A 457969-nucleotide genomic window follows, 5' to 3' on the forward strand; every position below is an offset into this window, starting at 1 on the left:
CCAGAGCGAGGAAGTCCTCCAGGAGGTGTTCCTCGAGATCTGGCAATCCGCTTCGAAGTTCGCTCCGAACAGAGGTCAAGGAAGATCGTGGGTGCTCACAATGGCACACCGTCGAGCGGTCGATCGCGTGCGATCGTCGCAGGCGAGTGCCGACCGTGACGTACGCGTGGGCTTCCGAGATCTCGAGGCCCCCCGCGACGATGTCGCGGAGAGCGTCGAGATGAGAATCGAAGGACGACGGGTCGCTGAAGCCGTCGCTGCGCTTCCCGAAGCACAGCGCGAAGCGATCACCCTCGCGTATTACGGGGGGTACAGCCAGAGTGAAATCGCCACGCTCCTGGGGTCGCCGTTAGGCACCATAAAGACACGAATGCGGGACGGCTTGTCCCGCCTGAGGACCCTGATGGGGGTGACGACATGAACGAGAGCACGTTCGCGGAACTCGCGACAGGCTTCGCGCTGAGCGCCCTGTCGCCCGCCGACCGACGGGACTTCGAAGCCGCACTCGCCGAGCACCCCGAATGGGAGAAGCACGTGCGTACCGAGGCAGAAACCGTCTTGTTGCTCGCCGACGCCGTCGAGCCGGTCGTACCGCCGGCGTCGATCCGCGAAGAGCTGATGGCGCGCATCCTGGTGACACCGCAGACACCGGATGCCGCGTCCGAGCCCGACGAGGAAGACTTCGCCGCCGCGGGTCCCGCTCCCGTGACCGCGCCTGCACGGGCCTCCACGGGAGGGATGCGGCGCCGGTGGTTCACACTGGCCGCCTCCATCGTCGCCGTGCTCGCCCTCGGATTCGGAGCCGTGACGATCGGGCAGCAGCTGACGCGCCCCGCCGCCGTGGTCGCCCTCGAGCAGATCCAGGGCGCGTCCGACGCCCAGTCGGCGTCCGTCGCACTGAGCGACGGGGGAGAAGCGACCGCTCACTGGTCGGCCGAGCGTGGTGAGGTCGTGCTCGTCTCCGACGGTATGCCCGTCATCGCCGACGACCAGACGTTCGAGCTCTGGCTCGTACGCGACGGCGACGCGATCCCGGCAGGCACGTTCGGCGCGACCGACGGTACGGCCACCGCGCTCCTCGCCGGTGCCTACCAGCCCGGAGACATCATAGCGGTGACGATCGAAGCCGACGGCGGCTCGCCTACGGGTGAGCCGACGGGCGACCCGATCGTCGCGATCGCCACTGCCTGAGTCGCATCGAGAGAGGATGCTGCGCAGCATCCGACCCCGATCCGCCGCGGGTAGCCTTGATGGGTGAGCGACGATTCGAGGGAGTACCACAAGCCGGTGCGCCGGCCCGCGGAGCTCTTCGACAGGCTCTTCGCCGGAGATGATCCGGCCGAAGTGTCGCGGGTGGCGCACAGCACCGCGCACGCGCTCATCTCGCGGGTGCGGGAGGCCCCTGACGTCGACGTCGTGGAGCGGCTCGTCGCGTTCACCGACCGCAACGGCATCGACGACATCGCCGAGCTGTGGTCGCGTTCGCCCGCGCGAACGCTTCCCGGCGCTTTGTGGCGCCTTTATCTGCTGCAGCTGATGATCCATGACGATCCTCAGACGGCCGCCCTGCTCTACGACCGTGGACGCATCGAGATCGCCTCTCCCGACCCCGTGGTCGCCGGTGCCCCGACGCCGGCCGGTCCCGACGAGCTGGTCGCGCTGATCGACACCATCCTCCGCGGGGTGTTTCAGGGCGACTTCGCCGTCGCGCTCGACCGTGCTGCGGCGTTCTGCCGCGTGCAGGCCGCCGGCGCGACGCACCTCGCCGACGACTACGAGGCGACCGAGCCGCAGCGCGCGTCGACGCTCACGACCCGCGCGCTGCGCCTGGCGACGTACGCGGGCGACCTCGCCGGGTGCGCGACGCTCTGGCGCCGGCAGTCGCTCGACTGATTCCGCGCTAGGGCGCGGGGACGTCGACCGCCGCGAGGGCGCGGGGACGTCGACCGCCGCGAGGGCGCGAAAAAGCCGGGCCGCAGAAACGCCTCTCGGCGCATGGCCGCTCAGAGCGGCAAAAGTTGGAGCCCGGGGTTACTGCGGCCCGGCTATACCAGTGTAACAAGGTCGGCTCGGGGGTATTCCCCGAGGTCTAGGCTCGGGGAATGGCCTGGAGCTTCGCCCTCGTGATCGACCCCGCAGCATCCGACGACCCGCGCACCGACTTCGCCGACACGTTCACCGTGATCGACCCGACGGCCCCCGCCTTGAGCGTGGGGGAGCTGAGCACGCAGCGCGGCGACGGCATCTTCGAATCGATCGGCGTCGTCGACGGGCACCCGCAGGAGGTCGACGCGCACCTCGAGCGCCTCGTGCACTCCGCCGAGCTCTGCGACCTGCCGGTGCCGCACCTGGCTCAGTGGCGGCAGGCCGTGAAGACGGTGGCGGATGCTGCCGATCCCGGCGAGAGCGTGATCAAACTCATCCTCAGCCGCGGTGTGGAGCACGGCCCGACGCCTACGGCGTGGGTGACCCTCGCCCGCGCGGCCGACAACACCCGGTCGCGCACGGAGGGCATCCGGGTGGTGCAGCTCGACCGGGGCTACGGCGTGAACGCGTCGGCCGACGCCCCGTGGCTGCTGCTCGGGGCGAAGACGCTCTCGTACGCGGTCAACATGGCCGCGATCCGCGAGGCGAAGCGTCGCGGTGCCGACGACGCCGTGTTCGTGTCGTCCGACGGCTACGTGCTGGAGGGGCCGACCTCGTCGATCGTGCTGCGCTTCGGAGAGGTCTTCGTCACCCCCGAGCCCAGCGGCGGCATCCTGCACGGCACCACGCAGCTGAGCCTGTTCGCCTACCTCGAGGCCGAGGGCTACGCGACGCAGTACCGGCGCGTGCTTCCGGCCGAGCTCGCGGAGGCCGACGCGGCGTGGCTGGTCTCCAGCATCCGTCTCGCCGCCCCCATCACCTCTGTCGACGGTGTCGACCTCGCGGTCGACCGCGACCTGACGGCGTCGATCAACGCCTACCTCCTCTCGCCCCGCGACTGATCGGGCGGGCGCCTCGGCGAGCACAACTTCGGACGAACCGTCCGACACTCCGGCGCGCGAGGCCGGATGATCGGTGTGTCGCCGCGAGTGTCCGAAGTTGTGCGCGGGCTCAGCGGGCGAGCTGCGCGAGGATGGCTTGCTCGACCAGCGGCCAGTCGTACAGCACCAGCGCGTAGTCGAATCGCAGGGTCACGTACCCCTGCGCGGCGGCGTGGGCGTCGCGCACCAGGTCCTTGTGTCGGAGCGAGGGGCCGTCGTGGTTCTTCTTCCCGTCGACCTCGACGATGAGCCGATCGCCGATCACCAGGTCGACGACTCCCACGTTGCGTATGGACACCTGCGTGCGCACCGGGAGAGCGTGGACGCGCAACCGCCACCGCACGAGCGACTCGAGCCCGCTGTCGGCGTCGGCTCTGGCGAATCGCAGGGCTTCGCGGCCGATCTCGTTCGTGTGCGCCGCCAACCAGGCGAGGCCGACCCGGCCGATCTTCTGCTGTCGCAGGGCGGATTCGAGGGCGACGAAGAACTCTTCGACGCCGCCGCAGCGCAAGACCTCGCGGAGGATGCGCGGGATCGACGGGATGCCGAAGGCGTCGACGGTCGGTCGGTCGTCCCAGTGCACGACGCAGGCGCAGTCGTCGGTGTGCGGGTACTGATGGTCGCCCGCCCGCACGCCGACGTGCACGCGGTGCTCCTCCGTCAGCACCCACAGCCCCTCGTGGCGGGCTGCGGTGACGCAGTGGATCGCGCCCCCGTGCGTCACCGCCGCGACGGCCTGATCGCAGGCGCCGGCGAAGGCGTAGACGCCCCGGCGCACCCGTGCCACTCGTCCCGATGCGAGCCCACGATCGATGTCGGTGCGGGTCCATCCCGCTTCTCGCAGACCTTGGAAGGTCGAGAACGCCTCGTCGGCCGTGCACACCCCATCACCCTGTCGGGGTGACGGATGCTGCGCGCCCGCCCTTGCTCGTCTGTGGACAACCGGCCCCGCGAGCCCGTGGGGGAGGAGAGGGCACAACTTCGGACGAACCGGCCGACACGCCGGTCCAGAGGCCCGAAGAGGCAGGCGTGCGGGGCGACGTCCGAAGTTGTGCGGCGGAGAACGACGAAGGCCCCTACCGTGCAGTGGGGGCCTTCGTCGGTCAGAGGGTGCGGATCAACCGAAGCGGCCCGAGACGTAGTCCTCGGTGGCCTGCACCTTGGGCTGCGTGAAGATCGAGGAGGTGTCGTTGTACTCGATCAGCTTGCCGGGCTTGCCCGTGCCCGCGATGTTGAAGAACGCGGTCTTGTCCGACACGCGCGAGGCCTGCTGCATGTTGTGCGTCACGATGACGACCGTGTACTCGTTCTTGAGCTCGGAGATGAGCTCTTCGATCGCGTAGGTCGAGATCGGGTCGAGGGCCGAGCAGGGCTCGTCCATCAGGATGACCTGGGGCGACACGGCGATCGCGCGAGCGATGCACAGACGCTGCTGCTGCCCGCCCGACAGGCCCGAGCCGGGCTTGTCGAGGCGGTCCTTGACCTCGTTCCAGAGGTTGGCGCCCTGCAGCGACTTCTCGACGAGCGCGTCGGCGTCGGACTTCGAGATGCGCTTGTTGTTCAGCTTCACGCCCGCGAGCACGTTCTCCTTGATCGACATCGTCGGGAACGGGTTGGGGCGCTGGAACACCATGCCCACCTGACGGCGCACGAGCACCGGGTCGACGCCGGGGCCGTAGAGGTCGTTGCCGTCGAGCAGCACCTTGCCCTCGACGCGGGCCTTGGGGATCACCTCGTGCATGCGGTTGAGCGTGCGCAGGAAGGTCGACTTGCCGCAGCCGGAGGGACCGATGAAGGCCGTGACCGTGCGGGGCTCGATGTTGAGGGAGACGCCCTCGACGGCGAGGAAGTCGCCGTAGTAGACGTTGAGGTCGTTGACTTCGATGCTCTTGGACACTTCAGGCTTTCTTTTCGGTTCAGCGGCCGGTCTTGGGGGCGAACAGCTTGGCGATGACGCGCGCCACGATGTTGAGCACCATGACGATCACGATCAGCGCGAGGGCGGCTGCCCACGCGCGACCGACGAACGCCTCGGCCGGGATGCCCTGGTTCATGTACTGGGTGTAGGTGAAGACGGGGAGGCTCATCATGCGACCGTTGAACAGGTCGTAGTTCATGGATGCTGTGGCACCCGCGGTGATGAGCAGCGGAGCCGTCTCGCCGATCACGCGCGAGATCGACAGCATCACGCCCGTCGTGATTCCCGCGATGGCCGTCGGGAGGACGACCTTCGCGATCGTCAGCCACTTCGGCACGCCCAGCGCGTACGCCGCCTCGCGCAGTTCGTTGGGTACGAGGCGGAGCATCTCCTCGGTGGAGCGCACGACGACGGGGATCATCAGCACCGCGAGGGCGACCGCACCGACGATCCCGAGGCGGATGCCGGGGCCGAAGAACAGCGCGAACAGGGCGTAGGCGAACAGACCCGCGACGATCGACGGGATGCCGGTCATGACGTCGACGAGGAACGTGATGCCCTTCGCGAGGCGGTTGTCCTTGCCGTATTCGATCAGGTAGATCGCGGTGAAGATGCCGATCGGGATCGAGATGACGGCCGCGGCGAGCGTGATGAGCAGCGTGCCGACGATCGCGTGGAGCGCACCGCCGCCCTCGCCGACGACGTTGCGCATCGACGAGGTGAAGAACTCGGCGGTCCAGTTCGGGGCCCCGGCGACGACCACCGTGATCGCGACCGAGACGAGCGGCACCATCGCCACGGCGAAGGCGGCCGTGACGACACCGGTCACGAGACGGTCGACGGCCTTGCGGCGGCCCTCGACGATCGCGGAGATCGTGAAGATCAGCACGAGGTAGAGGATGGCGCCGAGCACGGCTGCCCCGGCGATGTTGAGGCCCGTGCCGGCCGCACCGGCCATGATGCCGAACGCGGCGAAGGTCACGGCCAGCGAGCCGAGGAGAAGGACCCAAGGCGACCAGCCCGGAAGGCGGCCGTTGGTGAGGCCGTCGGTCGCGACGGACGGTCTCGTGGGGGTCACAGTGGTGGTCGACATGTCAGTTGGCCCCCGAGAATTCCTTGCGCCGGCTCACGATGTAGCGAGCGAGCGCGTTGACGGCGAATGTGACGACGAACAGCACGAGGCCGGTCGCGATGAGCACGTTCACGTTCAGCCCGTAGGCCTCCGGGAAGCTCAGCGCGATGTTCGCGGCGATCGTGTTGGGGTTGTCGGGGGTGAGGAGCGCGAAGGTCACGCCTCCCGAGACGGAGAGCACCATGGCCACGGCCATCGTCTCGCCGAGGGCGCGGCCGAGGCCCAGCATCGAGGCCGAGACGATACCGCTGCGGGCGAAGGGGAAGACCGCCATCCGCACCATCTCCCAGCGCGTCGAGCCGAGCGCGAGCGCCGCCTCTTCGTGGAGGTTGGGGGTCTGGAGGAAGATCTCGCGGCAGATCGCGGTGATGATCGGGGTGACCATGACCGCGAGCACGATGGCGGCGGTGAAGATCGTGCGGCCGGTGCTGGAGACGGGGCCTGCGAAGAGCGGGAACCAGCCGGCGTTGTCGACCAGCCAGCTGTAGACGGGCTGCACCGCCGGGGCGAGCACGCCGATGCCCCAGAGGCCGAAGACGACCGAGGGGACGGCGGCGAGGAGATCGACGATGTAGCCGAGAGCCTGCGCGAGCCTGCGGGGCGCGTAGTGGGAGATGAACAGCGCGACGCCGATCGACAGCGGCACCGCCATGATCAGCGCGAGGGCGGCTGCCCACACGGTGCCGAAGACGAGGGGGCCGACGTACGACCAGAAGTCGGCGGGAAGGATGGAGGCGTCCGCGTTCGTGGCGAACAACGCCGGAAGCGACTGCACGATCAGGAAGATGGCGACGGCGGCGAGGGTCACGAGGATCATCGAGCCGGCGAACAGCGCCGCTCCCGAGAACCATCGATCGCCCGGGCGGCTCTTCGCTTTCAGGGGCTCGGTCCTGGTGACCGCCGGTGTTGTGGTCATTGCTTCGATTCTCGATCGGAGTCGGGTGTCGGGAGGAGTGCTGCGGGCCTGAAGATGCCCGGTCCGACCTTACGGCCGGACCGGGCATCCATGGGGTCTTACTTGATGGCGTCGATCGCCGCGGTGACCTGCTCGCGCAGAGTATCGGAGATCGGCGAGCTACCGGCGGCAGCGGCGACGGCGTCCTGGCCCTCGGCGCTGGCGGCGTAGGAGAAGAAGCCCTTCACGTTGGCAGCGACCGTGGCGTCCTCGTACTCGGCGCAGCCGATGAGGTAGCTGACGAGAACGATCGGGTAGGCACCGGACGCAGTCGTGGTGCGGTCGATCTTGATCGCGATGTCGGTCGCGGCACGACCCTCTTCCTCGGGCGATGCGTCGACGACGGCGGCCGCGGCCTCGGGGGAGTAGGGGACGAACTCTTCGCCGACCTTGATCGCGACGGTGCCGAGCTCGCCGGCACGCGAAGCGTCGGCGTAGCCGATGGTTCCCTGTCCGCCCTGGACGGCGCTGATGACGCCCGAGGTGCCGTTGGCGGCCTCTCCGCCGGAGAGCGGCCAGACGCCGTCGGCTTCGCTGGTCCACACCGACGGGGCGGCGTCGAACAGGTAGTCGGTGAAGTTCTCGGTGGTGCCCGAGTCGTCCGAACGGTGGACCGCGGTGATCGCGGTGCTGGGGAGCTCGACGCCGGAGTTCAGCGCGGCGATGGCCGGGTCGTTCCAGGTCGTGATGTTGCCCGCGAAGATGTTCGCGAGGGTGTCGGGGTCGAGGTTCAGCGAGTCGATGCCGTCGAGGTTGAAGACGACGGCGATCGGGGAGATGTAGGTCGGCAGCTCGACGAGGTCGGAGCCCTCGGCGCACGAGCCGAAGGGGCCCTCTTCGATCTCGTCGGTCTTGAACGCGCGGTCGGAGCCCGCGAAGGCGAAAGCACCCTCCTGGAACGACTCGCGGCCCGCGCCGGAGCCGGCGGCGTCGTAGTTGACGGTCAGCCCGGCGTTGGCCTCCTGCACGCCCTTGGTCCAGGTCTGGACGGCGACTTCCTGCGACGAGGCGCCGCCGCCGACGAGGTTTCCGGCGAGGTCGCCGGTGCTGGACGAGCTGTCGCCGCCGGAGCCGGCGGGGGCCTCGTTCGAGGCGCACCCGGCGAGGGCGAGGGCTGCGACAGCAGCCACGGCGCCGAACTGGGCGAAACGGTTGAGCTTCACGATGTGAATCCTTCGCGTGTGAGGAAAGAGAAGAACCCGGTGCAGGGTTCGAAACCCGGTGCAGGGTTCGTCGGGAACGCTAGACAGGGACTCTTAAGCAACCGGGCTGAAGAGGTGAACGGACGGTGAACAGGCCCGGGATTCCGCGGGTCTCGGGGGCGGATCAATAGGCTGTGAAAATGCCCGCAACGGACTCTCCTCCCCTCGGCGCGCAGTCCGTGCTCGACCGCTCCGCTTTCGCACCCGCCCCGCGCACCCTCATCGACGTGCTGGTGGAGGTCGCCGCACGCCATCCCGAGGCGTCCGCCGTCGACGACGGATCGGGCGCGTTGAGCTATCGCGAGCTGCTCGCCCGCGTGTGGCAGACGGCGGCGCGCCTGCACGAGGCCGGGGTCGAGCGCGGTGACCGCGTCGGGGTGCGCATGCCGTCGGGCTCGAAGGAGCTCTACGTCTCGATCCTCGGGGTGCTCGCGGCGGGAGCAGCCTATGTGCCGGTCGACGCCGACGACCCGGAGGAGCGGGCGCGTCTGGTCTTCGGCGAGGCGAGGGTCGCGGGCGTCATCACCGGTACCGGCGACTACACGCCGGCCGTGGACGACGACGATGCCGACGTCGCTTCCGAGGAGCTGCCGATCTCGACGCTGTTCGCCGGAGACGCGCCGCATCCGAGCACCCGCTCGACGCCCATCGTCGCCCCGCCCACCGTCGACGACGACGCCTGGATCATCTTCACCTCCGGGTCGACGGGGGTGCCGAAGGGGGTGGCGGTCTCGCACCGATCGGCGGCGGCGTTCGTCGATGCGGAAGCCCTCATGTTCCTGCAGGATGCCCCGCTCGGCCCGGGCGACCGGGTGCTCGCGGGCCTGTCGGTCGCCTTCGACGCGTCGTGCGAGGAGATGTGGCTCGCGTGGGGGCACGGCGCCTGCCTCGTGCCGGCGCCGCGTTCACTCGTGCGGTCGGGCGAAGACCTCGCGCCCTGGCTGCTGCGGCAGGGCATCACCGTCGTCTCCACGGTGCCGACGTTGGCCGCGATGTGGCCGGGCGACGCGATCGAGAACGTGCGCCTGCTGATCTTCGGCGGCGAGGCGTGTCCTCCGGAGCTCGCCGCACGCCTGGTGGCCGAGGGGCGCGAGGTGTGGAACACCTACGGGCCGACCGAGGCGACCGTCGTCGCGTGCGGCGCCCCGCTCGACGGTTCCGTGCCCGTGCGCATCGGGCTGCCGCTGGACGGATGGGCGCTCGCCGTGGTCGACGACGCCGGCCACCGGGTCGCCGAGGGCGGCATCGGCGAGCTGATCATCGGCGGGGTGGGCCTCGCGCGCTACCTCGACCCCGCGAAGGATCGGGAGAAGTACGCGCCCATGCCCACGCTGGGCTGGGACCGCGCCTACCGCTCGGGCGACCTGGTGCGTTTCGACCCCGAGGGCCTCGTCTTCCAGGGCCGGGCCGACGACCAGGTCAAGGTCGGCGGGCGCCGCATCGAACTCGGCGAGGTCGAGTCGGCCCTGCAAGACCTGCCCGGGATCGCCGCCGCCACCGTCGCCGTGCGTCACACCGAGGCCGGCGTGCCGATCCTCGTCGGTTACCTCGTCACCGAGGGCGGCGCGGAACTCGACCGGTCGGCAGCGCGAGCGGCGCTGGCCGAACGGCTGCCGGCGGCGACCATCCCGCTCCTCGCGGTCGTCGATGAGCTGCCGGTGCGCACCTCGGGCAAGGTCGACCGCGCCGCCCTCCCGTGGCCGCTCCCGGGTGTGGACGCACCGGTCGCCGTCGACTTCTCGCCCGCGGAGGCCTGGCTCGCCGAGCAGTGGCAGGCCGTGCTCGGCATGCCGGTGCCCGACCGCAAGGCCGACTTCTTCGACCTCGGCGGCGGCTCGCTGGCCGCCGCGCAGCTCGTGTCGCGCATCCGCGCGCGCGTGCCGGAGTTCTCGGTCGCCGACATCTACGACGTCCCCCGGCTCGGCGCGATGGCGAAGGCGCTCGGGCCGCTGGGCGACGACGACGCGACCGTGGGGTTCCGTCGCCCCCTGCCGACCCCGCGCGCGACCCAGTGGGCGCAGACCCTGCTCGGCGTTCCGCTGTACATCCTCTCCGGCGTGCGCTGGCTGCTGTACCTGCTGACCGCGAGCGCGATCCTGCAGCTCGTGCCCGGCTTCGACGCGCTTCCGACCGCGCCGTGGCCGCTCATCGTCGTCGGGCTCGTCGTGTTCGCGACGCCGTTCGGGCGCATGGCGATCGCCGCCGCATCCGCCCGGCTCCTGCTCGCCGGCCTCGCGCCCGGCGACTATCCGCGCGGCGGCTCGGTGCATCTGCGGCTGTGGCTCGCCGAGCAGATCGCGGCGCAGGTCGACGCGGTCGGCCTCGCCGGGGCACCGTGGGTGACGTACTACGCCCGCGCGCTCGGTGCCAAGATCGGCCGCGACGTCGACCTGCACACGCTCCCGCCGGTGACGGGCATGCTCGAGATCGGCGACCGCGCGTCGATCGAACCCGAGGTCGACCTCACGGGGTACTGGATCGACGGCGACCTCGTGCGCATCGGGCGCGTGCGCATCGGCGCCGAAGCCAGCATCGGAGCGCGCAGCACCCTCGCCCCGGGAACCCGGATCGGGCAGCGCGCCGAGATCGCGCCGGGCTCGGCCGTGTTCGGCCGCGTGCGCGCCGATCAGACCTGGGCGGGCTCGCCCGCCGTGCGGGTCGGCGGCGCGGGCGGAGGCTGGCCCTCCGAGAGACCGCCTGCCGCTCATCGCTGGCTGTGGGCGTACGCCGCCTCGGCCGCCGCCCTCGCGCTGCTGCCGCTGATCGCCTTCGCCGTCGGCGGGCTGGTGCTCGCGCAGGGCATGCGCGGCGCCGCCGACCTCGCCGCGGCGCTCGCCGCCGCCCTCGTCTGGCTCGTACCGGCGGTGCTCGCGGTGGGCGTGGTCTTCGCCGGCTCGGTCGTCGTGCTGGTGCGGGTGTTCTCGATCGCCCTCCGCGAGGGCGTGCACCCCGTCCGCAGCCGGGTCGCCTGGCAGGCATGGACGATCGAGAGGTTGCTCGACGCGTCGCGCACCATCCTCTTCCCGCTGTACTCCAGCCTGTTCACCCCGGTGTGGCTCCGGATGCTGGGAGCCCGGGTGGGCCGCGACGTCGAGGCGTCGACGGTTCTGCTGATCCCGTCGATGGCGCGCATCGAGGACGGCGCCTTCCTCGCCGACGACACGATGGTCGCCTCCTACGAGCTGCACTCCGGATGGCTGCGGATCGGTCCCGTCCGCATCGGCAAGCGCGCGTTCCTCGGCAATTCCGGCATGGCGGCGCCCGGCCACCGCGTGCCGCGCGACGGCCTCGTCGCGGTTCTGTCCTCTGCGCCGGTCAAGGCGAAAGCGGGTTCGTCGTGGTTGGGGTCGCCCGCCGTGCGCCTCCGGCGCCTCTCGGCCGCGGGCGACGAATCGCGCACCTACCGCCCGACCTCGGGTCTGCGCGTGGCGCGGGCGCTGTGGGAGATCTGCCGCATCGTGCCCGTCTTCGTCACGTGCGCCATCGGTGTGCTCGTGCTGTTCGCTCTGGCGGGGCTGTGGGATTCGCTCGGCCCCGTCGGCGCCCTGCTGCTCTCCGGGGTCGTGATGCTGGCCGCCGGTGCGGTCGCGGCGACCGCGTCGACCCTGGCGAAGTGGATCATCGTCGGCCCGATCCGTGCGGGCGAGCAGCCGCTCTGGTCGAGCTTCGTCTGGCGCACCGAGGTGTCGGACACCTTCACCGAGATGGTGGCCGCCCCCTGGTTCGCGCGCGCGGCGACGGGCACCCCGGCCCTGGCGATGTGGCTGCGGTCGCTGGGCGCCAAGATCGGCACGGGCGTCTGGTGCGAGAGCTACTGGCTGCCCGAGCCCGACCTCGTGACGCTGGGTGACGCCTCGACCGTGAACCGCGGATGCGTCGTGCAGACGCACCTCTTCCACGACCGGATCATGAGCATGGATGCGGTGGAGCTCGAGCCGGGGGCGACGCTCGGCCCGCACAGCGTGGTGCTGCCGGCGGCGGCCATCGGTGCCCACGCGACGGTCGGGCCGGCCTCGCTCGTCATGCGGGGCGAGACCGTTCCGGTCGGATCGCGGTGGAGCGGCAACCCGATCGGTCCGTGGCGCGCGGTCAAGGCCCGCGCCTACCAGTCGACACAGTGACAGGCTGGGGTGAACACCCGAGAACGGTTCCGCCCGCCCGGCGCCACGGACACCCCGACAGAGGCCCAGTGACAGAGCTCGCACACGACCCGTACACGCCCCAGAGCGGCGATCCGACGTTCGGCGTCGAGTCGTACGACCTGCGGATCGGTTATCGCGTGCGGACCAACCGCCTCGAAGGGGTGGCCACGCTCGAAGCGGTCGCTCACGTCGCCCTCCGGGCGTTCACGCTCGACCTGGTCGGACTCCGCGCGACGCGGGTGCGCGTGAACGGCGAGGCCAGAACGTCGTACCGCCCCGGACCGCGCAAGCTCCGTGTCGTACCCGTCGCCCCGATCGCGGCGGGGGAGCGCTTCACGGTGGAGGTCGTCTACGCGGGACAGCCCGCCCCGCGTCGATCCCGTTGGGGCACCATCGGCTGGGAGGAGCTCGACGACGGGGCGCTCGTGGCCGCGCAGCCCACGGGAGCCCCGACGTGGTTCCCGTGCAACGACCGCCCCGCCGACCGCGCGCGTTACCGGCTCGAGATCACGACCGAGGACGGCTACGAGACCGCGGCCACGGGAACGCCGAGTGCGCCCGTTCGTCGCGGCGGGTCGGTCACCACGACCTTCGCCTCCGACACCCCGACGGCGACCTACCTCGCGGCCGTGCATATCGGCCGCTATCGCACGACGCCCCTCACCGGCACGGGGGTCGCCGCGATCCCGACGGTGCGCGTGAGCGCGCCGCCGGCTCTGCGCTCAGCGGTCGCGGCAGCCTTCGCCGACGTGCCGCGGATGCTGCGCGTGTTCGCCGAGGCGTTCGGCCCCTACCCGCAGACCGACTGCGCGCTCGTCGTCACGGAGGACGTGCTCGAGATCCCGCTCGAGGCGCAGGGGCTCGCCGTGTTCGGCTCCAACCATCTCGCGCCCGCGTCGCAGCGGCTCGTCGCCCACGAGCTCGCCCACCAGTGGTTCGGCAACAGCGTCGGGCTCGCGCGCTGGGAGGACATCTGGCTCAACGAGGGCTTCGCCTGCTACGCCGAATGGGTGTGGTCGGAAGCATCCGGTTCCACGAGCGCCGGCGCGCTCGCCGCGTCGCACCACGCGCGTCTCGCCGCGCAACCGCAGGATCTCGTCCTCGCCGACCCCGGACCGGACCGCATGTTCGACGACGTCGTCTACAAGCGCGGTGCGCTGACCCTCCACGCGCTGCGCACGCTCCTGGGCGACGAGGCGTTCTTCCGGATGCTGCGCGACTGGACGTCGACGCATCGCCACCGCACCGTGGTGACCGACGACTTCCGCCACCTGGTCGCGAACGCCGGCGGAGCCGCCGCGGCGGCACTGCTGAGCGCGTGGATCGACAGGACGCCGTTGCCGCCGTTCGGCTGACTTCTGCGTCCGCGTACTGCCAGAATGGTCGCCATGCGACGGTTGCGAGTATCCCGCCTCGTGCGCGGGTCGCTCGCGGCGGGCGTGGCGACCTTCGTCGCCCTGCTCTCGCACGTGTCGGCGGGCGGCGCGATGCCGGGATGGATCGGGATCGTCGTCCCGCTCACGGTCTCGGTGCCGGTCTGCGTCATCCTCGCCGGTCGCAGCCTCTCCGCGGTGCGGCTGGCGCTCGCGGTGGGCATCAGCCAGGCGCTGTTCCACACGCTCTTCGTCCTCGGAACCTTCGCCCCCTCGAGCGGCGCGGCGACGACCCGTTCCCACGTGCACCAGGTGGGTATGAGCATGCCGATGGGCGCCGCGGCCGAGACGATGGCCACGGGGGCCGATGCCGCGATGTGGCTCGCGCACGGGATCGCCGCGATCGTGACCGTCGCAGCGGTGCACCGCGGTGAGGCCACGGGTCGACGGCTGATCGAGCTCGCCCGCCGGATCCTGTCGTGGGTGCGCCGCCGCATCCTCGCTTCGTCGATCTTCTCGCCCCCGGTGCCCCGCCTCGTGCGGGCGGGGGTCGTCTCGGTACGGCCGGCTCTGTCGGTCGTCGTCGTCGCGTCATCGGGACGGAGGGGTCCGCCCGTCGTTGCCGCTGTCTGAGCACGGCCACGCCGCGCCCGGACCTTCCGACGACCCCTTCTTCCGCGATCGACGCGTCAGCTCGCCGCGCTCCCTCCCGGGTGCGCACGGCTCCGTCGTCGACGACCCCAAACGAGAGACCTTCCCATGACCACGACACTCGCGCGCCCCGACGGCGGGACGCCCCCCGAGGCGAAGAAGCAGAGAGGCTGGTTCGGCCAGCTGCTGCTTCGCCTGCACTTCTACGCCGGCATCCTCGTCGGGCCTTTCATCTTCGTCGCCGCCGTCAGCGGCGCGCTCTACGCCCTGACCCCGCAGGTCGAGCAGGTCGTCTACGACCACGAACTCCGTGCACCGGTCACCGACACGTCGCTGACCCTCGGCGACCAGATCGAGATCGCCGAGGCGTACATCGGCGACGCGGCGACGCTCTCCGCGGTACGGCCGGCCCCCGAACCCGGTGACACCACCCGCGTCATGTTCGCCCAGGACGGACTCGGCGAGAGCGAGTCGCGGGCGGTCTTCGTCGACCCCGGCACGGGGCAGATCCGGGGCGACCTCGTCGTCTACGGCACCAGCGGAGCCCTGCCTCTGCGCACCTGGGTCGACCAGCTGCACCGCAGCCTGAATCTGGGCGAACCGGGTCGCTACTACAGCGAGCTCGCCGCATCCTGGCTCGGCGTCGTGGCCCTCGCGGGTCTCGCGCTCTGGATCATCCGCATCCGACGCTCGAAGGCCAAGAAGGATTTCGTGCGACCGAATCGCGCCTACAGCGGGTACCGCCGGGTCTTCTCGTGGCATACCTCCGTCGGCATCTGGGTGCTGGTGGGCGCGCTGTTCCTCTCCGCGACGGGCATCACCTGGTCGGCCTATGCCGGCGCGAACGTCAGCAACCTCCGGGCCGCTCTCGACTGGGGCACCCCGTCGGTGAGCACGAGCCTCTCGGGCGAGGCGGACGCCGGCGGCGGGGAGCACGCCGACCACCACGGCGGGGGGAGCGCCCCGACGGGCGATGCCGACCCCGCGACGTTCGACGCCGTCCTCGCCGTCGCCGAGGGCGTGAACGTCAACACCCGACGCGTGGAGATCAAGCCCCCCGCCGAGCCCGGCACGGCCTGGGTGGTCCAGGAGATCCAGCGCAGCTTCCCCACGGAGGTCGACGCCGTCGCGGTCGACGGCTCCACCCTCGAGGTGGTCGACCGCGTCGACTTCGCGGAGTTCTCGATCCCGGCCAAGCTCGCACGCTGGGGCATCGACCTTCACATGGGCTCGATGTTCGGCCTCGTCAACCAGATCGTGATGTTCGTGATCGCCTCGGGCATCGCCGCGATGGTCGTGCTCGGATACGCGATGTGGTGGAAGCGGCGTCCGACGCGGACGGGTGCGCTCGTCGGCACGCCCCCGCGGCGCGGCGCACTCCGCGGCGCACCGTGGTGGGGCATCGTCGCGGTCATCGTCGGTGCGGTCGCCGTCGGGCTGTGGTTGCCGTTCGTCGGGTACACGCTCGCGGCATTCGTCGTGGTCGACGTCGTGGTCGGGTGGTGGCAGCGCGCGAGAACCCGCGCGTGACCGTCGCTGACGGTCGGGGCCCCGGTCCCGGCCGTCAGCTCGACGCGATGGCGAACGCGGCCGAGAGAACGACCCCGCGCGGGCCGTCGAGATCGACGCCGGCGAGGTCGCCCACGCGCCCGGGCACGCGGGCGGTCCACGACGCGGCCGACCCGACGACGTCGACCAGGGCGGGGTCGATGCGGAGCCCCCGCCCATCGGCTTTGAGCGCGGCCTCGACGCGCGTCCACGCGCGGACGTCGGCGGGCCGATCGCCGAGCACACCCGCGAGACCGGCCGCGTCGCGCTGCGGATCGTCGACGAGCTCCGCGTCGATCCCTATGGCCGAGGCCTCGGTGCGGGAGACGGTGGCGACGACAGCGTGGTCGCCGGCGTAGGCGACGGATGCTTCGAACTCCGCGCCGGCGATGCGCACCGGTCCGTGGTCGCCGCCGCACCGCGCGCACGGGTTGGACAGGACCGCCCCGGGCACGAGGTCGCGGATCAGCGCCCAGGCCACGGAGCGACGAGCGCCGCCGTCGGGCACGCGGGCCCACGCGAGGCGGAGCGACGTCGGGGCACCCGTCATCGCTAGAGCCTCGGGTCGTGCGTCTCGATCGAGACGATGCCCGCGCCGGGGTTGTCGACCGGCAGATGCGCCACCGAGAAGGCGGCGGTGTCCAGCGTCGACGCACTGCCCAGGTAGGCGCCGGGGCGGGTGCCGGTGGTCGCCGCCAGCTCAGAGAGGATGTCGGGGAGCACGGGGCCGTGGCTGCACAGCACGACGGGCTTGCGGGCACGAACGCGCTCGACGACGACGGTGCGCGGGTCAGACAGCCCGTGCGACCACGCGTGCTCGCTGATGAGCTCGGTGCGGTCGACGCGGCGCCCCAGAGCGGCCGACAGCGGCATGACGGTGCGGATGCATCGCTCGGCGGGGCTCGAGACGATCCGTCGCACGCCGAACGCCAGGAGCGGGCCGACGATCGCGTTGGACTGGCGCCGACCTCGTGTGTTCAGCGGGCGCGCGGCGTCGTCGCCGTCCCAGTCCTCTCTCGACTTCGCCTTCGCGTGGCGCAGGACGACGAGGGGGAACGTGCGCAGCACGCCGCCGTCGACGAGCGCGGTGAACGCGTCGAGGATCTCGATGTCGACCGGGTAGCTCAGACGCGCACGGGCTTTCTTGACGCTCATCCACTCGACGGACGAGACCTCCTTGTTGGGCACGAACGACGTCGAGCGCACCGCGGCATCCGTCGCCTCGGTCGCCCAGTAGTGCACGATCTTCGTGCGGCCGTTGGGCATCGCGTAGCGCGAGACCCCCACCGGCGCGCCGAGGGAGACGCGCAGGCCCGTCTCCTCGTGGATCTCTCGTACGGCCGCCTCGGGGAGCGTCTCGCCGGGATCGAGCTTGCCCTTGGGCAGCGTCAGGTCGCGGTATCGCGTGCGCGTGATGAGCAGCACGCGCAGCTTTCCGTCGACCACGCGCCACACCACACCGCCCGCGGCATAGACGGCGGTCTCGGTCATCGAACCGCCCGAGCCCGGCGCCGACGCTGGACGTTGACCATCGTCTTGTCCTGCATGTCCACGAGCGGTCGGCCGTCGGCGTCGACGCTGCGTCTGATCCACTCTCCGTCGGCCTGGAGGTGCCACGAGCTCGTGCCATCGCTCATCGCGAGGTCGAACAGGGCGCTCAACTCCAGCAGCTGCGCCGGATCGATCACGCGGACGAGCGCCTCGACGCGGCGGTCGAGGTTGCGGTGCATCATGTCGGCGCTGCCGATGTACACCTGCGGATCGCCGTCGTTCTCGAACGCGAAGATGCGCGAGTGCTCGAGGTAGCGCCCCAGGATGCTGCGCACCGTGATGTTCTCGCTGAGCCCCGGCACGCTCGGCTTGAGCGAGCAGATGCCCCGCACCCACACCTCGACCTTCACACCGGCCTGGCTCGCCCGGTACAGCGCGTCGATGATCTGCTCGTCGACCATCGAGTTGACCTTGATCCGCACGCGGGCGGGCTTGCCCGCCTGTGCGTTGTCGCGCTCGCGCTCGATGAGGCGGACGAGACCCTTGCGGAGGTGGAGGGGGGCCACCAGGAGGCGCTTGAACTTCTTCTCGATCGCGTACCCGCTCAGTTCGTTGAACAGGCGCGTGAGGTCGCGGCCGACCTGATCGTCGACGGTGAAGAGACCGAAGTCCTCGTAGATGCGGCTCGTCTTCGGGTTGTAGTTGCCCGTGCCGACGTGGCTGTAGTGGCGGAGCACGCCCTCTTCCTCGCGGATGACGAGGGCGAGCTTGCAGTGGGTCTTGAGTCCCACCAGGCCGTAGACCACGTGGACGCCGGCCTTCTCGAGCTTGCGGGCCCAGACGATGTTGTTCGCCTCGTCGAAGCGCGCCTTCACCTCGACCAGGGCGAGCACCTGCTTGCCGGCCTCCGCCGCGTCGATGAGCGCCTGCACGATCGGGCTGTCTCCCGACGTGCGGTACAGCGTCTGCTTGATGGCGAGCACGTGAGGGTCGCGTGCGGCCTGCTCCAGGAAGGCCTGCACGCTCGTCGCGAACGACTCGTAGGGGTGGTGCACCAGCACGTCGGCGGAGCGGATCGCGGCGAACAGGTCGGCTCGGCCGTTCTGCTCGGCGGGTTGGAACGCGACGGCCGTCTTCGGCACGTGCGGCGGGTAGTGCAGATCGGGGCGGTCGATCTTCGAGAGGTCGAACAGGCCGCGCAGATCCAGCGGGCCGGGGAGGCGGTAGACCTCCTGCTCGGTGATGTCGAGCTCGGTGATGAGCAGGTCGAGCGTCACGTCGTCCATGTCATCGGTGATCTCGAGGCGGATCGGAGGCCCGAACCGGCGACGCAGCAGCTCGGCCTCGAGGGCCTGGATGAGGTTCTCGGTCTCATCCTCCTCGATCGTCATGTCTTCGTTGCGGGTGAGTCGGAAGGCGTGGTGGTCGAGCACCTCCATGCCGGGGAAGAGGTGTCCGAGGTGGTTGGAGATGAGCTCTTCGAGCGGCAGGTAGCGCACGCGGTCGCCCGCCGCGACCTTGACGAAGCGGGGGAGCATCGGCGGCACCTTGAGACGTGCGAACTCCTGGCGACCGGTGCGGGCATTGCGCACGCGGATGGCGAGGTTCAGCGACAGCCCCGAGATGTAGGGGAACGGGTGCGCGGGATCGACGGCGAGCGGCATGAGCACGGGGAAGACCTGCGTCTGGAAGTACTCGGTCAGCGTCTCGCGGTCGCCGTCGTCGAGCGAGTCCCAGGTGACCACGTCGATGCCGGAGTCAGACAGGGCCGGGCGCACCAGGTCGTTCCACACCGCGGCGTGGCGCAGCTGCAGCGCGTGCGCGTCGGCGGAGATGTCGGCGAGCACCTCCTGCGGTGCGCGGCCGACGTTGGTCGGCACGGCGAGACCGGTGAGGATGCGGCGGGCGAGGCCTGCGACGCGCACCATGAAGAACTCGTCGAGGTTGCTCGCGAAGATCGCCAGGAAGTTCGCCCGCTCCAGGGTGGGGAGCGTCGGGTCTTCGGCCAGTTCGAGAACCCGCTGGTTGAAGGCCAGCCAGCTCAGCTCACGGTCGAGGTAGCGATTCTCGGGAAGCTGGGCGTCGACCGCCTCGACCGCTTCGTCGAAGTCGTCGTCATCCGCGTCGCCGAGACCTGAATCGAGCGCGTCGTCCTGGATCATTCCCTCATCATGACAGGACGAGGTGACGCCCGCGTGAACGGGTCGACGGCTTCTCGAGCGCCTACGAGGCTCCGGGTGCCGCCGCGGCTGGAGGAACGTCGTCCTCGTACACGTTGAAGCGGTAGCCGACGTTGCGCACCGTGCCGATGAGCTGCTCGAGATCGCCGAGCTTCGCGCGCAGGCGTCGTACGTGCACGTCGACCGTGCGGGTGCCGCCGAAGTAGTCGTAGCCCCAGACCTCGCTCAGCAGCTGCTCGCGCGTGAACACCCGGGAGGGGTGCGTGGCGAAGAAGTGCAGGAGCTGGAACTCCTTGTAGGTGAGGTCGAGCGGCTTGCCGTGCACCTTCGCCGAGTACGACGACTCGTCGATCGTGATGCCAGAGGTCTGGATGCGGCTGGAGACCTGCTCCTTCGCCATCCGCCCGACGGCGAGCCGGATCCGCGCGTCGACCTCCGCGGGCCCCGCCGTCATCAGGATGACGTCGTCGACCCCCCAGTCGGTCGAGACCGCGGTGAGCCCGCCTTCGGTGACGACCAGCACGAGCGGGGCATCGAGGCCCGTGGTGTTCAGGATCTTGCACAGCGACTTCGCGCCGACAAGATCGGCACGGGCGTCGATGAACACGACGTCGGCGCTGGGTGCGTTCACCAACTGCGCCGGTTCGGCGGGGATCTGCCGAACGCGATGGCTGAGGAGTTCGAGCGCGGGCAGCACGGAGCTGCCGCCGGGGGCGGAACTCAGAACGAGAAGCTGTGCCAACAGGGACCTCCGCGTCGCGTTCCCCGCGACGTGCCCATCCTAGGGCGACTCGGGGGAACAGGTGTTCGCGGGTGCGCGCGGGCGTCGCGTAGGCGAGAATGTCGGCATGCCCGGTCCTGAACTCGCACCTCGCCGCACGGTCGGCGGGGTCATCGCCGTCTGGGTGGTCGCAGCGCTCGCCGGGATCGCGATCGGAATCTTCGTGCCCGCCGACGACCGAGCCGCCTGGCTCACCGTCGGACTCGGCGGCACCCTCGTGCTCGCCTTCACCATCCAGCTGTCGTACGGCCGTTCGCAGCAGTTCGTGGAGCGGGTCGCCGCGAGCGTCCTCGGAGCCCTCGTCGTGCTCGGCGTCATCAGCGCGGGCTTCGGGCTCGCCGCGATCGTTCCCGGATAGACTGCACGCATGGACCTCCTCGCGCTCGAACTGTTCTTCGTGGGCCTGCTGGGCTTGGCCTCGCTCGCCATCGCCTTCGTCTCGGTGGTCGTCGTGAAGAACCTGTACCGCGGTCAGCGCTGATAGAACGTGTTCGACCTTCCCACCGACCTCCCCGCAGACCTCGCGCCGCTCTCGTGGCTGGTCGGCGTCTGGGAGGGAACGGGTGTGCTCGACTACGAAGCATCCGGTCACAGCTACGCCGGCGAGTTCGCCCACCGCGTGAGCTTCAGCCATGACGGCGGCTCGTACCTGAACTACTCGGCCAGCGCGTGGCTCCAGTCCGGTGACACCACCACTCCGCTGGTATCCGAGATGGGGTACTGGCGTCTGAGCCGTCCGGCCACCGACGCCGACGCGGGCCCCGCGCTCCTTCCCCCGCGCGAACCCGCGCCGGCCCGCACCGTCGACGACGTCGAGGCGCTCCGCAACGCCGAGGGCGGGTTCGACATCGAGGTCTCGCTCGTCCACGCCGACGGGGTGCACGAGCTGTATCTCGGCCAGGTGCGCGGACCCCGCATCGATCTCGCGACCGACGCCGTGGTCCGCGCGGCCGGCGCGAAGGACTACGTCGCCGCCACGCGCATGTACGGTCTCGTCGATGCCCATCTGCTCTGGGCGTGGGACATCGCGGCCTTCGGCCAGGAGCTGCGCTCGCACGCCTCGGCGCGTCTCGCGCGGGTCGACTGATGGCCACCGATTACTCCGGCGTCCCGGGCGCCGTCGCCGACGAACGGGGCCTGCGCCACGTGGGCGGTCCGCTCGCCGAGCAGCGCGCGCTCGTCGCCGGCCGTGCGGTCGCCCCGCTGGGCGACCGCCGCGTGCTCACGGTCTCGGGCGAAGACAGGCTGAGCTGGCTCGACTCGCTCTCGTCGCAATCGCTCACCCACCTGGCGCCCGGCGTCGGCACCGAGACGCTCATCCTCGACCCGCAGGGCCGGGTCGAGCACGCCGCGTCGATCGTCGACGACGGCGAGACGGCGTGGCTGCTCGTCGACGAGTCGGACGCCGCGGGCCTGGCGACCTGGCTCACGAAGATGCGTTTCCGACTGCGCGTCGAGGTGCGCGACCGGTCCGATGACCTGGCGATCGTCGGTGGCACTGCCGCGGCCGTCGCCGCGCTGACCGCCGTCGGTCCGACGGGCACCCCCGTCCGCTGGCGAGACCCGTGGCCCGACGTCTCGCCGGGCGGGTGGGGCTACGCGGTCGTCGAGCCGCACCCCGGTGCCGACCGCGACTGGAGCGAGGCGGTCGTCACGCTCGCCGAGCTCGACGAGATCGTCGCCGCGGCGGCGCGCGGCGAGATCGCCCTGGCCGGGCGCGACGCCGTCGACGCGCTCCGTGTCGCCGCGTGGAGGCCCCGCGTGAGCGCCGACGCCGACGAACGCGCCCTCCCGCACGAGCTCGACTGGATGCGCACCGCCGTCCACCTGTCGAAGGGCTGCTATCGCGGCCAGGAGACGGTCGCGAAGGTGCATAACCTCGGGCATCCTCCGCGCCGGCTCGTCGCCCTGCAGCTCGACGGGAGCGACAGCGTGCTGCCCGCGCCGGGCGACGTCGTGCGGGCGGGGGAGACCGAGGTCGGGGCCATCACGTCCGTCGCGCTGCACTACGAGGACGGCCCCATCGCCCTGGCGATCGTGAAGCGCTCGGCGCCCACCGATGTCGACCTCGTCGTCGACACGAGCGACGGTCCGGTCTCGGCCGCCCAGGAGGTCGTCGTTCCGCGCGACGCGGGGGCGACAGCATCCGTTCCCCGTCTTCCTCGGCTGGGGCGGCGCGCCGCCTCGTCGTGAGCGCCGCGAACGAGCCCGCGCCGACGACGGGAGTCGTCACCACGGGATGGCGGTCGCGACTCGATCTTCGTCCCCGGCTGTTCCGGGTGCGCGACTCGGGCGCCGCGATCATCCAGATCGTTCTCGCCGCCACCGGTGCCTACACCTTCGCCCATCTCGTACTGGGCCACGCGCTCCCGCTCGTCGCCGCGACCGTCACGGTCTCGAGCCTCGGGCTTGTGCGCGACGCCCGTCCGCGACGGGTCATCGAGACGGTCGCCGGGATGCTGGTGGGCATCCTCATCGCCGAGGTCATCGTGCTCGTCGCCGGCGGCGGCTGGTGGCAGATCGCGCTCGCGCTGGGCACGACCCTCGTCGTCGCCCGTTTCCTCTCGGCCCAGCCCGCCTTCGCGATCGCGGCGGCCATCCAGGCGCTCATCGCCCTCACCGTCGGTGTGGGCGCGCCGCCGTTCCTGCGGCTGCTCGACGGCATCGTCGGGGGGATCGCGGCGCTCCTCGTGACCGCCCTGGTGCCGCGCAGCGGCCGCCGATCGGAGCTGCGCGACGCGGCCGCCCTCTTCGCCGGGGTGGACAGCGCCATCTCCACGCTCGTGCAGGCGCTGCGGCGAGGCGACCGGTTGCGCGCCGATCGCGGCCTCGAGAAGGCGCGCGCGCTGCAGGCCGCGGTCGACCAGTGGCGCACGTCGCTCGAGTCGGGGCTCGCGATCGCGCGCATCTCGCCCTTCCTTCACCGCGAACGCTCGGAGCTCGCCCGACACGAACGCGTGCGCCAGTCGATGGATCTCGCGACCCGCAACCTGCGGGTCGTCGCGCGCCGCATCTCGTATCTCGTCGACGACGGCGCGCCCCGCGAGATCGCCGCCGATCTGCTCGCCGAGCTCGGCCGCGCCGCACGGCTCGTCGCCGACTCCCTCGACGACATCTCGGTGGAGCCCGCCGCCCGTGCGGTGATCGTCGGCATCGCCGCCCGCCTCGACCCCGCCGCGATGCTGCCCGGGGCAGGTCTCGGCGACCACAACCTCATCGCCGCGCTGCGTCCGCTCGCGGTCGATCTGCTCACCGCCACCGGCATGCCGCCGGGGGATGCCCGGGCGATCATCCCGCGCATCTGATCCGCGGGCGGCTCGGCGCGGTAGACGCGGCGCTCAGCGGGGCGCGACTGCGTGCCAGGGAACGCCGACCTCGCCGAGGCGCCATCGCGAGCGCTCGAGCAGCGGCCATCCCGCGTCCGCGAGGGCGGCGAGGGTCGCCCGCCAGCGCGAGACGGGTCCGAACGCCGACTGCGCCGCAGCGCGCTCCCACTCGCGGTCGAGGGCGGCGAGCAGGTCGTGCACGGGCTCGCCGGGGACGTTGTGGTGGATCAGGGCCTTGGGCAACCGCTCCGCGGCGATCGACGGCTGCTGCAGCCCGGCCAGGCGCAGCGATACGGTCAGGCTGCGGGGTGCGGCGTCCGGGCCGACCTCGATCCAGGTCACCACGCGGCCGATCTCGTCGCAGGTGCCCTCGACGAGCATGCCGCCGGGTGCGAGGCGCGAAGCCATCCGCCTCCAGGCGTCGGCGACGTCGCCCTCGTCGTACTGGCGCAGGACGTTCATCGCGCGGATCACGGCAGGACGCCGTCCGTCGGGCAGCGGCACCTCGAATCCGCCGCGCGCGAACGACACTCCCGTGACGCCCGAGGCGTCGAGCTGAGCCCGGGCGCGGGCGACCCGCTCCGGATCGATCTCGAGCCCCCGCACTTCGACATCGGGGCGCACGCGGGCCAGTCGTTCCTTCAGCTCGAGGGTCGTCACGGCACTCGCGCCGAATCCGAGATCGACCACGAGAGGATCGTCGGAACGCCTCAGCACGCGGTGTCGTGCGATCCATCGGTCGACCCGCCGCAGCCGGTTGGTACCGGTGGTGCCGCGGGTGATCTGACCGACCGGCGACGCCCCCACACCCCCAGTGTGCCAGTGCCGCCCTCGATAGGATGGCGGCATGACCGCGCCTTACACGCTGATCCTCCTCCGACACGGCCAGAGCGAGTGGAACAAGACCAACCAGTTCACCGGGTGGGTCGACGTCCGCCTCACCGAACAGGGCAAGAACGAGGCCGCCCGCGGCGGCGAACTGCTCGCCGAATCGGGTCTGCTGCCCGACGTGCTGCACACGTCCGTGCTCAGCCGCGCAATCCAGACCGCCAACATCGCGCTCGACGCGGCCGACCGGCTGTGGATCCCCGTGAAGCGCTCGTGGCGTCTCAACGAGCGTCACTACGGCGCCCTCCAGGGCAAGGACAAGGCTCAGACGCTCGAGGAGTTCGGACCGGAGCAGTTCAAGCTCTGGCGCCGCTCGTTCGACGTTCCGCCGCCGGCCCTCCCCGCCGACGACGAGTACAGCCAGGTGGGCGACCCCCGCTACGTCGGGATCGACGGCGAGGTGCCCCACACCGAGTCGCTGAAGCTCGTCATCGACCGCATGCTCCCGTACTGGGAAGACGCGATCGTCCCCGACCTGCGCGCCGGGAAGACGGTGCTCGTCACCGCCCACGGCAACTCGCTCCGGGGCCTCGTCAAGAAGCTCGAGGGCATCAGCGACGACGACATCGCCGAGCTGAACATCCCGACCGGCATCCCGCTCGTCTACCGTCTCGACGAGAACCTCGAGCCCGTCGGCAAGGGCGAGTACCTCGACCCGGAGGCCGCCGCCGCCGGCGCCGCGGCCGTGGCCGCGCAGGGCAAGGGCTGACCCCCACCTTCCTGAAACGACGAAGAGCGGATGCTGCGAAGCATCCGCTCTTCGTCGTTCCGCGTGCTTACGCGGGGAGCGTCACGGAGTCGTCGGCCCCGGCCCAGTCGCCGGTGGCGAGGTAGACGACCCGCTTGGCGACGGAGACCGCGTGGTCGCCGAAGCGCTCGTGGTAGCGGCTGGCGAGGGTCGCGTCGACCGTCGCGGTGGCTTCACCCGTCCAGCCTTCGCCGAGCACCTTCTCGAACACGCTGAGGTGCAGCTCGTCGATGGCGTCGTCGTCGTTGCGGATCTCCTCCGCGATCGCGAGGTCTTCGGTGCGCAGCAGCTCCGTGAGCTTCTTCGCGACCGTCACGTCGAGCTCGCCCATGCGGGTGAACGTCGACTTGAGGCCCTTGGGGATCGCGCGCTCGGGGAAGCGCGACCGCGACAGCTGAGCGATGTGCTCGGCGAGGTCGCCCATGCGCTCGAGCGACGCGCTCACGCGCAGCGCAGTGACGACGATGCGCAGATCGCGGGCGACGGGCTGCTGGCGGGCGAGGATCTCGATGGCGAGTTCGTCGAGGGCCGCAGCCTTCTCGTCGATGATCGCGTCGGCCTCGATGACCGCTTCGGCGAGGGTGACGTCGCTCGTGGAGAACGACTGGGTGGCCTTCTCGATCGCGACCGAGACGAGTTCGGCGATCTCGACGAGTCGCGCTTGCACGTCCTCGAGGGACTGATGGAATACTTCACGCATTGCGGCAACCTTCCTGATTCGCAGGCACGCCGGTGCATCCCGCTGACCCTGGCGATTTTCCCCAGCCGAGGTTAACGAGCGGTGCCTTACGAGTGAACAGTATCCGGTGCGAACGGGGTACGACGGGGGCTGGGCGGGGGTTGACGTCTCGTGCCGTTTACTCTTGGCCTATGGATCAGACGCAGCTCACGCTGCTCGCCCTCCTTCTGGGAGCGGTGATCGGCGGTGGTGTGAGCGGGCTGATCTTCTACGCCTTCCGGCTGCGCGATCGCGCCATCGCCCGCACCTCCGACGATGTGCCTTCGGGCGTGTCGGCGATCCTCGCCGCGATGGACGACGCCGCGATCGTGACTGATGCGTCGTCGACCGTGCTGGCCGCCTCCGCGCCCGCCGAGGTGTTCGGCCTGCGCGTCGGCGAGGTCATCCCGAGCGACGAGGTGCGCACGCTCGCGCGTCTGTCGCGCGACTCGGGCGCGCCGGCGACCGAGAACCTGCGTCTGCAGCGCGGGTCCGCACCGTCCGAGCCGCGACTGGTCGCGGCGCGGGCGACGGCCATCTCGCCACGGCTCACACTGGTGCTCATCCGCGACATCACCGAGCGCGAGCGCGTCGAGGAGATGCGCCGCGACTTCGTCGCCAACACCAGCCACGAATTGAAGACCCCCGTCGGTGCGGTGAGCCTGCTCGCCGAGGCGATCGAGATGGCCGCCGACGACCCCGACCAGGTGCGCATCTTCACCGCGCGGCTGAGCGCCGAGGCGTCGCGGCTGGGCGCCCTCACCTCCCGCATCATGAGCCTCTCGCGGCTGCAGGCGTCGGCCGAGCTGACGGAGGTGCGAGACGTCTCGATCGACGAGGTCGTCGCCTCCGCCGTCGATGCCCACACGCTGCAGGCGGACTCCGCGCAGGTGTCCATCGTCCGCGGCGGCACCCGCGGCCTCTACGTCCGCGGCGAGGCGCAGGTGCTCAGCGAGGCCGTCGGCAACCTCATCGCGAACGCGATCGCCTACTCGCCCCAGGGGTCGAGCGTCGGAGTCGGTGTGAAGTCGGTCGACGAGGTGGTCGAGATCGCCGTCACCGACCGGGGCATCGGCATCCACGAGAGCGACCAGAACCGGGTGTTCGAACGGTTCTACCGCGCCGATCAGGCCCGATCGCGGCGGACGGGCGGTACCGGCCTCGGCCTGTCGATCGTCAAGCACGCCGTGCAGCGCCATGGCGGCGAGGTACGGCTCTGGTCGCGCCCCGGTCGAGGATCGACGTTCACCATCCGCCTGCCACTGGCCGACGTGCCCGAAGACCGGGCACCGCGCACCAAAGCTCGTCGCAAGCCGCGTAAAGCGGGCGCACCGAGCCGTTCCACACCCGTGAAGGGGGAAACCGCATGACCCGCGTGCTTATCGTGGAGGACGAGCCCGATCTCGCCGACCCGCTCGCCTACCTGCTGCGTCGGGAGGGATACGAGGTCGAGATCGCCGAAGACGGCGCGATCGCGCTGTCGGCGTTCCGCGACCGCGGCGCCGACATCGTGCTGCTCGACCTCATGCTCCCCGGGATGCCCGGCACGGAGGTGTGCCGCCAGCTCCGGCTCAGCACCACGGTGCCGATCATCATGCTCACCGCCAAGGACTCCGAGGTCGACATCGTGGTGGGGCTCGAGCTCGGCGCCGACGACTACGTCACCAAGCCCTACTCGGCCCGGGAGCTCCTCGCGCGCATGCGGGCGGTGCTCCGGCGCTACTCGCAGGTGGAATCCGACCTCGACGACCGCGTGCTCACCGGCGGACGGGTGACCCTCGACATCGACCGGCACACCGTGTCGGTCGAGAACAACGAGATCAGCATGCCGCTGAAGGAGTTCGAGCTCCTCGAGGTGCTCATGCGCAACGCCGGTCGTGTTCTCACACGTGGCCAGCTCATCGACCGCGTCTGGGGCACCGACTACTTCGGCGACACCAAGACGCTCGACGTGCACATCAAGCGCATCCGATCGCGCATCGAGCAGAACCCGAGCGACCCGAACATGCTCGTCACAGTGCGAGGTCTCGGCTACCGCTTCGAGGGATGACAGAAGCCGCGCTCACCCCTCGGGGTGAGCGCGGCTCTCACGGCGTGATCCGGCCTCAGGGCTGGAAGTCGCCGTAGTAGTCGAGTTCGCCGTCGAGCACGGGCACCTGGTAGAGCACGCCCTCTGAGTCGCCCGACTGGAAGTAGACCGGGATCGTCGAACCCGGGACGCCGTCGATCGCGTCGAGTGCGAGCGGCGGCTCGTTCTCGGCGGAGTCGCCGAGGCTCACCGTCTCGCGAGCGCCGACGCGGACCGTCGCCGTCTGGGCGGTCGATCCTTCGCCGAGCTCGAGGTTCAGGGTCTGCGGTTCGTCGCTCTCGTTGACGATCGCGGCGATCATGTTGGCCGCCTCGCCCTCGGCGTCGCTGATGATGACGACGTTGCGCACCTTCAGCGGCCCGGAGTCGGGGATGTTCACCCCGTCACCGGGGGAGTAGGGCAGCTGCGTCGCCTGGGTGGAGACGAGGGCGCAGCCGCTCGTTCCCAGGAGGACGGCGGCACTCAGGGCGACGGACGCGATGAGGCGGGATTTCACGGTTCCTCCCAGCGGAGCAGACGGCATCCCATGCAGTCTACGTGGTCGCTCGACCGCCCGCGGGACCGCGTGTTCCGCGTCGTTCCTGCCTCCAGGGTGGAGAACCTTAGCGCAAACCCGCCTGTGGTATCCTGGACGTTGCCGAAAGGACATAACTCCATGCTTTTTGAGGTTGGCGAGACGGTCGTTTACCCCCACCACGGGGCGGCCACGATCATTGAGGTCAAGGACCGGATCGTTCGTGGCGAGTCCAAGAAATACCTGAAGCTCAACGTCACCCAGGGAGACCTGATCATCGAGGTGCCCGCGGAGAACGTCGACCTCGTCGGCGTCCGCGACGTCATCGGCAAAGAGGGCCTCGACCGCGTGTTCGACGTGCTCCGCGCCCCCTTCACCGAGGAGCCGACCAACTGGTCGCGCCGGTACAAGGCGAACCTCGAGAAGCTGGCTTCCGGTGACGTGATCAAGGTCAGCGAGGTCGTGCGCGACCTCTGGCGCCGCGACCAGGACCGCGGCCTGTCCGCGGGCGAGAAGCGGATGCTGGCGAAGGCCCGCCAGATCCTCGTGTCGGAGCTCGCTCTGGCCGAGAAGACCGATGAGGAGCGAGCCGGTCTCGTCCTCGATGAGGTCCTCGCCTCCTAGAGGCCGATAGCGTGGCGGCGTGAGCATGCTGCCGGTTCCCCACGTCGCCATCATCGTCGTCGCCGCCGGGTCGGGTACCCGCCTGGGTGCCGGCGGTCCGAAGGCGATGGTGGGGATCGACGAATCGTCCATCCTCCGCCACGCGCTCGCGGGCGTGTTCCGCGCCGAGCCGGCGCAGGTCGTGGTGGTCGCGCCCGCGACCCATCAGGGTGATGCCCTGACCGACGCATTGGCCGCTGCCGGTGACCGCCGCGACCTCGTCACCGTGGTCGCCGGCGGCTCCACGCGGCAGGAATCGGTCTCCGCCGGCCTGCGGGCGCTCTGGCCCGACGTCGAGTACGTCCTCGTCCACGACGCCGCGCGGGCGCTCGCCCCGGCCGAGCTGTTCGCCCGGGTGCTCGATGCGCTCCACGACGGCCTCCCCGCCGTCCTCCCCGCGCTCCCCGTGATCGACACCGTGAAGCGCGTCGCCGGACCGCGCGTGCGAGAAGCGGTCGATCGGGCCGATCTCGTCGCCGCCCAGACGCCGCAGGGATTCCGTCGCGACATCCTCGACACGGCCTACCGCCTCGCCGACCACGAGCACACCGACGACGCCGCTCTCGTGGCGGCCGCCGGCCACCCGATCGCGATCGTCGACGGCGATCCGTTGGCGTTCAAGATCACGACGCCCGCCGACCTCGATCGGGCCCGCCATCTCGTCGCCCCGGTGCCGAGGGTGCAGACGGTGCTCGATGAGCCGCAGGCGGCTCCGCGCGTCGGCCTCGGGACCGACGTGCACGGTTTCGGGGGCGAGGGTGCGCTGTGGCTCGCGGGGGTGGAGTGGCCGGGCGAACCGGCGCTCTCGGGGCACTCCGACGGCGATGCCGTCGCTCACGCGATCGTCGACGCCCTTCTCGGGGCGGCAGGCCTCGGCGACATCGGCACGCACTTCGGCACCGACCGACCCGAATACGTCGGCGCGCATGCCGACGCCTTCCTCTCGCGCACGTTGGCGCTGGTCGGCGAGGCCGGATGGCGCATCGGCAACGTCTCGGTGCAGATGCAGGCGAACCGCCCGCGCTTCGCACCGCGCCGGGCCGAGGCGGAAGCCGCGCTCTCGGCCGCGCTCGGCGGGGCTTCCGTCTCGGTCAGCGCGACGACGACCGACGGGCTCGGCTTCACCGGCCGCGGCGAGGGAGTCTCCGTCACCGCCGTCGCACTCCTGCTCCCGGCGTGATGCCGCGACGCCGCGTCAGAGCGCGCGCGTGAAGAACGCCGAGAACGGGTCGTCGACGTAGGGCGCGAACGGCGCGCATCGCACGAACCCCTCGCTCTCGTACAGGCGCTGCGCGGGGAGGAAGTCGTCGGGCGTTCCCGTCTCCAGCCACAGGCTCGTGAACCCTGCGGCGCGTGCCTCGTCGATGACGTGGCGCAGCAGCATCCGTCCGACTCCCCGGCCGAGGAAGGGGTCGGCCACGCGCATCGACTTCAGCTCGCCGCGCTCGTCGTCGAGCCGTTTGAGCGCGATGATCCCGGCGATGCGGTCGTCGTCCCAGGCCGACCAGAACGTGATGTCGGGATGCTGGAGGGCCTCCACGTCGAGCGCGTGCGTGCTCTCGGGTGGCGAGGTGGCATGCATCCCGGAGAGGTGAAGGGCGATCAGGGCACGGGTGGGTTCTCCCGTGAGGTCGTCGACGCGGATGTGCCAGTCGGTCATCGCACCATCCTGGCCGACGGGGAGCTGTGGGACGTCACCCCTCGACGGCGAACGGCTTCGGGTCGCGGCGCGGCCGTGAGCCGACGGCCAGCAGCACCAGCCCCCCTCCCAGCACGGCGAGCCCGCCGACGGCCAGCGGGGAGAGGCGCTCGCCGAGCACCGCGACCCCGAGCACTCCCGCGGTCAGGGGCTCGGCGAGCGTGAGGGTCGCCGCCACCGAGGCGGTGAGGCGACCGAGCCCCCAGGTGAAGAGCGTGTACGCGACGGCGATCGTGGCGAGCCCGAGCCAGAGCGACATGGCGAGCCCGCCGGGCGCACCGAGCCACGACAGGTCGACGAACGGCAGCGCCGCGAACGCCACGACCGCCGATGTCGCGCCCATCGCACCGGCGACGGTGAAGGGGTCCCATCCGCCGTCCATGAGTCGACGCTGCGCGTTGGCGAACACGGCGAACGAGGCGCCGGCTCCGACCGAGCCGACGAAACCGAGCGGGTCGGCCCCCGCGGCGCCGTCGGCGCCGCCGATGCCCAGCAGCACGACGCCGACGAGGGCGAGTGCGGTCGCGGCCACCCACGCGACGGAGGGGCGGCGCCTCGTGAGGGCCCACTCGATCAGTCCGGCGATGACGGGCGCCGAGCCGAGCGCCACCACGGTGCCCACGGCGACGCCGTTGCGCTCGGTGCCGAGGAAGAACAGCGGCTGATAGACGGCCAAGCACAGGCCGGTGACCGCCATCAGCGCGGACGCGCGCGGTGCGAGGCGCGGCGGCGCCGCGGCACGACGGCGCGACCGTGCCCCGAGAGACAGCCCGATCGCCGCCAGCGCCGTGCCGCCGATCGCGAGCCGCATCGCGCCCACCGCGAGAGGCGTCGTGTCGGCGGGGCCGAGTGCTTGGGACGTGCCCGTCGTACCGAAGAGAACGGCGGCGGCGACCACGGCGATCAGGGCGAGCATGCTCCAGTTCTATCGGCTCCCGGGCGCCCGTTGCGCCACGAGGGCCCCGGGTAGGCTGGAGCGGTGACTCTCCGGCTGTACGACACGAAAGCGCAGGGCCTGCGCGACTTCGTCCCTCTCGACCCCGGGAACGTCTCGATCTACGTCTGTGGCCCGACCGTGCAGTCGGGCCCGCACATCGGACACGTGCGCGCGGCCCTCGCATTCGACATCCTGCGCCGCTGGCTCGCGCACCGCTTCGGTCGTGTCACGTTCGTGCGCAACGTCACCGACATCGACGACAAGGTGCTCGCCAACGCGACCGCCGTCGAGCCCTGGTGGGCGCTCGCCTACCGCATGGAGCTCGCCTTCTCCCGCGCCTACGCCGCGATCGGCATCCTCCCGCCGACCTACGAGCCGCGCGCCACGGCGTCGATCCCGCAGATGCAGGAGCTCATCGCGCGGCTGATCGACGCGGGGCACGCCTACGCGTCGACGGGCTCGGCGACCGAGGGCGCGGATGCCGCAGGCGACGTCTACTTCGACGTGCGGTCGTGGGGCGACTACGGCTCGCTGACCCACCAGTCGCTGGACGCGATGGAACCGGCCGCCGATGCCGACCCCCGTGGCAAGCGAGACCCTCGCGACTTCGCCCTGTGGAAGGGCGCCAAGGCGGGAGAGCCCGCCAGCGCGATCTGGGACTCCCCGTGGGGCCCCGGCCGCCCGGGGTGGCACATCGAGTGCTCCGCGATGTCGCGCCGCTACCTCGGCGCGGAGTTCGACATCCACGGCGGCGGACTCGATCTGCGATTCCCGCATCACGAGAACGAGCTCGCCCAGTCGACGGCGGCAGGAGACGCGTTCGCCCGGTACTGGGTGCACAACGGCCTCGTCACCGTCGACGGCCAGAAGATGTCGAAGTCGATCGGCAACTTCGTGCTCGCCGACGACGTGCTCTCCGTGCGCGACCCCCTCGTCGTGCGCTACGCGCTCGGCGCGGCGCACTACCGCTCGAGTCTCGACATCTCCGATCGCGCGTTCGACGAAGCCGAGGCCGCTCTCGAGCGCATCCGCACCTTCGAGGAGCGCGCGGTGCGTCTGCTCGCCCCCGATGAGGGCGGACGGACGATGGATGCTGCGGTGCCCGAGCGGTTCGCCGCCGCCCTCGACGACGACCTCGGCGTGCCGCAGGCGCTCGCCGTCATCCACGAGACCGTGCGCGAGGGCAACCTCGCCCTCGACGCCGGAGACCGCGACGCGGTCGCTACCGCCTTCGCCGCGGTGGCCGTGATGACCGGCGTTCTCGGCATCGACCCCCTCGACCCCCGATGGTCCCACGACGGCGGTGGCGCCGATGCCGACGCCCTGGACGCCCTCGTGCTCACCATGATCAACCAACGCGCCGATGCGCGCGCGAGCAAGGACTGGGCGACGGCCGACCGCATCCGCGATGCGATCGCGGCGGCCGGCATCGTCCTCGAAGACGGTCCCGACGGGACCCATTGGAGCGTGAACCGTGGCTAATTTCGGAAACCCGTCCGCCGGGCGTGGCAAGAAGAAGGGCCCGACCAAAGGCACGGGCGGCAAGAACAAGCGTGCTCTCGAGGGGCGTGGACCCACCCCCAAGGCCGAGGAGCGCGCGTGGCACCCCGCCGGGAAGCGCAAGGCCGCCCAGGAGCGCCTCGCCGCGGCCGGCGGCGGCAAGGGCGGCCGCCCCGCCGTGCGTGCCACCGGCGGCAACGCCAGCCGCGGCGGCCGGCCGAAGCAGGACGACGACACCGAAACGGTCACCGGTCGCAACTCGGTGCTCGAGGCGTTGCGGGCCAAGATCCCCGCGTCGGCGTTCTACATCGCGCAGCGTGTGGAGATGGACGACCGCGTGAAGGAGATGCTGTCGATCGCGACGAACCGGCAGATCCCCGTGCTCGAGGTCACCCGTCCCGAACTCGACCGCATGGCCGGATTCGACGGCGTGCACCAGGGCGTGGCGCTCAAGGTGCCGCCGTACGAGTACGCACACCCGCAGGATCTGCTTGAGGAGATCATCGACAGGGGAGAGCTCCCGCTGCTGGTCGCTCTCGACGGGGTCACCGATCCGCGCAACCTCGGTGCCATCATCCGTTCCACCGCCGCCTTCGGCGGGCAGGGCCTCATCATTCCCCAGCGCCGCTCCGCCGGGGTCAACTCGGCCGCCTGGAAGACGAGCGCCGGAGCGGCCGCCCGCATCCCCGTCGCCCTGGCGCCGAACCTGACCGCCACACTCAAAGACCTGAAGAAGCAGGGCGTTTTCGTACTCGGTCTCGACGGCGACGGCGACGTGTCGCTGCCGGCGCTCGACCTGGCCGACCGTCCCGTCGTCATCGTGGTGGGTTCCGAGGGCAAGGGTCTGTCGCGCCTGGTGACCGAGACCTGCGATCAGATCGTCTCCATCCCGATCTCGACGGCCACCGAATCGCTGAACGCCGGGATCGCGGCATCCGTCGCCCTCTACCAGGTCGCCACTCTCCGCTCCGTCCGCGAGTGACGCCGTCGGCGGGGCTCCTCCCGCCGCGGCCCGCTCGATGATCCGCACACCGATCGAAGGGAACGTCATGGCTCGTATCGCCGTCATCGGAGGAACCGGCTACGCCGGCAGCCACATCGTCACGGAGGCCGTCCGCCGTGGTCACACGGTGGTCTCGGTCGCTCGCACCGTGCCCAACGAGCGCGTAGAGGGCGCGACCTACATCGAGGGAACGCTGCTCGACGTGCCGAGCCTCGTCGCCGAGCTGCAGGGGGTCGACGTGGTCGTGTCGACCGTGCCGGGTCGCGACGACATGCTCGGAAAGGTGCGTCCGGCCGTCGCCGAGCTCGTCGCGGGCCTGCCCGAAACCGTGCGCATCGGCGTCGTCGGCGGTGCGGGCGGGAGCCTCGTCGCCGAGGGCGGACCGCGACTCATCGACACCGACGGCTTCGCCGAGGAGTACAAGCCCGAAGCGCGGGAGGCCATCGAGATCCTCGAAGACCTCGAGCAGACGCCCGCCTCGCGCGACTGGTTCTACGTGCACCCCGCCGGCGGTTTCGGCGCGTGGGCGCCGGGGGAGCGCACGGGCTCGTACCGCGACGGCGGTGACGTGCTCGTGACCGACGCCGAGGGCGAATCGTTCATCTCCGGGCCCGACCTGGGCGTCGCCGTGCTCGACGAGATCGAGTCGCCGAAGCATCCGCGCGGCCGCTTCACCGTCGGCTACTGACGCACACCTGACGCGGTCAGGGCGACGCGTCAGACCAGGTCGCGCCAGTCGATGTCATCGGCGGGGTCGGGGGTCGGGATGCTGCCCGTCACGACCGGGATCGTCAGCGTCTCGGTCGACGGGCCCATCAGCGTGGCCTCGTCGCGACGGTGGCGCAGCACGTCGTCGATGTAGGAGGTGAGCACCTCCGCCAGGGGCACGGCACGCCCGCGGGCCTGCGACATGTACCAGCGGTGCTCCAGCACCTGGTGGAACACCTCGGCCGGCTCGAGCTTGGCACGCAGGTCGAACGGGATCGCCATGACGATCGGCTCGAACACGCGGGTCAGCCACTCGTGCGCGACCATCTCCTCGTCGGCGCCGAGGCGCGAGATGCGCGCCCGGAACTCGTCGAGGTCGTTCAGCAGCCGTCGGGCCTGGTTCTCCTCGACGTCGAGGCCCGTCAGCCGGATGAGGCGCCTCTGGTGGTGCCCGGCGTCGACGACCTTCGGTTCGATCGCCACGCGCGTGCCGTCGGAGGTCGTCTGCATCGACATCTCGCCGATGTCGAATCCCAGCGCGTTGAGCCGCTGCACCCGCTCGGTGATGCGCCATGACTCATCGACGGTGAAGGTCTCCTGGTCGGTGAGAGCCGCCCACAGCGACCAGTACGACGACATGATGCCGTCGGCGATCTGCACCGCGTCGATGCCGCCCTCCAGGCGGCCGCCCGCCTCGAGGTCCATGATCTCGCCGGCGATGTTCGTGCGGGCAACGTCGAGGTCGTGCTCGCGCTGCCCCCGCGTCAGGCCGCCCTCGTGGAGCTCGCCGGTCTCGGCGTCGACGAGATACGCGGCGAAGGCGCCCGCGTCGCGGCGGAAGAGGGTGTTCGAGAGCGAGACGTCGCCCCAGAAGAACCCGACGTTGTGCAGACGCACCAGGAGCACCGCGAGGGCGTCGACCAGTCGGGTGGCGGTATCGGGCCGCAGCACCTGGGTGAACAGCGCGCGGTAGGGAAGCGAGAACCGCAGGTGCGCGGTGACGAGCGCCGCGGGGAGGGGCTCGCCGTCGGCGCCGGTCCGGCCCGCGATCACGGCGACGCGATCCACGCACGGAGCGTCGAGACGGGTGAGGTTGCCGAGCATGTCGTACTCGCGGCGCGCCATCTCCTCGGTGGTCTCCTTGATCGCGACCACGCGGCCCGACAGGTTCGCGAACCGCACGAGGTGACGCGAGAGACCCTTCGGCAGGAAGACGATGTTGCTGCTGGGCCATTCGGCCAGCGGTGTCGACCAGGGGAGGGCGAGCAGCCCCGGGTCGACGGAGCTGGCGGTGATGCTGAGGGAGTCGGACACGAGACCTTCCTTCACAAAGACGCGGCGCGTCCGTCGGACCCTTCGATGGACTCGAGGACCGACGGACGCGCCGCGACGGTGCTTCTGACGCTGTTCGTCCTGGCTTACGCCGAGGCGATGGCCTTGTCGTTCAGGCGCTCGCCCGACTCGGCGTCGAACGCGTGGACGTGGCCGGCGCTGGCGGCCAGGGTGACCGTCTCGCCCGCGTTCGGGTGGCTGCGGCCGTCGACGCGCGCGACGAGGTCGGCGCGCTTGCCGTTGATCTCGGTGTGGCCGTAGAGGTAGCCGTCTGCGCCGAGCTCCTCGACGAGGTCGACGACGACCGAGAGGCCCTTGCCGTCGGCGGGGCCGACGACGATGTCCTCGGGACGCACACCCACGGTGACCTGGCTGCCGTTGGCGCGGCCGACGGTGTCGCGGTCGAGCGGCACGACCTCGGTGCCGAAGCGGACGCCGCCGTCGGCGAGGTCGGCCGAGAACAGGTTCATCGCGGGCGAGCCGATGAAGCCGGCGACGAACACGTTGTTCGGCTTCTCGTACAGGTCGCGCGGGGTGCCGACCTGCTGGAGGATGCCGTCCTTGAGCACCGCGATGCGGTCGCCCATGGTGAGCGCCTCGGTCTGGTCGTGGGTGACGTAGACCGTGGTGACGCCGAGGCGACGCTGCAGCGACGCGATCTGGGTGCGGGTCTGCACGCGGAGCTTGGCGTCGAGGTTCGACAGCGGCTCGTCCATGAGGAAGACCTGGGGCTGACGCACGATGGCGCGGCCCATCGCGACACGCTGACGCTGACCACCCGAGAGGGCCTTCGGCTTACGGGTCAGGTACTCCTCGAGGTCGAGGAGCTTGGCGGCCTCGAGCACGCGGGTGGCGCGCTCGTCCTTGCCGACGCCGGCGATCTTGAGCGCGAAGCCCATGTTCTCGGCGACCGTCATGTGCGGGTACAGCGCGTAGTTCTGGAAGACCATCGCGATGTCGCGGTCTTTCGGGGGCACGTCGGTGACGTCGCGGTCACCGATGAGGATGCGGCCGTCGTTGACCTCTTCGAGGCCGGCGAGCATGCGCAGGGACGTGGACTTTCCGCAACCGGAGGGGCCGACGAGGACGAGGAACTCGCCATCGCTCACCTCGAGGTTGAGCTTGTCGACCGCGGGGCGCGTGCCACCGGGGTACAGACGGGTTGCGTTGTCAAACGTGACGGACGCCATGTTCTCTTCTCCTTCACCGGCAGGTACGTGCCGGACGATCCGTAGTGATGGAATGAGCGGGGCGGATGGCCCCGTGCGCACGGCTTCGGGCGCAGGGTCATTATGTCATGACGCGGGCCCGCCCGGTTCGGGGGTCGGATCGGCCGTGCGTCTGGGCTTTTCCCAGCCTGCCTGGCTAGCATCGTCATTCGACCGCGTTCTCCTGCGGCACGCTGGGATCCGAGCCCGGCGCACGTCTTTTCCAGAAGGTTTCATGTCCAACGACGAGTCCCCGAACGTGCCCGCGAAGCGCGACCGCCGAGAGGCCGTCCGTGAGAAAGCGCAGCAGGTTCAGACGAAGCAGTCGCGCCTGCGCATCCTGCGCGGCGTGCTGATCGGTGCGGGTGCGCTCATCGTCGTCGGCGGTGCGGCCTTCGGCGTCGCGTGGGCGCTCGACTCCACAGCATCCACCCCGCAGGCCCAGCCCGCGAACGCGTCGCATGACGGATTCACGGTCGCCGACATCACCGCCGTGGGCGGCACCGACGGCTCCATCGAAGACGCCACCCCGGTGCCGGAGCAGACGGATGCTGCGGTCCAGGGCGAAGCCGCGCCGTCCGCGACACCGACGGCGACCCCGGTGGTCGACATCCGCGTGTACGTCGACTATCTCTCCTCCGGCGCGCGCGAGTTCCAGCTCGCCAACCGGTCTCAGCTCTCGCAATGGGTGAGCAGCGACACCGCGTCGCTCACCTACTACCCGGTCGCGATGCTCACCGCCAAGTCGAACGGCACGAAGTACTCACTGCGTGCTGCGAGTGCGGCTGCCTGCGTCGCCACGCACTCGCCCGAGCGGTTCTTCGACTTCAACAACGAGCTGCTGCGCGCCCAGCCCGAGATCGACACCGACGGGCTGACAGATTCGGAGCTCGCCGACCTCGCACAGGGCTCGAGCGTCACCGACCCCACGACCGTGCGCTCGTGTATCGAGAACGAGGAGTTCGCGGCCTGGGCGAAGGCGGCGACCGATCGCGCTCTCAAGGGGCTGCCCGACACCGACGGGCTCACCCTCGACAGCACGCCCAAGGTGCTCGTCAACGGCACTCCCTACGTGGGCAAGCTGAGCGACCCGAAGGAATTCCAGCAGTTCGTCTTCGCCGTCGCGAGCGATGCCTACTTCCGCACGGCGACGCCGACGACCACCCCCACCCCCACCCCGACCGCGGCCGAGACCGCTGCTCCGGCGGAGACCGCGGCTCCCACCGAGACGGCCACCGCCGCTCCGTAGGGCTCGTTCGTGCGCCGATAGACTGGGCGCTCCGCCGGCTTGGCGCAATTGGTAGCGCACCGTACTTGTAATACGGGGGTTGCAGGTTCAAGTCCTGTAGCCGGCACCGAGATTCGGGCGTCGACCCGCACGTTGTCATACGGGGGTTGCAGGTTCAAGTCCTGTAGCCGGCACCGAGATTCGGGCGTCGACCCGCACGTTGTCATACGGGGGTTGCAGGTTCACGTCCTGTAGCCGGCACCGAGATTCGGGCGTCGACCCGCACGTTGTCAGATCCGCCCCCAGCTCGCTGTGCGCTCTAGCGCCGGCGCAGGGAATCGACGAAGACCAGCTTCTCCACGACCCGGCGGGGGAGGACGAAGGGGTACAGGTCGCGCTGCCCGAGGGAGCGGTTGACGACGTTCATGGATGTGGCGAAGGGCGACCACACCTCCGTGACCAGGGTGTCGAACGCCATGTCGGGATCGATCGGCGAGATGAGGTCGAATTCGACCGCGGTCTCGAGGGTGTCGTGGATGTGCAGGTAGTGCGCCCATGTCTCGGCGAAATCCTCGTACGGATGCATGGTCGCGTACTCGCTGATGAAGCGGTCCTGCCAGTCGTCGGGAGAACCGTCGGCGTAGTGACGATCGATGGCCTCCTGGTAGTCGGCGCGTTCGTCGCCGAAGAGGTCTCTGGCCTCGTCGATGCGGGGCGTGGACTCGACCAGGTGCCATTCGAAGTAGTGGCCGGTCTCGTGACGGAAGTGGCCGAGCATCGTGCGGTACGGCTCTGCGAGCCGGCGCCGCACCTTCTCCCGATAACTGTCGTCGCCCTCCGCGAGGTCGATCGTGACGATCCCGTCGGCGTGTCCGATCGTCACATCGGCGTCCACGCTCGAGAGGAGGTCGAACGCGAGCCCACCCTCCTCGTCGGCGGCCTTTCCCACCACCGGGAAGTCCAGCCGCGCGAGGTCGCGCAGCAGGTGCCGCTTCGACTCCTCGGCCACGGGGAAGAGCGACAGGCCCTCGAGGTCGTCGTCGGCGGGACGGGTGCGCGTGAGGGCGCAGCTCTCGCAGAGATCCGCGTCGCGCGACACGAGCCAGGTGCAGCCGGCTCGCCCCGCATTGGCGCACCGCGACCACCGTGATGACAGCCCCAGGGACGCTACGCGGTCGTCCTCCCACAGATAACCGAGGTGCGTCCCGCACCGCACGCAGCTGGTGGAGTCGAAGAACACCTCGTGACCGCACACCTCGCATCGAAAGCGCTTCATCCGCCCGCACCGTCCTCTCCGTCGACGACGCTAGACCGATTCGACGGCGCCACCGGCCGACTTCGTCCGGGCCGCCGCGGATGATATGGGCGGGCGGTGAGATCGTCGTCGTGCAGCGATGTCGGAGGTCGGTCGTAGCATCCGTCCCGTGGGACGACTGACATACAACAACGACGCGAAGTCCAGCTACGACATCCCCGACGAGATCCTGTTGCCGCTGCGCATCGTGGTGGCCACCAAGCTCCGACGGTCCGAATCGTTCATGCTCTCCGTGGGGCTCGAAGGAACCGGGGGCTACCGCAGCCTGTGGATCGCGCCGTCGGTGCCGCTCGTGATCCAGGTGTACGCGGCACGCCTCGACAAGATCGACCGCGAGGTGCTCGACAAGATGCTCGACGAGGCATACAGCCCCAACGGGTTGGACCTCAGAGGTTTCGTCGGGTTAGTGCATGGAGCCGGTCGGCGCAACGGCGGGTCGGGAGCGGACGGCCTCGTCCACGCTTGAGGGATGCGCTGCATCACCTATGCCGGAGAAACCGTCCTCACCACCGATGACGTGGCCCAGGCCCTCGTCACACTGACCGCCGCCGTCGCGAACGACGGCCAGGCCGAAGCGGTCCGGATCCCGATCGTGATCGAAGACACCGGAGAGCACAGCGAAGCCGAGCTCGTCATCGGGGTGGGCAACGACGTGCTGTCGGCGCCGACCGACTGGGACGGCGAGGCGCCCGACTTCTCCGACGCCGCGGTTCGCCTGCGAGCTCACCGCAGCTTCCCTCGCCGGGCCGACAGCGCCGACGAGACGCAGGCCGGAGACCAGCACGTCTCCGACGCCCACTGGGACATCGAATTCGACGGGTTCCGCACGTCGTGAGCGCGTGACCCGAGCGAGGCGCCCTGCGCCGACGGGTCAGCGCTCCGGGGTGCGGAGCACGCTCACGGCTGAACCACGCCGAGATGCGCGAGGGAAGCCGAGCAGCGTGACGATGCCCGCACTCAGCAGTGCCGTTGCCATCCACACGGGCGCGGTGTCGACGACGCCGCCCGATTCGGCGAGCCGAGCGGGGTCGGTCGAAGGGCCCGCCTCGACCGCCGGTGCCGGCGTGGGGACGGCCGTGGAGTCGGGCGGCGACGGCTCGGGGTCGGTGAGCGCGCGCGGCGGGACGATGAAGGAGGTGACGTTCGTCGGCGAGGCGCACTGCGCCGTCAGCACCACCGAGCCCTCATCGCCTTCGGGGGCCTCCTCGCGGAGCCAGACCGCGACGGCTTCTGCCCACGGGATGCTCGCCTGTCCGGTTTCGTCGGTGGCCACAGTCGCCGTGAATATGGGAGTGGTCACGACGGGGCCGTCGGGGTCGGCCGAGACCGGCGCGGCGTACACCGCGCTGAAGACGATCTCTTCGCGACAGAATCCGACGACGGCCGGAGGGGGAACGACCCCCGACCTCAGTGACGTCACCGTGGTGTCCCCGGCCACCTGGAGCTCGAGCACCGCGGAGCGGATCTCCAGCGAGGCCTCCGACACCGGTCCGGCGCACGAGGCGAAGACCGTCACGGTGCCGCCCGCAGGAGCACCGGAGAACCGCAGCCAGGGCGACACCGACGACGCGGAGAGCCGGGCGACACCGTCGCGCGAGGTCACACCCAGCGCGAGGTCGTCGATCTCGCCGCGATCGTAGGCGAAGCGCAACTCCACCGGCTGATCCTCGTCGCAGCCGCGCACTTCGATGTCTCCGGCGGCGTCATCGGCGAACAGGTCCTGGACGAACACCGTCTCCGACGTGCTCACGCTCAGCTCGGTCGCTGCCGACGGTGCGGGAGCCGCCACCGCCACCATCAGTGCGCCGGCGACCACGGCACTCCACAACATCGGCGTCATCATCGACCTCATCCCGGAGCGGTGGCCCCTCTCGGGATGCTACCGCGCGTGGTCGCAGGTCGTCGGCGTGATCTCGCCGCTAGGAGTCTTCCCCGCGACCCTTCTTACGGACGGGCATTCGCGAGAGGTGGCGGGTGGCGTCGACGACCTTGCGGCGCGCCTCGCGTTTCACGGGAGGCTTGCCGCCGACGTACAGCCAGCCCAGCAGCTCCTCGTTCTTCTCCAGGCCGTGCGCCTTCGCGACCGCCTTGCTGCGGGTGTAGTCGCCGGTGCGCCAGAACACGCCCCAGCCGGCGTCGTCGAGCAGGAGGCTCAGCACGTGGGCGACGCCGGAGGCGACGGCCTCCTGCTCCCAGCGGGGCACCTTGCTCTTGCGGTAGCTGGCGACCACGGCCAGCAGCAGCGGTGCGCGCATCGGCTTGGACGAGACGCCCTTGTGCCCGGTGGCCTTGTTCATCGCCCGGCCCAAGACCTCGCGGTCGTCGCCGCGCAGCTCGATGATGCGCCACGGCCGGAGGGACGAATGGTCGGCGACACGCCCCGCCGCCGAGACGAGAGCCTCCAGCTCGGCGCGCGTCGGTGCCACGTCGGTGACCTTCGACCACGATCGACGAGAACGGACGGCCTCGAGTGTCGCGCTCATGCGTCGTCGCCGGGCGTGAACTCCAGCGCGAGCGAATTCATGCAGTAGCGGTCGCCGGTGGGCGTGCCGTATCCGTCGGGGAACACGTGGCCGAGGTGCGAGCCGCAGTTCGCACAGCGCACCTCGGTGCGCACCATCCCCAGCGTGTTGTCGGCAATGAGCTCGACCGCCTCAGGACGCACCGATTCGTAGAAGCTCGGCCAACCGCAGTTCGAGTCGAACTTCGTGCCGCTCTGGAAGAGTTCGGCTCCGCACGCGGCGCAGGCGTAGAGTCCGGCGCGCTTCTCGTCGAGCAGTTCGCCCGTCCAGGCGCGCTCGGTGGCGGCCTGACGGAGCACGGCGTACTGGTCGGCGCCGAGCTCTGCGCGCCACTCCTCGTCGGTCTTGCTGACGGCGTATGTCATCTGCGGATCCTTTCCACGTCTATTCAACCCGATGCCGCGCGGTGCGGGCCCGGCGTTGCCGCGAAGATGGGGGAGTGGATCAGGATGCTGCGACCGCCCTCGACGTCGCGATCGGCGCGAGGTACCGCCGATTCGCCGAGGTCGAGGCGCCGGGTCGCTCCGCCCTGTACGCCGACTGGGCGGCGGGGGTCGCCTCCGACGCCGAAGTGCGGGAGGTGCTCGCGCGGATCCCCGAGACCCATCGTCAACCTCCTCTGGTGTTCGCCGTGACACGTCTGCTCGGGGCGCCCGAGAGCGACTACCGCGCGTGGGCGAGGTGGCTCGCCGCGCACGCCGCCGTCGTCGTCGCCGAGTGCTCGGCGCGCAGCATCCAGACCAACGAGCCGCTGCGCTGCGCGGCGCTGCTGCCGGCGCTCTCGCTCGTCGACGGCCCGATCGCTCTGCTGGAGGTGGGGGCGAGCGCCGGTCTCTGCCTCTATCCCGATCGATACTCATACCGCTACGCGACCGACGACGGGATCGTGGCGCTCGACCCCGCCGCGGGCGTCAGCGCCGTCGTGCTCGAGAGCGCCCTCGTCGGGACGCCCCCGTTGCGCATGCCCGAGATCGTCTGGCGGGCGGGGATCGACCTGCACCCGCGAGACGCGCGCGATCCCGACGACCGCCGCTGGATCACGGGGCTCGCGTGGCCGGGGGAGACCGGCCGCGCGGAGCGGATCACCGCTGCGCTCGACATCGCCGCGGCCGAGCCTGCGCTGATGGCCGCGGGCGACGCATCCGGCCTCCTCGCGGAGATCGCCGCTCTCGCCCCCCGCGACGCCACTCTGGTCGTCACGACCCCGGGCGTGCTCGCGCACGTTCCCCGTCGCGACCGCGCGGCGATGATCACCGCCGCGCGCGCAGCCGGACGGTGGGTCACGATCGATGAACCGGGACTGCACGACGGATGGACGGCCGTACCCGAGCCGTGGCCGGGCAGGTTCGCTCTCGGTCTCGACGGCGAGATCGTGGCCTCGGTCGATCCGCTCGGCGCGAGCGTGGAGTGGCTGCGCGGAAACTCCGCGACACGGAGCTAGCGTGAGGGGGTGCCCCTCTCCGACCGCGACCGCGCCCTGCTCGCCTTCGAGGCCGAATGGCGCCGGCACGACGGTTCGAAGGAAGAGGCGATCCGCGCCGACCTGGGCATGCCGCCGGCGCGCTACTACCAGCTGCTCGGACGACTGATCGATACGGCTGACGCGCTCGAGCACGATCCGATGCTCGTGCGACGCCTTCGCCGACTCCGCGAGGCGCGGGAGGCGGCGCGCGCCGCCCGGGTGACGCGCACGGCGTCACGCTGACGGGTCTGCTGGGCGCTGGCGGGTAGCATCGTCGGGTGCCGAACCCGACGTATCCGCGAGACCGCTTCGACGACCTCGCAGACGAGACCGGCCGTGTCGGAGCGCACCGTTCCGAGAACCCCCGCCTGCGCGGCGGCGTGATCCTGCTGTGGGCCGTGGTCGCGACCATCGTGCTCGTCGCGGCCGGGATCTTCGGCTCGCTGGTGGTCTCCGGGCGCATCGCGCTGTTCCCGACGACCGCTCCGACGGCGGCACCCCTTCCCGAGGTGGCTCCCGTCGTCGACACCACCTCCACGGTGATCGTGCTCAACGCGTCCGGGCAGCAGGGGCTCGCCACCCAGACCAAGGATGTCCTGGTCACCGCGGGCTGGAACGCCGAATCGGTGCTGCCGGGTGACGCGGGCGGGTCGTTCGAGACGACCACCGTCTACTACTCGCAGACCGACGACGAGGCGGCGGCGCTGGGGGTGGCCGATGTGATCGGCGGTGCGCAGGTCGCGCAGAGCTCGCAGTACGACGCCTATCCGGTCGAGGACAATCCCGCCACCGAGGCCGACGAGACGCAGGCGGTGCGCTTGGTGGTCGTGATCGGAACCGACCGGGTCACGGGAGCGACTCCCGCCTCCTGACGCCCGGTTCGCGGGGCCTGTGTTTCCGGCGCGTAAACACTTGGATGCACGCGTGTCACAGTATGCCTCCGGACGGTGATCGGCCGGGCGGGCCGTGCCTAACATGGGGCTCGTCGCACAGCATCAGGAGAGTCGCATGACCCAGGGCACCGTCAAATGGTTCAACGCCGAAAAAGGCTTCGGCTTCATCACCGCGGGTGATGGCCAGGACGTCTTCGTCCATTACTCGAACATCGACATGACCGGCTTCCGCGTCCTCGAGGAGGGCCAGGCGGTCGAGTTCACGGTGGGCGCCGGACAGAAGGGCCCCCAGGCCGAATCGGTGCGCGTGGTCTGACCCGTCACCCCACGTCTTCGCCGCAGCATCCCGTCTCGGATGCTGCGGCGTTTCTCTTTGCGTCGGGGACCCTCCCCGCAGCTTGCACTCCCTAGGGGAGAGTGCCAAGATGGGATTAGCACTCGACTTCGTTGAGTGCTAAAGACTCTGTCTACCCAACGTCCGGGAGGGACGACAAAACATGGCAAAAATCATCGCTTTCGATGAGGAGGCCCGTCGCGGTCTCGAGCGCGGCCTCAACATTCTCGCCGACGCCGTCAAGGTGACGCTGGGCCCCCGTGGCCGCAACGTCGTGCTCGAGAAGAAGTGGGGCGCTCCCACCATCACGAACGACGGCGTCTCGATCGCCAAGGAGATCGAACTCGACGACCCGTTCGAGAAGATCGGCGCCGAGCTCGTCAAGGAGGTCGCCAAGAAGACCGACGACGTCGCCGGTGACGGCACGACGACGGCCACGGTGCTCGCTCAGGCACTCGTCCGCGAAGGCCTGCGCAACGTCGCAGCCGGCGCCGACCCCATCTCGCTCAAGAAGGGCATCGAGAAGGCCGTCAAGGCCATCACCGATGAGCTCCTCGCCAGCGCGAAGGAGGTCGACGGCAAGGCTCAGATCGCCGCGACCGCATCGATCTCGGCCGCTGACCCCGCCATCGGCGAGCTCATCGCCGAGGCCATCGACAAGGTCGGCAAGGAAGGCGTCGTCACCGTCGAGGAGTCGAACACCTTCGGCACCGAGCTCGAGCTCACCGAGGGCATGCGCTTCGACAAGGGGTACATCAACCCCTACTTCGTCACCGACCCCGAGCGCCAGGAAGCGGTCTTCGAAGACCCCTACATCCTGATCGCGAACCAGAAGATCTCGAACATCAAGGATCTCCTCCCGATCGTCGACAAGGTGATCCAGGAGGGCAAGGAGCTCCTCATCATCGCCGAGGACGTCGAGGGCGAAGCTCTCGCGACTCTGGTGCTCAACAAGATCCGCGGCATCTTCAAGTCGGTCGCCGTCAAGGCTCCCGGCTTCGGCGACCGTCGCAAGGCGCAGCTGCAGGACATCGCGATCCTCACCGGCGGCCAGGTCATCACCGAAGAGGTCGGCCTCAAGCTCGAGAACGCCACGACCGACCTGCTCGGCCGTGCGCGCAAGGTCATCATCACCAAGGACGAGACGACCATCGTCGAGGGTGCGGGCGACTCGGCTCAGATCGAGGGTCGCGTGACCCAGATCCGCCGCGAGATCGAGAACACCGACAGCGACTACGACCGCGAGAAGCTCCAGGAGCGCCTCGCCAAGCTCGCCGGCGGCGTCGCCGTCATCAAGGCGGGTGCGGCGACCGAGGTCGAGCTCAAGGAGCGCAAGCACCGCATCGAAGACGCCGTTCGCAACGCGAAGGCCGCCGTCGAAGAGGGCATCGTCGCCGGTGGTGGCGTCGCCCTCATCCAGGCCGGCAAGGTCGCGCTGGCGACCCTCTCGCTCACGGGCGACGAGGCGACCGGTGCGAACATCGTGCGTGTCGCGATCGAGGCTCCGCTCAAGCAGATCGCGCTGAACGCCGGTCTCGAGCCCGGCGTCGTCGCGAACAAGGTCGCGGAGCTCCCCGTCGGACACGGCCTCAACGCCGCGACCGGCGAGTACGGAGACCTCTTCGAGCAGGGCATCATCGACCCGGCCAAGGTCACGCGCTCGGCGCTGCAGAACGCAGCATCCATCGCGGGCCTGTTCCTCACGACCGAGGCCGTCGTCGCCGACAAGCCCGAGAAGGCGGCGGCTCCGGCCGGCGACCCGACCGGCGGCATGGACTTCTGATCCACGCTCGATAGTCGAAAAGAACGGCCCCTCCACTTCGGAGGGGCCGTTCTTTCGTTGCGGTCAGCGGAACAGGCTCGTGCTCGCCTGCTCGACGTCGGCGTACTGACGCCCGGCCACGGCGAGGGCGCCGTTGATGTCGGCAAGGCTCTCTTCGACCTGGCGCTGCGTCGCCCGCCAGCGTTCGACGACCCCCTGGAACGCGATCGCGGCCGAGCCGGTCCACGATCCCTGCAGTCGGGTGAGCTGCGACATCAGCGCGGTCGACTCGGACTCGAGTCGGCCGACCGTGCCCTGGACGAGCGAGGTGGCGGTGAGGACCTCGTCGCTGTCGACGGAGAATCTGGCCAAGGGGGCTTCCTTTCGATCGGATGCCGCCACGCTAGGCCGCCGGGGAGCGCCGCCCGTGGGTGGATGCCACCGTCGTGCACAGCCGCCGGCGAGCGGCGCCTGGGGAGGGACCGACGACACGCGACCGCGGGAGGAGATCTCATGAGCGGAGGATCGCTCGCTCGGCCAGTATCCGCCGGCGGTGACATCTCCTCCGTTCGCTGCGTGCGCGAGAGCGTCAGCGAGAGGACGGCGAGTCTTGCCGGGGCAGCGGCTGCGTGTCGAGGCCCTCGTCGGGGGCCTCGGGGGTGGTGTCGACGAGCGGCAGCGAGACGCGGAAGGTCGCCCCGCCGCCCGGGGTGTCGGTGACCGAGACGGTGCCGTTCAGCGCGTCGACGATCGACGCCACGATCGACAGACCCAGCCCCGCACCCCCCGTCTCGCGGGTGCGCGAGGTGTCGGCCCGCCAGAAGCGCTGGAAGATCTGGTCGCGGATCTGCTCGGGCACGCCCTCCCCGTGGTCGATGATCTCGATCCAGCCCATGCCGGCCTCGCGGTCGGCTCCGACGCGGAGCCCGATGGGCGAGTCGTCGGCCGTGAACCGTCGTGCATTGCCGAGAAGGTTCGCGATGACCTGACGGATGCGGTTCTCCTCCCCGAGCACGATGGGCTCCACGACCTCGGACTCCGGCTCCTCCACGACGTCCGCCTGCGCGTCGTCGGTGCGCGGGCGGCGGCGCAGGCGCGAGAAGGTCGCGCCCGCGATCGCGATGGCGGAGGTCGCCGGGATCGTGCGTCGCCGGCCGTCGCCGACCGGCTTCGGCCCGGCCGGTTCTGCGGGTTCTGCGGGTGCGGGCGGCGGCTCGAGGGCCGGGGCGGGGGCGATCTCCGTCGTGTCGTCGACGGTGACGACGCGCTGCGGTGACGCGGCGCGCAGGTCGAGCGCGGCGTCACGGGCCAGCGGACGCAGGTCGATCGGAACGATCTCGACGTCTCGTCGTTCGTCGAGGCGGGCGAGCGCCAAGAGGTCTTCGACGAGCACCCCCATGCGGATCGCCTCCTTCTCGATGCGCTCCATCGACTGCGCCACGTCTTCTTCGCTGCGGATGGCGCCCATGCGGTAGAGCTCGGCGTAGCCGCGCACCGTGACCAGCGGCGTCCGCAGCTCGTGGCTCGCGTCGCCGATGAAACGCCGCATCTGGCGAACGGTCGCGTCGCGTTGACGAAGGGAAGCGTCCACGCGCCCGAGCATCGTATTGATCGCGGCCTTCAGACGACCGACCTCCGTGCCCGGCACGACGTCGGCCATGCGCTGGCTGAAGTCGCCGGCGGCGATAGCCATCGCGGTGGTCTCCACCTGCCCGAGTCCGCGGAAGGTCAGCGTGACGAGGTAGCGCGTCGCGATGGCGCTCGCGACGAGGATGAGCAGCGCGAGCACGCTGTAGATGCCCACGAACGTGCCGACGACACGCTCGGTCGGAGCGAGCGACTGGGCGACCAGCTGCGTGTACGTATTGACCCCGAGCGGCTGGACGACATCGACACTCGCGAGAAACGCCTCGCTGGAGCCGTTCACGTACAGATAGAAAGGTGCACGACCCTTCGTGATGGTCGTGTCGAGCGAGAAGGTCTGCGGGAACACGGGGGGCGTCTCGCCGTTGCCGCCCGTGGCCATGACGAACTGGCCGGCCGGGTCGTAGATGGCGACGAAGTACTCCGTCGGTGCGGCGGTCTCGTCGACGGTGAACGACAGGACTCCGCCGTAGTCCTCGATGTTCATCAGAGCGGTGGTGAGGTCGGTCGCCGCCAGCTGTTGCACGGACGTCGAGACGCTCTCGACCAGCGTGTTCCGCAGGAACGCCATCGTGCCGACGCCGGCGGCGAACAGCCCGATCGCCAGCAGGGCCACCGTGACACCGGTGACCTTCGCGCGCAGGCTGACGCCGCGCCACCAGCTGGTGACGGCGTCGTGTGTGTCGCTCAGGATGACCCCCGATCGTGCCTGACGGGTCTGCGGTGGATCAGACGGTCTTGCCCGCCTTGAGCATGTACCCGAAGCCGCGCTTGGTCTGGATGAGCGGCTCGGAGGAGTGCGGATCGATCTTGCGCCGCAGGTAGGAGATGTAGCTCTCGACGATGCCTGCGTCGCCGTTGAAGTCGTACTCCCAGACGTGGTCGAGGATCTGCGCCTTCGACAGCACCCGGTTCGGGTTGAGCATGAGGTAGCGCAGCAGCTTGAACTCGGTCGGACTCAGGTCGATCGAGACGTCGCCGATGGTGACGTCGTGGGTGTCCTGGTCCATCGTCAGCTCGCCCGCGCGGATGACCGACTCCTCGTCGGCCTGCATCGTGCGGCGGAGGATCGCCTGGATGCGGGCGACGATCTCGTCGAGGCTGAAGGGCTTGGTGACGTAGTCGTCGCCGCCGGAGTTGAGCCCCGTGATCTTGTCCTCGGTCTCGTCCTTCGCGGTGAGGAAGAGGATGGGGGCCGTGTACCCCGCGCCGCGGAGGCGCTTGGTGACGCTGAACCCGTTCATATCGGGCAGCATCACGTCGAGCACGATGAGGTCGGGTTCCTCCTCGAGCACGGCCGAGATGGTCTGTGCGCCGTTGGCCACGGCTCGGACCTGGAATCCGGCGAAACGCAGACTCGTGATGAGCAGGTCGCGGATGTTGGGTTCGTCGTCCACGACGAGGATGCGCGGTGCGTTCATGGCCTCATTATCGCGAAGTCGATGATGGATGGGCTGATATCGCGCGGATCGGCGGCTACGCGGCGGGCGCGAGGATGCCGTCGGCGTCGAGGATCGTGTACGCGTAGCCCTGCTCGGCGAGGAAGCGCTGACGGTTCTGCGCGAAGTCCTGGTCGACCGTGTCGCGGGCGATCAGGGTGTAGAAGCTCGCGGTGTTGCCCGATTTCTTGGGGCGGAGCAGGCGTCCGAGGCGCTGGGCCTCCTCCTGGCGGGAGCCGAAGGATCCCGACACCTGGATGGCGACGGATGCTTCGGGCAGGTCGATCGAGAAGTTCGCGACCTTCGAGACCACCAGCACCGAGATCTCGCCGACGCGGAAGGCCTGGAAGAGCTCTTCGCGCTCGGGGATCGGAGTCGCGCCGGTGATCTTCGGGGCTCCGAGCGACTCGGAGAGCAGGTCGATCTGGTCGAGGTACTGACCGATCACGAGGATGCGCTCGCCGGAGTGGCGCTCCACGAGTCCTCGGACGACGTCGATCTTCGCGGGTGCGGTGGCGGCGATCCGGTAGCGGTCTTCGTCGGCGGCCGCGGCGTACTCCATGCGGTCACCGTCGGGCAGGTCGACCCGCACCTCGTAGCAGGCGGCGGGGGAGATGAAGCCCTGGGCCTCGATCTCCTTCCACGGCGCGTCGAACCGCTTGGGGCCGATGAGGCTGAAGACGTCGCCCTCCCGTCCGTCCTCGCGGACGAGCGTGGCGGTGAGTCCCAGCCGGCGCCGCGCCTGCAGGTCGGCGGTGAGCTTGAACACCGGCGCGGGGAGCAGGTGCACCTCGTCGTAGACCACGAGGCCCCAGTCGAGGGCGTCGAGGAGCGCGAGGTGGGCGTACTGACCGCCGCGCTTGGCGGTGAGGATCTGGTAGGTCGCGATGGTGACCGGCTTGATCTCCTTCGCCTGACCGGAGTACTCCCCGATCTCCTCCGGGGTGAGCGACGTGCGACGTAGCAGCTCGTCGCGCCACTGCCGGGCGCTGACGGTGTTGGTGACCAGGATCAGCGTGGTGGTCTTCGTGTCGGCCATGGCGGCCGCTCCGACGAGGGTCTTGCCCGCGCCGCAGGGGAGCACGACGACGCCCGATCCGCCTTCGGTGAAGGTGTCGACGGCCTGCCGCTGGTAGGGGCGGAGCGTCCACCCGTCTTCGGCGAGGTCGATCTCGTGAGGGGTTCCGGGGGTGTACCCCGCGAGGTCTTCGGCGGGCCAGCCGATCTTCAGCAGCTCCTGCTTGATGTGGCCGCGCGCCCACGCGTCGACCGCGAAGGAGTCGGGCGACGGGCGGCCGATGAGCAGCGGCTGGATGCGCTTGTTGCGGGCGACCTCGGCCAGCACCGCAGCATCCGTCGACCTGAGCACGAGGGCGCCTTCGGCGTCCCGCTCGATGACGAGGCGGCCGTAGCGGTTCACGGTCTCGCTGATGTCGATCGTCACCGACGCGGGCACGGGGAAGCGCGTCCAGCGGCTGAGGGTGTCGAGCATGTCTTCGGCGGTGTGCCCGGCAGCGCGGGCGTTCCACAGCCCGAGGCGGGTGATCCGGTAGGTGTGGATGTGCTCGGGCGCGCGCTCAAGCTCGGCGAAGACCGCCAGTTCGTGCCGGGCGCTCTCAGCGTCGGGGTGCGCCACTTCGAGAAGCACCGTGCGGTCGCTCTGGACGATGAGGGGGCCGTCAGCCATAAGGACCGATTCTACCGTGCGGGTGGATCGTCGGGGCGTTCGGTCGCCCGTTCACGCGACCGGGTGGACGCTCACGATGCTGCGCAGGGGCAGCGTGCGCTCGACGTCGGCACCGCGGTCTCGTCCGCGCAGGCGACCGCCGCCGAGACCGGTCGCCTCGAGGCGGAAGGTGCGTGTGCTGGCGTCCGGGAGGCTCACCACGACGTCGACGACGGAGCGGGCGCGCACCGCCTGGTCGAGTTCGCGCTCGAGCCACGCGGCGTCGCCGTCGGAGCCGCCCGAGCGCAGTCGAAGCAGGAGTGCCGCGTACTTGTCGGTCGCGGGCGCCGGGGAGGGGTCGTCGGCGATCCGCGAGCGGTCGAGCGTGCGCGTCGAACCTGCGCCGTCGACCGCGATCACGGGGTACCGGGCGTCGGCGAGGGCCCAGTAGACGCTGTCGGCGGGCACGCGCGAGATCAGGTCGTCGCCCTCGCGGACGAGGCCGAGCGAGCGCAGCGCCTGGTCGACGGCGATCGTGGCGATCGTCGCAGGGTCGTCGCTGACGACGCGCGTGAGGACGGATGCTTCGTCGCGCTCGACGCGGATGAGGCCGTGACGGGCGGCGGTGCTCTCGATGACGTACGCGAGAGGCTGCGGGAGCCCCGTCAGCGACACCGTTTCGAGGAAGTCGCGGAGGGACTCCGCGGTCTCGCCGGCCGTGATCGCGGCGCCGATCGTCGTCGCGGTGAAGCGGTAGGTGGTCGCCTGCGCGCGCGACTCGCGGTTGGCCATCGTGCGCAGGCGCACGTCGAGCTCGGGGGCCAACGGCCCCGGTGCGATGGCGGTGAGGTCGTTCTGCAGGTACAGCCGGTCGACCTCGGTCGGCAGCATCCGTGCCCAGACGTCGGCGTCGACGCCTTCGCCACGGGCGAGCGGGGCGACCCAGCTCGGTTCGGCTCCGGCGGGGGTGAACAAGCCCCAGGCGACCCAGCGCCGGCGCCACTGCTCGGCCACCGCGGGCCACGACCGCTGGAACGGGTAGGCGGAGGGCCAGTCGACGGCGGGGATCCAGCCGCCTGTCGCCGAGCGGAGAGCCTCGGGCAGAGCGTCGCGCAGGTTGAGCGCCAGCGTCTCCCATCGAGCAGCCGTCGTCGCGTGCAGCCATTCCCGTCCGGAGCGCGTCACCAGCCAGGTGCGCTCCCGCCCGACGATGAGACCGCCCGCGTCTGCGACCTCGACCAGGGGGTCGGCGTCTTCGGCGTGGGCGATGGCCCCGGCTTCCACGAGCCGGCGCCGATCGACCGCGCCCAGGGTGCCCGACCCGATGCGCCCCAGGGGGGCCTCGAGGCACAGCAGCAGAAGGTCGGCGAGGGAGGCGGCGGAGGTGAACGCCCGCTCGGCTGCGGCTGCGTCGTCATCGGAGGTCGAATCGGGCCGCGCCGCGTCGGTGGGCTCTATCAGGGGGAGGCGCTCGCGCACGACGTCGCCCACGGCCTGGAACACGTCGCCGTCGATCGTCGCGAGAGCCCGGGCGGCGAGGTCGGCGCGCGCGGGGGCAGCGACCGGGGTCTGGGTCGTCACGGCGTCGGCGAGGGCATGGGCTGCCGCAGCCGGGAGCGCGTCCAGTGCGCGGCTGATGGCCGCGGGCTCGAGGAACGCCTCGGCGGCGTCGTAGAGGTCACGCCACGTCGCCGTCGGCGAGACGCCGCGCACGGAGAGCAGCTTCGCCAGCTCCGCGTCGTCGCGCTCGGACAGAGTGGACGCGAGCGCGCGCTGATCGGATGCGGGAGGCATGCTCAGCGACCCTTGTTGGCCCGAGCCCTTCTGACGAAGCTCATCACCAGCACAACGATGATCAGCACGAAGGCGAGGGGGAGCCCGAAGCTCGGAAGCAGGATGACCGTGGGCCAGATGCCCGCCGAGTAGTCGGTGACGCCGGCGGGGCGCGATATGAGCACCGCGAAGAAGCAGCCCACGGAAAGCACCAGCAGTCCGACGGACATGAACGCGAGGATGCGGTCGATGCGGCGGACCGGCATGTCGTCGCGGGCTGTGGGACTCATCCCGCTCAGCCTAGCGCCTGCCGGGCGTGTCGTAGGCTTGAGGAGGGGCTCGCCTGCCCCGACTCCAGAGTCCGTGCACGCACGGACTCCCGTTCTCCCAGCGAGGTTGTGCCCATGCCCACCGGCAAAGTCAGGTTCTACGACGAGGAGAAGGGGTTCGGCTTCATCACCACCGATGACGGCCAGGACGTCTTCCTCCACGCCACGGCGCTGCCCGAAGGCACCCCTGCCCTCAAGGCCGGCGCGCGGCTCGAGTTCGGCGTCGCCGACGGCAAGCGGGGCCTCCAGGCCCTCTCCGTGCGCGTGCTGGACACGCCCCCCAGCCTCGCGAAGCGCGCGCGCAAGCCCGCCGACGACATGGCGATCATCGTCGAAGACCTCGTGAAGCTGCTCGACGGCATCGGCGGCGACCTTCGCCGCGGCCGCTACCCGAGCGGGTCGCACTCCAAGAAGATCGCCGCGGTCCTGCGCAAGGTAGCCGATGACTTCGAAGCCTGAGCCGGTCGACGCCGAGCTGCTGGCGGCGCACGATCTCGCGATCGCGGCCCTCGGCGAGGTGACGCCCGTCTCCTCGATCGGCGCCCCGGCCGGATACACGCTCGAAGACGGAGGCGTCGTCTCCCTGCGCTTCGCCACGACCCTCCCCGGATACCCGGGGTGGTTCTGGACGGTCTCGCTCGCCCGTGTCGAGGGCGAAGCCCCCACGGTGCTCGAGGTCGAGCTGCTCCCCGGCGACGGCGCGCTCCTCGCGCCCGACTGGGTGCCGTGGGCCGAGCGTCTCGCCGACTACCAGGCCGCGCAGACGGCGCTCGCCGAAGCATCCGAGTCCGACGACGATGATGAAGACGAGTCCGACGACGAGTTCGAAGACGACGAAGAAGACGATGATGACGACGACGACGAGGGCGTGAGCCGCACCCACGGCGGCGACATCGACGGTGTCGAGATCGACGAGCTCGACGACGCGACGGCGGAGGACGACGACTCCGACGGGGAGGACTCCGACGAGGACGAGGACGAGGAGTACTTCGACCGGTCGGAGCCCGCGTCCGACGAGCGCTGAGCTCCAGCCCGGGCCCAGCACTGGGGGGTTGATCGCCGTCTACCTCCGTGCTTGTTTCGAGCGGGGGTTTGGACGGCTTTCACCTTCCCGTGCGCCGCAACTGTCACGAGGGCGTTTTCGGTTCCGGAAGTCGGTGTCCGCGCGCGGCCCCTTGAGCGGGCTGATCAGCGGGCGTGCTATACGCGAGTCACGGCGCGGTAGCTGCCTCCCGGTCGATGCCAGCAGCTGGCAGCTCCTCCGATCGCCTTATACAACCGAGTGCGCACAACGATCCTCTATCGGGGCGCTACGGCACTACCGCGATTCGGTGCCGCTGGTTAGCGACCGAATTTAGTCGCGCCCGAGACTTTCTTCCCCGTCGTCGAGGACGGCTTCACGACGGTCGACTTCGTGACCTTCGAGCCGTTCACGCTGCGTAGTACGCCATATCCGCCGGAGGTCTTGACGACCTGCCAGCTTCCCGACTTTGCTGCCATAGCCACAGTGTACGACTCTCCACCCTCACGGCGCCGTTCATTCTGCGTCAACGGGCTCCGGGGTGTCCTGGTCCTGGCCGACCTCGAACGGGATTGACATGAGCTCGGCCGTCAGCTCGGTGAGTGCGACGTCGCCGTCATCGAACGAGTTCGCCTTCGGCGCATCGAGGGAGACCATTCCGTAGACGCCGTTTGCGGTCCAGATCGGCACGGAGATAAACGTCTTGTAGCCAGACCCTGTCCCTTCGTAACCAGCCGGCTTTACCTTGTCGAGGTTTGGGTAGGAAGCCGTTGTCTTGGCGTCGAGGAAGTCCAACGCGGCGTCGCCGCGGGGCGTATCCGCCTCGAAGGGTCGCGGTCTCTCCCCGCGGCCACCGTGGCCGATCGACTCCATACGGGTCGGGTCGGAGTAGAGGAGGTACACCACGGCCCGCGGTCGGTGCACCCGCCCGCCGACCATCCCGGCCAGAGCCTCAGCAGCCACGTTCGCGACCATCTTGAGGTAACCGTGCCGCTCTTCGAGCGGCTGCAGCGCCATGTCGGCCGTGGTGGATGCGAAGCGCATAAACACATCTCGGAGCTTGATGAGCTGCTCCCGTCTTGCAGTCGCCACGGCCTCCTGCCGCGCATCGGCGGCACCGTCGACCTCCGAGTTCGCGGCCTCGAGCTCCGTCCGGAGTTCCTCGTTCGTGCGCTCCAGGGCACCCTTTTTCCGGGACTCTCTAACCTTCGCGATGACAGCGAAAAGGACCGCTAACACCGCGCAGACTGCGGCCGCCGCGAACCATCCGAAGGCCTCCGTCGCCCAGAACGGCGGGGGCGGAGCGTCGTCCAGCATTTCTACGGGCGGGACAGCGCGGCCGACGGCGAGGAATTGGGCGAAACCGGCGGCGCCGAGGATAGGTATGGCGGTCCCGAAGATCACCCAGAAGGCATCGCCTGGGCTCTTCTTCTTCTCCTCTACCATTGCTGCATCGTACTGGCGGGGGAGGATCTTCAAGCGCCGCTGCAGACAGCGTGTGATGAGCGACACCGTGACGCATTACTGACATGAGACTAACTTCTCGGTAAAACCGTGAGGTGCCTGAACGGGAGGGGACTCCGTCGCCCGCGAGGACGCGGTGAGCCTTCCGGGCGCACACGATCGGCAGTGGTCGTGATCGGCGCCGTTGGCACGGCGCTTTTCATTGCTGCCCTTGTCGCCTCGCTCTTGGACTGAGCACAACACCGACGCGGGCCGCAGAGAGGGATCGGTCAACGGGCCCCTGCCGGCGCAAATGTCGTTAGGGGCCCGAACCGCTGAAGCGCCGCCTTCTCGCAGGTTCGGCTTCGGCGACGCTCATAGGTAAACCCGGGACGTCCACCGACGCCCCCTAAAGCTAGATTGCTCGCGTGGACACCGTTCAGATGCGTGACTCCTCAATGGAGCGCGACGCCCAAATTGATCGTGTTGCCGACTACGCCGGGCAGGAGGCTATCGTGGCTGAGCCTTGGCCGTCGACTATCGGGTCACGAGACCTGTCACGCTCCGAGCGTCGTCGGATCCTCGCAGAGTGGCTGGAGTTTTTCCGTCAGCCCTCCCCTATCAAGCACCTGACTCTCTGGTGCCGCGTCACCGACGAGATCCTTGAAGGCATTTCTACGCAAACGCAGTTAGAAACCCTGACCCTGCATTGGGGGCCGTACACCGAGCTTTCGCACTTCCTCGCGTTGACCCGGCTTCGGGAGTTGACTCTGGGCGGTGCGAGCGCGATCACTGACCTGAACCCGGTGGCTCAGCTGAGGGGACTTACGCACCTCTCTGTCGAGAATGCTCGAAAACTGCGCGACTACACGCCGCTCGGTCAGCTGACTGGGCTGCGCTACCTTAGCGTCGACAGAGGCATCACCGGCTCACGAGCCGATGCAGAGTCCATCGACTTCGTTCGCGATCTTCCTAATCTGCGCACCCTCTATTGGGACCCGAGAGTGGCCCCCGGTGACTACTCCGCGCTTCTCTCCTTGACGGAAGCGACAGAGGTACACGTCTCGCCATCGAAAGGAATGACTCCATCAATAGCTGACCTGGAGTGGGCGCTGCCAGGCATGCAAGCTCATCGACGCCGGCGCGCCGACCACACTATCCCGCTCTATGAGGGCGAGAAATTGATCGGATGGCTGGGGACGAACGTCGCCGGTCGAATGGAATTTCTGCCTCCCGACGCCAACCGCACCTGACGGGGGTGGCCAACGATTCTGTATAGAGGCGTTGCGGCACTACTGGCGGGTGTGAGTGATCCGACGGGGCCTGACGGACCCCAGAGGGAGATAGCCCGCTATCCCGCACCGAAACCGATCCACTAGGCCCATGTACCCTGGCGTGCGTCTCTATCTCTGGGGGAGCCTCACCACTACCGCCTGGCGGGTGATCCTCTACCTCTGCTCCGGGGCCAGACCATTCGACGACTCGCGGATGCGGCGTAGCTGCCTCTCTGCGGAGGTCGAGTCCCAGGCGGTGCCTCGTTCATCAACAAAGTGCCATAAGTGGCCTTCACCAAGGACGCTGATGATGGACCGCGCGACTTCTTCCGCCACTGCGCTGGGAGTCCGAGCTTCCGTCGAGAAAGGACCACGGGGCGCATCTATGACCGCTATCCACCGGTCATGCGATAGCGGGAAAACTTCGACGGGGAGATCCATCCGAACAGTATGAGTCGACGGCGACTTACGTTTCACCCAACGCCCGCTGATCGATCGGCTTTCGGGCTCCCCGTATGGGGAGTCCTGGCTGAGCAGCGCCCGAGACGCTGCTCAGCTGTCGTCCCGCCGCGGGCGTAACCCGAGTGCCACTCGCCATTCGTCGGTAAGGCGCCCGACAGTTTCGAGGTCCCGGCGGGCTGCCGCGCGTCCGACCGGTTCGGACAGTGCGGTTACCTCTTCGTCGCTCTGACCGCGCAGCCATTCTTCTGCGGTGGCCCGCACGCCTTCACCCGTCTCGTCCACGAGCATGTCCGCGATGCTCCGACGCAGGCCCTCGGCCGTCATGCGGTAGATGTTCCTGTCGGCGGCCGCAACCGTTCCTGCAGCGGCCCATGCCTCTGCGACGTCGGCGTATCCCTGTCGAATGTTCAAGTGTGGCGGGACGACGGGGAGGTCGGTGCGCCCTTCGATGAGGATGGGAAGCGCCATGCGTCGAACCCAGTCCTCGATGTGTCGCACTTCGTGCATCAGTGTGCGCCACTCGCCGGTGTGTGGCCGCTGCACCATGACCTGTGGCCAGATCGACACCTCAACCCTGCTCCCGCGCGGAGCCGACGCAAGCACTTCCCCGATCTTCACGACCTCCTGATGTTCGGCAGATCTAGGTGCCTGGCTCGGCGTGCCTACATCGACGCGACCAACGCGCGTGAAGGCGACGGCCGGCTCGCGGTGCTTGGCGTGATTCGTGAATTCGACCAGCAGGCGTAGCGGGTGGTTCGCGTTGTCGGTGCGCTGGTAGGGCTGGATGCGGTCGAGGCGATTGGTAAGCTCCGCGCCGTACCCGAACAGTGCCAGCGAGCGTCTGTTCGGGTGCTTGCACCACTGCTGAAAGGCGTCGGGCGACTTCGCTGCAGGAATCTCGAGGGCCTTCGACTCCTTCTCGGTGAGGGAACGGCCGGCGCGATGCGCCACCTCGGCGAACAGCGCGTGCTCCAGCATGTTGCGCGACTGATTGAGCGCGTCCGCGAACAGGCGTGGAACCGACTGGGGTAGCGGGTCGATGCCCGCAAGGACCACGTCCTCGTGCGTTGGGGTGAACCTCGGGATCAGCTTGAGTGGGTCTTTGGCGAGGTAGTCGTGGAGCACGCTACCGAGCTCCCCGATGGTCGAGTCCACATACGCCACCGTGTAAAGAACGTGTGCCTGGTGGTCAGGGAGCCAGCTGCCGCTCGCCGCCGCTCTCGCCATGAATCGCAGGGTATTGGAAGAGTCGTCCTCGGGCGAATTGGTCACACGACCGTGACTACGTTGCCGCTACTCGCCCCATTGCGCAGACGTTCGACTCATGGTCGATCGGTAGAGGATCCTTTCGGGGCAGCCGTGGCGCCACCCTCATCGTCGAGCTTCGATAGCCTCCTGTCGCTGCACTGTTCGGTACACGGTCGACCGCGCGACGCTGAAGAGCTCGGCCAGCTCGGCGGTGGAGTGGGTGCCAGCGCGGTGGACTTCCATCAGGTGCCGTTGCTGCGGGACGGATAATTTGGGTTGTTTGCCGCGAAGGTGCCCCTTGGCCTTGGCGATCTGCATTCCCTCGCGCGTGCGGGCGCGGATGAGATCGGATTCGAACTCAGCAACCATGGCGAGGACGTTGAACAAGAGACGCCCGACTGGGTCGAGCGGGTCGTGGACCGACCCACCGATGCTCAGTTTCACGTTCTTGGCGGTGAGCTCATCGATGATGTCGCTCGCATCGCGGAGTGACCGGGCGAGCCGGTCGAGTTTGGCCACCACGAGAGTGTCGCCGTCGCGGCACGCGGCTAGGGCTTCGCGAAGGCCCGGTCGAGCTCGATTTGTGCCGGTGAGTCCATGGTCGGTGTGGATGTTGGTTGGGGCGACGCCGAGCCGTTCGAGAGCGACCCGCTGCGCTGTTAGGTCTTGTTCGTAGGTGGAGACGCGTGCGTATCCAATGAGTAATTCATTCATGTTCGGACGGTGCGCCCGACGACGCCGGCGCACAAGAGCCCAACAGGATTCCCTATCGGACACTCGGGTCAGTGCGGCTGAGGGGCCGCTCGCGGGCATCTTCAGCGAGCGGCGAAAACGCGACTTCCATGGTCGTTACGCAAAACGCGCAGCGCACCGACGCGAGCCGCGAAGGGGGTTGCGTTGGGTCCGGAACCCATGAGGAGTTGCTCCTTCCGTAGCGTCATGTGATCTTGTGGACTCACCGTTTCACTCGCAAAGGAGGGCCCCCGCATGTACCCGTCTTTCATCCCGCCGCGACAGGTCATGATCGGAGACGCAGCATGGTTCGCGGACACGACGCCGCGAGCGATTCGCCACTACGAACAGATTGGCTTACTCCCCGAGCCGGAGCGGACCAGCAACGGCCGCCGACTTTACAGCTACGAGGTGGTGGTCCGCCTTTTCTGGATCCGCAAGATGGCCGACGCAGGGATTGCCCTCAACGACATCCGCCGCGTATTCGCCGCCCCAGCCCCGGCCGGCGCTACCAGCGACCGTGACATCGTCGATGTCTTGGAACAGCTGGACGCGGACCTTGCCGCCCAGGAAACAGAGCTGCAGCGGAAGCGCGCGGCGGTGCAGCGCATGCGCACCCGGGGCAGCACGATCGGTCTGCTGAACGACTTCGTCGCGCAGCGCTTAGAGAATCTGCCCGAGGGCTCTCTCAGCCAGGCACATATGGACAATCTCGTAATCACGGAGCGGATCTTGGGCCCTCTCGGTGCCGCCATCCATGCTGGACGCTACCTCGCCCTCGCCGCCCACCCGGCCCTGCGAGAAGAGTCCGACCGGATCGACGCGGCCGAGGAATCTCTCGACGACACGGTCTCCGTCGATGACCCCCGCGTGGAGCGCGTGGCGGCCGAGCGACATGCATTCGAACGGGCATTGCAAGAAGTAATTGCCAGCTCCGGCCAGGGGGAAGAAGACGACGCACTCTTTGACCTTTGGGAGAACCTTCACGCCACGACTACCGACAGCTCAGGTCTCGGCTCTCACCCCAAGCGCAGACGGATGAGCGCCTTTGAAGCGCTGGGAAGAATGCCCTACGACTTCTCCCCGGCCCGCCTGCGCTGCATGGAGGTAGTCGAAAGGATCGCTGCGGACGAAGCCGCCGCACCGTAGGTAAGGCGTTCGTTGTGGGATTCTTATTCGGGCGTAGCCCGTTCGCGACGGGTCGTCATTGAGACGAGGCGGGTACTTCCGGCTCGGGCCAGTCCCATTCAGGCTGCAGGTCGCGAAGTGGTGCGGTCCTGCCGTGACCGAGAACGATCGTGGTCCCGATATTGGAGTCATCGACCTGCCTGATGAACTCTCGGCAACGACCGCAAGGAGCGAGCACCGTCACACCCTCCTGATCGACCTGCCACACGGCGACAATGCGAGCGATCGCGTACTCACCGCTGGTAACCATCGAGGCGATTGCGGCGTGGTCGGCGCAGAAGCCGGTCCCGGACCCGGTGTCGATGCAGACACCAGTATGAATTGCGCCGGTGGTCGTCTCGAGTGCAGCAGCGACATCCCCAAAAAGACGGTCGCCCAGGCGGTGCGGGTTGATCCTGGCTCGAGCGACCTCGATGAGATCGTCATGTTCGCTCATCGCTCAAGAATAGACAGAGCTACTATCTACCGTCCGAGAGTGACCGTCAGCGATGAGGCGTTGCTCGATCGTCTACGGACACATGTGCGCCCCCGACGCGGGGGCCGAGGTCTGTGCAGACCGCTTCCTAGGGCGGATTGCGCTCATGCTGGGTCCTGTCGGGCAGGTGTCGGCTGTCTGTCGGGTTCCATTCGTGGTCCGGGTCTGCTGTCTTTCTTACTGTGGAGGACATGAGCGAGACACGAATCATTGAACTTCGAACCCAGCGGGGCTGGACTCAGGAACGCCTTGCAGAGGCCAGCGGGGTGACTGTTCGCACGGTACAGCGGCTCGAGGCGGGAAACGACGTCAGCCTCGACACGCTCTCCCGGTTGGGCAAAGCGCTGGGCGTGGCTGTGCGGGATCTCTTCGTGACCGTCCCCGAGAACGACTATGGGAAGGCGGTATCCGCGCTGGATGAGACTGAGGCTCGGACATTCTGCGGAAGCAGCGCGGACTGCCTGGCGCAATATTGGTTCAGCGGTAGCCCTTTTTGTCGTGTCGCCCATCCCGGTGGTGCTCCTGATCGCGGCGGCCGATCAGGGCGTCCTTTCAGTCAGCGTCGAAGCCGCGATAGCCATCGGCCTTGGCAGTTTCTTCTTGATCGCGGCGGTCGGCGCGCTCCAGCTGGTTCGAGCAACCAACGGTCTCTCGCCGTTCGTCCCGATCCGCCGGAAGCGCTTGCAGTCCGACTTCGCAGCACTGCAGTGGGCAAAAGACCTCGATGCGACCCATCAACGTCAACGGACCACATCGCTCGCCGTCGCCGTAGCGCTGTGGGTGCTCTCGCCACTGCCTCTCATGGTCGCAGCGTTGCTGGAGCCGACCCCATCGCAGGGGCTATGGATAGCAGGAGGAACAGCCTTCCTCCTCCTCGTCGTCGCCGCAGGGTTGTTCATGGTTCTGCTGACGGCCTGGTCCCGTTACGTCGCGGCGAAACTAGCCTCAGCCGAGCGGTAACCCTGGGCGCTGATGCCACAGACGCCTGTACCGAGCTCCTGTCATAAACGGAAGACGCTCACGGCTGCGAATCGGACGCTGGCGGCGTTGGCTTACGAAACAGTTCAGGCCCTGACGATCCGTCGCTCAACGACCGCGCCACCTAGGCAATGGTTCCGACTGTCCGCTAAACGATCGCGCAGCGGACATCCGCCACGATCGCGCGCGGCAATACGATTACCCTCAGTCCTGCCCTAGTCGAGCCTTGCTTACCCCGGCGGCTCGGCCGCCGTTGGTGAGGGAGGCAGCCCGTTCAAGCCGGGCCAGGGCGGGGTTTTCGCGAGGATTGCGGTCGCTTCGTAAGGGACCGTGGCTTGGGCTCCCTACTGGTGTCGGGTGTGACGTGCCCGTACCGTCGTCATCATGCCGGACCAGGTCGGGAATCTTGTGACGGTACCGAATGTCGTCGGCCTCCCTTTCCACGTCGGGCGCGATCTCGCCGCCGAACGCGGAGTGACGCTGGCCAATCCGGACCCGGACGGACCTCCGGTGGGAGCGCTCGCTTGGCCCGGGCTCTTCTACATCACGTCTCAGCGACCGAAGGCGGGCGCGGTCGTAACGCGGCACTCCTCCGTGGTTGTCGAAATCACCGAACACGGTGACACTCAGCAGCCATCCGAGCGGATTGACCCGAACGACCCTCACGCGGCGCCCGCACACGCAAGGCCCGACGAACTGCGGTCCCTAGACCTGTCCGACTCGGACGGTCATTCATAGAGCGATCCCTGAATGCCCCGCCCAGGAGGAGGGCTACTTCTGCCGGCCGGCCTCTTCGCCATGCTGCGCGTTGAACTGCGCGACTCGCTTCGACCGTGCCCGGAGATCGACAATGCCTTTCGCGACAGGCGGATTGTCCTACCCATCCGTCCTTCAGAATCAGGACCGCGAATGAGAATCGGCGCGGCGCACGGAGTCCCGTGCGCCGCGCCGATTCTCGTTCTGGCGTCGGTCAGAGGCGTTCGATCGTGTAGTCGATGGAACGGATGAGCTGGCGCACGTCGTCGGGCTCGATCGAGACGAAGGTGGCGACGCGCAGCTGGTTGCGCCCGAGCTTGCGGTAGGGCTCGGTGTCGACGATGCCGTTCGCGCGCAGGCTTTGGGCGACCGCCGCGGCATTGACGTTCGCGTCGAAGTCGATCGTGACGACGACGGGGGAGCGGTCGGCCGGGTCGGCGACGAACGGGGTGGCGATGCTCGAGGCCTCGGCCCACGCGTACAGCGCGCCCGACGACTCGCGCGTGCGCGCATCCGCCCACGCCAGGCCGCCGTTGCCGACGATCCACGAGAGCTGCTCGTCGAGCAGCAGCAGCGTGGTGACGGCGGGGGTGTTGAGCGTCTGCTGCAGTCGGGAGTTGTCGAGGGCGTTCTTGAGGCTGAGGAACTCGGGGATGTAACGGTCGGATGCGGCGATCCGCTCGATCCGCTCGATGGCCGCCGGTGAGACCGCGGCGAACCAGAGACCGCCGTCGGAGCCGAGGTTCTTCTGCGGGGCGAAGTAGTAGACGTCTGCCTGGGTGACGTCGAAGTCGATGCCGCCCGCCGCGCTCGTCGCATCGATGACGGTCAGGGCGCCCGGATCGGCCTCGACGCGGGTGATGGCGGTCGCGACGCCCGTCGATGTCTCGTTGTGCGGCCAGGCGTAGACGTCGACGCCGTCGACGGGCTCGGCGGCGATGCTCGACCCGGGCTCGGCCTTGCGCACGTCGGGCGCCTGCAGCCACGGCGCGGCGGCTGCGGCGGCGAACTTGCCGCCGAACTCACCGAACACGAGGTTCTGGCCGCGGTTCTCGATCAGGCCGAAGGCGGCGGCGTCCCAGAACGCGGTCGATCCGCCGTTGCCGACGATGATCTCGTAGCCGTCGGGCAGGCGGAAGAGCTCCGCCAGCTGCGCGCGCACGCTGCCGACGAGGTTCTTCACGGGGGCCTGTCGGTGCGACGTTCCGAGGATCCCCGCACCGCGGGTGACGAGGGCTTCGAGCTGGGCCCCGCGGATCTTCGACGGCCCGCAGCCGAATCGACCGTCGGTGGGCAGGAGGTCCTTCGGCAGTTCCACGTGCGACATGCGTCGATTCTAGGGTCCGCCCGCGCGGCCGGTTCGCCGCCCCCGGCCGGGGGCGCGGGGCAGCGGATAGGCTGGAGCGACTCCCTTCGCACGCCTGAGGACCCCATGACAGATCTCATCGACACCACCGAGATGTATCTCCGCACGATCCTCGAGCTCGAGGAGGAGAACATCGTTCCGCTGCGCGCGCGCATCTCGGAGCGACTCGGTCACTCCGGTCCGACGGTCTCGCAGACCGTCGGACGTATGGAGCGCGACGGACTCGTCGTCGTCTCCGAAGACCGTCGCCTCGAACTGACCGACGCCGGGCGGCAGAAGGCCGTCGACGTCATGCGCAAGCACCGCCTCGCCGAGCGCCTGCTCAGCGACGTGATCGGACTCGACTGGGCCTACGTGCATGAAGAGGCGTGCCGGTGGGAGCACGTGATGAGCGAGCAGGTCGAGCGGCGCCTCGTCGAGCTTCTCGGGCACCCGACCGAGTCGCCGTACGGAAACCCCATCCCCGGACTCGATCAGCTCGGCGACAACCCCGCCAACACCTTCGAGCAGGGCGTCGTCGGTCTCGTGCGGAAACTGACCGACGAGGGTGCTCCGATCACCGGTACCGTGCGGCGTCTCGCGGAGCCCGCACAGGTCGATCCCGAACTTCTCCAGCAGCTCAAGGATGCCGGCGTGATGCCCGGCGCGACGGGCAGCTACCGCTTCAACGAGGGGTACGTCCTCGTCGAGATGGACGGCAGCGACGAGGGGCTCGAACTGCCCGTCGAGGTCGCCTCGCACATCTTCCTCGTCGACGCCCGCTGATCCTCCCTGGGCTCCGGGGTACGGAGTTATCCACTGGTCCCTCCGGCTCAGCGTGACTTATTCGTTACCTTCGGGTAGCGTGGCCGGAGTCCACAGGCGAGAAGCCCGCCAACGGACCCCTCGCAGATTGCCTCATCGGCTCGTCGTCCGCAGAGGGTGAAGCCCGCACATCGTGCCCCACACCGAGTGTCGACGAGTCAGCGATCCACGCAGAGGCGCCGGAGGAAAAGCTTGGCTGAACCAACCGATTCGGACGCATCTGCACCCGAGCAGACCGCGACCGATCTCACTCGCAGGAACCGTGATCGACGCACCCCTCGTTCACGCGCAGCGCGACCCGTCGCGCGCACCGTCGCAGCATCCGCTCCGGTCGCCGCATCCGCTCGCCCCCGCTCGGGCTCGCGTCCGGTGCGCAGCGCCGTCATCTTCACGATGGTCGTCGGTCTGATCGCCACCGTCGCCCTCCCCGCCTACGCCGCGTTCCGCCCCGAGGCCGAGACGATGACTCTGCAGCAGGCCGCCGCCGGCGACGCGCAGTCGCTCGTCGTCGCGTCGGACGCCACCGTCGCGCAGCTCGACCGCAGCAGCTACTCCGCGACCACGTCGGAAGAGATCGACAAGAAGAAGGCCGCAGAAGCCGCTGCCGAGCGTGCACGTCAGGTCGCCGCCGCCGCGCGCACCACGTCGACGTCGTCCTCGTCGTCGACGTTCTCCAGCCCGATCGACCTGTCGATGACCGCCCCCGGTTCGGGCGAGGTCCGCTGGCCGATCCAGGGCTTCACGAAGGGCCGCGGCCTCGGCGACTCGGGTTACCACCAGGGCGTCGACCTGCTCGCCTCGTGCGGCACCCCGCTCTTCGCCGCAGCGGCCGGCGTCGTGCGCGTCTCGCAGGAGAGCTTCGGCGGCTACGGCGTCGCCGTCACCATCGACCACGTGATCAACGGTCAGCGCGTGAGCACCCTCTACGGCCACATGACCTACGGCAGCCGCCAGGTGCAGTCGGGCCAGACGGTCGAGGCCGGCCAGCTGATCGGCGTCGTCGGCAGCACGGGCAGCTCCACCGCGTGCCACCTCCACTTCGAGGTGCACATCAACAACGCGGTCGTCGACCCGTGGGCCTGGCTCGAGCAGAACGCCGGCTGAGCCCCCGCAACAGCGTTGAAGCGGCGTGTCGGAGCATTCGTTCTCCGACACGCCGCTTTTTGTTTCCCCTTTCGGCGACCCTCGGGCGTGTCGCGGTGGGTTACCCTTTCCTCGACGTAGAGAGAAGCGGAGGAAGCCGATGGGCGCGACACCACGTATCCGAACCATGGATGCGCTCGGTCTGCTCGTCCTTCGGCATCGTGTGATCGGATGCTGCGGTGAAACCGCGGCCGCCTGGCGCTGTCTGTAAGACAGCGCTTTTTTCATACCCTCCGCAGATCGACGCGTCGCAGGTCGAATAACCCGGGAAGCCGTCCCGGACCGTTCGAGAGGATGCCGACATGCGCACTCTGGTACTCAACGCGGGCTACGAGCCGCTCGCGGTGGTGTCGTTCAAACGAGCCCTGGTTCTCGTCATGAGCGATAAGGCCACCGTGGTCGAACACGTCGAAGGCGAACCGGTGTGGGGGAGCACCGGTCATTGGGATCGTCCGGCCGTGATCGTGCTCTCGCGCTACGTGCGGGTGCCGGGCGCGCGTCGGGTGCCGGTCACGCGGCGAGGAGTGCTGCGTCGCGACGCGCATCGCTGCGCCTACTGCGGCAAGGCCGCCTCGACGATCGACCACGTGATGCCGCGGTCGCGCGGCGGCAAGGACACGTGGGAGAACCTCGTGGCCTGCTGCCTGTTTTCTGAACCAGTCCCTTCCTCACGGCGGGCCGAGCCCTGTAGAGACGCGGATGTGACTTCGCGGGCGCACACGTTTAGGTCTCCGCGGCTGAGGTCAGAACCCATCTTCGGCAGCTCGGCGGCGTCCGAGGCCAGTACGTACTCCACCCATCTCGTGAGGCGCACCCGACCGCGCGATCAACTGGCAGGGTCGGTGTTTCCGGAGGCGGTCCGATGAACCGGGTTCTCCTTCTCAACGCCACATACGAACCAATATGCACCGTGGCTATGTCCCGCGCGATAGCGCTATTACTACAGGGAAAGGCGCAAGCTCTTGCCTGCCGGCCCGGCGAAGTAGTCAGGTCTGCGAGCGAATCCATAGATTATCCGACTGTCATCAGGCTGGAACGTTATATTCGGCTTCCTTACCGGCGCTCCGCGCCACTCACCCGAAATGGGGTGCTGCAGCGTGACAATCATACCTGCATTTACTGTGGACGTGACGGTCGGACAATTGACCACATAATCCCGCGGAGTCGCGGGGGAGATTCTTCGTGGTTAAATTTGGCGGCGTGCTGTCAGAAATGTAATAACAAAAAGGGGGACAGTTTGCTCGCCGAACTTGGCTGGCGGTTACGATTCAGTCCACACGAGCCCGATTACCGAACTTTCTACATTTCAAAATTGACTGCAAGACGTATTGAGCCGGCGTGGAGCGAGTGGTTGAGCCTCAAGGCGGCGTAATGCATTTTCTTCGCGCGGTGGAGCGGATCGCGTTGTATGGGCGGCCACACTCGGTCACTATTTCATGTCCTCGTTGGTGGAATGTGCAAATTTCGCCTATTGGGCCCTGGACTTTGGGTGAACCTTGTTGAGATAACGCGCCTACGACAGGTTGTCGTGTCGTCGGGCACCGCTACTATTACACCGGGTTGCACGACGGGGGCTGACATGACGGATCCGATATCGGGCGCTGCACTTTCTGCTGGGGGACGCGCGGGGGCGAAGGCCGCGCGTGAGTTGAGTGTTGAGTGGCGTCTCGCACGAAATGTCGCTCGGTCCGCTCAGCGCCGCTCCGTGAATGTGAATCAAAAGCAACTGAAGATGGCCCTGTACGACCGAGAAGTCTTCGCTGCGCTGGCCAACTTAGGCGACGTTGACGCCAACGTGAGGGCCCGACTGGACAGTGTCGAGGTGCGAGGTAGCTCGGAGAGCGCGACGGACTTCCTCTTGCCCCTGTTGCGCGAAGCGCACGCCAGGCAGATGAGTGCCGCCGACGCGCAAGCTTTCGCCTACCGAGAGATTGCGGCACCCCTGTCCAAGCTCGTCGAGCAGGCCGCACCTTCAACGGGCCCGGTGCTGTACCTTGCGCCCGCATTGCTCGCAGACGCGGAGCGGCTGGAGGGCGACTTAGGCAAGCCCGCCTTGTCTCGACTTCTGCGGAACGTCAGCTCGCCAGAGACGCGCGTACAACTGTTGCGCGATTGGCTCGAGGTGCGGCCGTCTTGGCTGCCACAAAGCGAGTCGATAGACGCGTGGCTGGGTGAAGTCGCGCTTGACGCCGGCCAGCTGGAGATCGCCCGAAGCTGGTTGGTGGGAGCTTTGGCGGCGGGTGCCACTCCGCGCCCGTACCTTCTGGTTCGAATGGCCACCACTCGCGTCGGTGACGACGAAGCGTTCGCGTTGTTGAAGGAGGTCCGGGGCCACCCGCTCGTGGAGACCGTGATCTTGAGCGAACACGACCTCGAGGCGCGTCAGGCCTTCCTTCGCGAGTGGAGTCCGACTTCAGAGACTCAGCGGGGGCTGTGGGCAGCTCTTAACGTTCAGCAACTCCTCGAAGGCCAGGACCTCGACGGCGCAATCAGGGTTGGTCAGTCGGCGTTCGACGTTGACGGATTCGCGGCGCCGGGCGTGATCGCGGCACAGGCTCTAATCCAACGTTCCATGACGCCGGGACGAGAATCACACGTTGCTGACCTGTCGGCAGCGAGGTCATTGGCTATTCGTGTTCGCGACGCGCGGCGGTCTGAGGGCGTGGCTGCGCCGCGCGCTATTCGGGTAGCGATGCACGCATCAATGCTCCTTATAGATTTCTCCACCGCGCGTGCGCTGTTCACTCCAGCCCCCGACGGACTAGCTACGCCCGAAGAGGCGAGTCATCCCGACGTCCACGAGGCCGCCGTTTCAGTGCTGGCGCAGCTCGGCGACATTTCCGGCGCACTGAAGCTCGTCTCGGATCGGACCCCCGCCGAGGTGGTCCTGCAGCTCAGGGCGACGGAGGCCGAACTCGCTGGTGACGACGATACTGCCCACAGGCTGTGGTCGGAGGCTGTAGATGCACACACCGACTGGGCGGAAAAGACCTCCTTGTGCTTCCATCTCGCAAGCCGCGGTATCGCTCACCGGTTCGTTGACGAGCTGCGGCCGGGCAACGAAGCAATCGCCCATGAGCTGGACACCATCGTGCAACTATTCCAGCGCCGCGCCGGTTCGGAGTCGCGGGCCGAAGCGATGGCGCTGGACAACCCGCGAATTGCGCGAGCTCTCGCCATGTATTACTCCGAGGCGGATCGTCACGACGACAGTCTGCGGCTCGCTGAGCAAGTTGCGCGCCAGTGGGGAGATCCAGACGAGTGGCTGCGGGCCGCACGCTTTTATCTGCGGCGAGGCGAGCATTCAAATGCCATCGACCGTGCGCGGACGGCATTCACAGTAGGCGGCGAGGCTTGGGGGGATCGAGCCTCTGCATTGCGGCTGCAGATAGCTGCTCTCCAGGACACACGTCAGTGGGAAGATGTCGTCTCTGTTGGAAGACTCCTCTTGAGGATTCAACCGGACTCGGCGGATGCTGGCTGGTCCGTAATCTTCGCCCTTCACAAAAGCGCAGATGACGAGCAGGCGTTTGCCACTTGGAAATCGTTGCCGGCGTGTCGCCAACCTGTGAGCGTGCCTGAGGCATCCTTGTGGCTGCATCTCTACCAGCGGTTCGGAACAGAGATGGCGCAGTTCAGCGAGGTTCTCAGCATCATCGAGCGATTCCCGCTTGACGAGCAAGTCCGTCGCCTCGCAATCGGGGCAGCGCTCCTAGCACCGGTGACTGCGCCGGATGTCCAGATCCAGGTCACTGAACTCGCCGAGGAATACCACACGGATTTCCCCAACCACCCGCGACTACTTTGGACGCTCGATCTCGACGGCGAGGACGCAGGCAGCATACTTGCGGCGCTCGACGCAGCCGCCGGCGGGCCGAGGAAGACCAATGAGATCGAGGAGAAGGCGGCAAATGGCACCTTCCCAATCGGGTTACTCAGCATGTGGGCGAAGCGAAGCTACGCCGAGGTGCTCGTCTCACGCCGCGTCGCACCGCGTTTCGGAGGCACAGCAGAGGGAGCTCCTGCAGAGCACAAACTGGTCGAGCAGGCCCTCCGCTCCGGCGTCGCGATAGACACCACCGCGGCCCTCACGCTCGCCTTGCTGCCGGCAGACCTCGGCGAGCTCCTCGCGAAGCTCCCAGCACGACTTCTCGGAACTTACGACCAACTTCGTGACGTTCGTGACGCGTCTCTCCGATTGAAGAACGCGCAAGGAGAGTTCTTCCCCAGCACCGTGGAACGCGAGCCGATGTACTTTGAGGAGTCCCCGGAAGAAGTAGCGAAGCAGCACACGCTGCTCAAAGCGCTCGAGACGCGCTTGCGTCGCTCTGAACGGGCAGACCCGCCGCCTCTCGCGGTGCCGGTCACGTCGCTCGAGAATATTTCTGGCGCTTGGACTGCGGCTATGGACAGGGCGGGCGAGGCGGGGGTGCCGCTGTGGTGCGACGACGCCGCCACTCGTCAGGTCGCGGCCGCGTTGGGGGTCCCTGCCTTCGGTACGCCCGAGCTCACCGCTTATGCTCGCGACAAGAAGCTGATAGCCGCCGATACCGCTGACAGCATCGACGCCGCTTTGATCCATTCGTGCATGGTTGGAGTCCACTACCGACCGGCGGTCTGGCATCTTGCGCTCACCCTGAGCTCATTCCGACCGGAGGGACTAGCCCAAGCCATCCTGTTCGGCGGTCCTGATTACGTCGTCGAGAAGCTGCACCTCGTGCTCGCGGGGATCCGCAACTGTCTGACAGATCCGAACGCATTGTCGGCTTGGGCCAGCGTCGCAGCAAAATTCCTTTCCGACATGACCGCCACCGACGCGGAGGCAGTGGAGAACCTCGTCCTCCTCCTCCAGGCGCTTCTCGCCGTTCCCTGGCTCGCGCCTCACCAGTTCGCCTTTGTCGCCCGCGGCGTGCGGGCACAATCTGGTGACAGATGGTTCCCGGCCCTCCGCGCCGCCGCAGGCAACCACTGGCGTGGTCTCGTCGCCGAAGCGTCCCTCGACGTGAGCGCGTCGTACATCCTGGCGCAGGTAGGCGGGCTCTCGTCTGAGGAGCGACAGTTAGTCCTCGAAGTGGTCCTGCGTAACGAGCGATGAGCGCGTCGGCGGTTCTGTCTTTTGTTTGCGACTTGCTTGTATAGATGTCCCACCACAGCCAGACGCCTTGTTCTAGGCAGGCGGGACGTCCGGAGTCAGGGGGGCTGCCGGTGCTGTCTTGAGCTCGACGAGCACCTCAGCGATGCGTGCGTCGGAACGTTGGTGAGCCGCCTCCCAGCGCTCCTGATCCGCGGGGCTGGCCGCAAGTGTCAGCAACCTCGTCGTCACTGCATTCAGGACTCGGACGAGGATCTGCAGATACTGGTGCGCGTTGATGAGGGGGAGCGAGATAGAGAAATAGCTGAAGCCATCTGCGGCGTGTGGTTGCCGGGCCCCCATCCCGCCGACGGTGAACCCGTGCCCGTGCGCGACGCTGGACAGGTGGGAGTACTTCGCGTCTGCTTCCTTCACGCCGCCAGCGGTCATGACCGCTTCCGCGAGCTTGGAGTACCCGGGCACGGACTCCTTGCGGCCAGCGACGGCCGCTTTGGAGAGATCCTGCTGCGCCGCTTTCAGGACCTCGTCGTAGCCAACCTCCTCGTACGCTCCGTCTGCGACACGGACGAGTCGTCCGGATGTGCGACCGCGGCTGTCCGAGATCTCCTTGAGCCGCATCGCCGCGGCACGATGCTCGAGCTGAGAACCGTCGGCAGATTCAAGCAGCCACCAGGCACGGCCTGCGACCTCCACGAACGCGCGGCACAGCGCAGCCAGAGACGGCCCATACGCCTCTCGCGACCGCAACAGTCGTGCGAAGGCACGATGATGGTCGTTCGCGGTGGCCAGCGCCTGCATGACCGCAGAGAACCCGGTTGACCATGTGCTGGCCGCGCCCAGCCATTCCCGCGCCTGTGCGCCCTCGGCGGGGCCGACGGCCCTGGCGAGATCCGCGAGGACCCGTCGGGCGCAGGTGTCAGCGTCGATGAGCGCGCCTGAGAGCTGACACCGCGCCGGCCACGGGGTCGGAGCGAAAGAGTCCATGGTCGCACTGTATTCCGCGCCGAGGTCGTGTCGGTCGTCGGCGACGGTTACGTAACGCGGGACCGCTACGGTGTCGCCATGACTGATGCCGACGATGACATTCGCTGGCGGGTAGAGCGCCAGTTCTCAGCCATTGTCGACCGGCTCGGCGATAGGGAAGCGTCGGCCGAGGACTCGAGATGGGCGACGCCACGGCCCGGCTCGCCTCTCGCCCATGACGACTCCCGGACCACGTACGACCCTGTGTCGTTTCAGACACATTTTTTCCTCACGGTCGCGCAGGACCATCTGTCGACCATCCGGGAGATCGTGGACGGGCCCGTCGGGATACCGCCGGTGGCTCTATATACGTTGGCGCGGTCGGCTATCGAGTCCGCCGCGTACGGGATCTGGATCCTCAAAGGCGGCAACCACGCGAAGCGGGTCAAACGCTCGCTGCAATTGTCATACGACGCGCAACGCAGCGTCGCTGTCATCGTCGCAGCGACCGGCTCGGCGTACGACGCCGAGTCGGTGTACGCCGAGCTCGAGCAGAACAAGCGAAGCGTGAAGAACATCCCCTCGAGTGCTGACCTGTCCAAGTTGCCCGCGATCTCGACCATCCTTGCGGACGTGGACCTCGACCTGCGGAGTGAGCCGGCGACAGCTCTCGAGGCGTGGCGCATCTGTAGCGGCATGACCCATGCAAACCGGTGGGTGCTGTCCTCCCTGTCGGAGTTGACCGACGTTCCGGACGGCTCGCCCGGTCAGCGCCGGATCGAAGCGAGTGTTGCTGTCCTGGCCACGGTCTTGAAAGCCGCAGTCGAACTTCGGGATCGACTACGGTGGCGCATCGCAAACGCGGGGGAGAGCAGGCTGAACTGACCGTTCCTGCTGCGCCGCGAAGGCCCGCGTGCGAGCGGACGAGAGACAGGCTGGCGGGCTCGGAGGGAGCACGCCAGCCTGTCGTGACCGATTCAGATGACCGGAGCCTGCACCGTTCCTCGGCGGGGAGCTCCGACGAAGCGCTCCTGTTGTCCGCTTTAAGCGCCCTGAGCAACTGGGCCCAATAGAGACGAGATGAGGCAGCGCGTGGGCGCACCTCCCGCTTCCCGCGGAGGCGACGCGCGAGGCTCTGAACCCAAGTTTCACCTATGCCTCGCGCACCGCGGAGGCCCATACCCACGCCCGATACTCGGTCTCGGCAATTTCGAACTGAACCGCCGCTGCCGTTGATGTCCAGCTCGTCACCGTCGCGTCGACGAGCAGAGGGGTGCCACCGAAGCGGACCCACACTTTCGCGCGCTTGGGTTGCGGGTCTTTTGTTACGGGGCGGACGTCGAGTTCAAGCTCTTCGCGACTCAGCGACTGCAGCGGGCCTGCGGTCGTCGCGACGCGCTGCATGATCCGCTCGTCCATGAGTCGGTCGTAGTGGGCTCCGTACCTTCGGTTCGTGCCCATCCGTGCCTCCTCAAGCGGAGACTCAGACTACCGAGTGTCGTATGTATGTTCTACTCTGCTGAGATGCCCGCCACCACCGCACCCACGTTGACCATATGGATGACGGACGACATCCCAGTTCGCATGATCTACGGCCAGCGCCGGTGGCGAGTGTCGGACACCCCGACCCCGTTAGAGACCCGCGACGGGTGCGTCTCGTCGGAGCCGCGGGGATGGCGCTTCCAAGCCACGGATGAGGAAGGCTTCAGCCTCGTGTTCGACGTCTTCAATGAGCGGGACCACTGGCACGTCCACCGCACCTATTCGTGAACGGAAGGAGCTTCGTAGCCGAGATCGTGAAGTTGCGGCTCGGTCGTGAGCCACGAGAGGTCGAGCGACGGGCGTATCGGGATTGGCGGGGCACCATGCATCACGCAAACCAACTCAGCCCGTGAGAGCGCGGTCCCTATACTCCACAGGCCGGCCGGGTCGTGTCTCGGGGTCGGTGTCGGTGTCCCTTCCGAACGTGCTCCTTCCGGAACGGGTCTGGAGTTCGTCGCGGAGGCCCCGATGATTCGGATGGCCATGCTATTGGTCACCTCGGTCGCCGCATACCTTGAGAAGGAGGCTGCGTCCTCGGCCGGGACTCGGCGGAACCACCCGGAGTTCAACTCTCGACGGCGACGTGCGCGAACCCGGCAAAGTCGCGGATCTGCCGGCACCCGGGGTGCGAGAGGCTAGGCGTCATGGAGCTAATCGTTTCACCGCCCTCCTCGCCCGCTACTGCACTGGTCTTGGGTGCCGGCTTCTCGCGTGCTGCCGCACCATCGATGCCATTGACCGACGGCCTCGGTCAGGATGCGCTAACAAGTCTCAGGTGGGATCCTGCGTCGACTCCCACGTTTGCATCCGAAGGCCTCACGTTTGAGACTTGGCTGAGCTGGCTCGCGGAAAGACAACCCGCTGACTCCGAGGCCGAGTATCTATCGGCCCGTGCGCGCTTCTCGGACTTGAGCGCCGCCATAGCTCGGGAAGTCCGGGTAGCGCAGGAAAAGGCAGACGAGACTGGGATGGCCCCTTGGCTAGCTCAACTCGTCGATCTCGCCCACTGGGGTCGATGGGATCTCGTAACGATGAACTACGACACCCTCATCGAGGGGGCAGTTCGTCGCAGCCCTCGTTTCGACTCCGACAGCGCGATAGGGGTTGACGACGTTGTGACTGGGATTCCCAACTCGCACGGGATGTTCCAGGCGGAAACCACGGCATACCGTGACCGAGAAACTCTTCGGCTTCATAAGCTCCACGGCTCCATCGACTGGTACGCGGTGCCCGGGGACGCGTCCGGGATCACGTTGAAGCGGCTGGATTACGGTATCGACCACGAGTCCTCGTATGCGGCGAGGGCGACCATCGGCGGACGGGAGGTGTTCATCGTCCCGCCGACATCAGCAAAGGGCGGCTACTTTGAGAATCCTCGCACCCGGTTCGTCTGGCGTGAAGCTCGACTGGGGCTGGAAAAAGCGGACCGAGTTGTTCTGATTGGTTACTCGATACCGCTGACAGACACAGCGATGATGAACCTTCTCGCGCGGGCGCTGACTGCGGACAAAGAGCTCGTGGTTGTGAACCCAGATGCGAACGCGGTAGCTGACCGCCTCCGAGCGTTGGGTGCGACCAGCCCCGTCCGCCTGTTGGGAGGACTTGACTGCGTGGCGCGTTTTGTCGCAGAGGAAGTCGAACGTGCGAGCGCTCAGTTGCTGCCCGTGCTCCTGGAACGTCTCCTTGACTCCCCAGACAGTCCGGTTGCGGTCGGCTGGGAGCACGGGCCGTGGGGTGCTATTTCATCTGTCGAGCGACGCGATGACGACCAAACCCTGGTGCTCAGAGTCGAGCACCTCGACATGCCTGCAGGATCCATCGGTCGCCCTCCACGAACAAGTCCCGACGAGTACCCGCCGAGGACGCTCGCCCTGTCCGACGTGCTCGACGCCTCTTCGCCGCCCCGACGGATCGTCGCCGTTTCCGAAGGGCGCGAGTGGACAGTCGGGGCGCGCGTTGCGCCGCCGGATCAGGTAGACGACGATTGGGTCGTGTTGCGACCATTAGGGGATCGCCCGGAAAGGTGAGCAGCGCGGGTCCTCAAGGCCGCTCCTCAGATTCCGTACAGCAAACGATTCACCTTCAAGAGCAGTGGATCATTCAACCAATCTGTGCGCTCCCCGGGCCGTTCGGTCGATGCTCCCTGGTCTCGCGGTACCGTCTCGATGATCCGGTTGGCAATGCTGGCGGCCGCCTCGATGAGATCTTGTGCGAGGACCGTAGGTCGGAGCGCGAGCCCGTAGGGCTCTAAGTCGTGTGCGATCCACCTTTCGCGACGGCCAAGCTGCTCGACCGCCAGATTGAATGGCTCGGCGACGGACCGGGGCAGGGTTACGAGTCGCTCTACGCGACCGTTCACATCATCTGACGCGGCTCCAACAGGCTCGTGGTGGACGGTGTTGCGAAGGGCGCTGATGACCTCGCGAAGCGCCGTGAACTGCGCCTCGGCGATAATCAAGCGAGTTTCGGGCGGAATCTGCCGCCGGAAGCTTTTGGACCCGAAGGAGACGTAATGGGCTGGCTGGGGGGCTGGAAGGCAGGCGTTGACCGCACGAGCCAGCGAGTCGAACATGCCCTGCAACGCGACCACTACGCGTTCGATGGAATCCTCGGGCGCATCTACACCGAAGGAACGATGGCGCTGAAGGCTCGACAGCAAAAGTTTGTCGCGCGCGCTCAGCGCCTTACCCAGCCGTTGAGTTGCCGCCCCCACGAGACGGACCGCGCCCTTCCCAGGCGTGCGGGTGTCTTCGGCGAAGAGCGCGGAGGTGCCCGGTAGTAACACGCGGGACTGCATCATCTCGGCCTGCCACGTGGTGACAAGCCCGTCGAGCGAGCCGTCGAGCACTACTCGTCCACGGGCCCGTTGATGAAGGCCGATGACGGCCATGGCATCGAGTATTGCTAACGCGGAGTGAGCGTTCCGCCTGTTCAGAAGGAACACGTTGTCCGTTGCGTACACGTCAGCGTTGAGCGAACGCGCCGCTTCTGCGTCGAGCTGCCGGGCCCTGGCCGCATCGGGGTCGAAGCCTTCGTGCTCCGCCCAGTTGAAGGCGGCAAGGACGTTGTTCCGAGCGTAGGGGACACCGATGAGAGCGATTCCGGTCTCTCGGTGTTCTCGAACGCCGGCATACTCGCCTCCGGTCTCTGGCCCCGGCGGGATGACCTCGTAATCTCCAACCTCGGGGAGGTCTGGTCCAGGAACCCGTCTGAAGACACGAACACCTTGGTCAATTTTCCGAAGGTGACCAAGGTACTGCAGGACGATGTCGGGTAGCTCGGCCTGTGGGTCCACGACGACGCGAAGCATCGGCCACTCCACGCTGGGTGAGAATGGCGCACGATCCGGGACGGACCTTGACGTGAGTTGAAGTGATGGCCACACACTCGGAGTCTGCCACCGCGACACATCAAGCTTTCACCCCCAGTTCCGGCGGACCTTGCGCCGCAACTCGCTGTACTGAGAAAGCGTCGCATCCGTCGGCAGCATCCGGCTGAGCGTCGAGCGCTCCTTGTCGAGGTGTGGCAAAGACTCGATGCGGATCGATCTGGGCGACGCGACATGACGCAGGTGCCGCTCTCGGCGGTGTCGATGGCCTCGGCTAACGTGCCCTCGTGCCGGAACGGGTCGAGGCGTGGTGGGCGCGCCGTCAGTGGTCGAAGGGCCTCGACGTGCCCTACCCGGTGGGTACCTACCGCGAAGCGTGGGCCGCGTTCCCGGCGCTCATCCGGCAGTACCACCCGGAGCCTAACGCCGGCATCACCCTGACTCAGGTCCCACCCGCGGCCGAGGTGCTCCTGCTCTGGGAATGCGACAGCGGCGGTCACCGGTTCGTGGCCACCCCGACGGAGCAGCGGATGCGGTCAGGCCGGGAGCGACGCCGAAGCGCTTGGTGCCCGGAATGCTCTGAGGCGGCGAACCCGACGAGGATGGTCGCGCTACCGATGCGAGAGACGGTCACCTCGCCCGTCGGGCCGGGCGTCCTACGGCGGCGGCGACCTCGTCCAAAGATGCAGCTGTGCGCGAAGACCCCGGGTCTCCCGGTTGGCACCGCGTTCATCTCCGAGTGCGCCCCGAAGCCGTCGTCCGCCGTCGAAGCTCAGATGCGCGCGGACCTGTTCGCCCGGCTCGCACTGACGCCGTCGTTGAACGCGGTGCGTGTCCAACGCCCGTTCTTCGAGCATCTTGAGGTGTGGCCGGACTTCGCCCTCACCGAGCTGCGGGTGGCCATCGAGTACGACTCGACCGGACGCCACGGGCTCGAGCACGTTGGGAAGCGGGAGCAGACCGACCGTCGGAAGGACCGTGTGCTCCGGGCCGCCGGGTGGGAGGTCATCCGCATCCGGACTGGAAAGCTCGAGTGCCTCGGGCCGCTCGACCTCCAGATGAGTACCTGGAACGCGAAGGGCCTCGACCATCTCATCGATGGTCTGCGCGCAGTGCGGGGTGAGCTTCTCGTGAACGCATACCTGCGCTGAGCACATCCCAGCTGCGTCAGGGTTCGGTGGGGAAGCGACCGAGCGCTGTGGCGGGCAAATTCGACCCGATACTCAGCGCAACGCGGTCGCCCGGAACCCGGCGACGAGGAGTTCGATGGCGGGGGTGAGCGACGCATCGTCGCGCGTGGAGAGCCATTGCTCGATGGCGCCGCGTGCTGCGACCTGCAGCGCGGTGACGAGGGTCGGTGTCGTCGTGGGTAGCTCCGCGCCCCGTGCGTGCGCCCATTCTTCGACGCGCGCGGTGATCTCCTCGCGGTGCACTCGTGCTTGTTTCTGGAATGTCTCGGCGTGTTCCGGGGTCGCGCGTACAGTTGTCATCAGTTCGGCGAGGCACTCGTGGCGTCTGGGGTTGGCGCGGACGACATCCACGACGGCGCGGATGGCGGCGGTGGCGGCGACGTCCAGCGGCATATCCAGCAACGGGGCTGACCAGGCTTGCACGATGACCTTGTTCGATTCCCGCTCGACGAGGGCGGCGACCAGCCCCGCCTTGGACCCGAACGCGTAGGTCACGACGCGATGGGAAACGTCTACGCGGTCGGCGACTGATCTGAGCGAGAGCGCGGACACCCCGTCGTCCACCATCACATCGACCGCTGCGTCCAACAGCTGCTCGCGCCGGTCGTCCATCTGCAGGTATGTTCTGCGCCCGCGCCGGTAGTCGCCCATATATCGACGGCACCACGCCCACCTGGCCCAATGCAACCCCGCCCGCTGGGGCGGGTGGCGCTTGCCATACGCAGCCGGTTCCGGCCCTCAGCGCGACGTCGACGAGAGTTGGGAGACTGCTCGCCTTCAGCCAACGGTAGGACCTTCGGCTCTACCCTCTCCTGGCGAGCTGAGCGACCTTGTATAGGCGGCCGGTTGGTCGCTACAAGGCCCGGAGGGCACCCCATGACTGTTTCTGATACCGCCCGCCGCGGCGCCGCGTCTGAACCCAACCCGGAGACCGTACCTACCCCGCCCGTAGGCGGTCGAGCGGGTCGCCGCGTTCTCGCTGTGTTGCGTGTCGCCACCGGTTTCATTTTCCTGTGGGCATTCTTCGACAAGACATTCGGGCTTGGGTTTTCCACCCCCGCCGAGCGCGCTTGGGTCGCGGGCGGAACCCCTAGCCAAGGTTTCCTTCTCAGCGATTCGGTGGTTGGCCCGTTGAAGGGTCTCTTCGCGGCCATCGCAAGCCCGACCAGCGACGTACTGTTCCAGCTCTCCATGCTCGGGATCGGCACAGCCGTCATCTTGGGTATCGGACTCCGCGTCAGCGCGGTCACAGGAACCCTGGTGATGGTGCTGATGTACCTCGCAGAATGGCCTTACATCGCGAATGCGGCATCGACGAATCCCCTCGTGGACTACCACATCATTTATGCGCTCGCGCTTGTCGTACTGGCTGTCCTCCATGCCGGTGACACGTGGGGGCTTGGCGGATGGTGGAAGAATCTGTCGGTCGTGCAGCGGATGCCGTGGCTCGTCTGACCAGGCAAGATAGTCAGACTCTGTCACGGGTCTGCGTCGGTCCGTAAGCGCCAGGGACCGGACCTCAGTCGTGGCGGGGATGAACCGTGCGCTTGGGCTCGGAGCCTCGGACTTCCGGCCCTGCTAACGCTTCCGCACGATGCGTAGCGTTTCATCCAGGAGCGAGAACACGAGCGCGTCCGCGGTAGCGAATCTTCCTCTTCGCAGTCCGACGAACGCGTGGACCCGTGGTGGCGCCTAATCCATCGCGGGCGGGCGGAGCTCGGTCTGCAGCACAGCAGCCTGCGTGCGTCTTTCCAGTCCCAGCTTGCTGAGAACGTTGGACACGTAGTTCTTGATGGTCTTCTCCGCAAGGCCGAGTTCGGCGCCGATCTGACGATTGGTCATACCGTCGGCGATGAGAGCGAGTATCTGCCGCTCTCGTGCGGTGAGAGCGGCGAGCCGGGGGTCCACGTCGCCCTCTCCCCGCAGACGTGCGGTGACAGCCTCAACGACGCCTGGTTCGAGGAGTGTCACGCCCGCGGCGGTTGCGCGGATGGCCTCGACGAGGCCGGCACCGCGTACGTCCTTTAGGACGTATCCCGAGGCACCCGCGATGACTGCGGCGTACAGTGCTTTGTCGTCGTCGTACGCGGTGAGGATGAGGCACCGGATCTGCGGGTCACGAGCGCGTACATCTCGGCACACGTCGATACCGCTTCCGTCGGGGAGCCGGACGTCGAGGACCGCGACGTCTGGGCGGAGGGCGAGGATGCGCGGGAGTCCCTCGGTGGCCGTGCCCGCTTGTCCGATGACGTCTATGTCGGCCTCTGCGTTGAGGAGGCCTGCGAGCCCGCGTCGGACAATTTCGTGGTCGTCGACGAGGAACACCCGGACGTCGTTCATCACGCCGCCGCTGGTTGCGAGAAGGGGACCATCCACCGCACCCGTGTATCGCCTGGGACGCTAATCACCGTGAAGGTGCCTGAGCGGTTCTCCGCGCGTTGCTCGAGGTTCGCCAGTCCGCTCCGTCGACCTTTGTCGGTGAAGCCGTGCCCGTCGTCTCTAACTTCGAGGAGTATCTGCCCGTCCGCGGCGGTGAGTTGAAGGATGGTCGAGTTGGCGTGTGCGTGACGGGCGATGTTGGTGAGTGCTTCGCGGGCGACGGCCAGGACGTCGTCCGCGAGATGCCCGGTGATGAGGAGGTCGACGGGCCCGGCGAAGCTGATGTTGGGCGTGCGCGCCAGAAGCGGCGCGAGCTCGTGAGCGAGGTCGAGGATACGGTGCCTCACGCTGACGGTCTCCTCCTCGCGGGCGTTGAGCGCGAAGATGACAGTCCGGATGTGAGAGATGCTGAGGTCCAGGTTGTCGACGGCGCGCGCGATTCGTGCCACGGCCGGCCCGGAGGGCAGGCTTCCGGCGGTTTGATGCAGGTCGAGGCCGGTTGCGAAAAGCTCCTGAATGACGTGGTCGTGGAGATCTCGGGCGATGCGTCCGCGGTCCTCCAGGAGGACCATCCGTTGCTGTGCTGCCCGAGCGGCGGAGAGCTCCATTGCGACGCTGACATAGTCCGCGAAGTCCGAGACCATGCCGATGTCAGCGACGGTGAAGCTCGTTCGACCCACCTCACGGGTCACCACCAAAACGCCCAGGGTCCGCGCAGCTGCGATGAGGGGAACGGCAAGGGCGGGGCCGCCCGCGGTAGGGACACCTCCGCTGCGAGTAACCGGGAAGCTGTCCAGCAGGCGTGGCTGTCGTCCTTCTATGACGCTGGCGGAGATCGACCCCCTCGCGGGGACGAGTTGCCCCTCAAAGGCGTCCGCCCCGACACCTCGGGCGACGCCTATGCGAAGCATGTCGGGGTCGTCGGTGGGGAAGACGATGCCCACCAAGTCGGCCTCGGCGAGGTCGAGGATGCGGGTGGCGACCAGACCTATGACGTCGTCGGTTTCGCTGGACAGTATCGCGGCGGTCGTCTCGGCGGCGGCTTGTGCCCACCGTTGACGAAGCTGTGTCTCGGCGAAGAGGTGCGCGTTTTCGATGGCGACTCCGGCGGTCGCGGCGAGGGAGGTGGTGAGGTGTTCGTCGTTGGAGGTGAAATGGCCGGCGCGCGCGTTCGTCAGATAAAGGTTCCCGAATACGCGGTCTCTCACCCGGATCGGCACCCCCAGGAACGACCCCATCGGCGGGTGAGAAGCGGGGAAGCCGATTGCCCGAGGGTCGTCGGCGCTGTGTCGTAGGCGGATGGGGTCTGCCGCGGCGATGACCGCGCCGAGGAGACCGTGCCCCGCAGGGGGATGGCCGATAGCGTCTGCGGTTTTCACCTCCATCCCCACGTGAATGAATTGGTTGATGGATCCATCGCTGCCGATGACGCCTAGGGCGCCGTACTCGGCGTCGACCAGTTCGACGGCGGACTCAACGACCCGACGGAGCACCGCAGGCAGGTCGATGTCCTCGACGATGGCACGGTTTGCCCGAAGGAGCGCTCTGAGCTGAGTGGAGATACCGTCTGCCCACGGCGGGCGGTCGCGCGGTGGCAGTGGATCCAGCTGTGGCATGAGAACCCCGCTCTGCCATCGGTCGATTGACCCAGCTTCGTGTCCATCATCGCCGGTCTGGTTCCGCCTGGTAACCCCCCTCCGACCGAGCCCTACGGAAGTCGGTCACCCTTTTCGGTCGTGGGACGTTCGGCCCTGGGGGACGTGTACGCCGGCGGCCAGGCTGAGTACTGGAGGTAAGAGTGATGACAGGCGTTGTTCTCGTCGGTGTTGACGGATCAGGACCCAGCCGAGCCGCGACTACATGGGCAGAAGAACGCGCCGTGCGGTTGGGGCTGGATCTGACACTCCTCCATGTGGTCCAACCCATAAACGAGGAAGCAGACGCGGAGCCTCGTACTTCGCGGTTCTCGCTCGCGGATGCGGTTGCGTCGTCCCGCTCGGTTCCCGGTATAAAGAAGGTGACCGGCGAGACTTGCGCCGGCGACCCGATGGAAGAGCTGACGGCCGCATCCATCGGTGCGGACGTGGTCGTTGTGGGCAGCCATAAGACCGGGTTTCTTCACGGTCGCGTTTTCGGCTCACGCAGCCTTCGTCTCCTGGCCTCAGCTGTCTGCCCGGTTGCGGTGGTCCCCGAACCCACCGGACGTACTCGTCGCGGCGTTGCCGTGGGCGTCGACGGCTCCGACGCAAGCCGGGACGCGGTGCGTTTCGCGGCGAAAGAGGCCGCAGCGCTCGGACAACCGCTGATGTTGGTCTGTGGTGGCGGGTATGCACCCGCCTCTGCCGTCGGCATCGATGTCGTCAGCCGTGCCGACCGTCTCTTGGCTGCTGCGCGAGACATCGCCGTGAGGGCGGCGCCCTCGGTTCGGGTTGTGCTTCGGCCGCTCGCCCGTCCCGCGGCGGAGGCGCTCGCTGATGCTGCCCCCACCAGCATCCTGCTTGTTGTGCCGATATCGGCGGGCTCGGGCGCGATGATTGGGCCCACTGCCCATGACGTGCTGATGAACCTCGCCGGGCCGACACTTTTCCTCCCGGCGCGCTAACGCGGCGATGGCTACGGCGTTTCTGCGCCCCACGTCCATTCGGCGACGACGGGGATGTCCTCGCCGTGTTCGCGTGTGTAGGCGCGCGCCGAGAGGCGAGCGTCTTGCATCTCTTGACGGAGTATCGCCTCGCGGGCGGCAAGCCCTGGGACGCGGTCTAGTACGTCGATGACCAGTCGGTACCGGTCGAGGTCGTTGAGCATCACCATGTCGAATGGCGTGGTCGTAGTGCCTTCCTCGATAAAGCCGCGCACGTGCAGGTTCGCGTGACCTCGCCGACGGTACGTCAGGCGATGGATCAGCCAGGGGTAGCCGTGGTAGGCGAAGATCACCGGACGGTCCGTGGTGAAGATCGCGTCGTACTCGGCATCGCTGAGACCGTGCGGATGCTGGTCTTCGCTTTGGAGTCGCATGAGGTCGACGACGTTCACGACCCGCACCTTGAGGGCGGGGACAGCCGTTCGGAGGAGGCTCGCGGCGGCGAGGACTTCGATGGTGGGTACGTCACCCGCGCACGCGAGGATGACGTCTGGTTCTTCTCCGTGCCGTTCTGTTCCGGCCCAGTCGAAGATGCCCAGCCCGCGGGTGCAGTGCTGGACGGCGTCGGGCATGGAGAGCCAGTTCGCCTCGGGTTGTTTCCCTGCGACGACGACGTTGACGTAGTCGACGGAACGTAAGCAGTGGTCGTACGTCGAGAGCAACGTGTTGGCGTCGAACGGCAGGTAGACGCGGACGATGTCGGCCTTCTTGTTCATGACGTGGTCGATGAAGCCGGGGTCTTGATGCGATGCGCCGTTGTGGTCCTGTCGCCACACGTGCGAGCTGAGCAGGTAGTTCAGCGATGAGATCGGTTGACGCCAAGCGATGGCGCGCGAGGACTTTAGCCATTTCGCGTGCTGGTTGAACATGGAGTCGACGATGTGGATGAACGCTTCGTAGGAGTTGATGAGTCCGTGCCGGCCGGTGAGGAGGTACCCCTCCAGCCAACCTTCGCACTGATGTTCTGAGAGCATCTCCACTACCCGGCCGGAGCGGGCGAGGTGGTTGTCCATATCCGCGTCTTCACGCTCCGCGTCCCACTGCTTATCGGTCACCTCGAAGACGGCCTGGAGACGGTTGGAGGCGGTTTCATCGGGGCCGAAGATGCGGAAGTTGTCGGGGTTGGCGACGATGACATCACGCAGCCAGGTTCCGAGGACGGCGGTTGCGGAAGCGGTGGTTGCGCCCGGTGCGGGAACGTCGACGCCATACTCGCGGAAGTCGGGGAGTCGGAGCGGTCGACGGAGCAGTCCGCCGTTCGCGACCGGGTTGGCACTCATCCGCCGGTCTCCGTCCGGTGCCAGCGCGGTGGCCAGGGGAACGACAGCTCCCGCTTGGTCGAAGAGCTCCTCGGGCCGGTAAGACCGCAACCATCCCTCCAGGACGGCGACGTGCGCCGGAGTGTCGCGGGCATTCGCCAGCGGCACTTGATGCGAGCGCCAACTGTTCTCCGCCGGCTTGCCGTCGATGAAAGCGGGACACGTCCACCCCTTGGGGGTGCGCAGGATAATCATCGGCCACGCCGGGCGGCCCTCAAGGCGACCCGAGCGCGCGTCCGTTTTGATCCGCGCGATCTGGTCCATCACCTCGTCCAAGACCGCGGCGAAGCGACGATGAACTTCGCGGGGATCCTCGCCGTCGAAGCCGCCCGACACCAGGTAGGGGGTGTGCCCATACCCGCGCATGAGCTGGTCGAGTTCGTGGTCGGGGATCCGGGCGAGGACTGTGGGGTTGGCGATCTTGTATCCGTTGAGGTGGAGGATCGGGAGAACCACCCCGTCGCGAAGGGGGTCGATGAATTTGTTCGAGTGCCAGCTGGTGGCCAGCGGACCGGTCTCTGCCTCGCCGTCACCGACGACGGCCGCCACCAGGAGGTCGGGGTTGTCGAAAACAGCGCCGTAAGCGTGGGAGAGGGAGTATCCGAGTTCGCCACCTTCGTGGATGGATCCGGGAGTCTCGGGGGCCACATGGCTCGGGATGCCGCCGGGGAAGGAGAACTGTCGGAACAGTTTCCGCACGCCGTCCATCGTGTGGTCGATGTCGTCGTAGACCTCGCTGTAGGTGCCGTCGAGATAGGTGTTCGCCACCAGGCCCGGCCCGCCGTGTCCAGGGCCGGTGATGAAGATCGTGTTCAGGTCACGGTCACGGATCACGCGGTTGAGATGGGCGTAGAGGAAGTTCAGACCTGGTGTGGTTCCCCAGTGACCGAGCAACCGCGGCTTGATGTGGGCCGGGGCGAGGGGTTCTCGGAGGAGCGGATTGTCGAGGAGGTAGATCTGGCCGATGGAGAGGTAGTTCGCGGCTCGCCACCACGCGTCGAGTTCGTCCAGCGAGCGGTCGGTGATGATCTGGGTGGCGAGTGCGGTCCATGCGCCGGGTGAGTCGAGGGTGTGGGTGGTCATGTCGGCATGCCTACCGAGAGGGCGGCGGCCAGGTCGGGAGACGACAGGTGCTGTGGCTGCTGTGGGGCATCCGGGCGGCCGATGATGAACAGAGGCACCCGAGTGTTGAGGACGAGTTCGTGGCTGACAGAACCGAGCCGGAAGCGTTGCCAGCCGGACAGCCCGCGGTTGCCGACGACGATGATGGCCGGGCTGGGGGATAGATCGAGCAGGGCGCGTGCGGCGTGCCCGCGGACGAGGTGTGATTTCATCTGCACTGTCGGAAAGTGGGCTGCTGCGAGGTTACTGGCTGCATCGAGGATGCTTCGATGCTCGCCCTCCAGGTCGGAGACGAAGGCGGAGTCGAGGGTTGACAGGGTGTCGTGTAGGACAGGTTTCGTCCATGCGTGAACCAGGTGCAGTGTCTCGCCACGTCTGGCGGCCTCAGCGGCGGCGGTGAGCACTGCGTCGTTGGATGGGTCGAAGCCGTCGACGCCGACGGCGACCCCGGTCAGTGACGGGTCGATGGTGGAGGGGACGATTGTGACCGGCCCATGAGCGAGGGCGGGTAGGTGTGCGCCTACCGAGTAGTCGAATCGAAGTCGTGGTCCCTTTCGGTCTTCGGTGCCGATGACCATGAGGGTGTCGGGTTGGCTGAGCTCCGACAGGGCATGCAGCACGAAGCCGTGGACGACCTTGCCTCGTATTGCTACGTCGGGGGCGGAGTCGCTCACGTCGTTGATGAGCCGCTGCACGGCGCGTTCGTCGAAGGCAATCGTCGTGGCGGTAATCTCCGAGTCGGTGTCGGCCAGAGGCTCGTCCGCCACCATCACCACATCGACGTGCCCTGGTGTTGGGCCGCTCTTCTCCCGTGCCACTGCCCATTCCAAGGCGGCCCGGGAAGGGGGACTGCCGTCCCAGCCGACGACGACGTGGACGGGCGGTTGAGTTGGTGTTGAGCGGGGGCTGAGGCCCGTCATGTCGTCGTTCGGTAGGGCGGATGCTGCCGGCGTCAGGGCAGTGGAGTGGGGGGCGGGTCGCGGGATGATAACGGTCGGCGCGTCGAGATTGAGCAGGATGTCGTAGCTGGCTGTGCCGAGCAGCATCCGTTCGATGCTTGTTGCGCGGCCATCGCCGATCACAAGGAGCGAGCATCCTGCGGATGCCCTCAATAGCGCCTGTCCTGGGGCTTCGTCGACAACGGAGCCAACGACGAGCAGTTCCGGGTGACGTCTGCGGGCCTCGTTGACGGCCGCGGTCAGGACATCGGTGTGTTGTGCGTTTGCTTCTGCCAGCGAGGGGGCCGGCGGCATTGCGCGGTCGCGCCACAGCGACGAGGAGTGCCACGCGTGGACGACGTGCAGTGTCTGGCTCATTTTCGCAGCGTGGGCTGCGGCGAAAATCAAGGCCGAATGGGCCCCGTCCGAGTCGTCCACCCCGACGACGACGCCGGTCTGGCTCTCCTCGTACTCGTTCGCGATGATGGCCACCGGCCCGGTCGCGAACGCAGCCAAGCGCGCGCCGACGCTCCATCCGGCGCGGAAGCGCAATACGCTCCGGTGGCGGTCCCCGACTGCCAGAACTGTGCCGGGGCCCGTGAAGCGGGCTAGCTCTGCGACGGGGTCGCCGACGATGATGCGGGTCTCCACGGTGACGTTCTCATCGAACTCCCGGGTCTCTTCGGCGGCGGTTTCAATTGAGATGTCGTCTTCGGGCGGTTCGACTCTTCGCGGATCCAGCCCGTCGAGCAGCACCGTCTCGCGGACGACCTGCACGAGCAGGATCGAGGTCGAGTTCTGGCCTTGTGCCCATCTCAGCGCTCGACGCGCTGAGATGGATCCGTCCCATCCGATGACAATCGCAGCGTCCATGGAGCGTTCCTTTCGTGGCAGCCGGAACCGGCTACCTCCACAGTCCGTGAGGAGCGTTCCCGGGCGACAGGGCCGAACGTCCCGCCCTAGGGGTCACGGATCGGAATGGATGACCTCAGCGCGAGAGGCGGTCTTTGCGCACGTCCACCTCGAGGAAAGGTGCGAAGTGCGGGATCGCTCGGGGTTTGGCGGAGCGGGGTGCCTCGACCCGAACGACGACGGCGAGTTCCTCTGCAGGGCCGCGGTGCGTCGGCGAGCTTTTCCGGCTGCGAAACGTCCGACCATTCACGGTCCTCGGTGTGAGCCTGAGGAAGTTTTGCTTGTCAGTGGGGTTTGCTGAGACGAGCGACAGAACTCCGGATTCCTCGATATCGAAGTCCACACTCATCCGCTCAGCGATACCCCGCACGACCACGCTCCACCGCAGTCCGTCATGGTCCCCGTCCACCTCGAACGCGACGTCAGGGTTGTTCGCAATGCCCCGAAGTTTCGCACCGGGTGCGGAGCGCATAAAGATGTGGCCGTCCGCGGCGAGATAGTTGAGGGGAAACAGGTCTGGCACGCCGTCGACACCGTCTATGGCGATCCTGCCGAAGTCGGCCCGTTCGAGAAGGTGCCAGCAATCATCGACCGACAGGCTCTCAACCCCGAGCGGCGACGGGGTGGGCGAGGGCACCCGGTGCTTCAGCAAGTAGGGATTGACGCCCCAGATCCCGGCGGGCGGAAAGGGCGTCCCTGGGTTCGGAGCCGTGGGGCGAGATGTCGTCATGAGAAGGTCCTTTCGTCTAGCAGAACCAGCAAACGTCGTAGGCCAATCCACCGGTAGGGGCGAAGGTCCCTTCAGAGCGTCGGACCAGCGACGCGCGTGCCGCACACGGCAAGCGAGAGCAAGGACGTGTGGGCCGTGGCGCAGCCGGTTATGTTCGGGGCCGGAAGCGTGCGCGCGTGTAGCCGTAGCTGCCGAGGCCGGTGCCGTCTCCGAGTGCGGACACCTGTCCCGTTTCATCGGCCACCCACGTGCGCCTGTCGTGGGCTTTGCGGAGATGAACGATGGGGTCTCGAGCGGGTATCAGGATGACTCCGTTGCGTGCGTCGAGCGTGCGGAGTAGCGATTCGCACGTTCCGTGGTGCATGCGCTCCGTTATTGACGCACCCGGGTGGCGTACGAGATAGGCGCCCACGCAGCGCGCGAGGGATGTTCGAGCACCGCGCGCCAGGTCGATGGACCCCAGTTCCCGCCGTGAGTGGAGGTCATCGACCAACCGGATCACTTGCACGTCGCCGCCGGTGATGTGGGCGATGAGTTCTGCAGCGCGGAGAACGTTCGTCGAGACGATGCCTGTTCCTGTTACTACTGCGACGTCGGGGCGTGCTTCACGAGTTAAGACCTCACTCCTGTCGTTTCGGATCGCCGGTACTGCTGGTCTGGTCATCGTGTACCTCTCGTGTGACTCGGCGTGCATCTGGTTCGTCATGAACCGCTATGCAATGCCCGCCGCTCCCAGGAGCGTCCCGATGCCGTAGGTCGCCACGAGCGCGATTGCACCCCCGACGACGACGCGCAAAGTCGATTTGGCGCGCGAACTGCCGCCGAGCTGGGCAGAGATCCATCCGGTGAGTGTGAGCGCGACGAGGACGGCAAGAAAGGTGCTCGGCACCCGCCAGCCGTCTGGTGGGAGGAGGACAGCCAGGAGCGGGAGCAACGCTCCGATGGTGAAGGCGACGGCCGATGCACCGGCGGCGTGCCAGGCGCTCACGACGTCGGTCTCGTCGATGTTCAGTTCGGCGGAGAGGTGCGCGGCGACGGCGTCGTGGGCGGTGAGTTCGAGCGCAACTTGCTGCGCGGTGGCGGGGCTGAGGCCCTTCGCACGGTAGAGGCCTGCCAGTTCCCCCAGCTCTTCGTCCGGCATCTCAAGAAGTTCGCGCTTCTCTTTCGCGATGAGTGCTCGTTCGCTGTCACTTTGGCTGCTGACCGACACGTACTCTCCGAGGGCCATCGAGATGGCCCCGCCGACAAGCCCGGCAATTCCTGCGGTGAGGACAGGCGCGAGGTTGCTTGTGGCTCCGGCGACTCCCACGACAATGGCGGCGACGGAAACGATGCCGTCGTTCGCTCCCAGGACGCCAGCGCGCAACCAGTTGAGGCGTTGGGCAAGGCCCTGCCTGTGCGGTTCACCAAGGTGTGGCGGCGGCTCGGCGGTCATCGGCGGGCCTCCGGCGGCCGGTCCGATATGAGCAGTTGGATGAGGGTGAGCTGTCGGCGGTTGATGGCCATCAGTTCCTCGATCTCGTCTTTTGCCGCCGCGTCCGTCTCGAAGTCGTGCTGGGCGAGGGCTGCGGAGATGGCGTCTTGACGTTTCGCGGCGATGAGGAGGATGGCGCCTTGCAGGCCGGCCAGCATGCTGAGGAAAAGGTTGAGCAGGATGAAGGGGTAGGGATCCCAACCGAACCGCGTCGCGTTGACGATGGCCCACACGACCATCAGCGATACGAAGATGCCGATGAACATCCAGGAACCCATGTAATTGCGGAGGCGATCTGCCGCCCGCTCCCCTCGAGTCAGGGTCTCGGCTTGCTGGCGGTGCCAGTTACTCGTTGGGCGATGTCGACGACGATGGGATTGAGCACTTTCCGCATTCGGGCGCTGCGGGGCTTTGGCGTTCATGGCGGACGTCATCGGTAGGTGTAAAAGCCTTCGCCCGTTGAGGTGCCTAGCTTCCCCTTGTCGATGTAGTTCGTCTTCAGATATGCAGCCCACGCCTGCGAGGTCTGTTCAGGGCTTGCGGCGGCGACGTTGTACGCGGTCGTGAGACCGACGACGTCGTAGATCTGAAACGGACCCACGGGTGCGCCGGTCGCGATCCGCCACGTCTTGTCGATGGTCTCCACGTCAGCGACACCCTCCAGGAGAAGCCCCGCCGCCGCATCGAGCAGCGGGACGAGCAACGAGTTGAGCACGTACCCGGCCTTCTCCTTCTTCAGCTCGATGGGGACGAGCCCGCTGCGCTGCGCGAAGTCGACAACCGCCTGATAGACGGCGGGGTCGGTGTCGGATGTGCCCATGATCTCCGCGGTGTTCTGACGCCACACGTTGTTGGCGTAGTGAAGCGCGAGGAATTGGTTTGGCCGACCGGTGAAGCCCTTCAGATCACTGGGGAGGAGGGTGGACGAGTTCGTCGCGAAGATCGCCTGCGCCGGCGCGACTGCGGCGAGCTGCTCGTAGAGTGCGCGTTTGATGCCGAGGTTCTCGGGTACCGCCTCAATGACCAGGTCTGCACCGGAGACAGCGTCCTTGAGGTCGGACGAGTATCGAATGCCCTCGAGCGCCCGGGTCGTGGTGACGGTTGTCGCACCAGCGACGTTGTCGGTGACATACACACCCGCGAGGTGTTCCATCCGGGCCCGGCCAGCCCGCACGGCAACATCGTCGATGTCGTACGCAGTCACGTCGAAGCCGTGGAACGCCGCCTGGTAGGCGATCTGGCTTCCCAAGACTCCCGTCCCGAGAACCGTGACTTTCTGAATACCGGGCATGAGCGACTTCCTCCGTGATGAACGTTCTGCCGCCAATCCCAGCGCCCAGAGGTGAGGACGCCGGTGACCCGCAGCCTCACTCACTTCACCCCAGTCCGCAGATCACGACAAGGGGCGAAAGTCCTTCGACGCTGGGCGGGACCATCGGCACTGTTCACCGTGACAGTCCCGGGGCGATGCTCGGACTAGCAGGCAACTGCCCCACACGAACGGAAGGCTCATCATGAGCATCGCAACCACCACGCACAGCGACCACGATCTGCAAACCTCGGTGCAGGATGAACTCGATTGGACGCCTGAGGTCGACTCCGCACGGATCGGTGTCGCGGTCGCCGACGGAGTGATCACCCTGTCAGGAGAGGTACACAGCTTCTCCCAGCGCGTGGCCGCCAAGACCGCCGCGCTGCGCGTGCACGGTGCGTCCCTAGTGAGGGACGCTCTGTCCGTGCACCCGACGATGCAACGCCCGGCCACCGAAGCTCACATCCGTAAGGAGGTCCGGAACGCCCTCTCATCCGCGGGCGACGTGCCTCACACCGTCGAAGCCCAGGTCGATGCCCACAAGGTGATTCTCACTGGCGAGGTGCTCTGGGACTTCCAGCGCCAGGCGGCGGAACGCATGGTGCAGCACCTTCGCGGGGTCTACACCGTCGACAACGAAATCACCCTCACCGCTCGGCCGTCCGCGGTCAATACGGCGCAGCGAATAAAGGACGCCTTCGTTCGCAGTGCTCAGCTCGACGCGGACTTCATCACCGTTTCCGTCGAGGGCACCAGGGCCGTCCTCACTGGCCGTGTGCGGTCTTCGGCCGAGAAAGAGCAGGCGGAACTCGCGACATGGGCATCGCCCCACGTCACGCACGTCGACAACTACCTGATGGTCCAGGCATCGTAGTCACGCGAGCAGTGGCCGTCGTTAGCTGCTCGCACCAGAAGACTCGGGAGCCGCGGACCGGGGGATCAAGAACCGCGACCCGTCGCGCCGGTCGGTAGATTCGTGCGTCTGTCCTCAGCAGTGTTATTCGTCCGCGACCTCGAACTGTCCGTCGCGTTCTACAGCGAACTCCTCGAATTTGTCCCGACCGTGAGAACCGCCACGGCCGCCCTCCTGGTGGGTCCGGAGCACTACCAGCTTTACTTACGCGCTATGCGGCGGCGAGACGGTCGCGAAACCGGCACCGTGGGGATCCAGTATGTGATCTGGGCCGCTGAAACCCTCGAGGATCTCGACCGTTCCGAAAACGTACTTCGTAGAAAATCGAAAAGCGTCACTCGGGAACAACGCGACGGGTTCGACGTGGTCCAGGGCTCGGATCCAGATGACGGACCGGTCGTCATCGTGTTCCCAGGCCCCGACCATCGGCCGCGAGATCAGATCATCCCGAGGATCTACACCTGGTAGGGGTGCGAAAGCCTTGGTGCGACCATGACTCAACTAGCCGTGTGCCTCGCGACAACGTCGGCAATGATCTCGTCCAGCGTGCGGCGCCCCTCGATGTAGTCCTCAGCGTCCTGAAGTGCGGCGGCCGTCGGCTTCAGTCCGTCGAGTCGCAGCGACGCGAACGCTTCCTCCACGCCGCGGCGGCGCTGGTCGGGTGTCAGGTCCATACCTGCCCCGTTCGGCACCTCAACTGAGGCCCAAGTCCCTCGCCCATTCGATGACCTTCCGCAGTCCCTCGTGCGTGCCGAGAAGTTCGCGGGGAGCGCGGCCGCCGAACGCTTCGTTGGCGAAACGCATCACCACGTCAACGTCGAGTGCGGTGTATTCGTTCGGCATCGCCCTCAGCACATCGCCGATTCCGGGCAGAATGCTGCGGCCGTCATCGTTGACCTGCCAGGGCGCGAACCGGGGGCTACCGTCGACGTCGGCGGTAGAGAGTTCTCCGACGTCGCTCATCCGTTGGAGCTCCGCTTCATCGACTCGAACCAGCGCGCTCACGTCACGCAGGGGAAGCCAGGTGCTGAGGATGCCGTCGGAGTAGCGGCTGGTCCATTCGAGGTGAGCCTCGGCGCTGCGCCGCCCACCTTCGCCGAACGCGGCCGCAGAGACCCCGCCCATGATGGCGGCCCACTTCTCCGCCGCGGTGAGTTCATCGCGTGGGTTCGCTGATGCTTTGTTCCGCGGAGCGGGTTGGGCAACGGCCCAGGTGTCGCCGGTCACAATCTGGAACCCCGCCGAGTCGTCGTCGCAGAGGACCAGGTAGTAGCCACCCCCGTTGATGCGCAGTACGCCGGGGCGACCGCACCTTTCGCATGTGTTGTCTGCTTCCTCCTGCGCCGCGAGCACGGCCCGGCGGAATGGTTCGCGGGCGTCACCGGTGAGCGAGGTCGTTGCCCCGTAATGAAGTCCGCCGAGCTTCTGTTTGACCTGGCTGATGGTGTAGTTCGGGTCGAGTTCCGCGAGCTGCGCGTCGAGGCGGGCGAGGAGCGGCCACCAGCCCTGCCTGACGGCCAGGGCCGCCCACATCGGCGGTTGCCGGTCGAGGATGCGCTGCAGCTCGGGCGGGTAGCCCTCACCGGCCCAGTTGATGAGTTCTACGTCGTTCAAGGGTCTACCTCCTCCCGTCTGGTCCCCACGTCACTGTGCCCAGGCGTGGGCGACATGTTCAGCGTCATGAATTACCTGCGATGTCTTGCCGCCACGGAGCTCGTCGATGGGGCTTCGGTTCACGTCGTCCGGCGGCGGGGTGAAGACCAACCACTGGGCCCAGGTCCATGAATCGTCGACGCCGGTACGCAGGATGGTCAGGATCTCGTGGAGCCCTCTGATGACTTCGCCCTCCCGGACCTGCCACGTTGGGTACAACGTTGAGCCGTCGTCGGCCACAAGCGCCAGGATGCGTAAGTCTCGGGTCGCATCATCGAGCTCACCGATGGTCATCCCGAGCTTTCGACGGATGGACTGCGCTGTGTAGCAAGGACCGACGAACTCGACCCAGGGGTTGGTGTCCTCACTCACGACGACCCTTCGCTGCGCCCTGCTTGTCGGGAACGAGACCGCTCCCGAAATGACGGCCCAACGCGCAGGCTGCGAGGTACGCCCACATCCCAGTTGATCCAGCCTTGGCGCTTCCACTCGATTGCGACGTGTCGCCGAAAGGACTGCATGATGTCGTGTCTGGATTTACTACTGACGTGAGCGGGCCAGGGCGGCTGCAACGGCGAACTTTGCGGCAGAAGCTCGTCGAAGACCTCGGCGAAGGTGGGGCCCCGGCCGGTACGGCGACGAATACGAGCTACATGAATCGCTGCGGCCATACCCCAGTCGGCGCCGCGCTCATCGCCGGTCAGCACCTCGAAGGCGATGTACCAATGGGGAGGGGGGTCGCCAGGCGTTGCTCGCCACCATGGAGGACGTGTATCGACGGTCACTACATCTCGACAATCAGGGCCGACACGAACATGGGGCGGTGCGGCGACCGTCAACCCGAGAGCCGGCGCACAGCAGCACACGTGCAGGTCGATGCCGCGGGGACCGCGTTCCGTCGAGATAGTGATTGTTTCGTATGGCTGAGGAAATTATGCCACATATAGGTGGCCAGCTGAATGAAGGCTCGGCGAGATCGTGGGTCAGTGCGCAGCCAGGTCTACAGCGATGAGTCCTGGAGTGCCTTCGCGGTGGGCTTCGGGCTCACGCTCCAACGCCTCCGTGTGGAACGCGGACTGAGCCAAGACGAGATGGCTGTACTGTCTGGAGTTTCGCGGAACACCTATCAGAAATACGAGAAGGGGCGAGGTGGACCTGACGCGTCCGCGAACCCGACTTTACGTGTACTTCTCGCCCTGGCACAGGTGCTGCAGGTTGGCATCGAGGACCTCTTGCCGCCGGAGCGCCCGGACCGGCTTCTCCGCTGACTCTTGTCGACGATGAGCTTTCTAGCCCGAGCTCGTGAGGTGTTGACAGCCAACAGCCCCCTCGACTCTCCTCAGGTGCTGAGTGCCTGCCTCAACGCCCAAGGGTGGTACGGGATTTCGTCGCCAGATACTACTGCGGCCGGGGCTCTTCGCCACGTCAGAGGGGCTTTCTGCTACTGCAAAACGGTCTGGTCGCTACTGCAATCTGATTGAGGTCCACTGCATCTGGCCTGATGAGTTCAGCCGCATTCGTAGGCTGCCGTCGAGGCCCCCTCAAGTTGCGGGCGGTCGCAAATGGAAGGCAGACCGTTTGCCCCGGGATATCAAAAAGCTGATGGTTGCTTCGGTGGGGAGCCTCGTCGAGGACGACCGCGTCGCCGCGGGGTACTCGCTTCTCGACGCAAGCGGAGAACCGGTTTCACCCGTCTCCGGGTACTTCCACCATCTCGCGGCTCGAGACTTTGCCCCCGGCAGTATCAAGGCCTACGGCCTCGCGTTGCTCAGATGGTGGCGGTTTCTCCAAGCTGTGAACGTCGACTGGTCCCAGGCGAGCGGTGAGGACTTTGTCGACTTCATCAACTGGATGAGAAGCGCATCGCCGAGACGAGGAGGGGCTGCAGATCCCGCAAAATTATCGCACCCAGGCAGACCCAGGCCGAGCACTGCCCGCCGACCACAGGTCGGCTATGCGCCGCGTACTATAAATGCCGCCTGCGCGGTGCTGACGGACTTCTACGAGCACCATGCCGCCGCTGGCTCTGGGCCACGGGTCAACCCCGTTTTGGGTCCCGCGTGGCAGGCGTCTGCTCGCGAGATGGCGGGCGACTTCAGCAGAAAGGGCCGTTCCATCGGGCGTCAGAAGGTCCCGAAAGCGGCGCCGAGGTCGATTCCCGACGAGGCGTTCGACGCTCTGTTCACCCTTCTAGGTTGCGACCGGGACCGGGCTTTGGTCTCGCTATACCTCTCGACCGGCGCCAGGGCTGCGGAACTACTCTCGATGAATGGTGCAAGCGTCGACTTCGCTAACGACCGTGTTCGGGTCGTTCGCAAAGGCGGTTCGACGCAATGGCTACCCACGTCGCCAGACGCGATGGTCTGGCTGCGTCTATACCTGGGCCCGCGACGTCTTGGCCTGGAGGACGCTCTCTGGTTGACCAGGAGGCGGCCCTACCGCCCGCTACTGTACCCAGCCGTCCGACAGGCGTTTAGGCGCGCGCAAGATTCGATAGGAAGCGTCTACACACTCCATCAACTGCGCCATACCGCCGCGTATCGGCTTTCACGAGACCCGAGCATGTCCATCACGGACGTCCAATGGGTCCTTGGGCATGCCCACATCGGGACTACACAGTTGTACGCCCAGGCTCGACCTGAAGACATATACCTCAAGATGATTGATCACCATCGCCGCGTAAAGGTGGAGCCGCCTATGCAACCTATTGCAGGAGGCTACAAACCTGAATCACTTCAGGTGCTTTTCGGGACTGATAAGTGAGCCAGCAACCACCCCCGCGACAAACGGTTGACAGCACCGAGATTCGCCGGGTCAATCAGCACACTCCCATCTTCGACCGTCTTCCCATGCCCGAACCGGTGGAACACGCGCGCGAAGCATTCGGCGCGCAAAATCCGACTCCATTCGTAATTCCCCAGCGAGACGACCTACAGACGGTTGGCGAGGCCGTGGAATTTCTGAATGCGAGGGACTGGATTCACAAGAACTCGAAGCAGCGAGCTCGCGTTGGAGTCAGTGCGATTTTGGAATGGCTCGCGCTGCATCCGGGTGATTCATGGCAGGCGCGATGGGAATCATCCGGCATAGAAAATGATGTCTCGTGGAAAAGTCGCATCATGACTCCGTACGACCAGTCACGGGGCTCCGCGTGGGGCCCGGGAACGGCAGCCGGCGGGGTCGGATACCTCGTCGCTCTCGACATGGTTCGTCCCTCATATGAGTGGTTGCAGAGCGCATCAGGATCGCTGAAAAACCTTCCACGAGTGGTCGTGGGTCATCGCGACCCTGTTGGGGGCGAGCAGGTTGTGGCCGCTCTCCGTGATCGGGCCGACCGTCCTGAGAAAGCAGATCGGCACGTCAGAGATGCGATGTACGTCCTGGCCTGCATCATGGGTCGGACTGGCAAGACGCAATTGGCTGATGTAACCGTCGATGACATTTCTCTGGCCATCAGTGCCCGCAAGGCGGTAGGGGCAGGGCCCCAGACGGGGTCTCTGTATGACGCCATAAGCATCTTGGGGCTGCTTCCAGCCGATGCGCCCCCTCGCTTTCGAGATCTGCGAAAACTGGGACAATTGTCAATCGAGGAACTCGTGGATCGCACGGGGATAAAGAGCCGACGTGTAAGAAACTTCTTTGTCGACTATTTCCGCGCCAGAGCGCACCTCAGATACTCAACGATACTCCAGCTTGTCTCGCGGTTGGTTCAGAACTTCTGGGTAGAAATTGAGATGCTTTCGCCCGGAATTGACACGATGGATCTTCCGGCTGACCTCGTCGACAGGTGGCGTGACCGAATCAAAGTTGTCCAATACGGCACAAATAAGGGCAAGCCTCGCACTGACGTCGGATCAATAACACTCGGTGTGCGACGTCTCTATTTTGACATCAACGATTGGGCCTTTTCTGACCCGGAACGATACGGCGACCTCGCGGCACGAAACCCTATTCCTGCCCACGACACAAAGATGCGCGCCAGGATGCACCGTGCGAGGAGGGCTAACAGTCATCAACGCACCAGAGAAAGGCTTCCGCACCTGCCCACCCTGATGGCGCACGTCGAGGATCAGAAGAGGTTGTTCAAGGCGGTTCTGGAAGCCGTTGAACCCATGGAAGAGAGTGGCAGAGTTGAAGTTTCTGGTGAATCGTTTCTACGCCTAGGGATTGATTTCCTGACAAGCAAAGGGTCTCGCTATGAAGCAGGTAACCCCCCGATACACGTTCGCCGACTCAGCACAGGTGTGATCTTTGACGCAAGAGCGGAGGAGTCGACCGCCTTCTGGAGGTGGGCGACGCTCATGGCGATGAAAGAGACTGGCTGTCGAATCGAAGAACTCGAAGAGCTGACGCACTCAAGTCTCGTTCAATACCGGTTGCCATCCACTGGAGAGTTGCTCCCGCTCCTTCAGCTCGCCCCCTCGAAGAACGACAAGGAGAGGGTGCTCCTCATGTCGGAAGAGTTAACGGATGTGATAAGCGCAGTGATCAGTCGAGTCAGGGGGACCGCTTCAGATGGGAGGGTCCCTCTCGTTGTTCGATATGACTGGTCCGAAAAAACTTACTCTGATCCGTTGCCTTTTCTTTTTCAGCGTTCGATTGAAGGTGAAAATCGAGTGATCAATCGCGCTTGGACGTTGAAGCACCTCAATCAGGTGGTAGAGGAGGTTGGAATCTTGGATGAGAGCGGAAACCCGGTAAGATTCCATAACCATGATCTTCGTCGCATATTTGCAACAGAGGCCACAATGCAGGGCTTGCCGATTCATATCGTGGCAAAAATTCTAGGGCACGAGTCGCTGCACACTACCACTGGATATGCCGCGATTTATGACGAGGAAGTGTATCGAAACTACCGGGCGTTTATTGATAGGCGACGGATGCAGCGGCCGAGCGTTGAGTATCGCGAGCCGACTGAAGAGGAGTGGGAAGATTTTCTGGGGCACTTCGAGCGCCGACAACTTGAGCTCGGAACCTGTGGTCGCGCCTATGGTGCCGACTGCGTGCACGAACATGCCTGCATCCGTTGCACAATGTTCAGACCGGATCCGCGCGCTGAAGCTCGATTTGTCGAGATCGTGGACAATCTGGAAGCTCGAATTGCCGAAGCGCTCGAGAACAACTGGCTCGGGGAGGTTGAGGGTCTCCAGGTCAGTCTTGCTGGCGCACGGGACAAGCTCGAACGGGTGCGGCGGAAGCCGGTGTCTCTCGGCATCCCCATCTTGCGAGAGCAGCCTTGAGAGCGTAGTCACTTCCCGGAGGGCTGGTCCGGCCGGAAGTAGTTCAGAGAATGCCTGCGCTGCAACAACATCAAGAGCGATCGCACGCCCCAGGAGATGCACTGGGAGCTGCGCCTCGTGCCGCAGGCTCCTCGCGGCGGGCAGTGGACCGTGCGGGGCACCGAGCGCGCCGACCCGCGCTGGGAGCCCTACCTCGCCCTCGCCGCGTAGCGCTCGCTGCTGTCGTCGAGACCGCACGGTGTCGCCGAACGGCCACGCCGTCGCGGTCGATTGCGTGCGGGTTCGGCAATGCCCTGGTGGTTCGGCGCAGAACGGCCGGTGTCGCCGACCTGTGGTGAAGTGGGGGAATGACACGTGCACTTCTCGTCATCGACATGCAACGCGGCTTCGACGACCTCGAGTTCTGGGGTTCGACGACCAACCCCGACTGCGAACGCAACGTCACCGCCCTCGTCGCGGCGTGGCAGGGCGCGGGTGAGCCGGTCGTGGTCGTCCGTCACGATTCACGGTCGCCGGGTTCGCCGCTGCATCCGGATGCTGCGGGCAACGCGCTGATCGATCCGGTGGCCGAGGCGACCGCCTCGCTGCTGGTGACCAAGGACGTCAACTCGGCGTTCTACGGAGAGCCCGATCTGCACGCGTGGCTGCAGGAGCGCAGCATCCGTTCCCTGGTGGTCTGCGGCATCCAGACCAACATGTGCGTGGAGACGACGGCGCGCATGGCGGGAAACCTCGGCTACGACGTCACGGTCGCCCTCGATGCGACCCGCACGTTCGATCTCGCCACCGACGTGCCGGGGCTCGGCCGGGTCGAACGATCGGCCGACGAGCTGATGGCGGGCACCGCTCTGGTGCTGCAGGGCGGCGGATTCGCAAAGATCGCGACGACGGCCAATGTGGTGCGCAGTATCGAACATATCTGACGGATATCGCCCGATTTCCGATGTCGGAGGCCGTGCATAGTCTCGACTCATCTTGATTCGCTAGAACATAAGTTCTAGCCTGATCCGATGAGGGCGACCATGGCGAGAAGCGCCGAGGCGGTGAGCGACATCCACGAGCTGCGCGCGCAGCTCGAACGGATGCAGGGGCGTCGGCTCGACGCGCCCGTGCTGCCGACCCATCCTGCCTTCACCTCGCTGCTTCCGGGCGGAGGGCTGCGTCCCGGCTCGGCCTATTCACTCAGCCCGTCGGCGTCGCTGCTGCTCGCCCTCATGGCGCGGCCCTCGCAAGACGGTGCATGGTGCGGCGCCATCGGCATGCCCGAGCTCGGTGCCGAGGCGGCCGAGCGGTACGGTCTCGACCTCGACCGGCTGGTGTTCGTGCCCGACCCCGGGCCCCGGTGGCTGGCGGTCACGGCGACGATCGCCGAGGTGCTGCCCGTGGTCGCCGTGCGGCCGCCGTCGAGGGTGTCCGAGAAAGAGGTGGCCCGACTGGCGGCGCGTCTGCGCGATAGGGGCACGGTGCTGCTCGTTCAGGGCGCGTGGCCGCAGGCCGAGGCCACGATCGACGTGACCGACCCGCGGTGGGCGGGCCTCGGTGACGGCCACGGCTACCTCTCTGGGCGCGAGCTCACGGTCACGGTGACCCATCGGCGCTCACCGGGCGCCCGACGCGCACGGATGCTGCTGCCTGCCGCAGACGGAACGGTGAGCCTTCTCGAACAGGCCGTGGCGCCGCCTCGGCTGCGGGCCGTTCCCGACGCCTACGAGACGGCGGCGGCCGGCTGATGCACGAGCCCACCCGCAGCCTCGTGCTCTGGTTTCCCGATTGGCCGGTCACCGCGTATCTGCGCGAGGCGACCACGTCGGCCGCGGCGAGAGCAGGGGCGCCGATCGCCGTGTTCGAGCGCAATCTTGTCGTCGCGTGCTCGGCGTCGGCGCGCGAACAGGGCGTGCGGCGGGGGCAACGCCGCCGCGACGCCCAAGCGGCCTGCCCTCGACTGGTGGTGATCGCGGCCGACGAGACGCGAGACCACCGTGTCTTCTCGCCCGTGGTGGCGCACATCGAGCAGCTCGCCCCGGGGGTGCAGATCGTGCGCGCCGGACTCTGCGCGCTGCGCGCCCGGGGCCCCGCGCGCTACTACGGCGGCGAGGCGGAGGCCGCGCACGTGATGCTCGCGACCCTCGAGGAGCAGGGGATCACGGGGGTGCGGGCGGGTGTGGCCGACGGTCCGTTCACGGCCGAGCAGGCCGCACGGGCCACCCGGGTCGAGGCACCGGTGCGCGTCGTGCCCGCCGGTGAGGCCGGGGCGTTCCTGTCGCCTCTGCCGGTCACGGTGCTCGACGCATCGATCGCTCCCTCGCACGCCATCGGGGAGTTCGCCGGCCTCCTCGCCCGTCTCGGCGTGCACACCCTCGGCGCCTTCGCCGAGATGGAGGTCGATCGGGTGCGCGAGCGCTTCGGCGAGCCGGGGGTGCGCTCTCACGCGCTCGCGGCGGGCGGCGACTCGCGGCCGGTGCAGCCGCGCACGCCCCCTCCCGAGCTGCATCGCGAGGTCGCCTTCGAGCCTCCGCTCGAGCTCGCCGACCAGATCGCGTTCGGCATGCGGATCGCGGCCGACGCGTTCGTGACGGGTCTGGGCGCCCTCGACCTGGTCTGCACCGAGCTGCGGGTCGAGCTCATCGGTGATCGCGGAGAACGCAGTGAGCGGGTGTGGCTGCACCCGGGGTCGTTCGATGCCCCGGCCGTGGTCGACCGGGTGCGGTGGCAGCTCGCCGAAGGCGGGAAAGACGTCTTCCCCATGGGCGTCGCCGGGGTGCGCATCTCTCCCGAGGCAATTGACGCCGCCTCCCATCACGCCAAGGGTCTCTTCGGGGCGGGCACCGACGAACGCGTGCACCATGCCCTGTCGCGCGTGCAGGCGATGCTGGGGCATCGCAGCGTGGTCACGCCGGTCATCGGCGGCGGGCGCTGGCTGGCCGAGCGGCAGGTGCCCGTGCCGTGGGGCGACCGGGCCGTCACCACGAAGGAGCGCGCCCGGCCGTGGCCCGGCAGCCTCCCCGATCCGCTGCCGGCGACGGTGTTCCCCGAGCCGCGACTGGTCGAGGTGACCGACATCGCGGGTGCGGCGGTGTCGGTGGGGGAGCGCGAGGTGCTGAGCGCGCCCCCGGCCCACCTCGACGCCGCAGGCCGCCGCCGCCGGATCGAGGCGTGGGCGGGGCCGTGGCCGATCAGCGAGCGTGGGTGGGATCCGCTGCGCGCGCGGTTCGCCCACCGGTTCCAGATCGTCGACGCCGAGGGAGCGGCGTGGCTGCTGATCTGCGAAGCCGGCGAGTGGAGAGCCGAGGGCCGCTATGACTGACGGCAGGAGACCTCGCTGATGGGCTGGCACAATCCCCCCGTGCCGTGGTCGGAGATCGAGCGCGCGCTCAGCGACTCCCGGCGCCCTCGCGAGACGCCCGCGGGCGCCGACGGCGGAGACAGCCCGGCCTGGTCGCACAAGCGAGGCGCCTACGTCACGCCCGAGATCGAGCGGCCCGCGCAGTCGGTGCCCTACGCCGAGTTGCACGCGCATTCCTCCTACTCCTTCCTCGACGGTGCGTCGTCGCCCGAAGAGCTGGCCGAAGAGGCGGAGCGGCTCGGGCTCCACGCCCTCGCGATCAGCGACCACGACGGCTTCTACGGCATCGTGCGGTTCGCCGAGGCCGCCGAGCACCTGCAGGTGAAGACGGTGTTCGGTGCCGAGCTCTCGCTCGAGCTGCCCCAGCCGCAGAACGGCGAACCCGATCCCGCGGGCTCCCATCTGCTGGTGCTCGCGCGCGGTGAAGAGGGCTACCACCGCCTCGCCGCGGCTCTCACCTCGGCGCAGCTGCGCGGCGCCGAGAAGGGGCGCCCGGTGTACGACCTCGCCGAGCTCGGCGAACGATCGGGTGGCCCAGGCGACTCGCACTGGGCGGTGCTCACCGGATGCCGCAAGGGAGCCGTGCGCCGTGCGCTGGCCGAGTCGGGGCCGGATGCTGCGGCGACCGAACTCGACCGTTTGGTCGCGCTCTTCGGCCGCGATTCGGTGCACGTCGAGCTGATGAATCACGGCGATCCTCTCGACAGCCGCACGAACGACGTGCTCGCCGGCCTCGCTGCGGAGCGCGGGCTGCCCATCCTCGCCACCAACAACGTGCACTACGCCGTTCCTCGCCGAGAACTGCTCGCCGCGGCCGTCGCCGCGGTGCGGGCGGGGCGCGGGCTCGACGAGCTCGACGGATGGCTTCCCGCACACGCGGGGGCGCACCTGCGCTCCGGCGCCGAGATGACGCGGCGGTTCGGCCGGTACCCCGGAGCGGTCTCCCGCACGGTCTCGCTCGCCGACGAGCTCGCCTTCCCGCTCCGGCGGGCCAAGCCCGCTCTGCCGAAGCAGAAGGTGCCGGAGGGGCACACCCCGATGTCGTACCTGCGCCACCTCGTGTGGGAGGCGGTGCCGCGCAAGTACCCGAACCTGACGAACGACGACAGAGACCGCATCGAGCGAGAGCTCGGCGTCATCGAGATGAAGGACTTCCCCGGGTACTTCCTCATCGTGTGGGGCATCGTGCAAGAAGCGCGACGCCGCGGCATCCTGTGTCAGGGGCGCGGCTCGGCCGCCAACAGCGCCGTCTGCTACCTGCTCGACATCACGGCCGTCGACTCGATCGCCTACAAGCTGCCGTTCGAGAGGTTCCTCTCGAGCCTTCGCGACGAGGAGCCCGACATCGACGTCGACTTCGACTCCGATCGCCGCGAAGAGATCATCCAGTGGGTCTACGGGGAGTACGGCCGTGACCGGGCGGCGCAGGTGGCCAACGTCATCCAATACCGGCCCAAGAACGCCGTGCGCGACATGGCGAAGGCCCTGGGTCATTCGCCCGGCCAGCAGGACGCCTGGTCGAAGCAGGTCGAGCGGTGGGGGGCGGTGCTCGAGACGGGGGCCGACCATGACATCCCCGATCAGGTGATCGAGTTCGCCGCCGAGCTGCTCAAGGCCCCCCGCCACCTCGGCATCCATTCCGGGGGCATGGTGCTCACCGATCGCCCGGTGGGCGAGGTCGTGCCGATCGAGCATGCCCGCATGGAGAACCGCACGGTCATCCAGTGGGACAAAGACGACGCCGCCTGGATGGGTCTGGTGAAGTTCGACCTGCTGGGCCTCGGGATGCTGGCCGCCCTGCAGTACTGCTTCGATCTCATCCGCGACGCCACGGGCGAGGACTGGGAGCTCTCGACCCTGCCGAAGGAGGAGAAGGCGGTCTACGACATGCTCTGCCGGGCGGACTCGATCGGGGTGTTCCAGGTCGAGTCCCGCGCGCAGATGGGGCTGCTCCCACGCTTGCAGCCGAGGAAGTTCTACGACCTGGTGGTGCAGATCGCCCTGATCCGGCCCGGGCCGATCCAGGGCGGGGCGGTGCATCCGTTCGTGCGGCGCAAGCTCGGGCAGGAGAAGGTCACCTACGTGCACGAGAAGCTGAGGCCCGTGCTCGAGCGCACGTACGGTGTGCCGGTGTTCCAGGAGCAGCTCATGCAGATGGCCGTCGCGGTCGGCAACTGCAGCGGGGAGGACGCCGATCTGCTGCGACGGGCCATGGGCTCCAAGCGGGGGCTCGAGAAGATCGACAAGCTGCGCACGAAGCTCTACGAGGGCATGAAAGACAACGGCCTCGTCGGCCAGGTCGCCGACGATCTCTACGCCAAGATCCAGGCGTTCGCGAACTTCGGGTTCGCCGAGTCGCACTCGCTGTCGTTCGGGCTTCTCGTCTATGCGAGCTCGTGGATCAAACTGCACTATCCCGGGGCGTTCCTCGCGGGGCTGCTGCGGGCGCAGCCGATGGGCTTCTACTCGCCGGCGACCCTCACCGCCGACGCCCGCCGGCACGGGGTGGAGGTGCGTCGGCCCGACCTCCTGCGGTCGCGGGCCGAGGCCACGCTGGAAGCGCTGGCGGGCACGGCGCCGTCGGCGCCCACGGGGCTCGAGGCCTGCGCGCACCGGGAGCAGCCCGACGTGGGCGATTTCGACCTTGCCGAGCCCGACGAGTCGGACGCGCATCGGCGCGACGGCGGGTTCGCGGTCAGGCTGGGGCTCGCCGGCGTCCACGGCATCGGCGAGAAGCTCGCCCAGCGCATCGTCGCCGAGCGCGACAGCGGCGGTGACTACCGCGACATGCGCGATCTCGTGCGGCGGGTCGGCGTCACCGCCTCGCAGCTCGAGTCCCTCGCCACGGCGGGGGCGTTCGAGTGCCTGGGGCTCAGTCGCCGAGAGGCGATCTGGCTGGCCGGCTCCGCCGCCGAAGACCGGGTGGAGTACCTCCCCGATTCCCTCACCTCGGTGCAGCCGCCCCTGTTCACCGACCAGACCAGCTACGAGGTGCTCGCCGCCGATCTGTGGGCGACCGGCGTCTCGACCTCCGATCATCCGCTCACCCATTACCGCTCACAGCTCGATGCGCGCGGCGTGCTCACCTCCCGCGAGATGCGCACCCACGAGTCGGGCAGAAGAATCGAGGTCGCAGGACTCGTCACGCACCGGCAAAGGCCGGCCACAGCATCCGGAATCACCTTCCTCAACCTCGAAGACGAACACGGCCTCGTGAACGTGATCTGCTCGGTCGGGGTGTGGAACCGCTATCGACGGGTCGCCCGCGAGTCGCCCGCTCTGATCGTGCGCGGAGTGCTGGAGCGTTCGGTCGAGGGAGTGACGAACCTGCTGGCCGACCGGTTCGAAGATCTCCGTGTCGGGGTGTCGCATGCGTCCCGCGACTTCCGATGATGCGCGCCGGTCGGGAGGTGACGGCGGGCGAGCCCTCGCCTAGAGTCGGAGCCCGGAGGATCCTATGAGCATCGCGCAGATCGATACCGCAGCGTCACCCTCGGGCACGGGGTGCACGGAGTGCGACGACCTCGTCGGATGGTGGGTGCACCTGCGGCGCTGCGCCGCGTGCGGACACGTCGGATGCTGCGACGACTCGCTCGGCCAGCACGCCACCGCGCACTGGCGTGCGACGGGTCACCGCTACATGCGCAGTTTCGAACCGGGCGAAGACTGGTGGTGGGACTACGAGACGCAGGAGACGGTGACGGGTCCTGATCTCACGCCGCCCGACAGTCGTCCCGAAGACCAACCGTCTCCCGGGCCTGCCGGGCGGGTGCCCGGCAACTGGCAGCGCCTGCTCGCCGCCCGCGCGCGCGAGCAGCGCTGAGCGGATCGACCCGGGTCTGTCACGACGGGGTGGTGCCACCGAAGCGTTCGCGCGACGCGTGCTGATGGCCGAGCCGGCGCAGCGCGAGGATGAGCGGCTCGACCAGCACCGTGCCGAGCGCCACGTATCGCGCGGCCGCCTCCGGTGAGTCCACCGGAATCCGGTCGACCTCTTCCGTCGCGATACCGAGCACGCGGGCGGCGTAGTCGTCGAGCTGCTCCGGCGTCAGCTCGAACCCCGCCGCGGCGAGTCCGTCGAGGGCGCGGGCGAGAGCGCCCACGGTGGGGAGGTCGTCGGTCTCGCATCGCCAGCCCCACCTGTCGAGGAGCGCTTGTGCGGCGCGGAGGTCTTGCTCGTCGCTGATCGGCGGACCCGTCGTGTGATGCACCTGCCCCAGCAGCTCGAACAGGGGAGTGCCCCGATCGTCGAGCGTCTCGAACACCTTGCGGGTCGCCGAGATCGACAGGCCTGCGGGGCCGACGAGCGCGCGGATCAGCGAGAGCCGCTCCAGGTGGCTCTCGTCGTACGAGGCCTGAGTCGCCGCGGTCAGGGTGCCGTCGTGCAGGAGGCCCTCGCGCAGGTAGTACTTGATCGTCCCGACCGGGACGCCGCTCTGCGCCGAGAGTTGCGAGATTCTCAGGATGACCTCCTTGACTGGAAAGTAGAGATACCCAATTATGGCTACCAGTACTTTCTAATTCTAAGGAGCCCACGCATGACTGTCGAACAGGGTCGACGAACCCCCGATCACGACGGGGAGCTCGTCGTCTTCCTCATCGGGATGACGCTCAACCGTCCCTGGCGCGTGGACGCGTGGTGGCCGGCGTTCATGGCCATGCCGCGGATGCTGGCGGAGCTCGCGAGCGACGCCGACTCGGGCCTCATGGGATATCGGATGACCATGGGCAGGGGTGGTCCGCTGCTCGTGCAGTACTGGTCGTCGGTGGAGAAGCTCTACAGCTACGCGAGCGACCGCGAGGCGGCTCACCGACCGGCGTGGGCGGACTTCAACCGTCGAGCGCGGAAGGTGCCGGGTGCGGTCGGCGTCTGGCATGAGACGTACGTGGTCGAGCGCGCCGAGTCGATGTACGTCGATTCGCCGGTGCGGGGGCTCGCGGCGGCCACCTCGTCGGTGCCGATCGGGCGTGGTCGCGACCGCGCTCAGGACCGGCTCGGGCGCGGCTGAGTCGGGTCGCTCGCGCGGATGAGGTGGGGGACGACGGCGACCATCACGACCATCGCGACGAGTTCGATCAGCGTCTGCGTGACGACGACGAGCGGGGTCAGCGCGAACGACGCGGGGAGGGCGAGCGCGAGAGGCAGCACGACCAGGGAGTTGCGGGTCGCCGCGCTGAAGGCTGCGGCACGGCGACCCGGCGCGTCGAGGCGGGCGAACCGCGCCGCGAGCACGCCGAGCGGAGCGGCGATGAGGGGGAAGGCGATGAAGATCGGAACGACGCGCCACAGGTCGGCCGCCGACGCGCTCACCGCCGACACCTGGGAGGCGACCACCGTGGCGAGGGTGAGCATCATGAGCGGGATCATCGCGGTCGGTGCCGCGCGGAGGATTGTGGCGAACGGCCGTCGACGTCGAGCGAGCGCCTGAACCAGGGCGGCCGCGGCGAGCGGCACGACGATCAAGAAGACGAACGCCTCGACGAAAGGCCGCACGTCGAAGGCGCGGAGGACGTCAGCATCCGTCATCGCCCACAGGTAGAGGGGGAGAAGGACGATCTGCAGCCCCATGAGCAGGGGAGTGGAGGCGAGGAGGCGGTCGCGGGCTCCGTCCGCCAGGCCGACGAAGACGATGACGTAGTCCACGCACGGCGTGAGCAGCACGAGTAGTACGCCCACGAGCAGCGCGGGTTCATCGGCGACGAACCGGCTGAGTCCGAAGACGACGGCCGGCACGACGACGAAGTTGACCCCGACGAGGACGGCGAGCATCCGCGTGTCGCGCAGACCGCGGACGACCTGGGCGAAGGGAACGCCGAGGAAGGTCGCGAACAGCAGCAGCCCGAGCAGGGGAGTGATCGATGGCTCGAGGACCGGCCCGGAAGACGGGAGGCCGAGTCCAACCGCCGCCCCTACGGCGATCGCCGCGATGTAGAGCGCGACCTGGTGCCGTTCGGCCCATTCCGCCATGGGGTTCCTCACTCGCGGAGCGGTCGGTGTGCCCCACCAGCGTCGCACACGGTGCTGCGGCCCGCGCCACGACGACGTCGCCCCCGATTCAGAGCGGCGGCGCCGTCGGGGGTCAGTCGGCGAGAGGGACTGACGGTGCCACCCTCATCCCGGCGAGGTCGCCGATGCCAAGCACGCGAAACGTCATGCCCCTGGAGGGACTCGAACACGACTGAGCATAATGCTCAATGCGACCTAAACCCGCAGGAACCGCGGAATTACGCGGATCTTGAGCGATCCGAACGACGTCGCGCAACCGTCGGAAACAGTGTGCCGCGAACAGTTTACGGGCAAAATGCGGGCAAGAATCGCTGAAAAAGCAGGGGTTTGGAGCGTCCAAGATGTGAGCGTGGCGAGCGTTGGAGATTGACTCTACGGCAATTAGAGGCAGGAGAGCACATTGCTGAACATGGATCGCCAGCAAGCTGTAAGAGTGAGCATTGTGCTCAAGGCCCAGATTCGACGCCCTTGCTCTAGGAGTGGGTCGCAAAGCGGCAGCGGCGGCGGGCTGCTCAGCGTCCGATCGAAGGGCCTCCGCGCTGAGTCGGCCCCTGATGGGGCGCCGCGGGGTCGTATGGCCTGCCCGGGTTGTAGGGGTCTACCGCCGGCGCCCGCCGGGGTTCCTGAATGCGGACTTCTGGCGCCAGACCCGAGTCGCGCGCGCGACTCATGAGGCGGGTCGCGGTGCTCTGGCTGATCTGAAGGGTGTCGGCGACGAGCTTAAGCGGCGGATAGCTGATTGCCGTGGCGACGCGATAGACGGAGATCGCGGCGTGGAGGGACTCCAAGGGCTCGCGCTCCTCGTGCGCCCGTACGCGACTCAGAAAATCGCGCACCGGTATGCGGTCGCGTTTGTCGCCATCCTCAGTGCCGACGTCCACGGTGACGACATCGAGAGCCGACCTCGTCATGATCCAGTGCGTTCGCACCTCGCGGAGCAGCTGGCTGGTGATGTCGATGCCCTCCGCTTCGCGCTCGAGGGCGGCGAAGACGACGGCGGTGCGTCCGAGCGTGTCATCCCACTCGACGCGGACGGTGATCGTGCCGGGCACGTCCTGCTCACCCGACACGCGCGCGCGCCATGACTTCGGAAGCGTCACCCCACTGCCGAGATCAATGCGTTCGTCGCTGAAGTCATACGCCTCGACGTCTGTCATAAAGGCCACTATTCCAGGTCATCGACGATTCGCGAAGAAGACTGTCGATCTTGGCTCACGCGTATGGTACCTTGCGACGGAGGGAGAGTGACACTGCTGGCTCAAAGAAGGGCGGGACCATGAACCGGTCACAAGATTCTCTGGCACTGACAATGAAGGATGCCGCGAAGCTCGTCGGCGTCGACTACCGCACCATCAAGCTCGGCATCGAGAGCGGGACCATCCCCACGGTCCAACTCGGCCCGCGTCGGATGATCCCTCGCGCCGGACTGCTGCGCGCCTTCGGCGTCGACGCCTGATAGCGGCGCGACGGCCGGTGCTGCCCAATCGTCCAAGCAGCCGGCAGGCACCGTGTGATCCCCTTGCAGCACCGGCGCGACCGGGAAAGCCACGCGGGCACCCGGCTCAATCGAGGCTTCACTTTCGGGAAGATCCATAACCTAGAGGGTTAACCCGAGCACCAGTAAGGCGCGGGTGGGGCGCCCTCGGGTGCAAGCCAGACCAGGTATCCCTCGGCGTGCGCACGCCTGGTGAGGCGAAGTACAGCTTTCACCCGCCAACTCACATGCGTGGCGGCATGGATGTCTCCCAAGCGATGTATGCCGCATGAGGATCTGACGGAAGCGCGTCGAGCATTCCTCGAATACGCTTCGAGAGCACGTTGCGCCGTGTGAGACCCGGCACGCCGACGAAGGCAAGCGCGGTCTTCAGGTATTTAGCCAAGGTGCCGGGGGCTGCGAGGAGGTCTCCGATGAATCGCTCAAGCGCGTAGGCGGATTGGAGGCTGAGGACCGCTTCCGCGCGTGACGGTCGATAGCCAGCGTGGACCACTCGATGGCGCAGAAGAGCCGTGTGGCGGTACCAGTCCGCGACCGCACCCGACCCCGTCACGTCCCAGTCGCCCTTGATCCTGATGTGATATTGGGTCTTGACTCGAGTCGCGAGCCCTGTTTCTGTGAACAGGTTCGCAGCTTCGCTGGCTTGGACACCATCTGTCCACAACAGGTGCAGCAGGATCGTGTCAAGCAGCACCTCGGCACTCGTCGCGGACGCCAGGACGGCACCCCGGTAGTCGCCGCGTAGCTCCAGTGCGGCCTCGGCTTCGCGTCGAAGATCTGCGACCGGCCAGAACGGAATGCTGCCGCGTAGAGCCGTTCGGATCGCTGTCAGCTGGTCATCGGTTAGAACGGCTGACAAAGTGTCCCTGCGCAGCGCCGGCCCGTGCGTAAGGTACATGCCCACATCCACCGCTTCGCCGGCTTCCGGCGTGTTGCGTGCAAATGGTATAGCTGCGGGGAGCGCCTCCCGGGCGACAAGTTGGACAGAATCTCCGGTCGCGAGATAATACGCGCGCTGCAGTTGCTGAATCATCCCGAGGCCTTCAGAAAAAGCTTCGGAGATGGCATCGTCGCTCGGCGCATCCTCTGGAAACACGGCGCGCACTTCGATTACTGCGATGTCCGATTTCGGCACGTTCGACCACGGGCCCTTCGCTGGGTCAGCACCCAAGCCCACGCTGAGGGCGGAAACGAAATCGTCGGCCATCGGGGAGCGGCGTTGACCTGCCCGAGGGTGAAGCGAAATTCTTGCCCCTGGGGATTGCGGGGGTGTCCCGAATACCTCGGCCTCGATAGCATCCGGCTGAAATCGCACAGGTTCCGGAAGCGGTACAAACCATCTAAAGAGGGCTCTGGCCATGGTGTGCATGCTAGCGGTCTCGTAGACGCGAAGAGTCACCCCGAATCAAGGTCTTCCAATCAGTCCCGGGCTTCAGTTTGGTCCTCATGCGGGCACCGCGCGAATACGGAATGCCGTCGTGCGGTGCGGCCGCGAGCGGCGACGCAGAGCAATGAGTGGCCCGGGCGCTTCGAGGCGTCCCTGCTTCGCGCCCTGAGCGCAGTGCCGCGTCGGATTGGCACCCCCTGCTACTCATGTCGGCTCGTGGCGATGCCTCGGGTGAGCGCCCGTCGCCGAATAGTGAAGCTCCGACGGCACCGCGCCCGGCGCTACTCCCGTGCGTGCTGAGCCTGGAGGAAACGAGTACTCGGGGGAGTACGAAGAGCGGAAGCTGATACACAAGTCACGTGAAGATGTTCCTACTCGGCGCGGGCGCGTCGGCTGATGCTGGACTTGCGACGAGCGTCAAGATGACGCGCGCGATTGCGGAACGCCTTGGGCGAGGGTCATACAGGAATCCCGCTGGACAACTTCTCCACGCGGTCATTGGCGCCATAGTCCAGCATGACACTAGCCGCGGTGGTGACGCGTTCGACGTTCCGGATGTGGAGCGAGTCTTCTCCGCCGTAACCACGCTCAGTAGGCGGGACAGTCTCGATATCTCGGCGTTTGTGGAGAGGTGGAACGGAAACGTAGACGCGGCGACAGGGCCGTCCGGGCTTCCCGAGACGTGGGCTCGAGAGTTCAGAGACTCCCTTTATGGCGAGCACGCGGGGGCCAGCGAGCTGCAGTCAGCCTTCGAGGACGGCGTGTTCGCGCTCACCCAACCAACGTCCGACACCCTGTTTCTGGAATTGGAACGACAGATGCTTGCCGCTCTCGTCCAGGTGCTCCGTGTCGAGCCGTCGCGCGTGACGTACTTGAGTCCGCTCGTGAACGCGAGCGGCCTGCAGGCGGTGGCCACGCTGAATTACGACCTAACGATAGAGACCGCAAGTGAGCAGTTGGGCCTGTCGTTCGATACAGGGCTTGACCAGTGGCGAGGCGGGTACGGCTGGCAATGGCGCCATGACGTCGATGTGCGACTGCTCAAGCTTCACGGGTCCTTGGATTACGCGCTGCACCACGCGCGACCCAGGAAGCGACGGATACTCAGCGATCACCTAGTCAGGGTCAATGACGAGATCGCCGCCAATCCAGCCATGGTCTTCGGCCTGGGTTCGAAGCTTCGCAGTGACGGCCCGTTTCTGGCGATGCTCGTGGAGCTCGACAGACTGCTCGCCGAGACTCATTGGCTGACCATCGTCGGCTACTCATTCGGCGATCGGCACATCAACGCTGCCCTTACTAGATGGATAAACAGCGACATCGCCGACCGCATTTCAATAGTGAATCCAGAAATCGAGAAATGGACGAGCGGCGACGTCGCACCAAGCTACTTCTCTACCCTGAGTCAGGCCGCATCTGGCGGGGGTTTCGAGTTCGGTCGTCACGCAACCTGGGCGCCGCTCCAACTGGATCTTCTCTCAGTGGGTGCGGCAGAAGGTCTGGCTACGCTTCACGGGTGACCGGTGGGTGCACGGCCGCCGGCTCCGGGAGTTGTGAGCGCGCGCTGTTCAGCCACTAGATTTCCATCATGTCGTGCGGGATTGTCGATGAACTCTGCCGGAGTCTTGATGAAATTGTCAACGCCCTAAACGACCCTTGGGACGGATTCCTCGGCGTCCTACTCGCAACGCTTATCGGCGCTGTCATCGGTGCTGGCGCGGCGTACGTGTTCTCGCTGATGCTAAGGGCGCAACAGAGGAGAGATGCCGCAGACGATTTCGCCCGACACGAGGCATCGCAGAAGGCACTGGAGGATGCACGTGCCGCCCGCGAACGGCAAGCCGATCGTGATCGCCTCTCTGCTGCCCAGGACGTGGAAACTAGTCGTCGAAACTGGGAGGCGATTCGTGAAGAGTCCCGGCGGGAGGAAGCGAGAGAAGCGTTGTTCGTAGCGTCCCTCATCCCGATCGTTCAAAGGCTCCACGAGTTCGCTAGCAATCTGCAGGCGAACTACGCCGCTGCCCAGAGGGACCGGCGCGACGTAATGGGTCTCATCAGGCTCGCGCGCATCTACAGTACGGCGGAGCAACGAGAGGTCCTGAGAGCTGCCTTCAGCTACGTAGACGACGAAAACCGCATACCGCGGGGTCTCCTCGGATCGAAGAGCGCTGAGCGAGTGGCCGACCTTCTGGTCGCTTGGCGGGAGGGGTCGATGACTGCCGCACAGGTCGTAAGCGAACTCGGCGCAGACTACACCGGATCTCGCGCGTGACCTCGCGCACGCCGCACTCGGGTCGCTGAGCGCGGCCAGTTCGGCGGGCAAGAGCAGGGGGTGCCGAAGTCGCCCCGGGCGGCGTTGTTGCGCCGATCTGGAAGGTGAGTGATGGACTTGAACCCGCTACTGACGCGACCGCTTGCCGGTCGGCGGACGAACGGACGAACACAGACCCAACCTTCTCCAGGTTACGTTGAAGCGGCGCCCAACACCCTTCTGTCTATTGATCCTGCGGATCAACGCAAGAAGCTCCACGTCGTTGCGGTCGTGCAGAGACACCAGCGCCGCTTCGAGAACCTCGGCACACATCAACACGTCGTCTGTGGACAACCCGCGACCATGCGTAGCCTCATTGCCGATCCAATTCACCGCGAGAAGCACTCGGCTTCACTTGGATGGGTGACTCCAAAGTCCTGAATTCTGGCGTGCAAACTACCAGGAGACCGCTTGCCAGTTCTCCCGTCCGTCTTCGTCTTGCCGACACTGTGGGCGTCCATCAGCTCTTCAACTGCGCGGCGCAGACGATTCCCAGCTGTGCCTGGCGCCTGGAAAATAAGTTTCCCGGCGCTCGCTGTCTCCGCCTTCACCGATTCCGGCGTGGTCGGTGGCGTGCGCAGGAGAGGCAACGCGGGGCGAACGAACTCAACTCGATACATCGACTCCATCGGCTCATTTGCCGTGCCCGTCGAAGTTTCAGGTGTACGAATAGGCGCCAGCAACCGTGATCTCTTGCGCGGAGCGCCGGTAGTCGCATACTAGAACGCCGACAAACGTCCCGGACAACCCCTTACACGGACCCTTAGGTACGCGGCGGAGCCGTATGCGCTGAACGGATCGTCGTGCCCGCCGTTCGGTCTGCAACTAATCAATCTCCGGATGACGGCCGTCGCTGGATGACGCTGCCCACTCAGTCGGCGCGTCGCCCGATGATCGGGCTCGCGACACCTTCCGGAACTAGTCTCATTCCCATGACCTTGACCGTCGCCTGGCTACGCAATCGCTCCGACGTTCGTGAGCTAGTGATGGCTTCAGATTCGCGCCTGAGCGCGGGACCCGAGCGCTGGGATACGAGCCCCAAGGTGCTCACCTTCGCGCGAACCGATATGGCAATGAGCTTCACGGGAACAACTGAGTTCACCTACCCGGCGATGCTTCAGCTGAATCGGGCTCTCGAGACACATCCCGCGATGGTCGAGCGACGTTTTGATGTCACGCAAGTGGCCGCGCTCTTCGAGGACATCCTGAATCAGATGGTCGCAATGGCGAGTACAACGATCGGGGAGTCCTTGGACGACACCCTTGCTAACACGAGATACCTGCTGGGCGGATTCTCCTGGAAAATTGGCGAGTTCCGTATATGGGAGTTCGCGTGGGATCGCGGCGAGCGACTTTACCGCAAGAATCGCCGGAGGTTTTCGGGTGCTCGGTCAAATCGGCACACCGTGTGGTTCCTCGGAGATGGAGCGCTTGCGTCTCGCACTCGGTTGCAGTCGTTGCTCAGCGACGGCTTCTCTCGACCACCAACGAAGGGCCTGGACATGGAACCGCTTCAGGTCCTTGAGGAAGCCATATCGGACTCATCGCTGCCCAGTGTCGGCGGCGCACCGCAGGTGGTAAAGCTCTACCGACACCTCAACGTCGAGCCCTTCTCGGTGATCTGGCCACGAAATGGCGGTCAGCCGACATTCGCTGGGCGGCCGCTCCTGGAGTATGAAAAAGCCTTCTCGCCGCCGCTCTCCCTTGAGAACCCGGATCGACATTACCGATACCTGGCGGGCGAGATCGCCACAGACTCAGGCGAAGAATCAACCGGGGGGTCAGAGGCGCGGGCCGTCGGCGAGGGGTGACCGACGCGCACGTAAGACGGTCCTCCTAAGAACTGGCGGCGGGAATCGTGCGGGAGCATCGCTAGCTCGGCAGCCGCGCAGTTACAGCAGGCCCGAGCGTTGGCGCGCTGAGCGCCCACCGATCGATCACCCTTAGATCCCGATCTCGCGCACACCACTCGGCGCCCTGCCCACCGGACCCGTAGCTATCGCCGACTCCCTGTTCCGCGCCGCGCGACGCACCTCCGTCTCTGCCGCGCGCACAGCATCCTGCATCGTCAACTCCGGAGTGCCGCGCTGCATCGACTCGGCGAGGCACTCGCGGGCCGCGGCATCCGTCCGCGCGACGACGATCGCGACGTTGTGCACCCGCCCGCGCGTGAGGCCGACGTAGAGTCCCGCGGCATCCACATCCGGCCCGACAACCGAGGCGTCGGCGGTGTCGCCCTGCACACCGTGCACGGTGGACGCGTAGGCGAGCTGCAGGTGCTCCCGCGCATACTCAGTGGACACTCGCCTCACCTCGCCACTGTCGCTCACGGAGACAAGGGACAGGTACTCGTCGCGGATGCCGCGCACGATCCACTGCGCGCGATTCTCGACTCCCGTGAGCCGGTCGTTGCGACGGGTGTCGCCGACGAGGATGCGCTGCTGCCCGATTCCCGACGCGGCGACGCGGACGTCGAGCTCGACTTGATCGACTCGCCGCTGCTGGATGGCGTCGTTGATTGCGTCCGCCTCAGCATTCGTCCCGGATACCAGCGTCACCCGCTTGCCGCGTCCGTGCCACTCGAAGTAGGCGTCGATCATCCGCTCACGCGCCGCGTCGTGATGTTCGACCCGGTCGACGTGACCGTGTTCCGTAAGCTCGCCCGCAACCACCAGGGCACGCTGGCGATCACCCGCATCCCGGAGCCGCAGCGTGAGCGCCGCGTAGTCGGGATCGCGGAACCGATGCACCGTGTCGAGCTCGACCGCAGCGTTCGCGTGCCGGATCGCGGAGCCCATCGCGCCTGCATGTCCGACGGGCAACGCCTGATGCGTGTCACCCACGAAGGCCAGCCCGACACGCTGCTCGATCGCGAGCTCGACGAGCACGTTCGCCGTCTGAAGGTCGACCATGCCGGCTTCGTCGACGACGATCCGATCGCGAGAACGCAGCACGTACTGCGTTGGTCCCCCGAATACGGCGCCCGTGCTGGGATCGACTTCTCCCACTCGAAGCCTGGTCCACACCTTCGCGCCGGCCTTGTCGGCGCCCCATCGGTAGCCGTGATCCGAGAGCAGGGCATGAACACTGGATGCTGCGGCCCCGACCTCCCGAGACGCCACCGATGCCGCTTTTCGCGTGGGTGCAATAACGAGCATCCGCCGCCGTTGCGAGGTGAGCGCCGTGAACGCAGCGCGCAGCATCGTCGTCTTGCCCGTGCCGGCAGGGCCGGTCACCGTAACGAGCCCGTCCGTTCCAGCGATGGCGCACGCGGCAACGCCTTGCGACGCATCCAGTCGCGATAGGTCCTCGTTCGGTGCGAGCCGGTGCAACTCGTGCGGCAGCAGGGAGCGCCCGGGCAGGGCGAGCGCGTCCAATCGGCCGGCGAGACGCACCTTCGCGCGTGCGGTCTCGGTCGCCATGAACGCCTTAACGTGAGCTGGCGGATCATCCGCAACGAGCCGATAGACGGAGCGGGTGGCGCGCCCTGTGATCTCGGCGATCACGCCATCGAGCCGGTCGCGCTCCGCAACGATGCCCGTGCGGGAGAGCGCGCGTACTGCGCCCGCGCGGATGTCGAAGCTGCTGAACCTCCCGCCGCATGGTGTGGACCGTTCGTCCGCGTCGACGACCGCCTGTGCGGCAAGCAGATCCAGGTCGACAGTAAGCAGGTCAGCTGAACTGTCGGGAATGGGTGCGCGCGGGGTGATCAGACTCGGCTCGATCGCTGCGATCTCGTTGCGGACGCGCGCCTCCCAGGACGCCTCATCGAGATCGGCCGGCTTGGTCGGACGCGACACCGCCCACGCACGCCGATCGATCTGCTGCAGCACCTCCACGCTCGGCGCAGATCCTCCGTGCGCCGCCGACCACTCCGCGATCAGGCGCGCGCGGTTGGCTTCGATCTGCGCCGACCGACGCGAGAAGGGTCGGACGGCGCTGGCGAGTTCGGCGATCTCGCCGGTGTCGTCGGGCGTGTATCCGTGCCGGGCGAGCGCGGCGATCCAGGCGGGATCGGTGCGGGCGGCGAGCTCGCCCTCGGCGTTGACGACGGTGTGAAGTTTCATCGCGACGCGCGAGTCGAGGTTCGACCACTTGCCGTCCGCGCCGCGCACCTTGATGTTCAGCCAGAGGTGACGGTGGATGTGCGGGTCGAGCGCGCGCGAGCGGCGATGCTGCAGCTCAACCACCTCGATGCGGGTGATCTCCTCGCGGATGAGCCCTCCGTGCCCGCGCCGCGCGTTGAGCTCCGTCTGCCACGTGAGCAGGATGCGTTCACGCAGACGGTCTTGCAGCGCTTCGAACTCGGCGGCGAGTTCGGGATGCAGTAGCGCAGCGATGCTGTAGGACTTCGGGTGGTTGAGCGTTCCGTCGAGCAGCAGGTCGGCGTCGGGGCTCAGCCGCTGATGGCCGCGCTCGTCGCCGGTGACCGGATCGTGTCCGGTGAGCCAGACTCGCAGACCGCCGGTGGTGAGCTCGTCAAAAGTGATGACGCCGTTCGCGACGATGAATCGTGAGACGGTCGAATCGGATGCGGCGCTGTAGGATTCGAGCGCGTCAACGCCGGGGGAGTGCCGCAAGTGAGCATCGCAGGTGCCCTCCAGCGCGTAGCCGATCGCCTGTCGAACCCCCCGGGATTCGACACCTCGCTTCCATCGCTCGAGGCCTCCTCGCATGCCGCCAGGATAAGGTGAGTTTTGCCCATTATCCAGGGTTTTTCTCATGTGCAGGTACGTGCAGGGGAGTGGTGCTAAACGGTGTTGCTCACCCACGGTGCCTGCGTGCATCGTGGCAATCATCGGCTAACTGGAGTTAGTCTCGTCGGTGTCCGAGGGGTGGCGACCCGGCGTCTGACTCCGCGTCTTCCGCACGTTTCCTCAATGCCAGCAGAATGTTGTCAAGTCTTCTGAGGAGGTCGTCGTAGGTGATGATGTCGACCACATTCGAGTACTTCCTACGGACGAACTCAAAGTCGAAAGCCTGTCGGTCGGAGAAATTGTCATCCCGCCCCGAGAGTACGAAGGCCTTGGGATTAGTGATCTGGATCTTGAGCGCATCTGGCAGTTCTCCGGCATGGCTCTCCTCGATGGACTTCTCGCCCTCTGGACCCGCCTTGCTGAGATAGAAGAGGTACTTCTCCACCTGAACCACGGTGCCGGACAGATCGCGACGTGGCACATGATTGTCGCGATACTGGCTCACGGACATGAGACCGTTGGCGAAGGGCTTCTTGATCTCTAGAATGTCGACGGCGCCGCTAGCGGAGACCAACACCAGGTCGAGTTCACGAGTGGTTGCGTTCGGCCGCTTCGAGTAATGCTCCTTCACGCGAACCTTTTGCAGCACTGCGAGGTACTGAGGGAAGACCAGGAGAAAGAGGTCGGCAACGGTGCGCTGCCACTCAGCCTCGGAGTACGCTTCGGCGTCACGCAGCATCTCGGCCATTCGGTTCCGGACAAAGGTGAACTTTTCCAACTCCAGTTCATTTGCAGCTGGGAGCCGCTCCTTCGCAACGGTCCGCTCTATCGTGTTTCCGCGCCGCCGCCGTCGTTCCATGTGTTCAGCGAGCCTCACCTCGGCGTCGCTCATCGTCTCCATGTACTCGCGCAGCACTCGAGTCACTCGAACATAGGAGTACAGTCTCATCTCGGCGGTCGTCGGGAACTCATCGAGCAAGCGGCGAAACTCCTCCAGCGGAATGGCTCCCTCCCGATCGCCACCGACCACGACCTCCTCGTCCGAGAGCTCGCTGACTCGCCGGAAGATCGAGATGTTCTGCTGCGCGACAAACGTCTTTCGGTTCAACCGATGACGCCTGTCGATCAGCACATCGTGCTTCGTCCCGAGTACATCGGCGCGAATTCGGCGATACTCGCCATCGAGGTACCCAACCACGAACCGACGGACCTCGGGCTCGTCCCACTCATCGTCGACCTCTTGGGCAGGGAACAGATCCTTCCTTCGCAGTGTGAATGACCACGCGAGGCGATAGCTCCCGTCAGCGGCAAGCTTCTCGTCGAGCCAGTCGACGGAGCTTCGCTCGGGTGTATAAGCCAACACGACTTGATTCCCGCGGTCTTCGAAGGCAATCACTTTGACTTCCCACCCTCGCCTCTATCCGTGAGGGAAGCTCGCGACCTCGTAGACGGCGCCGCCTCCTGTCTTTCGACGAGCGGCCAGGTCGCACTCACAGCAACTCCGATGGACCGCCGGCCCAGGTGACGATCAATTCATCGCGCGCCCGCGAAGCGGCCACGTAGAGCAATGAACGCTCCCGCAGCATCGCGTCCTCCAGATCCGCCCCCGACAGGCCGTGCAGGGCGAGCGGCAGCGGCACCGATCCCTCCGAAACGTCGAAGAGCACAACCCGAGAGAACTCGAGCCCCTTGGCGCTGTGCATGGTCACGAGCAGGGGCGTCCCCGGCGTGATGGCTTCCTCATACAGCGCCGTTGCGATGCCTCGATCGTCCAGCTGCCGCTGCAGCCGCTTGAGCGCCACCGTAGTCCGTCCGAGAATCGCGATCGAATCTCCCACGCCGGCCGCCTGCCAGTCCGCGATCGCGTGGGCGACGGCGTCGGTCTGCTCCCATACGTGATTGCCGCCGAAAAGGCGCGGCGCAGGCCCACGACGAACGGAGCGGTACCCGTGGCTGCTCTGCGTCTCCTCGGCCGCGTCGATGTAGTGCGCGTCCTCGAGCATACGCAGTGCGTACACCAGGTTCTCCTGAGTGGTCCGATAGTTGAGTGTCAGGCGCCGTGAGCGCCCCACGACCTTGATGCCGTACCGCGAGAGCACGATCCGGTGCCCGTAGATGCGCTGGTGCACGTCCTCGGCGATGAAGACGTCGTTGGTCGCGGCAGGGGCGAGCGCACGGACGAGCTGCCAATGCAGTGGGCTGAGATCCTGCCCCTCGTCGATGAGCAGATGGTCGGCCGGCGCCTCGCCCGCGCGAGACTCCAGATACGCAGAGGCCATCGCCGACAGCTCGGCCCAAGTCAGTCGCCGCGCCTTGGCGGCACCTGCGCGATATGCCTCGACCGCTGTCCACACGGCGGCGCGCCGAGCGCGGTCCAGAGCGACGCCTCGGCCCGGTCGCCGAGCGGCAAGGTACCCGGAGAGGGTGCGCACGCGTTGCGGCAGGATGACCTGCACGTACTCCGCCTCGAGGAAGGCAGGGCTCGTGGTGTCGGCAGGAGCGTCGGCGAGAACGGATGCCGCGGCATCCCACCCCTGGCTGTTCGACACCATCGATGTCCGCTCCGTGATCGCAGCACCGAACACCGCCTCGCCGGCGACCGACCAGAAGTCATTCCCCGCACGGTCGCGGACGGTCGCGGCGAGCGCATCGATTCCTGTGACATACACGCCGGGCTCACCCAGCAACGATGTCTGCGGGATCCCGTCGTCGAGCCGTGCGAGGTCGCGCCGCAGCATGCCGGCGAGCGCCTTCGTGAAGGTGGTCAGCACCACGCGTGCCCCGGAATCAGCTAAGGCAAGTCGCCGCGCGCGGTGCAGAAGAACTACGGTCTTGCCGGTGCCGGCGCCGCCGGTGAGTCGGAACGGGCCGTTGAAGTCCCGCTCGACATACTTCACCTGCTCGGGGTGCAGAAAGACGCGCCACGCGCCGAAGTCACCCTCCTCGAGAATGCGGCGGAGTTCTTCGTCGTCGCTGACGAGCGTGAACTGCATCCGGCTCGCAGGGCTCATGAGCGCACCGAGGAGTTCCGCGTCACCGAGCAGATCGTCGGGGCCAATCTCGGCGCCGCCGTGGGCAGTGACGGAGTCCGCGTCTTCGAGACCGAGGTCGGCGCGGATCTTCGCGATCGTGTCGCCGACCGCCATCCCGAGAATCGCCAGACGCTGCCATTCGTTCTCGAAGTTGTCGGCCATGGCCGCGAGATCGTTTTCAGACGTCGCGGAATACAGGCGCTGGGCGTCGACCTTCTCGAAACCGAGGCCGCCGACTAAGTCGGCAACGGGGTATCCGTGGTCCCCGAGAAAAGAGATCGGTTTCCCGGGTCCGCTGTAGTCGACGACGATCTTAGGCGAGAGCGCAGGCGCAGTCGCGTCGATGATCTCGGCGACGTGCGTGACCGGATTGGTGCGCAGCACGCGCGTCCGCGCGCGCTCGATTGCCTCATCATGTTCATAGGTGCCGGCGTACACGTACGTGCGTTCGCCAGCGTGGTCGAGGCAGAAGAGCAATGCGCGCCAAGAGTCGTCGACGCGCCCTGTCCGGGCGCGAGGGTCCTTCTGTTGCTCGAGTTTCTTGATGCGCAGCCCGTACGCGGAGTCGTCCTCGCGCAGCTTCATCAGGAACGTCAGGACCTTCGCCTGGACGGACTTGTCGAGCTTGTGGTCGTCGGTCTTCGACAGGGTGACTTCAGGCACTGATTAGAGATCCTCGGATGCTGGGACTAGGAGATGTGGTTGTTCCAGAGCTGGACGAGCTGACTGTTGATCTCCGCCGGGATCCGATTGCCCGACTGGAACTGATAACGCCATGCGACCTCGGGCACTGCCTGCTCGAGAATGTCGCGGCTGAGGATGTCAACCTCGTCCAGCAGCACGTCGAAGGCGACGTCGACGTAGCGCGACGTTTGACCAGGCTTCGCGAAGTGCTCGCCTTCGAATGGCTCAGAGGTGACGACCCCATGACCCACGATTCCGTACGGTCCTCCCTGGCGCAGGAGCCAGGCGTCAGTGCCTGACGCGACATCGACACGGGAACCGACCGACCAACGGGTCTCGTACGTCGCCCCGGCCATCACCATGTTGATCGCGCCCTCGTAGGTCTCGTCCCATCCGTCCCACAATGAGCGATTCCACCCGAGAATGATCCCCTCAGCGCCTGTTGAGAGGTCGGCCGGTGTGGGGTTCTCTATCGCTTCACCGCGTGCCACAGCCATCCCCGGATCCGTGAGAATCCATACGCCGCGCTGAGGCGAAGGACCCTCTTTGGCGGGATAGACGAGGCCACGGTTCACCAGCTTCAACCGTGCGAATCGCACCTTGCTGTCCCACCGGCGTTCCCCCGTCGGCACTCGCGACGCGAGATCTTCCTCGGTCAGTTCGGGGAACCGCTTCGCAAGCGGCTCGTACGTGTCTGGTCCGTGGGCACGGCCATCAGGCTGATCCGCCAGAAGCTTCAGGAGCTCGTCTGCAATCAGATCATCATGCGGAAACGCCATACACAGTCCCTTCCAGCGGCTCGGATGCCGCCTCCACGGCTCGTCTGATCGAATCGAGCATCTCGAGCGGCGACAGCGACAGGTCGAGCGGCCACTCACGAATCGTCACGGGCGAGTTCACGACTCGTCGGTCGACAGGATGGCCGCCCTGTGCGTACACGAGCACGGCGCGGTCGAGACCTACCGTCGTGCAATACGCGAGCATCTGGTAGAAGTCGGCGTTCGGATAGCCCCCGTCGCCCGCTGCCGCCTTGTACTTCGCGTCGTACACCATGACCGGCGCCGTACCGTCGTACTCCAGCAGATCGATCGCCATGGGCACGCGTCCGACGCCGTCGAAGCGCGGCTCGTCGAACGGCCAGCGTTTCTGTGGCACGGCCCGTCGACCACCCTCAGCGATCGCTTCGCGCAGAGCGGTCGTGACGAAGTCCTCGAAGACCTTCCACATCGTCACGACAAACGCGGCGATCTCGACGCCACCCTCGCCCGCCTGGGCCGCCGTGTTCCGGATCACCAGCTCGGCCAGGCGCAGCGCCGGGACGTAACGCGCATTCAAACGAGTCGGCCGCCACGATGGCAACGGCGCTCCTCGCCGCAGCACTGCCACCCCGTCGAGCCTGTTGTCGAGATGCGACAGCCTTGCCGCGACCTCCGGCCGCAACCGCGGAACGGCTCGCATGCGGCGCAGTGCCGTTCGCAGGATGCGGTTCTCTGCGATGTCGGTCATGTACTCGTCGTAGGCGATCTCGGTCGGCGAGATCTGACCTGCGTGCCGACGAAGCTGATCGGCAACCCGGATGCGACCGCGCACGACGATCGATGACTCCTCGACCGTGCGATATCCCTGCAGCACTCCGCCAAGAAGTGCCCGCTCGCACAATCGGGCGAGCGACTCCGCCAACGCCGGCCACAGCTCGTCGTACGCCTCCGCGTCGACGGCCTCGGGCCGGAAGCCCGGGTCGGCTGCGTACCCCAGCATGAAGATGAGGTGCGCGAGCTTGACCTTTTGCTTCGGCCAAACCTCGACCTGAAGGTCACCCACCCGCACAGCACCGACACGACCGCTGGGCTGCATGACCGCCGAATCCGCACTCGCGGACACGACGCTCACCAACTTGCTGGCGTGCAGCGCGCGCGATTGAGCCTCCGAGAGCTGAGCCACGAACGGCTCGAACGACTCGGAGAGCGTCAGGCGGCGCACCTCGGTCACGAGCCGTCCGGCTCCTCATCGCCCATCGCCGGCGCGAGCTCAACCGCCACCTTGGAATCGAGCACGCTGTCGACGGGGCCGACAGGCACACCACCGATCCGCGCGAGCAGCGCGTCCAACCCGAACTGCGCCCGAATCTGCTCGGGCGTGCGTACCCCGTAGAAGTGGTCGTCGAGCAGCGGGAGGATGTCGTACTTCCAGATGCGTTCGAGCCCAGACTCGTCGCGGGCCGATGACTTCATCAGGTACGAGGGTCCGATCTGCAGGTCGCGCTCGTCGATGCCAGCGTTGAGCGTGTCGAGCAGTCGGGCTCGCCGATCGTCGGAACCCTGTCTCTCAAGATACGCCGAGAGCACTTCCGACACGGGCTCGACAGCCGGGTGCAGCTCGACGAACGGGAACCGGCGACGGATCGCGGCATCCACCATCGAAATGGACCGGTCGAGGGTGTTCATCGTGCCGATGATGAAAAGGTTCTTCGGCAGGCGGAAGTCGGTGTCGCTGCTGTACTGCAGACTGATCGACTGGTCCCGGTACTCCAGTAGGTAGTAAAGCTCACCGAAGACTTTGGCGAGATTGGCGCGGTTCATCTCGTCGATAACGAGAACGTACGGGCGCGACTCATTGCCCGGTGTCGTCGCCTCGGCCACCAGTGTCCGAAGCGGGCCAGGGACGACTTGATACGTGACGTTGCCGTTTTCCACCGCCGGGCGGAGGCCCTCGAAGAAGTCCTCGTAGGCATACGACGGGTGGAACTGCACCGTCCGGAGTTGGTTGGTATCGCTCCCCACAATGTGACGCCCGAGCGCTTCCGCGACGAACGTCTTGCCCGTTCCGGGCGGGCCGTAGAACACGAGCTGGCGCCGATCGCTGAGCACGTCGAGCCACTCCTGCAACACATCACGCGGCATGTGAAGGTCCGCAACGAGATTGTCAGTGACTGGTGGGATGCTGAGAGCCAACGGTCTTTGTGGGGTCGGCTGATCATCTACCGCGTAAGCGTCTTCCGCAGTATCGGTGATCTCGCGCGCGAGCGCTGCCAGCGCATCGAGCGCGTTCGTCAGGTCGACGACGTCCCCCTGCTTGTCGAGCATGCCGGGCACGGGCTCCGGCAGGTCCGATTTCGCGATGGAGTCGGGGATCCACTCGACCGCTCGACGCAGTCGCGATCCGGCTTGCTCGGCCCACGAGGTCTCGCCGCTGACAACCCCGAGGTGTGCGCTCTCGTCGGAAATCGCGAGCACCAGGTCGTCGACCCCCATGCGGAGGACGAAAGCCTGATCCGCCTGGGTCAACTGCAACCGCTGGGCGTAGTCGAGGTGTGGGTATCCGGTGTCTACTGCATCGCGAATTGACGATTCGGTCGCGTGCTCCAGATCCATCCGCAGGTTTGTCGCAGGCACCGATACGAATCCGTCGTTACGCCATCGCTGCCCAAGTTGCGCGCCTCCTTGGCCGGTCCGCACAAGCCACGCCCGTCGCCCCTCGCCCACCTTGCGAGCAAAGGGGGGGCCTCCCCAAGCACTGACGTATGGTTCGGCGTACCAGTCCACGCGGGGCTGTCCGACCTCTTGAATGGCTTGGCGGATCCGCCAGAGGTCGTAGTCGATGTCGGACGCGCCGGAGCCATCTCCGGTTGGCAGGTGATGAGCGAATGCTGCGCGGATGCGCTGACGGTCGGCGTCCTTGACGACGCTGTCGAAGTACCCTGGCCACACGAGAGCGAGCAGGGACGTCCGCATTGCGGGCTCCCACCCGCCCTGCACCCGATCCACGAGATCGCGGAATGCCCACGGGTCGAGCAGAGCCCGATCGCGCTCCTCGGGAGGCGCTCCCCACCATTCCTCGACAAAGTAGGTGAGCCATACCACCTGCTGCCAGATGCGGATGTTGAAGCCCGCCCCACCATGGAACGTTCCGCCCGCGGCTAGCCCCTCGTCAACGGTCTCGGGTAGTCGCAGCGGTGGAGTCGCCCACGACAGCACAGTATTCACACGCGTGCGTTTGGTCTCGGGTGTGATGTTGCTGAGGGGCAGGACCTGGACGCACAGCAACTCCGCCGCGAGGGCGATGACGGCGTTTGATGCGTTCGCCAGCTGGTCGTGCAGCTTCGTCACAAACTTTCGTGGGCCTGTGTCGGCGTTCTCTCCGGTGATCAACTCACGAAGAGTCCGCGCAGCTTCTCGCGTCCACGTCGGGTCGGTACGCAGTACCGGCGACGTCTCACCGCGGAGGGCCGGGCCGAGAATCATCCACGCGGCATCGTCAACCGTGGGATTCGCTCCGCTACCGCGCTCGAAGGTGCGCTCGTCAGGCATCGTCATTCCTTTCGGGATGCCGCGCGCCGAAGCCGGGCAAGGGATCAAGCGTCGACACGAACTCCGTGCCGCTCTCGATGCACTCCTGCATCCTGTCGTAGTTCTCGAGAATCAGCCGCTTCGTGCGGTACTCGCCAAACTCGGCCTCGTCTTTCCGCTTCGCGATCGGGAAGGTGTCCATGATGTAGTCCACGTCTGCTCGACAGATCCCATAAAGGTGGAACGACGCCGCGTCGATTTCGGCGAGAAGGCGAGCCCGCCGCGGCGGATCCCAGCAGAACGGCGTGCCCACCCCTAGCGCGTTAGCGAGAGTCTGGGAGGTCGCCATGAGCTCGCGGACACGGGTGCCGATCCATACCGACGCAGACGAGCCAATCCATTGCGAGCGGGCGTTGGCCACTACCGGCCCCGGAACCGGCAGCTGCCGAATGTAGAAAAAGTTGAGTGTCGTCCCACCGAGCTTCTGTCGGATGATGAAGTCCGCCGCGAAGCTTGCGAGCAGACCGTAGAGCACTACCGAGTCGCCTCCAAGCACCAGCGGCGTCTTGTTTCCAACCGCAGACGTGGGCACGCCAGATACCACGAGCGTTCGCTCGTTGGTAGGGCTGGTTATGTCTCTGAACCCGAGCAGCCAACCTTCATCCGAGTAGCGGCCGAGTCGGTTCCGAACTTCCCTCATCGCGACCCAGTACATAGGCATCGCCTCACGTTCCGGATCATGCTTCTGCAGGTCATCGATTGACTGCGGCTGATTCTGGCGTTTCTCAGCCGTGGCACTCCGAACAACATCCGCAACACGATGATCGAACGGACCGGACATGATCCCCTGATAGAGCGGGAGCATTCGATCGCCTCCGCGCTCGAAGATGTTGCCCTTCAGCGTCCAGCCGTCGGACTCGAGGTTCTCGCGGGTGTGGAAGAGGTGCGAGTCGTTCGACATGTGGAACATCGTCATGAACGAGACGCCCCACGGGTTGCCGTTGACGGGGTCGTTCTCGTTGATGAGCACTGGCACGCGGCGGTAGATCCCAAGCGTGATCTCGGCGTCGCGGCGCGTGCGGAAGATCGGCACCGTGCCCGTGTTCGGGTTGAGGAGCGTGATCTCCTCAGGTGTGAGGGTGAAGCGGGATGCCTCGATCTGCAGGGGGTCGTTGAGGAAGAACGCGAACTGCGCCGATGGCGTGACGACGGCGCGCCCGCTCGTGCTCAGGATGCAGAACTTGAAGCTACGGTGTACGCCGTCGAAGATCGGCTTCGAGTTCTCGAAGTCGTAAAGCGCCGCCAGCGACCTGCTCTCGACGAGGTCCTTGAAGTAGTACTGCGTCGTCGCATCCGTCGCGATACCTGTCGGTACGATCACCCCGGATTGGCCACTGGGGGCCGTCATGCTGCGGAAGAGCTCCGCGAACACTGCGTACGTGTTGACATCGCCTCGCCCGTTCAGCGGGTATCGACCGGACAGGCGGAGGTAGGCGCTCATGCCCTCCGACCGTCGTCGCTCCGCGATGAAATCGTCATAGAGCCGCTGGTCCGCTTCGCCCCCCTGCCGCAGCTTGTCTATCAGCCGCTTTCGCGCGGCAGCGTTGGGCGCCTTTGCGATGTCTTCATCGCGAGCGGCGAAGAACTCCTGCTCCTGCAGCTTCACCCTCTCCCACGGTGGGTTGCCGAGCATGCAGGTGAAGCCTCCCGTCCATCCTTCGGGTCCGCGCCCCTCACCGGAGGTGGCACCGAAGATCTCGGGGAACTCCAGATGCCAGTGGAAGAACCGGTACTCGGTCGCCAGCTGATCTACGGCAGTCACCGTGTCGGCGTACTGGACCATGCTGTCGCCGTCGAGAAGCGCTTGCACCACCCCAGAAGTTGGGGGCAGCGCCGCGCCGTCGTTGAGCGGCCAGACGAACGCCGCAGCCCACGCGTCCGCCTGGTGTTTGAGCGCTTGCCGCGCCTCGGAGGCGAGGTATGCGTCCCACGCTTCACCGCGCGCGCGGATGTCGTCGACATCGTCGCTCGGCGCGAGCAGCCTCTCACGTTCACGCCGACTGGTAGCGGCCAACGCATCGGGGTCGGCCCACGACAGGAGGCCCTGACCGGTTGCTTCGTTCTTGTTTCGCTTGCGTACCTCTGCGGCGAACCTCTTGTCGTCCCCCTCAATCTCCTTGAACGCGGTATCCGGCACCCCACCGGCGATGAGCGTGGGCGTCGCTCCGAACAGGCTGTTGCCGACGCGGATGCGAGCGTCGAGGAATCCGAGCGGCTTCCCCGGCTCGACTGCCTCAAGCCAGAGAGACACCTTCGCGAGTTCCGCGGCGAGATCGTTCATGTCGACCCCGTACACGCAGCGCGCGACGACGTCATGCAAAGCATGCTGCACGGCTTCGGGCGTGGGTTCGTCTTCGTCGGACCGCACCTGGGCGAGGCGCCGTGCGATGCGGCGCGACGCCGCGACCAGGAAGCCCCCGGAACCGCTGGCCGGGTCGCACACCGTTACTGCGAGCAAATTCGCTTCGCGCTCCTCGGTCGTGCGCCCTCCCGCCACGGCCTCGTCGAGCACCGGGTCGAGGGACGCGTCGAGGAGCGCGGAGACGAGCGACGGCGGCGTGTAGTACGAGCCGGTGGTCTTGCGCTCGTTTCCTGCGAGGTGTGCGAGTTCCAACTGTCGCGTGTCGAGATCGACGCGCGGCACCAGTTCGAGGAGCGACTCGTACACACCGCCAAGCTCTTCGGCACCGAGATGCCGGTAGTCGATCGGCTGAGCGCGTTGCCCCTGAATCAGGATCCACGCCAGGTGGCGGATGGCTCGCAACAGGTTCTTGTTCGTGATCTCGGCGCCGAGCAGCAGGTCTCGGTGCGGCGCTCCGTCGATCTCGGGTGCCCGACGGTCAGGATCGAACAGGCCACCGAGGGCCGGCACTCCGAGCTGGGGCATCCCCTGATCTCCGAGGGATGCGAGCACCATCCGCTGACTGCGCCAGAGATCGGGATGCGCACCGCCGGAGCGCATCCGCGAGAGCCTGCGCAGACGTGCGGTCGACATGTACTCGTCATATCGCTCGCGTGCCTCGCGCGGTGCCGCGGGATCCAGCAGCGCACCACGATCCTCGGAGACAAACAGGAACAACATCCGGTAGATCAGGCGCAACAGCGCCTTGTGGTACTCCCGGTCAGATAGCGACCCGTTGTGCAGTGCCGCACGCAGCCAGTCGTTCGCGGGGTGCGAGAGAAATCCGGTGCCGAACGTGACGATCGCCTTCTCGACGCCGTCACGCAGTCGGTTGAGCGCCCGCGTACCGGCCGCGGCGGCCTCGGCCCGCCAGTCTTCGAGCCAGCAGTCGGCGGCCGCGGCATCCTGCCCGCCGCGCTTCTCGAGCCGTGACACATGACACAGCAGCCACAACAGCTGGAACTCGGAGTACAGCTCGCCGTCGAAGATCGCCTCGAGGTCGAACTCGACGTAGGCCGATCCGGCGAACGCGCTCGAGTCGCGCAGTAGTCGCAAGCGGGTGCCGTTGCTCAGGATGCCCCACAATTCGGCATCCGTCCGGTTGAGGTATTCCTGCAGCATCGCCTGGGGTGCGCGGGCGGCTCCTGGAACGCCCGCGTTGCGCTTGTCGAGATCGACGCCGGGGCCGAGCAGGTGGATCGGCACGTGATACCAACGGTGCGAGATCGGGTACTCCACGCCATCGATCGTCTCGGCCTGCCGTGTGGCAGGCAGGCGCCCGTAGCCGAGCTCGCCGAGCAGCACCAGCAGCCACTTCTCGCGTGCGGCGCCCGTACCCGGAAGGCCAGGCTCCTTCGCCGTAGCCTCACGCCACGCCGTCCACGCGCCCCGGAGGTACGACCATGCGCGGGCCGCGGCATCCCTCGGCTTCTCGTTGCCGACGAGGTGGTACGACTGCCCTGTCAGACTCTGGGGCGACTTCAAATCGTTGGCCTGGATGCCGGAGAGGAGGGACGCCGGTAGCACGCCGCCGATCAGCCGGATGCCCTGAAGATCGCCGTTCACGCCGCACCTCCTGCCGGGCGATACACGTACACGCCGAGCACATCGGGCGGCAACTGGGCACGCACCGACAGCCCTCGCACGGAGAGCGCGCCGGCACGCTCGCCCCGCGCCGCCACGCGGACTGAGACGTGGTCTTCCTCGAGTTGTGCGGCCAGGGCTTCGGCTCTGGCCGAGAGATGAGACTGAATCGCGGGAATCGCGTTCACCACCGCACCGAGGGTGTTCTCCGCCACGTCAACCGGGGTGTTCGCCGTCGGCTTCGCCGAGAGGAGTTGCTCGACCTCGTCATCAGAGAGCCACTCGGGGTCGGACGGTCGCCCACGGAATGCGACGACTCGAGCCTCTTCGGCGAGGGTCGTTCGGGCTCTGTCCTTGGCCGGAAGCACAAGGTGAGTGCGGAACCGCATGAGAAGGGCGGTCGTCAGCTTCGAGACAGCGTCGGTCGTGAGGATGCCTGCCCGCTTCGCCGGGCGTTCCTTTGCTACGAGCGTGCCGTCAAGCGCACTGTTGAGCACGTAGTTCGCGAGCGCGGCGACGGTGGGATCAGTGCGCTGCAGCACCGCCGACCGGCGCGGTGCGGGCAAGTCGCCACGGAAGTCGGTGATGGGGCGTCCATCTGCTGCCGTAAGCGCCTCGACGACTTGAACCGGTACTTGGGAGAGGTCTGCGGTGAAGCCGTTGTGGGTCGTGGTAAGGAGGGCCCCCAGTTCGGTGAGCGCGTCAGCGACGAAGCCGCTCACATCGCCAGGCTCGCCGAGGCTGCGGCGCGCGGCATCCATCGCCTCCTTCACCTCGTCGGGCCGGATCGTCCGCTGCGCGAACATCGTCTGGCTCTGCTTCTCTTTCTCGGCGCTCGACTCCCACTCCGCATCGAAGCCCTTCACATCGGCGTCTTCGAGATCAAAGTCGAAGGTGAGCTGCTCGTAGCCATTGCCGCGCATGACCGCACCTTCGAGCAGTGCGCTCAGCACCTCGTCGCTCTGGGCCGGGACCGGCACGCTGATACCGAGGTCGCGGCGGATCTTGTCGTGCTTGCGAATGAGCACGTCGAGCACAATGCCGTCGATGCCGTTGTCGGCGCCGTAGATGGTCTGCGCACGCACGATCTCGCGCGGCTGACCGAACCGGTCGACACGGCCCTCACGCTGCTCATGACGGGTAGGGTTCCAGGCGAGGTCGTAGTGGACGACGGCCTGGAAGTCGCTCTGCAGGTTCACCCCCTCCGACAGGCAGTCGGTCGCGACGAGCACGCGCTGGGCGTCGACCGTCCGCTCCGCGAGCGCAGCGATGCGCGCTGCGCGCTCTTCCGAAGGCAGTTCGCCCGTCACCACCTCGACCTCGATCTTGCCGAGGGCTCCCGCGAGATGCTGGTGCACGTACTTGGCCGTCTGGATGAATCGGCAGAACACGATCGGGCTGAAGCCGTCCTTGACCAGCGCTTTGACCTGCGTCGTGAGCAGGGTCAGCTTGGCGTCGTCTGCAGGGCTCGCGACCAGATCGTCGGCCCTATCAGCGTAGGAGCGGAGGAGCGATGCTTCGGATGCCTCGTGCTCAGCGCCCGGCACGAGGTCGGCGGCATCCGCACCCTCGTCTTCGAACTGGTCGAGCACCTCGGCCGCGCCGACGACGTCTGCCTCCACGGCGCTCTGCGCCTCGGTGGTTGCGGCGCGGGTGCGGAGCGTCATGGCGGCCGCAGCAGGCGATGACGCCATCGCCCGCAGGAGGGCCAGGGCCGACCACCACCGCACCCGCTGCTGCAGCTTCGTTCCCGAGCGATCCTGCACCTGTCCGCGGATGTACTCGAGCACGTCGTCGAAGAATTCCTTGTGCCTACCGCTGAGCTGGTAGGGCGCCTCGCTCGTCTGGCGATCTTTCGGGAACTGGGTCTCGGCGCCGAGATAGTCGCGGATGTCGCCGCGGCGGCGCTGCACCATGTGGCGGGCGAGCAGACGCCGCCCGCTTTCACTCGTCAGGTCCACTGCCTTGAGATCGTTGTCGAGCAGACCGATCAGGTTGCGGAACGCACCGTCGTTGCCGCTGTGCGGTGTAGCCGTCGTCAGTATGAGGTGCCGATCGCGGTCGTCGGCGAGGGCCCGGATGAGGTTGTAGCGCTGAGTGCGCCCGGCCGATCCCGTGCCAGAGTCGTCAGCTGCGACCGTGTGCGCCTCGTCGACGATGATCAGCTCGGGTGCCGTGCGCTGGAACTCGTGACGGTGACGCTCCGACTTGATGAAGTCGAGCGACACGATGGTGATCGGATACCGCTGGAAGAGCGACTCGTTGACCGCGAGAGAACGCTCGAGGCGCGTCACGGTGGAAGGAAGGACGAGCTGGGCGTCCAGACCGAACTTCTCCGACAGCTCTGCCCGCCACTGCTCCGCGAGGCTCGGAGGGCAGAGCACCGACATGCGCTGCACGGTGCCTTGCGCGAGCAGCTCACTCGCGACGAGGCCCGCTTCAACGGTCTTGCCGATGCCGACATCGTCGGCGATGAGCATGCGCACGGTCTCCTGCCGCAACCCCAGAAGCAGCGGAACGAGCTGGTACGGGCGCGGGTCGACGTTCAGGCTCGCGAGCGAGCGGAACGGCCCTCCAGACGAGCGGAATCCGATGCGGAGCGCTTCGCGCAGCATCCGTCCACTGCGGTCATCGCCGCGGTCGGAGGGAGAGGGAGGCGGGAAAGTCGCGGCCGTGACCTCTTCGACGGCGGGGATGAGACCGGTGATCTCGGCGTCGGATCCGCCCAGCGGTTTAGCAACGAGGAAGTCGTCGACAGACTCGGGCAGGACGACCCAATCGCGCCCCCGCGCCGTCACGAGTGAGCCAATGGCGAAGTCGGTCGCGGTCACTGCACTGCCTCTCCGAACACGCTGGGGTGTTCGCGAATCACATCATCGAAGTCGCGGTCGAGACCGACCGTGACGACCTGGTAGCCGTCGAAGGTGAGATCTGTCGCGTCGACCTTGAGCACGTCGTCGTGAACGACGACCACGGCGAGCGGGGTGTCGTAGACGAAGTCGACGATCAGTCCGCCCACCTCTTCTTCCCCACGGGATGGGAGCCGTAGGCCGCGTGACTCGAGGTGGCGCAGGAAGGATGCGGCACGCTCGGCGTCGGGATGGGGAACGTTTGTTGCTTCGGGAGCCGCTCCGCTGGCCCCGGGTGATCCGTCCGCTGTCGGCGCGTTCGGAACCGTCACCGGATGAGTCTCATCCGGCTGCACTCGTGCGCGAGACAGGTCGAGGAGCAGGGATACGACGACGCGGCGGTCGATGCGCTCATGATCCATCTGGTTGGAGTACGAGAGCAGGCACTTGTAGCACCCGGCACCACACGCACCCCCAATGTCCTCACCCGTGTCGGGATCGACATGGATAATGCCCAGTGCCTCGCGCGCGGCATCCGCCAGTGCCGTCTCATCGGACTGCAGGCGGCGGAGCACTCCTGCCCCTCCCTCGGCGGCTTCAGTAAGGAGCAGCCGCCCGCGTTCCTCGGCGTCAGGGAGCTGCTCGCTCATGAGTTCGGCGTCTTCGAGCTGGAACCGCGCCTCGATGCCGCGCTCGAGGGCGTAGCGTGCCGTGACCGCCTGCACCTCGTCAACCTTGCTTGCCCAGCGGAGGATGGCGATGTTGCGGCGGTCCTCGACGTACGGGGTGACGAAGGCCTTGGTCTTCACGTCGGTAGGCAGAGGTGCGTTGTCGTCGGTCTCTTCCGTATCAGAGTCGGTCTGCGCGGCATCCTTCTCGCTCAGCCAGCGACCCTTGACGGTGTCGAGCCAGAATCCGTGGCGATCGGCGTCTTTCCGCGTGCGGCGGCCGAGGTTGGTGACACGGACATCTGCCGAGTCACCGTAGACGACGTCGAGAACCTCAGTATCGACATCCGTCACCGCCTTTGCCGTGGACCTGCCCGGGTGACCCGCGCGGGGGACGAAACGGTAGGTCGTGCGAAGTTCGTACCCGACCCGGTTTCGTTCCTCTTCGTCGGCGCTGATCCGTTCGCGACGCCGCGTGAGGACGGTCTGAAGCTGTAGCAGGTTCTTCCACTCGGCGGGGAGAGCGGTCTGGCAGGTGACGCAGACGTCGACGTTCTGCGTGTCGAGGTGGTGGGTGCCGCAGGACTCACAGATCTTCGCCGCCGTGAGGGTGACATCGCCGCCGGCCTCTCCGCCTTCGCGCGGCAGGCTGATGCGGGTGACCTGGTATCGCGCGCCCTCGTGGTAGATCAGCGATTGGGGGCCGAACTCGGAGATCGCCAGGAAACGCGGGCGCTGCAGCCAGCTGCTGGGGCGATTGCCCCAGCCAGGGATGAACGCCGCGAGCGGGAGGCGCGGGAAGGAGTAGCCGGGAAGGAAGCCTTCCGATGCGAGATAGCGGTAGGTGTAGAAGTCGGACTGGTTGTAGCCGGTGTCGCCGGCGTCGTTCAGCAGCAAGTCGATGCGCTGTCGTGCCTCCCGCTGGCGACGCTCGGCGTCGTCGCGATCACGCTTGGTAGCTGAGATGTTCTTGGTCTGCTCAAACGCCGCCTGCTGTTCGGCCCGTGCGGAGGCATAGAGGTCGCGCCACCGGTCGCACGCTCGATCGAATTCGACGGGTGCCCGATCGATGACCGTGCGCACCCAGGCGTCGGTCCACCAGTTCGCGCCCTGCAGGACCTCGAGGAGAGGCTCGAGCACCGCGATCGTGGATGTCGTTGCACGGGCGGCGGCGCCACCGTCTTCGAGCTTGGAACGCAGCGAAGGAGCAACCGGGTAGCGGTTCACGGTGTCGTCGAGGACGAGCACATCCTTCATGGAGCTGCCCAGACCCTTTGCGCTCACCGCGAGCGCCTCTGAGAGCCAAATAGCCTGGACGTGCGAGCGGACGAGGTCTTCATTGGCGAGGTCTAGTCGCGGAGGCATCACCTGGCCCGCGACCATGAGGTGCGACCGCTCGAAGTAGTAAGTGTCGTGCGCGTTGCCTGTCGCGCAGTAGGTCATCACGATCGCGGGCTGTCCGGATCGCCCGGCACGACCGCTCCGCTGTGCGTAGTTTGCGGGCGTCGGAGGCACGTTGCGCATGCCGACAGCGTTGAGCTCGGCGATGTCGACGCCCAGCTCCATCGTGGGTGAGCAGAAGAGGAGCGGCAGCTCGGCCTCGGTGAACTGCTTCTCTCGCTCCATGCGGAGATCGGCTGGAACCTGAGCGGTGTGCTCGGCTGCCAGCAGCCCCGCGAGATCACGGCTGTGATCGCGGTAGAGGTCGCGGAAGTACTCCACAACCCGAGGCTTCTGCTCGCCCTGGTAGCGACGGCGTACCGGGTCGGGCGCCCCGTACTCGCCCGTTCCCCCGTGGAGGACGATCGCGGACGAACGCAAACGGTAGCCGGATATCTTCTCGTCGATGACTTTGGTGATGATCCCCGCGCGCTCCAGCACGGCGATAAGGGATGCGACGACCTCGTCGGCTTCGGAAGGACTCAGGGCGACGCCGAAGCGATCCTTGTCGCGGAGCCAGCGTCCATACGCCCCACGTCCCGTCAAGGTGAGGATGTTGCGCGCGCCGCCTTTGGTCCCTGCTTCGGGGATGGCGAGGCCGACGTTTGCCGGCGGTTCCATGTCGCCGATCGCCCAGAGCCCGGTGAGATACTCGCGGCTGAGGCGCTGCAGCCGCTCGAACGAGTCGGGCGAGAGTGCTTCGGCGTCGACGGCCAGAACGCGGCGAAACTCGTCTAGGAGAACCTTCGCGACTTCGAGACGCTGCTTCGGGTCTGCCGCGGCGAGATGGAAGTTCGCTTCATTCCAGCGGTCTTCGTCCTTGGCGAGCACCTCAAGATCGGGGTAGTCGACGACCACCAACCCGGTCTGCTCGAGGTTGGGCAGCGTGACCCGCCATCCCCTCTGAAGGTCGGCGATAGCCCGGTACTCGAGTACCCTCTTCAGCGCAGACCGGCCGGCGCGTGTCGCGAGCCCCTCGGGCGCGGCGAGGTAGTCGATGGGGCGAAGGTCGAGCGCGTCGATGAGCGTGTCGCCGACATCGATGAGGTCGAGGCCCTCGGCGCCGGCTGCTGCGACCGCGTGGCGGAGCGCTCCACGTAACTGAGCGACCTGAACGAAGTCGTTGAGGTGCCCAGCTTGCAGTGACGCGTCCTGCCGATTGTCGACGAACGTGAGCAGCTTGCGAGCGCGCGCTGGGAGTTCATCGCTCGGGATGGCCTTGAGCGAGGTGAGCAGCGAGGTCGCGAGGACGGTCATCGCGCTACTGCGGCCCTCGCGGTCGAGAGTCGCCAACTTCGTGTACTCCGACGCGCGCGCTTGCTCGTACGAGACACCACACGCCAGGCAGAAGCGGAAGGTGCCGGGTATCCACGCCGCGAGCGTGTCTTGCGGGAGCTCGTCCGCGGCAAGGGGCGTGACGAGACCGTCGGACGTGACGTTGACGCGCTCCGGCACATCGGGCGCGCGCAGCTTCGTCACCCCGGTGCCAGACGCCGTCACTGACAGCCACGATCCGGGGAGACGACCCTCTTCTACGGGATCGAGCGGCCACGGCTGATCGTCGGAGATGAAGAGATAGCCGTCGGCGCGATCGCTTGTGCGGATCTGGTGCCGCGCGTGAGCGACTCCGGCCCCCTTCGGGTCGCTGCGGCGGGCGACGTAATACTCCTGACCACACTCACGGCAGAAGGCGAGCGGGTACAGACGTCGCTCGGGCGGACCCGGCATCGTCACTTGGAAGTTCGTCTCGATCGTGCGCTTCGCGGGTGATTCGGGGCTGGCGTAGACATTGCCGCCCTTCGAGAGGAACTGGTGCAGGCGAAACGCGAAGAAGGAGCGCCCAATGGCATTTTTCGCGTTCGCGCCGGCGAGGAGGGTGGCGCGAATCGCGTTTGCGGACTCCTTCTCGTCCGCGCCCACGATCGTGGCGAGCTTCTCTGCCGCTGCCGCAACTGTGGTCGGCTTCTGACGAACGAGCAGTCCGCTCTCGATCTCGATATCGAGACCGAACTCCTGCTCGATCCATCCTGCGAGCGGATCGGATGCCAGCTCAGCCGCCGTGAGGGAGAGCTTGGGAGCCTCGACCGGGCCGCGCTGCTCCACGAGCGGGCGCAATTGATCGGGCGACACGTCGTCCCCTCGACCCGCGCGGACAAGGGTCTCGGTTATGACCGATTCCGCGACGACCTCGGTACCGAAGATCTGTGTGGCCACCTTGCCGACGTCGGTGCGCTGCTCCGCAAGCGTCCCACCGCTTGACATCGTGGCCGACGTGCCCACGCACTGCAGCGTATCGGCCGCATCGCATGCTTCGCGGACGCGGCGCACCAGCATCCCGACATCCGCGCCCTGGCGACCGCGATAGGTGTGCAACTCGTCAAGTACGAGGAACTGCAGGCCGCGAGCCGCGGTGATAAGGGAGCGGCGTTCGTCAGGACGTGTCATGACGAGGTCGAGCATGACGTAGTTTGTGAGCAGAATGTCGGGCGGCGAAGCCAGAATCTCCTCGCGCTCTTCCCGGGACTCCTGCCCCGTGTAGCGCCGGAATGTGACTGGCGGCTTGCCGTCGAATCCGAAGTGCAGAAACTTCTTGAGCTCCTCCATCTGACTGTTCGCGAGGGCGTTCATCGGATAGACGATGATCGCCTTGATGCCTTTGCCGCTTCCTTCGCGGAGGACGCGGTCGACGATGGGAACGATGTAGGCGAGCGACTTTCCGGAACCGGTGCCGGTTGTCAGCACGTAGCTCTTCCGCGTGGCAGCGACCTCGATCGCATCACGCTGATGCTTGTGGAAGACCAGTGGCGCTTCGGCCCCAGTGTCAGCGGGGTGCTTCTTGACGCGGAAGATCTGCGCGGCGTCGGGGTGGAGCGCGTCCCTGGACACCAGGTCATCGACAGAACCGCCGGTCGCGAACGACGGGTTGAGCGAGAGCCACGGGTCGGGCCATTGCCGACCGTCGGCACTCTGCTTCTCGAGGTAGTCACGGATCTTGGGATCGGATGCTCCCACAAAGCCCTCGGTGAAGCGGCGATAGTCCTCGATCAGATCGCGGTGAACTTTGAACGCATCCAACGCTGGAATCTCCCCATCAATGCTCTACCGGGCCGTAAGCGCTTCCCCGAGCCCGAGCCTATCCAACGGCATGGGTGGAACCGCGAACCAGATCTCGCGCGCCCCCGCGGATTTGCCTTCCCTCCGACAATTAGCCCCAACTGCGATCGGGCGCGGCGCAGTGCCGGGACCGTGAAATTGCGGAGGGCCGGAGCGCAGCGGAGGACCGAGCAAATGTCGCGAAAGCCCGGAACGGAGCCGCGTCCGATCGCTATCCTCTCGGCGTCGGAGGGAGGCGTGCCTCCAACCCAACGCCAGTTGGCGACGTCTTCCGCCATCTATCCACATCTTTCGTCGGCCACGTTGACGGCATGCGAGCAGTGTCCGACACTGGCCCGATACTGACTGTCGAGCCGGCACGAGCGGAGGTCGAGATGGGCACCATCACCCCGTACGAAACGGCGAATGGCCGCCGCTACCGCGTGCGCTATCGCAAGCCTGATCGCACCGAAGCGCAGAAGCGCGGCTTCACGACGATGCGCGAGGCGAAGCTCTATCTGTCCATGGTCACCGTGTCCAAGTCGAAGGGCGAGTACATCGATCCCGTGGCCTCGCGGGTGCCGGTCCGGATGTTTGCCGACGGCTGGCTCCGGTCGAAGCGGCCGCCGATGTCCAAGCCCTCGTACTACGTGACGCTTGCGCGGGCGTGGAAGAACCACGTCGCTCCAGTCTGGGCAGACAGGGAGATCCGGTCGATCCGGCGGTCTGAAGTACAGGACTGGGTTTCAGAGCTCACGAGGGACAAGTCGCGCACGGTCGTTCTTCGCGCGCTGGGAGTCCTCGCAGGCATCCTTGGTGTCGCCATCGATGATCGTCGCCTTGCGAACAATCCGGCGCGACACCTCCGCAATCTCCCTCGGAGCGGACCAGGCAAGCTCCGCATTTATCTCTCGCACGACCAAGTGGCGACGTTGACGGCATGCTCGGCGCATCTGACGATGGTCCTGACCTTGACCTATACCGGCCTGCGCTAGGGCGAGGCGACGGCGCTGCGCGTGCGCAGCGTGGCTGCGTCGGCGCTTCGTTATCGAGAAGAACGCGGTGATGATCGCGCACGAGATCCACGTAGGCACGCCAAAGACGCACGAAAAGCGCTCGGTGCCTTACGCCGCACTGCTCGATCGATGATCGAGCAGGCGTGCGCCGGCAAGGGCCCGGAAGGGATGCTGTTCGGCGATGGCGTCAACCACGTGCGCTAGTCAGGCGCCAGGGCTGATTCGCGTTCGCGGTCCGCCGCGCGCAGGCTGTGGACCTATCGATCACGCGGCTGACGCCACGGACCTCCGGCACACCGCCACGTCGCTCGCAATCAGCTCAGGCGCGAGCGTGAAGGCAGGCAGCGAATGCTCGGCCATGTCTCGGCCGCGACGCCGGCGAGAAACTACGCGAGTCTTCTCGGCGACGATCTGGATGCCGTCGCGACGCCAGTGAACGCCAAGATGCCGTCGGCGGCGCTGCGGTCGGGTCCGCGGACGCGCTACGCCTGGCCGCAATACACCTCGAGAGCAGACTTGTCAGTCTTCGACGAGGCGCGGGCCCCGAAATGATCGATCTCGGCGCTGTGAGAAATTGAACGAAGACGCTCGAAGCTGATTGCAGAAGAATTCCGCGTCAGCTGAACAAAAATCTGTGCCCCTGGAGGGACTCGAACCCCCAACCTTCTCCTTAGGACGGAGCAGCTCTTCCATTGAGCTACAGAGGCAGGTGCTCCAGTGTATCGAGCGATGCGCCCGTCAAGCTCGCCCGGTACACGCCACGAGAGCTGCGGTGCACACGCCCCTGCGCGCCGCAGCTCTCGAAAACCACCTACTGGTTCAGCGGCTGGCGTCGTACGCGTCGAGGATCGAGGCGGGAATGCGACCGCGCTCGCTGATGTCGTGCCCGTTCTCGCGCGCCCACTGACGAACGGCGCCGAGGTCGCGGCCGCTCTGCTGACGCGTGGAGCGGCTGCGCGACGTCACCGTGCGAGTTGCTGCGCCCACCGAGCGGCCAGCGTCGATGTACGGCTTCAGCGCATCGCGCAATTCAGCCGCGTGCTCGGCGGAAAGGTCGATTTCATAGGGCCGACCATCGAGCGAGAAAAGGACGGTTTCTCCGCCATCTTCGAGGGTCTGACCGTCGAGGTCGTCGATGAGCTGGGTGATCTGCTTACGTGCCATGGGTCATCTCTTCTCCTCTCGACCGACTGCGGGTGCGATCGAGAAATTTCATCGTAGCTCTCGGCGCAAGCGTTCCGGAATAGGCGAAGAATGCGATATAGCGATATGCGGCGAGCGGCACAACCTCGTGGTGTCAGGGCAAGATGCCGGCGCGCCGCGCTTTGGTCACCGCAGAATGCCGCGTCGAAGCATCCAATTTCGACATCGCCGATGCGAGATACGACTTCACCGTCGTCTCGCGGAGTCCGAGCGACGCACCCACCTCAGAATTCGTCGCCCCCAAGGCGGCGCACGCGAGCACGTCTATCTCACGCGGCGACAAAGAGACGTCGAGCTCGACCGCGGGCGTGCGCTGGTCGCCCGAAAGAGCAGCAAGCCGTTGCTCGAGGCTTTCCAGACGCGTGCGAAGCGCTTCGTCGTCGACACCTGCCGCGATGCGCCGGAGCTCGGCGTACGTCTCGCGCAGCTCTTCCCGAGCACCAGCCGCGAGCGGCTCCGACGACGGGGGAATGGCGGTGAGTCGCCGGTCGACCTCGTCGCGCACCCGCAGCTCGGTGGCCACCTCCGCCGCGACACGGAACGCGGGCTGCGCCACCACACCGCCGACGGATGCTTCGTGCCACGCGGCGCAGTAGAGCACGCCCCGGGCCGTCCCCGTCACCACGATCGGCACGGCGAACAGCGTCGAGATCCCCTCGCCGAGGATCGCGCGGTCGTAGTCGTGGGTGATGGTGCGAGACGTGCGGTAGTCGAGGGCGAGCCGCGGCCGCTTCTCGACGAGCGCGCGCCCGCCGAGGCCGCGATGCGCTTCGACGACGAGGCCGTCGAGACTGCGTCCGCGGGCACCGACGATCGAGGTGACGTGGACCGCGCCGTCGTGCTCGAGGCCTCCGAACGCGACGGGAAAACGCGTGCGCCGGGCGAGATCGCCGACCGCGCGGGAAATCAGCTCGGTCTCACCGACGCTGCCCGTCCGTGCTGCCACGCACTACCTACTTCCGGGGGTGACGGCCTCATCGCCGCCTTCGTAGCGTCGACGATATCACCGGGGTCGCCACCGGCGTCCGCGGTTCTTGTTACCGGTGCAATGCTGCGCCGGGCCGATGAGGCAAGGAGGCCCCATGTCGGATCCACGCGTCGATGTCACCCCGTCGGATGACATCGATTACATCGCGGTCGAGCAATCGCCGCCGTTCCAAGAACTGAAGAAAGCGCAGCGGAGTTTCATCTTCCCGCTCGCGATCGTGTTCCTGCTCTGGTACTTCGTCTATGTGCTGCTGTCGTCGTTCGCTACGGAATTCATGTCTCAGCGAGTGTGGGGCGACGTCACTGTCGGTCTGCTCCTCGGCCTCGGTCAATTCGTCTCCACGTTCGTCATCACGATGGCGTACGTCTCTTATGCGAATCGCCGGCTCGATCCCCGAGCGGCGGCCATTCGAGCCGAACTCGAGCGCGCATCGGGAGGTCAGTCGTGAATGATGTGCTCGGCGCCGTCGATACCGCGGTGCAGACGGTGGAGAACAACCCCGTCCTGAATATCTCGATCTTCGGCGCATTCGTCGCGGTGACCCTGTTCATCGTCATCCGTGCCAGTCGCAACAACAAGACCGCGGCCGATTACTACGCGGCCGGGAGGTCTTTCACCGGACCGCAGAACGGTTTCGCCATCTCCGGCGACTACCTGTCGGCGGCGTCGTTCCTCGGAATCTGCGGAGCCATCGCGATCAACGGATACGACGGATTCCTCTACTCCATCGGGTTCCTCGTGGCCTGGCTCGTCGCGCTGCTGCTGGTCGCCGAGCTGATGCGCAACACCGGCAAGTTCACGATGGCCGACGTGCTGTCGTTCCGGTTGAAGCAGGGTCCGGTGCGGATGGCGGCAGCCCTCACGACCCTCGCGGTCTGCTTCTTCTACCTGCTCGCGCAGATGGCAGGCGCCGGCGGTCTCGTCTCGCTGCTCTTGGGTATCGGCGACCAGCTGGGGCAGTCGATCGTCGTCGGCGTGGTCGGCGTGCTCATGATCGTCTACGTGCTGATCGGCGGCATGAAGGGCACGACGTGGGTGCAGATCGTCAAGGCGTTCCTCCTCATCGGAGGCGCCCTGGTGATGACGATCTGGGTGCTCGCCATCAACGGGTTCAACCTCAACACGCTGCTCGAGAGCGCGGTGGCCGCGTCGACGAGCGATCCGAAGGATGCCATCCTCGGCCCGGGGCTGCAGTACGGCTCGAACCCGTGGGACTTCATCTCGCTCGCCCTCGCGCTGGTGCTGGGAACGGCCGGCCTCCCGCACGTGCTCATGCGCTTCTACACGGTGCCGACCGCGAAGGAGGCCCGCCGTTCGGTGGTCTGGGCCATCTGGCTGATCGGACTCTTCTACCTGCTCACCCTCGTGCTCGGCTACGGGGCGGCCGCCCTCGTCGGACCCGACGTGATCAAGGCCGCACCCGGCGGGGTCAACTCCGCCGCACCACTGCTGGCACTCCAGCTCGGCGGACCGGTGCTGCTCGGCTTCATCTCGGCGGTCGCCTTCGCGACGATCCTCGCTGTCGTGGCGGGTCTCACCATCACCGCGGCGGCGTCGTTCGCGCACGACATCTACGCGAACGTGATCAAGAAGGGGAACGTCCCGCCCGACGGCGAGGTCAAGGTCGCCCGGCGAACGGTCATCGTCATCGGAGTGCTAGCGATCCTCGGCGGGATCGGCGTGCAGGGCCAGAACGTCGCGTTCCTGGTGGCGCTGGCCTTCGCCGTCGCCGCGTCGGCGAACCTGCCGACGATCCTCTACTCGCTGTTCTGGCGTCGCTTCACGACGCGGGGCGCGGTGTGGAGCATGTACGGGGGACTGGCCGCCGCGATCATCCTCATCGTGCTCTCGCCCGTGTTCTGGGGGACGCCGACGAGCGTCTTCAAGAACACCGGGGCGGCGATCTGGCCGTTCAACAACCCCGGCATCGTCTCGATCCCCATCGGGTTCTTCCTGGGGTGGCTCGGCTCGGTGACGTCGCGCCGCAAGGAGGATCCGGCGAAGGCCGCGGAGATGGACGTCAGGTCGCTGACCGGGTTCGGCGCGGAGAAGGCCACCGACCACTGATCGAAACTCGGGGCCCCGGACGCGCATCCGGGGCCCCGAGTGCACCGCCGGCGGCCTACTCGCCGGCGGTGCGCTCGAGGTCGAGGAGGTACTCCTTGACCTCGGGGTGCCCTCCGTATTCGCCGATCGATCCGTCGGAACGAACCACCCGATGCACGGGAACGACGAGGGAGAAGGGGGTGGTGCGGCAGGCCGTGCCGACCGCGCGGGCGGCGCGGGGCTTTCCCGCGAGAGCGGCGACTTCGCCGTACGACGCGGTCTCGCCGTACGGGATATCGGTCACCGCGGTCAGCGCCTGAAGAGTGAAGCCCCGTGCGAGGCGCCAGTCGAGGCGGAGGTCGAAGGCCCGCCGTTCGCCGGCGAAGTACTCGTCGAGCTGTGTGGCGACGAGGGCCCCCGCCCGGTCGTCGTGGTCAGGGACCACCTGGAGCAGCCTCGCGAGGCTCTCGATGGCGTGGGAGCGTTCGTCGTGTTCGAGGCGGAGCGCGACGAGGTCGTCGTCGGCGAAGGCGAGCAGCGCATCGCCCACCGGAGTCGGGTGCCAAGCGGTCGTGTACCGGGTCATGTTCCCATCCTCCGGGGCTGGCCGCGCCGGGTCGGTTCGTCGTGCAGAAACGGTGGACGAGGATGCTTCGATCCCCGGCTGGGGAGGAAAGGCCGATCATCCGGCGTGTCGGGTAATACCGCGAAACCCCGGAAGGATACCGGCGCGGAGCGCGACGCGCGCCTAGGGTGACTGTCGTGTGGCGAGCAGAGGGCGTCGTAGACGGCGCAGAGGATGACGTGTCGACGACATCCGTGAACCCCGGAGATCTCGGTCTGTCCGAACCCGGCGTCTCGGTCATGCATGTCGCGGAACCGGAGCGGGCACGTATCCGCACCGAGGCCGCTGCGCTCGGCGGAAGATCGACGCTGCTGCGTTTCGACGACGCATCCGATGCCGGTATCGACATCACGAAGGCCCACCCCGGAAGTCTTCCCCAGTTCATCACCGGGCGCTCGACCCTTCTCTCCAACCTCTTCCGCGACGAGGTCGCGCTGCGCACGGCGCGCATGGCCGCCGAGCGCATCACCGCGAAGAACGTCGAACTGCGCACGTCGCGCGGTCTCGAGCCCGTGCACCTCGCCGTCGGGCTCGCCGCCTGGCGCATCGGGGGAGTCGCCTGGTCGGCCCCCGTGCTGCTGCGCCCGCTGGCGATCCGCCGCCACCACGGCGACTTCGAGCTCAAGCTGCACGGCTCGTTCATGGTCAACCCCGAGCTGGCCAAGGCGTTCCTGACCCACTTCGGCATCCGGATCGACAGCCTCGCCCTCGCCGGCCTCGCCTACGACCGCGGCGTGTTCAAGCCGCAGCCGGTCATCGACCACCTGCGGGCGCTCACCACCCACATCCCGACGTTCGTCGTGCATCCCCGCCTGGTCATCTCGTCGTTCGCCGACGTCGGCTCGGCCATGGCGCGCGACACCGCCGACCTCGACCACCCCGTGCTGAACGCCCTCGCGGGCCACCCCACCGACCGCGCCCTCGTGATGCAGCGGCGTCCGGCCCCCGTGGTCGACGGACCCGACGAGCGCGCACCGGCGGCCGACGCGCTCCTGCTCGACGCGGATGCTGAGCAGGAGGCCGTGCTCGCGCGGATCGCCGCCGGCCAGTCGCTCGCCGTGCACACCCTGCCCGGAACGGGCGGCACCCAGACGATCATCAACGCGGTCGGTCGCCTCGTGCAGGACGGGAAGCGGGTGCTCGTCGTGAGCGCGCGCCGCTCCACCCTCGAGGGCATCCGCCACCGCCTCGCCGGAATCGGCCTCGACGGCCTAGCCGTCTCGCCCACGCACATCCGCCGCGACCTTATCCGCGCGATCGGCCGCAACGAGAAGGCCGAGCAGCCCCGCGTCTCCGACATCGACGACGCCCTCGTGCGCCTGCGCACGGTGCTGCGCGACTACCGCCACGCGGTGACGGTCGAGCACCCCTCGCTCGGCGTCTCGGCCCTCGACGTGCTGCGCACGCTGACCACCCTGGCCGGGCGATCGCCCGCACCCTCGACGACCACGCGCTTCGACGTCGCGACGCTTGAAGGCCTGTCCGACCGCCGTGCCGAGGCGGGCTCGGCGCTCGCCGCCGCCGCACGCCTGGGCGAATTCCGCTTCGGCCCCGACGATTCGCCCTGGTACGGGGTGTCGTTCACCCGCACCGAAGACGCCCGCGCGGCGCACGCGCTCGCCGGGAAGCTGCACCGGCGCGACGTTCCCAGCCTCCTCGAGCGCGGATACGAGCTCATCGCCCAGACGCGCATGCGCCCGTTCCAGACGATCTCCGAGCTCGGCGGCTACCTTCGCCTGCTGCAGGGCATCCGCGAGTCGCTCGACCGCTTCAGCCCCACCGTGTTCGAGCGTCCGCTCGGCGAACTCATCCAGGCTCACGCCGCGCGCCGCGACGCCGGTGAGATGAGCGGTCCCAACCGGCGCAGGCTCAAGCGCCTGTCGCGCGAATACCTGCGCCCGGGTGTGCACGTGACCGACATGCACGAGGCGCTCGTGCGCATCCAGCAGCAGCGCACCGAGTGGCAGCGCTACGTCGAGGCGGGCGTGACTCCCGAGGTGCCGCTCGGACTCGCCGACGTCGCGGTCGCCTGGCAGCGCGTCGACGCCGAGCTCGGCGAGCTCGACCAGATTCTCGGTCGCCAGAACTCCGCCCGCATGACGACCCTCCCGGTCGCCCGTCTCGTGCGCACGCTCGCGGGCCTCGCCGCCGAGTCGACCTTCTTCGACAATCTCGTCGAGCGCGCCGAGCTGCGTTCGGAACTCGCGCGCCTCGGGCTCGAGCCCCTGCTGCTCGAGCTGTCGGTGCGGCACGTTCCCGAAGACCGCGTCGCCGACGAGCTCGAGTTCGCCTGGTGGCAGTCCGCGCTGGAACACCTCTTGCGCACCGATCGGGCCCTCCTCGGAGCCAACACGTCGGTCGTCGATCGGCTCGAGCGCGACTTCCGCCTCGTCGACGAGGCCCACGCCGCAGCATCCGGCCCCCTTCTGGCGGCCCGACTGGCCCAGCAGTGGCGCATCGGCATCGTCGACCTCGCCGACGAGGCCGCAGCTCTCAAAGACGCGCTCAAGCGCGGAGCCACGACGGCCGAAGAGCTCACCGCCATCGCGCCCGGGCTGCTGCGCACGCTCGCCCCGGTCTGGTTGGCCTCGCCCTACGAGGTGCCGGAGATCCCTGACACCGACGGCTTCGACGTGGTGCTCATCGCCGATGCCGGAGCGCTCTGCCTGACCGAGGCCGCGCCCGCTCTGCGGCGTGCCGGCCAGATCGTGGTCTTCGGCGATCCGGTGACGCAGAAGCCCACGCCCTTCCGGGTGAGCGCGACCTTCGCCTCCGACGAAGACACCGAAGACGAGCAGCCCTTCGACGACGCCTCGGTGTTCGAGCGACTGGCCGAGCTGCTGCCCGTCGAGACCCTCACCCGCAGCTATCGCGCCGGCGGCGAAGACCTCGCCGAGCTCGTGAACGACGCCTTCTACGGCGGCGAGATCGTCTCACTGCCCTGGGCCGGGTCGTACCTCGGTCGCGGCAGCCTGAGCGTCGACTACGTCGAGGGCGGAACCGGCGCCCCCGACCCCGTCACGGGCGCCGTCGAGAGCCCCGACGCCGAGGTCGCCCGCGTCGTCACGCTCGTCGTCGAGCACGCCGTCAACCGCGGTGCGGAGTCGCTCATGGTCGTCACCGCCAGCAGGCGCCACGCCGAGCGCGTGCGCGCGGCGGTCGAGGCGGCGTTCGCCGGTCGCTCCGACGTCTCGGACTTCGTCTCGCGCGACACGGCGGAGCCGTTCGCGGTGCTCACCCTCGAGGAGTCGGTCGCCGAGAGCCGCGACCGCGTGATCTTCTCACTCGGGTTCGGGCTCACCAAGCACGGCCGGGTGCTCAGCGACTTCGGCGACCTCTCGACACCCGACGGCGAGCGTCTGCTTACGGTCGGCATGACGCGAGCGCGCCGCTCGATGGTGATCGTGTCATCGATCCGCCCGTCGTCCTTCGACGACGGGCGCCTCGAGCACGGCGCCGCCACCCTCATGGGTATCCTCGGCAACCTTGCCGCGCGCGGCCGCGAGTCGCGCCTCGAAGACCTCGCCGATCCGCTCACCCTGGCTCTCGCTCGCGAGCTGCGCCGCCTCGGAATCGCGGTCGACGTGCACTACCGCGGTCTGCTGCCGCTCGTCGCCCAGCACGGCGGCAAGGCGGTCGTCGCCGAGAGCGACCCCGAGACCGTGGGCGATTCGTTGCGGGAGTCGCTGCGGCTGCGCCCGCAGATTCTGCGCCGCCTCGGCTGGCACTACGTGCGGGTGCACTCGTTCGATCTCTACAGCGATCCGGCGACGGTCGCGGCGCGGATCGCCGCCCTCCTCGGCGTGAAGGTCGACGGCCCGACGGCCGAATCGAGCACGCAGCCGATCGATGTCATCGAGTGATCGCCAACGCGTCGAACGCGTGCCCGGTGCGCGTCGCGCGCGCCTGACCCCTGCCCCGGGAACGTCGCCCGAGCCGGTGCCGGCGGATGACGTGCAGGATGCTGCGCCCGTCGCGCCGGCGGGGGAGTCGGGCCCGAACGATGCCCGGCTGAGACAGGACGTCCCCCCGCACTATTGAGTGCGAGGGGACGGTGGTCTGACAGGCGGGTGCTTACGGCTTCGGCGCGGTGCCGCTCTGCTGCTGCTGGAGCAGATCGCGGATCTGCACGAGGATCTCCTGCTCGGTGGGGAGCTGCGATTCCTGCGGCTCCTTGTCGATGCCGGCCTTGGCGGCGGCGCGCTGCTTCATGACGTTCATGGGGTGCACGAACACGAAGTACACGACCAGCGCGACGGCGAGGAAGGCGATGACGGCGTTCAAAAGGTCGCCGACCGGGAACACGACCTCGCCCCAGAATCCCTGCACCGGGAAGCCGATGGTGCCGTCCTCGGCGGGCTTCCAGAAGATCTCGATCAACGGGTTGATGATGCTCGACACGATCGAGTTGACCACCGCGGTGAACGCCGCACCGATGACGACCGCGACCGCGAGGTCGATGACGTTGCCGCGGAGGATGAACTCCTTGAATCCCTTGATCACGCTGTGCTCCTCAGTCTCGTGCGCCGGTGCCGGGTCAGGAACCCGACGGGGCTGCGGATGCCTTCGATTCTGTCTTTCCCGACGACGATGACGTCGACGACGCGGCGGCGGGGGCCGATCCGCTGGCGGCCGTCGGCGACGCATCCGCCTTCTTGCCCTCGCCGGAGCGCGAGTCGGTGCGGTAGAAGCCGGAGCCGTTGAAGGTCACGCCGATGGAGCCGTACTGCTTGCGCAGCTCGCCGCCGCACTCGGGGCACTCGGTGAGCGACGCTTCCGAGAACGACTGCACGGTGTCGAAGCGGTGTCCGCACGACTTGCAGGCATAGGCATAGGTGGGCATGGGGGCTCCTCGGGGAGGGTCAGCGGTTCGCGGAGGCGAAGGTGATGGTCTGCGTGGGGGTGACGATGCCGGAGACGGGCTGATCGTGCACGTCGCGCGGCACGTCGTCGACGTACTCCGAATCGAAGACGACCGCGTACACGGGCGGGCAGCGCTCCATCGAGCCGATCGTCTTGTCGAAGTAGCCGCGGCCCCATCCCAGGCGCATGCCGCCGTGGTCGACGGCGGCAGCCGGGATGACCAGCAGGTCGACGTCGTTGACCGCGATCGGCCCGAGCACCTCGCCGACGGGTTCGGGGAGTCCGAACAGGCCCTCCGCGATCGCACCGCCCGGGGTGGCCACGACCCAGTCGAGCAGACCGTCGTCGCGCGAGATCGGCAGAAGCACGCGGAGGCCTCGGGCGACCGCGGCTTCGACGAACTCGTGGGTGCCGGGCTCGGTCGTCGTGGAGAGGAAGCACGACAGCGACGTCGCGCCCAGTCGTTCGATGAGGGCGTCGAGCTGCGCCTGCACCCCGAGAGCCGCGTCGGCGCGGGCCGATTCGGAGCGATTCTGCCGCCGCTCGCGGAGGTCGGCGCGCAACGCGCGCTTGGCCTGTTCGATGCGGTCGGGCATGGAGACGATTGTACGGGCGCGTTCCGTTAACATGCCCGCCATGCGATCCCGCTAATCTGTTCGCATGCCGCACAAGCCATTCAAGGCCGTCATCCCTGCCGCCGGACTCGGTACGCGATTCCTTCCCGCCACCAAGGCGATGCCGAAGGAGATGCTGCCGGTCGTCGACAAGCCCGCCATCCAGTACGTGGTGGAGGAGTCGGTCAAGGCCGGTATCACCGACGTGCTCATCATCCTCGGGCGCAACAAGAACAACATCGCGAACCACTTCGATGCGATGCCCGAGCTCGAAGAGAAGCTGCGCCAGAAGGGCGACCTCGACAAGCTCGCCAAGGTGGAGCACTCCTCCGAGCTCGCCGACATCCACATGGTGCGCCAGGGCGAGCCGAAGGGCCTGGGCCACGCCGTGCTGCGCGCCGAGGGCCACGTCGGCGACCACCCGTTCGCCGTGCTGCTCGGCGACGACCTCATCGACGAGCGCGACCCGCTGCTCACGAAAATGCTCGAGGAGTACGACAAGCGCACCGCCACCGTCATCGCTCTGATGGAGGTCGACCCCGAGCACATCCACCTCTACGGTGTGGCAGCGGTCGAGGCGACCGACGAAGACGACGTCGTGAAGGTCACGCAGCTCGTCGAGAAGCCGTCGAAGGAAGACGCTCCCTCGAACCTGGCCATCATCGGCCGGTACGTGCTCGGCCCCGACGTCTTCCGCATCCTGGAGCGCACCGAGCCCGGCAAGGGCGGCGAGATCCAGCTCACCGACGCGCTCGAAGAGCTCGCGACGGGTGGCGGCGACGGCGGCGGCGTGTACGGCGTGATCTTCCGCGGTCGCCGGTACGACACCGGAGATAGAGTGGACTACATCAAGGCCATCGTGCAGCTGGCATCGGATCGCGAAGATCTCGGACCCCAGCTGCGTCCCTGGTTCAAGGAGTTCGCGGCCACGCTCTGACCGCTCGTTCGAGGGAGTGGGATGGACCTGTCCGTTCCGCGGCAGCACGGCCCCATCGGCGTGCGTCTCGTTCGCGCGCGCGACGCGCGCACCCTGCAGAACGAGCTGCTGTCCAACCGCTCGTGGCTGCGCCAGTGGGAGGCCACGAGTCCTGACGGGCCCGTCTCCTTCGACATGCGCCTCGGCGTGCGTCGCCTGCTCCAGCAGCACCGTGACGGACTCGGCGTGCCGCTCGTCATGGAGTACGACGGTCAGATCGCCGGGCAGCTCAACGTCTGGGGCATCGCCCGGGGGTCGCTCTCGTCGGCGACGATCGGGTACTGGGTCAGCGAGAGGTTCGCGGGCAAGAACATCACCCCGACGTCGGTCGCCCTGGCCACCGACCTCTGCTTCACCGAGCTGCGGCTGCATCGCATGGAGATCTGCATCCGGCCCGAGAACCACGCGAGCCTGCGCGTGGTCGAGAAGCTGGGCTTCCGCTACGAGGGGCTCCGCCGCCGCTACATTCACATCAACGGCGACTGGCGCGATCACTACGCGTTCGCGCTGGTGCGCGAAGAAGTGCCCGAGGGTGTGCTCGAACGGTGGGCCGCGGGTCGCGCGCCGCAGGACGCGGCGACGATCCCCCCGGCCGACCGGCTCCACACCTGACCGATCGGTCAACGCGGCCCTCGCCCGGTCGCCACGGGCTTAGCCTGACGCTATGCAGGCAGGCTTCCACTTCTGGAACTTCACCGTCCCCGGCGCACCGCTGTCATTGCCGGCCGTGCTCGCCGAGACCGCGCGCACCGCTGAACAGGGCGGGTTCGCCCAGTTCACCGTCATGGACCACTGGTTCCAGATGGAGGCGGCGGCACCCGCGACGGAACCGATGCTCGAGGCGTTCACGACGCTCGGGTTCCTCGCCGGGCAGACCTCGTCGATCCGGCTCGGACCGCTCGTGGCGGGCGTGACCTACCGTTACCCGGCGCTGCTGGCGAAGATCGTGACGACGCTCGATGTGCTCAGCAGCGGTCGAGCGATGCTCGGCATCGGCGCCGCGTGGTACGACCGTGAGCACCGTGGTCTCGGCGTTCCCTACCCGGCGATCTCCGAGCGCTTCGAGCGTCTCGAGGAGGCGCTGCAGATCGCTCTCCAGATGTGGAGCGACGACGACGGTCCCTACCGGGGAACGCACTTCCAGCTCGACGAGACGCTCAACAGCCCGCCGTCGATCCAGCGTCCGCACCCGCCCATCATGATCGGCGGCAAGGGTGAGAAGAAGACGTTGCGGATGGTGGCGCAGTACGCGCAGATCCTCAACCTCACGACCGCCGATCCGGCCGAGGTCGCGCGTCTCCTCGACGTGCTGCGCGGTCACTGCGACCGCCTCGGTACCGACTACGACGCGATCGAGAAGACCGTGATCTCTGGCGCTCGCGATCCGTTCTCCGACGACTTCCTCCGCGACATGGAGAAGCTGTCCGACCTCGGGGTGACGATGGTCGTGCTGGGGCGCAACCCGGCCGATCCCGACCCCGTCGGGCAGGTCGAGCGCATCTCCGGCGAGGTGCTGCCGAGGCTCGCCGCGCTCTGACGCACGGCGAATCCGCAGCATCCGCCCCGCGACACGGCGGCGCGTTGCGGGGCGTGGCGGATGCCGTCGCATACCGTGGTGCGCATGGGTGGACAGGTGTTGGGCGGCGGCGTGATCGTCTTCGTCGCCGTCGCGCTCTGGCTGGTGTATCTGCTGCCGTCGTGGCACAGCCGTCATCAGTACACGTCGGCCGAGCGCAACGCGGTGCGCCTGAACCAGGCGATCCGCGTGCTCGCCGAAACGAGCGAGACGCCGCAGGAGGTGCACCTCGAGCTCACCGCGCGCACGGTGCTCGCTCAGCAGAAGCTCGCCCGCCGCGCTCAGGAGGAGCGCGCCCACGCCGAACTCGCCATCGCCCGCGCACGTCTCGACGTCGAACGCGAACAGGGCGCCGCCGAGCGCGAAGCCGCGAAGGCCGAACTCGCGATCGCCCGCGAAGAGGCCCGTGCGCGTCAGGCCGAAGCACGCGCCCGGCAGGCCGCCTCCCGTGCGCTGCCGGAAGCACGCCGCGCCCGCGCTCGCCGCGGCTTCCGACTGACGACGACGATCGTCGCCCTCGTGGCCCTCGCCGTCACCGGCGTCGGCATCTGGCAGGCCGTGGTCGCCGCATCCGTCGCTCTTCTGTGGACCGGCGTCGCCGTGACCGCGCTCTGCGCGCTCACGCTCCACCGTCTGTCGCGCGTCGCCGCCCGTTCGGTCGCGCGTCCGGCCGTCGCACCCGTCGCCCGGGTGGCCGGCCCCGTGCAGGACGTCTCGCTCGAGGTCGCCCGCGTCTCGGCCTGGACGCCGCGCGATCTGCCGCGTCCGCTCGTGTCGTCGGCGGGCTCGCGTGCCGCCGCCGTGCTCGACGAGCAGGCCGCGCGCGACGCCCTTCGCGCCGCCGCCCGCGAGGAGGCCATGCGGGAGCTCGCCGAGAAGCAGGCGCCGCCGTCGATCGACACCGCGCGCGTCGCGCGTCAGTCGGAGTTCAGCCGCATGGGCTACGTCGACGACGCCGAGATCGAAGAGCACGTTCGCCACCTGCTGGAGCGCCGCGCCTCAGGTCAGTAGTGGGTCGCCCGTGGCACGTCCGGGCGTTTTCACCGTGATAATGTTGGTGAGTTCTCGGGCCTGTAGCGCAGTTGGTAGCGCGCCTCGTTCGCATCGAGGAGGTCAGGGGTTCAATTCCCCTCAGGTCCACCAGAACGACAGAAGGCCCCCGGTTCGCCGGGGGCCTTCTCGCATGTCCGGGCCGTGTTACCGGCGGAGGAGATCTCACGGGCGGAGGGCGCTCGCGCGCCGGATCGTCCTCCCGTGGTGAGGTTTCCTCCGCCCGTTGCACGGGAGAGGCGGTAGCGTCGCATCCGTGACGACGCTCTCGACCGATGCCGTGACCCAGTTCGCCGTGCTCGACGCCCTCCTCGCGGGCACGTACGAGTCGGGCATGACCGTCGGGTTCGCGCTCGAGCACGGAGACTTCGGGGTCGGATGCTGCGACCGCCTCGGCGGCGAGGTCGTGGTCGTCGACGGGGAGGCCTTCGAGTGCACCGTGGACGGTCCGCCGGCGCGGATGGCGGACTCCGCGACACTGCCGTTCGTCGACATCGCTCCTCTCGCCCAGACGGAGGCGAGCGACGTCGCGGGCCTCGACCTGGCCGGCTTCACCGCCGCGGTCGAAGACCGCCTCGTGAGCCGCAACCTCTTCCACGCGGTGCGCTTCGACGGAGTGCTGGCGCGCGTGCGCATCCGGGCGACGCCCCGCCAGCACCACCCGCTGCCGCCTCTCGACGAGGTCACCCGCACGCAGGTCGAGACCGACCTGGTCGAGCGCCGCGGCACCCTCGTCGGGTTCTGGGCGCCGGCGATCTATCAGGGGATCGCGGTGGCGGGACTCCACCTCCACTTCCTCGCCGACGACCGCCTCGCCGGAGGACACGTGCTCGAGCTGACGGCCGGAAGCGGTGAGCTGCGCGTCGCCGCGTACGCACGTTTCCACCTGCACCTGCCGGTCGACGACCTGTTCCTCCGCACCGAGCTCACCCACGATCGCGACCACCGCATCGTCGCCGTGGAGGGCGGCGTCGGCGCTCGCTGACGGCGCAGCATCCGTCTCTCGTCCGCACTCCTCGCCGCTCTAGGCTGAGGGGATGACCGATGCGCTCCCCGCCCGCAGTCAGCTGGTCGCTGCCCGCCTTCGCGAGGCGGGCATCACGGGTGAGATCCGTGTGCTGCCCGATGCGGCGTCGACCGCCGCCCTGGCCGCCGCAGCGCTCGGCGTCGAGGTCGGGGCCATTGCGAACAGCCTCATCTTCCTCGGCGACGGCGAACCGTTGCTCGTCATGACCAGCGGCGCCCACCGCGTCGACACGGCCGCTCTGGCGGAACGTCTCGGCCTCGCCCGCATCACCCGGGCCGGCGCCGATCAGGTGCGCGAGGCCACGGGTCAGGCCATCGGCGGCGTCGCGCCGACCGGCCACCCCGCGCCGATCCGCACCGTCGTCGACGAGGCGCTGGCGGAGTACCCGCAGCTGTGGGCGGCGGGCGGCACGCCGCATACCGTCTTCCCGCTCACGTTCGACGAACTCGTGAGCCTGACCGGCGCCCCGGTCGTCAAAGTCGACTGACAGGCCGCCTCGCGAATGCGGTGAAATCGGCCGAGGTCGGTGCCCTTGATCGCTCAAGAGCACCGACACCGACCGATTCGCCCGATTCGGGCGATCAGCGCTTCAGCGCCTGGAGGCAGGTCACGGCGGCCGCCGCCGACCACGCCTGCGGGCGGCAGGCGGCGGGGTAGGGCGTCGGCACGGTGGTCTCGGTCGACGGGTCGCCGGAGTGCAGCTCGGGTACGCGGTAGGCGAAGCCCTCGGCGGCGTCGAGCAGTCCGTCGACGACGGTGCGGGCCTGGTCGCCGAGGCCGGCGCGCAGCATCCCGTGCACGGCGATCGCGGTGTCGTGCACCCAGACGCTGCCACCGTGGTACGACAGCGGCCAGTAGCCGGCCGCGCCGGTCGACATGGTGCGGATGCCGAAGCCGCTCGAGACGGAGGGCCCGAGGAGCAGGTCGGCGACGCGGCGCTCGTCGTCGGCGTCGAGGATGCCCGTGCCGAGCAGGTGCCCGATGTTGCTCGTGAGGGTGTCGACGGGATGCTTCGCGTGATCGAGCGCGATCGCGGGGTAGCGGCCCTCGGGCGTCTCGACCCAGTAGGCCTCGGCGAACCGGGCCTTCAGGTCGGCCGCCCAGGCGCGCAGGGCCGCGGTGTCGTCGGTGCCGTCGCCGAACGCGTCGAGCAGGTCGGCGCCGGCCAAGGCGGCCTCGTAGGCGTAGCCCTGCACCTCGCAGAGCGCGATCGGCCCCTCGGCCAGCCGGCCGTCGCGCCACTGGATCGAGTCTCCAGAGTCCTTCCAGCCCTGGTTCGCCAGGCCGGTTCCGAGGCGGTCGATGTAGTCGAGGAAGCCGTCGCCGTCGCTGTCGCCCGACTCGCGCAACCAGGTCAGAGCGCCGCGCAGGGCGGGCAGCAGATCGCGCACCTCGTGCTGCGGCATGCCCGCGCGCCAGGCATCCGCGAGCAGGCAGATCCACAGCGGCGTCGAGTCGACGCTGCCGTAGTATAGCGGGGGGAGCACGATCCCTTCGCCAGGGATCTCGAGGGCCGATCCGCGCAGCTCGTGCAGGATCTTGCCCGGCTCCTGCGCGGTGGCCGGGTCGTCGTGCTCTCCCTGCAGGCGGGCCAGCACGCGCAGGGTGGAGGCGGCCAGCCGCACGTCGAGGGGGAGCGCGAGCCGCGCCGCCCAGATCGAGTCGCGGCCGAAGAGCGTGAAGAACCACGGCGCACCGGCCGCGTAGAACTCATCGTCGGGGGCCCCGGGGAGGGCGAGCCGCAGGGCGTCCAGGTCTCCGAGCGCGGTCTCGAGCCATCGAGCGAGGCGGGGGTCGGGGGCGGATGCTGCGACGGATGCGGCGTTCCAGGGTGGGGCCGATGTCGCCGCCTGCACGACGAGAGCGGGGTCGGCGAGCTCGATCGACCACTCGACGCTCGCGCTCCCGCGCGGCTCGAGGTCGAGGTGCCATGTCGCGACGATCTCGCCGTCGTCCTGGCCGACGCGGGCGCCGGGGGCGGAGAGCGTGAACGAGGGGGATCCGCCGGTGACGGTAGCCGCCGCATCCGCCACCTCCACACGGGTCTCGCGCGGGCGGTCGACGCCCGACTTGACCTCGTGCAGCAGCGCGAAGTCGGGGGTGAGTCGCAGCTCGAGGTCGGTCACCCGCGCCTCGGCGATCTGCGAGCGGAGGGTCCACGTCTCGGTGAGGCGGCCGGCGTGTACACGGCGCTCGCGGAGGATGCGCACCTTCGGGTCGGGGGCGGGGTCGTCCAGACCCCGCAAGAGCCCGCCGAAGACGACGCGCGAGGGACCGTCGGGTGCGACCGAGATCCACTCGATCGTCGACCCCTCGCACGTCAGCGCGAGGGCGCGGAGGTGCCGCACGTCGCCGTGGTAGACGCCGTCGATGGCCGCGTCGCCGATGTCGCCGCCGCGCCCCGACCAGACCTGGGTGGGGGCGCGCAGCGCGATGATCGCGTCGCTGAGCAGCGGCTGCAGCGGCCTCGGCGGAGCCTCGGCGCGGTTGTCGATGTCGGTGATGGGGTGCGTCATTCTTTGACGGCTCCTTCGCTGGAGTTCATGATGCGGCGCTGGAAGATGAAGAACATCACCGCGACGGGGATGGTCATGATCGCGGCCGCCGCGAGCTTGATCGGATATTCGTTGCCCTGACTGAGCTGACCGCTGGCGAGGGACGCCACACCCTTGGTCAGGGTGGTGAGCGCGGGCGACTGGGTGGACACGATGAAGTGGCTCAGCTCGTTCCACGACCCCTGGAACGACAGGATCACGATGGTGATGAGCGCCGGCCGGGCCATGGGGAGCACCACCGACCAGAACACACGGAAGGTGCCGGCTCCGTCGATGCGCGCCTGCTCCTCGACCGACGGGGGGATCGAGTCGAAGAAGTTCTTCATGATGAACACCCCCGCCGCGTCCACCAGCAGCGGCAGGATCATGCCCGCGTAGGAGTCGTAGATGCCGAGCTGGTTGATCACGAGGAACTTCGGGATGAGCAGCACCACCGTCGGCACGGCCATCACGGCGATCAGAGCCGCGAAGATCAGTCCGCGCCCGCGGAACGTCAGCCGCGCCAGGGCGTACCCGGCGAGGGAGGCGAAGAACACGCGACCGGCCGTGACGAAGATCGTGACGATCGCCGAGTTCATGAACCACACCGGGAAGTCCGACGATCCGAAGAGGCGCTCGTACGCGGCGACGGTGAAGGGGTTCGGGATGAGGGAGAGCGGATCGGCAGTCGCGTCGGCGTTGGTCTTGAAACCGGTCGCCACCTGCACGAGGAACGGAGTGATGTAGACGAGCGCCAGGAGGATCAGCACCGCGTAGAGCACGAGCTGCCACGCGAGCACCTTGCGGGGGAGGTGCACACGGCGCTTCGGCGCGCGAGCGGGCCGGGGCCTCTCCTTCTGCTCGACGAGAACCGTCGTCTGGGCGGGGGTTGTGCCGCTCATCGTGCGGCCTCCTTCCGGCGCGGTGTGCTGTGCACCTCGTACTGGCGCGCACGGCGGCGCGAGACGGGGCGGTCGCGAAGAACCCATCGCTGCAGGATCGTGAAGAACACGATGATCACGAAGAGCACGAAGGCGATCGCGGCTCCTCGTCCCCATTCCTGTGAGAGGAAGGCCGACTCGTAGCTGAGGTACGCCGGGGTGACCGTGGTCTTGCCCGGTCCGCCCTGCGTTCCGGTGTAGATCTGGTCGAAGACCTGCCAGCACCCGATGAGACCGAGGGTCAGCACGGTGAACAGCGCCGGCTTCAGCTGCGGGAGCGTCACGCGCCAGAACCGCTGCCACGCGTTGGCGCCGTCCATCATCGCGGCCTCCTCGACGTCGCCGCCGATGTTCTGCAGGCCCGCGAGGAAGAGCAGCATGAACGTGCCCGACGTGGTGAAGACGGCCATCAGCATGAAGGCCGACATCGCCACGGAGGGTCCGGCGAGCCAGTCCCACCACGACAGACCCAGGAAGCTGTTGCCGGTGAGCGCGGCGGGGCCGGAGGTGACCCCGAACGCGCCGAGGATGTTGTGGAGCACGCCGCTGGGCTCGTTGAACCAGTTCGGGCCATTGATACCCACCCACGAGAGCACCTCGTTCACCGCGCCCGAGGCCGAGAAGAGGAAGAGCCACAGCACGGTGATCGCGACCGAGCTCGTCACCGACGGGAAGTAGAACGCGGTGCGGAAGAAGCCGCGGCCGCGCAGGACCGCCCGGTTCACCAGCAGCGCGAGGAACAGCGACAGGGCGGTCTGCAGCGGAACGACGAGCAGCACGTACCAGGCGTTGTTGCGCAGCGCCGTGCCGAAGTCGCGCTCGGCGAGGCCGCCGCCCGTGGTGATCTCGGCGTAGTTGTCGAGGCCGACGAAGCCGACGGAGGGGGAGAGGGGGCTGCCGCGCCCGGTCCAGTCCGAGAAGCTCACCCATAGCGCCATGAGCACCGGGACGAGGAGGAAGACGCCGAGGATCACGAGGACCGGGAGCGTGAAGAGCCACCCGGCGGCGGCCTCGCCGCGCCGGATCCCCTTTCCGGAGGATCCGGCGCGACGAGGCCCGCCCTGACGGGCGGCGTCGGGCGCGGTGGCCAGAGCGGTCATGTCCGACCTATTCGACGATCGCTTCGAGGTTGGACTGCGCCGTGTCGAGCATCGCCTGCGGGTCGCCGGTCTTGAGCGACTCCAGCTGTGCGTTGAAATCCTTCACGACGTCGGCGGCACCGGCCATGTTCGGCGGGAACTGCGCGTACTCCGCACCGGCGAGGAACGCCTCGAGCTCGGGGTTCGCCTGCGTCCACGCATCCGCGGCCGACTGGATGGAGGGCATCGGTCCGAAGGCCTCCGAGAACGCGAGCTGCTGGTCGGTGCCGGTCAGGTACTCGACGAGGTCGCGGGCGGAGTCCTGGTTGGGGCTGTCGGCGGCGATGCCCCAGCAGTTGGTGAACTGCAGGGTGCCCTTGCCGCCGGGGCCCTCGGGGAGTTCGGCGACGGTGTAGTTCACGTCGGGGTAGTCGTTCGTGAGGGCGCCGGTGATCCAGTTGCCCTCGATCGTCATGGCCGCGGCGCCCGTGCCGAAGGCCTCTCCGCCCCAGCCCGCGCCGACGTCGGCAGCGAACGCGAACGAACCGGCATTGAGCTGCTCCTTGAGGTAGGTGAGCGCCTCGACGTTCTCCGAGCTGTTCGCCACGGCCTGTCCGTCGACCACCATGCCACCGCCGGCCTGGGCCATGAACGCGCCCACCCGCTGGTACTCGGCTCCGAAGGCGAGACCGACGTGGCCGTCGGCGGTGAGCCGCTGCGCGACGGAGGCGAGCTCGTCCCAGTCCGTCGGGATGTCAGCGTCTGTGAGACCCGCGGCCGCCCACATGTCGGAGTTGATGATGAGGGCGAGGGTCGAGAAGTCTTTCGGTGCGCAGTAGAACTGGCCGTCGAGGGTGAAGTTCTCCACGAGCGACGGGTAGAAGTCGTCCTTGTTCGCGAGACCGTCACCGTACGCGGCGATCGAGCCGTTCGCGGCGTAGCCGGCGAGAGCCTCGGGCGCGAGGTAGAACAGGTCGGGCGGCGATCCGGCTGCGAAGCCCTGGGAGAGCTGCTGGGGGAGATCGTTCGCCGTCTGCACGGTCGCGTCGATGCCCGACTCCGCCGACCATGCGTCGACGGCGGACTGGACGGCTGCCGTCTCGGCGTCGCCCGAGGAGCCGATGAGGATGTTGAGGGATCCGCCGCCGGCGGCCGATCCGGATTCTGCGGGCTCGGAGAATCCCGATCCGCAGGCGGTGAGGGCCAGGGCGCTCGCGGTGAGCAGCGCTCCTGTCCCGATGAGTGCGCGGGTGGTGTGCCGTGCCATGTGTCTCTTCTCCTTCGACGAGGCATGTGAGGACAGTTTGAACGATCAAACTACTCTGGTTCGTCTAAGGTACGGATGCGGCCGGGCGGATGTCAAGGCTCGAGAAGGTCACCGTAAGATGACGATTTGAACGATCCCACCGGAGGTTTCCATGGCGAAGGCGCCCACCGTCGAAGACGTGGCCCGTGTGGCCGGGGTGTCTCGTCAGACCGTGTCGAACGTGCTGAACACTCCGGAGATCGTGCGCGACGAGACCCGCCACAAGGTCGAGGCCGCGATCGCCGGCCTCGGCTACCGCCCGCACATGGCCGCGCGGCGCTTGCGCACCCGCCGCAGCTCGACGATCGGCATCCACCTCGACTCCTACGCCGGCGGGATCTCGGGTGTCGTGCTCGACCGCTTCGTCCACGCGCTCACGGATCGCGCCGGAGACCGCGCGATGCGCGTGCTGCTCTACACGGCCCGCTCGCCCGAGGAGGAGATCGCACGCCTGCGCGATCTCCTCGAGGGCGGTGAAGTCGACGCCGTCGTCATCACCGGCACATTCCATGGCGACCCCCGCACCGGGTGGCTGGTGGAACGCGCGCTCCCGTTCGTCTCGTTCGGCCGACCCTGGGGTGCCGATGACGTGGCGCAGCCCGCCCATCTCTGGGTCGACGTCGACGGCGCGGCCGGTACCCGGGACGCGACGACCTACGCCGCCGAGTCGGCGGGGTCGAGGGTCGCGTTCCTCGGGTGGCCGGCCGGTTCGGGAACCGGAGACGATCGCGAACGCGGATGGCGCGAGGCGTTGGCCGCGACCGGCGGCGCAGGCCCGCGGTGGGTCAGCGAGGAGCGGGTCGACGCCGCGCGCGCGGTCGTCGGTGCGGCGCTCGCCGACGATCCGGTCGACGCGATCGTCTGCGCCAGCGACTCCCTCGCGATCGGCGCACACCTCGCGGCGACGGCGGCAGGGCGACCCGACCTGCTCGTCGTGGGGTTCGACAACACCCCCGCCGTCGAGGCGCTCGGCCTCTCCAGCGTGGAGCAGCTGCCCGAGAAGGTCGCGGCGGGCGCTCTGGAGCTGCTGATGGGCGAGACCGGCAGCATCGTCGCGCCGAGGCCCGCAGCATCCGGCTCGGCACACGTGCTCGTCGAGCCGCGCCTCGTGACCCGCTGAGCCTGTTCTCGCGGCCTCAGCCGGGCGTCAGCAGCGTGAACTCGTCGGGCGGCACGATGCCGACGTCGTTCCAGTCGCCGTCGTTCCAGGTGAACAGCCCCACCGCGCCGGTGGTCATCCCGACCTCTCGACCCGACAGCTCGCTCACCAGCTCGCTGACACCCGGGTCGTGCGAGACGACCGTGAGTTCGGCGGCCCCGTGGGCGCGGGCGATGGCGAGGATGCGGTCGGCGGGGGCGGCGTACAGGTCGGCGTCCTCGACGACCGTCGTGCCGAAGGCCTCGGCGAACGCGGCCGCCGTCGCCGTCGCTCGGGCCGCGGTGCTCGAGAGCACGACCTCCGACCTCACTCCCGATCGCAGAACGCGCGCGGCCGCGGCGGCGGCGTCGCGCAGACCCTGCGGGCTCAACCGTCGCTCGTGGTCGACGAGCTCGAACCCGCCGTGCTCGGCCTTGGCGTGACGGACCACTGCGAGCTGGATCATGCGCCGACCCCCGCCGCAGCGGCGTAGACCCACGCGGTGCGACCGCTGGCGAGGGTGACCTCGACCCGGCGGTACACGGCGACCTCGTACTCGTCGGCGGCATCGAGCTCGTCTTCGGTGACCCACAGCACGGTGCCCACGACCTTGTCGCGGGCACTGCCCGTGCGGCGCAGCACCGAGTGCACGGCCGACCCCGAGAGCTTCACGACGCGCGGGTCGTCGACGTCGACGTCGACGGTGGTGTAACCGGGGAGCACGTCGTCCTCGCCCTCGACGAGGCGCCCGAACGTGTCGAGCTGCACTTCGGGGAGCTGCAGGGTTCCGTATGTGAAAAGCGCCTGATCGGCGGATGCTTCGGCCACGGAGATCACGCTACCGCCCCGCCCAGCACGACGTGGGCGAGCGTGAAGATCGCGGCACCCGCGAGCGCCCCGACGATCGTGCCGTTCAGGCGGATGTACTGCAGGTCTCGTCCGACCATGAGCTCGATCTTCTCGGTGGTCTCGGCCGGGTCCCACCGCTGCACGGTGTCGGTGATGATCGAGGCGATGTCGTGGCGGTAGCGCTCGACGACGAAGACCGCGGCGTCGATGACCCACCCGTCGACGCGGGCCTGCAGCGCCGCATCCGTCTCGAGCCGTTCGCCGATGTCGACCAGCGCGTCGGCTGCCCGCACGCGCAGGCCGCTCTGCGGATCGGCGAGCGCGGAGAGCAGCCCGGTCTTCGCGGTCTCCCAGGCCTCGGAGGCGAGGCCCCGCACGCGGGGGCTGTCGAAGACCGAGACCTTCGCGTCTTCGAGGCGCCCGATGGTGGCGGGATCGTGCTGGAGGTTGTCTGCCAGACGAGCGAGGTAGGCGTCGATGGCGTGACGGGCGGGGTGGTCCTGGTCGGCGCGCACGGCGGAGACGAACGACACCGCCTCGCGGTAGAGCGTGTCGTCGATGAGCCGCACGACCATGCTCGGCACCCACGAGGGAAGCCGTCGCGAGACGACGCCGTCGAAGGCCTGCGGGTTGTCGTTCAGCCAGTTGACGATGTTCTCGGCCGCGAGGTCGACCGCCCCGTGATGCGCGCCCGACTCGGTGACCTTCTCGAGCCAGCCGCCGAGCGAGGGCCCCCAGTCGGGGGCGATGAGGTGCTCGCGGGCGAGGTCGCCGATGAGCTCGCTCACGTCGTCGTCGCTGAGGGCTCCGAGCACCGCCGTGGCGACCGATGCGCCCTCGGTCGCCACGCGCTCGGCATTGGCGCGCTGACGGAGCCACCCGCCGAAGCGGGCGGCGAGCGGGGTGCCCTCCAAGCGGGCGCGGACGACGGGGCCGGACAGGAAGTTCGTCTCGACGAACTCGCCGAGGGTGCGGCCGATCTCGTCTTTGCGCCTCGGGATGATCGCGGTGTGGGGGATGGGTAGCCCGAGCGGCCGGCGGAACAGCGCCGTCACCGCGAACCAGTCGGCCAGGGCGCCGACCATGCCTCCCTCGGCCGCCGCGCGCACCCACTGCAGCCAGGGGTAGCGCTCCTGGAACAGGTACGCGACGACGAACAGCACCGCCATGAAGACGAGTGCGCCGAGCGCGACGCCCTTCATCTGACGCAGGCCGCGCCGCCGTTCGAGGTCGGCTGGAGTCAGCAGGGCCACGGGGGTGGGGGACATGCCCCGATCCTCGCACGCGACCGGCCTGCGAAGCCGGGCTTGCCGCGGCGCGGAGGAATGTCCGTTCCTACGCCTCGATCGGTCCGAGCCACGCGCTCGCCGCGGTGCCGTGGGCCGACTCGGGGTCGGAGGGGTGGAACATGCCCGCCAGCACGTCGCGGTAGAGGCGCGACAGCTCGTTCGAGGCGAAGTACGACGATCCGCCCGCGACGAGGATCGCCTCGTCGACGACGTGCTTGGCCGACACCACCGCGCGGTGCTTCACGCCCGAGAGCAGCGAGAACCACTTGCCCCCGTGATCGACGAGCTCGTCGACGTCGTGGGCGAGCGCGGCCAGCTGAGGCGGGAGGGCCTCGTACTCGAGGGCCATCGCGCCGACGCGCCAGCGGATGTCGGGGTCCTGGCTGTAGGCCTTGCCGGTCTTCTTCGAGCGTCGTGCGGAGGCGGCCTCGACCGCGAGATCGAGCGCGCGACGGGCGATGCCGGTGTAGACCGAGCCCAGCAGGATCTCGAACACGATGAAGATGCCGAACACGATCGGGTCGGGCTGGGGGCCGGGGTCGACGCGCCGCACCACGCGGTCGGCGGGCGCGACGGCCCCGCGCAGCTCGGTGGTGCGGCTCTGCGTGCCCCGCATGCCCAGCGTGTCCCAGTCGTCGCGGGTGACCACGGCGTCGCTGCGGGCGACGAAGGCGTAGACCATCTTCGGCGCGTCGGGCGAGGTGGTGTCGAGCCCGTGCACGCCCAGCTGCGTCCAGACGGGGGAGAGCGAGGTGAAGATCTTGGTGCCGGTGAAGGAGTATCCGCCGTCGGCTGTCGGCGCAGCATCCGTGCCGCTCCCGAAAAGCACCAGGTCGTTGCCGGCCTCGCTGATGCCGAAGGCGAAGACCTCGCCGGCCGCCGCCCCGTCCTGCACGAAGGCGAGATCGTCGATGCCCCGGTCACGCAGTACCTTCGCGACGCCGGTCCAGACCAGATGCATGTTGATCGCCAGCGCGGTGGCGGGCGCGGCGGTCGCGAGCCGCTGCTGCAGGACGGATGCTTCGACGAGTCCGAGCCCGAGTCCACCGCGGTCTTCGGGCACGAGCATGGAGAGGTAGCCGGCCTCTCGGAGCTCGCGGAGGTCGGCCTCGGGGAAGGTGTTCTCCCGGTCGTGCACCACCGCGCGCTCGCGGATCCGCTCCAGCAGGTCGTCGGGCAGGATCCGGGCGGGGTCGAACGTGTCGGTCACCGTTCCATTGTCCGCCCGATCGCGCAGCATCCGGCGAGACCGGCGCCCGTGCGTCCGTCACCGGAGGAGGACATCTCACGAGCGGAGGGCAGGTCGGGAGAGATCGATACTCCCGCGGTGAGATCTCCTCCGTTCGTCGCCCGTTTCCGGCCGCCGACCCCGAGGGGCCGCAGACTGGAGGCATGATCTCCTCCGAGTCGGCCACGGCGCTGCGCGACGCCGGTCTCGTCTGGCGCCCGCAGTCAGGCGATCGCTTCCAGTTGAACGACCCCGAATTCGACGCCGACGTGTTCACCGTCAGCGAGATGACGATCGAGCCGCGCGCGTATTCGACCGGCACGATCCTCGCCTTCAACGGCACGACCGAGTGGGCGCTCGACTCCGTCGCGCTGCAGGACGCCCTGTGGCTCCCGACCGAGGAGCAGCTCCGCGAGATGCTGCGCGGAGGATTCCGGATGCTGCGCCGGCTCACCGACACCTACGAGGTGGAAGCCGCGATCGGTGCCGACGTGCTGAGCTTCCAGCATCCGGAGCCCTCCGACGCCTACGCGCTCGCCGTGCTCGAGCACCTGCGCCGCATCGCCTGAGTCACACGCCGATCGTGAGCGAGGCGGTGTAGCCGGCCGAGACCGATCCCGCCATCGACGCGATCTGGTGGATGCCGCCGTCGTCGCCGAAGACGTTGTCGCGGGCGAGGGAGGTCTGCGCCTGATTGCGCACGCTCTGCTCGTAGCCGGTCGTGGCGTAGACGACGTCGTTGGTCTCCTGGGGGAGGGCGATCTGCGAGGTCTTCACGATCGGCCCCGTCGCGACGGCCGTGGCGACGTCGTCGTAGACCTCGAAGTGGATGTGCGGCCACCGGCCCGAGTAGCACGCGGGGTAGATGGAGGTGAAGGTGACCGTGCCGTTCGCGTCGGTCTCCTGCACGCCGCGCAGGTAGTTCTCGTTCTCGATCCCGTTGCTGTAGAGGGAGTAGTTGCCGTCGCGGTCGCAGTGCCAGAGGTAGACGCCTCGGCCGACGAGTGCGGCTCCGGTCGAGGCGTCGCGCACCGTGAGGGCGATGGTCAGCGGGATGCCCTCGGCCGTGGTGGTGGACGAGCCGAAGGACGAACGGATGTCGCTGCGGACGATCCCGGAGTCATCGAGCACGTTCACGCCGTTCGAGCCGTCGGCCGGGTACGGCCCGCCGGTCTCGTCGGGCACCTCGTCGACGGGGCCGGACGCGGCGGCCGTGGCGCTGGCGCTCGCCGTGGGAGTGGCCGTCGCCGTGGCTGCCGCCGACGGAGTGGTCGTCGCATCCGCCGTCTTGGTCGCGACGCCGCACGCCGCCAGCAGCGACGTCAGGGCGACCCCTCCGAAGATGCCGAGGGCGCGACGCCGGTGGATGAGAGTCTGCACGTCGTAGACGAGACCGCGGTGGTCCTCGTCGATCTCGTCGCCGTTGTCGTCGGTCCAGCGCGGGTCGGTCATGGTGTCTCCTCGGTCGGGCAGCGGGTGCGATGAGGAGAGCCAAGACGACCGCACTATGCGGCCGCTATGCGGAGACTATGCGCCGCGTCAGGTGATCGTTCGCACCGGCTCGGTGTCGGGGGCGGGGCTGGCGTCCCGCCCGCGCAGGTCGGGGAAGCCGCGCACGAACACCGCGGCCACGGCGACGCCGGCCACGGCGAACGCGGTCGCCGCGACGTAGGCGCCGCTCGGGCCGCCCGCGTCGATGAGGAAACCGGCGACGGCCGAACCCGCGGCCGCGCCGATGAGCTGCCCGGTGCCCACCCACCCGTAGGCCTCGGCCGTCTCGCTGAAACGCACGCTCGCCGAGGTGATGGCGAAGATGACCGCGAGCGCGGGGGCGATGCCGATGCCCGCGACGAAGAGCGTGCCGCCGAGCCACCACATGTCGAGCGAGATCATGGTGAGCGCCAGGCCCCCGGCGACGATCGCGAGGCGGCGGGCCATCGCCCAGGGGCCCATCGGGATGTGCCCGAAGCTCAGACCGCCGGTGAGGCTGCCGATCGAGAAGATCGCCAGCACGATCCCGGCCTCCGCACCGCCGTGTCCGAACGTCGCGACGACCCCGGCCTCCACGGCCGAGCACGCCCCGATGAGGAGGAAGCCCGACACGGTGGCGAGGATCACGGGCGGCTTGGCGAGCACGCGGCCGAACCCGCGGCGGCTGCGGGGGATGCGCACCCGCCCGACCTCGGGGGAGAGGATGAACCACGCCCCACCGCCGATGAGGATGACGACGATGAGCAGGAGGGCCTGCACGGTGCCGACCTGCGTGGCCACGAACGTGATGACCACCGGCGCGACGATCCAGATGATCTCCTGCAGCGAGGCGTCGAGCGAGAACAGGGGCGTCAGCTGCTTCGAGGTCACCATCTTGGGGTAGATGGTGCGCACCGCCGACTGGACCGGCGGGGTCGCGAGGCCGGCGAGGAGCCCGAGGGCCATGTATCCGGGCACGGGCAGGTCGAGCAGGGCGAGGGCCGCGATAGCCGCAGCGCAGACGATGAGGGTGAGCGTGAGCACGCGGCGCATGCCCCACCGCCCCATCCACCGGCTGGTGACGGGGCCGGCCACGGCCTGGCCGATCGACGTGGCGGCGAGGACGAGGCCGGCGGCGCCGTACGACCCCGTGACGTGCTCGATGTGCAGGAGCACCGCCAGGCTGGTCATGCCGTTGGGGAAGCGGGCCGTGAGCTGGGCCGCCATGATGCGCGCCACCCCTCGGGTGCGCAGAAGATCTCCGTAGCCAGCCATGACCGCTCTACGGTACCGACTCCGCGCGGGTTCGCGGGACCCGTCGTGGGGGTGCCGGAGGCGTCGGTTCGCGACACGCCGTCACGTCGGTTTCCACAGGTCTGCCGATGTCGGTGGGTCGTCGTATCGTCTCGCCTGTGGAGGGATGCTGCAGCCCCTCCCGAAAAGCCCGTCGTTCAGGCGTTTTTCAGGTTGCGTTCGGTGGTCGCGCCTGTGGATGAAACGGTGGACAACCTGTGTTGTACATGGGGAGGGCGGTGGAAAACTACACGAATGTAACTACTACCCCTTGTGGTGGCTTCCGATGTCGGCACCCATATGTAGTATTGAGGTCCCGGCGGCGGTCCACCGGGAAAACCAAGGTTGTGAGGGGAGAAACGGTTCTGATGGCTATCACGGTTTACACCAAGCCCTCGTGCGTACAGTGCACGGCGACGTACCGAGCGCTGGACTCGAAGGGCATCGAATACGAGGTCCTCGACCTCTCTCAGGACGCCGGAGCGCTCGAGCAGGTCAAGGCGCTCGGCTACCTCCAGGCTCCCGTCGTCATCACCGACGAAGACCACTGGTCGGGCTTCCGTCCCGACAAGATCGACGCACTCGCCTCGCGACTCGTCTGACGATGACGGTCGCCACTGAGCTCAGTGCGGCCGAGTCGTCCAGCACTGAATCGAACGCCGCTGCGCCGCTCCTGGTGTTCTTCTCGAGCGTGTCGGGCAACACCGCACGTTTCATCGAGAAACTGGGAGCGCGCGCGGCGCGGATTCCTCTTCTCCCCTCCGAACCACCCCTTCACGTCGACGAACCGTACGTGCTCGTGACCCCGACCTATGGCGGGGGCCAGGGCCGCGGGGTCGAGAAGGGTGCCGTTCCCAAGCAGGTCATCCGGTTCTTGAACGATCCGGGCAACCGCAGTCAGATCCGCGGAGTCATCTCCGCGGGCAACACGAATTTCGGCGAGCACTTCGGGTTCGCCGGTGACGTCATCAGCCGGAAGTGCTCCGTGCCGCACCTGTATCGGGTGGAGGTGTTCGGCACGCCGGAAGACGTCGACCACGTCAACGAAGGATTGGAACGATGGTGGAAACGGCTCTGAAGGATCTCGATTTCAAGACCCAGGCGCGTTTCGAGGGCATGGACTACCACGCCCTCAACGCGATGCTCAACCTGTACGACGCGGACGGGAAGATCCAGTTCGACGCCGACAAGCGCGCGGCGCGGGAGTACTTCCTGCAGCACGTCAACCAGAACACCGTCTTCTTCCACTCGCTGAAGGAGCGCCTCGACTACCTCGTCGAGAAGGAGTACTACGAGCCGGCGGTCATCGAGAAGTACTCGCTCGAGTTCATCCAGAAGCTCAACGACTTCGCCTACGGCAAGAAGTTCCGCTTCGAGTCGTTCCTCGGCGCGTTCAAGTACTACACCAGCTACACGCTGAAGACGTTCGACGGAAAGCGCTACCTCGAGCGCTTCGAAGACCGCGTCGTCATGACCGGTCTCGGCCTCGCCGACGGCGACGAGAAGCTCGCGATGCAGATCGTCGACGAGATCCTCTCCGGCCGCTTCCAGCCCGCCACCCCGACGTTCCTCAACACGGGCAAGGCGCAGCGCGGCGAGCTCGTCTCCTGCTTCCTGCTGCGCATCGAAGACAACATGGAGTCGATCTCGCGCGGCATCAACTCCGCTCTCCAGCTGTCCAAGCGCGGCGGCGGCGTCGCCCTGCTGCTGTCGAACATCCGTGAGGCCGGCGCCCCGATCAAGCAGATCGAGAACCAGTCCAGCGGCATCATCCCCGTGATGAAGCTGCTCGAAGACAGCTTCAGCTACGCCAACCAGCTCGGCGCGCGTCAGGGCGCGGGCGCGGTGTACCTCAACGCGCACCACCCCGACATCATGCGGTTCCTCGACACCAAGCGCGAGAACGCCGACGAGAAGATCCGCATCAAGACGCTGTCGCTCGGCGTCGTCGTGCCCGACATCACGTTCGAGCTCGCCAAGAACGGCGAAGACATGTACCTCTTCTCGCCGTACGACGTCGAGAAGGTCTACGGAGTGCCGTTCGGCGACATCTCGGTCTCCGAGAAGTACCGCGAGATGGTCGACGACGCCCGCATCAAGAAGACGAAGATCAATGCGCGCGAGTTCTTCCAGACCCTCGCCGAGATCCAGTTCGAGTCGGGCTACCCGTACATCATGTTCGAAGACACGGTGAACAAGGCGAACCCGATCAAGGGCCGCATCAACATGTCGAACCTGTGCTCGGAGATCCTGCAGGTCAACACCCCGACGACCTACAACGAAGACCTGTCGTACGACCAGATCGGCAAGGACATCTCCTGCAACCTGGGCTCGCTCAATATCGCCCTGGCGATGGACGGCGGCAACCTGGGGCTGACGGTCGACACCAGCATCCGTGCCCTCACCGCGGTCAGCGACCAGAGCCACATCCGCTCGGTGCGCTCGATCGAAGACGGCAACGACCGCACCCACGCGATCGGTCTCGGTCAGATGAACCTCCACGGCTACCTGGCGCGCGAGCACGTGCACTACGGGTCTGAAGAGGGCATCGACTTCACGAACATCTACTTCTACACGGTGCTCTTCCACGCCCTGCAGGCGTCGAACCGCATCGCGATCGAGCGCAAGCAGGCGTTCGAGGGCTTCGAAGACTCGACCTACGCGTCGGGCACCTTCTTCGACAAGTACCTCGAGCAGGAGTGGGTGCCGCAGACCGACAAGGTCAAGGAGATGTTCGCCGGCCACCACATCCCGACGCAGGGCGACTGGGCAGAGCTCAAGGCTTCCATCCAGAAGCACGGCATCTACAACCAGAACCTGCAGGCCGTGCCGCCGACCGGTTCGATCTCGTACATCAACAACTCCACGAGCTCGATCCACCCCATCGCGGCCAAGGTCGAGATCCGCAAGGAAGGCAAGCTCGGTCGCGTCTACTACCCGGCGCCGTTCATGACGAACGAGAACCTGGAGTACTACCAGGACGCCTACGAGATCGGCTACGAGAAGGTCATCGACACCTACGCCGCGGCGACGCAGCACGTCGACCAGGGCCTGTCGCTCACGCTGTTCTTCAAAGACACCGCCACCACGCGCGACATCAACAAGGCGCAGATCTACGCGTGGCGCAAGGGCATCAAGACGATCTACTACATCCGCCTGCGTCAGATGGCGCTCGAGGGCACCGAGCTCGACATGTGCGTCAGCTGCACCCTCTAGTGCCGCGTCCTTCGACAGGCTCAGGAACCGACAAGGACTGACATGACACCCGAACCGCTAAAGCTGCTCTCGCACGTCGAGGCCATCAACTGGAACCGCATCCAGGACGACAAGGACCTCGAGGTGTGGAACCGCCTCGTGAACAACTTCTGGCTGCCCGAGAAGGTGCCGCTGTCGAACGACATCCAGTCGTGGAACACGCTCACCCCCGACGAGCAGACGCTGACGATGCGCGTGTTCACCGGTCTGACCCTGCTCGATACGATCCAGGGCACGGTCGGCGCCGTCTCGCTCATCCCCGATGCGATCACCCCGCACGAGGAGGCCGTCTACACGAACATCGCGTTCATGGAGTCGGTGCACGCCAAGAGCTACTCGTCGATCTTCTCGACGCTGTGCTCGACGACCGAGATCGACGAGGCGTTCCGCTGGTCGGTCGAGAATCCGAACCTTCAGAAGAAGGCTCAGATCGTCATGGAGTACTACCGCGGCGACTCGCCCCTCAAGCGCAAGGTCGCCTCGACCCTGCTCGAGTCGTTCCTGTTCTACTCCGGCTTCTACCTGCCGATGCACTGGTCGTCGAAGGCGAAGCTGACGAACACGGCCGATATCATCCGCCTCATCATCCGCGATGAGGCAGTGCACGGGTACTACATCGGGTACAAGTTCCAGAAGGGCCTCGAGAAGGTCACGCAGGCCGAGCGCGACGACATCAAGGACTACACGTTCTCGTTGCTCTACGAGCTCTACGACAACGAGATCCAGTACACGCAAGACCTCTACGACGCCGTCGGTCTCACCGAAGACGTCAAGAAGTTCCTGCACTACAACGCCAACAAGGCCCTGATGAACCTGGGCTACGAGGCGATGTTCCCGGCGGCCGTGACGAACGTGAACCCGTCGATCCTGTCGGCCCTCTCGCCGAACGCCGACGAGAACCACGACTTCTTCTCGGGCTCCGGCTCGTCGTACGTCATCGGCAAGGCCGAGGCGACGGAAGACGACGACTGGGACTTCTGACCCGGTCAGTCACGAAGGGGCGGATGCTGCGGCATCCGCCCCTCTTCGTTTCGGGGCATGGGCCTAACGTCACTCGAGGGGACATCACTGCTCGTCTCGTTTGGCGAGCAGGATCAGCTCGGCGCGAGACACGGCGCCGGCCTTTCGCAGAAGGTTCGAGACGTGGAACTTCACCGTGTTCTCGCTGATGTCGAGCTGCTCCGCGATCGAACGATTGCGGGCCCCGGTGACGAGGAGGCGCAGAACGTCGCGTTCCCGGGCAGAGACGGGCATCGAGTCAGGCAGCAGGTCGGGCATCGCGGGTGGGTCGAGCGGGAGGCGGATGTCGAGGGTCGATCCCCATCCCGCCGTCGACGACACGCGCACGTCTCCGTCGAGAGCGATGACGCGTTCGGAGATCGGACGCAGCGAGTCGTCGTGCGCGGTCAGCTCCCCGCGCCCGTCGTCACGGACGCTGATGAGGAGGTTCAGCCCGTCGCAATCCCACTGGATGCGAACGCGGCGCGCCTCGCCGGCGTCGACGAACGCGAGCACGGCACTGCGCACGATGGCGCGGGCGGCGTGGGCGACCTCTCCGGGAAGGGCTCGCCCCGTCATCGGTGGTTCGACGAACTGCACGTCGAGGTCTCCGTGCCTCACCAGGGGGCGCAGGTCGTTGCGCAGCCGTGCGAAAGCCCCCACCACGGGTTCGAGCCGCGTGTCTCGCCGTTCGTCGGTTTCCATGCGGATGCCCACGAGGGCGCTCGCGGCCACGTCGATCGCGAGAGTGCGCGCGGCCCTGTCGTCCAGGCGATCCGCGCGCAGGATGGCCAGGATCGACTCGAGCGTGACGGCGTGACGGTCGGCCTGCTCGGCCATATTGCGCGCGTGCTCGATCTGTGCCTGGCGCACGGCGAGCGAAGGGATCGCGTCGCTCGCCGTGTGAGGCCCGGGGGTGGAGTCCATGAGCCGACTATACGGAAGTCGAGCACTACTCTTCCGGGTAGGTGAGACCGTCCGAACGCGTCGTATGCGCGGGCGCCGTGACCTCGCAGCATGGAGTCATGACCGATTCGGATGCTGCGTACGAGGCCTCTGTGGCGATGGTGCGGGCAGAGACGAGCGGCGTCCTCGAGCGCATGGTGTCAGCGGATCCCCCAGGAGGGTCGCTCGGCGACCTCGCGGCCCTCGTCGCGGGCGCTGACCGCGTGTTCGTGCTCGGCGCGGGACGCTCCGGCCTGGCGTTGCGGATGACCGCGATGCGGCTGATGCATCTCGGTCTCATCGTTCACGTCGTGGGCGATGTCACGACACCGGCGCTGGGTGCCGGCGACGTGCTGCTCACCGCGAGCGGGTCGGGCACGACGGCCGGGGTCGTGCGGGCGGCGGAAATGGCCGTCGAAGCCGGCGCCGAGGTCGGAGCCCTCACCACCGACGGCGATTCGCCCCTGGCCGCCCTCTCGCGCGCCGTCGTCGTCGTGCCGGCCGCGCAGAAGCTCGACCGCACCGGCCTGTCCTCGGCCCAGTATGCGGGGAGCCTGTTCGAGCAGCTCGTCGTACTGCTCGGCGATGCCCTCTTCGACGTGCTCTGGCGTCGCTCCGGCAAGAGCGCCGACGAGCTCTGGCCCCGCCACGCGAACATCGAATAGACCCGACTCCTCCCACCGGTACGACATGAAAGAGACACGATGAAACTGCAGTTCGCCATGGACACGCTCACCACCGAGGCAGCCCTCGAGCTCGCCGCTCAGGCTGCGCCCCACGTCGACATCCTGGAACTCGGCACCCCGCTCATCAAGAGCGCCGGGCTCTCGGCGGTCACCGCCATCAAGGCGGCCCACCCCGACAAGATCGTCTTCGCCGACTTGAAGACCATGGATGCCGGTGAGCTCGAGGCCGATATCGCCTTCGCTGCGGGTGCCGACCTGGTCACGGTTCTCGGCTCCGCCGGCGACAGCACCATCGCCGGTGCGGTGAAGGCCGCGAAGAAGCACAACAAGGGCATCGTCGTCGACCTCATCGGGGTCGCGGACAAGCCGGCACGCGCGAAAGAGGTCGTCGCCCTCGGCGTGGAGTTCGTCGAGATGCACGCGGGTCTCGACGAGCAGGCCGAGGAGGGCTTCACGTTCTCCACTCTCCTCGACGACGGTCGCGCCTCGGGCGTTCCCTTCTCCGTCGCCGGTGGCATCAACGCGTCGACCATCGCCGCGGTGCAGGCGTCGGGTGCACAGGTGGCTGTAGCCGGTGGTGCGATCTACGGCGCAGCCGACGTCGGGGCCGCGGCTGCAGAACTGCGTGCCGCCATCAACTGACGAGCGACGAGATCGGGCGTCGAGATCCCTCAGGGGGTCGGTGCGTCCCCAGCCGGATCTTCGCTGACGGTGGGCACGACCGGGATGGTGACCCAGGCCGTGCCCGCCGGCGTCTCACCGAGTAGGCCATCGGCGACCGGGGGATCGGCCAGGCGTTCGGTGTCGTTGAGCGGACCCACCGGTTCCGAGGGCAGGCCCGCCCACTCGGTCGGGTCTTCCGGTTTCGATGCGAACAGTCCCATGACCCCATTGTGCGCCTCGCGCTCTCCCGTGGGCTGATCGCACAGCGCCTCATCAGAAGCGCGATTGGTTGACACCCCGTGATGATCGTGATGCGCTGGAGGCATGGACGTCGGCTGGGGAATGCTCTGCGCGATCGCGGGCGCCGTGCTCTACACCGCGTCTTTCCTCGTCGCATCGCGAGCCAATCGGGGCATCAGGATGCCCTGGTGGACGAATCCGCCCCGGAATACGGCGTGGTCGCTCGCTGGCCGTTCGCTCGGGGCCGGACTCACCGTGTGGGGTGTGATCTGGACCTCGACTCTCTTCGGACCGATCGGGTCGGCTGTGCTCGTCGCGCTGGTGATGTTCGTGCCCATGTTCGTCATCATCGGGCTGCACAACCGCCGGGTCGGAGCGCAGGATCAGGACTTCGCGAGCTCCGCGCGCACGTAGGCCACCAGGGCGTTGGCGTGTCCGTGGCCGAGGCCGTGCTCCGTCTTCAACCAGGTGACGACCTCCATGTGGGGCTTACCCGTGTCGAGCTGCTCGACGATGAGATCGAGCCACTCCTGGATCGGGGTGCCGTAGGTCTTCTCGATGCTCGGGATGTACGACGCCGGTCCCTTCGGCTTGTCACCGGGGGGGATGACGGGGGCGCTCACGTGGCGGCTGCTCATGCGCACAGCGTAGAGCGGGCGCGCGGTGGCGCGCAGCATCCGCTCTTCCCGCGCATTGCGCATCACCCTAGGCTGAGCGCATGGACCCGGAGCTGTTCGACCTCGTCGGTTTCGCGTTCCTCGTCGCCGGCATCTTCAGCCTCCTGATGCTTCTCGGGATCTCGGTCGCCCGCCGACGCTGATCTCTCGACGGTGGGCGGATCGTCCTGAGTCGTCCGCGGGTTTTCATAGGCTGGAAGCTCGCCGACCCGACCGAGGAGAGACGTGTTCCGCACGCCGCTGACCCTTTTCCGCACCCTCGCGATCGCCGAGATGATCTCGTGGACGCTCCTGATCGGGGGTCTCATCCTCCGCGCCGTGTTCGACTGGCCCCTCGCCGTCACGATCGGCGGGGGTATCCACGGATTCGTCTTCCTCGCGTACGGCGCCACCGCGATCATCGTCGCCGTGCACCAGCGGTGGAGCATCGGGGTCGGGGCGCTCGCGGTCGCCAGCGCAGTCATCCCCTACGCGACGCTGCCGACCGAGATGTGGCTCAGTCGCACGGGCCGCCTCGCCGGCGCCTGGCGGCTCGAGGAGACCGACGACCCGCGCGACCGGCGGCCGATCGACCGCGCGTTGCGCTTCTTACTGCGCCGCGCGTGGCTCTTCGTCGGCCTGCTCGTGGTCCTGGTTGTGGCGGCGTACGTCGTGCTGCTGGTGGTCGGCCCGCCCGGTCGTTGATCGTTCGTCGGAGAATTGCGCCGCCGTCGGAGCCTTGCGGCCCGATCCTCGGACGAAGCGCAGATTCTCCGACCCCCGTGCGCACAGTCGGCGGGTTCAGTGCCGCGTTGGCCGATGCGGGGGCACGATGGGCGCATGACGCGGTTCGCGATCGATGCTCCCGTCGCGCTGCGCCTCATCCGCGAGGAGATCGGCGTGCCCGCAGCGCGTTCGCTCGTCGCTCCGAGCGTGCTGCGCTCTCACGCACTCTCCTTGCTCTACCGGGACGTGCGCAACGGAGTCCTCGACGAGAGCGGGGGACGGCGACAGCTCGACGAGCTCGCCGGCCTGAAGATCCGACTGCTCGGCGATCGGGTCTCCCGCGCCACCGCCTGGAGGCTCGCCGACGAACTGGGCTGGGACGACACCCCCGCCGCGGAGTATCTCGCGGTCGCCGTCCTCCAGGCCGACGCGCTCGTCAGTGACGATCCGGTGCTCGTGGCCGCAGCATCCGCTCGTCTCAGGGTGGCGCCGTTCTCAGAGCTCGTCGAGCCCTGACCCCGGGTCAGTGCCGCGCGTTGGCCGACGCGGCCGCGGCCGCGACGTCGCGGAGCACCGGGGGCACGTCGTCCGACGGCACGACGGCCTGGATGAGGGTGAGCCCTGAGGCGTCTCGCGCGGCGGTCAGGGCGGTGGTCAGCTCCGCGACCGTCGACGCCTTCACTCCGACCGCGGTCCCCGTCGGGTCGAGCGCGGCGAGAAGCGCGGTCCAGTCCCAGCGGGCGATGTCGTTGTACTCCTCGTGCAGGCCGTGGATGACCCGCTCGACGGTGTACCCGTCGTTGTCGACGACGACGATGACCGCGGGGATGCGGTGCCGCAGCAGCGTGCCCAGTTCGGCGATCGTCAGCTGGGCGGCTCCGTCGCCGATGAGCAGCACGGGGCGGCGTTCGGGGCGCGCGAGAGCTGCGCCCAGGAGGGCGGGGAGGGTGAAGCCGATCGCGGCCCACAGCGGTTGCCCGCCGAAGACCACGCCGTGCGGCAGGCGGTGGCCCGCCATGCCGTAGAACGACGTGCCCTGGTCGGCCAGCACCGTGTCGCCGTCGCGGAGGAACGCGGTGACCTCGCGCCACAGGGCCGTCTGCGACAGCGCCCCCTCGTTCGCCCCGCTGGTGTCGGGGTGGGATGCGGCGACCGCCGCGTCCGCGCGGAAGCGGCCGCCGGTCGCGGCGAGCACCTCGGCGACGGCGTCGAGCGCATCGCCCATCGCCAGGGGCCGGAAGTCGTCGTCGCCGATCCGCGCGTGCTCTCCTCGGATCTCGACGGTGCGCGACGCATCGAGGTGCTGCGAGAAGAAGCCGCTCGTGAGGTCGGTGAACTGCACCCCCGCCATGATCAGCAGGTCGGCCTGCTCGATGCCCTCGCGCACCGCCGGTGAGCTGGCGGCGCCGACGTAGGACCCGAGGTAGGCGGGAGCCGACTCGTCGACGACGCGGCGACCCCACAGCAGCGTCGCGTGGGGGATGCCCTCGTCGAGCACCCGGTGCAGCTGAGCCTCGACGTCGAGACGTGCGACGAGGATGTCGGCGAGAGCCGAGACGGTCGAGGCCGCGGCGACGCGCTGGGCGACCTCGGCGCGGAACCGGGCGAGGACGGCGGGGTCGGTGACTCCCGGATGCTGCGGCAGCGGCGCCGCGGGAGGCGAAGCCGGGTGCTCGCCGACGTCGGCGGGGATCACGAGGTATCCCGGGAGGCGTCGCTCGAGCACCGCCGTGATCACGCGGTCGATCTCTTCGGTGGCCGTTTCGGCCGAAAGCACGGCCTGCGCCGCCGTCACCTCGGCCGTCATGCGTGCGAAGTGGCCGAAGTCGCCGTCGCCGAGCGTGTGGTGGGTCGCACGGCCCGCGGCCTGGACGGCCGTCGTCGGTGCTCCGACGACGTGGAGCACCGGAACGTGCTCTGCATAGCTGCCCGCGACCGCCCCGATGGCCGACAGCTCACCGACGCCGAAGGTGGTGCTCAGGGCGCCGAGACCGCCCAGACGGGCGTACCCGTCGGCCGCGTAGCCGGCGCCCAGTTCGTTCGCGCAGCCGACCCATTCGATGCTCGGGTGCGCCTCGACGTGATCGAGGAAAGCGAGGGTGAAATCGCCGGGGACGCCGAACAGGTGTCTCACACCCGCTTCCGCCAACCGATCGAGGAGGTGATCGGCGACGGTGTACGTCATCGGTGCGACGCGCTGCCGCTGAAGTGGAAGGGAACCGCCAGAGACCCCGCGACGCAGAGGATGCCGACGATGAACACCAGCGCCTGGATCGGCACGATCGAGAACGAGATGCCGATCAGGAAGATTCCGCCGAGCAACAGGATCAGAGCGATGATGTACATGTGTGGTTGCCTCCTCAGGCCAGGCTACCTTGCGCCGGGCTCTCGCCGAAGCCGGCGGGGTGACGCATCCTCGTCACGATCCGGTGACCCGATCGACACCTCCGAGGGCCAGGATGGGTAGCGTGACGACGTTCCCGCTCATTCCGACCGGGGCACCGCGCCCCGCGCCGGCTCCGCAGAAGAAGAAGATCCGCGGCGGCGACCGGCTGTCGGCGACGCTGATGCTGGTCGGCGTCGCGATCGCCATGGTGTGGGCGAACCTGCCGGGCGAGACCTACCACCAGTTCTGGGACCTGCCGCTGGGCGCCTCGTTCGGCGACGCCTCGTGGACGTTCAGCCTCCACGCCCTCGTCAACGAGGGTTTCATGACGCTGTTCTTCTTCCTCGTCGGTCTGGAGGTCAAACGCGAGCTCACCGTCGGCGAGCTCACCGACCGGTCGCGTGCGGTGGTGCCGATCGCAGCGGCCGTGGCCGGACTCATCCTCCCCGCCGGGATCTTCCTCCTCTTCAACCTCGCCGACGGCGAGTTCGACGCGTGGGGTGTGGTGATCTCCACCGACACCGCCTTCCTCCTCGGTGCCCTCGCGCTCATCGGGCCGAAGTTCTCCTCGCGACTGCGCACGTTCCTGCTCACCCTCGCCGTCGTCGACGACATCGGGGCACTGCTGGTCATCGGGCTCTTCTATAACAGCGGCCTGAACCCCGTGCCCTTCGTGATCGCCCTCGTGCTGATGGTGCTCATCGCCCTCGTGCGGTTCCTGCCGGTCGGGCGCGGCTTCGCCTACGGCGTGCTGGGGGCGGCGCTCTTCGTCGTCGTGTACCTCGCCGGCGTGCACCCCACGCTCGCCGGGGTCGCGGTGGCGCTGCTCATCCCCGTCTTCCCACCGCGGCGCAACGACGTCGAGCGGTCGGTCGAACTCACCCAGGCGTTCCGCGAATCGCCCAACCCCGCCTACGCGGCGGCGGTCACGCGCAGCCTCCGCGAATCGATCTCGATCAACGAACGCATCGACACGGGCCTGCGCCCCTACGTCTCCTTCGGCATCCTGCCCGTCTTCGCCCTCGCCAACGCCGGCGTGCACATCGACGGCGACACCCTCCGCGACGCGCTCGTCTCGCCCGTCGCGTGGGGCATCGTCGCCGGTCTCGTGCTCGGAAAGTTCATCGGCATCACCGTCGCCACCTGGCTGGTGGGCGTCGTCGGCCGCGGCCAGCTCGCGCCCGGCCTCAGCCTCCACCGCGTCGCCGGTGGCGCCGCGCTCTCGGGGATCGGCTTCACGATCTCGCTCTTCCTCGTGCCGATCGCCATCAGCGATCCGCACACGCAGGACCTCGCGCGCGTCGCCGTGCTCGCCGCATCCGTCATCGCGTTCTTCCTGGGGTGGGCGATCCTCACGGTCGGCGACCGGATCAGCCCGCCGCACCCGGTCGGCTTCAAGCTCGCGCGCCCGGTCGACCCGCAACGCGACCACATCAAGGGCTCGATGGACGCCCCGTACGAGATCGTCGAGTACGGCGATTTCGAGTGCCCGTTCTGCAGTCGTGCGACCGGATCGGTGGATGCGGTGCGCGAGCGCTTCGGCGACGACATCCGCTGGGTGTGGCGCCACCTCCCGCTCGACCAGCCGCATCCGCACGCGCAGGAGGCGGCCCAGGCCGCGGAGGCCGCGGCGATGCAGGGGCGCTTCTTCGAGATGGCGGGCAAGCTCTTCGCGCACCAGAAGAACCTCGAGCGCGACGACCTGTTCCGCTACGCGGAGATGCTCGGGCTCGACCCCGACCGCTTCGCCGACGACTTCGTCTCGCCGAAGGTCGCCCACCACATCCAGGACGACCGGCTCGACGCCGAGATCATGGATCTCAACACGACGCCGACGTTCTTCCTCAACGGCCGGCGGCACGTGGGTCCCTACGACTCGGCGAGCCTGATCCGCGGGCTGGAGAACAGCGCGCCGATGGCCGCGAAGACCCCCGCCATCTGAGAGTCCACGACACCCGGATGCTGCGGCACGCCCGCCCGGGTGTCTTGGACTCTCAGCGGGTGGGGCGGGGCGCGTCGGCGAGCAGCGAGGTCGCCAGCATCGTCGACCCGGCCACGGCGGCGGGCATGACGGCCACCGCCCCGAGCGGCACGAGGAAGCAGAGCTGGGTGGCGACGCCGAACCCGAGCGCCTGGCCGCGCCGCGAGCGGAGCAGGCGGCGGCGCTGCGCGCGGTCGACACCGCGAGCGGTGAGCGCGCGCGAGGTGAGCTCGTCGGTCAGCAGCCAGCCGGTGAGCACGACGCCGAGCACCGCGCCCGCCGCGCCGCCGACGACGGGCACGAGGCCGAGGAGCGCGGTCAGCAGCGCCACGCCGATGCCGCGTGCGATGAGCGACACGGTGTCTCCGAGGGCGCGCGCGAAGCCGTAGCGCACGTCGGGCACCTCGCCGAGCTCCTCCTCGACCGACCGCCAGATGCGGTCGTAGAAGGGCTCGCCGATCAGCAGCGTCAGGGCGGTGAACGACACGACGGCGATCACCAGCGCGGCACCGAGGGTCGCCGCCCCCGCGGCGAAGCGGACGACGGCGACCCAGATCTCGGGCCATCCGTCGGCGAAGGGGGTGACGGCGGTCGCGATGTCGGGGAGGAAGACGGCGAGGGTGATCACGCCCGCCAGCAGGACGAGACCCACGATGAGGGCGGGGACGAGTCCGGCGGCCATCACTCCCGGACGATGCCGCCACCAGCCGAATCCGCGCGCGAGCATGCGCACGCCCGCGCCGAACTGCTTCATGTCGCCAGCCTAGGGCGCCCGATACCGGCGCTCGGATGCGGAGGACTCAGGCGTGGGCGGACTGCGCGGCGTAATCGGGGAGCTCTTGCAGCGCCCAGGAATTGCCGTCGGGGTCGCGGAAGGTGACGAACCGGCCCCACGCCAGCTCGTCGACACCCTCGGCCTCGACGCCCACCGACCGCAGGTGCGCGAGCGCTTCGTCGGCATCGGCCACCACGATCTGGATCACGTCGAGGGTGCCGGGCTCGACTTTCGAGCCCAGCCCGGTGCCGATGGCGATGGAGCACGCCGACCCCGGCGGGGTGAGCTGCACGAAGCGCAGGTCGTCATCGACCTGCTGATCGTGGTCTGCGACGAATCCGATGCGGACGTAGAACTCCTTCGCCCGGTCGACGTCGGTGACGGGGACGAAGATGAGCTCGATCTTCCACTCCATGACGGTGCGCCTTCCTCTCGATGCGCTCAGCGTACGAGGGGGTGCGGACATGATCCAGAGGGCGGGGCGAGGCCGTCCTGCGACGTCAGCGGTCGTAGGCGGAGGCGCTGCGCACCGAGGCCATCACGGTGAACTTGCTGTTGCGGGCGACCTGCCGCGTGGGCCCGACGACCCGCTCGAGGGTCGGGCGGTAGAGGAGGGCGGAGTTCCACACCGTCCACAGCTCTCCGCCCGGGCGGAGCACGCGGGCGGCGTCGGCGAAGAGCCGCGCGGCGACCCCCTCGTAGACGGCCGCGCCTACGTGGAAGGGCGGGTTCAGGGCGATGAACGACACGCTCGCGTCGTCGAGCAGCGAGAGCAGGTCATCGCGTTCGACGCGCACGAGCTCGCTCACCCCGTTCGCCGCGGCGGTCGCGCGGGCCGACGCGACAGCGGCGGCCGACTGGTCGGAGGCGTAGGCGTGCAGACCCTGTCGGGCGAACGTCGCGGCGACGACGCCCGTGCCGCACGCCATGTCGACCACCGGGTCGTCGGCCGTGCCCCCGCCCGCCACCCGACCGGAGAGGTTGTCGAGCAGGAACCGCGTGCCGATGTCGACGGAGGTGCCCGCGAACACCCCGCCGTAGGCGCACACGACGAGCCCGTCGTGGGTGGCGCGCCGGGGTTCGGGATCGTGCCCTTGCTTCGGACCGCGCGCGACGAGCACGCGGGACTTCTGGCGGGCGTGGGTGACGTCGACCGTGTCGAAGTGGCGACGCAGCACGTCGTTCATCGCCACGGTCATGTGCTTGATGCGGCCACCCGCGAAGACCGTGACACCGCGGGAGGCGTGGCGCGCGATCAGCGCGGCGACGTCGTCGAGCTCGTCTAGCGACCTCGGCAGCCGAAGCAGCACGACCTCGGCGTCGCGCACGAGGTCGGCGTCGAACGGCAGCGACGAGAAGGCGTCGTCGTCGACCGAGAGCCGCTCGGCGTTCGCGGCGAGGGCGCGTTCACCGGTGAGCGGGTCCTGGTGGACGCGGATGCCGCGCGCCCCCTCGGCGGCGGAGGCGAGCGTGAGGGCGCCGTAGGTGTCGCCGATGACGACGAGCGAGCCCTCGTCGAGGGCCGTCCGCGCGCCGGTCGACTCGTCGAGGAGGAGGCGGTCGGCAGCATCCGCCGCGACGAGCTCGGGCGCCTCGACGTCGGGCCAGCGGCGGAGGGTGTCGAAGGGGAAGGTCATCCTCGCCACGGTAGTCGGCCCGCCGGCGGATGACGCATCGTGCGGGGCCGGGAATAGCCTGAGCGCGGATCCGTTGAACTTGATACGCACGCGCTCAACTACGTAATATCAAGTTGAGTCGCACAGGCTCACCTTCATCCAGGAGACATCAGGGACATGCCCGAAGACTTCACTTCCCCCCACGGCGACGGCGCGAGCTCGTTCGACGAGTTCCTCGCCCGCTACCTCGCCGGCGAGCAGGCGCGCGCGGAGCGGTCGATCGACCTCAGCCGTTTCCTCAGCTCCCGCACGCAGGAGGCGCTGCAGCGCGCCGGCCGGTTCGCGCTCGAGCGCGGTCAGCGCGAGCTCGACGCCCTGCACGTTCTGCGCATCCTCGTCGACCAGTCGCCGGCGAACGAGGCCGTCCAGCGCATCGGCGCCGACCCCCGCGCCATCGCTCGCGCCACCGAAGGACGGCTGCCCGCAGCATCCGCTCCCGCCGACGTCGACGGCGCGGTCGTCACCACCTCGGTGCAGCGCGCGCTCTTCCTCGCCTACCAGGTCGCCCGCAGCGCGGGTTCGACCTACGTCGACCCCGAGCACCTCTTCTTCGCGCTCGTGCTGGCGCAGGACGCGCCCGCCGGTCAGATCCTCGCCCAGGCGGGCGTCACCGCCGAAGCGCTGACGCAGGCCGTGCGCGAGACCGTGACCCCGGGCGCCGCCCGCACCGACGCCTCCGACACCGAGGCGTCGTCGGAGACCCCGATGCTCGACCGCTTCGGCACCGACCTCACGGCGCGCGCCGAGGCGGGCGACCTCGACCCCGTGATCGGACGCAGCGACGAGATCGAGCAGACGATCGAGATCCTCAGCCGACGCACCAAGAACAACCCGGTGCTCGTCGGCGAGGCGGGTGTCGGCAAGACGGCGATCGTCGAAGGACTCGCGTCGGCGATCGTCGCCGGCTCCGTGCCCGAGCAGTTGCGCGGCAAGCGCGTCATCGCGCTCGATCTTCCGGCGATGCTCGCCGGAACCCGCTACCGCGGCGACTTCGAAGAGCGCCTCACGCAGACCATGGACGAGGTCTCCGCACGCAAGGGCGAACTCATCCTCTTCATCGACGAGGTGCACACCGTCGTCGGTGCCGGCGGCGGGGGAGAGGGCGCGATGGACGCCGGCAACATCCTCAAGCCGCGCCTGGCGCGTGGCGACCTGCACCTCGTCGGCGCCACGACCCTCCGCGAGTACCGCACCATCGAGAAAGACCCGGCGCTGGAGCGCCGGTTCCAGCCCGTGCGTGTGGGCGAGCCTTCCATCGAAGACGCCGTGCTGATCCTCCGGGGTCTGCGCGCGGCCTACGAGGAGCACCACGGTGTGAGCTTCACCGACGACGCACTGCGCGCTGCGGTCGAGCTTTCCGACCGCTACGTGAGCGACCGCGTGCTGCCCGACAAGGCGATCGACCTGATCGATCAGGCGGGAGCCCGCCTGCGCCTCCGACTCGGCGTGAAGGTCGACGTGTCGGCCCTCGTCGCCCAGCTCGCGACCCTCGAGGCCGACAAGAACGCCGCCGTCTCGGCCGAGCACTACGAGGAGGCCTCCCGCATCCGCGATGAGATCTCGTCGGTGCAGGCCAAGCTGGATGCGGCGACCTCCGCGGGTGCGTCGGCGACGGCGTCGTCGGCCATCGTCGGCGAGCCCGAGATCGCCGCGGTCATCAGCCGCGCCACGGGGATCCCCGTGAACCGTCTCACCGAGACCGAGCGCGGGCGCCTCGCGACCCTCGAGAACGAACTGCACGGGCGCGTGATCGGGCAGGACGCTGCCGTGACCTCGGTCGCGACGGCCGTGCGCCGCAACCGCACCGGCATGGGGGACGCGAACCGGCCCGTCGGCTCGTTCCTCTTCCTCGGCCCGACCGGCGTCGGCAAGACCGAGCTCGCCAAAGCGCTCGCCGCCTCGCTGTTCGACGACGAGGGCGCGGTCATCCGCTTCGACATGAGCGAGTTCGGCGAGCGGCACACCGTGTCGCGTCTCGTCGGGGCCCCTCCGGGATACGTCGGATACGACGAGGCGGGCCAGCTCACCGAGCGCGTGCGGCGCAACCCGTACTCGATCGTGCTGTTCGACGAGATCGAGAAGGCGCACCCCGACGTGTTCAACCTGCTCCTGCAGGTGCTCGACGACGGTCGGCTCACCGACGGACAGGGCCGCACCGTCGACTTCCGCAACACCGTGGTGATCATGACGTCGAACATCGGCAGCGAGTTCCTCGCGTCGCGTGCGGGGGCCATCGGCTTCATCGCCGACGGAGGAGGAGCCACCGGGTTCGGATCCGAGAAGGATCTGCGCGACCGGGTGATGGGGCGTCTGCGCGAAGCCATGCGGCCGGAGTTCCTCAACCGCATCGACGACATCGTGCTGTTCCGCAAGCTCGACCGCGAGCAGCTGCGCGAGATCGTGCGGCTCATGCTCGGCACGACCGAGAAGCGCCTCGCCCGCCGCGAGGTGTCGATCGAGATCACCGAGACCGCGATCGACTGGCTCGCCGAGCACGGGTACGAGCCCGAGTACGGCGCGCGGCCCCTGCGTCGCCTCATCCAGCGCGAGATCGACGACCGCGTCGCCGACCTGTTCGTCACGGGCGCGCTCGTCGACGGCGGAGCGGTGACGGTGGATGCCGCTGACGGCGTCCTCACGGTGCGCCCCGCCGCCCTCGTGGCCCAGGCCGCCTGACCCCGGCCGACCGCCCCCTGACCGCGAGACGTCATCCCAGGCACGAGACTGCAGCCCAGAGCCGCAGTCTCGTCGCCAGGATGACGTCTCGCGGTCTGTGGCGGGGGCTGACAGAGTGGGAGGCATGACCGCACGCGTATCGATCGGGGTTGCCGGCACGCTCGGGCCGGAGGCCGTCGCACGTCTCGCGCCGGCGGTCGAGGCCGCCGGCTTCGCGGCGCTGTGGGTGAACGACACCCCCGACGGCGACGCGCTCGCCGCCCTCGCCGCCGCCGCCGAGGTCACCGACCGCCTGATCCTCGCGACGGGCGTCATCCCCGTCGACCGACGCTCGGCCGACACGATCGCCCGCGAGGTGCTCACCTCGGGGATCCCGCAGGAGCGGCTCGTGCTCGGCATCGGCTCGGGCGTCTCCCCGAAGGGTGCGCTGGCACGCGTCGGCGACGCCGTCGACGCGCTGCGATCAGAGCTCGACGCCCGCGTGGTGGTCGGGGCGCTCGGGCCGAAGATGCGGATGCTGGGAGCCGAACGCGCCGACGGAGTCCTGCTGAACTGGGTTCCCGCCCTTGCGGCGGCCGCCCAGTCCGCAGAGCTCCACGCGGCATCCGCCGACACCCGCGTGTGCGTCTACGTGCGCACCGCGATCGACCCCGCAGCATCCGCCCGGCTCGCGGCCGAGACCGCCCGGTACGCCTCGTATCCGAACTACGCGGCGAACTTCGCTCGGCTGGGGGTCGACGCGACGGAGACGACCTTCCGAAACGAGGCGGAACTGCGCGAAGGCCTTCCTGCGTACCGGGCCGCGGTCGACGAGGTCGTGCTGCGCGCGATCACCGCCGACGACGGGGTCGATGCGCTGCTCGACTTCGTCGCCCGCACCGCCCCCTGACGCGGGCCCGCCGACTAGGCTCGCCCCCATGCAGCAGCGCACCCTCGGACGCACCGGCTTCTCCGTCTCGCCCATCGGCCTCGGCACCTGGCAGCTCGGTGCCGACTGGGGTGACGTCGACGAGGCCAGCGCCTTCGACGTGCTCGGCGCCTCGGTCGAGGCCGGAGTGACGTTCTTCGACACGGCCGACGTCTACGGCGACGGACGCAGCGAGCAGTTCATCGGGCGCTTCCTCGCGCAGCGTCCCGATCACGGCATCACCGTCGCGACCAAGATGGGCCGGCGCGGCCCGCAGGAGCCGGCCGAGTTCACCCTCGACCACTTCCGTGCGTGGACCGACCGCTCGCGCGAGAACCTGGGCGTCGACACGCTCGACCTCGTGCAGCTGCACTGCCCGCCGACGCCGGTGTTCTCGAGCGACGCGGTCTACGACGCTCTCGACACCCTCGTCGCCGAGAAGCGGATCGCCCACTACGGCGTGAGCGTCGAGACCTGCGACGAGGCGCTCGCCGCCATCGCGCGCCCGGGCACGGCGACCGTCCAGATCATCGTCAACGCGTTCCGGCTCAAGCCGCTCGACGAGGTGCTCCCGGCGGCGGCCGAGGCCGGCGTCGGCATCATCGTGCGCGTGCCGCTCGCCTCGGGCCTGCTCAGCGGCAAATACACCGAGAACACCACGTTCGCCGCATCCGACCACCGCACCTACAACCGCGACGGCAGCGCGTTCGACGTGGGCGAGACCTTCGCGGGCGTCGACTTCGAGACCGGCGTGCGGGCCGCGCGCGAGTTCGCCGCACTCGTGCCCGAGGGAGTCGCCCCCGCCGCCGCCGCGCTCTCGTGGGTCGCGAACCTGCCCGGCGTGACGACCGTCATCCCCGGCGCGCGCAACCGTTCGCAGGCGGAGGGGAACGCCGCGGCGGCGGCGGTGACGCTGCCCGGCGACTTCGACGCGGGCGTGCACGAGATCTACGACCGCTACTTCCGCGAGGCCGTGCACCCGCGCTGGTGACACCCGTCGCTGGCAGACTGGAAGCATGAGCGAATCCGCCGGTCGTCGACGACTCCGCACGACCGGGCGGTGGTCGCTGGCAGCTCTCCTGCTGGGCGCCGGCCTGTCGCATCTGACCTGGGGGCGTCGCGGCTACCGCATCGTCGTGCCCGAGTGGGCGGTGCGGATGCTGCGTCTCGACAAAGACGCGATCGTGGTCGCGTCGGGCGTGGTCGAGGGGCTGCTCGGGGCGGCGCTTCTCGTGCTGCCGCGAGACCGGTCGCGCATCGGCGGGCTGATCGCGGCGTTCTTCGTCGCGGTCTTCCCCGGGAACGTGCACCACTGGCGCAGCGGGCGGCCGGTGCCCGGCATGCGCACCGATCGCGCCCGGTTCGCCCGGCTCTTCCTGCAGCCGGTGCTCGTCGCGTGGGCGATCTGGGCCACCCGATCTGACGGTGGCAGCCGATGACGCGCCGCGCGGTCGTCGCCGGCGGGAGCGGGTTCGTCGGCACCGCAGTCATCGCGTCCCTGCGCGACGAGGGGTATCTCGTCACGCAGATCGGCCGGCGCGGGCCCGACGCCTCGTGGGGCGACGCCGACGGCATCCGTCGCACGATCGACGGGGCCGACCTGCTCGTGAACCTCGCCGGCAAGAGGGTGGACTGCCGGTACACCGACGCGAACCGCGACGAGATCCTGCGCTCGCGCGTGGAGACGACGCGGGAGCTCCGCGAGGCGGTCGCAGCGGTCGAGGCGCCCCCGGCCGTCTGGCTGAACGCGAGCACCGCGACGATCTACCGGTACGCCCTCGATCGCCCGCAGTCCGAGGACGGCGGCGATCTCGGGTCGGGCTTCTCCGTTGACGTGGCCCGGGCATGGGAGCATGAGCTCTTCGCCGACGACCTCCCCGCCACCCGCCGCGTCGCGCTGCGCATGGCGATCGTGTTCGGCGACGGCCCGGCGACGGCGATGCTCCTGCGGCTCGCCCGCCTCGGGCTCGGCGGGCCGCAGTACGACGGCCCGTGGTTCCCGCACCGCCGCTACCGCGGCATCGGCGAGCATCCGACCGGCGACGACCGAGCGCCGTGGCACCGGTCGAGGGGTCGTCAGCGCTTCAGCTGGATCCACCTCGACGACGTGGTCGGCTCGATGCGGTTCGTTCGGGAGACGCCGTCGCTGTCGGGGCCGATCAACCTGTCGTCGCCGAATCCGACCGACAACCGCAGTCTGATGGCAGCGCTGCGGCGGGCGGTGGGCGCCCCGGTCGGACTCCCGGCGGCCCGGTTCATGCTGGAGCCGGCGCTGTGGGCGCTCGGCGCCGAATCGGAGCTGCTGCTGAAGAGCCGCTGGGTGGTGCCCGATCGGCTTCTGGAGGCCGGCTACTCCTTCCGCTATCCCGAACTGGAGCCCGCGCTCCGGGACGTGGCACGGCGCTAGGCGCGGCGGCTCCGCATCGCCTTCGTATGGGTGGTGGCGGTGTCGGCCGCCAGTCGTGCGTACTCGGCGGACTCGCGGGCGACGAGTGCCACTCGCCCGTCCGCGTCGGAGTGCACTCCCCACCCGTACCGCTTGCCGAGGGGCGACGAGCGCATGCAGGGCTGCCCCTTCGAGAAGAACAGCGTGCGGGCGTCGGGCCAATCGGCCTCGGGGATCCCCGCGCGTCGCGCATGGGTGGCGAAGACGACGTCGTCGGAGGTCAGGGAGTACGGATGCTGCGAGATGAGCTCGTAGTGCAGCTGCGCGATCGTCGGCTGCTCCCTGGCGGGCGGCTCGACCGCGTGATCGACCGGCGAGTCGTCGGCGAGCTCGATGAAGGTGTCGACGTAGTTCGTGGTGTGCACGTTCGCTTCTCCTTTCGCGCCGAGGCTACTCCGCGCGCCCGACACCGGTGTCGGAGGTCGGTGCGATGATTCGAGGATGCTGCTCGCCGACCTCGTCACGACCCTCGACGCGGTCAGCGCAACGCGCTCGCGTCTCGCCAAGACCCAGGCTCTCGCCGATCTCCTCGCCGTCGCGCGCCCCGAGGAGATCGAGGCGCTGGTGGGTCTCGCGACCGCATCGCTCCGGCAGGGGCGGCTCGGTGTGGGCTGGCGATCGCTCGAGGCGCTCGAGGTGTCGCACGCCGACGGGTCCACGCTGACGATCGGCGAGGTCGACGAGACGTTCACCGCACTCGCGGCCGTCGGCGGGGCAGGATCCGCGGCCGAGCGCACCTCGATGCTGCGCGGGCTCGCCGCGCGCGCGACCGCGGCCGAATGGGACTACCTCACGCACGCGATGCTCGGCGAATTGCGCACCGGTGCCCTCGAGGGCCTCCTGCTCGACGCGATCGCCCGTGCCGCCGATCGCGACCCCGCCGTCGTGCGGCGGGCGGCGATGCTCTCGGGCGACACCGGAATGACCGCGCGCATCGCGCTCACCGAGCCCGCCGGGGCGCTCTCCGAGATCGGACTCGTCGTGGGCACCCCCGTGATGCCGATGCTCGCGGCGACCGCCGCCACCGTGCGCGACGCGCTCGCAGAGTTCGGCACGGCCTCCGTCGAGTACAAGCTCGACGGCGCCCGTATCCAGGTGCACCGCCGGGGCGACGAGGTGCACGTCTACACGCGCTCGCTCGCCGAGGTGACTCACCGCGTGCCCGAGATCGTCGAGGTCGTGCGAGCTCTCCCGGCCGATGACGTCATCCTCGACGGCGAGACGCTGGCGCTCGACGAGAGCGGTGCGCCGCGGCCCTTCCAAGACACGATGGCCCGCTTCGGCGCCGACGTGGCGCGCGAGGTCGTCCTGCGACCGCGCTTCTTCGACATCCTCCACCTCGACGGTCGCGATCTGCTCGACGAGCCCCAGTCCGTCCGCGCGTCCGAGCTCGCCCGCATCGTCGGCGAGCTGCGCGTGCCGGCGCTCGTCACCGACGACGCCGACGCCGCCGACGACTTCGCGCGCGGCGCGCTCGACGCCGGGCACGAGGGCGTCATGGTGAAGGCGGTCGATGCGCCCTACATGGCCGGACGCCGCGGTAAGACCTGGCTGAAGGTGAAGCCCGTGCACACGTTCGACCTGGTCGTGCTGGGCGTCGAGCGCGGTTCCGGACGCCGTTCGGGCTGGCTGTCCAACCTGCACCTCGGCGCCTACGACCCCGACGGCGAATTCGGCCAGCCCGGCGGATTCGTCATGGTCGGCAAGACCTTCAAGGGTCTGACCGACGAACTCCTCCGCTGGCAGACCGAGTACTTCCCGACGATCGCGACCGCCGAGACGGCCTACGCGCTGACGCTGGCACCGTCGACCGTCGTCGAGATCGCGATCGACGGCGTGCAGCGGTCGACGAGGTATCCGGGCGGTGTGGCCCTGCGCTTCGCCCGGGTGAAGGCCTACCGGCCCGACAAGCGAGCGCCCGAGGCCGACACCATCCAGACGCTGCGCCGGATGCTCCGCGACTGACGGCCACGCGCAGCGGGGCTCGTGTCAGGATGGCGTGATGACGCGCGCACAGGCCCCCGATGGCGAACTCGAGTTCCGGAGCTTCGGCGCAGCGGGCGCGGCCCGCACGGTGCTCGTCCTACGGGTGGGCGCGGTCGCGCTGCTCGACCCCGACCCGTCGGCGACGCTCGATCACGACGTGAGACTGATGGCCGTGCAGCTGGACGAGGTCGAGCTCGACGACCCTCCCACCTACGGCGGGGAGACCCCGGCGGCCTCCACGGCCGCCGCGCTGGCGGATCTCGTGCGTCGCGAGGTGCCGGGCGCGGTGATCGGTCTCGTCGCCGAGCGCGACGCCGTGCCGCTCGGAGTGGCCCTCGCCGCCTCGGCGGGCACCCTCGTCGATCGACTGGCCCTCGTCGACGTCCGCGTGCCCGAGAGCGCTCTCGTGGGCGATCTGCTCGCCGAGGAGTCGGCGGCCGTCGCCGCGCCCTCGATCGTCGTCTCTGCAGCACAGGACGAGGCGTCCGCGCGCTGGTACGCCGACAGGCTCCGCGAGAGCGAGGTGCGCGTGGTCGAATCCGGTGACAACGGGGTGAGCCTCACGCACGTCTGGGACGTCGTGCTCGGCCACGTCGCCCCGCAGCCCGCCGAGGAGCATGCCTCGGGCGTCGGCGCCTGAGGCGTGCTCAGGCGGGTCGCACCACCGAGCGCACGACGACCACGTTCGACGCCTCGTCGACCTCGACGACCTCGGGGTGGGCCTTCACGAAGTCGGAGAAGCTGCGGAACCCGAGCCCCTTCTCGCTGAACGACGGGTCGAGGCGCTTCATCAGGTCTTTGAGCGCCGAGGCGTGGAGCCACTCCTCGTCGGCGCGTTCATTCTCCAGCTGCAGCGCCCGCTCCAGCAGGTTCACCGACGGGTCGGTCGATCGTTTGCGAGCCCGACTGCGGGCGGGCGCAGCATCCTTCTTCGAGGGCGTCTCCCGCACGACCCCCGGGAGGGAGTCGTAGGCGTCGAACCGGTCGCACGCCGAGGCGAGCGCCTTCGCGGTCGACCCGGCGACGCCCACGCCCACGACGTAGCGGCCGAGGCGCTTGCACCGCTGGGCCAGCGGCACGTAGTCGGAATCCCCGGCGACGATGACCACGTGCGTGAGGTCGGGCAGGCGGAACATGTCTTCGACGGTATCCACGGCGAGACGTATGTCGGCGCCGTTCTTCGCGTAGGCGGCGGCGGGGAACAGCTGCACCAGATCGATCGATCGAGCGACGAGCTGAGCACGGTATTCCGCGTTCACGGGCGACGACCAGTCGGCATATGCCCTCGTGAGCACGAGAGTGCCGAAGGACGCCGCGTAGTCGATGATCGCTCCGACGTCGATCGTCGCCGCAGCCAGGCGCTCGGCGACCTCGGGGGAGACGGGGTTCTCCGCGATCCGCTGGCGGTCGCGAGAATACGCGTTACGACCGTGGACACGGTCGTACCACGACATCACGATGTTGTCGAAGTCCAGATAGACGGCGACACGGGCGGTCTGCGTTTCGGGCATTGCTCCAGTCTGCTCCCGTCAGCCCTCGTCGGGGTACCGCAGTCCGATCTGCGCGCGCACGGCGTCGAGCGTGCCCATGATCGCGACCGTCTCGTCGATCGGCAGCACGTCGCCGACGACATTCCCCTCGGCGACGAGCTTCTCGGCGTGCAGCGCTTGGTACTGCATCCCGCGACCCTCGATCTCGGCGCGGAACTCCTCGATGACCTCACCGTCGGGGCGGGTCACACGGAACGAGGTCGGGGTGTACCAGACCCGGTCGATGTCGATGCGTGCCTCGGTGCCGACGATGTGCGCGGTGTTCGGGCCGGCGCCCCGCGACGACGACACCGTCGTGGAGAGCGCGCCGTCCTGATGCCGGAAGATCGTGGCGATCTCCGCGTCGGTGCCGGCGTCCGAGATCCGCGCCTGCGCCGTGATCTCGGACGGTTCGCCCAGGACGTCCCAGGCGAACGACACCGGATAGATCCCGAGGTCGAGCAGGGCGCCCCCTCCGAGGTCGATCGCGTTCAGCCGGTGCGTCGGGTCGTCGCTGATCTTCTGCGTGTGGTCGGCGAAGAGCGTCCGCACCTCGCCGAGAACCCCGGATGCGACGAGCTCGCGGATCCGGATCATGTGCGGCAGGTAGCGGGTCCACATCGCCTCCATGGCGAGGAGCCCGCGCTCCGCCGCGCGATCGCGCACCGCGGCCGCCTCCGTCGCGTTGAGGGTGAAGGGCTTCTCGACCAGCACGTGCTTGCCGTGGTCGAGGGCGAGGAGGGCGTTCTCGGCGTGGAACGGATGCGGCGTCGCGACGTACACGATGTCGACCTCGGGGTCGGCGACCAGGTCCTCGTACGAGCCGTATGCGCGGGGTATGCCGAACTCGGCGGCGAACTGCTCGGCCGCCTCGATCCGGCGTGAGCCGACGGCCGAGACCGTGCGCCCCGCCGTCTTCAGGTCGCTCGTGAATGCGTGGGCGATCCCGCCCGTGGCGAGGATGCCCCATCGAAGTCCGTCCATGGCTCCGAGACTATCCGGGCGTAGTCTCGACGGGTGTCGTCCCCGGTCGAGAGATTCCGCGAATTGCTGCGCATCCCCACGGTCTCGCACGTCGATCCGGGCCGTGTCGACCTGGCCGCCTTCGACGCATTCCACGACGCTCTCGAACGCCTCTATCCCCGAATCCACGCGGCACTCGAGCGCGAGGTCGTGAGCGATCACGCGCTCCTCTACCGGTGGCGCGGGGCGAGCGATGCCGACCCTCTCGTGCTCATGGCGCACATGGACGTGGTCCCCGTCGTCGCGGAGGAGTGGCAGCATCCGCCCTTCGCGGCCGACCTCACCGGAACCGGCGCCACGATCCACGCCCGGGGCGCCATCGACGACAAAGGCGCACTGGTGGCGATCATGGAGGCCGTGGAGGCCCTGCTCGCCGACGGCACGACGCCGTCGCACGACGTCTACCTCGCGTTCGGTCACGACGAGGAGATCGGCGGTACCGGTGCGCAGGCGATCGTCGACGTGCTGCACGCGCGAGGTGTGCGCCCGGCACTCGTGATCGACGAAGGGGGCGCGGTCGTCCGCGGGGCCGTGCCGGGCGTCTCGGCGCCGACGGCCATGATCGGCGTGGCCGAGCGCGGCATCCTCTCGCTCGGGCTCACGGTTCCCGAACGCGGAGGGCACGCCTCGACCCCGCCGGCGATGCCCGCGACGGCGAGGCTCGCCCGCGCGATCGACCGCCTGCGCCGTCGTCCGTTCCCCCGTCGCCTCGCCCCGCCGGTGCGCGCCATGCTCGCGACCGCCGCACCGCACGCCTCGCGGTCGCTGCGCCCCGTCCTGCGCCGACTCGACAGGTTCGGTCCGCTGCTGGCCCGCGTGCTGTCGCGCCTCGGCCCCGAGCTCAACGCGATCGTGCGCACCACCGCGGTCGTCACCGAGCTGTCGGGCTCCGACGGGCAGAACGTGCTCGCGACACGCGCTCGGGCCACCGTCGACATCCGCCTCCTGACCGGAGACACGGTCGACTCGGCGGTCGCGCACGTCCGACGCGCCGTCGCCGACCCCCTCGTCGAGATCGACGTGCTGCGGGGGAGCGACCCCTCAGCCGTGTCGCCGTGGCGCGGCGACTCCTGGCAGCGGATCGCCCGCGCGGTGCGCGTGTCGCTCGGCGACGACGTCGTGCCGCTTCCCTACCTGCAGCTCGGTGCGAGCGACAGCAGGTGGTTCACCCGCATCAGCGACGCCGTCTACCGGTTCGCGCCGTTCACCCTGAGCGCCGACGAGCGCGCGGCGCTCCACTCGCACGATGAGCGGATCGGGGTCGACACGTGGCTGCGCGGGATCGAGTTCTACCGGGCGGTCATCCTCGACCGGTGAGCGGTCGCGGGGGGTCGTCCGACACCCCCAGGAGGAACGCGGCGATGCCGGTGGCGGTGCCCTCGAGCACCGGGCCGCGACCGAACGACCAGTCGGCGTCGGTCGCCCTCACGGTGCGGCCCTTCACCACCGCGCGGCGGTCGAACGGGGCGGATCCGGCGAGCCGCAGCGCCACGACGCCGGCCGTGGTCGCGTCGAGGCCGGGGTCGGTGTCGGCGGAGCGGGCGAGGAGCAGCAGCGCTCGCGCACCGGAGGCCAGGGCGCGCGCGCGACGGCGTCGACCGGTGCGAATGGCCTCGCCCAGGCGCGTGAGGCCCGCGGGCGTCGACGCGACCGCGAGGGCGGCGAACTCGTCTCGCAGGTCGGCATGGTCCAGGAAGGCCGGGAGCAACGGCCCACGGCCGGCCGCGTCGGCCGCGATGATCGCGGATGCGCGATCGACGATGTCGGCGAGGGCGCCTCGTCGGTCGTTCGACACACCGGTCTCGGCACCTCTCGGTCCACCGCTCAGCGGCAGGAAACGCGCGAAGTCCGACATCGCGCCAGTGTATTGGCGCGGTGGGAATGTGACAGAATCCGTTGCGAGTCGAGCGATGTGACTGTCACATGCTCGCAGCCGGCCCGAAACGCCTCCGACGAGGATGTCGCGTGTGACCGTGCACATGCAGGAGGCGGTAGATGAGCGACGACGCGGGAGGGCGACGGCCCAGCATCCGTGATGTCGCGCGCCTCGCCGAGGTGTCGCATCAGACCGTCTCGCGCGTGCTCAACGATCATCCGAGCATCCGCCCGGAGACGCGTGCGCGGGTGGTCGAGGTCATGGCTCAGCTGCAGTACCGGCCGAATCGCGCCGCGCGAGCACTGGTGACGTCGCGGTCGCAGACGATCGGGATCCTCGCCGCCGGCTCGACGAACTACGGCGCCGCCTCGAGCATCGCCGCGATCGAGACGGCGGCCCGCACGCGCGGCTACTGGGTGAGCACCGCGAACATCGACGTCAAGGATCCCGAGTCGATACCCGCCGGCATCGCCCATCTGATGGCGCAGTCCGTCGACGGGCTCGTCGTCATCGCGCCCCAGGTGCGGGTGCTCCGGGCGCTGGCGGCCGAGCAGCTCGACGTGCCGTACGTGACCCTCCAGTCGACCGAACTGGACGCCGACCACACCCTCTCGGTCGACCAGGTCGCCGGTGCACGACTGGCGACACGGCACCTGATCGAGCTCGGACACCGCAGCATCTACCACCTGGCCGGACCTCAGGACTGGATCGAGGCGGAGGCGCGGATGCGGGGGTTCCTCGCCGAGATGTCGGCGAGCGACATCCCGACGACGGCGCCGATCCTCGGCGACTGGACGGCGGAGTTCGGATACTACGCGGGGCGCGAGATGCTCGGGGTCCGCGATTTCACGGCGATCTTCTCCTCGAACGACCAGATGGCGCTCGGTCTGCTGCACGCCATCCGCGACGAGGGTCTCGAGGTGCCGAGGGACGTGAGCATCGTGGGATTCGACGACATCCCCGAGGCCGCCCACTTCTGGCCGCCGCTCACCACCGTGCGCCAGGACTTCGCCGAACTCGGTCGACGCTGCGTCGATGTGCTGCTCGGTTCCACCGACGCGGAGGCGACGTCGCTCGTGCCCGAGCTGGTCGTCCGCCGCTCCAGCGGGCCGGTTTCGCGCCTCTGAACCCGGCGTTACCAAGCTGAGACGTGCCGCGCTTGACAGTGGCGCCGCGGACCTGGCTATAGTTGCGCAATGTGAACGGTCACATGACCGGATCACGAGGGTGTGACGAAGGAGTCGTGATGGGCGCTGGCGATGCCGCCGAGCTGCACGACCCGTACGTGGCAGGCGTGAAGACCGAGGTCGCCGTCGCGCGTGTGCGGGCCGATGTGGCGGCTCTCCACGGCGAGCTGGTCCGTTACGGACTCGTCGTCTGGACGGGCGGCAACGTGTCGGGCCGCGTGCCCGGGGCCGACCTGTTCGTCATCAAGCCGTCGGGCGTGTCGTACGACGACCTCGCCCCCGAGAACATGATCGTCTGCGACCTCGACGGCCAGGTCGTCGAGGGGACGCCGGGGAGCAGCCGGGCGCCCTCAAGCGACACGGCGGCGCACGCGTTCGTGTACCGGAACCTTCCCGAGGTCGGCGGCATCGTCCACACGCACTCGACCTATGCCGTGGCGTGGGCGGCGCGCGGTGAAGAGATCCCGTGCACGATCGTGGCCGCGGCCGAGGAGTTCGGCGGACCGGTGCCGGTGGGTCCCTTCGCCATCGTCGGCGACGACTCGATCGGGCGCGGCATCGTCGAAACCCTTCGTGATTCGCGCTCCCGCGCCGTGCTGATGCGCAGCCACGGTCCGTTCACGATCGGCCAGACGCCCCGCGACGCCGTGCGGGCCGCCGTGGTGCTCGAGGACGTCGCACGCACGGTGCACATCGCCCGCGAGGGCGGCGCGGTGGAGCCCCTCCCCGCCGAGGCGATCGACCGCCTCCACGAGCGCACCCGGTCGCTCGACCACCAGACCACCGTCGAGCGCCGGGTCACCCCGCCGCGTCGCGGTCGCCGTTCGGAGAAGACCTCCGGTCGGACAGCAGATAAATGAACACCGAAACACCAAGACGAAGAAGTCCTATGAAAGGAATCACTGTGAAAGGCAAGAAGATTCTCGTCGCGGCGGTCGCCGCGGGAGCACTCCTGCTTTCGGCCTGCTCCGGCGGCTCGACCGGCGGCACCGGCGACGGCGGCGGAGACGGCGGCCTCATCGGCGTCGCGATGCCCACCAAGAGCTCCGAGCGCTGGATCCAGGACGGCAACGCCGTCAAGGCAGCCCTCGAGGAGCAGGGCTACACCGTCGACCTCCAGTACGCAGAGGACGACATCCCCACGCAGGTCTCGCAGATCGAGAACATGATCACCAAGGGCGCGGAAGCGCTCATCGTGGCCTCGATCGACGGCACGACGCTGACCGAGGTGCTGCAGAACGCCGCGGACTCCGACATCCCCGTCATCGCCTACGACCGCCTCATCCGCGACTCGGAGAACGTCAACTACTACGCGTCGTTCGACAACTTCCTCGTCGGTCAGCAGCAGGCGTGGTCGGTTCTCAACGGACTCGGTCTGACCGAGCTCGACGGCACCGCGATCGCGGGCGCGCCGGCAGGCCCGTTCAACATCGAGCTGTTCGCCGGTTCGCCCGACGACAACAACGCGACCTTCTTCTTCAACGGCGCCATGGACGTGCTCCAGCCGCTGATCGACGACGGAACGCTCGTGGTCAAGTCGGGTCAGACCGACTTCCAGCAGGTCGCCACGCTCCGCTGGGACGGCGAGACCGCCCAGAGCCGCATGGAGGACATCCTCACGGCGACCTACTCCGACGGCACGCAGGTCGACGCGATCCTGTCGCCCTACGACGGCATCTCGCGCGGCATCATCTCGGCACTCACCGACGCCGGCTACGCCGTCGGCGCCGAATGGCCGATCATCTCCGGCCAGGACGCCGAGCTCGACTCGGTCAAGGCCATCAACCGCGGTGAGCAGTACGCGACCATCTTCAAGGACACGCGTCAGCTCGCTCAGGTCTCCGTCGACATGGCGGTCGCCCTGCTCAACGACGAGGAGCCCGAGGTCAACAACACCACGGACTACGACAACGGCGTGAAGGTCGTGCCGTCGTACCTCCTCGACCCGGTGATCGTGGTCAAGGACAACATCACCGAGGTTCTCGTCGACAGCGATTACTGGACCGCGGACGAGGTCGCCGGCTAACACCCGAAGAAACGACGGGCCGGGCGGCGGGAGCCGCCCGGCCCTGTCTGGGGAGAGGAGAGACGGCATGGCCGACAACATTCTGGAGATGCGCGGGATCACCAAGACGTTCCCGGGGGTGAAGGCGCTGTCGAACGTGACGCTGAGCGTCGCCCGCGGCGAGGTCCACGCGATCTGCGGCGAGAACGGTGCGGGGAAGTCGACCCTGATGAAGGTGCTCTCGGGTGTCTACCCGCACGGCACCTACGAGGGCGCGATCGTGTTCGAGGGCGAGGAGGTGGCGTTCAAGAACCTCCGCGACAGCGAGGCGAAGGGCATCGTCATCATCCACCAGGAGCTGGCGCTGAGCCCGTACCTGTCGATCGCCGAGAACATCTTCCTCAACAACGAGCGCGCCTCGGGCGGACTCATCGACTGGAACAAGACGAACTTCGAAGCCGCGGCGCTGCTCAAGCGCGTGGGGCTCCGCGACAACCCGACGACGAAGATCAACCAGATCGGCGTCGGCAAGCAGCAGCTGGTCGAGATCGCGAAGGCGCTGTCGAAGGAGGTCAAGCTCCTCATCCTCGACGAGCCGACGGCGGCGTTGAACGACGAGGACTCCGCCCACCTGCTCGATCTCATCCTCCAGCTCAAGGCGGAGGGCGTGACATCGATCATCATCAGCCACAAGCTGAACGAGATCAAGCGCGTCGCCGACTCCGTCACGGTCATCCGCGACGGTAAGACGATCGAGACGATCTCGCAGGGCGACGTCACCGAGGACCGCATCATCAAGGACATGGTCGGTCGCGATCTCGAACACCGCTACCCCGACCACGAGCCCCAGATCGGCGAGGAGCTGCTCCGCGTCGAGGACTGGACGGCCCACCACCCCCAGGACCCCACGCGCGTCATGGTCGACAACGTGTCGATCAACGTGCGCGCCGGTGAGATCGTCGGCATCGCCGGCCTCATGGGAGCCGGTCGCACCGAGTTCGCGATGAGCCTGTTCGGCCGCAGCTACGGCACGCGGATCAGCGGCAAGGTGTTCATGCGCGGCAAGGAGATCAAGACCCGCACGGTCGCCGAGGCGATCGACAACGGCTTGGCCTACGCGACGGAGGACCGCAAGACGTTCGGGCTCAACCTGATCGAGGACATCAAGCGGAACGTCTCGATGGCTTCGCTCAAGAAGCTCGAGAAGGCCGGCCTCGTCAACGACAACGAGGAGTTCAAGGTCGCGAACGAGTACCGCCGCGACCTGAACATCAAGGCGCCCAACGTGCTGGTCAAGACCGGGAAGCTCTCCGGCGGCAACCAACAGAAGGTGGTGCTGTCGAAGTGGATCTACTCCGACCCCGAGGTGCTCATCCTGGATGAGCCCACCCGCGGCATCGACGTCGGTGCGAAGTACGAGATCTACACGATCATCAACAGGCTCGCAGCATCCGGCAAGGGGATCATCGTGATCTCCTCCGAGCTGCCGGAGCTGCTCGGCATCTCCGACCGCGTCTACGCGCTGTCGGAGGGGCGGATCACGGGCGAGCTGCCGATCGCCGAGGCGACACCCGAATCCGTCCTCAAGCTCATGACCATCGAGAATCCGCGCTGACGCGGCCACAGGAGCACGACATGACCAACAACACCGAAGCCGTCGGGGCGCAGATCAATCCGCCGGACAACAAGTTCACGCGCTGGTTCACGCACATCCTGACCGACCTCGGCCGCAACGGCATCTTCATCGCCCTCATCGCGGTCGTGGTGCTGTTCACGATCCTGACCAACGGCATCCTCCTGCGTCCGCAGAACATCTCCAACCTGGTGGTGCAGAACGGGTACATCCTGGTGCTGGCCATCGGCATGGTGATGGTCATCATCGCCGGCCACATCGACCTCTCGGTCGGTTCGGTCGCCGCCTTCGTCGGAGCGATCTCGGGCGTCTTCGCGGTGAAGATGGGGATGCCCTGGTGGCTGGCCGTCATCCTCTCCCTCGCGATCGGCGCCCTGGTGGGCGCGTGGCAGGGGTTCTGGATCGCCTTCGTCGGCATCCCCGCCTTCATCGTGACCCTCGCGGGCATGCTCATCTTCCGAGGCCTCGCCCTCGTCGTGCTCGGCAACGCGAACATCGGCTCGTTCCCCGACGAGTACCGGGCGCTCGGCAACGGGTTCCTCTCGGGCATCTTCGGTGAGAGCGAACCAGACATCTTCACCCTCGCAGTCGGCGCGGTCGTCGTGATCGCCCTCGTCGTGCAGCAGGTGCGCACCCGCGCCGGGCGTCGCAAATACGGTCAGGACGTCGAGCCCATCGTGTGGTTCATCGTCAAGCTCGTGCTGATCTCGGCGGCGATCGGGTTCTTCGTCTACTCGCTCGCCGGCTACAAGGGCGTGCCCGTCACGCTGATCATCCTGGCGGTGCTCGTGATGGTCTACGGCATCGTCATGAACCGCACGGTGTTCGGTCGCCACATCTACGCGATCGGCGGCAACCGTCACGCGGCCGAGCTGTCGGGCATCAAGACCCGCCGGGTCGACTTCTGGCTGTTCGTGAACATGGGCTTCCTCGCCGCCCTGGCCGGACTCATCTTCACCGCGCGTCTGAACCTCGCCGGCCCCAAGGCGGGCGACGGCTTCGAGCTCGAGGCGATCTCGGCGGCCTTCATCGGTGGAGCGGCGGTGCAGGGCGGCGTCGGAACCATCGGCGGCGCCATCATCGGTGGTCTCATCATCGGTGTGCTGAACAACGGTATGTCGATCATGGGTATCGGCATCGAGTGGCAGCAGGCCGTGAAGGGCCTGGTGCTCCTCCTCGCCGTCGCGTTCGACGTCTACAACAAGCGCCGCTCGGGCAACTGACGCCCGCGCGCACCGAACGCCCCGCCCCGCTCCGGGCGGGGCGTTCGTGCGTGCGTGCACCGCAGCATCCCGACCGCCGGGGCTCGCGGTCACCCGAGCGAGACCGCGGCCTCGAGGGTGAGCCAGGCGCCGAGCTGCACCGACAGGTCGCGTTCGGGTGCGTCGGGCGCCGGGTCGGCCGGGGTCTTCGCGTCGGCCGAGAAGACCGGCAGCCCATCGATCGTGGCGCGACCGGTCCAGAGGGCGTCGGCGTTCGCGATCACGAGGGAGCGGGCGGATGCTGCAGCCCTCTCGAGCGGCGCAGCATCCGGCTCCCCGGCCTGCGCCCGCGCGTGCAGTGCGGATGCGGCCTCGGCCAGGTAGCGGCACGCGATGCCGGCGAACAGCCCGCGGTCGCCTCCTCCCGCGCCCGGAAGGAGGAGCGACGGCCCGGTCCACGCGGCGATCGCCCCCACGAGGGAGGCCGCGCGGGACGCGAAGCGCGCGTCGTCGGCGGCGAGCGCGGCCGCCGCCCCCAGCGCGACACCCTGGCAGTACGTGTACAGCTCGGTCGCCCGGCGGGTCTCGACACCGTGTTCGACGACGACCCCGTCGATGATCAGCCCGCTCGAGGGATCGCGGAGGGTCTCGTCCATCCAGTCGCTCAGCCGCGCGGCGGCGTCTCGGCGACCGGTGCGGGCGAAGAGGATCGCGGCGGGCCCGTTCGCGGGGGCGTTGAAGAAGGGGTTGCCGACCTCCCACGGCACCGCGCCGACCGCGGGGTCGATCGCGGCCTCGAGCTGCGCGGCGATGCGTTCGGTCGCGCGGCGATGGCCGCCGCCGTGTTCGAGGGCGAGCCCCATCCACGCCAGGTCGTCGTAGAACGTGCGCGACAGCGTGCCGCCGTTGCGGAGGCGGATGCCGCGTGCGAGCGGCCGCAGGCGTCGTCGCCGGGACGGGGAGGGGCGGTGCGCGGCGGCGTCGAGCGCCGCGTCGAGCAGGTGCGCGCTCCACCAGTAGTGCCAGCGGGCAGGGCCCCCGCGGCGGCGCAGCGGGATCGGCGGCCACGCCGAGCGCCCCCACGACACCCCCGGGAACCCGCCGAGGTAGCGATCGAGGATCGCACGCTCGGCGGAGGCGGCTCGAGCGTTGCGTTCGGCGGTGTCCATTCCTTCATCCTCCTGTGCGGCGTGCACCCGACGGAGGAGAAGATGCGCACGGAGGAGGTTTCCGGCCGAATCGTCCTGCGCCGGCACCATCTCCTCCGCCCGGAACGGTCCGCTCAGGCCTTGAGCGCCTTCGCGATGCGCTGCGGCGAGACGGGCTCAGCGGTGCCCAGCCGCTGGGCGAACAGACTGACCCGCAGCTCCTCGAGCAGCCAGCGCGCGTGCGCGACTCCCGGGGCGGCGTCGAGGGGGAGGGGGATGCTGCCGCCGGCCTCCTGGAAGGGCGCGGCTGCCCGTTCGAACTCGGTCATCCGGCTGCGGTCCCGGCCGGCGTTGTCGGCGAGGGCGTTGACGCGCTCGAGCGCTCCGGCGAGATACCGCGGCACGTGCGCGAGGCGGGTCAGGCCGATGCGCGAGACGAAACCGGGGAACACCAGGCCCGAGAGCTGCCCGCGCACGTCGCCGAGAGCACCGAGGAGGGTGAGGGAGTTCTGCCCCTTCATCGCCCGATCGACGTCGCGGGCGGCGGCGAGAACGCGCGCGGCGAGCGACACCGCGGCGAAGGTGTCGTCGACGACGGCAGCCGAGAACGCGTCGCGCAGGCTCTCGAACTCCTGGCGGGTGCGCACGACGCGGCCGGGGGCGAGCCGGTCGAGCAGCTGGTCGACGACCGCGACCCGTGCGTCCTCGATGAGGGCCTTGGCGTTCTGATAAGGGGAGGCGGCGAGGGTCAGCTTCTCGTTCGCGGTGAGGTGGTCGAGCACGTACGTCGCCGGCGACGCGACGGCCAGCAGCAGCATCCGTCGCACCCCCGCCCTGGTGAGCGCCGCCGCGGAGTCGGCGGTGGCCTCGAGCCGGAGCGACACCGACGCTCCGTCGTCGACGATCGCGGGGTAGCCGCGCACGATGCCGCCCGCCACCTTCGTGTCGACCATCTCGGGCAGGTCGTCGAAGGTCCACGCGGTGAGCCCGGAGCGCTCGGGGAAGCCGGCCCCGCGGCCGTCGAGGGTCGCCGCGGCGATCTTCGCCGCGCCGCCCCTGGCGCCCTTCGGCGCCTCGCGGCCGGCGATCGTGTCGGCGACGCTCGTGCGGGCCCGGTCGGCGAGCCGGGCTTGGAGCGCCGCGAGATCGCGGTCGGTGCCGACCGTGCGGCCGCGGGCGTCGACGGCGCGGAACGACACGCGGAGGTGCGGCGAGACGCGCTCGAGCTCGAACTCTGCGGCGGTCACGGGCTGGTTCGCCACTCGCTGCACGAGGGCGGCGAGGGCGTCGACGAGAGAGACGGCGGGGAGCCCGTCGTGGTCTTCGGGGCCGCGCCCGGCGAGGTCGGCGGCGAACCGCTCGGCCCAGTCGGCCGCGGGTACCACGTTGCGGCGGATCGTCTTCGGCAGCGCCCGCAGCAGCGACGTGACGAGCTCGTCGCGGAGTCCCGGCACCTGCCAGTCGAAGCCGACCGGCCGCAGCGACGCCAGCAGGGCCAGCGGCACCACGACCGTCACGCCGTCGTCGTCGGCGCCCGGCTCGAAGCGGTAGGCGAGGCCGAGCACCTGATCGCCCTGGCGCCAACGCGACGGGAAGCCCTTGTCGTCGCCCCGACCGCCCTCGCCCGTGAGGTCGGCCTCGGTGACGTCGAGCAGTCGCGGCGTCCGCGCCGACGTCTCGGTCCACCACGCCTCGAACGACCGCACGTCGAAGACGTCGGCCGGCAGCCGGGCGTCGTAGAAGGCGAAGATCGCCTCGTCTCCGACGAGGATGTCGCGACGCCGCTCGCGCTCCTCGATCTTCTCGAGGAGCCGCCGCTGCTCGGTATTGCGTCGGAGGAACGCGGTCAGGCGCTTGTCGAGCGCCGAGGCGTCCCACTCGCCCTCGACGAGCGCGTGCCGCACGAACATCTCGCGGGCCAGCGGCCGGTCGAAGCGCGCGAGCTGCACGCGGCGGCGCGGCACGATCTCGACCCCGAAGAGCGTCACCTTCTCGTAGGCGGATGCTGCGCCCGCGGCTTTGGACCAGTGGGGCTCGCTCAGCGATCGCTTGGCGAGGTCTCCGGCGAGCGACTCGGCCCACGAGGGATCGATCGACGCCACGGTGCGGGCGTAGAGACGGGAGGTCTCGACGAGTTCGGCCGCCATGACCGCGGCGGGCTTGGCCTTGCGCAGCCCCGAGCCCGGGAAGATCGCGAACCGGGCGCCGCGCGCCCCGAGGTACTCCGCCCGCGGAGCGCCGGCGCCCCGCGCGGGCTTGCGGTCCTGCGGCGACTTCGCCGTGCGCACGTCGAGGAGGCCGATGTGCGAGAGGAGCCCCGAGAGGATCGCGCGGTGGATCGCATCGCCGGCCTCGTGCCCGCCGCTCGCCGTGACGTCGGACGACGACGCGCCGGCGGGCGCGGACGCGCGCGAGGGCGCGGGCGCCGCATCCTTCTTCCGTCTCCGGGGGCGATCGCCCGACGGCCCGAGCAGCGACCGCAGCTGCCGGTGCACGTCGGCCCATTCGCGCACCCGCACGTAGTTCAGATGTTCGGCGCGGCAGAGGCGGCGGAAGGCGCTCGATCCGAGCTCGGCCTGCTGCTCCTGCAGGTGGTTCCAGAGGTTCAGCAGCGAGAGGAAGTCGCTCGTCGGGTCGGTGAAGCGGGCGTGCAGGCGGTCGGCCTCCTCGCGCCGTTCCTCCGGGCGTTCGCGCACGTCCTGGATCGAGAGGCCGGCGACGATGGCCAGCACCTCCGACTCGACGCCGTCGCGGCGGGCCTCGATGAGCATCCGGGCGAAACGCGGATCGATGGGGAGACGAGCGAGTTCGCGACCGATGTCGGTGAGGCGCGGTTGCTCGTCGCGCGAGCGGGGCGCGCGCATCGCGCCGAGCTCGAGCAGCAGGTCGAACGCCGCCTTCACCCCCCGAGAGTCGGGCGGGGTGAGGAACGGGAACGCCGAGATGTCGCCGAATCCGAGCGAGAGCATCTGCAGGATGACGGAGGCGAGAGACGTGCGCAGGATCTCGGGCTCGGTGAACTCGGGGCGGCGGTCGAAGTCGTCCTCCGAGTACAGGCGGATCGCGATGCCGTCGGACGTGCGGCCCGCGCGGCCCGACCGCTGCTGGGCGGACGCCTGCGACACCGCCTCGATCGGGAGCCGCTGAACCTTCGACCGCGCGCTGTAGCGCGAGATGCGCGCCGTGCCCGTGTCGACGACGTAACGGATGCCGGGGACGGTGAGGCTCGTCTCGGCGACGTTCGTGGAGAGGATCACGCGTCTGCGGACGCCGGCCACCTTCGACCGCTCGAACACGCGGTGCTGCTCGGCCGCCGACAGCCGCCCGTAGAGGGGGAGCACCTCGGTGGGCGAGGCGTCGGAGGAGTACGCGCCGCGGACCGCGTCCGCCGCATCCCGGATCTCCGCCTCTCCCGGGAGGAATACCAGCACGTCGCCGGGGGCCTCGCGGTCGAGTTCGCGCAATGCCGCGACGATCCCGCCGATCTCGTCGGGGTCGTCGTCGGGCGCAGCCTTCTTCGACGCCGGAGCGACCGCGCTCTCGTCGGTCCCCGGGTCCGGTACCAACGGTCGGTACCGCACCTCGACCGGGTACGTGCGCCCCGACACCTCGATGATCGGAGCAGGGGTTCCCGCAGCATCCGCGAAGTGCTTCGCGAAGCTCTCGGGATCGATCGTCGCCGAGGTGACGATCACCTTGAGGTCGGGGCGCTCGGGGAGGATGCGGCGGAGGTACCCCAGCAGGAAGTCGACGTTCAGCGAGCGCTCGTGGGCCTCGTCGATGATGATCGTGTCGTAGCGGCGCAGGAGTCGGTCGCGATGGATCTCGTTGAGGAGGATCCCGTCGGTCAGCAGCGCGATGCGGGTGTCTTCGGTGACCTTGTCGGTAAAGCGCACCTTGTAGCCCACGGTCGTGCCCAGCGGCACCTGGAGCTCCTCGGCGATGCGCTCGGCGATCGTGCGGGCGGCGATCCGGCGGGGCTGGGTGTGCGCGATGCGCGTGCGGCCGAGCTCGAGGCAGATCTTCGGAAGCTGCGTGGTCTTGCCCGACCCGGTGGCTCCGGCGACGATCACCACCTGCGAGGCGGCGATGGCGCGCGCGATCTCGTCCCGCGCGGCGCTGACGGGCAGCTCGGGCGGGTACGTGATCACGGGTTCTGGCACAGACACAGCCTTCCATCGTAGATCCCCGGGCCCCTGCGCGGGCTTCGGTCGGCTCGCGGGCTTCGCGGGCGACGAGAAGCCCGCGTCTCCGCCGGTGGCCGCCTCTTCGACGAGACGGCGTCAAGCCCGCCCACCGCGTCGGTTCGGCTCCCTAGGCTGGGATCATGACGATTCCTCTTGTCGCACTGAACGACGGCCACCAGATCCCCCAGCTCGGCTACGGCGTGTTCAAGGTTCCCGCCGAAGACACCGAGCGCGCTGTCGCCGAAGCCCTCGAGATCGGCTACCGCCACATCGACACCGCCGCCATCTACGGCAACGAGGAGGGCGTGGGCGCGGCGATCGCGAAGAGCGGCATCGCCCGCGACGACCTCTTCGTGACGACGAAGCTCTGGAACGACCGGCAGAGCGGCGACCAGCCCTTCGAAGCGGTCACCGAGAGCCTCGACAAGCTCGGTCTCGAGTTCGTCGACCTCTACCTCATCCACTGGCCCACCCCGCAGAAGAACACGTTCCTCAACGCGTGGGAGCACCTCATCCAGATCCGCGACAACGGGCAGGCCCGCTCGATCGGCGTGTCGAACTTCCTGGTTCCGCACCTCGAGCGCATCGTCGAGGCGACCGGCGTCACCCCGGCGGTCAACCAGATCGAGCTGCACCCCGCTCACCAGCAGCGCGAGATCACCGCGTGGGCGGACGAGCACGACGTGCGCATCGAGTCGTGGGGTCCGCTCGGCCAGGGCAAGTACGACCTGTTCGGCCTGCCCGCCGTGGCCGATGCCGCCGCCGCGCACGAGAAGACCCCGGCACAGGTCGTGCTGCGCTGGCATCTGCAGAAGGGCTTCATCGTCTTCCCGAAGTCGGTGCGTCGCGAGCGCCTCGAGGAGAACTTCGACGTCTTCGACTTCGAGCTCAGCGGCCCCGAGCTCGTCGCGATCGATGCGCTCGACCCTCGCGACGGCTCGGGGCGCGTCAGCGCGCACCCCGCCGAGGTCAATTAGAACGGACGGATCGCCCTGAACAGCCGCCTGGCCGAGTCCTCGAGCCCCTACCTGCGCGCCCACGCCGACAACCCCGTCGCGTGGTTCGCGTGGGGGCCCGAGGCCTTCGCCGAGGCGGCGAGGCGGGGCGTTCCGGTGATGGTGTCGATCGGGTACGCGACCTGCCACTGGTGCCACGTCATGGCGCGGGAGTCGTTCCAGGACGCCGCGACCGCCGCCGTGATCAACGAGGGCTTCGTCGCGGTGAAGGTCGACCGCGAGGAGCATCCCGACGTCGATGCGGCCTACCTCGACGCAGCATCCGCCTTCACGCCCCATCTCGGCTGGCCGCTGACGGTCTTCACGACCCCCGAGGGCCGGGTCTTCTACGCGGGCACCTACTGGCCCGGCGAACCGCGACCGCCCCTGCCGGCGTTCCGCGAGGTGCTCAGCGCGGTGCGCGAGGCGTGGACCGAGCGCCGCGACGAGGTCGAGCGCACCGGGGCGGCCCTGCGGCAGGCCCTGGCCGAGGCGGCGTCGGCGGCATCCGACGCGGCCGGGCTGCCGACCCTCGACGACCTCGCGGATGCTGCGCGCCGCCTGGTAGGCCGAGAAGACCGCTCCTACGGAGGATTCGCCGCCGGTCCGGGTCTGGAGAATCCGAAGTTCCCGACCGTGCCGGCGCTGCGCTTCCTGCAGGCGTCGGCGCTGCCGGTGCCCGAGGCGCCCGCGGTCGCGCGCCGCGCACTCGAGGCGATGGCGGCGTCCGACCTGCACGATCCCGTCGACGGCGGATTCTTCCGGTACGCCACGCGCCGTGACTGGACCATCCCGCACTACGAGCGCATGCTGACCGACAACGCCGGACTCATCGAGGTCGCCCTCGACGCGGGCGCGCCCGAGATCGCGGCCGACGTCGCCCGGTTCCTGATCGACGTGCTGCAGCAGCCGACCGGCGGGTTCGCCGCCGCGCAGGACTCCGAGTCGATCATCGACGGGCGACGCGACGAGGGCGGCTACTACGCTCGCGACGCCCACGGTCGTGTGGGCCTCGCGCCGCCCGCTCTCGACGGCAAGATCGTCACGGCGTGGAACGGCCTCGCCGTCGGCGCGCTTGCCCGCGCCGGTGTCGCGCTCGGAGACTCCGGCGAGCGGTTGCTCGAGGCCGCCCGGTGGGCGGCCGAGGCGGTGCTCGAGACCAACATCGGCGACGAGGGGATGCTGCGCCGCGCGTCGCTCGACGAGATCGTCTCGCGTGCGCCCGCCACCCTCGAGGACTACGGATCGCTCGCTCGCGGGCTCGCTCTGCTCGCCGCCGCGACCGGCGAGGTGCGTTACGCCCGGGCCGCCCGCGACCTCGTCGACGCCTGCCTGCACGACGACGTCGTCGTCGTGCCCGGCGGGGGCGACCCGGTGCTGGTCGCCCAGGGGATGGCGGTCGGCGGCTCCGACGCCGACGGGGCCTCCCCGTCGCCCGCGGCCGCCTTCGCGGGCGGTGCGCTCGCGCTCTGGCACCTCGGCGCGGGGGAGCGCTACCGCGACGCGGCCGCCTCGCTCGTCGCCCGCGTCGCGCCCACCGCCCTCGAGCAGCCGCTCGGGCACGGAGCGATGCTCGACGTCGCCGTCGCGCTCGCCGCGCCGCCCCGGCAGCTCGTCGTCGTCGGAGCCCCGGGGAGCGCCCTCGGCGAGGCGGCACGCAGCATCCGTGCCGACGTCGTCGCGTTCGTCACGCCCGACCAGGCCGAGGCGTTCGCCGCCGACGGATTCTCGCTCTTCGAGGCCAAATCGGCCCAGGGCGGCCTCCCCACCGCCTACGACTGCCGCGGGTTCGTCTGCCGACTGCCCGTGACCGACCCGGCGCAGCTCAGCACCTGACCCGCGTCGGGCCTCGACACGCGAGAGTCCACAACACCCGGAGCGCCGCCCCCGGTCGTCCGGGTGTTCTGGCATCTCACGGCGGGGGGCCGGGCCTCAGTCGAGCAGGTGCCGCAGGAATCGGCCGGGCGCGTCGAGGAACGAGCGGTGCGAGCGCACGACCTCCAGATCCTCCCACTCGGTGCGGTGGATGCCGTCGTCGCCGAGCTCGAGGATCGTGGCGCCCGGGAGCGCCGCGAGAACGGGGGAGTGCGTCGCGCAGATCACCTGCGTGCCCCGGGAGCGCATGCGGTCGAGCGCGGCGAGCCAGCGCAGCGTCGAGGAGAACGACAGGGCGGCCTCCGGCTCGTCGAGACACGCCAGCCCCGTGACGAACTGCGGGTGGTCGAGCTTGTCGTCCAGCAGAGCGTTGAACGACTCGCCGTGGCTGAGGCGGTGGAGGCTCGGCTGCGCGCCGCCGAGGTCGTCGAGGTAGGAGTAGTAGCCGTGCATCGTCTCGGCGCGCAGGAAGAACCCCCACCGGGAGGCGCGGGGGCTGCGCTCGATCCGCAGCCACTGCCCGAGCGGCGACTCGGTCGCCCGCGTCTGCGCGCCGCCGTTGACCGTGCCGCCCTCCGGCGGCAGCCCCGCAGCCTCGGCGATGCCCTCCAGGAGCGTCGACTTGCCCGAGCCGTTCTCACCCACGAGGAACGTCACGCCGGCGTCGAACTCCCACCCGTCGGTGCGCGCGACGCCGAGGAAATCGGCGATCGCGGGGATCGTCGCCGGCCACGCCGACTCGTCGAACGAGGCGTTCTGGAACACCTTGACCCGCTGGATGGGCCGTTCGTCGGTGAGCCAGGCGTCGGTCCGGTCGTCCACGGTCAGATCCAGGTGGGCAGCCAGTTGTGGATGCGCCAGAACTCGTACGGCACCGTCATCCCCGTCCACACCGGGTACCAGAACGCCGAGACGAGCGTGACGATGACGAGGAAGACGATGACGGAGTTCTGTCCCGCGGCGCGGCGGGCGGGCGCAGCATCCGCTCTTCCGGCGATCTCGCGGAGCGCGAAGGTCAACGCGAGCACGAGGAACGGCATGATCGCGACCGTGTAGAACTGGAAGATCGTGCGCTCGGGGTAGAGCAGCCACGGCACGTACGTCGCGGCGACGCCGATCAGCACGGCGGCGTAACGCCACTCGAGCGTCATCGCGAAGCGGGCCGCGAGGAAGACGACCGCGGCGACGGCGGCCCACCAGATGAGAGGGTTCGGGATGCTGGAGACGGCCTCGACTCCGGCATCGCCCTGGTTCCAGTACATCGAGGTCGGGCGGATCAGCAGCGGCCACTGCCACGCCGGGCTCTGATAGCTGTGCGGCGTGGTGAGCCCCACGTGGAATCCGTAGATGTCCTGGTGGTACTTCCAGAGGTTCTGCAACCCCAGCGGCACCCACGACCAGAAGCCCTGCGCGGGCGCGTTGTCGACCGACTGCCGATCCCAGCCGCCGTCGGTGGTGAGCCAGCTCGTCCACGACACGAGGTAGACGACCGCCGCGACGGGGACGAGAAGGAGGAACGAGACCGGGCCCTGCCGGAACGCCGCATCGGCGGGCCAGATGCCGACACCGGCGCGCCGCCGGGCGAGGGCGTCGGTGACGACGACCCAGACGCCGAACGCCGCGAGCACGTAGAGGCCCGACCACTTCACGGCCGTCGCCGCCCCGAGGGCGGCACCCGCGGCGAGCAGCCAGGGACGGTTCCAGAACACCGGACCCCAGGCGGGGTCGTGCCCGGAGGCCTCGCGCGCCGCGGCGAACGCGGCGAGGCGGGCGACGTGGCGGCGCCGGTCGAGCAGCACGAACCAGAAGCCGAGAAGCAGGAAGAAGGTGAGGATGCCGTCGAGCAGCGCGACGCGGCTGAGGACGATCGACAGTCCGTCGATGGCGAGCAGACCCGACGCGATGCCGGCGAAGACGACGGAGCGGGTCAGGGTCTTGGCGACGAGGTAGACCAGCAGGACCGTCGCGGTGCCGAAGACGGCGACGGCGAACCGCCACCCGGTCGACGAGTCGGGGCCGAACAGGGCCATGCCGAGGCCGATGAAGAAGCGTCCGAGCGGGGGGTGCACCACGAAGCTGCCCGCGGTCTCGAACGCGTTCGTGTCGCCGCCGAGGAAGAGCGCGTCGGCGCCCTCGGGCGGCCACTTCGCGGGGAAGCCGAGCACCCACTGACTCCAGGAGTCCTTGACGTAGTAGGTCTCGTCGAAGACGATCGCGCGGGGGTGCCCCAGGTTCCAGAACCGCAGCACCCCGGCGAAGAGGGTCACGAGCACCGGGACGAGCCACGAGAACAGCCGCTCGCGCTGCGGATCGGCCGCGATCCGCGCGCGCCACCGGTCGAGGGGCGCCGGTCGCTGCGTGGGGAGCAGCGGCTCGGCGGTCGTCACGGGAACAGCCTACTTCCGCGCGGTGCGTCAGCGGATGCTGAGGGGCGGGGCGAACCCGCCGAACCCCGCGCCTAGGGTGGGACGGTGATCATCCTCGCGGCGACGCCCATCGGCAATCTCGGCGACGCGTCTCGTCGGCTCGTCGAGGCTCTGGAAGCGGCGACGGTGATCGCCGCCGAAGACACCCGCACCACGATCCGGCTGCTCAGCGCGCTCGGCATCGAGAACCGGCCGAAGCTCGTCGCCCTCCACGACCACAACGAGAAGGAGCGCGCGGGCGATCTCGCCGAGCGCGCCCGCACCGAAGACGTTCTGGTGCTCAGCGACGCGGGCATGCCGACGGTCAGCGATCCCGGTTACGGTCTCGTCGCCGCTGCCGCCGCCGCGGGCGTGCGCGTGACGGTCATCCCCGGCCCGAGCGCCGTGCTCACCGCGCTCGCCGTCTCCGGTCTCCCGACCGACCGCTTCGCCTTCGAGGGCTTCCCGCCGCGGAAGTCGGGGGAGCGCCGCGCAGCGTTCACGGCCCTGGCGAGCGAGGCCCGCACCCTCGTCTTCTTCGAAGCGCCGTCGCGTCTCGCGGCGACGCTTCATGACATGGCCGCGGGCTTCGGCGCCGACCGGCGGGCGGCGGTCTGCCGCGAGCTGACCAAGCTGCACGAGGAGGTCGTGCGCGGCCCGCTCTCCGACCTCGCCGAATGGGCCGAGACCGGCGCGCGGGGCGAGATCGTGGTGGTCGTCGCCGGTGCCGAGCCGCGAGCCGTGGCCTTCCCCGACGCCGTGACGCAGGTGCTCGAGATGGTGCGCACCGGCACCCGCCTCAAAGAGGCCGCCGGCGAGGTGTCGACCCTCACGGGCCACTCCTCACGCGAGCTCTACCAGGCCGCGCTCGCCGTGAAGCGCTGACGCCCTCGCGCACGGCCGTCGGAGAATCGCACCTGCGTCGGAGGATGTGCGTGCATCCATCCGACGTCGGCGCGATCCTCCGACCCGGGGCGTCGTCCGTCACAGCGACCGGGGCGCCGCATCCGCCCCCGTAGAATCTCCGGGTGAGCAACGGCCGGTCTTTCTATGTCACGACGCCGATCTTCTATCCGAGCGACGTGCCCCACATCGGCCACGGGTACACCACCGTGGCCGTCGACGCGCTCGCGCGCTGGCACCGCCAGTCGGGTGACGACACCTGGATGCTGACCGGAACCGACGAGCACGGCCAGAAGATGATGCGTGCCGCCGCGGCGAACGGATCGACGCCGCAGGAGTGGGTCGACAAGCTCGTGGGCGAGTCGTGGTTCCCGCTGCTGAAGACCCTCGACGTCGCGAACGACGACTTCATCCGAACGAGTCAGCCGCGCCACGAGGAGCGCGTGGCGCAGTTCGTGCAGGCGCTCTACGACCGCGGCTACATCTACGCGGGCGAGTTCGAGGCGCTGTACTGCGTCGGCTGCGAGGAGTTCAAGACCGAGGCCGAGATCGTCGACGGGACCGGGGCCTTCGAGGGGCTCAAGGTCTGCGCGATCCACTCGAAGCCGCTCGAGCTGCTGCAGGAGAAGAACTACTTCTTCAAGCTCAGCGAGTTTCAGGACCGCCTCCTCGACCTGTACCGCACGGTGCCCGACTTCGTCCGGCCCGAGTCGGCGCGGAACGAAGTCGTCTCGTTCGTCAAGAACGGGCTGAAGGACCTGTCGATCTCGCGCTCGACCTTCGACTGGGGCATCGGGGTGCCGTGGGACTCCTCCCACGTCATCTACGTCTGGGTCGACGCCCTTCTGAACTACGCCACCGCGGTCGGCTACGGCTCCGACCCCGAGCAGTTCGCCCGTCGCTGGCCGGCGTACCACGTGGTCGGCAAAGACATCCTGCGCTTCCACGCGGTGATCTGGCCCGCGATGCTCATGGCCGCCGGCGTCGAGGTGCCGCGCGGCGTCTTCGCGCACGGCTGGCTGCTCGTCGGCGGCGAGAAGATGTCGAAGTCGAAGCTCACCGGCATCGCGCCGACCGAGATCACCGATGTCTTCGGCTCCGACGCCTACCGGTTCTACTTCCTCTCGGCGATCGCGTTCGGACAGGACGGCTCGTTCTCGTGGGAAGACCTGTCGGCCCGCTACCAGGCGGAGCTCGCCAACGGCTTCGGCAACCTCGCCTCGCGCACGGTCGCCATGATCGAGCGGTACTACGAGGGGATCGTTCCGGTCGCGGGCCCCTACACCGACGCCGATCTGGCGATCCAGAAGACGGTGGCGGATGCGGCGACCACCGCCGATGCGGCCATCGAGCGGTTCCGGATCGATGAGGCGATCGAGGCGATCTGGACGATCGTCACCGAGCTCAACGGCTACATCACGATCAACGAGCCGTGGGCGCTCGCCAAGGACGAGACGAAGCGCGAACGGCTGGGAACGGTGCTCTACACCGCCGCCGAGGGGCTGCGGGCGCTCGCCGTGCTGCTCTCGCCCGTCATGCCCGAGTCGACCGAGAAGCTCTGGATCGCCCTGGGCGCCGCCGAGACGATCGGCCGCCTGCACGACCAGCCCCTCCGTGAGGCCGGTGAGTGGGGCGTGCTGCGCCCCGGTTCGTCGGTCAACGGCCTCGCGCCGCTGTTCCCGCGCGTCGAGCAGGAGAAATGAGCACAGCTCCCGGATCGGAGCCGGTCGAGCGGCCGCGCGGCACGCTCGATCAGGCCGATCCGAGCGCGTACGTGCGCGAGCGATCGGTCGACGGTCGCCGTGACGTGAGCTATCCGCCCGCGCCCGAGCCGCTGACGGTCGGGGTGTTCGACAACCACACGCACCTCGAGATCGCCGACGGCGACGAGGGGCTCTCGCTCGACGAGCAGCTCGCCCGCGCGGTCGAGGTGGGCGTGCTCGGGGTCGTGCAGGCCGGCGGCGACATCGACTCGTCGCGCTGGTCGGCGTGGGCCGCCGCATCCCACCCCCGCGTGCTCGCCGCCGTCGCCATCCATCCGAACGAGGCGCCGGCGTACGAGGAGGCGGGGGAGCTGGACGCGGCGATCGACGCCATCGATGTCCTCGCGGCGGAGCCTCGGGTGCGGGCGATCGGCGAGACGGGGCTCGACTTCTTCCGCACGGAGGAGAGCGGGTTCGCCGCGCAGCACCGCTCGTTCGAGGCGCATATCGCGCTGGCGAAGAAGCACGGCATCGCGATGCAGATCCACGACCGCGACGCGCACGACGCCGTGCTCGAGACGCTCGAGCGGGTCGGGGCGCCGGATAAGACGGTGTTCCACTGCTTCTCCGGCGACGAAGCGATGGCCCGGATCGCCGCCGACCGCGGCTACTACCTCTCGTTCGCCGGCAACGTCACCTTCAAGAACGCGCAGAACCTCCGCGATGCGCTGCGGGTCACCCCGCGCGAGCGCATCCTGGTCGAGACCGACGCCCCGTTCCTCACACCCGTGCCCTACCGGGGGCGTCCGAACGCGCCGTATCTCGTGCCCGTGACGATGCGCTACCTCGCCGACGAACTCGGGGCCGACCTCGATGAGCTCTGCGCCCAGGTCGCCGCGAACACCCTCGAGGTCTACGGCTCCTTCGACTGACTCGGCCGGGCGCGACCCCGCTGTCCGGGCGCTTCGACAGGCTCCGCGACCGGGCTGGTACCTGACCGACCGGTCCCTGAGCTTGTCGAAGGGTCCGGGCCGGGAACGCGAAAGGGGCGCCGCGAATGCGACGCCCCTCTCGTGAACCTCAGACCGCGTCGGGGCTGGGCGCGTCGATCGCGGCCCGCTGGGGGCCGCCCGACTTCAGCATCGCGAGGCGGGCCTCGACCTCGGTGAGCTCACCGACGTCTTCGAGCTGGTTGAACTGCGCGTCGATGCTCGAGGCGGCGAGCTCCTGCTTGCCGGCGGCGAGGGCCTCCTGGCGGCGGATCTTGTCTTCGAAGCGGCCGAGCTCGCTCGTCGGGTCGAGCACGTCGACCGACTTCACGGCGTCGTGCACGCGGTTCTGGGCCTCGGCGACCTTCGAGCGGGCCAGCAGCTCGCTGCGCTTGGAGCGCAGCTGCTCGAGCTTGCCCTTCATGCCGTTGAGGCCGTCCTTGAGCTTGTCGACGACCTCGGTCTGCGACGCGATGGTCGGAGCCGCCGACTTCGCCTCGTTCTCCGCGGAGATCTGACGCTGCAGGGCGATCTTCGCCAGGTTGTCGAACTTGTCGGCCTCGGCCGGGTTCGTGGGGCGCACCTCGTCGGCGCGCTTCGACGCCGCGAGAGCCTTGTTGCCCCACTCGGCCGCAGCCTGGACGTCTTCCTGGTGGTCGCGCTCGAGGAGGCGGAGGTTGCCGATGGTCTCGGCGATCGCCGACTCCGCATCGTGGATCGAGTTCGTATAATCGCGCACGAGCTGGTCGAGCATCTTCTGCGGGTCTTCCGCCTGATCGATCAGCGAGTTGACGTTCGCGCGGATGAGGGTGGAGATGCGACCGAAGATGGACTGCTTGGCCATCGGGGTTCCTTCCTGTTGACGTCTGTTCCGAGTGTGTCGGGGGATGCTACGAGTTGCCTGTGACGCGCCGATGTGACGACGGCGGCATCAGAAGCGCCCGCCGCCGCGCCGGGAGCGCGAGCCGCCGCCTCCGAAGCTGCCCGAGCGGCGTCCGCCACCGCCGAAGCCGCTGCGACCGCTGGAGCGGGAGCCGCCTCCGCCGAACGAGCCGAATCCGCCGCCGTAGCTGCGCGACGAGCGGCCGCCACCCGAGATCGCGCTGCTGACGATGCCGCCGAGGAGGGCTCCCATGAAGCTCGACCCGGCGCCGCCACCGCCTCCGCCCCCGCCGAACATGTCATTCGACGAGGAGAATCCGCCGACGTCGGTGCGGGCGTACTGCACCGCCTGACCGGCGAGGCTGTTCGCCCGCTGCGCTTCGCCGAGCGCCTGGTCGGGGTCGACGCCCTGCAGCTGCTGAGCGCGGGCGAGGGCCGCGCCCGCCTCGGCCAGGCGCGTGCGGGCCTCGGAGCCGACGGCGCCGCGACGGGCCGCGATGAAGTTCTCGGCCGCCGACACCTGCGCCTGAGCCTGGGCGAGCTCGGAGCCGAGCTGCTGGGCCACGCGCTGCGACCGTGCCGCAGCATCCCTCACCGACTGCACCAGTTCGTCGATGCGCTGGTCGGTCGCCTGGAGGGTCTGGAGCGTGTGCAGCGGTCGCCGCTGCGTACCGGCCAGGTCCGACCGCGCCGCATCGAGGTCGCCGCGCGTGACGTCGATCACGGCGGCCACGCGTCCGTCGGGGTCGGGGAGCGTCATCGCCGTACGGATGTCCTGCTCGATCCCCTCGATGACCGCGGCGGCCTGCCGGTCTTCGGCGGCGAGGTCGGTCGCGAGCGTGTCGATCGCGGTCTCGAGCACGACGGCCTGCCCGACGGCCTCCTCGGCCGCGCGGATGCCGACGGCCGCTTCACCCGTCTCGCCCGCGTCCAGCGCGGTCTGCGCCGCCGTCAGCTGCTCCTCGGCGAACGTGATGCGCGCCCGGGCCTGGTCGACGTTGTCGTCGACGGTCTCGAGCGCCTCGGACGCGTACGAGCCCCGCAGCGCCGACAGTGCGGCCGCGGCAGCGTCGATCTCCGAGGCCGCGGCGGTTTGTGCGTCGCGCGCCCGGGCGAGGGCGGCGGGGGCATCGGCCTCGAGCTTGCGCAGCTCGTCGAACGCGTCGACCTTCTCGTCGAGACCCTGGTTCGCCTCGGCGCAGAGCTCGATGATCTGCGTGTTCCACGCGCGCACCTGCTCCTCGGTGTCGGGCACGTCGTCGTCGAGCTGCTGCTGCAGCGCGAACGCCTGGCCCAGCTTGTCGCGCGCGGACTGGAGGGCTGCGGCGAAACCGGTGGTGGCGGCCTCCCCGAACTGCGCGGCGGCGAACCCGAGCTCCTGCTCGCTGGTGCGGATGGCGTCGTCGGTGTCGATGAGGGCGGATGCTGCCTGCCGCCGCAGCTCTTCGGTCGGAACCGGCGGGGGTCCGGGTGCGACGCCGGGGGCCGTGGTGGTGTTCTTCCGGCGGGAGCGGATCACGAAAACGGCGATCACGGCGATGACGACGACGATCACGATGATGAGGAGCGCGAAGGTCAGGATGTTGCTGATCGAGTTCTCTGTTCCCATCAGCGGATCGTCGCTCGTGCCGCCGGATCCCGCCTGGTCAGCTTCCTCGAGCCCCTCGGCCGTCGCGTCGACGGCCCCGGCCCAGTCGTCGGCCGCCAGCACGGGGATGAGGCGATCCTGTTCGATCGCGCCGAGCTGCTCGAACGAGATGGGCCCGGAGGAATCTCCCGACAGGTAGAACTGGCGCGCGTCGACCGCGACGGCCAGCAGGTACTGCGTCGGCCCGAGGCCGTTCTGGTCTGCCGTGTCTGTCGCCCAATCCGCCGAATCGGACGGGTTCGTGAACTCGTCGACGAAGACGACCCAGAGATCGAGCCCCGTCGAGGTGCGCAGCTGCTCGATGCGCGCCTGCGCGTCGAACTCCTGCTGCGGGGAGAGGGCGTCGACCTGGTCGTAGACGCGGGTCGACCCGAGCTGCACGGGCTCCGTCGCGGAGGCGGCGACGGCGGGGCCGCCGATCACGAGAGCCAGCGCGAGGGCGGCGGCGGCCGAGAGGCGCGCACGGAGGCGCACTCGTGGGAGGAGCGTCCGGACAGCCACGGGTCGAGTCTATGCACCGGCGGGCATGCACGATAGCGCCCGGCGTGCCCCGCCGCACGCGCGGGGGAGCCGGTCTAGGCTCGGCCGGTCGGGAGGAGCAGCATGGACGATCGGTACGGCGCTGATGTGCTCGCGAAGGGATGGCGTGACGCCGGCCGAAAGGTCGCCGCGCAGGTCGAAGCATCCCGTGACCTCGTCGTGGAGGTGGCGGCCGACGGATACGTGGGCGCTGTCGTCGGCATCGCCTCGAGCACGGTCGAACTCGAGGACCGTCACGGTCGTCGTCGCCTGTTCCCGTTGGGGTCGGGGTTCCTCGTCGACGGCGAGCCCGTCGTGCTGGTGGTTCCGAAGGCAGCGCCCACCGGGACCCGCCGCACCGCCTCGGGCTCGTTCGCCCCCGCCTCCGAACGCGCTCGCGTCGCACGGGCCAGCCGCATCCTCGTCGAGGGCAGGCACGACGCCGAACTCGTCGAGAAGGTCTGGGGCGCCGACCTCCGCGCCGAGGGCGTCGTGGTCGAGTACCTCCAGGGCGTGGACCTCCTCGCCGACCTGCTCGACGCCGAGCCTCCCTCGGCCGATCGCCGTTACGGGGTGCTCGTGGATCACCTCGTGAAGGGGTCGAAGGAATCGCGGATCGCGGAGGCCGTCGCCCGCGGGAAGCACGGCGCGCACGTGCGCATCGTCGGGCACCCGTTCGTCGACGTCTGGCAGTGCGTCACGCCGCAGACGATGGGCATCGAGCGGTGGCCCGAGATCCCCCGCAGCGTGGAGTGGAAGGTCGGCATCTGTCGCGCCTTCGGCTGGCCCGCCGACGACCAGGCCGACATCGCGCGCGCGTGGCAGCGCATCCTCGGCAGGGTCACGACCTTCCGCAATCTGGAGCCCGCCCTCCTCGGCCGCGTCGAGGAGCTCATCGACTTCGTCACGGTCGATCCGTAGCGCCCGCCGCCCGCCCGCCCCCGGGCAACCGGGCCGGTCGGCGGGCTCGCGTAGCCTGGGGGAATGCCCGAGCCCACTCCCGAGCCCCGTTTCCGCGAGCGCCCGGTGTCGTTCGTCCGTCGCAGCGGAAGGATGTCCGACGGGCAGGAGCGCGCCTGGGCCGCCCACTCCGGCTTCTACCTGCTCGACGTGCCCCGCGGCGACGCCGTGACCAGTGTGCGCGCCGATTCGACGATCGAGCCGGCCACCGTCTGGGGTCGCGAGGCGCCGCTCATCGTCGAGATCGGCACGGGCCAGGGCCATCAGATCGTGCACGCGGCCGCCACGCGCCCCGACGTCGACTTCCTCGCGGTCGAGGTGTTCCGTGCCGGACTCGCGCGCACGATGCTCGATGCCGACCGCGAGGGCGCCAAGAATCTCCGCCTGGTCGAGGCGAACGCCCCCGAGGTGCTCGAGCACCTGCTGCCGGCGACGTCCGTCGACGAGCTCTGGGTGTTCTTCCCCGACCCCTGGCACAAGTCGAAGCACAACAAGCGACGCCTCATCGACGAGGAGTTCGCCGCCATCGCCGCCCGCGCCCTGAAGCCGGGCGGAACGCTCCGCCTCGCCACCGACTGGGAGCACTACGCCCGGCAGATGCGCACCGTCCTCGACGCGGCCACCGACTTCGAGCGGGCGTTCGAGGGGGAGTGGGCCGAGCGCTTCGACGGCCGGGTGCTCACGGCGTTCGAGCAGAAGGGCGCACGGGTGGGTCGCAGCATCCGCGATCTGGCCTACCGTCGGGCGGACGACCGATGAAGTCTCCCGCCGTCGCCACGCAGGCGACCGCCACCTGGACGTGGTCGCTCGCACCGGCACTCCTGGTCTGCCTCGCCGCCCCCGCGTTCTTCGTGCTGCAGATCGCCTGGCTCGGATGGATGCTGCTGGCTGCGGCGCTCATCGGAGCCTGGCTCGTCGACCGCCACCACGGCGTCGCCATCCGTCCCTCCCGGCGAGCGGCCGAGAACTCGCCGCCGAGCCTCCTGCGCGATCTGTCGCTGATCGCGATCGGGCAGCTCATCGTCAGCGCGATCCCCTTGCACGCCGAGCTCGACAACCTCGCGTTCCTGCGCTTCACGCTCGCGCTCGGGGGAGCCGTGGTCGTGCCCTACGTCATCTCGCGCTTCGTGTACGGCGACTACGCGATCCGCTTCCCGTGGCGTGGAGGCGGGCGCTGGTCGCGCGTGCAGTGGATCTGGCTCGTGGGCGTTCTCGCCCTGGGCTGGCTGATCCTGCCGTTCTACTTCATCACCTCGGGCGTCTACCAGAACTGGCCGGTCGTCAACACGCCCGACCTCATCGCCCGGTTGTTCGTCGGGGTGGGCGCGGTCGGCATCTGGGACGAGCTGTTCTTCATCTGCACGGTGTTCGTGCTGCTGCGCCGGCACGCGGTGACGTGGCAGGCGAACGTGCTGCAGACGATCGTCTTCGTCGCCTTCCTGTGGGAGCTGGGCTACCAGGCGTGGGGGCCGGCGCTGACGATCCCGTTCGCTCTGATCCAGGGCGTGGTGTTCCTCCGCACGCGCTCGTTGGCCTACGTGGTGACGGTGCACCTGCTGTTCGATGCGGTCGTCTTCTCGGTGCTCGTGCACGCCCACAACCCGGGCGCGCTGCCGATTTTCCTCGTCTGACCTCGTAACTTTTCCACTTCTGATCCCGTGAATACTGGATCCTCACAGGGGTCGCGCGGTACACTCCCCAAGCCGTAATGTCGCGGGGCCTCCTCTCGTTACGGACGCCCTCGCGCGCACGGACCGCCGCAGTCTCCCCTTTGCGAAAGGCCCCCGCGTGAGCGCACCCCCCACCGATGTGATCGAGACTCCTGTCGCCCCGAAACGGGTCGAGGGGACGCGTGTCCGTCGTTCACGGGTGCACCGGATGCTGCGGCTCGCCGCCGCCGATCTCTTCCGCTCTCCTCGGGGTGCGGTCCCCGTCGTCGAGCGCGGCATGTTCCGCCAGGTCTTCCTGCTGTGGGCCGTCGCCCGCGCGACGAGCCTCGGTCTGCTCTGGGGCGCCTACGAGCTCGCCCGGTCGCTCGGCCTCAGCCATGGTCCCGACGGTCAGCGCATCGGCACGTTCCTCGACTACATCACCGAGTGGGACGCCGACCGCTACGGTCAGATCTCGGTCGAGGGCTACCCCGTCTCCCTGCCCATGAACGTGCAGGGCGACATCCTGCCCAACAACTGGGCGTTCCTCCCGGTGTTCCCCACCCTCGAGCGCATCTTCTCGCCCCTCGCGGGTGGATCGTGGCAGCTCGCCGGCGTGGGCATCAGCATCCTCGCGACCCTCGGGGCGACCTGGGTGCTGTTCCTCCTCCTGCGCCGCACCACCACGCCGAAGGCGGCCTGGTGGGCCGTCGTCTTCTTCTCGTTCGCGCCGCTGTCGTTCGTCTACGTGCTGGGCTACGCCGAGTCGCTGCTCATGCTTCTGCTCTTCAGCGCCCTCCTGCTGATGCACCAGCGCCGGTATCTGGCTGTCGCGCCCATCGGCGTCATCGCCGCCTTCACCCGCCCCGGTGCGCTCGCGATCGCGCTGGCCCTCGGCATCCTCTTCCTCGTGCGGTTCTTCCGTCGACGCGTCGACCCGTTCCCCCGCATCCAGGTCATCGGCATCCTCGTCTCCGGTGCCCTCTCGGCGACGGCCGGTCTCATGTGGCCCGTCATCGCGCAGGCGGTCACCGGCACGCGCAACGCGTACATCCGCACCGAGACCGGCTGGTGGCTGCAGTCGGTCGGCAACGACGAGTTCATCCCCCTGACGCCCTGGTTCCGCCAGGCGGCCACGCACCTCGGCGTGATCGGGCCCTTCCTGGTCATCGCGCTCATGGCCGGATTCGCGATGCTGCTGTGGTCGCGCTCGGTGCGGCGCCTCGGCATCGTCATCGTGTCGTTCGCGTTCAGCTACGGCCTCTACCTGTTCGCGGTGTTCCTGCCGCAGCAGAGCACCTTCCGGCTGATGGTGCCGCTGTCGCCGCTCCTCGGAGACGAGCGTCTGTCGAAGACGCGGAAGCGGCGCACCGCGATCATCGCGGGCTGCATCGCGCTGCAGACGCTCTGCGTCTGGGTGCTCTGGACCGTCAACCACCCCTAGGGGTCAGAGCCAGCGCTTCCGCCGGAACACGATGTAGAGCGTGAGCGACGTCGCCGCCATGAGCGCGAGCGCGAGCGGGTAGCCGAACTGCCAGCTGAGTTCGGGCATCGACTCGAAGTTCATGCCGTAGATGCCCGCGACGAGCGTCGGACCGAACAGGATCGCGGCCCAGCCCGAGATCTTCTTGACCTGCTCGCCCTGCTCGAGCGACGTCTCGGTGAGGCGCTGGGTGACGAGGGTCGCGTTCACGGTCAGTGCGTTCTCGAGGGTGGCGCGGAACGCCGACAGCTTCTGACAGACGACCAGCACGTGGTCGAGCACGTCTCGGAGCGAACGCTGGAGTTCAAGGTCGACGCGGTACTTCTCGGCGCCGCGTTGCAAGGACTCGAGCATGACGGCGAGCGGCTCCGACGCGCGTTGGAACGCGATGACCTCGCGCGAGAGGTCGTAGATGCGGCGCGACAGGTTCGCGTCGCCGACGCCGAACAGGGCGTCCTCGATCTCATCGATGTCGTTCTGCACGCCGGCGGCGACCGGGGAGTACTCGTCGACGACCTCGTCGAGGATCGCGTAGAGCACGGCCTCCGGGCCGAGCGCGAGGAGCTCGGGCTGCTGCTCCAGCCGTCGCCGCACGCGTGCCAGATCGGGCGAGTCGGCGTGGCGGATGGTGACGACGAAGTCCCGTCCCACGAAGACGTGGAGCTCGCCGAACTCCACGGTCTCGGTGGCGTCGATGTAACGAGCGGGTCGGAGCACCGCGAAGAGGATGTCGCCGTACCGCTCGAGCTTGGCGCGCTGGTGCCCGGTCAGGGCATCCTCGATGGCGAGCGGGTGCAGCGAGAACTCCGCCGCCACCTTGTCGATCTCCTCGGGCGTCGGCCGGAAGAGGCCGATCCACGCCATGCCGCCCTTGTCGCGCATGTACTCGAAGGTCTGCTCGAGGCTCTCGGGGTTCTCGATGCGTTGACCGCCGACGTACACGGCGTTGTCGATGATGGGCACCGCACAAGTCTCACCCAGTCCGAGCCCGACAGACGACGTTCCTGACGGAATCCTCACGCGAGCGGCCTCGGTGGCGGAGCGCGCGTCGGTGCGCAGCATCCGTTCTCGGCGTAGGACATGGCGCGGGCGTAGGACGCATCCGCGCGAAGCGTCCTACGACGGCGCCATCTCCTACGTCCACAACGCCGGGACACGCCTAGCCGACGGCACGTCGGCGGGCAACTCCACCTCCGGCGTCCCGCCGTGGGCCACAGTAGGGGGATGAAGCGCGAGCAGACCGAGGATCCGAGCGACAGCGCCCCCGGCGTCGAGGGCGAGCTGAAGGAAGACCGCTACGTCGGAGGTCGCGACCTCACGCACTGGAGCACGCGCGCGGGAGCAGCCGTCGAGCACGTCGCCCGACGCGTGGGGGAGCGGATCGGTCCCTACACCGCGCTCGTCATCACGCTCATCGTCGGCCTCGCTCTGGTGGTCGCCCTGAGCGTGGCCGCGGTCGAGGTCTACGACGCCGTCGCGGACGGCGACGGTGTCGCCGGGATCGACGAGCCGATGCTGCTGTTCATGATGACGCTGAGAAGCCCGGGATTCGATGTGGCGGTGACGGCCTTCACCGATATCGCCGGCACGATCGGCATGCCCGTCATCGCCGTGCTGGGCATGCTGGTGCTCGGGATCAAGAGAAGGTCGTGGACGCCGGTGGTCATCATCGCCGCGGCGGGGGCCGGTTCGCTGCTCATGACGATCGCCGGCAAGGAGCTCATCCAGCGCGAGCGTCCACCGCTGGTCGATGCGGTGCCCCCGTTCGAGTACTCGCCCTCGTTCCCCAGCGGCCATACCCTCAACGCGGTCGCCGTCGTCGGCGCGATCGCCTACCTGCTCGTGCTGCGCCGTACCTCCCGCGGCGCGCGGATCGCCATCATCGCCGCGGCGGTCGCGTTCGACCTCCTCGTCGGCATGAGCCGCGTGTACCTCGGCCATCACTGGTTCACCGACGTGCTCGTCGGGTGGATCCTCGGCGTGCTGTGGCTGGCGCTCGTGATCACCGCGCATCGTCTCTACCTGACGATCCGACGGCAGCGCCACCCTTCGCCCGACGCCGTCCCCGTCGATCGAAGCTAGGTCGGTCGAGCCGAACGTGCTCTCTCACCCATATGGTGGAGTGTCGAGCGGCGCACCCGGAGCCGTGAGGATCGCGGTGGGGGATACGTGAGCACAGTCCAGGAAGTCGCGCGGCGCGAAGCGATCGCCCAGTACCGCGTGGTCGGGGTTCCTCCCGAGCCCGATCTCGAGGGTCTCGTGCAGCTGGCTGCGCGCGTGTGCGGAGTGTCCACCGCGGTGATCAACATCATCGACGATCGCCTCCAGCACCAGATCGCCGCCGTCGGCGTGCAGGCGTCGGTCTGCAGTCGCGAGGACTCGATGTGCGCGGTCGTGTTCCGGGAGCCGGGACACATCGTGGTCTCGGACGCTCGCGAGGACGATCGGTTCGCGCAGAATCCCTTCGTCACCGGCGAGATCGCCGCGGTGCGCTTCTACGCCTCGAGCCCTCTCATCACGCCGGAGGGCATCCCGATCGGAACGCTGTGCGTCTTCGACGAGCAGCCCGGCGAGCTGAGCCCCGAAGACAGTCGCGCACTCGCGCTCCTGGCCCACCAGGTCGTCGATGTCCTCGAGCTGCGCCGCATCACCCGCGAGCTCGGCCAGTCGAACGAGCAGCTCGAGAACTTCGCGAGTCAGGTCAGCCACGATCTGCGCAACCCGCTCACGGCGATCGCCGGGTTCATCGAGCTGGCCGCCGACAGTCCCGAGCTCGCGAACGCCCCGCAGGCCGCGCGCGCGCTGGCCCGCGCCGAGTCTGCCGCGGCGCGGATGGATTCGATGATCGCCGACCTGTTGGCCTACGCACGACTCGGCGGCCTGCAGCCCCGACGCGACGAGGTCGGTCTCGACGACGTGGTGCGCGCGGTGCTCGACGACCTCGACTCCGCGCTCGCGGCCGCCGGCGCGACCGTGTCGGTCGACGCCGCGGTCGAGGTCATCGGCGACGAGACGCTGCTGCGGGTGCTCATCCAGAACCTCGTGGCCAACGCGGTCAAGTTCAGCAGCGCCGCCGGCGTCCAGCCGCAGGTCGACGTCCGCGCCCACGGCCTCACGGGCGGGTGGCGCATCACCGTGGACGACAACGGTCCGGGTGTGCCCGCGGAACAGCGCGAGCGCGTGTTCGAACTCATGGAGCGCGGCACGGCGCAGGAGGTGCCCGGTCTCGGCATCGGCCTGTCGACGTGCCGGCGGATCGTCGAGGCGCACGGCGGACGCATCGGCATCGACGCATCGCCCGCGGGCGGAGCGAGCGTCTGGATCGTGCTGCCCGACAGCGTCGACTGACGCGGAAGAGCGGATGCTGTCGGCTCGCCGGCAGCGCCCCGTCGCCGTCCGCGGGCGTAGCCTTCCCGCAGAGCATCGTCGAGGAGGTCGGGATGTCGCTGGGCGAGATCGGTCGGGCGGTGGCGGATGCAGCCGGGATGCCGCCCGAGCTGAGCGTGGACGACCCGCTGCAGGGCGTCCCCTGGGCCTCGACCCTGCCGGTGGCGCAGCTGGCGCTCGACAGCGTCGCGCTGTCATCGGCGGCCATGAACCTCGCCCGCGTCGCACGCGGGCTGGGCGGCGCGGGTCCCGTGCGGGTCGACCCGCAGCGGGTCGCGGCGTCGTTCGGCAGCGAGCGCCTCCTGCGCGTGGACGGCGAGCCGCCCTCGGCGTGGGCGCCGCTCTCGGGGTTCTGGCGCACCGCCGACGGATGGGTGCGTACGCACGCGAACTACCCCCACCACGAGCGGGCGCTGCGCGCCGTGGTGGGTGTCGCCTCCGACGCGCACCGCGATGACGTCGCCGCATCCATCGCCCGGCTCGATGCCCTCGACCTCGAGGATCGTGCCGCCGCGAGCGGAGCGATCGTGTCGGCGGTGCGTTCGCCGGCGGAGTGGCGCCGGCATCCCCAGGCGGCTGCGCTCGACACCCGACCGCTCGTCGCCGTCGCGCGGACGGGCGATGCGGCGCCGCGGGCGTGGGGCGGAGGCGAGACCCCGCTGAGCGGAGTGCGCGTGCTCGACCTCACCCGGGTGATCGCCGGTCCGGTCGCCGCGCGCGATCTCGCGCTCGCCGGAGCCGATGTGCTGCGGATCGACTCGCCGCGCCTCCCGGAGACCCCGTGGATCCACCTCGATACGGGCCAGGGGAAGCGCTCGGCGCTGCTCGACCTCGACCTCCCGGCCGATCGGGCGGTTCTCGAGGAGCTGCTCGGCGTCGCCGACGTGGTGCTCACCGGCTACCGGCCCGGCGCCCTCATCCGCTTCGGCCTCGGCCCCGAGCAGCTCGCCGCCCGCCATCCCGGGGTCGTCACGGCGTCGGTGTCGGCGTGGGGGGTCGCGGGTCCGTGGGCTCACCGACGCGGCTTCGACAGCATCGTGCAGGCGGCGACCGGCATCGGGCTGCGGGAGAGCGCCGACGCCGACTCGCCCGGCGCACTGCCCGTGCAGGCCTTCGACCACTCGACCGGTCATTTCCTCGCCGCGGCGATCACCACCGCGCTCGTCGAGCAACGGCGGCGCGGCGGATCGCTCGACGTGCGGATGTCGCTCGCCCGTGTCGCCCACGCTCTGCTCGACGCCGCGCCGGCCGTGCAGCCGCTCGCGGACGCCGGTGCGTTGCCGACCCGCGAACGACGCCTGCCGGGAGGCCGGACGCTGAGGTACGCGCCGCCGGTGCTCGCCTTCGCCGGCGCACCCGACGACTATCCGGAGGTCGGGCGCGCGTGGGGCGCGGATCCGCCCGTGTGGAGCGCGATCGGCTAGGCGACCGCGGCTGCCGACCGGCGCTCGATCGGCTGGTGCTCGAGGTCGTTGAGGTCGAAGGCGAGACCCCCGGTCGACGCCGCCTGCGCCGCCAACCCGCGGAGCAGATCGGGATCGAGCAGCTCGGGTTCTGCGCTGCTGAACACGAAGCGCAGCGCGATCGACGGCTGGATCCACACCGTGGTGCGCCCGTCGACGGCGTCGTGAGCGTGTCGCCATGTCAGCGTGAAGCTCTCGCCCCGGCGCAGCTTCGCGGCGATGACGATCTTCACGTGTGCGAGCAGCCGGTCGGGCAGTTCGATCGGAGTCGTCCCGCCGCCGTAGAACAGGTGTGCCATGTCGCGATGCCGTCCTTCTGTCGTAGGTGACAGGCGCGTCTGGAAGAAGGCCCCCCGCCTCGCTCTTGTCTTCGTCGCGAAGCCCGAATCGGATGGGCCCGGGGCGATCATCGCCGGATCGGGCCGCGTAGCTGCGATGATCACAGGACATCTCCCAGAAGGAGTACCCATGCGCATCGCCGTCCCGCTCGAGATCAAGAACAACGAGCGCCGTGTCGCTCTCACCCCCGCCGGCGCCGACGCGCTCATTCATCGCGGCCATCGGGTGATCGTGCAGGAAGGCGCGGGGGAGGGGAGCGGCTTCACCGACGCGCAGTACGAAGCCGTCGGCGCCGATGTCGTGGGCACCGCCGAGGAGACCTGGGGCCTGGCCGAGCTCGTGGTGAAGGTCAAGGAACCGATCGCGAGCGAGTACGGGTATTTCCGCCCCGATCTGACGCTGTTCACCTACCTGCACCTCGCCGCGGATCGCCCGCTGACCGAAGCGCTCGTCGCCAGCGGCATCACCGCGGTGGCCTACGAGACGGTTCAGACTCCCGATCGTTCGCTCCCGCTCCTCGCGCCGATGAGCGAGGTGGCGGGCCGGCTGTCGATCGTCGTGGGGGCCAACGCCCTTCTCGCCGCCCACGGCGGCCGGGGCGTCATGCTCGGCGGGATCCCCGGCACGCCGAAGGGCAAGGTCGTCGTCATCGGCGGCGGGGTCGCGGGAGAGCACGCCGCGGCCAACGCGCTCGGGCTCGGTGCCGATGTGACGGTCATCGACCTCTCGGTGCCCCGCCTGCGCGCGCTCGAGGTGCGCTTCGGAGGCGCGGTGCAGACGCGGGCGTCGACCCGCTACGAGATCGGTCAGCAGGTCGCGGCTGCCGACCTCGTCATCGGCTCCGTGCTCGTACCGGGGGCAGCCGCGCCGAAGCTCGTCACCGACGAGATGGTCGCGTCGATGAAGCCGGGGTCGGTGCTCGTGGACATCGCGATCGATCAGGGCGGATGCTTCGAAGGATCCCGCCCGACGACGCACGACGCCCCCACGTTCCGAGTGCACGAATCGCTCTACTACTGCGTCGCGAACATGCCGGGCGCGGTTCCGTTCACGTCGACGAGGGCGCTCGGCAATGCCACGCTGCCGTACATCACGGCGATCGCCGACGCGGGCTGGGACGCCGCATCCGCCGCCGATCCCGCTCTCGCCGCCGGGCTCAACGTCCGCGCCGGCGAGGTGCGCAACGCCGGTGTGCGGGCTGCCTTCGGTCTCTGAGGGGGCGAACGCTCAGTCGGGGAGCGCGGCGGCGATCGCGAGGATCCCGCGCACGGCCTCGGCGTGCGTCGTGCTCAGCGGTGACAGGCCGATCCGGATGCCCTGGGGCCCGCGGAAGTCGGGGATCACCCCGTCGAGCCACAGCTGCTCGGTCACGGCGCGGAAGGACGGGTGCCCGAGCAGCACGTGCGATCCGCGGCGCGCGGCGTCACGGGGCGTGAGCAGGTCGACGCCGCGCTCCGCCAGAACCTCGTCGTAGGCGCGGATCGCGAGGGTCGTGAGCGTGCGGCTCTTCTCCCGCACCGCGTCGATCCCGGCACGTTCGAGGAGGTCGAGCATGCCCTGCATCGGCAGCATCCCCACGACCGGGGGCGTACCGCTCAAGAGCCTGCGCATGCCGTCGGCGGGACGGTAGATCGGGCCCATCGCGAAGACGTCGGCTGCGCCCATCCAGCCCTGGATCGGCTGCTCGATCCGGTCCTGCAGCTCCGCGCGCACATAGGCGAAGGCGGGCGCGCCCGGTCCGCCGTTGAGGTACTTGTAGCTGCAGCCCACCGCGAGGTCCACCCCCCACTCGTCGAGTCGCATCGGCACGACTCCCGCGCTGTGGCAGAGGTCCCACAGCATGAGAGCGCCCGCGTCGTGGACGACGGCGGTGATCCCGGCCATGTCGGCGAGCGCGCCGGAGCGGTAGTCGACGTGGGTGAGCACCACGAGCGCGGTGAGATCGGTGAGCCCGGCGGCCACCTCTGCCGGGGTGACGCCGGCGATCGGGTCCGGGTCGAGCCAATCGACCTGCAGTCCGTGCGCCTCGGCGAGCCCCTCGACGACGAAGCGGTCGGTGGGGAAGTTGCCGCGCTCGATGAGGATGCGGCCCCCGGCCGGGACTCCCCGGATCGCCGCGGCGACGAGCTTGTACAGCAGCACGGTCGTCGAATCGGCGACCACCGTCTGCCCGCCTGCCGCGCCGAGCGCCAGGCGTCCGATGCGGTCGCCGAGGTCGAACGGCAGCTGCATCCACCCCTCGTCCCACGAGCGGATGAGGCCCGTGCCCCATTCGCCGGCGACGAAGCGCGAGATGCGGTCGGCCGTGCCGCGCACCGGGCGCCCGAGCGAGTTGCCGTCGAGGTAGGCGTCGACGCCGACCGCGGGCTCGAACTCGTCGACGAACGAGCCGAGCGGGTCGGCGGCGTCGAGTTCGCCCGCCGCGGCGAGGAGGGCGGTGGCCGGGTCGGGGACGGAGGTCATGCGCTCGATGCTACGCACGCCCCGGTCACGGCTGGAGGCGCTCGGCCCGCCAGCCGTCGCCGACCGCGACGTAACGCAGCCGCCGATGCATGCGATCGCGGCTCCCGTGCCAGAACTCGACGGCCTCGGGCACGACGCGGTAGGCGACCCACCCCGACGGTCGCGGCACGTCGTCGCCGAAGCGGTCGAGCAGGGCGTCCGCCTCCTCGATCAGCTCGGCGAGCGTCGATGCGCCCGCGAACGGCACCGACTGATGCGCCACCGCGGTCGCCGCGCGCGATTTCGGCGAGCGATCGGCGAACAGCGCGTCGGACTCACCATCCGTCAGCGTCTCGATGCGTCCCTCGAACCTCAGCTGCTGCATCGTCTCGCGCCAGTACACCTGGAGCGCCGCGTGCGGGTTCTCGCCGAGCTGCCGACCCTTCGGGCTCTCGGTGGAGGAGCCGAACACGAGGCCCCGGTCGTCGATGCGCTTCACGTCGACCGTGCGCGCCGAGACGACCCCGTCGGCGGAGGCGGTCGCCAGGGTCATCGACAGCGGCTCGCGCACGCCGCGCTCGCGGGCCTCGGCGAGCCAGCGCTGGGCGAGGGGGAGGGGCGCCGAAGGCGGAGCGTCGAACTCGGGCAGGTCCAGGGTCTCGTCGCCGGAGAGGGAGGCGTGATCGGCGTTCGTCATGACGCGACAGTACCCCTGCGGGTAGTGGCCCCTCGCGGTTCGGTGCGCAGCATCCGCACCCCGTAGGCTCGAGCGCTATGGCTACCGGCGCGACCATCCACACCTTCGACGTGCAGTTGGCCGACGTCGACCGCGGCGTCTACGACGAACTCGGCCTCCGTGTCGCGCGGCATCCGTCCGAGACGGACGCCTACATGGTGACCCGCGTGCTGGCCTACTGCCTGGAGTTCGAGGAGGGCATCGCCTTCAGCGAGGGGCTCTCGTCGACGGAGGAGCCGGCCGTCGTCGTGCGCGATCTGACCGGTGCACTGCAGGCCTGGATCGAGGTGGGGGCACCGGATGCTGCGCGCCTGCACCACGGGAGCAAGCTCGCCGAGCGCGTCGCCGTCTACACCCACCGCGATCCCGCGAAGGTCGCAGCCCCCTGGGCGGGGAAGAAGATCCATCGCGCCGACGAGCTGCGTCTGGTCAGTTTCGACCCGGGTTTCATCGACCGGGCCGTGACCGCCCTCAGCCGGCGGAACACGATGACCGTCTCGGTGACCGAACGCCAGCTCTATCTCGAGCTCAACGGCGAGACCTTCGACACCGCGATCCACGAGCGCGGCATCGAGTGACGATCACCGACGCTGGGGTTTGTCTTCGGCGGAGCGCGGCGGCATCTCGCTGACGTCGAGCCGGTCTTGACCGGCGCGCGACGACCATTCGTGTGCGACGCCCTCGGCGGCGCGCAGTGAGGCGCGGACGGCACGGTTGTCGGCCCACGAGTTGAGCAGATGGCCGGCGTGGCCGCGCACGTGCTCGAGCACGGCGGGCGGCAGGCCCGCCGCCTTCCGGGCGTCCCGAGCTTCGATGAGCAGTTCGAGCAGCTCGCGATTCTTCGTGGGAGCGCCGGTGGAGGTCTTCCACCCGCGGCGGCGGTGGCCGTCCATCCACGACTCGTACGTGTCGATCGCGTATTTCGAATCGGCCTGGATGCGCAGATGCGCAACGTCGGCGTGGTGCTGGAGTGCGCGCAGCAGGCCGAGCAGCTCACCGATGTTGTTCGTGCCCTTCACCACCGAGCCCGCGGCCCACTCGCCGTCCTCGCCGACCCACGCCCAGCCGGCGGGTCCGGGGTTGCCCTTGCACGCCCCGTCGGTCGCGACGGTGTATTCGGACTCGGAAGCGGGGGAGACGGGCATTCCAGAAATCCTGTCACATGCCCGAGGGCGACGCCGAACCCTCCCACCAGTCCAGCACGCGGGTGCCGAGAAGGGTCAGCCACTTCGAGGGTCGACCCTCGGGGGCCTCGTCGATCGCGAACCAGGTGCGACCGGGCAACGGCGTGCCCTGCGCCCACGTTCCGCCTTCGCGCCGGGCCGCACGCACCGCGTCGATCGCGTCGGCCAGGCGCGGATCGGGCGGAGTGCCGTCGTGCAGCGAGGCCTCGCGGAAGTGGTCGAGCGCCGCGAGCGCGCTGTAGCGGTAGCGGTTCGGGAAGATGAACTCGGTGACGAACGCACCGACGGGCTCGCCCGTGGATGCTCGCCGGAGGAGCCGCCGCTCGAGCAGGTACTCCTCGCCGCCATGGCGGGCATCGCGCTGGCTCGTGTCGCCGGTGAGCTTCTCGTACGCGAGCATCCCGCGCAGGGCGTTGAGCGTCGAGTGGAACGACGATCGCGTGGAATCGCCCTCCTCGGCCTCGCAGTTCCAGCCCCCGTCGGCGAGCCGGTGCGCGGGGAACCACTCGACGAGACGCGATACGTCGGCGCCGAGCCACGCCCCGTTCGCGAGCGTGAACGAGTTGATGCAGACGTCGACCTCGCCGCCCCAATACGGCAGATCGTCGTACTCCCACCGGCTGTTCTTCGCGAGCTTCTCGGCCGTGCCCGCGAGCGCCGCAGCGTCCACGCCCCATTCGCGCAGATCCTTGAGCGACCAGGTCGTCGCCGTCCAGGGCTGCCCCGGTGCGTCCTGCTCGGGACTGCCGAAGAACCCGGCCGGGAAGTACGCGCCGCCCGCCCATTGGCCGTCATCGTCCTGCTTCGACAGCAGTTCGGCGCCGATGCCCTCGTGGGTCACCCGGGCGCGCGTCGCCCGCCACGCGGCCGGCGTTGCGTCGGTGAGGTCGCGTTCGACCTGCCAGCGAAGAGCGGGGTCGGAGTCGAGCAACCAGTCGAGAGTGCGCCGATCGGGGGACATGCGCGGCACGATACTCGCCGGTCGCATCGGCGGGAAGGCGGATGCGACGCGTTCGTCAAGCCGGTGCACCCGGAGCCGGATGGATGCGACGGTGGGATCACGCCAGACGAAGGGACCCACCATGGCCGACGACGTGCAGCCCCAGAACGACGAGACGCCCGACACCGAGCAGCTCGAGAAGCCCAGCACCGAGAAGGCGCCGGGCGAAGAGCCCAAGGGTGGCACGACCCAGCCCGAGCCCGACCACGAGGCCGTCGGTATCGGTGTGGTCGGCGGCCCCCAGGTCGACGAAGACGCCGGCGAGTGACGCGGGCGTCCGCCGGCAACCACGACGACTTGTGAGGGCCGCCCCCGCGGTCGTGGCCCTCAGAGGCTGATGTCTTCTCGACAGCCGCGCACGGACGACGCGCTATCGGCGGTCAGACGACGCCGACGAAGGAGTCGCGACGCAACTGCGCGTGGGTGGCGTGGAACTTTCCATCCGGTGTCCACCACGCTTCGTGCCCGGCGGCGTCGGGCTCGTTCTCCACGACGACCGGCCAGTGCTTCGTGATGTTCTTCACGTAGTAGCGGATCTCGCCGCCGATCGTGCGCTTCTCGAGGTTGTCGGACTTCTCGAGCTGTTCCTGGGTCGGATCTTCCATGCCGAGATGTTATCGGCGGAGGATCGGCTGACAACGGGGCGGATGCTGGGCGGGGCTGACGGGACGGGCTCGGCGCGTCGCATCGGCTGGTGCGAAAGAATGCACTCATGACCTCGCCCTCGCTCGACGCCCTCCTCGACCGCATCTCAGAGAGCGGACTGCTCGACGAACCCGTCGCCGACAACGGCATCGTGCGCGGCCGGGCGAGCCTCGACGCCGCCGGCTTGGAAGTGACGGTGAACGTCGACCCCGAGCTCGAGGAGGAGGATGAGGGCGACAGCGACTCCCCGGATCTCGACGCGCTGATCGGCGGGGTCACCCGCACCCTGGCCATGAGCGAGACCCAGTGGCGCGCGGTGATCGACGCGATCGCCGACGAGATCGGCGAGGCCGTCGCCGATGACGCGGTCGCCGAGCAGGTCGATCTGCGCGACGACCTCGAGGCCACCTCGGTCGTCGTCTTCGCCGATGCGGTGCTCCTGCGTTTCACGGCGCGGCGTCAGTTCCCCGACTCGCGCATCCTGGTTCAGCTCGACAGCGACCTCGAGGTCGAGACCGTCGAGGTCGAGGAGGACGCCGCCGAGCTCGACGATCTGGCCGACACCGACGAGTAGCCGGCCCCGTGGTGGAGCAGCTTCCGATCGTCGCGGCACCGATGGCGGGTGGCCCGTCCACTCCGGAGTTGGCGGTGGCCGTTGCGGAGGCGGGAGGCATGCCGTTCCTCGCCGGGGGCTACAAGACCCCTGACGCCCTCGCGTCCGAGATCGCCCGGGTGCGGGGAAGCGGGCACCGGTTCGGTGTGAACCTCTTCGTGCCCGGCGACTCCCGTGTCGAGGTCACCGCGTTCGCCGCATACGCGGAGGATCTCCGCGGCGATGCGGAGGTGTACGGGCTCTCACTCGACCCGGTACCCGTCGTGGACGACGACGGCTGGTCCTCGAAACTCGACCTGCTGCTCGCCGAGCCCGTGCCGGTGGTCTCCTTCACCTTCGGGCTTCCCGCTGCATCCGACATCGCCGCGCTGCGTCGGGCCGGGACCACGGTGTGGTGTTCGGTCACGACCGCGGCCGAAGCGGTGCTCGCCGAACGGGCGGGTGTCGACGGACTCGTCGTGCAGGGATCGGACGCCGGTGGCCACAGCGCCACCTTCGACCCGGCTGGTCCGAGCCGCTCCACCGACACGGCAGCGCTCGTGCGCAGCATCCGCACCGTCTCGGTGTTGCCTCTCGTCGCGGCCGGCGGGGTGGACGGGCCCGTCGCGGTTCGACGACTGCTCGACGCCGGGGCCGAGCGGGTCGCCGTCGGCACGCTGCTGCTGCGCACCGACGAGGCGGGCACGTCGACAGCGCACCGCGCAGCGCTCGCCGATCCGGCGTTCACAGAGACCGCGATCACGAGGGTCTTCACCGGCCGCCCGGCCCGGGCGCTGCGCAACGGATTCATCGACCGTCACGAGCGTCACGCGATCGATGCCTACCCGGCGGTGCATCACCTGACGAGAGGCCTGCGGCAGGCCGCCGCGGCCGCGGGCGATACCGACCGGTTGCACCTCTGGGCCGGCACCGGGTGGCGGAAAGCCCCCACCGGGCGGGCGGGCGACGTGATCTCGTGGCTCGCCGGTCGCGGCGAGTGACGTTCGTCGGAACCTCTTCGCCTTGAGGGTCCGGTCAGAGCTGTTCCAGGAACGCCGTACCGAACACCAGCGCGGCGGCGGCGAGCATCAGCGCCCCCGCAGTGGCGACGATACCCAGGATCACGATGTTGCCCGCAATGGCGAGGATTCCCGCGCACCAGCGCGGCATCTCGCGGGCGTGGGCGGATCGCTTGTGCAGCAGCGGGTTCGGAGCGGTGAGGGCCATGTCTTCGACGCTACGGAGACGCCCGCCGCGGGGCGTCGGCCCGGAGTATCAGCGGCATCCGCCGCAAGGATGATCTTCGGTGGTCGCCGGTGGACGCAGATCGATCGTGTGCCGCGGATAGCATCCACGTCGGGGCGCAATGAGGGAAGGGACGAGCCGATGACGATCGAGCCGGGCATCTACGAGCACTTCAAGGGTCGTCGCTACGAAGTGGTCGGCGTCGGGGCGCACAGCGAGACCGAGGAGCCGTTCGTGTTCTACCGAGCGCTCTACGGGGACTACGGCTTCTGGGTGCGACCCGCCGCCATGTTCACCGAGGCGGTCGAGCGCGACGGATACGTCGGGCCGCGGTTCTTCCGCGTCGCCTGACGTTGCCGGAACGGCGTCCGGACCGATCGATGGTCGGCGGCACGTGAGCTCACTTTTGATTTCGTGACCTGGGGAAACGGCCGGCGGGATGTCGGTGGTCTCTGCGATAATCGAACATATGAACGATACGATCGACGCCCTCCGCGACCTCGCGTCGCAGCTGGGCGGGGTCGTGTCCGGAGCGCTCGACGCCGCGGCCCTGCGGGGGTGGTCCGACGACGAGGTGATGGCGGTGATGGATGCTGCGGCAGCCCTGTGCCGACGGGCGGAGGCGGTGATCGTCGAGGCCGCCGGTGAGGTTCAGAACAGATCCGACTCCCCGGTCGCGGCCGAGCGCATGACGACGAGGTTCGGCTGTCGCAACGCTCGTGAGTTCGTGCAACGCGTGACGCGAGTCTCGGGGCGGACGGCCGGCGACTATGTGCGCGCCGGTGTCGCGGCCGCTCCCACCCTCTCCGTGCTCACCGGTGAGGTGCTGCCCGCGCGGTACCCGGCTATACGCGCTGCCCTGGTGGACGGTGCCGTGGGCGTGGACGCGGTCGTCGCCGTGGCGCAGACCCTCGACGCCGCGACGATCGACTCACACGAGGCGCGGCTCGCAGCGGATGCCGAGCTGGCGGCAGCGGCTCGCGGTGGCGGAGCGGGCGGGGGCGGGCTGCCCTCGGCCGACGAGCTGAGGTTGCAGGCGCAGGTGTGGGCTGCCTACCTCGACCCCGACGGTGCCGAGCCCCGCGACGAGGCGGCACAGCGCAAGCGCGGTGTGACCCTCGGGAGGTGTCGCAACGGGCTCGTGCCGCTGCGAGGCGACCTCCTGCCCGATGTCGCCGCGCAGCTGAAGCGGGCGATCGACGCGATCGTCCACCCGTGCGCCGGCCGCGTGCAGTTCGCCGACGCCGACCACGACGGGGCTGAGGGCGGGGAGGCGGAGTTCCCGCCCGATCCGCGAACGTACGCGCAGAAGAACCACGACGCGTTGGCGACGATCGTGACGGTCGCGGCCCGTTCCGGTGAACTCCCCACGATCGGCGGCGCCGCCCCCACCCTCGTCGTGTCGGTGCGAGCCGACGACCTGGCCACCGGTGAGGGGGTGGGGCACATCGACGGGATCGAGGAACCCGTCCCGATGAGCGTTGTGCGCCACGTCGGATGCAACGGCGGCATCTACCGCACCACGCTCGCACGCAACGGCCGCATCGAACGGGTCGAGGTCATCGACCGCGTCTTCAATGCCCACCAACGCCGTGCGATCACCCTCCGGGACGGCGGATGCATCATCCCCGGCTGCGACGTACCGGCCGCGTGGTGCGAGATCCACCACGTTCACGAACACGCCCGCGGCGGACCCACCAGCACCGACAACGGAGTGCTGCTCTGCTGGCATCACCACCGCACCCTCGATACCAACGGCTGGCACATCCTCATGCGCGGCGGCATCCCCGAGGTGCGCGGTCCGAGTTGGTGGGATCCCGCGGGCACGTGGCGCTCGACCACGAAATCTCCCACTCGAATACGCGATCAGTTCCTCGCGCTCCGCCGTTGACCGATGCCCGCGTGCACCGACACCCGAAGCCTCGCCGGTTGACGTCTGGCTAAGGGCGCCTGCGCGCCGCGCGGATCAGGAGACCGATCGCGCCGGCGGCGATGACGACGAGCGCCGCTGCCCACGGCCACACGCTGATCGGCCACCCGGCCAGCGTCTGCGGACCGATCGTGCCGCACACGCTCTTCGCGGGGTCGGAAGAGTCGTTGCAATACCCTCCGGTGATCATCGGAGCCAGCAGGAGAGTCGCGATGATCGCCGCGATCACCGCACCGACGATGATCACAGCGGGGCGCTCAGCGCGAGGGAGGGGCTCGTCCACGCCTCGATCGTAGGCTCCCAGGGTTGCGCGACGCCCGGGCGTGTCGCTATCGTTGCGAAGCTGTGTCACCGACACGGCGCAAGGCAGGTCGAGAGGAACGACGAGATGAACCCGCAGCGGGATCGTCAGTACGCGCCGGTTCTGGAACTCACGTTCCGGCACCGGTACGAGTCGTACCCTCCGGCGCCGGCCGTGTAGCAGCATCCGCTTCTTCCACGCCCCGCACCGCACAGGTCCGGGGCGTTCTTTCTTCCGCAGCAGCGTCGAGAGCAACCCGCCGGGCCGTGCCGCCCCGCCACGCACTCGCGCGATATCGCGCATCGACGAAGGAAAGAAATCATGGAAAGGCTCACGAACCGCTTGTTCTCGTGGGCGAGCCTGATCGACGAGAAGACCGTCGACCAGGCCCGCACCTCGGCGAGCATGCCGTTCATCTACCCCCACCTCGCGCTCATGCCCGACGCCCACCTCGGGCTCGGTGCGACCGTGGGGTCGGTCATCCCGACGCTCGGGGCCATCATGCCCGCGGCCGTCGGAGTGGACATCGGATGCGGCATGATCGCCGTGAAGACCCAGTTCACCCGCCCCGACCTGGACGGGCGCGATCTGGCCGAGCTGCGCGAGCAGATCGAGCGGTCGATCCCGCTGTCGGCGGGGCGCGACAACCGCAAGATCGTCGCCACGGCCGAGCCGCGCGTGGCGGAGCTCGAAGCGCTCGCCGAGGCGGCCGGCTTCAACCCGGCCACCTACGCCAAGCACTGGCGCAACCAGCTCGGGTCGCTGGGCAGCGGCAACCACTTCATCGAAGTGTCGGTCGATGAGAGCGACACGGTGTGGATGTTCCTCCACTCGGGATCGCGGGGCGTGGGCAACAGGATCGCACAGCACCACATCAAGGTCGCGCAGCGGCTGGCGAAGCAGTGGTGGATCGATCTGCCGAACCCCGACCTCGCCTACCTCGTAGAAGGGTCGCCGGAGTTCGCGGCGTACATCCGGGAGCTCCGGTGGGCGCAGCGGTTCGCACTCCTCAACCGCGAGGAGATGATGGACCGCGTCGCGAACCAGCTCGGCCGCTTCCTCGGGGTCGCGGTCGAGGAGCAGGAGCGCATCAACTGCCACCACAACTTCACCGAGTCGGAGATGCACTTCGGCAAGCGCGTGTGGGTGTCTCGAAAGGGCGCGATCATGGCCGACCAGGGTCGCCCCGGGCTGATCCCCGGGTCGATGGGCACGGCGTCGTACGTGGTCGAGGGCAAGGGCAACCCGGTGGCGTTGAACTCCTCGCCGCACGGTGCGGGGCGCGAGTACTCGCGGTCGGCCGCGCGGAAGACCTTCACGCACGAGCAGCTGCGCGAGGCCATGGTCGGGATCGAATACCGCGACACCGACGCGTTCCTCGACGAGATCCCGGCGGCGTACAAGCCGATCGACCGGGTGATGGCGGATGCTGCCGACCTCGTGTCGGTGCGGCACACGCTGCGTCAGCTGGTGAACGTCAAGGGCGACTGACGTGAGGGGAGGGGCCGGGCGTGCTGCCCGGCTCCTCCTCTCCGCCGTCAGCGGCGTCCCCGCACGTGACACGTAATCGCACGGGCGATCGACGGGGCGTCCGAGATCGCGGGACCACTATGGCTGCGTTGGGCGTTCCTGCATGCTGTCTGGCCGCATCATCGGCCACCAGCGAGGCTAGCGGGTGGCGATTTCGGCGGTGATGTCGGCGGCGGCGTCGACCAGGAGCGCTCTGGCCCGGACGCGAGCGGCACGGTCGAGGCGGTAGACCGGGCCGGCGGCGCCGATGACGACGGGCTCGTCGTCGGGACGTTGGATGACTGCGGCAGCACCCCAGATCTGGTCGTCGATCTCCTCCATGCTCTCGGTGCTGCCTTCGGCTGCGATGGCGGCGAGAGCCTCGTCGGAGAGGAGAGGGAGGCGCTCGGGCGTAACCAGCGGCCGCGCTCTCGCGAGGTATCGTCGTCGCTCCCGGTCGGGCATGTAGGACAACAGCAGGCGCGGCATGCTGCCGGAGTGCAGCGACATGGCCTGCCCACGGTCGAACTGGAGGCGGACGGACTCCAGGGACTCCACCCGATCGATGCAGAACGCGAAGTCGCCGACCCGTCGTGCGAGCAGCACCGTCTCGCCGATCTCGTCGCGCAGGCGCGTCATGATCGGCAGCGCGACATCGACCAGCCCCGCGCGGGTGGCGAGGTAGGCGTCCACCAAGGAGGTCGCGCGCTCTGCCACCTGGTAAGTGCTGTCGTGGCCGAGCACGAGGAAGCCCTCCTCCTTGAGGAGACCGACGTATCGGTATGCCGTCGACATCGTCAGATCGAGTTCGGCGGCCAGTGCCGCGACCGACCAGGAGGGGCGCGTGCCGCTGAAGCACATGAGGAGCCGGAGCAGCTTCCGCCCCGTCTCGGCGCCGCTTGCGGATTTGCTCTTCGCCGGGGAAGCAGGTGCATCGGAAGCGGTCATCCTTGCATCATACGAGAAAGGCGTTCTCGTGCTCCGGTCGAGGGCGTCGGAGGTCGCCCCGCGTTTCGCGTCTGTTTCGACCCGGTGTTGACGGGGTAAATGTCTTGCTCCTCCTCTGCGGGAGGTTTGACAGGGCTGCACGCCGGGACGTAGCGTCATTCCCACCAAATGGTTTTTGGTTCCCACAATATGGAACCAGTCGGAGGATGATTCGTATGACGACGGTACGGTTTGCGGCCGCGCAGTTCTACTCCGGCACCGACGTCGCCGAGAACATCGCACTCACGGTGCGGTGGCTTCGAGCCGCCGCCGAGGCGGGCGCGCAGGTCGTCGTGACCCCCGAGAACTCCAACCGCGTCCGCGACTTCACCGATCGTGCGGGTGCGTGGCAGCACGCTGAGACCCTCGACGGCGCGTACGTGACAGGTGTGCGCCGCGCGTGCGCGGATCTGGGAATCGCAGCGGCCGTCGGCGTCGATCTGCGCGGAGAGCACGAACCCGACGTGCACATCTGCTCGGTGCTCATCGGCTCCGATGGCGAGATACTCAAGGTGCATCGCAAGCACATCTTCTGGGACTACGAGTACACGCTCTTCGTGCCCGGCACGGAGCCGGTCGAAGCCGTCGACACACCGTTCGGTCGTGTCGGACTGCTGATGTGCGCCGACGGCATCGTCCCCGAGGTACCGAGACTGCTCGCGCTCGACGGCGCGCAGGTGCTGCTGAACTCCCTCAACAGCCGAGGGCCCGATGAGCACCGCCTGCACGTGCCGCAGCGCGCGCTCGAGAACCGGGTCTGGCACGTCTCGGCCAACACGGTCGGTGGCCCGGCAGACGCCTATCCGTGGATGGGCGGCTCTCAGATCGTCGATCCGGACGGTGAGACGCACGCCGCCGCCGCCGAGATGGGTGAGGAGATGGTCTTCGCCGACGTCGAACTCGAGCGGGCCGACGACAAGGTGGCGCCGGGGCGCGGAGACCTGTTCGCCGTGCGCCGTCCTGATCTCTACGGTGAGCTGACCTGGGATGTCGCGGACGTACCCGCGGCCGCGATGTACGGCCCCGCCGGCGAGATGCCGTCGCATCTCGTGGCGGTCGCGCCCCTGCAGGTCTCGTGGTTCCACAATCGAGAGTGGACGGTGACCCGCGCGATCGGGCAGATCGCATACGCCGCCTCGCGCTCCATCCAGTTGGGCGTGCTGCCGGAGATGTTCTGCTTCGAACGTGGCGAGGTCGCCCGCGACCCGCGCGAGGCTGCACGGGTGAGCGCCGAAGTCCTGCAACGCCTGCGCGATGCGGCTCGCCAGTACCGTCTGCACGTGGTGGCGAATCTCGTCGAGTCGGACGGAGACGCGCTGTATTCGACCGCGTGGTTGATCGGACCGGACGGCGGAGATCTTCTGCGCTACCGGAGGGCGCATCTCGACGACGCAGATGCGACGTGGGCCGTCCCCGGCGACGACATCGCCGTCGCCCAGACGCGGATCGGACGTATAGGACTGATGATCGGCACCGAGGTCTGGCTCCCGGAGATGGCGCGCCTGCTGACCTTGGAAGGCGCGGAGATCATCGCTCATCCGACCGACTGGGACCGCGCGGAGGCCGCGACCACGGCCGCCGTGCAACGCACGGAGGAGAACCGCGTGCACCTGGTGTCCAGCACCCGGCTCGACAACGCCGCGGGTCTGGGGAGTCAGGTCGTCGAGTCGGACGAGTTCGTGCCAGGGCAGCCCATCGCCCTGATGCGCTTCCCGACAGCGTGGACCTGCCGGCATGGATTCGAGGAGCAGATGCGTGTGGAGCTGGATCTCCGCGGCTCGAACAGCAAGGTCCAAGGCCACCACCTCGACCCGGTCGCTACTCGGCAGCCCGACCTCTACCGCGCCTTCACGCGACCCCACACGAAATGAGCACCATGCATTCCGAGACCGTGACGCCCCCGCACTCCGCTGTGATCATCGTGGGGATGGGGCCGACCGGCATGGTCGCCGCCCTCTCGCTGGCACAGCGCGGCGTGGAGGTCACGGTTCTCGAGGCGGGAAGCACTCTTTCCGCAGAGGACCGCGCCTCCACCTTCCATCCCTCGAGCTTGGAGATCCTGCATGCCCTCGGGGTAGGCGAGAAGCTTCACACGCTCGGGCTCGTCGCCCCCCACTTCCAGTACCGGGATCGCTCCGGAGGAGTGCTGGCCGATCTCGATCTGAACGTCCTCAGCGACGACACCGCCTTCCCGTACCGTCTGCAGAGCGAGCAGAGCAACCTCACGGGCATCATCCGTGAGCGGCTTTCCGACCTTCCGAACGTGCGGCTCCTCTTCTCGTCGCCCGTCGAGCGCACCGAGCTCGCCACCGACGGCGTGCGCGTCTTCCTCGAGGGTGCCGGTCGTGAGCCGTCGCTGACCGCCGACTGGCTGATCGCCGCCGACGGGGCGCGCTCTCGCGTCCGCAAGTCGCTCGGGATCGCCTTCGAGGGAACCACCCTCCCGGAGCGGTTCCTGGTCGCCTCCACGACGCACGAGTTCGCCGACGACATCGACGACCTCGCGTACGTGAGCTACATCTCCGATCCGGTCGACTGGGGTGTGCTGCTGCGAACACCCCGTCACTGGCGAGTGCTCATGCCGGTGCGAGCGGAGATGACCGACGACGACGCATGCGCACCGGAGGAGGTGGAGCGTCGACTGCAGAAGGTCTGGCCCACCGACGAGCCCTACCCGCTCGACCACGTCGGCATCTATACCGTGCAGCAGCGTGTGGCCGCGACCATGGCGACGGGCCGTGTCCTGCTCGCGGGCGACGCCGCACACGTCAACAACCCTCTCGGCGGCATGGGGATGAACAGCGGCATCCACGACGCGCGGGCGGCGGCGGACTGCATCGTCGCCGCGATCGACGGAGCGGATGCGGCTCTGGTCGCACGGGCCTACGACGATGCGCGTCGCCACGCGGCCAACCACCATGTGCAGAAGGACACCAAGCGCAACTACCGAGACATGTCGGAACGAGACGCCGAGGCGCGCCATCGTCGGACCGCTGATCTTGCCTCGATGACCGACGACCGGGAACTCACGCGGGCTTACCTCATGAAGACCTCGATGCTCGCGTCGCTCACCACCTCGGAGGAGCGATTGAAGGCGGGACTGCGGGCCGCCCGTCGCGGTCCGGTACAACCGGCCGGGCGTCGCCTGGCCGCGCTGTTGACGGCGGGACCGGTGGTCGCACCTGGCGCACACGACGCCCTCTCCGCGCGAATGCTGGGCGAGGCGGGGTTCGCTGCCGGTTTCATCTCCGGCGCGGGTGTCTCGGCCACCGTCTTGGGCGAGGCCGATCTGGGTCATGTCGGCCGCCTCGACATGGTCGAACAGATCTCACGTCTCACGGACAGCTGCACGACTGCGTTCATTGCAGACGGCGATGGCGGCTTCGGTGGACCGCTCCAGGTGTCGCGGACGGTTCGCGCGTACGAGAGCGCGGGCGCGGCGGCGATCACCCTCGAGGACCAGCGTGAGCCCAAAGGTGGCTCGGCCGGAGGGACCCGCGAGGTCATCCCGCTTGACGAGATGTCCGCCAAGATCCGCGCGGCCGTCGATGCCCGGTGCGATCTGCTCATCATCGCTCGCAGCGATGCGCTCGGCGCGGAGAACTTCGCCGGGGTGCTGCGTCGCGCCGAGGCCTATGCGGCCGCAGGCGCCGATCTGCTCTTCGTCGAGGGACGGCTCGACGCGCAGCAACTTCAGACGCTGCACAGACGTACTGGGCTCAAGCTGGTCGTCAACCTCACGCAGTCCGAGGGCGAGGAGCTCCGCAGCATGGACCTGGAGGAGCTTCGCCGCGCGGGAGTAGGAATCATCCTGCATCCGGTCGCCGCCCTCCTCGCGGCGGCACGTGCCGCGCGGTCGACCTACCGCGCCATCGCCGAGACCCAGCTACCCGACCCCCAGCTGCTGCTCACCTGGCGGGAGTTGACCGATCTCGTCGGCCTGCCGCTCTCCGTCGAGGCGGGGCGGCGCTACGCCGTCACCGCCTGATCCGGCCACCGAAGGAGTCCACCCGTGTCCACCGTCACCTCGCCCCGAGCCGTTCTCGGCGTGATCCTGCCCTCCACCAACACCGTCGTCGAGGCGGAGTACAACCAGATGCGCCCGGCCGGTGTCTCCTTCCACAGCAGCCGGATCATGATCCGCAAGCCGGGTCTCGGCGGAGACGACGACTTCGTCGATTTCCTCGAGGCGCTCCGCCTCGAGATGGACGCGGCGATCGAGAGCCTGGCCACCTGCGAACCCGATCGGATCGTCATGGGGATGTCCGCAGAGACTTTCTGGGGTGGCGCCGACGGTGCGGCCGCGTTCCAGAAGGACGTCGAGGAGAAATCGGGGCGCGAGGTCTCGACGGGTGCGCTCGCCTGCAAAGCAGCACTCGATGCTTTCGGGGCGCGTCGCATCGGGATCATCACGCCCTATCAGCCGGTCGGCGACGAACAGGTGCGCGCCTTCTTCACTGAACTCGGTTACGACGTCGCCGCCGTCGAGGGACTCAAGTGCGATTCGGCCACGTCGATCGCCGACGTCACCCCGTCGGAGATCCGCGCGGCTTTCCTCGCCGTCGACGGACCGGATGTCGATGTCCTGGTGCAGGCGGGTACCAATCTCGCCGCCGTCGCGGTCGCCGCCGACCTGGAGGCCGAACTGGGCAAGCCCGTGATCGCCATCAACGCGGCGACCGTCTGGCATGCCCTGCGAGCGGAGGGGATAGACGACCGGCTGACCGGCTTCGGCCGCCTCCTCTCCGAATTCTGACACCCGCCCCGAGCCGAAAGCCCCACATGTTCGAACACATCGGAATCCTCACCCTCACGCCCGATGCCACCGACGCGGACCGCCGCGCGATCGGAGCGGCACTCGAGGGTCTCGTGGGTGAGATTCCCGGCCTCGAGGGGGCCGTCGTGGTTTATGACGCCGGCCTCCGGGAGGGGAATGCCGACCTCCTCTTCCGAATGCGATTCGACTCCCGCGCCTCGTGGGAGGGCTACGGCGCTCATCCCGCGCATCTGACCGTCGTCCACGACCACATCGCGCCGCGCGTGGCGGCGAAGACCTTCCTGCAGATCGAGGGCTGAGCGATGGTCGAGCACCCGGCAAGGTCGCTCCTGACCGACCTCGCGGACGACTTCGCCGCGGCGGGGCTCGCCGGGCGACTGACACTGGGCGCGCGTCCCGCGCTCGTCGTGGTCGATCCGGCCCGCGCATACACCGAACCCGATTCCGCGTTATACGCCGGAGTGGAGGATGCGGTCGAACAGATGAAGGTGCTGCTGGCGGCCGCGCGTGCGGCCGCCATCCCGGTGTACTTCACCCGCGTGCTCTTCGAGCACCCGGGTGACGGTGGGAGGTTCGCGGACAAAGTGCCTGCCGCGGCGAGCTTTCGTGCCGGTGACCCTCTCGCGCTGCCCATCGAGGGGCTCGAGCATCGCGATGGCGAGGTCGTCATCACCAAGCAGTATCCGAGCGCGTTCTTCGGAACCGCGCTGGCCTCCTCACTCGCGCGGCAGGCGGTGGACACGGTCCTGATCGCCGGCCTCTCCACGAGCGGGTGCGTGCGCGCGACCGCGCTCGATGCGCTGCAGTCGGGGTTCGTGCCCGTGGTCGTGCGGGAGGCCGTCGGAGACCGTCACCCGGAACCTCATGAGAGCAACCTCCGCGATATTCAGGCCAAGATCGGCGAGGTCCGCTCCATCGACGAGATGCTCGCCTACCTGGCTGGAGGCGACCGGTGAGCGACGTCGTCGTGACCACGCGCGCCGGACGGGTGCGCGGAAGCGTCGACGCCGACGGGATAGCGACTTTTCGGGGCATCCCCTATGCGGCCGCACCCACGGGGCCGCTGCGTTTCGCGGGTCCGGCGCCGGTGCCGGCGTGGCGGGGAGTTCGCGACGCCACCCGCCCGGGAGCGACACCGCTGCGCGCCGTTCCGAACGCCCGGGGGGTCATCCCAGAGCACACGGTGGCGGGTGACGAGGTACTGAACCTCTCGGTGTTCTCGGCTGCGGGTCAGGGCGACGATGGGGACCCCCGTCCTGTGCTGGTGTGGATCCACGGCGGGGCCTATCACGAGGGTTCCGCGGGCGATCCCCGCTACGACATGACGGCGTTCGCGGCCCTGGGAGTCGTCGGCGTCGCGATCAACTACCGGGTCGGCTTCGACGGGTACGGATTCGTGCCCGATGCCGTCCAGAACCGGGGGGTGCGGGACTGGGTCGCCGCCCTCGAGTGGGTGCGCGACAACATCGACCGGTTCGGGGGCGACCCCGGTCGTGTGACGATCGCGGGTCAATCCTCTGGCGCGTCAGCGGTGCTGCGGCTGCTGACGCTGGCACACACCCGGGGGCTGTTCCACGCAGCGATCGCCCAGTCGCCGGCCGAGCTCGACATCTCCCGCGACGCCGCGCGAAGCATCACCGGTGCCCTCGCCGCGCACCTCGGCGTGGCCCCGACGCTCGCCGGGCTCTCGGCTCTTCCTTTGGGTGTCATCCAGTCGGCGCAGTACCGATCATGGGATGCTGCGCCTGCCCCCTCCGCGGGAGGGTGGGTGCGCGCAGCGGGCATCGGGACCACGCTGCGTTACATGCCCGTCATCGACGACGACCTCGTCGCTGGACCCATGCTCGACGAGAGCCGAAGGGGCCTGGGGCACGATGTTCCCCTGCTCATCGGCGCGGTCGTCCACGAGATGGACACTCCGGCGCCCTTCGTGGACGAGTGCGAAAGCCTCGGGGCTCTCGCAATACTCACGGAGGCATGGGGCGAGGAGGGGGCGCGGGAGTACCTCTCGCTCCTTCCCGAAACCATCCCCGCCCGGGAGGCAGTGGGGCAGTTCGTGTCCGACCGCATCTTCCGTCGTACCGTTCCTCGCTTCGCGCGAGCGCGTACGCCGGGGACGACGTGGGTCTACGAGTTCGCGGTGCCGGACGAGACCGGCCGGGTGTCGCACTCCTCCGAGATCCCGCACCTGTTCGGTGTCGCTGCCGGCTCGGCGGTCGGCGCACGGATGCGTGCCGATTGGGTAACCTTCGCCCGAACCGGTGATCCGGGGTGGGCCGCAGCAGGCCATCGAGGGGTTGGCCGGCGTTACGGTGTGGACGACGTCGACCAGCCGCTCTTCGAGCGCGAGCGCGCGCTCTTCCTCGACGACTGAGGGCTTCTGGTCAGGACTCCCGGCGGTGGTCAAGCGATATTGATGACGACGGCCTGGCTGTGCTCGGCCACCCCGTACTCCGCATAGTCGATCCCGAGCCCGGAGTCCTTGGCCATCGGCATGGGGATTCCGGCCTCGAATGCACCGTGCTGATTGACCCAGACGGTACCGACCTGGAGCGACTCCGCGATGTCGACGGCCCGATCCTCGTCGGCCGACCACACCGATGCCCCGAGCCCGTAGGGCCCGGAGTCTGCTTCCGCCACGACGTCGTCGAGGTCGCGGAACGGCAGAAGCGGCAGAATCGGTCCGAACTGCTCCTCCACGACGAGTCGATGGTCGCGGGCGAGACCGGTGACCACACTCGGTTCGACGAAGTACCCCCGCGTCATCGGATGACGCCCGGTACCGTGCAGGGTTCCGCCCGCGGCGACCGCGTCGTCGACGAAACCGAGCACCCGCTCGTACTGGGGACGGTTCTGGACCGGGGTGAGGTCGGTCGCGCGGTCGAAGGCGTCGCCCCAGGTGAGGCGTCGGAGGCGCGCGTCGAAACGATCGACGACCTCGTCGAGGACGTCCTCGTGCACGTAGGCGCGCTTGATCGCCGAGCAGAAGGCGCCGGCGTTCGCCAGCGACATCTGTGTGGTTACCTCAACGAACTGTTCGAGGTCGGCGTCGGGGAGGACGATCGCGGGGTCGTTCCCGCCGAGTTCGAGGGTCGCGCGGGCGAGATTGCCCGCCGCCGTTTGGCCGATGCGGCGGCCGGTCGCCGTCGACCCGGTGAAGGAGATCTTGGCCACGGCGGGATGAGAGGTCAGCCGTGCGCCCACCTCGGGTCCGCCGGTGACGATGTTGCAGACGCCTGGCGGGAAGGCTTCGCGGCCGATGCGCCCGAACAGCAGGGCGGAGAGGGGGGAGAACTCGGAGGGCTTCAGCACGATCGTGTTGCCCGCGAGCAGCGCGGTCGCGATCTTGACCACCGCCAGGATGACGGGCCCGTTCCAGGGCGCGATGGCCGCGACGACGCCGAGCGGGCGGTGGTTCATCCGGATCCGCGAACGTGGATGCGGCACAGTCTTCTCGAACGGGGGTACAGCCGCGACGGTGCGGACGTAGATCGCCCCGCCGAAGACTTCGCCGAGCGCGCGCCGCAGCGGTCGCCCCGTTTCGGCGGTGACGACCGTGGCGAGCTCCACCGCGTCGCGCTCGAGGGCATCGGCGAAGCGCTGCAGCGCGGCTCGTCGTTCCGCCCACGGCGTGCGAGCCCACGTGGCGAATGCGGTGGCCGCGGCTGCGATCGCCGCATCCGCTGTCTCCGGGTCGCCCATGGGCGCGCGCGCGATGACCTCTTCCGTCACCGGGTACACGACGTCGGCCGCGCCGGCACCGGCAATATCGATGCCGCCCACGGTCTGCGCCAGGTCGAGAGACCGCAGCCATCCGGCGAGATCCTCGGGGGTGGTGTCGTAGGCGTCGGCGGTCGATGTCATGACAGCTCCGGGTCGTAGGAGACGCGCGTCGCGCGGGAGTCGAATGAATCGCGCATGGCGTCGCCGAGCGTGTTGAAGCACAGCACGATCGCCATCAGCGCGGCGCCCGGGGCGATCGCCGCCCACGGTGCTTGGCGGAGGTCGAGCTGAGCGTCGGCCAACATCGAGCCCAGCGAGAAGTCGGGTGGTTGCACACCGAGCCCGAGGAGGCTGAGGGCGCTCTCGGCGAGGACGAGGATTCCCGCGGAGGTAGACCACAGCACGATGACCGGCGGGATCACCGAGGGTGTGAGGTGACGCACCATGATCCGTGTCGGGGAGGCCCCGAACGACCGCGCCGCCACGACGAAGTCCAGTCGTTTCGTCTGCTCGACCGTCGAGACGATCGTGCGGGCGTAGGTCGTCCACCCCCAGATGCCGAGGATGAGGATCAGACCGAGCACGCCCGGTCCGATCACCGCGGTCAGGGCGATACCGACGGCCGTGAACGGGATCGCGAATTGGATGTCGGCCAGCCGCATCAGCACGGGCCCGAGATGCTTCTCGAAGTACCCGGCCAGTACGCCCAACATCAGTCCGATGAGCATCCCGAGGGTGGCCGCGCAGACGCCGATCAGCAGGCTGAGACGGAGGCCGTAGACGATACGACTGAACACGTCCCGTCCGAGTCCGTCGGTGCCGAGGAAGCCCCCTGCGCCGCCAAGCCACCCCGGTGCTTCGTTGGCTGCCTGCAGGTCTTGCTGCGTAGGCGGCACGGGCGCGATCGCCGGGGCGAAGACCGCGATCACGAAGAGGGCGGCGAGACCGATGATCGCCGCGCGCCCCGAGGGCTTGCGCCACGTCTTGATGAGGATGTCGGCGTATCGGGAGCGCGAACGGCCGCGTCCGCGAGCGCGGGCGACGGCTGCGCCGGGTCGCGCCCCCCTGCCGCCCTGGGTGAGAGTCGTCACAGTGCCACCTCCGAGCGGAGTCGGGGATCGAGGATCCGAACGAGCAGGTCGGCCAGGATGTTCACGCTCGTCACGATCAAGGCGATGAGGAAGACGCAGGCCTGCACCATCGTGAAATCGCGCGACGTGACGCTGCGCACCAGCAGCGATCCCAGACCGTTGTAGTTGAAGATCGGCTCGAGGATCAGGAGCGAGCCGAACATGAATGAGAACATGATGCCGATGTAGGAGATCAGCGGCGGAAGCGCCAGGGGCAACGCGTGGCCGAACAGCACCGTACGAGGCGCCACACCCTTGGAGCGTGCCATCAGTACGCTCTCCGCGCCGAGCGCGTCGATCATCTGACCGCGCACGATGCGCGAGAGGGCCGCGACGCTCGACAGCGCCAAGACGGCGATGGGGAGGACCATGCTCTCCGCTCCGGAGCTGCCCGTTGCCGGGAGGACGCGCAGGGTAACCGCGAACACGAGCACAAGGAGGAGAGCGAGAAGGAAGTACGGGATGCCGTCGATGATGACGACGATCGACATCAACACCCGGCTCCGGACCTTCGACTGGCGGAGCGCGGCATAGATGCCCACGGCGAACGCGACGGTCGCGCCGATCGCGATGCCCGGCACGAGCAGCGCGAGACTCGGCACGAGCCGTGTCACGGCGAGAGTCCACGCATCCTGTCGGGAGGCGAAGGAATCGCCGAACTGCAGCGTGAACGCTCCGATGATGGTCTGCGCATACTGCACCAGTACGGGCTGATCGAGACCGAGCCGGATGCGGGTCTGCTCCAGCTGGTCGGCGGTGGCGGCCGGGGGTGAGAAGATCAGCGCCGGATCGCCCGATGCGCGCGAAAGGACGAAGAGAAGCGTCGCCACACCGACGAGCACGAGCACGAGCATCGCCGCTCGACGCAGCAGGAAGCCGACGATCCACGACGCACGACGCGCGGACCGTGCCGCCGGTCGGGCTGCGGACGAGACGGTCGGCGTGACCAGCGCGGGCGCGGTCATGCGTCGGCCCGGTGCGCGGAGGAGATCAGCCGTTCGACGAACTGCGCGCGTTCCTTCGCGAGTTCCGCCTCGGCCGCCGGGCCCGGCTCGGCGCTGTCGAGATCGGAACGGGTGAGGCACCCCTTCTCGTCGAGCGTGCGTTCGACCAGCGTCAGCCGGTCACGGAGTACCCAGACCTCGGAGGCCAGCTCGAGCAGCATCCGGAACAGGGAATCCGTGTCCTGCGTGGGCTCGAGATAACGGGGGGAGTCGATGGCGAATCCAGGCATAGGGGTCCTTCAGACGCGGGCGGCCGTCTCGACCGGGCGGGTGGCCGGTGCGCCGATGACGGGGTAGGGGAGCTGGACGGGAGGGCGCTCGTCGGCGGGCAATGAGAGCTCCCCGGGGAAGTGGCACATCACCGAGCGACCGGTCGGGGTCGTCACCGCCGCGGGATCGTCGGTGGCGCAGACCTTGCGTGCGATGGGGCAGCGCGTGTGGAAGTGGCAGCCGGACGGGGGATCGATCGGCGAGGGGATGTCGCCGCGCGGCACGATCTTCCGGCCGTCCCGTCGTGTCATCGAGGCGAGCGACACGGTGTACGGATGCAGCGGCTCGTCGAAGATCTCCTGGGCCGTGCCCACCTCGACGATTCGTCCGAGATACATCACCGCGACGCGGTGGCTGATGTGGCGGACGAGCGAGAGCTCGTGGCTGATGAACAGATAGGCGAGTCCTCGCTCGGCCTGCAGGTCGGCCATCAGGTTGATGACCTGCGCCTGCACCGAGACGTCGAGTGCCGCCGTCGGCTCGTCGGCGACGATGAGCGACGGCTCGAGCATGAGCGCGCGACCCACGCCGATGCGCTGACGCTGCCCGCCGGACAGCTCGCGCGGGTAGCGCACGGCCGAGCGGGGGTCGAGGCCGACTTTCTCCAGCATCGCCATCGCCGTCTCGTACCGGCTCGCCCGGGTGCCGACGGCCTGGATCTCGAGGGGCTCCATGAGCGAGTCGATGATGCGCATGTACGGGTTCAGCGACGTCGAGGGGTTTTGGAAGATCATCGCCGAGCGTCGGCGCAGCACACGATCCAATTGAGAAGGACGCAGCGAAGAAACGTCGTTCCCCTCGAAGAGGATGCGTCCGCCGGTGGGACGGTAGAGCCGGAGCGCCGTGCGGCCGACGGTCGTCTTGCCCGAGCCCGACTCTCCGACCAGGCCCACGGTCTCGCCTTTCGCCAGCGAGAGCGAGATGCCGTCCACCGCGCGCACAGTCTTGCGGCGCGGGCCGGGGAAGTGCTGCTCGAGGTCGATCAGCTGCAGGACGGGGGTTGCCGCGGTGTCGTGATCGGTCATGCCGCCGCCTCCACTTCAGAGATGCCGGACTGCGCTTGCACCCGGGTACAGGCGGTCGCGCGCCCGCGGTCGATCTGCAGGAGCCGTGCCGGCGTCGTGCGGCAGATCTCCTCCGCCGAGCCGCACCGAGGTGCGAACGCGCACCCGGGCGGGAGGTCGTCGAGGGCGGGTGGACGTCCTTCGATGGGGCGCAGGCGTTCGCCCGGCCGGTGGTCGGGGGAGGACTGCAGCAGCGCCCAGGTGTAGGGATGCGTGGGCCGCTCGAGAACGTCGTGCACGGGGCCTCGTTCGACGACCGTGCCGCCGTACATGATGACGAGGTCGTCGGCGAGACCGCTGATGACGTCGAGGTCGTGCGTGGCGATGAGGATCGTCAGGCCGAGGGTCTCCTTCAGCTCGCGCAGGAGGTCGAGGATCTGCTCTTGCGTCGTCACGTCGAGGGCGGTCGTCGGCTCGTCGCACACCAGAATCGACGGGGAGGCGACGAGAGCCATTGCGATGACGACGCGCTGGAGTTGGCCGCCCGACACCTGGTGGGGGTAGCTCTGCATGCGGGCGGCGGGATCCGAGATTCCGACGCGCTGGAGGGTCTCTTCCGCCAGACTGCGGGCTGCGGCCTTGGTCAGGCCGCGGTCGGCGGAACGGGCGGACTCGATGAGCTGGTCCCCGAGCGAGTGCATCGGGTGCAACGAGCTCCAGGGGTCCTGGAAGATCACGCGCGCGGCTGACGCCCGGAATCGGCGGAGCCCCGCAGCATCCAGGAGGTCGATGCGCTCGCCGTTCGCGGTGACCTCTCCCGTGATGCGGGCGCCCGAGGGGAGGAGGCGAAGCGCGGCGAGCATCGCGGTGGACTTACCCGACCCCGACTCGCCCGCGAGCGCCAAGACGGATCCGCGCCCGACGTCGAACGTGATGTCGCGAAGGATCTGGATCTCGCCCGTCGAGGTCGGGAGGAAGACGTTGACGTCGCGCATGCTCAACGCGACATGGGAGGTCACCGGTGGTCGGGCACTGCTGGGGACGCTCACGACGATGCCTCCGGGATGTCTTCGGGCTTGCGTGCGGTGAGCACCCAGGGGTAGTTGCCGTCGCCGAGCCCGCGCTCGACGATGTCGGTGAACCCCGCGGCGCGGGCGAGATCGCTCAGGTTCATGCTCGCGGCGGTGCGCCACCACGGCTCGGACCCGTTCTCGGCGTCCCAGTCGTCGGCCCACGCCTGGTAGGTGCTGCGCTCGCGATACGGGGTCACGTCGGAGAAGTGGATGTCACCTCCGGGGGCCAGGACGCGGAACGCCTCGTCGAGCACGCCCCGGGTGACGTGAGGCGGAACCTCATGGAGCATGATGAACGAGGTCACCAGATCGACGGATGCTGCGGGGAGCCCGGTCGCCTCTGCGGGTGCTCGTACTCCGCGCCAGGTGTGGCCGGCGTCGAGACCGCGGCGGAGCGCATAGCCGAGCGCGGAACGGGAGATGTCCAGCGCGATGATCTCGGCATCGGGGTAGGTCTCGGCGAGTTTCATCGTGTACTGCCCGGTACCCGCACCGAGGTCGAGGATGCGGCGGTAGGTCTCGCGGGGCGCAGCGGCGGCGACCTTGCCTCGGACGGCGTAGATGTCGCCGCCGTACGCCGCCATGATGATGTGCCGGTAGACGAGCTCGTGGTGGATGAACCCCATGTGCTCGTGGCCGTCCCAGCCCCCGGCGGTGCCGTGGAACTCATAACTCCAGTAGCGGGGTGCGTCGCCCGCCACGATGTCGTCGATCTCGGCGCCGGCGAGGGCGAGGGGCTCGAGGCTGTCGCGGGATCGTTCGAAGGCGGCGACGGCGCGCGGCGTGGCCCGATCGCGACTCCAGCGCAGTGTGGCGCCGAGGAGGCGAAGATCGGCGGAGTCGCTCAGTGCGGCGTCGGTGCGCTCGCGGAGCGACTCGATGTCGTCGAAGGGGTCGTCGAGGGCGCCGGACTGCTCGAGTCGGGTCCTGATGGCCGAACGCAGCGGAGCCAGGCTCGCCCGCAGCCCGGAGAGGAACTGGAGTTCGGCGCGACCGCGCTGATCGAGGGTGATCGCGGGCGCCGCGGGGGCATCGATCGTCATGAGCGGCCTTTCTCGTGGGGAGGAGAGAGGGTGGGCGGCACGCATGCCGCCCACCCCGGGTGTCATTCGGACTTGACGATCGTGTCGAGCACGATGGCGATGCCGGTCGAGAAGTCCACGCCGCTGACGTTCGCTCCGGTGGCCCCGACGGTCGGGGCACCGTAGGTCCAGAGGATGTACGACTGGTCGGCGAGATACTGGCTCGCCTCGACGAGCAGCCCCTCGCGCACGGCGGGATCGATCGCGGTCTTCGTCGCCGCGTAGAGTGCGTCCCACTCGGGGTCGACGACCATCGGGCGCGCGGTCGTGCTGACGAAGGAGAACGGGCGATCCGCGTCGCGGGTGCCGACGTACGACATACCGCGGTAGAAGATGTCCGCGTCGGTTCCATTGCCGAAGGCCTGGAGCCAGACGGTCGTCTCGACCGCATCAATCGTGACCGCGAAGCCGGCCGCCTCGAGCTGGGCGCCGATGGCTTCGTAGAGCGTGCTGTACGCGGAAAGGCCCATGATCGTCACCTCGGCACCGACGGCGTCGTTCTTCTCGAGCAGGGCGCGGGCGGCCTCGGGGTCGTAATCCGGTCGCGTGATCTCATCCGTGTGACCGAAGATCCCGGGCATGGGGAGCTGCCCGTCTTCCTTCACGCCCTGCCCTGCGGTCAGCGCCTCGATGAGTCCGTCGACGTCGATCGCGAGGTTGGCGGCCTCGCGCACCTCGACGTTGTCGAACGGCGCCTTCTGCGTGTTGAGCTGGAAGAAGTTCTGGTTGCCACTCCACTCGCCGAAGACGGTCACGTCGGTATTGCCGGAGAGGGTCTCGATAGCCGGTACGCCCATCTGATGGGCGACGTCGAGCTCGCCCGCCTCGATTGCCGATGCGAGCGAAGTCGGGTCGGCGTAGACGCGGTAATCGATCGTCGGGGTGGCGGGGGCGTCTCCCCAGAATCCATCGAAAGCGGTGAAGGTGATCCCGGAACCGGCGACGAAGTCGCTCGCGGTGTAGGAGCCGGTGCCGATCACCTCGGACGAGAACGCCTCGGCGCCGAGTTCGGCCCACGCGTCCGAGGGCACGATGTAGACCTGGCTCATCTTCGTCAGGACGAGAGGGTCGGGTTCGGCGGTGGTGATGGTGACGGTGTAGTCGTCGGTCGCCTCCCACGTCAGGTTTTCGAGCAGGGGCGCGGCGCTGTAGCTGCCGGCGACGGTCTCGTCGAGGGTGAAGACGACGTCCTCGGCGGTGAAGTCGCTGCCATCGTGGAACGTGACGCCCTCGCGAAGGGTGAAGACCCACGTGCTGTCGTCGGGATTCGTCCACTCCGTGGCCAGACGTGCCTCGGGCACGGCGGGGTCGTCGCCGAGGCGCACGAGGGAGTCGTAGGAGGCGAACACCGTGGTGCTGTACTGCGATTCGAGCGGGTTCAGATTGTTAAGCGTGGTACTGGTGCCGACCACGATGGATTCGGCCGTCGCGCCGCTCCCGTCGGAGCCGCCGGCGGCGCCGGCGCATGCCGACAGGGTCAATCCGCCCACGAGGAGGACGGCAGTGGAGGTGAGAAGGCGCGGGCCTGCGATGCGGTGTGCACGGGACACGTGGTGCTCCTGATTTATCGGGTGAAGCGGAACAGTGAGTGGGGCAGGTGGAGCGGTGGAGCGAGAGGAAGAAGCGGGCGTCAGCGTGCGAGTGCGGCTGCCGCGCGGGTGTCGGAGTCCAGCACCGCCCCGTAGACCCGTGCGACGAGCGCCTTGCGCTCCTCGGCGAGCTTCAGCTGCAGGTCGGCATCGGGTTGTGCGGCGTCGAGGGCGCCTGGGGCGACCACGCCGTTCTGCGCGAGAAGGGTCTCGAGCATGATCGTGCGGTCCTTGAGGACCCACAGTTCGCTGGTCAGTTCGAAGACCATGCGCGCGACATCGTCGAGACGCGAATCTCCGAGGTAGGTAGGACGGGTGGGAACGTCGCCGCCGGCCATCGTGGTGCTCCTGTTCGCTGGGGTGGGGGTCAGAGGGGTTTGCGGGCGCGGGTGATCCACGGGTGGACGCCGCCGCCGACGCCGTACGCGTCGATATCGGTGAAACCGGCCTCGGTGAGCATCCCCGGCAGGTCCATCAGGAGGGCATCGCGCCAGAACGGCTCGCCGCGGTTCTCGGTCTCCCAGTCCAGGACGACCGCGCGGAAGGCGGAATGCATGGGGTACGGGGCGACCTCGCTGATGAGCAGGTCTCCGCCGGGCGCGAGCAGGCGGAAGGCCTCGGCGAGGATCCTCCGGTTCTCGTCCGTGGGCACCTCGTGCATCAGGGTGTAGGCGGCGACAAGATCGGCCTGACCGCCGGCGAGGCCGGTGTCCGCGGCGTCGGCGTGCACCCAGTCGATGTCGTAACCGGACGCCCCGGCCAGAGCGTGCCCGTACACGAGCGACGTCGTCGACAGTTCGACGGCGGTGATTTTCGCTTCCGGGTAGGTGCGGCGCAGTGCGTGAGTGAAGCGCCCCGGCCCAGAGCCCAGTTCCACGATGTTCTCGTAGCTGTCGCGGGGGGCTTCGCGCGCCGCGAGCGTGCGCTGGTCAAGGAGGTTCTCTCCGGTCTTGACCGCCCCCACCCCTCCGGGGGTGAGGACGTACTTGAAGACGAGTTCGTGGATCGCCGGGCCGGTGAGTTCGTGGCCGTCCCACCCGCCGGGGGCGAGATGGAAGCCGTTCTCCCAGTACGCGGGAGCGACGAGATCCGACCGCAGGCGGAGCGTGCCCGCGGGGGTCTGCTCCGCCATCCACGACTGCAGTTCGTCACGGACCTCGTCGACGGCCGGGAGCGCGCGGACGTAAACCTCTTCAGCGACCCAGCGCGTCAGCATCCGGTCGAAGCACCAGGCGGCGTTGTCCTCGAGCGTCTGCTCGACGGATTCCTTGCGCTGGGCGAGTGTCGCCGGGGGCTCGGCGACGGCCGTCTCGTAGTCGGCGGCGGCGCGCTTCTGGAGCACTCCTCCGGCGAACGACTGCGTGGCGCCGAGGAACTGCAGGGCGGCTCGGGAGCGCTGGCTCAGGTCGATATCCACTCGAGGTTTCCTTCCGGGTTCTCAATATGTAGGAATGTAAACCGCATATGTAGAGAATGCCAAGCCGGTCGTCGGGAATTTACGCGCTCGAAACAGACGCGTCAGCGGGCAGCTTCGGTACGTGGTTCGGAGAGCGCCCCCGCGAGATCCCTGCAGAGGAGGTCGGCCGCGGCGTCTGCCGTCGGGCTTGACGCACCGTGCCCGAAGAAGCCATGGGGGAGGGTGGGGAACACGCGCAGAGTCACTGCGACGTCGGCGTCGGCGAGGGCGCGCGCGTAGGCGATGTTGTCCTCGTAGAGGAAGTCGTGCTCCCCGACGCCGACGATCGCGGGCGCCAGGCCCTCGAGGCGCCCGAACGCCGGTCCGAGGCGCGGATCCTCACCGACGGTGTCGAGAGCGTCTCCGAGGTACTGGCGCCCGACCAGCTCGCGCGCGAAGTCGCCGAGGAAGGTGACCGGATACAGCAGCAGCTGCGCGGCCAGGAGGATCCCTTCATCGCGGGCCCACTGGGCGGCGACCGCGGCGAGGTTGCCGCCCGAGCTGTCGCCGGCCACGGCGACGCGCTGCGGGTCACCGCCCAGTCCGCCGACGTTGTCGACCGACCACTTCAGGGCATCGCAGGCGTCGTCGACGGCCGCGGGGAACGGGTGCTCCGGCGCGAGCCGGTAGTCGACCTGCACGACGGTCGCCCCGGTGCGCAGCGCGAGACGGGCGGCGCTGCTCTGGTGGGAGTCGAGGTCGCCGTGGATCCAGTTGCCGCCGTGGAAGTAGACCACGGTTCCGCCCTTCGGCTCGTGGGGGCGCTGGATGCGCACCGGGATGTCGCGCGTTGCGAGGTGGATCACGGTGTCCTCGATCGATGCGACGTCGAAGGCTTCGGGGGCGTAGAACTCCGCGTCCCGCTCGCGGGCGCGCCGACGGGCTTCGGGCCCCGGGATGTCGAAGCCGATCGGGTATCGGCCGGACTCCTGGATCGCCGCCTGAATCCGGGCGAGGTCCGCATCCAGGGGCGCTCCGGTGCGGTCGGGTACGAACAGAGCGGTCATAAGTCCTCCATCGTCGGCGCTCGGGATGGAGGGCGGGCCTCGCATCCACAGGTCTATCCGGCGGTCGTTACCGGTGTGTAAATTGCGGGCGCGCGCCTTGCCGTCTCGAGCGTTCGGTCTCTAGAGTCCTCACTATATGAGTTTATTGTTCGCACGATATGGGATAGGTCGACATGACTGAGACACGTTGGGACGATGAGATCGCGACGATCCGACGGCTGCGCGCCGAACGTACGAAGGTCGGACACGGGGAGCGCCCGGCGGTCGTGATCGTCGACTTCCAGAAGGCGTTCGTGGCACACGAGAAGTCCGGCCCTTCGGCGGCGGCGGCACTGTCGAATACCGCCGTCCTGCTCGACGCGGCGCGCGCGGCGGGCGTGCCCGTCATCTATCTCGTGATGATTCTCGACTCCTTGGAGGACCGCATGCTCGCCCAGCGCGTGCGCTCCTCCCTGACGGAGCGGTGCGAGCGTGGCAATCCGTGGACGGAGATCAGCGATGTGGTCGCGGTGCAGCCCGGCGACCACGTCGTCGAGAAGACCGTCGCCACCGGTTTCTACAAGACCCGCCTCCATGATCTGCTCACCGAACTCAACATCGATGAGGTTGTCGTCGTCGGCACGAGCACCAGCGGGTGCGTGCGTGCGACGGTGATGGATGCCGCCTACCGCAACTATCGGGTGTCGGTTGTGGAGGAGTGCGTCGACGACTTCCGCACCGTCTCGGGCGAGGTGTCGCTCTGGGACATGCAGGACCGCTTCGGCGACGTGCGCAGCCTGGAGCACATGCTCGGGCACTTCGCCGCGCTCGGCCGACGTCGCGAGATGGCCGCTCCCGCGTGATCGACAACAACAGCCGCCTCGTCTACGCCCCGATCGAAGGGCGACCGCGCGTGACCTGGCCCGGGGGCAAGACACTCGCCTTCTGGCATGCCCCCAACGTCGAACACTACGACTACGTCCCCCCGAGCGGCGTGGTGCAGGGCAGGGTGGACACCCCCGACCTCCAGCACTACGCGCATCGCGACTTCGGCAACCGCGTCGGGTTCTGGCGGATGCTGCGGATCGTGGACGAGTTCGCCATGCCCTCGACCGTGTCGCTCAGCCTGTCGGTGCTGGAGGAGATACCGGAGGTTCGCGACGCGATGCTCGCCCGCGACTGGGAGGTCATGAGCCACGGCATCTCGAATCTGCGACCGCTGTACGGCTACTCGCTCGAGGAAGAGGACGCCTTCTACGCCCTCAGCCAAGCGCTCGCGACGACCTACTACGACGGCCGTCGGATCAAGGGGATGCTGGGCCCGAAGGTGTCCGGAACCGACAACACCTGCGATCTGATGGTGCGCCACGGCATGACGTATCACGCCGACTGGGTGCACGACGAGCAGCCGAGGCCGCTGCGCACCGACTCCGGGGCGCGCCTTGTTTCGATGCCGTACTCGTACATGCTGAACGACGTGCCCCTGCTACATGCCAAGCACTTCTCCGCCGAAGAGTTCGTCCGCCTGGCGCGCGCGCAGATCGACCGGCTTCTCCGCGATAGCGAGGAGGACGGGCAGGGACGCGTGGTCTGCCTCGCGACGCATCCCTTCGTCATGGGCCAGCCTCACCTCGCGCGGGCCCTCGCCGAGATCTTCGCGGCGGTGCGCGCCGACGATCGGATCTGGGTGACGACCGCCGGCGACATCGCTGACCACTACATCGAACACCACTACGACGAGCAGCTGACGCATGCCGCCGCTCTCGGCGAGAGGATGCCCGCGAGATGACGCTGATCCCTCACCCCGCGGAGGCCACGGTCTACGCCCCCGACATCCCTCGATCATTCGAGCCGTCCCGGGCGTCGTGGCAGTCGCCGACTCCGCTCACCGTGAGCGTGCTCCTGCACGCGCCGGCATATCTCGATGTCGTCCCGGCGGGTGCTCGGAAGCCGCGCGCGATGCAGGGGGGTGTCGGTCGGGAGACCGGAGAACCCGCGCACGGGCAGGTGGCCCGACTTTCGCAGTGGGACTTCGGCCTCACCACCGGGGTGTTCCGCCTGCTGCGGATCGCCGAGCAGGCCGAGGTGCCAGTGGCTGTGGCCCTCGACGCTCAGGGCTGCGCGGCGATGCCCGGCCTCGCCGAGGCGGTCGCCGCTCGCGCGGGCGAGATCGTCGTGCGCGGGAGCGCGGCCAACGCGATCCTGTCGGCGAACATGTCGGCGGGCGAGGAGCGCGCCTACGTCGAAGAGACCACGGCGGTCGTGTCCCAGACGACCGGGACGACCCCAGTCGGCTGGTTCGGTCCCGAACGGGCGTCGACGCCCCGCACGACGTCGGTCCTGGCCGACGCCGGGTTCCGTTGGATCGGGGACTGGCCGCTCGACGAGGCTCCCGTGCAGCTCGAGGGTGCGGCTGCGGGTCTCACCGCGCTGCCGTTCGCCCTCGACACCGAGGACATGTTCGCCCTCTATACCCGAGGGCTCCCTTTCGTCGAGTACGAGCGGATGCTGCGCGCCACCGTCGATCAGCTCATCGAGGACGCCGCGATCGTAGGGCCGAGATTCCTCGGACTGAGCTGGTTCGGCTGGGTGCTCGGACAGGCGTGCTTCGCCGATGTCGCCGAGCGCACGCTCGCCTACCTCGCCGATCGTTCGGACGTGCGGATCGTGCTGCCGTCCACGCTGGCGTGACGGCGGACGCGCGGCGCCCACCGCTGCCCCGGTCGCTCGGGTGGGTGCTCGGGTCGGGGACGGTGCTTCAGGGCCTCAACTCGTCGCTCATCGCGGTGGCTATCGTCTCAGTCGGTGCGTGGTTCGGAGCGGGGGATCAGCTCCCGTGGCTCGTTTCTGCGTTCTACATCGCCTGCGCGGTCGCCTCACCGGTCGCCGGTCGACTAGTCGATCTCTTCGGGGCGCGTCGGATGTACCTGGTGGGCTTGGGCATCGTGCTCGTCGCCGCGGTGTTCGGTCCGTTCGTCCCCACAATGGACCTCCTCGTCGCCGACCGTGTGTTGCTGGGAGTGGGTGCGTCCCTCCATTTCCCTGCTGCCATGTCGATCATTCGACGGCAGGCGGCCGAACGCGAGGCCGACGGGCGCCCAGCGATCGGGGTCATCGCGCTATGCGGACAGACGACGGCGGCGATCGGCCCCACCCTCGGCGGACTCATCGTCACCGCCACGGGCTGGCAAGGAATCTTCTGGGTGAACGTGCCTATCGTTCTCACGTCCGCACTCCTCGTCGTCTCTCGCGTTCCGCGGGAGGCCCCACCAGGCCGCTATGGGGTGCGCGAGGTCACTCGACTTCTCGATCCGGGCGGTCTCGTTCTCTTCGTCGCCGCACTCGTCCTGACGATGATGGGGCTCCTCGCCTTGGCGGACGTTGTCGGGGGTGACCTCACCGGCCTCGTCGTCGTGGCCGCATCGCTGCCCCTCTGGGCGGCGTTCGTCTTCCGCGAGCTTCGGGCGCGCACCCCGCTGCTCGACCTGCGGTTACTTGCACGGCATAAGGAATTGACCGCCACCTGTGCGCGAGCGGTCGTCACATTCATCGCGTTCTACGCCGTGTTCTACGGATTCCCGCAATGGTTGGAGGCGCACCGGGGCCTCTCTCCGGCTGTGGTGGGGCTCGTCGTTCTTCCGGTGTTCGGCGTCGGGGTCGCCAGCACGATCCTCGCCACCACCCTCGGCCGGCGGCTCTCGCCTCGCTCCCTGCTCATCGTGGGCGGGATCGCGTTCGCTGCCGGGGGCGGCGTGCTCGCCGTGTGGGTGTCGGACGACGCACCGTTGTGGCTCTTGATAGCAGCTGCCGCGCTCCTGGGCGTCCCGAACGGATTCAACAACATCGGCAACCAGCTGATCCTGCACGACAGCGTGCCCGCCGACGCCATGGGCATGAGCAGCGGACTCTATCGAACCTCCCAGTACGTGGGCGCTGCCCTGTCTTCGGTCGTCGTCGCGGCGCTGATCGGCACGGGTCTCGACGACGGCGGCATCCGGCGCCTGGGCGTTGCGATCGCGGGAATCGGTCTGCTGCTCGCTGTCCTCAGCGTCTTCGCTCGGGCGAAACGTCGCCGAGCCGAGTGACACCGTCGACAGGACCGACGGCGACCGTGCGGCTCTCGAGTCTGCGGGTGCGGCTGACGCCCCATGCGGCTCGGGCCCATAACGATGGTGGCCGCTCGGTCTCGCCGAGAACGGTCGGGCCGCCCCTGACCAAGCGCGTTCTCGTCTTCGTCAGGTCGGCGCATGCATGCGAGGTGTTCTGCAGAAACCCGCAGTGATATGGTGCCCCCGACTGGAATCGAACCAGCGACCTTTGGTACCGGAAACCAACGCTCTATCCCCTGAGCTACGGAGGCGGACTGAACGAGGCTACCACCGGCGGCGCTACTCGCCCGTCACCCGAGCGGCGCGCAGCATCCGTCAGATGACGGGGTCGGAGTCTGAGGCGGGTTCGCCTTCGTCCGTGATCACGCCGGTAGGTTCGGCGTCCTCCACGGTGTGATGGGTGCCGAGCTGGTCGGCGAGCGCCCGACCCTGGTCGACGGCCTCTTCCTTGCTCGAGAAGCTCGCCGACAGTTCGGGGCGCCCCTCGACGTAGTTCTCCCACTGACCGCGGTTCGAACGGGTGTGCACTTCGTCTTGAGCCATGGCGGAAGTCAACTCCCCTTGCACCGGGGAGTCACCCGCCTTGACACGGTGCCGGCGGAATACCTCTCGGACGTCGGTCGTTGCCAGCCGTGTGACGTTCGATCCCGCGACGCTGGAGAGCGTGCTCTCGTCCCTCGATGTGCAGCTGGGCGAGACGCGGCAACGATCGCTGCCGGCCGGAGGACGCCTCGGTGTCGATCGCGGAGTGCTGACCCTCGTCTACGTCGTGGCGGGGGAGGTCACCGGGGATGCGTCGTCGGAGACGGCCTGCGCGGTGGACGTCGCCGCCGGCGCCGCGTCGCTGTGCGCGACGCGCACGCTTCTCGCCGGCGACGCGTTCCTCTCCTTCGGGAGGTGCGCGGCCTCGCTCACGTCGACCTCGGGAGCGCGGCTGATGACCGCTGAGGTGCACGTGACTTCCCCGAACGCCGTCCGGCCTCTGCCGGGGGTGATCTTCGTCACGGGATTCGCGAGGCTCGAGCCGGCCGCCGCCGCGCTCGCCGCGCAACTCGGTCCGGGCGACGGTGACGCGACACGCACCGGTGACCCCATGATCTGCCGGCTGATGGTGACGACCGTCCTGCTGTCGGTGATCCGCGCATGGGCCGACCGTGACAGCGCATCGCGGCTGCCGCTCACGACGGGCGACGACTACCTCGACCGGGTCGCGGCGGCCGTCCGCGACGAGCCGGGGCGCCTGTGGACCGTGGACGCGCTCGCGACCATCGGCGCGATGTCGCGCACGGTGCTGACCGAGCGGTTCCGCGCCGCCTTCGGCCGTTCGCCGGCCAGCTACGTCACCGAGGTGCGGATGCGGCGCGCCCAGGAGATGCTCCAGTCAGGACGCAGCGTGTCGGAGACCTCGCGCGCGATGGGGTACGCCTCCGACGAAGGGTTCAGTCGGGCCTTCCGCCGCCACGTCGGCGTCGTGCCGTCATCCTGGCGTGCCGGCCATCGCGGCGGCGTCGCGGTCTGAGATCTGGCGGAGGCAGCGCAGCCGCCCCCGCCCGCGGCTCAACGCTCGCCGACGTCGGCTCTCGACGACGCGCGGTTCGACGCTCCGAACAGCGCCGCGCCGACCAGGAGCAGCACGATCCCGATGACGTAGTTCGCTTCGACGCCGAGGCTGTCGACGAGGATGCCGCCGAAGCCGGCCGCCAGCACGATCGCCCCTTGGAACCCGACGACGACGAGGCTTCCGCCGGCCTCGAGTCGGTCGGGCATCCGGTGACCGACCCACGCGTTCACGATGATCAGCCACGACGCGAAGAACATGCCCCAGACGAACACGGCGGCACCGATCGCCACGACCGCCCCGGGCAGCAGCAGCACGCCGATCACTGCGACGGCCATGGCGACCGGTGCGAACACACCGAAGAACGCCAACGAGCGGTCGATGACCAGCCCGATCACGATGTTGCCGATCAGACCGCCGGCGCCGAAGAGCGCGAGGAGCACCACGACGATGCCCGCATCGACGTCCGGTGTGCGCTCGAGGGCCAGCCGAATGTAGGTGTATGCGAGGAAGTGCCCGAGCACGATGAGCACGTGGCCGGCGAGTCCGAGCCCCACGCCGCGTCGGCGAACGGTGTCGACGAGGATCCGGATGCTGGCCGCCTGGGTCGCCGGCACGCTCGGCAGCGAGACGCGAAGCGGGATGGCGAGGAGGGCGGTGGCGACCCCGATGATCAGGAAGGTCGCGCGCCAGTCGACCAGCTCGCTCAGGACGACGCCGAGCGGAACGCCGGCGACGGTGGCGAGCGACATGCCTGCCGAGGTGAACATCACCGCGCGCCCGACCCTCTCGGGGCCCGCCACGTGCGCGGCCACGGTGATCGACATCGCCCAGAACGCGCTGATGGCCGCCCCGAGCAGGAACCGCGCCAGCAGCACGAGCACGAGGTTGGGGGCGATCGCCGCGAGCACTCCCGACGCCCCCGCCGCGAGGGCCATGACGACGAGGAGGGTCCGGCGATCGAGCCGCGGGAAGATGAGCCCGACCGTCGGGGCGACGACGAGACCCACGAGGGCGGTGACGGTGACGGTCTGGCCCGCCTGTCCCGGGGTGACGCCGAGCCCCGCCGCCATCTCCGTGAGAACGCCGTTCGGAAGGAACTCGGCGGTGACCAGAAGGAAGCTCATGAGCATGAGAGCGATGAGCGCACCGTAGGGCATGCGACGCGCACCGGTGGCGACCTGGACGGGTACGGGGGAGGTCGTTGTCATACGTCTACTCTCGCGGTCGCCGACCGCACCCGCCCGACCGGACGTCCGCCGCATCCGACCGTTCGTCCGGTCCGCACTCCCGCCGACATGCCTCGGAACGGGTCGTCCGCAAGGCGCAATCGCCCGAAACGCGGCACCTCGCGCGCGGCGGGTCGGCGGCGCGCGAACACGTCGGAAACGCGTGCGAGGATTGCTCGGTGCAGCGCCTCGTTACCGCCGAACTCGACCTCGAGCTCGCAGCATCCGCAGACCTCATCTTCCAGATCACCGCGGCCTCGAACGTGCCCGTCACGAGCGAGCAGCTCACCTTCACGCAGGGCGACCGCGTGTACACGCCGACCGAGATCGTCGATCAGACGGGCAGTCGCCTGCACCGGTTCACTGGTGAGGCGGGCGCCCTCACCGTGCGGTACGACGCGACGATCTCGGGTCCGGCGGCGATCGCCCACACCAGCGATCTCGAGACCATCACCTACCTGCGCCCGAGCCGCTACTGCCAGTCCGACGAGGTGTTCGCCCAGGCGCGGCGTCAGTTCCGCGGACTCAGCGGTGTCGAGCTCGTCGACGCCGTCTCGCAGTTCGTCTCGTCGAGCGTCGTGTACACGCCCGGCCTCAGCCTCGGCACCGACAGTGCCGTGACGACGCTGATGACGGGCCAGGGCGTCTGCCGCGACTACGCGCACGTCGTCATCGCCCTGCTGCGCGCGATGGACGTGCCCGCGCGCTACGCCGCGTGCTTCGCGCCCGGACTCGAGCCCATGGACTTCCACGCGGTCGCCGAGGCCTATGTGGACGGGTCGTGGTACGTCATCGATGCCACGCGCCTCGCCGACCGGCGCTCGCTCGTGCGCATCGCGACGGGCCGTGACGCGGCCGACTGCGCCTTCCTCAGCTACCACGGCGCGAACCTCACGCTCGAGCGCATGCGCGTCGACGCGTGGGTGACGGATGCTGCGCCCGAGGCCGCCGACGACCACGAAGCGCTGGTGCAGTTGGCCTGATCGGCCCGCGCCCGGCGCCGACCCGGCCCGCAGCCGCGCGAACCGTAGACTGGTGAGGCTATGGATCCTGACGTTCTCTCCGCCGCCCTGCTCGCCGTCGTGACGCCTCTCGCCGAGGCGCGACGCGAAGGGTCGACCGAGGGGCTCACCGCGGCCGACCTGCCGCTGGAGCGTCCGAAGAACCGCGACCACGGCGACTGGGCCTCGAACGCGGCGATGAAGCTCGCGAAGAAGGTCGGCGCGAACCCCCGCGAGCTCGCCGCCGAGATCGCGGCCGGGCTCGAGAGCGTCGACGGCATCGCGAGCGTCGAGGTCGCCGGCCCCGGGTTCATCAACATCCGCCTCGACGCGGCAGCGGCCGGTGCCCTGGCCAAGACCATCGTCGAGTCCGGCGCCGCCTTCGGCTCGAACGACACCCAGCGCGGCACCTCCATCAACCTCGAGTTCGTCAGCGCCAACCCGACCGGCCCGCTGCACATCGGGCACACGCGGTGGGCGGCCCTCGGCGACTCGATCGCGCGCCTGCTGCTCGCCAGCGGTGCCACGCTCGTACGCGAGTTCTACATCAACGACGCCGGCGCGCAGATGGAGCGCTTCGGTCGCTCGGTGCTCGCGGCGGCGCTCGACCAGCCGACGCCGGAGGACGGCTACGCGGGGGAGTACATCGGCGAGCTCGGCTCCCGCGTGCGTGCCGCCCGCCCCGACATCGCCTCGCTCGAGCCCACCGAGCAGATCGACGTCGCGACCGAGCTCGCCTACGGCATGCAGCTCGACGAGATCCAAGCGTCGCTCGAGCGCTTCAACGTGCACTTCGACGTCTGGTTCTCCGAGCGCGTGCTGCACGCCCGGCACGAGGGCAAGCCGAGCCTCGTCGACGAGGCCGTCGACCGCCTCCGCGAGCAGGGCCACGTCTTCGACGACGAGGGCGCCGTCTGGGTGAGGACGACCGACTTCGGAGACGACAAAGACCGGGTCATCCGCCGGTCCAACGGCGAGTACACCTACTTCGCCGCCGACGCCGCCTACTACCTCAACAAGGGCGACCGCGGCTTCGCACACAAGATCTACCTGCTCGGTGCCGACCACCACGGCTACGTGCACCGTCTCAAGGCGCTCGCGGGCGCGGCCGGTGAAGACCCCGAGAAGAACGTCGAGGTGCTCATCGGGCAGCTCGTGTCGATCAACGGCGCCAAGCTCAGCAAGCGCGCGGGCAACATCATCGAGCTCGACGACCTGCAGGCCTGGCTCGGCACCGATGCGCTGCGCTACTCCCTCGGGCGCTACCCGGCCGATTCGCCGCTGACGCTCGATCCCGAGATCCTCCAGAAGCGCACGAACGACAACCCCGTCTTCTACGTGCAGTACGCGCACGCACGCACGCACAACGTGGCGCGCAACGCCGCGTCCTCCGGCGTCGACCGTTCCGAATTCGCTCCCGAGCTGCTCGACCACGAGACGGAGTCGGCGCTCCTGGGTGCCCTGCAGGAGTTCCCGCGCGTGGTCGCCTTCGCCGCCGAGGTGCGCGAACCGCACCGCGTGGCGCGCTACCTCGAAGAGCTCGCGGGCCTGTATCACCGCTGGTACGACAGCTGCCGGGTGATCCCGCTCGGCGACGAGCCCGTCGCATCCGTGCACCGCACCCGCCTGTGGCTGAACGACGCCACCGGTCAGGTTCTGCGCAACGGTCTCGACCTGCTGGGCGTGAGCGCTCCGGAACGGATGTGACCCGATGACCGACGCCTACACGCTGCCGTTCGAACCGACGGAGCAGCCGAAGCGTCGGCGTCGCCTGTGGCCCTGGATCGTCACGCTCGTCATCGTGCTCGTCCTCATCGGGTCGGCCGCGTTCGGGGCGGAGTGGCTCGCGCGCGGAGCGGTGACCGGCGGCATCCGCACCCTGGTCGTGTCACAGGTCGGCCTTCCCGCCGACCAGCCCGTCGACGTCGAGGTGCCCGGCCTCGTCATTCCGCAGCTGATCTCCGGAACGCTCGACGAGGTCACGATCGCCTCCGACGACGTGACGTTCGGCGAGCTGTCGGGCGACGTGCGCGTGACGATCACCGACATGCCGATCCGTGCCGACGCCGCCGCCGGCCCGGGAACCGCGACGGTGCGCCTCGACGAGACCCAGCTGCGCGCCCTGCTCTCGACGATCGACGGTTTTCCCGCGGATGCTGCGGGGATCGCCGCGCCCGATGTGACCGTATCGACCGAGCTGAGCCTGTTCGGCGTCGGGATCCCGGTCGGTATCGCGCTCCTCCCCGCCGCGGGGAGCGCGGGCGACCTCACCCTCACGCCGTCATCGTTCACGGCGGGCGGGGTGGAACTCACCGCCGACGCCCTGCGTCAGCAGTTCGGTGGTCTCGCCGACTCGGTGCTGCGCACGTGGGACGTCTGCATCGCCCAGTACCTCCCGTCCGCCCTCACGCTGACCTCGGTCTCGGTGGAGGGCTCGGAGGTCGTCGCCGATTTCGACATCGACGGTGCCGTCGTCGTCGACCCGCTCCTGCGCCAGAACGGCACCTGCGGCTGATTCGCCTCCCGTTCACCGCTCGATCCGATCTCGTTCCTCCCGCCGTCGCCCGGCAGGCCCCGAGGTGTCGGCACACTTCGTGAATGGTCATGGAATCCGAGCGCACCGAGGTGCTGGCGCCCGTCGCTCCGGTTCCCGCGGCGCACCCCGAGCCCCGCGGATCGGGTCGCGCGGGGCGCATCGTGACGGTCGTCGCCGTGATCCTCGCGTTCGTCGTGCTCGTCTTCGGCCTCCTCGACTGGATCGCGCGATCGGTGATGCAGGCCGCGATCAGCCACTCGGCCGTCGAGCTGTTCGAGCTTCCGAGCACCCAACGGGTCGACACCGAGATCTCCGGGCCGGTGCTGCCCCAGTTGCTGCTGCGGAATCTGAGCCTGGTCACCCTGTCGTCGCAGAACGTGAACATCGCCGGCGGCGCGGCCGACCTGTCGATCGAGCTGACGGACGTCTCGCTCGGCGAGCAGGGGGTCGCGCGCCAGATCCGCGGCGAGGCGCGTTTCGACGCCGGCCAGCTCACCTACATGGCGGGCGTCGGGGGCATGACGTTCGGCCTCGACGGAGCCGACGTGACCGCGTCGATGAGTGTGTCGGCCGGCGGGCAGACGACATCCGTGGGGATGGGCTTCACGCCGGGCTACTCCAGCGGCGCCCTCACGCTCACTACCTCCTCCGTGCGCCTCGGTGAGACCGAGATCGCGCTCGACGACCTCCGGGCCCGGTACGGCGACGACGCCAGCGCCGCGCTGCAGCCGCGCGCCGTCTGCCTCGCGGCCGAACTCCCCGCGGCGATGCGCATCACGTCGGTGGGTGTGGACAGCCAGCAGCTGGTGGCGCGCTTCGCGGTCGATACGACCGCGCTCGACGCGGCGGTGCTCGGGGAGAAGGGCACCTGCGGCTGACGCGCAGCGTCCTTCCGGCCGGGGCAGTGCGCGGCGGTGCCCTAGACTTCAACCACCCGCGGCGTGGACGAGCTCACGGCATTCGTTGCCTGGCGACCGACGCCGCCGCATCCGTCGATTGGTCCCCTCCGTGTCCGCCTCGCCTGCCGCGCCGCTCGCACCCGAGTGGCTGTCCGTCCCCGCCGACGCGAACGACCTGTCGGTTCGCATCTGGCCGGCATCCGCCCGCCGCGATGCCGACGGAGCCCTCGAGCTCGGCGGTGTCTCGGCCCGTGAGCTCGTCGAGACCTTCGGCTCGCCCCTCTACGTCGTCGACGAAGAAGAGGTGCGCGCCCACGCACGCCGTGCGCGCGACGCGTTCGCGGCGGCCGCGGCGACGCACGGAGTGAAGGCGCGCACCTATTACGCCGGCAAGGCGTTCCTCAGTACCGAGATCGTCCGCTGGGTGACGAGCGAAGACCTCTCGGTCGACGTGTGCTCGCGCGGTGAGCTCGAGGTGGCACTGGCCGGTGGCGCCCAGCCCGCGCGCATCGGATTCCACGGCAACAACAAGACCGTGTCCGAGCTCGAGCGCGCGGTCGAGGTGGGCGTCGGGTCGATCATCGTCGACAGCCCCATCGAGATCGAACGTCTCGCGGCGATCACCGAGCGCCTCGGCGCGGTGCAGCGCGTGCTCGTGCGCGTGCGCACGGGCGTCCACGCCGAGACGCACGCGTTCCTCGCGACAGCCCACGAAGATCAGAAGTTCGGGTTCTCGATGACGGATGCGGCGACCGCCGTCGCCCGGATCCGCGAGGTGCCGGGGCTCGATTTCCTCGGGCTCCACGCCCACATCGGCTCGCAGATCTTCGACGCCTCGGGCTTCCGCGCGTCTGCCGCGCGTCTGGTCGAGCTGCACGCCGAACTCCTGGCCGGGGGTGAGATCCCGCTCCTCAACGTCGGCGGCGGTTTCGGCATCGCGTACACCTCCCACGACGACCCGCGCCCGCTCGAGGAGATCGCGTCGGGCATCGTCGACGCCGTCGCCGCCGAGTGCGCGGCGCGCAGCATCCCGATCCCCGACATCGCGTTCGAGCCCGGCCGCGTCATCGTCGGCCAGGCCGGCGTCACCCTCTACGAGGTGGGCACGGTCAAGCCCGTCCGCGTCGGAGACGACCTCGAGCGCGTATACGTGAGCGTCGACGGCGGCATGAGCGACAACGCCCGCCCGGCCCTCTACGGGGCGCAGTACAGCGCGCGGATCGCGTCGCGCACGACCGCCGCCGTGCCGGCGCTCAGCCGCGTCGTCGGCCACCACTGCGAGTCGGGCGACATCGTCGTCGACGCCGAGTACCTCCCCGGCGACATCGCCCCGGGCGACCTTCTCGCCGTCCCCGCCACGGGCGCCTACTGCTTCTCGCTGGCGAGCACCTACAACTACACCCCGCGGGCCGCGGTCGTCGCCGTGCGCGACGGCGAAGCCCGCGTCATCGTGCGTCGCGAGAGCGTCGCCGACCTCCTCTCCCGCGACGTCGGAGCTGTCGTGGCGACGGAGACCACCACCGAAGGGATCGCATGACCGATTACCGTCGCCTCCGAGTCGCGCTGCTGGGCGCGGGCTCCGTCGGCTCGCAAGTCGCCTCGCTGCTCCTCCGCCACGGCGCCGAGCTCGCCGACCGTGCCGGAGCCTCGCTCGAACTCGCCGGCATCGCCGTCCGCGACGTCGATGCGCCCCGCGACGTCGACCTGCCGCGCGAGCTGTTCACGACCGACGCGGAGCAGCTGATCGTCGGTGCGGACATCGTCATCGAACTGATGGGCGGCATCGACCCGGCACGCGAGTACGTGCTGCAGGCGATCAACTCCGGCGCCGACGTGGTGACGGCCAACAAGGCGCTCCTGGCGACCCACGGCCCCGAGATCTTCGACGCGGCCGACCAGGTGGGCGCGCAGGTCTACTACGAGGCCGCCGCCGCCGGTGCGATCCCCATCATCCGACCGCTCCGCGATTCTCTCGCCGGCGACCGCGTGCAGCGCATCATGGGCATCGTCAACGGAACGACGAACTACATCCTCGACCGCATGGACGCCGAGGGTGCGGACTTCGCCGACGTGCTCGCGCAGGCGCAGGCGCTCGGCTATGCCGAAGCCGACCCGACGGCCGACGTGGAGGGCTACGACGCGGCGCAGAAGGCCGCGATCCTCGCGAGCCTCGCGTTCCACACCGCCGTGCCGCTCGAAGCGGTGCACCGCGAGGGCATCACGAGCATCGACAGCTCGATGATCGACGCCGCTCGCCACGCCGGGTACGTCATCAAGCTCCTCGCCGTCTGCGAGCGCCTCGCGGCGTCCGACGGCGACGGCGAATCGATCTCGGTGCGGGTCTACCCCGCCCTCGTCGACCGCGCGCACCCGCTGGCAAGCGTCCACGGCGCCAACAACGCGGTCTTCGTCCAGGCGGAGGCCGCCGGCAACCTCATGTTCTACGGCGCGGGCGCCGGGGGAGTGCAGACCGCCTCGGCCGTTCTGGGCGACGTCGTCTCGGCCGCGCGCCGTCACGTCGCCGGTGGCGTCGGAGTCGCCGAGTCGACCCGCGCGAACCTGCCGGTCTCGCCGATCGGACGCGTCATCACGCGCTACCAGATCACGCTCGAGGTCGACGACCAGCCGGGCGTGCTCGCGACGATCGCCGGCATCCTCAACGAGGGGCGCGTCTCGATCGCGACCGTCGAGCAGACCGTCCTCGCCGCGGCGGTCACGCCCGCGGCGGAGGCCCAGACCGAAGACGCACCGAAGGCCCGCCTGGTCATCGGCACGCACAAGGCACGCGAGAAAGACCTCAGTGAGACCGTCGATCGGCTCGCCGCCACCGGCGTGGTCGACCGGGTCGTATCTGTACTGCGGGTAGAAGGAGACTGAGATGGCACACCTCTGGCGCGGAGTCCTCCGCGAATACGCCGACCGACTGGGCGTCACCGACGCCTCGACCGTCGTCACGCTCGGCGAGGGCGGCACGCCGCTGCTCCCCGCCCCCGCACTGTCGCGCCGCACCGGCGCCGACGTGTGGGTGAAGTTCGAGGGCATGAACCCGACCGGGTCGTTCAAGGACCGCGGCATGACGGTCGCGCTCTCCCGTGCCGTCGAGCACGGCGCGAAGGCGGTCATCTGCGCCTCGACCGGCAACACGTCGGCCTCGGCCGCCGCCTACGCCGCGCACGCCGGCATCACCGCGGCCGTGCTCGTGCCCGAGGGCAAGATCGCGATGGGCAAGCTCAGCCAGGCCGTCGCGCACGACGGCCGTCTGATCCAGGTGCGCGGCAACTTCGACGACTGCCTCGAGATCGCGCGCGAGCTCGCCGAGCACTACCCGGTGCACCTGGTGAACTCGGTCAACCCCGACCGTATCGAGGGCCAGAAGACGGCGGCGTACGAGGTCGTCGAGGTGCTCGGCGATGCTCCCGACTTCCACTTCATCCCGGTCGGCAACGCCGGCAACTACACCGCATACTCCCGCGGATACCGCGAGGAGGCCGACCGCGGGGTCGCCCACCGCGTGCCCCGCATGTTCGGCTTCCAGGCCGCCGGTTCCGCGCCGCTCGTCCGCGGCGAGGTCGTGAAGAACCCCGACACGATCGCCAGCGCGATCCGCATCGGCAACCCCGCATCGTGGGATCTCGCCCTGCAGGCGCGCGAGGCGACCGACGGCTACTTCGGAGCCATCGACGACGAGCGCATCCTCGCGGCGCAGAAGATCCTCTCGGGCGAGGTCGGCATCTTCGTCGAGCCCGCCTCCGCGATCAGCGTCGCCGGGCTCCTCGAGCGCGCCGAGGCCGGCGTCATCCCCGCGGGCTCCCGCGTGGTGCTCACGGTCACGGGCCACGGTCTGAAGGACCCCCAGTGGGCACTCCGTCAGCCCGACGGATCGCAGGTCGAGCCCACGGTCGTCGACGCCGCCACCTCGGAGGTCGCATCGGTGCTCGGGCTCGTCTCCGAGGCGTCGGCGTGACCCAGGCCGCCTGTCCGCTCGACGATGTCCCCATCGCGCCGGGATTGAGCAGCTCATTCCCGGCTGGATCGGGACATCGACGGGGAGGGGCGGGGGCATGAGCCGCTCGGTCGTCGTCCGGGTACCCGCGACGAGCGCCAACCTCGGACCGGGTTTCGACACGCTCGGGCTCGCCCTCAGCGTGTACGACGAGCTCGTCGTCACGCAGCTCGATACCGCAGCGGTCGAGATCGTCGTGTCCGGTGAGGGCGCAGCATCCGTGCCGCTGGACGCGTCGCACCTCGTCGTGCGGTCGATGGCGCACGCCTACGCCGCTGTCGGCCGAACCCTCCCGGGGGTGCGGCTCGAGGCGGTGAACGTCATCCCGCACGGGCGGGGCATGGGCTCGTCGGGGGCCGCGGTCGTCTCGGGGCTGCTCGCGGCGAAGGGGCTGCTGGCCGGCGAGGTGGAGCTCTCGGACGAGACGCTCCTGCGCCTGGCGACCGAGCTCGAGGGTCACCCCGACAACGTCGCCCCCGCGCTCTTCGGCGGTCTCACCATCGCGTGGATGGATGCTGCGTCGCCGCAGCACAAGCAGCTCATCGTGCATCGGGGCGTGTCGCCGCTGGTGCTCGTGCCCGAGTTCACGATGTCGACGAAGGTCGCCCGCAGCCTGCAGCCGGAGCACGTCTCGTACGAGGACGCCGTGTTCAACCTGTCACGCTCCGCGCTGCTCATCGCAGCCATGACGCAGAGCCCCGATCTGCTGCTGGCGGCGACCGAGGACCGGCTGCACCAGAACTACCGCGCACAGGCGATGCCGGAGACCGACAAGCTGGTGCGCGCACTGCGCGCGGCCGGCTTCGCCGCCGTCGTCTCGGGTGCCGGGCCCAGCGTGCTCGTGCTCGCCGACGGCCCCGGTCGACGCCTCGAAGCGGCGGACCTCGCCGCCTCGGTCGCCGACACCCCGTGGAACGCCCTCATGCTCGCCGTCGATGTCAAGGGTGGTACAGTGAGGGACAATGCCGGGGGTACCACGTATCCCACGTGAATCTGGCCCCGGTCGCAATTCTGCGAACTACCGCACGCACCCGCAACCCGAAATAGCGCCTCTGCGCTCGACGAACTGCGGTGAATGACGATGCCTGTCGTACCGGCGTCGAGTGCGGTCTGATCATCCGTCTACAAGGGAGCACTCGTGGAGTCCATCTCCGAGATCCGCACTGCCGACGCGCCGTCCGAAGAATCGAACGCCGCCGTCGACACCACCCCCGACGCCGCGGCATCCGCCGAGTCGTCGCCCGAGACCCCGGTCGCCGAGGCGCCGCCCGTGCCTGAGGCCGACGCCCAGGCCGTCGCCGACGCCGCGGCCGCCGAAGCTGCGTCGGCTGAGGCCGCGCCCGCCGAGGCCGCGCCCGTCGAGGCAGAGACGCCCGCCGAGACGAAGCCCGTCAAGGCGCCGCGCAAGCGCGCACCGCGCCGCGCGAAGAGCACCGACCCCAAGCCCGAGGAAGCCGCAGCCGCTGCGGAGCCGGCCGCCGAGGCCGCGCCGGAGCCGGCCGCCGAGGTCGAGCCCGTCGCCGAGGTCGCGCAGGCCGAGGCCGCGACCGCCGAGGCCGCAGCCGAAACGCCCGTCGAGGCGCCCGCAGCCGACGCTCCCGCCGAGGAGCCCGCCGCCGACGAGGCCGCCGACGCCGAGACCCCCGCGGAGGCCCCGACCGACGCGTCGGCGCCCGCCGAGGACGCGACGGCTGAGAGCGCGACTGCTGAGAGCGCGACTGCAGAGAACACCTCGTCGAACGCAGACAACTCCGAGAACGCCGAAGACTCCGCCCCGCGGGGTCGCGGCCGCAGCCGCAACCGCAACCGCAATCGCGGCAACGCCGCGAACGGCGAGGGCGGCGCCGCCGAGAACGGCGCATCCAACGGCGGCACCGCGCAGAGCAACGGACGCAACAACGGCAACGCGCGCGGCAACAACAACGCGCCCGAGAAGGCCGAACCGGCGCCCGCCGCCGAGACCGACAACGAGCAGTCGAACGGACGCAACCGCCAGCGCAACAAGCGTCGCGGCCCCCAGACCACGGGCGACGAGTTCGACACCGAGATCGGCGAGGATGACGTCCTCATCCCGATCGCCGGCATCCTCGACGTGCTGGACAACTACGCGTTCGTCCGCACCACCGGCTACCTCCCCGGCACCAGCGACGTCTACGTCTCGCTGGGTCAGGTCAAGAAGTACAACCTCCGCAAGGGCGACGCCGTCGTCGGCGCGATCAAGCAGCCCCGTGAGGGCGAGCAGTCGGGCCGTCAGAAGTACAACGCGCTGGTCAAGGTCGACGCGATCAACGGCCTGTCGGTCGAAGACGCGGCCACCCGCGTCGAGTTCGGCAACCTCACCCCGCTCTACCCGCAGGACCGCCTGCGTCTCGAGACGGCGCCCGAGAAGCTGACCCAGCGCATCATCGACCTCGTCGCGCCGATCGGCAAGGGCCAGCGCGGCCTCATCGTCGCGCCTCCCAAGGCCGGCAAGACGATCGTCCTGCAGCAGATCGCGAACGCGATCGCGACGAACAACCCCGAGGTCCACCTCATGGTCGTCCTCGTCGACGAGCGTCCCGAAGAGGTCACCGACATGCAGCGGACGGTCAAGGGCGAGGTCATCGCCTCGACGTTCGACCGCCCCGCCGAAGACCACACCACGGTCGCCGAGCTCGCCATCGAGCGCGCCAAGCGCCTCGTGGAGCTCGGTCGCGACGTCGTCGTCCTGCTCGACTCGATCACACGACTCGGTCGCGCCTACAACATCACCGCGCCGACCTCGGGCCGCGTGCTCACCGGCGGCGTCGATGCATCCGCCCTGTACCCGCCCAAGCGCTTCTTCGGCGCCGCGCGCAACATCGAGAACGGCGGATCGCTCACGATCCTCGCGACGGCCCTCGTCGAGACCGGTTCGAAGATGGACGACGTGATCTTCGAGGAGTTCAAGGGCACCGGCAACAGCGAGCTGCGCCTCAGCCGCCAGCTCGCCGACAAGCGCATCTTCCCGGCCGTCGACGTCAACGCGTCGAGCACCCGTCGCGAAGAGATGCTGCTGTCGGCCGACGAGGTCAAGATCACGTGGAAGCTGCGGCGCGCGCTCGCGGGTCTCGACCCGCAGCAGGCGCTCGAGGTCGTGCTCGGCAAGCTCAAGGAGACGCAGTCCAACGTCGAGTTCCTCGTGCAGATGCAGAAGTCGATGCCTGCCCCGACGCACGGCGGCAACGGCAGCCACGGGCACGACAACAGCATCCGCTGACCCTCGTGTCCGCTGAGCCTGTCGAAGCGTCGGGAATGCTCGAGTCCGTCCGCGGGCTGCTCGAAGAGCACAAAGCGGTCGAGCTCGAACTGAACGATCCCGCGGTGCACGCCGACGCGGGGCGGGCGAAGCGCGTCAACCGTCGTTACGCCGAGCTCAACCGCATCGTCCACGCCTACGAGGCGTGGACGCAGGCGGGCGACGATCTCGCTGCGGCGCGTGAGCTCGCGAAGGAGGACGCGGCGTTCGCCGAGGAGGTGCCCGCGCTCGACGAGCTCGCCGTCGCGACTCAGGAGCGACTCCGCCGCCTGCTGATCCCGCGCGATCCCGACGATGCTCGTGACGTGATCATGGAGATCAAGCAGGGCGAGGGGGGCGCGGAGAGCGCGTTGTTCGCGGCCGACCTGCTGCGGATGTACCTGCAGTACGCCGCCTCCCGCGGCTGGAAGACCGAGCTGCTCGAGCGCAACGAGTCCGACCTGGGCGGCTTCAAAGACGTGCAGGTCGCGATCAAGGGCTCCTCGAGCGACCCCGCGCAGGGAGTGTGGGCGAGCCTCAAGTACGAGGGCGGGGTGCACCGCGTGCAGCGGGTGCCCGCGACCGAGTCGCAGGGCCGTATCCACACCTCGACCACCGGCGTGCTCGTCTTCCCCGAGGTCGACGAGCCCGACGAGGTCGAGATCAACCCGAGCGACCTGAAGATCGACGTGTTCCGCTCGTCGGGTCCGGGCGGTCAGTCGGTCAACACGACCGACTCGGCTGTGCGCATCACGCACGTGCCGACCGGGATCGTCGTGTCGATGCAGAACGAGAAGAGCCAGCTGCAGAACCGCGAGGCCGGCATGCGCGTGCTGCGCGCCCGGCTCCTGGCGAAGCAGCAGGAGGAGCGCGACGCGATCGCCTCCGACGCGCGGAAGTCGCAGATCCGCGGCATGGACCGCTCCGAGCGCATCCGCACCTACAACTTCCCCGAGAACCGCATCGCCGACCACCGCACCGGCTACAAGGCCTACAACCTCGACCAGGTGATGGACGGCGCCCTCGGCCCGATCATCGAGTCGGCCATCTCCGCCGACGAGGAAGCCCAGCTGGCCGCTCTCGCCGGCGACGACTCCTGACCGCGAGACCCGATCCGCCCGGCGAGACCCGGCCAGGATGTCGCGGTCTCGCCGCGCCGTACGGGTTTCACGGTCGGCCCGTCATTCGTTCGGCGGGTGCGGGAGCGGTCCGCGCACGGCCTCCAGCTGGGCGGCCAGCGCGAGGATGGTGGCCTCGCCACCCGGTCGGCCGATCAGCTGCACCGAGACGGGGTGGCCCGAGGAGTCCCGGGTGAACGGAACCGTGACCGCCGGCAGGCCGGCGACGTTCACGAAGCTGCTGAACGGGGCGTACTCGACCTGACGCGCGAACGTGCGCTCCGGCCCGAGCCCGTCGTACCAGCCCACCCGCTGGGGCGGCAGGGCGAGCGCGGGCGTCAGCACGGCGTCGAACGGTGCGAACGCCTCGATCGTCTCGCGCTCGAACACCCGGGCGGCGCTCAGGGCGCCGAGGAGGTCGGATGCGGCGAGCCCGCGCCCCTGACGGACGAGCCAAGCCGTCAGCGGCTCGACGACGTCGAGATCGGCGTCGCTCAGGGGGATCCGCGCGGCGCTCGCCCGCCAGAGCACCCGGAAGAGCTCCGCGTAGCCCCGGGGCCTCCACCGTGCATCATCCGCCCCGTGCCCGAGGGCGGTCAGAGCCGATGCGGCCGCCTCGACCGCCGCCGAGGCGGCCTCGTCGACACGGATGTCTTCACTGTCGTCCCACGGCGAGATCGTCGTCACGCCGATGCGCAGCTGGTCGGGCGGGGTGGTCGCTGCCGCGAGGAACGGTCCGTCGCCCGGCGCGCGGGTGGCGTACCGGAACGGGGCGAGGCCGACCAGCGCGTCGAGCAGGAAGGCGGCGTCGGCGACGGTGCGGGCGATGGGCCCGGTCACGGCGAGGCCGTCGGGCGCGTCGAAGCCCGACCCGATCGGCAGCCGTCCGCGCGAGGGCTTGAGCCCCACCACGCCCACGGTCGCCGCCGGGATGCGGATCGACCCGCCGCCGTCTGAGGCGACCGCGAAGGGCAGCAGCCCCGCGGCGACGGCCACGGCGGCGCCGCCGCTCGAGCCCCCCGCGCCGTTCGCGGGGTTCCACGGGTCGCGGGCCGGCCTGCCGGTGCGCGGCTCGGTGTAGCCCGTGAGGCCGAACTCGCTCGTCGCGGTCTTCCCGAGGTTCACCGCTCCGGCGTCGTCGAGCGCTGCGGCGAGGGGATCGGATGCTGCGGGGACGAACTCCCGCCGCGCGAGCGAGCCGTAGCGCGTGGGCACGCCGGCGCGCGCGACGAGGTCCTTGTCGGCCAGCGGCACGCCGTGCAGCGGCCCCCGGACGGGGGAGCGGCCCACAGCATCCGCTCGCTCGAAGGCCGCGTGCGGCGTGACCTCGGCGAACGCTCCGAGAGCCGCATGGTGCTCGATACGGGCCAGGTAGTGGGCCGCCGCCGCCGTCGGGGTGATGTCGCCGCGACGCAGGGCGCCGGCCAGTTCGACGGCGGTCAGCTCGTGCAGCTCGGTCACTCTCCGAGCGTAGGCCCGCGATAGGGGAACGCGGCTAGATCGAGTACTCGGGTGCGGTCAGCAGTGCGCGGGTGTCCTCGCCCGTGCGTCGGGCTCGTGCCCTCGCGGGGACGCCGACGAGCACGCTGTCCTCGGCCGCGTCGCGGGTGACCACGGCGTTCGCGCCGACCGCGGTGCGCGCACCGATCGTGATCGGCCCGAGGATCTTCGCCCCGGCGCCGACGGCGACGCCGTCGCCGATGGTCGGGTGCCTCTTGCCGCCCTCGCGCTGCCGGCCGCCGAGCGTGACCCCGTGGTAGAGCAGCACGTCGTCGCCGACCTCCGCGGTCTCGCCGATCACGACGCCCATTCCGTGATCGATGAAGAACCGTCGTCCGATCACCGCACCGGGGTGGATCTCGATGCCGGTCACCCAGCGGGTGACCTGCGATCCCAGACGAGCGGGGAAGCGCCAGCCGGCGCGCCACAGGCGGTGCCAGACGCGGTGCGCCCAGATCGCGTGCAGACCCGGGTAGAGCAGCGCGATCTCCAGCGTCCCGCGCGCGGCGGGATCCCGGAGCTTCGCGGCCGCGAGGTCTTCGCGGATGCGGCTGCCGAACGCCACGCTCAGTCCTCGCGCAGGTTCTCGTACAGCGCCGTGGAGAGGTATCGCTCGCCGAACGAGGGGATGATCACGACGATGTTCTTGCCGGCGGCCTCGGGGCGCTTGGCGATCTCCAGAGCTGCCCAGATGGCCGCGCCGCTGGACATGCCGACGAGGATGCCGTCCTTCGTGGCGGTGTCGCGGGCCAGTCGGATGGCATCGTCGAACTCGACGTCGATGACCTCGTCGATGAGGTCGCGGTCGAGGATCGCCGGCACGAAGTTCGGCCCGATTCCCTGGATCTTGTGGGGTCCGGGGTGACCCTTCGTGAGGATGGGGGAGTCCGACGGCTCGACGGCGACGATCTTCACGCCCGGCACGCGCTCCTTCAGCACCTGTCCGACACCGGTGATGGTGCCGCCCGTTCCGATGCCGGCGACGAAGTAGTCGACCTTGCCGTCGGTGTCGCGAAGGATCTCCTCGGCGGTGGTCTTCCGGTGGATCTCGGGGTTCGCCTCGTTCTCGAACTGCCGCGCCCACACCGCGCCGGGGGTCTCGGCCACGATGCGCTTGGCCTCGTCGACGGCGTACGACATGCCCTTGGTCGGGTCGGTGAGCACGAGCTCGGCGCCGAACGCCTTCAGCAGCAGACGCCGCTCCTTCGACATCGAGGCCGGCATCGTGAGGATCACCCGGTAGCCGCGGGCGGCACCCACCATCGCCAAAGCGATGCCGGTGTTGCCGCTCGTGGACTCCACGATCGTTCCGCCGGGCTTGAGCTCGCCGGACGCCTCCGCGGCGTCCACGATCGCGATGCCGAGGCGGTCCTTGACGCTTCCTGCCGGGTTGTAGAACTCGAGCTTGGCGAGGATGGTCGCCTCGACCCGCTCGGCGACGCGATTCAGCCGCACCAGCGGGGTCTCGCCGAACGCGGAGGTGATGTCGGGATGGATGCCGGGCATGGCTCGCCTTTCGCCGTCGATACGCGGATATCGCCAGCCTAGGCGAGCCCGATGCGCGCGGGCGCAATGTGACCGCACCGGCCGGAGCGTTTAGGCTGGGCCCGCCATGCCCGAGCCCGTCCCCCCGCTCGCGTCGTCCGTCGACGTGCCCCTCGCCGACCTCGTGCGCTCCGCCGGGGCGCGACTGGGCCGTGCGGGCGTGACCGATCCCGCGGTCGACGCCGAGCTTCTCGCCGCCCACGTCCTCGGCACCAGTCGCGGCGCCGTACAGGGCGCGGCGATCCGGGGCGACAGCATCACGGCGGCCCTCGCGTCGCAGTTCGATGCGCTCGTGGAGCGGCGCTGCGCCCGTGTGCCGCTGCAGCACCTCACCGGGGTCGCACCGTTCCGTCACCTCGAGCTCGCGGTCGGTCCCGGGGTGTTCGTGCCCCGGCCCGAGACCGAGATGGTCGCCCAGCTCGCGATCGACGCGCTGCGCGCCGCAGCATCCGCCTCCCCGATCGCGGTCGACCTCGGGACCGGCAGCGGCGCCATCGCGCTGTCGCTCGCGACGGAGGTGCCGCACGCCCGGGTGTTCGCGGCCGAGAACTCCGTCGACGCCTTCGTGTGGACGAAGGAGAACGCCGCACGCATCGGCGCCGACAACCTGCGGCTCGCCTTCATCGACCTCGAGCACGCGTTCGAGGACCTCGACGGCACGGTATCGGTGGTCGTGTCGAATCCGCCGTATGTGCCGGATGCGGCGATCCCGCGCGATCCGGAGGTGCGTCACTACGACCCGCCCGCCGCCCTGTACGGAGGCGAGGACGGTCTCGACGTCGTCCGCACCCTCAGCCACGTGGGGCTGCGCCTGGCCCACCCCGGCGGGCTCATCGTCATCGAGCACGGCGAGTGGCAGGGCGAGGCCATTCGCGCGATCCTCGCGGCCGACGGCTGGCAGGCCACGGCCACCCACCCCGACCTGACGATGCGCGATCGGGCGACGACGGCACTGCGACCCGCGTAGACCTCACGGTCGGCGCGGCTCGGCCCCGTAGACTGTGCGGCGACATGTCACCCGTTTATGACAGCCGTGACGAGGCACAACTTCTCTCCGGCATGCGCCACGCCCGTCAGGCCATCGGCCGCGGCGAGCTCGTCGTGCTGCCCACCGACACCGTGTACGGCATCGCCGCCAACGCGTTCGACGCCGGCGCCGTCACTCGTCTGCTCCAGGCGAAGGGTCGTGGCCGCGAGCAGCCGCCACCCGTGCTGGTCGCCGGCGTCAGCACGCTGCGCGCGCTCGTCGCCGAGATCCCCGAGCCGGTCGAGCGCCTCGTCGAGGAGTTCTGGCCCGGCGGTCTGACGATCATCCTCCCCGCCCAGCCCTCGCTGTCGTGGGACCTCGGCGACACTCGCGGCACTGTGGCGGTGCGCATGCCCGCCCACAACCTCACCCTCGAGCTCCTCGAGGAGTGCGGACCGCTCGCCGTCTCGAGCGCCAACCTCACCGGGCGCCCCGCCGCGACGACCATCGACGAGGCCCGCGACATGCTCGAGACCTCGGTCGAGGTCTACATCGACGCCGGTCCCTCCGAGACGGGGATCGCCTCGACCATCGTCGACGCCACGAGCCTCGTGGGCGGCAGCGAGCCTCTCGTGCGGGTGCTGCGCGAGGGCGCGGTCGACCGCGAGCGCCTGCGCGCCGTGCTCGGAGACCTGCTCGAGCCCGACCCCCCGCTTTCCGGCGCGGTCGCGCTCGACGAGACCGGGTCGGAGGGCGCAGAGCGCCGAGAGGTCGCAGCCGACGACGAGCCGGATGCTGCGGCCGGCGGCTCGGCGTGACGCAGTACCTCCTGATCGCGCTGTTCACCGCGATCGTGACGTTCGTCCTCTCGATCGCCGTCTGGCGCATCGGACTGCGTTACAAGCTCTACCCCGCGATCCGCGATCGCGACGTCCACAAGGCGCCGACTCCGCGGCTCGGCGGCATCGCGATGTTCCTGGGCGTGGTGGCCGCATTCGCGCTGTCGAGCCAGCATCCGTTCTTCTCGGTCTTCTGGGCCGACCCCTGGCCCGTCCTCTGGCTCCTGTTCGCGACCCTTCTCATCGTGCTCATCGGCGTCGCCGACGACCTGTGGGACCTCGACTGGATGATCAAGCTCGGCGCGCAGTTCCTCGCCGCCGGCATCATCGCCTGGTTCGGGCAGCTGCAGATCCTGTCGCTGCCGATCGGCGGGCTCTCGATCGGATCGAGCTGGGTCAGCTTCGGTCTGAGCATCTTCGCGATCGTGATCGTCATGAATGCGGTGAACTTCATCGATGGTCTCGACGGTCTCGTCGCCGGTGTCTGCCTCATCGCCAACGGCGTGTTCTTCGCCTACACGTACATGCTGGTGCGCGACACGGGCAACACCACCTACTTCAACCTCGCGTCGTTCATCGCCGCCGTGCTCGTCGGCGCCTGCCTCGGCTTCCTGCCGTTGAACTGGGGTCCGGCGAAGCTGTTCATGGGCGATTCCGGTGCGCTCATGCTCGGACTCCTGATGGCGAGCGCCGCGATCGCCATCACCGGACAGCTCGATCCCGCGGTGCTCGACCCCGAGCAGCTCGGGCGCTCGCAGCTGCTGGGTGCGTTCATCCCGATCCTCCTGCCGATCGTCGTGGTCATCCTCCCGCTGCTCGACTTCGGGCTCGCGGTGATCCGGCGCCTGCGCGCCGGCAAGTCGCCATTCTCGCCCGACCGCAAGCACCTCCACCACCGCATGCTCGACATGGGCCACAGCGACCGCGAAGCCGTGCTCATCTTCTACTCGTGGACCGCGGTGGTCAGCATCGCCGTGCTCCTGATGTACGTCGGCACGCAGATGAGCTGGCCGGGCGACTACTTCATCGGCATCGTCTTCGGCGCCGTCGGCGTCATCGCCTGTCTCGTCGTCACCCTGATCCCCACGCGCCGCACGTCGCGCCGCCGCCCCCTCGAGGAGCCCGCATGAGTCCCAACCCCGTCTCCAGCACGCCCGTCCTGCGCACCGCGCTCCGTTGGGGGCTGCTGGTCGGCCTCGGAGTGGTCGTGCTCGCCGCCGTCGTCGGCGTGGCCGTCGGGGGAGCGGACGGCCTGTGGAGCGGCGTGATCGGAGCGCTCGTCGGCGTCCTCTTCCCGGCGCTGACGGCGGTCAGCATCCTCGTGGGCAACCACTGGTTCGGCACGCCCAACTACCTGCAGATCTTCTTCGGCGTCGTGATGGGCGGGTGGATCCTCAAATTCGTGCTGGTGATCGTCGCCCTCCTGCTGCTGATGCGGGTGGAGTGGCTCGTCACACCCGTCTTCTACGGGGCGCTCGTCGCTGCGGCGGTGGCGTCGCTGGTCGTGGATCTCGTCGTCCTGTCGCGGATGAGGCTCCCCGGGGTGTCGGACACGACCCTTCCGCAGACCAACCCGGAGGATTGACCGACCCATTTCCGTCCCAGTGGCGGGCCGGAGCCCGGACGTTTGATAGGCTGGGGTCACACTTTACGGCTGGTGTGCAGCGGCGACGCTGAGGCCCCGTGAAAGATTCTTCTCACACTTACCGAGCTGGTTCAGGCTGGCACGAGAAGCTGGAGCCAATCCGTTGACTCAAGCGACGATGATCGCCATGGCGGCCGACAACGAGTTCCACCCGCCCTCCATCAGCGACTTCTTCCCCCCGGCGCTGCTGTTCGAAGGCACGCCCTTCGCCTTCACGCGCATCACGATGGTGCAGCTCATCGCGACCGCGCTGGTGGTGCTGTTCCTCATCTGGGGCACGCGCCGCATGGCGGTCGTGCCCGGGCGTTTCCAGAGCATCGTCGAGCTGGCCTTCGGGTTCGTTCGCGAGCAGGTCGCCTTCCAGGTGCTCGGCGAGAAGGACGGCCGGCGGTTCCTGCCGCTGCTGACCGCGATGTTCTTCGCGATCGCCTTCATGAACCTCACCAGCGTCATACCGTTCCTCAACATCCCGGGCACGTCGGTGGCCGGAGCGCCCCTCGTCTTCGCGCTGACGGCGTACGTCGCCTTCATCTACGCGGGTATCCGCAAGCACGGCGTCGGACGCTTCGTGAAGAACTCGCTCGTTCCGAGCGGTGTGCCGGTCTACCTCATCCCGATCATCGCGGTCGTCGAGCTGATCTCCACCTTCATCGCCCGACCGGTGTCGCTGTTCCTCCGACTCCTGCTGAACATGATCGTCGGGCACCTCATGCTGGTGCTGTTCTTCGCGGCGACCCAGTTCTTCCTCTTCAGCGCCAGCTGGCTGACGCCGCTGGCCGCCGGAACCCTGGCCCTCGGCTTCGGGTTCACCCTCTTCGAAATCTTCGTCGGCCTCCTCCAGGCCTACGTCTTCACGATCCTCACCGCGGTGTACATCCAGCTCGCGGTCGCGGAAGAGCACTGACGAACAGCTGACCGGCTGTTCGCCCAACGAAAGGAAAACACCAGTGGACGCTACGACGGTTCTCGCGCAGATCACGGGAAACATCGCGACCGTGGGTTACGGCCTCGCGGCCATCGGTCCGGCCATCGGCCTGGGCATCATGATCGGCAAGACGATCGAGTCGACCGCTCGCCAGCCCGAGCTCGCCGGCCGCCTGCAGACCACGATGTTCATCGGTGTCGCATTCATCGAGATCCTCGCGCTGATCGGCATCGCGACGCCGTTCATCTTCGCCGCGGTCTGATCTCCCTCTCCGCGACTCACGAATAAGGAGGCAGGATGCTGAACGCTCTTGTCACACTCGCTGCCGAAGAGGGGGCAGGAAGCGGTAACCCGCTTCTGCCCGCTTACTACGACATCGTCTGGTCGGCTGTCTGCTTCATCATCATCGTGCTCGTCGTCGTCTTCTACGCGCTCCCGCGCGTGACGAAGGTGCTCGACAAGCGCAGTGCTGCGATCGAGGGCAACATCGCCAAGGCCGACGAGGCACAGCGTCAGGCCGAGGCCGCCCTCGAGGAGTACACGGCCCAGCTCGCAGAAGCGCGCAAGGAAGCCGGTGAGATCCGCGAGGCCGCCCGTGAGGACGGCAAGAAGATCGTCGCCGAAGCGCGCGACACCGCCACCACGGAAGCCGCACGCGTCACCGCGGCCGCGCACACGCAGATCGAGGCGGAGCGCCAGAGCGCTCTCGTGTCGCTGCGCAGCGAGGTCGGAACGCTTGCGATCGACCTGGCCGGCAACGTCATCGGCGAAGCACTCACCGACGACCAGAAGGCGCAGTCGGTCGTCGACCGCTTCCTGGCCGACCTCGAGAAGTCCGAACTGCAGAAGTCCGCAGGCGCCTCCCAGGGCCCGGTGTCCTGATGGGCAGTGCCACCACGCTCGCCCTGTCGTCGACGGCGGCATCGCTCGACGCGACGACCGGGGTCGACCTCGGCGTCGCGGGCGACCTGTTCGCCGCGGCGCGCGCGGTCGGCGGCTCGCCGCAGCTGAGCAGCGCACTGTCCGACTCCGCCGCGCCGGCGACCGCCCGTACGAAGGTCGTCACCGACGTCTTCGGAGCGGTGCTCTCGCCGGTCTCGGTCGAGTTGCTCACTGCGGTGGTGGCACAGCGCTGGTCGCGCACGGCCGATCTCGTCGAAGCGATCGAGGAGCTCGCGGTACGTTCTGCCGCGATCGCCGAGCCCGAAGCCGACGTCGAGGGAGACCTGTTCCGGTTCTCGCGCACCGTGGCCGAGAACGGCGACCTCGAGCTCGCGCTCGGCAGTCGCATGGGCGATGAGTCGGCCAAGGGCGCTCTCGTGACCCGTCTGCTCGACGGCCGTGCCGCCGCATCCTCCACGCTCATCGCCTCGTCGCTCGTGCAGCAGCCGCGCGATCGTCGCGTGCGCGTGCTCCTGCAGTGGGCGATGCGTCTCGTCGCCGACCAGCGCGGGAGCACCGTCGCCACGGTCGTCTCGGCAGCACCGCTCAGCGATGCGCAGGTCGAACGTCTCCGCGCCGCGCTCTCCGCGCGGTACGGCACCGAGATCTCGGTGAACACGCGGATCGACCCCCACGTGGTGGGCGGGCTGCGCGTGCAGATCGCCGACGACGTCATCGACGCAAGCATCTCCACCCGACTCGCCGATCTGCGGCAGCGGCTCGCAGGTTAGAAGACGTACCGTCCGATTCGGGCGGGGATCTGGGGGCTGCGGCCCCACAAACGAAGGAAGACCATGGCAGAACTGTCCATCAGCCCCGACGTCATCCGTGACGCGCTGAAAGACTTCGTCGCCGCATACGAGCCCACCGGGGCGGCGGCGACCGAGGTCGGCACCGTCGTCGACGCGGCCGACGGCATCGCCCACGTCGAGGGTCTCCCCGGCGTGATGGCGAACGAGCTCGTCACGTTCGAAGACGGCACTCTCGGGCTCGCTCAGAACCTCGACGAGCACGAGATCGGTGTCGTCGTCCTCGGCGAGTTCTCCGGCGTCGAAGCCGGCCAGCCCGTCACCCGCACCGGCGAGGTGCTCTCCGCACCCGTCGGCGACAACTTCCTCGGCCGCGTGGTCGACCCGCTCGGCAACCCCATCGACGGTCTCGGCGAGATCATCCCCGAGGGTCGCCGCGCGCTCGAGCTGCAGGCACCCGGCGTCATGCAGCGCAAGAGCGTCCACGAGCCGATGCAGACCGGTATCAAGGCCATCGACGCGATGATCCCCGTCGGCCGCGGCCAGCGTCAGCTGATCATCGGCGACCGCCAGACCGGCAAGACGGCGATCGCGATCGACACGATCATCAACCAGAAGGCCAACTGGGAGTCGGGCGACGTCAACAAGCAGGTCCGCTGCATCTACGTCGCCATCGGCCAGAAGGGCTCGACGATCGCCTCCGTCAAGGGTGCGCTCGAAGACGCCGGCGCGATGGACTACACCACCATCGTCGCCGCCCCCGCGTCCGACCCCGCCGGCTTCAAGTACCTGGCCCCCTACACCGGTTCGGCCATCGGCCAGCACTGGATGTACGGCGGCAAGCACGTCCTGATCATCTTCGACGACCTGTCGAAGCAGGCCGAGGCCTACCGCGCCGTGTCGCTGCTGCTGCGTCGTCCGCCGGGCCGCGAGGCATACCCCGGCGACGTCTTCTACCTCCACTCCCGTCTGCTGGAGCGTTGCGCGAAGCTGTCCGACGAGCTCGGCGCGGGCTCGATGACGGGTCTGCCCATCATCGAGACCAAGGCGAACGACGTCTCGGCCTACATCCCGACGAACGTGATCTCCATCACCGACGGACAGATCTTCCTCCAGTCCGACCTCTTCAACGCCAACCAGCGCCCCGCGGTCGACGTCGGCATCTCGGTGTCGCGCGTCGGCGGTGACGCCCAGGTCAAGTCGATCAAGAAGGTCTCCGGAACGCTCAAGCTCGAGCTCGCCCAGTACCGCTCCCTGCAGGCGTTCGCGATGTTCGCGAGCGACCTCGACGCCGCATCCCGTCGTCAGCTTTCCCGCGGTGCGCGCCTGACCGAGCTGCTCAAGCAGCCGCAGTACTCGCCGTACCCGGTGGAGGAGCAGGTCGTCTCGATCTGGGCCGGAACCAACGGGAAGCTCGACTCGATCGAGGTCTCCGACGTGCTGCGCTTCGAGCGCGAGCTGCTCGACTACCTCCGTCGCAACACGACGATCCTCGACACCCTCCGCGACAAGAACGTGCTGAGCGACGAGATCGTCGACGAGCTGGGCAAGAAGACCGACGAGTTCCTCCTCGAGTTCCGCGCGGGCGACGGTCAGTCGATCGGCGCTCCCGGCAGCGAGTCGACCGAGTCGGCCGAGGCGGAAGACATCAACCAGGAGAAGATCGTCAAGGGTCGCCGCTAAAGCGGCACGGAGACGCAATCATGGGCGCACAACTCAGGGTCTACAAGCAGAAGATCAACTCTGCCCAGACGACCAAGAAGATCACCAAGGCGATGGAGCTCATCGCGGCTTCGCGCATTCAGAAGGCGATGGCGCGTGTGCGTGCGGCGTCGCCGTTCGCGCGAGCCGTGACGCGTGCCGTCTCGGCTGTCGCGACGCACTCGACGGTCGACCACCCGCTGACCACCGAGCGCGCGGAGATCCGCCGCTCGGCGGTCGTGATCTTCGCCTCCGACCGCGGTCTCGCCGGCGCATTCAACTCGCAGATCCTCCGCGAGGGTCTCGAGTTGTCGACGCTCCTCCGCTCGCAGGGCAAGGACGTGGCGTACTACCTCATCGGCCGTAAGGCCGTCGGGTACTTCCAGTTCCGCCGCATGGCCAGCGAGGCCGAGTGGACCGGCGACACGGATGCTCCGCACTTCCGCACCGCGGAGGAGATCTCCGCGACGCTGATCGACGCCTACGAGCGCGGCGGCGACAACGGTGGGGTGGATGAGATCCACCTGGTCTCCAACCGCTTCGTCAGCATGATGACGCAGTCGCCGGAGTCCGTCCGACTGCTGCCGCTCGAGGTGGTGGAGGGCGACGACCGGGCCTCCGACCGCGAGCTGTACCCGCTGTACGACTTCGAGCCCGACCCCGAGACGGTGCTCGACGCGCTGCTGCCGGTCTACATCCAGAGCCGGGTCTTCAACGCCCTGCTGCAGTCGTCGGCCGCGAAGCACGCCGCGACGCAGAAGGCGATGAAGTCGGCCAGCGACAACGCCGACAAGCTCATCACCGACTACACCCGCCTGCGCAACAACGCGCGCCAGGCCGAGATCACGCAGCAGATCGCCGAGATCGTCGGCGGCGCCGACGCCCTGGCGTCGGGCAAATAGTCCTCACAAGGAGAGAAGAAACCATGAGCCTCACCGCCGAGAAGGCCGAGACCACGGTCGTCGGGCGCGTCGCGCGCGTCACCGGCCCGGTCGTCGACATCGAGTTCCCCCACGATGCGCTCCCCGACATCTACAACGCGCTGAAGACCACCATCACGATCGACGGCGAGTCGACCGAGATCACGCTCGAGGTCGCGCAGCACCTCGGCGACGACCTGGTGCGCGCCATCGCCCTGAAGCCGACCGACGGTCTTGTCCGCGGCCAGGAAGTGCGCGACACCGGAGGCCCCATCACGGTGCCTGTTGGTGACGTTACCAAGGGCAAGGTCTTCAACGTGACCGGCGACGTGCTCAACGGCGCACCCGGCGAGACCGTCGAGGTCACCGAGCGCTGGGGCATCCACCGCAAGGCGCCGAACTTCGACCAGCTCGAGTCGAAGACGCAGATGTTCGAGACCGGCATCAAGGTCATCGACCTCCTGACGCCGTACGTGCTCGGTGGAAAGATCGGCCTCTTCGGCGGCGCCGGTGTCGGCAAGACCGTGCTCATCCAGGAGATGATCCAGCGCGTCGCGCAGGACCACGGCGGCGTGTCGGTGTTCGCCGGTGTCGGCGAGCGCACTCGCGAGGGCAACGACCTCATCCACGAGATGGAAGAGGCGGGCGTCTTCGAGAAGACCGCCCTCGTGTTCGGCCAGATGGACGAGCCGCCGGGAACGCGTCTGCGCGTCGCCCTGTCGGCCCTCACCATGGCCGAGTACTTCCGCGACGTGCAGAAGCAGGACGTGCTGTTGTTCATCGACAACATCTTCCGCTTCACCCAGGCCGGTTCCGAGGTCTCCACGCTGCTGGGGCGCATGCCCTCCGCGGTGGGATACCAGCCGAACCTCGCCGACGAGATGGGTGTGCTCCAGGAGCGCATCACCTCGACCCGTGGTCACTCGATCACGTCGCTCCAGGCGATCTACGTGCCTGCCGACGACTACACCGACCCGGCTCCGGCGACCACGTTCGCGCACCTCGACGCCACGACCGAGCTCTCGCGCGAGATCGCGTCGAAGGGTCTGTACCCGGCCGTCGACCCGCTGACGTCGACGAGCCGCATCCTCGACCCCCGGTACATCGGAGACGACCACTACCGCGTCGCCACCAACGTGAAGCAGATCCTGCAGAAGAACAAGGAACTGCAGGAGATCATCGCGATCCTCGGTGTCGACGAGCTCTCCGAAGAGGACAAGATCGTCGTGTCGCGTGCACGCCGCATCCAGCAGTTCCTCTCGCAGAACACCTACATGGCGAAGAAGTTCACCGGTGTCGAGGGTTCGACGGTCCCGATCAAGGAGACCATCGAGTCGTTCGACGCGATCGTGAAGGGCGACTTCGACCACGTGGCCGAGCAGGCCTTCTTCAACGTCGGCGGCATCGGCGACGTCGAGGCCAAGTGGGCGCAGATCCAGAAGGAGAACGGCTGACATGCCGCTGAAGGTGAGCCTGGTCTCGGCCGAGGCCGAGCTCTGGACCGGTGAGGCGACGCTCGTCGTCGCCAAGACGGTCGAGGGCGAGATCGGTTTCATGTCGGGGCACGAGCCCGTGCTGGCGATCCTCGCCGAAGGCCAGGTGCGCATCACTCGTCCTGACGGTTCGAAGATCCTCGCTCGCGCGGAGGACGGCTTCCTGTCGATGGAGAACGACGAGCTCACCATCGTCGCCGGGAACGCCGCACTGATCTCCTGACCCGGATCCCTTCGACGTCGGCCGGTCCTTCGGGGCCGGCCGTCGTCGTTTCCGCAGCAGAAAGAGGCGCCGGATGCTGATCCTCCTCCCGCCGTCCGAGACGAAGCATCCGGGTGGCAGCGGTCGCCCGCTGGATCTTGACTCTCTCGCCCTGCCCGAACTGACGGCGGCACGTGAGACGGTCGTGAGCGCCCTCGTCGACCTGTCGTCGGACGAGGACACGGCGGCACGCACCCTCAAACTCAGCGCACGACAGCGCCCTGAGATCGCCGCGAACGCGGCGATCCGGGTCGCACCGACGATGGCCGCCGTGGACCGCTATACGGGGGTGCTCTACGACGCGCTCGGGGCGCAGACCCTCGAGGCTCCGGCCCGTCGGTGGCTGGGCGCGCACACGCTCATCCAGTCCGCGCCGTTCGGACCGATCGGCGCCCTCGACCGCATCCCGGCGTATCGGCTGGCGGCGGGCACGACGCTCCCCGGGCTGCCGCCGCTGCGGCGGATATGGGCCGCGGCGGTCCAGGACGCCCTCTCCCAGACCGGCGCGGGGTTCATCCTGGATCTGCGTTCCGAGGCGTATGCCGCGCTCGGTCCGGTGCCCGACGCCGTGAGGTCGACCTACGTCCGGGTGGTCACGGAGGGGGAGAGCGGTGTCAGCCGGGCGCTGAACCATTTCAACAAGCACGCCAAGGGTGCTCTCGTGCGCGATCTCGCCGTCACGCGGCCCCGCGTATCGAGCGTGACGTCGCTCATGACGTGGGCGGATGCGGCCGGCTGGCGGCTTCGCGACGGGGCCGCCGGGGAGACGGAGCTGATCGTCTGACGCGCGCCACGCCGCGGCGGGACGGCAATTGCTGACAGGAAACACTCAGGATCGCTAGCATGTGTCCGCGGGGCAGTCGCTCCGCGGCGTGCAACCACGCCATACGTCTTCGCGAGAGGCACCCCCATGTACTCCGAGTATTCGGATTCAGGCGCCGCCTACCTGGCGCTCCTGCTGATCCTGATCCCGATCATCCTCATCTTCAGCCTCATCTTCTACGTGATCGGCGCCTTCTTCCTGATGAAGGTCTTCGACAAAGCCGGCGTGCAGGGCAAATGGCGCGCATGGGTCCCCGTCTACAACACGATGGTGCTCGGCAAGCTCGGTGACCTCTCGCCGTGGGTCGTTCTCGGCGCGGTCGTGGCCACGGGTGTGCTCGGCCAGATCCCCGTCATCGGTTGGATCTTCAGCATCGTGGCCATCGTGGTCGTCGTCATGTACTCCTGGCGGGTCGGTCTGAAGCTCGGCAAGGACTGGTACTACCTGCTTCTCTTCCTCATCCCGGGGATCGGCGCCCTGATCTGGCTGGGCATCCTCGCGTTCGGTTCGTCGCGCTGGAACCCGAACATCCCCCCGTCGCCGTGGGCCAACACGTTCCTCGCCGACAAGACGGTCTGGCAGGGCATCCCCGTTCAGCCGGGGGCTGCCGCAGGCCCCGCCGGTTACGCCGGCTCCGGTCCCGCCGCGCCGGGTTCCTACCCGCCGCCGCCCGCCGGCTACACCCCGCCGGCCCCGGGCGGGTCGACCCCGCCGCCGCCCGCCCCGGACGGTCCGGCGGCACCGGGCGGCCCGGGAGAGCCGCCGACGGCGCCCGACGCCCCGCGCTCCTGAAGGAACGGACGGAACCCCTCGCCTGCGGCGGGGGGTTCCGTCCGTTCAGCGATTAGCGTGGAGGCATGTCCTCCTCCCTTCCGCAGCGCCGCGTGGGCGCATCCGGCCTGCTCGTCTCGGCAGTCGGCCTCGGCTGCAACAACTTCGGCCGCAAGGGCACGCGCACCGAGACGCTCGAGGGGACGCGCGCGGTACTCGAGACGGCCATCGAGTCCGGCGTCACCTTCCTCGATACGGCCGACATCTACGGCAAGCAGTTCGGGGTGTCCGAGACGCTCATGGGTGAAGCGCTCGAGGGACGCCGCGACGAGGTGGTCCTTGCGACGAAGTTCGGTCACTCGGACTTCGCCCCCGAGGTTCCGGGCGGCGCCAAGGCCTCCCGCACCGCCGTTCGGCGCAGCGTCGAAGCATCCCTCCGTCGGCTCCGAACCGAGTGGATCGACCTCTACCAGGTGCACACCCCCGATCCGCACACACCCATCGACGAGACGCTCGACGTGCTGACCGACCTCGTCCGGGAGGGGAAGGTGCGCTACGTCGGACACTCGAACTTCACGGGCTGGCAGATCGCCGAGGCGGAGCTCCGGGCCGCCCGCGGCGTCCATTTCGTCTCCGCTCAGAACCAGTACAGCCTGCTCGTGCGGGCCGCCGAGCGCGACGTGCTTCCGGCGGTGGAGCATTTCGGCCTCGGGTTCTTCCCGTTCTTCCCGCTCCACAACGGTCTGCTCACCGGCAAGTTCACGCGCGAGGGCGGGCCGGAGTCCAGCCGCATCATGACGACGCGTGCGCACCTGTGGCGCGACGCCCCGTGGGACGCCCTCGACGCATACCGCGCGTTCTGCGAGGAGCGAGGGATCACCATGCTGGAGGCGACGTTCGGCTGGTTCCTCGCCCGCCCGTCGGTCTCGAGCGTCATCGCCGGAGCGACGAGTCCGGAGCAGGTGAGGGCGAACGCCGCGGCCGCGACCGCGTGGCAGCCGTCCGTCGACGAGGTCGCCGCCATCGACGCGCTCTTCCCGCTGATCGCGGACCCGGCGGCAGGATGATCGGCGACCGGGCCGGATTCGACGGGGCCGGCGTCCGAGGCGGCCGTCGGCCCGTCCACTACACTGAACGAGCGCCGAACGCGAGGTTCGGCGCCGCAGTCGACCGACCGAAGGATGTTGCGTGCCCGAGGTGACGACCCGCACTCGAACCGTGTCCCTACCCGGCGGCGAGGTCGTCCTCTCCTGGGCGGAGGTCACGGATACCGGGCGCCGCCGGGAGGCGAACCAGGACGCCGTCCTCGCCAGCTACCCTCTCTACGTCGTCGCCGACGGAATGGGCGGCCACATCGGTGGAGAGATCGCCAGCGCCAGCACGATCGATCGCCTGCGCGGAGTCGTCGAGGCGGGCGGGGTCTCGCCGAAGACGATCGAGAAGGCCATCGGCCGCGCGGTCAAAGACATCATCTCCCACCCCGAGACGACCGACGACGGGACCGGTACGACCCTCACCGGAGTGTTCCTCGACGCCACGGAGAACCCGCCGCACTGGGTCACCCTGAACATCGGCGACTCCCGCGTCTATCTGCTCCGCGACGGCGAGATCACCCAGGTCACCACCGACCACTCCGTCGTCCAGGAGCTCATGGCTTCCGGGCGGCTGAGCCCGGAGGAGGCGGAGAACCACCCGTACGGCAACGTCATCACCCGCGCGGTGGGGCCGAGCGAGAGCGTCAAACCCGACTATGTGCGACTCGACGTCGTCGACGGAGACCGGTTCGTCATCTGCTCCGACGGGCTGACGAAAGAACTCACCGACTACGGCATCCGACACTTCCTCGACGAGAACCGCGACCCGTCCGACGCGGTCCAGGCGATGCTGCACGCGGCGCTCGAGAACGGCGGACGCGACAACGTCACGATCATCGTGCTCGACGTCGCCCGACCGTCCGACTGACCCCTCCTGCACAGTCGTCTCTTTCCTCGAGGCGTCCACAAGCGGAGTCCCGCCGCACCCGATCGCCGTGTGAGACGGCTGAACTGAGGGGATGAGTTCCGGCTTCGTCCCCGCGCTGGCTGATCGATCGGCGACCGGCTCCGCGCCGCTCGTGCTCGCCGCGCCTCCGCCCGCACCACCGCGGCCGGGCATTCCCTGGCTCGCCTCGTCCGTGCCCATCGTGGGCGCGCTCGGCTTCTGGGCCATCACGGGGTCGATCTTCGCGCTCTGGTTCGCGCTGCTCGGTCCGTTGATCGCCGTGGCCGCCGTGTTGGACGGTGCGCGGACGGCCCGTCGCGCCGCACGGACCGCCGCCGAGGAGGCGGCGGTCGTGCGGGCTCGCATCAGCGTGGACGTCGACGAACGTCATACGGGGGAGCGGATCGCCCTGCGCTCGAAGCATCCCGACGTCGCGGGGTATCTCCTGCATCCCGAGCAGACATGGCGTGCGGTCGCCGACAGGGCGGCGACGATCGTCATCGGCTGCGGCGAGGTGCCGAGTGCGGTGCGGGTCACCGGTGGGGGCGACGACGATGCCGCGCTGGTGCGCCGAGCGCAGACGGTCGCCCGCGCACCGGTGGTCGCCCGGGTCGCATCCGGGATCGCCGTGGTCGGGCCGCGGATGGTCGCGGACGGCGTCGTGCGAGCATTCGTGCTGCAGCTGGCGCACGCGCGTCCGCCCGGGCGCCTCGCGATCGTGGAACCCTCCGAGCCCTGGATGCGCGTGCTGCCGCACGCCGAGATGCCTGCGCCACTCGCGCTGACCGTGGGTCGGGCGGGCGCGCCCCTTCCGGAGGCCGACCTGGCCCTCGTCTCGGCGCGCCCGGGCGAGGCCCTGCCGCCGCGGTGCGACACGGTGCTCTTCCTCCTCGATGCGGCCGAGGCGCGCGTCGAATCCGGTGGGGAGGCGCGGCGCGTGACGGTGGAGGCGGTCTCGGTGCAGCAGTCCGAGATCATCGCCGCCGCGCTCGCCTCGCGCGCGGCCAGTCTCGACTCCGACGCTCCCGACATCCCCGCGGTTCCGCTCGCCTCTCTCGCCGTCATGCGGCGCGACGACCGACCGAGGGGCTTGTCCGTGCCGATCGGCGTCACCGGGGCGCGCCGCGTCGACGTCGATATCGTCGGGGACGGACCCCACGCGATCGTGACGGGCATGACCGGTTCGGGCAAGAGCGAGCTGCTCGTGACCTGGATCACGGCGCTGTGCACCGCGTACGAGCCGTCGGCCGTGTCGTTCCTGCTCGTGGACTTCAAGGGCGGCACGGCGTTCGACGCGCTCGCCCACCTGCCGCACGTCACGGGTGTGATCACGGATCTCGATGCGGCGGTGGCGCGTCGGGCGATCGAGAGCCTCAGGGCGGAGCTGCGGCACCGCGAGGCGGAGCTGGCGCGCGCCGGTGCGAGCGATGTCTCCGAGGTCGATCTGCCTCGGCTCGTGGTCGTGATCGACGAGTTCGCCGCCCTGCGCGAAAGCCACCCCGAGCTCGAAGCCCTCTTCACCGACCTCGCCGCGCGCGGTCGCGCTCTCGGCATGCATCTCGTGATCGGAACCCAGCGCGCGCCGGGCGTCCTGCGCGAGAGCCTCCTCGCGAACTGCCCTCTGCGTCTCAGCCTCCGGGTGTCGGAGGCGCACGACAGCCGGGTGGTCGTCGGCAGCGACGACGCGGCTCTGCTGCCCGGGGGTGCCCGAGGGCGCGGTATGGCCGTCATCCGGCGTGCCGGTGACGCACAGCCGGAGCGCGTGCGCATCGCCGTGACGGATCCGAGCGACATCGCCGTGGCCGCGGGTGCGGGCGGTGGCCCGACGCGACGCCCGTGGCTCCCCGCGCTTCCGTCGTCGATCCCGCTCGACGGACTCGGCTCGCCCGGCGACGGGGCCGTGATCCTCGGCCTCGTCGATGAGCCCGACCGTCAACGGCAGGGCCCCCTCGCGATCGCCGATCGGAGCCTCCTGATCGTCGGCGGCGGACGTTCGGGCAAGTCGACGGCCCTGCGCACCCTCGCGGCGCAGGTGCCCGAGCCGTCGCGTCTCTGGATCGGGCCCGACGCCGAGGGAGCCTGGGACGCCCTCGGCGCGGGGGTGCCGCCGCCCCCGGGGACCACGGTCTTCGTCGACGACCTCGACGCCCTGGCGGGGCGGCTCCACGGTGAGTACGGGCGCATCGCGGCGGAGGAGCTCGAGCGGTGGATCAGGGGCGCGGGAGACCTCCGGATCCGCGTGTTCGCCACAGCGCAGCGCCTCACCGGTGCCGCCGGCCGGCTCGCCGACCTGTTCTCCCGGCGGCTCGTCCTGGGCACGCCCTCGCGGGCCGAGCACGTCGCAGCGGGAGGCGACGGTGCAGACCACCTGCCGGATCGTCCGCCCGGGCGGGGCTGGATGGATCGCCGGCAGGTGCAGGTCGCGACGACGGATGCGGGCGTCGGCCCGTCGGGCGATGCCGGCACGCCCGCGTGGGAGCCGGGCCCCGGTGTGACCGGCTACGTCGTGAGGCGACCGCCGCCGGGTGTGCTGGAGCGGTGGGAGCGGACCGGCGTACGAGTACGCGATGTGGACGGCCCGGGCGACGTCGCCGCGCCCGAGCCGGACGGCCGGGTCGTCGTCGTCGGCGACCCCGAGGAATGGTTGGGACACCCGCGTCTTCTGGCGAGCATCCGCAGCGCCCACGCGCTCGTCGTCGACGCGTCGTGCGCTGCAGACGTCCGCCTTCTGACGGGCGATCGCGACCTCCCGCCGTTCGCCGTACCGGGCAGAGGGCGCGCGTGGGAGTACCGTGCCGGCAGCCGCGTTCGGCGCGTCGTGCTCACGGGCGCGCTCGAGGATCGGGGAGACGCTTGACCCCGGTGATCCCTCGCCCCTACGGTCACACCATGACGACCACCGACGGGCGACCGATCGAAGGCAAGGGACTCGCGACCGGCACGCTCGGGCTGTGGGGATCGACGGTGATCGGCCTGGCATCGACGGCGCCGGTGTTCTCGCTCGTGGCGACCCTCGGCTTCATGGTGCTCGCCGTCGGCGCGCAGGCCCCCATCGCCTTCATCGTCGCGTTCATCCCGATGCTCTTCAGCGCCTACGCCTATCGCGAGCTCAACCGGGTCGCCCCCGATTGCGGCACGACGTTCACGTGGGGCACCAAAGCCTTCGGCCCCTGGATCGGCTGGATGGGCGGCTGGGGCGTCGCGGTGGCCGGCATGATCGTGCTCGCCAACCTCGCGCAGATCGCCGGCATCTACTTCTGGTCGCTCATCGGCGACGGTTCCCTCTCGGAGAACGTGCCGCTCGTGACGGCCACCGGGGTGGCCTTCATCGCCGCGATGACCTGGGTGAGCTGGCGAGGCGTCGAGATCGGCGAGCGCATCCAGAACGTGCTGCTCGGGGTGCAGTACGTCGTGCTGGCCGTCTTCGTCGTCGCCGCGCTCTGGAAGTTCTTCGACGGCACCGCACCCGACCCGACGCCGTTCGACTGGGCGTGGTTCAACCCGCTCGGATTCACCGACTGGTCGGGGTTCACCGAGGCGGTGCTGCTGGCCCTGTTCATCTATTGGGGCTGGGACACCTGTCTCGCGCTCAACGAGGAGACGAAGGACCCGAAGCGAACCCCCGGTCGGGCGGCGCTCCTGACGACCGTCATCCTGCTGTTCACGTACGTCACGGTGACAGTTGCGGCGATGATGTACGCCGGACTGGGCGAGACGGGCGTGGGGCTCGGCAACGAGGCCAACGCCGATGACGTCTTCCTCGGGATGAAAGACGACCTCTTCGGGCCGTTCGGCTGGATCCTCGTGGTGGCCGTGCTCATCTCGGCGGTCTCCTCGACGCAGACCACGATCCTCCCCACCGCCCGCGGCACGCTCGCGATGGCGGCCTACAAGGCGCTGCCGCGTCGATTCCAGACCGTGCATCCCCGATTCAAGACGCCGTCGTTCTCGACGCTCGTCATGGGGATCGTCGCCAGCGTCTACTACGTCGGCATGAGCCTGATCAGCGACAACATCCTCCAGGACTCGATCCTGTCGCTCGGACTCGCGATCGCCTTCTACTACGCCATCACGTGCTTCGCGTGCGTGTGGTACTTCCGCCGAGACCTGTTCAGCTCGGCGCGCAACCTCGTCTTCCGCGGGATCTTCCCCCTCCTCGGGGGACTGATGCTGGCGTACGCGTTCGTGCAGTCCGCGATCGACATGTACGACGTCGACTACGGGTACACGGTGCTGCTGGGGATCGGCGGCACCTTCGTGCTCGGGATCGGCTCGCTGGCGTTCGGCGTGGTCCTGATGTTCCTGTGGTTCGCTTTCCCCCGCTCGAAGGCGTTCTTCCGCGGCGAGAGCCTGAACCGCGACACCCCTGTCCTCGTCCCCGACGAACCGATCGCGTATCCGCGGTCCGTCGACGGCGGACTGTCGTGAACGGAGACGCGATGCGCATCCTCATCATCGGAGCCGGTGGAGTCGGATCGGCCGCCGCCCGGATCGCCGTGCGGCGCGAGTTCTTCGAGACGCTCGTGATCGCCGACTACGACCCCGCGCGCCCGTCGGCGCTCGTCGACGAACTCGGCGACGGGCGTCTCTCTGCGGCGCAGGTCGATGCGTCCAGCGCGGACTCGGTCGCGGCGCTCGTCCGCGAGCACGGTTCGACCCACGTGCTCAACGCCGTCGACCCCCGATTCGTCATGCCCATCTTCACCGGATGCTTCGACGCGGGCGCCGTGTACCTCGACATGGCGATGAGCCTGTCGACGCCGCATCCGGATCACCCCCACGAGCAGACCGGCGTCAAGCTCGGCGACGAGCAGTTCGCGCGAGCCGAGGACTGGGCGGCCGCGGGGCGGCTGGCGTTGGTCGGGATCGGCGTCGAGCCGGGGTTGTCCGACGTCTTCGCGCGCTACGCCGAGGACGAGCTGTTCGACGAGATCGACGAGCTCGGCGTCAGGGACGGGGCGAACCTCGTCGTCGCCGGGTACGACTTCGCGCCGTCGTTCTCGATCTGGACGACGATCGAGGAGTGCCTGAATCCTCCCGTCGTCTACGAGGAGGGGCGCGGCTGGTACACGACCCCGCCGTTCAGCGAGCCCGAGGTCTTCGACTTCCCCGACGGCATCGGGCCTGTCGAGTGCGTCAACGTGGAGCACGAGGAGGTGCTCCTCATGCCGCGGTGGACGAAGGCCAAGCGCGTGACCTTCAAGTACGGCCTCGGCGACGAGTTCATCGACGTGCTGAAGGTGCTCCACAAGCTCGGGCTCGACAAGACCTCCCCGGTGCGGGTGAAGGGCGTGGAGGTCTCGCCCCGCGACGTCGTGGCAGCGGTCCTGCCCGATCCGGCGACGCTGGGCGACCGCATGACGGGGAAGACCTGCGCGGGAGTCTGGGTGCGGGGCACGGGGAAGGACGGCGCACCGCGCTCGACCTACCTGTACCACGTGGCCGACAACGAGCAGACGATGTCCGAGTACGGCTCGCAGGCCGTCGTCTGGCAGACGGCGATCAATCCCGTCATCGCGCTCGAGCTGCTCTCCCGAGGCGAGTGGGGGGGAACCGGGGTACTCGGACCGGAGGCCTTCGATGCCCGTCCGTTCCTCGACCTGCTGGCGGCGCCGGCGCCCGCGGGTTACGGATCGCCGTGGGGCATCGAGGAGAAGCCGATCGGCTGATCCGAGGTCGACCTCAGAACGCGGCGCGGATGCTGCCGACGACCTTCGTGCCGCCGTAGACGGCGAGAGGGAGGGAGCGCAGGGTCAGAGCCACGTCGTTCGAGGGCAGGGCGCCCGCCCGCTCGAGCAGGCGCAGTGCGACCGCGGTGCCCACCCGGCCGCTGCCGTCGAGCACCTTGAGCGCGACCGTGGTGCCGTCGGGCGCCACCATCACCATGATCCCCTCGGCGCCGCTCTTCGCGAAGACGCCGAGACGCTCGATGACGACCGTGTCGGGGCGGCCCGGCCCGTCGATGGCCCAGGCGTTCTCGCGGACAGCGCGCACGAGTGCCGCAGCGCTGCGGTGCAGGGCGAAGGGCGATCGCTCCGACGATGTGCCGATGCGGTGCACGGCCCGGGCGAGGCCGGCCAGGGTCATCGCGTGGACCGGAGCACCGCAACCGTCGACCACGGTCGTCGTGATCCGTTCGCCGGTGAGGCGCTCGATCACCTCGCGGATGTGCGTCTGCAGCGGATGCGCGGGGTCGAGGTAGGTCGCCGGGTCCCATCCGTTCGTCGAGCACGCCAGCAGCATGGCGGCGTGCTTGCCCGAGCAGGTCATGCAGATGCGCGAGGGTTCGAGGTGCTCGCGCACCAGCTCGTCGCGCGAGGCGGTGTCGCCGGGGTACGAGGGAGGGCAGCCGAGGTCGTTCTCGCCGAGACCGGCCGCGCCGAGGATCTCGCGCACGCCCGCGACGTGCCGCTCGGTGCCGGCGTGACTGGCCATGGCCAACGCGAGGCTCTCGCCCGCGAGCGGCGCGCCCGCCGACAGACACGCGAGCGCCTGGAGCGGTTTCATGCTCGAGCGCGGCAGGAAGGGCGCTGCCGTGTCACCCAGCGCGTCGATCACGGAGCCGTCGGGGGAGAGCACGACGGCGCGCCCGAGATGGCGGGATTCGATGAAGCCGCCGCGCTCGACGACGGCGAGCTCGACGACGTCTGCGGGGCTCGATGGCATCCCTCCAGTCTACTGAGCACGGCCCGGTGTCAGAATGACTGCATGAACGGCGAGCACACCTACCGGCTCCGCGCGCAGTGGACCGGCGACCGCGGCACGGGAACAAGCGGGTACCGCGACTACGACCGCAGCGTGACCATCGACGTCGAGGGGAAGCCGTCGCTCCTGGCCTCCGCCGACGTGCCCTTCCGCGGCGATCCCGAGCGGTGGAACCCGGAGGACCTCCTGCTCGCGTCTCTGAGCGAGTGCCACTTGCTGTCGTACCTCTACGCCTGCGTGAAGGTCGGTGTCGTCGTCGTGGGCTACGAGGACGACGCCACAGCCACCCTCGTCGAAGACGGCAAGGGCGGGGGAGCGTTCACGGAGGTGACCCTCCGTCCGCGCGTGACGGTGTCCGAAGCATCCATGACGGATGCGGCGGCCGCCGCGCACGCGCAGGCGCGCGAGTGGTGCTTCATCGCGAACTCCGTCAACTTCCCGGTGCGCCACGAGCCGACGATCCTCGTCGCTACCCCCTAACGACCGCGAGACTCCATCCCCGCTACGAGACTGCGAACGTGGTTCGCAGTCTCGTGCCTGGGATGAAGTCTCGCGGTTGGAGGGCTGGGGTCAGCGCACGTCCTCGTCGACCCAGTCCATCGACTTCGTGACGGCCTTCTTCCACAGACGGATCTGGCGGTCACGCTCGTCGGAGTCGAGGTTCGGCTCCCAGCGCTTGTCCTCCTGCCAGTTCGCGCGGAGGTCGTCGAGGTTGTCCCAGAACCCGACCGCGAGACCGGCCGCGTACGCGGCGCCGAGCGCGGTCGTCTCGGCGACGACCGGCCGGACGACCGGCACGCCGAGGATGTCGGCCTGGAACTGCATGAGCTCGTCGTTGGCGGTCATGCCGCCGTCGACCTTGAGCTCGGTGAGGTCGACGCCCGAGTCGGCGTTGACGGCCTCCAGCACCTCGCGGGTCTGGAACGCCGTCGCCTCGAGAGCCGCGCGGGCGATGTGCCCCTTGTTCACGAAGCGCGTCATGCCGACGATCGCACCACGGGCGTCAGGGCGCCAGTAGGGCGCGAAGAGGCCGGAGAACGCCGGCACGAAGTACACGCCGCCGTTGTCGTCCACCGTGCGGGCGAGGGCTTCGACCTCGGGCGCGCTCGAGATGATGCCGAGCTGGTCGCGCAGCCACTGGATGAGCGAACCGGTCACGGCGATCGAACCCTCGAGCGCGTAGTGGGCCGGGCCGTCGCCGAGCTTGTAGCCGAGCGTGGTGAGGAGCCCGTTCTTCGAGCGGACGATCTCCTCGCCGGTCTGGAAGATGAGGAAGTTGCCGGTGCCGTAGGTGTTCTTGCTCTCACCCGCGTCGTATGCCGCCTGGCCGAACGTGGCCGCCTGCTGGTCACCCAGGATGCCGGCGACCGGGGTCTCGCGCAGCAGCGACGACGACTCGGCGGTGCCGTAGACCTCGGAGGACGAACGGATCTCGGGCATCATCGAGCGCGGGACGCCGAAGGTCTCGAGGATGTCGTCGCGCCACGAGAGGGTCTCGAGGTCCATGAACAGCGTGCGGCTGGCGTTCGTGACATCGGTGGCGTGCACGCCGCCGTCGATGCCGCCGGTCAGGTTCCAGAGCACCCAGGTGTCGGTGGTGCCGAAGATCAGGTCGCCGGCTTCGGCCTTCTCGCGAGCGCCGTCGACGTTCTCGAGGATCCAGACGATCTTCGTACCCGAGAAGTAGGTCGCCAGGGGGAGGCCCACGATCTCCTTGAAGCGCTCCACGCCGCCGTCGGCGGCGAGCCGGTCGACGATCGGCTGAGTGCGGGTGTCCTGCCAGACGATGGCGTTGTAGACGGGCTTGCCGGTGTTCTTGTCCCACACCACCGCCGTCTCGCGCTGGTTCGTGATGCCGATCGCGGCGAGGTCGTGACGCGTGATGTCGGCCTTGGCGAGTGCGAGGCCGATGACCTCCTGGACGTTGCGCCAGATCTCGGCGGGGTCGTGCTCGACCCAGCCGGCCTTCGGGAAGATCTGCTCGTGCTCTTTCTGCCCGACCGAGATGACGCTTCCCTTCTTGTCGAAGATCATGGCGCGGCTCGAGGTCGTGCCCTGGTCGATGGCGAGGACGTAATCAGCCATTACGTGGACTTCCTTGTCTGTTGAGGAGTGTGCGGGAAAGAGGAATGCGAAAGGACGGATGCTGCCGCACGAGGTGGGCGCGGCAGCATCCGAGGGTCACGCGGCGAGGCCGAGGAGCACCGGTGCGAGAAGACCCGCGAGCGTACCGCCGATGAGCGGACCGACGACCGGTACCCACGAGTACGACCAGTCGCTCGAACCCTTGCCCTTGATCGGGAGGATGGCGTGGGCGATGCGGGGTCCGAGGTCGCGGGCCGGGTTGATCGCGTAGCCGGTCGGGCCACCGAGGGAGGCACCGATGCCGACCACGAGCAGTGCCACGGGCACCGCAGACAGACCGCCGAGTCCGCCCGGGACGCCGACGTCGGCCACTCCGTAGTCGGCGAACCCGAAGATCACGAAGACCAGGACGAACGTGGCGATGATCTCCGTGAGGAGGTTCCATCCGTAGGAGCGGATCGCGGGGCCGGTCGAGAAGACGCCGAGCTTGTTGGCCGGGTCGGGCTCGTCATCGAAGTGCTGCTTGTAGGAGGCCCAGGCGAGGGTGGCTCCGATGATCGCGCCGACGAGCTGAGCGGCGATGGCCACGAAGAACTGCACGATCGTGATCTTCGACGCGACGAGCAGGCCGATCGAGACGGCGGGGTTCAGCTGCGCGCCCGAGTAGGCGGAGACGATGACACCCGCGAACACCGCGAGGCCCCAACCCCAGTTGACCATCAGGAACCCGCCGGCATTGCCTTTGGTCTTGGCGAGAGCGACGTTGGCGACGACGCCGCATCCGAGCAGGATGAGCATCGCGGTGCCGACGGTCTCAGAGAGGAAGTACAACCCCAGATTTACTTCTTGCATGTCGTCATTGACCTTTCACTTGCGAGGCCGCTTTTCGCGAGATCGCACGGCCGCGGTGACCGTATCTGGAACCTAGAGACGCGGTGGGCCGGGCGCACCTGGTCGTGCGCCCGGCATCGATATCAGGCGCGCGCGGTGTCGACCTCCTCGAACTCCACTCGGTGGGCCGTGCGCAGGATGTCCGCGGCGGCCGCGATCTCTTCGTCGGTGCGGTCGGCGTCCCAGCCCAGGGGCGCGGCGATCGCGTCGGCGACCTCGCGCAGCGTGCGCGCGGTCATACCGCCCACGAACGCGATGTCGGTGCGGCGCAGCAGGACGTCGATCAGGTGCACGACCTGCTCGTTCGCCGCGACGTAGGCGAGCTCCTCGCGGAAGTAGCCCGGCGCGTTCTCGAGCGGGGTGGCGTCGACGGGCAGCGCCGCCAGCACCTCGGTGGCGCGGGTGCCGTAACGCGACAGCATGCGCTCCACGACCTCGAGCGGGTGCCCGGCCGCGTGCGACTGCGCCCAGCGCTTGCGGGCCGAGACGCTGCGCGGGAAGCCCGCGCCGCCGCCGATCGGGAGACCGGCCGTGCCGATGCGGTGCGAGCGTCCGAGCACCTCGAGGGTCTTGGTGCTCAGGTGCTCGGCGAGGGCGCGGAACGTGGTCCACTTGCCGCCGACGAGGCTCAGCACGGGCAGGCCCCCCTGCGAGTCCTGCACGATGCGGTAGTCGCGCGAGACGAAGCCGGGGGCGGTGTCGTCGTGGCGGGGAAGCGGACGGATGCCCGAGAACGTGTAGACGATCTGCGAGCGGTTCACCTCGATCTTCGGGAACACGTGGCCGATGAGGTCGAAGAAGTAGTCGATCTCGGCATCGGTCGTCACGACGGGCTTCGCGGGATCGGCGTCGATGTCGGTGGTGCCGACGAGGACGCGCCCCTTGAGGGGGTAGATGAGCACGATGCGACCGTCGGAGTGCTCGAAGAAGATCTCGCGGCCCTTCGTGGCGGCGAGGAGCTCCTCGTTCTCGAGGACGACGTGCGAGCCCTTGGTGCCGCCCATATAGGTCGACGCGGTGCCGATCGCACCGTTCGTGAGGTCGGTCCAGGGGCCGCTCGCGTTGACGACGACCTTCGCGCGAACGTCGAACTCCTCGCCCGACAGCTCGTCGCGCACGCGCACCGCACCGTTGTCCGAGCCCACGGCCGAGACGTAGTTCACGGCGGTCGCGCGGCCTTCGCCGGCGACGATGCCGTCGTGCAGCACGTCGAGCGCGAGACGCTCGGGGTCGTGCATCGACGCGTCGTAGTAGGTGGCGGTGTACTTGAGCGTCGGGTTCATCTCCGGGAACTCGGCGAGCGACTTCTTGCGGCCGACGAACTTGTGCCGGGGCACCGTGCCGCCGCTGCGCGAGAAGGTGTCGTAGATGACCAGGCCGATCTTGATGAGCACGGCCCCGCGCTCGTTGGGCTTGCCGCGACCGTGCGTGATCAGCAGACGGAACGGCGCGGAGATGATGCCCGAGAACGTCTTGTAGACGGGGATCGTCGTCTGGAGCGGTCGCACGTAGTGCGGGGCGGTCTTCAACAGGTCGTTTCGTTCGGTCACCGCCTCTTTGACGAGGCGGAACTCGCCGTTCTCGAGGTAGCGGATTCCTCCGTGGACCATGTGGCTGGAAGCGGAGGACGCTCCCGAGACGAAGTCGCCTCGCTCGACGAGGGCGACGCTCACGCCCTGGAGCGCGAGGTCGCGAAGAGTGGCGAGGCCGTTGATACCGCCGCCGATGATGAGTACATCCACCTCCCCGCGGTCGCGGAGGGTCTGGACGTCCTGGCGGACGGGGGTGGTCGGCGTCGACGTAGTCACTTCTGGGCCTTTCGTGAGGTACATCGCACAGCCTGCTCCTGATTGAACGTCCTTGCAACCGTCGTGCACGAATGTGCAAACTAGGGGGGAAGTCGAGTCGCGCGGCTCGACGCCAGGAGGCGATGATGTCGACGGATGCTGCGGCCAGCCGCGAGCAGGACGCGCTGCGCGCCGCCCAGCTCTACTACCTTCAGGACCTCACGATGGACGCGATCGCCCACGAGATGCGCGTCTCGCGGTCGTCGGTATCGAGAATGCTCGCCCACGCGCGCGATGTCGGGCTCGTGACCATCAACGTCCACTCGCCGCAGGACGCGAGAAGCCTCGTCGAGCGTCGGCTCGCGGAGCGGTTCGGGGTCATCGCCCACGTCGTCCCGACGCCCGAGCGCATCAGCGAGGCCGACCGCCTGGAAAGAACGGCGTTGTCGGCTGCACGGATTCTCGCGCATCGGCTCGAGTCGTCCATGACCATCGGCGTCGCCTGGGGCGCGACCCTGTCGGTGGTCGGCCGGCACCTGCAGGCGAAGGTCACCCACGACAGCCACATCGTGCAGATGAACGGGGCGGCCAACGTGCGCACCTCCGGCATCCCGTACGCCGGGGAGATCCTCGACCGGTTCGGGGCGGCCCTGTCCGCATCGGTGCACCAGTTCCCCGTGCCGGCGCTGTTCGACGACCCGCTCACGAAGGACGCCATGTGGCGCGAACGATCGATCCGGGCCGTGCTCGACATGCAGGAGCGCGTGAGCGTGTTCGTCTTCGGGCTCGGATCACCGCACGCGGAGGTGCCCTCGCACGTCTACTCCGGCGACTACTTCGACGAGATCGACCTGCGCGCGATCGAACGCGCCGGTGTCGTGGGCGACTGTGCCACGGTGTTCTACCGGCTCGACGGATCGAGCGACGGCATCGACTTGAATGCCCGGTCGAGCGGGCCCGACCTGGAGAGCGTGCGTCGCATCCCGACCCGCTTCTGCGTCGTGTCGAGCCTGTCGAAGCTCGACGCGCTCCGCGGTGCGCTCGCGGCCGGAATCATCACCGAGCTCGTCGTCGAGGAGACCCTCGCGCGACGCCTGCTCGCCGTCGTCGGGCGCTGAGTCAGCGCTCGCCGAAACCGTCCTCGACGAGAGCGCGCAGCTCGTCGAGAGCCGCGCGCGCCTCCGGACCGCTCGCGCTGACGCGGATGCGGGTTCCCGGCCGCACTCCGAGCGCCATGAGCGCGATGAGGCTGCGGCCGGGTACGGGCGCGCCTCCGCGATCGAGGTCGGCGAGCTGGACGACCGCATCGTGCCGGCTGGCCGCTTTCACGAACAGCGCGGCAGGACGCGCGTGAAGCCCGGAAGGGTTGTCGATCACCGCATCGAAGTGCGACTCGGATGCTGCGCCCGTCGGCGCCTCCGCGGACTCGCGCGCCGTGGCCGGCTCGGGGGAGCCGAGTTGGTCGAGCTTGGCCGAGAGCGCGCCGCGAGCCTCGGCGGCGACGGTGTCGAGATCGGCGCCGGCGGCGGCGAGCACGACGGCGGCGATGAGTCCTTCGACGAACGGGGCGGGGCTCAGCACGACGCGTGCGGTCGAGGAGGCGAACTCCGTCGCCATCTCGGCGCTGAGGATCGCCGAGCCGAGATCCATGACGACGAGCACGCCGTCCTCGCCCGCCGCCCGGTCGATCGCCGCGGCGATCGCGACCGCGTCGGTGCCGAAACCGCCCTCGACGCCGGCGGCGATCTCGATCGCGGGCGGCGCGTCTCCGCCCATCTGCAGAGCGAGCTCCACCGCCGCCCGGGCGAGGGCGTCGCTGTGGGAGACGACGACGATGCCGATCATGAGGTCGCGAGCGCGTCGGCGAGGGCCTCGATCAAGAGCGTCGTCGATGCCGCCCCGGGATCGAGGTGCCCGGCGCTGCGCTCGCCGAGGTAGCTCGCCCGCCCCTTCCGAGCGACGAGCGGGATGGTGGAATCCCGTCCCTCCCGCGCAGCATCCCGTGCCGCGGACGCCGCGTCGAGGACGGATGCCCCGCTCGCCGCCGCGGCGTCCCAGGCATCGGCGGCGGGTGTCAGCGCATCGATCATCGTCTTGTCGCCCGGCGCCGCCTTGCCCCGAGCCACCACGCCGTCGAGTCCGGCGCGCAACGCCGCTCCGAGCGCGGTGGCATCGAGCGCCTCGGCCGCTCCGGCGGAGCCGCCGAACCGGAGGAAGAAGGTGCCGTACAACGGGCCGCTCGCCCCTCCGACGGTGGAGACGAGCGTCATCCCGACGGTCTTGAAGAGGTCGGCGGGCGTGGTCGGGGCATCGGCCTGCACCTTGGCGACGACGGCATCCATCCCGCGCGCGAGGTTCGAGCCGTGGTCGGCGTCGCCGATCACGGAGTCGAGTTCGGTGAGCTCCGCCTGGTGCTCGCGGACGAGGTCGTGGAAGCGCTCGATCCAGCCGATCAGGTCGCGGGTGGTCGCGTCCCCCGCCACGTCAGGCACCCCATCGCAGGCCGGGGGTGACGACGGGCGCGTCCCACAGCCGCAGCATCTCGTCGTCGGCCTTCACCACGGTCAACGCGATCCCCGCCATGTCGAGGCTCGTGATGTAGTCGCCGACCAGGGAACGCTTCACCTCGACGCCGCCCCGCTCGAGAAGCGGCGCGATCTCGCCGAACATGAGGTACTGCTCGATGAGGGGAGTGCCGCCGAGACCCGAGAGGAGGACGATCGCCGGCCCCGTGGCATCGAAGTCGGCGAGGATCGGATCGACGAGGAGCTTGGCGATCTCGGCCGCCGACGCGAGGGGCACCCGGCGGCGTCCCGGCTCGCCGTGGATGCCCACGCCCACCTCCATCTCGTCCTCGGGGAGATCGAACGTCGGCTTCCCCGCGGCGGGCACCGTGCAGCTCGTCAGCGCGACGCCCATCGAGCGACCGTTCTCGCTGACCCGCTGCGCGAGAGCGAGGATCGCGTCGAGATCGGCGCCCTCCTCGGCGGCCGCCCCGACGATCTTCTCGAGCACCACGGTGGTGCCGACGCCTCGGCGGCCCGCCGTGTAGAGCGAGTCCTGCACGGCGACGTCGTCGGCGACGACGACCGACTCGACCCTGATGCCCTCGGCGGCGGCGAGCTCGGCCGCCATCTCGAAGTTCAGCACGTCGCCGGTGTAGTTCTTCACGATGTGGAGCACGCCCGCTCCGGAGTCGACCGCTTTCGTCGCGGCGAGCATCTGGTCGGGTGTGGGGGAGGTGAACACCTCGCCGGCGCACGCGGCGTCGAGCATCCCGACTCCGACGAATCCGCCGTGCATGGGCTCATGCCCCGAACCGCCTCCCGAGACCAGGGCGACCTTGCCGGCCCGTGTCGCGTCACCCCGATAGATCACGCGATCGTCGAGGTCGACGCGCAGATCGGGGTGCGCCGCCTGGATGCCGCGCAGAGCCTCCGCCAGCACATCCGCCGGGTCGTTGATGAACTTCTTCACGATGACTCCTCTGTTCGCCGCGCGCACCGATGCGCGGGCCTGGGGAGAATCTCCCGCTCGCCGGTCGGCGTGTCAAGAGCACCGCCGTGAACGTCTGCTCAGAGGCGTTCGAAGGGCAGAGCGCGCTTGATCCGCTCGATCGGGTTCTGCGCCGGCACCTCGTTGTAGACGCCCGCGAGCTCCTGCCCGGAGAGGGCGTGGATGGCCGCCATGATCTCGTCGGTCGCCCCGCGGCGCGCGCGGCCCGAGGTCGCGGCGCCGTGGCGGGACAGGTCGAGCGGCTCACCGAAGCGCACGGTGATCCGCTCGCTCATGGACGGCATCCGGGCGCCGACCGGCATGGACGCATCGGTGCCGATGAGGCCGACGGGCACGACAGGGGCGCCGGTCTGCAGCGCCAGGAACGCGACTCCCGTGCGGCCCTTGTAGAGGCGGCCGTCGAGCGAGCGGGTGCCCTCGGGATACAGAGCGACCGCGCGGCCGTCGTCGAGGATCTTGCGCTGCTGATCGAGAGCGTCGAGGGCCGCTTGGCCCGCGCCGCGCTGCACGGCGATCGCGCCGATCGCCGTGAAGAACTGTCGGGAGGCCCAGGTGTCGAAGTAGCTCGACTTCGCCATGAAGTGAACGGGGCGGGGCGCCGCGACGGGGATCGCGATCGAGTCGATGAACGACAGGTGGTTGCTCGCGAAGATCACCGGGCCGGTGCGGGGCACGTTCGCGCGCCCTTCGACGCGCGGCCGGTACACGAGCCGGGCGAGCGGGGCCAGCACGAACCGGCCGAGCGCGTACGTGGCACCCATCCGCGTGACAGGGGCCGATGCTTCTTCCTCGGCGCGCGCGGAATCGTCGTCGTCGGGAGTCACCCAACGAGGCTACTCCGGATTCCATGCGTACTCGGGCATGGGGTTCACAGCGCGGGCAAAGGCGCGATGCGGAAGGATGGTCGGGTTCCCCCTACGTCTGCCGAGAGGTCTCCTGTGCGCTTCCGTCCGATCGCCTCCCTGTCCGTCGCCGCCGCAGCGGTCCTCCTCCTCGCGGGGTGCGCTGGGGGGTCGACCCCGGATGCGACCGACACCGCCAGCGCGGGCACCGGCCTGTGCGCCGCTGCCGCGCCGTCCGGCGCCGCCTCCGACGGCGTGACCGTGGACGGTGATTTCGGCGCCGAGGCGACCGCGACCTTCTCCTCGCCCCTCGAGGTGCCCGACGTCGAGCGCACGGTGGTCAGCGAGGGCGACGGGGCTGAGATCGCCGACGGCGATTACCTCTCCTACGCGCTGACGGCCTTCGACGCGGCCTCCGGTGAGCAGCTCGGCAGCGCCGGTTATGCCGACACCCCCCTGCAGCCCCAGCAGATCACCTCCGACAGCGTGCTCGCGCAGCTCTTCGGGTGCTCCCCGGTCGGTTCGCGCGTCGTCGCGACGCTCCCGGCCAGCGACCAGGGCGGCGCGCAGATCTACGTGCTCGACATCCTGGACGCCACCCCGGCATCGCAGTGGTGCGTCGCGGGCGACTTCACCGGCGAGGCCCCCACGGTGGTCCTCAACGACGGAGCACTTCCGACCGTGACGGTGCCGCAGACGGCGCCCCCGGAGACGGTGTCGGTGGAGGTGCTCGAGAAGGGCGACGGCGCTGTCGTCGAGCCCGGCGCCGCGGTCGAGGTCTACTACTCGGGTGTGAAGTGGTCCGATGGCACGGCCTTCGACTCGGCCTGGGCTCCGGAAGACCCCGCGCCGTTCACGACCGACGCCGTCGTCCCCGGCTTCAAGGCCGCGCTCGAGGGGCAGACGGTCGGCTCGACCGTTCTGGTAGCCATGCCGGCGTCGTGCGGCTACGGCGTCGCGGGTACGTCCAGCAACGCGCTCGCGGGTGAAGCGCTCGTGTTCGTGCTCCAGATCGCCAGCGCCGAGCCTGCCGCCGGTTGAGTCGGGGGAGCGCGCCGTAGGCTGACCGCATGCGGCGCGTTCTCATCCTCGGATCGACCGGCTCGATCGGCACTCAGGCACTCGACGTCATCCGGGCCAACCCCGGGCGATTCAAGGTCGTCGGGCTCGCCGCGGGCACGGACCGGACGGGTCTCGAGGCCCAGGCCGAGGAGTTCGGCGTCGAGCACACCGCCCTCGGGGCGGTCGAGGCCGAGCAGCTGGTGCGCGACGTGGACGCCGACGTGGTGCTCAACGGCATCACCGGTTCGGTGGGGCTCGGCCCCACGCTCGCGGCGCTGGAGAGCGGACGCACTCTGGCGCTGGCGAACAAGGAGTCGCTGATCGTCGGCGGAGCGCTGGTCACGGCGCTCGCCGCCCCCGGCCAGATCGTGCCGGTCGACTCGGAGCACTCGGCGATCGCCCAGGCCCTGCGCTCGGGCACCGCCGACGAGGTGCGACGCCTCGTGCTGACGGCATCGGGCGGTCCGTTCCGCGGCCGCTCGCGTGCCTCGCTCTCGGAGGTGACCCCCGCCGAGGCGCTGGCCCATCCCACCTGGGACATGGGGCGCGTGGTGACCACGAACTCCGCCACGCTCGTGAACAAGGGTCTCGAGGTCATCGAGGCCCATCTGCTGTTCGACGTGCCCTACGACCGCATCGACGTGGTGGTGCATCCGCAGTCGATCGTGCACTCGATGGTCGAGTTCGTCGACGGGTCGACCATCGCCCAGGCCTCTCCACCCGACATGCGGCTGCCGATCTCCCTCGGCCTCGACTGGCCCGAGCGCGTGGCCGGCGTGGGACGCCCGCTCGACTGGACCACCGCCACCTCATGGACGTTCGAGCCCCTCGACGAGGGTGCGTTCCCGGCGGTCGCCCTCGCGAAACGCGTCGGCCGCGCCGGGCGCACCTACCCCGCCGTCTTCAACGCGGCGAACGAGCAGGCGGTCGACGCGTTCCACGAAGGCCGACTTCCCTTCCCGGGGATCGTGGAGCTCATCGAACGGGTCGTCGAGTCGCACGAGGCGCCGGCGGAGCTCACCCGGCAGACGCTCGCCGAGGCGGAGCGCTGGGCTCGGGATGCCGCCGATCGGGCGATCGCCGCAGCATCCTGATCCCGCTCGTCAGGGCGAGTCGAACAGACGCTCGGGGTCGGAGCTCGGCGTCGAGTCGTCGGGGTAGGGCACGGGCCAGTGCGGATCGGAGACGGGCCAGCCGGCGGCGCGCAGGGCGCGGCGGGCGAGCTCGCGGGCGGAGTAAGGGGTGCGGTTGCCGCGGATGTCGCGGTAGTCCTGGTGCCCCGGGCCCGCCCAGAGGATCGCGTCGCCCTCGCCGACAAGGGCGATGGCCTCGACGATGGCCCGCTCGGGGGGCGAGAACTCGAGGATCTCGGCGTCCGGACGCGCCCGGCGTGCCCCCTCGACGAGGGTCGCGCGGATGGTGTCGGGGTTCTCGTGCCGGGGGTGATGGTCGGTGACGACGAGGATGTCGCTTCCTTCCACGGCGGTGCGGCCCATGTCGTGGCGCTTGGTCGCGTCGCGGTCGCCGTCGGCGCCGAAGAGCATCAGCACGCGCCCGGGAGTGACCCGGCGGACGGCGGCAAGGGTCTTCTCGAACGCGTCGGGGGAGTGCCCGAAGTCGACGTAGACGGCGGGACCGCGCTCGCCTGAGACGCGCTGCGTGCGGCCGGGGAGATAGGCGTCGACGCGGGCGCCGTCGAGGGCTGAGACCAGGGCGTCCCAGGTGTAGCCCGCTTCGAGCATCATCACGATCGCCAGGCCCGCGTTCGCTGCCATGTGCCGTCCTATCACGGGCACGACGGTCGTGAGTGCGCGGCCCTCCGGACCGCGCAGACGGAACCGCGTGCCGTCCTGCCGCTCGTCGACGATCTCGACGATCCAGTCCGCGTCGGCCGCGGCATCCGGGTCTTCGGCGATGTCGGGGGTCGCGATGGTGACGACGGGGATCTCGGCCCGGTCCCGTACCTCGAGGCCCGACACCGAATCGAGGGACACGACCGCTCGCCGGGCGCGATCGGCGCGGAACAGCGGCAGCTTCGCCTCGAAGTACTCGCGCATGTCGGCGTAGTCGTCGAGGTGGTCGTGGGAGAGGTTGGTGAACGCGGCGACGTCGAAGACCATGCCGTCGACGCGATGACGGCTGAGGGCCTGCGCGCTCACCTCGACGGCGACGGCTTCGACGCCGCGTTCGCGCATGAGCGCGAGGAGAGCGTGGAATTCGGATGCTTCGGGGGTGGTCAGGCGCGAGACGATGACCTGGCCCGCGATGTGGCGCTCGGCCGTCGACGAGAGCCCCGTCACGACGCCGAGCTGGCCGAGGATGCCCTCGAGCAGGTGCGAGACGCTCGTCTTGCCGTTCGTGCCGGTGGTGGCGAAGAGGACCGGGAGATCGTCGTCGGGTCCGGTGCCGTAGATCCAGGCCGAGAGCGCGCCCAGCATCGCGCGGGGGTCGTCGACCACGACGATCGGGAGTCCGGCGTCGGCGGCGAGACGGGATCCCTCGTCATCGGTGATGACCGCCACGGCCCCCTTCTCCGCCGCGGTCGCGGCGTAGGAGGCGCCGTGGCTGTTGACGCCGCGGATCGCCACGAAGGCTTCACCCGGTCGCAGGTCGGCGGTGGCGAGCGTGATGCCCGTCAGGGTGACCGAGGAGGTGTCGCCGTCGACGCGCGTCGCGAACCGGCGGGCCAGTTCGTCGAGGCTGCGGACGGGCGGGTGTTCCGGTCGGAGCACGGGAGGGAGGTTCGAGGCAGCGGTCGGCATGTTGCATCCATTCTCGCATCCGCGCGCGTCGGGTCCGCAGAGCGCGGCGTCGCGGCCGCCCCGTGTCGAGGCGGCCGCGACGGGTGCGTCAGGCGCGCCGGCGCACGATCGCGGTCACCGCGACGATCAGGGCGATCGCCCCGAGCGCGAGACCGGCGCCGCCGAGCCACAGGGCCGTCGGGTCGGCGCGCAGGGATGCGGCGGGGACGGCGTCGGCGGCATCGGCCTCGGTGGCGTCGTGCTCGGCTGAGGCGTCGTGACCGCCGTGCTCGTCGCCGCTCGCCGAGACGGCGCCGACGGCGACGATCGGGGCGGGTGATTCGGGCTCGTCGGCGCCCTCGGCGGCGACCTCGGTCCACGCCGTCTGGCCCGTGACGCACACCTGCGTCACGGGGAAGGCGACGTCGGTGTCGGCGAGTTCCGCACCGAAGCGGGCGTCGAGGCTCACCTCTCCCTTGATCCCGTTCTCGACGGGGGCGACGGCGGAGTAGGTGACGCGCGAGACCGTGCCGTTGTCGGCGACGTCGCGCTGGATGGTCCAGTTGGCGTCGGCGACGGGCACCACATTCGTGACGCCCTCGGGGATGTCGATGATCATCGAGGTGGTGGGCGACTCCTCGCAGCCGTGGCTGAACGAGAACGTCAGGCTCGTGGACGCATCGGCCGAGGCGTTCTCGGGGGTCACGTGCACGTGGGCGGAGGCGGCGAGCGGCGCGGCGACGGCGAGGGCCGCCCCCAGCACGACACCGGCGAGGATGCGGGTACGGGTGGTGGAAGTCATGGTTCTCTCTCGGATGCGGGCGACGCCGCGCGCGATCGCGCGGTGGGCGTACGCCGAAGGTGGGGGTGCCGCGGATACCGCGGCGAAGGTGCGCCGCGTTCAGGCGGCGAGGGGGACCGGGAGGGCGGTCGGCGGCCCTCGGCGACCGAGTCCGGGCGGCAGGACAGCACGGGCACGCGGCCGGGTCGGGAGGGCGTCGACACGGCGCAGCACGGCGGACGAGGGGGGCGCGGGCACCGCGACGGCGGCCCGGCGGACGACCCAGGCTGCGATCCTCGCGAGCAGCGACTCTCCCCGGCAGACCAGGGCGATCGTCACGATCGCGGCGAGCAGGTGCGCGAGGGTCATGTCGGCGCCTGCGACCCCCGCCGCATCCATCGTCCACGTCGAGGTGGCGCCGTGCGCGTGACCGAGCATCGCGTAGGCGGTCCTCGACCCCTCTCCGATGTCGCCCACCAGGGCGAACGCGGCGTGGAACAGCACCTGACCGGCGCCGACCGCGAGCGCCGCGCGCCAGGGAGCCGGTCGCGGTGAGGCCAGGGCCGTGGCCGCGGGAACGGCGAGGGCGAACAGGACCGCGCAGAACAGGGGCGAAGGTGCGACGCCACCGCCCAGGGTGTGGGCGGCGGCGGCCGTGATCGTGGCGATCCCCGCGAACACGGCGCCGCGGATCGCGCGCGCCGCCCGTGTGTTCATCCCGCCAGGCTAGCGCGCCACCGCGACAGGCTTCGCGGGGAAGAGCCAGGACGCTCGGCCCATTCAAAGACACGCGGGAGTACGGTGATCGCTGTGACCGCCCTTGCCTTCATCGTCGGAGTCGTCCTGCTCGTGGTGGGACTGGCCGTGTCGATCGCGCTGCACGAGGTCGGACACCTGGTTCCCGCGAAGCTGTTCGGCGTTCGCGTCGGGCAGTACATGATCGGGTTCGGTCCGACCCTGTGGTCGAAGCGGATCGGAGAGACCGAGTACGGGTTCAAGGCCCTCCCTCTCGGCGGCTACATCTCCATGGCCGGCATGTACCCGCCGTCGTCCGACGACACCGATGCGGGCAGGCCCCGCGGCCGCATGCGCGCGATGTTCGCCACGATGGTGCAGGACGCGCGCGCTGCCAACGACGAGACCCTCGTCGGGGTCGAGGACCGCGTCTTCTACAAGCTGTCCGTCTGGAAGCGCGTCGTGATCATGCTCGGCGGGCCGGTCATGAACCTCCTTCTGGCGATCGTGATCTTCACGGTCCTCGCGAGCGGGATCGGCGTGCAGACGGCGACGACGACGCTCGCCTCGGTCAACGAGTGCGTGATCTCGGCCGATGCGGGCCGCACCGACTGCGTCGCGTCGGACCCGGCCGCGCCCGCCGCCGAGGCCGGGGTGCTGCCCGGTGACGTGCTGGTCTCGGTCGACGGCACGCCCGTGTCGACGTTCGCCGATGCGTCGGCCATCATCCAGGACTCGCCGAATCAGGCGCTCTCCATCGTGATCTCCCGCGACGGCGCCGAGAAGACGCTCTCGATCACCCCGGCGCTGACCACGCGCGCCGTCACCGACGACCTCGGACGCGCGGTCGTCGGCGACGACGGCGCGGTGCAGACCGAGGAGGTCGGGTTCATCGGCGTCGGAGCGCAGACCGCGCTCGTGGCACAGCCGGTGTGGGTGGGCACCGAGATGACGTTCGAGAGGCTGGGCGCCGTCGCGGGCGTCATGACGCAGCTTCCGGTGCGTGTCTACGAGACCGCCGTCGATCTGTTCACCGGGCAGGAGCGCGACCCCAATGGGCCGCTGAGCGTGGTCGGGGCCGGTCGTCTCGCGGGCGACATCGCCGCGGTCGATGCGCCGATCCAGAATCGCGCCGCCGGAATCCTCGAACTGCTCGCGTCGCTGAACATCGCCCTGTTCGTGTTCAACCTGATCCCGCTGCTGCCGCTCGACGGCGGACACGTCGTGGTCGCCCTGTGGGACGGCATCAAGCGGTTCTGGGCGCGCCTGCGCAACCGCGTCAGCACCCCGGTCGACGCGACGAAGCTCGTCCCGGTCACGCTGGTCGTCGTCGTGCTGCTCGTCGGCATGGGCGGCATCCTCGTGCTCGCCGACCTGTTCAACCCGATCTCGATCGTCTGACGGCGGGTCAGGCGAAAGCCTGGGCGACCAGCCTCTCGAGGGTGCGCATGCCGTCGCGCGACAGAATCGACTCGAGGTGCCCCTGCACCGACGCGAAACCCGCCCCGCGCAGGGCGTACACGTCGCCCGTCACCGGGTCTGCCGCGATCTCGACGTCGCCGGTGCGCGCAGCATCCGACTCCCGAGCGGTGAACGTGTTGTAGAAGCCGATCGATGCCTGCTCGCCGAAGAGGTCGACGGTCTTCTGCAGGCCCTGGTGCGGGCGCTCCAGCGGGGCGAGCTCGAGACCGAGCGAATCGGCGAGGATCTGGTGGCTCAAGCAGACGGCGAGGAGGGGGGTGCCCGCCTCACGCCGGCGTCCCACCACCTCGCGCATCCGGCGGATGCGCGCACTCGAGGTGTCACGGGGGTCGCCGGGGCCGGGGCCGGAGACGACGAGCTCGGCGTCGTCGATCTGCGCGTCGGTGACCTCGGCCCAGGGGGCGATGTCGACCTCGAGACCAAGGTGGCGCAGCTGGTGGGCGAGCATCGTGGTGAAGCGGTCCTCCGCATCCACGACGACGGCACGGCGTCCGGCGAACGGACCGACGACCTCGTTCTCCTGCGGGTTCATCCAGAACGGTGCGAGCCGGGAGTTCCGCGACGCCAGTAGCTCGGCCACGGCGGGGTCGTCCGCGAGAGAGGGGCGCTCGGCGACGGCGGGGGAGTCGGGGTCGGCGGTCGGATGCTGCGCGACAGGGACGTCTCGGGCGATCGCCCCGATGGCGCCCAGGACGCCCGCGGCCTTGCCGTGCGTCTCGCCGACCTCGCCGTCGGGGTCGGAGTGGCGAACGAGGGTGGCGCCGACCGGCACCCGGAGCTGTCCGTCCGACAGATAGGCGGTGCGGATGAGGATGGGCGCGTCGAGGTCGTGGGTGGCGCCCCCGTCCTGCGACGCGGACGGCGTGAAGAGGGCGGCGACGCCGGAGTAGTAGCCGCGGGGACCGCGCTCGTGGCGGGCGATCACGGCGCAGGCGTTCTGCATCGGCGACCCGGTGACGGTGGGGGCGAACATGGTCTCGCGGAGGATGTCGCGGGGGTCCAGGCGGCTGCGGCCCCGCAGCACGTACTCCGTGTGCGTGAGACGCGACATCTCCTTGAGGTGCGGGCCGGTGATGCGCCCGCCGTCGGAGCAGACGGCGCTCATCATCTTGAGCTCCTCGTCGACGACCATGAAGAGCTCTTCGGTCTCCTTCGTCGAGGAGAGGAACTCGCTCAGGGTCTCGGCCGTCGCCCCGCCGGCGGGGTGCCGGAAGGTGCCCGAGATCGGGTTCATCGTCACGACGCCCTCACGGGCGATCACGTGCGCCTCGGGGCTCGCTCCGACGGCGACGAGGCCGGGGGTGATGACGGCGAACGTCCAGTAGGCGCCGCGTTCGTGCTCGAGGAGGGCGCGGAACCAGGTCAGCGCGGCCGTGCGCTCATCGGCGGTGACACGGGCGGTGAAATCGCGACGGATCACGAAATTCGCACCCTCGCCGCGGCCGATCTCGTCGGAGATCACCCGCCGGACGATGTCGGCGTACTCCTCGTCGGCGATATCGAAACCGGCATCCTCGAACGGCACGGGTTCGGACGGTAGCGCGGTCAGGGCTTCGTCGCGTGTCACCGCCACGTGCTCGTCGACGACGAGGCACCGCAGCGGCGCGTCGTCGTCGCGGCAGACGAAGCCGCGCTCCACCACCTGGCGGTACGGGACGAGGGCGAGGATCTCTCGCGCGGTCCCACCGGCGTCGGTGAGGGGGATGTCGGCCAGGAGCGCGACATCGACGACGTCGCCGGTGAGGATCTCGACGGTGCGGCCGTCGCGCGCGATCAGCGCGAACGGCTCGGTTCCCGCGGCGAGGGCGTGCAGGCGGGAGAGGGGTGCGGGGCCGGTCATGGTCGGTCTTTCGTCGGAAGGGGCGGTCGCCCGACGCGGCTGCCTAACGAAAAAGACCGCCTCGCGGGCGGTCTGTCAACGTGCGAACGCCCACCGCCTAAACGGTGGGCCACCAGGAGCGGTTCGCGGACATGCGCCGAACGTACCACACCGGCTTCGGCCTCCTCGCAGGTCGCCCGGCGTAGGCTGAGCACGTGCCTGCAGTCAATTTAGGGATGCCGCGAGTCGCCCAGGTTCTCGCCCCCCGCCGGAAGAGCCGTCAGATCAAGGTCGGTAAGGTCCTCGTCGGCGGTGACGCTCCCGTCAGCGTGCAGTCGATGACGACGACGCCGACCACGAACATCAACGCCACGCTGCAGCAGATCGCCGAGCTGACAGCATCCGGCTGCGAGATCGTGCGCGTCGCCGTCCCGTCGCAGGACGACGCCGACGTGCTGCACATCATCGCCAAGAAGAGCCAGATCCCCGTCATCGCCGACATCCACTTCCAGCCGAAGTACGTCTTCCAGGCGATCGACGCCGGGTGCGCCGCAGTGCGCGTCAACCCGGGCAACATTCGCAAGTTCGACGACCAGGTCGGCTCGATCGCCGCCGCCGCCAAGGCGGCGGGCGTGTCCCTGCGCATCGGCGTCAACGCCGGATCGCTCGACCCCCGTCTGCTCGAGAAGTACGGCAAGGCCACCCCCGAGGCGCTCGCGGAGAGCGCGCGCTGGGAGGCGAGCCTGTTCGAGGAGCACGACTTCCACGACTTCAAGATCTCGGTCAAGCACAACGACCCGGTGATCATGGTGCAGGCCTATCGTCTGCTCGCGCAGATGGGCGATTGGCCGCTGCACCTCGGCGTGACCGAGGCGGGCCCCGCGTTCCAGGGCACGATCAAGTCGGCCACCGCCTTCGGCATCCTGCTCTCCGAGGGCATCGGCGACACCATCCGCGTGTCGCTGTCGGCGCCGCCGGCCGAAGAGGTCAAGGTCGGTCACCAGATCCTGCAGTCGCTCAACCTGCGCGAGCGAAAGCTCGAGATCGTGTCGTGCCCGTCCTGCGGACGCGCCCAAGTCGACGTGTATACGCTCGCCGACGACGTGACCGAAGGACTCAAGGACATGACGGTGCCGCTGCGCGTCGCCGTCATGGGCTGCGTCGTCAACGGTCCCGGCGAAGCGCGCGAGGCCGACCTCGGCGTCGCCTCCGGCAACGGCAAGGGGCAGATCTTCGTCAAGGGTCAGGTCATCAAGACCGTGCCCGAGGCCGACATCGTCAAGACCCTCATCGAGGAGGCCAACCGCATGGCCGCCGAGATGGGCCCCGACGCTCAGATCGGAACCGCGCAGGTCATCACGGCCTGACGACTTCCGACGAATTCTCGGCGGCGGCGCCGGGTTGTCGGCGGAAGGATCGGGTGCGGTAGCGTTCGACCTCATGTCCGCCGTGCCACCGTCCGCCGCGTCGTCCACTTCCCCTGCTCCTCCCGCCGCGTCGCTGTCGCGACCGATCATCGCGGGTGTCGTCACCGCCCTGGTCGGCTTCACGAGCACGTTCGCGGTGGTCCTCACCGGGCTCCGCGCGGTCGGTGCGACGCCGGGACAGGCGGCGAGCGGGCTGCTGGCGGTCACCCTGGCGGCCGGTCTCGGCTGCATCGTGATGGCCTGGCGCTACCGCATGCCGATCACGATCGCCTGGTCGACGCCGGGCGTCGCCCTTCTCGCCGCGACCGGCGCGGTCGAGGGCGGATGGTCTGCCGCCGTCGGAGGGTTCCTCGTGGCGGCGGTGCTGATCCTGCTCACCGCGCTGTTCCCGCCCATCGGCGCGCTCATCGCCCGCATCCCCCCGTCGATCGCCCAGGCGATGCTCGCCGGGGTGCTGCTGCCCCTGTGCGTCGCACCGTTCGGCGGTCTGGTCGCCAACCCGTGGGGCGTGGCGCCCGTGATCATCGTGTGGCTCGTCTTCTCGCGACTGCTGCCGCGCTGGGCGGTGCCCCTCGCGTTCGTGGCCGCGATCGTGGTGGTCGCGATCGAGCTCGCGCGCACCGGGGTGGGGACGGATGCTGCGGCACTCCTGCCGCGCCTGGAGTTCACCGCTCCGACCTTCACCATCGGCGCGGTCATCGGCATCGGGCTTCCGCTCTTCGTCGTGACGATGGCGTCGCAGAACGTGCCCGGCGTGGCGGTGATGCGCAGCTTCGGCTACGAGATCCCGTGGCGCCCGGCGATGCTCGTCACGGGCCTCGGCACGGCCGCTGCCGCGACCGCCGGCGGGCACGCCGTCAACCTCGGTGCGATCAGCGCGGCGATCGCCGCCGGCCCCGACTCGCACCCCGACCCGAAGCGGCGGTGGGTCGCGGGTGTCTCCGCGGGAGGCTCGTACCTGGTGCTCGGTGCGCTCTCGGCCGCCTTCGCCGCGCTCGTGCTGCTCGCTCCCGTCGGTGTCATCCCGGCCGTCGCGGGCCTGGCGCTGTTCGGAGCGTTCGGCTCGGCGATTCAGCAGGCGATCGACGACCCGGGCGAGCGGGTCCCGGCCGTCGTCACCTTCCTCGTCGCTGCATCCGGCATCGCGATCTTCGGGGTGAGTGCGGCGTTCTGGGCGCTCGCCGCCGGGCTGATCGTGCGCGCCGTGCTGCACGTCGGGCGCCGCTGACGCAGCATCCGTCTCACCGGCGGAGGAGATCTCACCGGCGGAGGAGGAATGAGCCACCTCGGGTAATCCGCCCGTGACTTCTCGTCCGCTCACGACACGGGGTCGGATGCTGAGGCGGCGCCCGAGCTCAGTCGAGCGCGCCCCCGGTGATGCGCGCGTCGCCGCGTGTGTCCAGCGAGGTGCGGACGGCGACCTCGAGCGAGCGCACGATGTCTGCGAGAGGCAGGGCGGGCGCTCCCGCCGGCGCGGTCTCGGCTGCCCACGGCACGTGAACGAAGCCCGCTCGCACGTCCTGCTGCGCCGCGACGGCGTCGAGTGCGGTGAACATGACGTGGTTGCAGACGAACGTTCCGGCGGAGTGGGAGACGGATGCGGGTATCCCCGCACCGGCGATGGCCGCGGCGATCGCCTTCACGGGCAGCGTTGCGAAGTAGGCGGCGGGCGACCCCGGAACCGACGGCGCGTCGAGCGGCTGCTCGCCCGCGTTGTCGGGGATGCGGGCATCGGCGAGGTTGATCGCCACGCGCTCCGGTGTCACCTGCGCGCGGTTGCCCGCGAGCCCTGCGGCGATGACGACGTCGGGGGAGTGCTCGTCGATGAGTACGCGCAGGCGAGCCGCCGCCCCGGCGAAGGTCACCGGCAGCACCTCGGTCACGAGGGTCTCCGGGCCCGTCCACCGTTCCGCGACGGCCCGGACGGCGTCACCCGAAGGGTTCGTCGCGTCGCCCGCGAAGGGCTCGAAACCGGTGAGCAGCACGGTGGTCATCACTCCAGGCTAGGTGTCGCTGGCGCTTCCCCGGCTCGATGCGGGGCACTCAGACGGCAGCACGCGCGGCGTCTTCTGAGGAGAATTCTGTTGCCGAGGGCCAGAATCAGCCCGAGCGCCCTCAGTACGCGGAATCCCCTCAGGAACGGACGCGGCGCGCCCGCGTGGGGTGCGCCCGTAAACTCGAACCGTGGTCACACGTCTGTCGCATTACTTCCTCCGTACGCTCCGCGAAGACCCGGCTGATGCCGAGGTCCCCAGCCACCGACTGCTGGTGCGGGCGGGATACATCCGCCGCCAGGCGCCGGGCGTCTTCGCGTGGCTGCCGCTCGGGCTGCGGGTGAAGGCGAAGATCGAGGCGATCATCCGCGACGAGATGGCGAACGCCGGTGCCTACGAGGTGCACTTCCCGGCGCTCCTGCCGCGCGAGCCCTACGAGCTCTCGGGGCGGTGGGAGGAGTACGGCGACGGCATGTTCCGTCTGAAGGACCGCAAGGGCGCCGACTACCTCCTCGCCCCCACGCACGAAGAGGTCTTCACGCTGCTCGTGAAAGACCTCTACAACTCGTACAAAGACCTGCCGCTGACGATCTACCAGATCCAGGACAAGTACCGCGACGAGGCCCGCCCGCGGGCAGGACTGCTGCGCGGCCGCGAATTCACGATGAAGGACGCCTACTCGTTCGATGCGAGCGACGCCGGTCTCGATGCGTCGTACCAGGCGCAGCGCGATGCGTACGAGCGCATCTTCCGGCGCCTCGGGCTCGAGTACGTCATCGTCGCCGCCGACGCCGGCGCGATGGGCGGGTCGAAGTCGGAGGAGTTCCTGCACCCCACCGACATCGGCGAAGACACCTTCGTGCGCTCGGAGGGCGGGTACGCGGCGAACGTCGAGGCGTTCACGACGGTCGTGCCCGAGCCGATCGCGTTCGACGGCCTCGCCGAGCCCGTGATCTTCGATTCGCCGAACACCCCGACCATCCAGACGCTGGTCGACCACGCGAACGCGACGATGGACGGCGACTACACGGCCGCCGACACGCTCAAGAACGTCGTGCTGGCCCTCACCCACCTCGACGGCACGCGCGAGGTCGTCGCCGTCGGCCTCCCCGGAGACCGCGACGTCGACGACAAGCGCGTCGAGGTGGCCTTCGCGCCCGCGGCGGTCGAGCCCGCCACGGCGGAGGACTTCGAGCGCAACCCGCTCCTGGTGAAGGGCTACATCGGGCCGTGGTCCGAGACCGGCCCGATCCTGGGCGAGGAGTCGGCCACCGGCATCCGCTACTTCCTCGATCCTCGCGTCGTCGACGGCACCTCGTGGATCACGGGCGCCAACATCGACGAGAAGCACGTGCACTCCCTCGTCGCCGGCCGCGACTTCACCGCTGACGGTTTCATCGAGGTCGCCACCGTGCGCGAGGGCGACCCGGCGCCCGACGGTTCGGGTCCGGTGCGGCTCGCGCGCGGCATGGAGATCGGTCACGTGTTCCAGCTCGGCCGCAAGTACGCCGAGGCGCTCGGGCTCAAAGTGCTCGACGAGAACGGCAAGCTCGTCACCGTCACGATGGGCTCGTACGGCATCGGTGTCACCCGCATCCTCGCCAACATCGCCGAGCTCAACAACGACGACAAGGGCCTCATCTGGCCGGCGTCCGTGGCGCCGTTCGACGTTCACGTGGTCGCCACCGGACGGGATGCCGCGGCGTTCGAGCTCGCAGCGTCGCTGTCGGCCGACCTCGAGGCATCCGGATTCGACGTGCTCTACGACGACCGCCCGAAGGTGTCGCCCGGCGTCAAGTTCGGCGACGCCGAGCTCGTGGGCGTGCCCCGCATCGTCATCGTCGGGCGCGGCGCCGCCGACGGCGAGGTCGAGCTCTGGGATCGCCGCACCGGCGACCGCCAGGTGGTCCCGGCCGCCGAGGCCGTCGCCCGCCTCACGGCCTGACGTCACGACCACCGTCACGGGCGGAGGGGATCTCACGGCGGGAGGAGCGCGTCAGCTCCGAGAGTCCTCCGTCGGTGAGAACTCCTCCTCCCACCGGGTCTGCACGCAGAACGGCCCCGCCCATGAAGGGCGGGGCCGTTCGCGATGGGCTGGTCAGACCTTCGAGGTGCGTCGGATCCTGGCCGCGGCGAGCGCTCCGCCCGCGACGAGAAGCACGCCACCCAGAGCCGCGCCCCAGCCGATCAGCGCGCCGTCGACACCGGTGGTGGCGAGCCCGGAGGTGCCGGATGCTGCGGGCGCGCCCGATCCCGACGGCCGCGGCGTGGCCGACGGTGTGGCCGAGGAGCTCGGGGTGGGCGTGCCCGGGGCGGCGGCGATGGCGAAGCTCACCGTCTGGGCGGCGGAGGAGCGCGACCCCAGCGACTGAGAGAGCGCGATCTCGTGCGGGCCGCTGGTCAGTCCGTCGGTCACTCGGATCTCCCAGCGACCGGCGTCGTCGACCGTCGTGGTCGCACCGTCGAGGTCGGCGGCGATCGCCGCGAGGCCGGCGACGGGAGCGAGCGACACCTCGGCGCCCGGGAAGCCGGTGCCGGCGAAACGCACCGACGTGACGGTCGAGGCGAGCTCGCTCTGCGGGGCGTCGGTGACCTCGAACCCGCTCAGGTCGGCGCGCTGCGTCAGCCACTCGTCGGGCGTCGTGGGGCGGTCGATGATCCGGGTCTCGCCGATGCAGCCGTGCCATCCGTTACGGGCGGCATCGTCCACCCAGTCGGCCCCGAGGATCCACGGCATTCCGTCCTGACGGGCCATTCCCGCCGTGTCGGTCGCGTTGCGCAACACCGGAGCACCGTCCACGTACATCGTGGTCGACCGGGTCGCGGGGTCGTTCACCACGGCGACGTGCGCCCAGCTGTCGACCATGATCTCTCCCGACCAGTTGGTCTTGTCGCCGGCGAGCACGTCGTCGGAGATGCTCGTGAACTGGAACTCGCGCAGATTCGAGATACCGAGCGCCGTGGGGGAGGCGGTCCAGTCCCAACGGGTCTGGGGCACGCCGATCTGGGAACGGTTGCCGGTGCGGGTGAGGAACTTCGACCACCCGTTCGCCGAAGCATCCCAGTCGGAGTCCATCTTCACGAAAGTCTCGATCGTGTAGCCCTTGCTGAGGTCTGCGTCGTTGACGGCGGCATCCGGCGCGGTCGTGAGGTAGCTGAACCGCGAGCCCGAGGAGTCGTCGAAGCACGCTGCAGCGCCGTCGGACGAGAAGCCGTGCACGTCGGACGTCTCGATCGTGACGTCGTCCCAGGTGGCGCCCACCGCGTCGGTGGTCGCCGGGTCGGGGCGTGTCAGGTCGTTGTCGCCGGCGACGTCCTCCACGACGGTGTCGGCGTCGACGACGCCCTCCAGGCCGTTGAACCGCCAGTGAGCGAGCGTGCCCTCGGCCTCGACGAAGTCGAGCTCGTTGCCCGGCAGCTCGGTGGAGATCGGATCGGGGCCATCGAACCCGTCGAGCAGGATCTCCCGCGCGCGCTGGGTGAGCGAGGGCTCGTCTGCCGAGCCGGCGGTGAAGTCGGGGGCGAACCCGGCGAACCTCGACCGGAAGTCGATGTCGATCGCGTATCGCTGATGCTCGCCGTCCAGGAGCGGCTGGTCGTAGCTCGTGAGGGATTCCTGGGGCTTGGAGACGACCCACGGGGAGCCCGTCTCGAGGGAGATGGTGTTGTTCGTCAGGTCGAACTCGAAGAGTCCGAGATAGCCGTTGCCGCCCTCGTAGGCCATCTGGTAATCCATGAGGACCTGATGCACGTCATGGCCGAAGTCGTTCTTCTTCACCTGGCGGGTCGCACCGTGGAAGTGGCCGTTGAGGGTCATGAAGATCTGGTCGTTGCCCCGAATGAGCTCGTCCCACATCCGCTCGCTGTCGCCGGTCTCGATCGGGGACGCCTGGTCGGCGGCGACGTTGATGAGCGCGTGGCTGCTCAAGATGACGGGCACGGTCGGGTGCGCGTCGAGAACGCCCTGCGCCCAGGCGAGGGTGGCGTCGGAGGAGTTCCATGCGATGGCGAGCGACATGAACTGCTGCCCCTCGGCCTCGAAGATATGGAACTGGCTGAGGCCCGTCGGATCGGATCCCCGGTAGGTCGACTGCTCCGCCGCGCGAGCCGCGCCGAACCAGGTGGTGAAGGGCTCCGAGGCGTGATTCAGCTCCGTATCGCGCACGCCGCTGTTGGTGACGTCGTGGTTGCCGGGGAGGATCGAGTACGGCGCGTCGGCGTCGTCGAGGACCTTCATCGCCGCATCCGCCGCCTTCCACTCGTTCTCCACGGTGGCCCGGTCGACGATGTCGCCCAGGTGCGCCGTGAAGGGGATGCGCAGCTCATCGGCGTTGTCCGCGATCCAGCGGGTCTGGGTGGCGAACGGGTCGGTGCCGTAGCGGGGCACGAACTGGTCGGCCGAATAGCGCGAGTAGAACTGCGTATCCGGCAGCACCGCGAAGGTGAATCGCGACGCCAGGTCGTCGGTCGGCGCGGCGGATGCGGTGGGCGCGACGCCGGCGGCCAGGAGGCCGGCGGCCAGACCGATGGTGGCGGATGCTGCGACGCAGCGTCGCACGGTAGGTCGTGTCGTGCGCGGTGTGGTGGGGGCCACGGATACTCCTCGATCGAGATGAACAGGCCGCTCCGCTGTCGTCGCCGACAGGGAACGGGGGCGCTCGCCACTTTTGTCGGCGGATGCAACCAAACCGTGGCGGGGAGATGAACGGACCGTGGATCGCGCCTTGATGCTTGCGCGGCTAGCGTTGACGGATGATCCAGGTCCCGCTCATCCCGTTGGCCGACGGCCGCAGCATCCCGCAGCTCGGCGTCGGCACATACAAGGTTCCGGCCGAACTCACCGCCGACCTCGTGGCCGGGGCCCTCGCCGACGGCTACCGGCACGTCGACACCGCTGCCCTCTACGGCAACGAGGCGGAGGTGGGCGAGGGCCTGCGGCGCAGCGGCCTCGACCGCGACGACCTCTTCGTCACGACCAAGGTGTGGAACGACGACCAGGGATACGACTCCACGCTGCGGGCCTTCGACGCGAGCCTCGGCCGCTTGGGACTGGACGAGGTCGACCTCTATCTGATCCACTGGCCGGTCCCCAGCCAGGACCGCTACGTCGACACCTGGCGGGCTCTCGTGAGGCTGGCGACCGAGGGGAGGGCGAGGTCGATCGGAGTGAGCAACTTCCACCCGCATCACATCGATCGGCTCGTCGCCGAGACGGGCGTGCGCCCGGTCGTCAACCAGATCGAGCTGCACCCGCGGTTCCCGCAGCGCCATCTGCAGGAGTGGAATGCCGGCCACGGGATCGTCACCGAGGCGTGGGCCCCGCTCGCCCGCGGCGGTCTGCTCGACGAACCCGCCCTGCGCTCCATCGCGCAGCACCACGACAAGACCCCGGCTCAGGTGGTTATCCGATGGCACCTCGACCGAGGCCTGGTCCTCTTCCCGAAATCGACGTCACCCGCGCGGCTGCGAGAGAACGCCGATGTGTTCGACTTCGTGCTGGACGCCGACGACGTGGCGGCGATCGACCGACTCGAGACCGGCGCCCGCACCGGGCGCGACCCCGACCTCGACTGACGCGGGTCAGGCCTCGAGCCGGGCATACTTCGCGCGCAGAACGGTGAAGAGCCCGTAGGCGATGAAGCCGATCCCCACCGCGGCGCCCAGCCACGGTCCGGCCGGCGTCTGCAGCAGCGCGCTCACGGCGGCGTCGAGCCCGCCCGAGGCGGACGGGTCGACCGTGACCGCAGCGACGACGACGAGGATTCCGACCGTGGCGAGGGCGATGCCCTTCGCGATGTACCCGACCGTGCCGAGGGCGATGAGAGCCGTTCCAAAAGTTCCCCCGGGCGTGGCGATCTTCTTGCGGAACGAGCGTCGCGCGCCGATGACGACGAACCCGACGCCCACGGCTGCGACGACGATCCCCACGGCCCCGAGAAGGAACGGACCGCCGGGCAGCGAGAGCACATTGCTGCTGGCATTCTGCGCGCTCTGGTCGCCCTGTGACCGGGCACCCAGCGCGACGGATGCGGCGATGCCGCCCACCGCGAGGAAGGAGACCGCCTGGGCGCCCTCCTTCACCGCGCGCTTGGCGCGATCGGCGCCGCTCGTGCCGCGCGCGACGAAGGCTTCGACGGCGCGCCAGGCGCCCAGGGCCCACAGCGCGACGGCACACGCCCACAGCAGGACGGCGCCGAAGGGAGCCGCCGAGATGGCCTCGAACGCGCCGGACTGATCGGTCTGTTCGTCGCCGCCGAACGCGACGGTCACCACGAGCGCGCCGAGGAGGACGTGCACGAGACCGTTGGCGACGAATCCGGCGCGCGCGAGCGTGCGGAAGGCCGAGGACGACTGCGCCGACGCGGCGGCGGAACGCGGGGAGGACGGCATGCGACCACCGTAGGCCAGTGGGCGCCGCACCACCGCGGGCACGGGCGGTCCGGTAATGTAGGGGGAATGTCGACGCGCGATCGCGCCGACGAGAGCTGAATACGGAGGGCCCCATTGTGGACATCGATCTCGGTCTGTTGAAGACGGTCGAACGCGAGAAGGAGATCCCCTTCGACGAACTCGTCCGGATCATCGAATCGGCCATCCTGACCGCCTACGGCCGCCACACGTCCGAGAACGGCGACGTGCCTGCGGGTGCGCGCGTCCAGCTCGACCGCAAGACGGGCCACGTCGCCATCTTCGCCCCCGTCCTCGATGACGAGGACGTCGTGATCGGTGAGGAGGAGCAGCATCCGGAGGACTTCGGGCGCATCGCCGCCTTCGCCGCGAAGCAGGTCATCAGCCAGCGTCTGCGCGACATCGCGGACGACGCCGTGCTGGGGGAGTTCAAGGGCAAGGAGGGCGACATCGTCGCCGGTGTCGTCCAGCAGGGCCCCAATCCCCGCATGGTGCACGTCGACCTCGGCACGATCGAAGCCATCCTTCCCCCCGAGGAGCAGGTGCCGGGGGAGAACTACTCGCACGGTTCGCGCTTGCGCGTCTACGTGACCTCGGTGTCGAAGGGCACCAAGGGCCCGTCGATCACCGTCTCCCGGACCCACCCGGGCCTCGTCCGCAAGCTGTTCGCCCTCGAGGTGCCCGAGATCGCCTCGGGCCTCGTCGAGATCGTGTCCCTCGCCCGCGAGGCGGGGCACCGCACGAAGATCGCGGTGCAGGCGAACGACCCCACCATCAACGCCAAGGGCGCCTGCATCGGCGAGCTGGGGCGCCGCGTCCGCGCCGTGACCGAGGAGCTGGGGGGCGAGAAGATCGACATCGTCGACTACGACGCCGAACTCGCCCGCTTCGTGGGCAACGCCCTCTCGCCCGCGAAGGTGACCTCGAGCTTCATCCTGGACGCCTCGACCAAAGCCGTTCGCGCACTCGTGCCCGACTACCAGCTGTCGCTGGCGATCGGCAAGGAGGGCCAGAACGCCCGCCTCGCCGCCAAGCTCACCGGTGCCAAGATCGACATCCAGCCCGACAGCATCCTGGAAGACGACTGATCGCGCACCCCCCGATCGGCTACGACGCGCCCGAGGTGTAGAATGGAACCCGTACGAACGTGCGTCGCATGTCGTGCGCGCGCACCACGGTCCACGCTCCTTCGAGTCGTGGCCGACGGTTCGGTCCTCATCCGCGATGATCGGGCCTGTCTTCCGGGGCGGGGCGCGTGGGTTCATGAGACGCACGAGTGCGTGCAGGTCGCCCTGCGGCGCCGCGCGTTCGTGCGAGCATTACGTGTGTCGGGTCCTCTCGACACGCAGACCTTCGAAGAATCCCTCCAGCGAAACGGCTGAACGGCTATGGACTCAAAGTGAACGGCTCGAAATGAGACCCGTCCGCATCTAACGGTCTGCCCTGTCCGGGGTAGGCCCCCTGACAGGAGAATTGTGGCAAAACCACGCGTACACGAGATCGCTTCCGAGCTCGGCGTCGACAGTAAGATCGCCCTCGCGAAGCTCAAGGAACTCGGCGAGTTCGTCAAGAGCCCGTCCTCGACGATCGAGCCCCCCGTGGCTCGCAAGCTCCGTGCGGCCCTCGAGGCCGACGGTTCCGCATCGGCGGGCGCATCGGCGCCGGCCGCCCCCGCGGCCTCGCCGCGACCCGCCGCCGGCCGGCCCGGCCCGGCCCGGCCCGCCGCACCTGCGGCCACGCCCGGCCCCGCGCGTCCGACTCCCGCACCCGCTCCCGCACCGACCCCGGCACCGGCAGCACCCGCCGCCGCCCCCGAGGTCGCCGCTCCCTCGACTCCGGCACCGGCAGCACCCGCCGCGCCCGAGGCGTCCGAAGCATCCGCCCCCGCTCCGTCGTCCGACACCCCTGGCGCCCCGCGCCCGGCTCCGGCAGGCGGCGCACCGCAGGCGCCCCGTCCCGGTGGTGCCCCGCGTCCGGGTAACAACCCGTTCGCATCGGCTCAGGGCATGGGCCAGCGTCCGGCCGGTCCGCGTCCGGGCAACAACCCGTTCGCGTCGGCTCAGGGCATGGGCCAGCGCCCGTCGCCGACCCCCGGCAACATCCCCCGCCCGCAGGCGCCGCGTCCCGGTGCCCCGCGCCCGGGCGCTCCGCGTCCCGGCGGTGCGGGTCGTCCCGGTGGCGGCGGTCGTCCCGGCGCTCCCTTCCAGCAGCGTCCCGGCGGTCCCGGTCGTCCCGGCGGTGCCGGTGGCGGCGGGTTCTCCCGTCCCGGCGCACCGGCGGGCGGCGGCTTCGCCGGTCGTCCCGGCGGTGGTGGCGGCCGTGGTCGCGGCCCCGGCGGCGGTACCGCGGGTGCCTTCGGCAAGGGTGGCGGCAAGTCCAAGCAGCGCAAGTCGCGTAGGGCGAAACGGCAGGAATTCGAGATGCGGTCGGCGCCGGTCGTCGGCGGCGTCAACGTCACCAAGGGCAACGGCGAGATCATCCGCATGCGTCGCGGCGCATCGATCTCCGACTTCGCCGACAAGATCGAGGCCCTGACCGGCTACACGGTCCAGCCCGGCACGCTCGTGACCATCCTGTTCAACCTGGGTGAGATGGCGACGGCGACCGAGTCGCTCGACGAGGCGACCTTCGAGGTCCTCGGCGGCGAGCTCGGCTACAACATCCAGATGGTCTCGCCCGAGGATGAGGACAAGGAGCTCCTCGAGGGCTTCGGTCTCGACCTCGACGCAGAACTCGAGGCCGAGAGCGAAGACGACCTCGAGATCCGGCCTCCGGTCGTGACCGTCATGGGCCACGTCGACCACGGTAAGACCCGACTGCTCGACGCCATCCGCCAGACCAACGTGGTCGCGGGCGAGGCCGGCGGCATCACGCAGCACATCGGTGCGTACCAGGTCTGGACCGAGCACGAGGGCATCGAGCGCGCCATCACCTTCATCGACACCCCGGGTCACGAGGCGTTCACCGCCATGCGTGCACGTGGTGCGCAGGTGACCGACCTCGCGATCCTCGTGGTCGCCGCCGACGACGGCATCATGCCCCAGACGGTGGAGGCGCTCAACCACGCCCAGGCGGCCAACGTGCCGATCGTGGTCGCGGTGAACAAGATCGACAAGCCCGACTCCAACCCGGCCAAGGTGCGTCAGCAGCTGACCGAGTACGGCCTCGTCGCCGAGGAGTACGGCGGAGACGTCATGTTCGTCGACGTGTCGGCGCGCAACAACATCGGCATCCAGGACCTCCTCGACGCCGTGCTGCTGACGGCCGACGCGGGCCTGGACCTCACGGCGAACCCGAACAAGGCCGCCCGTGGTGTCGCGATCGAAGCGAAGCTCGACAAGGGTCGCGGTTCGGTGGCCACCGTGCTCATCCAGTCCGGAACGCTGCGCGTCGGTGACGCGATCGTCGCCGGAACGGCGTACGGACGCGTCCGCGCCATGGCCGACGAGAACGGCGAGGCCGTGCTCGAGGCGTGGCCGTCGCGCCCCGTGCAGGTGCAGGGTCTGAACTCCGTGCCCCGCGCAGGCGACACGTTCATCGTCACCGAGGAAGACCGCCTGGCCCGTCAGATCGCTGAGAAGCGCGAAGCGGCCGAGCGCAACGCCCAGCTGGCCAAGGCCCGCAAGCGCATCTCGCTCGAGGACTTCACCCGCGCACTCGAAGAGGGCAAGGTCGAGTCGCTCAACCTCATCATCAAGGGCGACGTGTCGGGTGCCGTCGAGGCGCTCGAGGAATCGCTCCTCAAGATCGAGGTCGACGACAGCGTGCAGTTGCGCATCATCCACCGCGGCGTCGGAGCCATCACCGAGTCCGACGTGAACCTCGCGACGATCGACAACGCGATCATCATCGGGTTCAACGTGCGCCCCGACACCAAGGCCCGTGAGCGCGCCGCCCGCGAGGGTGTCGACACCCGGTTCTACTCCGTCATCTACAACGCGATCGACGACGTCGAGCAGTCGCTCAAGGGCCTGCTCAAGCCGGAGTTCGAAGAGGTGCAGTCGGGTGTCGCCGAGATCCGCGAGGTGTTCCGCTCCTCCAAGGTCGGCAACATCGCCGGTGTCATCGTGCGATCGGGAACGATCACGCGAAACGCCAAGGCTCGCGTCATCCGCGACGGTGTCGTGCTGGCCGACGGCCTCGCGATCGAGTCGCTGCGTCGCTTCAAGGACGACGTCACCGAAGTTCGTACGGACTTCGAGGCCGGTATCGGTCTCGGCAAGTTCAACGACATCCAGATCGGTGACGAGATCGAGACCACTGAGATGGTGGAGAAGCCGCGAGGCTGATCCTGCGTCACTCCGGCCGGCTGCAACCTCCGGCAGCGAGTGTCTCCTCCTTCGCAGAGCGGGGCCCCTACCCCGATGCTCAGGAGGAGACACTCGCAGCCTCCGGTTTCCGCCGGCCTCCCTCGGCTCATCGCTCGCTGGGATAACTGAGAGAAGGAAGAACATGGCTGGAGAGCGGCAAGCGCGCTTGGCGGACCGCATCAAGGTGCTCGTGGCCGAGCGGCTCGAGAAGGGTCTCCGCGACCCGCGCCTCGGCTTCGTCACGATCACCGACGTCCGGGTGACCGGTGACCTCCAGCACGCATCCGTGTTCTACACGGTGCTCGGAACGCCCGAGGAGCGTGCCGACACGGGCGCGGCGCTCAAGTCCGCGACCGGACTCCTCCGCGCCGAGGTCGGCAAGCAGCTCAACATCCGGCTGACCCCGACCCTCGAGTTCATCGCCGACGCGATCCCTGAGAACGCCGGCAACATCGCCGATCTCCTTCGCGAGGCCGCCGAGCGCGATGCGGCCGTCGCGGGTATCGCCGCGGGCGCTGCCTACGCGGGCGAGGCCGACCCTTACGTCAAGCCGCGCGAGGACGACGACGAGGACTGAACGCTTGTCACGACGATTCCCCTGTCACGAACCGCGGCTCACGCCCACCGTTCACGACAGGGGAATCGTGCTGTCCGGGCCGGTTCGGCCGCGGGGCAGGTGCAGAAGACCGTCGGATGCCTCGACGAGGCCGTCGACGACGAGCGAGTCGATGGCGCGGTCCCGCTGACGTCGGTCGGGCCAGTCGGCGATGATCGTTTCGAGGGGCACCGCGGACGGGGCGGCGTCGCGCAGCATCCGCATCACCGCTCCTCGCGCCTGGCGATCGCTTCCCTCGTACTTCGCCTGCCGACGGCGGGTGTCGCCCGTGTCGGGGTAGCCCTCGGCGCGCCAGCGGCAGACGTCCGCGAGCGGGCACGCTTCGCATCGGGGTGAGCGGGCGGTGCAGACGGTCGCGCCGAGTTCCATCGCTGCGGCGTTGACCACGGCGGCGGCCTCGACATCGTCGGGCAGCACCGCGGCCATGTCGACGAGGTCGCGACGCGACGGCGGGCCCGGCTGACCCCGGCCGGCGACGGCTCGCGCGAGCACGCGGCGCGTGTTGGTGTCGACGACGGGGTGGTGGTCGCCGTAGGCGAAGACCGCGACGGCCCGGGCGGTGTAGTCGCCGATCCCGGTGAGGGCCAGCAGGGCGTCGACGTCGCGGGGCACCACGTCTCCGTGGCGGTCGCGGATCTCGGTCGCGGCGCGGTGCAGCCAGAGCGCGCGGCGCGGGTAGCCGAGGTTCGCCCACTGCCGCACGGCCTCGGCCGGCGCCTCCGCAGCGAGCGCACCCGGGGTCGGCCATCGGTCGAGCCAGGCCTCGAGGTGCGGGATGACACGGGCGACGGGCGTCTGTTGAAGCATGAACTCGCTGACGAGCGTTCCCCACGCCCCGAACCCCTCGCGACGCCAGGGGAGGTCACGGGCGTTGCGGCCGTACCACTCGACCAGCGGCGCGGCGAGTTCGGGCATCACGCCAGCGTACGTCAGCCGGGTTCTGAGAATCGCGTGCGTATCTCTGCGGCGCACTCGGCCTGCGCCGTAGCGTCGAGTGATGGACATCGACACAGGACGATCCACCGCCCGCCGTGCACGCATCCTCTCGCCCCTCGTCGGGGCGGTTGCCGCGGCAGCCCTTCTCGTCGGCTGTACCGCCGCCGCCGAACCGGTGCCCACCGTCACCGAGACGGTCCAGGTCCCGGCGGATCCGTCGCCGACCTCCACGGTCATACCCTCTCCGTCGGCCGAGGCGGGAGCCGATTCCTCCGGGATCGACGGCATCGAGTTGGGAACGCCGTACGACGATGCGGTGGCCGCGGCAGGAGCCACGCCAGCCGAGGCATGCCCGTGGCTGGCGTCGACGGACGAAGACGGGTACACCCTCACGCTCCAGCGCGCCGAAGTCGCCGAGCAGGATCCGCCGGTGATCGAGCTCGTCCAGGTGTCCGCCTCGCCCGTCGACCTCGAAGGGGGGCCGGCGATCGGCCCGTTGACCGCTGAGGGCATCGGGGTCGGATCGAGGATGGATCAAGCCCTGGCGGCCTATCCCGACGCCGTCGAGATCGAGGGAGTCGGCGACCGGCGGTACCTCGCCATCGAATCGAGCGCGGGCGCGGGATCGGTGTTCCTCTCGTACACGGCCGGGCTCGACATCATCTGGGCGCTGACCGCGACGAGCCTCGACGAGCCGCCGTACGAGTCCTGCGCCTGAGCAAGATGAACCGGTCCGGGCCCGAGGGGAGACACGTCAGCCGACGCTCGCGGGAACGTACGCTGGAGGGATGAACTCCCCGAGCCCCTCGGCCGCCTCGATGATGCGCGAGCTGCGCGCAGAGGTGCGACAGAATCTCCGCCGCGGACGCGTCATCGTCGCGGTCGACGGCACCCCCGGTTCCGGGCAAGCCGACGTCGCCGACGCCCTCGCCGCAGCCTTCGCGGAGGAGGGCGAGACCGCGCTGCGCGCCTCCGCCGCCGACTTCGCCGGTGCCGATGGCCGCCTCGACGCCGATGAGCTGCGCCGCACGCTCGTGGAGCCCTTCCGTTCGTCGTCTCCCGGCGGCTTCTCGCTCGCTCCCTCGGCGGAAGCGACCACGGCGCCCGCGGACGCGCTGCTCGTCGTCGACGGCGACTTCCTGCTCACGCGAGAGCTGCGAGGCCTGTGGAACTGGTCGGTGTGGCTCGAAACCCACCCGACGTCGGCCTTCGCGCGGCTCGCTCGCGACGGCCGAGCCGAGGCCGACCCCGCCGCCGCGTCGAACGATGCGCTCCGGGACGCCGCGGCCTCCTACCGGCGTTCATCGAACCCGGGCGCGGCAGCGTCCGCGCTCATCGAGAACACCGATCCCGAGAACCCGACGCGGATCTTCGGAGACTTCTGCTGATGCCCGCGGGAGGCATGCTGCTCGTCGACAAGCCGGCGGGCATGACCAGTCACGACGTCGTCTCGCGCGCGCGGAAGGCCCGCGGCACCCGCAAAGTCGGCCACGCCGGCACCCTCGACCCGATGGCGACCGGGCTGCTCGTGCTCGGGGTCGACGCCGCGACGCGCCTGCTCACCTTCATCGTGGGCGCCGACAAGACCTACACGGCCACCATGCTGCTGGGCGCGACGACCGATACCGACGACGCCGACGGCGAGGTCGTCGACCGCGCATCGAGCTCGGACGTCGCCGCGGTGACGGACGCCGCGATCGACGAGGGGATCGCAGCCCTCACCGGCGCGATCTCCCAGGTGCCGACCACGGTGTCGGCGATCAAGGTGAACGGTCGTCGCGCCTACGATCTCGCGCGCGAGGGCGTCGAGGTGGAACTGAAGGCGCGCGACGTCGTCGTGTCGCGGTTCGACGTGATCGAACGCCGTCGCGAAGACGACCGCATCGAGCTCGACGTCGTCGTGGACTGCTCCAGCGGTACGTACATCCGCGCGCTGGCCCGAGACCTGGGCGCGGCGCTCGGCATCGGCGGCCACCTGACCGCCCTGCGGCGCACGCGGATCGGACCGTTCTCGGTGGCGGATGCGGCGCCCCTCGACGCCTTGGCGGGCGTGCCGCTCCTCAGCCCGGCCGACGCGGGCACGACGGTGCTCGGGGCGCTCGAGGTCACCGCCGACGAGGCGCGAGACCTCCGGCACGGCAAACGCCTCGTGGGCGCCGCATCGCGTCTGCCGGCGTCGCCCGCCGCGGCGATCGATCCCGAGGGCGCGCTCATCGGTGTCGTCGAACGACGCGGCGTCGACGTCAAGAGCGTGATGAATCTGCCGACGGGGGAGAACGCATGATCCTCTGGTTCACGCTCGCCCAGGTGGCCGTGGCGTCGGTCGCGGCCCTCGTGGCCGTGATCGCGGGGCTCGCGGGCAGACGCCCCGGCGACGTCACCGTCGGAAGCCTCGCCTTGATCGAGGTGCTGCTCATCGCCCAGGTCGTCACGGCGATCATCGCCCCGTTCGCCGGCAACCCCCCGACGGGGAGCGCGCTGGAGTTCTGGGTCTACCTGGTCTCGGCAGTGCTCATCCCCCCGGCGGCCGTCGCGTGGGCGCTCGTCGAGCGCAGCCGATGGAGCACCGTGATCATGGGGATCGGCGCCGCATCGGTGGCGATCATGGTGTGGCGCATGCACGTGATCTGGACCGTCCAGATCGGGTGAGCCGGCGGCAGCATCCTTCGCACACGGAGAGCACCCTCCCCGCGCGACTCTAAGATCGAAGAGCCATGGAATCCCGCACTCGCCCCCGGAACATGACCGGCGTCGGCCGGGTTCTCGTCGTCGTCTACGCGATCCTGGCGCTCGCCGCGACCGGACGATCCTTCGTTCAGATCGTGCTGCGTTTCGAGCACGCGCCCCTGGCGTTCACGCTGTCGGCCATCTCGGCGGCCGTGTACATCATCGCGACCCTCGCGCTGATCTTCTCCGCCTCCCGAGCCTGGTATCTCGTCGCGTGGGCCGCGATCTCGTTCGAACTCGTCGGCGTCCTCGTCGTCGGGGTCTTCAGCCTCATCCGGCACGACCTCTTCCCCGAGGAGACGGTCTGGTCGTGGTTCGGGTCGGGGTACGTCTTCGTCCCGCTGGTGCTGCCGTTCGTGGGCATCTGGTGGCTGGTGACGCACCGCCCCGGGCGCGAGGTCGCCGTACCGGAGTCGGAGCCGATGGAGAGGTCGTCCTGGTGATCACGTTCCGCGACCCCTCGGAGGTCCCCGCCGGTTTCGGGCCCTCGGTCGTCGCCATCGGCAAGTTCGACGGCGTCCACGCCGGGCATCGTGCCGTCATCGACCGGGCGAAGGTGGATGCTGCGGCCACGGGCGCGAAGGTCGTCGCCGTGACGTTCGATCGCAACCCCCTGAGCGTGCTGCGTCCCGATCTGTGCCCGGTGAGCCTCGTGGGCGTCACCCAGAAGCTCGAGCTCCTCGACCGTGCCGGCGTCGATGCGACCCTCATGCTCACGTTCGACGAGCAGCTGGCGAGTCTCGACGCCGAAGAGTTCGTGAGCCACGTGCTGGTCGGAGCGCTGGGCGTGCGCAGCGTGCTCGTCGGGCGCGACTTCCGGTTCGGACGCGGCGGTGCCGGCGACGCCGAGCTGCTGAGGACGATGGGGGAGCGCTTCGGGTTCGTCGTGCAGATCGTCGACGACGTGCGGGCCATCGACTCCGATCGGCGCGTGTCGTCGACCTGGATCCGAGAACTGCTCGCCGAGGGCGATGTCGCGGCGGCCGGCAAGCTCCTCGGGGCGGCGCCGTCGGTGTGGGGAGAGGTGGTCCACGGCCTCAAGCGAGGCCGCGAGCTCGGCTATCCGACCGCCAACCTCTCGCCCGACCTCGAGGGATTCATCCCCGCCGACGGCGTCTACGCCGGCTGGCTCATCGACCAGGGGTCAGCCGACGGTCTGCGCCCCGGAACCCGGTATCCGGCGGCGATCAGCATCGGCGTCAATCCGACGTTCGACGACGTCCTGGTCCGTCAGGTCGAGGCCTACGTGCTCGACGAGACCGACCTCGACCTGTACGGGCACCTCATGCAGGTGCGCTTCGTCGAGCGCATCCGCGGCATGGTCGCGTTCGACGGCATCGAGGCGCTGAAGGTGCAGATGGCCGACGACGTCGAGCGTGTCCGGGCCGTGCTCGGCGCCCACTGATCACGCGGACGATCGGCCGAGAGTCCAAGACACCCGGACGCCGCCCTCGGGCGGCCCGGGTGTCTTGGACTCTCAGCGCTGCGGGCTCAGCGGGGGGCTCAGCGGCGCGGGCTCAGTACGAGGCGGCGTCGGTCGCGCCGGTGGGGCCGTCGCCCCGCTCGATCGCGCGGGCCTCACCCAGGATCGTCGCGGCCGCGCTCGTGCCGAGACGGGTGGCGCCGGCGTCGATCATCGCGAGGGCGGTGGTGAGGTTTCGGACGCCCCCGGACGCCTTCACCTGCACGGCGGGACCGACGCTGGCGCGCATGAGGCGCACGTGCTCGACGCTCGCACCGCCGCCGCCGAACCCGGTCGAGGTCTTCACGAAGGCGGCGCCGCCGGCCTCGGTCAGGCGGCTGCCGCGGGCGATCTGATCGTCGTCGAGGTAGGAGGTCTCGAGGATGACCTTGGCGATGCGACCCTCCGCGGCGTTCACGACGGCGCGGATGTCGTCTACGACGGCGTCGTCGAAGCCGGAGCGCAGGAATCCGATGTTCACGACCATGTCGACCTCGCTCGCGCCGTCGGCGAGGGCCTGAGCGACCTCGGCGGTCTTGGCCGCGGTGGACGTCGTGCCGTGGGGGAAGCCGATGACCGTTCCCACCGCGACGCCCGTTCCGTCGAGGCGCTTCACGGCGTAGGCGATGTCGGAGGGACGGACGCACACGCTGAACACGCCCCACTCGGCGGCGATGTCGAGCTCGGCGTCGACGTCTGCGCGGACGAGTTCGGGCTTCAGGATCGCGTGATCGATGGTGGCGGCGAGCTCGCGCTCGGAGAGGTTCGACATGCCTCCCAGCCTACGCGCGAGCGGTGTTGCGGATGCCGAGGAACGACACCACGCCCCCGATCGCGAGGAGGGCCGCGGTGACGACAGCGGCGCGGTGGAAGCCGCCGAGGTCGATCGATCCGCCCACGATCAGCGCGACCATCGCGACGGCGATGAGCCCGGCGACCCGCGAGACCGCGTTGTTGACGGCCGAGGCGATGCCCGACCGGCTGGTGTCGATCGCCCCGAGGATCGCCGAGGTGAGCGGCGAGACCGTGAGCGTCAGCCCGAAGCCGAACACGATGATGCCGGGGAGCACCTGCCACCAGTAGTCGAAGTCCTCGCCGATCGACAGGAGGAGGAGGGAGCCGCCCGCGGCGAGGATCGGACCGACCGTCATGAACAGGCGGGGCCCCCACTTGCCCGCGAGAGCGCCGACGCGCGAGCTGAACAGGATCATCAGCACCGTCGCGGGCAGCGATGCCAGCCCCGCGAGGGTTGCCGGGAGCCCGGCGCCCTGCTGCAGATACACGCCGAGGACGAAGCCGTTGAGCGACAGCGCCCCGTAGATGAACGCGGTCGCGACGTTGCCGGTCCAGAAATTGCGGGCGCGGAAGAGGTCGAGGGGCATCATCGGATCGCGAGCGAAGCGTTGCCGCAGAAGGAACGCGGCGAACGAGAGCAGGCCGATCGTCATCGAGCCCCAGATGACCGGAGAGGTCCACCCGAGCGCGGACTGCTCGATGAGCGCGAACACGGAGCCGCCGAGTCCGACGGTGCAGAGGATCGCTCCCAGGTAGTCCACCCGGGCGCCCTCGCGGCGGTGGTCGGGGTGACCGAGCCTCACCAGCAGGAACAGTGTGAGGGCGATGGGGAGCACATTGATGAAGAAGACCAGGCGCCACGAGAGCAGGTCGACGAAGAGTCCGCCCACGAGCGGGCCGGCGATCATCGCGCCGGTCGTCGCCGCCGTCCATACCCCGATCGCCCTCGCCTGCGCCGGGCCGCGGAAGTTCGCCGTGATGAGTGCGAGGGAACTGGGCACGAGGAGCGCCCCCGCAACGCCCTGGAGGGCTCGCATGACGATGAGGAATTCCGAGGTGGGAGCGGCTCCGATCGCGATCGAGGTCACCGCGAATCCGATCAGCCCGATGCGCAGCACGACGAGGCGGCCGAGCACATCGCTCAGCGACCCCGCGACGAGGATCAGCGCCCCGAGCGTGATCAGGTAGGCGTCGACGACCCATTGCTGTGTGGTGAGGCCGCCGCCCAGGTCGCGGGAGATGGCCGGCAGCGCCACGGTCACCACCGTGCCGTCGAGGAACGAGACGAACGACGACAGGATCGCGATCGTCAGCACCATCCGCTGATCGCGGGTCATCTGCTCGGCCATCTGCTCACTGTACGACCGTGCGCGCACCGAGACAGGAATACCCCAGGGGGGTATCGTGGTTCTTGACGTGGACGAAGGAGGCGTGATGGACCAGCACGACCCGAACGGACGACGCACGGCGGTCCTCGATATCGAGGGCATGACCTGTGCGAGCTGCGTGGCACGCGTGGAGAAGCGGCTGCGCGCCGTGGACGGCGTGGATGCGGCGGTCAACCTCGCCACGGAGTCGGCGCGCGTGACGTTCCCCGACGACCTCGATGCCGACGCGCTCGTTGCGGCGGTCCGCGGCGCCGGGTACGACGCGCGGGTGCGGCGCGATGAGAGGGCGGCGCACGCAGCATCCGCCCCCGACCACTCCCACGGCGCCGAAGGACACGGCGCCGAAGGCCACGTGCACGACACCGAGGACCGCCCGGGGGCGACGTCGCTGCGCACCCGGCTGATCGTGAGCGCCGTCCTGGGCCTCCCGGTCGTGGTGCTCGGCATGGTTCCCGCGCTGCAGTTCGCCGGCTGGCAGTGGGTCTCGTTCGTGCTCGTCACCCCGATCCTGTTCTGGGGCGGCTGGCCCTTCCACCGCGCGACGGTGGCGAACGCCCGCCACGGCGCGGCGACGATGGACACCCTGATCACGCTGGGCACGGTGGCCGCGTACCTCTGGAGCACGTGGGCGCTCTTCTTCGGCAACGCCGGCGAGCTGGGCCTGCGGCACGATGTCGTGCTCTTCGGGCCGGTGCACGATGCCACCGCGCTCGTCTACTTCGAGGTCGTCGCCGCGGTGACCGTCTTCCTCCTCCTCGGCCGTTTCGTCGAGCAGCGCGCGACCCGACGCGCCGGGTCCGCCCTGAGGTCGCTCCTCGAGCTCGGCGCGAAGACCGTCGAGCTCCCCGACGGCACGACCGTGCCCATCGAGCACCTCGCCGCGGACGATCTCTTCGTCGTGCGCCCCGGCGGAACGATCGCCGCCGACGGCACGGTCATGGAGGGAACGGCCTCGGTCGACGAGAGCATGCTCACCGGCGAGTCCGTGCCGGTCGACGTCGTCCCCGGCGATGCGGTCACGGGCGGCACGATCTCTGCGGACGGCCGTCTCGTCGTGCGAGCGACATCGGTCGGCAGCGAGAGCCGCCTCGCGCGGATCGCTCGGCTCGTGGAAGACGCCCAGCTCGGCAAGAGCCGAGTGCAGCGCCTCGCCGATCGCGTGTCGGCGATCTTCGTGCCGATCGTGATCGTGCTGGCCGTCGCAACACTGGGCGTGTGGATGCTGGCGGGCCAGCCCCTCTCCGCCGGCTTCACCGCCGCGGTCGCCGTGCTCATCATCGCCTGCCCCTGTGCGCTGGGCCTGGCGACGCCGATCGCCGTGCTCGTCGGCACGGGTCGCGCCGCGCAGCTGGGGATCCTCGTCACCGGTCCCGAGGCCCTCGAATCGGCCGAGAAGATCGACACGGTCGTGCTCGACAAGACCGGCACCCTCACCGAGGGGCGCATGACGGTGGCCTCGGTCGTGACTGACGAAGCGACCGATGCCGCCCAGGCGCTCGCGCTCGTCGCGGCCGTCGAACGCGGCTCCGAGCACCCCGTCGCCCGGGCGATCGTCGCCGCGGCGGGCGACGGCCCGGTGGCCGACGACGTGCGCTCGCTCGCGGGTCGCGGTGTCATCGGCACGGTCGATGGCGTGGCCGTCTTCGCCGGGCGCCCGGCCTTCGCGGCGGAGCAGGGCGCGGAGCTCTCCCCGACGCTCGCCGACGCGGTCGCCGCGGGTGAGCGCCGGGGAACCGTGGTGGTCGCCGGCTGGGCCCTCGGCGAGGAGCGCCCGCGGGTGCGCGCCGTCTTCGAGATCGCCGACACGGTGCGTGCGGAGAGCGCCGGGGCGGTCGCCGACCTGCGCGGCCTGGGCCTCGACGTCGTGCTGCTCACCGGCGACAACGCCGGGGTGGCCGAGGCGGTTGCCCAGGAACTGGGCATCGGCACCGTGCGCGCGGGGGTGCTCCCGGAGGGCAAGCTCGCCGAGATCGAGCGTCTGCAGGCCGAGGGCCGCGTCGTCGCGATGGTCGGCGACGGCGTGAACGACGCGGCGGCCCTCGCCGCCGCCGACCTGGGGATAGCGATGGGCGGGGGAGCGGATGCGGCGATGCACGCCGGTGACGTGACGCTCGTCCGCAGCGACCCGCGCGCGATCGTCACCGCCGTGCGGCTCAGTCGCCGCACGATGGGGGTCATCCGCGGCAATCTGTTCTGGGCCTTCGCGTACAACGTCGCAGCGCTCCCGCTGGCGGCGCTGGGACTGCTCAACCCCATGCTCGCGGGGGCGGCGATGGCGTTCTCGAGCGTGTTCGTCGTGCTCAACAGCCTTCGTCTGCGACGCGCCCGGTGACACGACCCGGGGGCGCCGCGGTCATCTCCTGAGTGCGCGCGGCGCCTCCCGGGCCCCCGTGGGCGGCGTCCGCGCCGTGGGGGAGTGAGGTATCGGCGCCAGACGCTAGACTGGAGGTCGGGGACCACTCGCGGGAATGTGCCGCACTCGCCGGAACGAATCGGCCAGGACGCCGATCCGCGTCCGTTCGACGGTCCCTCCCCGCGTGCGTGACGGCTGACCGCCCCCGCGGGATCGTAGACAACACCGGCTCGACCGGTCATCGCCGGGTCATCCGGCTGACACGCTCAGGAGGAGCATGCCGACCACGGCACCCGCCGCGCAGAACAACTCGTCGCGGCGCAGAAAGACTTCCGCGGCACGCCGCGACGACGAAGCACCCCTCATCCCGATCCTCGCGCGCAAGGTGCGCGAGGTCGAGGCCAAGGCGCAACGGGGCAAGCTCGGACCGACCAATCGCGTCAAGTTCCAGGTGATCGCGTTCCTGGTGCGTGAAGAGCGCGCGCGGGTGAAGGCCGAGGCCGAGCTCGACGCCGGTGCCCGCGCCGAGCTGCTGAAGCGTCTCGACGGGGTGGCGACCATCCTCGCCAAGACCGCCGCGCGCGACACGTCGCTCATCCAACTGCTCGAGGTCGACCAGGCGACGTCGCCGGTGGCGCGCCGCATGCGCCGCGACTGGCTCATCGAGTCGGGCGCCGAGCTGCCGCCGGACGAGCTCATCATCACCGACGTCGCCCCGGTCTCGCAGCCGGTCGTGCCGGCGGCGCTCGCCGAGCGCCAGGTCGTGCCGCCCGCGATCGAGTCGCGCCAGATGGCGAACCCCTTCCTCGCACCCGACCTGACCGCGGCCGCGCCCCAGAGCGCGCCCCGCCGGCGACTGGACGGATGGGAGCTCATGGGTCCGCTGTTCAAGGCCTTCGAGACCGGGGCAGGCGGATCCGCAGCATCCATGGATCTCCCCGAGGTGCCCGAGTTCGACCGGCTGTCGCCCAAGGGCCTCGAGGTCATGGCGCACCAGTCCCGTTTCCTCGAGTCGGTCCGCGAGGGCCACCGCAGTTTCCTCCTCGCCGACGAGCCCGGCCTCGGCAAGACCGCTCAGTCGGTGCTCGCCGCGTCGGTGGCGGGCGCCTATCCGCTGCTGGTCGTCGTGCCCAACGTCGTGAAGATGAACTGGCTGCGCGAGGTCGGCCGATGGACTCCGCAGCGACGGGCCACCGTCGTCAGCGGCGACGGTCGTGACGTCGACGCCTTCGCCGACGTCTTCATCGTCAACTACGAGATCCTCGATCGACACCTGTCGTGGCTCGGCTCGATCGGCCTCAAGGGCATGGTCGTCGACGAGGCCCACTTCATCAAGAACCTCACCTCGCAGCGCTCGCAGAACGTGCTGGCGCTCGCCGGGCGCATCCGCGAGCAGGTGCGCGATCCGCTGATGCTCGCTCTCACGGGTACGCCGCTGATCAACGACGTCGAGGACTTCGACGCCATCTGGCGCTTCCTCGGCTGGACGCTGGGCGAGAAGCCCGGCGCCGAGCTGATGGACAAGCTCGAGTCGACCGGCCTCACCCCGGCCGACAAGGCGTTCTATCCTGAGGCACGCGAGGCCGTCATCTCGATGGGCATCGTCCGCCGCAAGAAGAAGGACGTCGCGGCCGACCTGCCCGACAAGCTCATCGCCGACCTCCCGGTCGAGCTCGACGACGAATTCGGTCGATCGGTGCGCCAGGCCGAGCGCGAGCTCGGCGAACGGCTCGCCGCGCGGTACCGCCGCATCCTCGAGGCTCGCGGCGACCGCGGCCTCGCGCCCGGCGAGATCGACGACGACATCGTGCGCCTCGTCGCGCACAACGAGCTCGAGGAGTCGAAGGCCGCGGGCACGGGCTCCGAGAACGTCTTCACGATGGTGCGCAAGATCGGGCAGGCCAAGGCCCACCTCGCCGCCGATTACGCGGTGCAGCTGCAGCGCTCCGTCGGCAAGGTGGTTTTCTTCGCCAAGCACATCGACGTGATGGATGCTGCGGAGTCCCACTTCGCCGCGTCGGGTCTTCGCACCGTCTCCATCCGCGGAGACCAGACGACACCCGCGCGACAGCTCGCGATCGACGCGTTCAACAACGACCCGGGCGTCGGGATCGCGGTGTGCTCCCTCACCGCCGCCGGCGTGGGGCTGAACATGCAGGCCGCGTCCAACGTCGTGCTCGCCGAGCTGAGCTGGACCGCTGCCGAGCAGACGCAGGCCATCGACCGCGTGCACCGCATCGGGCAGGAAGAGCCCGTGACCGCCTGGCGGATCATCGCGGCTCACACGATCGACACGAAGATCGCCGAGCTCATCGACTCCAAGCAGGGTCTGGCCGCCCGCGCCCTCGACGGCGAAGCGGTCGATCCGGGATCGAGCGACTCGGTGCAGCTGAGCGCGCTCATGCACGTGCTGCGACGCACTCTCGGCGGCGAATGATGCGAGTGCGGCGGCGGGAGACCGGCCGCCGCACTCGCCCACGCGCCCGTCGAGTGGCTGACGCATCGCCTCCGACGCTAGGGTCGGTGTGGCAACGTCGCCGGCTCTCCCACCCGACACAGCGAGGACCACAGCTATGAAGATCGGCATCCTGACGAGCGGCGGCGACTGCCCCGGTCTCAACGCCGTCATCCGCGGAATCGTGCTCAAGGGCACGACGAACTACGACATCGAGTTCGTAGGCATCCGAGACGGTTGGCGCGGCGTCGTGGACGCCGACTTCTTCCCGCTCACCCGTCACGAGGTGAAGGGCCTGTCCAAGGTCGGCGGCACCATCCTCGGCACGAGCCGCACCAACCCCTACGAGGGGGTGCGCGGCGGCGCCGAGAACATCGCCAAGACCCTGTACGGCCACCGCATCGACGGCATCGTCGCGATCGGCGGCGAGGGGACGCTCGCCGCCGCCGACCGCCTGTCGAAGGACGGGATCAACGTCATCGGCGTGCCGAAGACGATCGACAACGACCTGCGTGCGACCGATTACTCGTTCGGTTTCGACACCGCGGTCAACATCGCCACCGACGCGATGGACCGTCTGCGCACGACCGGCGACTCCCACCAGCGCTGCATGGTCGCCGAGGTCATGGGCCGCCACGTCGGCTGGATCGCCCTGCACGCGGGGATCGCCGCGGGCGCCCACGTCATCTGCATCCCCGAGGTGCCGCTGTCGCTCGACGAGATCGTCGACCAGGTCACGCGGGCACACGACCGCGGTCGCGCGCCGCTCATCGTCGTGTCGGAGGGTTTCACGCTCAAGGGCATGAACGAGGCGTTCAGCGACAAGGGCCTCGACGCATTCAACCGCCCCCGCCTCGGCGGGATCAGCGAGGTGCTCGCCCCCGAGATCGAGCGGATCACCGGCATCGAGACCCGCTCGACGGTTCTCGGCCACATCCAGCGCGGCGGGTCGCCCTCGGGCTTCGACCGCGTGCTCGCGACGCGTCTCGGGCTCCACGCCGCCGACGCCCTGTTCGAGCAAGACTGGGGTCAGATGGTGGCCATGCGCGGCACCGACATCGTGCGCGTGCCGTTCGCCGACGCGCTCGGCGAGCTGAACACCGTGCCGCTCTACCGCTACGAAGAGGCCGCGGCGCTCTTCGGCTGATCCCTCGCGGTCGCCGGCGTAGGACAAGAGTCCGGCGTAGGACGATCCGATCGAGATCGTCCTACGCCGGGCTCTTCTCCTACCTACGAGACCGGGTGCGGGGCGCCGGTCGCCGCGGTCAGGACGCGTCGGCGACGCCGAGCACGTCGAGCAGCCAGGCGAGCTCGAACGCCCGCTCGCGCCAGGAGTTGTACCGACCGCTGACGCCGCCGTGACCGGCGACCATCTCGCACTTGAGCATCGCGTCGGCGCCGACCTCGCGCAGACGCGCGACCCACTTGGCCGGCTCGACGTAGAGGACGCGCGTGTCGTTGAGCGACGTGACGGCGAGGATGCGGGGGTAGACGACGCCCTCGCGCACGTTCTCGTACGGCGAGTACGACTTCATGTACGCGTAGACGTCGGGGTCGTGCAGTGGATCGCCCCACTCGTCCCACTCGATGACGGTGAGCGGGAGGGAGGGGTCGAGGATCGTGGTGAGCGCGTCGACGAAGGGCACGCTCGCGAGTACGCCGGCGAACAGCTCGGGGGCGAGGTTCGCGATGGCGCCCATCAGCAGGCCGCCGGCGCTTCCACCCTCCGCGACCATCCGGTCGGGGGTCGTGTAGCCCGCCTCGACGAGATGGCGTGCGCAGTCGACGAAGTCGGTGAACGTGTTGCGCTTCGCGAGCGTCTTCCCGTCCTCGTACCACTGCCGGCCCATCTCGCCGCCGCCGCGCACGTGCGCGACGGCGAAGACGACGCCCCGGTCGAGCTCCGACAACCTCGCGACCGAGAAGCCGGGCTCGATCGAGTGCTCGTACGACCCGTATCCGTAGAGGTGCAGCGGACGCGGGGCCGAGCCGACCTCGCCGAACGAGCGCTTCCACACCAGGGAGATGGGCACCCGGGTGCCGTCCTGCGCGGGGGCCCAGACGCGTGCCTGGCCGTAGTCGGCGGAGTCGTAGCCCCCGAGCACGGGCTGGCGCTTGCGCAGCAGCAGCTCGCCGGTCGCGATCTCGTAGTCGAAGACCGTGCCGGGGGTGACGAACGAGCCGTAGCCGACTCGCAGGAGAGGCGGCGCCCATTCGGGATTGCCGCCCGTGCCGACGCTGTAGAGCGGCTCGTCGAACTCGATCTCTCGCACCCCGCCGTCGGCGTAGTCGAGCATGCCGAGTCGGGGCAGACCATCGCGCCGGTATCCGACGACCCCCCAGTCGCGGAACGTGTCGACGCCGAGCAGCCGCTGACCCGGACGGTGCGCGATGACGACCGACCGCTCGCCCTGAGGGTCGGATGCGGCGACCCGCACGAGCTCGAAGTCCAGAGCGTCGTCGTTGTGGAGCACGTAGAGCACGTCCTCTCCGTCGACCACGGCGTCGGACGCGGAGTACTCCACACCCTCCCGGCGCGGCCAGACCACGCGCGGTTCTCCGCGGAGGTCGTCGGCGTCGAGGATCCACTCCTCGGAGGTGATCGACGAGCCGACGTCGATGACGAGATAGCGGTCGCTGCGGGTGAAGCCCGCGCCGACCCAGTACCGCTCGTCGGGCTCGGTGAACAGCTTCACGTCGTCGTCGACCGGGGTGCCGATCTCGTGCAGCCACACCGTGTCGGGGCGCCAGGCGTCGTCGACGGTCGTGTAGACGACGTAGCGACCGTCGGGCGAGAACGAGGCCCCGGCGAATGTATCGGGGATCTCGTCGGCGAGGTTCTCACCGGTCGCGAGGTCGCGCACGCGGAGGGTGTAGCGCTCGTCGCCGGCGACGTCGACGCCGTACAGCATCCGCTGCCCGTCGGTGGAGACCTCGAAGCTGCCGAGCGAGAAGAATTCGGTGCCCTCGGCCTCGATGTTGCCGTCGAGGAGCACCTGCTCGCCGGGGACGGGCTCGCCCGGAGCGAGCTCCGGGGGCGTCCAGTCGTCGGGCGAGGCGAGGGGAGCACGGCATTGGATGCCGTACTGGCTGCCCTCTACGGTTCGGCCGTAGTACCACCATGCGCCGCGGCGGCTGGGGACGGACAGGTCGGTCTCCAGGGTGCGGCCCTTGATCTCCTGGAAGACCTGTTCGCGCAGTCCCTCGAGATGAGCCGTCCGGGCGTCGGTGTAGGCGTTCTCGGCCTCGAGGTGGGAGAGGACGGCCGCGTCGTCCTTCGCGCGGAACCACTCGTAGGGATCGTCGAAGGTGTCGCCGTGGTGGGAGCGGATCGTCGAGCGGCGCTCGGCGACGGGGGGATCGGGAAGGGCCTGGGCGTCGTTCACGCTCCCACGCTAGCCGAGGAGCACCGCCCCTCGGCCGGTCGTCAGCGCACGGTGACGAGGGTGCGCTGCCAGCCCGAGGAGCCGTCGGGGGCGATCGGTGCGCGGTCCTCGATCTGCACCTGACCGTTCTTGTCGGTCGCGCGAACGGTGACGTAGTGCGTGCCGGCCTCGGCCTGCCACTCCAGCCACCACTGCACCCAGGTGTCGGCGTTGACCGGCGTGGAGAGGTTCGCCTGCTGCCAGTCGCCGTCGTCGATCGAGACCTCGACGCTCTGGATCCCGGTGGTCTGCGCCCACGCCATGCCGGCGATCGGGACGGTGCCCGCGGTGACCGGTGTTCCCGAGCGCGGGGTGTCGATGCGCGACGACATCTTGATCGGCGCCTCCGCGGCGTACCCGCGCGGGGTCCAATAGGCCTCGTCGGCGGCGAACGTGGTCACCTTCAGCTCGGTGACCCATTTCGTCGCCGAGACGTAGCCGTACAGGCCGGGGACGACCATCCGCACCGGGAAGCCGTGCTCGAGCGGCAGGGGCTCGCCGTTCATGGCGACCGCGAAGATCGCGTCGCGGTTGTCGTCGGTCAGGGTGTCGAGAGGTGTGCTCGCGGTGTAGCCGTCGACGCTGCGGGACAGCACCATGTCGGCGCCCGCCTGGGGCCCCGCCATCGCCAGGATGTCGCGGATGGGAACGCCCTGCCAGATCGCGTTGCCGACGAGGCCGCCGCCGACCTCGTTCGAGACGCAGGTCAGGGTGATGCCGTACTCGTCGAGTCCCATCCCCACGAGGTCGTCGAAGGAGAGCTCTACGCGCTGATCGACCATGCCGTCGATGACCAGGCTCCAGGTCGACGGGTCGATGGACGGAACGGTCAGCGCGGTGTCGACGCGGTAGAAGTCGGCGTTGGGGGTGAACAGGGGGGAGAGCCCTTCCACGTCGGCCTCGGCGCCGGCGGGAACCGTAACGGTCGAGCGCACCGCCGGAAGCTGGATGGCGTCGCGCACAGCGGCGATCGAGGAGGTCGTCGCCGAGATGACGCGCGAGCCCACACCCACCACGACGGAGGCGAGGGCGGCGATGGCCGTCATCCCCAAGAATCCGCGCCGGCTCGCCCCCGCGGTCGGTGCACCCTCGCCGGAGTCCGACTCCGAGGGGGCGGTCGTGGCGCCGTCGCGCCATGCTCGAAGGCGTCGTCCCAGCATCAGGATGAGCACGACCCCCACGATCGTGCCGGCGAGCGGGGGGAGGGCGGAGAGGAAACCGGCACCCGCGCGCGTCAGGATCGCCGCGCCGGAGAGCACGCCCGCGACGACGAGAAGGACGGCGCCCAGAGGCGGACGCACGTACTCGAGGATTCCCGCGATCGCCGAGGCGATGACGACCGCGAGGCCGAGGCCGACCAGCAGAGCGATCTTGTCGTTCTCCCCGAATGTCGAGATCGCGAACTCCTTGAGCGGCTGAGGCACGATGTCGATCACGAACGAGCCCACCGCCAGCAGCGGACTCGCCTGGGGTGCCACCAGCAGGGCGACGAGTTCGGCGGCCGCGAGGAACGCGGCGGCCGAGACGATGCCGGCCACCGCCGACCAGGCGGTGAAGGTCTTGCGTCGTGCGGCCATGGCTGGGCCTCCCCGTCTCGTCGTGGTCGATACCTATTCGCGGCCGCGGACGATTCGGATGTGCGCTCTAGGCTGGGGGCATGGTCGGAGCATCGACGCAGTTCGGTCAGCACCCGCCCGCGCGGCGTGTGATCGTGCATCTGAGCGACACGCACCTCCTCGCCGGCGACCGCAGGCTGGGCGGCCGGTACGACGTCGCGGCCAACCTCGCCCGCACGATGCGCGCTGTCGAGGCTCTCCGCATCCGCCCCGACGCGCTCGTCTTCACCGGCGATCTCACCGATCTGGGCGAACCGGAGGCCTACGCGGCGCTGCGCGCAGAGGTGGAGCCGGTCGCCGAGCGACTGGGGGCGCCGCTGGTGTGGGTGGCGGGTAACCACGATGAACGGCCCGCCATGCGCGAGCACCTCCTCGATGCGGATGCGACGCAGGAGCCGATCACGGGGGTGTGGGACCTCGACGGCCTCCGGCTGGTCGCGCTCGACTCGACCGTGACCGGATGGCATCACGGCGAGATCGATGCGGCGCAACGGGACTGGCTCGCCGGCATCCTCGCCGAGCCCGCGCCGCTGGGGACGCTCCTGGCGCTGCACCACCCGCCGCTTCCGACGCACATCCCCTTCTTCGACATCCTCGAGCTCCGCGACCAGCGCGCGCTCGCCGAGGTGGTCGCGGGAACCGACGTGCGCGGCATCCTCGCCGGCCATCTCCACTATTCGACCAGCGGCACGTTCGCCGGGGTGCCGGTGAGCGTGGCGGCGGCGACCTGCTACACGATGGATCTCGCCCGCCCGGCGGTCGAGGTGAACGGGATGGACGCCGGGCAGTCCTTCCACCTCGTCCACGTCTACGACGACACGATCACCCACGCGGTCGTTCCCGTCGTGGACGATCCGCAGACGGGGGAGTACTTCACGGCGGAGTGGACCGAGCGCATGGCCCGCCTCACCCCCGAGGAACGACTCGACGCGTTCTCTCGCAAGCGCTCCTGACGGGCTGTACGCGGTGTCCCGTCGGGCCACCGTGGATCACCCCGGCGTCGAAGGGGGCGCTCGGCCCACGCGGGTAGGCTCGACGCACCCCGACCGGCCGTAACCCAAAAGGATCTACATGCCACAGGACGCGACGAAGCTCCAGGACACCACCGAGCGCACCCGCACGGAGACCGATTCGCTGGGATCCCTGCAGATCCCCGCCGAGGCGTATTGGGGCATCCACACCGCCCGCGCGCTCGAGAACTTCCCGATCTCGCAGCGGCCGATCTCGGTCTACCCCGATCTCGTCCGGGCTCTGGCGATGGTCAAGCAGGCGTCGGCGCGCGCCAACATCGAGATAGGCGTCCTCGACACCGAGCGAGGGCTGCTGATCGATCGCGCGGCCCAGCGGGTCATCGACGGCGAGTTCCACGACCAGTTCGTGGTGGGCGTCATCCAGGGAGGTGCCGGCACGTCGACGAACATGAACGCCAACGAGGTGCTGACCAACATCGCCCTCGAAGAGGCCGGGCGTCCGAAGGGCGACTACGGGTTCCTCTCGCCGATCGACCACACCAACCGCAGCCAGTCGACCAACGACGTGTACCCGACGGCGATCAAGGTCGGGCTCGCGCTCAACCTCAAGAGCCTGCTGGCCGAGCTGTCGTTGCTCCGGCAGTCGTTCCTGGCGAAATCGGTGGAGTTCCACGACGTGCTCAAGGTCGGTCGCACCCAGCTGCAGGACGCCGTGCCCATGACGCTCGGGCAGGAGTTCCACGGATTCGCGACCACCCTCGGCGAGGACTACAACCGGCTGACCGAGAACGCCTACCTCCTCGCCGAGGTCAACATGGGAGCGACCGCGATCGGTACGGGGATCACGGCACGCTCGACCTACGCGAAGGCCGTGCTGCACCATCTCCGATCGATCACCGGGCTCGACCTCGATACCGCGACCGACCTGGTGGAGTCGACGAGCGACACGGGCTCGTTCATGTCGTTCTCGTCGTCGCTGAAGCGCAATGCGATCAAGCTGTCGAAGATCTGCAACGACCTGCGGCTCCTCTCCAGCGGCCCCCAGGCCGGGTTCGGCGAGATCAATCTGCCGCCCCGCCAGGCGGGTTCGAGCATCATGCCGGGGAAGGTCAACCCGGTCATCCCCGAAGTCGTCAACCAGGTCGCCTTCGCAGTGGCGGGCGCCGACCTCACCGTCACGATGGCGGTCGAGGGCGGCCAGCTGCAGCTCAACGCCTTCGAGCCGGTGATCGCGCACTCCATCTTCCAGTCGATGACGTGGATGCAGCGTGCGATGTTGACGCTGCGGGTGAACTGCATCGACGGCATCACCGCGAACCGGGAGCGACTCGGCGCGATGGTCGGCTCGTCGGTCGGCGTCGTCACCGCTCTCACGCCCTTCATCGGCTACGCGGCGGCCGCGGCGCTGGCGAAGACCGCGCTGCTGACGGGGCGCAATGTCGCCGACCTCGTCGTCGAGGCGGGCCTCATGTCGCGAGCCGAGGTCACGAAGCAGATCTCGCCCATGCGTCTGTCCGGGCTCGAGGCGATCACCGAGGCGATCCCCGTCATCCGCTCCTCGACCGACGTCGTCTCGCCCCCCGAGGACTGAGCGGGGCGGCGCGCCGACGGATCAGCCGATGATCCGGCAGTGGGTCGTGAGCGCCCCCACCCCGTCGACGCCGACCGTGACGGTGGAGCGGTCGCGGAGGAAGATCTGCGGGTCGCGGGAGTAACCCGCCCCGCCCGGGCTGCCGGTGGAGATGAGCGTCCCCGGCAGCAGCGTGACCGACTGCGACAGGTGCGAGATGAGCGTTGCGACGGAGCGCACCATCTGGCCGGTGGACGCGTCCTGCACCGTGTGTCCGTCGACCACGGTCCAGATGTGCAGGGCCTGCGGATCGGGGATCTCGTCGGCGGTCACGACGAACGGACCGGTCGGGGTGAACCCGTCGAACGATTTGCACCGCGACCACTGCGCCTCGGAGAACTGGATGTCGCGGGCGGTGATGTCGTTGACCACCGTGTAGCCCCACACGTGGTCGAGGGCGTCCTCCGTGGCGACGTCCTTCGCGGGACGCCCGATGATCACGCCCAGCTCCGCCTCGTAGTCGACCGATTCGCTCAGGGTGCGCGGCCACGACGTGGTCGCCTCGTGCCCGGCGAGGGAATTGGGCCACAGCACGAAGACGGTGGGTGTCGAGTCGGTCTTGAGCCCGAGTTCGCCCGAGTGCGCGGAGTAGTTCAACCCGATCGCGAGGATCACCGGGGGCGTCAGGACGGCCGATGCGAACGCCACCCCGTCGAGCGGGATCCAGGATGCGGCGTCCGCGGCGCTGCGGACACGGTCGAGCAGCTCGTCGCCTCCGGCGATGAGGGCCTCGAGGGTGCCGGGCGCGTCGTCGAACAACTCGTCGACGAAGGTCATCGCCTCGTCGCCGACCACCACCAGGCGGGGGGAGAGTTCGGACGACGCTGACTGAACGTGGGCAAACCGCATGCGTCCACGCTACCCGGCGGCGTGCGGCACCCCGCTCTAGGCTGATGACATGGCCTACCCTTCGCCGCTGTCGCAGCCGCATCCGGGGGCGGGCGCCCCCATCTCGCCCGCGGGGTCGCCGCCGGCGACCGTGCCCGTCGGCTCCCGCCGCACCGGGGGTGCGCTCGTCTGGATCGGCGGCGTGCTCGCACTCGTGCTGGTGGGCCTGATCGCGTACTTCCTGAACTTCCTCGGACCGGGCGCGTCGACCGTGGGAATGATCCTCGCGCTCGTGCCGCTCGCGGTCGTCTGGACGGTCGTACGCCTGATCGATCGCTGGGAGCCGGAGCCGCGCGGAATCGTCGTGTTCGCCGTCGCCTGGGGTGCCATCGCCGCCGTCGCCATCGCCTTGGGCGTCGACCTCGCGCTGACGTTCGTCGTCGGCCCGCTGCCGGCGGAGTTCTCCTCCGTCGTGCAGGCCCCCGTCGTCGAGGAGGTCGCGAAGGGCCTCGGGGTCTTCCTCATCTACATCGCCGCCCGGCGGTCGTTCGACGGACCCGTCGACGGCATCGTCTACGGGGCGCTCGTCGGTGCGGGCTTCGCCTTCACCGAGAACATCCAGTACTTCGCCATCAGCCTCATCGAGGGGGGCCTCGCCCAGGCGTCGACGACGTTCTTCCTCCGCGCGATCCTCTCGCCCTTCGCGCACGTCATGTTCACCGCGCTGATCGGCTTCGCGTTCGGGCTGGCCGCCCGGCGGTCGCTGTCCGCCGGTGGGGCGTTCGGCTACGGGCTGGTCGGGCTGGTCGGAGCGATCCTCCTGCACGCGCTCTGGAATGGGTCGGCGGTGTTCTCGGACTTCTTCGGGCTCTACGTGACCGTGCAGGTGCCCCTTTTCGTGCTCTTCATCCTCGGGGTGCTGCTGCTGCGCCGGGAGGAGTCGCGTCTGACGCGGGCCCGGCTCGGCGAGTACGCCGCGGCGGGGTGGTTCACCGAGCAGGAGGTGGGGATGCTGGCGACCGGACCCGGTCGTCGTGCAGCGCTCCGGTGGGCGAAGACGCTGAACGGCGACCGCACGCGGGTCATGCGGCGGTTCATCGCCGACGCGACCGCGCTCGCCGCGGCACGACAGCGGGCGCTGTCGGGCCGCGACCCTCATGCAGCGACGGTGGAGCGGCAGCTGCTCGAGCGTGCGACCCGGGCGAGATCGGAGCTCTTCGCCCCCTGAGGGGCGAGCCCGGTTCTCACCGGGCCGCCACCGCGTCGAGGGGCGCGCGCCAGAACGCGAGCTCGTGCGCGGCCGACGCCCGGAACGCCTCCGCCATCACCGCGCGACGCAGCGGCGCTGCACCGGCGGCCGCGGCGGTCACGATCCCGATGGCCGTCCGCGTCGCCTCGGCGAACTCCGGCGCGGCGTAGGTATCGAGCCAGTCACGGTAGGGGTGCCCTTCGACACCGAGCGGATGCAGCCGGCTCCCCACGTCGTGATACAGCCAGTAGCAGGGGAGCACCGCCGCGACGAGGCGCTCGTAGTCGCCGCTGTCGGCGGCCGCGCCCAGGTGGTCGAGGTAGGCGGTGGTCGTGGGACTGGCCTGCGCGGGCACCCCCTCGCCGAGACCGAGCCACTGCTCGTGAAGGGCCATCTCGGTCGCCACGGCAGCGTGAGCGCCGGTGATCCAGAACGTCTGCTCCCGAGGGGTCGGCGCGAGACGGGACGCCTGAGCCAGTACGCGCGAATACTCCCGGAGGTACAGGGCGTCCTGGGCGAGGTACCAGGCGAACGCTCTCCGATCGAGTGTCCCGTCGCCGAGCGATCGGATGAAGTCGAGCCCGTCGATCGCGTCCCGCACCCCGGCCGTGCTCCGCCACCACTCGTCGGCGATCTCGTCCGGCGACGGCATGGTGTCGAGGCCGCCGCGCGCCCAGAGCCCGGCGAAGTGGCTCACCGGTCCGTGCCCGCCCCCGACATCGAGTGCGGATCCGTGGCGGATGCTCTCCGACAGCCAGCGCAGGGCGAGATCCGTCGCATCCGACCAGGTCGCGCCCGCCCCGCGGCGTGTGGCGATCGCGGAGGACAGGGAGCACCCCGTCCCGTGGGTGTTGCGCGTCTCGATGCGCGGCGAGCGGTAGTCGCTGACGCGGCCGTCGGGCTCCACGAGTGCGTCCCGGAGGTCGGGACCCTCGAGGTGCCCGCCCTTCGCCAAGACCCGCACGCCGTGGCGCCGGGCGAGCTCCTGCGCCTGGTCGACCACGGCGTCGCCGTCCGACGCCGGCTCCCGATCGAGCAGGATCGCGAGCTCCGGCACGTTGGGTGTGACGAGGTCGGCGTCCGGCAGGAGGAGTCGCAACGCCTCCTCGGCCCCCGGGTCGAGCAGGCGGTGCCCGCTGGTGGACACCATGACGGGGTCGAGCACCACGACGGGCGGACGCGCGGCTGCGAGCCACTCGCGCACCGTCTCGATGACCTCGACGTCGGCGAGCATGCCGATCTTCACGGCGTCGATCGATACGTCGTCGCTGACCGCGTGCAGCTGCTCGGCGAGGAACGAGGTCGGCGGGCGGTACACCGACCGCACGCCGTGCGTGTTCTGCGCGACGAGCGCGGTGACGGCAGCCATCCCGTATCCGCCGTTGGCGGCGATGCTCTTCAGGTCCGCCTGCACACCGGCGCCGCCCGTCGGGTCGGTGCCGGCGATGCTGAGCACCCGGGGGACCACGGCGCTCATCGCCCGGTCTCCCACGCCGATCGCAGCGACGCCGCGGCGACGGAGGGGTCGGATACGCCGCAGACGGCCGACACGACAGCGATGCCGCTGACGCCCGCCGCCCGCAGCACCGGGGCATCCGTCGCGGTGATGCCGCCGATGGCGACCACCGGCAGCGTGCTGGCGGCGGCCAGACGGCCGGTCGCTCGCAGCCCGAGGGGGTTCGCCGCATCCGGTTTGGTGCTCGTCGCCCGATACGGCCCGATTCCGAGGTAGTCGGCGTGGGGGGAGGCCTCGCGCATCTCGGCGTCGGTCGACACGCTCACGCCGATGACGCCCCCGGGGCCGATGAGCGTCCGAGCGATCGACGCCGGTAGATCCGACTGCCCGAGGTGGACGCCCGCCACGGCAGCACCGGCCGCGCGTGCGGCGAGGTAGACGTCGACCCTGTCGTTGACGATGACGGGCACGTGAGGGGGAGTGGCGGCGGCCACGGCGAGCACGGTGTCGAGGAACGCGCGCGCGGGAGCGTGCTTCTCGCGCACCTGCACGGCCGTCACGCCACCGGCGACCGCGGCTGCCACGAGATCGGGCAACCGGTGCCCCGCACGAGTCGCGATGGCGGCGTCCGTCACGAGGTACAGCGTCAGGTCGACGCTCACGAGAGCACGATCCGCTCGGCGACCGTCGCGCCGTCGAGCGAGGCGAGGGCGTCGAGGAACCCCACGGCGAAAGACCCGGGCCCGTCGGCTCCGCGCGCTGCGAGCTCTGCGGCGACCGTGTAGGCGGCGACGGCCGCCACGGAGGCCTCGAAGCGGTCGGGATGCGCGCCGGCGAAGGCGGCGAGCACCGCCCCGAGAGCGCATCCGCCGCCGGTGATCCGCGTGAGGAGAGGATCGCCGTTCGCGATGCGGACGACGCGCTCGCCGTCGGTGAGGAGGTCGACCGCCCCGGATACGGCGATGACCGCGCCGGTGGATCGCGCGAGCGAGAGGGCACCCTCGAGCGCGTCGTCGACGCCGTCGGCGCTGTCGACGCCGCGGCCGCCGGCACCCGCGCCCGCGAGCGCCAGAATCTCGGAGGGGTTGCCGCGCACGATCGACGGTCGCTCGTCGAGCAGCCGGTGGGCGAGAGCGGTGCGCACGGGCAGGACGCCGACGGCGACGGGATCGAGCACCCAGGGCGTGCCGCCGGCGCGGGCGGCGGCGACGGCCTCGACGGAGGCCGCCCGTTGCTCGGCATTCGGCGTACCGAGGTTGATGAGGACGGCGTCGGCCACGGCGGCGAACACCCCCGACTCCTCGGGGATGTCGACCATCGCGGGTGCCGCGCCGATCGCGAGCAGGGCGTTGGCGGTGAAGTTGACCACCACGCTGTTGGTGACACACTGGACGAGGGGCGCGGCGGAGCGCACCTCTCCGACGGCGTCTCGGACGGATTGCAGAAGTGCAGGCGTGATCGTCACGCTCGACATCCCTTCGCTAGTACGAACTAGAGCAGGTTCTCCGGGTGTGATCTCAGCCCCTCGTCGTGAGGGGCACCCCGTGCCAGTGGACCCATCGTTGCATACGCGACGAGGTGCTCGGGATGCCGATGCGGGGCGGGCGCCCCGCGGGGTCTTGACAGGGCGGGAGGCTCGGAGCATCCTGAATCAAGACCAACTCAGCGCTCGGTAGTCACGCAGGCATCGCCGCGGCACCGGGCGCTGAGTGGTGTCAAGGGCAGTCACGGGCGGTCCGATCATGCTTGGATGGATGCATGACTGATGCGACAAAGCCCGAGATCGACGCCCCCCAGGGCCCGGCGCCCACCGACCTCGTCATCCGCGACATCACCGTGGGCGACGGCGACGAGGCGAAGCCCGGCGACACCGTCACGGTGCACTACCTCGGGGTCGAGTACGACACCGGCGAAGAGTTCGACTCGTCGTGGGGGCGCGGTGAGAGCATCCAGTTCCCGCTCCGCGGCCTCATCCAGGGATGGCAGGACGGCATCCCGGGAATGAAGGTCGGCGGCCGTCGCGAACTCGTGATCCCGCCGCACCTCGCCTACGGCCCGGCCGGGGGTCACTTCCTCGGCGGCAAGACCCTGATCTTCATCATCGACCTGCTCAAAGTCGGCTGAGACCGGTTTCCCCGAGACCCGGGTGCGCTTCGGCGCCTCGGGTTTCGTCGTTTCTGTATTCGGTGGAATACATTCGACAGTGCCGTCGTTCAGTCGACAGGAGCCGATCGAACCGGCGCCCCCACCACTCGAGGAGAACCATGACCGACACCACCACGCTCGACGTCCCCGGCTACAAGGCCGGCACCTGGGCTCTCGACCCCGCACACAGCGAGGTCACCTTCAGCGTCCGCCACATGATGATCTCGAAGGTGCGCGGCGCCTTCGGCGTGAAGAGCGGCACCTTCGTGACGACCGAGAACCCCCTCGAGTCGACGGTCGAGGCGACCGTCGATGTCGCATCGATCGACACCAAGGACGAGGGCCGCGACGGCCACCTCCGCTCGGCCGACTTCTTCGACGTCGAGAACTTCCCGACCATGGAGTTCCGCTCCACCGGCGTTCGCGTCGAGGACGGCGACATGCTCGTCGACGGCGACCTCACGATCAAGGGCACCACCAAGCCCGTCACGTTCTCGTTCGAGTTCGGCGGCTTCGGCACCGACCCGTGGGGCAACTACAAGGCCGGCGCGACGGCCAAGACGGTCATCAACCGCGAGGACTTCGGTCTGACGTGGAACACCGCCCTCGAGACCGGTGGGGTCCTCGTCGGCAAGGACGTCACCATCGAGCTCGACCTCCAGGGTGCGCTCCAGGCGTAAGACGGCGCACAGCGAAGGGGCGGATGCTGACAGCATCCGCCCCTTTCGCGTACCCGGTCAGGCGAGCACCGGTCGTCGCCGACGCAGGCGGTCCTGCGCGAGGAGGATGCCGAGGAAGACGATGAGCGCCCCGACCGGCTCGTTCCAGGCGAGCGGCTCGCCGAGGACCACCATCCCGAGAACGACTCCGACGATGGGGGTGATGTAGGTCACCGTCGAGGCCCGGGTCGGCCCCCAGGCGCGCAGGGCGTTCTGGTTCCAGATGTAGGCGACCCCCGTGCCCAGGCAGCCGAGCATCAGCATGCTCGTGATGACCCACGGGCTCCATTCGATGGGGCCGACGGCGATGACGGGAGTGAGCACCAGCATGACCGTCGCGGCGAGCGCGATGTAGGTGAAGGCGAAGCTGAGGGGGGAGAGCCCGCTGTTCGCGAGGAAGCGACGCATGTAGGCGAGGCCGATGCCGTAGCAGGCGGTGGCTCCGAGGATCGCGAACTGGGCGACCAGGCTCTGGTCGAGATCGAGGCCCTGCCACGGACCGACGATGACGAGCACGCCGAGGATTCCGAGAACGATGCCCGTGATCTGCACGGGCTTCAGGCTCTCGACGCGGAAGACCGCCCAGGCCATGACCGCCGTCATGATCGGCGTGGTGGCGTTGTAGATGCTCGCGAGACCCGACGTGACGTGCTGCTGCGCCCAGGAGAAGAGCAGGAACGGAAGCACGCAGAAGACGATGCCGACCACGGCCAGGTGGAACCAGATGATCGGGCGGCGGGGGAGGCTCTCGCGCCGCAGAAGCATGAAGGCACCGAGTGTGAGGGCGCCGAGCACGAGGCGGCCCCACGCGACCTGCCCCGGGGCCAGGCCCGTCAGGGCGACCTTCATGAACAGGAAGCTCGACCCCCAGACGATGCCCGTCAGCGCGAACTGCACGGCGACGGAGGTCTGCGAGGGAGCGGCTGAGGGCGAGGGCACCCGCCGACTCTAGACCGCGGCACGGGCGCGGCGAGCCGGGTCGGACTGCGTCGTCCGTTTTCCGCCGGTCGCTGTCGCTCGCCCTACGGTTCGGGGTGGTCGGCGTCGTAGGAGCGGAAGCGCGGGTTGAGACGTACCAGCAGGCCCACCAGCGCGATCACGATCATGCCGCCGATCAACGGGGGGAACCACAGTGCGGTGAAGGTCGCGAGGGTGCCGGCGTAAAGCGCCCCGAGGCGAGGACCGCCGGCGACGACGACGATGAAGATGCCCTGGAGGCGCCCGCGGATCGCGTCGGGGACGGCGGCCTGCATCATCGTCGAGCGGTAGATGGCGCTGACGTTGTCGGCCCCGCCGGCGATCGCGAGCGCCACGGTCGCGAGCGCGATCGCGGCCAGATTCGGCGAGGAGTCGCCGACGATCGCGGGCGCCGGCCACCCCAGAGCCGCGGCCAGCAGCACGAGGCCGAAGAGCGCCATGGCGGCGCCGTAGACGTAGATGGCGCGCTCGATGCCCAGCCCCTGGCGTCGCACCCGCCCGATGGGACCGGAGAACAGGCTCGACAGCAGCACGCCCGCCGCGATCGATGCCGTGAGCGCACCGGTCGTGATCGCGCCGCCGCCCAGCAGCACGGCACCGATCGCCGGGAACAGCGCGAGCGGCTGACCGAAGGTCATCGCGACGATGTCGAGGATGTACTGCAGACGGATGTTCGACGCGCGCCGGAGGAATCGCCAGCCGTCCCGCAGGGATTCGATGCCCGCCCGAACGACGGCGCCCTCGGGGCGGATGCGGGGGAGCGTCCAGAGACCGAGGAACAGGCCGAGCATCAGCACGACATCGATGCTGTACGTCCACGCGTACCCGGCGACGGCGACGAGCACGCCCGCGAGCGCGGGACCGGCCATCACCATCACGCCGGTGCTCACGCCCTGCAGCGCGGCGGCGGCGGGGAGGAGTTCACGGGGGATGAGCCGCGGGACGATCGCGGAGCGGGTGGCGAGCACGATCGAGTTAGCCGCCGAGTTGACGATGCTGAGCACGTACAGCCACCAGACGGTCTCCGCCCCCGTCCACGCGAGGGCTGCCAGCAGCGCCGTGGAGGCGAAGGTGACGGTGGCAGCGATCAGTGCCACGGTGCGGCGGTCGAACGCGTCGGCGAGCATTCCGCCGTACAGGCCCGCGACGATCATCGGCAGAAGCCCCGCGACCGCGATCATCGCCACGGCGAAGGTGTCGCCGGTGAGGGCGAACACGTGCAGCATCACCGCGACGACGGTCAACTGCCCGCCGAGGCCCGCCAGCAGCGACCCGATCCAGAGGCGGGCGAACGCCGGTACGCGCAGCGGACGCAGATCCATGAAAGAGCTGCGGCTGAGGCAGGTGGCCATCACCTCTTCGTCCGGGGGAGGCAGTGGCGCAGACGCATCCTTCGAGGCTACCCCGGCCCTCCGGGAGCGGGTTCGCCGCAGCATCCGTTCGCTGGTAGACTCATGCGGTTGCCGTTGGATCGGCCGCGGAGAAAGAGAGCCCACGCATTCGGCGTCGGGCGCCGCGCAACAAGCTGAAAGGGGATCCCATCTATGCCACTCGAGTCTGACGCCAAGAAGGCGATCATCGAAGAGTACGCGACGCACCCCGGTGACACCGGATCCCCCGAGGTGCAGGTCGCGATGCTGACGCAGCGCATCAAGGACCTCACCGAGCACCTCAAGGAGCACAAGCACGACCACCACTCGCGTCGTGGTCTGTTCTTGATGGTGGGTCAGCGCCGTCGTCTGCTCGGCTACCTCCAGGACATCGACATCAACCGTTACCGGTCGCTGATCGAGCGTCTCGGACTCCGCCGCTAGGCGGAGCAGCCGCTAAGCAGCACCGCGCTCCTAGCGTTCAATCGCTTTCTTCGAAGGCCTCCCCAGGTGTGGGGAGGCCTTCGTCGTTCCCGGGCTTCGAAGAACCGCGAGACGTCATCCGGGCTACGAGACTGCGCATTGCAGTGGAAGTCTCGTAGCTGGGATGACGTCTCGCGGTCAGAAGACGAGCGGATGCGGCGGGGTTACGCGCTCGCGGAAGCCGCGCGGGCGGCGACGAGGTCGGGGTGGTGGATCTCGGCGACGTCGGGGTGGGCGCGCAGCCGCGACTTCAGGGCGTTCTCGCCGTAGGTCGCGTGGATCGGGTTGGTGGGGTCCTCCGTGACGCCCCGGGCTGCGGCTGCGAGCTCGGCGGGGAGCTCGATGATCGGGAGCCGCGCGTCGAGTGCGGGGTTGAAGAAGAACGGCACCGAGATGCGGTCGTCGGGGTAGCGGGGCGAGATCACCCGGTGGTTCGTGGCGATCAGGTAGCCCTGGGTGGCGTACTCCAGGAGTTCGCCGATGTTCACGACGAACGATCCGGGTACGGGCGGGGCGTCCACCCACTGCCCGTCGCGCTGCACCTGCAGGCCCCCCTTGCCCGGTTCGACCCACAGCAGCGTCAGGACGCCGGAGTCCTTGTGCGCGCCGACGCCCTGCTGCGGGGTGGGATCTTCCTTGCCGGGGTAGCGCACGATCTTGATGAGGGTGGAGGGGTCGCCGAAGTGTCGGTCGAAGTACTCCTCGTCGGCACCGAGCGCGAGCGCCCAGGCGCGCAGCAGCTTGCGAGCGATGCCGGTGAGGCGGTCGTGCCACTCGGAGACGACCTCGCGCAGCTCGGGCTGGGCGGCGGGCCAGAGGTTCGGGCCGGTCAGTCGCTCGTAATCGGGACCGGGCGTCTCGATCGCGGCCCGCTCGGGTCCGACGTCGATCTGCTCGCGCCAGTCGACCTTGCCCTGGGTGCGCTCGCCGCCGACGCGGGTATACCCGCGGAAGTGGGGGCTCTTGACGTTCTCGATCGCCAGCTTGTCGGCGTCGGGCAGCTCGAAGAACTCGCGGGCGACGCGGTTGAGTCGCGCCTCGAGCTCGGGGGTCACGCCCGTGCCGACGAGGTAGAAGAAGCCGACGTCGTGCGTTGCGGCCCGGAGTTCATCGCGGAACCGGGCCGCAGCATCCGGCCCCTGGTCGAGGAGCGAGAGGTCGAGAACGGGCAGATTCAGATCGGACATGTGCCGAGACTAGGCGGGCCCGTGCGGACGTCGGTCGAATGTTGCAGAGGATTACCCGCGCCTCCCGCCGGTTGCGGGAATAGTCTCGGGACCGGAGCGTTGCACACAGTACATTCACGCGAATACACTTCGAACACAGCGTGAGATACGGAGAGCGATCGTGAACGACACCACCACCTGGCCCGGGATGCAGTTCGGCATCATGACGGTCAGCGACATCACGGAGGACCCGACCACTCGGCAGACGCCGAGCGAGGCCGAGCGCATCCAGAACACCCTCACCATCGCCAAGCACGCCGAAGAGGTCGGTCTCGACGTCTTCGCCCTCGGCGAGCACCACAACCCGCCCTTCTGGTCGTCGTCGCCCACGACGACGCTGGCGTACATCGCCGCTCAGACCGAGCGACTGATCCTCACGACCTCGACCACGCTCATCACCACGAACGACCCGGTGAAGATCGCCGAAGACTTCGCGATGCTGCAGCACGTCTCGGGCGGTCGCGCCGACCTCATGCTCGGGCGCGGCAACACCGGCCCGGTGTACCCGTGGTTCGGCAAGGACATCCGCCAGGGCCTGCCCCTGACGATCGAGAACTACAACCTCCTCCACCGCCTCTGGCGCGAGGACGTGGTCGATTGGGAGGGGCAGTTCCGCACCCCCCTGTCGGGCTTCACCTCGACGCCGCGCCCGCTCGACGGCGTGCCCCCGTTCGTGTGGCACGGCTCGATCCGCACCCCGGAGATCGCCGAGCAGGCCGCGTTCTACGGCAACGGCTTCTTCGCGAACAACATCTTCTGGCCCAAGGAGCACTACCAGCGCCTCATCACGCTGTACCGCGAGCGCTTCGCCCACTACGGACACGGCACGCCCGAGCAGGCGATCGTCGGACTCGGCGGTCAGGTCTTCATGAGCGCGAACTCGCAGGACGCCGTGAAGCAGTTCCGCCCCTACTTCGACAACGCGCCCGTCTACGGGCATGGCCCGAGTCTCGAGGACTTCTCGGAGATGACGCCGCTCACCGTGGGCTCGCCGCAGCAGGTCATCGACAGGTACGCCGCCATGCGCGAGACGTTCGGCGACTACCAGCGTCAGCTGTTCCTCATCGATCACGCCGGTCTCCCGGTGAAGACCGTGCTCGAGCAGCTCGACATCCTGGGTGCGGAGGTCGTGCCTGTGCTCCGCAAGGAGCTGCAGAAGAACCGGCCGGCCGAGGTGCCCGACGCGCCGACCCACGCCAACCTCGTCGCCAAGGCGTACGCCGACGGCGCGCCCCGCCAGGCGGTGCCGAAGGCCAACCGCGGTGACAACCTGACCGACGGCTCGCCCTACCGCGACGCCCCCGTCGCCGCCGGCAGCGCCTTCGGAGCCGCGGCCACGCGGACGGGTGCCTGAGATGAGCGCGCGCCGTATCGCGGTCGTGACCGCGGGGTTGTCGAACCCCTCGACGACCCGGATGCTGGGCGACCGCCTCGCCGACGCGACCGTGGCCGCCCTGCGTGCGAAGAGCACCGCGAGCGAGCCGACGGGGATCGCCGCGGAGGTCGACGTGTTCGAGCTGCGCGACTACGCGCACGACATCACGAACAACCTGCTGACGGGGTTCGCCCCGCCCGCGCTCGAGGCGATGGTCAACGCTGTCGTCTCGGCCGACGCCATCATCGCGGTCACGCCGATCTTCTCCACGAGCTACTCGGGGCTCTTCAAGTCGTTCGTCGACGTCCTCGACCCCGACGCTCTCACGGGCGTCCCCGTGCTGCTCGGTGCGAACGCGGGCACCGCCCGCCACTCGCTCGCGATCGATTATTCGATCCGGCCGCTCTTCACCTACCTGCACGCGAACCCGGTGCCCACCGGCGTCTTCGCCGCATCGAGCGACTGGGGCGCGAACGCCGACGGTGTCGCGCCGCTGGGCGCCCGCATTGATCGCGGGGCGCGCGAGCTCGCCGACGCGGTCGCCGCGCGCATGCCGGTGCGCGACGAGGATCCGTACGACCCCGCGACCTACCTCGGCGAGGGCCGATCGTTCGGACACCTGCTCGGCGGCCTCGCGGGGGAGTGACCCCGCTGCCGGGCTCAGCCCAGTGAGACGTCCGACGCCGTGGAGATCTCTCGCCACGGCGTCGGACGCACTCCCTCGCGCGGAAGGACGTCAGCGTCGATGAGAGGACCGAGGTCGAGTCCGCTCGCCGGAGCGATGTCGGCGATTGGCACCTGGAAGGTGCGGAACGCGCCGAGCGGCGCCACCGCCCGTGCCTCCTGCCGGGTGTCGACGAGATCGGTCTGATCGAGCACGAACCCGGCGGCCGCGAGCGGGTGGTCGGCGTCGCCGGTCGCCCAGGCCGCGATCTTCCAGAACCGCAGCGGAACCCGGATGCCGCGGTAGGGCGGATCGTCGTCGCCCAACACCGGGGCGGTGAACACCGAGAGCCTCACGTCCTGCGCCTCGGCGTGCTCGAGCACGTGGTCTTCGAGCCCCAGCCAGAGCTCCTTCGACTGGTTGAAGCCTGCCGCCTGAGGCGCCGCGTTCGTGTAGAAGAAGGTCGCCTCGGTCGCTCGCCGTGCCTCGTCGACGTCGCCCCACCCCGGATCGCGGCGTCTCACGAGGTGCCCGCGATCGAGGTCGTTGCGCGAGTAGACCTCCGGCCCGGTCTGCGCGTCGTCGGGTGCCCGGGGGTCGAGCCGCCAGTCGCCCGTGCGCGCGACCTCTCGCAGCCGAGCGCCGTCGATGTTCACCGCGGTTGCTCGCGCGAGGCGCCGTGACGGGTCGAGGACGACGCTGAACCGGGGGTAGGCGAGCGCGAGCGCCGGATCGGACGAAATCGGCAGCGGCACGGTGGTGCCGAGGAACAGGGGGTCGTAACCGTCGGTCGAGGGCGCAGCATCCATGTCTCCATCCTGCGGGTCCGCACCGACACGGCGGGGAACAGCCGGTGAACCCTCGGGTCGCGGCGGACGGGCTGTCTGTCAACGGTTCGCGATCCGTCGGACGGTCGTGTGGACTGGGCGCATGGACAAGGACGGCAAACCCCCCATCACCCCCGGACCCGAGCCCGACACGACGACCGCAGCCGAACCCGACGACCCGGGCGAGCCCGAAGACGAGCACGACGCACCCCACTGACCCGTGTCGTTCGTGAAGGAGCGCCCCGGCGCCCCGGACGGATTCTTCGAGGCCGAAGCCGCCGGGCTCGCCTGGCTGCGTGCCGTCGACGGCGGCCCCCGCGTGGTCGGCGTCCACGACGTCGCCCACGATCGCATCTCACTCGAGCGGGTCGCCGAAACCCGACCGGATGCGGCGACGGCGAGCGCATTTGGACGGGCGCTCGCCGTCCTGCACGACGCGGGGGCGGCGGCGTTCGGGGCACCGCCGGATGGGTGGGACGGTCCGGTCTTCATCGGCAGCCGGCGCCAGCCGTGCCACCCCAGCCCCGCGTGGGGCGCGTTCTACGCCGAGCAGCGCGTGCGTCCGTTCCTCGGCCCGGCGGTCGAGGCGGGCAACCTCTCGACGGCCGACGTCGACGTCGTCCATCGCGCGTGCGATCTGATCGCGGCCGGAGCGTTCGACGACGCCGACCGGCCCGCGCGGTTGCACGGCGACCTGTGGGCGGGCAACGTGCTGTGGGCGCGCGACGGTGTGGTCCTCATCGACCCGGCCGCGCACGGCGGTCATCGTGAGACCGATCTGGCGATGCTCGCCCTGTTCGGGTGCCCCTTCCTCGATCGCGTCCTCGCCGCATACGACGCGCGGCACCCGCTCGCGCCGGGGTGGGGCGACCGCGTGCCGCTGCATCAGCTGCATCCGCTCGCGGTGCACGCCGCCGGGCACGGGCCGGCGTACGGGGCCGCTCTCGCCGATGCCGCCGAGCGCACGCTCGCGCTCGTCTAGAGCATGCCGGTGCGTCGCCCGCGCCGAGCGAGCAGCGCGTCGATCGCCAGCCCGATGCCGATGGCGACGACGACCGAGACCACGACCGCGACGATCGGCCCGCCGGGCACGACCGAGGCGACGACCGCTCCGATGAGCGCCTGGTACGCGGCCCATCCCAGCGCTGCGAGTCCGGCGACGGCCACGTAGCGAGGAGCCGGCACGCGGGATGCGCCGGCCGTCAGGTTCACCGCGAGGCGCGCGAACGGGATGAACCGTGCGGTGAAGAGCACGAGGGCGGTTCGCCGATCCAGGCGCGTCCGCGCCCACGAGAACGCCGCCTGCACGCGGGGCCGACGCATCCATCCCCACCGCTCCAGTCCGATCCACCGCCCCCCGAGATAGCAGCCGACGTCGCCGAGCAGGGCGCCGGCGGTGGCGACGACGATGACCGCGACGAGGGGCGGAGCGCCGCTGGAGACGGCGAGCGCCCCGAAGGCGGTCACCGCGGCTTCGCCGGGGATCACGACGAGGAACGCATCGCCCAGCACGAGCACGAACATCAGCGGAAGCGCCCAGGGGCTCGAGGCCACCTGGGCCAGCACCTCGTCGATCACCCGCACTGCCTACCACGTCCGCGTGAACGGCGAACGTCTCGCCGACCGGCCGGTGACGCCGCGGGGTAGATCAGGTGAACTCTCGGCGATCGGGGCGTTCCCGGCGCGTGCGGGCGCCGAATTGCCCTCACCCTGGAGGCGTGAGAGTCGCGCTGCTCGCCGAATCCTTCCTCCCGCACATGAACGGGGTCACAGGCTCCGTCCTCCACGTTCTCCGGCATCTCAACGCGCAGGGCCACGAGACGCTCGTCATCGCCCCGCGTGCGGGGGAGGTGACGACCGACCTCCATGGCGCCCGCACCGAGCTGCTGCGCTCCGTGCCGCTCCCGTCGTATCCCGAGGTGCGGGTCGTGTTCGCCCGCGCGGCTCGGCTCACCGCGCTGCTGCGCAGCTTCCAGCCCGACGTGGTGCACCTCGCCTCGCCGTTCGTGCTCGGTTGGCAGGGGATCGCCGCGGCGGATGCGCTCCGCATCCCTACTGTGGCGATCTACCAGACCGACGTCATCGCCTACGCGCAGAAGTACGGGGTCTCGCAGGCCACCGCGTTCGCCCGTTCGCACGTCTCGCGCCTGCACCGGCGCGCCACCCTGACGCTCGCGCCCTCTTCCGCGTCGACCGCTCAGCTCGAGGAGCTCGGGGTCGACCGCATCCGTCGATGGGGCAGAGGCGTCGATGCGGTGCGTTTCGATCCGGCCCACCGCAACGAGACCTGGCGTCGCACCGTCGCTCCGGCGGGCGAGGCGATCATCGGCTATGTCGGGCGCCTCGCCCCTGAGAAGCAGGTCGACGATCTTCGGGCGCTCGCCGACCTGCCGGGCACCCGTCTGGTCGTCGTCGGCGACGGTCCGTCGCGCTCGGGACTCGAGCGGATGCTGCCGGACGCCGTGTTTACCGGACACCTGTCGGGCGCGGAGCTCGGCGAGGTGATGGCCGGATTCGACGTGTTCGTGCACCCGGGCGAGAGCGAGACGTTCGGGCAGACCATCCAGGAGGCGCTCGCCAGCGGTGTCCCCGTCGTCGCGACCGGAGTGGGCGGTCCGCTCGACCTCGTGCGCAGCAGCATCGACGGCTGGCTCTACCGACCCGGCGACCTCGACGACCTGCGTGCGCGCGTCTGCGACCTCGTGGGCGACCCCGCGAAGCGTCGCGCGTTCGCCCGGGCAGCGCGCGAGAGCGTCGCCGGTCGTACGTGGGATGCCCTGGGCGCGCAGCTCGTCGGGCACTACCGGGAGGCGATCGCGCTCCGACCCATGGACGACGGCCTGCCTGCCCGAGGCCGCCATCGACCGGTGATCGCCGCACCCGCGGTCTCGCGGCCGTGGCGGCGATACGTCGCGCTGGGCGACTCGATCACGGAGGGGCTGTGCGACGGGTCGCGCATGCCCGACGGCGAGTACCGCGGGTGGGCCGACCGGCTCGCGTCGCTGCTCGCGGCATCCAGCGACGGGGTGTTCCGGTATGCGAACCTCGCCGTCCGCAGCCGCAAGATGAAAGACCTCGTCGAGGAGCAGCTGCCCCGCGCGCTGACGATGCGCCCCGACCTCGTCTCGATCCTCATGGGGTCGAACGACCTCGTCGGACCGAAGGTCGACATCCCCGCGCTCGTGGCGCAGCTGGAGGGGGCCGTGCGCGAGGCGCGGGGGACGGGCGCAGACGTGCTCCTGGCGACCGTGTTCCTCCCCCGACGCCGCGCGGCCGCGCTCTTCGCGCGGCGATTCGCGACCTTCAACTCCGAACTGCGTCGGATCGCGGCGGAGACCGGCGCGATCCTGCTCGACCTGGAGGCGACGCCGGCGCTGGGTGAGCTCCCCCTCTGGTCGGACGACCGGGTGCACCTGCGCCCGGCGGGGCACCGCCTCGTCGCCTACCGCGCGGCCGACGTGCTGGGGGTACCCGACGCCGAGGCGCTCAGCGACCTCGACGAGGCGTTCCACTCCGACGAGATGCCTATGCCCGGGTCGTGGCTGCGCCGCGATGCGCTGCCGTGGGTCTGGCGGCGGCTGCACGGGCGCACGGCCGGCGACGGACGCATCGCGAAACACCTGACCTACGTCGAGCTTCCCGGGCGCGGGCGGCGCAAGCGGGTATCGAGCACCTGACGGTCGTGTGTCACTCCCCGACGGGAGGGAGCTCCTCCTCGGGCAGGTCGCCCTCGAGCGGTTCGGCGTCGTTCTCGTCGGCGATCTCGGGCAGGCTCGTCGCCTCGTCGTCGATCTCCTCGAAGGTGGGCTCGAAGACCATGATCCGGCTCAGCCGCTCTTGCGGCGGCTGAAATCGCGGTTGCCGCTGGCCGGACCCTTGGTGGAGTGCACCGCCGAGTCTCCGTCGAGGTGGGCTTCGCCCGAACGCTGGTGGGCGTTCTTCTTCTCGAGAGCCTCGCGGAACTTGCGCTTCATGTCATCGGATGCTGCGCCTGCGGGCTTTTCCTCGGTACTCATGTCCCCACCCTAGGTCGGTCGGGCCGCTCAGTACCACCCGGTGCGCTCGGAGTGATCCCATGCGCCGCACGGAGATCCGTAGCGGGAGGCGATGTAGGACACTCCCCACGAGATCTGCGTCGCCGCATCCGTGCGCCAGTCGGGGCCGGAGGCGGCGAGCTTCTCGGCGGGATACGCCTGGGGGATCCCGTAGGCGCCGCTCGACGGGTTGCGCGCCTGCACGCGCCACCCCGACTCGCGGTTCCACAGGCGCACGAGGCAGGAGAACTGCTCGTCGCCCCACCCGCGGGCGGCGACCATCGGTCGCGCGATCGCCTGCGCTTGGGCGGGCGTGGCGATCGGCGCGCCCGCGGGAGGCGCGACGGGGGGTGGCGCGGGGGTCACGGGAGCCGGGGGAGACGTGACGGGCGTCGTCGGGGCGGGGGGCGTCGTCACCGGCGCGCCGGCGGCCGGCTGCGCCGCCTGTTCGGCGATCGCGCGCTCTGCGCGCTGGGTCTTCGCTCGGTCGACCGTGGTGCGCTGCGCTGCGGCGAGCTGAGCGTACAGCGCGTCCAGATCGCTCCGAGCCGACGCGACGGCGGCGGTCTCGGCGTCGACCATGCCACGGGCACGGGTCGCGGCCGCCTCGGCCTCGGTCGCGAGCCGGTCGCGTTCGGCACGCACCACGTCGGCCTGCGCCCGCTGTGCGGCAGCCGCGTTCGCCGACTCGCGCGCCGAACGCGCGAGCTGCGCCGAGAGCCTTCCCGTCCTCTCCGCCGTGCTGAGTCCGGAGAGCAGACTCTCGGGGTCGGCGGAGGTGAGCACCCGGGCGAGCAGGGGGCCGCCGGCCGAGGCGCGGGAGAGGGAGACGGCCACGGCGACCAGGCGTGCGTCGTACGCCGACGCTGCGGCCTCAGCCGCCCCGACCTGGTCGTCCAGCGCGGTGGCGCGTGCGCTCGCCGCCTCGGCCGCCGCGCGGGCGGTCTGTGCGGCGGCCTCGGCGACGAGGGCGTCGTCCGATGCGCGGGCGGCCGAGGCCTCCACGGCGGCGAGCTCCGCTTCGATCTCCGCGACCGTGGCACCGCTCGCCGGGGTGGCGGCGGTCAGCAGCATCCCGATCACCAGCACGACGACGAGCGCGCTGTGACTCGAGTGACGGGAGGGACGCATGGGGCAAAGGTAGACGGTTCGAGCGGCACGGCGCCACACCGGATCTCGCGGCTCGCCCCGCACCGGAGCGGCGGCGCGGAGCGGTGCGCTGGTAGGCTGGGTCGGGTTGCCTCGGCAATCCGCTCAATTACATATGAGCTCATGGAGCAGGCCGGCAGGACGCTGGTCCCCTGTGGTGGACTCCCCGTCGCGATAGCCGGGTGGTCGTCTACTGGTGGCCAGTCGCCGGGAATCTCTTGCGGATCTTGTCCGCATGCCCTTTTCTGCCTGTTCCTGCTCCTTCGATTGCCTCGCGTCGCCATTCGGGCGCGCGAGTCTAAACAAAGAAGGAGAGACCTCTTGGAAGGTCCTGAAATCACCGCCGCTGAAGCCGTTCTCGACAACGGCCGTTTCGGCACCCGCACCGTTCGCTTCGAAACCGGTCGTCTCGCGCAGCAGGCGCAGGGCGCGGTCGCCGCGTACCTCGACGAGGAGACGATGCTCCTCTCGGCCACCAGCGCCGGCAAGCACCCGCGTGAAGGCTTCGACTTCTTCCCGCTGACCGTCGACGTCGAAGAGCGCTCGTACGCCGCGGGCAAGATCCCCGGCTCGTTCTTCCGTCGCGAGGGCCGCCCCTCGACCGAGGCCATCCTCGTCTGCCGTCTGATCGACCGGCCGCTGCGCCCGTCGTTCGTCTCCGGCCTCCGCAACGAGGTCCAGATCGTCGTCACCGTGCTCTCGATCGCACCGGGCGAGTTCTACGACGCGCTCGCGATCAACGCCGCATCCCTCTCGACGCAGATCTCGGGTCTGCCGTTCTCGGGTCCGATCGCCGGTGTGCGCCTCGCGCTCATCCCCGGTGCCGGTGAGACCGCCGACCAGTGGATCGCCTTCCCGACCGTGTCGCAGCTCGAGGAGGCCGTGTTCGACCTCATCGTGGCCGGCCGCGTCATCACCGACGCCAACGGCAACGAAGACGTCGCGATCATGATGGTCGAAGCGGAAGCCACCGAGGGCAGCTGGAACCTCATCAAGGGCGGCGCCGTCAAGCCCAACGAGCAGGTCGTCGCCGAGGGTCTCGAGGCCGCGAAGCCGTTCCTGAAGCAGCTCGTGGACGCGCAGAACGTCGTCGCGAACACCGCTGCCAAGGAGATCCAGTCGTTCCCCGTCTTCCCGGCCTACAGCCAGGAGACCTACGACTTCGTCGCCGGCCGTGCCTACGACAAGCTCGTCCCGATCTACCAGATCGCCGACAAGCAGCAGCGTCAGAACGCCGATGACGAGCTCAAGGCAGCCGTCAAGGCCGAGCTGGTCGCCGCCGTCGAGGCGGGCGAGCTCCCCGCCGTCGCGACGCTGGAGTTCTCGGCCGCGTACAAGTCGGTCACCAAGATCATCGTGCGCGGACGCATCCTGTCCGAGGGTGTCCGCATGGACGGCCGCGGCCTCGCCGACATCCGCCCGCTCGACGCCGAGGTGCAGGTCATCCCGCGCGTCCACGGTTCGGCGATCTTCCAGCGCGGCGAGACCCAGATCCTGGGCGTCACCACGCTGAACATGCTCAAGATGGAGCAGCAGATCGACTCGCTGTCGCCGATCACGCGCAAGCGCTACATGCACCACTACAACTTCCCGCCGTACTCGACCGGTGAGACCGGTCGTGTGGGAAGCCCGAAGCGTCGCGAGATCGGGCACGGCTTCCTCGCCGAGCGCGCGCTCGTTCCGGTTCTGCCGGCGCGCGACGAGTTCCCCTACGCCATCCGCCAGGTGTCCGAGGCTCTCGGCTCCAACGGTTCGACGTCGATGGGATCCGTCTGCGCCTCGACCCTGTCGCTCCTGAACGCCGGTGTGCCGCTGCGCGCGCCGGTCGCCGGCATCGCGATGGGTCTCGTCACCGACGAGGTCGACGGTCAGACCCGCTACGCCGCCCTGACCGACATCCTCGGTGCGGAAGACGCGCTCGGCGACATGGACTTCAAGGTCGCCGGCACGAGCGAGTTCATCACGGCCATCCAGCTCGACACGAAGCTCGACGGCATCCCGTCGTCGGTGCTCGCGGCCGCGCTGACCCAGGCCAAGGAAGCCCGCCTGACGATCCTCGGTGTGCTCAACGCCGCGATCGACGCGCCCGACGAGATGGCGCCCACCGCGCCCCGCGTCATCAGCGTGCAGATCCCGGTCGACAAGATCGGCGAGCTCATCGGCCCCAAGGGCAAGACGATCAACGCGATCCAGGACGAGACCGGTGCCGACATCTCCATCGAGGAGGACGGCACGGTCTACATCGGTGCCGTCGACGGTCCGTCGGCCGAGGCCGCCCGTGCCCAGGTCAACGCGATCGCGAACCCGACCAACCCCGAGGTCGGCGAGCAGTTCCTCGGAACCGTCGTCAAGATCGCGACGTTCGGTGCGTTCGTCTCCCTGCTCCCGGGCAAGGACGGCCTGCTCCACGTCAGCGAGGTGCGCAAGCTCGCCGGTGGCAAGCGTGTCGAGAACGTCGACGACGTGCTCTCGGTCGGCCAGAAGCTCCTCGTGCGCATCACGAAGATCGACGACCGCGGCAAGCTGTCGCTCGAGCCCGTGACGGACGACCAGGAGGCCGCCGACCAGGAGGGCTCCGCAGCTGCGAGCGAGGGCCCCGAGGCTCCCGCCGAGGGTTGATCCTCCGTCCGGTCCTCGTGGCCGGACGACCGTGAATGCCCGTTCCGCCTCGGCGGGGCGGGCATTCGCCGTCTGAAAGCGTTACCGAATGTTTATCGACCGGGCGGGGTGGGCGGAGGGCGCGTCCGCTGTCTGCTCTACCCTCGAAGTACGCGGGAAGCCTGGGCGAGTCGTGACGTCGAGATCACCCACCCGCAGCGGAACCGATCAGCAGGGAGTCGCGTGATGTCGGGGTTGAGCGTCGGCGGTACGACGCCCTTCGGCTCGCCCGCAGCCGGATTCCCGCATCCGTCCGCTCCGATCCCCGTGCAGGGCGCCGCGCTGGGAAGCACCGTGCGCGTCGCTCTGGGCGACTCGGGGTTCCGCGTGTTCCCGCTCTTCCTCGGCGCGGCCGAGTTCGGCTGGAACGTCGACATCGCCTCCAGTCACGCCATCCTCGACGCCTACGCGGAGCTCGGCGGAAACGCGGTGCACACCGCCGACAGCTACTCGGCAGGACGCAGCGAGTACATCGTGGGGCAGTGGCTGCACTCCCGCGGGATGCGCGACGACACCGTGGTCGCCGTTCGCGTCGGTGGTCACCCCGACAACCCGGGCCTCGGTTCGGTATCGCTCGTGCGCGCGGTCGAAGCATCCCTCGCGCGCCTGATGACCGACCGCATCGACGTCCTGTACCTCGATGCGACGAGCGACCGGGGTGCGGTGCTCGAAGACACCCTCGCGACCGCCGAATGGCTGGTCGAATCGGGCAAGGTCCGCGCCGTGGGCGCCTACGGCTACACCGCCGCGCAGTTGGTGGAGGCCCGCATCCTCTCGTCGGCGGGCTACCCGCGCATCACCGTTCTCGACGCGCCGTACAACCTGCTGCGTCGCGAGGAGTTCAACGGCGACCTGCGTCTGGTGGCGGGCGCTCAAGCCATGGCGTTCACCCCGTCGCACGCCCTCGAGCACGGATTCCTCGCCGGGGGGCACCGCACGCGTCCGAGCGTCGTGCGGTCGGTGCGCGGTGCGCAGCTGACCGCGAACCTGAACCGCCGCGGAGGCCGTGCACTCCGTGCGCTCGACGCGGTGGGCGCCGAGCTCGGCCTCCCCGATGCGGCGGTCGCCGTCGCGTGGTTGCTCGCCCAGAAGGTCGTCACCGCTCCGATCGTGAACGCGGTCGCCCCCGGTAACGTCGTCGAGCTCATCCAGGGAGTCGGAGCGCGGCTGAGTCGCGCGCACCTCGCCGATATCGCGCGCGCCGTCGAGTAACCCGAGCGCTGCCGCGACCCGTGTCGTAGGCTGAAATGCGTGGCACGGAGTACGCCGCCCGACGACGAATCGAGTTGACGTGACGCACTATCTCTATCTCGTGCGCCACGGCGAGCATCAAGACGCCGAGCACGGGCTCACCGACGGTCCGCTCTCGCCGCGGGGGATGCGCCAGGCCGCCCTCATCGCCGACCGACTGTCGGGGGTGCCCCTCGATGCCGTGTGGCACTCGCCGCTCGAACGGGCCGCCCAGACCGCCGCCGCCGTCGCTGAGCGCCTGCCGTCCGTCTCACCGCAGCCCTCGGCGCTGCTGTTCGACTGCGTCCCGACGGGCATGACCGACGACACCCCGGGGGCGTACGAGCCGTTCTTCGGCAGCGTCACCGAGGCAGAGGTCGAGGCCGGCAGCGCCCAGATGGCGGATGCGACGAGCGAATTCCTCGTGCGCAAGCCGGGCGAGGTGCACGAGCTGCTCATCACCCACAACTTCGTGATCGCGTGGTTCGTGCGCGAGGTGCTCCAGACACCCGACTGGCGCTGGATGACCCTCAACCAGGCGCACTGCGGTCTGACTGTGCTGTCGCAGCGCAAGGGGCGACCCTGGTCGATGCTCACCCACAACGACCTCGCGCACCTCCCGTTCGAGCTGCGCACCGGCCTCCCCGAGACCATCCCCGTCTAGCTCGCGCGCGGCCTTCGCGAGACACCGCGATCGGCTGAAACACCTCGCCAGGCGGCGCGTGTCGGCCGATCCGTGTTTCTCGAGGCGGATGCTACGCGCCGAGTGCCTTCGCGTACCAGCGCGTCGCGTTCGCGTTGTCGTTGTAGGCGTCGATCTGCTCGTAGCCCGACCGCGCGTAGAGCGCGCCGGCGGCGTCGAGGGTGTGGTGGGTGTCGAGCACCATCTCGGCGGCGCCGAGAGCGGAGGCCCTCGCCTCGAGGTCGGTGAGCAGCATCCGTCCCCAGCCGCGACCGCGACCGGCGTCGCAGACGTAGAGGTGCTTCACCTCGTAGCGCGTGCCGAGCGGGCCGTCGGCGATGCGGCGGATTCCGCCGCATCCGACGGGCTCGTCGCCGTCGTAGAGGACGACGAAGACGCCCGCGGGCTCGGTGAAGGTGGCGGCCTCGGGGAAGACGGTGCGGTACGTGCCACCCGGGAAGATGGACGCCCGAAGGGCGAAGTACTCCTCGAGCAGGCCGTGCGCGTCGGGGTGATCGACCGGCACGGGGCGGATCTCGGTCATGGGTCGAGAGTAGCGCCGTAGTCTGGGGGCATGACGACGCGCGTGACCATCGTGGGCGGTACGGGGAAGCTCGGCGGCGTGATCCGCGAGGTCGTCGAGGCGGAGCCCGGCTACGAGGTCGTCGGCGTTCTCACGTCGCGCTCCGACCTGTCAGAGATCGACGGGTCCGACCTCGTGATCGACGCCTCCACTCCCGCCGTCTCCATCGATGTGGTGCGCGCCGCCGTCGAGCGGGGCATCAACGTTCTCGTCGGAACCTCGGGCTGGTCGAACGAGCGCATCGCGCTCGTGCGTCCCCTCGTCGAGAAGGCGGGCACGGGTGCCGTCTTCATCCCGAACTTCTCGCTCGGCTCGATCATCGGCACGGCCCTCGCCGCCGCCGCGGCCCCGTTCTTCGCGTCCATCGAGATCGTCGAGGCGCACCGCGACACCAAGATCGATTCGCCCAGCGGCACGGCCGTGCGCACCGCGGAGATGATCGCGGCCGCGCGCTCGTCGGCGGGGCCGGTCGAGTCGCCCCACGCCGACCAGCGCGCACGGGGACAGCAGGTCGCGAGCGTGCCCATCCACTCGCTGCGCCGCCCGGGCGTGGTGGCCCGCCAGGAGACCGTTCTGTCGGGGCCGGGGGAGTCGGTCACGATCGTCCACGACACGATCGAGCCGGCGCTCGCCTACGCCCCGGGCATCTGCATCGCCCTCGCCGCCGCGCGAGACGCCCGCGGCGTCATCGTCGGTCTCGACAACTTCATCGACCTCGGACTGCGTACGCCCCGCGAGCGCGCCGCCAAGCCGATCGACGACGCGGGCGTGCCGGGGCAGGTCGCCAGCGCCACGGCCTTCGACCGCCCCGCCGACGCATGACCGCTCGCATCGGCGTCGCCGTGATGGCGGTTCTCCTGCTGCTGTACATCGGCCTCGTCGGCCAGCGCGCCTGGGTGCTGCTCAGCAGCGGAGACGGCGTCGGGATCGGCCTCGGCGTGGCGCTCATCGTGCTGCCGATCGTCGCCATCTGGGGCCTCGGACGCGAACTCTGGTTCGGGGTGCGGGCGGAACAGCTCGGCAAGCGGCTCGCCGCCGACAACGCCCTGCCCGCCGAGGAGCTCGAGGTGCGCCCCAGCGGCCGGGTCGTGCGTGATGACGCCGACGCCGTCTTCCCGGCCTACCGGGCGGAGGTCGAGAAGAACCCGGACGACTGGCGCTCGTGGTACCGGCTCGGTCTGGCCTACGACGGATCGGGCGACCGCCGCCGCGCCCGCGGAGCGATCCGCACGGCCATCAAGCTCGAGTCGGCTGCTCGCCGCGCCTGAACCCCGCTCAGGCGTCGGGCAGCGCGTTCGCGACGGCGTCTTCGACGGTCGGCTGGGAGAAGGTGAACCCGGACGACTCGAGCGCCTCCGGCACGACATGCGCGTCGCTCGTGAGAAGACCTTCGGTCGCGTCGGAACCGAGCACCATCTTCACCGCGAACACGGGAGCCCGCAGCAGGTACGGGCGGTTCATGCGGCGGGCGAGAGCGAAGCCGAGGTCGTTCGCCGTGGCGCGCGTGGGGCCGGTGAGGTTCACGGGTCCGTCGATGTCGCGGTCGATGACGTGCCGGATGGCGGCGACCTCGTCGTCGAGCGAGATCCACGGCCATACCTGCGTGCCGCGGCCGATCGGGCCGGACACCCCGAATCTCGTCAGCAGCAGCAGCGGCTTGAGCACACCCCGCTCGTGCACCACGGGCGCGGTGCGCAGCAGAGCCACGCGCGCCTTGTCCCCGGCCCCGCGAGCAGCGCTCTCCCACTCACCGGTGAGGTCGGCGAGGAACCCCTCGCCGCGCGGCGAGGTCTCCGTGAGACGGGCGCCCGGCGCCGAGCCGTAGAAGCCGGTCGCCGAGGCGTTGATGAAGGCCGGCGCCTCGTGGCCGAGCGCACGCACCGCGGTGGCGAGCGTGCGCGTCGGTGTGATCCTCGACCACAGCAGCGTGCTCTTGTACGAGCGCGTCCATGGGAACTTCCCGATGCTCGCGCCGTTGAGGCCCACGACCGCGTCGGCGCCCTCCAGGACGGACGGCGGGAGGGGAGTGGCATCCGCGAGCCACTGCACCTCGTCGTCGCGCGTCGGGGGACGACGGACCAGGGTCGTCACGGCGATGCCGTCGGCGCGCAACGAGGAGACGAGGGCCTCGCCGATCAGTCCGGAAGCGCCGGCGACGACGACGCGACGAGCCTCAGGCAAGCGTCGCCTCGAGCGTGATCTCGATGCCCGCGAGCGCCTGGGAGACGGGGCAGTTCGCCTTGGCGTCCTGCGCGATCGCGTCGAACGCCGCCGCGTCGATGCCCGGCACGACGGCATTGACGTTCAGGTGGCTGCCGGTGATGCCGGTGCCCGGCTTGAAGGTGACGGATGCTGTGGCATCGATCGATTCCGGAGGGGTGCCGTTCTCGGTGAGCGCGTTGGAGAGCGCCATGCTGAAGCACGACGAGTGCGCTGCGGCGAGCAGTTCCTCGGGAGTCGTGACCGCGCTCGAACCCTCGCTGCGGGCCTTCCAATTGACGTCGAACGTGCCGGCGCCCGACGACGCGAGCGCGACGGATCCCGAACCTTCGAACAGGGTGCCCTTCCAGGCGGTGGTGGCTTCGCTGGTGACCGACATCGTGACCTCCGATTGTTCGCGCCGCGCGGCACGGCGCTTCGAGCGCCAGCCTAGCCACCGGGTGGCCGTCGCGGGCCTGCCTCGACAGCGGAGGAACGCGCGTGGTACTCGCGGGTGTCAGACGGCGGGGCGGGCCCGACCGATCAGACCCGCGCGCTGGAGCACCAGGTAGAGCTGGCACCCGAGGCAGAGTCCGAAGACGGCGTTGAGGAAGGCCGCGACGAAGGCCATGGCCGCCGTGATCGGGAGCGCCCATGGCACGCCTACGAGCTGCAGCACGAGGCCGACCGTCACGACGAACAGTCCTACGCCCTGAGCGAAGCGCGGCGGGCGGGGGTCTTCGAGGTCGCGCGGCGGGGCGAGGCGCGGCTGGACGACCGTGCGGAACAGCACCGCCCATGGCGCGGTGCGCGGCGAGACCACGCCCCACACGAACAGGAGCGCGATGACGAGCAGCAGAACGAAACCCGGGTCGAGCACGCGCTCGGCGACCGAGGCGGCCGGCAGCGCCCATGCGGAGCCGCCGGCGCCCTCGCGGGTCGACAGTCCCGTGAGCGACAGCACGACGGCGATCGCGAGCAGCACGGTGGTCACGGATGCGACGAAGCGGGGTCCACGCGGATCGATTCCACGGGCGGGGGAGTCAGACACCGGCGGTCTCCTCGGCGAGGCGGGCGAGCTCGAGCTGGACGACGTGGAGGTTGGGAACCCCGCCGATGCGGGACTGCACGGCGCCGCGGCGGTCGAGGATGAGGGTGGTGGGGGTCTGCATGACCTGGAAGTGCCGCGCGATGTCGGGTCGGTGGGTGAGGTCGACGTCGAGGTGACGCACTCCCTCGTGCTCGGACGCCAGCGCAGCCAGCGTGCGGTGCACCCCGGGGCAGCGCGAGCACATCTCGGTGCTGAACTGCAGCAGCGTGGCCTGCTCGCCGAGGCCGTCGGCGCCCAGACGCTGCGGCTCCACGATCTCGGATCGCACGTGGGATCGGGCGCGTCCTTGCCGCACCTGCAGTACCACGCCGACCAGCACCGCCACCGCGAGGAGGGCGGCGAGGCCAATCAGGGCTTCGACGAGAGTCATAGCAGTCCACGCTAATGGCTGCGCGGGCCTCGGAGGCCGGTGATGCTCGGTATGACGCGAGTGGCGTAACAGAGCGCTCGATGTGCCGGATAAGGTGGCACCCGTGAGCGACGTCGAAGCCAGCCCCGCGAACGAGATCCAATTCCGCAGCGATGTGACCGTGGAGTTGGTGCGCGCGAGCGCCAGCGACTCCGACGTGTTGTTCGCCGCCCGAGTATCCACGCAGGGGGAGCAGACCCTCGGCGAGGCTCAGGCCGGCACCGAGGCCACCGCGAAAGACCGCGGCCTCATCAACTACCTGATGCGCGACCGGCACGGCTCGCCCTTCGAGCACAACTCGATGACGTTCTACATCCAGGCGCCGATCTTCGTGTTCCGCGAGTTCATGCGGCATCGCATCGCCTCGTACAACGAGGAGTCGGGCCGATACCGCGAGCTGCGGCCGGTGTTCTACGTCCCCGCGCCCGAGCGCAACCTCCTGCAGGTCGGCAAGCCCGGTGCGTACGAGTTCCTGCCCGGCACGCCCGAGCAGCACGCGCTGGTCGACACCGCCACCCGTGACGCGTCGGAGTTCGCCTTCCTCGCCTATCAGCGGATGCTGGACGCCGGCGTCGCCCGCGAGGTGGCGCGCATCGTGCTGCCGCTGAACATCTACTCGTCGATGTACGTGACGATGAACTCGCGCGCCCTGATGAACTTCCTCTCGCTGCGCACCAAGGTCGAGGGCACTCACTTCCCGTCGTTCCCGCAGCGCGAGATCGAGATGTGCGCGGAGAAGATGGAAACCATCTGGACCGAGCTGATGCCGCTCACCCACGCCGCCTTCAACGCCAACGGGCGCGTCTCGCCGTAGCGACGCCATGGCACGCACGGCACTGATCACGGGGGCGAGTTCGGGGCTGGGCGCCGAGTTCGCCCGTCAGCTCGCGGCCCGCGGGGCCGGGCTCGTGCTGGTCGCTCGTGACCGGTCGGCGCTCGATGCCGTGGCCGCCGAGGTGCGCGGTGCGCACGGCACCGACGTCGAGGTGCTGGTCGCCGACCTGCTGGACGCCGACCAGCGCGACGCGGTGGTCGCGCGGCTGGGGGACCCGCAGCATCCGATCGACATGCTCGTGAACAACGCCGGGTACGGACTCGACCTCTCGTTCGAGACCAACGACATCGCCGATGAGGCGCGCCACCTCGCGCTCCACGTCGAGGTGCCGATGCGGCTGATGCACGCGGTGCTGCCGGTCATGCTCGAGCGGGGGAGCGGGCGCATCGTCAACGTCGCCTCCGTCGCCGGCCTCGTGCCGCGCGGCACCTACGGGGCGGTCAAGGGGTGGCTCATCCAGTTCAGCCGCTGGGCGAACGAGCGCTATCGCCGCCGAGGGGTCACCGCGACCGCGGTGTGCCCGGGATTCGTCCACACGAACTTCCACGAGCGGCTCGGCCTGCCGCCGGGGGAAGAAGGCGTTCCGCGCGGGATGTGGCTGGAGGCCCCCGCGGTGGTGTCCGAAGCGCTCCGCGACGTCGCGCGCGGTCGGTCGGTCTCGATCCCCTCGGCACGGTACAAGGCGCTCGTCGCGCTGTCGCGGGTGCTGCCCGATGCGCTGGTGATGCGGGCCGCCGAACGGGGACGCTGACTCCGGAGCGATCGCCGGAGGACGTGTCATGAGCGGCGGACGCTGTCGAGCCCACCGGTCCTCCGCCGGTGAGATCTCCTCCGCCCGTGCGCTGTCAGCCTCCGGGCTGTGGTCCGCGGACCGATAGCCTTGACCCATGACGCACACGGGCAATCCTTTCGGACAGGTTCTCGTCGCGCTCGTCACTCCGATGACGGCCGACGGCGAAGTCGATTGGCCCGCGGTCGAGAAGCACATGGACGCCGTCATCACGGCCGGGGCCGACGGCATCGTCGTCACGGGCACCACGGGCGAGACGTCGACCCTGACCGACCCCGAGAAGATCCGCCTCGTCAAGGTCGGCAAGGACGTCGCCGCGGGGCGGGCGAAGATCGTCACCGGCGGCGGCTCGAACGAGACCGCCCACGCCATCGAGCTCTACCGCGCGAGCGAGAAGGCCGGCGCCGACGGCATCATGATCGTCACGCCGTACTACAACAAGCCCACCCAGGCGGGCATCCTGACCCACTTCCGCCTCGTCGCCGATGCGACCGACCTCCCGGTGATCCTCTACGACATCCCGGGGCGCACGGGTGTGCCGATCCGCTACGAGACGATCCTGCGTCTCGCGAAGCATCCGAACATCCTCGCCATCAAAGACGCCAAGGGCGACTTCAGCGAGGTGAGCCGCGTGCTCAACCAGACCGACCTCATGTACTTCTCCGGCGACGACGCCAACGTGCTCCCGCACCTCGCGATCGGCGCCACGGGCCTCATCGGCGTCACCGCGAACATCGCGGCCGCCCCGTACCGCGCGATCGTCGATGCGGTCAACCGGGGCGACCTCGCCACGGCCACGGCCGAGCACCAGCGCCTCGAGCCGCTCGTCCGTGCCGTCATGACTCACGTGCCCGGCACCGTGTCGGCGAAGTACATCCTGCACGGCCTCGGCCGCATCGGCAGCCCGCGCGTGCGCCTGCCGCTCGTCGGACCCGAGGAGTGGGAGGCCGCCGCGATCGAGGACGAGCTCGCCCTCGTCCGCGACGTGCCCGGCGCCGATTTCTCCAACTTCCGCCCCGACCGCAACGCCGCTGCCGGTGGCGCACTGCCGAAGGTGCACGGCACGACCAGATAACGACGCTCGCGCGGAAGAGCCGCGCGGGCACAGAGAGCGGATGCTGCGCACGCGGCGTCCCGAGGAGGCAATCCATGCCCACCACCGTCTACGATCCGCCCGCCCTCGCCCCCGGCACGCTCCGCGTGTACCCGCTGGGCGGACTCGGCGAGGTCGGACGCAACATGACCGTCTTCGAGTACGAGGGCAAGCTGCTCATCGTCGACTGCGGAGTGCTCTTCCCCGAGGAGCACCAGCCCGGCGTCGACCTGATCCTGCCCGACTTCTCGCCGATCAAGCACCGCCTCGACGACATCGTCGGGATCGTCCTGACCCACGGCCACGAAGACCACATCGGCGCCGTGCCGTACCTCCTCAAGCGCAAGGGCGACCTGCCCCTGATCGGCTCGGGCCTGACGCTCGCGCTGATCGAGGCCAAGCTCAAGGAGCACCGGATCAAGCCCTACACGCTGACGGTGAAGGAGGGGCAGCGCGAGCAGGTCGGCCCGTTCGACCTCGAGTTCATCGCGGTCAACCACTCCATCCCCGATGCGCTCGCCGTGGCGATCCGCACGCCCGCGGGCCTGGTGCTGGCCACCGGCGACTTCAAGATGGATCAGCTGCCGCTCGACGGCCGCATCACCGACCTCCGCGCTTTCGCCCGGCTGGGGGAGGAGGGCGTCGACCTCTTCCTGGTGGACTCCACCAACGCCGAGGTGCCCGGGTTCACCCCGACCGAGCGCAGCATCGGCCCCGTGCTCGACCAGGTCATCGCGAAGGCCCCGCGCCGGGTGATCGTCGCGAGCTTCTCGAGTCACGTGCACCGCGTGCAGCAGGTGCTGGACGCAGCGGCGGCCAACGGGCGCCGTGTCGCACTCATGGGCCGCAGCATGGTGCGCAACATGACGATCGCCGAGCAGCTCGGGTACCTGAAGGTGCCCGACGGCGTGCTCGTCGACTACAAGAAGGCGCGCGACATCCCCGACGACAAGATCGTCTACATGTCGACCGGATCGCAGGGCGAGCCGATGGCCGTCCTGAGCCGCATGGCGAACCTCGATCACGAGATCGAACCCGGCCCCGGCGACACCGTCATCCTCGCCTCGAGCCTCATCCCGGGCAACGAGAACGCGGTGTACCGCGTCATCGACGGCCTGACCAAGCTCGGTGCGAACGTGGTGCACAAGGGCAACGCCAAGGTGCACGTCTCGGGCCACGCCGCCGCGGGCGAGCTGCTCTACTGCTACAACATCCTCCAGCCGAAGAACGTGCTCCCCATCCACGGCGAGTACCGCCACCTGACGGCGAACGCGAAGCTCGCCCAGGAGACGGGCATCCCCGCTGAGCGCACGATCCTGGGCGAGAACGGCGTCGTCGTCGACCTGCGCGACGGTGTCGCCACGGTCGTCGGACAGCTCGACATCGGCTTCGTCTACGTCGACGGGTCGACCGTTGGAGAGATCACCGACGCCGACCTGAAGGACCGTCGCATCCTCGCCGAGGAGGGCTTCATCTCGGTCATCGTCGTCGTCGACTCCGCCACCGGCCGGGTCGTCACCGGGCCGGAGATCCACGCGCGCGGCTTCGCCGAGGACACCGCGGTGTTCGAGGCCGTCAAGCCGAAGATCGCGGCCGCTCTCGCGGAGGCCGCCAAGTCGGGCGTGCGCGACCCGCACGCCCTGTCGCAGATCGTCCGCCGCACGATCGGCCGCTGGGTCAACCAGTCGCTGCGCCGTCGACCGATGATCGTGCCCCTCGTCATCGAGGCGTAGGAATCCGCCGAGGCGGGCAGGCCCGGGATCGCTAGGATTCCGGGCATGCCCGCCTTCGTCGTTCGTGCCGCCACGCAGTCCGACGGCGCGTTCCTGGCCGACATGGTCGTCGAGGCCGCGAACTGGAGAGACGGGGCTGCGCGTCCGAGGCACGAGGTGCTCACCTCCGCCGACTATCAGCGGTACCTCACCGGCTGGATGCGTCCGGCCGATGCGGGCGTGGTCGCCCAGGTGGCGACGGGCGAGGCCGTCGGTGCGGCATGGTTCCGGCTCTTCCCGCGCAGCGAGCCGGGATTCGGCTACGTCGGCACGGGCGTGCCCGAGCTCGTCATCGGCGTGCGTCCGATCTGGCGGGCGCACGGGATCGGACGGATGCTGCTGCACCGCCTCGCCGACGAGGCGCGGGCCCGCGGTTACGCGCGCTTGAGCCTCAGCGTCGAGCGGGGGAACTATGCCGCCGTGCTCTACCGCTCGGAGGGCTTCGCGGTCACCCAGAGCGGCATCGGCCGGGACACCATGGTCAAGCTCCTGCGCTGATAGCCGCGTCGTTCCGGGCAAACGTCGTAGGTCGCGCCTACCGTGGAGGCATGCCCCGCAGTACCCCGGCGACCAGCGGTCGCGCGCCCGCGAAGGGCGCCTCGCGCGCCCGCAAACCCGCGCCCGCACCCAAGAAGTACGTCGGCGAGTCCGACAAGCCGGCCGTCGCCGTCCGCGCATGGCTGGGCGTCGCCCACGCGGTGGGCGGTGTCTTCCGCGCCTTCGGCCCCGAGAACCTCGAGAAGGAGCAGCGCCGCGACGGCCTGCCCTTCCTCCTCGTGCTGCTCGCTGCCGCCGGCGCGACGGTCGAGTGGTTCTTCATCGGCTCCGATGTCGCCGCGGCCATCAGCGCCTACTCGGTCGGCGGTCTCATCGGTCGTGAGGCGTTCGTCTTCCCCGTCCTGCTGCTGATGCTCGCGGGGTGGCTCTTCCGCCACCCCTCATCCGTGCACGACAACGGTCGCATCGGCATCGGCTTCGCACTCTTCGTCATCGCGGTGGCGGGGTTCTGCCACGTGCTCGGCGACCGTCCGCAGCCCAGCGCCGGGCTTCCCGCGCTCAGCTCGGGCGGAGGCCTCTTCGGCTGGATGGCCGGAGAACCGCTGGCGATGCTCATCACCCCGATCGGTGCCGGCATCGTGCTCTCGCTCCTGGGCATCCTCAGCATCCTGATCCTGACCAAGACCCCGCCGAACCGCATCGGCACCCGTCTCGGCGACCTGTACGCCTGGATGTTCGACGCCGAGCGCGCGACGCCGGCCGATCGGTCCGCCGGCGTCGCCGCCGACACCGACGACGAGGAGTCCGGCCGCGACGCACGCCCGTGGTGGCGGCGCAACCGATCAGGACGTGAAGAAGACGCCGACGGTTCGCTCGGCTCGCAGGATCTGACCGAACTGCTCACCCCGGGAAAGTCCGAGGGCGGTTTCGAGCAGGTCTTCGAGGCGCCGGAGGCCCCACCGCTCCCGCCGATGCCCGACGCGCTGACCGAGGTGTTCGCGCGGCCGACGATCGCGACGCCGCCGACCGCGGCCGTGAGCCTGCGCGACGATTCCGACGGCGCCGACGACGAGCTCGGCACGATCTCCGGGCTCGGCGGCGACAGTGCGGGAATGCCGCCCACGTCGGACTACCGGTTGCCCTCCGACACGGCGTTGGCCGCCGGCCCGCCGCACAAGGAACGCTCCGCGGCGAACGATGCGGTGGTGAAGGCGCTCGAGAGCGTGCTCCAGCAGTTCTCGGTCGACGCCCGGGTCACCGGCTTCTCGCGAGGCCCGACCGTCACGCAGTACGAGATCGAGCTCGGCCACGGCGTGAAGGTCGAGCGGATCACCGCGCTCACCAACAACATCGCGTACGCCGTCGCCTCGAACGAGGTGCGCATCCTCGCGCCGATCCCCGGAAAGAGTGCGATCGGCGTCGAGATCCCGAACGCCGACCGCGAGATCGTCACGCTGGGCGACGTGCTCCGTTCCGGCAACGCCGCAGCATCCACTCACCCCATGACGATCGGCGTCGGCAAGGACGTCGGCGGCGGCTACGTGGTGGCCAACCTCGCAAAGATGCCTCACCTCCTCGTCGCCGGTTCGACCGGTTCGGGTAAGTCGAGCTTCGTGAACTCGATGATCACCAGCCTGCTGATGCGCGCCAAGCCCTCCGAGGTGCGCATGGTGCTCATCGACCCGAAGCGCGTCGAGCTCACCTCGTACGCGGGGGTGCCGCACCTGATCACGCCCATCATCACGAACCCGAAGAAGGCGGCCGAAGCGCTGCAGTGGGTCGTGAAGGAGATGGACATGCGGTACGACGACCTCGCGTCGTTCGGGTACCGCCACATCGACGACTTCAACAAGGCCGTCGTGTCCGGCGAGGTCACGCTCCCGGTCGGTAGCGAGCGCGTGCTGAAGCCCTACCCGTATCTCCTGGTGGTCGTCGACGAGCTCGCCGACCTGATGATGGTGGCCCCGCGCGACGTCGAGGACTCGATCGTGCGCATCACCCAGCTCGCCCGTGCCAGCGGCATCCACCTCGTGCTGGCGACCCAGCGGCCGTCGGTCGACGTCGTCACCGGCCTCATCAAGGCCAACGTGCCCTCGCGTCTCGCGTTCGCGGTCACCAGCGTGACCGACTCGCGCGTCATCCTCGACCAGCCCGGCGCCGACCGCCTCATCGGCCAGGGCGATGCGCTCTTCCTGCCGATGGGCGCGAACAAATCGCTGCGCGTGCAGGGCGCCTGGGTGAGCGAGTCCGAGATCGAGAAGGTCGTCGCCCACGTCACGAACCAGGCGCGGCCCGAGTACCGGTCCGACGTCGCCGCATCCGCCGAGCGCAAGGAGATCGATGCCGATATCGGCGATGATCTCGAACTCCTGCTCGCTGCGGCCGAGCTGGTCGTGTCGACCCAGTTCGGTTCGACCTCGATGCTCCAGCGCAAGCTCCGCGTCGGGTTCGCCAAGGCCGGGCGTCTCATGGATCTTATGGAGTCGCGCGAGATCGTCGGCCCGTCCGAAGGGTCCAAGGCCCGCGACGTGCTCGTGACGAACGAGCAGCTCCCCGCCGTGCTCGCGCGCCTCCGCGGTCAGGAGGCTCCGGCCGCCGACCCGGTCGATGCGCAGTTCGAAGGGCTCGAGGTCGTCGACGGCGACGAGGGCGATGAAGACATGTGGCAGCTGACCGGGAGAGACTGATGTCCGTGCCCCGTCAACTCCCGAACGCGATCACGATCGTGCGCATCCTGTGCGCGCCGGTCTTCCTCTGGATGCTGCTCGCAGACGGTGGTGCCGATGGCGCTCTCCGCTGGTGGGCGGCCGTGCTGTTCATCGTCGCGATCGCGAGCGACGGAATCGACGGGTACATCGCCCGCCGCTACGACATCGTGACCGACCTCGGCAAGCTGCTCGATCCGATCGCCGACAAGGTGCTCACGGGCGCCGCTTTCGTCGGTCTGTCGATCCTGGGCGAGCTCGACTGGTGGGTGACGATCATCGTCCTCATCCGAGAGATCGGCATCACGGTCTACCGGTTCATGGTGGTGAGCGATCACGTCCTGGCCGCGGCATGGATGGGCAAGCTGAAGACCGTCGCCCAGTCGATCGCGCTCTCTCTCGCACTCCTGCCGCTCGCGGCGGTCGTGGGCGACTGGATCGTGTGGCTGAACATCGTCACGATGTGGGCCGCGGTGATCCTCACGATCGCGAGCGGTCTCGACTACGTCGTGTCCGAGGTCCGCGGCGCTCGGAAGCGTCGTACCGCGTGATCGACGGGCTGCCCGACGATCTCGAGGCGACGCTCGTTCGCGACCCCCTGGAGAGCGCTGCGCGCTTGATCGACCGGCTCGCCGAGCTCGGCTGGTCCATCGCCGTGGCCGAGTCGCTCACGGGCGGGCTGGTCGTCTCGTCGCTGGTCGGGGTGCCCGGTGCGTCGCGCGTTCTGCGCGGAGGCATCGTGGCGTACGACTCGGCGATCAAGCAGTCGCTGCTGGGCGTGGATCCCACTCTCCTCGACGCCCATGGCGCCGTGCACCCCCGCGTGGCTCGGCAGATGGCCAAGGGCGTGCGCACCGCGTTGACCGTCGATGGGCGGCCCGCCGACGTCGGCATCGCGACGACGGGTATCGCCGGCCCCGACTCTCCCGACGGACAACCCGTGGGGACGGTGCACATCGCGATCTCGACGCCGCTGGGCACCCGTGTCGACTCCCTGGCGCTGACCGGCGACCGCGAGGCCATCCGGCAGGAGTCCGCGCGCATCGCGGTGCGCCGCACTCTCGCGGCGCTGTGAGATCCGCGGCGCGCAGCGGGAACAGAACGTGTTTCCGCTCCGTTACATTCGGCGATTCCCACCCTTTGTCCAGCGCGCGGCGCTAGATTTGCAGAGCAGGTGTTGTACCGTTGTCCACTCGGACAGACGGCGGAATCGAAGTGAGGAGGGGCCCCAAATGATCCTGGTACGTCAAGAGATCGGTGAAGTCCTTCGTGATCTCCGCCAGCAGAAGGGCCGCACCCTCCGGCAGGTGGCGAGCCGCGCCAGTGTCGCGCTGGGCTACCTCAGCGAGGTCGAGCGCGGCCAGAAAGAAGCGTCCAGCGAGATCCTCGCCTCGGTCGCAGAGGCGCTCGACGTGCCCATCTCCACGATCATGCGCGAGGTCGGCGACCGACTCTCCGTGATCGAGGGTCTGCAGACGTTCCCCGATGTCGTTCCCGACGACCTGGTGGCCTCCGTCGAGCCCCAGCTGTCTCTGCGCTGAGCGCAGCCCCCGTCGACCGTGCGTCGTAGCGAGTTCGACCGAGCCGTCTCGGACGAGTTCGGAGCGCAGGGCGACTCGCTCGCGGCGGACCTCTCGCTGATGGCGCTCGGCGGACGTACGGCGCGCGAAGCGCTGACCGCGGGCGTTCCTCCTCGGGACGTGTGGTTGGCGCTGTGCGCCGAGACCGACGTTCCCGAGAGCCGCCGGTACGGCGCAGGGCGCCTCGAGCCGCGTCGTCGCTGACGGGAACATCCGACGAACCCGACCTCGCCCGCGTCGGCGTGTCATCGAAGAAGTGTTCGATACCCGCGTAGTGTCCTGCACAGTGGTGTTCGAGGACGCGAGTGTCCCCGTTCGGGCGCAGCCCCGGCTCGATGTCGGTGGCCCTCCCTAGCGTGGACATCGTCGGATGACACCCACGCCTTGTCTCTGCATCCCCGCCGTCGGCGAGGAGCGCGACAGCCTACAGGCGACGGAACGCGAACAAGAGGAGCACGTCATGCCATCACCCGCAGACCGCGAGAAGGCCCTGGAATCGGCACTCGCCCAGATCGATCGGCAGTTCGGAAAGGGCTCGGTCATGCGACTGGGCAGCGACGACCGTGCTCCCGTCGAGGTCATCCCCACGGGGTCCATCGCGCTCGACGTCGCGCTCGGCGTCGGCGGGCTCCCGCGCGGCCGCATCATCGAGATCTACGGTCCTGAGTCGTCGGGTAAGACGACTCTGACGCTCCACGCGATCGCCAACGTCCAGCGGGCAGGCGGCATCGCCGCGTTCATCGACGCGGAGCACGCCCTCGACCCCGACTACGCGAAGAAGCTCGGTGTCGACATCGACTCCCTGCTGGTGTCGCAGCCCGACACCGGTGAGCAGGCCCTCGAGATCGCCGACATGCTCGTGCGTTCGGGCGCTGTCGACCTGGTCGTCATCGACTCCGTCGCAGCCCTCGTGCCGCGCGCCGAGATCGAGGGCGAGATGGGCGACTCCCATGTCGGTCTGCAGGCGCGACTCATGTCACAGGCGCTGCGCAAGCTGACCGGTGGTCTGAACACGACCAACACGACGATGATCTTCATCAACCAGCTGCGCGAGAAGATCGGTGTCTTCTTCGGTTCGCCCGAGACGACCGCCGGCGGAAAGGCGCTCAAGTTCTACGCCTCGGTGCGCCTCGACATCCGACGCATCGAGACCCTGAAGGACGGCACCGAGGCGGTCGGAAACCGCACACGCGTGAAGGTCGTGAAGAACAAGATGGCCCCGCCCTTCAAGCAGGCGGAGTTCGACATCCTCTACGGCATCGGAATCTCCCGTGAGGGCAGCCTCATCGACTTCGGGGTCGAGCACGCCATCGTCAAGAAGTCGGGCGCGTGGTACACCTACGACGGCGAGCAGCTGGGGCAGGGCAAGGAGAACGCCCGCAACTTCCTGCTGAAGAACCCCGACATGGCCACCGAGATCGAGTCGAAGATCAAGAGCAAGCTCGGTATCGGCGGCGCCCGTGACGACGCCTCCGTGTCAGACGAGCTCGCGGCTCGCCGCCCCGCCTGACATGGCACCGATCGACGGGGGCGAGAGCGAAGGATCCGCTCTCGCCCCCGTGATCCCGCTCTTCGGTGGTGAGCATCCCGAGCGCGGGGGAACGCCTCGCAGCGGGCGTGCGCGTCCGACGCGATCCGAGCCGGCGCGGTCGGAGACTGCCCAGGGTGATGCCGACATCCCCTGGCACGCGAGCTGGGTCGCCCCCGACTCGGCGCGGCGATCGACCGACCGACGAGGAGCGACAGATGCGCCGTGCGGTGGCGACGCATCCGATGCCGAGGCGGTCGACCCGAACGAGGTGCGCGACGCGGCGGAGGCGAGTCTGCTTCGGAAGCTCCGGACGCGGCAGCTCTCGGTCTCCGAGTCACGCGGTGTGCTGGTCGCGGCCGGAATGGCCGGCGACGCCGCCGACGAACTCCTGGACCAGTTCGAGCGTCTCGGGTACCTCGATGATGTCTCCCTGTCTCAGCAGCTCGTGCGCGCTGCCGTGGAGCGCAAGGGTCAGGGGCGGCAGGCGATCTCGCCGTTGCTGACGCGCCGCGGCATCCCGCGAGACGTCGTCGAGACGGTGCTGGCCGAGATGCCCGACGACGACCTCGAACGCGCTCTCGAGTTCGCGCGTACGAAGGCGCGATCTCTCGGCGCGCGCGACCGCGAGACGGCGCTGCGCCGACTTCTCGGCCAGCTCGCCCGGCGCGGATATCCTTCGTCGGTGTCGATGACCGCCGCACGGCAGGCGCTCGACGAGCTGTAGCCGACGCCGCCCGCGGGTCGGACGATTCGTCTCAGAGGCCTCGAACGGTGTGGGCCTTCTGCGAGGCGCCGCCTCGCGGAGCGACCGTGCGACCGAGTTCTCCGCGCGATGCCGCGCCGAGCTTGGCGCGTGCCTGATATACGTGCGACTCGACTGTTCGCACCGAGAGATAGAGCCGCTCGGCGATCTCGCGGTTGCCGAGTCCTTCGCCGACCAGCATCGCGATCTCGCGTTCTCTGCGTGTCAACTCGAGGTCGGAGTCGGCGGCCATGGAGTCGCGCGGCGTCGCGCTCGTCGCAGACGTCTCGCGCGCGATCCTGATACCGCGCGCGGTGCCGTTGTCGCCCCACGTCGTCGCTCGTCGCATGGCGGCGACGAGATCGGGGTCGAAGCCGTCGTGGTCCGACAGGGCCTCGGCAGCCGCGGAGAGTCTCTGCGTGGCGGGCGCCTCGGACGTCGCAGCCATCCGCTGCATCCGGGGGAGAGCGTCGTCGCCGTCGCCCAGCGCCACCATCTGGAAGAGGTCGCGCGCCTGGAGCGCGGGTGCCGTCTCGGATGCGGTGGCCGCCGATCTCGCGGCGTCGAGCGCTTCGGCGGGTTGACCGAGTGCGGTGAAGACATAGGTCTCGGCCACCAGCCGCGCGTGCTCCAGAGTCGGCAGTCCGTCGAAGGCCGCGTGATCCATGCGGTCGAGCAACTGGCGTGCTTCCTCGGCGTGGTCGAACAGAGCGAGGGAATGCGCGACCGCGATCTGCGCCAGCGGCACCATGTCCGCTGCGGCGGGGGGTCGTGCCCGGCGCACCGCGGCGTCGAGTTCGCGCGCGGCGCGGTCGGGCTCGCCGGTGACGGCGTAGGCGCACGACAGCACGAGGCCTGCGGTAGCCGCCGACTCCGCGTCGCCCTGCCGGGCGGCCGCGTCGACCTCGCCGCCGAGCCTTGCCAGCACCGGACCGAGGTCGGTACCGGCGACAGCTCCCGCCACGATCTCGTTGCAGGCGATCCGAAGTCGCTCGACCGTCGTGATCGGCGTGATGCCCCCACGCTCCCCGGCCGTGCGGTGAGCGCGCAGGAACCAGGTCTGGGCTTTGCTGACGGCTCCGAGGCAGGCGTGGCCCAAGCCGGCGAGACCGGCCGCACGAACGCGCAAGGACGTGGAGTTGCTCTGCTGGGCGAAGACGGCCTCGGCGATCGTGACAGCAGATCTCCAGTCCATCCGTGCGCCGAGAATGTCTGCGCGCATCATCTCGAGCTCCGCGGAGCCGCGGGCATCGGGGCACCCCAGCGTCGCGACGCGGTCGACGGCCGCGTCGAGCGCATCCGCGTTCGTCGGTCCGGCGAGCCCCACAACCCGCACACAGCGAAGGAGCGTCGCCGCGTCGACCGGCGTGCGTGAGAGCCGTTCGATCAGCGCGTCGACGTCGATGGTGCCGCCCTGCGCCGCCCGCGCGAACGCGTGCTCGAGCAGGAGGAGGGCGTCATCGTCGTCGCGCAGCCCGAGGCTCGCGTGGGCGATCGCCTCGGCGGGCTCGCCCTCGTCGTTCGCACGTCGGGCCGCCTCGAGGGAGGCCTTGGCTCGGGTCTGGGGCGCCACCGAGTCGTAGCCGGGTCCGAGGGGGCTCTCCTGCAACCACGATCGTGCGGCGAGGATGGCCAGCGGCGGGCACCACCATTCGCTCGACGGTGCGAACATCCGTCGTATCGCACCGTCGAGAAGCGGCGCGACCGCGTCAGCTCCCATCCGTCGTTCCACCTCGTGAGCGAGAGCGGCATTGGCCGTCAGGCGGTGCGTCGGCGTCGCGTCATCGTGCACCAGTCGGGCGTTGACGAGCGAGTCGAGGGCACCCGTGGGAAGGAAGCGCGCGGCATCGGCCCGGGAGATGCCGGGGACCCTGCCGAGCGTGGCGAGCGTGCTCCTCTCCACGGCCGTCAACTGCGCGACGTGCGCCGCGAGCGCGTCGGACAGACGCCCGTTGGGCGAGCTGTCGCGCATCGCGTCGATCGGGTCCCGGCCGTGCCGCAGGGCGTGGCCGGCCTCGGCGGCGAGTTCGCGCAGCAGCATCCGCGAACCGTCGGCGAGGGCGACGATCGCCGCCCGTGTCATGGCGTCGAGTTCGGGCGCGGCGAAGAGATCGAGGAGGAGATCCGCGTCGCGAGGAGTGAGAGCGGCGAGATCGATCCGCTCCGCCAGGCCCCGCAGCCACAGGTCCGTGGCCATCTGAGCCGCGTCGGGGCTCCCGTCCACCGGACGGGTCGATCCTTCGCGCGTGACCGTGAGGCCGAACAGCGCGGTGGCGTGCGCGCTGTAGACCGCGCGGACGACGGCGGCCACGGAGGCCGGATCGAGCTCTTGCGCATCGTCGATGATGACGATCGGGCGCTCGGTCTCCTCGGGTTGACCATCGCGTAGTCGTGCGGCGCGGGGGTCTCTCGATGCCGTCAACGCCCCGTGCGGCACGGAGGCGTGCGGACCGATCGAGCGCAGGACGAGAGGCTCTCCCTCCGTCGTCGAAAGACGATTGATCACCTGCCGGAGGAAGTGGCTCTTCCCGCTCCCGAGCGGACCGACGAGAACGATGCTCGTGCCCGTCTCCAGCAGATCGATGACGCGCGCCACATCGCGATCGTCGCCGATGACGCCTTCGTCATCCCGGATGTTCCTTATGCTCACGCGGCCCCCCACTAGTGCACCTGCTACAGAGAGTCGCGGCTCAGCCCTGCCGCGAGGGTCTCCACCCTACCGATCCCGCACTACCCGGTACCGGGCGAAACGCACGCCCGACTACTGGGGTACGACACCAGTACCGGGGAAAATACTCGGCTTTCTCTCCTCTCGCCAAGGGGTTGCACTTCGGACGCGGATGGGTTTTCGCGTCTTTCACGGGGAATGTCACGCTCCATCCGTCCGTCGTCGCGCTCCGCCCTAGCGTCCTGACAGATCGAAGGATCGCCGGTGTGCGGATGGCCCGCCGGATGCGCAGCAAACGAGCGGGAGACGACATGGAAATACAGGAGCAGCGTCGAGCGACGCGACGGAAGATCTTCGCGATCACGGCCGGCGCCGCCGTGCTCGGTCTCGGGGTCTCAGCAACACTGGCAGCCTGGACCGACACCGAGTGGGTCTTCGGCGGTAACGGTGCGGGCGGTCCCGGGATCGGTACCTCGACGTTCGAGGTCCAGCAGAACACCGTGCCGCCTTTCGCGGACGCGACCTGGACCGACGAGGAGGAGAATCCCGGCGGGGAGATCGTCTTCGGCATCGCCGCGCTGGCGCTCTCGCCCGGTGACGCGGTCTACGCGCCGGTGGCGTTGCGCACGACGGTCGCATCGGTCGCCGGTGACGTGGAGCTTCAGCCCGCGGTCCCCGCAGCCGGCGTGACCGTGACGGACCCCGACGACCTCCTCCTCGCTGCCCTCGCCGTCCGCGTCGTCACCGACGACGCCCCCTTCACGTGCGACGCCACCGCCTTCAGCGGTGCACCGGGTGCGCCCGCGCTGATCGCCGACGGGCCGCTGCTCACCTCCGGCGGCTCGGCGGCGCAGTCGCTTCTCGCCGCGGCCGACTCGACGCAGTACTACTGCTTCGAGGTCTCGCTGCCCGATCCCTTCGTCCCCGCGGCCGGTTCGACCGTCGAGGACTATATGGGTCTCACCGGCGCTCCGGCGTGGCAGTTCGCCGCGACGTCCTGACGCATCACCCATGCCCTCTCCCACCGAGGCGCCGGCCCGCGGACCCGCCCACCAGGCGCGGGTCCGCGGGCCGGTCGCGGCGCACGCGGCGGCGGACGTGCGCCGAAGAGGCGCCGTTCGGGATGGCGTCATCACGGTGCTCGGTGTCGTCGGAATCCTCACGATCGTGTGGCTCGCCGCATCGGCCGCGCTCGGGCTGTCGATCATCGTCTTCGTGACGGGATCGATGAGCCCGTCCCTGCCGACGGGGTCGGCCGCCGTGGTGCGGGAGGTGCCGGCGTCCGAGCTCGCGGTGGGGGACGTCGTCACGGTGCCGCGACCGAACTCCCCGGCGCCGGTCACCCACCGGATCGTGGCGATCGACGACGTCCCCGGGAACGTCGACGCCCGCAGCCTCGTACTCCGAGGCGACGCGAACACGATCGACGATCCCGACCCCTACGTCGTCGAGGACGTCCGTCGTGTCGTCGTCGGTGCCCCGGGAGCGGGCTGGGTGGTGATCGCGGCGAAGACCCCGGCCGCGATGGCGGGGATCACTCTCGTCGTCGCCGGTGCGATCGCGTGGGCACTGTGGCCGGCCTCGTCGCCCCGCCGCGCGCGCGAGAAGTAGAGGAATCCCCGAATGCTCTTGACGCCTTCCCCTCTTCGACGCAACGTCGCGGCACCGGCCACCGCTCTGCTCTCGCTCGTTCTCCTGGTCGGCGGCGGGCTCATCGCCGGCACCGCCGCTCGCGCGGCGTTCGTCGACGTCCCGCCCACGGGCCATCCCGGCCGACTGGTGCTGTCTTCCGACCCGTATCCCGCAGAGTTCCTCGATCTCAGCCCGGGAGATCCGTCGTACTGGCAGGTGGCCGCTCGCCTCGAGGATGCCGTCGGCGCCACGCTGTCGGTGGAGCTGCGCAAGTCCGGCGCGCTCGTATCGCATCCTCGCGGGCTGGAGATGACGGTGGACGAATGCGACGTTCCCTGGAGCGGTCTGGGTGACGTGCCGGTATGCGCCGGCACGGTGTCGCCGATCGCGGTCGCGATGCCGTCCGACGATTACGCGACGTCGAGCCCGACGTTCCAGCTCGGGTCGCGCGCAGCATCCGCCCCGGCATTCCTGCTCGTGACGCTCGCGGTCGAGGACTCGGACGCGGCTCGCGCGGATGCGTCGCTGATGGGCCTCGTCGGGACGATGGGCGTCGGACTCACCGCCGTCGCGGTCGATCCGGCCGCCGGTCCGCCGCGAGGGGGCGGCGTTCTTCCCGCGACGGGCGCCGACATCTCGCTCTGGGTGGCGGTCGTGTCCATGGCGGCGGGGCTCCTCGGGCTCGGCGCGGCTCTGCGGATGCGACCGGCCCGAGGGGAGCGGTGATGCGCCGTTCGCTCACGGCCCTCGCGTTCGCCGCGGCCGCCGTCGTGGTCGTGCCGCTGTCGGTGACGGCGACGACGGCCGCGTGGACCGACGAGGAGTGGGTGCACGAAGCGATCGGGACGTCGTCGTTGCGGTGCGGAGAAGACACGGGCTTCGCGTCGACCTCGTACGGGCGCTTCCTCTCGGGTCAGCTCCTCGGCACCGACCTCGACCCCCTGGCCGACCTCGAGCAGATGCGGCTGGTGCTCGGTGCGGACGGCGCGCTGTCGGTGCAGCCTCCGGACGCCGTGAACCTCGCGGCCCTCACGTATGCCAACCCCTTCGACGTCGACCTGCTGGGCATCGCGGGGGTCGACATGACCGGGTTCGAGGTGCCCGTGCCGGGGGCCGCCCTGGGGGCGGCCAACCAGTACGCGCGGGTATCGGGGTTCGGGGCCGCCGTCGGCGCTTCGGGCCTGGTGAACGACAGCGGAGTCGTGACGGTGGGAACGACGCCGAGCGGCGCGCTGCCGTCGCCGGCGACGATCAGCCTCGACGAGCTGCTGCCGGTCCTCACGGGGATCGCGGGGGCGGATCTCAGGGTCGGCGCCGTCGGTGCGAGCTCCCAGCTGGACGGCTGCGCCGCGCTGAGATCGTCGACCTGGGGCGACGGCACGGTCACGGGGAGCACGCGCAGCTACGGCATCGCGGGTCTCGGTCTCGACGTCGAGGTGCCGGCCGTCGGCGCGCTGGCGGGCACCACCACGGCGGGGGTCACGACCGTGAACGCGGCGGTGGCCTCGCTCCTCGGGTCGTCGGGTCTGATCTCGTCGGCGATCGGAGCCCGCCTGGACCTCGCCCTCCCCGGCATCCTGACCACGAACATCGGCGGCAGCGTCACCCTCTCGGGACTGAACCTCGGGGGAGCGGTGGCGTCGCTCATCACCACACCGTTGACGGACGGCGTGGTGACGGTCGATCTGCAGTCGGGGATGGTCGACATCGATCTGGACGCGCTCCTCCCGTCGCTCAACAACGCCCCGCCCAACACCGAGATCGTCGTGAACTCCGCGGTGCTGGCGCCGATCGTCACCCGCGTCGGCGCCCTGCTGAACACCTGGACGTCGCAGGTCGTCGCGACGCTGCGGCAGAACCTGCGTGCAGCCACCTTGACGGTCGATCTGAGCGCCGTCATCGGCGCGCCGGGGATCGGCATCCTGCCCGGTCTGAACGTGCTGAACGTGTCCGTCGACTATGTCGGGACGGTCGGCGCGGTCCTCGACGGCACGGCGACGTTCGCGATCGATGCGGAGGCCGCGGGCGCGGTGGGAGCGATCAGCACCCTGCTCGCCGCTCTCGGCCTCCCGACCGTCGCCCAGCTGATCGCCTCGGTCGAGCTGCTCTCGTCGGTGCTGGTCACCGCCGCGGCGAACCAGATCACCACCACCGCACTGGGGGCCATCACCACGCTCGGCACGACGCTCTCGACCGCCGTGAACACGATCATCGCTCGCGTGGGCTCCGTCGTGAACGTGCTGCCGTCGATCCTGTCGCTGATGGTCAACGTGCAACCCGACCGCCCCGGCGCACCGTCGGGATCGACGTACATCGCCGGAACCGCCGACTCCACACCGCAGTACCTCGTCTCGGCGCTGCGCATCGGGCTGGCCGACGCTCTGACCCCCTCGAGCATCGCGCGCGTCACTCTCGGCACGGCGTCGGCGGGCCCGGTCGCCGCACCGTGAGGGCCCGCGCCGACTCGATCGGTTCGCGGGCCCGCGCGGGGTGCGGCTCGTAGAATGGGCCCATCATGAGCATGCCTTCTCGCACCCCGACGGTGATCGATCGGTCGCCCGCGGCTCTGCGCCTCGACGGTCAGCCGCGCACGTACGAGGTGCGCACCTTCGGATGCCAGATGAACGTCCACGACTCCGAACGCCTGTCGGGGTCGCTCGAGAGCGCGGGCTATCTTCCGGCCGAGGCCGGCACCGACGCCGACGTCGTGGTGATCAACACCTGCGCGGTGCGCGACAACGCCGCCGGCAAGCTCTACGGCACGCTCGGGCACCTCAAGTCGCGCAAGGACGTCCGCGAGGGCATGCAGATCGCGGTCGGCGGGTGCATGGCGCAGATGGACAAGCAGGCCGTGCTCGACAAGGCGCCCTGGGTCGACGTGGTCTTCGGAACGCACAACATGGGTTCGCTGCCGAGCCTGCTCGAGCGCGCACGACACAACGGCGACGCCGAGCTCGAGATCCTCGAGGCGCTCGAGGTCTTCCCCTCGACCCTGCCGACCAAGCGCGACAGCGTGGCCGCCGGCTGGGTCTCCATCTCCGTCGGGTGCAACAACACCTGCACGTTCTGCATCGTGCCGAGCCTGCGCGGCAAGGAGAAGGATCGCCGCCCGGGCGACATCCTCAACGAGATCCGCATGCTCGTCGACGACGGCGCGATCGAGGTGACGCTGCTCGGTCAGAACGTCAACTCGTACGGCGTCGAGTTCGGCGACCGCCTCGCCTTCGGCAAACTCCTCAGAGCCGCCGGGCAGATCGAGGGGCTCGAACGCATCCGGTTCACGAGCCCGCACCCGGCTGCCTTCACCGACGACGTCATCGCCGCCATGGCCGAGACGCCGGCCGTCATGCCGCAGCTGCACATGCCTCTGCAGTCGGGAAGCGACCGGATTCTCAAGGCCATGCGCCGGTCGTACCGGAGCGAGAGGTTCCTGGGAATCCTCGAGCGGGTACGCGCGCTCATCCCGCAGGCCTCGATCACGACCGACATCATCGTCGGCTTCCCCGGTGAGACCGAGGCCGACTTCGAAGAGACGCTGCGGGTGGTCGAGGCATCCAGATTCTCCAGCGCCTTCACGTTCCAGTACTCGATCCGCGAGGGCACCCCGGCGGCGACGATGGTGGACCAGGTGCCGAAGGCCGTCGTTCAGGAGCGCTACGAACGCCTCCTCGCGCTGCAGGACCGCATCTCCCTCGAGGAGAACGAGAGCCAGGTGGGCCGGGAGGTCCAGGTGCTCGTCTCGACCGGCGAGGGCAAGAAGGACGCCTCCACGCACCGCTTGACCGGCCGCGCCGAAGACAACCGCCTCGTCCACTTCGAGCTGCCCGCCGGATCAGCCGTTCCGCGCCCGGGCGACATCGTGACGGTCGGGATCACCAGGGCGGCGCCGTACTACCTCCTCGCCGACGCACCCGACGGTGCGTCGCTGCGCATCCGGCGCACGCGCGCGGGCGACGCCTGGGATCGATCGCAGGCGGAGTCGTGCGGTATCCCGGCCCCCGCCGGCGACGCGGGCGCACCGCGCGCGATCTCCCTCGGCCTGCCGTCGCTGCGCGTCGGAGTGTGAGCCGCGCGCCGAGGCTCTGGGCCGTCGTCGGTGCCACCGGCACCGGCAAGACCGGTCTCTCCCTCGCGATCGCCCAGGCGCTCGCCGCTCGGGGAACCGCGGCCGAGATCGTCAACGCCGACGCGATGCAGCTGTACCGCGGAATGGACATCGGAACCGCGAAGCTGCGTGAAGACGAACGACGCGGTGTCCCGCACCACCTCTTCGACGCGTTGGAGGTGACCGACGAAGCCGCCGTCGCCTGGTACCAGGATGCTGCGCGCGACGTCGTGCGCCGCATCCACGATCGAGGAGCCGACGCCATTCTCGTCGGAGGTTCGGGGCTCTACGTCTCCAGCGTGGTGTTCGACTTCGCCTTCCCGCCCCGTGACGCCGCCGTTCGCGCCGAGCTCGAGGCCGAGCTCGACCGGCTCGGGCCGGGGATGCTGTTCGCCCGGCTCGCGGAGCAGGACGCGGCCACCGCGGCCCGCGTCGACCCCCAGAACGGCCGACGCATCGTGCGCGCCCTCGAGGTGCTCGCGCAGGGACAGGACACCCACGGCGCCGTGCTGCCCGACGAGCCGGTGTCGTGGCTCGGCGCGACCACCATCGTCGGAACGCACATCGAGCGCGCGGAGCTCGTGCCCATGCTCGACGCACGCGTGGAGGGGATGTGGCGCGACGGGCTCGTCGAGGAGGCGGCTGCGCTCCGAGAACGGGGGCTCGAAGACGGTGTCACGGCGCGTCGGGCCATCGGGTACGCCCAGGCTCTCGGGCAGCTCCGCGGCGAACTGACCGAGTCGGAGGCGATCGCGCAGACGCAGGCGCTGACCCGCCGCTACGCCCGTCGACAGGTGTCGTGGTTCAAGCGGTACCGCGACGTGGCGTGGGTCGATTCGCGTACGGTCGACGCGGCGGCGCTCGTCGACGAGACGCCGACCGGCGGAACCGACGCTTCCGACCCGATCTCCCGCGACTCGTAGACTGAGAGGCATGTCGCGCACCCTCCCGTTCACGAAGGGTCACGGTACCGGCAACGATTTCGTCGTGATCGCCGACCCCGACGGCTCCCTCTACCTTTCCGACGACCAGATCGCCGCGCTCTGCGATCGCCACATGGGCATCGGCGCCGACGGACTGCTCCGCGTCGTGCGCTCCACGGCGATCTACGAAGGAGCCGAGGCCGCAGCATCCGGTGCGGAGTGGTTCATGGACTACCGCAACGCCGACGGATCGAAGGCCGAGATGTGCGGCAACGGAACGCGCGTCTTCGCCCGCTACCTCGTCGACGCCGGTCTCGCCTCCATCGACGGCGGCCTCCGGATCGGCACGCGGGCGGGCGTGAAGACGCTCACCCGCAGCGAGCGCGGGTTCGAGGTCGACCTCGGAACCTGGCGGGCGGAGCCGGACGACATCCTCGTGCGCGCACGGGGACTCGACGTCGCCCGGCCCGGCACGGGCATCGACGTCGGCAACCCCCACGTCGTGGTCGCCCTGTCGTCGCACACCGAGCTCGATGCGCTCGACCTGGCCTATCGCCCGATTCTCGACCCCGAGCCGCGCCACGGGGCGAACGTCGAGTTCGTCGTGCCCGGCGACCCGCTCGTGCGCGACGGGGTCGGCGAAGTGCGGATGCGGGTGTTCGAACGCGGCGTCGGCGAGACCCTGTCGTGCGGCACGGGCGTGGCCGCCGCGGCACTCGCGGTGCGGCACTGGGCGGGTCCCGCGGCGCCGCGACGGTGGCAGGTGGACGTACCCGGCGGCACGCTCGGCGTACGCATCGTCGACGAATCCGACGGCGAGCACGTCCTGCTGTCGGGACCGGCTGCGCTCGTCTACTCGGGCGAGGTCGCGCTGGCCTGAACGTCGCCGTCGTCGGCAGAGACGATGTCGATCGCCGCGGTCGGGGGCGTGCCGTGGCGGCGCACCTTCAGCACGCGGTACCCGCGCCCCGTCGCGGCACGCTGAACGCTGAAGCCGCGCGGGAGCGTGGAGCCGAGCCAGCGCTGCAGGGAGTCCGAGCCGAGGTTGCGTTGGACGACGAGCCAGGCGTCGGATCTCTCCTCGAGCCGGGGGATCCAGGTCTCGAGCATCCCGTGCAGTTCGTTCTTGCCCACCCGGATGGGGGGATTCGAGCGGATGGTGCGGAAGGCCACGCCGGCGGGAACATCCTCGGGGCGCACGGCGTTGACGTTATCGAGCCCGAGGATCTCCGCGTTCCGACGCACGAGGTCGAGGGCCCGCTCGTTGACATCGACCGCCCACACCGTGGCGTGCGGGGCGTCGAGTGCGAGGGACAGCGAGATCGGCCCCCACCCGCAGCCGAGGTCGAGGAAGTCGCCGCCCGCAGGGGGCGACGGAGTGTTGGCCAGCAGCACGGCGGTGCCGGCGTCGAGACGGTCGGGACTGAATACGCCACCAGCGGTGACAACCTCGACATCGCGGCCGGCGAGGGTCACTCGCAGGCGCCGGAGATTCTCTGCGCTGGAGGGAGACCCGGTGAAGTAGTGGTCGCTCCCCATGCGGAGAGCGTATCGGAGAGAGCGTCCTCCCGAGGGGAGGATTAGAGTTTACGGATGCTGCGGCCCCGGCCTTCGGCCGAGGGCGGCGCGATGGAAGGAACAGATGACAGACACCACAATCCCCCAGAGCGCGGACGAGATGCCGGTCGACCCGGTGGATCGAGTGCTCGCGCGCGCCGAAGCGCACTCCGGGGTGCGTGTGTTCGGAGCAGCCCAGGCGCTCCAGGACGACAGGACCGTCTCCTACGGCGATACCGACGGCGACCAGTGGGACCGGGAGGATCGCGCCGCCCTGCGTCGCGTCGTCGGTCTCTCCACCGAGCTCGAGGACGTCACCGAGGTCGAGTACCGGCAGCTGCGTCTCGAGAACGTCGTCCTCGTCGGGGTGCACCCGCAAGGACAGCAGGAAGAGGCCGAGAACTCGCTGCGCGAACTCTCCGCCCTCGCGGAGACCGCGGGCGCGGTCGTGCTCGACGGTGTGCTGCAGCGGCGTCCCAACCCCGACCCCGCGACCTACATCGGCAGCGGCAAGGCGCAGGAGCTGCGCGACATCGTCGCTTCCGTGGGCGCCGATACGGTCATCGTCGACACCGAACTCGCACCCAGCCAGCGGCGCGCTCTCGAGGACGTCGTCAAGGTGAAGGTCATCGACCGCACCACCGTGATCCTCGACATCTTCAGCCAGCACGCCAAGAGCCGCGAGGGCAAGGCGCAGGTCGAACTCGCCCAGCTCGAGTACCTCCTTCCGCGTCTGCGCGGCTGGGGCGACTCGATGAGCCGCCAGGCGGGTGGCCAGGTCGGTGCCGGCGGTGCCGGTATGGGCTCTCGTGGTCCGGGTGAGACGAAGATCGAGCTCGATCGTCGGCGCATCCGCACCAAGATGGCCGTGCTGCGGCGTCAGATCCGCGACTTCGCGCCCGCGCGCGATGCGAAGCGGGCCGAGCGCAAGCGCAACACGATCCCGGCCGTCGCGATCACTGGCTACACGAACGCGGGCAAATCGAGCCTCCTCAACCGTCTGACGCGCGCCGGTGTCCTCGTCGAGAACGCGCTGTTCGCCACGCTCGACACATCCGTGCGTCGCTCGGAGACCGCAGATGGGCGCGTCTACACGCTGACCGACACCGTCGGCTTCGTGCGGAACCTCCCGCACCAGCTGGTCGAAGCGTTCCGTTCCACGCTCGAGGAGGTCGGCGACGCCGACGTCATCGTTCACGTGGTGGACGGATCGCACCCCGACCCCGCCGCACAGCTCGCGACCGTGCGCGACGTGATGGGCGACGTGGGTGCGCGATCGACACGCGAGATCGTCGTCTTCAACAAGGCCGATCTCGTGGATGCCGACTCGCGCCTCGTTCTGCGCGGCCTCGAGTCGTCGGCGCTCTTCGTCTCCTCGCGCACCGGCGAGGGGATCGACGAGCTGCGCTCCGTGATCGAGGAGGCCCTGCCTCTCCCCGCCGTGGAGGTGCGCGCCGTGGTGCCGTACGACCGCGGCGATCTGGTGTCCGCGGCGCACGAGAGCGGCATCATCGTGTCGCAGGAACACCAGGCCGAAGGCACGTTCCTCCACGCCCACGTCGGGGCGAAGCTCGCCTCCGACCTCGAGCCGTTCCTGGCCTGACCTCTCCGCAGCATCCGTCTCCGATGGGGGCGGATGCTGCGGACGAGTCGTCAGCCGAGCGTGATCCCGGGCACGTCGGGCGTGTCGAATCCGAAGGCCGCACCGAGGAACGCCAGCTCGCTCTCGAGCGCATGGACGATCGTCTCCGCGCTGCGGAAGCCGTGCCCCTCGCCCTCGTACAGGACGTACGCGTGCGGGACCCCTCGCTCGACGAGGGCATCGCGGATGGCCTCGGCCTGCGCGGGCGGCACGACGGCGTCTTCCGACCCCTGCAGGATGAGCATCGGCACGCGGAATCGGTCGGCCGACGTCAGCGGTGAGCGCTCGATGTAGACGGGCTCGGCTTCGGGCAGCGGGCCGATGAGTCCGTCGAGGTAGCGCGCTTCGAAGTCGTGCGTGTCCGCGGCGAGAGCCCTGGCGTCCCCGACGCCGTACCGCGAGATGCCGGCGGCGAAGACGTCGGTGCGGACGAGTGCCGACAGCACCGTCCATCCGCCGGCGGAGCCGCCCTCGATCGCGATCCGCGAGGGATCGGCGAGTCCGTCATCGCTGAGAGCGGTCGCCGCGGCGGCCACGTCGTCGACGTCGACGACGCCCCACTGCCCGCGAAGGCGCTCGCGGTAGGGGCGTCCGTAACCGGTCGAGCCGCCGTAGTTGACGTCGAGCACGCCGATCCCACGGCTCGTGAAGTACGCGACTTTGGCCGACGCGGCGGGACCCACGTGCGACGTCGGACCCCCGTGCACCAGGACGAGGTAGGGCGGCTTCTCACCCGTCGGGAGGGTGACCTCGGGATTCGTCGGGGGGTAGGCGAAGGCGTGAACCGGCCCGTGGGGTCCGGGCGCGGTGACCGACTGCGCGACCGGGAACCACTCCGGGCCGGGGCCGTTCGCGCCGCCGGCGATGCGCTCCACGATCGGCGCATCGGCATCGCTCGCGTCGACCAGCCAGAGGCCGGAGCCGCCTGAGGCCGTAGCGCCCGAGACGAGCGCGCGCGTCGCCGAGACGTCCTCGACGGCGGCGCCGGCGACGACCGGTACCGGCACGGGCGCGACGCGGTCGCCGTCGACGACGACGAGCTCGTCGGCCCCGTCGGTGCGGACCGCGACAAGGCGGCCGTCATCGAGCGCTCCGAACCACCGCGTGCCGAGCACCCACAGCGCGCCACCGGTGTCGGCGTCCGCCGGAGCCACGGGGACGGGTGCGGCGTCGCCACCGACGCGCCAGAGGTTCCATCGTCCGGTCGGGTCGTCGGCGTAGGTCACCTCGCGCGGGCCGGTCCAGACCGGCTGCAGCGGGGCGCTGTCGCGCGCGTTGATCGTGCGGGGATCCGAGGCGCGGCCGTCGACGATGTCGGCGACGCGCAGCTGCGTGCGATCCCAGGGCATGTCGGGGTGGTTCCAGGCGACCCACGCCAGACGCCCGCCATCGGGGGAGATCGCGGGCTGCGCGACGAAATCGGTGCCGCCGGCCACGCTCACGAGGCGATCGGCGTCGTCGGCGGCGGATCCGTCGAGCGGGATGCGCACGATGTCGCGCGTCGGAACTGCAGCTCCCTCGTGGCGTTCGCGGACGGCGAGCAGCATGCCCGCGCCCCACACGAGGCCCGCGAATCGCGCGGAGGGGTCGTCGGGGGTGAGCGGACGCGGGCGTCCGCCCGGCGTGAGGGCCCACACGCGCTGGTCGGACTTCTCGGAGAAGACCAGCTCGCCGTCGGCGGCGGTCCATGCGCCGCCCCCGTACTCGTGGACGCGGGAGCGGGCACTCAGCGGAGCGGGGAGCAGATCGTCGATCGATCCGTCGGGCCGTCGGCGCAGCACCGTCGTGCGCCCGCCCTCCGAGGGCATCGTCTGACCCCACCAGATGTCGTCACCGACGAAACGCGCTCCGTCGGTGCGCGGGGACGCCGCGGCGACCGAGGACGCACTGAACGGGGAGGGCCAGGAACCGTAGGGGAGCGCAGAAGCCATCCCCTCACCCTAGGGCGGGGGCAGGACGTCGGTCAGACGGCTCGGAGCACCGCCACGACCTTGCCGAGGACGACGGCGTCGTCGCCGAGGATCGGCTCGAACGCGCTGTTGCGGGGGAGCAGCCAGGTGTGGCCGTCGCGCCGGCGGAAGGTCTTGACCGTGGCCTCGTCGTCGAGCATCGCCGCGACGATCTCGCCGTTCTCAGCGTTCTGCTGCGAACGCACGACCACCCAGTCGCCGTCGCAGATGGCGGCGTCGATCATCGACTCGCCCGACACCTTCAGCATGAACAGGTCGCCCTTGCCGACGAGCTGTCGGGGAAGGGGGAAGATCTCGTCGACCTGCTGATCGGCGGTGATCGGCACGCCGGCGGCGATACGCCCGACGAGGGGGACGAGCGCGGCGTCGCCCACGGCGGGGGCACTATCGGCGGGGTTCTCCGCAGACGCGCCGGGGAGGTCGATCAGCACCTCCATCGCACGCGTCTTGCCGGGGTCGCGACGCAGGTAACCGCTCAGCTCGAGCTGGTTGAGCTGGTGCGTGACGCTGGAGAGCGACTTGAGCCCGACCGCGTCGCCGATCTCGCGCATGCTCGGCGGGTAGCCGTGACGGCTGATCGACCGCTGGATCACTTCGAGGATCGCCATCTGCTTCTCGCTCAGGCTCTTGCGGCGGCGGGTCTGCGGCTTGTCCCGGGCGCCGGACGGCATCGCGTCGCTCATTCTGGCTGCTCCCTCTCGCGCCCGAGGGGCGCCGGTCTTCGAATGTCGGAGGTCCGTGATGGTGTCTCCCTGTCGAAACCGTATACGGATTCGCACGCGCCGACCGGCTGCCCGCCGCGTGTCGCGTTCGATCCATCTCCGAGAGGAACGGTGTTGACACCCTGACTGTATCGAAGATAGATTCGGAAGAGAGCTTCGCATCCGGTACTCCGGCCCGAGCGCCGGATGCGAATCTCTCACCTGAGGAGGAACCCCCATGACCAGCATCGGCATCGCCCCCGTCGTCCCGACCACGCGCCTTCGTCTGACTGCGCGCGGTCGCCGGGTGCTCACCGGTCTCGCCGCCTTCCCGTTCGTGGTGGCCATCGCGGTCGCGGCGATCAGCGGCGGTTCTGCTCTGGCGTCCCGCGATGCGGGTGCGCCGGCCGGTGCCTTCACCGAGGTCACGGTGATGGCGGGCGAGTCGCTCTGGGGGATCGCGCAGGAGGTCGCGCCGAGCGCCGATCCTCGCGACGTCGTCGACGCGATCGTGCGGCTGAACGCCCTCGACGGGGTGGAGCTCTCCGCGGGTCAGCGTCTCTCCATTCCGGCGGAGTACTCCGCGGCCCCCTGAGCCCGCCCTAACATCGAAGGGTGACCACGAGGCTCGATGACCTTCCGCTCCGCGACGATCTGCGCGGAATGAAACCGTACGGCGCGCCCCAGGCGGCGTTGCCGGTGGCGCTGAACGTGAACGAGAACACGCATCCGGTGCCCGACGACGTGGCCGGTGACATCCTCGACGCAGTGGCGCGGGCTCTGCGCGACGTGAATCGGTACCCCGACCGCGAATTCACCGCACTGCGCGAAGCGTTCGCCGACTATCTGGGCGAGGGGCTCACGCGTGAGCAGATCTGGGCCGGCAACGGATCGAACGAGGTGCTGCAGCACCTGCTCCAGGCGTTCGCGGGCCCGGGTCGCACCGCTTTCTCGTTCGACCCGACGTACTCGATGTACCCGCTGCTCACCCGGGGAACGGGCGCGCGATGGGTGTCGGGGGTGAGGTCCCACGACTACACCGTGTCGCCGGCCTCGGCGGCCGAGCAGATCTCGGAGGTGCGTCCCGACGTGACCTTCCTCTGCGCGCCAAACAACCCGACCGGCACTCCCATGTCGCTCGACGTGATCGAGGCCGCCTACGACGCGACCGAGGGGATCGTCATCGTCGACGAGGCGTACCAGGAATTCGCCCCCCACGACGCCCCGTCCGCGGTCAGTCTCCTCCCCGGTCGGGAGCGTCTCGTCGTCTCTCGCACCATGAGCAAGGCCTTCGCCTTCGCCGGGGCTCGGGTCGGATACCTGGCCGCCGATCCGGCGCTCATCGATGCCCTTCGCCTCGTTCGGCTGCCGTATCACCTGAGCGCGCTCACCCAGGCGGCGGCGACGGCGGCTCTGGGGCACGCCGACACGATGCTGGGCATGGTCGACGAGATCGTGTCGCAGCGCGACCGCATCTCCGCGACCGTGGAGGCGCTCGGGTACCAGGCGCACGAGTCGTGGACGAACTTCGTCCTCTTCGGCGGCGTCGCCGACCCCGCGGCGACCTGGCAGGCGCTGTACGACCGCGGAGTCCTGATCCGCGACATCGGCATCCCCCACCACCTGCGGGTCACAGCGGGGACGGCGGACGAGACGACCGCGTTCCTCGACGCACTGGCCTCGATAGGATCGGGCTCATGACCGGCCGCACCCGAACCGCCTCGATCCGCCGCGCGACCAGCGAGTCGAGCGTGGAGCTGGAGCTGAACCTCGACGGGTCGGGCAAGAGCTCGATCGACACGTCGGTTCCGTTCTTCGACCACATGCTGACGGCGTTCGCGAAGCACTCGCTGACCGATCTCACCGTCCGCGCCGCGGGCGACACGCACATCGACGCCCACCACACCGTCGAGGACGTATCGATCGTGCTCGGCACGGCGATCCGCGAGGCTCTGGGCGACAAGGCCGGCATCTCGCGCTACGGCGACGCCCTCGTGCCGCTCGACGAGGCCCTCGCCCAGGCGGTCGTCGACATCAGCGGACGCCCCTATCTCGTGCACCTCGGCGAACCCGACGGGTTCGAGCAGCACCTCATCGGAGGGCACTTCACCGGGTCGCTCGTGCGCCACACGTTCGAGGCGATCGCCTTCAACGGCGGTCTCACCGTGCACGTGCGCGTGCTCGGCGGCCGCGACCCGCACCACATCGCGGAGGCGGAGTACAAGGCGTTCGCGCGCGCATTCCGCCAGGCGAAGGCACTCGACCCGCTGATCGACGGCATCCCGAGCACGAAGGGCGCTCTGTGAGCTCGCGTCCCCTCGTCGCGGTCCTCGACTACGGATCGGGCAACGTCCACTCGGCCGTCAAAGCGCTGGTGGCGGCCGGCGCCGATGCGCGTCTGACCCGCGACCGCGATCTCGTGCTCGAGGCCGACGGCCTGGTCGTACCGGGGGTCGGGGCCTTCGAGGCCGTCATGGGCGCGCTCCGGGCTCACCGAGGGGGCGACCTGATCGATCGGCGTCTCGCGGGCGGACGCCCGGTGCTCGGCATCTGCGTCGGCATGCAGGTGCTGTTCGAACGCGGCGTCGAGCGCGGCGTCGACAGTGAGGGGCTGGGGGAGTGGCCGGGCGCGGTCACCCAGCTCGAGGCGCCGGTGCTCCCGCACATGGGGTGGAACACCGTTCGCCCCGATGCGGGGTCGCGCCTGTTCGCCGGCATCGAGCAGGAGCGCTTCTATTTCGTGCACTCGTACGCGGCCCAGCGCTGGGAGCTCGACGTGCAGCCGCCGTTCCCGGCGCCGGCGCTGACCTGGTGCGACTACGGCGAGCCGTTCCTCGCTGCGGTCGAGAACGGTCCGCTGGCGGCGACGCAGTTCCACCCCGAGAAATCGGGGGATGCCGGCATCCGCCTGCTCGCCAATTGGATCGACGGCCTCGGCGCCGCTACTGTCTAACCTCGTGCCACAGCGAGCGACCGGCGTCCGCGTGCACGAGGAGCCATGAACGATTTCGCGTCAACACCCGAGCTGATCCTCCTCCCCGCCGTCGATGTCGCAGGTGGCAAGGCCGTGCGGCTGACGCAGGGAGAAGCCGGAACAGAGACGAACTACGGCGACCCGGTCGATGCGGCCGCCGACTTCGCGCGCCAGGGGGCGGGCTGGATTCATCTGGTCGACCTCGATGCGGCCTTCGGGCGCGGCAACAACACCGCTGTGATGCGCCGGGTGATCAAGCAGGTGCGCGGCGTGCAGGTGGAGCTGTCGGGCGGCATCCGCGACGACCGTTCCCTGGAGGCGGCGCTCGACAGCGGTGCGAGCCGCATCAACCTCGGCACCGCGGCGTTGGAGAACCCCGAGTGGGCAGCCGATGTCATCGGCCGCTACGGCGATGCGATCGCGGTCGGCCTGGACGTGCGCGGCACGACCCTCGCCGCGCGTGGCTGGACGCGTGACGGCGGCGACCTGTGGACCGTGCTCGACCGGCTCGAAGACGCCGGCTGCAGCCGATACGTCGTCACCGACGTGACGAAGGACGGCACGCTCAAGGGTCCGAACATCGAGCTCCTCCGCGAGATCGCGGAGCGCACTCCCAAGCCGGTCGTGGCCTCGGGCGGCGTCTCGAGCCTCGACGACATCGCGGCCCTCCGCGAGCTCGTCCCGCTCGGCGTCGAGGGCGCGATCGTGGGCAAGGCACTCTACGCCGGGGCGTTCACCCTGGCCGAGGCGCTGGATGTCGCCGGAGGCTGACACTCCCGCGGGCGATTCCGCCGGGGTCCCCTGGGAGGGGCGCCGCTTCGAGGACAATCGCCACGCGGCCGACGACGGCTCCGCCGATCCGGCGCTGCTGATCGCGTTGACCGCCGATGCCGGCGGTGCCCGTGATGCGCGCGCGGTCGTCGAGGCCTATCGCACCGCTCGGCTGCTCATTCCGCTGGTCGCCGACAAGGGCGACGAGGGCGTGGGGCCGCATGGTCTCGTCGTCGACAAGACGCAGGAACTCTCCATCGTCACTGTGGCCGCCCCCGATGGGCGCAAGGTGCTGCCGGTCTTCACGTCGGTGGACGCGATGAAGCGGTGGGATGCCGTGGCCAGGCCCATCCCCGCGGACGGGGTGCGCACGGCGGTCGCCGCCGCCGGCGACGACACGGAGCTGATCGTGATCGACCCGGGCTCGGATACCGAGTTCGTCCTTCGTCGGCCGGCCGTATGGGCGATCGGTCAGGGTATCGCGTGGGAGCCCAGCCACACGTCGGCCGAGGTGTTCACGGGATTGCAGCAGAGTGTCGGCGCCGAGCTCGCTGTGCTCGACTTCGCGGTCGAACCGGGTGACCCGACCGGCCGTCTGCGGGGGCCCGAGCTCATCGTGCACCTGCAGCTCATGCAGGGTCTCGAGCAGGACGAGCTCGATGCGGTCCTGGCCCGACTCGCCCGCCGCTGGGCCGCCGACGACCGCATCGCCGTGCTGGTCGATTCCCTCACGGTCAAGCTCCACCGCGAATAGCCCCCGCGCAGCATCCCCCCTTCTTCATCTCGTCGGCTGTTCCGGGAAGCGTTCCGGGGCTCGACGGAGGGCGCAGGGATGTTCCCCTCGAGCCAATCGGGGTAGGGGCCCCTCTCTTGGTTCGAGGGGAACATCCCGGAGCCCGGAGTCGCAGCCCGCAGACCGGAACCCCGTCACGTCCTCCTGGAACGACGAGTCAGTTGACCGGCCCGGTCCACTTCTCGCCCGGCCCCTTGCCGATGGGGTCGGGGATGACGGATGCTTCGCGGAAGGCGAGCTGCAGCGAACGCAGGCCGTCGCGGAGCGACCGCGCGTGCATGTCGCTGATCTCGGGTGCGGCGGCGGTGATGAGGCCCGCGAGCGCGTTGATGAGCTTCCGAGCCTCGTCGAGGTCGGTCTGGTGCGCCGGGTCGTCGGCGAGGCCGACCTTGACGGCGGCAGCGCTCATGAGGTGCACGGCGGTGGTGGTGATGACCTCGACGGCGGGGACGTCGGCGAGGTCGCGTCCGGCCGATTCGGCCGAGCGCTCGCCGTCCTCCTCCCACCGCGTGAGTCGTTCGTCGCCGCCCTCGGGGGAGTCGGAGGGGGCGTCGTTACCGGGAATCGTGTGCACGTGGTTCTCTCTGCTAGACTTTGGCGGGCTTCGGAGCTTTCTGTTCCGAACGAAAGAGGATCACATCCCACCCGCGCTTGCCGCTCAAGGCTACCGGGTCCACGCACTCCGCTCCGGTCGCCCGGGGTCGCTCGGGTGTAGAGCCGGCGTTTCGCACGTCGAGTCGGGTGGAATGCGTCTTCTTCCGCCCGCGACGCTCCCGTGTCGCGGTGGTCTCCCGCAACGTAAGAGGAGTCCCGCATCAGCGATCCCCGCACCAATGACCGCATCCGCGTCCCCGAGGTCCGCCTCGTGGGTCCCGCTGGTGAGCAGGTCGGCGTCGTCCGCATCGAGGTGGCACTGCGCCTGGCCCAGGAGGCCGACCTCGATCTCGTCGAGGTAGCCCCGAACTCGAAGCCGCCCGTGGTCAAGATCATGGATTACGGCAAATTCAAGTACGAGACTGCGCAGAAGGCAAAGGAAGCGCGTCGCAATCAGGCGAACACCGTCCTCAAAGAGGTGCGGTTCCGCCTGAAGATCGAGGCTCACGACTACACCACCAAGCTCAAGCGCGCCGAGGGCTTCCTCCAGGCGGGCGACAAGGTCAAGGCCATGATCCTCTTCCGCGGTCGCGAGCAGTCGCGTCCCGACCAGGGTGTGCGCCTGCTCCGCAAGTTCGCGGAGGACGTCGCCGAGTTCGGCACCGTCGAGTCGAACCCGACGATCGACGGCCGCAACATGGTGATGGTGGTCGCACCCCACAAGAACAAGTCCGAGGTCAAGACGGAGCAGAACGCCCAGCGCGCTGCGACGAAGGAAGCGGCCCGCTCGGGCTCGCGCCCGGACTCCTCCGACTCCGAGCCTGCCGCGGCATCCGCCGAGTAGGCCCCCAGACTCCCGCCTCGCGGGAAACCCAACGAAGGAAAGACAGATGCCGAAGCAGAAGACCCACTCGGGTGCCAAGAAGCGCTTCAAGGTGACCGGTAGCGGCAAGCTCATGAAGCAGCAGGCCGGCATGCGGCACAACCTCGAGGGCAAGGCCTCGAAGCGGACCCGCCGTCTGAACCAGGAGCAGGTCCTGGCCAAGGGCGACGCCAAGGTCGCGAAGAAGCTCCTCGGCCTTTGAGCGCCGACGCACGTTAGGAACGATAAGAAATGGCTAGAGTCAAGCGGGCAGTAAACGCCCACAAGAAGCGTCGCGTCATCCTCGAGCGCGCCTCCGGTTACCGCGGACAGCGTTCGCGCCTGTACCGCAAGGCGAAGGAGCAGGTCACCCACTCGCTCGTCTACGCGTACCGTGACCGTCGCAAGCGCAAGGGCGACTTCCGTCGTCTGTGGATCCAGCGCATCAACGCGGCATCGCGTCAGAACGGCCTCACGTACAACCGTCTGATCCAGGGCCTCGGCCTCGCGGGCGTCCAGGTCGACCGTCGCATGCTCGCCGAGCTCGCGGTCAACGAGCCGGCCACCTTCGCGTCGCTGGTCGCGACGGCGAAGGCCGCGCTCCCGGCAGATGTGAACGCAGCCAAGACCGCGTAAGCATCCGTTCTTCGAGAAAGGGCGTCCTCCTGCGGGAGGGCGCCCTTTCTGCTGCGCCGACCGCGTCGGTCGCCGAGCGGATGGCACGGGAGCCCTAGGCTGGCCCCGTGCTCGAGAATCCCCGTTCGCCGCGCGTCCGCGCGGTCGCGAAGCTGGCCAAGCGCAGTGCGCGCCAAGAGACAGGTCTCTTCCTGCTCGAGGGTCCGCAGGCCGCGCGCGAGGCGTTGCAGTACGCCCCCGGGTCGCTCGTCGAGCTGTTCGCGACGCCGACCGCGATGGAGAGGCACTCCGACATCCGCGACGCGGCGCGCGCTGCCGACCTCGAGGTGGAGTACACCACGGAGGCGGTGCTCGATGCGATGGCCGACACGGTGACCCCGCAGGGGATCGTCGCCGTCGCGCGTCAGCAGCCCACGTCGATGCGCGAGGTCTTCGCCTCCAACCCGCGGCTGGTCGCGATCTGCGAAGAGGTGCGCGATCCCGGCAATCTGGGCACCATCATCAGAGCGGCGGATGCTGCGGGCGCAGACGCCGTCGTGCTCACCGGGCGCACCGTCGATCCGTACAACCCGAAGGTCGTGCGGTCCACGACCGGTTCGCTCTTCCACCTGCCCATCGCGGTGGGCGGCGAGCTCGAGGCGGCGGTCGAACGCGCCCACGCCGCGGGGATGCGGGTCGTGGCCGCGGACGTCGACGGCACCGACTTCCTCGCCTCGCGGCATCTGCTCGCCGAGCCCACCGCGTGGCTGTTCGGCAACGAGGCGCGGGGGCTCGAGGAGCCGGCCCTCGCCCACGCCGACCTCGCCCTCCGGCTGCCGATCTACGGTCGCGCGGAGTCGCTGAACCTCGCCACCGCGGCGAGTGTCTGCCTCTATGAGACGGCGTTCGCGCAGCGCGCGAACCCGTGACACCGCGAGTACCCCTGCTGTTACAGAACGGTTAAGGCTCGCGTCAAGGTGTGTCGTCGGTCTCACAGGCCTCGTAGGGTGAAGTCATGGCGACCTCTGATCCACGGCCGGCCGGCGACTCGCTCGTCGTGATGAGCGATGTGCAGAAGCACTACGGTGACTTCCAGGCACTCAAAGACATCGACCTCACGGTCTCCCGTGGCGAGGTCGTCGTCGTGATCGGGCCGTCGGGCTCGGGCAAGTCGACGCTGTGCCGCACCATCAATCGTCTCGAGACCATCACCTCGGGTGTCATCACGATCGACGGCAAGGAGCTCCCCAAGGAGGGGAAGGGCCTCGCCCAGTTGCGTGCCGACGTGGGCATGGTCTTCCAGTCGTTCAACCTGTTCGCCCATCTGACGATCCTCGAGAACGTCACGCTCGGTCCGATCAAGGTGCGCGGGATGAAGAAGGCCGATGCTGAGCGCGAGGCGCGCGTGCTGCTCGAGCGGGTCGGAATCGTCGCGCAGGCCGACAAGCTCCCCGCACAGCTGTCGGGCGGCCAGCAGCAGCGCGTCGCCATCGCACGCGCTCTGGCGATGAAGCCGAAGCTGATGCTGTTCGATGAGCCGACCAGCGCGCTGGACCCCGAGATGATCAACGAGGTGCTCGACGTGATGGTCGGCCTCGCTCGAGACGGGATGACGATGATCGTCGTCACCCACGAGATGGGCTTCGCGCGCAAGGCCGCCGACCGCGTCATCTTCATGGCCGACGGCCAGATCGTCGAAGAGGCCGCGCCTGAGCAGTTCTTCACCCGCCCCGAGAGCGCGCGGGCGAAGGACTTCCTCTCGAAGCTGATCACCCACTGATTGCGGAGGATGCTGACACCTCCCCCCGACGTCGGATCTGCACAACAGGTCCGCGACCCACACAGCACCCACACCAAGGAGATTCCATGCGTAAGACACGAATGATCGCCGGATTCGGCCTCGCGGCCGTCGCGGCCCTCGTGCTCACCGCCTGCAACAGCGGGTCACCCACCACCCCCGGCGCGCCTGAGGCGGGCAGCGACGATGCTCTCTGGGAGGTCGCGACCGACGTCTCCCTCACCGACAGCCCCACCTACGACCGCATGGTCGAGCGCGACGGCGTCGTCGTCGGCGTGAAGAACGACCAGCCCGGACTCGGCTACGAAGATGCAGCCACGGGGGAGCGGACCGGCTTCGACGTCGACATCGCCCGGTGGGTCGCCGCCTCCCTCGGCTTCGACGAGAGCCAGATCACCTACCAGACGATCCCGTCGGCCAACCGTGAGCAGGCCCTGGTCAACGGCGACATCGACTACTACGTCGGCACCTACTCCATCACCGACAAGCGCAAGGAGCAGATCGACTTCGCCGGTCCGTACTTCATCACCGGTCAGGGTCTGCTCGTCGCCGCCGACGACGACTCGATCAACGGTCCCGACGACCTCGCCGGAAAGACCGTCTGCTCGGTGACGGGTTCGACCCCGCTCCAGCGCATCCGTGACGAGTACAGCCCCGGCAACACCGTCGAGTACGACACCTACTCGCAGTGCGTGGAGCAGCTCAAGGGCGGACAGGTCGACGCGATCACCACCGACGAGGCCATCCTCGCCGGCTACGTCGCCCTCGAGCCCGACGCGCTGAAGATCGCGGGCGAGCCGTTCAGCGAAGAGCGCTACGGCATCGGCCTGGAGAAGGGCGACACCGCCCTGAAGGACCACATCAACACCCTCCTCACCGACGGTGGCGACGTCTGGACCGCGCTGTTCGACCTGCACCTGGAGCCTGCCGGCATCGCCGGGACCCAGCCCGCGGTCGACGAGTGATCCCCGGGGGCGGCTTCGGCCGCCCCCACCCCTCGTCCGCTCCAACACGTAGGAAGGCGATGTCGTGAACATCATCACCGACAACACCGATATCTGGTGGGACGGCCTGGTCGGCACGCTCATCCTCTTCTTCGGCGGCGGACTCCTCGCCCTCGTGCTGGGAATCATCGTGGGCGGCATGCGCGTCTCGCCGATCCCGATCGCCCGCGGCGTGGGCACCCTCTACGTCAACACCATCCGCAACACCCCGCTGACGCTCGTCTTCTTCGGCTTCGCGTTCGCACTGCCGCCGCTGCTCCAGCTGCGCATCGATCCGCTGATCCTCGGTGTGGCCGCGCTCGGCATCTACACCGCGACCTACGTGGCCGAGACGATCCGCTCGGGTATCAACACCGTTCCCGTCGGCCAGGCCGAGGCCGCTCGTGCGCTCGGTCTCACCTTCGGCCAGGTGATGGGGTCGGTGGTGATGCCGCAGGCGTTCCGCTCGGTGATCCCGCCGATGATGAGCGTGTTCATCGCGCTCCTCAAGAACACCACGGTCGCCGCGGGATTCAGCGTCATCAACCTGGGATCTGTCCGCAGCTACCTCAGCGAGCGCGGTGAGAACCAGCTGTTCGTGATCCTCTGGGTCGCGGTCATCTTCGTCGCCCTGGTGCTGCTGCTGTCATGGCTTCAGCGCAGTCTCGAGACCCGTTGGAGGGTGACGCGATGAGCAGCGTCCTGTACGACGTACCCGGCCCCCGTGCCATCGCGCGCAACCGCGTCCTGAGCGTCGTGACGATCCTGGTGGTCCTCCTGATCATCGGCTTCTTCGTCTGGCGCCTCGCGGTCACCGGGCAGTTCACCGCCCAGAAGTGGTCGGCCTTCACCTACACCCAGGTATGGGTCAGCATCGGCGAGGCGACGCTCGCGACCCTCGCGGCGTTCGGATCGGCGGCCGTCGGAGCGTTGATCCTCGGATTCGTCCTCGCGATCGGCCGTATGTCGGATCACGCCTGGATCCGGTGGCCCTTCACCGCGATCGTCGAGGTGCTCCGCGCCGTGCCGGTGCTGATCTTCATGTTCTTGCTCTACTACGGACTGCCGGTCCTCGGCATCCGGATGGAGCCCTACTGGGCGGTGGTGATCGCCCTCGTCGCCTACAACGGTTCGGTCCTCGCCGAGGTCATCCGCGCCGGCGTCGAATCGCTGCCGCGGGGCCAGCACGAGGCGGGCTACGCGATCGGACTCCGCAAGGCGGGGGTCATGCGTCTCGTGCTCCTGCCGCAGGCGATCCGTGCCATGATGCCCGTCATCATCGCCCAGCTCGTGGTGACCTTGAAGGACACCGCGCTCGGATTCATCGTCACTTACCCCGAGCTGCTCTTCTACGCTCGATACATCGGCGGACAGGCGACCTACGGTTCGCCGATCGTGCCGGCGACGATCATCGTCGGGGCCATCTACATCGGACTGTGCCTCCTGCTGTCGCTCGTCGCTACGACCGTGGAGAAGCGACTGCGCCGCTCGCCGAAGACCGGCGGCAACGTCGCCGGCGCGAATCAGGCGACCCAGGAGGTCACCGATACCGAGCTCATCGTCGCTCAGCGCGGCCTCGGCAAGTACGACATGGGCGGCAGCGGCATGGGCGGCGGCGGACTCGGTGGGGGCGGCGGAGCGAACGCCCGCTGATCAGGACGCATCGGGCGAGGCGACGATCGCCGTTCCCCACGGGTCGGTGAAGCGCAGCGCGGCGCCGTCGTCACGGCGCTCGACCCCGGCGAACCGCAGGCGGTCGCCGAGCGCGTCGACGTCCTCGCGCGACGGCAGCGCGATTCGCACGTCGCCGAGCCCGAGGGAGGCGGCCCGGGGCCCCGCGCCCGCGCTCTGCCACGTGTTGATCCCGATGTGGTGGTGGTAGCCGCCCGCCGAGAGGAACATCGCCGACCCCATGTCGAACGTGACGTCGAACCCGAGGGCGTCGACGTAGAACCGTCGTGCGGCGGGGATGTCGCCGACCTGCAGATGCACGTGGCCGATCGCCGCCGAGGGGACGCGGTCGCCGGCGATCCGATCGGGTGCGTGCCACCGCTGGAGGAAGGCGTTCGGGTCGAGGGGGAGCGACCCCATCCGCACCGATCCGTCGCTCCCGTAACTCCATTGCTCGCGCGGCCGGTCGCGGTACAGCTCGAGTCCGTTGCCCTCGGGGTCGTGGAAGTAGAACGCCTCGCTCACCACGTGGTCGGCGCTCCCCTCGTACAAGTGCGCGGCGCGCTGAGCCATGGAGGCGAGGGACGCCGCGAGCCGGGTCTCATCCTGGAAGACGATCGCCGTGTGATAGAGCCCCGCGCCGCGATCGTTCCGCCCGGGAAGGTCGGGGGAGTGGCGGAGCACCATGATCGGGAGCCCGCCTCTGCCCAGAGTGGTCGTCGGTCCCGCCTGATCGAGCACGTCGAGGGTCACCGCCTCGCGGTAGAACGTCGTCATCCCGTCGAGATCTCGGACGAGCAGCTCGACGGTGTCCATGCGCGCCGCGTCGGCCATCGCGCCCGGGGTCGGTGCCGGCGTTCCGAGCCACGTCGGTGCGGCGGGACTCATCGGTCGGTTCCGCGTCGTGGCGTCACGACGCGACGCGTAGGAAGGACGGCGTTCCGGGTGGGGGTGCTCATGCGGTGATCCTCGTGCGAGATGGGCGGGTCAGTCGAACAGGGCGAAGCCGCTGGTCCACGAGGTCGTGCCCGCGGCGGCCAGGGTCATCTGGAGGAACGCGAGGGCTTCGAGCTCTCGTGCGCGCTTGAGGGAACCCGCATCCGCGGCGCGGAGCCCCGCTCCGCGCACGAGGTCGGCGACGGCGTGCTTCGCCGAGTCGTCGTCGCCGGCGATGAGCACGGTCGTGGGCGCGGAGCCGACGGCTCCGGTGGCCAGGGTCGCCGCGAAGTTCGTGTTGAAGGCCTTGACGACGCGCACGGCCGGCGTCGACGCCTGGAACTCCTGGGCCGCCGACGAATCGCCCGGCACGACGAGTCCGTCGAAGGTCGCCATGTCGACCGGGTTGGTCGCGTCGACCACGGTTCTGCCGTCCCAGGCGCCCGCGTACGTCGAGAGCACCTCCGGTACGGCGCTGTAAGGCACCGCGAGCACGACGATGTCACCGGTGGCCGCGTCGCCGATCCGCCCTGTGGCCGCACCGACGGATGCGGCGAAGTCCGACACCTTCGCGGGGTCGCGTACGAGCAGCTGCACGGTCGCTCCCGCTTTGGCCGCCAGCGCCGCCACCGCGCCGCCGAGGTTCCCCGCTCCGATAACCGTCACTGCAGCCATGATCTTCGACCCCTCATTTGATTGTCGCGAAAAGTATTTGCGATGCAGGTCTATCACAGTTTACTTTTCGCTACAACCAAAGCTACGATTCAGACCATGGAGTTCCGAGTGCCGCGGATGAACGAGCGCGAGTCGCGCGCCTGGCGCGGGCTGATCGCCGTGACTCAGCTCCTGCCCGCCGCCCTCGACGCGCGATTGCAGCGCGACGCGCAGCTCACCCATTTCGAGTTCGGTGTCCTCACGATCCTCCACACGATGCGTGGACCGGCGATGCGCATGACCGAACTGGCCGAAGCGACGAACGCCACCCTGCCGCGGCTGTCGAACGTGTGCTCCCGTCTCGAGAAGAGGGGACTGATCGAGCGGTCGCCCTGTGCGGACGACCGCAGGGCCACCAACGTCGGCCTCACGACCGCGGGGCGCCGCGCCCTCATCCACTCGATTCCCGACCACATCGCCACGGTCCGCTCGGTGGTCGTCGACGCACTCAGCGAGGAGCAGCTCGACGCGCTCGCCGACATCACCGACACGATCATCGAAAGACTCGCCTCGCTCGACGATGCGGCGCCGCCGCCGGCTGCTTCACGGACGGCGCGCTGAGCGCAGCATCCGCCCGTCGGTAGACTCGTCTCTCGTGTCCGATGCCCCCGAGATCACCCCTGAAGCGGTAGCCGCCGCGGTCGATGCCGCCCTGGCTGCCATTGCCGCCGCGACCACCACCGCCGACCTCAAGGCCGCGCGTGCGGCGCACACCGCGGAAGGCTCGCCCCTGGCGCGGCTGAACGCGGGGCTTCGCCAGGTCGCCCCCGAGAACAAAGCCGAGTTCGGCAAGCTCGTCGGGCAGGCCCGCGGCCGCGTGACCCAGGCGCTCGCTGCCCGGGAGGGCGAGCTCGCCGAGGCCGAGACCGCCGCGAAGCTCGAGTCCGAGCGCGTCGACATCACCGCCCTGCCCCGCCGCGCGCGCGTGGGTGCGCGGCATCCGATCTCGCTCCTGCAGGAGCAGATCTCGGACATCTTCGTCGGCATGGGATGGGAGATCGCCGAAGGGCCCGAGCTCGAGCACGAGTGGTTCAACTTCGACGCGCTCAACTTCGACGTCGACCACCCGGCGCGTCAGATGCAGGACACGTTCTTCGTCGACCCGGTCGACCGCCACCTCGTCATGCGCACGCACACGTCGCCGGTGCAGGTGCGCTCGATGCTCGAGCGCGATCTGCCCATCTACGTGCTGTGCCCCGGGCGGGTCTACCGCACCGACGAGTTCGACGCCACCCACCTGCCCGTGTTCACCCAGTTCGAAGGACTCGTCGTCGACAAGGGCATCACGATGGCGAACCTCAAGGGCACCCTCGATCATGCCGCCCGCGTGCTCTTCGGACCCGAGGCGAAGACCCGGTTCCGTGCGAACTTCTTCCCCTTCACCGAACCGAGCGCCGAGCTCGACCTGTGGCACCCGACCTTCAAGGGCGGAGCGCGCTGGATCGAGTGGGGCGGCTGCGGGATGGTCAACCCGAACGTTCTGCGCGCGGCCGGCATCGACCCGGAGGTGTACTCCGGTTTCGCGTTCGGAATGGGGATCGAGCGGACGCTGATGTTCCGCAGCGACGTGCAAGACATGCGCGACATGGCCGAGGGCGATGTGCGCTTCAGCGAACAGTTCGGAATGGTGGTCTGATGCGCGTCCCGCTCTCCTGGTTGCGCGAGTTCGTCGACGTCGCCCCCGAGGCCACGCCCGAAGACGTGCTCGCCTCGCTCGTGCGCGTCGGTTTCGAAGAGGAGGACGTCCACGGGTTCGAGCTGAAGGGTCCGATCGTCGTCGGCGAGGTGCTCGAGTTCGTCGAGGAGCCGCAGTCCAACGGCAAGACGATCCGCTGGTGCCAGGTCGACGTCGGAGAGGACTCCCCGCGAGGGGTCGTCTGCGGCGCGGGCAACTTCTTCCCCGGCGACAAGGTCGTCGTGACCCTGCCGGGCTCCGTGCTGCCGGGTCCGTTCCCGATCGCTGCGCGCAAGACCTACGGGCACGTCTCGGACGGCATGATCGCCTCGGCGAAGGAGCTCGGGCTCGGCCAGGAGCACTCCGGCATCCTGCGTCTGGTCGAACTCGGCATCGACGCGCCCGCCGGCACCGACGCAATCGCGCTCCTCGGACTCGACGACGTCGCGGTGGAGATCAACGTCACCCCCGACCGCGGCTACGCGCTGTCGCTGCGCGGCGTGGCGCGGGAGTACTCGCACGCCACGGGAGCCGCTTTCCGCGATCCCGGAGCGGGACACGCGGATGCGGCGGCCCGCACCCCGTCCGGATTCTCGATCGTCGTCGACGACCGCCTCCCCATCCGGGGCCGGGTGGGCGCGACGGAGTTCGTCGCGCGCATCGTGCGCGACGTGGATGCGACACGGCCCACCCCGGCGTGGATGATCGCGCGGCTCTCGCTCGCGGGCATCCGCTCGCTCGGCGTACTCATCGACATCACCAACTACGTGATGCTCGAGCTCGGCCAGCCGATCCACGGCTACGACCTCGACGCGCTCACCGGCGGCATCACGGTGCGTCGCGCGGAGCCGGGGGAGAAGCTCGAGACCCTCGACGGTCAGGTGCGCACGCTCCACCCCGAAGACCTCCTGATCACCGACGAGTCGGGGCCCATCGGCCTGGCCGGGGTGATGGGCGGCGGTCCGACGGAGATGGGCGACGCGACCCGCAACGTGCTCATCGAAGCAGCCACCTTCGACACGGTCTCGATCGCGCGCACCGCTCGCCGTCACAAGCTGCCGTCCGAAGCATCCCGTCGTTTCGAACGCGGCGTCGACCCGCTCGTACCGTTCGTCGCCGCCGAACGCGTCGCCGAACTCATGGTGCAGCTCGCCGGCGGCACGCTCGACACCGAACTCGGCGGATCGCTGTCGGCGACCTACGAGCGCGCAGCGATCGCCCTGCCGCGGGGCTTCGTCTCGGGTCTCATCGGCGTCGACTACACCGACGAGCAGATCGCCGCGGCCCTGCGTCTCGTCGGCTGCGACGTCGACACCTCCGTCGAACCGTGGGCCGTCGTGCCGCCGTCGTGGCGTCCCGATGTGACCGACAAGTGGACGCTCGCCGAGGAGGTGGCGCGCATCGAAGGGTACGACCTCATCCCGTCGGTCCTGCCCGTGCCGCCCTCGGGCCGTGGCCTCACCACCGCGCAGCAGGGTCGTCGCCGGGTCTCGAACGCGCTGGCGGCCGCGGGCTACGTCGAGACGCCGTCGTTCCCCTTCACGACCGAGGAGCAGAACGACCTGCACGGCTCGCCCAGCGGCGAGCACCTCCCGAGCGTCAAGATGGCGAACCCGCTCGACGGGCAGGCGCCGTTCCTGCGCCGGTCGCTCATACCCGCACTGCTGCAGGCGGCGCATCGCAACGTCGCCCGTGGCCTGACCGACCTCGCGGTCTTCGAGACCGGTGCGGTGTTCCTCCCCGAGCCCGGCGTGACGTACGGCACCGACACGGTGCCGCCGCTGGGCGTGCGTCCGGACGCGGCGACCCTCGTCGCGCTCGACGCATCCATTCCTCCGCAGCGCCGTCACGTCGCCGTGCTCCTCACGGGTCCGATCGTCGACAAGCAGCCCGGTCAGCCGGCCGTCACGGCCGGGCTCGCCGACGCGATCGACGCCGTGCGGATCATCGCCGGTGCTGCGGGCGTCGAGATCGGGCTGGCGCAGACCACCCGGGCGGCGCTTCACCCGGGTCGCGCGGGCGTGGTCACGGTGGGCGCGACCGAGGTCGGCTACGTCGGCGAGCTGCTGCCCGCCGTGTCGGAGGCCGCCGACCTCCCCGGTCGCGTCGTCGTCGCCGAGCTCGACCTCGACCTGCTCCTGACGCTCGGCGGAGACCGCGTCGTCGCCGCATCGCTCTCGGGGTTCCCCGCCGCGACGCAGGACGTGTCGCTCGTCGTCGACGCGAGCCTTCCCGCGGGCGACGTGCGCGCCGCGCTGGTGGACGGTGCCGGCGGCCTGCTCGAGTCGCTCCGCCTGGTCGACGACTACCGCGGCCAGGGCCTCCCCGACGGCAGCAAGAGCCTCACGTTCGCGCTGCGGTTCCGCGCGCCCGACCGCACCCTCACCGCCGCCGAGGCGTCGGAGGCGCGTCTGGCGGGCGTGGCCGTCGCCGCCGAGCGCTTCGGCGCGACGCTGCGGGAATAGCATCCGCTCTCGGTGAGACCCGGTTTTCGGCCGAGACGCCCCGCCTGGCGCGGTGTCTCGGCCGACAGGGGTGTCTCGGGGCGGCGCGGCGCGCGGATTTGCGGATGCTGCGCACCCGCGGCTATCGTCGGGACATGCTTTCCGCCGCCTCCGCCGTCTCAGGCGTCGTGGGCGAGCGCCGCGGCCGCCGACTCTAGGCGACCCCGCTTCCCGCCGTCGTGCGGCACGGGCGTCGCCGTCTTTGGCCCGTGACCCCAGACAATAAGGTGGAAGCATGACCTATTCGGTCGCCGTATCCGGCGCATCCGGCTATGCCGGCGGCGAGATCCTGCGCCTGCTCGCCGCGCACCCCGACATCGAGATCCGCACCGTCACGGCGCACTCGAACGCCGGCCAGCCGCTCGTTCGTCACCAGCCGCACCTGCGCTCCCTCTCGCACCTGACGCTGCAGGACACCACGCCCGAGGTGCTCGCCGGCCACGACATCGTCGTGCTCGCGCTCCCGCACGGGCAGTCGGGGCAGTACACCGATGCGCTGGCCGACACCCCGATCGTGATCGACGCGGGCGCCGACCACCGCCTCACCGACGCGTCGGCCTGGGCGCAGTTCTACGGCGGCGACTTCCACGCCCCGTGGACGTACGGCGTGCCCGAACTGGTCGTCGACGGCGCCAAGCAGCGCGAACTGCTCGCGGGTGCGACGCGGATCGCCGCGCCCGGATGCAATGCCTCCACGGTCGCCCTGAGCCTCGCGCCGGGCGTGGCCGCGGGAGTGATCGATCCGTCCGACATCGTCACGGTGCTCGCCGTCGGTCCGTCGGGGGCGGGCAAGAGCCTCAAGACCAACCTCCTCGCCAGCGAGATCCTCGGCTCGGCGAACCCTTATGCCGTCGGCGGCTCCCATCGGCACATCCCCGAGATCCGGCAGGCGCTCGTCGGCGCCGGCGCTGTCGGCGATGTGCGCATCTCCTTCACGCCCGTGCTCGTGCCGATGGCGCGGGGCATCCTCGCGACGAGCACCGCACCGATCGCCCCGGGCGTCTCCGACGCGCAGATCCGCGAGGCCTGGGCCGATGCGTACGCCGGCGAGGCCTTCGTCCAGCTGCTCGACGAGGGCGAGTTCCCCCGGACGGCCGACGTGCTGGGTGCGAACACCGCTCTTCTCGGCCTCGCGATCGACCGGGCGGCGAACCGCGTGGTCGTCGTCGCCGCGGTCGACAACCTCGTCAAAGGCACCGCCGGCGCCGCCGTGCAGTCCCTCAACATCGCGCTCGGTCTTCCCGAAGACCGCGCCCTCACCGTGAACGGAGTCGCCCCGTGAGCGTGACCGCCCCCGCAGGATTCGACGCGGCCGGAGTGGCCGTCGGCCTCAAATCGTCGGGAAAGCGCGACGTCGCCCTCGTTGTCAACCGCGGACCGCTCAAGGTCGGCGCCGCGGTCTTCACCTCCAACCGGGCGAAGGCGAACCCCATCCTGTGGTCGGAACAGGTCATCCGCGACGGTGTCGTGGAGGCCATCGTGCTCAACTCCGGCGGGGCCAACTGCTTCACGGGGGCGTTCGGCTTCCAGACCACGCACCTCACGGCCGAACGGGTGGGCGAACTGCTCGAGGTGGGCGCAGGCGATGTGCTCGTCTGCTCGACAGGACTCATCGGCACCGGCGACGAGGTCTTCCGTGCCAAGGTGCTCGAGGGCGTCGCCCAGAGCGTCGCGGCGCTCGACGCCGAGAGCGGGCAGGCCGCCGCCGAGGCGATCATGACGACCGACTCGGTGTCGAAGACCGTCGTGCGCAGCGAGGACGGGTGGACGATCGGCGGTATGGCGAAGGGTGCCGGGATGCTGGCGCCGGGCCTGGCCACGATGCTGGTCGTGCTGACGACCGATGCCGTGCTCGACGCGGCCGACGCCGACGCGCACCTGCGTGCCGCCACCCGGGTGAGCTTCGACCGGCTCGACTCCGACGGCTGCATGTCGACGAACGACCAGGTCACCCTGCTCGCGAGCGGGGCCTCGGGCGTCGTCCCCGACCCCGATGCCTTCCGGCGCGCGCTGACCGAGGTCTGCCTCGACCTGGCCGTGCAGCTGCAGGCCGACGCCGAGGGCGCGAGCCACAGCATCCGGATCACCGTCGTCCACGCGGCCACCGAAGACGAGGCCGTCGAGGTGGCGCGCTCCGTCGCGCGCAACAACCTCTTCAAAGCCGCGATCTTCGGCAACGACCCCAACTGGGGCCGGGTGCTGGCCGCGATCGGCACGACGCAGGCGCAGTTCGACCCCTACGCGGTCGACGTCGAGATGAACGGGGTGCGCGTGTGCTCGAACGGCGGGCCCGACCGGCCCCGCGAGGAGGTCGACCTGACGCCTCGCGAGACGGAGGTCGTCATCGACCTCAAGGTCGGCGACGCCACCGCGACGATCTACACGAACGACCTCACGCACGACTACGTCCACGAGAACAGCGCCTACTCCTCATGAGCGACATCGACCTGCAAGACACCGATCCCGCGACCGCCAGTGCGCGGGCGGCCACCATGGTGGAGTCGCTGCCCTGGCTGCAGAAGTTCCGCGACCAGATCGTCGTGGTCAAGTACGGCGGGAACGCGATGGTCAGCGACGAGCTGCAAGACGCCTTCGCGGCAGACATCGCCTACCTCCGCTACGTCGGCGTGAAGCCCGTCGTCGTGCACGGCGGTGGTCCTCAGATCTCGTCCATGCTCGACCGGCTGGCCATCCCGAGCGAGTTCAAGGGCGGCTACCGCGTCACCTCGACCGAGGCGATCAGCGTCGTGCGCATGGTGCTCACCGGGCAGATCAATCCCCAGCTCGTCGCGAAGATCAATGCGCACGGGCCCCTCGCAACGGGGCTCAGCGGCGAGGACGCCGGACTCTTCGGCGGTCGGCGCCGCGGTGTCACCGTCGAAGGCGTCGAGCACGACCTCGGACGAGTGGGCGACGTCGTGTCGGTCGACCCGCGCCCCGTGCTCGACCACCTCGACGCGGGCCGCATCCCGGTCGTCTCGAGCATCGCCCCCGACCTGGATCACCCGGGTCACTCGCTCAACGTGAACGCGGATGCGGCGGCCGCGGCGCTCGCCGTGGCGCTCGGCGCGACGAAGCTCGTCGTGCTCACCGACGTCGCGGGCCTGTACGCCGACTGGCCGAACCGGGAGTCGCTGGTCTCGCACCTGGATTCGACCGAACTGCGCGCGATGCTGCCGCGGCTCGAGTCGGGCATGATCCCGAAGATGCAGGCGTGCCTCGACGCCGTCGACGGCGGTGTGCCGACGGCCGCCATCGTCGATGGACGCGTGCCGCACTCGGTGCTCGTCGAACTGTTCACCAGCAAGGGAATCGGAACGGAGGTCGTCGCATGACCGACACCACCTGGCAGGAAGACGCCGGACGCGACCTCGTGCGGAGCTTCGGCGACCGCATGGCGTTGTTCGTGCGCGGCGAAGGCTCCCACCTCTTCGACGACGCGGGGCGTCGTTACCTCGACTTCCTCGCCGGTATCGCCGTCGATTCGCTCGGGCACGCGCACCCGGTGTTCGTCGACGCGGTCTCGCGGCAGGCGGCGACCCTCGCGCACGTCTCGAACTACTTCGCCACCCCGCCTCAGCTCGCGCTCGCCGCTCGGCTGAAGCGTCTCGCCGGCACGGGACCGGAGGGCCGGGTCTACTTCGGCAACTCCGGGGCCGAGGCCAACGAAGCGGCCTTCAAACTGGCGCGCCTGCACGGCGGCTCGGCCAGGCCCCGCATCCTGACGCTCAAGGGCGGCTTCCACGGACGCACCATGGGAACCCTCGCGCTCACCGGCAAGCCGGCGCTCCAGGCGGACTTCCTCCCGATGACCCCCGGCGTCGAGCACATCGATGCGACGATCGAGGCGCTCGAGGCGGCGCTCGACGACCGCGTCGCCGCCGTGCTCGTCGAGCCGATCCAGGGCGAGGCCGGCGTCGTCGAGCTGCCCGAGGGCTACCTGACCGCCGCTCGGCGGTTGACCGAAGCATCCGGATCACTCCTCATCATCGACGAGATCCAGACCGGTGCCGGGCGCACGGGGGAGTGGTTCGCCTTCCAGCGCGCCGGTATCGTGCCCGATGCGATCACGCTCGCCAAGGGCATGGGCGGCGGGTTCCCGATCGGCGCCCTCGTCACCTTCGGCCACGCGAGCGACCTGTTCTTCCCCGGGACCCACGGTTCCACCTTCGGCGGCAACGCTCTGGCGACGGCCGTCGCCGGCGCTGTGCTCGACGAGATCGAGCGTGCGGACCTCGTGCAGAACGCCGCCGCACGCGGAGAGCAGCTCCGCGCGGGGATCACCGGCCTCGGTTCGCCGCTCGTCGGCGGCATCCGCGGCGCCGGACTGCTCCTCGGCGTCGCGCTGACCCATCCCGTGGCCAAGGCCGTCGTCGCCGCAGCCCAGGAGCACGGGCTCATCGTCAACGCGGCGAACGACGACACGATCCGCCTCGCCCCGCCGCTCACGATCGGCGATGCCGAGGTAAACGAGTTCCTCGCCCTCTTCGACGCGTCGCTCGCGACCGTGCGCGATGCCCTGATCCTCGACGAGACGCCCGACGCTACACCCGACACACCTGCGGAGGTACCCGCGTGACCCGCCATCTGCTGCGCGATGACGACCTGACCCCGGCCGAGCAGGCCGAGATCCTCGACCTCGCGATCGAGCTCAAGCGCGACCGCTGGGCGCAGAAGCCCCTCGCCGGGCCCCAGACGGTCGCGGTGATCTTCGACAAGTCATCCACCCGCACGCGGGTCTCGTTCGCGGTGGGCATCGCCGATCTCGGCGGCTCGCCGCTGATCATCTCCACCGCGAACAGCCAGCTCGGCGGCAAGGAGACCCCGTCCGACACGGCCCGCGTGCTCGAGCGGCAGGTGGCCGCGATCGTGTGGCGCACCTACGCGCAGTCGGGGCTCGAGGAGATGGCGCGGGGCACGCGGGTGCCGGTGGTCAACGCCCTCAGCGACGACTTCCACCCGTGCCAGCTGCTCGCCGATCTGCTCACGATCCGCGAGCACAAGGGCGAGCTCGCCGGGCTCACGCTGTCGTTCTTCGGCGACGGGCGCAGCAACATGGCGCACTCGTACCTGCTGGCCGGGGTCACCGCCGGCATGCACGTGCGGGTCGCCTCCCCCGCGGAGTACGCGCCGCGAGCCGATGTCGTCTCCGACGCACAGGCGATCGCCGCCCGCACGGGCGGTTCGGTCGTGCTCGAGGCAGACCCGGTGCGCGCGGCCGAAGGGGCCGACGTCGTCGTCACCGACACGTGGGTGTCGATGGGCAAAGAGGAGGAGAAGCAGGCACGCCTGCGCGACCTCGGCGCCTACAAGGTCACGCGCGAGCTCATGGCGCTCGCCGACCCGGGCGCGATCTTCATCCACTGCCTCCCCGCCGACCGCGGGTACGAGGTCGAGGCCGAGGTCATCGACGGACCGCAGAGCGTGGTCTGGGACGAGGCCGAGAACCGTCTGCACGCGCAGAAGGCCCTCCTGGTGTGGCTGCTGCGACAGGAATGACCTCCTGGGTGCGCTCGCGATGGGCGCGCCTCGACGGGCCCGGCCGTCTGGCCGGGCTCGACCTCGCACGCGGGCTGGCGGTCGTCGGGATGCTGGCGGCCCACCTCCTGTCGATCGAGCCGTGGGACTCGGCACGCCCCGAGACGTGGGTCGACATCGTGAACGGGCGGTCGTCGATCCTGTTCGCCACCCTCGCGGGGGTGTCGATCGCGCTGGTGACCGGCGGGCGCACACCACTGCGCGGCGGGGCCCGTGCCCGCGCGTCGGGCAGACTCGCCGTGCGGGCGGGCGTGCTGTGGGTGCTCGGCCTCCTGCTCGCGGCCACCGGCGTTCCGGTCTACGTCATCCTCCCCGCGTACGCGATCCTCTTCCTGCTGTCCCTGCCGTTCCTCGGCCTGCGGGCGCCGGCCCTGATCGGCATCGCGGTGGTCGTCGCCGTGGTGATGCCGTTCGTGCAGGCCTGGCTCGACGCCCTGCCGTTCTGGGAGACGCCCCTCGGTGAGTCGGTGGCCGTCACGGTCGGATGGGCCTATCCGTTCCCGACGTGGATCGCCTTCCTCCTCGTGGGGATGGCCCTCGGACGCATCGACCTCCGCTCGTTGTCCGTGCAGGGCGCGATGCTCGCCGCCGGGGCCGGTGTCGCCACCGTCGTCTCGGCGCTCGCCGTGACCACGGGGGCCGACCCGACGTTCGAGCGCGGCTATCTCGCGTCGGTCTGGACCGCCGAGGCGCATTCGACGGGTCTGCTCGAGGTCGTCGGGTCGGGTGCCTTCGCCGTCGCCGTGATCGCCGGGTGCCTGCTCCTGTGTCGAACGCCGTTGCGCTGGGTGGCGGTCCCGCTGCGCGCCGTCGGCGCGATGCCGCTGACCGCGTATAGCGCGCAGTTGATCGTCTGGGCGATCTGGGCGGGGTCGGTCCTGGGCGAGACCGGTGCGCTGACCGCCTTCCGCGAGCTCGAACCGTTCTGGCCGCTGACCCTCGGCCTCGTGATCGGATGCACGCTGTGGGCGCTCTTCGTCGGGCGCGGACCGCTGGAGGCGGCGACCGACCGCGCCGCGCGCTGGACGGTGCGCGACCCGGAACGGACTCCCGTGGCGCCGTCGGTAGGCTGAGAGGATGAGCACGACGAGCGGTCACGGCACGAACGAGGGAGCGCTCTGGGGCGCCAGATTCGCCGGGGGTCCGTCGCCCGAACTCGCCGCCTTGAGCCGGTCGACCCACTTCGACTGGGTGCTCGCGCCGTACGACATCGCCGGATCGCACGCGCACGCCACCGCTCTCACCGCGGCCGGATACCTCACCGCCGACGAGGCTGCGGCCATGCACGAGGGGCTCGACGAGTTGGCTCGTCGCGTCGCCGACGGATCGCTCGTCGCGGCGCCCGACGACGAAGACGTCCACGGCGCCCTCGAAGGAGCCCTCATCGACATCGTCGGCCCGGCGCTCGGGGGCAAGCTCCGCGCCGGACGCAGCCGGAACGACCAGATCGCGACCCTGGTGCGCCTGTATCTGCTCGACCACGCCCGGGTGGTCGCCCGCGACGTGGTGCGGCTCATCGACGCCCTCGTGTCGCAGGCCGACGCCCACGCCGACGCGATCATGCCCGGCCGCACGCACCTGCAGCACGCGCAGCCGGTGCTGCTCGCGCACCACCTGCAGGCCCATGCCTGGCCGCTGGTGCGCGACCTCGAACGACTGCGCGACTGGTCGGCGCGTGCGGCGGTCTCGCCGTACGGCGGCGGTGCGCTGGCGGGGTCCACGCTCGGCCTCGACCCGCAGCTGGTGGCCGACGAACTCGGTCTCGCCCGCCCGTCCGAGAACTCGATCGACGGGACGAGCGCGCGCGACGTGGTGGCCGAATTCGCCTTCGTCGGTGCGCTCATCGGGGTCGACCTGTCGCGGTTGTCGGAGGAGATCATCCTCTGGAACACGCGGGAGTTCTCTTTCGTGACCCTGGACGACGCCTACTCGACCGGCTCGAGCATCATGCCGCAGAAGAAGAACCCCGACATCGCCGAGCTGGCGCGCGGCAAGTCGGGTCGCCTGATCGGCAACGTCGCGGGACTCCTCGCAACGCTGAAAGGTCTTCCGCTGGCATACAACCGCGACCTGCAGGAGGACAAGGAGCCGGTCTTCGACACCGTCACCACCCTCGAGACGGTGCTCCCGGCGTTCACCGGGATGATCGCGACGCTGCGTTTCGACACCGACCGCATGGCCGACCTCGCACCTCAGGGCTTCTCTCTCGCTACCGACGTCGCCGAATGGCTCGTCACCCGCGGCGTACCGTTCCGCGATGCCCACGAGGTGTCGGGCGAGCTCGTGCGCGCGTGCGAGGACCGCGGGATCGGCCTGGAGGACGCCGACGACGCGCTGCTCGCGTCGGTCTCGCCCCTGCTCGAGCCGGCGGTGCGCGAGGTGCTCTCGATCGAGGGCTCGGTCGGCCGTCGCACGGGGGTGGGCGGCACCGCACCTGAACGCGTCGCCGAGCAGCGCGCGCAGCTCGTCGCCCGCGCGCAGACGCTCGCCCACGAGCTCGGGCTGTGACGTCGGGCGGGCGTCGCCCCGCTTGATACGCTCGACGTCGTGTCTGACGCCGCCGAACCGATGATCGATCCCACCTTCGAGAACGTCTGGGACGAGATCGTCTGGCGAGGACTCGTGCACGTCTCGACCGACGAGTCGGCACTGCGCGAAGCGCTCTCGGGACCGCCGATCGTCTTCTACTGCGGATTCGACCCGACGGCTCCGAGCCTGCACCTCGGGCACCTCGTGCAGCTGCTCACCATGCGGCGTCTGCAGCTGGCCGGGCACCGTCCGCTCGGACTCGTCGGCGGTTCGACCGGGCTGATCGGCGATCCGCGACCCACCGCCGAGCGCACCCTCAACTCCCGCGAGACCGTCGCCGAGTGGGTGCAGCGCCTCCGCGAGCAGGTCGAGCGCTACTTGAGCTTCGACGGCGACAACGCCGCGCGCATGGTCAACAACCTCGACTGGACCGCTCCGCTCAGCGCGATCGACTTCCTCCGTGAGATCGGCAAGCACTACCGCGTCGGCACGATGCTGAAGAAGGACGCCGTCAGCGCGCGTCTCAACTCCGAGGCCGGGATCAGCTACACCGAGTTCAGCTACCAGATCCTGCAGGGGCTCGACTTCCTCGAGCTGTACCGCCAGTACGGCTGCGTGCTGCAGACCGGCGGCAGCGACCAGTGGGGCAACCTCACCAGCGGCACCGACCTGATCCACCGCGTGGAGGGCACCTCGGTGCACGCGATCGGAACGCCGCTGATCACGAACTCCGACGGTACGAAGTTCGGCAAGAGCGAGGGCAACGCGATCTGGATCGACGCCGAGCTCACCAGCCCGTACGCGTTCTACCAGTTCTGGCTCAACACCGACGACGCCGATGTCGTCGAGCGCCTGAAGGTGTTCACGTTCCTGACCCGCGCCGAGATCGAGGAGTACGGGCGACTGGTCGAGGCCGAGCCCTTCCGCCGTGCGGCGCAGAAGCGCCTGGCCGCCGAGGTGTCGACCCTCGTGCACGGCGAGGATGCGACGGCGGCCGTGATCGCCGCATCCGACGCCCTCTTCGGTCAGGGCGACCTGTCGGGACTCGACGCGCGGACGCTGCGCGAAGCTCTCGACGAGCTGCCGCACGCGGAGGTCGCGGCGGGGACGACGGTGGTGCAGGCGCTGGTCGACACCGGGCTCGTCTCGAGCCTGGGCGAAGCGCGTCGCGCGATCGCCCAGGGCGGCGTCTCCCTCGACGGCGAACGGATCGAGGCCGACGATGCGGTGGTGACCGGGAGCCTGCCCGGGGGAGTGTCGGTGCTCCGGCGCGGCAAGAAGACTCTCGCCGGCGTCTTCGTCGCGGGCTGAGCCGGGCGGATCGTGCCGTTCACCCCGAGCCATGCCGTGGTGGCTCTGCCATTCGTGCGCACCCCGCTGATCCCCGCTGCCATAGCGGTCGGTGCCATGACGCCCGATCTTCCGCTGTTCATCCGCACCGGACTCCCGCTCTACGGCATCACGCACAGTGCATGGGCCCTTCCGGCGACGGTCGCCGTCGCGCTCGTCCTGCTCCTGGTGTGGCGATGCGTGCTGCGTCCGGCGGCGGGGGAGCTCTCGCCGCGGTGGATCGCAGCACGGCTGCCGGATGACTGGTCGACCGTTCCGCGGGGCTCCCTGCGCGCGACGTTCGCCGACCACCGCGGTCGCATCACGGGGTCGTCGTGGGCGATCCTCCTGGTGTCGCTGCTCATCGGAGTGGTCAGCCACATCGTGTGGGATCTCTTCACGCACGAGGGGCGGTGGGGCGTCGCGCTCTTCCCGGCACTCGCCGACGCGTGGGGTCCGATGCTCGGCTACAAGTGGCTCCAGCACGGATCGTCGGTCGTGGGCCTTCTGATCCTCGGTGTCTGGGCGACGGTGTGGCTCGGCCGCCGGCCCGCGCGCCCGGTCGGGCGGATGCTGCCGTCCGCCGTCCGCAGGGTGTGGTGGCTGTCGCTGCCGGTCGTCCTCGTCGCGGCGTGGGCGGTCGGCCTCGCGACGTACGGGCCCCTCACGCCGGAGTGGACGATCCAGCACCTCGCCTATCGCGTGCTCCCGGTGGCGGTCGGAGGGTGGGGAGCGGCGACGCTCGTGCTCGCCGCGGTCGTGACCCTGATGAGCTCCAGACCCGCGGGATCACGCGGATCCACTACCGGATGAGGGGCGATCCGATGCTGCGACACGCCCGGGATGCAGCACGATTCGCCGAGACGTCGCATCCCGCGTAAGTTTCTATCTGTTCGCCCCACAGGGAAGAGCGGAAAGTCCGAAGGACTGGCCCCACCCTCAAGCGGAGAACACCTCCCGAATCCTTCGTACCTCGAGTGCGACTGGCCGCCAGGTCAGGGAGTCGGGTTGCCCACCACATGGGCGTCGGTTCGGCGCGCTCTCGGTTCCTCACGGAGTCGAAAACGTCGATTTGACAGTCGGTGTGGGTGGGATAAGGTAGTGAAGTTGCCCTGCGGGCGAGGCTGATGAGGCTGAGTTGCAGGTGCGTCCGATCCTTGAGAACTCAACAGCGTGCACTTGTCATAATGCCAAAAAACCTCGCAACCAGTTTCGGCTGGTTGGTGAGATTTCTTTGAGATTAAACGGATTTGTCAGTAATGACATCCGATCGTCAGATCAAGCTCGTTGGGCTCGACCTATTCCGGTCTTGTTCAGCAAAATTCTTTTACGGAGAGTTTGATCCTGGCTCAGGATGAACGCTGGCGGCGTGCTTAACACATGCAAGTCGAACGGTGAAGGAGAGCTTGCTCTTTGGATCAGTGGCGAACGGGTGAGTAACACGTGAGCAATCTGCCCCTGACTCTGGGATAACAGTTGGAAACAGCTGCTAATACCGGATATGAGACGTGACCGCATGGTCGACGTTTGGAAAGAATTTCGGTCAGGGATGAGCTCGCGGCCTATCAGCTTGTTGGTGAGGTAATGGCTCACCAAGGCGTCGACGGGTAGCCGGCCTGAGAGGGTGACCGGCCACACTGGGACTGAGACACGGCCCAGACTCCTACGGGAGGCAGCAGTGGGGAATATTGCACAATGGGCGAAAGCCTGATGCAGCAACGCCGCGTGAGGGACGACGGCCTTCGGGTTGTAAACCTCTTTTAGCAGGGAAGAAGCGAAAGTGACGGTACCTGCAGAAAAAGCGCCGGCTAACTACGTGCCAGCAGCCGCGGTAATACGTAGGGCGCAAGCGTTATCCGGAATTATTGGGCGTAAAGAGCTCGTAGGCGGTTTGTCGCGTCTGCTGTGAAAACTGGAGGCTCAACCTCCAGCCTGCAGTGGGTACGGGCAGACTAGAGTGCGGTAGGGGAGATTGGAATTCCTGGTGTAGCGGTGGAATGCGCAGATATCAGGAGGAACACCGATGGCGAAGGCAGATCTCTGGGCCGTAACTGACGCTGAGGAGCGAAAGGGTGGGGAGCAAACAGGCTTAGATACCCTGGTAGTCCACCCCGTAAACGTTGGGAACTAGTTGTGGGGTCCATTCCACGGATTCCGTGACGCAGCTAACGCATTAAGTTCCCCGCCTGGGGAGTACGGCCGCAAGGCTAAAACTCAAAGGAATTGACGGGGACCCGCACAAGCGGCGGAGCATGCGGATTAATTCGATGCAACGCGAAGAACCTTACCAAGGCTTGACATATACGAGAACGGGCTAGAAATAGTCAACTCTTTGGACACTCGTAAACAGGTGGTGCATGGTTGTCGTCAGCTCGTGTCGTGAGATGTTGGGTTAAGTCCCGCAACGAGCGCAACCCTCGTTCTATGTTGCCAGCACGTAATGGTGGGAACTCATGGGATACTGCCGGGGTCAACTCGGAGGAAGGTGGGGATGACGTCAAATCATCATGCCCCTTATGTCTTGGGCTTCACGCATGCTACAATGGCCGGTACAAAGGGCTGCAATACCGTAAGGTGGAGCGAATCCCAAAAAGCCGGTCCCAGTTCGGATTGAGGTCTGCAACTCGACCTCATGAAGTCGGAGTCGCTAGTAATCGCAGATCAGCAACGCTGCGGTGAATACGTTCCCGGGTCTTGTACACACCGCCCGTCAAGTCATGAAAGTCGGTAACACCTGAAGCCGGTGGCCCAACCCTTGTGGAGGGAGCCGTCGAAGGTGGGATCGGTAATTAGGACTAAGTCGTAACAAGGTAGCCGTACCGGAAGGTGCGGCTGGATCACCTCCTTTCTAAGGAGCATCTGGCACTCTTCGGGGTGTCCAGGCCCCTGGCAGAGCGAATGTCTCTGCAGGGAGCTCATGGGTGGAACATTGGACAAGGTGCTGATCGGAACTGCTGGTTCTTAGTACGTCGCTTGCGACTGGAACGGGATGTGTGGGGATGGTTGGTACATGCACGCTGTTGGGTCCTGAGGGACCGGAACGCTTGCCCTTTCGGGGGTGGGTGGGCTGACTCCTCTGGGCCTTTTCTTGTTGTCACCGGTTGGTGGGAGCGGGGGAGGGTACCGCCCGTACTTTGAGAACTACACAGTGGACGCGAGCATCTTTGAACTGACTTCGGTCAGTTCTTATAGATGATCTTAAAGATCATTAGTCAATTTCAGCCTCACCTTCGGGTGGGGTTCGATTCTTGATAAAACTCATGTGATTTCAAGTCTTTAAGAGCAAACGGTGGATGCCTTGGCATCTGGAGCCGAAGAAGGACGTAGCAATCTGCGATAAGCCTCGGGGAGTGGATAAGCACACTGTGATCCGAGGGTGTCCGAATGGGGAAACCCCGCTGGGCGGCGTGCCGACCCGGTGACTCCCGCCTGAATATATAGGGCGGGTAGAGGGAACGTGGGGAAGTGAAACATCTCAGTACCCACAGGAAGAGAAAGCAACCGCGATTCCGTTAGTAGTGGCGAGCGAAACCGGAACAGGCTAAACCGAGTACGTGTGATATCCGGCAGGAGTTGCGTGTTCGGGGTTGTGGGACTTTTCAGACAGGTCTGCCGATCTGTCGGCGTTACAAGAAGGTATAGACGAACGGTCTTGAAAGGCCGGTCATAGAGGGTGCCAACCCCGTAGTCGAAATGCCTCTCTTGACGCGAAGAGTATCCCAAGTAGCACGGGGCCCGAGAAATCCCGTGTGAATCTGTCAGGACCACCTGATAAGCCTAAATACTCCCAGATGACCGATAGCGGACAAGTACCGTGAGGGAAAGGTGAAAAGTACCCCGGGAGGGGAGTGAAATAGTACCTGAAACCGTTTGCTTACAAACCGTTGGAGCCTCCTTAGTAGGGGTGACAGCGTGCCTTTTGAAGAATGAGCCTGCGAGTTAGCGATACGTGGCGAGGTTAACCCGAGTGGGGTAGCCGTAGCGAAAGCGAGTCTGAATAGGGCGATTCAGTCGCGTGTCCTAGACCCGAAGCGAAGTGATCTATCCATGGCCAGGTTGAAGCGACGGTAAGACGTCGTGGAGGACCGAACCCACTTAGGTTGAAAACTGAGGGGATGAGCTGTGGATAGGGGTGAAAGGCCAATCAAACTTCGTGATAGCTGGTTCTCTCCGAAATGCATTTAGGTGCAGCGTTGCGTGTTTCTTACCGGAGGTAGAGCTACTGGATGGCCGATGGGGCCCAAAAGCTTACTGACGTCAGCCAAACTCCGAATGCCGGTAAGTGAGAGCGCAGCAGTGAGACTGTGGGGGATAAGCTTCATAGTCGAGAGGGAAACAACCCAGACCACCAACTAAGGTCCCTAAGCGCGTGCTAAGTGGGAAAGGATGTGGAGTTGCTTTGACAACCAGGAGGTTGGCTTAGAAGCAGCCACCCTTGAAAGAGTGCGTAATAGCTCACTGGTCAAGTGATTCCGCGCCGACAATGTAACGGGGCTCAAGCACGCCACCGAAGTTGTGGCATTGACATTTTTGGTAGGCCTTCGTGGTCCAGCCGTGTTGATGGGTAGGAGAGCGTCGTGTGGCCAGCGAAGCGGCGGTGTGAACCAGCCGTGGAGGCTACACGAGTGAGAATGCAGGCATGAGTAGCGAAAGACATGTGAGAAACATGTCCTCCGAAAGACCAAGGGTTCCAGGGTCAAGCTAATCTTCCCTGGGTAAGTCGGGACCTAAGGCGAGGCCGACAGGCGTAGTCGATGGACAACGGGTTGATATTCCCGTACCGGCGAAGAACCGCCCAAGCTAATCCAGTGGTGCTAAGAGTCCTAACCAGGAATGGATGGATCCCTTCGGGGTGAAGCCGTCTTGGCGAACGCTCGACCCCATGCTGGTGCGGTTAGCGTATTAACAGGTGTGACGCAGGAAGGTAGCCCAGCCCGGCGATGGTAGTCCGGGTGTAAGTGCGTAGGCCGAGTGATAGGCAAATCCGTCACTCATACAGGCTGAGACACGATGCGGATAAAAAGTGGGTGATCCTATGCTGCCAAGAAAAGCATCGACGCGAGGTTCTAGCTGCCCGTACCCCAAACCGACTCAGGTGGTCAGGTAGAGAATACCAAGGAGATCGAGAGAATCGTGGTTAAGGAACTCGGCAAAATGCCCCCGTAACTTCGGGAGAAGGGGGGCCTTCGGCGTATTAGGGCTTGCTCCGAAAGCGTTTGGAGGCCGCAGAGACTAGTGGGTAGCGACTGTTTACTAAAAACACAGGTCCGTGCCAAGTCGCAAGACGATGTATACGGACTGACGCCTGCCCGGTGCTGGAAGGTTAAGAGGACCGGTTAGCCGCAAGGCGAAGCTGAGAATTTAAGCCCCAGTAAACGGCGGTGGTAACTATAACCATCCTAAGGTAGCGAAATTCCTTGTCGGGTAAGTTCCGACCTGCACGAATGGCGTAACGACTTCCCAACTGTCTCAACCGCGAACTCGGCGAAATTGCATTACGAGTAAAGATGCTCGTTACGCGCAGCAGGACGGAAAGACCCCGTGACCTTTACTACAGCTTGGTATTGGTGTTCGGTGTGGCTTGTGTAGGATAGGTGGGAGACTTTGAAGCATGGACGCCAGTTCGTGTGGAGTCATTGTTGAAATACCACTCTGGTCACTCTGGATATCTAACTTCGAACCGTAATCCGGTTCAGGGACAGTGCCTGGTGGGTAGTTTAACTGGGGCGGTTGCCTCCCAAAAAGTAACGGAGGCGCCCAAAGGTTCCCTCAACCTGGTTGGCAATCAGGTGGCGAGTGTAAGTGCACAAGGGAGCTTGACTGTGAGACTGACAGGTCGAGCAGGGACGAAAGTCGGGACTAGTGATCCGGCAGTGGCTTGTGGAAGCGCTGTCGCTCAACGGATAAAAGGTACCTCGGGGATAACAGGCTGATCTTGCCCAAGAGTCCATATCGACGGCATGGTTTGGCACCTCGATGTCGGCTCGTCGCATCCTGGGGCTGGAGTAGGTCCCAAGGGTTGGGCTGTTCGCCCATTAAAGCGGTACGCGAGCTGGGTTTAGAACGTCGTGAGACAGTTCGGTCCCTATCCGCTGCGCGCGTAGGAAGTTTGAGAGGATCTGACCCTAGTACGAGAGGACCGGGTTGGACGAACCTCTGGTGTGTCAGTTGTTCCGCCAGGAGCACCGCTGATTAGCTACGTTCGGGATGGATAACCGCTGAAAGCATCTAAGCGGGAAGCCGGCCTCAAGATGAGACTTCCATGCCTTCGGGCGAGAGGCTCCCAGCCAGACTACTGGGTTGATAGGCCGGATGTGGAAGCGCGGTAACGCGTGAAGCTGACCGGTACTAATAAGCCGATGACTTGATAACACACCGTTTTTGGTGCTTGCGTCCACTGAGTGGTTCCCGATGTACGGTCGGGAACATAACACAACAATGATTTGCGTTCGTGTTGACTGAAACATCGATAGTGTTTCGGCGGCCATAGCGTGAGGGAAACGCCCGGTTACATTCCGAACCCGGAAGCTAAGCCTCACAGCGCCGATGGTACTGCAGGGGGGACCCTGTGGGAGAGTAGGACACCGCCGGACTTCTTTTCAGTGAAATGGCCACCCAAAGCTGGGTGGCCATTTTGCGTTTACGGGCCCGTAAACTGGCCCACCAGGAGGACCCGCCATGGCAACTGAAGACGCCGACGCCCCCCGCGGCGACGACCGGCCCGCTCGGAGCGGGGGCGCCCGCCGCGATGCGGATCGAGGCCCGCGTTCGGATAAACCGCGGTTCGAGGGACGCCCGTCACGGGGCGGTGCTCCTCGATCGGACAATCGTGCGGGGCGTGACGATCGTCCGGCGCGCACGGATCGTCCGCAGCGTGACGGCGCTCGTCCTCCCTACGGCGATCGACCGCGTCGCGACTCGCCACGCTCCGATTCCGGCGGGCGTCCTCCCGCCGGCCGATCGTATGGGTCCTCCGACAGGCCCAACCGTGACGCGCGCCCCTCGTCGGCGGGGCGTCCCGCTCGGGAAGGCTCGTACTCTCGTGACGGTCGTCCGCCGCGCAGCGATGACCGGACCGGTCGTCCGCCGCGAGGCGACGATCGTGGCGGCCGCCCGCCGCGCAGCGACGATCGCGGCGGGCGTCCCCCGCGCACCGACGACCGTGGTGGCCGTCCGACCGGAGGGTCGGGATACCGCGGAGCGGCCGGGGGAGGCCGGCCTTCGTCGTCCGATCGCGCGTCGCGACCCCCGGAGCGGTTCCGTGAGAGCGGACCCGAGCTCCCCGAAGACATCACCGCGAAGGATCTGCCCGCCCAGGCGCGCAACGAGCTGAAGACCCTCAGCAAGGAGAACGCCGAAGAGGTCGCTCGTCACCTCGCCATGGCCGCTCGTCTGATCGAAGACGATCCTGCCCTGGCGCACGAGCATGCCCTCGCCGCTACCCGCCGGGCCGGCCGCATCGCGGTCGTCCGTGAGACGGCGGCGATCACCGCGTACGGCATCGGCGACTTCGCGCTCGCGCTGCGCGAACTGCGCACCTATCGCCGTATCTCCGGTCGCGACGACCAGATCGCGCTCCTCGTCGACAGCGAGCGCGGGGTGGGTCGTCCCGACCGCGGTCTCGAGGAGGGGCGTGGCGTGGATCGCACGAAGCTCCCCACCGAGGTGCGCGTCGAGCTCGCGATCGCCATGTCGGGTGCGCGGCTCGACCTCGGCGAGACCGACCGTGCTCTGCAGGAGCTCGACATCCCCGAACTCGACCCCGACCGCGCGTTCGAGTGGAGCCCCGCGCTCTTCGCCGCGCGCGCAGCGGTGCTCGAGGAGCTCGGCCGCGACGACGAGGCGCAGCTCTGGCGTCGACGTGCCGACGTGGCCGCCGACGCCCTCGACGATGCGTCCGGTGTCGCCGACCACGAGGTGCTGATCGTCGACGAGACCGAGGACCCCGATGCCGTCATCCCGGCGGATCCCGACGACGACATCGCCGACGACACGGCGTCGGACGATGACTCCGGCGACGACACTCACGACGAATCCGACGACGTGGCGCCGGAGGGGGAGACCGAGGCAGCGGTCGCCGGCGGAGCCGTCACGGAACCCCCCGCCGATGAGCGCGCCATCGCGGCCGACGAGACGGTCGGCGAGGACCGCTGATGTGGGGGCGCTCGTCGTCCACACCGACCCCGCTGGACGGCGTCGATGTGCTGCTGGCCGACCTCGACGGTGTGGTGTACGCCGGCCCTGGCCCGATTCCGCACGCTGTGGAGAGCCTCAACCGCGCAGCATCCGACCGTCGTGTCGGGTACATCACGAACAACGCGTCGCGAACGGATGCGTCGGTCGCCGCGCACCTCGTCGAGCTGGGGCTCGCCGCGACCCGCGCGGGTGACATCGTCACGAGCCCGCAGGCGGCGATGACGTTGCTCGCCGATCTCGTCGCGCCCGGCTCGACCGTGCTCGTCGTGGGCGGCGAGGGGCTGGTCGTCGAGGTCGAGAAGGCGGGCTTCGTCGTCACGCGCTCCGCAGAAGACGCGCCGGCCGCCGTGGTGCAGGGGTTCGCGCCCGATGTCGCGTGGGTGCACCTCGCCGAGGCGGCGTTCGCACTGAAGACGCCCGTCGAAGACGGCGGCATCCCCTGGGTCGCGACCAATACCGACTGGACGATCCCGCAGGCGCGCGGTATCGCTCCGGGCAACGGCACGCTGGTGTCGGCCGTGCACACCGCGGTCGGGCGTCTGGCGACGGTGGCAGGCAAGCCCGAGGTGCCGATCTTCCGGGAGGCGGAGAAGCGCTTCGACGCGTCGAGCCCTCTCTTCATCGGCGACCGCCTCGACACCGACATCAAGGGCGCCGTCGCCGCGGGAATGCGGTCGGTGCACGTCCTCACCGGCATCGATCGCCCGAAGCACCTGCTCGCGGCGCCGCCCGACTCGCGCCCCGACTTCATCGTGAGCGATCTGCGCGAGCTGTTCGAGCCGTACCCGTCGACCATCGTCAAAGGCACCCGGACCACCGTGGGCTCGGCGACCGTCGAGATCGACGGCGCGGATCTCCGGATCGTCTCGGAGGGCGACCGTCCGGTCGACCTCGTCCGTGCCGGGGCCGCGGCTGTGTGGAATTCGGGGCGGGCGATCTTCGGGTTCCGCGTGCCGGAGCGTCTGTACGCCGACCCGTTCTGGCGACCCTGAGGTCGTTACGATAGCTGGATGACCGACGCCAACCGCACGGAGGACGCCGGGCCCGAGGGTTCGGAGCTGATCAGTCGGCTGCGCATCATCGAGGGGCAACCGCTGGCAGACCGCGCCGCGGCCTACGCGTCGCTGCACGACGAGCTGGCCCGTCGCCTCGAGTCCGGACCCACCGATCATCACGTGAGCGGATGACTGCTCGCCTCGACGCGGAGCTCGCCCGCCGCGGCCTGGCGCGTTCGCGTACTCAGGCCGCGCAGCTGATCGCCGACGGGCGGGTGACCGTCGGCGGCGACGTCGTGGTGAAGCCGTCGGCGCGCATCGACGATGACGCGCAGCTCGCGGTCGCCGCATCCGATCACTACGTCAGTCGCGCCGCGCACAAACTGATCGCCGGTCTCGACGCCTTCGACATCGCCGTGGAAGACCGTGTGGCGCTCGACATGGGCGCATCGACCGGCGGATTCACCCAGGTGCTGCGCGAACGCGGTGCCCGACCGGTGCTGGCCGTCGATGTCGGTCACGGGCAGCTCGACCCCCTTCTCGCGCTCGACCCCGACGTGGTGTCGGTCGAGGGGTTCAACGTCAGGTACATGGATGCGGCGACGCTCGCATCCGCGACGGGGGTCGCCCAGCGCCCCTCCGTCGTCACCGGTGATCTCTCCTTCATCTCGCTCACGCACGTCCTTCCCGCGGTGGTCGCGACAGCGGCCGAGAACGCCGACATCGTGCTGCTGATCAAGCCGCAGTTCGAGGTCGGACGCACCGCGGTCAAGGGCGGGCTGGTGACCGACCCCGACCTCCGCGCGGACGCCGTGTCGACCGTGCTCTGGTCGGCATGGGACGCGGGCCTGCGGACGGCGGGGCTCATCGCTTCGCCGATCGCCGGTCTGCACGGCAATCGGGAGTATGTGGTCCACCTCGCGACGTCGTGGGGGAGCGATCCGTCAGAATGGGGGAGCACCGTGAACGAACTGACCGGAAGCCGATGACTCCCAGCGATCGCAACATCCTCGTGGTCGCCCACGCGCGCCGAGACGACACCGTCGACGCCGCGGGGCGCGTGGTCTCCGCCCTTCGACAGGCGGGCGCGCGTGCCGTGTTCTCCCGAGACGACCGGGACGACCTCGAAGGCGCGTTCCCGCTCGACGGCGTCGGCACCCTCGGGGAGGACGTCGCTGTCGACGAGATCGAACTGGCGATCGTGCTCGGCGGCGACGGCACGATCCTCCGTGCCGCCGAGCTCGTCCGCGGGGGTACCGCCCCCGTCCTAGGCATCAACATGGGGCACGTCGGATTCCTCGCCGAGAGCGAGCGCGACGACATGGACGACGCCGTGCGCCGCGTCATCGACCGCGACTACCGCGTCGAGGAGCGCCTCGCGCTGTCGGTGCGGGTCAAGGACTCGACCGACGCCGTGATCTACGAGACGTGGGCGCTCAACGAGGCCACCGTCGAGAAGGCCAGCCGCGAGAGGATGCTGGAGGTCGTGATCGAGGTCGACGGCCGCCCGTTGTCGTCCTTCGGCTGCGACGGCGTGGTCGTCGCGACGCCCACCGGGTCGACCGCCTACAACTTCTCGGCGGGAGGACCCGTGATCTGGCCGTCCGTCGAGGCGATCGCGGTCGTGCCGCTCTCGGCGCACGCCCTCTTCGCGCGTCCGCTCGTCGTCGGCCCCGAGGCCCCGATCGCGATCGAGGTGCTCGAACGCACGAGCGGCGTGGGCATCCTGTGGTGCGACGGTCGGCGTTCCCACGAGCTGCCGCCGGGCGCGCGCGTGGTGGTCCGCCGCTCCAGCGAGCCCGTACGGCTGGCGCGCCTGCACCCGCCCGCATTCACCGACCGCCTCGTGCGGAAATTCCGACTCCCCGTCACCGGGTGGCGCGGACCGGCTCCGGAGATCTCATGATCGAGGAGATGCGGCTGCGCGACCTCGGGGTCATCGCCGAGGCGACCCTGCCGATCGGACCGGGCTTCACGGCCATCACCGGCGAGACCGGCGCGGGCAAGACCATGGTCGTCACGGGGCTCGGGCTGCTGCTCGGCAACCGGGCCGACTCGGGCGCCGTGCGCTCCGGTGCGGCGCAGGCCGCCGTCGACGGGGTGTGGAGCGTTCCCGAGCACGGTGCGGTCGTCGACCGCGTCCGCGAGGCCGGCGGCGACGTCGAACCTCTCGGCGGTGGGCAGGCCGAGCTCTACCTCGGGCGCACCGTATCGAGCGAGGGCCGAGGCCGCGCGACCGTCGGCGGACGCAGCGCCCCCGCGGGAGTGCTCGCCGAACTGGCCGACTCGCTCGTCGTCGTCCACGGGCAGTCCGACCAGCTGCGGCTGCGCTCCGCCGTCGCGCAGCGCGACGCGCTCGACCGTTTCGGCGGCGCTCCGGTGGCCGCAGCTCTGGCCGACTACCGCGCCGGGTACGAGCATTGGCGCGGTCTCGACGCGACGCTCACCGAGCTGCAGGACGACCGCGACGTGCGTGGGCGCGAGGCCGATGAGCTGCGCGCCGCGCTCGCCGAGATCGAGGCCGTCGCCCCGCTCGCGGGTGAGGACGTCGATCTCGCCCAGCGCGCCGAGCGCCTCGCCAATGCCGAGGAGCTGCGACTGGCTGCGGCCACCGCGCACGAAGCGCTCTCGAGCGAGATGGACGCCGCCGATGCGACCGCGCTCGTCGCCGACGCCCGGCGGTGGCTCGAGCGCGGCAGCATCCACGACTCGACCCTCGAGGCCCTCGCCGAGCAGGCTGCCGACGTCGGCTACCGGATCGCCGACCTCGCCGCCGCCGTCTCGGCCTATCTCGCCGACCTCGACGAGTCGGGCCCGCACGAGTTGGCGGCGACCGAGGAGCGGCGCGCCGCCCTCTCGGGACTCGTCCGTGCCCACGGCTCCGTCGATGCGGCGATCGCACTGCTGGAGACCGGGTCGGCCCGTCTCGCCGAACTCGACGACGACGGCGACCGCATCGAGAGGCTGACGGTCGAGCGGGATGCCGCGGCCGGCGCACTCGACGTCGCCGCCGCCGCGCTGACGGCCGAGCGCCAGGCCGCAGCCCTGAGGCTCGGCGCGCTCGTGACCGACGAGCTGCACGCCCTGGCGCTTCCCGACGCGACGCTCGTGGTGGAGGTCGCTCCGGGAGCGGCGAGCACCCACGGGCGCGACGACGTCACGATCCTCCTCGCGCCGCATCCAGGCGCCGACCCGCGGCCGGTCGCGCGCGGAGCCTCCGGGGGAGAGCTCAGCCGCGTGATGCTGGCGATCGAGGTCGTCATCGCGGGGGTCGACCCCGTGCCGACGTTCGTCTTCGACGAGGTCGACGCCGGGATCGGCGGTGCCGCGGCGATCGAGGTCGGGCGGCGACTCGCGCGACTCGCCGAGTCGTCGCAGGTGATCGTGGTGACCCACCTCGCGCAGGTGGCTGCCTTCGCGGGCAACCATCTCTCGGTCGTGAAGAGCAACGACGGCTCGGTCACCGCGTCGAGCGTGAAGCGCCTGGAGGGTGCCGAGCGCGAGGCCGAGATGGCTCGTCTGCTTTCCGGCCTGGCCGACTCGGATGCCGCGCTCACCCACGCCCGAGAGCTTCTCGACACGGCACGCGCACCGCGGTGAGCGTGGACGACGCCTCGGCCGACGCCGGGACGCCGCCCGCCTCGGCGGTGCGTCTGCCGCCGCCCCGCCCGACCCCGCTCTACGCGTTCCTCTCGACGCGGCTGCTGCGTCTGGAAGCGTGGCTGCAGTCTCACGGCGGAACACGACTGCGCCGCGGCATCCAGGCGTTCTGGGCACTGCTGCTCGCCGTCGGCGTGCTGCTGCTCGTGGGGCCGGTCATCAACGAACCACTGTCGTTCGACGACATCACGTCGTCGGCGGGAGAGGCGACCGACACCTGGATCGCACGCTCCTTCGACGCGGACTACCGGTTCTCCCGCGACGACGACGGTCGACTCACCGTAGAGGTCGAGGAGCGGATCACCGCCTTCTTCCCCGATGACGTCGACGAGTCGGCCGTGGAGCGGGTCATCGCCACGCAGTACGAGGGGCACGACCTGCGACCCGAGCTGCGTGGCGCGACGCTCGACGGCGCACCGATCGAACCGGTCACGCGCACCTCGCCGACCCGCTCGACCTACACCGTGGAGTCGGGGGAGAGACTGCGCGGCGACCACGAGGTCGTGCTGCGATACGCGCTGCACGACGTGGCCTACCCGACCGAGGACCCGTCATCGCGGCAGGCGTATCAGCTGCTGAGGTGGGACGTCTTCGGGCCGGAATGGTCGCACGGCGTCACGGACAGCGCCCTCACCCTCACCGTGCCGCGCGAGTTGGCAGCCGCGTACGCGCGGCAGCCGAGCTCCGGGATCGCGTGGCTGCTGGTCGGCGGCTCGACCACGCTGAGCCCCGACACCGAGACGGCGGACGCCGTCGTCTACCGCGTCACGAACGATCAGAGCCTTCCGCCCTACGCCTCGTTCTGGTTCGCCTTCCGGTTCGAGGCGGGCGTCTTCGCGATGCCGGAGCCGTCGGCCCTGTTCTGGGTGCAGGCGGCGGGGCCCTTCGTGCCGCTCGCTCTCCTCGCGGTGACGGTGCTCTTCGCGCTCGCCGCCCGGCGTGTTGCATGGGCCGACGCGCGAGGGCGAGCCTGGTTCGTGATGCAGGAGGCCCCGCGGCGGGGTGCCACTGCGGGCGCCGATGCCAGGCTGTGGCGGGCTCGGCGGACCAGCGCGCTGATCGACGCGCTCGTGGCGTACCGGTCCGAGCCGTCGAACACGGCCGCCCGACGTCACCTCGTGCGCGTCGCGCGACGCACCGGCCGCCTCGGCGATCTGCCCCGGGCCCTCACCGCCTACCGGGCATCGCCGGCGTGGAGGGCGCAGTTCACCGAGGGACTGCGCCGCGTGCCCCGCGGGTTCGTCCGCGATGCCTTCATCGGCGCCGCGCTCGGGCTGACCGTCGTGCAGTGGGGGCTCGTTCGCCAGTTGTCGTACCAGGTGCCGCTCTCGGTCTACTGGTGGCCGGTCGCCGTCGTCGCCGTATCGACCGCGCTCGCTGCCGTCGTCCTCGCCATCGCCCTCACCGCCCGCCCGTTGACGCACGACGGCGCGCTCGCGGAGGAGCACCTCCGGGGCCAGCGACGGTTCCTCGAGCAGACGTCGGCGATCGAGCGCACACCGTTGCGCGACCCGCTTCTGCCCTACGTCGCGATGTTCGCCCGGCCCGCCCGCGCGCGCCGGCTCATCACCGGGCTGCTCGAGCGGGAGGGGGTCTCTCGCCAGGTGGCCGACGACCCCCACTTCGTCACCGCCGGGCGGCTGGCGATCCGAGTGTCCGCCGTCGTCGCGGTGATCGCCGCGCTGGTGCTGTCGATCGCCACGACCGCCGGCACCCGTCACGCCCTCGATCAGTACGCCGTCCTCGACGACATCGCGGGGGAGTACGGGGTCTTCGTCTCCGACGTCGACATCGAGGCCACCCTGACCCGCGGGGAGGGCGGCCACGCGCGTGTCGAGGTGGTCGAGACCCTCGTCGCGGCCGTGGGCGAGAACCTCCGCGCGATTCCGCAGGTCACCCGCGCATGGCGCGACCAGGTCGACGGTCACGACCAGGGGCTGGTGGTCGATGCGATCCTCGTCGACGGTGTCGAGGCGCCTTTCGAGCAGAGTCGGGTGCGGGGGCACGCCCTCGTGCAGACGAGATTCGCCGACGACTGGCCCGGCGACCATGAGATCGAGATCCGCTACACGCTCACCGACGCCGCATCCGCTCTTCGCACCGGGGACGGCCGGCAGGATCGCGTGCAGTGGACGGCGCTCCTGCCGTGGTGGGAATCGTCGTGGCAGGGGATCGACGTCGAACCCGAGCGCCTCCGGATGGCGATCGGCATGTCGACCGACCTCGCCGACGCGCTCCGACCCGACAGCGGGTGGCTCGCCGAGTTGGCTCATCGTCGCGATCGTTCGCCCGAGGCCTTCGGGGTCCCGTCCGAGGTGCGGGGCGAGGCGGTGTTCTCCTTCGACGAGCGTGCCGACGACGAGTACGAGCCCGGCAGCCTCTGGCCGAACGGCGCGCAGTTCGGCGGTGCGCAGCTGACGTTCCCCGCCGGGACGTTCACGGGGCCGTCCGAGGCCGAATGGGGCTGGTATGCGGCGTGGCAGATGCTGCCATGGCTGCTGTCTCCGCTGCTGGCGCTCGTCGTGCTCGTCCTCAGCGCGGTCGGCGCCGTCTCGGGCGCGGATCGGCTCGCCCGTCGCGGCAAGACGCGCGACCTCGTGCGGTGGGTGCCGCTCGCCCTTACCGTCGCGCAGCTGCCGTTGCTGTTCTGGGCGACCGTCGACGCGTACTCCGAAGATCCGCTGCTGCTCGTGATGTTCGCGTCGCTGGGCGTGAGCGCCGTGGCCGCCTGGGTCGTCGTCGTGAAGACACGGCATACGCCGGCGCCGGTTGCCGCACCCCCGGCGCGTCGGCGGCGGGCTCGCCGGTGAGCGGACTGATAGCATGGAAGCCCGTGACGGACTCTTCATCTACGGGCACCTCTTCCAGCAAGACCACCAAGCACATCTTCGTGACCGGGGGCGTGGTCTCCTCGCTCGGCAAGGGCCTCACGGCCGCCAGTCTCGGCAACCTTCTGACCGCACGCGGCCTTCACGTCGTGATGCAGAAGCTCGATCCGTACCTCAACGTCGATCCGGGCACGATGAACCCGTTCCAGCACGGCGAGGTCTTCGTGACCGACGACGGCGCCGAGACCGACCTCGACATCGGGCACTACGAGCGGTTCCTCGACATCGAACTCAGCCAGGCCGCGAACGTCACGACCGGTCAGGTCTACTCCGAGGTGATCGCGCGTGAGCGGCGCGGTGAGTACCTCGGCGACACGGTGCAGGTCATCCCGCACATCACCGACGAGATCAAGCGACGCATGCGTCTGCAGGCGAGCGAAGATCCGCAGCCCGACGTCATCATCACCGAGATCGGCGGAACGGTCGGCGACATCGAGTCGCAGCCGTTCATCGAGTCGGCGCGGCAGATCCGCCACGAGCTCGGCCGCGGCAACGTCTTCTTCGTGCACGTCTCCCTCGTGCCGTTCATGGGCGCGTCGGGCGAGCAGAAGACCAAGCCGACGCAGCACTCCGTCGCCGCCCTCCGCTCGATCGGCATCCAGCCCGACGCGCTGGTGCTGCGCAGCGACCGCCCGGTCACCGAGTCGAACAAGCGCAAGATCGCCCTCATGTGCGACGTCGACGAAGACGCCGTGGTGAACGCGGTCGACGTCCCGAGCATCTACGACATCCCCTCGATGCTCCACGACCAGGGACTCGACGAGTACCTGGTGCGCGCGCTCGGACTCGAGAAGGCGAACGACGTCGACTGGTCGCGCTGGCAGAAGGTGCTCCAGGCGGTGCACAACCCGAAGCACGAGGTGACGATCGGTCTCGTCGGCAAGTACATCGACCTGCCCGACGCCTACCTCTCCGTGACCGAGGCGCTCAAGGCGGGTGGTTTCGCTCATGAGACCCACGTCACGGTGACCTGGATCCCCTCCGACCTCTGCGAGACGCCGGAGGGTGCCGAGAAGGCGCTCGGCGGACTCGACGGCATCGTGATCCCCGGCGGCTTCGGCATCCGCGGCATCGAGGGCAAGCTCGGGGCGCTCAAGTTCGCGCGCGAGCAGGGCATCCCGACCCTCGGCATCTGCCTGGGTCTGCAGTGCATCGTGGTCGAGTACGCCCGTCACGTCGCCGGTCTCGAGGGTGCGTCGTCGAGCGAGTTCGACCCCGACAGCCCCCACCCGGTCGTCGCGACCATGGCCGAGCAGGTCGACATCCTCGACCGCGGCGATCTGGGCGGCACGATGCGCCTCGGCCTGTACCCGGCCGATCTCGCGCCGGGTTCGGTCGCCGAGGAGGTGTACGGCGCCTCCCAGGTGTCGGAGCGCCACCGCCACCGCTACGAGGTCAACAACGCCTACCGCGAGCAGCTCGCCGCAGCGGGCCTGGTGTTCTCCGGGCTCAACCCCGACCTCGACCTGGTCGAGTACGTCGAGCTCCCGCGCGACGTGCACCCGTACTACATCGCCACCCAGGCGCACCCCGAGCTCCGCTCGCGCCCGACCGAGCCGCATCCGCTCTTCCGTGGCCTCGTCGGCGCCGCACTCGACCGTCACCGTGCGAGCGAGCTGTTCGACGTCGAGGAGTCGGCGTGACGGATGCTGCGGGTTCCGGGCCTGGCGCGGGACTCCGCGACGAGGCGGTCGAGCCCGAGGTGGTGGATTCCGAGAAGGTCTACGCCGGTCGGGTGTGGGACGTGCGCTCCGACACCGTGCGCTACGGCGACGGTGAGATCGTGCGGCAGTACGTCGACCATCCGGGCGCCGCGGCAGTCGTCGCGATCGACGACGAGGATCGCGTCGTGCTCATCCAGCAGTACCGCCACCCCGTGCGGCTGCGCGAGTGGGAGATCCCGGCCGGGCTCCTCGACGTGGCGGGGGAGCCGCCCGAGGACTCGGTCGTGCGCGAGCTCGCTGAGGAGGTCGACCTCGTCGCCCGCCGTTGGCAGCCGCTGCTGAAGATGCACACCTCGCCCGGCGGGAGCGACGAGGTGCTGCACATCTTCCTCGCCCGCGGCCTCGAGGCGGCTCCCGCCGCGTTCGACCGCGAGGACGAGGAGGCCGACATCCGCGTGGAGCGGGTTGCGCTCGCAGACGTCGTCGACGGGATCATCGAGGGCCGGTTCGGCAACGCGATCCTCATCGCCGGCGTCATGGCGGCGGCCGAGGTGCTCCGGCGGGAAGCCGCCGCGGAGCGCTGACGTGCGCGTCGAGCGGGCGGTCGATGCGTATCTGCGGCACGTCTCGCTCGAACGGGGTCTCTCCGAGCACACGCAGGCGGCGTACCGGCGCGACCTCGCCGTCTACGTGGAGTGGCTGGCCGAGCGAGGAGTCGCCGACACGTCGGAGGTGACGACGGCGATGGTGGCCGAGTTCGCGGCCGAGCGCGCGTCGGCACAGCCGCCCCCCGCGTCGTCGTCGCTCGCGCGCCTGCAGTCGTCGGTGCGGGGCCTGCACCGGTACCTCGTGCGCGAGGGCACCGAGACCGAGGACCCCAGCGGCCGGCTGCGCCCGCCGAAGGCCGCACGGCGGCTGCCGAAGGCGCTCGCACTGACCCAGATCGAGGCGCTGCTGAATGCCGCGGGGCCCGCGCCCGGCGACGACGTGCCGGCCGAGCCCGCCGCCGTGCGCGACCGCGCGCTGCTCGAGCTGCTGTACGCCACCGGCGCGCGCGTCTCGGAGGTCGTGCAGCTCGATGTCGACGATCTCGCCCACGGCGACGTGATACGGGTGCGCGGCAAGGGCGACAAGGAGCGCATCGTGCCCGTCGGCTCCTACGCGCGTGCCGCCGTCGAGGCGTACCTGACGCGCGTGCGCCCGGCGCTGGCCGCCCGCGGCCACTCATCACCCCGGCTCTTCCTCGGCGTTCGCGGCGCTCCGTTGTCACGGCAGAGCGCGTGGCTCGTCATCCAGCAGGCCGCTGAGCGGGCCGGTCTCGAGGCGCATGTGTCGCCGCACACCTTCCGGCACTCGTTCGCCACGCATCTGCTGCAGGGCGGGGCCGACGTGCGCGTCGTGCAGGAGCTTCTGGGCCACGCCTCGGTCGCGACCACGCAGATCTACACGCATGTCAGCATCGACGCGCTCCGCGACGTCTACGCCACGTCGCATCCGCGTGCTCGCTGAGCGGGCGAGTATTTCCACCCTGTGAATTTCCTGGACGACGTGGGGGATCGCGGGTAGCGTGCCTTCAACCCCCCAGGTAGGTCGAAGGAGAACCGCATCGTGCGAGAACTGCAGCGTCGCTGGACACCCGTCAGAATCGGAATCGCAGCGGGCGTGCTGCTCGTCGCCGGGTCGGGTGCGGCCCCGGCCTTCGCGGTCGATCCGGCCGATCTCGAGAGCCGCGTCACGGTCGAGGGCGTGCGTGCGCACCTCGAGGCGTTCCAGGCGATCGCCGATGGGAACGACGGGAACCGCGCCGCCGGCACCTCGGGATACGAAGCGAGCGGCGCCTACGTCGAGGCGGTGCTGCGCGAAGCCGGGTACGAGCCGCAGCGCCAGACCTTCGAGGCGACGGTGCAGACGATCGACGAGTACGCGCTCGCGATCGACGGGATCACGTTCACCGACGACGAAGACGAGGACGGCGCCCCGGGTCCGCTCGGACTCCCGATGGAGTACACGCCGTCGACGCCGGCCGCCGGTCTCACCGACGTCGCCCTCGTCGCGCCGGCGACCGCCAACGGCTGCAACGCCGGCGAATGGGGCGGGGTGGATGCGACGGGCAAGATCGCCGTCGTCTCCCGGGGGGTGTGCTCGTTCACCGAGAAGTCCATCGCCGCCGGTGCCGCCGGCGCCGTCGCGATCCTCGTGTACAACAGCGAACCGGGGGTGCTCTCCGGCACGCTCGGCGAGCAGACTCCCGACCTCATCCCCTCGGTGGGCATCCTGCAGTCGCAGGGGCAGACGCTCGTCGCGGCGATGGCTGCGGGTACGGTGACGGCCGACCTCCAGCTGCAGCAGACGCTGTCGGTCATCGAGACGTTCAACATCATCGCCGACACGCCCACCGGCGCGGCCGAGAACACCGTCATGCTCGGCGCCCACCTCGACTCGGTGCCCGAGGGTGCCGGCATCAACGACAACGGCTCCGGCTCGGCGGCCATCCTCGAGACGGCCGTGCAGCTCGCCGCATCCGGAGACCTCGCCAACCGCGTGCGCTTCGCGTGGTGGGGTGCGGAGGAGATCGGGCTGCTCGGCTCGGCGAACTACGTCGCCGAGCTCACCGAGGAGCAGGCCGGAGAGATCGTCACCTACCTCAACTTCGACATGGTCGCCTCGCCGAACTACGTGATCTCGGTGTACGACGCCGACCAGTCGACGTACGAGGCTCCCGTGGACGTTCCCGACGGATCGATACAGACCGAGGCGGCGTTCACCGACTACTTCGACGCGATCGGTCAGCCCTGGATCGACACGGCGTTCGACGCCCGCAGCGACTACGACGCGTTCATCTCCGCGGGCATCCCCGCCTCCGGCCTGTTCACGGGCGCCGACGAGGTCAAGACCGCGGAGCAGGCCGCGCTCTTCGGCGGCACGGTCGGCGAGATCCACGACCCGAATTACCACACGCCCGCCGACGACATCACGAACGTCAACGATGAGGCGCTCGGGATCATGCTGGGAGCGATCGCGCACGTCACCGCGGAGCTCGCCAACGACGTCACGTCGATCACCGGCGTCGTGCCCCCGGTCGAGCCGTCGCCGGAGCCCACGGCGAGCCCCGCACCGACCGTCACCGGCGCCCCGGCCGCGCTCGCCGAGAGCGGTGGCGAGCCGGCGATGGTGTGGATGGCGGGTGCCGGGCTGCTGACGGGCATCGGCGCGATGACGCTCGTCGCCGTCCGGCGTCGCGGATCGGTGCGCACCGAGTGACGTGCGGCCGGTGTGCCCGCGCGGGTGCCGGCCCCCTCACTCGGTAGCATGGGAGGCACGGTAGCTAAGGCAGGTGGGTCGGTGGCGCGAAGCGCAACGAAGAAGTCGGTGACGGCCGGCGACGGCGAAGTGACCCTTGGCCCGACCGGACGGCCGTACCACGGCTTCGCGACCCCGCCGAAGCTCTCGGGCCACGGCCCGGCCCGGATCATCGCCCTCTGCAATCAGAAGGGCGGCGTCGGCAAGACGACGACGACCATCAATCTGGCGGCGGCGCTCGCCGGCTACGGCCGGAAGGTGCTGGCGGTCGACTTCGACCCGCAGGGCGCGCTCTCGGCGGGCCTCGGCATCCAGACCCACGAGTCCCCGACGATCTACGACCTGCTGCTCGACACGAAGCGCGATCCGCGCGAGGTCATCGTGCCGACCCGCGTCGAAGGCCTCGACATCGTGCCGGCCAACATCGATCTGTCGGCGGCCGAGGTGCACCTCATCAACGAGGTCGCCCGCGAGACGATCCTCGCCCGGGTGCTCCGCAAGGTCTCGGCCGACTACGACGTCATCCTCATCGACTGCCAGCCGTCGCTCGGCCTGCTCACGGTGAACGCCCTCACGGCGAGCCACGGTGTGCTCATCCCGCTCGAGTGCGAGTTCTTCGCGCTGCGCGGCGTCGCGCTCCTCATCGAGACGATCGACAAGGTGCGCGACAGGCTCAACCCGTCGATCACGCTCGACGGCGTTCTCGCCACCATGTACGATCCGCGCACGCTCCACTCCCGAGAGGTGCTGGAGCGCGTGGTCGAAGCGTTCGGCGACGACGTGCTCGAGACAGTCATCGGCCGGACGGTGAAGTTCCCCGACGCGTCGGTCTCGGGGATGCCCATCACCGAGTTCGCGCCGGAGCACGCGGCCGCCCAGGCCTACCTGCGTCTGGCGCGGGAGCTGGTCGCCCGTGGCGCCGTCGCCTGACGCCGCCGACACACCGCCGGCCGGCGACGACTCCGCGCCGATCGACGAGACCGGTGAAGGCTTCCGCGTTTCGCTCGGCGTCTTCGACGGGCCTTTCGACCTGCTGCTGACACTCATCTCGAAGCACGAGCTCGACATCACCGACGTCTCGTTGAGTCGCGTGACCGACGAGTTCATCGCGTACCTGAAGGCGCTGGGGCCCGACGAGGACCTCGACGAAGCATCCGAATTCCTCGTGGTGGCCGCGACCCTGCTCGACATGAAGGTCGCCGGGCTCCTGCCCCAGGGCGAACTCGTCGACGCGGAGTCGGTGGCGCTTCTCGAGGCGCGCGATCTGCTCTTCGCCCGGCTGCTGCAGTACCGCGCGTTCAAAGACGTCTCGGCGTGGTTCGCGTCGGGGCTGCAGGCCGAGGACCGCCGTCACGTGCGCGCCGTCCGACTCGACGAGAAGTACCGCAACGCCGTGCCCGACCTCGTCTGGACCCACAGCGTCGAGGACTTCGTCGCCCTGGCGCTGCTCGCGTTCGCGCCGAAGGAGATCCCGCAGGTCGGGCTCGACCACCTGCACGCGCCCCTCGTCAGCATCCGCGAGCAGGCGGCGGTCGTCGTGACGCTCCTGCGCAGTGCCGGCACCCTCACCTTCCGCGAACTGGTCGCCGGGGTCGCCCAACCGGGCGTCGTCGTCGCCCGGTTCATCTCCGTTCTCGAGCTCTACCGCCACGCCGCCCTGACGTTCGAGCAGCTCGAACCACTGGGCGAGCTGACGCTCCGCTGGAGCGCCGCACGCTGGTCGGAAGAGAACCTCGCCACCCTGGGAGCAGATTATGACCGATGAGACACGTGACGGCCCATCGGCCGGGGGAGCGAGCACCGGCTCGATCGCCCGTCGACTCGAGGCGATCCTGCTCGTGATCGAAGAGCCGCAGAGCCTCGTGAGCCTCGCGGCCGCCGTCAGTGCGCCGGTGGCGGCGGTGCGCCAAGCGATCGAGACGCTCGTCGACGACTACGACGGCCGGGGCGCCGGACCCCGTCGAGGCTTCGAACTGCGCGAGGTCGGTGGCGGGTGGCGGCTCTACGTGCGCGCCGAGCACGACGACCTCGTCTCGGAGTTCGTCAACACCCAGGCCCCGTCACGACTGTCGCAGGCGGCGCTCGAGACACTCGCTGTGATCGCGTACAAGCAGCCGGTGACCCGGGGCCAGGTCGCCGCGATCCGCGCCGTGAACGTCGACTCCGTCGTGCGAACGCTTCTCGCCCGCGGGCTCATCACGGAGGCGTTCGCCGACCCCGAGACGGGGGCCATCCACTACGGCACGACCGATGCGTTGCTGGTCAACCTCGGTATCAACTCCCTCGAC

At 69.2% G+C, this 457969-nt stretch carries 416 protein-coding genes, 4 tRNA genes, 3 rRNA genes, 3 pseudogenes and 1 riboswitch (2 of these 427 only partly in view); of the genes and pseudogenes, 259 read left to right on the plus strand and 167 right to left on the minus strand.

Annotated features, from left to right (window positions below):
• The 4 genes from sigK to FVP77_RS01920 all read left to right on the plus strand — a co-directional run.
• Positions 1-421: the 3' portion of an ECF RNA polymerase sigma factor SigK gene (gene sigK / locus FVP77_RS01905; protein ID WP_147892999.1), read on the plus strand. Its footprint begins 170 nt before the window's first position; 421 of the gene's 591 nt are visible here — the last part of the coding sequence; the start codon falls outside the window, past its left edge; it ends in the stop codon at positions 419-421.
• On the plus strand, positions 418-1191 hold the full coding sequence (locus tag FVP77_RS01910; RefSeq protein ID WP_147893000.1) for an anti-sigma factor: 774 nt from the start codon (positions 418-420) through the stop codon (positions 1189-1191). Before sigK ends, FVP77_RS01910 begins: the two co-directional genes overlap by 4 nt.
• Positions 1192-1254: 63 nt before the next feature.
• Positions 1255-1893 (plus strand): DNA-directed RNA polymerase subunit beta, encoded by a 639-nt coding sequence (locus FVP77_RS01915; protein ID WP_147893001.1) that lies wholly within the window; start codon positions 1255-1257, stop codon positions 1891-1893.
• A gap of 209 nt (positions 1894-2102) precedes the next feature.
• Positions 2103-2987: an aminodeoxychorismate lyase gene (locus tag FVP77_RS01920; protein WP_147893002.1), complete on the plus strand. Its 885-nt coding sequence runs from the start codon at positions 2103-2105 to the stop codon at positions 2985-2987.
• A 109-nt stretch (positions 2988-3096) separates the two neighbouring features.
• Here the strand turns inward: FVP77_RS01920 and FVP77_RS01925 are convergent, their stop codons facing one another.
• The 5 genes from FVP77_RS01925 to FVP77_RS01945 form a co-directional block, all read right to left on the minus strand.
• Entirely contained in the window at positions 3097-3909 is an 813-nt protein-coding gene (locus FVP77_RS01925; RefSeq protein WP_147893003.1) for a DUF559 domain-containing protein, read from the minus strand.
• A 234-nt stretch (positions 3910-4143) separates the two neighbouring features.
• Positions 4144-4923, minus strand: coding sequence for a phosphate ABC transporter ATP-binding protein PstB (gene pstB / locus FVP77_RS01930; protein ID WP_121150054.1), 780 nt, complete (start codon positions 4921-4923; stop codon positions 4144-4146).
• A gap of 19 nt (positions 4924-4942) precedes the next feature.
• Positions 4943-6037: a phosphate ABC transporter permease PstA gene (pstA, locus tag FVP77_RS01935; RefSeq protein ID WP_147893004.1), complete on the minus strand. Its 1095-nt coding sequence runs from the start codon at positions 6035-6037 to the stop codon at positions 4943-4945.
• A gap of 1 nt (position 6038) precedes the next feature.
• Positions 6039-6992 (minus strand): phosphate ABC transporter permease subunit PstC, encoded by a 954-nt coding sequence (gene pstC, locus FVP77_RS01940; RefSeq protein ID WP_147893005.1) that lies wholly within the window; start codon positions 6990-6992, stop codon positions 6039-6041.
• 98 nt (positions 6993-7090) lie between these two features.
• Positions 7091-8194, minus strand: a complete 1104-nt coding sequence (locus FVP77_RS01945) for a phosphate ABC transporter substrate-binding protein PstS (RefSeq protein WP_147893006.1) — start codon at positions 8192-8194, stop codon at positions 7091-7093.
• 179 nt (positions 8195-8373) lie between these two features.
• Between FVP77_RS01945 and FVP77_RS01950 the strand changes: the two genes are divergently transcribed.
• The 4 genes from FVP77_RS01950 to FVP77_RS01965 all read left to right on the plus strand — a co-directional run bounded on the left by FVP77_RS01950 (position 8374) and on the right by FVP77_RS01965 (position 15929).
• Positions 8374-12354 (plus strand): Pls/PosA family non-ribosomal peptide synthetase, encoded by a 3981-nt coding sequence (locus tag FVP77_RS01950; protein ID WP_147893007.1) that lies wholly within the window; start codon positions 8374-8376, stop codon positions 12352-12354.
• 68 nt (positions 12355-12422) lie between these two features.
• Positions 12423-13730, plus strand: coding sequence for a M1 family metallopeptidase (locus FVP77_RS01955; RefSeq protein WP_147893008.1), 1308 nt, complete (start codon positions 12423-12425; stop codon positions 13728-13730).
• A 33-nt stretch (positions 13731-13763) separates the two neighbouring features.
• A complete protein-coding gene (locus tag FVP77_RS01960) occupies positions 13764-14381 on the plus strand; it encodes a hypothetical protein (protein ID WP_147893009.1) in 618 nt (205 codons plus the stop codon).
• Positions 14382-14507: 126 nt separating this feature from the next.
• Positions 14508-15929, plus strand: a complete 1422-nt coding sequence (locus tag FVP77_RS01965) for a PepSY-associated TM helix domain-containing protein (RefSeq protein WP_147893010.1) — start codon at positions 14508-14510, stop codon at positions 15927-15929.
• Between the two features lie 34 nt (positions 15930-15963).
• Here FVP77_RS01965 and FVP77_RS01970 read toward each other — a convergent pair whose 3' ends face one another.
• From FVP77_RS01970 to FVP77_RS01985, 4 genes are all read right to left on the minus strand, one after another.
• On the minus strand, positions 15964-16497 hold the full coding sequence (locus FVP77_RS01970; protein ID WP_147893011.1) for a 4'-phosphopantetheinyl transferase family protein: 534 nt from the start codon (positions 16495-16497) through the stop codon (positions 15964-15966).
• A 2-nt stretch (positions 16498-16499) separates the two neighbouring features.
• Entirely contained in the window at positions 16500-17438 is a 939-nt protein-coding gene (locus tag FVP77_RS01975) for an NUDIX hydrolase (protein WP_147893012.1), read from the minus strand.
• Positions 17435-19600, minus strand: a complete 2166-nt coding sequence (locus tag FVP77_RS01980) for an RNA degradosome polyphosphate kinase (RefSeq protein ID WP_147893013.1) — start codon at positions 19598-19600, stop codon at positions 17435-17437. The genes FVP77_RS01975 and FVP77_RS01980 overlap by 4 nt, the downstream gene beginning before the upstream one ends.
• A gap of 61 nt (positions 19601-19661) precedes the next feature.
• Complete coding sequence (locus FVP77_RS01985; protein ID WP_147893014.1) at positions 19662-20360, minus strand: response regulator transcription factor; 699 nt, start codon at positions 20358-20360, stop codon at positions 19662-19664.
• A 106-nt stretch (positions 20361-20466) separates the two neighbouring features.
• On the opposite strand from FVP77_RS01985, the gene FVP77_RS01990 reads away from it, so the two are divergent.
• From FVP77_RS01990 to FVP77_RS02005, 4 genes are all read left to right on the plus strand, one after another.
• On the plus strand, positions 20467-20757 hold the full coding sequence (locus FVP77_RS01990) for a hypothetical protein (protein ID WP_147893015.1): 291 nt from the start codon (positions 20467-20469) through the stop codon (positions 20755-20757).
• Positions 20758-20886: 129 nt separating this feature from the next.
• Entirely contained in the window at positions 20887-21486 is a 600-nt protein-coding gene (locus FVP77_RS01995) for a nitrobindin family protein (protein WP_147893016.1), read from the plus strand.
• The gene (gene ygfZ / locus FVP77_RS02000; protein WP_147893017.1) at positions 21486-22592 is read left to right on the plus strand and encodes a CAF17-like 4Fe-4S cluster assembly/insertion protein YgfZ; all 1107 of its coding nucleotides are present in this window, start codon (positions 21486-21488) and stop codon (positions 22590-22592) included. Before FVP77_RS01995 ends, ygfZ begins: the two co-directional genes overlap by 1 nt.
• Positions 22589-23704, plus strand: a complete 1116-nt coding sequence (locus FVP77_RS02005) for an FUSC family protein (protein WP_187266780.1) — start codon at positions 22589-22591, stop codon at positions 23702-23704. The genes ygfZ and FVP77_RS02005 overlap by 4 nt, the downstream gene beginning before the upstream one ends.
• A gap of 33 nt (positions 23705-23737) precedes the next feature.
• On the opposite strand, the gene FVP77_RS02010 is transcribed toward FVP77_RS02005, so the two are convergent.
• Positions 23738-24574 (minus strand): class I SAM-dependent methyltransferase, encoded by an 837-nt coding sequence (locus tag FVP77_RS02010; RefSeq protein WP_147893018.1) that lies wholly within the window; start codon positions 24572-24574, stop codon positions 23738-23740.
• On the opposite strand from FVP77_RS02010, the gene FVP77_RS02015 reads away from it, so the two are divergent.
• The gene (locus FVP77_RS02015; protein WP_147893019.1) at positions 24573-25322 is read left to right on the plus strand and encodes a phosphoglyceromutase; all 750 of its coding nucleotides are present in this window, start codon (positions 24573-24575) and stop codon (positions 25320-25322) included. The two genes, FVP77_RS02010 and FVP77_RS02015, sit on opposite strands and share 2 nt — an antisense overlap.
• Positions 25323-25389: 67 nt before the next feature.
• Here FVP77_RS02015 and phoU read toward each other — a convergent pair whose 3' ends face one another.
• A complete protein-coding gene (gene phoU / locus FVP77_RS02020) occupies positions 25390-26061 on the minus strand; it encodes a phosphate signaling complex protein PhoU (protein ID WP_147893020.1) in 672 nt (223 codons plus the stop codon).
• Between the two features lie 170 nt (positions 26062-26231).
• Here phoU and FVP77_RS02025 point away from each other — a divergent pair, with 170 nt between their 5' ends.
• A complete protein-coding gene (locus FVP77_RS02025; protein WP_147893021.1) occupies positions 26232-27449 on the plus strand; it encodes a sensor histidine kinase in 1218 nt (405 codons plus the stop codon).
• Positions 27446-28129, plus strand: a complete 684-nt coding sequence (locus FVP77_RS02030; RefSeq protein WP_147893022.1) for a response regulator transcription factor — start codon at positions 27446-27448, stop codon at positions 28127-28129. Before FVP77_RS02025 ends, FVP77_RS02030 begins: the two co-directional genes overlap by 4 nt.
• A 55-nt stretch (positions 28130-28184) precedes the next feature.
• On the opposite strand, the gene FVP77_RS02035 is transcribed toward FVP77_RS02030, so the two are convergent.
• Positions 28185-28691: a DNA modification methylase gene (locus FVP77_RS02035; RefSeq protein WP_246133938.1), complete on the minus strand. Its 507-nt coding sequence runs from the start codon at positions 28689-28691 to the stop codon at positions 28185-28187.
• Between the two features lie 132 nt (positions 28692-28823).
• On the opposite strand from FVP77_RS02035, the gene FVP77_RS02040 reads away from it, so the two are divergent.
• Positions 28824-29306 carry a CarD family transcriptional regulator gene (locus tag FVP77_RS02040; protein ID WP_147893023.1) on the plus strand — a complete coding sequence of 161 codons (483 nt, stop codon included), beginning with the start codon at positions 28824-28826 and terminating at the stop codon, positions 29304-29306.
• Between the two features lie 19 nt (positions 29307-29325).
• On the plus strand, positions 29326-30525 hold the full coding sequence (gene ispD, locus FVP77_RS02045) for a 2-C-methyl-D-erythritol 4-phosphate cytidylyltransferase (RefSeq protein WP_147893024.1): 1200 nt from the start codon (positions 29326-29328) through the stop codon (positions 30523-30525).
• Positions 30526-30540: 15 nt separating this feature from the next.
• Here ispD and FVP77_RS02050 read toward each other — a convergent pair whose 3' ends face one another.
• Positions 30541-31005 carry a GNAT family N-acetyltransferase gene (locus tag FVP77_RS02050; RefSeq protein WP_147893025.1) on the minus strand — a complete coding sequence of 155 codons (465 nt, stop codon included), beginning with the start codon at positions 31003-31005 and terminating at the stop codon, positions 30541-30543.
• A gap of 34 nt (positions 31006-31039) precedes the next feature.
• On the minus strand, positions 31040-31960 hold the full coding sequence (locus FVP77_RS02055) for a DMT family transporter (protein WP_147893026.1): 921 nt from the start codon (positions 31958-31960) through the stop codon (positions 31040-31042).
• 63 nt (positions 31961-32023) lie between these two features.
• Between FVP77_RS02055 and cysS the strand changes: the two genes are divergently transcribed.
• The 3 genes from cysS to FVP77_RS02070 all read left to right on the plus strand — a co-directional run bounded on the left by cysS (position 32024) and on the right by FVP77_RS02070 (position 35172).
• Positions 32024-33463 (plus strand): cysteine--tRNA ligase, encoded by a 1440-nt coding sequence (gene cysS / locus FVP77_RS02060; RefSeq protein ID WP_147893027.1) that lies wholly within the window; start codon positions 32024-32026, stop codon positions 33461-33463.
• Positions 33456-34463 carry a 23S rRNA (guanosine(2251)-2'-O)-methyltransferase RlmB gene (rlmB, locus tag FVP77_RS02065; RefSeq protein WP_147893028.1) on the plus strand — a complete coding sequence of 336 codons (1008 nt, stop codon included), beginning with the start codon at positions 33456-33458 and terminating at the stop codon, positions 34461-34463. Before cysS ends, rlmB begins: the two co-directional genes overlap by 8 nt.
• Before the next feature lie 67 nt (positions 34464-34530).
• Entirely contained in the window at positions 34531-35172 is a 642-nt protein-coding gene (locus tag FVP77_RS02070; protein WP_147893029.1) for an NAD(P)-dependent oxidoreductase, read from the plus strand.
• Between the two features lie 29 nt (positions 35173-35201).
• On the opposite strand, the gene FVP77_RS02075 is transcribed toward FVP77_RS02070, so the two are convergent.
• Positions 35202-36506, minus strand: a complete 1305-nt coding sequence (locus FVP77_RS02075; protein ID WP_147893030.1) for a DUF4032 domain-containing protein — start codon at positions 36504-36506, stop codon at positions 35202-35204.
• Positions 36507-36610: 104 nt separating this feature from the next.
• The gene (locus FVP77_RS02080) at positions 36611-37714 is read right to left on the minus strand and encodes an ABC transporter ATP-binding protein (protein ID WP_147893031.1); all 1104 of its coding nucleotides are present in this window, start codon (positions 37712-37714) and stop codon (positions 36611-36613) included.
• A gap of 253 nt (positions 37715-37967) precedes the next feature.
• Here FVP77_RS02080 and FVP77_RS02085 point away from each other — a divergent pair, with 253 nt between their 5' ends.
• Positions 37968-38981, plus strand: coding sequence for a DsbA family protein (locus tag FVP77_RS02085; RefSeq protein ID WP_147893032.1), 1014 nt, complete (start codon positions 37968-37970; stop codon positions 38979-38981).
• Positions 38982-39014: 33 nt separating this feature from the next.
• Positions 39015-39087, plus strand: a tRNA-Thr gene (locus FVP77_RS02090).
• A gap of 192 nt (positions 39088-39279) precedes the next feature.
• Here FVP77_RS02090 and FVP77_RS02095 read toward each other — a convergent pair.
• A complete protein-coding gene (locus tag FVP77_RS02095) occupies positions 39280-40236 on the minus strand; it encodes a zinc-binding metallopeptidase family protein (protein ID WP_147893033.1) in 957 nt (318 codons plus the stop codon).
• Between the two features lie 148 nt (positions 40237-40384).
• Here FVP77_RS02095 and FVP77_RS02100 point away from each other — a divergent pair, with 148 nt between their 5' ends.
• Complete coding sequence (locus tag FVP77_RS02100) at positions 40385-40741, plus strand: DUF7882 family protein (RefSeq protein ID WP_147893034.1); 357 nt, start codon at positions 40385-40387, stop codon at positions 40739-40741.
• 3 nt (positions 40742-40744) lie between these two features.
• Complete coding sequence (locus FVP77_RS02105) at positions 40745-41110, plus strand: hypothetical protein (protein WP_147893035.1); 366 nt, start codon at positions 40745-40747, stop codon at positions 41108-41110.
• 36 nt (positions 41111-41146) lie between these two features.
• Here FVP77_RS02105 and FVP77_RS02110 read toward each other — a convergent pair whose 3' ends face one another.
• From FVP77_RS02110 to msrB, 3 genes are all read right to left on the minus strand, one after another.
• Positions 41147-42106: a hypothetical protein gene (locus tag FVP77_RS02110; protein WP_147893036.1), complete on the minus strand. Its 960-nt coding sequence runs from the start codon at positions 42104-42106 to the stop codon at positions 41147-41149.
• 88 nt (positions 42107-42194) lie between these two features.
• On the minus strand, positions 42195-42758 hold the full coding sequence (locus tag FVP77_RS02115) for a nitroreductase family protein (RefSeq protein ID WP_147893037.1): 564 nt from the start codon (positions 42756-42758) through the stop codon (positions 42195-42197).
• Positions 42755-43162, minus strand: a complete 408-nt coding sequence (msrB, locus tag FVP77_RS02120) for a peptide-methionine (R)-S-oxide reductase MsrB (RefSeq protein WP_121150084.1) — start codon at positions 43160-43162, stop codon at positions 42755-42757. Before msrB ends, FVP77_RS02115 begins: the two co-directional genes overlap by 4 nt.
• 74 nt (positions 43163-43236) lie before the next feature.
• On the opposite strand from msrB, the gene FVP77_RS02125 reads away from it, so the two are divergent.
• The 5 genes from FVP77_RS02125 to groL all read left to right on the plus strand — a co-directional run bounded on the left by FVP77_RS02125 (position 43237) and on the right by groL (position 47269).
• A complete protein-coding gene (locus FVP77_RS02125; RefSeq protein ID WP_246133939.1) occupies positions 43237-44238 on the plus strand; it encodes a DUF2332 family protein in 1002 nt (333 codons plus the stop codon).
• 9 nt (positions 44239-44247) lie between these two features.
• Entirely contained in the window at positions 44248-44502 is a 255-nt protein-coding gene (locus FVP77_RS02130) for a DUF3263 domain-containing protein (RefSeq protein ID WP_121150086.1), read from the plus strand.
• A gap of 35 nt (positions 44503-44537) precedes the next feature.
• Positions 44538-45131: a LytR C-terminal domain-containing protein gene (locus FVP77_RS02135; RefSeq protein ID WP_147893039.1), complete on the plus strand. Its 594-nt coding sequence runs from the start codon at positions 44538-44540 to the stop codon at positions 45129-45131.
• A gap of 136 nt (positions 45132-45267) precedes the next feature.
• A complete protein-coding gene (locus FVP77_RS02140) occupies positions 45268-45468 on the plus strand; it encodes a cold-shock protein (protein WP_116647655.1) in 201 nt (66 codons plus the stop codon).
• Between the two features lie 181 nt (positions 45469-45649).
• On the plus strand, positions 45650-47269 hold the full coding sequence (gene groL, locus FVP77_RS02145) for a chaperonin GroEL (protein WP_116647586.1): 1620 nt from the start codon (positions 45650-45652) through the stop codon (positions 47267-47269).
• 63 nt (positions 47270-47332) lie between these two features.
• On the opposite strand, the gene FVP77_RS02150 is transcribed toward groL, so the two are convergent.
• The 6 genes from FVP77_RS02150 to FVP77_RS02175 all read right to left on the minus strand — a co-directional run bounded on the left by FVP77_RS02150 (position 47333) and on the right by FVP77_RS02175 (position 54060).
• Positions 47333-47620 (minus strand): WXG100 family type VII secretion target, encoded by a 288-nt coding sequence (locus tag FVP77_RS02150; protein ID WP_147893040.1) that lies wholly within the window; start codon positions 47618-47620, stop codon positions 47333-47335.
• A 217-nt stretch (positions 47621-47837) separates the two neighbouring features.
• Positions 47838-49463 carry a sensor histidine kinase gene (locus FVP77_RS02155; RefSeq protein ID WP_147894400.1) on the minus strand — a complete coding sequence of 542 codons (1626 nt, stop codon included), beginning with the start codon at positions 49461-49463 and terminating at the stop codon, positions 47838-47840.
• Positions 49464-49620: 157 nt separating this feature from the next.
• Positions 49621-50313, minus strand: a complete 693-nt coding sequence (locus FVP77_RS02160) for a response regulator transcription factor (RefSeq protein ID WP_116647583.1) — start codon at positions 50311-50313, stop codon at positions 49621-49623.
• Between the two features lie 55 nt (positions 50314-50368).
• Complete coding sequence (locus tag FVP77_RS02165) at positions 50369-52018, minus strand: DNA repair helicase XPB (protein WP_116647582.1); 1650 nt, start codon at positions 52016-52018, stop codon at positions 50369-50371.
• Between the two features lie 51 nt (positions 52019-52069).
• Complete coding sequence (locus tag FVP77_RS02170; protein WP_147893041.1) at positions 52070-53791, minus strand: helicase-associated domain-containing protein; 1722 nt, start codon at positions 53789-53791, stop codon at positions 52070-52072.
• 2 nt (positions 53792-53793) lie between these two features.
• Positions 53794-54060: a multidrug ABC transporter ATPase gene (locus FVP77_RS02175; protein ID WP_147893042.1), complete on the minus strand. Its 267-nt coding sequence runs from the start codon at positions 54058-54060 to the stop codon at positions 53794-53796.
• A 114-nt stretch (positions 54061-54174) separates the two neighbouring features.
• Here FVP77_RS02175 and FVP77_RS02180 point away from each other — a divergent pair, with 114 nt between their 5' ends.
• Both FVP77_RS02180 and FVP77_RS02185 read left to right on the plus strand, forming a co-directional pair.
• A complete protein-coding gene (locus FVP77_RS02180) occupies positions 54175-54558 on the plus strand; it encodes a cold-shock protein (protein ID WP_116647579.1) in 384 nt (127 codons plus the stop codon).
• A complete protein-coding gene (locus FVP77_RS02185) occupies positions 54542-55123 on the plus strand; it encodes a DUF3027 domain-containing protein (protein ID WP_147893043.1) in 582 nt (193 codons plus the stop codon). Before FVP77_RS02180 ends, FVP77_RS02185 begins: the two co-directional genes overlap by 17 nt.
• Before the next feature lie 317 nt (positions 55124-55440).
• Here the strand turns inward: FVP77_RS02185 and FVP77_RS16690 are convergent, their stop codons facing one another.
• Both FVP77_RS16690 and FVP77_RS02190 read right to left on the minus strand, forming a co-directional pair.
• Positions 55441-55599 (minus strand): hypothetical protein, encoded by a 159-nt coding sequence (locus FVP77_RS16690; RefSeq protein WP_187266781.1) that lies wholly within the window; start codon positions 55597-55599, stop codon positions 55441-55443.
• Between the two features lie 37 nt (positions 55600-55636).
• On the minus strand, positions 55637-56566 hold the full coding sequence (locus tag FVP77_RS02190; protein ID WP_147893044.1) for a GAF domain-containing protein: 930 nt from the start codon (positions 56564-56566) through the stop codon (positions 55637-55639).
• A 425-nt stretch (positions 56567-56991) separates the two neighbouring features.
• Here FVP77_RS02190 and FVP77_RS02195 point away from each other — a divergent pair, with 425 nt between their 5' ends.
• On the plus strand, positions 56992-57816 hold the full coding sequence (locus tag FVP77_RS02195) for a leucine-rich repeat domain-containing protein (protein WP_147893045.1): 825 nt from the start codon (positions 56992-56994) through the stop codon (positions 57814-57816).
• Positions 57817-58389: 573 nt separating this feature from the next.
• Here the strand turns inward: FVP77_RS02195 and FVP77_RS02200 are convergent.
• Together FVP77_RS02200 and FVP77_RS02205 are read right to left on the minus strand one after the other, a co-directional pair.
• Positions 58390-59571: a hypothetical protein gene (locus FVP77_RS02200; RefSeq protein ID WP_147893046.1), complete on the minus strand. Its 1182-nt coding sequence runs from the start codon at positions 59569-59571 to the stop codon at positions 58390-58392.
• A gap of 99 nt (positions 59572-59670) precedes the next feature.
• On the minus strand, positions 59671-60261 hold the full coding sequence (locus FVP77_RS02205) for a recombinase family protein (protein ID WP_147893047.1): 591 nt from the start codon (positions 60259-60261) through the stop codon (positions 59671-59673).
• Positions 60262-60534: 273 nt separating this feature from the next.
• On the opposite strand from FVP77_RS02205, the gene FVP77_RS02210 reads away from it, so the two are divergent.
• Positions 60535-61428 (plus strand): helix-turn-helix domain-containing protein, encoded by an 894-nt coding sequence (locus tag FVP77_RS02210; RefSeq protein WP_147893048.1) that lies wholly within the window; start codon positions 60535-60537, stop codon positions 61426-61428.
• Between the two features lie 55 nt (positions 61429-61483).
• Here FVP77_RS02210 and FVP77_RS02215 read toward each other — a convergent pair whose 3' ends face one another.
• Positions 61484-61903 carry a cytidine deaminase family protein gene (locus tag FVP77_RS02215; RefSeq protein WP_147893049.1) on the minus strand — a complete coding sequence of 140 codons (420 nt, stop codon included), beginning with the start codon at positions 61901-61903 and terminating at the stop codon, positions 61484-61486.
• 230 nt (positions 61904-62133) lie between these two features.
• Here FVP77_RS02215 and FVP77_RS16985 point away from each other — a divergent pair.
• The 3 genes and pseudogenes from FVP77_RS16985 to FVP77_RS17215 all read left to right on the plus strand — a co-directional run.
• Positions 62134-62316 (plus strand): annotated as a pseudogene (locus FVP77_RS16985) (helix-turn-helix transcriptional regulator); the annotation flags it as partial.
• A 43-nt stretch (positions 62317-62359) separates the two neighbouring features.
• A complete protein-coding gene (locus FVP77_RS02220; protein WP_246134073.1) occupies positions 62360-62902 on the plus strand; it encodes a hypothetical protein in 543 nt (180 codons plus the stop codon).
• 402 nt (positions 62903-63304) lie between these two features.
• On the plus strand, positions 63305-63658 hold the full coding sequence (locus FVP77_RS17215) for a PASTA domain-containing protein (RefSeq protein WP_425463120.1): 354 nt from the start codon (positions 63305-63307) through the stop codon (positions 63656-63658).
• 232 nt (positions 63659-63890) lie between these two features.
• On the opposite strand, the gene serC is transcribed toward FVP77_RS17215, so the two are convergent.
• Positions 63891-65003: a phosphoserine transaminase gene (gene serC / locus FVP77_RS02225; protein WP_147893051.1), complete on the minus strand. Its 1113-nt coding sequence runs from the start codon at positions 65001-65003 to the stop codon at positions 63891-63893.
• A gap of 105 nt (positions 65004-65108) precedes the next feature.
• On the opposite strand from serC, the gene FVP77_RS02230 reads away from it, so the two are divergent.
• The 5 genes from FVP77_RS02230 (at position 65109) to FVP77_RS02250 (ending at position 72084) form a co-directional block, all read left to right on the plus strand.
• A complete protein-coding gene (locus FVP77_RS02230; RefSeq protein WP_147893052.1) occupies positions 65109-65807 on the plus strand; it encodes an iron-dependent transcriptional repressor DtxR in 699 nt (232 codons plus the stop codon).
• A 231-nt stretch (positions 65808-66038) separates the two neighbouring features.
• Positions 66039-66950 carry a M23 family metallopeptidase gene (locus FVP77_RS02235; protein ID WP_187266782.1) on the plus strand — a complete coding sequence of 304 codons (912 nt, stop codon included), beginning with the start codon at positions 66039-66041 and terminating at the stop codon, positions 66948-66950.
• Between the two features lie 341 nt (positions 66951-67291).
• The gene (locus FVP77_RS16990; protein ID WP_246133940.1) at positions 67292-67855 is read left to right on the plus strand and encodes an HNH endonuclease; all 564 of its coding nucleotides are present in this window, start codon (positions 67292-67294) and stop codon (positions 67853-67855) included.
• 50 nt (positions 67856-67905) lie between these two features.
• Positions 67906-68361 (plus strand): HNH endonuclease, encoded by a 456-nt coding sequence (locus FVP77_RS02245; protein ID WP_246134046.1) that lies wholly within the window; start codon positions 67906-67908, stop codon positions 68359-68361.
• 360 nt (positions 68362-68721) lie between these two features.
• Positions 68722-72084: a PIN domain-containing protein gene (locus FVP77_RS02250; RefSeq protein WP_147893054.1), complete on the plus strand. Its 3363-nt coding sequence runs from the start codon at positions 68722-68724 to the stop codon at positions 72082-72084.
• Positions 72085-72156: 72 nt separating this feature from the next.
• Here FVP77_RS02250 and FVP77_RS02255 read toward each other — a convergent pair whose 3' ends face one another.
• Positions 72157-73065, minus strand: coding sequence for a hypothetical protein (locus FVP77_RS02255; protein WP_147893055.1), 909 nt, complete (start codon positions 73063-73065; stop codon positions 72157-72159).
• Positions 73066-73143: 78 nt separating this feature from the next.
• Between FVP77_RS02255 and FVP77_RS02260 the strand changes: the two genes are divergently transcribed.
• On the plus strand, positions 73144-73929 hold the full coding sequence (locus FVP77_RS02260) for a hypothetical protein (protein WP_147893056.1): 786 nt from the start codon (positions 73144-73146) through the stop codon (positions 73927-73929).
• A gap of 267 nt (positions 73930-74196) precedes the next feature.
• Here FVP77_RS02260 and FVP77_RS02265 read toward each other — a convergent pair whose 3' ends face one another.
• Positions 74197-74463, minus strand: coding sequence for a hypothetical protein (locus FVP77_RS02265; RefSeq protein WP_246133941.1), 267 nt, complete (start codon positions 74461-74463; stop codon positions 74197-74199).
• Positions 74464-74568: 105 nt separating this feature from the next.
• Here FVP77_RS02265 and FVP77_RS02270 point away from each other — a divergent pair, with 105 nt between their 5' ends.
• Together FVP77_RS02270 and FVP77_RS02275 are read left to right on the plus strand one after the other, a co-directional pair.
• Positions 74569-74814 carry a hypothetical protein gene (locus tag FVP77_RS02270; RefSeq protein ID WP_147893058.1) on the plus strand — a complete coding sequence of 82 codons (246 nt, stop codon included), beginning with the start codon at positions 74569-74571 and terminating at the stop codon, positions 74812-74814.
• Between the two features lie 803 nt (positions 74815-75617).
• The gene (locus tag FVP77_RS02275; protein ID WP_187266783.1) at positions 75618-76613 is read left to right on the plus strand and encodes an SIR2 family protein; all 996 of its coding nucleotides are present in this window, start codon (positions 75618-75620) and stop codon (positions 76611-76613) included.
• Positions 76614-76639: 26 nt separating this feature from the next.
• On the opposite strand, the gene FVP77_RS02280 is transcribed toward FVP77_RS02275, so the two are convergent.
• Positions 76640-77896: a hypothetical protein gene (locus tag FVP77_RS02280; RefSeq protein ID WP_147893060.1), complete on the minus strand. Its 1257-nt coding sequence runs from the start codon at positions 77894-77896 to the stop codon at positions 76640-76642.
• A gap of 305 nt (positions 77897-78201) precedes the next feature.
• Between FVP77_RS02280 and FVP77_RS02285 the strand changes: the two genes are divergently transcribed.
• Positions 78202-79065 carry a zinc-ribbon domain-containing protein gene (locus FVP77_RS02285; RefSeq protein WP_147893061.1) on the plus strand — a complete coding sequence of 288 codons (864 nt, stop codon included), beginning with the start codon at positions 78202-78204 and terminating at the stop codon, positions 79063-79065.
• Between the two features lie 72 nt (positions 79066-79137).
• Here the strand turns inward: FVP77_RS02285 and FVP77_RS02290 are convergent, their stop codons facing one another.
• On the minus strand, positions 79138-79755 hold the full coding sequence (locus FVP77_RS02290) for a TetR/AcrR family transcriptional regulator (RefSeq protein WP_147893062.1): 618 nt from the start codon (positions 79753-79755) through the stop codon (positions 79138-79140).
• Between the two features lie 225 nt (positions 79756-79980).
• Between FVP77_RS02290 and FVP77_RS02295 the strand changes: the two genes are divergently transcribed.
• On the plus strand, positions 79981-80559 hold the full coding sequence (locus FVP77_RS02295) for a DoxX family protein (RefSeq protein WP_147893063.1): 579 nt from the start codon (positions 79981-79983) through the stop codon (positions 80557-80559).
• A 237-nt stretch (positions 80560-80796) separates the two neighbouring features.
• On the opposite strand, the gene FVP77_RS02300 is transcribed toward FVP77_RS02295, so the two are convergent.
• Both FVP77_RS02300 and FVP77_RS02305 read right to left on the minus strand, forming a co-directional pair.
• On the minus strand, positions 80797-81444 hold the full coding sequence (locus tag FVP77_RS02300; protein WP_147894402.1) for a response regulator: 648 nt from the start codon (positions 81442-81444) through the stop codon (positions 80797-80799).
• Positions 81444-83099, minus strand: a complete 1656-nt coding sequence (locus FVP77_RS02305; RefSeq protein WP_147893064.1) for a GAF domain-containing sensor histidine kinase — start codon at positions 83097-83099, stop codon at positions 81444-81446. Before FVP77_RS02305 ends, FVP77_RS02300 begins: the two co-directional genes overlap by 1 nt.
• A gap of 185 nt (positions 83100-83284) precedes the next feature.
• Here FVP77_RS02305 and FVP77_RS02310 point away from each other — a divergent pair, with 185 nt between their 5' ends.
• A complete protein-coding gene (locus FVP77_RS02310) occupies positions 83285-84085 on the plus strand; it encodes a universal stress protein (RefSeq protein WP_147893065.1) in 801 nt (266 codons plus the stop codon).
• A gap of 11 nt (positions 84086-84096) precedes the next feature.
• Here FVP77_RS02310 and FVP77_RS02315 read toward each other — a convergent pair whose 3' ends face one another.
• From FVP77_RS02315 to FVP77_RS02340, 6 genes are all read right to left on the minus strand, one after another.
• The gene (locus tag FVP77_RS02315; RefSeq protein ID WP_147893066.1) at positions 84097-86526 is read right to left on the minus strand and encodes a phosphoketolase family protein; all 2430 of its coding nucleotides are present in this window, start codon (positions 86524-86526) and stop codon (positions 84097-84099) included.
• Entirely contained in the window at positions 86523-88376 is a 1854-nt protein-coding gene (locus FVP77_RS02320) for a universal stress protein (RefSeq protein WP_147893067.1), read from the minus strand. The genes FVP77_RS02315 and FVP77_RS02320 overlap by 4 nt, the downstream gene beginning before the upstream one ends.
• A gap of 115 nt (positions 88377-88491) precedes the next feature.
• Entirely contained in the window at positions 88492-89145 is a 654-nt protein-coding gene (locus FVP77_RS02325) for a pyridoxamine 5'-phosphate oxidase family protein (RefSeq protein ID WP_187266784.1), read from the minus strand.
• A 712-nt stretch (positions 89146-89857) separates the two neighbouring features.
• Entirely contained in the window at positions 89858-90580 is a 723-nt protein-coding gene (locus FVP77_RS02330; protein WP_147893069.1) for a VIT1/CCC1 transporter family protein, read from the minus strand.
• Positions 90577-90885: a DUF1003 domain-containing protein gene (locus FVP77_RS02335; protein ID WP_342779725.1), complete on the minus strand. Its 309-nt coding sequence runs from the start codon at positions 90883-90885 to the stop codon at positions 90577-90579. Before FVP77_RS02335 ends, FVP77_RS02330 begins: the two co-directional genes overlap by 4 nt.
• 164 nt (positions 90886-91049) lie before the next feature.
• A complete protein-coding gene (locus FVP77_RS02340) occupies positions 91050-91910 on the minus strand; it encodes a 3-hydroxyacyl-CoA dehydrogenase (protein WP_147893070.1) in 861 nt (286 codons plus the stop codon).
• Positions 91911-92133: 223 nt separating this feature from the next.
• Here FVP77_RS02340 and FVP77_RS02345 point away from each other — a divergent pair, with 223 nt between their 5' ends.
• Complete coding sequence (locus tag FVP77_RS02345; RefSeq protein WP_147893071.1) at positions 92134-92805, plus strand: BON domain-containing protein; 672 nt, start codon at positions 92134-92136, stop codon at positions 92803-92805.
• Between the two features lie 102 nt (positions 92806-92907).
• On the plus strand, positions 92908-93312 hold the full coding sequence (locus FVP77_RS02350) for a VOC family protein (RefSeq protein WP_147893072.1): 405 nt from the start codon (positions 92908-92910) through the stop codon (positions 93310-93312).
• Between the two features lie 29 nt (positions 93313-93341).
• Here FVP77_RS02350 and FVP77_RS16695 read toward each other — a convergent pair whose 3' ends face one another.
• From FVP77_RS16695 to FVP77_RS02360, 3 genes are read right to left on the minus strand one after another with little or no spacing between them, the layout of a single operon-like run.
• Positions 93342-93518: an antitoxin VbhA family protein gene (locus FVP77_RS16695; protein WP_187266785.1), complete on the minus strand. Its 177-nt coding sequence runs from the start codon at positions 93516-93518 to the stop codon at positions 93342-93344.
• Between the two features lie 19 nt (positions 93519-93537).
• Positions 93538-94458 carry a hypothetical protein gene (locus FVP77_RS02355; protein WP_147893073.1) on the minus strand — a complete coding sequence of 307 codons (921 nt, stop codon included), beginning with the start codon at positions 94456-94458 and terminating at the stop codon, positions 93538-93540.
• Between the two features lie 30 nt (positions 94459-94488).
• Complete coding sequence (locus tag FVP77_RS02360) at positions 94489-94869, minus strand: hypothetical protein (RefSeq protein ID WP_147893074.1); 381 nt, start codon at positions 94867-94869, stop codon at positions 94489-94491.
• A gap of 587 nt (positions 94870-95456) precedes the next feature.
• Between FVP77_RS02360 and FVP77_RS17125 the strand changes: the two genes are divergently transcribed.
• The 9 genes and pseudogenes from FVP77_RS17125 (at position 95457) to FVP77_RS02410 (ending at position 106903) form a co-directional block, all read left to right on the plus strand.
• A complete protein-coding gene (locus FVP77_RS17125) occupies positions 95457-95765 on the plus strand; it encodes a helix-turn-helix transcriptional regulator (RefSeq protein ID WP_147893076.1) in 309 nt (102 codons plus the stop codon).
• A 334-nt stretch (positions 95766-96099) separates the two neighbouring features.
• The gene (locus FVP77_RS02375; protein WP_147893077.1) at positions 96100-97260 is read left to right on the plus strand and encodes a tyrosine-type recombinase/integrase; all 1161 of its coding nucleotides are present in this window, start codon (positions 96100-96102) and stop codon (positions 97258-97260) included.
• Positions 97261-97346: 86 nt separating this feature from the next.
• A complete protein-coding gene (locus tag FVP77_RS02380) occupies positions 97347-99737 on the plus strand; it encodes a site-specific integrase (RefSeq protein ID WP_147893078.1) in 2391 nt (796 codons plus the stop codon).
• A 51-nt stretch (positions 99738-99788) separates the two neighbouring features.
• Positions 99789-99947: pseudogene (locus FVP77_RS02385) on the plus strand (HNH endonuclease); the annotation flags it as partial.
• A gap of 137 nt (positions 99948-100084) precedes the next feature.
• Complete coding sequence (locus FVP77_RS02390; RefSeq protein WP_147893079.1) at positions 100085-100660, plus strand: cysteine hydrolase family protein; 576 nt, start codon at positions 100085-100087, stop codon at positions 100658-100660.
• Positions 100661-100759: 99 nt separating this feature from the next.
• Entirely contained in the window at positions 100760-101467 is a 708-nt protein-coding gene (locus FVP77_RS02395) for a hypothetical protein (RefSeq protein ID WP_147893080.1), read from the plus strand.
• Positions 101467-103041, plus strand: coding sequence for a DNA polymerase Y family protein (locus tag FVP77_RS02400; RefSeq protein WP_147893081.1), 1575 nt, complete (start codon positions 101467-101469; stop codon positions 103039-103041). The genes FVP77_RS02395 and FVP77_RS02400 overlap by 1 nt, the downstream gene beginning before the upstream one ends.
• Before the next feature lie 18 nt (positions 103042-103059).
• Positions 103060-106473 carry an error-prone DNA polymerase gene (locus tag FVP77_RS02405; protein ID WP_147893082.1) on the plus strand — a complete coding sequence of 1138 codons (3414 nt, stop codon included), beginning with the start codon at positions 103060-103062 and terminating at the stop codon, positions 106471-106473.
• A gap of 64 nt (positions 106474-106537) precedes the next feature.
• On the plus strand, positions 106538-106903 hold the full coding sequence (locus tag FVP77_RS02410) for a UBP-type zinc finger domain-containing protein (protein WP_147893083.1): 366 nt from the start codon (positions 106538-106540) through the stop codon (positions 106901-106903).
• Between the two features lie 19 nt (positions 106904-106922).
• Here the strand turns inward: FVP77_RS02410 and FVP77_RS02415 are convergent, their stop codons facing one another.
• Positions 106923-107345 carry a hypothetical protein gene (locus tag FVP77_RS02415; RefSeq protein ID WP_246133942.1) on the minus strand — a complete coding sequence of 141 codons (423 nt, stop codon included), beginning with the start codon at positions 107343-107345 and terminating at the stop codon, positions 106923-106925.
• Positions 107346-107348: 3 nt separating this feature from the next.
• Positions 107349-107591: pseudogene (locus FVP77_RS17130) on the minus strand (MerR family transcriptional regulator); the annotation flags it as partial.
• Between the two features lie 27 nt (positions 107592-107618).
• Here FVP77_RS17130 and FVP77_RS02420 point away from each other — a divergent pair.
• Positions 107619-108089 (plus strand): DUF4188 domain-containing protein, encoded by a 471-nt coding sequence (locus FVP77_RS02420; protein WP_147893085.1) that lies wholly within the window; start codon positions 107619-107621, stop codon positions 108087-108089.
• Here FVP77_RS02420 and FVP77_RS02425 read toward each other — a convergent pair.
• Both FVP77_RS02425 and FVP77_RS02430 read right to left on the minus strand, forming a co-directional pair.
• Complete coding sequence (locus FVP77_RS02425; protein WP_147893086.1) at positions 108065-109048, minus strand: bile acid:sodium symporter; 984 nt, start codon at positions 109046-109048, stop codon at positions 108065-108067. The two genes, FVP77_RS02420 and FVP77_RS02425, sit on opposite strands and share 25 nt — an antisense overlap.
• Before the next feature lie 551 nt (positions 109049-109599).
• Positions 109600-110244, minus strand: a complete 645-nt coding sequence (locus FVP77_RS02430; RefSeq protein WP_246133943.1) for a hypothetical protein — start codon at positions 110242-110244, stop codon at positions 109600-109602.
• Positions 110245-110363: 119 nt separating this feature from the next.
• Here FVP77_RS02430 and FVP77_RS02435 point away from each other — a divergent pair, with 119 nt between their 5' ends.
• Complete coding sequence (locus FVP77_RS02435; protein ID WP_246133944.1) at positions 110364-110543, plus strand: helix-turn-helix domain-containing protein; 180 nt, start codon at positions 110364-110366, stop codon at positions 110541-110543.
• Positions 110544-110805: 262 nt separating this feature from the next.
• On the opposite strand, the gene FVP77_RS02440 is transcribed toward FVP77_RS02435, so the two are convergent.
• Entirely contained in the window at positions 110806-111789 is a 984-nt protein-coding gene (locus FVP77_RS02440) for a hypothetical protein (RefSeq protein ID WP_147893088.1), read from the minus strand.
• A gap of 545 nt (positions 111790-112334) precedes the next feature.
• Here FVP77_RS02440 and FVP77_RS02445 point away from each other — a divergent pair.
• The 3 genes from FVP77_RS02445 (at position 112335) to FVP77_RS02460 (ending at position 116091) form a co-directional block, all read left to right on the plus strand.
• Positions 112335-113489, plus strand: a complete 1155-nt coding sequence (locus FVP77_RS02445; protein ID WP_246134048.1) for an SIR2 family protein — start codon at positions 112335-112337, stop codon at positions 113487-113489.
• 68 nt (positions 113490-113557) lie between these two features.
• Positions 113558-114241, plus strand: a complete 684-nt coding sequence (locus tag FVP77_RS02450) for a hypothetical protein (protein ID WP_147893090.1) — start codon at positions 113558-113560, stop codon at positions 114239-114241.
• A 971-nt stretch (positions 114242-115212) separates the two neighbouring features.
• On the plus strand, positions 115213-116091 hold the full coding sequence (locus tag FVP77_RS02460) for a hypothetical protein (protein ID WP_147893092.1): 879 nt from the start codon (positions 115213-115215) through the stop codon (positions 116089-116091).
• Positions 116092-116223: 132 nt separating this feature from the next.
• Here the strand turns inward: FVP77_RS02460 and FVP77_RS02465 are convergent, their stop codons facing one another.
• The 9 genes from FVP77_RS02465 to FVP77_RS02505 form a co-directional block, all read right to left on the minus strand.
• Positions 116224-118860: an AAA family ATPase gene (locus tag FVP77_RS02465; RefSeq protein WP_246133945.1), complete on the minus strand. Its 2637-nt coding sequence runs from the start codon at positions 118858-118860 to the stop codon at positions 116224-116226.
• 232 nt (positions 118861-119092) lie between these two features.
• Entirely contained in the window at positions 119093-120373 is a 1281-nt protein-coding gene (locus FVP77_RS02470; RefSeq protein WP_147893094.1) for a Shedu immune nuclease family protein, read from the minus strand.
• A 94-nt stretch (positions 120374-120467) separates the two neighbouring features.
• Complete coding sequence (locus FVP77_RS02475; protein ID WP_147893095.1) at positions 120468-122672, minus strand: 3'-5' exonuclease; 2205 nt, start codon at positions 122670-122672, stop codon at positions 120468-120470.
• Between the two features lie 26 nt (positions 122673-122698).
• Positions 122699-123472: a winged helix-turn-helix domain-containing protein gene (locus FVP77_RS02480; RefSeq protein ID WP_147893096.1), complete on the minus strand. Its 774-nt coding sequence runs from the start codon at positions 123470-123472 to the stop codon at positions 122699-122701.
• A complete protein-coding gene (locus FVP77_RS02485; RefSeq protein ID WP_147893097.1) occupies positions 123456-124682 on the minus strand; it encodes an McrC family protein in 1227 nt (408 codons plus the stop codon). Before FVP77_RS02485 ends, FVP77_RS02480 begins: the two co-directional genes overlap by 17 nt.
• Positions 124679-127000: an McrB family protein gene (locus tag FVP77_RS02490; protein ID WP_187266786.1), complete on the minus strand. Its 2322-nt coding sequence runs from the start codon at positions 126998-127000 to the stop codon at positions 124679-124681. The genes FVP77_RS02485 and FVP77_RS02490 overlap by 4 nt, the downstream gene beginning before the upstream one ends.
• The gene (locus FVP77_RS02495) at positions 126993-131006 is read right to left on the minus strand and encodes an Eco57I restriction-modification methylase domain-containing protein (RefSeq protein WP_147893099.1); all 4014 of its coding nucleotides are present in this window, start codon (positions 131004-131006) and stop codon (positions 126993-126995) included. Before FVP77_RS02495 ends, FVP77_RS02490 begins: the two co-directional genes overlap by 8 nt.
• On the minus strand, positions 131003-133855 hold the full coding sequence (locus FVP77_RS02500) for a helicase-related protein (RefSeq protein ID WP_147893100.1): 2853 nt from the start codon (positions 133853-133855) through the stop codon (positions 131003-131005). The genes FVP77_RS02495 and FVP77_RS02500 overlap by 4 nt, the downstream gene beginning before the upstream one ends.
• Positions 133852-139056 (minus strand): DEAD/DEAH box helicase, encoded by a 5205-nt coding sequence (locus FVP77_RS02505; protein WP_147893101.1) that lies wholly within the window; start codon positions 139054-139056, stop codon positions 133852-133854. Before FVP77_RS02505 ends, FVP77_RS02500 begins: the two co-directional genes overlap by 4 nt.
• A 413-nt stretch (positions 139057-139469) precedes the next feature.
• Here FVP77_RS02505 and FVP77_RS17005 point away from each other — a divergent pair, with 413 nt between their 5' ends.
• Positions 139470-140069, plus strand: a complete 600-nt coding sequence (locus FVP77_RS17005) for an N-terminal phage integrase SAM-like domain-containing protein (RefSeq protein WP_246133946.1) — start codon at positions 139470-139472, stop codon at positions 140067-140069.
• Positions 140070-140725: 656 nt separating this feature from the next.
• On the opposite strand, the gene FVP77_RS02515 is transcribed toward FVP77_RS17005, so the two are convergent.
• From FVP77_RS02515 to FVP77_RS02525, 3 genes are all read right to left on the minus strand, one after another.
• A tRNA-Arg gene (locus tag FVP77_RS02515) sits at positions 140726-140797 on the minus strand.
• 112 nt (positions 140798-140909) lie between these two features.
• A complete protein-coding gene (locus FVP77_RS02520) occupies positions 140910-141254 on the minus strand; it encodes a histone-like nucleoid-structuring protein Lsr2 (RefSeq protein ID WP_147893102.1) in 345 nt (114 codons plus the stop codon).
• A 133-nt stretch (positions 141255-141387) separates the two neighbouring features.
• A complete protein-coding gene (locus FVP77_RS02525) occupies positions 141388-142239 on the minus strand; it encodes a helix-turn-helix transcriptional regulator (protein ID WP_147893103.1) in 852 nt (283 codons plus the stop codon).
• Positions 142240-142375: 136 nt separating this feature from the next.
• Here FVP77_RS02525 and FVP77_RS02530 point away from each other — a divergent pair, with 136 nt between their 5' ends.
• Both FVP77_RS02530 and FVP77_RS02535 read left to right on the plus strand, forming a co-directional pair.
• On the plus strand, positions 142376-142729 hold the full coding sequence (locus tag FVP77_RS02530) for a DUF485 domain-containing protein (RefSeq protein ID WP_147893104.1): 354 nt from the start codon (positions 142376-142378) through the stop codon (positions 142727-142729).
• On the plus strand, positions 142726-144348 hold the full coding sequence (locus tag FVP77_RS02535; RefSeq protein WP_183042432.1) for a solute symporter family protein: 1623 nt from the start codon (positions 142726-142728) through the stop codon (positions 144346-144348). Before FVP77_RS02530 ends, FVP77_RS02535 begins: the two co-directional genes overlap by 4 nt.
• 55 nt (positions 144349-144403) lie before the next feature.
• Here the strand turns inward: FVP77_RS02535 and FVP77_RS02540 are convergent, their stop codons facing one another.
• Positions 144404-144913, minus strand: coding sequence for a methylated-DNA--[protein]-cysteine S-methyltransferase (locus FVP77_RS02540; protein WP_147893105.1), 510 nt, complete (start codon positions 144911-144913; stop codon positions 144404-144406).
• Between the two features lie 278 nt (positions 144914-145191).
• Here FVP77_RS02540 and FVP77_RS02545 point away from each other — a divergent pair, with 278 nt between their 5' ends.
• Positions 145192-148815 (plus strand): AAA family ATPase, encoded by a 3624-nt coding sequence (locus FVP77_RS02545; protein ID WP_246134049.1) that lies wholly within the window; start codon positions 145192-145194, stop codon positions 148813-148815.
• 211 nt (positions 148816-149026) lie between these two features.
• Here the strand turns inward: FVP77_RS02545 and mscL are convergent, their stop codons facing one another.
• Genes mscL through FVP77_RS02565 form a run of 3 tightly spaced genes read right to left on the minus strand, consistent with a single transcriptional unit; the run spans position 149027 to position 150411 of the window.
• On the minus strand, positions 149027-149455 hold the full coding sequence (mscL, locus tag FVP77_RS02555) for a large conductance mechanosensitive channel protein MscL (RefSeq protein WP_147893108.1): 429 nt from the start codon (positions 149453-149455) through the stop codon (positions 149027-149029).
• Positions 149456-149489: 34 nt separating this feature from the next.
• A complete protein-coding gene (locus FVP77_RS02560) occupies positions 149490-149795 on the minus strand; it encodes an FmdB family zinc ribbon protein (protein ID WP_147893109.1) in 306 nt (101 codons plus the stop codon).
• A gap of 19 nt (positions 149796-149814) precedes the next feature.
• Positions 149815-150411 (minus strand): 5-formyltetrahydrofolate cyclo-ligase, encoded by a 597-nt coding sequence (locus FVP77_RS02565; RefSeq protein WP_147893110.1) that lies wholly within the window; start codon positions 150409-150411, stop codon positions 149815-149817.
• Positions 150412-150475: 64 nt separating this feature from the next.
• Between FVP77_RS02565 and galU the strand changes: the two genes are divergently transcribed.
• The 7 genes from galU to FVP77_RS02600 all read left to right on the plus strand — a co-directional run bounded on the left by galU (position 150476) and on the right by FVP77_RS02600 (position 155545).
• Entirely contained in the window at positions 150476-151366 is an 891-nt protein-coding gene (gene galU, locus FVP77_RS02570; RefSeq protein WP_121150116.1) for a UTP--glucose-1-phosphate uridylyltransferase GalU, read from the plus strand.
• Between the two features lie 21 nt (positions 151367-151387).
• Positions 151388-152017: a GNAT family N-acetyltransferase gene (locus FVP77_RS02575; RefSeq protein WP_147893111.1), complete on the plus strand. Its 630-nt coding sequence runs from the start codon at positions 151388-151390 to the stop codon at positions 152015-152017.
• 52 nt (positions 152018-152069) lie between these two features.
• The gene (locus FVP77_RS02580) at positions 152070-152942 is read left to right on the plus strand and encodes an LLM class F420-dependent oxidoreductase (protein WP_147893112.1); all 873 of its coding nucleotides are present in this window, start codon (positions 152070-152072) and stop codon (positions 152940-152942) included.
• An 84-nt stretch (positions 152943-153026) separates the two neighbouring features.
• On the plus strand, positions 153027-153992 hold the full coding sequence (locus FVP77_RS02585; RefSeq protein ID WP_147893113.1) for a large exoprotein: 966 nt from the start codon (positions 153027-153029) through the stop codon (positions 153990-153992).
• A 56-nt stretch (positions 153993-154048) separates the two neighbouring features.
• Positions 154049-154124 (plus strand) — tRNA-Ala (locus tag FVP77_RS02590).
• A 163-nt stretch (positions 154125-154287) separates the two neighbouring features.
• On the plus strand, positions 154288-155016 hold the full coding sequence (locus tag FVP77_RS02595; RefSeq protein ID WP_147893114.1) for an acetolactate decarboxylase: 729 nt from the start codon (positions 154288-154290) through the stop codon (positions 155014-155016).
• Positions 155017-155068: 52 nt separating this feature from the next.
• A complete protein-coding gene (locus FVP77_RS02600; protein WP_147893115.1) occupies positions 155069-155545 on the plus strand; it encodes a YbaK/EbsC family protein in 477 nt (158 codons plus the stop codon).
• A gap of 94 nt (positions 155546-155639) precedes the next feature.
• Here FVP77_RS02600 and FVP77_RS02605 read toward each other — a convergent pair whose 3' ends face one another.
• Genes FVP77_RS02605 through FVP77_RS02620 form a run of 4 tightly spaced genes read right to left on the minus strand, consistent with a single transcriptional unit; the run spans position 155640 to position 160879 of the window.
• Complete coding sequence (locus FVP77_RS02605; RefSeq protein ID WP_147893116.1) at positions 155640-157574, minus strand: glycogen debranching N-terminal domain-containing protein; 1935 nt, start codon at positions 157572-157574, stop codon at positions 155640-155642.
• The gene (locus tag FVP77_RS02610; protein ID WP_147893117.1) at positions 157571-158494 is read right to left on the minus strand and encodes a carbohydrate ABC transporter permease; all 924 of its coding nucleotides are present in this window, start codon (positions 158492-158494) and stop codon (positions 157571-157573) included. The genes FVP77_RS02605 and FVP77_RS02610 overlap by 4 nt, the downstream gene beginning before the upstream one ends.
• Positions 158491-159633 carry a carbohydrate ABC transporter permease gene (locus FVP77_RS02615; RefSeq protein WP_147893118.1) on the minus strand — a complete coding sequence of 381 codons (1143 nt, stop codon included), beginning with the start codon at positions 159631-159633 and terminating at the stop codon, positions 158491-158493. The genes FVP77_RS02610 and FVP77_RS02615 overlap by 4 nt, the downstream gene beginning before the upstream one ends.
• Positions 159634-159640: 7 nt before the next feature.
• A complete protein-coding gene (locus FVP77_RS02620; protein WP_147893119.1) occupies positions 159641-160879 on the minus strand; it encodes a sugar ABC transporter substrate-binding protein in 1239 nt (412 codons plus the stop codon).
• Between the two features lie 151 nt (positions 160880-161030).
• Here FVP77_RS02620 and FVP77_RS02625 point away from each other — a divergent pair, with 151 nt between their 5' ends.
• On the plus strand, positions 161031-162038 hold the full coding sequence (locus FVP77_RS02625) for a LacI family DNA-binding transcriptional regulator (RefSeq protein ID WP_147893120.1): 1008 nt from the start codon (positions 161031-161033) through the stop codon (positions 162036-162038).
• A 16-nt stretch (positions 162039-162054) separates the two neighbouring features.
• On the opposite strand, the gene FVP77_RS02630 is transcribed toward FVP77_RS02625, so the two are convergent.
• The 4 genes from FVP77_RS02630 to FVP77_RS02645 all read right to left on the minus strand — a co-directional run bounded on the left by FVP77_RS02630 (position 162055) and on the right by FVP77_RS02645 (position 165434).
• On the minus strand, positions 162055-162522 hold the full coding sequence (locus FVP77_RS02630; protein WP_147893121.1) for a SixA phosphatase family protein: 468 nt from the start codon (positions 162520-162522) through the stop codon (positions 162055-162057).
• Positions 162519-162884, minus strand: a complete 366-nt coding sequence (locus tag FVP77_RS02635; protein WP_147893122.1) for a gamma-glutamylcyclotransferase family protein — start codon at positions 162882-162884, stop codon at positions 162519-162521. Before FVP77_RS02635 ends, FVP77_RS02630 begins: the two co-directional genes overlap by 4 nt.
• A 5-nt stretch (positions 162885-162889) precedes the next feature.
• Complete coding sequence (locus FVP77_RS02640) at positions 162890-164173, minus strand: DUF445 domain-containing protein (protein ID WP_147893123.1); 1284 nt, start codon at positions 164171-164173, stop codon at positions 162890-162892.
• 67 nt (positions 164174-164240) lie between these two features.
• Entirely contained in the window at positions 164241-165434 is a 1194-nt protein-coding gene (locus FVP77_RS02645; protein ID WP_147893124.1) for an acyl-CoA dehydrogenase family protein, read from the minus strand.
• Between the two features lie 152 nt (positions 165435-165586).
• On the opposite strand from FVP77_RS02645, the gene FVP77_RS02650 reads away from it, so the two are divergent.
• Positions 165587-165991 (plus strand): pilus assembly protein CpaE, encoded by a 405-nt coding sequence (locus FVP77_RS02650; RefSeq protein WP_147893125.1) that lies wholly within the window; start codon positions 165587-165589, stop codon positions 165989-165991.
• Between the two features lies 1 nt (position 165992).
• Here FVP77_RS02650 and FVP77_RS02655 read toward each other — a convergent pair whose 3' ends face one another.
• Both FVP77_RS02655 and FVP77_RS02660 read right to left on the minus strand, forming a co-directional pair.
• Entirely contained in the window at positions 165993-166874 is an 882-nt protein-coding gene (locus tag FVP77_RS02655) for an intradiol ring-cleavage dioxygenase (RefSeq protein ID WP_147893126.1), read from the minus strand.
• Positions 166875-166961: 87 nt separating this feature from the next.
• Positions 166962-168167 (minus strand): MFS transporter, encoded by a 1206-nt coding sequence (locus FVP77_RS02660; protein WP_147893127.1) that lies wholly within the window; start codon positions 168165-168167, stop codon positions 166962-166964.
• Between the two features lie 386 nt (positions 168168-168553).
• On the opposite strand from FVP77_RS02660, the gene nrdH reads away from it, so the two are divergent.
• Genes nrdH through nrdF form a run of 4 tightly spaced genes read left to right on the plus strand, consistent with a single transcriptional unit; the run spans position 168554 to position 172421 of the window.
• Entirely contained in the window at positions 168554-168787 is a 234-nt protein-coding gene (gene nrdH / locus FVP77_RS02665; RefSeq protein ID WP_116647527.1) for a glutaredoxin-like protein NrdH, read from the plus strand.
• 2 nt (positions 168788-168789) lie between these two features.
• Entirely contained in the window at positions 168790-169263 is a 474-nt protein-coding gene (gene nrdI, locus FVP77_RS02670; RefSeq protein ID WP_147893128.1) for a class Ib ribonucleoside-diphosphate reductase assembly flavoprotein NrdI, read from the plus strand.
• Entirely contained in the window at positions 169245-171401 is a 2157-nt protein-coding gene (gene nrdE, locus FVP77_RS02675; protein ID WP_147893129.1) for a class 1b ribonucleoside-diphosphate reductase subunit alpha, read from the plus strand. The genes nrdI and nrdE overlap by 19 nt, the downstream gene beginning before the upstream one ends.
• A gap of 42 nt (positions 171402-171443) precedes the next feature.
• Positions 171444-172421: a class 1b ribonucleoside-diphosphate reductase subunit beta gene (gene nrdF, locus FVP77_RS02680; RefSeq protein ID WP_147893130.1), complete on the plus strand. Its 978-nt coding sequence runs from the start codon at positions 171444-171446 to the stop codon at positions 172419-172421.
• A gap of 84 nt (positions 172422-172505) precedes the next feature.
• Here nrdF and FVP77_RS02685 read toward each other — a convergent pair whose 3' ends face one another.
• Positions 172506-173366, minus strand: coding sequence for a helix-turn-helix transcriptional regulator (locus FVP77_RS02685; RefSeq protein WP_147893131.1), 861 nt, complete (start codon positions 173364-173366; stop codon positions 172506-172508).
• Positions 173367-173464: 98 nt separating this feature from the next.
• Between FVP77_RS02685 and hxlB the strand changes: the two genes are divergently transcribed.
• On the plus strand, positions 173465-174049 hold the full coding sequence (gene hxlB / locus FVP77_RS02690; protein WP_147893132.1) for a 6-phospho-3-hexuloisomerase: 585 nt from the start codon (positions 173465-173467) through the stop codon (positions 174047-174049).
• 39 nt (positions 174050-174088) lie between these two features.
• A complete protein-coding gene (gene hxlA / locus FVP77_RS02695; RefSeq protein ID WP_147893133.1) occupies positions 174089-174712 on the plus strand; it encodes a 3-hexulose-6-phosphate synthase in 624 nt (207 codons plus the stop codon).
• Between the two features lie 29 nt (positions 174713-174741).
• On the opposite strand, the gene FVP77_RS02700 is transcribed toward hxlA, so the two are convergent.
• Positions 174742-174954 (minus strand): hypothetical protein, encoded by a 213-nt coding sequence (locus FVP77_RS02700; protein ID WP_147893134.1) that lies wholly within the window; start codon positions 174952-174954, stop codon positions 174742-174744.
• A 103-nt stretch (positions 174955-175057) separates the two neighbouring features.
• On the opposite strand from FVP77_RS02700, the gene FVP77_RS02705 reads away from it, so the two are divergent.
• Positions 175058-175387 carry a hypothetical protein gene (locus FVP77_RS02705; RefSeq protein ID WP_147893135.1) on the plus strand — a complete coding sequence of 110 codons (330 nt, stop codon included), beginning with the start codon at positions 175058-175060 and terminating at the stop codon, positions 175385-175387.
• Here the strand turns inward: FVP77_RS02705 and FVP77_RS02710 are convergent.
• Complete coding sequence (locus tag FVP77_RS02710) at positions 175357-175611, minus strand: DUF4287 domain-containing protein (protein WP_147893136.1); 255 nt, start codon at positions 175609-175611, stop codon at positions 175357-175359. The two genes, FVP77_RS02705 and FVP77_RS02710, sit on opposite strands and share 31 nt — an antisense overlap.
• Before the next feature lie 264 nt (positions 175612-175875).
• On the opposite strand from FVP77_RS02710, the gene FVP77_RS02715 reads away from it, so the two are divergent.
• A complete protein-coding gene (locus FVP77_RS02715) occupies positions 175876-176334 on the plus strand; it encodes a DUF3817 domain-containing protein (RefSeq protein WP_147893137.1) in 459 nt (152 codons plus the stop codon).
• A 135-nt stretch (positions 176335-176469) separates the two neighbouring features.
• Positions 176470-176871, plus strand: coding sequence for a PIN domain-containing protein (locus FVP77_RS02720; protein WP_147893138.1), 402 nt, complete (start codon positions 176470-176472; stop codon positions 176869-176871).
• Positions 176872-176878: 7 nt separating this feature from the next.
• Here the strand turns inward: FVP77_RS02720 and FVP77_RS02725 are convergent, their stop codons facing one another.
• Positions 176879-178540: an alpha-keto acid decarboxylase family protein gene (locus tag FVP77_RS02725; protein WP_147893139.1), complete on the minus strand. Its 1662-nt coding sequence runs from the start codon at positions 178538-178540 to the stop codon at positions 176879-176881.
• Entirely contained in the window at positions 178537-178701 is a 165-nt protein-coding gene (locus FVP77_RS16700; RefSeq protein WP_187266788.1) for a hypothetical protein, read from the minus strand. The genes FVP77_RS02725 and FVP77_RS16700 overlap by 4 nt, the downstream gene beginning before the upstream one ends.
• 122 nt (positions 178702-178823) lie before the next feature.
• On the opposite strand from FVP77_RS16700, the gene nhaA reads away from it, so the two are divergent.
• The gene (gene nhaA, locus FVP77_RS02730; protein WP_246133948.1) at positions 178824-180683 is read left to right on the plus strand and encodes a Na+/H+ antiporter NhaA; all 1860 of its coding nucleotides are present in this window, start codon (positions 178824-178826) and stop codon (positions 180681-180683) included.
• 52 nt (positions 180684-180735) lie between these two features.
• Here nhaA and FVP77_RS02735 read toward each other — a convergent pair whose 3' ends face one another.
• The 3 genes from FVP77_RS02735 to FVP77_RS02745 all read right to left on the minus strand — a co-directional run bounded on the left by FVP77_RS02735 (position 180736) and on the right by FVP77_RS02745 (position 183134).
• On the minus strand, positions 180736-181476 hold the full coding sequence (locus FVP77_RS02735) for an EI24 domain-containing protein (RefSeq protein ID WP_246133949.1): 741 nt from the start codon (positions 181474-181476) through the stop codon (positions 180736-180738).
• Positions 181477-181522: 46 nt separating this feature from the next.
• On the minus strand, positions 181523-181912 hold the full coding sequence (locus FVP77_RS02740; RefSeq protein WP_147893141.1) for a VOC family protein: 390 nt from the start codon (positions 181910-181912) through the stop codon (positions 181523-181525).
• Between the two features lie 85 nt (positions 181913-181997).
• The gene (locus FVP77_RS02745; RefSeq protein WP_147893142.1) at positions 181998-183134 is read right to left on the minus strand and encodes a class I SAM-dependent methyltransferase; all 1137 of its coding nucleotides are present in this window, start codon (positions 183132-183134) and stop codon (positions 181998-182000) included.
• 156 nt (positions 183135-183290) lie between these two features.
• Here FVP77_RS02745 and FVP77_RS02750 point away from each other — a divergent pair, with 156 nt between their 5' ends.
• The 5 genes from FVP77_RS02750 to FVP77_RS02770 all read left to right on the plus strand — a co-directional run bounded on the left by FVP77_RS02750 (position 183291) and on the right by FVP77_RS02770 (position 189163).
• Complete coding sequence (locus FVP77_RS02750; protein ID WP_147893143.1) at positions 183291-185849, plus strand: ATP-dependent Clp protease ATP-binding subunit; 2559 nt, start codon at positions 183291-183293, stop codon at positions 185847-185849.
• A gap of 124 nt (positions 185850-185973) precedes the next feature.
• Positions 185974-186738 carry an LLM class flavin-dependent oxidoreductase gene (locus FVP77_RS02755; RefSeq protein WP_147893144.1) on the plus strand — a complete coding sequence of 255 codons (765 nt, stop codon included), beginning with the start codon at positions 185974-185976 and terminating at the stop codon, positions 186736-186738.
• Positions 186739-186766: 28 nt separating this feature from the next.
• A complete protein-coding gene (locus tag FVP77_RS02760) occupies positions 186767-187747 on the plus strand; it encodes an aldo/keto reductase (protein WP_147893145.1) in 981 nt (326 codons plus the stop codon).
• A gap of 25 nt (positions 187748-187772) precedes the next feature.
• A complete protein-coding gene (locus FVP77_RS02765) occupies positions 187773-188195 on the plus strand; it encodes a DoxX family protein (RefSeq protein ID WP_147893146.1) in 423 nt (140 codons plus the stop codon).
• Positions 188192-189163, plus strand: a complete 972-nt coding sequence (locus tag FVP77_RS02770) for an epimerase (protein WP_147893147.1) — start codon at positions 188192-188194, stop codon at positions 189161-189163. Before FVP77_RS02765 ends, FVP77_RS02770 begins: the two co-directional genes overlap by 4 nt.
• Here the strand turns inward: FVP77_RS02770 and FVP77_RS02775 are convergent.
• Positions 189160-189567, minus strand: coding sequence for a DUF6157 family protein (locus FVP77_RS02775; RefSeq protein WP_147893148.1), 408 nt, complete (start codon positions 189565-189567; stop codon positions 189160-189162). The two genes, FVP77_RS02770 and FVP77_RS02775, sit on opposite strands and share 4 nt — an antisense overlap.
• Positions 189568-189643: 76 nt before the next feature.
• Here FVP77_RS02775 and FVP77_RS02780 point away from each other — a divergent pair, with 76 nt between their 5' ends.
• A complete protein-coding gene (locus FVP77_RS02780) occupies positions 189644-191167 on the plus strand; it encodes an ATP-dependent DNA ligase (protein ID WP_147893149.1) in 1524 nt (507 codons plus the stop codon).
• Between the two features lie 37 nt (positions 191168-191204).
• Positions 191205-191828, plus strand: coding sequence for a hypothetical protein (locus FVP77_RS02785; RefSeq protein ID WP_147893150.1), 624 nt, complete (start codon positions 191205-191207; stop codon positions 191826-191828).
• 7 nt (positions 191829-191835) lie between these two features.
• Here FVP77_RS02785 and FVP77_RS02790 read toward each other — a convergent pair whose 3' ends face one another.
• On the minus strand, positions 191836-192699 hold the full coding sequence (locus tag FVP77_RS02790) for an NYN domain-containing protein (RefSeq protein ID WP_147893151.1): 864 nt from the start codon (positions 192697-192699) through the stop codon (positions 191836-191838).
• Positions 192700-192717: 18 nt separating this feature from the next.
• The gene (locus FVP77_RS02795) at positions 192718-193701 is read right to left on the minus strand and encodes a Gfo/Idh/MocA family protein (protein ID WP_147893152.1); all 984 of its coding nucleotides are present in this window, start codon (positions 193699-193701) and stop codon (positions 192718-192720) included.
• 33 nt (positions 193702-193734) lie between these two features.
• On the opposite strand from FVP77_RS02795, the gene FVP77_RS02800 reads away from it, so the two are divergent.
• The gene (locus FVP77_RS02800; RefSeq protein WP_147893153.1) at positions 193735-195057 is read left to right on the plus strand and encodes a M20/M25/M40 family metallo-hydrolase; all 1323 of its coding nucleotides are present in this window, start codon (positions 193735-193737) and stop codon (positions 195055-195057) included.
• Here the strand turns inward: FVP77_RS02800 and FVP77_RS02805 are convergent.
• Positions 195041-195595 (minus strand): hypothetical protein, encoded by a 555-nt coding sequence (locus FVP77_RS02805; protein ID WP_147893154.1) that lies wholly within the window; start codon positions 195593-195595, stop codon positions 195041-195043. The genes FVP77_RS02800 and FVP77_RS02805 overlap by 17 nt on opposite strands.
• Before the next feature lie 140 nt (positions 195596-195735).
• Between FVP77_RS02805 and FVP77_RS02810 the strand changes: the two genes are divergently transcribed.
• The 5 genes from FVP77_RS02810 (at position 195736) to mmsB (ending at position 201664) form a co-directional block, all read left to right on the plus strand.
• A complete protein-coding gene (locus FVP77_RS02810) occupies positions 195736-196743 on the plus strand; it encodes a LacI family DNA-binding transcriptional regulator (protein WP_147893155.1) in 1008 nt (335 codons plus the stop codon).
• A 119-nt stretch (positions 196744-196862) separates the two neighbouring features.
• Positions 196863-197663, plus strand: a complete 801-nt coding sequence (locus FVP77_RS02815) for an L-ribulose-5-phosphate 4-epimerase (protein ID WP_147893156.1) — start codon at positions 196863-196865, stop codon at positions 197661-197663.
• A 29-nt stretch (positions 197664-197692) separates the two neighbouring features.
• A complete protein-coding gene (gene chvE / locus FVP77_RS02820; RefSeq protein WP_187266789.1) occupies positions 197693-198829 on the plus strand; it encodes a multiple monosaccharide ABC transporter substrate-binding protein in 1137 nt (378 codons plus the stop codon).
• Between the two features lie 67 nt (positions 198830-198896).
• Entirely contained in the window at positions 198897-200423 is a 1527-nt protein-coding gene (mmsA, locus tag FVP77_RS02825) for a multiple monosaccharide ABC transporter ATP-binding protein (protein ID WP_147893157.1), read from the plus strand.
• Between the two features lie 20 nt (positions 200424-200443).
• Positions 200444-201664, plus strand: a complete 1221-nt coding sequence (mmsB, locus tag FVP77_RS02830) for a multiple monosaccharide ABC transporter permease (protein ID WP_147893158.1) — start codon at positions 200444-200446, stop codon at positions 201662-201664.
• 89 nt (positions 201665-201753) lie between these two features.
• Here mmsB and FVP77_RS02835 read toward each other — a convergent pair whose 3' ends face one another.
• Together FVP77_RS02835 and hrpA are read right to left on the minus strand one after the other, a co-directional pair.
• Entirely contained in the window at positions 201754-202812 is a 1059-nt protein-coding gene (locus FVP77_RS02835) for a glycoside hydrolase family 76 protein (protein WP_147893159.1), read from the minus strand.
• A 113-nt stretch (positions 202813-202925) separates the two neighbouring features.
• Positions 202926-206960, minus strand: coding sequence for an ATP-dependent RNA helicase HrpA (hrpA, locus tag FVP77_RS02840; protein WP_147893160.1), 4035 nt, complete (start codon positions 206958-206960; stop codon positions 202926-202928).
• A gap of 158 nt (positions 206961-207118) precedes the next feature.
• On the opposite strand from hrpA, the gene FVP77_RS02845 reads away from it, so the two are divergent.
• Both FVP77_RS02845 and FVP77_RS02850 read left to right on the plus strand, forming a co-directional pair.
• On the plus strand, positions 207119-207955 hold the full coding sequence (locus FVP77_RS02845) for an aldo/keto reductase (RefSeq protein WP_147893161.1): 837 nt from the start codon (positions 207119-207121) through the stop codon (positions 207953-207955).
• Between the two features lie 15 nt (positions 207956-207970).
• A complete protein-coding gene (locus tag FVP77_RS02850; protein ID WP_147893162.1) occupies positions 207971-209809 on the plus strand; it encodes a thioredoxin domain-containing protein in 1839 nt (612 codons plus the stop codon).
• A gap of 96 nt (positions 209810-209905) precedes the next feature.
• Here FVP77_RS02850 and FVP77_RS02855 read toward each other — a convergent pair whose 3' ends face one another.
• Positions 209906-210670: an AAA family ATPase gene (locus FVP77_RS02855; protein ID WP_147893163.1), complete on the minus strand. Its 765-nt coding sequence runs from the start codon at positions 210668-210670 to the stop codon at positions 209906-209908.
• 2 nt (positions 210671-210672) lie between these two features.
• Entirely contained in the window at positions 210673-212235 is a 1563-nt protein-coding gene (locus FVP77_RS02860) for a dolichyl-phosphate-mannose--protein mannosyltransferase (protein ID WP_246133950.1), read from the minus strand.
• An 84-nt stretch (positions 212236-212319) separates the two neighbouring features.
• Between FVP77_RS02860 and rsmI the strand changes: the two genes are divergently transcribed.
• The 3 genes from rsmI to FVP77_RS02875 all read left to right on the plus strand — a co-directional run bounded on the left by rsmI (position 212320) and on the right by FVP77_RS02875 (position 215791).
• Complete coding sequence (rsmI, locus tag FVP77_RS02865; RefSeq protein ID WP_121150181.1) at positions 212320-213138, plus strand: 16S rRNA (cytidine(1402)-2'-O)-methyltransferase; 819 nt, start codon at positions 212320-212322, stop codon at positions 213136-213138.
• Positions 213139-213281: 143 nt separating this feature from the next.
• Positions 213282-214859 (plus strand): methionine--tRNA ligase, encoded by a 1578-nt coding sequence (gene metG, locus FVP77_RS02870; RefSeq protein WP_147893164.1) that lies wholly within the window; start codon positions 213282-213284, stop codon positions 214857-214859.
• On the plus strand, positions 214856-215791 hold the full coding sequence (locus tag FVP77_RS02875; protein WP_147893165.1) for a TatD family hydrolase: 936 nt from the start codon (positions 214856-214858) through the stop codon (positions 215789-215791). The genes metG and FVP77_RS02875 overlap by 4 nt, the downstream gene beginning before the upstream one ends.
• A gap of 148 nt (positions 215792-215939) precedes the next feature.
• On the opposite strand, the gene FVP77_RS02880 is transcribed toward FVP77_RS02875, so the two are convergent.
• Together FVP77_RS02880 and FVP77_RS02885 are read right to left on the minus strand one after the other, a co-directional pair.
• Positions 215940-216692 carry a PspA/IM30 family protein gene (locus FVP77_RS02880; protein ID WP_121150184.1) on the minus strand — a complete coding sequence of 251 codons (753 nt, stop codon included), beginning with the start codon at positions 216690-216692 and terminating at the stop codon, positions 215940-215942.
• A gap of 87 nt (positions 216693-216779) precedes the next feature.
• Positions 216780-218879 (minus strand): TPM domain-containing protein, encoded by a 2100-nt coding sequence (locus tag FVP77_RS02885; RefSeq protein ID WP_246133951.1) that lies wholly within the window; start codon positions 218877-218879, stop codon positions 216780-216782.
• Between the two features lie 102 nt (positions 218880-218981).
• Between FVP77_RS02885 and FVP77_RS02890 the strand changes: the two genes are divergently transcribed.
• The 4 genes from FVP77_RS02890 (at position 218982) to FVP77_RS02905 (ending at position 222950) form a co-directional block, all read left to right on the plus strand.
• The gene (locus tag FVP77_RS02890) at positions 218982-219818 is read left to right on the plus strand and encodes a DUF3097 family protein (RefSeq protein WP_147893166.1); all 837 of its coding nucleotides are present in this window, start codon (positions 218982-218984) and stop codon (positions 219816-219818) included.
• Positions 219819-219881: 63 nt separating this feature from the next.
• Positions 219882-220616, plus strand: coding sequence for a tRNA (guanosine(46)-N7)-methyltransferase TrmB (gene trmB, locus FVP77_RS02895; RefSeq protein ID WP_147893167.1), 735 nt, complete (start codon positions 219882-219884; stop codon positions 220614-220616).
• Positions 220613-221488, plus strand: coding sequence for a CPBP family intramembrane glutamic endopeptidase (locus FVP77_RS02900; protein ID WP_147893168.1), 876 nt, complete (start codon positions 220613-220615; stop codon positions 221486-221488). The genes trmB and FVP77_RS02900 overlap by 4 nt, the downstream gene beginning before the upstream one ends.
• Positions 221489-221645: 157 nt before the next feature.
• Positions 221646-222950, plus strand: coding sequence for a hypothetical protein (locus FVP77_RS02905; RefSeq protein WP_147893169.1), 1305 nt, complete (start codon positions 221646-221648; stop codon positions 222948-222950).
• 3 nt (positions 222951-222953) lie between these two features.
• Here the strand turns inward: FVP77_RS02905 and FVP77_RS02910 are convergent, their stop codons facing one another.
• Positions 222954-223952, minus strand: a complete 999-nt coding sequence (locus FVP77_RS02910) for a magnesium and cobalt transport protein CorA (protein WP_147893170.1) — start codon at positions 223950-223952, stop codon at positions 222954-222956.
• Positions 223953-224213: 261 nt separating this feature from the next.
• Here FVP77_RS02910 and FVP77_RS02915 point away from each other — a divergent pair, with 261 nt between their 5' ends.
• The 3 genes from FVP77_RS02915 to FVP77_RS02925 all read left to right on the plus strand — a co-directional run bounded on the left by FVP77_RS02915 (position 224214) and on the right by FVP77_RS02925 (position 227800).
• On the plus strand, positions 224214-225071 hold the full coding sequence (locus FVP77_RS02915; protein ID WP_147893171.1) for a phosphatase PAP2 family protein: 858 nt from the start codon (positions 224214-224216) through the stop codon (positions 225069-225071).
• A gap of 87 nt (positions 225072-225158) precedes the next feature.
• Entirely contained in the window at positions 225159-226337 is a 1179-nt protein-coding gene (locus FVP77_RS02920; protein WP_147893172.1) for a sensor histidine kinase, read from the plus strand.
• 92 nt (positions 226338-226429) lie between these two features.
• Positions 226430-227800: a CoA transferase gene (locus FVP77_RS02925; RefSeq protein WP_147893173.1), complete on the plus strand. Its 1371-nt coding sequence runs from the start codon at positions 226430-226432 to the stop codon at positions 227798-227800.
• Here FVP77_RS02925 and FVP77_RS02930 read toward each other — a convergent pair.
• Positions 227797-228138: a DUF7882 family protein gene (locus FVP77_RS02930; protein ID WP_147893174.1), complete on the minus strand. Its 342-nt coding sequence runs from the start codon at positions 228136-228138 to the stop codon at positions 227797-227799. The two genes, FVP77_RS02925 and FVP77_RS02930, sit on opposite strands and share 4 nt — an antisense overlap.
• 169 nt (positions 228139-228307) lie before the next feature.
• On the opposite strand from FVP77_RS02930, the gene ald reads away from it, so the two are divergent.
• The gene (gene ald / locus FVP77_RS02935; RefSeq protein ID WP_147893175.1) at positions 228308-229393 is read left to right on the plus strand and encodes an alanine dehydrogenase; all 1086 of its coding nucleotides are present in this window, start codon (positions 228308-228310) and stop codon (positions 229391-229393) included.
• A gap of 12 nt (positions 229394-229405) precedes the next feature.
• Here the strand turns inward: ald and FVP77_RS02940 are convergent, their stop codons facing one another.
• Both FVP77_RS02940 and FVP77_RS02945 read right to left on the minus strand, forming a co-directional pair.
• Positions 229406-230641: a kynureninase gene (locus FVP77_RS02940; RefSeq protein ID WP_147893176.1), complete on the minus strand. Its 1236-nt coding sequence runs from the start codon at positions 230639-230641 to the stop codon at positions 229406-229408.
• 25 nt (positions 230642-230666) lie between these two features.
• Complete coding sequence (locus tag FVP77_RS02945; protein WP_147893177.1) at positions 230667-231317, minus strand: pyridoxal 5'-phosphate synthase; 651 nt, start codon at positions 231315-231317, stop codon at positions 230667-230669.
• Positions 231318-231394: 77 nt separating this feature from the next.
• On the opposite strand from FVP77_RS02945, the gene FVP77_RS02950 reads away from it, so the two are divergent.
• On the plus strand, positions 231395-231934 hold the full coding sequence (locus FVP77_RS02950; RefSeq protein WP_147893178.1) for a YaeQ family protein: 540 nt from the start codon (positions 231395-231397) through the stop codon (positions 231932-231934).
• Positions 231935-231937: 3 nt separating this feature from the next.
• On the opposite strand, the gene FVP77_RS02955 is transcribed toward FVP77_RS02950, so the two are convergent.
• Entirely contained in the window at positions 231938-232501 is a 564-nt protein-coding gene (locus FVP77_RS02955; protein WP_147893179.1) for a ribonuclease H family protein, read from the minus strand.
• Between the two features lie 13 nt (positions 232502-232514).
• A complete protein-coding gene (locus FVP77_RS02960) occupies positions 232515-233501 on the minus strand; it encodes a squalene cyclase (RefSeq protein WP_147893180.1) in 987 nt (328 codons plus the stop codon).
• A gap of 121 nt (positions 233502-233622) precedes the next feature.
• Between FVP77_RS02960 and FVP77_RS02965 the strand changes: the two genes are divergently transcribed.
• Entirely contained in the window at positions 233623-233808 is a 186-nt protein-coding gene (locus FVP77_RS02965; RefSeq protein WP_147893181.1) for a hypothetical protein, read from the plus strand.
• A 112-nt stretch (positions 233809-233920) separates the two neighbouring features.
• Here the strand turns inward: FVP77_RS02965 and FVP77_RS02970 are convergent, their stop codons facing one another.
• Complete coding sequence (locus FVP77_RS02970) at positions 233921-234145, minus strand: hypothetical protein (protein WP_147893182.1); 225 nt, start codon at positions 234143-234145, stop codon at positions 233921-233923.
• Between the two features lie 107 nt (positions 234146-234252).
• Between FVP77_RS02970 and FVP77_RS02975 the strand changes: the two genes are divergently transcribed.
• The gene (locus FVP77_RS02975) at positions 234253-234759 is read left to right on the plus strand and encodes a cytochrome C5 (protein WP_147893183.1); all 507 of its coding nucleotides are present in this window, start codon (positions 234253-234255) and stop codon (positions 234757-234759) included.
• Positions 234760-234767: 8 nt separating this feature from the next.
• Complete coding sequence (locus FVP77_RS02980) at positions 234768-235778, plus strand: NAD(P)H-dependent flavin oxidoreductase (RefSeq protein ID WP_342779728.1); 1011 nt, start codon at positions 234768-234770, stop codon at positions 235776-235778.
• Positions 235779-235812: 34 nt separating this feature from the next.
• On the opposite strand, the gene FVP77_RS02985 is transcribed toward FVP77_RS02980, so the two are convergent.
• A complete protein-coding gene (locus FVP77_RS02985) occupies positions 235813-236004 on the minus strand; it encodes a hypothetical protein (RefSeq protein WP_147893184.1) in 192 nt (63 codons plus the stop codon).
• A 159-nt stretch (positions 236005-236163) separates the two neighbouring features.
• On the opposite strand from FVP77_RS02985, the gene FVP77_RS02990 reads away from it, so the two are divergent.
• Entirely contained in the window at positions 236164-236373 is a 210-nt protein-coding gene (locus FVP77_RS02990) for a DUF1653 domain-containing protein (protein WP_147893185.1), read from the plus strand.
• Between the two features lie 118 nt (positions 236374-236491).
• Complete coding sequence (locus FVP77_RS02995) at positions 236492-237913, plus strand: HNH endonuclease signature motif containing protein (protein WP_147893186.1); 1422 nt, start codon at positions 236492-236494, stop codon at positions 237911-237913.
• A 49-nt stretch (positions 237914-237962) separates the two neighbouring features.
• Here the strand turns inward: FVP77_RS02995 and FVP77_RS03000 are convergent, their stop codons facing one another.
• Entirely contained in the window at positions 237963-238235 is a 273-nt protein-coding gene (locus tag FVP77_RS03000) for a hypothetical protein (protein WP_147893187.1), read from the minus strand.
• A 339-nt stretch (positions 238236-238574) separates the two neighbouring features.
• On the opposite strand from FVP77_RS03000, the gene FVP77_RS03005 reads away from it, so the two are divergent.
• Positions 238575-239744 (plus strand): RtcB family protein, encoded by a 1170-nt coding sequence (locus FVP77_RS03005; protein WP_147893188.1) that lies wholly within the window; start codon positions 238575-238577, stop codon positions 239742-239744.
• A 177-nt stretch (positions 239745-239921) separates the two neighbouring features.
• Here FVP77_RS03005 and FVP77_RS03010 read toward each other — a convergent pair whose 3' ends face one another.
• Complete coding sequence (locus tag FVP77_RS03010) at positions 239922-240710, minus strand: IclR family transcriptional regulator (protein WP_187266790.1); 789 nt, start codon at positions 240708-240710, stop codon at positions 239922-239924.
• Positions 240711-240925: 215 nt separating this feature from the next.
• Between FVP77_RS03010 and FVP77_RS03015 the strand changes: the two genes are divergently transcribed.
• The 6 genes from FVP77_RS03015 to FVP77_RS03040 are packed head-to-tail and all read left to right on the plus strand — an operon-like array spanning position 240926 to position 247900.
• On the plus strand, positions 240926-242620 hold the full coding sequence (locus FVP77_RS03015) for a carbon-nitrogen hydrolase family protein (RefSeq protein WP_187266791.1): 1695 nt from the start codon (positions 240926-240928) through the stop codon (positions 242618-242620).
• 5 nt (positions 242621-242625) lie between these two features.
• Positions 242626-244737, plus strand: coding sequence for an FAD-dependent monooxygenase (locus FVP77_RS03020; protein ID WP_187266792.1), 2112 nt, complete (start codon positions 242626-242628; stop codon positions 244735-244737).
• A 24-nt stretch (positions 244738-244761) separates the two neighbouring features.
• Complete coding sequence (locus tag FVP77_RS03025; protein WP_147893192.1) at positions 244762-245505, plus strand: maleate cis-trans isomerase family protein; 744 nt, start codon at positions 244762-244764, stop codon at positions 245503-245505.
• A 26-nt stretch (positions 245506-245531) separates the two neighbouring features.
• Complete coding sequence (locus tag FVP77_RS03030) at positions 245532-245825, plus strand: Dabb family protein (protein ID WP_147893193.1); 294 nt, start codon at positions 245532-245534, stop codon at positions 245823-245825.
• Between the two features lie 3 nt (positions 245826-245828).
• Positions 245829-246482, plus strand: a complete 654-nt coding sequence (locus FVP77_RS03035) for an isochorismatase family protein (protein WP_147893194.1) — start codon at positions 245829-245831, stop codon at positions 246480-246482.
• The gene (locus FVP77_RS03040; RefSeq protein WP_147893195.1) at positions 246479-247900 is read left to right on the plus strand and encodes a carboxylesterase/lipase family protein; all 1422 of its coding nucleotides are present in this window, start codon (positions 246479-246481) and stop codon (positions 247898-247900) included. The genes FVP77_RS03035 and FVP77_RS03040 overlap by 4 nt, the downstream gene beginning before the upstream one ends.
• 29 nt (positions 247901-247929) lie before the next feature.
• Here FVP77_RS03040 and FVP77_RS03045 read toward each other — a convergent pair whose 3' ends face one another.
• The 11 genes from FVP77_RS03045 to FVP77_RS03090 form a co-directional block, all read right to left on the minus strand.
• Complete coding sequence (locus FVP77_RS03045; protein WP_147893196.1) at positions 247930-249390, minus strand: aldehyde dehydrogenase family protein; 1461 nt, start codon at positions 249388-249390, stop codon at positions 247930-247932.
• Positions 249387-250340 carry an ABC transporter permease gene (locus tag FVP77_RS03050; protein WP_147893197.1) on the minus strand — a complete coding sequence of 318 codons (954 nt, stop codon included), beginning with the start codon at positions 250338-250340 and terminating at the stop codon, positions 249387-249389. Before FVP77_RS03050 ends, FVP77_RS03045 begins: the two co-directional genes overlap by 4 nt.
• Positions 250337-251344, minus strand: a complete 1008-nt coding sequence (locus FVP77_RS03055; RefSeq protein ID WP_147893198.1) for an ABC transporter permease — start codon at positions 251342-251344, stop codon at positions 250337-250339. Before FVP77_RS03055 ends, FVP77_RS03050 begins: the two co-directional genes overlap by 4 nt.
• The gene (locus tag FVP77_RS03060; protein ID WP_147893199.1) at positions 251341-251613 is read right to left on the minus strand and encodes a hypothetical protein; all 273 of its coding nucleotides are present in this window, start codon (positions 251611-251613) and stop codon (positions 251341-251343) included. Before FVP77_RS03060 ends, FVP77_RS03055 begins: the two co-directional genes overlap by 4 nt.
• 9 nt (positions 251614-251622) lie before the next feature.
• Positions 251623-252678, minus strand: coding sequence for an ABC transporter ATP-binding protein (locus tag FVP77_RS03065; protein ID WP_147893200.1), 1056 nt, complete (start codon positions 252676-252678; stop codon positions 251623-251625).
• Positions 252675-253706 (minus strand): ABC transporter ATP-binding protein, encoded by a 1032-nt coding sequence (locus FVP77_RS03070; protein WP_147893201.1) that lies wholly within the window; start codon positions 253704-253706, stop codon positions 252675-252677. The genes FVP77_RS03065 and FVP77_RS03070 overlap by 4 nt, the downstream gene beginning before the upstream one ends.
• Positions 253703-254773 (minus strand): class I SAM-dependent methyltransferase, encoded by a 1071-nt coding sequence (locus FVP77_RS03075; RefSeq protein ID WP_147893202.1) that lies wholly within the window; start codon positions 254771-254773, stop codon positions 253703-253705. Before FVP77_RS03075 ends, FVP77_RS03070 begins: the two co-directional genes overlap by 4 nt.
• Before the next feature lie 62 nt (positions 254774-254835).
• Positions 254836-256362, minus strand: coding sequence for an ABC transporter substrate-binding protein (locus FVP77_RS03080; protein WP_187266793.1), 1527 nt, complete (start codon positions 256360-256362; stop codon positions 254836-254838).
• An 80-nt stretch (positions 256363-256442) separates the two neighbouring features.
• Positions 256443-256739: a hypothetical protein gene (locus FVP77_RS16705; protein ID WP_187266794.1), complete on the minus strand. Its 297-nt coding sequence runs from the start codon at positions 256737-256739 to the stop codon at positions 256443-256445.
• 29 nt (positions 256740-256768) lie between these two features.
• Positions 256769-257818 (minus strand): class I SAM-dependent methyltransferase, encoded by a 1050-nt coding sequence (locus FVP77_RS03085; RefSeq protein WP_147893204.1) that lies wholly within the window; start codon positions 257816-257818, stop codon positions 256769-256771.
• Positions 257819-257919: 101 nt separating this feature from the next.
• Complete coding sequence (locus FVP77_RS03090) at positions 257920-258864, minus strand: alpha/beta hydrolase (protein ID WP_187266795.1); 945 nt, start codon at positions 258862-258864, stop codon at positions 257920-257922.
• 173 nt (positions 258865-259037) lie between these two features.
• On the opposite strand from FVP77_RS03090, the gene FVP77_RS03095 reads away from it, so the two are divergent.
• Genes FVP77_RS03095 through FVP77_RS16715 form a run of 4 tightly spaced genes read left to right on the plus strand, consistent with a single transcriptional unit; the run spans position 259038 to position 262928 of the window.
• Positions 259038-259706 carry a cysteine hydrolase family protein gene (locus FVP77_RS03095; protein ID WP_147893206.1) on the plus strand — a complete coding sequence of 223 codons (669 nt, stop codon included), beginning with the start codon at positions 259038-259040 and terminating at the stop codon, positions 259704-259706.
• Entirely contained in the window at positions 259703-260632 is a 930-nt protein-coding gene (locus FVP77_RS03100) for a polysaccharide deacetylase family protein (RefSeq protein WP_147893207.1), read from the plus strand. Before FVP77_RS03095 ends, FVP77_RS03100 begins: the two co-directional genes overlap by 4 nt.
• The gene (locus FVP77_RS16710) at positions 260629-261534 is read left to right on the plus strand and encodes a polysaccharide deacetylase family protein (protein ID WP_187266796.1); all 906 of its coding nucleotides are present in this window, start codon (positions 260629-260631) and stop codon (positions 261532-261534) included. Before FVP77_RS03100 ends, FVP77_RS16710 begins: the two co-directional genes overlap by 4 nt.
• A complete protein-coding gene (locus tag FVP77_RS16715) occupies positions 261531-262928 on the plus strand; it encodes an MFS transporter (RefSeq protein ID WP_187266797.1) in 1398 nt (465 codons plus the stop codon). Before FVP77_RS16710 ends, FVP77_RS16715 begins: the two co-directional genes overlap by 4 nt.
• Before the next feature lie 199 nt (positions 262929-263127).
• Here FVP77_RS16715 and FVP77_RS03110 read toward each other — a convergent pair.
• Positions 263128-263203, minus strand: a tRNA-Arg gene (locus FVP77_RS03110).
• A 64-nt stretch (positions 263204-263267) separates the two neighbouring features.
• Positions 263268-263495: a DUF2188 domain-containing protein gene (locus FVP77_RS03115; protein WP_147893208.1), complete on the minus strand. Its 228-nt coding sequence runs from the start codon at positions 263493-263495 to the stop codon at positions 263268-263270.
• A 91-nt stretch (positions 263496-263586) separates the two neighbouring features.
• Between FVP77_RS03115 and FVP77_RS03120 the strand changes: the two genes are divergently transcribed.
• A complete protein-coding gene (locus FVP77_RS03120; protein ID WP_246133952.1) occupies positions 263587-264471 on the plus strand; it encodes a helix-turn-helix domain-containing protein in 885 nt (294 codons plus the stop codon).
• Positions 264472-264509: 38 nt separating this feature from the next.
• Here FVP77_RS03120 and FVP77_RS03125 read toward each other — a convergent pair whose 3' ends face one another.
• Positions 264510-265721 carry an MFS transporter gene (locus tag FVP77_RS03125; RefSeq protein WP_147893210.1) on the minus strand — a complete coding sequence of 404 codons (1212 nt, stop codon included), beginning with the start codon at positions 265719-265721 and terminating at the stop codon, positions 264510-264512.
• Positions 265722-265918: 197 nt separating this feature from the next.
• Here FVP77_RS03125 and FVP77_RS03130 point away from each other — a divergent pair, with 197 nt between their 5' ends.
• The 10 genes from FVP77_RS03130 (at position 265919) to prfA (ending at position 278534) form a co-directional block, all read left to right on the plus strand.
• Positions 265919-266722 (plus strand): transglutaminase-like domain-containing protein, encoded by an 804-nt coding sequence (locus FVP77_RS03130; RefSeq protein WP_147893211.1) that lies wholly within the window; start codon positions 265919-265921, stop codon positions 266720-266722.
• A gap of 60 nt (positions 266723-266782) precedes the next feature.
• A complete protein-coding gene (locus FVP77_RS03135) occupies positions 266783-268447 on the plus strand; it encodes an arginine--tRNA ligase (RefSeq protein WP_147893212.1) in 1665 nt (554 codons plus the stop codon).
• 4 nt (positions 268448-268451) lie between these two features.
• A complete protein-coding gene (locus tag FVP77_RS03140) occupies positions 268452-269255 on the plus strand; it encodes an LmeA family phospholipid-binding protein (protein ID WP_147893213.1) in 804 nt (267 codons plus the stop codon).
• 83 nt (positions 269256-269338) lie between these two features.
• Entirely contained in the window at positions 269339-270154 is an 816-nt protein-coding gene (locus FVP77_RS03145; RefSeq protein WP_147893214.1) for an LmeA family phospholipid-binding protein, read from the plus strand.
• Between the two features lie 130 nt (positions 270155-270284).
• On the plus strand, positions 270285-271712 hold the full coding sequence (lysA, locus tag FVP77_RS03150) for a diaminopimelate decarboxylase (RefSeq protein ID WP_147893215.1): 1428 nt from the start codon (positions 270285-270287) through the stop codon (positions 271710-271712).
• Positions 271709-273052 carry a homoserine dehydrogenase gene (locus FVP77_RS03155; RefSeq protein ID WP_147893216.1) on the plus strand — a complete coding sequence of 448 codons (1344 nt, stop codon included), beginning with the start codon at positions 271709-271711 and terminating at the stop codon, positions 273050-273052. The genes lysA and FVP77_RS03155 overlap by 4 nt, the downstream gene beginning before the upstream one ends.
• Position 273053: 1 nt before the next feature.
• Positions 273054-274139, plus strand: a complete 1086-nt coding sequence (gene thrC, locus FVP77_RS03160) for a threonine synthase (protein ID WP_147893217.1) — start codon at positions 273054-273056, stop codon at positions 274137-274139.
• 97 nt (positions 274140-274236) lie between these two features.
• A complete protein-coding gene (thrB, locus tag FVP77_RS03165; protein WP_147893218.1) occupies positions 274237-275169 on the plus strand; it encodes a homoserine kinase in 933 nt (310 codons plus the stop codon).
• Positions 275170-275316: 147 nt separating this feature from the next.
• Complete coding sequence (gene rho / locus FVP77_RS03170; RefSeq protein ID WP_187266798.1) at positions 275317-277416, plus strand: transcription termination factor Rho; 2100 nt, start codon at positions 275317-275319, stop codon at positions 277414-277416.
• A gap of 35 nt (positions 277417-277451) precedes the next feature.
• Positions 277452-278534: a peptide chain release factor 1 gene (gene prfA, locus FVP77_RS03175; RefSeq protein ID WP_147894410.1), complete on the plus strand. Its 1083-nt coding sequence runs from the start codon at positions 277452-277454 to the stop codon at positions 278532-278534.
• An 81-nt stretch (positions 278535-278615) separates the two neighbouring features.
• Here the strand turns inward: prfA and FVP77_RS03180 are convergent, their stop codons facing one another.
• Genes FVP77_RS03180 through cysK form a run of 3 tightly spaced genes read right to left on the minus strand, consistent with a single transcriptional unit; the run spans position 278616 to position 281558 of the window.
• Positions 278616-280013 (minus strand): amidase, encoded by a 1398-nt coding sequence (locus tag FVP77_RS03180; protein ID WP_147893219.1) that lies wholly within the window; start codon positions 280011-280013, stop codon positions 278616-278618.
• 34 nt (positions 280014-280047) lie between these two features.
• Positions 280048-280617, minus strand: coding sequence for a serine O-acetyltransferase EpsC (gene epsC / locus FVP77_RS03185; protein WP_147893220.1), 570 nt, complete (start codon positions 280615-280617; stop codon positions 280048-280050).
• 2 nt (positions 280618-280619) lie between these two features.
• On the minus strand, positions 280620-281558 hold the full coding sequence (cysK, locus tag FVP77_RS03190) for a cysteine synthase A (protein WP_147893221.1): 939 nt from the start codon (positions 281556-281558) through the stop codon (positions 280620-280622).
• 106 nt (positions 281559-281664) lie between these two features.
• Between cysK and prmC the strand changes: the two genes are divergently transcribed.
• The 19 genes from prmC to FVP77_RS03285 all read left to right on the plus strand — a co-directional run bounded on the left by prmC (position 281665) and on the right by FVP77_RS03285 (position 301283).
• Entirely contained in the window at positions 281665-282564 is a 900-nt protein-coding gene (gene prmC, locus FVP77_RS03195) for a peptide chain release factor N(5)-glutamine methyltransferase (RefSeq protein ID WP_147893222.1), read from the plus strand.
• Between the two features lie 44 nt (positions 282565-282608).
• The gene (locus FVP77_RS03200) at positions 282609-283382 is read left to right on the plus strand and encodes an L-threonylcarbamoyladenylate synthase (protein WP_147893223.1); all 774 of its coding nucleotides are present in this window, start codon (positions 282609-282611) and stop codon (positions 283380-283382) included.
• Positions 283379-284533 (plus strand): MraY family glycosyltransferase, encoded by a 1155-nt coding sequence (locus FVP77_RS03205; RefSeq protein WP_147893224.1) that lies wholly within the window; start codon positions 283379-283381, stop codon positions 284531-284533. Before FVP77_RS03200 ends, FVP77_RS03205 begins: the two co-directional genes overlap by 4 nt.
• Positions 284530-284988, plus strand: a complete 459-nt coding sequence (locus FVP77_RS03210; RefSeq protein ID WP_147893225.1) for a Cg1360 family ATP-synthase-associated protein — start codon at positions 284530-284532, stop codon at positions 284986-284988. Before FVP77_RS03205 ends, FVP77_RS03210 begins: the two co-directional genes overlap by 4 nt.
• Before the next feature lie 187 nt (positions 284989-285175).
• A complete protein-coding gene (gene atpB / locus FVP77_RS03215; RefSeq protein ID WP_310793510.1) occupies positions 285176-285952 on the plus strand; it encodes a F0F1 ATP synthase subunit A in 777 nt (258 codons plus the stop codon).
• Between the two features lie 43 nt (positions 285953-285995).
• Entirely contained in the window at positions 285996-286235 is a 240-nt protein-coding gene (gene atpE, locus FVP77_RS03220; protein WP_116647429.1) for a F0F1 ATP synthase subunit C, read from the plus strand.
• Between the two features lie 35 nt (positions 286236-286270).
• Positions 286271-286855, plus strand: a complete 585-nt coding sequence (locus tag FVP77_RS03225) for a F0F1 ATP synthase subunit B (RefSeq protein ID WP_147893226.1) — start codon at positions 286271-286273, stop codon at positions 286853-286855.
• Entirely contained in the window at positions 286855-287646 is a 792-nt protein-coding gene (locus FVP77_RS03230) for a F0F1 ATP synthase subunit delta (RefSeq protein WP_147893227.1), read from the plus strand. Before FVP77_RS03225 ends, FVP77_RS03230 begins: the two co-directional genes overlap by 1 nt.
• Before the next feature lie 63 nt (positions 287647-287709).
• Positions 287710-289347, plus strand: a complete 1638-nt coding sequence (gene atpA / locus FVP77_RS03235; protein ID WP_121150349.1) for a F0F1 ATP synthase subunit alpha — start codon at positions 287710-287712, stop codon at positions 289345-289347.
• A gap of 20 nt (positions 289348-289367) precedes the next feature.
• Positions 289368-290267: a F0F1 ATP synthase subunit gamma gene (locus FVP77_RS03240; RefSeq protein WP_147893228.1), complete on the plus strand. Its 900-nt coding sequence runs from the start codon at positions 289368-289370 to the stop codon at positions 290265-290267.
• Between the two features lie 23 nt (positions 290268-290290).
• Positions 290291-291739, plus strand: coding sequence for a F0F1 ATP synthase subunit beta (atpD, locus tag FVP77_RS03245; protein ID WP_147893229.1), 1449 nt, complete (start codon positions 290291-290293; stop codon positions 291737-291739).
• A 1-nt stretch (position 291740) separates the two neighbouring features.
• Positions 291741-292001 carry a F0F1 ATP synthase subunit epsilon gene (locus tag FVP77_RS03250; RefSeq protein ID WP_116647423.1) on the plus strand — a complete coding sequence of 87 codons (261 nt, stop codon included), beginning with the start codon at positions 291741-291743 and terminating at the stop codon, positions 291999-292001.
• Positions 292002-292074: 73 nt separating this feature from the next.
• Positions 292075-292824 (plus strand): YaaA family protein, encoded by a 750-nt coding sequence (locus tag FVP77_RS03255; protein ID WP_147893230.1) that lies wholly within the window; start codon positions 292075-292077, stop codon positions 292822-292824.
• A 126-nt stretch (positions 292825-292950) separates the two neighbouring features.
• Positions 292951-293655, plus strand: coding sequence for a large exoprotein (locus tag FVP77_RS03260; RefSeq protein WP_147893231.1), 705 nt, complete (start codon positions 292951-292953; stop codon positions 293653-293655).
• A 65-nt stretch (positions 293656-293720) separates the two neighbouring features.
• Complete coding sequence (locus FVP77_RS03265; protein WP_147893232.1) at positions 293721-294701, plus strand: aldo/keto reductase; 981 nt, start codon at positions 293721-293723, stop codon at positions 294699-294701.
• Between the two features lie 121 nt (positions 294702-294822).
• Positions 294823-295596, plus strand: a complete 774-nt coding sequence (locus FVP77_RS03270; RefSeq protein ID WP_147893233.1) for a PP2C family protein-serine/threonine phosphatase — start codon at positions 294823-294825, stop codon at positions 295594-295596.
• A gap of 91 nt (positions 295597-295687) precedes the next feature.
• Positions 295688-298471, plus strand: a complete 2784-nt coding sequence (locus FVP77_RS03275) for an FtsK/SpoIIIE domain-containing protein (RefSeq protein ID WP_147893234.1) — start codon at positions 295688-295690, stop codon at positions 298469-298471.
• Positions 298472-298503: 32 nt separating this feature from the next.
• The gene (locus FVP77_RS03280) at positions 298504-300042 is read left to right on the plus strand and encodes an APC family permease (RefSeq protein ID WP_147893235.1); all 1539 of its coding nucleotides are present in this window, start codon (positions 298504-298506) and stop codon (positions 300040-300042) included.
• Between the two features lie 11 nt (positions 300043-300053).
• On the plus strand, positions 300054-301283 hold the full coding sequence (locus tag FVP77_RS03285; protein ID WP_147893236.1) for a saccharopine dehydrogenase family protein: 1230 nt from the start codon (positions 300054-300056) through the stop codon (positions 301281-301283).
• Between the two features lie 13 nt (positions 301284-301296).
• On the opposite strand, the gene FVP77_RS03290 is transcribed toward FVP77_RS03285, so the two are convergent.
• The gene (locus FVP77_RS03290; RefSeq protein WP_147893237.1) at positions 301297-302280 is read right to left on the minus strand and encodes an asparaginase; all 984 of its coding nucleotides are present in this window, start codon (positions 302278-302280) and stop codon (positions 301297-301299) included.
• A 42-nt stretch (positions 302281-302322) separates the two neighbouring features.
• Between FVP77_RS03290 and FVP77_RS03295 the strand changes: the two genes are divergently transcribed.
• Entirely contained in the window at positions 302323-302799 is a 477-nt protein-coding gene (locus FVP77_RS03295) for an OsmC family protein (RefSeq protein WP_147893238.1), read from the plus strand.
• Between the two features lie 90 nt (positions 302800-302889).
• On the opposite strand, the gene glpK is transcribed toward FVP77_RS03295, so the two are convergent.
• The 3 genes from glpK to FVP77_RS03310 form a co-directional block, all read right to left on the minus strand.
• Complete coding sequence (gene glpK / locus FVP77_RS03300; protein WP_121150367.1) at positions 302890-304404, minus strand: glycerol kinase GlpK; 1515 nt, start codon at positions 304402-304404, stop codon at positions 302890-302892.
• A 96-nt stretch (positions 304405-304500) separates the two neighbouring features.
• A complete protein-coding gene (locus tag FVP77_RS03305) occupies positions 304501-305256 on the minus strand; it encodes an MIP/aquaporin family protein (RefSeq protein ID WP_147893239.1) in 756 nt (251 codons plus the stop codon).
• A 122-nt stretch (positions 305257-305378) separates the two neighbouring features.
• Positions 305379-307103, minus strand: a complete 1725-nt coding sequence (locus FVP77_RS03310) for a glycerol-3-phosphate dehydrogenase/oxidase (protein WP_246133953.1) — start codon at positions 307101-307103, stop codon at positions 305379-305381.
• Between the two features lie 125 nt (positions 307104-307228).
• Between FVP77_RS03310 and FVP77_RS03315 the strand changes: the two genes are divergently transcribed.
• A complete protein-coding gene (locus tag FVP77_RS03315; RefSeq protein WP_147893241.1) occupies positions 307229-308200 on the plus strand; it encodes a sugar-binding transcriptional regulator in 972 nt (323 codons plus the stop codon).
• A 1-nt stretch (position 308201) separates the two neighbouring features.
• Here FVP77_RS03315 and FVP77_RS03320 read toward each other — a convergent pair whose 3' ends face one another.
• The 4 genes from FVP77_RS03320 to FVP77_RS03335 form a co-directional block, all read right to left on the minus strand.
• Positions 308202-308927: an HPr family phosphocarrier protein gene (locus tag FVP77_RS03320; protein ID WP_147893242.1), complete on the minus strand. Its 726-nt coding sequence runs from the start codon at positions 308925-308927 to the stop codon at positions 308202-308204.
• Positions 308924-309565: a dihydroxyacetone kinase subunit DhaL gene (gene dhaL / locus FVP77_RS03325; protein WP_147893243.1), complete on the minus strand. Its 642-nt coding sequence runs from the start codon at positions 309563-309565 to the stop codon at positions 308924-308926. Before dhaL ends, FVP77_RS03320 begins: the two co-directional genes overlap by 4 nt.
• Before the next feature lies 1 nt (position 309566).
• Positions 309567-310559 carry a dihydroxyacetone kinase subunit DhaK gene (gene dhaK, locus FVP77_RS03330; RefSeq protein WP_147893244.1) on the minus strand — a complete coding sequence of 331 codons (993 nt, stop codon included), beginning with the start codon at positions 310557-310559 and terminating at the stop codon, positions 309567-309569.
• Between the two features lie 98 nt (positions 310560-310657).
• Complete coding sequence (locus FVP77_RS03335) at positions 310658-311359, minus strand: lysophospholipid acyltransferase family protein (RefSeq protein ID WP_147894411.1); 702 nt, start codon at positions 311357-311359, stop codon at positions 310658-310660.
• Positions 311360-311536: 177 nt separating this feature from the next.
• Between FVP77_RS03335 and FVP77_RS03340 the strand changes: the two genes are divergently transcribed.
• Both FVP77_RS03340 and dxr read left to right on the plus strand, forming a co-directional pair.
• Positions 311537-312481 (plus strand): FKBP-type peptidyl-prolyl cis-trans isomerase, encoded by a 945-nt coding sequence (locus FVP77_RS03340; protein WP_147893245.1) that lies wholly within the window; start codon positions 311537-311539, stop codon positions 312479-312481.
• 29 nt (positions 312482-312510) lie between these two features.
• On the plus strand, positions 312511-313596 hold the full coding sequence (gene dxr / locus FVP77_RS03345; RefSeq protein WP_147893246.1) for a 1-deoxy-D-xylulose-5-phosphate reductoisomerase: 1086 nt from the start codon (positions 312511-312513) through the stop codon (positions 313594-313596).
• Positions 313597-313605: 9 nt separating this feature from the next.
• Here the strand turns inward: dxr and FVP77_RS03350 are convergent, their stop codons facing one another.
• The 3 genes from FVP77_RS03350 to FVP77_RS03360 all read right to left on the minus strand — a co-directional run bounded on the left by FVP77_RS03350 (position 313606) and on the right by FVP77_RS03360 (position 316741).
• Entirely contained in the window at positions 313606-315264 is a 1659-nt protein-coding gene (locus FVP77_RS03350) for a Mur ligase family protein (RefSeq protein ID WP_187266799.1), read from the minus strand.
• A gap of 88 nt (positions 315265-315352) precedes the next feature.
• Positions 315353-316045 carry a DUF1775 domain-containing protein gene (locus FVP77_RS03355; protein WP_147893247.1) on the minus strand — a complete coding sequence of 231 codons (693 nt, stop codon included), beginning with the start codon at positions 316043-316045 and terminating at the stop codon, positions 315353-315355.
• A gap of 99 nt (positions 316046-316144) precedes the next feature.
• A complete protein-coding gene (locus tag FVP77_RS03360) occupies positions 316145-316741 on the minus strand; it encodes a hypothetical protein (protein WP_147893248.1) in 597 nt (198 codons plus the stop codon).
• A 93-nt stretch (positions 316742-316834) separates the two neighbouring features.
• Between FVP77_RS03360 and FVP77_RS03365 the strand changes: the two genes are divergently transcribed.
• Positions 316835-318160: a M50 family metallopeptidase gene (locus FVP77_RS03365; protein WP_147893249.1), complete on the plus strand. Its 1326-nt coding sequence runs from the start codon at positions 316835-316837 to the stop codon at positions 318158-318160.
• Between the two features lie 7 nt (positions 318161-318167).
• Here FVP77_RS03365 and FVP77_RS03370 read toward each other — a convergent pair whose 3' ends face one another.
• Positions 318168-320081: an anthranilate synthase family protein gene (locus tag FVP77_RS03370; RefSeq protein WP_147893250.1), complete on the minus strand. Its 1914-nt coding sequence runs from the start codon at positions 320079-320081 to the stop codon at positions 318168-318170.
• Between the two features lie 194 nt (positions 320082-320275).
• On the opposite strand from FVP77_RS03370, the gene ispG reads away from it, so the two are divergent.
• Positions 320276-321427, plus strand: a complete 1152-nt coding sequence (gene ispG, locus FVP77_RS03375) for a flavodoxin-dependent (E)-4-hydroxy-3-methylbut-2-enyl-diphosphate synthase (protein WP_187266800.1) — start codon at positions 320276-320278, stop codon at positions 321425-321427.
• Between the two features lie 73 nt (positions 321428-321500).
• A complete protein-coding gene (locus tag FVP77_RS03380) occupies positions 321501-322715 on the plus strand; it encodes a benzoate/H(+) symporter BenE family transporter (protein WP_147893251.1) in 1215 nt (404 codons plus the stop codon).
• 127 nt (positions 322716-322842) lie between these two features.
• Here the strand turns inward: FVP77_RS03380 and pcp are convergent, their stop codons facing one another.
• Entirely contained in the window at positions 322843-323481 is a 639-nt protein-coding gene (pcp, locus tag FVP77_RS03385) for a pyroglutamyl-peptidase I (protein ID WP_187266801.1), read from the minus strand.
• 190 nt (positions 323482-323671) lie between these two features.
• On the opposite strand from pcp, the gene FVP77_RS03390 reads away from it, so the two are divergent.
• On the plus strand, positions 323672-325426 hold the full coding sequence (locus FVP77_RS03390) for a proline--tRNA ligase (RefSeq protein WP_147893252.1): 1755 nt from the start codon (positions 323672-323674) through the stop codon (positions 325424-325426).
• Positions 325427-325579: 153 nt separating this feature from the next.
• On the opposite strand, the gene FVP77_RS03395 is transcribed toward FVP77_RS03390, so the two are convergent.
• Entirely contained in the window at positions 325580-328075 is a 2496-nt protein-coding gene (locus FVP77_RS03395) for a metallophosphoesterase (protein ID WP_222707688.1), read from the minus strand.
• Positions 328076-328233: 158 nt separating this feature from the next.
• Here FVP77_RS03395 and FVP77_RS03400 point away from each other — a divergent pair, with 158 nt between their 5' ends.
• The gene (locus tag FVP77_RS03400) at positions 328234-329055 is read left to right on the plus strand and encodes an aldo/keto reductase (RefSeq protein ID WP_147893253.1); all 822 of its coding nucleotides are present in this window, start codon (positions 328234-328236) and stop codon (positions 329053-329055) included.
• 6 nt (positions 329056-329061) lie between these two features.
• Here FVP77_RS03400 and FVP77_RS03405 read toward each other — a convergent pair whose 3' ends face one another.
• Positions 329062-329871 (minus strand): DUF1206 domain-containing protein, encoded by an 810-nt coding sequence (locus tag FVP77_RS03405; RefSeq protein ID WP_147893254.1) that lies wholly within the window; start codon positions 329869-329871, stop codon positions 329062-329064.
• A gap of 116 nt (positions 329872-329987) precedes the next feature.
• Here FVP77_RS03405 and nusA point away from each other — a divergent pair, with 116 nt between their 5' ends.
• The 4 genes from nusA to rbfA all read left to right on the plus strand — a co-directional run bounded on the left by nusA (position 329988) and on the right by rbfA (position 334776).
• A complete protein-coding gene (nusA, locus tag FVP77_RS03410) occupies positions 329988-330977 on the plus strand; it encodes a transcription termination factor NusA (RefSeq protein WP_147893255.1) in 990 nt (329 codons plus the stop codon).
• A gap of 42 nt (positions 330978-331019) precedes the next feature.
• Positions 331020-331271, plus strand: coding sequence for a YlxR family protein (locus tag FVP77_RS03415; protein ID WP_147893256.1), 252 nt, complete (start codon positions 331020-331022; stop codon positions 331269-331271).
• Between the two features lie 93 nt (positions 331272-331364).
• A complete protein-coding gene (infB, locus tag FVP77_RS03420; protein WP_147893257.1) occupies positions 331365-334178 on the plus strand; it encodes a translation initiation factor IF-2 in 2814 nt (937 codons plus the stop codon).
• Positions 334179-334341: 163 nt separating this feature from the next.
• The gene (gene rbfA, locus FVP77_RS03425) at positions 334342-334776 is read left to right on the plus strand and encodes a 30S ribosome-binding factor RbfA (RefSeq protein ID WP_147893258.1); all 435 of its coding nucleotides are present in this window, start codon (positions 334342-334344) and stop codon (positions 334774-334776) included.
• 51 nt (positions 334777-334827) lie between these two features.
• Here rbfA and FVP77_RS03430 read toward each other — a convergent pair whose 3' ends face one another.
• Positions 334828-335730: an HhH-GPD family protein gene (locus FVP77_RS03430; RefSeq protein ID WP_147893259.1), complete on the minus strand. Its 903-nt coding sequence runs from the start codon at positions 335728-335730 to the stop codon at positions 334828-334830.
• Positions 335731-335812: 82 nt separating this feature from the next.
• Between FVP77_RS03430 and FVP77_RS03435 the strand changes: the two genes are divergently transcribed.
• The 6 genes from FVP77_RS03435 (at position 335813) to FVP77_RS03460 (ending at position 339883) form a co-directional block, all read left to right on the plus strand.
• Positions 335813-336469: a hypothetical protein gene (locus FVP77_RS03435; protein ID WP_147893260.1), complete on the plus strand. Its 657-nt coding sequence runs from the start codon at positions 335813-335815 to the stop codon at positions 336467-336469.
• 70 nt (positions 336470-336539) lie between these two features.
• Entirely contained in the window at positions 336540-337139 is a 600-nt protein-coding gene (locus FVP77_RS03440; protein WP_147893261.1) for a nucleoside/nucleotide kinase family protein, read from the plus strand.
• Positions 337139-338035 carry a tRNA pseudouridine(55) synthase TruB gene (gene truB / locus FVP77_RS03445; RefSeq protein WP_147893262.1) on the plus strand — a complete coding sequence of 299 codons (897 nt, stop codon included), beginning with the start codon at positions 337139-337141 and terminating at the stop codon, positions 338033-338035. Before FVP77_RS03440 ends, truB begins: the two co-directional genes overlap by 1 nt.
• On the plus strand, positions 338032-338400 hold the full coding sequence (locus FVP77_RS03450; protein ID WP_116647385.1) for a hypothetical protein: 369 nt from the start codon (positions 338032-338034) through the stop codon (positions 338398-338400). Before truB ends, FVP77_RS03450 begins: the two co-directional genes overlap by 4 nt.
• Before the next feature lie 65 nt (positions 338401-338465).
• On the plus strand, positions 338466-338921 hold the full coding sequence (locus FVP77_RS03455; RefSeq protein ID WP_147893263.1) for a hypothetical protein: 456 nt from the start codon (positions 338466-338468) through the stop codon (positions 338919-338921).
• Positions 338918-339883, plus strand: a complete 966-nt coding sequence (locus FVP77_RS03460) for a bifunctional riboflavin kinase/FAD synthetase (RefSeq protein ID WP_147893264.1) — start codon at positions 338918-338920, stop codon at positions 339881-339883. Before FVP77_RS03455 ends, FVP77_RS03460 begins: the two co-directional genes overlap by 4 nt.
• A gap of 112 nt (positions 339884-339995) precedes the next feature.
• Here FVP77_RS03460 and deoC read toward each other — a convergent pair whose 3' ends face one another.
• A complete protein-coding gene (gene deoC, locus FVP77_RS03465) occupies positions 339996-340712 on the minus strand; it encodes a deoxyribose-phosphate aldolase (protein WP_147893265.1) in 717 nt (238 codons plus the stop codon).
• 10 nt (positions 340713-340722) lie between these two features.
• Positions 340723-342084, minus strand: a complete 1362-nt coding sequence (locus FVP77_RS03470) for an MFS transporter (protein ID WP_187266802.1) — start codon at positions 342082-342084, stop codon at positions 340723-340725.
• Between the two features lie 85 nt (positions 342085-342169).
• On the opposite strand from FVP77_RS03470, the gene FVP77_RS03475 reads away from it, so the two are divergent.
• The 3 genes from FVP77_RS03475 to FVP77_RS03485 all read left to right on the plus strand — a co-directional run bounded on the left by FVP77_RS03475 (position 342170) and on the right by FVP77_RS03485 (position 348078).
• Positions 342170-344455 carry a heavy metal translocating P-type ATPase gene (locus FVP77_RS03475; RefSeq protein WP_147893266.1) on the plus strand — a complete coding sequence of 762 codons (2286 nt, stop codon included), beginning with the start codon at positions 342170-342172 and terminating at the stop codon, positions 344453-344455.
• Between the two features lie 298 nt (positions 344456-344753).
• Positions 344754-346913, plus strand: coding sequence for a DEAD/DEAH box helicase (locus FVP77_RS03480; RefSeq protein ID WP_147893267.1), 2160 nt, complete (start codon positions 344754-344756; stop codon positions 346911-346913).
• A 136-nt stretch (positions 346914-347049) separates the two neighbouring features.
• On the plus strand, positions 347050-348078 hold the full coding sequence (locus FVP77_RS03485; protein ID WP_147893268.1) for a 6-phosphofructokinase: 1029 nt from the start codon (positions 347050-347052) through the stop codon (positions 348076-348078).
• 118 nt (positions 348079-348196) lie between these two features.
• Here FVP77_RS03485 and FVP77_RS03490 read toward each other — a convergent pair whose 3' ends face one another.
• Complete coding sequence (locus FVP77_RS03490; RefSeq protein WP_147893269.1) at positions 348197-350317, minus strand: S9 family peptidase; 2121 nt, start codon at positions 350315-350317, stop codon at positions 348197-348199.
• 41 nt (positions 350318-350358) lie between these two features.
• Positions 350359-351933 (minus strand): molybdopterin-dependent oxidoreductase, encoded by a 1575-nt coding sequence (locus tag FVP77_RS03495; protein ID WP_147893270.1) that lies wholly within the window; start codon positions 351931-351933, stop codon positions 350359-350361.
• A gap of 80 nt (positions 351934-352013) precedes the next feature.
• Between FVP77_RS03495 and FVP77_RS03500 the strand changes: the two genes are divergently transcribed.
• Positions 352014-352925 carry a phosphodiesterase gene (locus FVP77_RS03500; RefSeq protein WP_147893271.1) on the plus strand — a complete coding sequence of 304 codons (912 nt, stop codon included), beginning with the start codon at positions 352014-352016 and terminating at the stop codon, positions 352923-352925.
• 118 nt (positions 352926-353043) lie between these two features.
• Positions 353044-354534 carry an aspartate ammonia-lyase gene (locus FVP77_RS03505; RefSeq protein ID WP_147893272.1) on the plus strand — a complete coding sequence of 497 codons (1491 nt, stop codon included), beginning with the start codon at positions 353044-353046 and terminating at the stop codon, positions 354532-354534.
• Positions 354535-354555: 21 nt separating this feature from the next.
• Here the strand turns inward: FVP77_RS03505 and FVP77_RS03510 are convergent, their stop codons facing one another.
• Complete coding sequence (locus FVP77_RS03510) at positions 354556-355422, minus strand: fumarylacetoacetate hydrolase family protein (protein ID WP_147893273.1); 867 nt, start codon at positions 355420-355422, stop codon at positions 354556-354558.
• Positions 355423-355471: 49 nt separating this feature from the next.
• On the opposite strand from FVP77_RS03510, the gene FVP77_RS03515 reads away from it, so the two are divergent.
• Positions 355472-356629, plus strand: coding sequence for a PrsW family intramembrane metalloprotease (locus tag FVP77_RS03515; protein ID WP_147893274.1), 1158 nt, complete (start codon positions 355472-355474; stop codon positions 356627-356629).
• Between the two features lie 16 nt (positions 356630-356645).
• On the opposite strand, the gene FVP77_RS03520 is transcribed toward FVP77_RS03515, so the two are convergent.
• From FVP77_RS03520 to thiM, 3 genes are all read right to left on the minus strand, one after another.
• Complete coding sequence (locus FVP77_RS03520) at positions 356646-358127, minus strand: bifunctional hydroxymethylpyrimidine kinase/phosphomethylpyrimidine kinase (RefSeq protein WP_147893275.1); 1482 nt, start codon at positions 358125-358127, stop codon at positions 356646-356648.
• Positions 358124-358768, minus strand: coding sequence for a thiamine phosphate synthase (gene thiE, locus FVP77_RS03525; RefSeq protein WP_222707689.1), 645 nt, complete (start codon positions 358766-358768; stop codon positions 358124-358126). The genes FVP77_RS03520 and thiE overlap by 4 nt, the downstream gene beginning before the upstream one ends.
• Positions 358765-359580 (minus strand): hydroxyethylthiazole kinase, encoded by an 816-nt coding sequence (thiM, locus tag FVP77_RS03530; RefSeq protein ID WP_187266803.1) that lies wholly within the window; start codon positions 359578-359580, stop codon positions 358765-358767. The genes thiE and thiM overlap by 4 nt, the downstream gene beginning before the upstream one ends.
• Positions 359563-359661, minus strand: a riboswitch (TPP riboswitch). Its footprint overlaps the gene before it by 18 nt.
• A gap of 203 nt (positions 359662-359864) precedes the next feature.
• Between thiM and FVP77_RS03535 the strand changes: the two genes are divergently transcribed.
• Positions 359865-360230: an FKBP-type peptidyl-prolyl cis-trans isomerase gene (locus FVP77_RS03535; RefSeq protein ID WP_116647370.1), complete on the plus strand. Its 366-nt coding sequence runs from the start codon at positions 359865-359867 to the stop codon at positions 360228-360230.
• A 140-nt stretch (positions 360231-360370) separates the two neighbouring features.
• Positions 360371-360931, plus strand: a complete 561-nt coding sequence (locus tag FVP77_RS03540) for a YceI family protein (RefSeq protein ID WP_147893276.1) — start codon at positions 360371-360373, stop codon at positions 360929-360931.
• Positions 360932-360988: 57 nt separating this feature from the next.
• Here the strand turns inward: FVP77_RS03540 and FVP77_RS03545 are convergent, their stop codons facing one another.
• Both FVP77_RS03545 and FVP77_RS03550 read right to left on the minus strand, forming a co-directional pair.
• Positions 360989-361909: a DMT family transporter gene (locus FVP77_RS03545; protein ID WP_246133954.1), complete on the minus strand. Its 921-nt coding sequence runs from the start codon at positions 361907-361909 to the stop codon at positions 360989-360991.
• A gap of 83 nt (positions 361910-361992) precedes the next feature.
• Complete coding sequence (locus FVP77_RS03550) at positions 361993-363300, minus strand: MFS transporter (protein ID WP_147893277.1); 1308 nt, start codon at positions 363298-363300, stop codon at positions 361993-361995.
• A gap of 192 nt (positions 363301-363492) precedes the next feature.
• Here FVP77_RS03550 and rpsO point away from each other — a divergent pair, with 192 nt between their 5' ends.
• Positions 363493-363762, plus strand: a complete 270-nt coding sequence (rpsO, locus tag FVP77_RS03555; RefSeq protein ID WP_056121136.1) for a 30S ribosomal protein S15 — start codon at positions 363493-363495, stop codon at positions 363760-363762.
• 203 nt (positions 363763-363965) lie between these two features.
• Here rpsO and FVP77_RS03560 read toward each other — a convergent pair whose 3' ends face one another.
• Positions 363966-364988, minus strand: a complete 1023-nt coding sequence (locus FVP77_RS03560; RefSeq protein WP_147893278.1) for an isopenicillin N synthase family dioxygenase — start codon at positions 364986-364988, stop codon at positions 363966-363968.
• 187 nt (positions 364989-365175) lie between these two features.
• On the opposite strand from FVP77_RS03560, the gene FVP77_RS03565 reads away from it, so the two are divergent.
• The gene (locus FVP77_RS03565; protein WP_147894419.1) at positions 365176-366381 is read left to right on the plus strand and encodes an LLM class flavin-dependent oxidoreductase; all 1206 of its coding nucleotides are present in this window, start codon (positions 365176-365178) and stop codon (positions 366379-366381) included.
• A 1-nt stretch (position 366382) separates the two neighbouring features.
• The gene (locus FVP77_RS03570; protein WP_147893279.1) at positions 366383-367048 is read left to right on the plus strand and encodes a CE1759 family FMN reductase; all 666 of its coding nucleotides are present in this window, start codon (positions 366383-366385) and stop codon (positions 367046-367048) included.
• A gap of 14 nt (positions 367049-367062) precedes the next feature.
• Here the strand turns inward: FVP77_RS03570 and FVP77_RS03575 are convergent, their stop codons facing one another.
• Positions 367063-367875, minus strand: a complete 813-nt coding sequence (locus FVP77_RS03575) for a DNA/RNA non-specific endonuclease (RefSeq protein ID WP_147893280.1) — start codon at positions 367873-367875, stop codon at positions 367063-367065.
• Between the two features lie 238 nt (positions 367876-368113).
• Between FVP77_RS03575 and FVP77_RS03580 the strand changes: the two genes are divergently transcribed.
• On the plus strand, positions 368114-368875 hold the full coding sequence (locus FVP77_RS03580; RefSeq protein WP_187266804.1) for a fructosamine kinase family protein: 762 nt from the start codon (positions 368114-368116) through the stop codon (positions 368873-368875).
• Here the strand turns inward: FVP77_RS03580 and FVP77_RS03585 are convergent.
• Positions 368872-369471 (minus strand): DedA family protein, encoded by a 600-nt coding sequence (locus tag FVP77_RS03585; RefSeq protein WP_246133955.1) that lies wholly within the window; start codon positions 369469-369471, stop codon positions 368872-368874. The two genes, FVP77_RS03580 and FVP77_RS03585, sit on opposite strands and share 4 nt — an antisense overlap.
• 140 nt (positions 369472-369611) lie before the next feature.
• Here FVP77_RS03585 and FVP77_RS03590 point away from each other — a divergent pair, with 140 nt between their 5' ends.
• A complete protein-coding gene (locus tag FVP77_RS03590; protein WP_147893281.1) occupies positions 369612-371570 on the plus strand; it encodes a GDSL-type esterase/lipase family protein in 1959 nt (652 codons plus the stop codon).
• A gap of 10 nt (positions 371571-371580) precedes the next feature.
• Here FVP77_RS03590 and FVP77_RS17135 read toward each other — a convergent pair whose 3' ends face one another.
• From FVP77_RS17135 to FVP77_RS03600, 3 genes are read right to left on the minus strand one after another with little or no spacing between them, the layout of a single operon-like run.
• On the minus strand, positions 371581-371712 hold the full coding sequence (locus FVP77_RS17135; RefSeq protein ID WP_281290303.1) for a hypothetical protein: 132 nt from the start codon (positions 371710-371712) through the stop codon (positions 371581-371583).
• Positions 371713-371720: 8 nt separating this feature from the next.
• A complete protein-coding gene (locus tag FVP77_RS03595; protein WP_116647361.1) occupies positions 371721-371909 on the minus strand; it encodes a DUF5302 domain-containing protein in 189 nt (62 codons plus the stop codon).
• A gap of 27 nt (positions 371910-371936) precedes the next feature.
• Positions 371937-373058 carry an aggregation-promoting factor C-terminal-like domain-containing protein gene (locus tag FVP77_RS03600; protein ID WP_147893282.1) on the minus strand — a complete coding sequence of 374 codons (1122 nt, stop codon included), beginning with the start codon at positions 373056-373058 and terminating at the stop codon, positions 371937-371939.
• A 339-nt stretch (positions 373059-373397) separates the two neighbouring features.
• On the opposite strand from FVP77_RS03600, the gene FVP77_RS03605 reads away from it, so the two are divergent.
• The 3 genes from FVP77_RS03605 (at position 373398) to FVP77_RS03615 (ending at position 377628) form a co-directional block, all read left to right on the plus strand.
• Positions 373398-375695: a polyribonucleotide nucleotidyltransferase gene (locus FVP77_RS03605; RefSeq protein ID WP_147893283.1), complete on the plus strand. Its 2298-nt coding sequence runs from the start codon at positions 373398-373400 to the stop codon at positions 375693-375695.
• Between the two features lie 225 nt (positions 375696-375920).
• Entirely contained in the window at positions 375921-376946 is a 1026-nt protein-coding gene (locus FVP77_RS03610; RefSeq protein ID WP_147893284.1) for an aldo/keto reductase, read from the plus strand.
• 79 nt (positions 376947-377025) lie between these two features.
• The gene (locus FVP77_RS03615) at positions 377026-377628 is read left to right on the plus strand and encodes a histidine phosphatase family protein (RefSeq protein WP_147893285.1); all 603 of its coding nucleotides are present in this window, start codon (positions 377026-377028) and stop codon (positions 377626-377628) included.
• Between the two features lie 91 nt (positions 377629-377719).
• Here the strand turns inward: FVP77_RS03615 and FVP77_RS03620 are convergent, their stop codons facing one another.
• The gene (locus tag FVP77_RS03620) at positions 377720-378190 is read right to left on the minus strand and encodes a GNAT family N-acetyltransferase (protein WP_147893286.1); all 471 of its coding nucleotides are present in this window, start codon (positions 378188-378190) and stop codon (positions 377720-377722) included.
• Positions 378191-378220: 30 nt separating this feature from the next.
• Between FVP77_RS03620 and dapB the strand changes: the two genes are divergently transcribed.
• Together dapB and FVP77_RS03630 are read left to right on the plus strand one after the other, a co-directional pair.
• Positions 378221-379051 carry a 4-hydroxy-tetrahydrodipicolinate reductase gene (gene dapB / locus FVP77_RS03625; RefSeq protein WP_147893287.1) on the plus strand — a complete coding sequence of 277 codons (831 nt, stop codon included), beginning with the start codon at positions 378221-378223 and terminating at the stop codon, positions 379049-379051.
• Positions 379048-379497, plus strand: coding sequence for a tetratricopeptide repeat protein (locus FVP77_RS03630; protein WP_147893288.1), 450 nt, complete (start codon positions 379048-379050; stop codon positions 379495-379497). The genes dapB and FVP77_RS03630 overlap by 4 nt, the downstream gene beginning before the upstream one ends.
• Before the next feature lie 7 nt (positions 379498-379504).
• On the opposite strand, the gene FVP77_RS03635 is transcribed toward FVP77_RS03630, so the two are convergent.
• The 4 genes from FVP77_RS03635 to FVP77_RS03650 form a co-directional block, all read right to left on the minus strand.
• A complete protein-coding gene (locus FVP77_RS03635) occupies positions 379505-380410 on the minus strand; it encodes a TIGR01777 family oxidoreductase (protein WP_147893289.1) in 906 nt (301 codons plus the stop codon).
• Complete coding sequence (locus tag FVP77_RS03640; protein WP_147893290.1) at positions 380403-380828, minus strand: OsmC family peroxiredoxin; 426 nt, start codon at positions 380826-380828, stop codon at positions 380403-380405. Before FVP77_RS03640 ends, FVP77_RS03635 begins: the two co-directional genes overlap by 8 nt.
• A gap of 117 nt (positions 380829-380945) precedes the next feature.
• Positions 380946-381479, minus strand: a complete 534-nt coding sequence (locus FVP77_RS03645; RefSeq protein ID WP_147893291.1) for a DUF4395 domain-containing protein — start codon at positions 381477-381479, stop codon at positions 380946-380948.
• Positions 381472-381909, minus strand: coding sequence for a TlpA family protein disulfide reductase (locus FVP77_RS03650; RefSeq protein ID WP_147893292.1), 438 nt, complete (start codon positions 381907-381909; stop codon positions 381472-381474). Before FVP77_RS03650 ends, FVP77_RS03645 begins: the two co-directional genes overlap by 8 nt.
• A gap of 103 nt (positions 381910-382012) precedes the next feature.
• Between FVP77_RS03650 and thyX the strand changes: the two genes are divergently transcribed.
• The 12 genes from thyX (at position 382013) to FVP77_RS03710 (ending at position 393476) form a co-directional block, all read left to right on the plus strand.
• Positions 382013-382762 carry an FAD-dependent thymidylate synthase gene (thyX, locus tag FVP77_RS03655; protein WP_147893293.1) on the plus strand — a complete coding sequence of 250 codons (750 nt, stop codon included), beginning with the start codon at positions 382013-382015 and terminating at the stop codon, positions 382760-382762.
• Between the two features lie 7 nt (positions 382763-382769).
• Positions 382770-383534, plus strand: a complete 765-nt coding sequence (locus tag FVP77_RS03660; protein WP_147893294.1) for an SDR family NAD(P)-dependent oxidoreductase — start codon at positions 382770-382772, stop codon at positions 383532-383534.
• 136 nt (positions 383535-383670) lie between these two features.
• The gene (dapA, locus tag FVP77_RS03665) at positions 383671-384648 is read left to right on the plus strand and encodes a 4-hydroxy-tetrahydrodipicolinate synthase (protein WP_147893295.1); all 978 of its coding nucleotides are present in this window, start codon (positions 383671-383673) and stop codon (positions 384646-384648) included.
• Positions 384649-384722: 74 nt separating this feature from the next.
• Positions 384723-386399: a ribonuclease J gene (locus tag FVP77_RS03670; RefSeq protein ID WP_147893296.1), complete on the plus strand. Its 1677-nt coding sequence runs from the start codon at positions 384723-384725 to the stop codon at positions 386397-386399.
• A 45-nt stretch (positions 386400-386444) separates the two neighbouring features.
• Positions 386445-386936 carry a GNAT family N-acetyltransferase gene (locus tag FVP77_RS03675; protein ID WP_147893297.1) on the plus strand — a complete coding sequence of 164 codons (492 nt, stop codon included), beginning with the start codon at positions 386445-386447 and terminating at the stop codon, positions 386934-386936.
• Positions 386937-386986: 50 nt separating this feature from the next.
• Positions 386987-389623 carry an FtsK/SpoIIIE family DNA translocase gene (locus FVP77_RS03680; RefSeq protein WP_147893298.1) on the plus strand — a complete coding sequence of 879 codons (2637 nt, stop codon included), beginning with the start codon at positions 386987-386989 and terminating at the stop codon, positions 389621-389623.
• Positions 389623-390192, plus strand: coding sequence for a CDP-diacylglycerol--glycerol-3-phosphate 3-phosphatidyltransferase (gene pgsA, locus FVP77_RS03685; protein ID WP_147893299.1), 570 nt, complete (start codon positions 389623-389625; stop codon positions 390190-390192). The genes FVP77_RS03680 and pgsA overlap by 1 nt, the downstream gene beginning before the upstream one ends.
• On the plus strand, positions 390189-390716 hold the full coding sequence (locus FVP77_RS03690; RefSeq protein ID WP_147893300.1) for a CinA family protein: 528 nt from the start codon (positions 390189-390191) through the stop codon (positions 390714-390716). Before pgsA ends, FVP77_RS03690 begins: the two co-directional genes overlap by 4 nt.
• Before the next feature lie 157 nt (positions 390717-390873).
• Positions 390874-391182, plus strand: a complete 309-nt coding sequence (locus FVP77_RS03695; protein WP_116647341.1) for a helix-turn-helix domain-containing protein — start codon at positions 390874-390876, stop codon at positions 391180-391182.
• 18 nt (positions 391183-391200) lie between these two features.
• The gene (locus FVP77_RS03700; RefSeq protein WP_121150479.1) at positions 391201-391425 is read left to right on the plus strand and encodes a DUF3046 domain-containing protein; all 225 of its coding nucleotides are present in this window, start codon (positions 391201-391203) and stop codon (positions 391423-391425) included.
• Between the two features lie 256 nt (positions 391426-391681).
• The gene (recA, locus tag FVP77_RS03705; protein ID WP_116647339.1) at positions 391682-392731 is read left to right on the plus strand and encodes a recombinase RecA; all 1050 of its coding nucleotides are present in this window, start codon (positions 391682-391684) and stop codon (positions 392729-392731) included.
• 1 nt (position 392732) lies between these two features.
• A complete protein-coding gene (locus FVP77_RS03710) occupies positions 392733-393476 on the plus strand; it encodes a regulatory protein RecX (RefSeq protein ID WP_147893301.1) in 744 nt (247 codons plus the stop codon).
• A gap of 31 nt (positions 393477-393507) precedes the next feature.
• On the opposite strand, the gene FVP77_RS03715 is transcribed toward FVP77_RS03710, so the two are convergent.
• A complete protein-coding gene (locus FVP77_RS03715; RefSeq protein WP_147893302.1) occupies positions 393508-396144 on the minus strand; it encodes a helix-turn-helix transcriptional regulator in 2637 nt (878 codons plus the stop codon).
• Between the two features lie 290 nt (positions 396145-396434).
• Here FVP77_RS03715 and FVP77_RS03720 point away from each other — a divergent pair, with 290 nt between their 5' ends.
• The 7 genes from FVP77_RS03720 (at position 396435) to dapF (ending at position 403702) form a co-directional block, all read left to right on the plus strand.
• Positions 396435-397163, plus strand: a complete 729-nt coding sequence (locus FVP77_RS03720; protein ID WP_246134051.1) for a SipW-dependent-type signal peptide-containing protein — start codon at positions 396435-396437, stop codon at positions 397161-397163.
• Between the two features lie 10 nt (positions 397164-397173).
• A complete protein-coding gene (locus FVP77_RS03725) occupies positions 397174-397773 on the plus strand; it encodes a signal peptidase I (RefSeq protein WP_147893303.1) in 600 nt (199 codons plus the stop codon).
• A gap of 12 nt (positions 397774-397785) precedes the next feature.
• Positions 397786-398520 (plus strand): hypothetical protein, encoded by a 735-nt coding sequence (locus FVP77_RS16720; RefSeq protein WP_187266805.1) that lies wholly within the window; start codon positions 397786-397788, stop codon positions 398518-398520.
• Positions 398520-400244: a choice-of-anchor G family protein gene (locus FVP77_RS03730; RefSeq protein ID WP_187266806.1), complete on the plus strand. Its 1725-nt coding sequence runs from the start codon at positions 398520-398522 to the stop codon at positions 400242-400244. The genes FVP77_RS16720 and FVP77_RS03730 overlap by 1 nt, the downstream gene beginning before the upstream one ends.
• Before the next feature lie 65 nt (positions 400245-400309).
• Positions 400310-401860 carry a tRNA (N6-isopentenyl adenosine(37)-C2)-methylthiotransferase MiaB gene (gene miaB, locus FVP77_RS03735; protein ID WP_147893305.1) on the plus strand — a complete coding sequence of 517 codons (1551 nt, stop codon included), beginning with the start codon at positions 400310-400312 and terminating at the stop codon, positions 401858-401860.
• A complete protein-coding gene (gene miaA / locus FVP77_RS03740) occupies positions 401857-402822 on the plus strand; it encodes a tRNA (adenosine(37)-N6)-dimethylallyltransferase MiaA (RefSeq protein WP_147893306.1) in 966 nt (321 codons plus the stop codon). Before miaB ends, miaA begins: the two co-directional genes overlap by 4 nt.
• A gap of 10 nt (positions 402823-402832) precedes the next feature.
• Entirely contained in the window at positions 402833-403702 is an 870-nt protein-coding gene (gene dapF, locus FVP77_RS03745; protein ID WP_147893307.1) for a diaminopimelate epimerase, read from the plus strand.
• Here the strand turns inward: dapF and FVP77_RS03750 are convergent.
• Complete coding sequence (locus FVP77_RS03750; protein WP_147893308.1) at positions 403675-404361, minus strand: class I SAM-dependent methyltransferase; 687 nt, start codon at positions 404359-404361, stop codon at positions 403675-403677. The genes dapF and FVP77_RS03750 overlap by 28 nt on opposite strands.
• A 103-nt stretch (positions 404362-404464) precedes the next feature.
• Here FVP77_RS03750 and hflX point away from each other — a divergent pair, with 103 nt between their 5' ends.
• Positions 404465-405982 carry a GTPase HflX gene (gene hflX / locus FVP77_RS03755; RefSeq protein ID WP_147893309.1) on the plus strand — a complete coding sequence of 506 codons (1518 nt, stop codon included), beginning with the start codon at positions 404465-404467 and terminating at the stop codon, positions 405980-405982.
• Positions 405983-406032: 50 nt separating this feature from the next.
• On the opposite strand, the gene FVP77_RS03760 is transcribed toward hflX, so the two are convergent.
• The gene (locus FVP77_RS03760) at positions 406033-407952 is read right to left on the minus strand and encodes a S9 family peptidase (protein ID WP_147893310.1); all 1920 of its coding nucleotides are present in this window, start codon (positions 407950-407952) and stop codon (positions 406033-406035) included.
• A 32-nt stretch (positions 407953-407984) separates the two neighbouring features.
• Positions 407985-408662 (minus strand): transcriptional repressor LexA, encoded by a 678-nt coding sequence (gene lexA, locus FVP77_RS03765; RefSeq protein ID WP_147894423.1) that lies wholly within the window; start codon positions 408660-408662, stop codon positions 407985-407987.
• A 268-nt stretch (positions 408663-408930) separates the two neighbouring features.
• Between lexA and FVP77_RS03770 the strand changes: the two genes are divergently transcribed.
• From FVP77_RS03770 to FVP77_RS03795, 6 genes are read left to right on the plus strand one after another with little or no spacing between them, the layout of a single operon-like run.
• Entirely contained in the window at positions 408931-409287 is a 357-nt protein-coding gene (locus tag FVP77_RS03770) for a LysM peptidoglycan-binding domain-containing protein (protein ID WP_147893311.1), read from the plus strand.
• A gap of 20 nt (positions 409288-409307) precedes the next feature.
• Positions 409308-410393 (plus strand): histidinol-phosphate transaminase, encoded by a 1086-nt coding sequence (locus FVP77_RS03775; protein ID WP_147893312.1) that lies wholly within the window; start codon positions 409308-409310, stop codon positions 410391-410393.
• Positions 410390-410998 (plus strand): imidazoleglycerol-phosphate dehydratase HisB, encoded by a 609-nt coding sequence (gene hisB / locus FVP77_RS03780; RefSeq protein ID WP_147893313.1) that lies wholly within the window; start codon positions 410390-410392, stop codon positions 410996-410998. The genes FVP77_RS03775 and hisB overlap by 4 nt, the downstream gene beginning before the upstream one ends.
• Positions 410995-411645, plus strand: a complete 651-nt coding sequence (gene hisH, locus FVP77_RS03785) for an imidazole glycerol phosphate synthase subunit HisH (RefSeq protein ID WP_147893314.1) — start codon at positions 410995-410997, stop codon at positions 411643-411645. Before hisB ends, hisH begins: the two co-directional genes overlap by 4 nt.
• 45 nt (positions 411646-411690) lie before the next feature.
• Positions 411691-412437 (plus strand): bifunctional 1-(5-phosphoribosyl)-5-((5-phosphoribosylamino)methylideneamino)imidazole-4-carboxamide isomerase/phosphoribosylanthranilate isomerase PriA, encoded by a 747-nt coding sequence (gene priA, locus FVP77_RS03790; protein WP_147893315.1) that lies wholly within the window; start codon positions 411691-411693, stop codon positions 412435-412437.
• Positions 412421-413191 carry an SseB family protein gene (locus tag FVP77_RS03795; RefSeq protein ID WP_147893316.1) on the plus strand — a complete coding sequence of 257 codons (771 nt, stop codon included), beginning with the start codon at positions 412421-412423 and terminating at the stop codon, positions 413189-413191. Before priA ends, FVP77_RS03795 begins: the two co-directional genes overlap by 17 nt.
• A gap of 196 nt (positions 413192-413387) precedes the next feature.
• Here FVP77_RS03795 and FVP77_RS03800 read toward each other — a convergent pair whose 3' ends face one another.
• Positions 413388-413804 carry a DUF1844 domain-containing protein gene (locus FVP77_RS03800; protein WP_187266807.1) on the minus strand — a complete coding sequence of 139 codons (417 nt, stop codon included), beginning with the start codon at positions 413802-413804 and terminating at the stop codon, positions 413388-413390.
• 240 nt (positions 413805-414044) lie between these two features.
• On the opposite strand from FVP77_RS03800, the gene infC reads away from it, so the two are divergent.
• The 8 genes from infC to FVP77_RS03840 all read left to right on the plus strand — a co-directional run bounded on the left by infC (position 414045) and on the right by FVP77_RS03840 (position 419735).
• Positions 414045-414668: a translation initiation factor IF-3 gene (gene infC / locus FVP77_RS03805; protein WP_147893317.1), complete on the plus strand. Its 624-nt coding sequence runs from the start codon at positions 414045-414047 to the stop codon at positions 414666-414668.
• 46 nt (positions 414669-414714) lie between these two features.
• The gene (rpmI, locus tag FVP77_RS03810) at positions 414715-414909 is read left to right on the plus strand and encodes a 50S ribosomal protein L35 (RefSeq protein WP_147893318.1); all 195 of its coding nucleotides are present in this window, start codon (positions 414715-414717) and stop codon (positions 414907-414909) included.
• A 29-nt stretch (positions 414910-414938) separates the two neighbouring features.
• Complete coding sequence (rplT, locus tag FVP77_RS03815; protein WP_121150511.1) at positions 414939-415322, plus strand: 50S ribosomal protein L20; 384 nt, start codon at positions 414939-414941, stop codon at positions 415320-415322.
• 107 nt (positions 415323-415429) lie between these two features.
• Positions 415430-416230 carry a TrmH family RNA methyltransferase gene (locus FVP77_RS03820; RefSeq protein WP_147893319.1) on the plus strand — a complete coding sequence of 267 codons (801 nt, stop codon included), beginning with the start codon at positions 415430-415432 and terminating at the stop codon, positions 416228-416230.
• Between the two features lie 86 nt (positions 416231-416316).
• The gene (locus FVP77_RS03825; RefSeq protein WP_116647317.1) at positions 416317-417081 is read left to right on the plus strand and encodes an amino acid ABC transporter ATP-binding protein; all 765 of its coding nucleotides are present in this window, start codon (positions 416317-416319) and stop codon (positions 417079-417081) included.
• Positions 417082-417167: 86 nt separating this feature from the next.
• Positions 417168-418064, plus strand: a complete 897-nt coding sequence (locus tag FVP77_RS03830) for a glutamate ABC transporter substrate-binding protein (protein WP_147893320.1) — start codon at positions 417168-417170, stop codon at positions 418062-418064.
• Between the two features lie 64 nt (positions 418065-418128).
• Entirely contained in the window at positions 418129-418776 is a 648-nt protein-coding gene (locus FVP77_RS03835) for an amino acid ABC transporter permease (RefSeq protein ID WP_147893321.1), read from the plus strand.
• Positions 418773-419735, plus strand: coding sequence for an amino acid ABC transporter permease (locus FVP77_RS03840; protein WP_147893322.1), 963 nt, complete (start codon positions 418773-418775; stop codon positions 419733-419735). Before FVP77_RS03835 ends, FVP77_RS03840 begins: the two co-directional genes overlap by 4 nt.
• Here the strand turns inward: FVP77_RS03840 and FVP77_RS03845 are convergent, their stop codons facing one another.
• Together FVP77_RS03845 and FVP77_RS03850 are read right to left on the minus strand one after the other, a co-directional pair.
• A complete protein-coding gene (locus FVP77_RS03845) occupies positions 419736-420641 on the minus strand; it encodes a VOC family protein (RefSeq protein WP_147893323.1) in 906 nt (301 codons plus the stop codon). It abuts the gene before it with no gap.
• Between the two features lie 99 nt (positions 420642-420740).
• A complete protein-coding gene (locus tag FVP77_RS03850) occupies positions 420741-421364 on the minus strand; it encodes an NADPH-dependent F420 reductase (RefSeq protein WP_147893324.1) in 624 nt (207 codons plus the stop codon).
• Between the two features lie 96 nt (positions 421365-421460).
• On the opposite strand from FVP77_RS03850, the gene FVP77_RS03855 reads away from it, so the two are divergent.
• The 29 genes from FVP77_RS03855 to scpB form a co-directional block, all read left to right on the plus strand.
• Positions 421461-421964 (plus strand): MarR family winged helix-turn-helix transcriptional regulator, encoded by a 504-nt coding sequence (locus tag FVP77_RS03855; RefSeq protein ID WP_246133956.1) that lies wholly within the window; start codon positions 421461-421463, stop codon positions 421962-421964.
• Positions 421965-421998: 34 nt separating this feature from the next.
• Positions 421999-423039, plus strand: coding sequence for a phenylalanine--tRNA ligase subunit alpha (gene pheS / locus FVP77_RS03860; protein WP_147893325.1), 1041 nt, complete (start codon positions 421999-422001; stop codon positions 423037-423039).
• Positions 423039-425543: a phenylalanine--tRNA ligase subunit beta gene (gene pheT / locus FVP77_RS03865; RefSeq protein ID WP_147893326.1), complete on the plus strand. Its 2505-nt coding sequence runs from the start codon at positions 423039-423041 to the stop codon at positions 425541-425543. The genes pheS and pheT overlap by 1 nt, the downstream gene beginning before the upstream one ends.
• A 274-nt stretch (positions 425544-425817) precedes the next feature.
• The gene (gene argC, locus FVP77_RS03870) at positions 425818-426864 is read left to right on the plus strand and encodes an N-acetyl-gamma-glutamyl-phosphate reductase (RefSeq protein WP_147893327.1); all 1047 of its coding nucleotides are present in this window, start codon (positions 425818-425820) and stop codon (positions 426862-426864) included.
• Positions 426861-428018, plus strand: a complete 1158-nt coding sequence (argJ, locus tag FVP77_RS03875) for a bifunctional glutamate N-acetyltransferase/amino-acid acetyltransferase ArgJ (RefSeq protein ID WP_147893328.1) — start codon at positions 426861-426863, stop codon at positions 428016-428018. Before argC ends, argJ begins: the two co-directional genes overlap by 4 nt.
• On the plus strand, positions 428015-428917 hold the full coding sequence (gene argB / locus FVP77_RS03880; protein ID WP_147893329.1) for an acetylglutamate kinase: 903 nt from the start codon (positions 428015-428017) through the stop codon (positions 428915-428917). Before argJ ends, argB begins: the two co-directional genes overlap by 4 nt.
• A complete protein-coding gene (locus FVP77_RS03885) occupies positions 428914-430161 on the plus strand; it encodes an acetylornithine transaminase (RefSeq protein ID WP_147893330.1) in 1248 nt (415 codons plus the stop codon). The genes argB and FVP77_RS03885 overlap by 4 nt, the downstream gene beginning before the upstream one ends.
• Positions 430158-431081: an ornithine carbamoyltransferase gene (gene argF / locus FVP77_RS03890; RefSeq protein ID WP_147893331.1), complete on the plus strand. Its 924-nt coding sequence runs from the start codon at positions 430158-430160 to the stop codon at positions 431079-431081. The genes FVP77_RS03885 and argF overlap by 4 nt, the downstream gene beginning before the upstream one ends.
• Positions 431060-432193 carry a heparan-alpha-glucosaminide N-acetyltransferase domain-containing protein gene (locus FVP77_RS03895; RefSeq protein WP_246133957.1) on the plus strand — a complete coding sequence of 378 codons (1134 nt, stop codon included), beginning with the start codon at positions 431060-431062 and terminating at the stop codon, positions 432191-432193. The genes argF and FVP77_RS03895 overlap by 22 nt, the downstream gene beginning before the upstream one ends.
• Before the next feature lie 4 nt (positions 432194-432197).
• Entirely contained in the window at positions 432198-433628 is a 1431-nt protein-coding gene (gene argH, locus FVP77_RS03900; RefSeq protein ID WP_147893332.1) for an argininosuccinate lyase, read from the plus strand.
• A gap of 60 nt (positions 433629-433688) precedes the next feature.
• The gene (gene tyrS / locus FVP77_RS03905; protein ID WP_147894426.1) at positions 433689-434960 is read left to right on the plus strand and encodes a tyrosine--tRNA ligase; all 1272 of its coding nucleotides are present in this window, start codon (positions 433689-433691) and stop codon (positions 434958-434960) included.
• Positions 434961-434972: 12 nt separating this feature from the next.
• Positions 434973-435791: a DUF4184 family protein gene (locus tag FVP77_RS03910; RefSeq protein WP_147893333.1), complete on the plus strand. Its 819-nt coding sequence runs from the start codon at positions 434973-434975 to the stop codon at positions 435789-435791.
• Positions 435792-436304: 513 nt separating this feature from the next.
• Positions 436305-437826 (plus strand): 16S ribosomal RNA (locus FVP77_RS03915).
• A 418-nt stretch (positions 437827-438244) separates the two neighbouring features.
• Positions 438245-441350, plus strand: a 23S ribosomal RNA gene (locus FVP77_RS03920).
• Positions 441351-441454: 104 nt separating this feature from the next.
• A 5S ribosomal RNA gene (gene rrf / locus FVP77_RS03925) occupies positions 441455-441571 on the plus strand.
• The 16S, 23S and 5S rRNA genes sit together here, the layout of an rRNA operon.
• A 787-nt stretch (positions 441572-442358) precedes the next feature.
• Entirely contained in the window at positions 442359-443132 is a 774-nt protein-coding gene (locus FVP77_RS03930; protein WP_147893334.1) for a hypothetical protein, read from the plus strand.
• Positions 443132-444166, plus strand: coding sequence for an HAD-IIA family hydrolase (locus FVP77_RS03935; RefSeq protein ID WP_147893335.1), 1035 nt, complete (start codon positions 443132-443134; stop codon positions 444164-444166). Before FVP77_RS03930 ends, FVP77_RS03935 begins: the two co-directional genes overlap by 1 nt.
• Before the next feature lie 18 nt (positions 444167-444184).
• Positions 444185-444361, plus strand: a complete 177-nt coding sequence (locus FVP77_RS16725; RefSeq protein WP_187266808.1) for a hypothetical protein — start codon at positions 444185-444187, stop codon at positions 444359-444361.
• Positions 444358-445158, plus strand: a complete 801-nt coding sequence (locus tag FVP77_RS03940; protein ID WP_147893336.1) for a TlyA family RNA methyltransferase — start codon at positions 444358-444360, stop codon at positions 445156-445158. Before FVP77_RS16725 ends, FVP77_RS03940 begins: the two co-directional genes overlap by 4 nt.
• The gene (locus FVP77_RS03945) at positions 445155-446075 is read left to right on the plus strand and encodes an NAD kinase (protein WP_147893337.1); all 921 of its coding nucleotides are present in this window, start codon (positions 445155-445157) and stop codon (positions 446073-446075) included. The genes FVP77_RS03940 and FVP77_RS03945 overlap by 4 nt, the downstream gene beginning before the upstream one ends.
• Complete coding sequence (gene recN, locus FVP77_RS03950; protein WP_147893338.1) at positions 446072-447769, plus strand: DNA repair protein RecN; 1698 nt, start codon at positions 446072-446074, stop codon at positions 447767-447769. The genes FVP77_RS03945 and recN overlap by 4 nt, the downstream gene beginning before the upstream one ends.
• Positions 447766-450639 carry a hypothetical protein gene (locus tag FVP77_RS03955; RefSeq protein WP_147893339.1) on the plus strand — a complete coding sequence of 958 codons (2874 nt, stop codon included), beginning with the start codon at positions 447766-447768 and terminating at the stop codon, positions 450637-450639. The genes recN and FVP77_RS03955 overlap by 4 nt, the downstream gene beginning before the upstream one ends.
• 23 nt (positions 450640-450662) lie before the next feature.
• Positions 450663-452360, plus strand: coding sequence for a CTP synthase (locus tag FVP77_RS03960; RefSeq protein ID WP_147893340.1), 1698 nt, complete (start codon positions 450663-450665; stop codon positions 452358-452360).
• On the plus strand, positions 452357-452965 hold the full coding sequence (locus FVP77_RS03965) for an NUDIX domain-containing protein (RefSeq protein ID WP_147893341.1): 609 nt from the start codon (positions 452357-452359) through the stop codon (positions 452963-452965). The genes FVP77_RS03960 and FVP77_RS03965 overlap by 4 nt, the downstream gene beginning before the upstream one ends.
• Before the next feature lies 1 nt (position 452966).
• Positions 452967-453890 carry a site-specific tyrosine recombinase XerD gene (gene xerD, locus FVP77_RS03970; RefSeq protein WP_147893342.1) on the plus strand — a complete coding sequence of 308 codons (924 nt, stop codon included), beginning with the start codon at positions 452967-452969 and terminating at the stop codon, positions 453888-453890.
• A gap of 99 nt (positions 453891-453989) precedes the next feature.
• Positions 453990-455642, plus strand: a complete 1653-nt coding sequence (locus FVP77_RS03975; protein ID WP_246133959.1) for a M20/M25/M40 family metallo-hydrolase — start codon at positions 453990-453992, stop codon at positions 455640-455642.
• A gap of 81 nt (positions 455643-455723) precedes the next feature.
• Entirely contained in the window at positions 455724-456611 is an 888-nt protein-coding gene (locus tag FVP77_RS03980) for a ParA family protein (protein WP_183042513.1), read from the plus strand.
• On the plus strand, positions 456595-457446 hold the full coding sequence (locus FVP77_RS03985; RefSeq protein WP_147893344.1) for a segregation and condensation protein A: 852 nt from the start codon (positions 456595-456597) through the stop codon (positions 457444-457446). Before FVP77_RS03980 ends, FVP77_RS03985 begins: the two co-directional genes overlap by 17 nt.
• On the plus strand, positions 457436-457969 hold the 5' portion of the coding sequence (gene scpB, locus FVP77_RS03990) for an SMC-Scp complex subunit ScpB (protein WP_147893345.1). 69 nt of this gene lie beyond the right edge of the window; only the first 534 of its 603 coding nucleotides appear in the window; its start codon is at positions 457436-457438; its stop codon lies off the right edge, out of view. Before FVP77_RS03985 ends, scpB begins: the two co-directional genes overlap by 11 nt.

The organism is Microbacterium hatanonis (genome assembly GCF_008017415.1).
In the GTDB taxonomy this organism is placed as follows: domain Bacteria; phylum Actinomycetota; class Actinomycetes; order Actinomycetales; family Microbacteriaceae; genus Microbacterium; species Microbacterium hatanonis.

Coding starts and splice junctions, on each gene's coding strand:
- FVP77_RS01910 (WP_147893000.1), top strand. CDS start 418: ATGAACGAGAGCACGTTCGCGGAACTCGCGACAGGCTTCGCGCTGAGC.
- FVP77_RS01920 (WP_147893002.1), top strand. CDS start 2,103: ATGGCCTGGAGCTTCGCCCTCGTGATCGACCCCGCAGCATCCGACGAC.
- pstA (WP_147893004.1), bottom strand. CDS start 6,037: ATGTCGACCACCACTGTGACCCCCACGAGACCGTCCGTCGCGACCGAC.
- pstC (WP_147893005.1), bottom strand. CDS start 6,992: ATGACCACAACACCGGCGGTCACCAGGACCGAGCCCCTGAAAGCGAAG.
- FVP77_RS01950 (WP_147893007.1), top strand. CDS start 8,374: ATGCCCGCAACGGACTCTCCTCCCCTCGGCGCGCAGTCCGTGCTCGAC.
- FVP77_RS01960 (WP_147893009.1), top strand. CDS start 13,764: ATGCGACGGTTGCGAGTATCCCGCCTCGTGCGCGGGTCGCTCGCGGCG.
- FVP77_RS01965 (WP_147893010.1), top strand. CDS start 14,508: ATGACCACGACACTCGCGCGCCCCGACGGCGGGACGCCCCCCGAGGCG.
- FVP77_RS01970 (WP_147893011.1), bottom strand. CDS start 16,497: ATGACGGGTGCCCCGACGTCGCTCCGCCTCGCGTGGGCCCGCGTGCCC.
- FVP77_RS01975 (WP_147893012.1), bottom strand. CDS start 17,438: ATGACCGAGACCGCCGTCTATGCCGCGGGCGGTGTGGTGTGGCGCGTG.
- FVP77_RS01980 (WP_147893013.1), bottom strand. CDS start 19,600: ATGATCCAGGACGACGCGCTCGATTCAGGTCTCGGCGACGCGGATGAC.
- FVP77_RS01990 (WP_147893015.1), top strand. CDS start 20,467: ATGCCCGGTCCTGAACTCGCACCTCGCCGCACGGTCGGCGGGGTCATC.
- ygfZ (WP_147893017.1), top strand. CDS start 21,486: ATGGCCACCGATTACTCCGGCGTCCCGGGCGCCGTCGCCGACGAACGG.
- FVP77_RS02015 (WP_147893019.1), top strand. CDS start 24,573: ATGACCGCGCCTTACACGCTGATCCTCCTCCGACACGGCCAGAGCGAG.
- FVP77_RS02010 (WP_147893018.1), bottom strand. CDS start 24,574: ATGCCGCCATCCTATCGAGGGCGGCACTGGCACACTGGGGGTGTGGGG.
- phoU (WP_147893020.1), bottom strand. CDS start 26,061: ATGCGTGAAGTATTCCATCAGTCCCTCGAGGACGTGCAAGCGCGACTC.
- FVP77_RS02025 (WP_147893021.1), top strand. CDS start 26,232: ATGGATCAGACGCAGCTCACGCTGCTCGCCCTCCTTCTGGGAGCGGTG.
- FVP77_RS02030 (WP_147893022.1), top strand. CDS start 27,446: ATGACCCGCGTGCTTATCGTGGAGGACGAGCCCGATCTCGCCGACCCG.
- FVP77_RS02035 (WP_246133938.1), bottom strand. CDS start 28,691: ATGCCGTCTGCTCCGCTGGGAGGAACCGTGAAATCCCGCCTCATCGCG.
- FVP77_RS02040 (WP_147893023.1), top strand. CDS start 28,824: ATGCTTTTTGAGGTTGGCGAGACGGTCGTTTACCCCCACCACGGGGCG.
- FVP77_RS02050 (WP_147893025.1), bottom strand. CDS start 31,005: ATGACCGACTGGCACATCCGCGTCGACGACCTCACGGGAGAACCCACC.
- FVP77_RS02055 (WP_147893026.1), bottom strand. CDS start 31,960: ATGCTCGCCCTGATCGCCGTGGTCGCCGCCGCCGTTCTCTTCGGTACG.
- FVP77_RS02070 (WP_147893029.1), top strand. CDS start 34,531: ATGGCTCGTATCGCCGTCATCGGAGGAACCGGCTACGCCGGCAGCCAC.
- FVP77_RS02080 (WP_147893031.1), bottom strand. CDS start 37,714: ATGGCGTCCGTCACGTTTGACAACGCAACCCGTCTGTACCCCGGTGGC.
- FVP77_RS02085 (WP_147893032.1), top strand. CDS start 37,968: ATGTCCAACGACGAGTCCCCGAACGTGCCCGCGAAGCGCGACCGCCGA.
- FVP77_RS02095 (WP_147893033.1), bottom strand. CDS start 40,236: ATGAAGCGCTTTCGATGCGAGGTGTGCGGTCACGAGGTGTTCTTCGAC.
- FVP77_RS02105 (WP_147893035.1), top strand. CDS start 40,745: ATGCGCTGCATCACCTATGCCGGAGAAACCGTCCTCACCACCGATGAC.
- FVP77_RS02110 (WP_147893036.1), bottom strand. CDS start 42,106: ATGTTGTGGAGTGCCGTGGTCGCCGGCGCACTGATGGTGGCGGTGGCG.
- FVP77_RS02115 (WP_147893037.1), bottom strand. CDS start 42,758: ATGAGCGCGACACTCGAGGCCGTCCGTTCTCGTCGATCGTGGTCGAAG.
- msrB (WP_121150084.1), bottom strand. CDS start 43,162: ATGACATACGCCGTCAGCAAGACCGACGAGGAGTGGCGCGCAGAGCTC.
- FVP77_RS02140 (WP_116647655.1), top strand. CDS start 45,268: ATGACCCAGGGCACCGTCAAATGGTTCAACGCCGAAAAAGGCTTCGGC.
- groL (WP_116647586.1), top strand. CDS start 45,650: ATGGCAAAAATCATCGCTTTCGATGAGGAGGCCCGTCGCGGTCTCGAG.
- FVP77_RS02155 (WP_147894400.1), bottom strand. CDS start 49,463: ATGGCGTTCCTGCGGAACACGCTGGTCGAGAGCGTCTCGACGTCCGTG.
- FVP77_RS02160 (WP_116647583.1), bottom strand. CDS start 50,313: ATGAACGCACCGCGCATCCTCGTCGTGGACGACGAACCCAACATCCGC.
- FVP77_RS02165 (WP_116647582.1), bottom strand. CDS start 52,018: ATGGCTGACGGCCCCCTCATCGTCCAGAGCGACCGCACGGTGCTTCTC.
- FVP77_RS02170 (WP_147893041.1), bottom strand. CDS start 53,791: ATGCCTCCCGCATCCGATCAGCGCGCGCTCGCGTCCACTCTGTCCGAG.
- FVP77_RS02175 (WP_147893042.1), bottom strand. CDS start 54,060: ATGAGTCCCACAGCCCGCGACGACATGCCGGTCCGCCGCATCGACCGC.
- FVP77_RS02180 (WP_116647579.1), top strand. CDS start 54,175: ATGCCCACCGGCAAAGTCAGGTTCTACGACGAGGAGAAGGGGTTCGGC.
- FVP77_RS02185 (WP_147893043.1), top strand. CDS start 54,542: ATGACTTCGAAGCCTGAGCCGGTCGACGCCGAGCTGCTGGCGGCGCAC.
- FVP77_RS16690 (WP_187266781.1), bottom strand. CDS start 55,599: ATGGCAGCAAAGTCGGGAAGCTGGCAGGTCGTCAAGACCTCCGGCGGA.
- FVP77_RS02190 (WP_147893044.1), bottom strand. CDS start 56,566: ATGGTAGAGGAGAAGAAGAAGAGCCCAGGCGATGCCTTCTGGGTGATC.
- FVP77_RS02205 (WP_147893047.1), bottom strand. CDS start 60,261: ATGAATGAATTACTCATTGGATACGCACGCGTCTCCACCTACGAACAA.
- FVP77_RS02210 (WP_147893048.1), top strand. CDS start 60,535: ATGTACCCGTCTTTCATCCCGCCGCGACAGGTCATGATCGGAGACGCA.
- FVP77_RS02215 (WP_147893049.1), bottom strand. CDS start 61,903: ATGAGCGAACATGACGATCTCATCGAGGTCGCTCGAGCCAGGATCAAC.
- FVP77_RS02220 (WP_246134073.1), top strand. CDS start 62,360: ATGAGACTGAGGCTCGGACATTCTGCGGAAGCAGCGCGGACTGCCTGG.
- FVP77_RS17215 (WP_425463120.1), top strand. CDS start 63,305: ATGCCGGACCAGGTCGGGAATCTTGTGACGGTACCGAATGTCGTCGGC.
- serC (WP_147893051.1), bottom strand. CDS start 65,003: ATGTCGCACGTGGAACTGCCGAAGGACCTCCTGCCCACCGACGGTCGA.
- FVP77_RS02230 (WP_147893052.1), top strand. CDS start 65,109: ATGACAGATCTCATCGACACCACCGAGATGTATCTCCGCACGATCCTC.
- FVP77_RS16990 (WP_246133940.1), top strand. CDS start 67,292: ATGCGCACTCTGGTACTCAACGCGGGCTACGAGCCGCTCGCGGTGGTG.
- FVP77_RS02245 (WP_246134046.1), top strand. CDS start 67,906: ATGTCCCGCGCGATAGCGCTATTACTACAGGGAAAGGCGCAAGCTCTT.
- FVP77_RS02250 (WP_147893054.1), top strand. CDS start 68,722: ATGGCCCTGTACGACCGAGAAGTCTTCGCTGCGCTGGCCAACTTAGGC.
- FVP77_RS02255 (WP_147893055.1), bottom strand. CDS start 73,065: ATGGACTCTTTCGCTCCGACCCCGTGGCCGGCGCGGTGTCAGCTCTCA.
- FVP77_RS02260 (WP_147893056.1), top strand. CDS start 73,144: ATGACTGATGCCGACGATGACATTCGCTGGCGGGTAGAGCGCCAGTTC.
- FVP77_RS02265 (WP_246133941.1), bottom strand. CDS start 74,463: ATGGACGAGCGGATCATGCAGCGCGTCGCGACGACCGCAGGCCCGCTG.
- FVP77_RS02270 (WP_147893058.1), top strand. CDS start 74,569: ATGCCCGCCACCACCGCACCCACGTTGACCATATGGATGACGGACGAC.
- FVP77_RS02275 (WP_187266783.1), top strand. CDS start 75,618: ATGAACTACGACACCCTCATCGAGGGGGCAGTTCGTCGCAGCCCTCGT.
- FVP77_RS02280 (WP_147893060.1), bottom strand. CDS start 77,896: ATGCTTCGCGTCGTCGTGGACCCACAGGCCGAGCTACCCGACATCGTC.
- FVP77_RS02290 (WP_147893062.1), bottom strand. CDS start 79,755: ATGGGCGACTACCGGCGCGGGCGCAGAACATACCTGCAGATGGACGAC.
- FVP77_RS02295 (WP_147893063.1), top strand. CDS start 79,981: ATGACTGTTTCTGATACCGCCCGCCGCGGCGCCGCGTCTGAACCCAAC.
- FVP77_RS02300 (WP_147894402.1), bottom strand. CDS start 81,444: ATGAACGACGTCCGGGTGTTCCTCGTCGACGACCACGAAATTGTCCGA.
- FVP77_RS02305 (WP_147893064.1), bottom strand. CDS start 83,099: ATGCCACAGCTGGATCCACTGCCACCGCGCGACCGCCCGCCGTGGGCA.
- FVP77_RS02310 (WP_147893065.1), top strand. CDS start 83,285: ATGACAGGCGTTGTTCTCGTCGGTGTTGACGGATCAGGACCCAGCCGA.
- FVP77_RS02315 (WP_147893066.1), bottom strand. CDS start 86,526: ATGACCACCCACACCCTCGACTCACCCGGCGCATGGACCGCACTCGCC.
- FVP77_RS02320 (WP_147893067.1), bottom strand. CDS start 88,376: ATGGACGCTGCGATTGTCATCGGATGGGACGGATCCATCTCAGCGCGT.
- FVP77_RS02325 (WP_187266784.1), bottom strand. CDS start 89,145: ATGACGACATCTCGCCCCACGGCTCCGAACCCAGGGACGCCCTTTCCG.
- FVP77_RS02330 (WP_147893069.1), bottom strand. CDS start 90,580: ATGACCGCCGAGCCGCCGCCACACCTTGGTGAACCGCACAGGCAGGGC.
- FVP77_RS02335 (WP_342779725.1), bottom strand. CDS start 90,885: ATGTTCATCGGCATCTTCGTATCGCTGATGGTCGTGTGGGCCATCGTC.
- FVP77_RS02340 (WP_147893070.1), bottom strand. CDS start 91,910: ATGCCCGGTATTCAGAAAGTCACGGTTCTCGGGACGGGAGTCTTGGGA.
- FVP77_RS02345 (WP_147893071.1), top strand. CDS start 92,134: ATGAGCATCGCAACCACCACGCACAGCGACCACGATCTGCAAACCTCG.
- FVP77_RS16695 (WP_187266785.1), bottom strand. CDS start 93,518: ATGGACCTGACACCCGACCAGCGCCGCCGCGGCGTGGAGGAAGCGTTC.
- FVP77_RS17125 (WP_147893076.1), top strand. CDS start 95,457: ATGAAGGCTCGGCGAGATCGTGGGTCAGTGCGCAGCCAGGTCTACAGC.
- FVP77_RS02375 (WP_147893077.1), top strand. CDS start 96,100: ATGGTTGCTTCGGTGGGGAGCCTCGTCGAGGACGACCGCGTCGCCGCG.
- FVP77_RS02380 (WP_147893078.1), top strand. CDS start 97,347: ATGCCCGAACCGGTGGAACACGCGCGCGAAGCATTCGGCGCGCAAAAT.
- FVP77_RS02390 (WP_147893079.1), top strand. CDS start 100,085: ATGACACGTGCACTTCTCGTCATCGACATGCAACGCGGCTTCGACGAC.
- FVP77_RS02395 (WP_147893080.1), top strand. CDS start 100,760: ATGGCGAGAAGCGCCGAGGCGGTGAGCGACATCCACGAGCTGCGCGCG.
- FVP77_RS02400 (WP_147893081.1), top strand. CDS start 101,467: ATGCACGAGCCCACCCGCAGCCTCGTGCTCTGGTTTCCCGATTGGCCG.
- FVP77_RS02405 (WP_147893082.1), top strand. CDS start 103,060: ATGGGCTGGCACAATCCCCCCGTGCCGTGGTCGGAGATCGAGCGCGCG.
- FVP77_RS02410 (WP_147893083.1), top strand. CDS start 106,538: ATGAGCATCGCGCAGATCGATACCGCAGCGTCACCCTCGGGCACGGGG.
- FVP77_RS02420 (WP_147893085.1), top strand. CDS start 107,619: ATGACTGTCGAACAGGGTCGACGAACCCCCGATCACGACGGGGAGCTC.
- FVP77_RS02425 (WP_147893086.1), bottom strand. CDS start 109,048: ATGGCGGAATGGGCCGAACGGCACCAGGTCGCGCTCTACATCGCGGCG.
- FVP77_RS02430 (WP_246133943.1), bottom strand. CDS start 110,244: ATGACAGACGTCGAGGCGTATGACTTCAGCGACGAACGCATTGATCTC.
- FVP77_RS02435 (WP_246133944.1), top strand. CDS start 110,364: ATGAACCGGTCACAAGATTCTCTGGCACTGACAATGAAGGATGCCGCG.
- FVP77_RS02440 (WP_147893088.1), bottom strand. CDS start 111,789: ATGGCCGACGATTTCGTTTCCGCCCTCAGCGTGGGCTTGGGTGCTGAC.
- FVP77_RS02445 (WP_246134048.1), top strand. CDS start 112,335: ATGTTCCTACTCGGCGCGGGCGCGTCGGCTGATGCTGGACTTGCGACG.
- FVP77_RS02450 (WP_147893090.1), top strand. CDS start 113,558: ATGTCGTGCGGGATTGTCGATGAACTCTGCCGGAGTCTTGATGAAATT.
- FVP77_RS02460 (WP_147893092.1), top strand. CDS start 115,213: ATGACCTTGACCGTCGCCTGGCTACGCAATCGCTCCGACGTTCGTGAG.
- FVP77_RS02480 (WP_147893096.1), bottom strand. CDS start 123,472: ATGGCGTTTCCGCATGATGATCTGATTGCAGACGAGCTCCTGAAGCTT.
- FVP77_RS02490 (WP_187266786.1), bottom strand. CDS start 127,000: ATGCCTGACGAGCGCACCTTCGAGCGCGGTAGCGGAGCGAATCCCACG.
- FVP77_RS17005 (WP_246133946.1), top strand. CDS start 139,470: ATGGGCACCATCACCCCGTACGAAACGGCGAATGGCCGCCGCTACCGC.
- FVP77_RS02520 (WP_147893102.1), bottom strand. CDS start 141,254: ATGGCACGTAAGCAGATCACCCAGCTCATCGACGACCTCGACGGTCAG.
- FVP77_RS02530 (WP_147893104.1), top strand. CDS start 142,376: ATGTCGGATCCACGCGTCGATGTCACCCCGTCGGATGACATCGATTAC.
- FVP77_RS02540 (WP_147893105.1), bottom strand. CDS start 144,913: ATGACCCGGTACACGACCGCTTGGCACCCGACTCCGGTGGGCGATGCG.
- FVP77_RS02545 (WP_246134049.1), top strand. CDS start 145,192: ATGCATGTCGCGGAACCGGAGCGGGCACGTATCCGCACCGAGGCCGCT.
- FVP77_RS02560 (WP_147893109.1), bottom strand. CDS start 149,795: ATGCCCACCTATGCCTATGCCTGCAAGTCGTGCGGACACCGCTTCGAC.
- FVP77_RS02565 (WP_147893110.1), bottom strand. CDS start 150,411: ATGCCCGACCGCATCGAACAGGCCAAGCGCGCGTTGCGCGCCGACCTC.
- galU (WP_121150116.1), top strand. CDS start 150,476: ATGCCGCACAAGCCATTCAAGGCCGTCATCCCTGCCGCCGGACTCGGT.
- FVP77_RS02575 (WP_147893111.1), top strand. CDS start 151,388: ATGGACCTGTCCGTTCCGCGGCAGCACGGCCCCATCGGCGTGCGTCTC.
- FVP77_RS02580 (WP_147893112.1), top strand. CDS start 152,070: ATGCAGGCAGGCTTCCACTTCTGGAACTTCACCGTCCCCGGCGCACCG.
- FVP77_RS02585 (WP_147893113.1), top strand. CDS start 153,027: ATGGGTGGACAGGTGTTGGGCGGCGGCGTGATCGTCTTCGTCGCCGTC.
- FVP77_RS02600 (WP_147893115.1), top strand. CDS start 155,069: ATGACCGATGCGCTCCCCGCCCGCAGTCAGCTGGTCGCTGCCCGCCTT.
- FVP77_RS02605 (WP_147893116.1), bottom strand. CDS start 157,574: ATGACGCACCCCATCACCGACATCGACAACCGCGCCGAGGCTCCGCCG.
- FVP77_RS02610 (WP_147893117.1), bottom strand. CDS start 158,494: ATGAGCGGCACAACCCCCGCCCAGACGACGGTTCTCGTCGAGCAGAAG.
- FVP77_RS02615 (WP_147893118.1), bottom strand. CDS start 159,633: ATGACCGCTCTGGCCACCGCGCCCGACGCCGCCCGTCAGGGCGGGCCT.
- FVP77_RS02620 (WP_147893119.1), bottom strand. CDS start 160,879: ATGGCACGGCACACCACCCGCGCACTCATCGGGACAGGAGCGCTGCTC.
- FVP77_RS02625 (WP_147893120.1), top strand. CDS start 161,031: ATGGCGAAGGCGCCCACCGTCGAAGACGTGGCCCGTGTGGCCGGGGTG.
- FVP77_RS02630 (WP_147893121.1), bottom strand. CDS start 162,522: ATGATCCAGCTCGCAGTGGTCCGTCACGCCAAGGCCGAGCACGGCGGG.
- FVP77_RS02640 (WP_147893123.1), bottom strand. CDS start 164,173: ATGTCCCCCACCCCCGTGGCCCTGCTGACTCCAGCCGACCTCGAACGG.
- FVP77_RS02645 (WP_147893124.1), bottom strand. CDS start 165,434: ATGCTGCGCGATCGGGCGGACAATGGAACGGTGACCGACACGTTCGAC.
- FVP77_RS02650 (WP_147893125.1), top strand. CDS start 165,587: ATGATCTCCTCCGAGTCGGCCACGGCGCTGCGCGACGCCGGTCTCGTC.
- FVP77_RS02655 (WP_147893126.1), bottom strand. CDS start 166,874: ATGACCGACCCGCGCTGGACCGACGACAACGGCGACGAGATCGACGAG.
- FVP77_RS02660 (WP_147893127.1), bottom strand. CDS start 168,167: ATGGCTGGCTACGGAGATCTTCTGCGCACCCGAGGGGTGGCGCGCATC.
- nrdH (WP_116647527.1), top strand. CDS start 168,554: ATGGCTATCACGGTTTACACCAAGCCCTCGTGCGTACAGTGCACGGCG.
- nrdI (WP_147893128.1), top strand. CDS start 168,790: ATGACGGTCGCCACTGAGCTCAGTGCGGCCGAGTCGTCCAGCACTGAA.
- nrdE (WP_147893129.1), top strand. CDS start 169,245: ATGGTGGAAACGGCTCTGAAGGATCTCGATTTCAAGACCCAGGCGCGT.
- nrdF (WP_147893130.1), top strand. CDS start 171,444: ATGACACCCGAACCGCTAAAGCTGCTCTCGCACGTCGAGGCCATCAAC.
- FVP77_RS02685 (WP_147893131.1), bottom strand. CDS start 173,366: ATGGACTCCACCCCCGGGCCTCACACGGCGAGCGACGCGATCCCTTCG.
- hxlB (WP_147893132.1), top strand. CDS start 173,465: ATGACCGATTCGGATGCTGCGTACGAGGCCTCTGTGGCGATGGTGCGG.
- hxlA (WP_147893133.1), top strand. CDS start 174,089: ATGAAACTGCAGTTCGCCATGGACACGCTCACCACCGAGGCAGCCCTC.
- FVP77_RS02700 (WP_147893134.1), bottom strand. CDS start 174,954: ATGGGACTGTTCGCATCGAAACCGGAAGACCCGACCGAGTGGGCGGGC.
- FVP77_RS02705 (WP_147893135.1), top strand. CDS start 175,058: ATGGACGTCGGCTGGGGAATGCTCTGCGCGATCGCGGGCGCCGTGCTC.
- FVP77_RS02710 (WP_147893136.1), bottom strand. CDS start 175,611: ATGAGCAGCCGCCACGTGAGCGCCCCCGTCATCCCCCCCGGTGACAAG.
- FVP77_RS02720 (WP_147893138.1), top strand. CDS start 176,470: ATGACGCGGTTCGCGATCGATGCTCCCGTCGCGCTGCGCCTCATCCGC.
- FVP77_RS02725 (WP_147893139.1), bottom strand. CDS start 178,540: ATGACGTACACCGTCGCCGATCACCTCCTCGATCGGTTGGCGGAAGCG.
- FVP77_RS16700 (WP_187266788.1), bottom strand. CDS start 178,701: ATGTACATCATCGCTCTGATCCTGTTGCTCGGCGGAATCTTCCTGATC.
- FVP77_RS02735 (WP_246133949.1), bottom strand. CDS start 181,476: ATGAAGCAGTTCGGCGCGGGCGTGCGCATGCTCGCGCGCGGATTCGGC.
- FVP77_RS02740 (WP_147893141.1), bottom strand. CDS start 181,912: ATGGAGTGGAAGATCGAGCTCATCTTCGTCCCCGTCACCGACGTCGAC.
- FVP77_RS02745 (WP_147893142.1), bottom strand. CDS start 183,134: ATGACCTTCCCCTTCGACACCCTCCGCCGCTGGCCCGACGTCGAGGCG.
- FVP77_RS02750 (WP_147893143.1), top strand. CDS start 183,291: ATGCCCGAAGACTTCACTTCCCCCCACGGCGACGGCGCGAGCTCGTTC.
- FVP77_RS02755 (WP_147893144.1), top strand. CDS start 185,974: ATGACCGCACGCGTATCGATCGGGGTTGCCGGCACGCTCGGGCCGGAG.
- FVP77_RS02760 (WP_147893145.1), top strand. CDS start 186,767: ATGCAGCAGCGCACCCTCGGACGCACCGGCTTCTCCGTCTCGCCCATC.
- FVP77_RS02765 (WP_147893146.1), top strand. CDS start 187,773: ATGAGCGAATCCGCCGGTCGTCGACGACTCCGCACGACCGGGCGGTGG.
- FVP77_RS02770 (WP_147893147.1), top strand. CDS start 188,192: ATGACGCGCCGCGCGGTCGTCGCCGGCGGGAGCGGGTTCGTCGGCACC.
- FVP77_RS02780 (WP_147893149.1), top strand. CDS start 189,644: ATGCTGCTCGCCGACCTCGTCACGACCCTCGACGCGGTCAGCGCAACG.
- FVP77_RS02785 (WP_147893150.1), top strand. CDS start 191,205: ATGACGCGCGCACAGGCCCCCGATGGCGAACTCGAGTTCCGGAGCTTC.
- FVP77_RS02790 (WP_147893151.1), bottom strand. CDS start 192,699: ATGCCCGAAACGCAGACCGCCCGTGTCGCCGTCTATCTGGACTTCGAC.
- FVP77_RS02795 (WP_147893152.1), bottom strand. CDS start 193,701: ATGGACGGACTTCGATGGGGCATCCTCGCCACGGGCGGGATCGCCCAC.
- FVP77_RS02805 (WP_147893154.1), bottom strand. CDS start 195,595: ATGTCGGACTTCGCGCGTTTCCTGCCGCTGAGCGGTGGACCGAGAGGT.
- FVP77_RS02810 (WP_147893155.1), top strand. CDS start 195,736: ATGAGCGACGACGCGGGAGGGCGACGGCCCAGCATCCGTGATGTCGCG.
- FVP77_RS02815 (WP_147893156.1), top strand. CDS start 196,863: ATGGGCGCTGGCGATGCCGCCGAGCTGCACGACCCGTACGTGGCAGGC.
- chvE (WP_187266789.1), top strand. CDS start 197,693: ATGAAAGGAATCACTGTGAAAGGCAAGAAGATTCTCGTCGCGGCGGTC.
- mmsA (WP_147893157.1), top strand. CDS start 198,897: ATGGCCGACAACATTCTGGAGATGCGCGGGATCACCAAGACGTTCCCG.
- mmsB (WP_147893158.1), top strand. CDS start 200,444: ATGACCAACAACACCGAAGCCGTCGGGGCGCAGATCAATCCGCCGGAC.
- FVP77_RS02835 (WP_147893159.1), bottom strand. CDS start 202,812: ATGGACACCGCCGAACGCAACGCTCGAGCCGCCTCCGCCGAGCGTGCG.
- FVP77_RS02845 (WP_147893161.1), top strand. CDS start 207,119: ATGACGATTCCTCTTGTCGCACTGAACGACGGCCACCAGATCCCCCAG.
- FVP77_RS02875 (WP_147893165.1), top strand. CDS start 214,856: ATGAGCACAGCTCCCGGATCGGAGCCGGTCGAGCGGCCGCGCGGCACG.
- FVP77_RS02880 (WP_121150184.1), bottom strand. CDS start 216,692: ATGGCCAAGCAGTCCATCTTCGGTCGCATCTCCACCCTCATCCGCGCG.
- FVP77_RS02890 (WP_147893166.1), top strand. CDS start 218,982: ATGGACGATCGGTACGGCGCTGATGTGCTCGCGAAGGGATGGCGTGAC.
- trmB (WP_147893167.1), top strand. CDS start 219,882: ATGCCCGAGCCCACTCCCGAGCCCCGTTTCCGCGAGCGCCCGGTGTCG.
- FVP77_RS02900 (WP_147893168.1), top strand. CDS start 220,613: ATGAAGTCTCCCGCCGTCGCCACGCAGGCGACCGCCACCTGGACGTGG.
- FVP77_RS02915 (WP_147893171.1), top strand. CDS start 224,214: ATGAAGCGCGAGCAGACCGAGGATCCGAGCGACAGCGCCCCCGGCGTC.
- FVP77_RS02925 (WP_147893173.1), top strand. CDS start 226,430: ATGTCGCTGGGCGAGATCGGTCGGGCGGTGGCGGATGCAGCCGGGATG.
- FVP77_RS02930 (WP_147893174.1), bottom strand. CDS start 228,138: ATGGCACACCTGTTCTACGGCGGCGGGACGACTCCGATCGAACTGCCC.
- ald (WP_147893175.1), top strand. CDS start 228,308: ATGCGCATCGCCGTCCCGCTCGAGATCAAGAACAACGAGCGCCGTGTC.
- FVP77_RS02940 (WP_147893176.1), bottom strand. CDS start 230,641: ATGACCTCCGTCCCCGACCCGGCCACCGCCCTCCTCGCCGCGGCGGGC.
- FVP77_RS02945 (WP_147893177.1), bottom strand. CDS start 231,317: ATGACGAACGCCGATCACGCCTCCCTCTCCGGCGACGAGACCCTGGAC.
- FVP77_RS02950 (WP_147893178.1), top strand. CDS start 231,395: ATGGCTACCGGCGCGACCATCCACACCTTCGACGTGCAGTTGGCCGAC.
- FVP77_RS02955 (WP_147893179.1), bottom strand. CDS start 232,501: ATGCCCGTCTCCCCCGCTTCCGAGTCCGAATACACCGTCGCGACCGAC.
- FVP77_RS02960 (WP_147893180.1), bottom strand. CDS start 233,501: ATGTCCCCCGATCGGCGCACTCTCGACTGGTTGCTCGACTCCGACCCC.
- FVP77_RS02965 (WP_147893181.1), top strand. CDS start 233,623: ATGGCCGACGACGTGCAGCCCCAGAACGACGAGACGCCCGACACCGAG.
- FVP77_RS02970 (WP_147893182.1), bottom strand. CDS start 234,145: ATGGAAGATCCGACCCAGGAACAGCTCGAGAAGTCCGACAACCTCGAG.
- FVP77_RS02975 (WP_147893183.1), top strand. CDS start 234,253: ATGACCTCGCCCTCGCTCGACGCCCTCCTCGACCGCATCTCAGAGAGC.
- FVP77_RS02985 (WP_147893184.1), bottom strand. CDS start 236,004: ATGGCCCTCACCGCTCCGAACCCGCTGCTGCACAAGCGATCCGCCCAC.
- FVP77_RS02990 (WP_147893185.1), top strand. CDS start 236,164: ATGACGATCGAGCCGGGCATCTACGAGCACTTCAAGGGTCGTCGCTAC.
- FVP77_RS02995 (WP_147893186.1), top strand. CDS start 236,492: ATGAACGATACGATCGACGCCCTCCGCGACCTCGCGTCGCAGCTGGGC.
- FVP77_RS03005 (WP_147893188.1), top strand. CDS start 238,575: ATGGAAAGGCTCACGAACCGCTTGTTCTCGTGGGCGAGCCTGATCGAC.
- FVP77_RS03010 (WP_187266790.1), bottom strand. CDS start 240,710: ATGACCGCTTCCGATGCACCTGCTTCCCCGGCGAAGAGCAAATCCGCA.
- FVP77_RS03015 (WP_187266791.1), top strand. CDS start 240,926: ATGACGACGGTACGGTTTGCGGCCGCGCAGTTCTACTCCGGCACCGAC.
- FVP77_RS03020 (WP_187266792.1), top strand. CDS start 242,626: ATGCATTCCGAGACCGTGACGCCCCCGCACTCCGCTGTGATCATCGTG.
- FVP77_RS03030 (WP_147893193.1), top strand. CDS start 245,532: ATGTTCGAACACATCGGAATCCTCACCCTCACGCCCGATGCCACCGAC.
- FVP77_RS03035 (WP_147893194.1), top strand. CDS start 245,829: ATGGTCGAGCACCCGGCAAGGTCGCTCCTGACCGACCTCGCGGACGAC.
- FVP77_RS03045 (WP_147893196.1), bottom strand. CDS start 249,390: ATGACATCGACCGCCGACGCCTACGACACCACCCCCGAGGATCTCGCC.
- FVP77_RS03055 (WP_147893198.1), bottom strand. CDS start 251,344: ATGACCGCGCCCGCGCTGGTCACGCCGACCGTCTCGTCCGCAGCCCGA.
- FVP77_RS03060 (WP_147893199.1), bottom strand. CDS start 251,613: ATGCCTGGATTCGCCATCGACTCCCCCCGTTATCTCGAGCCCACGCAG.
- FVP77_RS03065 (WP_147893200.1), bottom strand. CDS start 252,678: ATGACCGATCACGACACCGCGGCAACCCCCGTCCTGCAGCTGATCGAC.
- FVP77_RS03075 (WP_147893202.1), bottom strand. CDS start 254,773: ATGACGATCGATGCCCCCGCGGCGCCCGCGATCACCCTCGATCAGCGC.
- FVP77_RS16705 (WP_187266794.1), bottom strand. CDS start 256,739: ATGGCCGGCGGCGACGTTCCCACCCGTCCTACCTACCTCGGAGATTCG.
- FVP77_RS03090 (WP_187266795.1), bottom strand. CDS start 258,864: ATGACCGCTCTGTTCGTACCCGACCGCACCGGAGCGCCCCTGGATGCG.
- FVP77_RS03095 (WP_147893206.1), top strand. CDS start 259,038: ATGACTGAGACACGTTGGGACGATGAGATCGCGACGATCCGACGGCTG.
- FVP77_RS16710 (WP_187266796.1), top strand. CDS start 260,629: ATGACGCTGATCCCTCACCCCGCGGAGGCCACGGTCTACGCCCCCGAC.
- FVP77_RS03115 (WP_147893208.1), bottom strand. CDS start 263,495: ATGGCTCAAGACGAAGTGCACACCCGTTCGAACCGCGGTCAGTGGGAG.
- FVP77_RS03125 (WP_147893210.1), bottom strand. CDS start 265,721: ATGACAACGACCTCCCCCGTACCCGTCCAGGTCGCCACCGGTGCGCGT.
- FVP77_RS03135 (WP_147893212.1), top strand. CDS start 266,783: ATGGATCCTGACGTTCTCTCCGCCGCCCTGCTCGCCGTCGTGACGCCT.
- FVP77_RS03140 (WP_147893213.1), top strand. CDS start 268,452: ATGACCGACGCCTACACGCTGCCGTTCGAACCGACGGAGCAGCCGAAG.
- FVP77_RS03145 (WP_147893214.1), top strand. CDS start 269,339: ATGGTCATGGAATCCGAGCGCACCGAGGTGCTGGCGCCCGTCGCTCCG.
- FVP77_RS03155 (WP_147893216.1), top strand. CDS start 271,709: ATGACCGATTACCGTCGCCTCCGAGTCGCGCTGCTGGGCGCGGGCTCC.
- thrC (WP_147893217.1), top strand. CDS start 273,054: ATGGCACACCTCTGGCGCGGAGTCCTCCGCGAATACGCCGACCGACTG.
- thrB (WP_147893218.1), top strand. CDS start 274,237: ATGAGCCGCTCGGTCGTCGTCCGGGTACCCGCGACGAGCGCCAACCTC.
- prfA (WP_147894410.1), top strand. CDS start 277,452: ATGCTCGAGTCCGTCCGCGGGCTGCTCGAAGAGCACAAAGCGGTCGAG.
- cysK (WP_147893221.1), bottom strand. CDS start 281,558: ATGCCCGGCATCCATCCCGACATCACCTCCGCGTTCGGCGAGACCCCG.
- prmC (WP_147893222.1), top strand. CDS start 281,665: ATGCCCGAGCCCGTCCCCCCGCTCGCGTCGTCCGTCGACGTGCCCCTC.
- FVP77_RS03200 (WP_147893223.1), top strand. CDS start 282,609: ATGTCACCCGTTTATGACAGCCGTGACGAGGCACAACTTCTCTCCGGC.
- FVP77_RS03210 (WP_147893225.1), top strand. CDS start 284,530: ATGAGTCCCAACCCCGTCTCCAGCACGCCCGTCCTGCGCACCGCGCTC.
- atpB (WP_310793510.1), top strand. CDS start 285,176: ATGGCGGCCGACAACGAGTTCCACCCGCCCTCCATCAGCGACTTCTTC.
- FVP77_RS03225 (WP_147893226.1), top strand. CDS start 286,271: ATGCTGAACGCTCTTGTCACACTCGCTGCCGAAGAGGGGGCAGGAAGC.
- FVP77_RS03230 (WP_147893227.1), top strand. CDS start 286,855: ATGGGCAGTGCCACCACGCTCGCCCTGTCGTCGACGGCGGCATCGCTC.
- atpA (WP_121150349.1), top strand. CDS start 287,710: ATGGCAGAACTGTCCATCAGCCCCGACGTCATCCGTGACGCGCTGAAA.
- FVP77_RS03240 (WP_147893228.1), top strand. CDS start 289,368: ATGGGCGCACAACTCAGGGTCTACAAGCAGAAGATCAACTCTGCCCAG.
- atpD (WP_147893229.1), top strand. CDS start 290,291: ATGAGCCTCACCGCCGAGAAGGCCGAGACCACGGTCGTCGGGCGCGTC.
- FVP77_RS03250 (WP_116647423.1), top strand. CDS start 291,741: ATGCCGCTGAAGGTGAGCCTGGTCTCGGCCGAGGCCGAGCTCTGGACC.
- FVP77_RS03255 (WP_147893230.1), top strand. CDS start 292,075: ATGCTGATCCTCCTCCCGCCGTCCGAGACGAAGCATCCGGGTGGCAGC.
- FVP77_RS03260 (WP_147893231.1), top strand. CDS start 292,951: ATGTACTCCGAGTATTCGGATTCAGGCGCCGCCTACCTGGCGCTCCTG.
- FVP77_RS03265 (WP_147893232.1), top strand. CDS start 293,721: ATGTCCTCCTCCCTTCCGCAGCGCCGCGTGGGCGCATCCGGCCTGCTC.
- FVP77_RS03275 (WP_147893234.1), top strand. CDS start 295,688: ATGAGTTCCGGCTTCGTCCCCGCGCTGGCTGATCGATCGGCGACCGGC.
- FVP77_RS03280 (WP_147893235.1), top strand. CDS start 298,504: ATGACGACCACCGACGGGCGACCGATCGAAGGCAAGGGACTCGCGACC.
- FVP77_RS03285 (WP_147893236.1), top strand. CDS start 300,054: ATGCGCATCCTCATCATCGGAGCCGGTGGAGTCGGATCGGCCGCCGCC.
- FVP77_RS03290 (WP_147893237.1), bottom strand. CDS start 302,280: ATGCCATCGAGCCCCGCAGACGTCGTCGAGCTCGCCGTCGTCGAGCGC.
- FVP77_RS03295 (WP_147893238.1), top strand. CDS start 302,323: ATGAACGGCGAGCACACCTACCGGCTCCGCGCGCAGTGGACCGGCGAC.
- glpK (WP_121150367.1), bottom strand. CDS start 304,404: ATGGCTGATTACGTCCTCGCCATCGACCAGGGCACGACCTCGAGCCGC.
- FVP77_RS03305 (WP_147893239.1), bottom strand. CDS start 305,256: ATGCAAGAAGTAAATCTGGGGTTGTACTTCCTCTCTGAGACCGTCGGC.
- FVP77_RS03315 (WP_147893241.1), top strand. CDS start 307,229: ATGTCGACGGATGCTGCGGCCAGCCGCGAGCAGGACGCGCTGCGCGCC.
- FVP77_RS03320 (WP_147893242.1), bottom strand. CDS start 308,927: ATGATCGGCATCGTCGTCGTCTCCCACAGCGACGCCCTCGCCCGGGCG.
- FVP77_RS03335 (WP_147894411.1), bottom strand. CDS start 311,359: ATGGGTGCCACGTACGCGCTCGGCCGGTTCGTGCTGGCCCCGCTCGCC.
- dxr (WP_147893246.1), top strand. CDS start 312,511: ATGCGGCGCGTTCTCATCCTCGGATCGACCGGCTCGATCGGCACTCAG.
- FVP77_RS03350 (WP_187266799.1), bottom strand. CDS start 315,264: ATGCCGACCGCTGCCTCGAACCTCCCTCCCGTGCTCCGACCGGAACAC.
- FVP77_RS03355 (WP_147893247.1), bottom strand. CDS start 316,045: ATGACTTCCACCACCCGTACCCGCATCCTCGCCGGTGTCGTGCTGGGG.
- FVP77_RS03360 (WP_147893248.1), bottom strand. CDS start 316,741: ATGAACACACGGGCGGCGCGCGCGATCCGCGGCGCCGTGTTCGCGGGG.
- FVP77_RS03370 (WP_147893250.1), bottom strand. CDS start 320,081: ATGACCGGCCCCGCACCCCTCTCCCGCCTGCACGCCCTCGCCGCGGGA.
- FVP77_RS03380 (WP_147893251.1), top strand. CDS start 321,501: ATGTCCGCCGTGCCACCGTCCGCCGCGTCGTCCACTTCCCCTGCTCCT.
- pcp (WP_187266801.1), bottom strand. CDS start 323,481: ATGACCACCGTGCTGCTCACCGGTTTCGAGCCCTTCGCGGGCGACGCG.
- FVP77_RS03400 (WP_147893253.1), top strand. CDS start 328,234: ATGATCCAGGTCCCGCTCATCCCGTTGGCCGACGGCCGCAGCATCCCG.
- FVP77_RS03405 (WP_147893254.1), bottom strand. CDS start 329,871: ATGCCGTCCTCCCCGCGTTCCGCCGCCGCGTCGGCGCAGTCGTCCTCG.
- FVP77_RS03415 (WP_147893256.1), top strand. CDS start 331,020: ATGGAACCCGTACGAACGTGCGTCGCATGTCGTGCGCGCGCACCACGG.
- rbfA (WP_147893258.1), top strand. CDS start 334,342: ATGGCTGGAGAGCGGCAAGCGCGCTTGGCGGACCGCATCAAGGTGCTC.
- FVP77_RS03430 (WP_147893259.1), bottom strand. CDS start 335,730: ATGCCCGAACTCGCCGCGCCGCTGGTCGAGTGGTACGGCCGCAACGCC.
- FVP77_RS03435 (WP_147893260.1), top strand. CDS start 335,813: ATGGACATCGACACAGGACGATCCACCGCCCGCCGTGCACGCATCCTC.
- FVP77_RS03440 (WP_147893261.1), top strand. CDS start 336,540: ATGAACTCCCCGAGCCCCTCGGCCGCCTCGATGATGCGCGAGCTGCGC.
- truB (WP_147893262.1), top strand. CDS start 337,139: ATGCCCGCGGGAGGCATGCTGCTCGTCGACAAGCCGGCGGGCATGACC.
- FVP77_RS03450 (WP_116647385.1), top strand. CDS start 338,032: ATGATCCTCTGGTTCACGCTCGCCCAGGTGGCCGTGGCGTCGGTCGCG.
- FVP77_RS03455 (WP_147893263.1), top strand. CDS start 338,466: ATGGAATCCCGCACTCGCCCCCGGAACATGACCGGCGTCGGCCGGGTT.
- deoC (WP_147893265.1), bottom strand. CDS start 340,712: ATGTCGAACCTCTCCGAGCGCGAGCTCGCCGCCACCATCGATCACGCG.
- FVP77_RS03470 (WP_187266802.1), bottom strand. CDS start 342,084: ATGGCCGAGCAGATGACCCGCGATCAGCGGATGGTGCTGACGATCGCG.
- FVP77_RS03475 (WP_147893266.1), top strand. CDS start 342,170: ATGGACCAGCACGACCCGAACGGACGACGCACGGCGGTCCTCGATATC.
- FVP77_RS03480 (WP_147893267.1), top strand. CDS start 344,754: ATGCCGACCACGGCACCCGCCGCGCAGAACAACTCGTCGCGGCGCAGA.
- FVP77_RS03485 (WP_147893268.1), top strand. CDS start 347,050: ATGAAGATCGGCATCCTGACGAGCGGCGGCGACTGCCCCGGTCTCAAC.
- FVP77_RS03495 (WP_147893270.1), bottom strand. CDS start 351,933: ATGGCCGCACGACGCAAGACCTTCACCGCCTGGTCGGCGGTGGCCGGC.
- FVP77_RS03500 (WP_147893271.1), top strand. CDS start 352,014: ATGGTCGGAGCATCGACGCAGTTCGGTCAGCACCCGCCCGCGCGGCGT.
- FVP77_RS03505 (WP_147893272.1), top strand. CDS start 353,044: ATGCCACAGGACGCGACGAAGCTCCAGGACACCACCGAGCGCACCCGC.
- FVP77_RS03510 (WP_147893273.1), bottom strand. CDS start 355,422: ATGCGGTTTGCCCACGTTCAGTCAGCGTCGTCCGAACTCTCCCCCCGC.
- FVP77_RS03515 (WP_147893274.1), top strand. CDS start 355,472: ATGGCCTACCCTTCGCCGCTGTCGCAGCCGCATCCGGGGGCGGGCGCC.
- FVP77_RS03520 (WP_147893275.1), bottom strand. CDS start 358,127: ATGAGCGCCGTGGTCCCCCGGGTGCTCAGCATCGCCGGCACCGACCCG.
- thiM (WP_187266803.1), bottom strand. CDS start 359,580: ATGTCGAGCGTGACGATCACGCCTGCACTTCTGCAATCCGTCCGAGAC.
- FVP77_RS03535 (WP_116647370.1), top strand. CDS start 359,865: ATGACTGATGCGACAAAGCCCGAGATCGACGCCCCCCAGGGCCCGGCG.
- FVP77_RS03540 (WP_147893276.1), top strand. CDS start 360,371: ATGACCGACACCACCACGCTCGACGTCCCCGGCTACAAGGCCGGCACC.
- FVP77_RS03550 (WP_147893277.1), bottom strand. CDS start 363,300: ATGGCCACCTGCCTCAGCCGCAGCTCTTTCATGGATCTGCGTCCGCTG.
- rpsO (WP_056121136.1), top strand. CDS start 363,493: ATGCCACTCGAGTCTGACGCCAAGAAGGCGATCATCGAAGAGTACGCG.
- FVP77_RS03560 (WP_147893278.1), bottom strand. CDS start 364,988: ATGTCCGATCTGAATCTGCCCGTTCTCGACCTCTCGCTCCTCGACCAG.
- FVP77_RS03565 (WP_147894419.1), top strand. CDS start 365,176: ATGCAGTTCGGCATCATGACGGTCAGCGACATCACGGAGGACCCGACC.
- FVP77_RS03570 (WP_147893279.1), top strand. CDS start 366,383: ATGAGCGCGCGCCGTATCGCGGTCGTGACCGCGGGGTTGTCGAACCCC.
- FVP77_RS03575 (WP_147893280.1), bottom strand. CDS start 367,875: ATGGATGCTGCGCCCTCGACCGACGGTTACGACCCCCTGTTCCTCGGC.
- FVP77_RS17135 (WP_281290303.1), bottom strand. CDS start 371,712: ATGGTCTTCGAGCCCACCTTCGAGGAGATCGACGACGAGGCGACGAGC.
- FVP77_RS03595 (WP_116647361.1), bottom strand. CDS start 371,909: ATGAGTACCGAGGAAAAGCCCGCAGGCGCAGCATCCGATGACATGAAG.
- FVP77_RS03600 (WP_147893282.1), bottom strand. CDS start 373,058: ATGCGTCCCTCCCGTCACTCGAGTCACAGCGCGCTCGTCGTCGTGCTG.
- FVP77_RS03610 (WP_147893284.1), top strand. CDS start 375,921: ATGTCGGGGTTGAGCGTCGGCGGTACGACGCCCTTCGGCTCGCCCGCA.
- FVP77_RS03620 (WP_147893286.1), bottom strand. CDS start 378,190: ATGACCGAGATCCGCCCCGTGCCGGTCGATCACCCCGACGCGCACGGC.
- dapB (WP_147893287.1), top strand. CDS start 378,221: ATGACGACGCGCGTGACCATCGTGGGCGGTACGGGGAAGCTCGGCGGC.
- FVP77_RS03630 (WP_147893288.1), top strand. CDS start 379,048: ATGACCGCTCGCATCGGCGTCGCCGTGATGGCGGTTCTCCTGCTGCTG.
- FVP77_RS03640 (WP_147893290.1), bottom strand. CDS start 380,828: ATGTCGGTCACCAGCGAAGCCACCACCGCCTGGAAGGGCACCCTGTTC.
- FVP77_RS03650 (WP_147893292.1), bottom strand. CDS start 381,909: ATGACTCTCGTCGAAGCCCTGATTGGCCTCGCCGCCCTCCTCGCGGTG.
- FVP77_RS03660 (WP_147893294.1), top strand. CDS start 382,770: ATGGCACGCACGGCACTGATCACGGGGGCGAGTTCGGGGCTGGGCGCC.
- dapA (WP_147893295.1), top strand. CDS start 383,671: ATGACGCACACGGGCAATCCTTTCGGACAGGTTCTCGTCGCGCTCGTC.
- FVP77_RS03670 (WP_147893296.1), top strand. CDS start 384,723: ATGCCCACCACCGTCTACGATCCGCCCGCCCTCGCCCCCGGCACGCTC.
- FVP77_RS03675 (WP_147893297.1), top strand. CDS start 386,445: ATGCCCGCCTTCGTCGTTCGTGCCGCCACGCAGTCCGACGGCGCGTTC.
- FVP77_RS03680 (WP_147893298.1), top strand. CDS start 386,987: ATGCCCCGCAGTACCCCGGCGACCAGCGGTCGCGCGCCCGCGAAGGGC.
- pgsA (WP_147893299.1), top strand. CDS start 389,623: ATGTCCGTGCCCCGTCAACTCCCGAACGCGATCACGATCGTGCGCATC.
- FVP77_RS03695 (WP_116647341.1), top strand. CDS start 390,874: ATGATCCTGGTACGTCAAGAGATCGGTGAAGTCCTTCGTGATCTCCGC.
- recA (WP_116647339.1), top strand. CDS start 391,682: ATGCCATCACCCGCAGACCGCGAGAAGGCCCTGGAATCGGCACTCGCC.
- FVP77_RS03710 (WP_147893301.1), top strand. CDS start 392,733: ATGGCACCGATCGACGGGGGCGAGAGCGAAGGATCCGCTCTCGCCCCC.
- FVP77_RS03720 (WP_246134051.1), top strand. CDS start 396,435: ATGGCCCGCCGGATGCGCAGCAAACGAGCGGGAGACGACATGGAAATA.
- FVP77_RS03725 (WP_147893303.1), top strand. CDS start 397,174: ATGCCCTCTCCCACCGAGGCGCCGGCCCGCGGACCCGCCCACCAGGCG.
- FVP77_RS16720 (WP_187266805.1), top strand. CDS start 397,786: ATGCTCTTGACGCCTTCCCCTCTTCGACGCAACGTCGCGGCACCGGCC.
- FVP77_RS03730 (WP_187266806.1), top strand. CDS start 398,520: ATGCGCCGTTCGCTCACGGCCCTCGCGTTCGCCGCGGCCGCCGTCGTG.
- miaB (WP_147893305.1), top strand. CDS start 400,310: ATGAGCATGCCTTCTCGCACCCCGACGGTGATCGATCGGTCGCCCGCG.
- dapF (WP_147893307.1), top strand. CDS start 402,833: ATGTCGCGCACCCTCCCGTTCACGAAGGGTCACGGTACCGGCAACGAT.
- FVP77_RS03750 (WP_147893308.1), bottom strand. CDS start 404,361: ATGGGGAGCGACCACTACTTCACCGGGTCTCCCTCCAGCGCAGAGAAT.
- hflX (WP_147893309.1), top strand. CDS start 404,465: ATGACAGACACCACAATCCCCCAGAGCGCGGACGAGATGCCGGTCGAC.
- FVP77_RS03760 (WP_147893310.1), bottom strand. CDS start 407,952: ATGGCTTCTGCGCTCCCCTACGGTTCCTGGCCCTCCCCGTTCAGTGCG.
- lexA (WP_147894423.1), bottom strand. CDS start 408,662: ATGCCGTCCGGCGCCCGGGACAAGCCGCAGACCCGCCGCCGCAAGAGC.
- FVP77_RS03770 (WP_147893311.1), top strand. CDS start 408,931: ATGACCAGCATCGGCATCGCCCCCGTCGTCCCGACCACGCGCCTTCGT.
- hisB (WP_147893313.1), top strand. CDS start 410,390: ATGACCGGCCGCACCCGAACCGCCTCGATCCGCCGCGCGACCAGCGAG.
- priA (WP_147893315.1), top strand. CDS start 411,691: ATGAACGATTTCGCGTCAACACCCGAGCTGATCCTCCTCCCCGCCGTC.
- FVP77_RS03795 (WP_147893316.1), top strand. CDS start 412,421: ATGTCGCCGGAGGCTGACACTCCCGCGGGCGATTCCGCCGGGGTCCCC.
- rpmI (WP_147893318.1), top strand. CDS start 414,715: ATGCCGAAGCAGAAGACCCACTCGGGTGCCAAGAAGCGCTTCAAGGTG.
- rplT (WP_121150511.1), top strand. CDS start 414,939: ATGGCTAGAGTCAAGCGGGCAGTAAACGCCCACAAGAAGCGTCGCGTC.
- FVP77_RS03825 (WP_116647317.1), top strand. CDS start 416,317: ATGGCGACCTCTGATCCACGGCCGGCCGGCGACTCGCTCGTCGTGATG.
- FVP77_RS03830 (WP_147893320.1), top strand. CDS start 417,168: ATGCGTAAGACACGAATGATCGCCGGATTCGGCCTCGCGGCCGTCGCG.
- FVP77_RS03840 (WP_147893322.1), top strand. CDS start 418,773: ATGAGCAGCGTCCTGTACGACGTACCCGGCCCCCGTGCCATCGCGCGC.
- FVP77_RS03845 (WP_147893323.1), bottom strand. CDS start 420,641: ATGAGTCCCGCCGCACCGACGTGGCTCGGAACGCCGGCACCGACCCCG.
- FVP77_RS03850 (WP_147893324.1), bottom strand. CDS start 421,364: ATGGCTGCAGTGACGGTTATCGGAGCGGGGAACCTCGGCGGCGCGGTG.
- FVP77_RS03855 (WP_246133956.1), top strand. CDS start 421,461: ATGGAGTTCCGAGTGCCGCGGATGAACGAGCGCGAGTCGCGCGCCTGG.
- pheT (WP_147893326.1), top strand. CDS start 423,039: ATGCGCGTCCCGCTCTCCTGGTTGCGCGAGTTCGTCGACGTCGCCCCC.
- argC (WP_147893327.1), top strand. CDS start 425,818: ATGACCTATTCGGTCGCCGTATCCGGCGCATCCGGCTATGCCGGCGGC.
- argB (WP_147893329.1), top strand. CDS start 428,015: ATGAGCGACATCGACCTGCAAGACACCGATCCCGCGACCGCCAGTGCG.
- FVP77_RS03885 (WP_147893330.1), top strand. CDS start 428,914: ATGACCGACACCACCTGGCAGGAAGACGCCGGACGCGACCTCGTGCGG.
- argH (WP_147893332.1), top strand. CDS start 432,198: ATGAGCACGACGAGCGGTCACGGCACGAACGAGGGAGCGCTCTGGGGC.
- tyrS (WP_147894426.1), top strand. CDS start 433,689: ATGATCGATCCCACCTTCGAGAACGTCTGGGACGAGATCGTCTGGCGA.
- FVP77_RS03930 (WP_147893334.1), top strand. CDS start 442,359: ATGGCCGCTCGTCTGATCGAAGACGATCCTGCCCTGGCGCACGAGCAT.
- FVP77_RS03935 (WP_147893335.1), top strand. CDS start 443,132: ATGTGGGGGCGCTCGTCGTCCACACCGACCCCGCTGGACGGCGTCGAT.
- FVP77_RS16725 (WP_187266808.1), top strand. CDS start 444,185: ATGACCGACGCCAACCGCACGGAGGACGCCGGGCCCGAGGGTTCGGAG.
- FVP77_RS03940 (WP_147893336.1), top strand. CDS start 444,358: ATGACTGCTCGCCTCGACGCGGAGCTCGCCCGCCGCGGCCTGGCGCGT.
- FVP77_RS03945 (WP_147893337.1), top strand. CDS start 445,155: ATGACTCCCAGCGATCGCAACATCCTCGTGGTCGCCCACGCGCGCCGA.
- recN (WP_147893338.1), top strand. CDS start 446,072: ATGATCGAGGAGATGCGGCTGCGCGACCTCGGGGTCATCGCCGAGGCG.